Origin of the sequence: Streptomyces araujoniae (assembly GCF_050871195.1) — a bacterium.
In the GTDB taxonomy this organism is placed as follows: domain Bacteria; phylum Actinomycetota; class Actinomycetes; order Streptomycetales; family Streptomycetaceae; genus Streptomyces; species Streptomyces bacillaris.
Genome location: NZ_CP194070.1, coordinates 1542393 through 2003765, shown reverse-complemented (window position 1 = coordinate 2003765; position 461373 = coordinate 1542393). Strand labels below are relative to the sequence as shown.

The following is a 461373-nucleotide window of genomic DNA, read 5'->3' as shown; positions in this document are numbered from 1 at the left end:
CGCGGCGATGCCCGCCTCGGAGTCCTCGAACACGATGCAGTCGGCCGGGTCGAACCCCAGCTCCGCCGCGCCCTTGAGGAAGCCCTCCGGGTCCGGCTTGCTGGCGCCCACCTGCTCGGCGGTGACGCGGACGGCGGGCATCCGCAGTTCGGCCGCGCCCATCCGGGCCGCCGCGAGCGCGCTGTCGGCCGAGGTCACCAGGGCGTGCGGGAGGTCGGTGATCGCGGCCATGAACGCGGGGGCGCCGCCGACCGGGACCACGCCGTCGACGTCGGCGGTCTCCTCGGCGAGCATCGCCCGGTTGTCCGCGTAGTTCTCCTCGACGGGGCGGTCCGGGAGCAGGACGGCCATCGTGGCGTACCCCTGGCGGCCGTGGACCACCTTGAGCGCCGCCTCGGGGTCCAGTCCGTGCCGGAGGGCCCACCGGCGCCAGCAGCGCTCGACGACCGCGTCGGAGTTCACGAGGGTGCCGTCCATGTCCAGAAGGAGGGCGCGTGCGGTGAGGACGGTGGCCGGCATCGGCTGACTCCAGAGCGCGGGGGTGGTGGTGCGGTGGTACGGCGGTGCTGAGCACAGGGCAGCCCCGCCCGGTACAAGAGCAGCCCCGCCCGCCGGTCAGGGAGTGCGGGCGGGAGCTACTTTGTTCCACGAAGATACAAAAACCTGCGCCGGAAAGCCAATCCCGCCCGTCACGCTCCTGTCCGCCGTGCCCGTCGCCCGTGCCCCCCTCGCCCGTGCCCCGTGCCTATGTCCTCCGCCCGTGCCCTCCGCTGTCTTGCCGCCGTCCGTGCGTCCCCGGTCAGCCCCGACCGCGCCCCGTCGTCTCCGCCTCCAGCACGCGCCGGGTGTTCGGCCCGTACACGCCGGGCGGGTCGCCCTCGATCGCCTGGTAGGACTGGTAGACCCGTACGGCGTTCTCGACCCGGTCGTTGAAGTTCTCGTCCGAGGGGCCGTGGTAGAGCCACACCTCCTTGAGCCGGTTCTGCAACTCGCCCACCTGCGGCCCGTGGTCTCCGCGTCGCAGCGAGGACGGGGCCAGCTCCGCGGGCGGGGCGGCGGAGGGCGGAGCCGGGCTCTCGGGCGCCGGTGCGGACGGGGTGCCGGGGGTCGGCTCCGTCGATGCGCTGGGGCTCGGCTCGGCGCTCGCGGAAGGGGAGGCCGAGGCGGACGGCGACGCCGACTCCGAAGGGGAGGGCGACGCCGATGCCGTACGGGAGGGGGCGGCCGAGGGGGAGGGTGACGGGGCGACGGAGGCCGCCGCCGGTTCGTCCGCCGTGTCCGGGGCGCTCGTGGTGGCCTCCGGCAGGGCCTCGTCCTGGCTCCCGTCCCGGTCGAAGAGCCCGCCGGCGAAGGCCGCCGTGCCGACCACCGCCGCCACGGCCGCGCCGACGGCGAGGGCCGCGAAGGGGCGCCTCCGGCGCGGCTGCACGGGGTCGGGGGCGCCGGGGGGCGCGCCGTGAGGGGGCTCAGCGCCGAAGCCGGGGCCCACGCCCATCGCCGCGGTGCGCCGCCTGCTCTCGTCGGCCGCGGGGGGTGCGCCGGAGCCGTGGCCGGGCCCCGCACCCATGCCCGTACCCGGTCCCATGCCCGTACGGGGGTCCGCGCCCGGTCCCGTGACGCTGCCCTGTCCCGTGACGTCGACCGGTCCCAGGGCGCCGCCCAGGTTCAGCCGCATCGTGGGGGCCGCGTCGGCGCCCCCGGCGCCTCGCGAGGCCGGGGTGTCGTCCCCCGTCGGCCCCGGGTCGTCACCCGGCGACGCTTCTCCCAGCGTCACGTAGGGCCTGATCCGCAGCGGGTCGAAGTCCTCCGCCGCCGCCATCTCCGCCGAGCGGGCGGCGCGCAGCTCGTCCCCCATGAGCCGCGTGGTGTCCGCGTCCGTCTCCGTGCCGCACCGGCAGGGCAGCACCCGGTGCTCCGTGCCGGGCTCGCCCGCCGTCGTCCGTCTACCGCACTCCGGGCATGCGTGTCCGGTCATCGTGGGTCCCCTCCCTTGAACTGCTGCGATTATGCAGCCCGCCCCGGCGAACCCCAATGCCCCATCCGTGCCCGACAGGACACGGACGGTGCTCGGCAGGCCATAACAGGGCAGAACGGCCAGGATGGGGGTGTAGTGGATCAGCGGACCGCAGCCGATCGCGGCGGATCGGACCGCGGTGGAGCGCAGCGGATCGAGGAGACGCCCATGGCCCAGCAGCTCAGCCCGCCCGTGGTCCCCGGCGAGGGGCAGTCCCGCCGGACCGTCCTGGTGGCGATCGGCGCGCTGCTCCTCGGCATGCTGCTCGCGGCACTCGACCAGACCATCGTCTCCACGGCGCTGCCCACCATCGTCAGCGAGCTGGGCGGCCTGGACCACCTGTCCTGGGTGGTCACCGCCTATCTGCTGGCGGCGACGGCGGCCACCCCGCTCTGGGGGAAGCTCGGCGACCAGTACGGCCGCAAGAAGCTCTTCCAGACCGCGATCGTCATCTTCCTGATCGGCTCCGCGCTCTGCGGCATGGCCCAGAACATGCCCCAGCTCATCGGCTTCCGTGCGCTCCAGGGGCTCGGCGGCGGCGGGCTCATGGTGCTCTCGATGGCGATCGTCGGAGACCTCGTCACCCCGCGCGAACGCGGCAAGTACCAGGGGCTGTTCGGTGCCGTCTTCGGGGCGACGAGCGTGCTCGGGCCGCTGCTCGGCGGGTTCTTCACCCAGCACCTCAGCTGGCGCTGGGTCTTCTACATCAACCTGCCGATCGGCGTCGTCGCGCTGCTCGTCATCGCGGCCGTGCTGCACATCCCGGTCCACCGCGAGAAGCACACGATCGACTACCTCGGTACGTTCCTCATCGCCTCCGTCGCCACCTGTCTGATCCTCGTGGCCTCCCTCGGCGGGACGACCTGGGCGTGGGCGTCGGCACAGATCATCGTGCTGGCGGTGCTGGCCGTGGTGCTGCTGGCCGCGTTCGTCGTCGTCGAGCGGCGGGCCGCGGAACCGGTGCTGCCGCTGAAGCTCTTCCGGATCAGGACCTTCAGCCTGGTCGCCGTCATCAGTTTCGTCATCGGCTTCGCGATGTTCGGCGCGATGACCTATCTGCCGACCTTCCTCCAGGTGGTCCACGGCATCACGCCGACCATGTCCGGCGTGCACATGCTGCCGATGGTCCTCGGCCTGCTGCTCACCTCGACCGCCTCCGGCCAGATCGTCAGCCGGACCGGCCGCTGGAAGGTCTTCCCGCTCGCGGGCACCGCCCTCACCGCCGCCGGCCTGCTCCTGCTCCACCGGCTCACCCCGGCCAGCTCCACCTGGGAGATGAGCCTCTGCTTCTTCGTCTTCGGCGCCGGGCTGGGCCTCGTCATGCAGGTCCTCGTCCTCGTCGTGCAGAACGCCGTCTCGTACCAGGACCTGGGCGTCGCCACCTCCGGTGCCACGTTCTTCCGCTCGATCGGCGCCTCGTTCGGCGTGGCCATCTTCGGCACCGTCTTCACCAACCGGCTCGTCGGCCAGCTCGACAGCGCCCTCGCGGGACGGTCCGTGCCGCCGGGCGCCGACGCCGACCGGCTGGCGGCCGACCCCCGGGCCATCCAGATGCTCCCGGCCGACCTTCGCCCCACGATCCTGGAGGCGTACTCCACCTCCATCACGGACGTCTTCCTTTACGCGGCACCCGTCGTCCTCGTCGCCTTCGTGCTGGCCTGGTTCCTGCGGGAGGACAAGCTCAGGGGCTCGGTCACCGCCCCCGACACCAGCCAGACCTTCGCCTCCAACCCCGTCGAGCGTTCCTCGTACGACGAGTGCGCCCGCGCGCTCTCGGTGCTCGCCACCCGGGAGGGGCGCCGGGAGATCTACGAGAAGATCACCGCGCGCGCCGGGTACGACCTGTTGCCCGCCGCCAGCTGGCTGCTCCTGCGGATCAAGCGCCACGGCACCGTCGAACCCGCCCGGCTCGCCGAGGTGGCCCCCGTACCGCTGCGCATCATCACGGAGGCGGCCCGGCAGGTGGAGGAGCGCGGACTGGCCCGCCGGGAGGGGCTCCAGATGATCCTGACGGACGCGGGGGGAGAGGCGGTCGTACGGCTCTCCCAGGCCCGGGAGGACTCCCTCGCCGAGCTGCTGGGCGACTGGTGGGGGCCGGACCGGCCGACGGACCTGGTCAAGCTGGTGGCCGAGCTGACGGCGGAGGTCAGCGGGTCGAGCAAGGAGCGCCCGCACATGCCGGCGGCCCCGCGCGACCACGCGGCGGACCGGCACCACGACATCGACCACCCGGACCACCGGCGGCACGGGGGGCGCCCGGACCCCCTGGATCGTGACGACCCCCTGGACCGGGGAGAGCGGTTGGACCGTGACGACCCCCTGGATCGTGACGACCGCTGGGACAGGGGCGACCGGGCGGATCGTGACGACCACCTGGACCGTGACGACCCGCCGGGCCGTGGCGACCCGCTAGGCCGTGGCGACCGGCCGGATCGTGACGACCGCTGAGACGGTGACGACCACCTGAACCGTGAAGACCACCTGAACCGTGACGACCATCTGGACCGTGACGACCGCGCGGGCCATGGCGACCGGCCGGGCCGTGGCGACCGGCCGGACGGCCCGGGGCACCGCTGACGCGGAGACGACCCGGGGCGTGGCGGCCACCCGGGACGCGGGACCTCACAGCTCCTTGGCGAACCAGACCTCGGCGTACGGGTTGCGCCGGTGGAAGGCCGGGACCTCCCCGTATCCGTGCTTCGCGTACAGTCCGCGCGCCTCCACCAGGTCGAGGCGGGTGTCCAGCCGGAGCAGCCGCACCCCGAGCCCCCGCGCCTCCTCCTCGATCGCGGCCAGCAGCAGCCCGCCGCCGCCCGTTCCCCGGAACTCGGGACGTACGTACACCCGGGTCAGCTCCGCCGAGCCCGGCAGGGCCTCCTCCGTCAGCACCAGCCCCGCGCAGCTCGCGGCCCTGCCCCCGTGGCGGCCGACCACGAACCCGCCCGTGGGCGGCAGCAGCAGGTCCGCGCCGTCGTCCGTCAGCCCCTCGGCTATCTCCGCGTCGGTCGCGGGCCGCCGCCAGTAGCGGCTCGCGACCTCGTCGTAGTAGTCGCGGCGCAGCGCGGAGGCGTCGGGGGAGTCGTAGCGTTCGGCGGTCACGGTCCAGGTCATGTGCGGCATTCTTGCTTCTCACCGGCCGTAGGACGACACGATTTGATCCGCAGGGGGCACCAGTGGACCGACCCACCACCGATACCGGCACCGGCATACGCGCGGACAGCCGCATGCGTCCGGGAGCGAGGGCCCGGGCCGTCCAGCACCTCGCCGACCGCTGGATACGGGACGCCCTGGGCGGCGGAGCCCCCGCGGCGGACGGCGGCAGCTTCGTCTGCTCGCCCGCCGGGCTGTGGCTGGCGCTCGCCGCCGTGGCCGCCGGGGCGCGCGGCGCGACCGCCGAGGAGCTGCGGGCGCTGCTCGGCACGGCGGACCGGGAGGCGGCCCCCGCCGTGACGGCCGCGGCCCGCGAGCTGGCGCTGACCGGCGCGCTGGGCGTGGCGACCCGGGTGTGGGCCCGGGTACCGGTCGAGCCCGCCTACCGCGAGGCGCTGCCGGACGTCCGCTTCGACGACACGCTGGACCCGGCGGCCCTCGACGCCTGGGTGCGCGGGGTGACCGGCGGGCTGATCGAGCGGCTGCCCCTGGCGGTCACCGGCGAGACCCTGCTCGCCCTGGTCAACGTCCTGGCGCTGAAGGCCCGCTGGGAGAAGCCGTTCGACACCCGGCGGACCCGCGACCTGCCGTTCACCGACGCCTCCGGGACGACCCGCGCGGTGGCGACCATGGCCCGGGACGTGCCGCTCGCCGATGTGTGGACGGTGGACGGTACGTACGTCGTCGAGCTGCGCTGCACCGGTGGTGAGGACGGCCGTGACGGGGCCCGGGTCAGGTTCGTCCTGGGTGAGCCCGGCGCGGGGGCGGCCCGGGTGCTCCCCGCAGGCTGGGCGGACCGGACCGCCGGGGCCCGGCCGGAGGCGGACCGGGTGACCGTCGCCCTGCCGCGCCTGGCTCTCCGCACCCGCATCACCGTCACCCGGCAGCTTCCCGGGCTCGGCGTCCGGCTGGCCACCTCCGACGCGGCCGACTTCTCCGGTCTCTCGCCCGAGCCGCTGGCCATCTCGGACGTCGTGCAGGAGGCCGTGCTGAAGGTGGCCGAGGAGGGGGTGGAGGCGGCGGCGGTCACGGTGGTCGCCATGCGGGCCGCGGGGGCGGTTCCGCCGCCGCAGCGGCTGCTGCACCTCGCCTTCGACCGGCCGTTCGGCATCGTCGTCCTGCCCGCCACCGGTGATGCCCCGCTCTTCGCCGCCTGGCAGGCGGGCACCCCGGCGGACCCCGCCTGACCCGGTCGGCCCGCCCTCTCGCGGGTCCCCGCCCGCAGCCCCCGTCGCCCCCGTCCGCAGCCCCCCCGTCCCCCGGCCCCCAGCGCCCGTCCCCCAGCGCCCGTCCCGCCCCCCCCGGGCATCTTTCGAACCCGTGCCTGGTGACAGTCAGGCAAAGAGGGGGTTGATTGTGTCTACCTCGTAGGGCAATGCGAGGCTTCATCCTGCGCTGCCCCGAGTCGAAGGGGCGCGACGGAACGGGTGGGAGGGTCGGCGCAGCGTGGCGAATGCGGATCACAGGGTGCGCGGTGGCGCGGTGACGGACGCGGTGGCGGACACGGTCACGGACGTGGAGAGCAGGACCCGGCTGACCAGGGTCCTGCTCTGGCTCGTCGTGGCCGTGCTCGGGGTGCGGCAGATGGCGGTGGTGGTGCGGCAGCCGCCCGGGGAACGGCTCACCGATCTGGAGACCTGGATCGGGGAGAACGGCGTGCTGCACGGGACCGGCTCGCTCTACGACGGTGACCGGTTCACCGGCACCCCCTTCGCCGGGCTGGTGCTGAAGCCGCTCACCGCGTCGGCCGAGGCGTCCCTCGGGGTGGCCTGGACCTTCGGCTCCCTGCTCCTGGTGGCCGCCCTCGGCGTCGTCGCCGCCCGCGCCCTGCCGAAGCCGGTCGGCCGGCGGACGGCGCTGCTCGCCGCCCCCGTCGCGATCACCCTGCTCATGCTGTCGCTGCCGGTCCGCAACACCCTCCACCTCGGCCAGACCAGCATCCTGCCGGTCCTGCTGGTGCTGCTCGCCTGGTTCGCCGCCCGGGACGACCGGCTGCGCGGGGTCCTCGTCGGCCTCGCGGCCGCCCTGCAGCCGACGCTCCTGCTCTTCGCCGTCCTCCTCTGGCTGACCGGCAAGCGGCGGGCCTCGGCCGCCTCGCTCGCCACCTTCGCCCTCGGTACGGCCGCCGCCTGGGCCGCGGTGCCGAAGGACTCGTGGACGTACTGGATCCACCATGTGGCGGGCGCCGGGCTCGGCGAGCGGCCGGACAGCCTCGCCAACCAGTCCCTGCACGGCGCGCTGCTCCGGCTCGGCCTCGAAGGGCCGGTCGAGATCGCCCTGTTCCTCGTGCTCGCCGCCGCCGTCGCCTTCATCGGTGTGCGCCGCGCGGTCCGCTACGCCCAGGACGGGCAGCTGCTCCTCGCCGTCGCCGTGACCGGGTGCGTCGTCGTGGCCGTCTCCCCGACCGCCTGGCAGCACCAGCTGCTGTGGGTGCTCCTCGCCGTCGTCGGCAAGGTCGGCAAGCGCGCCTCCGACCGGCTGGTCTGGCCCGCCGTCGTGGTGCTCGTCGTCACGCTCCCGGGCCAGATGCTGCTCCCGAACGTCGGGCCGGTCACCTCCGTACGGGACAACGCCCTGCTCCTCGCGGCGCTCGGCGCGGCCTGCGCCACCCCGTTCCTGCTCCGCACCTCGCCGTACTGGGCGCGGCCGGTCCCCACCGACCACGCGCGACCGGTCGCCGCCCGCTGGAGACGCGTCCCGCTCCTGCCGTTCTGGCGCCGGGTGCTCCACCGCCCCAACCTGCTGCTGGAACTCCTGCTCATCCGCGTCGTCTACTCCGCGTACGCACAGGTCCGTCTCGCCGCCACCGCCGGCCGCCCCCTCGCCGAGGAGCACGGCCGGCAGATCCACGCCATCGAGCAGTGGCTGCACATCGACATCGAGCTGTGGGTCAACCACACGGTCGTGGGGATCGGCTGGCTGCGGGAGTTCTTCGACTACTACTACTCGACCTTCCACTTCATCGTCCCGCTGGCGATCCTCGGCGTGCTGTACGCGCGCCGCCCCGCCGACTACCGCTGGGCCCGCACCTCCATCGGCTTCGCCACCGTCCTGGCGCTCGTCGGCTTCTGGCTCTACCCGCTGGCCCCGCCCCGGCTGATGCCCGGCCTCGGCTTCATCGACACCATCCACGGGGTCCAGGACTTCGCGAAGCCCGACTACGGGACGCTGACGGGGGTCACCAACCAGTACGCGGCGATGCCGTCGCTGCACTTCGGCTGGTCGCTGTGGTGCGGGGTGGTCATCGTGATCCTCGCCCCGAAGCTCTGGATGAAGGCGCTCGGCCTGCTCCACCCGCTCTTCACCGTCGCCGCGATCGTGGCGACCGCCAACCACTGGGTGCTGGACGCGGTCGGCGGCGCGCTGGTCGTCTCGCTGGGCTTCGGGCTGACGTATCTGCTGTCGGGCCCGCGGAAGCTGGAGCCGGTGACGGAGAAGGGGCGGGAGGAGGGCGGAGAACAGGGGGAAACGGCGCCGGAACGCGTACGGCGGACTGCCGCATCGGTGCCGGAACCCGCCCCGGGCCCCGATCCCGTACGCGCCGAAGCCGTCGGCACGTAGCTCGTCGGCACGTAGCGGGTCGGTACGTGGCGCCTGGGGCAGCGGCCGTACGCCGAAGGGGTGCCGGGGCGGTCTTCGCCGCCGCCCGGTACCCCTTCGGCGTGGATCGTCGCGTCTCCCCGTGGTCCGCCCGACGCGCCCGCTCCGCCACGCGTGGCCGGGCGTCAGCCGACGGGCGTGCTCACCTGGAGCTGCTTGATCCCGTTGAGCCAGGCCGAGCGCAGCCGCCGCGGATCCTCCAGGAGCCGCAGGCCGGGCATGACGTCCGCGATGGCGTTGAAGATCAGGTCGATCTCCATCACGGCCAGCGACTTGCCCAGGCAGAAGTGCGGGCCGCCGCCCCCGAAGCCGAGGTGCGGATTGGGGTCGCGGGTGATGTCGAAGGCCTCCGGGGCCTCGAAGACCTCGGGGTCGTTGTTGGCCGAGGAGTAGAACAGCCCGACCCGCTCGCCCTCCCTGACCAACTGCCCGCCCAGCTCCACGTCCTGGGTGGCGGTCCGCTGGAAGGAGACGACCGGGGTCGCCCAGCGCACGATCTCCTCGGCAGTCGTCCTCGGGCGTTCCCGCTTGTACAGCTCCCACTGTTCGGGGTGGGTGAGGAAGGCGTGCATGCCGTGGCTGATCGCGTTGCGGGTGGTCTCGTTGCCGGCCACCGCGAGCAGGATCACGAAGAACCCGAACTCGTCGGAGGACAGGTTCCCCTCGCCCTCCGCCGCGACGAGCTGGGTGACGATGTCCTGCGCCGGGCACTCCTTGCGGGCCGCCGCCAGGTGCATCGAGTACGCCACGATCTCCATCGCCGCCTCGGCGCCGACCTCTTCGGTGATCGCGTACTCGGGATCGTCGTACGCGGCCATCTTGTTCGACCAGTCGAAGATCTTCGACCGGTCCTCCTGCGGTACGCCGATGAGTTCCGCGATCGCCTGGAGCGGCAGCTCCACCGCGATGTCCGTGACGAAGTCGAAGGAGCCGCCGGTGCCGGCCGCCGCCGCGTGGGCGGTCTCCACGATGGACCGGGCACGGTTCCGCAGCGCCTGCTCCAGCGAGCGCACCGCACGCGGGGTGAAGCCGCGCTGGACGATCTGGCGGACCCGGGTGTGTTCGGGCGGGTCCATGTTGAGCATGATGAGCTTCTGGACCTCGATCTGGTCCCGGCTGATCGTCTCGTTGAAGCGGATGACGGCGGTGTTGGTGTTTGAGGAGAACAACTCGGGATGCGTGGAAACGTACTTGACGTCGGCATGGCGGGTGACGGCCCAGTACCCCTCGTCGCCGAAGCCGGAGATGTTGGCGGGCTGGGCGCACCACCACACCGGGGCGGTCTGCCGCATCAGGGCGAACTCCGAGTGCGGGACGCGGGCTTGGAGGAGGTCGGGGTCGGTGAAGTCGAACCCTTCGGGCAGATGGGGGCAGCGCATGGGCACCTCTCCACTCCGAGCCGGTGTCTGACGTTCCATCAGAATCTGCCCGCAAGGTAGTAACGAGTTCTACAAGTCGCAAGGGTCCTGGCCCGATCCGTGCCCCGCGATCGGCGTACGCAGTCGATACCGCTGAAGTGGGGGCGCGTGCGGGGGGTGTGCGTGGCCGGTGCGCGCCCCTTGCGCAGGCGGGCCGCCGTCACGAGACTGCTTGCAGAACTAGAACGCGTACTAGTTCCTTCCGTGGGCGCCGGGACGCCCCGACGGAAGTGCGAGGAGAGGACGAGTCTCATGGCCGCGGAACCCGTCATCGTCGAAGCCGTACGCACCCCGATCGGCAAGCGCGGAGGCGCGCTCGCCCATCTGCACCCCGCCTACCTGCTGGGCGAGACCTACCGTGAACTGCTGGGCCGCACCGGCATCCAGGCCGACTGCGTCGAGCAGATCGTCGGCGGCACCGTCACCCACGCCGGGGAGCAGTCCATGAACCCGGCCCGCAACGCCTGGCTGGCCGTGGGCCTGCCGTACGAGACCGCCGCGACCACCGTGGACTGCCAGTGCGGCTCCTCGCAGCAGGCCGCGCACATGGTCGCGAACATGGTGGCCACCGGGGTCATCGACGTGGGCATCAGCTGCGGTGTCGAGGCGATGTCGCGGGTGCCGCTGGGCAGCGGCTCCAAACACGGGCCGGGCAAACCCTGGCCCGATGAGTGGAACGTGGACCTGCCCAACCAGTTCGAGGCCGCCGAGCGCATCGCCCGCAAACGCGGCCTCACCCGCGAGCGGGTCGACGCGCTCGGCCTGCTCTCCCAGCAGCGGGCCGCCGAGGCCTGGGCGGAGGAGCGGTTCAAGCGGGAGACGTACGCCGTCCAGGTCCCCACCACCGAGGAGGAGCAGGCGGCAGGCCAGGGCATGTGGCGGCTCGTCGACCGGGACGAAGGGCTGCGGGACACCTCGATGGAGGCGCTCGCGGGCCTGAAGGCGGTCATGCCGAACGCCGTCCACACCGCGGGCAACTCCTCCCAGATATCCGACGGGGCCGCCGCCCTCCTCTGGTCCTCCAAGCGCATGGCCCGCGCCCTCAGGCTCAAGCCCCGGGCCCGGATCGTCGCCCAGGCCCTCGTCGGCTCCGACCCGCACTTCCACCTGGACGGACCGATCGACGCCACCCGGGCGGTGCTCGGCAAGGCGGGCATGTCGCTGCGGGACATCGACCTCGTCGAGATCAACGAGGCCTTCGCCTCGGTGGTGCTGAGCTGGGCCCAGGAGTTCGAGGCGGACCTCGACGGCCTGGAGAAGGTCAACGTCAACGGCGGGGCCATCGCGCTCGGCCACCCGGTCGGGGCGACGGGCGCCCGGCTGATCACCACGGCCCTGCACGAACTGGAACGCCGGGACAAGGAGTTCGCGCTCATCACGATGTGCGCGGGCGGGGCGCTGGCCACGGGGACGATCATCCAGCGGCTGTGACGGCGGGGTTCACCGGAGAGCCCCGGGACCGCAGTAGCCCCGGGACCGCAGTGGCTTCGGGACCGCGGGAGACCCGCGATCGCGGGAGCCCCAGGACCTCAGGAGAGCCCCGGGACGCGGCAGCCCCGGGACCTCAGGAGTGCCGGGGCTCCTCGAACCCCACCCGCGCGTCGAACGCCGCCCGCCGGGTCGCCCGGCGCAGCGCCTTCAGCAGCGTCGGGCCGATCGTCAGCGTCAGGACGACCGTCAGCACGGCCCGGCCCAGGTCCCAGCCGAGCGAGGTCGCCGCGCAGTAGGCGAGGAAGCGCACCAGGTTCTCCTGGAGCGGGTCGCCCGCGACGAACGAGATGCCCGAGGCCAGCCCGGGGATGATCGTCCAGCCGTACAGGTTCATGATCGTGCCGTACGCGAACGCCGCCACGGACCCGTAGACCGCGAGCATCGCCAGCTCCGCCCGCCCGCGCAGCCGGTCCGGGCCGGGCAGCAGCCCCGCGCTCATCGTGAACCAGCCCATCGACAGCATCTGGAACGGCATCCACGGCCCCACCCCGCCGGTGAGCAGGGCGGAGGCGAACATCGTCACGGAACCGAGCACGAAGCCGAAGCCGGGGCCCAGCACCCGGCCGCTCAGCACCATCAGGAAGAACATCGGCTCCAGCCCCGCCGTGCCCGCCCCCAGCGGGCGCAGCGCCGCCCCGACCGCCGCCAGGACGCCGAGCATCGCGACGGCCTTGGCGTCCATGCCGGACTCCGCGATCGTCGCCACCACCACCGCGACCAGCAGCGGCAGCAGCGCGGCGAAGAGCCACGGGGCGTCCTGGGCGTGGGCCAGCCCGGAGTCGGCACCCGCCAGCAGCGGCCACCCGAAGGCGACCACCCCGACCGCGCTGACCAGCACCAGCGCGGCCACCGACTTCGGCCCGAGCCGCACCGGCCGGGGGGCCCGGCCCCGTTCCCGTACCGCCGTCGTGCCGTCCACCGGTCGCACCGGCCTCATCGCTCCGCCTCCCGCCGCACCGGCCGGGGAGCCCGCACCCGTGCCTCCGCCGTCGTCACCCTCACGCGCCCGCCTCCAGCGCCGCACGCACCTGCGAGACGGTCAGCCACTCCTGCGGTGCGAGGATCTTCGCGGTCTGCGGGGCGAAGGCGGGGGAGGAGACGACCACCCGGCCGGTCGGGCCGTCCGCGACGACCTCACCGTCGGCGAGGATCACCACCCGGTGGGCCAGCTCCGCCGCCAGTTCCACGTCGTGCGTGGCCAGGACGATGGCGTGGCCCTCGGCCGCCAGCGAGCGCAGGACCCCGACGAGCCGGCCCTTCGCCGCGTAGTCCAGCCCCCGGGTCGGTTCGTCGAGGAGCAGCAGCGGCGGGCGGGCGGTCAGCACCAGGGCGAGGGCCAGGGCGAGCCGCTGCCCCTCGGAGAGGTCACGGGGGTGGGTGGCGTCGCCGACCCCCGGCAGCAGCTCGGAGACCAGCGCCCGGCAGGTGCCCTCCGCCGCGCCCGCGTCCCGGTCGGCGGCGGCGCACTCGGCGGCCACCGTGTCCGCGTACAGCAGGTCGCGCGGCTCCTGCGGGACCAGGCCGACCCGGCGGATCATGGCGCGCGGGTCGGTACGGGCGGGGGCCAGGCCGCCCACGCGGACCGAGCCGGAGGTGGGCTCGACCATGCCGACGAGCGCGCCCAGCAGGGTGGACTTGCCGGCCCCGTTGCGGCCCATCAGCGCCACGGTCTCGCCCGGCGCCACGGTCAGCGTCACCCGCCGCAGCGCCTCGATCCGCCCGCGCCGCACGCCGAGGGACTCGACCCGGGTGACGGGGTCGGCGGGACCCGGCGCCTCCACGGCCTTCGTCCGGCCCAGCAGCCGCGCCAGCCGCCCCGGCCGGGGGCCGTCCGCCACGGGCGCGGGCGCCACGGACACGCTCCCCGGAACCTCCGGCGGTGCGGGCGGCGCGGCCTCCGCCAGCCGGGCCCGCAGATCACCGGCCCCGCGCCGGGCGTCCCGCACGGAGAGCGGCAGCGGGTCCCAGCCCGCCAGCAGCCCCAGCTCCGCGACCGGCGGCCGGACCGGCGACACCTTCATGATCCCGGCGGGCGCGCCCATCACCGGGGCGGCGCCCGGCGCGGGCAGCAGGACGACCTGGTCCGCGTACTGCACCACCCGCTCCAGCCGGTGCTCGGCCATCAGCACGGTCGTGCCCAGGTCGTGCACCAGCCGTTGGAGCACGGCGAGCACCTCCTCGGCCGCCGCCGGGTCCAGTGCGGACGTCGGCTCGTCCAGGACCAGCACCTTCGGGTGCGGGGTGAGCACCGAGCCGATCGCCACCCGCTGCTGCTGGCCGCCCGAGAGGGTCGCGATCGGCCGGTCGCGCAGCTCGGCCAGGCCCAGCAGATCGAGCGTCTCCTCCACCCGCCGCCGCATGACGTCCGGCGCCAGGCCCAACGACTCCATGCCGTAAGCGAGTTCGTCCTCGACCGTGTCCGTGACGAAGTGGGCCACCGGGTCCTGCCCCACCGTGCCGACCAGATCGGCCAGTTCACGCGGCTTGTGGGTGCGGGTGTCGCGCCCGTCCACCGTGACCCGGCCGCCCAGCACCCCGCCCGTGAAGTGCGGGACGAGCCCCGAGACCGTCCCCAGCAACGTCGACTTGCCGACCCCCGACGGGCCGACGAGCAGCACCAACTCCCCTTCCGGCACCGAGAGATCGACGCCGGACAGGGTGGGCCGGTCGGTCCCGTCGTACCGTACGGAGACCCGCTCGAACCTGATCACGCCTGCTCCTTGCCGCTACGGTCGTGTGCATCGAGGCCGCGGGCCGACGGCGGTACGGGGGCGACCAGCGCGGGCACCAGCCCCACCAGCACCGCCGCCGCGGGCCACAGCGGCAGCTCCGGCGCGGTCAGCGGGACGACGCCCGGGTGCAGCGCCTCCGGATCGAGCGAGCCCGCCCAGATCATCGCGGCCGCCACCACCGCACCCGACCCCGCCACCAGCCAGGCCCGCGGACCCCACCGGTCCGGGCGGTAGCGGGTGCGCACCGAGCGCCGCCCGCCCAGCCGCAGCCCCGCCATCGCGGCGACGAGCCCCGCCAGCAGCACCGGCAGCCCGTACCCGGCCCCCTGCGCGGCCAGCAGCCCGTACGTCCCCGCGCACACCCCGAGCAGCCCGCCGAGCGTGAGCACGTTGGTGGTGTGGCGGACGGCGGGCGGCACCTCGGCGGTACGTCCGTAGCCGCGCGCGTCCATCGACGCGGCCACCGCCACCGACCGCTCCAACGCCCCCTCCAGCACCGGCAGTCCGATCTGCGCGACCGCCTTCACCCCACCGGTCGGCCGCCCCCGCAGCCGTCGCGCGGTCCGCAGCCGGACCACGTCGGCGACCATGTTCGGGGCGAACGTCATGGCGACGACGACGGCGACCCCGGCCTCGTACAGGGCACCGGGCAGCGACTTCAGCAGCCGGGCCGGGTTGGCGAGCGAGTTCGCCGCGCCGACGCAGATCAGCAGGGTGGCCAGCTTCAGCCCGTCGTAGAGCGAGAAGACCAGCTGCTCCACCGTGACCCGGCCCCCGATCCGCACGCCCTGCGCCCAGTCGGGCAGGGGCACCTCGGGGAGGGTGAACGCGGTGTGCGAGCCGGGGATCTGCGAGCCGAGGAAGACGGAGAAGACCAGCCGCAGCGCCACGACGAAGAGCCCGAGCTTGATGAACGCCCCGTAGGAGCGGGCCCAGGGCGCGTCCGTGCGCCGGGCCGCCACCACATACCCGGCCACTCCGACCAGCAGGCCGAGCAGCAGCGGGTTGGTGGTCCGGGAGGCGGCGGTGGCCAGCCCCAGCGCCCAGAGCCACCAGGCCCCGGCGGGCAGCGCGTTGGACCGGCTCGCCGCGGGCGCGTGCAGGGCCCGCCGGAGCAGCCGGGGCGTCCCCGGGGCGTACGTCATCGGCGCCGGCGGGCCTGGAAGACGGCGGCGGCACCCAGCAGCAGGACGGCCGCGATGCCGACGACGAGCCCGGCGGAGGGACCGCCGCCACTGCTGCCGCCCTCGTCATCGTCCGCAGGCGCCGACGGCTTCTCACTGCTGTCCGTCGTGCCGCCGTCCCCGTCGCCCGACACCTGCTCGCCGCAGCCCGTCTTCGGGTAGCCGGAGATGGCGCAGATCATCGCGCTGCTGTCGTACCGCAGCGGCTTCGCCACCGAGGCCAGCGCCTCCGCGCTGCTGGCGTCCGGCGCCACCTGCGCGCAGACGGTGCGCAGCGCGGGCGGCCGCTCGCCGTCCGGGGCGTCCTCCGGCGTACCGGGGTCGATCACCAGGGCGACCCGCTTGGTGCCGCCCTTCGCCGGGGTGTCCGCGCAGATCGCCCCGAAGTCCGGGGCGTGGCGCGGCCGGTCGGCGTCGGAGGAGTCCTCGCTGACGGCGAACCGGAAACCCTGGACCGTACCGTCGTCGGGGCGGACGATCGAAGGGCCCTGGGTGGCGTACGCCCAGTCCGTGCCGCTGCTTTCCCAGAAGGACCAGTAGCGGTACCCGGCGGCCTGGGCACTTCCGGCGCCCAGCAGGGCGGCCGAGACGGCGAGCAGGGTGACGAGCAGCGCGGAGACGGCGTTCCGGAGCGGGGCGGGGACGTGCGTGCGCCGCACGGCCGGCGCCCCGGATTCCGTACGGCTCACGGCTGCTGCTTCTTCCGGCGCATGCTGAGCAGGAAGCCGATGCCCGCGCCGAAGACCAGACCGACACCGATCAGCCACCAGAGGCCGGGGCCGGGGCCGCCCCCGTCGTCGCTCTTCGCGCTGTCGGAGGCCTGGCCGCCGGTCGGCTTGGGCGACGGGGGAGCGGAGGTCGTGGCGGGGGCGGGGCCGGTCGCGTTGAGCTGCTTGACCAGGTCGACCCCGCCGAAGCTGCGGGCGTCGGTGCCGGTGGCGTGCGCGGCGAAGATCAGCTGCGCGGTGGCGGCGGGCCCGCCCTGCTGGGCCCAGGCCTTGGAGTTCTGCTCCAGCCACGTCATCGAGGCGGCGGCCTTGTCCTTGTGGCCGGAGGCGGCGAGGGCGACGACCGCGTCCGCCGTGTTGCCGAAGTCGGGCTGCGGCTCGCTCTCCTCGGCGCCCGGCATCGGGGGCTGCTCCAGGTGGGGGGAGGCGGCCAGGGTGGCGGCGAGGTAGTGGGCGCCGTTCTGCGCGCTCTCCTCGGGGGTGAGGTCGTCGCCCTTGCGGCAGACGGGGTCCTTCACCGCGTTGGCGTTCCCGACGGCCATGCCCTTGCCGAGCAGCCCGAGCACGGCGGCGGCCGAGGCGTCGTCGTTGGCGACCAGCTCGCCCTTCTTGCCGGGCTGGTAGGCGAAGGCGCCGCCGTCCTCCTTCCCACACGGGATGGCCAGGGCCTGGAGGGCGGTGTACGGGGTGGAGCCGTCGGCGGTGGTCAGTTCGGCGACCGGCACGTTCGTCCGGGCGAGGGCGCCGATCACGACGGCGGTGGAGTTGGCGTCGCTGGGGCTGCCGGGGTTGTACCCCCAGCCGCCGTCCTCGTTCTGGACGGACTTCAGCCAGTCGGCCCCGTTGTCGGCGGCCTCGCGCTGCCCGCCCAGCTCGGCGAGGGCCTGGACGGCGGCGGCCGTGGCGTTGGTGTCCATCACCGTCGACGCGTCGCACGGCTTGGAGGCGTCCGCCCGGTACGAGGCGAACGCGCCGCTGTCGCACTGCTGCTCCAGCAGCCAGGTCACGGCCTGCGGCGACGGGGTGACGTACTCGATCTTCTGGGCGAGGAAGGCCAGCGACTGCCGCCACACCCCGTCGTAGGTCGGGTCCGTGGTCCCGTACAGCCCGCTCGGCAGCTCGGCCGACGGGGCGGGACTCGGCGCGGCGACCGCGAGGGGTGCGGCCGTGCCCAGCAGAACGGCGGTGGTCGCGAGCGCGGCGGCGCTGCGGCGTACGGTCATGGCGGGCTGTGCCTCTCCTGCGGGGGCCGGCCCACCGGGCGCGCGAGGGCACCGGGCTCCGGCCCCGTATTGCCTCGACGGTGCCGGCCACCGGGGTTCCGGTGACCCTGGGGCCCGTGGTCACACTGCCCCCGGCCGCTCACGCTCCGCGGCCGGCGGCGCCGGGTTCCTCCGTACGGGCATGATGACGACTGGCCCACCTTACCGGGACGTAGGGTCGCTCCCCGGGGCGGCCGACCGCCGGGTCGTCCGGAGGGACCAGCGCCGGACGCGGGGTACGGCTCGCAGGGGGCGGGGCCTGAGGGCCCGGCCCGGACGGAACCGTCGTACGCGGCCCCCGGCTCAGACCGCTATGTACGTGACCGGGTCGCTGCCGCCCACCGCCTCCGCGCGCCCCAGCTTCACCAGCCGGCGCAGATGGGACTCGGCCTCCGACACGGCGATCGACCGGGAACCGTGCGGGATCCGCTCCCAGGGCCGGTTCCACACCATCCGCTCGGCCAGCTGCCACGGGGTGAGCGGGGTGGCGAGCAGGGCGAGGAGCCCGGTCAGCCGCTCCTCGTGGTGGTCCAGCAGCTCCCGGACGCGGCCGCCCGCGCCGGTGAACGCGTGCTGGTGGGCGGGGAGCACCTCGGCCACGCCGAGCCGCCCGATCCGCTCCAGCGAGGCGAGGTAGTCCCCGAGCGGATCGGTCACCTCGGTGTCGTCCGGGTCCTCGTACAGCCCGATGTGCGGGCTGATCCCGGGCAGCAGGTGGTCCCCGGAGAAGAGCCGGCCGTGGCCCGGGAGGTCCGCCGGATGCCGTTCCTCCAGATGGAGGCAGACATGGCCGGGCGTGTGGCCGGGGGTCCAGATGGCGCGCAGCCGCCGCCCGGGGAGGTCGAGCAGCTCGCCGGGGACGATCTCCCGGTCCGGGAGGGCGGCGCGCAGGCCGGGCAGGGTCCGCAGCCGTCCGGCGTCGCGGGCGGCGAGGTGGGCGTCGGGGGCGCCGACGTCGGTGAGCTTGCGGGTGAGGTAGTCGAGCCAGGTGCCGGGCTCGGCCTCCCGGGTGCGCCGGACGACCGCGGTGTCCGCCGCGTGCATCGCGATCCAGGCGCCGGAGGCCTCGCGGACCCGGCCGGAGAGGCCGTGGTGGTCGGGGTGGTGGTGGGTGACGACGATGCCGTGGATGTCGGTGACGGAGGTGGCGAGGGCGGTGAGCCCGGCCGTCAGGGTGTCCCAGGAGGCCGGGTCGTCCCAGCCGGTGTCGACGAGGACGGGGCCCCGGTCGGTGTCGACGACGTACACGAGGGTGTGGCCCAGCGGGTTGTCCGGGATGGGGACCTTGATGCTGTGGACGCCCCCGCCGTGGCCGAAGACCTGTGTCACCTGAGTCATGGGCTCCCCGTCTCTGCTCGGTGAACTGCCCCCACTTTAACGAGAACTCGTTCCATTGGTAGCCCGGGCCAACCATGTCCGCGCCGGATCCGCGCCTCCCGGGTCCGGTCCGCGCCGTGGACTCCTGGAACGGGAACTGGTATCAGTTCTGACGAACAGTCAGTTAGGTGCGCGCGGGTTCGCGGGAGGCGGCAGCCATGACGGAACGTAACGACCGTACGGAGCTGGTGGAACACGGACAGCTCTTCATCGGCGGGGAGTTCACCGATCCGCTCGGCGCCGACGTCATCGAGGTGGTCTCCCCGCACACGGAGCAGGTCATCGGCCGGGTGCCGCACGCCTGCGAGGGCGATGTGGACCGGGCCGTCGCCGCCGCCCGCCGCGCCTTCGACGAGGGGCCGTGGCCCCGGATGGCGCTGGACGAGCGGATCGCGGTGATCACCCGGATCAAGGACGCGTTCGCCGTGCGCCACGAGGAGTTCGCGCGCCTGATCAGCGCCCAGAACGGCACCCCGTACAGCGCGAGCGTGATGGTGCAGGCGCTGGCCGCGATGATGGCCTGGGACGCGGCGATCACGGTGGCGCGCTCGTTCCCCTACGAGGAGCGGCGGGACGGGGCCCTCGGCCCGCTGCTGGTCCGCCGGGAGCCGGTCGGGGTGGTGGCCGCGGTCGTCCCGTGGAACGTCCCCCAGTTCACGGCCGCCGCCAAACTGGCCCCCGCGCTGCTGGCGGGCTGCACGGCGGTCCTGAAGGTGTCACCCGAAACCCCGCTGGACGCCTACCTGCTGGCGGAGATCGCGGCGGAGGCGGGGCTGCCGGAGGGCGTCCTCTCCATCCTCCCGGCCGACCGCGAGGTGAGCGAGTACCTGGTGGGCCACCGGGGCGTCGACAAGATCTCCTTCACCGGCTCGGTGGCCGCCGGCCGCCGGGTGATGGAGGTCGCCTCCCGCAACCTCACCCGCGTCACCCTGGAACTGGGCGGCAAGTCGGCCGCGGTGATCCTGCCGGACGCGGACCCGGAGGCGGCGGTCGCGGGCATCGTCCCCTTCGCCTGGATGATCAACGGCCAGGCGTGCGTGGCCCAGACCCGCATCCTCGTCCCGCGCTCCCGCTACGACGAACTGGCGGAGGCGTTCGCGGCGGCGGCCGGGGCCCTCCGTGTGGGCGACCCGCTGGACCCCGCCACGGAACTGGGCCCGCTGGTCGCCCGCCGCCAGCAGCAGCGCTCCCTCGACTACATCCGCCTGGGCCAGGAGGAGGGCGCCAAGATCCTCACCGGCGGCAGCGTACCCGCCTCCCAGGAGCGCGGCTGGTACGTCGAGCCCACCCTCTTCGGCTCGGTCGACAACTCCATGCGCATCGCCCGCGAGGAGATCTTCGGCCCGGTGATCTGCCTGATCCCGTACGGGGACGAGGCCGAGGCCGTCCGGATCGCCGACGACTCCCCGTACGGCCTCAGCGGCAGCGTCTGGACCGCCGACACCGGACACGGCATCGACATCGCCCGCCGCATCCGCACCGGCACGTTCAGCGTGAACACCTTCAGCCTGGACATGCTCGGCCCGTTCGGCGGCTACAAGGACTCCGGCCTGGGCCGCGAGTTCGGCCCCGAGGGGTACGGCGAGTTCTTCGAGCACAAGATGATCCACCTCCCCGCCGGCTACCGGGAGGCCTGATGGGCGACCGCTGGCACGTGGAGGTCGACCGCTCCGTCTGCATCGGCTCCGGCATGTGCGTCAACCACGCCCCCGACGCCTTCCGCCTGGACACCGCCCGGCAGTCCCACCCCCGCGCCGAGGACCGCGACGCGGGCGAACAGGTCCTGGCGGCGGCGGAGGGCTGCCCGGTGGAGGCGATCACGCTGACCCTGGCGGAGTCGGGGGAGGCGGTCTTCCCGCCGGAGGAGTGACCGGCCCGGTCCGGGCCGCTCACCCCGGGCGTCAGACCGCCGGTTCGCCCTCCGCCTTCCGGAGCAGCCCTTCCGGGGCCCGCCGCAGCGCCCGGATGGCCGGGACGGAGATCATGACGGCCAGGAGCAGGCACGACATGACCGAGGAGAAGATCAGCACCTCGTTCGCGCCGAACGTCTCGGCCGCCGGGCCCGCCAGCGCGCGGCCGAGCGGGATCACCATGATGGAGCCCGCGACGTCGTAGGCGGAGACCCGGCTCAGGACGGTGAGCGGGATGTGCGACTGGACGCTCGTCGCCCACATCACGCCCCAGAAGGCGAAGCCGTAGCCCGCGACGACATGGGCGACCGCCGTGGCCGCGAACGACCACTCCAGCGCCGGGGCCAGGGGGTTGAGGGCGAAGCAGAACATCGCCAGGGCGCCCGCCACCAGGGGGCGGCGGGGGCGGACCCGCATCCCGATCAGGCCGCCGATGATGGTGCCCGCGCCGTCGGCGGAGGCGATCCAGCCGTACCCGTTCGCCCCGTGCTGCTCGATCATCAGCGCCGCGCCCAGCGGCAGCGCCGGGCCGAACACGAACAGGCCGTAGACGGACCAGACCGCGATGACGCCCCACAGCCACTGCCGGGACCGGAACTCGTGCCACCCCGTGGCGAGCCTGCGCCACATCGGGGCGTCGCCCTCGTCGCGTTCGGTGCGCAGCTTCCGCAGCGGCACCAGCACCGCCGCGCTGAGCGCGTACGCCGCCGCGATGACCAGGTACGAGCCCGACACCTGCCAGTACGCCACGAGCAGGCCCGCGAGGCCGGGGCCCAGCAGGGTGCTCAGGGCCTCGGAGATGCGCAGCAGCGCGTTGGCCTTCTGGATGTCCTCCGCCACCCGGGGGACCATGCTCGCCATCCCCGGCTGGAACATCGCCGTCGCGGCGCCGCTGAGCGCCATCAGGCCCATGATCTGCCAGAGCGGCACGCTGTCCGAGGAGAAGAGCAGCACGGCCATGGTGAGCATGGCCACCATCCGCGCCAGGTCGGCGCAGATCATCATCACCTGCGGGGTGAACCGGTCGGCCAGCACCCCGCCGAACAGCACCAGCAGCACGATCGGGGTCATCCACGCGGCCAGCGCGTAGCCGACGCCGCTCGCCCCGTGGCCCGCTCCCAGCACGGCGGTGGTGAGGGAGACCATGAGCATGCCGTCGGCCAGCAGCGAGGCGCTGCGGGCCGTGAAGAACAGCCGGAACCGGCCCGACCGCCAGGGGCTGGGCAGCGGGTCCGGCTTCTGCCGGAGGGTCGTGTCGTCAACGCTCATGTCACACCTGCCGGCCGCGGCCGGTCCCTTCGTCGATGGTCTTCAGCCGACGCCAGGCGTCGCTCCGGTCCGGGCCGGCCGGCGGGTCCGTGACGAGCACGTAGCGGCGGGGCGCCAGGACCCCCGAACCGGCGGCCGGGATGAGGGCGGTCAGCGCCCGGTGGGCCTCCTCGGGCGTCAACGGGGTCTCCCCGCGGGCGATGTACGCGGTGAGGTGCGGCTCCGCGCCGGGTGCCCCGCCCGCGCTGCCGTCCGTGCCGGCCGTCGCCCCGGTGCCGTACGCGCCGTCCGCCGGGCCCTCCCCGCCGTCCACCGCCTCCGTGCCGTCCGGTCCCGGCTCCCCGGTCACGTGCACCGGCAGGCCGCCCACCGCCCGGCCGAGGGTCTCGCGCACGGCGTCGGGCGAGACCCAGCAGCCGTCCAGCCGCAGCCAGTCGGGGCCGCGTTCGGCGGGGCGGACCCCCGTCACCTCCGTCAGCGTGCCCATCGGCACGTCCCCGGCGGCGGCCGCCTCCAGCAGCAGGACCAGCCCGGAGAGGAAGCCCTCCGCCTCCTCGGGGGCGAAGAGCGAGGGGGCGGCCCACAGGGAGATGTGGAGCTGCGGGGCCGTCCGGTAGGTGAAGGCGAGCAGCCGGGTCGGCAGCGCCTGCGGCGGGCCCCAGACCAGCTCGTGCTCGGCGTCGTCCCCCTCCTGCGCGTCGGTGCCCAGGAGCGGGGTGGGCAGGGCGCTCACGTCGTTGAAGACCACGTCCCGGCCGAAGTGGCTGCCGCGCTCGGCGGTGACCCGGCCGATCATCTCCCACAGCCGTACGGAGTCGAACTGGCTGTGCCGGTAGGCGTTGAGCACCGCGCCCCAGGTCCGGGCGACCAGCGCGTCGAACGTCTCCACCCGGACGTCCAGGTGGAGCAGCGCGTCCTGGGAGGTGGTGGTCACCGAACGGGCGACCCGGGGGTGGAACCGGTTGGCGCTCGGAACGGCGGTGACACAGCTGTCCTGGCCCGCCCGGTGGGCCACCAGGGCGCACCAGGCGGCCATCAGCACGGTGGCCTCGGGGTGTCCGGTGCGGCGGGCCGCCCCGGCGAGCGCCCGGCCGCCCCGGCGGGAGCGGAGCGTCAGCTGCCGGGCCTCCTCGTCGGTCCCCGGCCGCCTGCCGCGCGGCTCGGCGAACATCTCCTGCGGCCCGGTGCGGATGATCCGCTCCCAGTACCGCAGGGACGCCTCCGACTTCCGCAGCCCGGCCGGGGAGGCCTCCACGGCGGCCAGGTCGACCGGGGGCAGGGAGGCGAGGTCCGGCAGCTCCTTGCCCGCCAGCAGTTCGGTGAACTCCTCGCGCAGGATGGCCATCGCGCTGCCGTCCGCCACCGCGTGGCTGAACGCCAGTGCCAGGTAGGCCGGTCGGCCGGCCACGGTGAGCAGCGTGATCCGTACCGGGAACTCCCGTTCCAGGGCGAAGCGCCCGGCCCGGGCCGCCCGCGCCACCGACTCCGCGTACTCCGCCGGTTCGCCGGGGAGTTCGGTGTGGTCGAGGACGGTCACCGTGAACGTGCCCTCCGCCGCCACGACCTGGTCGACCGGCGCGGTCCCCGGCGGGTGCGGGAAGGTGGTGCGCAGCCCCTCATGCCGTACGGCCAGGGTGCGCAGGGCGTCGGTCACGGCCTCCTCGGAGGTGCCCCCGGGGACCGGCCACACATCGTGGATGTTGATGTGGGTGGGGTCGTCCCGCAGGATGCAGCGGATCATGTTGGCCTGGCCCATGGTGATCGGGCCACGCCGCTCCTCGCCGCCCGTGTAGGCGACGGTGAGGGTACGCGGGGGGATCGGGTGCACGGTGTCCTCGGGGGCGGGGGAGTTCATCGGGCCACGGACAGGCCCGTGTCGGCGCAGGCGCGGGTCAGCGCCTGCCAGTGGTCCAGCAGGAACGCGAAGTCGGCCATGCCGCCGTGGACTTCGGCCGGCAGGGCGTCCCGGCGGGCGGCGAGCGCGTCGGCGACCTCCGCGTACCGGCTGCCCAGGCGCCGGTAGGCCCGCTCGACCGTCCCGAGGCGGTGGACGTTCTCCTCCGGCCCCCGCGCCAGGCTCTCGCGTACGAACTCCGCGACGGCGGAGGTCCGCAGGCGGTTCTCCGCGTCGAGCAGGGTGTCACCGGCCGCGGTGGTCCGCGCGTGCACGGCGTTGAGGTACGTCTTCGCCAGCAGGAACCGGGCGAAGCGCAGCTGGTAGGCGAGGAAGCCCGCGTCCGTACGCCGCTCCTCCGTATGGAAGTTGACGATGTGCCGGTTGTGCTGGACACCGGGCAGCCGGGCGTCGTGGGCCAGGCCGAGCAGGAAGTAGTCGGTGCCGATGGTGTCCGTGGCGGGCGGCAGCGGCACCCGGCGGTAGACCTCGTGGTCCAGCGCCACGTTGCACATGTCCACGCGCGTCGGGCTGACGGGCGCGAGGGTGGTGCGGTCGCCGTCGAAGGCGGTGTCCCCGGCGCCCCGGAAGGACTCCTCGACCAGATGGCCGCGCCAGATCGCGGGGCAGTCGTCGGGGATCGAGAGGCCGACCAGCTCGCGGTAGACCTCCGGGTCGCGGTCGTGGATCTCCGCGATGTCCACCGACATCTCCCCCACGAAGGAGCCGCCGACGACCGCCACCGGACGGTCACCGGTCCCGGGCGCGACCCGGTGGCGGGTCGCCCGCTCCTTCACGTCGTCGGCGGGCCGGCCCAGGAAGGCGAGTTCCTGGTGGAGGGGGAAGACGGGCCGTCCGTCGAAGGACTGGTAGCGGCTGTCGGAGTCCCGGCGGTGCACGGAGGCGCAGCCGAGGGCCTGGGCGATGAGGAACGCCCGGTCGGTGCAGGCGCCGTAGGAGACCCGGGAGGGCAGCAGCAGCTCCAGCAGCCGGTCCGGGTCGGCGGCCGCGGACCGGCCGATCGCCTCGCGCAGGAAGCCGCGCTGTCCGTCCTCGTCCAGGTGGTGGACGGTGACCCCGGGGGCCGGGGGCAGCGCGGCCACCGCCGCCCGGTGCGCGGCGAGCACCGGCGCGGGGGAGGAGTCCAGCACGAGGAGATGCACCTCGACACCGAACTCCCGCGCGCCGTACGCCGCTTCCTCGCCGACCGCCGCGATGGTGGCCGCGCACTCCCGGTGGGTGGGCAGGGTCAGACAGACGCGGCGCACGAAGGCTCCTCGGTCCCCGCGGCGGGCGCCGGATCCCCGGCCGGGTCCTGCCAGGAGTCCAGCCCCAGCAGCCGGCGGCCCAGCGGGTTCAGCTCGGCCGTGGGGTAGCGCTTGGACTCGTGCAGGACGGGGTCGCCGACCAGGGTGCGGTTCCAGCGCGGGGTGCGCAGATGGCGCCAGGACTCCACCCGGGACTTCCGCAGCCGCTCGTGCTCCTCCAGCGCGGGCATCATCGAGAGGTACTGCACGGCCCGTACGCCGTTCTCGGAGAGGTTCCGGGCCACGCCGTGGGCGAGCAGGCCGTTCCAGATGAGCAGGTCGCCGGGGCGCAGATCCGGCCGTACGACGGGGAGTTCGTCCCGGTCGATCGCCGGGCGGAGCGGGTCGCGGTCGGCGCTCTGGCGGGTCTTCCAGGTCTCGAACTGCCGGAACAGCTCCGGGCAGCACTGGAAGCCGCCGGTCTCCGGGCTGGTGTCGTTGAGCGCGATGATGCCCTGCACCCGCTGCGGCGGCACGCCCAGGGTGGTGTCGATGTCCCAGTGCAGCTCGATGTCGAAGCCCCGGTCGGTGGGTTCGATCAGCGCGCGGTCGCGGATGCCCCGGTTGGGCGGGTTGAGGTTGAGCCGGTCCAGCGTGACCCACAGCTCCTCGCTGTCCCAGACGTCGACGAACGCGTCGTACACCCGCTGCGACTGCCGGTTGTCCCAGAGGAGCTGGTGGTGGTACGCCTCCACGAAGCCGTAGATCAGCAGCTGCTGGTCCAGTTCGGAGCGGAGCGGCCGCTCCTCGTACCAGCTCTCCGGCCGGTCGGGGTCCAGGCCCTGGAAATCCCAGGTGAAGTCCAGCAGCCGGCGGGCGTGCGCGGCCGGGATCGCCTCCCGGACGATGACGTAGCCGTAGGTCTGCCAGTGCGCGAAGTCCTCCTCGGAGAGCACCCGGAGCGGCCGCGACTTCTTCAGCTCGCGCAGGGTGGTCTGGGCGAGGTAGGACTCGCCGTCCGCGCTGAAGTACGGGAGGTCGGACGCGGCGCGGTGCAGGCGGGGCCGCCGCCGAGGCGGGGGAGTCGTCATGAGGCTGATGACAGGTCCTTCTCTCGGCCGGTCCGGGCGGCGCCCCGGGTGCGCGGGGGCCGGCCGCGATCGGCACGGACAGATGGCTGCGTCGTGGTGAACGGCGTTGTGACCACGTCGGTCAGCAGGATTGGTCCAGACCGCTGCGCTGTCAAGTGCCGTGCCGATATGCGGATATGGGGGCCGCTTCCTTCTCCGGGGCGGCGGAAACCGGACATCTGCCGTTCGCCCTCTTTGGTCTAGACAACACCGGACGGACGGGCCTAGGGTCCAAGGGCGCGGACGGATTGCATGACCGGTCGTCATATCCGTACATCCGTCCCCGCCTGCCCTGCGGCCGGTGAAGGCCATGCCCGGCGGTGCTGCCGGCACGACGACGTCCTCCGTGGGCCCGCCGGTCGATCCGGGCGCGTGCCCCCATGGAGAGAGAACACGGTTCGATGAGCGCATCCGGCATGACGGCCCTTCCGGGCATAGAGCTGCAGAGCCCGGGCCCCGGGCTGATCACCCTGGACCCGGTCCGCACCGCGCTGTTGAGAGGCCTGGACGACCTGCTGTCCGGCCTCGCCGCGCGGCTCTCCGCCCCCGAGGTGCTGGGGCCGCCCCTGCTCTCCGTCGAGGGGCTGGCGCGGCTGGACTTCTTCCGCAACTTCCCCCACCTCGGGGTGCCCGCCGGGCGGTTCACCCCCGAGACGCTCGACGGCCTGGCCTCCGGCGAGGCGCCGCAGGACCTCCCCCTGGTGCCCACCGGGCATCTGCTCCCCTCCGCCACCTGCTACGGGCTGCTGCTCTCGCTGGAGGGCCAGGACGTGGGCGAGGACGGGCTGCGGGTCTCGGCGGTCGGCCGCTGCTTCCGCAACGAGACGCACTACGACGGGCTGCGCCGGCTGTGGGGCTTCCACATGCGTGAGGTGCTCTACCTCGGGACCAAGGACGGGGCGGGCGAACACCTGGAGCGCGGGGGCGAGTTCGTCCAGGAGGTCGCGGCGCGGCTGGGGCTGACCCTGACCCGGGCGGCGGCCGACGACCCGTTCTACGACAAGGGCGGCTCGCGGGCCCGGCTGATGGCGCTCGACCCGGTGAAGTTCGAGTACAGCGCCCCCGACGGCACGGCCATCGCCTCCGTCAACCGGCACCGCAACTTCTTCGGCGAACGGCTCGGCATCCGGGCCGGCTCCCACGGCTCCGCGTACAGCTCCTGCGTCGCCTTCGGCGTGGAGCGCTGGGTGCACGCGATGATCCTCGCCCACGGCTCCGCCGACCGCGCCCTGGACCACCTCCGGGCCGCCGCCTCCTGACTCCCGCACGCCGGTCCCCGGCGGCCCCGAACGACGAGAGGAACGATGCCCACCATGGAACAGGTCCTGGCGTGGCTCCACGAGAAGAACCCCGGCCTCGACGGTGAGATCCGCTCCGACGAGGACCTCATCGAGGCGCGCCTCATCGACTCGATGGACTTCCTGGAGTTCATCGACCTCCTGGAGGAGATCTCCGGTGACACCATCGATCTCCAGGAGGTCACCATCGACGACTTCCGCACCCTCGCACGGGTCCAGGAGCGGTTCCTGAACTCCGCCGGCCCGGCGGAGGTTCCGGCCGGCTGACCGCACGCCGCCGGGCGGCGGCCGACCCGGCCCCCGGCGCCCTCAGAGGCCCGGGGGCCGGGTGTGCGGCTCGGTCCGGCGGAGCGGCAGCACGTAGCCGAGGAGAAGGAGGAGCATCCCGCCGAGCAGCAGGGCGTTCCCGCCGTAGAAGCGGGCCTCCCACGAGGCGCCCGGCAGGACCTCGAAGTAGCCGAGGCTCTGCAGGAGGAGCGAGGCGCCGATGAGGAGGACGCCGACTCCGTGGAACCGGGGGCGGGTCACGTGACGGCGGGCCGTGGGCAGCACCCACCCCGTCCGGACCGTGACCGTGCCCAGCGCGATGGCCAGCACCCCCAGCAGCGCGTTCGCCGCCACTACCCATGCCATGGTGTCGCCCCGCTCCGAGGTGGAAGAGGACCGGGGCGCGTACGGCACCCCCGGCCCGAAGACGACTGCATTGTCGCCGGACCGGGGAAGGGGTGGCCAGGCGGGGTCGGTACCCGGGCTTCGAGGCAGGGGGCAGGCCCTCAGCTCCGCCCCGGCCTCGCCGTCAGGTCGATCAGACGGCAGACCGTCTCGATGTCGATCTTGACCTGGGCGATCGACGCCCGGCCCGACAGCCAGGTGATCAGCGCCGAGTGCCAGGTGTGCTCGATCACCCGGACCGCCGAGAGCTGCTCCGGCGTCGGGTGCTCCAGCCCCATCGCGTCCAGGATGATCGCCGTCGTGAGGCGGGAGACGGTGTCCACCTCCGGGCTCACGCTGCGGTCGGCGAAGGTCAGGGCGCGGACCATGGCGTCGGCCAGGTGCGGTTCGCGCTGGAGGGCGCGGAAGGCCCGCATCAGCGTCTCCGCGACCCGCCGGGCCGCGTCGTCCCCGGCCGGGGGGCGCTTGCGCAGCGTGGTGTGCAGGTGCTGGAGCTGGTCCTGCATGGTGGCGACCAGCAGATGGATCTTGGAGGGGAAGTAGCGGTAGAGGGTGCCGAGCGCGACCCCCGCCGCCTCCGCCACCTCCCGCATCTGCACCGCCTCGAAGCCGCCCCGGCTGGCGAGCTGGGCGCTGGCGTGCAGGATGCGGCGGCGACGGGCCTCCTGCCGCTCGGTCAACGGAGGCGCCGTGCGTTCCGTCGGCACAGGCACTGCCGGTCTGGCGTCCGCGGTCATGCTGTCCCCATCCGCGATCCGTGAGTGGTCGATCCGTGTATCGATCCGTAGGTGGTCGATCCGTGCATCATCTCTGATCCCGCGCCCCGGGATCTCCTGATCCCACGCCCCGGAACCGTCCGGACCGCGCCCCGGCGGCTCCGGTCCCCGTGTCGCCCGGGCGGACCGGAACGGACCGGGCGGGCGCGTCCGGGCGCGCACAGCATGCCAGGGCGTCCGTCGTGGCGCGAATCACCTGATCCGGCCGTCACACCGTCGCTACCTGCCGGTAGATTCGATGCACGTGGAACGGGCAAGTCTGGAACTTGTTCTAGATTAGCGCTACCGGTTACGCTCCGGCGAACACGCAGTCAGAAGGGGGCCGAGTGTGACCGCTGAGGCCATAGAGACGGGCCCCCGCACGGGCGACAGCAGTTCCTCCGCCGGGTCCGGCGACCGGCCGTTGCGCATCGCGCTCCTCACGTACAAGGGAAACCCGTTCTGCGGCGGCCAGGGCGTGTACGTACGCCACCTCGGCCGGGAGCTGGCCCGCCTCGGGCACAGCGTCGAGGTCATCGGCGCGCAGCCCTACCCGGTGCTCGACGAGGGCGTGCCGCTCACCGAGCTGCCGAGCCTGGACCTCTACCGGCAGCCGGACCCGTTCCGTACGCCGAAGCGGGGCGAGTACCGGGACTGGATCGACCTCGCCGAGGTCGCCACCATGTGGACCGGCGGCTTCCCCGAACCCCTCACCTTCAGCCTCCGCGCCCGCCGCCATCTCCTGGCCCGGCGCGGTGAGTTCGACGTCGTCCACGACAACCAGACCCTCGGCTACGGGCTCCTCGGCGACCTCGGGGCCCCGCTCGTGACGACGATCCACCACCCGATCACCGTGGACCGCCGGCTCGACCTCGCCGCCGCCACCAGCCGCCGCCGACGCGCCTCCGTACGCCGCTGGTACGCCTTCACCCGGATGCAGAAGCGGGTCGCCCGCAAACTGGACACCGTGCTCACCGTCTCCGGCTCCTCCCGCGACGAGATCGTCGAGGACCTCGGCGTACGCAACGATCGGATCAGCGTCGTCCACATCGGCGCCGACACCGAACTGTGGTCGCCCGACCCCTCCGTGGCCGAGGTGCCCGGCCGCATCGTCACCACCTCCAGCGCCGACGTCCCGCTCAAGGGCCTGGTCCACCTCGTCGACGCGCTCGCCAAGCTCCGCACGGAGAACCCCGACGCCCACCTCGTCGTCGTCGGCAAGCGCGCCGAGGACGGGCCGGTCGCCCGGGCCATCGAGCGGCACGGGCTGGCCGGCGCCGTCGAGTTCGTCAAGGGCATCAGCGACGCCGAACTGGTCGACCTGGTGCGCGGCGCGCAGGTCTCCTGTGTGCCCTCGCTGTACGAGGGGTTCTCGCTGCCCGCCGCCGAGGCCATGGCCACCGGCACCCCGCTCGTGGCCACCACCGGGGGCGCGATCCCCGAGGTCTCCGGCCGCGACGGGGAGACCTGCCTCGCCGTGCCCCCGGGGGACGCGGACGCGCTGGCCGGGGCGCTCGCCCGGCTGCTGGCCGATCCGGAGCTGCGTGCCCGGCTCGGCGCGGCGGGGCGCGAGCGGGTGCTCGCCAACTTCACCTGGGCCCGGGCGGCCGCCGGAACGGCCGAGCTGTACCGTCGGGCGATCGCCGCCCGCGGAGCCGGGGCCCGCCGGTGACTGCGCCGTCCTCACGGGTCACGGCGGCCCCGGACCCCGGTTTCCGTGACGCGGCGCCGGACCTCGGGCTCTGTGACGCGGCCCCGGACCCCGGTCTCCGCGACGCGGATCCCGGGACGTGGCCACGGACCCCGGTCCCGGCCCCCGTGACCCGTAACCCGCTTTTCTGAACCCGTACCTCCGACCTCGAAGGCAGGCCCTCGTGCTGACCGTCGACTTCACCCGCTTCCCGCTCGCCGCCGGCGACCGAGTGCTCGACCTGGGCTGCGGTGCCGGCCGGCACGCCTTCGAGTGTTACCGGCGCGGCGCGCAGGTCGTCGCCCTCGACCGGAACGCCGAGGAGATCCGCGAGGTCGCCAAGTGGTTCGCCGCGATGAAGGAGGCCGGGGAGGCGCCCGAGGGCGCCACCGCCACCGCGATGGAGGGCGACGCCCTCAACCTGCCCTTCCCCGACGACTCCTTCGACGTCGTGATCATCTCCGAGGTCATGGAGCACATCCCGGACGACAAGGGCGTCCTCGCCGAGATGGTCCGGGTCCTCAGGCCGGGCGGCCGGATCGCCGTCACCGTCCCGCGCTACGGCCCCGAGAAGATCTGCTGGACCCTCTCCGACGCCTACCACGAGGTGGAGGGCGGCCACATCCGCATCTACAAGGCCGACCAGCTCCTCGCCCGGATCCGCGAGGCCGGGCTCAAGCCGTACGGCACCCACCACGCGCACGCGCTGCACTCGCCGTACTGGTGGCTGAAGTGCGCCTTCGGCGTCGACAACGACAAGGCCCTGCCGGTGCGGGCGTACCACAAGCTGCTGGTCTGGGACATCATGAAGAAGCCGCTCGCCACCCGGGTCGCCGAGCAGCTGCTCAACCCGGTCGTCGGCAAGAGCTTCGTCGCGTACGCCACCAAGCCGCACCTTCCGAAGGCCGAGGCGTGAGCACTCCCGAACAGACCGAGCACCTGGTCCTTCCCGGTGTCCTGACCGCCGCCGAGGCCGCCGAGACGGTCCGGGCCCTGCTCGCCGTCCAGTGCGAGGACGGGGCGCTGCCCTGGTTCCGGGGCCACCACCTCGACCCGTGGGACCACACGGAGGCCGCGATGGCGCTGGACGCGGCCGGAGAGCACACGGCGGCGGAGCGCGCCTACGACTGGCTGGCCCGCCACCAGAACGGTGACGGCTCCTGGTACGCGGCCTACCACGACGGCGACCCGGAGCGGCCCACCGACCGCAGCCGCGAGACCAACTTCTGCGCGTACGTGGCCGTCGGCGTCTGGCACCACTACCTCGCCACCGGCGACGACGCGTTCGTCGACCGGATGTGGCCCACGGTCTACGCGGCGGTCGAGTTCGTGCTCCGGCTCCAGCAGCCCGGCGGGCAGATCGGCTGGAAGCGCGAGGCCGACGGCACCCCCGTGGACGACGCCCTGCTGACCGGCTCCTCCTCCATCCACCAGGCGCTGCGCTGTGCGCTCGCCATCGCGGAGCTGCGCGAAGAGCCGCAGCCCGACTGGGAGTTGGCGACCGGGGCGCTGGCGCACGCGATCCGCAAACACCCCGAGCGCTTCCTCGACAAGAACCGCTACTCGATGGACTGGTACTACCCGGTCCTCGGCGGTGCGATCACCGGCCCCGAGGCCACCGCCCGCATCCAGGAGGGCTGGGACCGCTTCGTCGTCCCCGGCCTCGGCGTGCGGTGCGTGCTCCCCAACCCCTGGGTCACCGGCGGCGAGAGCTGCGAACTGGCCCTGGCCCTCTGGGCGACGGGCGAGTCGGACCGGGCCCTGGAGATCCTCCAGTCCGTCCAGCACCTGCGCGCCGAGGGCGGGCTGTACTGGACGGGGTACGTCTTCGAGGGCAACAAGGCCTTCTGGCCCGAGGAGCTGACCACCTGGACGGCGGGCTCCCTGCTGCTCGCGGTGGCCGCGCTCGGAGGGGACGAGGCGACCACCGCGGTCTTCGGCGGCGAGCGGCTCCCGCTCGGCCTGGAACCGGACTGCTGCCGCTGAACTCCCCGGCCGGGGCCGGGGCCCGGCCGTCAGCGGCGCAGGCGGCCCGCCACCGCGTGGCCGATGAACAGGTAGACCACGGCCGCCAGACCGTAACCGGCGACGACCCGCGCCCAGGCCGCGTCGAACGTGAACAGGTCGTAGGACCAGCCCGCCAGCCAGGTGGCGGCGTCGTGCACCCACTGCACGAAGTCGTTGCCCCGGTTGGCGTCCAGCAGGTACATCAGGATCCAGAGAATGATGATGAAGGCCAGGATGTCGGCCACGACGGCGATGATCCTCGCCGCTGAACTGCTGCCTGAAGAACGGGTTCTGTAGGACATGGAGTCCTGGTTACCGCTTTACCCAGCGTGAAACCCGAACGGCGGTATCAGGTGGCGGGGCCCGGAGCGGCGGGCGACCCTGACCGGGAGTGGCGGGAGTTCGTCACTCACCGTGATGTGCCCCGCTCACCGCGATGTGCCGCGCCGGGAGGCCGCCGTGATCCGTTCCCTGCCGTTCCGCCGGTCGCTGGTGGCGCTGCTGCTGAGCTGTTCCGTCCTGGTGTCCGCGACCGCCTGCGGCGATTCGGGGTCCGACGGGGCGACGCGTACGGGGGCGAGCCCGTCGTCCTCCGTCCCGGCCCCCGCCTCCGTCTCTGCCTCGGCCACCGCCGAGCGGCAGCGCCTCGCCAAGACCCGGTTCGTCGCCAACGCCGGGCTCGCGGCCGGGGCCGCGTACCAGTGGATCGTGAAGCCGTACCGCGCGGGCACGTTCAAGAAGGGGGCCGAAGGGCGCACCTTCGCCCTCGTCAAGGCGGGGCTCGCGGGCGGGTTCGCGTACAACCGGCTCAAGGCGGCCGCGGAGAACGCCAAGGGGGACCCGCTGCTGTCCAAGGCCGTCGCCCCGCTGACCGCCGGGATCGAGTCCCTCCGGGGGATGGCCGCCAAGCTGCGCAACGGGGAGGCGGGCGAGGGGGACATCGGGGCCTTCGAGAGCGTCATCGACAGCATCAAGAACGCCGGGAAGAGCGCGGGTGCCGAGGTGACGGACAAGGTTCCGTCGACGTCGCAGCTGTCCGGCTGACCAGGGGCGGGACGCCGGGAGCGACCACCGCGGAAATCGGATGACCGGGATTTCCGCCGTGGTTAGGGTCTGCCGTATGACGCTTCTCTCCTACGACCGTTACTGTGACGAGATCCTGGTCCAGACCGACGCCCTCCGTGCCACGCTGAAGGGCGCGGACCTCGCCGCGACCGTCCCCTCCTGCCCCGACTGGACCCTGCGGCAGCTCGCCGTGCACGTCGGCGGCGCGCACCGCTGGGTCGGGGAGATCGTCCGGGGCCGGGCGGCCGAGGACGTGCCCGAGGAGAAGGTGCCGGGCTTCGAGGGGCCGGCCGCCGACGGCCCGCAGGCGCTGGACGCCTGGCTCGCGGAGGGGGCGGCCGCCACCGTCGCCGCGCTGCGGGAGGCGGGGCCGGACGCCGGGGTGTGGAGCTGGGCGTGGGAGCGGAACACGTCGTTCTGGGTGCGGCGCATGACGCACGAGACGGTGGTGCACCGGGCGGACGCGGCGCTCGCCGCGCGGGTCCCGTACACGGTCGGTGCCGACGTGGCCGCCGACACCATCGAGGAGTGGCTGCGGATCGTCTCCTTCGTGCAGCAGGAAGGAGACCCGGAGGCGGCGGAACTGCGCGGCGGCGACCGCTCGTTGCACCTGCACGCCACCGACGTACCCGGCGCGGAGTGGCTCATCGAGCTGGGCGAGGAGCGCTTCACCTGGCGCCACGACCACGCGAAGGCGACGGTCGCCCTCCGTGGCTCCCTCACCGACCTGATGCTCGTCTTCAACCGCCGTCTGGCGCCGACGAGCGACCGGGTCGAGGTGCTCGGCGACGCGGAGCTGCTGGACTTCTGGCTGGACCGTTCGTCGTTCGGGTGAGCCGGTCCCGATCCGTGCCGGAGGCCCAGGGCCTGTCGTCAAACTGCCGCCTGCCGTGCGACGACAGGTCCTAGGTGTTCAGCTCCGCCAGGACCCGCAGCGTGTGCGGGTCCGGGGCGGTGAGCAGGAGGTCGGTCACCGGGCCCTTGCGCCACTCCGCCAGTTTCTCGGCTATGCGGGCGCGCGGGCCGACCAGGGAGATCTCGTCCGCGAAGGCGTCCGGTACGGCCCCGATCGCCTCCTCCTTGCGGCCCTGGAGGAACAGGTGCTGGATGCGGCGGGCCTCCTCCTCGAACCCCATGCGGGCCATCAGGTCCGCGTGGAAGTTGCGGGCCGCGTGGCCCATGCCGCCGATGTAGAAGCCCAGCATCGCCTTGACCGGCAGCAGCCCCTCCGCCACGTCGTCGCAGACCTGGGCGCGGGCCATCGGGGCGATCATGAAGCCCTCGCGGAGGCCGGTGAGGGAGGCCGCGTAGACGTCCGTGCGGTACGGGGACCAGTACAGGGGGAGCCAGCCGTCCGCGATCTCGACCGTCTGCGCGATGTTCTTCGGGCCCTCCGCGCCCAGCAGGACCGGAAGCGCCGGCCGCAGCGGGTGGGTGATCGGCTTCAGCGGCCTGCCGAGGCCGGTGGCGTCCGGGCCGGTGTACGGGAGGGGGTGGAAGCGGCCCGCCACCTCCACCGGGGCCTCCCGGGCCAGCACTCGGCGGATCACCTCGACGTACTCGCGGGTCGCGGTCAGGGGGCTCTTCGGGAACGGGCGCCCGTACCACCCCTCCACCACCTGCGGCCCGGACAGGCCGAGGCCCAGCAGCAGCCGGCCGCCCGAGAGGTGGTCCAGGGTGAGGGCGTGCATGGCCGTCGCCGTCGGCGTACGGGCCGCCATCTGCGCGATCCCCGTCCCCAGCCCGATCCGGGAGGTGTGGGCGGCGATCCAGGTCAGCGGCGTGAAGGCGTCCGAGCCCCACGCCTCCGCCGTCCAGACCGAACCGTAGCCGAGCCGCTCCGCCTCCCGGGCCAGGGCGAGATGGTCGGGGTTCGGGCCGCGGCCCCAGTAGCCCAGTGCCAGTCCCAGCCGCATTCCGTTACCTCCGGCCGTAGATGACGATCCGTCAGGTGCTGAGGGTGCTCGGTGGACTGTACGGCAGCGGCCCCCCACCCGGAAGGGTGAGGGGCCGCGGTGCGGTGCCCGGAGGGGGTCAGCCGCGCTGGATGCCCGTGGTGTCCTGGAGCACCCCGCGACGGCCGTCCTGCGTCTGGGCGATGAGGCCCTGACCGCGCTGCTCGACCGCCAGGTACCAGGTGCCCGGCGCCAGCTCGGCGATCGGGTTCGGGGCGCCGTCCTCGCCGTACAGCGGACGGGCCACCGGGACGGCGAACCAGAACGGGGTGAAGTCGCCCGCCGGGGCCGCGCCGCCCTGCGGGGCGGACTGCTGGGCCTGGGCCGCCTGCGTGGGGTCCGGCTGACCGGGCTGGCCGCCGGCCGGGGCGCCGGGGTAGCCGTAGCCCTGGCTCGGCTGGCCGCCGTAGGGCTGCTGCTGGCCGCCGGGGTAGCCGTACCCCTGGCCGGGCTGGCCACCGTACGGCGGCTGCACGGCCTGCGGCTTGGGGGCGCCGACCAGCGGGGCCTTGAGCGCGGGGACCAGCGGACCGGCGATGGCACCCGCGGCGAGCACGATGGCCGCCAGCAGGCCCAGGATCAGGCCGGCGCCCGCGTTGTTGACATCGATGATCGTCCAGAACGCGGTCCACAGCGCGAAGACGGTGAACGCGGCCCCGAACTGGCCCAGGTCGAGCCCCGCGACCTTGCGGCCCGGCATCATCCGGCTGACGACCAGCAGCGCCGCGCCGATGATGCCGGCGAGGTAGACGCTCATCAGGAGCCCGAGGGAGTCCCAGGCGCTCGTGTTGAAGCGGGAGCAGTCCACGCCGGACGGGCAGTCGTAGTTGGCAAGGTTGAGGAAGGAGGCGATGAACAGCACCACCGCTGCTCCGATCACCACGCCGTCGCCTCGAGTGAGGGAGCGGATATTCACGTGAAGGTCCTTAGTCGGTCGTCTCGTCGGGGCGGTCGTCGCTGCCGCCTGATCGGCGGGCGCGGCGTGAAGCTCGGGGGTGGCTCCCCATCGTACGGATGAATCTATCGTCTGACCGGGCGGGTTGCCCCTGTGCCCGGTTCTTGGTCAGTTATCCCCCCGATCTCCCCGCGCCCCTCCCGCAGGCTCATCCCCCGGTAGGGCAGCCCCCGGTGGGGTGGTTCGCGGCGTCGGACCTACCCCTTGAGGTAGGCCGCGATGCCGTCCGCCATGCCCTGGGCCGCCTTCTGCCGCCAGCCCGGGTCGGTCAGCAGGGCGGCGTCCTCCGGGTCACGCATGTTGCCGCATTCCACGAAGACTTTGGGCACGGTCGACAGATTCAGTCCGCCGAGATCGCCGCGGGTGTCCAGCCCGGTGCCGCCGCCGATGTAGTTGGAGGGCGCGCTTCCGGTCGCCTTGACGAAGTGTCCGGCGATCCGGGCCCCGAGGTCGGCCGAACTCTTCACGATCTTCGAGGTGTCCGCCCCGCCGCCCTTCACCGCCGCGGGCAGGATGACGTGGAAGCCCCGGTTGCCCACCGCCGAGCCGTCCGCGTGCACCGAGACCACCGCGTCCGCCTCCGCCTCGTTGCCGGTCCGGGCCCGCTCGTCGATGCAGGGCCCGAACGGCCGGTCGTCGTCGTGCGTCAGCACGACCCGGGCCCCCTGCGCCCGGAGCACATCGCGCAGCCGGTGCGACACGTCGAGGGTGAACCGGGCCTCCGCGTAACCGGCGTCCGTGGCCGTACCGGTCGTGTCGCACTCCTTGCGGCCCGTGCCGATGTCGACCTGCTGGCTGATCTCCTCGGTGTGCTCCCGGTTGCGCGGGTTGTGGCCCGGGTCGATCACCACGGTCCGGCCGGTCAGGGGGCCCTGGGGGAGCGGGGCGGTGGGCGTCGCTCCGGAGGGCCGCGGCTCCGCGGGGGTCGTGGACGGGGACGCGGTGGCCTCCGCTTCCGGGCCGGGTTTCGCCGCGCCGGTGTCCGTCCCGGCCGGGTCCTGGGCGCCGCCGCAGCCGGCGACCGCCGTCAGGCAGAGCGCGGCCAGCGCGGCGGCCACGAGGAGCGGCCGGGCACGGCGGGTGGGGGGAACGCTGTCGTCGTACGGCACGCGGCGATGCTATCCGTACGCGTACGGGGGCGGCCGGTTTCCGTACGCGTACGGTCCGGTCGCCCGGATACCCGGCCCCGGGCGCCCGCAGGCCCCCGGAGGCTGGGCTTGCGGATGCCCGCGCGCCCCCGGAGGTTCGGCCTCCGGGCGCCCGCAGGCCCGCTCCTGTACGCGTACGGCGGGCCCGGCCGTACGCGCGTCCGGCTCAGATCCCCGCGCCCGTGCGGCGCAGCACCCGCAGCGAGTCCGTCACCGACACCTCCGTGAACGCCCCCGAGGCGAGGGCCCGCAGATACACCCGGTACGGGGCCTGCCCGCCGTCGGCCGGGTCGGGGAAGACGTCGTGGATCACCAGGAGGCCGCCCTCGGCGACATGCGGGGCCCACCCCTCGTAGTCGCCGTTCGCGTGCTCGTCGGTGTGTCCGCCGTCGATGAAGACCAGCCCCAGCGGCCCGGCCCAGACCGCGGCCACCTGCGGGGAGCGGCCGACCAGCGCCACCACGTGCTCCTCCAGCCCCGCCCGGTGCAGGGTGCGGCGGAACGTCGGCAGGGTGTCCATCAGCCCGACCTCGGGGTCCACCACTGTCGGGTCGTGGTAATCCCACCCCGGCTGCTGCTCCTCGCTGCCCCGGTGGTGGTCCACCGTGAGGGCGCTCACCCCGGCGCTCCGGGCCGCGTCGGCCAGCAGGACCGTGGAGCGCCCGCAGTACGTGCCCACCTCCAGCAGGGGCAGCCCCAGGGCACCGGCCTCGGTGGCGGCCCCGTACAGGGCGAGCCCCTCGTGGACCGGCATGAAGCCCTTGGCGGCCTCGAACGCGGCGAGCACATCCGGGGACGGGGAGGGGGACGGGGAGGGGACGGCGGTCACGGGGTTCCTCCAGGCGGGCGGGCTGACGGCGCCGCTCCATCGTGCCGCACGGCCTCTCCGGCGCTCCCGCCGGGGCCCGGCTACACCGGGTTCGACCTGCGGGTACGCAGCCGGTGGTCGGCCTGGCGCAGCAGCTCGGGCCCATCGTCCAGCGGCGGGTAGATCCACTGTTCGGTGACGGCCCGCTTGTACTTCTTGGCCTCGTCCCCGGTCAGCTGCACGGCCCGCTCCCAGCCGGTGGCGTAGAGGCCGCCCGCGTCACCGAGGTCGAGGCAGATGACGTACGGACCGGGCGCGAACGGCTCGGGCTCGACACCGAGCAGCCCGGCCGCCGCGTTGCGGCCCGCGAGCTTGCCCAGCGGGATCGCGTACTGGCAGCTGAAGACCGTGCGGTGACCGTGCCCGGTGGGGGCGGTGGCCGCGTCGCCCGCCGCCCAGACCCCGGGGACCCCGGTGACCTGGAGGAACGCGTCGACCTCCAGCCGCCCCGCCTCGTCGTGGCGGCCCGGGACCAGCCCGGCCGGTTCGGCGGCCCGCACCCCGGCGGTCCACACGGCGGTCCGGGCCGGGAGCCGGGAGCCGTCGGACAGGGTGACCCCACCGGCCTCCACCGAGGTCACGGTGACGCCCGGCCGGGTCTCGATGCCGAGCTCCTCCAGGGCGCGGGCGATCACCGGCGCGGCGGGCGCGCCCAGGGAGGCGCCGACGGTGGCGGCCCGCTCGACCAGGACGACGCGGACCCGGTCGGCGGCGCCGTGCGGGGCGGCGATCGTCCGGAGTCGGCGCACCAGTTCGGTGGCGACCTCCAGGCCCGTCGGGCCGCTGCCGACCACCACGGCGGTCCAACGGGCGGTGGCGGCCGTCGGGGTGCCCTCGGGCCGGTCCTTCGGGAGGCCGTTCCGGAGGACCTGCGGCAGGTCCTGTGGCGGGTCCTCCGGGAGGTCCGGCAGGGCGTGCAGATGGGCGTCGAGCGCGGTGGCGCCCGCCAGGGTGTCGACGTCGTGGAGGTCTCCGGCGCCCGGGATCTCCGGGCGTACGAGACGGCTGCCGGTGGCCAGGACGAGCCGGTCGTAGACGATCTCCCGCGCCTCGCCCGTACGGTCGACGGCGGTCAGGGTACGCCGGGCGGTGTCGATCGCGGTGACGGCGGCGGCGGTACGGCGGACCCCGGCCGGGGCCAGGATCCGGTCCAGCGGCACCCGCATGGTGTGGGGCTCCGCCTCGTACAGCCGGGGACGCATCACCAGGTCGTCCTCAGGGGTCACCAGCCGGACGGTGTGCTCCGGGCCGGCCGCCCCGGTCGTGCCGCCGGTCTCCTCCGCGCCCCCCGGAACACCCCCGCGCACCTCCTTCAGCAGGCGGGCGGCGGCCGCCGCGGCCCACACCCCGGCGAAGCCTCCGCCCACCACCACGATCTCCGACATCTGCTCTTCCCCCTTCTCAACGGCACCCGGCGACCCGGTCCAGCACGGCGCGGACATCTGCCATGAGCACTCTGTCGGACAGCTCCGGCTCGTCCACCACCGGGGCCAAGGATGCCAACAGGCCTGCCAGACGGCCGTCGTTGGCCCGGGTGAGTGCCATCGAACCCTCCCAGAGGACGCCGCGGATCCGCTGCCCGGTCAGCGCGCCGTCGCCCGCGGCGGAGGTCAGCAGGCGCTCCGCGATGCGCGACTCCAGCTCCGTCGGCGTCCAGCGGGCGGTGGCCAGGTCCCGGGCCAGCTCGGCGGTGAGGTTCCTGAGGCGCGCTACGGACGCCGGTTCCCACAGGCGGTGTGCCGGGGCGGGGTGCGTCGGCCGGGTCACGGGGCGGGTCCTCTCGGGTCGGTGGTACGGGGCCCCAGGTTCGGCCACCCGGGCCAAGGAACGGTCAGGGCACGGTCAAGGGCCGGTCGTCGGCCGCCCGGGCACCGGGCCGGTCGCCGCCGCGCCCGCCATGAGCCGAGGTGACGGACCGGGGGCGCGAAGTGACGGACCCGGCGGAATCGGCCTCCGCGGCCGGGGCGCACACCGCCGCGCGGACGAGAATCCCGCACACGCCTGCCGCCCGCACGTGGGGCGCGCGCCGTCGGCCTGCGGATGGCTCCGCCCGGCGGGGACCACGGGCGCGTCCGGCGATTATGATCAAGGCACGTGCCTCGGCATATGCCGGTCTGGCGGACAACAATCTTCGCCGGAAGGCGCGAAGATCACCGTCTCCGCGCGTGGACGCCTCCGCCACCAGCGCCTTTGCCAGCCATTGGCTGACCCTTGTCCAGCCCGTGTGAGCCTCCGTGCCGCAGGGAGTGGCTGGATCGTGACTCCGGCTCCCTTCCTGCGGCAGTACACCGCCAGGGGCTCACAAGAGACCGCAAACCGGTCGGGGGGACCACGCATGACGAGCACGATCCCGCAGTTCGATCACGCCGTTCACGCCACCACAGACCGCCTCAGGCCGGTCATGGCCGGCTTCCGGCCGTACGAAAGGGCTCACGACGGGCTTCTCTCGGCGCTGGGGGCGGAGCTGTTCGCCTCGATGCCCCGCCGGGATCAGCGGACCAAGGGCATGGCCTACCTGCAGGGACTGCTGGAGGCCGAGGGACGCAAGTCGATACGCAACATCGCCGCGCTCTTCGGCGGCGACGCCACCGAGCAGAGCCTGCACCACTTCATCGTCAGCTCCACCTGGGACTGGACGCCGGTGCGCCGGGCGCTCGCCCAGTACGTGGAGCGGGTCACGCAGCCGCAGGCGTACGTGGTGCGCCCGTTGATCATCCGCCGGGCGGGGGAGACCTCCGTCGGGGTGGAGCGGCGCTTCGTACCGGCGCTCGGGCAGGTGGTCAACGCCCAGCAGGCGGTGGGTGTATGGGCGGTCGCGCCGGACTGGAGCAGCCCGCTGAACTGGCGGCTCCAGCTCTCGCCCCGGTGGCTGGCCGACCGGCGCCACCGCCGGCAGACCGACATCCCCGACAGCGAGGTGCCCGAGAGCCTCGACCAGTGCTCGGTCAAGGCGTACCAGGAGCTGATCAAGAAGTCGCGGCTGCCGATCCGGCCCGTGGTGATGGACGCCCAGGAGACCGACGTGGCCGCGGTGGTGGGGCGGCTGCGCGCCGCCGACACCCCGATGCTGCTGCGGATCGACGGCACCCAGCGGCTGACGGTGGAGGAACCGGCGTTCCCGCGCCGGGGCGTCAGCATGACGGCCCAGCAGATCATGTCGCTCGTCTGGCACATGCGGCGGCCGGGACGGCGGCCCGGTGAGGGGCCCGTGCCCCCCGGCCCGGTGGTCGCCGTCCGGGTGACCCTCTCCCACGCCGCCCGCCGCGAGGGGCGGCCCGACAGCAGCCTGGTGCTGATGGGGGTGGCCGAGCACGGCCACTGGCCCGCGGAGCTGTGGCTCACCGACCTGACCACGTCGAGCGTCGGTGAACTGCTCCAACTGGCCTCCTACGCACGCCGGGTGGAGCGGGACACCGAGGAGGTCGCCGACCGGGTCGGCATCCGGGACTTCTCCGGCCGCTCGTTCGCCGGCTGGCACCGCCACACCACGCTCGCCTCGGCCGCCCACGCCATCGCGATGCTGAGCGACCGCGCGGAACCGCGGCTGCTGACCGGAACCGGCTGACCCGCCGGCCGGACCGGCCGGGCCGACCGGCCGATCCGCACGGCCGCCCGGTGGCGGCGGGGCGCCGCAGCCCGCGCGAGGAGCGCGGACGGTAGCAGCGCCCCCCGGATCCGCCGGTCCCCTGAGAGCCCTTCCGTCAGGTCGGAACCCCGTGTCCGGGCGGACCTGACGGACTTGGGAGACGGACCTGACGGACTGGACCGGCCAGTTGACGGATGGGCCCGGAGGGCGTTGGCCGGGTCCGGGGCCGGGACACAGGATTCAGGCCTACCGAGCCGATCGCCGAGGAGCCGCAGGACATGACCAAAGTAGCCGTCATCTACTACTCGTCCCAGGGGAACGTCCACAAGCTCGCCGTCGCGGCCGCCGAAGCCGCCGAGAAGGCGGGCGCCGAGGTGCGGCTGCGCAGGACCGCCGAGCTGTCCACCGAGACCGTCGTCCCCGGCAACGACGCCTGGAACAAGGCGTGGGCCGAGCACCTGGAGGCCGTCCAGGACATCCCCGAGGCCGCCGTCGAGGACCTGGAGTGGGCGGACGCCGTCCTCTGGGGGACGCCCGGCCGCTACGGACTGCCGGCCGCCTCGCTCAAGCACTTCATCGACCAGACCCTGCCGCTGCACATGCGGCGCGGGCTCGTGAACAAGGTGATGTCGTCCTTCACCTCCACCGCGACCCTGCACGGCGGTCAGGAGAGCACGCTCCTGGCCCTCAACAACGCGTTCTACCACTGGGGCGCGATCATCGTCCCGCCCGGCGTGGCCGACGCGATCCAGCTGGCCCCGACCAACGGCAACCCGTACGGCGTCAGCAGCGTCTCGCGCAACGAGGCGGGCAACGTCGACGACGACAACCTGGCGGCCATCGAGTACCAGGCGCGCCGCACCGTGGAGATCACCGAGGCACTCCAGCGGGGACTGCGCACGGCCTGATCCGGCGCGTGCGCCGGGGCCGTCACCCGTGGGCACCCCGGGGAACGGGCTCCGTACGGGCCGGGAAGCAGGCCCCGTGAAGCCCCGGCGCGCGGGCCGTCGGCCCCGAGGCCGCCCGGCCCGTCGCGCGAGACGCCGCTGACGCCGTACCGGACCGAGCCGGGCTCGCGGGTCCGGCCCGATCCGAACGGAAGCCCCCGGTCGTACGGCCCCGACCGCGTCCCGCCGTCCTGCCCGCCCCTCCCGGGCGCGGCCGGGCGGCCGCAGGTCCCCTTCCTCTCGCACGGCGTGCCCCGCACGGCCGGCCGTGCCCGTCTTCCCGGAGGCACCGTGGAGAACGCCCTGCTCGACGTCCACCCGCCCGCCCTGCACCAGCCGCAGTGGGAGGACCCTTCCCAGGTCGACCGGATCCGCAAGGAACTGGCCGCCCGCTCCCCGCTGGTGAGCGGCGCCGACGTGCACCGGCTCCGGGCGCTGCTGGCCCGGGTGGCGGCGGGCGAGGCCCAGGTGATCCAGGCCGGTGACTGCGCCGAGGACCCGGCCGAGTGCACCCCCGGCCACGTCGCCCGCAAGGCCGCCGTGCTGGATCTGCTGGCCGGGGCGCTGCGGCTGGTCACCCGGCGGCCCGTGCTGCGGGTGGGCCGGATCGCCGGGCAGTACGCCAAGCCGCGCTCGAACCCCACCGAATGGATCGACGGCGTCGAACTGCCCGTCTTCCGGGGGCACTTGGTGAACGGTCCCGAGGCGGACCCGGAGAGCAGGCGGGCCGACGCACTCCGGCTGCTCACCGGCTACATGTCCGCCCGCGACACGATGACCCACCTGGGCTGGGAGTCCACCGGCTCCACCCGCTCCGGCATCGACCCGCCGGTCTGGACGAGCCACGAGGCGCTGCTGATGGACTACGAGGTCCCTCTGCTCCGCCGCGACGAGGCCGGCCGGCTGCTGCTGGGCTCCACCCACTGGCCGTGGATCGGGGAGCGCACCCGCCAGGTCGACGGCGCCCATGTGGCGCTGCTCGCCGAGGTGGCCAACCCGGTCTCCAGCAAGGTGGGGCCGGCCATGACCCCCGACGAACTGCTCGCCCTGTGCGAGCGGCTCGACCCGGACCGCGAGCCGGGCCGGCTCACCCTGATCGCCCGGATGGGCGCGGACCGGGTCGCCGAGGCCCTGCCGCCCCTGGTGACGGCGGTCCGGGAAGCGGGACACCCGGTGATCTGGCTGACCGACCCGATGCACGGCAACACCGTCAAGCTCGCCGGCGGTCTGAAGACCCGGTTCGTGGAGACCGTCCGGCGCGAGGTCGTCGCCTTCCAGCACGCGGTGCGGGGCGCGGGCGGCGTCGCCGGGGGCCTCCACCTGGAGACCACCCCGGACGCGGTCACCGAGTGCGTCACGGACGCCTCGGACGCCTCGGACGCCGAGGGGCCCGGCTCGCTCTACACCACGTTCTGCGACCCCCGGCTCAACCCGGAGCAGGCGCTCTCCGTCGTCGCCGCCTGGAGCCGGTGACCGCCGCCCCCCCCACGTACCGGAGTACCTCACGCACCGCCCCGTACCACCGCACGGACCGCCCGCACCCGCACGGATGGAGGCTCGGCAAGACATGGACAACACCATCGCCCTGGTGACCGGAGCGGCCGGAGGCATCGGCAGCGCCGTCGTCCAGGCCCTGGCGGAACGCGGAGCCTCGGTGGCCGCCGTCGACCGCGACGCGGAGGCGCTCGACCGGGTCGCCGGTGAGCTGACCGCGAAGGGCCTACGGGTCACCGCGTACCCCGCGGACATCACCCGCGCCGACGACGTGGAGCGCACCGTGGCGGCGGTCGAGAGCGGTCTCGGCCCCGTCGACCACCTGGTCAACGGGGCGGGCGTCCTGCGGCTCGGCGGGGCCGTCGAGCTGAGCGACGACGACTGGAACACCACGTTCGCCGTCAACACCGGCGGGGTCTTCCACGTCTCGCGCGCCGTCGTCCGCCGGATGAAGGAGCGCCGCCGCGGCAACGTCGTCACCATCGCCTCCAACGCCGCCGGCACCCCCCGTACCGGGATGGCCGCCTACGCCGCCTCCAAGGCCGCCGCCGCGATGTTCACCAGGAGCCTCGGGCTGGAGGTGGCCCGGCTCGGCATCCGCTGCAACGTCGTCGCCCCCGGCTCCACCGACACGCCCATGCTCACCTCCATGTGGAGCGACCCCTCGGGGCGCGAGCGGACGATCGCGGGCCTGCCGGAGGCCTTCAAGGTGGGCATCCCGCTGGCCCGGATCGCCCAGCCCGCCGACATCGCGGACGCGGTGGTCTTCCTGCTCTCCGACAGCGCGGCGCACATCACGTTGGAGACCCTCACCGTCGACGGCGGCGCCACCCTCGGCAACTGACCGCGCCCCCACCCACCGGACCCGCGGACCAGCGCAAGGACCACCCGCGCAAGGACCACCGGCGCAAGGACCACCCGCGTCAGGACCACCGGCGCAAGGACCACCCGCGTACGGACCACCCGCGTACGGACCGGACAGCGCAAGGACCACCCGCCTAAGGACCAGAGAGCGCAAAGACCAGACAGCGCAAGGACCAGACCCGCGCAGGGAACAGACCAGCGCAAGGAGAGGACACCATGGCCGGTATACCCGCCATCGAGCCGTACCCGATGCCGACGGCAGGGGACCTGCCCACCAGCACCGCCCCCTGGACCGTCGACCCGGACCGCGCCGTGCTGCTCGTCCACGACATGCAGCGCTACTTCCTGGCCCCGCTGCCCGACCCCCTGATGGGCCAGCTCGTCTCCAACGCCGAGCTGGTGCGCGAGCGGTGCGTGGAGCTGGGCGTCCCGGTGGCGTACACCGCCCAGCCCGGCGACATGACGGCCGAACAGCGGGGGCTGCTCAAGGACTTCTGGGGTCCGGGCATGAACGCCACCCCCGCCCAGCGGGAGGTCATCGGCCCGGTGGCACCCCGGCCGGGCGACTGGATGCTCACCAAGTGGCGCTACAGCGCGTTCTTCCGCACCGACCTGCTCGACCGCATGCGGGCCGCCGGCCGGGACCAGCTGGTCATCTGCGGTGTGTACGCGCACATCGGCATCCTGGCCACCGCCGTCGAGTCGTTCAGCAACGACATCGAGACCTTCCTCCTGGCGGACACGACCGCGGACTTCTCCCAGGACGACCACCGGATGACCCTGGAGTACGCCGCCAGGCGCTGTGCCGTGGTCACCACGGCCAAGGAGACCTTCGCATGACCGGCCCCGGCGGCGCCCCGCGCGCCCGCGACCTGCTGGCCGAGGTCCTCTCGCCGCGGCCCCGGCCGTTCGCCCTGCTGTACCGGCCCGAGGCCGGGGGCCCCGGGGTGCTGGACGTGCTGGTCGGTGAGGTCACCACCCCCGCCCGCCTCGCCGACGTCCCGCTGTCGGACGACGGCCGGGACCCGCACGGGCCGCCGGCCGAGGCCGGGGCGTCCCGGCACGAGACGCTGGTGGTGATGCCGTACCGGCAGATCACCGAGCGCGGCTTCGACGCCCCCGACGACGGCGCCCCGCTGATCGCCCTCACCGTCCTCGACCAGCAGACCGTGCCGCTCGCGGAGGCCGTCTCCCGCATCGGGGACCTCCCGATCCGGCTGGAGGGCGGCCGGTTCGACCTGGACGACGCGGAGTACGCCGACATCGTGCGCCGCGTCATCACCGACGAGATCGGCCAGGGGGCCGGCGCCAACTTCGTCGTCAAACGGTCGTTCGCCACCCGCATCACCGACTACCACCCGCGCAGCGCGCTCACCCTCTTCCGCCGGCTGCTGGAGCAGGAGACGGGCGGCTACTGGACGTTCGCCGTCCACACCGGGGACCGCACGTTCGTCGGCGCCACCCCCGAGCGGCACATCAGCGTCCGCGCTGGCACGGCCGTGATGAACCCCATCAGCGGCACCTACCGCTACCCCGGCACCGGCCCGACCCTGCCGGAGGTCATGGACTTCCTCGCGGACAGCAAGGAGGCCGACGAGCTGTACATGGTCGTCGACGAAGAGCTGAAGATGATGTCCCGGATCTGCGACGGCGGGGTCCGGGTCACCGGCCCGTACCTCAAGGAGATGGCCCGGCTCGCCCACACCGAGTACTTCATCGAGGGCTCCACCACGCGCGACCCCCGCGAGATCCTGCGCGAGACCATGTTCGCCCCGACCGTCACCGGCAGCCCGCTGGAGAGCGCGGCCCGGGTGATCAGCCGGTACGAGCCCGGCGGGCGCGGCTACTACAGCGGGGTCCTCGCCCTCGTGGGACGGGACCGGCACGGCGCCCGCGAAATCGACTCGGCCATCCTCATCCGCACCGCCGACATCGACGCCACGGGCACCGTGAACATCGGCGTGGGCGCCACGCTGGTGCGCCACTCCGACCCGGAGTCCGAGGTCGCCGAGACCCGGGCCAAGGCGTCGGGGCTGCTCGCCGCGTTGCGTACGGGCCGGAGCGGCCGGTTCGCCGACCACCCCGACGTACGGTCGGCGCTGGCCCGGCGCAACGACGGCATCGCCGGGTTCTGGCTGGCGGAGGAGACCGAGCGCTCCCGCCCGCAGCCCGCGCTGTCGGGCCGGCGGGTGCTCGTGGTGGACGCCGAGGACACCTTCACCTCCATGATCGGCCACCAACTGCGCTCCATGGGCCTGGACGTGACGGTGCACCGCTTCGACGAGCCGTACTCCTTCGACGGGCACGACCTGGTCGTCATGGGCCCCGGCCCCGGCGACCCGCGCGACACCGCGCACCCCAAGATCGCCCATCTGCGCGGCGCGGTCCGCCGACTGCTCGCGGAGCGGCGGCCGTTCCTCGCCGTCTGCCTCAGCCACCAGGTGCTGTCGCAGGAGCTGGGCCTCCCGGTCGTCCGCCGCGCGGTCCCCAACCAGGGCACCCAGAAGGAGATCGACCTCTTCGGCTCGGTGGAGCGGGTCGGCTTCTACAACACCTTCGCCGCCCGCAGCACCGACGCGAAGAAGGAGTGCCCGGACGTCGGGACCGTCGAGGTGAGCCGCGACCCGGCGAGCGGGGAGGTCCACGCCCTGCGCGGCCCGCACTTCGCCTCCGTCCAGTTCCACCCCGAATCGGTCCTCACCCAGGACGGCGTCCGGATCACCGGCTCGCTGCTGGCCGGATTCCTGGGCGACGGGGACCTGACCCGGAGAGAACCCTCCGCGGCCCTGTGACGGACCGGGCCGCGTCCCGACGCCCCCGTCCGCCCGCGCTCCCGGCAGCGCCGGCCTCGTACACCACCCCCGTACCCCCCCCAGTGCACCACCCACCCCGTACACCACCCCCCCATGCATCACCGCCGTACGCCACCCCCCGCCGGCAGAGAACGCCGAACAGCCACCTGCGAACCGCGAACCGCGAACAACGATCTGAGGAGTTCCAGCGATGCTTCCCTCGCAGTCCAGCGACAAGGGTCTCTACATGGGCCTCGTGGCCGAACGGGCCGCGGCCCAGCACGGCGACCAGCTCATCATCCTCGACCACGACCTGGCCCTCTTCCCCGAGGCCGGGCGCGAGATCACCTACACCCAGCTCGCCGAGTACATCGACGACACGGCGGCCCGGCTGTACGCGGCGGGCGTCCGCCAGAGCCAGCACGTGGCCATCCACAAGTCCAACGGCTTCGACATCAACATCGTCTCCAGCGCCGTCGCCCGGCTCGGCGCCGTCCCGGTCCAGCTCTCGCCCGCGCTGAACGCCGAGAGCGTCCTCGAACTGCTCCGCCGCCTCGGCGCCCCGTTCCTGGTCACCGACACGGCGAAGCTGGAGGGTCCGTTCGCCGGGGCCCCGCTGGGCGAGATCACCAACGAGGTGATCGTCGTGGCCGGTTCGCACCCCGGCGCGATCTCGCTGGCGGACCTGGCCGGCTCGCCCCGCCAGGAGCCGGTCGTGCTCCACGCGGACCTGCCCGCGCTGATGACACACACCTCCGGCACCACCGGCCTGCCCAAGCTGGTGGTCCACTCCGCCCGCACCCTGCACGGCCGCTACCGCCCGCAGGCCAAGCTCTTCGACATGATCCGCGAGCACGAGACCGTGGCGCTCCACGTCTCCTACGTGCACTCGCGGATGCCGCTGGCGCTCGCCGTGCTGCTGCCCCGGGGCCACAAGATGGTCGTGATGAACGACGCGGACCCGCAGAAGGCCGCCGAGCTGTGGGCCGCGACGCGCCCCGGCTTCATCGAGTCCCACCCCAACTCCTTCATGGAGTGGGAGGAGCTGGCCGACCACCCGCTCAAGCCGCTGGCCTCGGTGAAGTACTTCTCCACCACCTTCGACGCGATCCACCCGAGCACCATGCACAAGCTGCTGCACGCCAGCGAGCGCAGCTCGCCGCTCTTCTACCAGATCTACGGGCAGAGCGAGACCGGCCCGCTGGTCGGCCGCGGCTTCACCCGCAAGACCGCGCTCGGCGCCGACGGCCGCTGCCAGGGCTACGCCTTCCCGGGCGACACCAAGTTCAAGCTGATCAGCCGGAACGGCAAGGAGGTCACCCGGGACAACCCCGGCTACATCGACGTCCAGGCCGCCGGCCGGGCCCTCGGCTACTTCGGTGAGCGCGAGCGGTACGACACCCAGGTGCACGGCGGCTGGTGGCGGGGCATGGACCTCGGCTACCGCACCGAGGAGGGCTGCCTCCACCTCCTGGACCGCGAGGTGGACTCCATCCCGGGCATCCACTCCACCCTGGAGATCGAGGACGTCGTGCTCGGCCGGCTCGACGAGCTGACCGAACTCGTCGTCGTGCCCGGCCCGTTGGGCGAGGCGGTCCCCGTCCTCTCCACCCGCGACGACCGGCCGCTGGACCGGGACCGCTGGAAGGACGCCACCACCCGGTGGCCGCAGCTGGCGGAGCCCGTACAGATGAAGATCACCGAGCTGCCCCGCACCGCCACGATGAAGGTCCAGCGCATCGAACTCGCGGCGCGCCTGCGCGCCCTCGCCATCGGGCAGTCGTCCTGACCGCGGACGGACCGGCGACAGAGGGAGGAGGGACCGAGATGGCTGTCGGTGACGCCGACGTCCTGGTCGTCGGGGGCGGCCCCACCGGACTGCTCACCGCGTGCGAGCTGCTGCGCCGCGGCGTACGGGTCCGGATCGTCGACCGGGCCCGGGAACCGACCGGAGTACCCAAGGCGCTCTCGCTCTGGCCGCGGGTGCGGGACATCCTGGCGGACCTCGGGGTGGGCGACGAGGTGCAGGACACCTCGGTGCCCGTCCGGGCCTTCCGCTACTTCTCCGACCGCCGTCCGGTCGCCTCCCTCACCTTCACCGAGGAACTGGCGGCCCGTCAGCTCCCGCAGTACGAGACCGAGCGCATCCTCACCGAGCGGCTGCACGCCCTGGGCGGCAAGATCGAGCGCGGGGTGCGGCTGCTCTGCCTGGACGACGTGGACTTCTCCGGGCGGATCGAGCCCGGCGGCACCGTGACCGCCGTCCTCGAACACGAGGACGGCGGCGGGGTGGAGCGGTTCACCGTGCCCTTCGTCGTCGGCGCGGACGGGGCGGGCAGCGCGGTGCGGGGACAGCTCGGGATCGGCTTCGAGGGCTCCACGTACGAGATGGCCTTCGCGCTCGTCGACACGTACATCGAGGGCCGTCTGCCCCCGGACGAGATCTCCTACTACCAGACCACCAACGGCACCCTGGTGGTCGTCCCCCAGCCGCGGGGGGTGTTCCGCTTCCTCTCGGTGATGCCCGACGGCGGCGAGATGTCCCGCGAGGCCATGCAGCAGATCATCGACACCCGGGGGCCGCACGGCGTACGGATCACCGAACCCGTCTGGGAGACCGTCTTCCGGGTCCACGCCCGGCGGGCCACGGACTTCCGGCGCGGCCGGGTCTTCCTGGCCGGTGACGCCGCACACGTGCACAGCCCGGCGGGCGGCCAGGGCATGAACAACGGCCTCCAGGACGCGCAGAACCTCTCCTGGAAGCTGGCGGCGGTGCTCCAGGGGCGCTCGCCGCTCCCGCTGCTGGACAGCTACGGCACCGAGCGCGCCGAGGCCACCCGCCGGATCGTCCGGGACACCGATCTGCACACCCGCGCCCTGACCGCCCGCACCGCCCGGCGGGCGGCCGTCCGCGACACCGCGTTCCGGCTGCTGGACCGCTCCGGGGCGGCCGCCGCGCTCTACGCCCCGGTCATGGCCGGGCGGCGGCTCGCCTACACCCCCGAGCGGGCCACCCAGCAGCCCTCCGACCGGCGTTGCCGGGCACGGAACCGGCGGCCGGGGGCCGTCGGACCGGGCTCGGTCTTCCCGCGCCCCCTCGCCCTAGCCCTCGGCACGGCGGGCCCGGACGCGGACCCGGCGGCCTGGACGCTGGTGCTGCGCCCGCCCGCCGGGGACGCCCTCTGGGCGCCGCGCGCGGAACGCGCCCTGACGGCGGGGCGGCCGGGGCTGCGGGTCCTCGCCCCGGCGCCGAAACCGCTCGCGGGCCACGGGCTCTGCACCGCCCCCGGCTACCACCTGATCCGCCCGGACGGCCACATCGCCGCCCACGGCCACCTGGCGGACCTGGACCGCCTGGAGGCCGAACTCGCCCTCGGGATCACGGGGGAGGGCGACGGCTGAGGCGCCCGTGGGGCGGACCGGGCCCGGGGCCCGGTCCGCCCGCCTCGGGGCCGGTCCGGGGGGCCTGGTGTCCGTTTCCGGCCTGCCCCGCCCCACGGGACCGCTCACAGACCCGCCACACGGACCACCGCCCCCGGGCCCTCGGGGGCCGGTCCGGGTGGCTGCCGGGCCGGCCCGCACCCTCACTCCGGAGGCCGGCCCCCGCGGCGGCCCCGGACGCGGCGTGGCACCGGTTCGTCCTGCGGCGGATCGGGCAGAGCCAGGCACAGCGCGTCCAGGGCCGCCGCGAAGGCGTGGTCGGGCGGGGTTCCGTAACCGATGACCAGGCCGTCGCGCTGCGGCACCGTGCTGTCGGGGTGGCGGTAGGCGTGCAGGCCGTCCAGGGCCAGCCCCTGCCGCCGTGCCGCGTGCAGAGCCAACTCCTCGGTGTTGTCCGGGAGTTCGAGCACCGCGTGCAGCCCGGCCGCGACCCCGCTGACCTTGATGTGCGGGGCCCGCTCGGCGATCATGCGGGCCAGCTGGTCGCGGCGGCGCCGGTAGTGCAGCCGCATCTGGCGCAGGTGCCGGTCGTAGGCGCCGCGTGCGATGAAGTCGGCCAGGGTGAGCTGGTCGAGGACGCCGGACCACATCTCCCGGGGGCCCTTGACCGCGAGCACGTCGTCGACGAGCCACCCCGGCAGCACCATCCACCCCAGCCGCAGCGCGGGGGAGAGGCTCTTGCTGGTCGAGCCGATGTAGACGACCCGGTCGGGGTCCAGCCCCTGCACGGCACCGACCGGCTGCCGGTCGTAGCGGAACTCCCCGTCGTAGTCGTCCTCCACCAGCACCCCGCCGTGCGACCGGGCCCAGTCGACGACCGCCGTCCGCCGGTCCGGGTGCAGGGGCCCGCCGGTGGGGAACTGGTGGGCCGGGGTGAGCAGCACCGTTCCGGCGCCGGTGCCCGGGAGTTCGTCGATCCGGGCCCCGGACGAGTCGACCGTCAGGGGCGCGGTGCGCAGCCCCGCCTCGTGGAGGATGCCCCGGTGGAAGTCGAGTCCGTACGACTCCACCGCGACGGTGCCCTTCAGCACCCCGCCCAGCAGTTCCAGGGCGTGCGCGAAGCCGGAGCAGACGACGATCCGGTCGGGTTCGGTCCGCACGCCCCGGGCCCGTGCCAGATACTCCGCCAGCGTCTCGCGCAGCTCCACCCGGCCGCGCGGATCGCCCACCCCGAAGGCGTCGTTGGGCGCGGCGGCGACGGCCGAGCGCACCGAGGTGACCCAGGCGGCGCGCGGGAAGGCGGCCGCGTCGGGGGAGCTGGGCATCAGGTCGTGCACCAGCCGCCGGCGCATCCGCCGCTGCGGCCGGCGCTCCAGGTCCGGGTGGAGCGGGGTGGTGCGCCGGGCGACCCGGGTGCCCGAGCCCTGCCGGGCGGTGAGCCACCCCTCCTCGACCAGCTCGGCGTAGGCGGCGGCGACGGTGTTGCGGGCGATGCCCAGGTCGCCGGCGAGGCTGCGGTAGGGCGGCAGCCGGGTGCCGGGCGCCAGCCGGCCGGAGCGGATGGCCTCCTGTAACGCGTGCATGAGCTGGGCCCGCAGGCTTCCCTCACCGGAGAGTTCGAGGTGGAAGTCGGTGCCGGGCGAGGTGCCGGGCGGAGTGCCGGGAGCGGTGCCGGTCGGGGTATCGCCCGGGGTGTCCGGAGCGGTGCCGGTCGGGGTATCGCCCGGAGTGTCGCGAGGGGTATCGGCCGGGGTGTCGGGAGGGGCATCGGTCGGGGTGTCGCCGGGAGTATTGACCCACGTTTCTGCCATGAGAATGCACCATACCTGGGGTCGTTTCCGCGCTTACGGTCAATGCATGACCACTTACCAGGTGCCTCAGCGCATGAACTTCACCACCGTCGCCCCCAAGGTCTTCAAGGCCGTTCTCGCCCTCGACGCCGCCGCCCGCGAAGGCATCGACCCCGTTCTGCTGGAGCTGGTGCAGATCCGCGCCTCGCAGATCAACCGCTGTGCGTACTGCATCGACTACCACACGTCCGACGCCCGCAAGGCCGGTGAGTCGGAGGAGCGCATCTACCAGCTCTCCGCCTGGGAGGAGTCCAGCCTCTACACCGAGGCCGAGCGCGCCGCCCTGGCCCTGACCGAGGCCATCACCGTCCTGCCCGAGGGCGTTTCGGACGACGTCTACGCGGAGGCCGCCAAGCACTTCGAGGAGAAGGAGCTGGCCCAGCTGATCGCGCTCATCTTCACGGTCAACACCTGGAACCGGATGAACGTCGCCACCCGCAAGACGCCCGGTACCGAGTAACCGACAGAGTCCCGCGGGCGGTGGCCGCCTCCCTGTCCGTCGGCCACCGCCCGCGCCATGCCGTCCACCATTCACCGACGAAGGGCTGACCAGCCATGACCACCGTCGAGTCCGGGGTCCCAGCCGACACCGGGCGTTCCTCCGTCAAGGGTTGGCTCGCCGTACTGGCGGTCACCCTCGGCATCTTCTCCCTGATGACCTCCGAGCTGCTCCCCGTGGGGCTGCTCACCCCCGTGGGTACCGCCCTGGACGTCTCCGAGGGCACCGCGGGCCTGATGGTGACCGTGCCCGGCCTGGTCGCCGCCGTCTCCGCGCCCCTGGTCACCGTGGCCACCGGGCGCATCGACCGCCGGATCGTCCTGGTGGTCCTGATCGGCCTGATGGGCGCCGCCAACCTGGCCTCCGCCTTCGCCACCAGCTTCACCGTGGTCCTGATCGCCCGGTTCCTGATCGGCATCAGCGTCGGTGGCTTCTGGTCCATCGCGGGCGGTATCGCCCTGCGCCTGGTGCCCGCCAAGCATGTCGCCCGCGCCACCGCCGTCATCTTCGGCGGGGTGGAGACCGCGTCCGTGCTCGGCGTGCCGCTGGGTACGTTCATCGGTGACATGAGCAGCTGGCGTACGGCCTTCGGCGCCGTGGGCGTCCTCGGCCTGGTCTCGCTGGCCTGCATGCTCTTCCTGATGCCGAAGATCCCGGCCGAGCAGAGCATCTCCTTCTCCGCCCTGCCGAAGGTCTTCAAGACCAACGCCGGGGTCCGGATCGGCATCGCCCTGACCTTCCTGGTCATCACCGGCCACTTCCTGGCCTACACCTTCGTCCGGCCGATCCTCCAGGAGGACGGGATCCGGGCCGGTTCGATCGGCGCGCTGCTGCTGACCTTCGGCGTCGCCGGGATCTGCGGCAACTTCATCGCCGGGGCCCTCATCACCAAGAGCCTCCGGAAGACCGTCATGGGCATCTCGGTGGTCCTCACCGCCGGCATGGTGATCCTCGCGGTCGTCGACACCAACATCTTCACCGCCGGAGCCATCCTGGTCCTGTGGGGCCTGGGCTACGGCGCGGTGCCGGTCACCTTCCAGAGCTGGATCATGGACGCGGCGCCGGAGGCCACCGAGGCGGCGACCTCCCTGTACGTCTCCGCGTTCAACCTCTCCATCGCGCTCGGCGCGCTCTTCGGCGGCTTCGCCGTCGACGGCATCGGCGCCACGAGCGTCCTGTGGATCGGTGCCGCACTGGCCTTCGCCGCCCTGTTCGTGGTCGGCGGCTCCCGCCGCGCCACCACGGCCGAGCCCGCCGCCCCGTAGCGGCGGCCGCTCCCCGAAACCGCCCGTCCCCCGTGGACGTCCCCCGCGCACGGGGGACGGGCTTCCCCACCCTGCCCCCTTCACCCCAGGGCCCCTCCGTGCGCCCGCGGACGCCGCCACCCGGCCGGTCCGGCGGCGCCCCCAACCATCGAACCGAGGAACGGCATGACCGAGAACACCGTCCCTGTCGCAGGCGTGGTCCGCCCCGGAGACGAGGCCTACGAGGCACTGTCCGTACGGGGCCTGAACAAGCGCTTCACCGCCGAGCCGGAGAAGTTCCAGGTCGTCACCACCACCGAGCAGGTCGTGGACGCGGTGCGCGAGGCGGTCTGGGAGGGCAAGCGCATAGCCGTCCGCAGCGGCGGCCACGGCTACGAGAACGTGGTGGGCGACCCCTCCGTCCAGGTCGTCATCGACCTGGGCGAGATGCGCGAGGTCTCCTTCGACCCCGAGCGCGGGGCCTTCGCCGTCGGACCCGGTGTCCGTACGGCCGAGCTGTACCGGGCGCTGTACGAGGGATGGGGCGTCGCCCTCCCCGCCGGTGACAGCGCCACCGTCGGACTGGGCGGTCACGCGGCGGGCGGCGGCTTCGGCTCCCTCAGCCGCCGCGAGGGCCTGGCCGTGGACCACCTGCTGGCCGTGGAGGTCGTCGTGGCCGACCCCTCCGGCGAGGTCCGCGCGGTGGTGGCCACCCGCGACCCGGAGGACCCGCACCACGACCTGTGGTGGGCCCACACGGGCGGTGGCGGCGGCAACTTCGGCATCGTCACCCGCTACTGGTTCCGTTCCCCCGACGCCACGGGCGACGACCCCCGCGAGGCGCTGCCCCGGCCCCCCGCCTCCGTACTGACGGGCACCGTCCTGTTCGACCGGGAGTCCCTGGACCGGACGGCCCTGCGCACCCTGACGGGCAACTTCGCCCGCTGGCACGAGGCCAACGGCGCGCCCGGCTCCCCGTACGACTCCCTCTTCGCCGGTCTCGTCATGTTCGGCCGCCCGCGCACGGGCGACGCCGGCATGGGGGCGGTGGGCTTCGTCCACCTGGACGCCGCCGTGCCCGACGCCGAGCGGCTGCTGGGCGACTACGTCGCGGCGCTCACCGAGGGGCTCGGCGACTTCCCGGTCGTGCTGCCCACCGAGACCCTGCCCTGGCTGGAGGCGAAGAAGGCCCTCGCCGCGGCCCAGGACGCGGAGATCGGCCGGCAGAAGATCAAGTGGGCGTTCCTGCGCACCGGTTACGCCGACGACCAGATCGACACCCTCCACGACTACCTGGACAGCGAGGACCACCGCAACGACAGCAGCCTGGTGGCGCTCCAGTCCCACGGCGGCCGGATCAACGCGGTGGCGCCCGACGCCACCGCCTCCGCCCAGCGCGGTGCGGTCATGGGGGCCTTCTTCATGAACACCTGGCAGAACCCGGAGCTGGACGACGCCAACGTCGACTGGATGCGCCGGCTCTTCCGGGACCTGCACGCCAAGACCGGCGGGGTCCCGGTGCCGGGGGAGAGGTACGACGGCTGCTACATCAACTTCCCGGACGTGGACGCGGCCGATCCCCGGTGGAACACCTCGGAGGTTCCCTGGCAGCAGCTCTACTACCAGGGCAACGCCGACCGGCTGCGCGCGGTCAAGGCCCGGTGGGACGCGCTCGGCGTCTTCCGCCACACCCTGGCGATCGGTGACGAGGACTGACCCCTCCCCGGTGTACGGCCGGCCGGTCAGGGGACCGGCCGGCCCGCCGAAAGGTCCGTACTTGGCGTGACCACAACGAGTGAAAACGTCGCTTCCAGCCACTCAACATTCCATTTCGGACTCTCTGCGGTCTCATGATCGGGAAGTGGCCCCTGTGCACGAGAATTCTGTCCGTCCATAGCCGAGGGGTGATCCCCCATTCCGGGGACAGGGACGGCCTGGGGCGGGCCACCCGCGGGACAGAACCACCTGAGGACAGAACAACCGGCGCGGACACGGGTCCGTGGCGGACTGCTCGTCGTGCGCGACCGGAGCCAAACCACAGGTAAGGACGTCGTAATGCCGCACTTTGCCCTGCTCGGACCGATGGAAATACGCGTGAACGGTGAGCTGCGGACACCCAGCGCGCCCATGGCCCGCCGGGTTCTGGCCCTGCTGCTCGCCCATGCGGACCGTGTCGTCCCCATGGAGCTGCTGATCGACGAGCTGTGGGGCGAGGAGCCGCCCAAGAAGGCGCGCAAGACCGTGCAGACCTACATCTACCAGCTCCGCAAGACCCTCTGCGACGAAGAGTCCGGCCAGAGCCAGGAGCTGGTGGAGACCCACCCGCACGGCTACCGGCTCCCGCTCCAGGACTGCCGGCTGGACGTACGGGAGTTCCAGAACCTGCTGCGCGAGGGGCGCGAGGCGCTCGCCCGGGGCCGGGCGAGCGAGGGTGCCGCACTCCTGCGCCGCGGCCTGGAGCTGTGGCGCGGCGCGCCGATGGAGGACGTCGAGGCCGGGCCCCTGCTGGCCGCCCAGACCGCCCGGCTGGAACGGCTCAAGATCCAGGCGCTGGAGCAGCGCATCGCGGCGGACCTGGCCCTCGGCGGCAACCAGTCCCTGCTGGAGGAGATCCGGGACCTGACCCACCAGTACCCCCTGCACGAGGAGTTCTGCGCCCAGCTCATGACGGCCGCCAAGCGCTGCGGCCAGCGGGGCGAGGCCCTCTCCGCCTACGCCAGGCTGCGCCGGGCCATGGCCGAGCAGCTGGGCCTGGAGCCCTCCACCCGGCTGCGGGAACTCCAGGAGCGGGTGCTCGCCGGACACGACGAGCAGACCCACGCCCCCGCCCGCACCGGAGCCGCCGGGGCCCCCTTCCAGCTGCCCCCGGCCATCGGCGACTTCGTCGGCCGCCGGGACGAGCTGGAGCGCATCGAGCGCGCCGTGCGCGAGACCGGACCCGTCCCGGGGGTCCGGATCGTGACGGTGACCGGGGCGCCCGGCATGGGCAAGACCCAGATCGCGCTCCAGGTGGCCCACCGGCTGCGCAAGGACTTCCCCGACGGGCAGCTCAAGGCCAGCCTGCACATGGAGGACGGCACGGCCCAGCCCCCGGCCGAGACGCTCAAGGAGCTGCTGGCCGCCGTCGGCCACGACCGGCGCTCCCTGCCGGAGCGGACCGACGACCTGGCCCGGATGTTCCGCAGCTGGGCGGCCGGCCGCCGCTTCCTCCTGCTGCTGGACGACGCGGCGGGCCGTGACGAGGTGCTGCCCCTGCTGCCCGCGGGCGTGGACAACGCGGTCATCGTCACCTCCCGCTGGCGGATGATCGGCCTGCCCGGCGCGGTGACCTCCGTGGAGGTGGGGCTGCTGCCCGAGGCCGACGGGCGGCGGCTGCTGGCCCGGGTGGCCGGCGCCGACCGGACGGCCCGGGAACCCGAGGCCGCGGCCGCGATCGTGGCCGGGTGCGAGGGGATGCCCACCGCCATCCGCGCCATCGGCAGCCGGATCACCGCCTGGCCCGGCCGCAGCCTCGCGGACTTCGCCGCCCGGCTGAAGGACGAGGGCGGCCGCCTGGAGGAGCTGAGCAGCCCGCACCTGGACGTCCGCGGCTATCTGGTCGGGGCCGCCGACCGGCTGCCGTACGCCGCCCGGGAGGTGCTGGCGGAGATCAGCAGCGCGGGCGACGCCGACGTCACCGTCACCGACCTCGCCCATGTCCTGCACCGGTCGGTGCCCTCGATCGAGCACTCGGTGGAGCTGCTGACGGCCCACCGCGTGCTCACCCCCGTGGTGCAGAACGGCAGCCACGTCCTCCGTATCCCGCCCCTGATGCGCCTCGCCTTCGCCCGCGACGGCCACCCACGCGGCGGGAACTCCTTAGCCGGGGAGATGACCATCCACGACAACCGGTGCCCGTACGCCGCGCAGGTCTGCTCCTGCCCGCTCGCGCGCGGCACGCACCGCGTGGAGAACCTGCGCCTGAGCGCCGCGCCCGCCTGCTGAAGCACACCGGTCCCGCACCGGCCCGTGGGTTCCGTCTCAGTGAAACGTGTTCTACTCTTGCGCCGTTCCAGTGGCTGCGACCGGCGGGGAACCCATGGGCATCGGCACGGACAGCGGTACGGCGACCGGTACGGGAACCGGCGTCGGCATCACCGAGGAGCACCGCGCACTCGCCCGCTCCGTACGCGGGTGGCTCGCCCGGACCGTCCCGCCCGGCGAGGCCCGCGCGCTCCTCGACACACCGGCCCCGGCCGCACCCGGCGCGCGCCCCGCATACTGGACGGCCCTCGCCGCACAGGGGCTGACCGGCATCCAGCTGCCCGAGGAGTACGGGGGCGGGGGCGGCGGGATCCTGGACCTCGCGGTGGTCCTGGAGGAGGGGGCCCACGGCGCGCTGCCCGGCCCGTACCTCGCGACCGTCCTGGTGGGCGCGGTGCTGGCCCGCACCCCCGGCCCCGCGGCCGGCGACCCGCTCCGGGCCATCGCCGCCGGAGAACGCACCGCCGCCCTCGCCCTCACCCCCGGCACCCTCACCGCCACCCCCACCGCGACCGGCCACCGCCTCGACGGCACCGCCCCGCCCGTCCTCTCCGCCGACGCCGCCGACCTGCTGCTCCTCCCCGCCGCCACCCCCACCGGCGAGCGCTGGTTCCTGGTGGACGCGGGGTCGGCAGGGCTCACCGTGCGCCCGCACCGCAGCGTCGACCCGACCCGGCCCACGGCACAGGTGCGGGCCGACGCCGTGCCCGTACCGGCCCACCGGACCCTGCCCCTCGCCTCCGCCCTCGTCCGCGACCTGGCCGCCGTCCTCCTCTCCGCCGACGCCTGCGGCACCGCCGCCCGCTGTCTGCGCACGGCCGTCCAGCACGCCCGCGTACGCGAGCAGTTCGGGCGGCCCATCGGCGCGTTCCAGGCGGTCAAGCACCTCTGCGCCGACATGCTCGTCCGCCTCGAACAGGCCCGCGCCCTCACCTGGGACGCCGCCCGCGCCGCCGACGAGGAGACCGGGGACCGGGCGCGTGCGCTCACCGCGGCCCTCGCCGCCGCCACCGCGCCGGAGGCCGCCTACACCTGCGCCAAGGACACCATCCAGATCCTCGGCGGCACCGGCTTCACCTGGGAGCACGACGCCCACCTCTGGCTGCGCCGGGCCGTCCTCGCCCGCCAGCTCCTCGGGACCGCCGACGCCCACCGGCTGCGCGCCGTCCGCCTCGCCGCTGCCGGTGCCCGCCGCGAACTCGCCCTGGAACTCCCGCCCGAGGCCGCCCGCCACCGTGCCGAGGCCCGCCCCCACCTCGCCGCCGCCCGCGGCCTGCCGCCCCGCGAGGCCCGCCGCGCCCTCGCCCCCACCGGCTACGCGGCCCCGCACCTCCCGCCCCCGTACGGACTGGGCGCGGGCCCCGTACAGCAACTGGCGATCCAGCAGGAGCTGGCCGAGCAGTCCATCCGGCTGAGCGACCTCTCCGTCGCCACCTGGGTGGTGCCGTCCCTGATCGCGTACGGCACCGAGGCGCAGCGCGAGCGCTATCTCCCCGCCACCCTGCGCGGCGACCTCCAGTGGTGCCAGCTCTTCTCCGAACCCGACGCCGGCTCCGACCTGGCCGCGCTGCGCACCCGTGCCGTACGGACCGGGGAGGGCTGGCGGATCACCGGGCAGAAGGTCTGGACGAGCGCCGCCCGCACCGCCGACCACGGCATCCTGCTGGCCCGCACCGACCCCGACGCGCCCAAGCACCGGGGGCTCACCTACTTCCTGGTCGACATGGAACGGGCCCGGGGCATCGGCATCCGCCCGCTGCGGGAGATCACCGGCGAATCCCTCTTCAACGAGGTCCACTTCGACGACGTGCTCCTCCCGCCCGACGCCGTCGTGGGCGAGGTCGGCGGCGGCTGGCGCGTCGCCCGCAACACGCTCGGCAACGAACGCGTCCACATGGCCGACCAGTTGACCTTCGACACCGGCCTCGAAGCGCTGATCGCCCGCTCGGCGGAGACCGACGACGCGACCCGCGCCCGGATCGGCGCCCTCGCCGCCGAGGCCCACGCCCTCGCCTGCATCGGCCTGCGCACCACGCTCCGGCAGGTCTCCGGCCTCGAACCGGGCGCCGGGGCCTCGGTACGCAAGCTCGTCCAGACCGCCCACCAGCAGAAGGTCGCCGAACTCACCCTCGAACTCCTCGGCCCGGACGGGGCGGTGGCCGAACCGGAGGCGGGGGAACGGGCGCTGCACGGCTTCCTGATGTCCCGCTGCCTGACCATCGCGGGCGGCACCACCCAGATCCAGCTGAACGTCGTGGCCGAGCGCATCCTCGGCCTGCCCCGGGACTGACCACAGCAACGCAGAGAGGCTCGGAATGATGAAGGCCTACATCGCCGGCGTCGGCATGACCAGGTTCGAGAAGCCCGAGACCCGCGACTGGGGTTACGGGGACATGGTCCGCGAGGCGGGCACCGCGGCGCTGGAGGACGCGGGGGTCCGCTACGACCAGGTCGAACAGGTACCCGTCGGCTACTGCTTCCAGCCCTCCACCGCCGGACAGCGGGCCGTCTACGGACTGGGGCTCACCGGCGTCCCCGTCTACAACGTCAACAACAACTGCGCCACCGGCTCCACCGCCCTGATGCTGGCCCGCCAGTTCGTGGCGGGCGGCGGGAGCGACTGCGTCCTGGCCGTCGGCTTCGAGAAGATGGCCCGCGGCCCGCTGGGCCGCTCCGGGGGCTCCGGGAGAGACTTCGCGGCCTCGCCCGTCGCCCGCCACTACGGGATCATGGCCGCCGCCCACGGCTTCACCGACGCCCCGCCCACCGCCCAGATCTTCGGCAACGCGGCCCGCGAGCACATGGAGCGGTACGGGACCACGCCCGCGCAGCTCGCGGCCGTCGGCGCCAAGAACCACCGGCACTCGGTGAACAACCCCTACGCCCAGTTCCAGGACCCGTACACGGTGGAGGAGGTCCTCGCCGCCCGCACCGTCCACGACCCCCTGACCAAGCTCCAGTGCTCACCCACCTCCGACGGCGCGGCGGCGGCCGTGGTCGTCTCCGAGCGGTTCGTGGAGCGGCACGGGCTGGGGGAGCGGGCGGTGGAGATCGCGGCCCAGGCGATGACCACCGACACCGAGGCCTCCTTCGCCTCCGGCACCTGCCTCGACGCGGTCGGCACCCCGATGTCGAGGGCGGCGGCCCGGCAGGTCTACGCGGCCTCCGGCCTGGGCCCCGGCGATCTCGACGTGATCGAGCTGCACGACTGCTTCTCCGTCAACGAACTGCTCACCTACGAGGCGCTCGGCCTCTGCGGCGAGGGGGAGTCCGGCAAGCTCGTGGAGTCCGGGGCGACGACGTACGGCGGGCGGTGGGTGGTGAACCCGTCGGGCGGGCTGATCTCCAAGGGGCACCCGCTGGGCGCCACCGGCATCGCCCAGGTCGCCGAGCTGACCTGGCAGTTGCGCGGCGAGGCGGGCCCGCGCCAGGTCCCGGGCGCCCGCACGGGGCTCGCCCACAACATCGGGCTGGGCGGGGCGGCGGTGGTGACGCTGCTGCGGCGCGGCTGAACCGCGCCGCGCCGGCGTCAGCTCCGGGTGTCCCGGTCCTCCTCGCCGTCGTTCGCACGGGCCGCGGCGGCGCGGCGCAGCCGGTGGTGGCGGGAGGTCGGGGGGTTGCCCATCTCCTCGCCGACCATGACGCGTACGGCGTCGCGCATGCCGTGCAGCCCCTCGCTCCGCTTGGGTCCGCCGCCGGGGTCGACGCGCAGCTCCCGCAGCAGGGACCAGCACAGGAAGAGCATCACCACGACGAAGGGCAGCGCCACCAGGATCGTCGCGCTCTGGAGCGACTCCAGTCCGCCGGCCACCAGCAGGGCCGCCGCGACCGCCGCCATGAGCAGCCCCCAGGTGACGACGAGCCAGCGCCTGGGGTGCAGGGCGCCCCGGCTGGTCAGCGACCCCATGACCAGGGACGCGGAGTCCGCGCTCGTGACGAAGTACATCATGATCAGGATCATCGCGACCCAGGCCGTCACCGTGCTGAGCGGCAGGGCGTCGAGCATCGCGAACAGGGTCGCCTCCGTCCCTTCCTCCGCCTTCTCGGCCATGTCGACCACCCCGGTCTCGGCGAGGCGGATACCGGTGCCGCCGAGCACCACGAACCACAGGGCGGTCGCACCGCTCGGCACCAGCAGGACGGCGAGGAGGAACTCGCGGATCGTGCGGCCCTTGGAGATACGGGCGATGAAGGTGCCGACGAAGGGGGCCCAGGACAGCCACCAGGCCCAGTAGAAGATCGTCCACATCCCCAGCCAGCTCTCGCCGCCGAAGGCGCCGGTGCGCGAGGCCATGGGGAGGAGCTGGTCCAGGTAGCCGCCGACCGACGACGGCAGCACATCCATGAGGTAGACGGTCGGACCCGCGACGAAGACGAAGACCATGAGGGCCGCGGCGATGACGAGGTTGATCGAGCTGAGCCATTTCACGCCACCGTGCAGGCCGGTGAAGGCGGAGATCACGAAGGCCGCGCTGAGCACGCCGATGATCACCAGCTGGACGCCGGTGCTCTGGTCGAGACCGGCCGTCAGATCGAGCCCGATGGCGATCTGCAGAGCGCCGAGCCCCAGGCTCGTCGCGGTGCCGAAGACGGTGGCGAAGACGGCGAGCAGGTCCAGGACCTTGCCGAAGACGCCGTTGGCCCGGCGCGCGCCGATGAGGGGGACGAACACGGCGCTCAACCGGTTGCCCCGGCCCTGGCGGAAGCTCGCGTACCCCAGCGCCAGGCCCACGATCCCGTAGATCGCCCAGGGGGTGAGGGTCCAGTGGAAGAAGGAGTACTCCATGGCGGCGCTGGCCGCCCCGGCCGTCTGCGGTTCCGCACCGCTGGAGGGCGGCGGGCTCAAGTAGTGCGCCACCGGCTCCCCGACGCCGTAGAAGATCAGCCCGATCCCCATGCCGGCGCTGAACATCATCGCGATCCAGGAGAAGTTCGAGAACTCCGGAGGGGAGTCGTCCCTGCTCAGCCGGATGGTGCCGAAGCGGCTGAAAGCGATCATGAGGCACAGCACCAGGAAGACGTCGGCCGCGATGACGAAGAGCCAGGCGAAGTTGGAGAGCACCCAGGGCAGGGCCGCGTCCGACGCGCTCTCGAAGGAGTGCTTCCCGAAGGCCGCCCAGAGCACGATCCCGATGATGCCCAACGCCCCGATCGCCACCACCACGCGGTCCGGTGAGGAGTCCGTCCCCGGGGCGGGGGCGGCGTCGGATTCCGCCGGGTCGTGGGGGGAGTGGCCGGGGGGAGGTGGGGCGTTCTCCGTACTCATAGCGCACCACTATGGTGCTTATGTGGCGATATGGGGGATGTGCCGCGCCGCCGCCCGGGATCGACGTCCGAGGTTCCGGGTTCCCGGGCCGGTGTCCGTGGTCCGGGGCCCGGCGCTGACGTCCGTGGTCCGGGCCCCGGGATGGACGTCCGTGGTCCGAGGCCCAGGGGCCACGGCTGTGGTCCGGGGCCGACGGCTGTGGTCCGGGCCCCGGGATGGACGTCCGTGGTCCGAGGCCCAGGGGCCACGGCTGTGGTCCGGGGCCGACGGCTGTGGTCCGGGCCCCGGGGTGGAGGTCCGTGGTCCGGGCCCCAGGATCGACAGCTGTGGCCCGGGATCCACGGCTGTGGCCCGGACCCCGGGACCGACGTCCATGGTCGGGGGCTCCGGGCCCGAGACCTGGGTCTCCTGCCCGATGTACGGACCGCCCGCCACCTGCGACCATGACCCTCATGTCCGACGCCACCGCCCCCGCCCCCGTCCCGCCGCGCGCCTCCCGGATACCCACCGGCGCCTGGGCCGTCGTCCTCGCCGCCTGCACGGGCCAGTTCCTCGTCGTCCTCGACGTCTCCGTGGTCAACGTGGCCCTGCCCTCCATGCGGGCCGACCTGGGGCTCAGCCACAGTGCGCTCCAGTGGGTCGTCAACGCCTACTCGATCGCGTTCGCCGGGTTCATGCTGCTGGGCGGGCGCGCCGCCGACATCTACGGCCGGAAGCGGATGTTCCTCGTCGGACTCGGGGTCTTCACCGCCGCCTCCCTCGCGGGCGGCCTCGCCCAGGAGGGGTGGCAGCTCCTCGCCGCCCGGGCCGCGCAGGGCCTCGGGGCCGCCGTCCTGGCCCCCGCCACCCTCACCATCCTGACCGCAGCCGTCCCCGAGGGGCCCGCCCGGACCAAGGCGATAGCGACCTGGATGGCGGTCGGCGCGGGCGGCGGCGCGGCCGGCGGGCTCATCGGCGGGGTCCTCACCGACGCCCTCTCCTGGCGCTGGGTCCTCCTCATCAACGTCCCCGTCGGGGCGCTCGTCCTGGTCGCCGCCGCCCTCTGGATCACCGAGGGCCGGGCGGGCGACCGCCGCCGCATCGACCTGCTGGGGGCCGTCCTGGTCACCGCGGGCCTCGCCACCGTCGCGTACGGGATCGTCCAGACCGAGGCCGTGGGCTGGACGGCCGCCGCCACCCTGGTCCCGCTGGTGGCCGGAGCGGTGCTGCTGGGCGCGTTCGTCCTGGTCGAGGCGCGGACGGCGGTGCCGCTGGTCCCGCTGCGGGTCTTCGGCGTACGGGCCGTATCCTCGGCCAACACGGCGATGTTCCTCATGGGGTCCGCGACCTTCGCCATGTGGTACTTCATGACCGTCTACGCCCAGAACGTGCTGGGCTACACGCCGTTGCAGGCCGGTCTCGCCCTGATGCCGACCTCCGCCGCCGTGATCATCGGCTCCAAGGTCGCGCCCCGGATCATGGTGCGCACGGGCCCCAAGGCCCTCGCCGTCGCCGGGGTGCTGATCACCGCCGCCGGGTTCGGCTGGCAGTCCGCCATGGGCGTCCACGGCTCCTACCTCACCGCGATCATGTTCCCCGGCATCCTGATGATGGCCGGGGCGGGCCTCGCCTCCACCCCGCTGGCCACCCTCGCCACCTCCGGCGCGGCCCCCGGGGACGCCGGGCTCGTCTCCGGTCTGGTCAACACCTCCCGCACCATGGGCGGCGCGCTCGGCCTCGCGGTGCTCTCCACGGTCGCCGCCGCCCGCACGGCGGGTTCGGCGGACCCGGCGGAGGTCACCGCCGGATACGCCTCGGCGTTCCGCACCGCGTGCGGGGTGCTGCTGGTGGGCGTAGTGGTGATGCTGGCCTGGCTGCCGAACCACCGCACGTCCCGCGTACGGGAGGAAGCGGCGGCGGAGCCGGCCACGGCGGCACAGGCGCGGGCGCAGACGCAGGAGCGGGTGTGAACCGCCGAATCTGACATGGCGTCAGCGCTCTTCCCAACTCCCGGGGGCTGCGTTATACATGGGCCATCGGCTAGAACGCGTTCTAGAAGGGCGCGCCCTGCCGGTCCCCGCGCGGCCTCGGTGCGGTCGGCGGTGCGGACAGGCCGCACCGAGGTCTTCCACCGTCGGTCTCCCCCGTCAAGGAGCGGCTTCGCCATGCCCATCGATGTCCGAGCGGCCCTCGCCGCAGCCCCCCGCCGAGCCGAGATCGCCTGGAACCACAAGGACGTCCAGCTCTACCACCTGGGCCTCGGCGCGGGGATCCCCGCCACCGACCCGGACGAGCTGCGCTACACCCTGGAGTCCCGGCTCCAGGTGCTGCCGAGCTTCGCCACCGTCGCGGGCGCCGGGACGGCCGCCTTCGGGGGGATGGGCGCCGACGGGATCGGCGTGGACCTCGCCGCCGTCCTGCACGGCGGCCAGTCCGTCCGCGTCCACCGCCCGATCCCCGTCACCGGCCGGGCCGTGCAGACCTCGAAGGTCGTGGCGGTCCACGACAAGGGCAAGGCCGCCGTCATCGTGCTGCGCACCGAGGCGCACGGCGACGAGGGACCGCTCTGGACCAACGACGCGCAGATCTTCGTACGGGGAGAGGGCGGGTTCGGCGGCGAGCGCGGGCCCTCCGACCGCCTCGCCCCGCCCGACCGGGCCCCCGACCGCACCGTCGAACGCCCGATCCGCGAGGACCAGGCGCTGCTCTACCGCCTCTCCGGGGACTGGAACCCGCTCCACGCCGACCCGGCCTTCGCCAAGCTCGCCGGCTTCGACCGGCCGATCCTGCACGGGCTGTGCACGTACGGCATGGTCCTCAAGGCCGTCACCGACACCCTGCTGGACGGCGACGTCTCCCGGATCGCCGCCTACCGCACCCGCTTCGCCGGAGTGGTCCTCCCCGGCGAGACCCTCCGCATCCGGATGTGGCGGGTCGCGGACGGGCGCGTCCAGGTGGCGGTGACCGCCGCCGGACGGGACGACGCCCCGGTCCTCGCGGACACGCTCGTCGAACACTCCTGAACCGCACCCCGACCCCAGCAGCACCCGTTCCGGCAGCCGATTCGAGGGGAGCCGTACCCATGCGCGCAGCCGTACTGCACGAGACAGGCCAGGAGAAGCTGGAAGTCCTCGACGACGTCGAGGCGGTGGGGTTCGGCCCCGGAAAGGTCAGGCTCCGCATCCGCGCCACCGGGCTCTGCCACTCCGACGTCTCCGCGATGAACGGTGTCCTCCCGCAGCCCGCCCCCTTCATCCCCGGCCACGAGGGCGCGGGCGAGGTCCTCGACGTCGGCGACGGGGTGACCGGCCTGAACGCGGGCGACCGGGTCCTCGTCTGCTGGCTGCCCGCCTGCGGGGCCTGCCCCTCCTGCAGGCGCGGCCAGACCCAGCTCTGCCTGGCGGGCTTCCTGAACGCGGGCACCCCCAACTTCAAGCGCCCCGGCGGCGACGTCTTCGGCTTCGCGGGCACCGGCACCTTCACCGAGGAGGTCGTCGTCGGCGCGAGCTGCGCGGTGCCGATCCCCGACGACGTACCGTTCGAGATCGCCGCCCTGATCGGCTGCGGGGTCACCACCGGCCTCGGCGCGGCCATCAACACGGCCCAGGTGGAGGCCGGTTCGTCCGTCGCCGTGATCGGCTGCGGGGGCGTCGGCATCTCCACGATCCAGGGCGCCCGGGTCCAGGGAGCCGCCCGGATCGTCGCCGTCGACCCGGTCGCCTCCCGCCGCGAGGCCGCCCTCCGCTTCGGCGCCACCGAGGCCGTCGCCCCGGACGGACTGGCCGACGCCAAGCAGCGCATCACCGGCGGCGAGGGCTTCGACTACGTCTTCGAGGTCGTCGGCAAGTCCGCCACCGCCCGCACCGCCTACGAGCACACCCGCCGCGGCGGCACCCTCTGCGTCGTCGGCGCCGGGGCCATGGACGACCACTTCCAGGTCAACATGTTCGAGCTGTTCTTCGACGAGAAGCGCATCCTCCCCTCGATGTACGGCGGCGGGGACGTGCTGCGCTCCTACGAACGGGCCATCGCGCTCTGGCGGGCGGGCCGGATCGACCTGGAGTCGATGATCACCCACCGGGTCCGGCTGGAGGAGGTCAACGACGCCCTGGACCAGATGAGGACCGGCGAGGCGCTGCGTACCTGCATCCAGCTCTGAACCGGCCACCCGACCGACGAAGTCGAGGAGCGCGATGTCACTTCCCCGCCCGCTGGACGGGCTCTGCGCGATCGTCACCGGCGCCGGCCGCGGCCTCGGCCGGGCCGAGGCCCTGGAACTGGCCCGGCTCGGCGCCGCCGTCGTCGTCAACGACTACGGACAGCCCGGCCGCGACGGCTCGGGCGAGGCGTCCGCCGCGCCCGCCGAGGAGGTCGCCGCCGAGATCCGCGCGGCGGGCGGCCGGGCCACGGCCCACCTCGGAGACGTGTCCGACCACGAACAGGCCCGCGAACTCGTCGAGTCGGCGATCCGCACGTACGGCACGCTGGACATCCTGGTCAACAACGCGGGCATCCTCCGCGACCGGATGATCTTCTCCATGACCGAGGACGAGTGGGACGCCGTCATCCGCGTCCACCTCAAGGGCCACTACAACACCACCCGCTTCGCCGCCGCCCACTGGCGCGCCCGCTCCAAGGAGACCGGCGGCCCGGTCCACGGGCGGATCGTCAACACCTCGTCCGAGGCGTACCTCGCGGGCTCGGCGGGACAGCCCAACTACGCGGCGGCCAAGGGCGGCATCGTCGGCCTCACCACCTCCACCGCCCTCGCCCTCGCCAAGTACGGCGTCACCGCCAACGCCATCTGCCCGCGCGCCCGCACCCGGATGACCGAGGACGTCTTCGCGGGCTTCCAGGAACCGGCCGACGGCACCCTCGACGCCCTCGCCCCCGAACACGTCTCCCCGCTCGTCGGCTACCTCGCATCGCCCGCCGCGGCCGGGGTCAACGGACAGCTGCTCGTCGTGCACGGAGGCATGGTCGCGATCGTCGAACGCCCCAGGGTGGCGGCCAGGTTCGACGCGGCGAAGGAGACGTTCACCTACGCCGAGCTGGACGGACTGCTCACCCCGTACTACGCGGACCGCCCCCGGGGCGAGACCTTCGCGGCGGCCGAAGTGCTGGGCCTGAAGCGGGAGTAGGGGAGCGGCGGCCCGCAACAGGCGGGCCCGGTACGGCTGTCCGCCGTACCGGGCCCGTCCGTCACGTTCTGCGCCTCCTGCTCAGGCCGCCCGCGAGTCCTCCGGGGCGGGCCTGCGGTGGCGGCCGTGCGGCTGCACCGAGGTGTTCTCCATCGACGCACCCCCTCGGTGCTTTCCGGAACCGCCGGTCGCGGCCCCTTCCGCGTCGCCCCCCGGCGTGCGCGGCGTGGTCGAGTCGGTTCGGGCTTCGGACATCTGGGAAGTCACCCCGTTGTGATCGCTTGCCTGGTTCGCACGCGGATGTTCCTGTGCACCCGCGTGTGTGGTGCGTGTACCGCGGGCCCCGCCTCCGCCGCCCGACGCGGTCACCGTCGGTGCCCGTCCGGTACGGCTGCGCAGCCTGAAGAGCCCCGAGTCTAGCCAGTCGACGCGACCCGGTGCAGCGGCGCCTGCCCCAGGGGAACCGGCTTACACACGGCAGGAGGGGCGGCGGCCGCGGACGGTTCCGTTCCGTGTCCGCCGCCCGCCGTGCCGCCCGGCTCCGGGGGCGGTTCCTCGTCGCCCGGGGCGTCGAGCAGCGCCACCCCGCAGGGCGTCGAGGGGGTGGCGTACGGGAGGTGCAGCACGCCGTCCCGGCTCCAGAAACCGGCCCCCGCCGACCAGCCCTCCGGCGCCGCGAACTGGTGCAGCCGCCGCCCCTGCGGACGCCAGATCCCCACCCAGCTCCCGGCCGGCCCGTCCACCCGCAGCGCCACGGCGCAGCTCTCCGGCATCAGCATCTGACCCGGCTGCACGGCGAACGGCGTCACCGCCCCGTCCGCCGGACGCAGGCACTCCGGGAAGCGGACGGGCAGACAGCTGCCCAGCACGCCCCAGCCGAGCCGGTCGTGGCCCGGGGCGTTCGAGCGGATGAGGAGCAGTCCGCTGTCCGGGTCGGCCAGCAGCAGCCGGTCGTCGCTCGCGGGCGCGATCTGGAGCAGCGGGGTCACCTCGCCGTTCCGCTCCAGGTCCACGGCGACCGCCTTGACCGGCCCGCCGCCCGCCGGCCGCCGGTCCAGGGCCAGCATCCGGCCCGCCCGGTCCAGCCAGACCCCGCCCGAGCAGTGCCCGGGCACCTCCGCGACCAGCTCCGGCCCGAAGGAGCCCCCGGCCACCAGCCAGAGCAGCGAGGAGTGGTCGCCGGCGGTGAGGCCGTACACGCTGCGGCCGTCCGGCGAGGGCGGCAGCAGCACCATCCTCTCGCACTCGACCGCGCCGAGGGCCAGTTCGCCGGTGGCCGGCCCGGTCGGATAGAGCAGCGAGAACATCTGACGGTCCGCCACCCGCCGCCGGATCAGCACCCGCCCGTCGGCGAGCGGCACCACCTGCGCGTCCGGCTCCTCGGGCTGGTTGAGCGGCAGCGGTACGGCGTAGGGCTCGGGCCCGTCCAGCGTCCAGCGCTCCGGGTACCAGGCCCGCTGCCCGCCGGGCGGAACGGGCGCCGCCGTCAGCCGCGCCCCGTACGCACCGTCCGCGGTGAGCGTGAGGACGTCGGGGGCGGTGGGCGCGCCGGGGGCGCGGGGTACGTCGGGTGCGGTGGGCGCACCGGGGGCGTGGGGCGTCCCGGGAGCACGGCCCCCCGACCCGCCGGCTTCCCCCGCCCCGACAGGTTCCCCCACCCCGCCGGGCCCTCCTCTCCCGCCGGTCTCCTCGGCCTCGCCGGGCCCGTCCGGGCCGGGGCCCGCCGTCTCAGGGCCGGGGTCCGCCGCCGTGGCGGCCCCGGCGGTTCCGCCCTCGATGGCACAGGCAGTCATGGGCTCGTCACCTCCGGCTACGAAAGCTAGTTTTCGCACGTCCAGCCGAACAACACGTGCCACCGCACTTCACACATAAGGGTGGCGATGCCCGGATTCTCCTGAGGCGGCGAGGGCGGGTGTGCTGGCGGAGGGGGCCCATGCCTATGGTGAGGCAGCCCTAACCGAACAGACGTGCCCCGTGCACGTACGCGCACCAGCAGGAGCAGACGATGTCCCTTCGGCCTCGCGGCACCGCCGCAGTCGCCCTGGCGGTCGCCGCCGCCCTCTCCCTCTCGGCCTGCGGGAGCGGCGACGGCGGGGAGGCGGCCAAGGGGGACGCGGGCGGTGACAAGAAGGCGGCCGCCGCCACCGGCGGCAAGGACTTCGCGGACGCGGCGCGGAAGACGGCGGCGTACGGCACCGAGGTGGAGCCGGGCGTGTTCCCCCGTACCGTCACGCACGCCCTGGGGAAGACCGAGATCAAGGCGGCCCCGAAGCGGGTGGTCGTCCTGGACGTCGGCGAGTTCGACAACGTGGTCTCGCTCGGCATCGAGCCCGTCGGCTACGCGCCCAGCGAGGGCGACGCGGCCATCCCCTCGTACCTGGCGAAGGGCGCGGGCAGCCCGAAGAGCGTCGGCACGATCAACAGCCTCAACCTGGAGGCCATCGCGGGGCTCCGGCCCGACCTGATCCTCGGCAGCCAGCTGCGCGCGGCCGACCAGTACGACGAACTGTCCAAGATCGCCCCGACCGTCTTCTCCATCCGCCCCGGCTTCACCTGGAAGGAGAACTACCTCCTCAACGCCGCCGCCCTGGACCGCACGGAGAAGGCCCACTCGGCGCTCGCCGCCTACCAGGCGAAGGCGGAGAAGCTGGGCAAGGACATCGGCCCCGACAAGCCGACCGTCTCCATGGTCCGCTACATGCCCGACCGCCTCCGGCTCTACGCGAAGGGGTCGTTCATCGGCACGATCCTGGAGGACGTCGGCCTGCCCCGCCCGGAGAACCAGCAGATCGACGACCTTGCCACCGAGATCAGCCCGGAGCGGATCGACGAGGCGGACGCCGACTGGATCTTCACCGGCGTCTACGGCGACCCGAAGGCGACCCAGCGCGACACCGCCCGGGCCAACCCGCTCTGGAAGAAGCTCGACGCGGTGAAGGAGGGCCGGGCCAAGGACGTCTCCGACGAGACCTGGTACCTGGGCCTCGGCGTCACCGCGGCGGGCCTGGTCCTGGACGACCTCCGCGCGGACCTGGTGAAGTAGCCGTCCGCGAGCGGGGGCGGGCGAAGCGACGGCCCCGCGCGGAGCCAGGTGACGCACCCGCCTCCGGGCCCGTCCGCCTGAGCGGCTGCCTCCGGCCCCTACGCCGGAGCGGTCGCCTCCGCTGCGACCCGGTGACGTGCCGGAGCGGCTTGCTGAAGTAACGATTCGTGTCCGGCCGCCGGCCCGGGCGTACCGGTCCGGCGGCCCGGGGCGGCGGGCCTGCCCGGACAGGTAGCCTTTCCCCCGTGCCCCGTCTGTCTGAAGTCCTCGCCGCCCTCGACGCCCTCTGGCCCCCCGAGCGGGCCGAGGGGTGGGACGCGGTCGGCACCGTCTGCGGCGACCCGGACGCCGAGGTCGACCGGGTGCTCTTCGCCGTCGATCCCGTCCACGAGATCGTGGACGAGGCCCGGGAGCTCGGCGCCCAGCTGATCGTCACCCACCACCCGCTCTATCTGCGCGGGACGACGACGGTCGCCGCCGGCACCTTCAAGGGCCGGGTCGTCCACACCCTCATCAAGCACGACATCGCCCTCCACGTCGCGCACACCAACGCCGACACCGCCGACCCCGGCGTCTCCGACGCCCTCGCCGCCGCCCTGGACCTGCGGGTCACCGGACCTCTCGTACCGGACCCCACCGACCCCCACGGGCGGCGCGGACTCGGCCGGATCTGCGAGCTGGACCACCCCGAGACCCTGGCCGCCTTCGCCGCCCGCGCCGCCGCCCGGCTCCCCGCCACCGCGCAGGGCATCCGGCTGGCCGGCGACCCGGAGGCGCAGCTGCGGACCGTCGCCGTCAGCGGCGGCTCCGGCGACAGCCTCTTCGACGCCGTACGCGCCTCCGGCGTCGACGCCTTCCTCACCGCCGACCTGCGCCACCACCCGGCCTCCGAGGCCGTGCAGCACTCGCCGCTCGGCCTGGTCGACGCCGCGCACTGGGCCACCGAGTGGCCCTGGTGCGAGCAGGCGGCCGCGCAGCTCGACGCGATCTCTGACCGCAACGGATGGGACCTGCGGGTCCACGTCTCGAAGCAGGTCACCGACCCCTGGACCACCCACCATTCCTCTGGAGCCCCCAACTGAACGCCGCGCCCGCCGACCAGATCCGACTCCTCGAAGTCCAGGCACTCGACGTACGCCTCGCCCAGCTCGCCCACAAGCGCGCCTCGCTGCCGGAGCACGCCGAGATCGAGCAGCTCAGCAGCGACCTCGCCCAGCTCCGTGACCTGCTGGTCGCCTCCACCACCGAGGAGAGCGACACCAGCCGCGAGCAGACCAAGGCCGAGCAGGACGTCGACCAGGTGCGCCAGCGCGCCGTCCGCGACCAGCAGCGGCTGGACTCCGGCGCGGTCTCCTCGCCGAAGGACCTGGAGAGCCTCCAGCGCGAGATCGCCTCGCTCGCCAAGCGCCAGGGGGACCTGGAGGACGTCGTCCTGGAGATCATGGAGCGCCGCGAGGCCGCCCAGGAGCGGGTCGCGGAGCTGACCCAGCGGGTCGCCGCCGTCCAGGCCAAGGTCGACGACGCCACCGCCCGCCGGGACGCCGCCACCGCCGAACTGGACGCCGAGGCCGCCACGGTGACCAAGGACCGCGAGGTCGTCGCCGAGGTCATCCCCGCCGACCTGATCAAGCTGTACGACAAGCTCCGCGCCCAGCAGGGCGGGGTCGGCGCCGCCCGCCTCTACCAGCGCCGCTGCGAGGGCTGCCGCCTGGAGCTGAACATCACCGAGGTCAACGAGGTGAAGGCCGCGTCCCCCGACACGGTCCTGCGCTGCGAGAACTGCCGCCGCATCCTGGTCCGCACCGCGGAGTCGGGCCTGTAATGAGCGCTGTCCGCCGCCTGGTGGTCGAGGCAGACGGCGGCTCCCGGGGCAACCCGGGACCCGCCGGTTACGGTGCGGTGGTCATCGACGCGGCCACCGGCGAGACGCTCGCGGAGGCCGCCGAGTACATCGGCGTCGCGACGAACAACGTGGCCGAGTACCGGGGCCTGATCGCCGGTCTGACGGCCGCGAAGGCGCTCTTCCCGGATGCCGGGACCACCGGTCCTGAGCTGCGGGTCCACGTCCGGATGGACTCCAAGCTGGTGGTCGAGCAGATGTCGGGGCGCTGGAAGATCAAGCACCCCGACATGAAGCCGCTGGCGGCCCGCGCCGCCGCGGTCCTGCCGCCGTCCTCCGTCACGTACGAGTGGATCCCGCGCGCGCAGAACAAGCACGCGGACCGGCTCGCCAACGAGGCGATGGACGCGGGCCGCGACGGCCGGCAGTGGGAGGCCGCCGCCTCCACCGCCGAGCTGGACGCCCCCGCCCGCACCCCGCTCCCCGACCGGGGCCCGCCCGGCGACGCGGCGGCGGGCGCGGCGAGGGCCCGGGCCGCGCTGGCGGCGGCGCGGGGCGGTACGGAGGCGGGAACGCTGTTCGAGGTCGGGGAAGAGGGACCGCAAGCGCCCGGCTCGACAGCCTCCGAGCCGACCCTCCCTGAACCGACGGCCCCCGAGCCGACGGACGCGGTCGCGGTCGCCGGGGCCGCGGCGGCATCGTCGTCGTCCGGCACCGCCGCCACCCCGGCCCCGCAGGTCGGCTGGGCCGCCGCCCCCGACCTGGGCGCACCCGCCACCTTCGTCCTGCTCCGGCACGGCGAGACCGCGCTCACCCCCGAGAAGCGGTTCTCCGGCAGCGGCGGCACCGACCCCGAACTCTCCGCCACCGGCCGCGACCAGGCCGCCCGGGCCGCCGCCCACTTCGCGGCCCTCGGCACCGTCCAGGAGATCGTCAGCTCACCGCTGCGCCGCTGCCGGGAGACCGCCGCCGCCGTCGCGGACCGCCTCGGCCTGGAGGTCCGCGTCGACGAGGGCCTGCGCGAGACGGACTTCGGCGCGTGGGAGGGGCTGACCTTCGGCGAGGTGCGGGAGCGGTACGGGGACGACCTGACGGCCTGGCTCGCGGACCCGGAGACCGCGCCGACGGGCGGCGGCGAGAGCTTCACGGAGGTCGCCACCCGGGTCGCTGCCACCCGGGACCGGCTGACCGCCCGGTACGCGGGCCGCACGGTCCTGCTCGTCACCCACGTCACCCCGATCAAGACACTGGTCCGGCTGGCGCTGGAGGCCCCGGCCCAGGCGATGTTCCGGATGGAGCTGTCGGCCGCCTCGATCTCCACGGTCGCGTACTACGGGGACGGCAACGCCTCCGTGCGGGTGCTCAACGACACCTCGCACCTGCGCTGAGGGCCGCGGGGTCCCGATGGACGGGATGGACGGGATGGACGGGTGGACGGCGGTGCTCGGCTTCGCCGCCGGGCTGCTGATCTCGGTGGTGACCGCGCCGGTCGGGGTGTCGGGGGCGGTGTTCCTGCTGCCGGTCCAGGTCAGCGTGCTCGGGGTGCCGAGCCCGGCGGTCACCCCGACGAACCTGCTCTACAACGTGGTGGCCGGCCCCGGCGCCCTGCTCCGCCACCACCGGAACGGCGGGCTCCGCGGCCCCCTGACCCGGCTGCTGATCCTGGGCACGGTCCCCGGGGTCGTCGCCGGCGCGTTGATCCGGGTCCTCGCGGTGCCGGGCCCGTCGGTGTTCCGGCTGCTCATCGCGGTGCTGCTGCTCCCGCTGGGCGGCTGGCTCTGCCTCCGTACGCTGCACCGCGCCGCGCGCACGAGGGGCCCGGTCCGGGAACCCTCGCCCCGGAGCATCACCCGCCTCGCCCTGGCCGTCGGCGTGGCGGGCGGGATCTACGGGATCGGCGGCGGCTCGCTCCTCGGCCCGATCCTGGTCGGGCGCGGCATGCCGGTCGCGAAGGTGGCCCCGGCCGCGCTGGCCGCCACCTTCGCGACCTCGGTCGTGGGCGCGGGGACGTACGCGCTGCTCGCCCTGACGGTGACCGGGGACATCGCCCCGTACTGGACGCTCGGCCTGGCCTGCGGTCTGGGCGGCCTCTGCGGGGGATACCTGGGCGCGCACCTCCAGCCCCGGCTGCCGGAGACGGTGCTGCGGCTGCTGCTGGGGGTGCTGGCGCTGTCCATCGGCGGGCTGTACGCGGTGCAGATCCTGCGGTGAGGCGTCGCACCCGGTGAGCGCCGCCGCTGCCTCCCCGGGGCTCGGCCCCCTGCCACTCCGCGGGCGCAGGCTCCCGGACCCGCTCCCTCTCCCCGGGAGCAGCCCCCAGCGCCTCCGCCTCTCTTGGGGCTCAGGCCCCCAGAGCCGCCGCCTCCGCCGCGAGCCGGGCCACCCGGTCCCAGTCCTTGGCGGCCACCGCGTCTCCCGGAACCATCCAACTGCCGCCCACGCAGGCGACGTTCGGCAGGGCGAGGTAGGCGGGTGCGGAGGCGAGGGAGATCCCTCCGGTCGGGCAGAACCGGGCCTGGGGGAGCGGGGCGGAGAGGGCCTTGAGATAGGCGGTGCCGCCCGCCGCCTCGGCCGGGAAGAACTTCATGTCGCTCACCCCGCGCTCCAGCAGGGCCACCACCTCGGAGGTGGTCGAGACGCCGGGCAGGAACGGCACCCCGGCCCCCCGCATCGCCTCCAGCAGCGCGTCCGTCCACCCCGGGCTGACCAGGAACCGGCCGCCCGCCTCGACGGTGTCCCGTACGTGCTGCGGCGAGATGACCGTACCGGCCCCGACGACCGCGCCCGGCACCTCGGCGGCGACGGCCCGGATGGCGTCGAGCGCGGCGGGCGTCCGCAGGGTCACCTCGATCGCCGGAAGCCCCCCGGCCACCAGCGCCCGCGCCAGCGGCACCGCGTCGGCCACGTCGTGCAGGACGACGACGGGGATGACGGGGGCGAGATCCAGTACGGAGGTGTCGGAGGGCGCGGCGGGCGGCAGGGAGGAGGTCATGGCCCCATCCTGCCGCCCGACGGCATCTACTGCAACGCACGTTGCAGTAGATGCAACGCTCTCCTCTGGTGGGTGCAACGCCTTCCCTCGGTGGGTGCAACGCCCTCCTCCGGTGGGTGCAGCGCCTCCCTCAGTGGATCTCCGTCACCACCACATCGAGCGACCACGGCCGCCCGGCGCGTGCGGGGGCCTCGGCCTCCACCACGTACCCGAGGTCGCGCAGCGCCTCCACCAGCTCCGCCGGGTTCTTCGGCCGGGCCCCCGCCGACAGCAGGTCGCGGACCAGCCGCCCCTTGGTCGCCTTGTTGAAGTGGCTGACGACGGACCGCTTCTCCACCCCGTCCACGATCTGCGACTGGAGCACCCGCACGCTCGCCGTCCGCGCGGCGACCTCGCCCTTGGGCTTCCAGGCGGAGGCGTAGGCGGAGGACCGCAGATCCAGGACGAGCCCGCCCCCGGCGGCCTCGGGCAGGACCGCCTCCATGGGCGTGCGCCAGTACGCGCCGAGCGCGCCGAGGCCGGGGAGCTTCACGCCCATCGAGCAGCGGTACGGCGGAATCCGGTCCCCGATCCGGACCGCGCCCCAGAGCCCGGAGAAGACCAGCAGCGAGGATGCGGCGAGGCGCCGGGCGCCCGCGTCCAGGGAGGCCAGACCGAGGGCGTCGTACAGCACCCCGGTGTACAGCTCCCCGGCCGGCCGGGTCCCGGCGGTCCGCAGCTCCGCGTTCTTCCCCACCTCGCCCCGCAGCCCCACGCTCAGGCCGAGCACCTCACGGGCCTTCTCCTCGTCCGCCTGGCACAGCTCCACCAGTTCGTCCAGGACCGCCGCCCGCCCCTCGGCGAGCCCCGGCAGCGAGAGCGACTCCGGCTTCAGGGGAGCCCCGCGCCCCGAGGCGGCCTTTCCTTCGGAGGGCGGCAACAGCACGAGCACGGCGGTTCTCCTTCGTACGCACGACCGGTCGGCCCCCGGTGGCGTGCGGGCGCGCCGGGACCCCCGGCAAGGGTACGGGGCGTGACGGGGCCGCCGGTACGCCACCGGGGCCGACGGGCTTGGGGTGACGGCTCCCGGACGGTGGACCGGGTGCGGGCGCCCTGCCACGACGGCTTTCAGACGCCGTACGCGTCCAGGTGCCGTACGCGTCCAGGTGTCGTACGGGCCCGGGGCCGGCCGACTCGATGGTGCTGGCCGACTCCATGGTGCTGGTCGGCGCCCCGTCCACGGGGCCGCGCGGGTGCCCTGCCGCGACGGCTTCCGCGTGGCGTACGGCCCCGGGCCCCGGCGCCGTACAGGAGCACATGCGCCGGCCCCGGCCCCGGCGCCGTACGGGAGCACGTGCGCCGGCCCCGCGCCCGCCCGGATGCCGCTCGCCGTCCCCCGGCCTACGCTCGGTCCATGCCCCGCCGTCAGCTGCGTATGACCGGAGCGGCCGACTGTTCGCTCCGGGCCGCCCTGCGCGACCTGCGGACCGAGCTGGACCTGCCCGCCGCCTTCCCCGCCGAGGCGATGGCCGAGGCGGAGGCGGCCGTACGGGACCCCGGGCTCTCGGCCCACGAGGACGCCACAGGCCTCCCCCTCCTCACCATCGACCCGCCCGCCTCCACCGACCTGGACCAGGCGATGTACCTGGAGCGCCGGCCGGGCGGGCGCGGCTACCGGGTGCACTACGCCATCGCGGACGTCGCCGCCTTCGTCCGGCCGGGAGGGGCGCTCGACGCGGAGGCCCACCGCCGGGTCACGACCCTCTACTTCCCCGACGACCGCATCCCCCTCCACCCCACCGTCCTCTCCGAGGGTGCGGCCAGCCTGCTCCCCGGGGAGGTCCGCCCGGCCGCGCTCTGGCGCATCGACCTGGACAGCGACGGACAGGCCACCGCCACCGACGTACGCCGGGCCCTGGTCCGCAGCCGCGCCAAGCTCGACTACGCGGGCGTGCAGCGGCGGATCGACGCCCGCACCGCCGAGGAACCGCTCGCCCTGCTCCGGGAGATCGGGCGGCTGCGCGAGGAACAGGAGCTGGCCCGCGGCGGCATCTCGCTCGACGTCCCCGAGCAGGAGATCACCGGGCACGACGGCTCCTACGGCCTCGCCTACCGCGCCCCGCTCCCCGCCGAGGCCTGGAACGCCCAGATCTCGCTCCTCACCGGGATCGCCGCCGCCCACCTCATGGCCCAGACGGGCACCGGCATCCTGCGCACCCTGCCGATCGCCCCGGACGGGGCCGTCGCCCGGCTGCGCCGCTCCGCCCGCGCCCTGCGCGTCGACTGGCCGCACCACGTCCCGTATGCCCGGATCGTCCGCTCCCTCGACCCGCGCCGGAGCAACCACGCGGCGTTCCTCCAGGAGTGCACCACCCTGCTGCGCGGCGCCGGCTACACCGCCTTCGACCACGGCGAACTCCCCGACCCCGCCGTCCACGCGGCCGTGGCCGACCTCTACACCCACTGCACGGCCCCGCTGCGCCGCCTGGTCGACCGGTACGCCGCCGAACTCTGCCTCGCCGCGACCGCGGGGAAGGAGCCCCCGGAGTGGGTACGGGAGGCGCTGCCCGCCCTCCCGAAGGAGATGGCCGAGGGGACGCGCCGCGCCGGCACCGTGGAGCGGGCCTGCGTCGACCTGGTGGAGGCGGCGCTGCTGGAGGGGCGGGTCGGCGAGCTCTTCGACGCGTACGTGATCGATGTCGGGGACCGGAACCCGGCCACCGGCACGGTCCACCTCCGGGACCCGGCGGTCGTCGGCCGGATCGAGGGCGGTACGGCCCCGCTCCCGCTGGGGGAACGGCTGCGGGTCCGGCTCACCCGGGCGGGCCCGGAGGCGAGGACGGTGCTGTTCGCTCCGGCGTGACGGACGTGACGGACGTGACGGACGTGACGGACGTGACGGACGTGACGGACGTGACGGACGTGACGGGCGCACCGGGCATGTCGGGTGCACCGTGCGTGACGGGCGTGAGCGGTATGACGGGCATGTCAGGTGCACCCGGTACGACGGGTGCGTCCGGTGGGACGGGTGCGTCCGGTGTGAGCGGCCTCCGCGAGAGCGCGGCGACCGCCGCCCGGGGATCGTCCGCGTGGAACCGGAGCGTGCGGGCGCTCCCGCTCCGCCCCAGCGGCCGGACGAACTCCACCGGCTCCGCCAGCTCCACCGTCACCGTCGTCCGGCTCCCCACCGCCAGGTCGAGACCCCCCTTCCCGTCGACCCGTACGAGCCCACCGCCGTCGTAGCGCCGCTCCACCCGGGCGGCGGTGATGAGGGAGGCGGGCACCCGCAGGTCGAACAGGGCGCCGTAGCGCAGCCGCAGCGAACCGTCTGCCTCCACCACATGTGGCCGGGTCACGCAGGCCGCGTGCAGGGCGACGACGAACACCGTCCCGTACACGCCCACCACCAGCAGGATCAGGTGGACCAGCGGCCAGGGGACCACCAGGGCCAGCACCACGGTCTCCAGGACGGAGGCGGAGAAGAGCACCCACATCGTCCCGGTCTGCGGCTCGGTGTACGAGAAGGGCAGCGCCCCTGCGGGGATGCGGTGCCGATGGCGTACGGACCACACCCCCAGACTGTGCAGCGCCCGCAGCTCGTGCACCATCAGCCGTCGCACGGCCACCGGCACCACGGCGCGCACCGCCGACGACGCGGCCGCCCGCCGCCCCTCGCCGGCCCGCCGCCGGGCCGTGTACAGCGGCCACATCACGGCGGCCTCCAGCACGAGCACGCCCACGACGAGCGCCTCGACCGCCAGCAGGACCGCGCCGGTGACCCGTACCCCGCCCACCAGGCAGACCAGCAGCGCCACTTCGGCGGGCAGCACCACCCACAGGGCGGCCCGGGCCGCCCGCCGGGCCGCCGCTCTCACACCGACCTCCCCGGCGTCGCGCGGACCCGGGCGGCCAGCGCCTCCATCACCCGGCGCACCACCTCGCGCTGCGCGGGCGGATAGTCGTCGAGCAGCGCCCGCCCCCACCCCGCCGCCGACGGCTCGCCCTCCGGGATCATCGCCAGGACCTCGTCCGGTACGGCGGCGGCGAGGTCGGCCGCCAGGGCGGGGACCCGGGGGTCGTCCGCCGGGGCCCCGGCCAGCTCGTCGAGCCGCTCGTACAGCACCGCCACCCCGGGGTCGTCGGCCAGCGGCCGCAGCGCCGCGTACAGCTCCGACCCGGCACCGCCCCCGCCGCCCGCCGCGTCCAGCAACAGCAGATGCTCCCGGTCCTTCGCCGCGGCCGGCGACCCGGCGGCGGGCGCCCGCTCCAGCAGCGTGGCCAGGGCGGGGGAGAGCGGCCCGTCCGAGGCGGGCGGCGTCTCCAGCAGCGCGGCGAGCACCCGCCGCCGCTCCCCGATCTCCCGCTCCTGCCGGGCCAGGTCCGCGTCCAGCTCCCCGAGCACCTCGGCCGGCTCCCGCCCCGCGTCGTCCGCCAGCACGTCCCGCACCTCGTCCAGCGAGAGCCCGATCTCGGTCAGCCGCCGGATCCGCGCCAGCAGCACGGCATCGCGGACGGTGTAGGCCCGGTAGCCGTTCGCCCGCCGGGAGGGTTCGGGCAGCAGCCCGATGTGGTGGTAGTGCCGGACGGCCCGGGAGGTGACTCCGACGAGCGCGGCGATCTCTCCGATACGCATGAGGCCAGCAAAAACCATGACGCCGCGGCAAGGTCAAGCACCGGCTTCGGCCGACGGACCCCGGAGCCTTCCGTCCACGCGGCACGGAGCTGTGCCACGATCGGGGGAAGAACTCCCATCTCACGGACGGCTGGTCCCCCGATGTCCCAGTCTGGCGAGCGACCGAGGAAGGGGCGTGACATGACTGCCATGGCGCACGAGCCGCTCACGCAGGCGGAAGTCCTTCTGGAGGGCTTCCTGGCCCTGGACACGCCGGAAGGCTTCCGGGCGGAACTGATCGAGGGGGAGATTGTCGTGACGCCGCCGCCGGACGGGGACCACGAGGACTACATCGGGCTGATCGTGGACCAAGTGGCGAGGCGTGCCCGTACGCGCATGCAGTTCTCCGGGAACAAGGGTCTCAAGCTCCGCAGCGGCGGAGGCTGCCCGAAGAACCACGCGATCCCCGACGGCACGTTCGCTCCTCTCGAACTGAGGCTCTTCCGCGGCGCCGACCCCTGGATGCCCTGTGAAGGCGTCGCCCTCGTCGTCGAGGTGACCTCCACCAGGCCCCAGGGCGACCGCGAGGCCAAGCGCCGCTGCTACGCGCGCGGAGGCATCCCGCTCTACCTCCTCATCGACCGGGACGCCGCCTCGGTGACGCTGTTCAGCGACCCGGAGGGCGACGACTACCGCCAGCACCTCACCATCCCGTACGGAAAACCGCTCCCGCTCCCCGAGCCCTTCGGCTTCGACCTGGAGACGGCGGACTTCGGCTGAGGGGCACCGGCCGACCTGTCGGTCCGCCCGGTAGGATGGCGATCACGGCAGACGAGCCGTGCGGACGGCCGCGTGAGGATCCCCGGATCCTCCCGAGGAACGTCCGGGCTCCACAGAGCAGGGTGGTGGCTAACGGCCACCCGGGGTGACCCGCGGGACAGTGCCACAGAGAACAGACCGCCCGGGACCTCGGTCCCGGGTAAGGGTGAAACGGTGGTGTAAGAGACCACCAGCGCCTGAGGTGACTCAGGCGGCTAGGTAAACCCCACCCGGAGCAAGGTCAAGAGGGGCCGTTCCAGCGATGGACGGCCCTGCGTGAACGTCCGAGGGCTGCTCGCCCGAGTTCACGGGTAGACCGCACGAGACCGGCAGCAATGCCGGTCCTAGATGGATGGCCGTCTCCCCGGCCGCCGCGAGGCGACCGGGCGACAGAACCCGGCGTACAGCGCGACTCGTCTGCCGGGAGAGCCCCTGACCGGTTCGACGCCGGTCAGGGGCTCTCCCGCTGTTTCCCCGCCCGGTTCCTCCGCCGGAGCCGGTTGCCCGACTCAGTACTTCGTGTACTTGATCCAGTCGTAGCTCGCGGTCAGCGGCGTGCCCGGGTAGGTGAACCGGCCGAGCCAGTCGTCGACCCCGATCCCGGGCCACAGGTTGGTCATGATGCGCATCGGACGGGTGGGGAGCGGGCCGCGCGAGCCGTTCTCCTGGTGGACCAGCCTGCCGTCCACGAACCAGTTGATGGTGCCCTGGTTCCACCACTCGATGGCGTAGTCGTGGTACCCGGCGGAGGCGTCGAACCCGAGGTCGATGACGGTCTCGTGGCCGCCGACCCCGTTGGTGAAGTAGTTGGTCTGCATCTGGCGGGTGTTCTTGCCGAGGATCTCGACGTCGATCTCGTCCCAGGGCTGGCCGTCGCTCGGTCCGGTGTAGGTGAAGAACCCGGTCACGACGCCCTCGCGCTTGACCGCCTTCAGCCGGGCCTCGAAGCGGCCGTACGAGTAGAGGTCGTTGGTGCGGTACTCGCCGGAGGCGTAGGGCTTGCCCGAGCAGCCGGCGGGGCAGGTCGCGACGTCGAGGTTCTGGCCCATGACGCCGCCGTTGAACCAGGTGTGGTCGGCACGCCAGCCGACGTTGAACATGCTTCCGTTGGACCAGCCGTCGGCCTTGCTCCAGCGGGCGGTGTCGTGGAAGTCGAAGTGGTCGGTGAAGCTGCCGCCGACGGCGTGCGCGGGAGCGGTCATCGGCTGGAGGACCAGTGCGAGCGCGGCGAGCGGAGCGAGCAGCCAGCGACGGGTGAGGAACCGACGTGATGCCGTGGGGGAGTGCATTGCGGCCTCCTTGCGCGGGGGGAATCCGTGCGGGACGGGAGCGGCGTCCGCCGACGGCGTGACCGTGTGGGGAGGGCGCCTCGGACGCTTCGCGGAAACTGGGAGCGCTTCCAGAAAGTAGCAGCGCATCACTACCACGACAAGGGGCGGGGAGGGCATCAGGAAAGCTGGAAGCGCTACCGGTTTGGGTGCCTACCCGCCTACCGGGGCCGGCCGGTGGGCAGGAGCGCGTCCCCCTCCACACCGGTCGGCCCGCGGACTTCGGCCCCCGGGCATCGGCTCCCTCGGGCAGCAGCCCTTGAGATACCGGCCTTTCAGATGCCGGCCCTCCGGCCCTTCAGGTACCGGCTGCTCAGGTACTGGAACGCTTCACCAGGTGCGTGGGCAGGATCAGCGGCCCGGAGGCGCGGCCCGCGATGAGGCCGACGAGCATCCGGGCCATCTCGCGGCCCAGGCCCCGGATGGGCTGGTGGACGGTGGTGAGGGCGGGTTCGGTGATCCGCGCGATGTCGAGGTCGTCGAACCCCACCACAGCCACGTCCTCGGGCACCGCCCGACCGGCTCCGCGCAGGGCGCGCAGCGCGCCCGCCGCCATGTTGTCATTGGCGGCGAACACCCCGTCCAGATCCGGATGCGCCCGGAGCAGCCGGGTCATGGCGGCGGCTCCGGCGGCTTCGGAGAAGTCGCCTACCTCGGGCGGCAGGGGCGTCAGGCCGGCAAGCGTCATGGCTTCCCGGTAGCCGCGGTTGCGGGAGTCGCTCACCTCGGTGTCCAGCGGCCCGCAGATCGTGACCACGCGGGTCCGCCCGAGGCCGAGCAGGTGATCGGTCGCGTCCCGTGCGCCGCCGACGTTGTCGATGTCCACGTAATGGCGCGGTTCGAAGCCCACCGGGCGTCCGCCGAAGACGACCGGCAGCGGACTCTCCCCGGCGATCCGGGCCAGGGGGTCGTCCTCGTGCAACGCCGTCACCATCACCCCGTCGACGGCCCGGGAGCGCACCAGCCGTTCCACTCGCTCCCGGCCGCGCGGGGTGGCGGCCACACACAGCATCATGTGCAGGTCCGCCTCCTCCAGAGCGGCCGCCACCCCTGCGATGACCTGCCCGAAGAACGGATCGGTCAGCACCTCCGGGTCGTCCCGCGAGATGACGAGCGCGGCCGCTCCCGCCTGACGTGTGGCGAGCGCGCGTGCCTTCGGATTCGGTACGTAGCCGAGCTTCCGGACCGCCTTCTCGACGGACTCGCGCTTGGCCCGGCTGACATGGGGGGCGTTGTTGATCACCCGGGAGGCCACCGACCGCGACACACCGGCCAGCGCGGCCACTTCGTCCAGCGTGGCGTGATGGCGGGGCGGTTCCTCGGCCATGGACGCGGGCCCTCCTTCGCGGCGGATGTGGAAGCCCTTCCATTGTGACCGGTGGAAGTGGCGTGCCGACGGGATCGGGAGACCGGGACCGGGGAGACCTGGGCCGGGGTGACCTGGGCCGGGGTGACCTGGACCCGGCCCTCCCGGGACGCTGTCCGGGAAGGGCTGCCTGGGAGGGCTGCCCGGGAAGGCTCCCGGCCGGACGGTCGCTCCGTCGGACAGGATGGCGCCGGGGTCTGATGGCCGAGGGCCGAGGGCCTCGGCTGCCGCAGGGTCAGATGACCGGCGGGCGGCCCAGTCTCGTCATCCGCCACACCGTCGACCAGCGCATCGGCCGCCGGTCACCGCACGGGGTGCGGACGCCCTCCGCGAACCCGCCCGCCCAGGCGCGCAGCCCCTTGGGGTCGCGGGTGCGGGCCAGGGTGAGCAGGGTCCAGGTGGAGAGGTAGGCCGGGACCAGGGGGAGGGGCAGGTTGCGGCGGGCGAGCCAGACGCGGTTGCGGGCTGTCATCCGGTAGTACACCGCGTGCCGGGCGGGGGACGTCTTCGGGTGCTGGAGCAGCAGCTCCGGCTCGTACAGCACCTTCCACCCCGCGTCCAGCGCCCGCCAGGCGAGGTCCGTCTCCTCGTGGGTGAAGAAGAACTCCGCGGGCCACAGCCCCGTCTCGGCCAGCATCTTCATCGAGAACGCGTGGCCCCCGCCGAGGAACGCCGTCACCTGGCCGCCCCGCATCGGGTCGCCCGCCCGCAGCCGGGGCACGTGCCGGCGCTGGGTCTCGCCGTGCTCGTCGGCGATCCGGAAGCCGACGATGCCGAGCCGGTCGTCGGCGGCGAAGTGGTCCCGGACCCGGCGGAAGACGTCCTTGTCGACCAGGAGCCCGTCGTCGTCCAGCTCGATCACCACGTCCACGTCACCGATCTCGGCGAGCCGGCGCAGCCCCTCGTTGCGGCCGCCCGGGCAGCCCAGGTTCTCCGGCAGCTCGATGGTGGTCACCCCGCCGTCGAGATCCTCCAGGCCGGGGGTGGCGGCGTAGTCCGGAAGCGCCGTCCCGTTGCCGATGATCACGAGTCGGGTGGGCCGGACGTCCTGCATCGCGACCGACGCCAGCAGCGCCTCGACCGCCTGCGGGCGGTCCCCCATGGTCACGATGGAAACGCCGATGCGTGGTGCGGACAAGTTCGGTACTCCTGGGCTCGGCTGCCGTACGGCTGCTGGTCGGCAGCGGTGCCCGCGATCGTAACGCCTCGGTGTTCAGTCCGCGGTTACCGCCCGGCCATCCACAGGCCCGTCGGTGTTCAGCAGCCCGTAGACCGCCATGTCGCGCCGCTCGTCCCCCACCCGCTGCCAGCCGCGCAGCAGCCCCTCGCGCCGGTAGCCGACGTCCACGGCGATCCGGGCGGAGGCGGTGTTCCAGGGTTCGACGAAGAGCTGGAGGCGGGGGATGCCGAGGTCGCGCAGGGCCCAGCTCGTCACCGTACGCAGGGCGGCGCGGGTCACCCCCTGGCCGCGCCCGGAGGGGACCATCCAGTACCCGATCGAGGCCCGCCCCTCCGGCAGCTCCCGCAGCCAGAGCCCGATGGCCCCCACCGGCCGCCGGTCCCGTGAGCGGACGATCGCGAACGGGTACCCGGCGCCCGTGGCCGCCCGCTCCCACTGCCTGCGGACGAACGCCTCGGCGGCCGCGTCCGAGTAGCGGGCCGGGACCGTCGTGATGAGGGGGATGTACGGGTCGTGGGAGGCCTCGCGTACCAGCGGCAGATCGCTCATCTCCCAGGGGCGCAGGACGAAGTCCGGACCGGCGGACATGCTGGGGACGGTCACCGGCTCCCGACCGGCCGGGGCGCCGGCCTCCGCCTCCGCGTCCAGGTCCGCCTCCGCCTCCGGGGCCGGGTGCGCATGCGGGTCCGCGCCCGGGTCCGTCTCAGTGGCGGGACCCGGATCCGTCGCGGCATCGGCGAGGGCATCGGGCTCCCGCGGGGCATCGGGCTCGGGGGCGGCCATGCCCGTATCCTCCCGCGATCGACGCGGTTCCGCCCATCGGCCCGCCGGACACCGACCGGCCTCACCGCCACCGAAAGGGCGGCGATAAAATGACGGAATGATATTCAGCAAGGCCGGTTTCGGGGGAGCGGTCGCGGACTTCGAGGGCGCTGTGGTGGCCCAGGACGCGAAACGGTCCGGCAAGGCGTTCATCCGGCTGCAGGAGACCTTCGGGCGGGCCGGGGAGACCGAGCTGTTCGCCGGTGGCCCGCGCCTGGCCGCCGTACTGGAACGGGTTCCGCCCGGCCCCCGCGCCGTCGTCGCCGTACTCGTCGGGGCCTGTGTCGAGCGCGGCGCCGACGCCGAGCGCTGCGCCCCGGGCGTACTGGCCGGGCTGCGGACGGCACTTGAGGGGGCCGTGGCGTTCGGCGAGGCGTGGGCGGCGACCGGGGGCGGCCCGTTCCCCGTCCCGGACGACGGGGAGCCGGGCGAGGAGATCGTCGAGCGGACCGGGTTCGCTGCGGCGGTGGGCTGGTGGACGCTGAGCCAGTGGGAGACGGCGGCGGTCGCCCTCCTGAACCACCGGGCGGTACGGGCGGGGCTGGGCGGGGCGGCGGTGGCCGAGGGGCCGGACGACGCGACCGTACGCGGGCAGGCCGGTGGCCGCCGGGGCGAGCTGCTGCGGCTGCTCGCCGCCGTGGCGCAGGCGTCCGGCCAGGAACTGCGGTCCCTCTCCTACGCGCTCCAGGTGCTGGACGACGAGCCGCTCGTCGTCCTCCACCGGCCCAGCGCCACCGGCTATCTGCTCCGGCTCTCCGGCATCGGCGACAACTTCCAGCTGCACACCCTGCTCGCCGACGCGCTCATAGGCGGCGGCCATGTGGCGGGGCGCGCCCCCGCTCCGCAGGAGGTCGCCGTCTGCCGGGAGACCCCCGGGCAGGTGGAGACCCAGGGCTCCTTCGAGTTGGTCGCCCCCGGCGGCGACCGGCTCTGGAACGAGGGGAGCCCCGCCGGCATCCCCGTCGTCGACGGCGTACGCCTGCTGGTGCTGGACGAGCCGTCCTACGCGCGCACCTGGCCCGCGGGCCGCTTCTTCCCGGGCATGCGCGGCGACCTCATCCTGGAACGCGCCCTCGAACCGGAGGAGACCGAGCGCTGGTTCGCCCGCGTCTCCCCGGCGGGGGAACTGACCGTCTGACCGGGGCGCTTCGGTCTGACCGGGGCGCGTCCGTTTCCGGAGGGCCGGCGGAGTGGGGCCCGTAGGTCAGGCGAGCCGGACAGCGCCCGCCGATCAGCCGCCGATCCGGGCCCCCGTCCCGGCGACCCTGACCCGGGCGTCCCCCGCGCGCAGCTCGACCGTGAGGGTGCCGGGGCGGCCCATGTCCGCGCCCTGGTGGAGCGTGAGCACGGCCGTCTCCGGGGTGAGCCCCAGCTCGCGTGCGTACGCGCCGAAGGCGGCGGCCGCCGCTCCGGTCGCCGGGTCCTCGACCACCCCGCCCACCGGGAAGGGGTCCCGGACGTGGAAGACCTCCGCTGTCTCGCGCCACACCAGTTGGAGGGTGGTCAGGTCGAGCCGGTGCATCAGCGTTTCGAGCCGGGCGAAGTCGTAGGCCAGGTCGGCCAGACGCTCCCGGGTCGCCGCCGCCAGCACCAGATGGCGGGCGCCCGCGTAGGCGATCCGGGGCGGCAGGGCCGGGTCGAGGTCGGTGGCCGGCCAGTCCAGGGCGGCCAGCGCCTCCGCCAGATCCGCCGCGCCGATCTCCGTGACGTGCGGGGTCACGCTGGTCAGGGTGGCGCGCAGCTCCCCGTCCTCCCGGACCACGGTGACCGGCACCGGGCCCGCGGCGGTGGTGAACTCCAGCTCGCCCGGACCGTCCCGTTCGGCCAGCGCGACGGCCGTGGCGACCGTGGCGTGGCCGCAGAAGGGGACCTCGGCCCTGGGGCTGAAGTAGCGGACGGTGTACGCGCCGTCGCCGGTCCGCCCGGTGAGGAACGCCGTCTCGCTGTACCCCAGCTCCGCCGCGACGGCGAGCATCCGTTCCTCGTCCAGTCCGGCCGCGTCCAGGACGACACCCGCGGGGTTTCCGCCCTCGGGGTCGGCGGAGAAGGCGGTGTAGCGCAGGACCTCGGGCGCGGGATCGTGTGTCATGGAGCAGTCCAACCCCGGTACGGGTCCCGCCATTCCCGGAGCCTGTCCCGTCCGTCCGCCCGTGCGCCCGCCGGTCCGGCACGGTCTGCCCCGCCGAACAGCTCCCGTCCGGCCTGTCCCGTGCGGTCCGGCCTCTCCCGTCCGGCCTCTCCCGTCCGGTTCGGCCCGTCACCCCGGCCCGTCACCCCGGGCCCCCCGGGCCGTCCCCCCCGGGTCCTCCCCGTACGGCTGCCGCAGTCCCCCCGAACCGCGGCAGCCCCGCCATCAGCGCACGGGCGTCAGTGGCAGTTCTTGAGGCCCTTGTTCTTCGGGGTCGACTTCCCCCAGGAGCAGGAGGCCTGGAGCTTGCCGTTCGGCTTGATCAGCCGGGCCTTGTCGCCGGTGTTGTTCCAGACGTACGAGCCCCGGTTCCAGTGCACGGTGCCCGAGACGTTCTTGCCCTTGCCGGTGCGGAGCTTGACGGTCTTGCCCGCGCCGATGGTGTAGCTGCCGAAGGTGTAGGTGAAGCCGGTGTTGTCCTTCACCTGGTAGCCCTTGAGCTGGACCTTCTGCTTGCTGTTGTTGTGGATGTTCACCCACTCGGCGTTCAGCGACTTGTTCGTCCGGTCGTCCTTGCCGGGACCGTCGTACTGGATGGCGCCGAAGTGCAGCCCGCCCTTGTGGGCGGCCGCCGTGGCCGGTGCCGCCGTGGCGAGGAGCGAGCCGGCCAGTGCGGTGGCGGCGGCCAGGGCGATCGGCGCAGCGGTGCGTATGCGCATGCGGTGTTCCTTCTGTGTCGTTCTGGTGAAGGTGAAGCAGGATGTGATCATACGGTCAGTACGCGCTTGCCGGTCCGGGAGTGCGGAAATCCGCAAAGTCGGTCTCTCTGCGGCAAGTTCGGGCAGAAATGATCACATCTGAAACCTGGTGCGGCCACGCCCCTCAGCCCCGCCCCACGTACGGCATGTTCGTCGCCATCACCGTCAGGAACGGGATGTTCGCCTCCAGCGGCAGCCCCGCCATGTGCACCACGGTCCGCGCCACATCGGCTGCCGCCATCACCGGCTCCACCGCCGGCTTCCCGTCGGCCTGGAGAATGCCCGTCTGCATCCGCTCGGTCATCTCGGTCGCCGCGTTGCCGATGTCGATCTGACCGCAGGCGATCCGGTACGGCCGCCCGTCCAGCGCCAGCGACTTCGTCAGCCCGGTTATCGCGTGCTTGGTCGCCGTGTACGCCACCGAGTGCGGGCGCGGCGCGTGGGCGGAGATCGAACCGTTGTTGATGATCCGGCCGCCCTGCGGGTCCTGCTCCTTCATCAGCCGGTACGCCGCCTGCGCGCAGAGGAACGCCCCCGTCAGGTTCACGTCCACCACCGCCCGCCAGTCCGCCGTGGCGAGGTCCTCCAGCGGTACGCCTCCGGGCCCGAACGTGCCCGCGTTGTTGAACAGCAGGTCCAGCCGCCCGAACCGCTCCCGTACGGCGGTGAAGAGCGCGTCCACCTCGTCCTCGTCGGTCACGTCCGTGGTGACGCAGAGCGCGTCCGGGGAGCCGGCCGCGGCCGCGGTCTCCGCCAGCGGCTCCGCCCGCCGCCCGGCGAGCGCGAGCGACCACCCCGCACCCGCGAGGGCGAGCGCGACGGCCCGCCCGATCCCCGAACCGGCACCCGTGACTACAGCGACGCGTCGATCAGTGTTCATGGCCCGGGAGCGTACGGGAGGCGTCCGGCGGCGGGCGGGAGGTGCCAGGGGGTGGACGCGGTGCCGCCGGGCGGCGCTTCGAGAAGGAGGGCGGGAGGTCCCGAGGCTTCGGGGAGGGCCGCGCATCGGGCACGAGGCGTCGGCGGAGGGCCGCGCATCGGGCACGCGGTGCTCATCGACCCGCCATGCGGATGTTGTGCACGCGACAACGGCGCGTCGGGCACCGGCGGTGCGCTGGATTCCGACAGCATCCGGCTCCATCCGACCAGCGAGGGGCATATGACAGCCGCACAGACAAGCATGGCCCCGGTCCGCGACGACCGGCCCGCCGAACTTCCCACCGCCACCCGTCCGTTAGCCCGGAACGGAGGCCTGGACCGCCGCCGGCTGCTCACCGGGGCGGGAGCCGTCGCCGCGCTCGCCTTCTCGATGAGCCTGCCCGCCGCCGGGACGGCGAGCGCCGCCGTGCTGGACGCCCGGCGCATCACCGAGGACCCCTTCACCCTCGGCGTGGCCTCCGGCGACCCGCTGCCCGACTCCGTCCTCATCTGGACCCGGCTCGCGCCCCGCCCGTACGAGCCCGGCGGCGGCCTCCCCGCCTCCCGGGTCGAGGTCCGCTGGGAGCTGGCCCACGACGAGGGGTTCCGGCGCATCGTGCGGCGCGGGTGGGTCACCGCCCACGCGGAGTACGGCCACAGCGTCCGCGCCGAGATCCAGGGCCTGGACTCCGGCCGGGTCTACCACTACCGCTTCCTCACCGGCAGCTGGACCAGCCCCACCGGCCGCACCCGCACCGCCCCCGCCGCCGGAGCCCGTACGGCCTCGCTCACCCTGGCCGCCGTCTCCTGCCAGGCGTACCACGACGGGTACTTCACCGCCCACCGCCACCTGGCCGCCGAGGACGTCGACGTGGTCTTCCACCTGGGGGACTACCTCTACGAGTACGCCGTCAACGCCACCGGCGGCGCCCGCAACTACACCGACCGCCGCCTCCCCGCCCACTTCAACCGCGAGACCGTCACGCTGGAGGACTACCGGCTGCGCTACGCCCTCTACAAGTCCGACCCGGACCTGCGCGCCGCCCACGCCGCCCACCCCTTCGTCGTCACCTGGGACGACCACGAGACCGAGAACAACTACGCGGGCGAGATCCCCGAGAACGACGTACCGCCCGAGGAGTTCCTGCTCCGCCGGGCCGCCGCGTACCGCGCGTACTGGGAGAACCAGCCCCTGCGCACCCCGCAGCGCCCCACCGGCCCCGACATGCGGCTCTACCGCCGGATCGGCTTCGGGCGGCTCGCGCAGTTCGACATCCTGGACACCCGGCAGTACCGCAGCGACCAGGCGTACGGGGACGGCTGGCGCACCCCCGGCCCGGAGTCCGAGGACCCGGCCCGCACCATGACCGGCGCCGCCCAGGAGCGCTGGCTGCTCGACGGCTGGCGCGCCTCCGACGCCACCTGGAACGTCGTGCCGCAGCAGGTCACGCTCGCTCAGCGACGGGACGTCCCCACCGCCGCCTACAAGCTCTCCATGGACGCCTGGGACGGCTACCCGGCCGCCCGGCAGCGGCTGCTGGACGGGGCCGAGTCCGCCGGGGTGGCCAATCTGATGGTGCTGACCGGCGACGTCCACGTCTCGTACGCCTTCGACCTGAAGAAGGACTTCGACGACCCGGCCTCCCGGACCGTCGGCACCGAGATCGTCACCACCTCGGTCTCCAGCGGCAAGGACGGTGCGGAACGCCCTGCCAACTGGGAGAACCAGACCCGCGCCAACCCGCACATGAAGCACTACAACGGGCGGCGCGGCTACGCCCTGGTCACGCTGACGGAGACGGCGGCCCGCGCCGACTTCCGCACGGTGTCGGCGGTCACCACCCCCGGAGCCCCGGTCACCACGGCCGCCTCCCTCGTCACGGAGGCGGGGAACCCGGGGCTCCACCCCGCGTAGAACAGGTCCGCGGTCCGCCGGTCAGGGCCCGTGTGGTGTCGGCGGTCCGCCGGTCAGGGCCCAGGCGGTATCAGCGGTCCGCCGGGTAGCGGACGCCGATGCGGTCCCGTACCGCGTCGAGCGTCCGCATCACCGCGAGCGTGCCCTCCAGCGGGACGAGCGGGGACTCCGTCTCACCCGCCCGCACCGCGCGCGCCACCTCGGCCGCCTCGTACTGCATCCCGGACAGCCCCCGGGGCCCCGGCCCCGAGGTGACCGTCTCCGGCTCCTTCCCCGCGCGGTGCAGCACGAAGTGGTCCGGGTGGAAGAAGTCGCGCGGGAGGTCGATCCGGCCCTCCGTGCCGATGACGGTGGCGGCCGTCGGGTGGTGGCCGACGATCGAGCAGGAGAGCAGCGCGGTGGCGCCCGACTCCCAGCCCAGCAGCATCCCCGTGTTCAGGTCGACCCCCTCGGGCGAGAGCAGCGCGTCGGCCTGGATCCGGTACGGCTCGCCCAGCAGCAGGTGGGCGAAGGCGACCGGGTAGACCCCGAGGTCCAGCAGCGCGCCGCCGCCGAGGTCCGGGTCGCGCAGCCGGTGACCGGGGGCGAAGTCGCCCGCGAAGCCGAAGTCGGCCTGCACGGTGCGGATCTCCCCGATCGCCCCGTCCCGTACCAGCTCGGTCAGTCGGCGGACCACCGGGTTCAGGTACGTCCACATGGCCTCCATCAGGAAGAGGCCCTGGTCCCGGGCGAGTACGACCAGCTCCTTCGCCTCCCGGCTGTTGAGCGTGAACGCCTTCTCGCACAGCACGTGCTTGCCGGCCTTCAGCGCGAGCGAGGCGGCCGCGTGGTGCGCCGAGTGCGGGGTGGCCACGTACACCACGTCCACCGTGTCGTCCGCGACCAGCTCCGTCCAGCTCCCGTAGGCCCGCGCGATGCCGTGGCGCTCGGCGAAGGCCCGCGCCGAACTCTCCGTACGCGAGGCGACGGCCACCACCTCGGCGTCCGGCAGCGCCTGCACGTCCGCCGTGAAGGTCGCGGCGATGCCGCCCGTCGCCAGAACCCCCCAGCGCACCGTCGTCCTGCCCGCACCGCCGGTCCCGCCCGCCCCGACCGTGCCGCCCGTTCTGTTCGTCCCGCCCATGCCCGCCCCACCCCGCCGTAACGAAAAAGGTTTCGACCACTCCGTCCGAGCTGAGAGCATAGATGCGGATTCAACGATTCGGAGAAGAGAATGCCGGAGAGCGGCGGCAGCCGGGCCCAGCGAGAGCACATACCCAACCCCGGCCCCGGGGCCGGGCCCCCGCCCACCCTCCCGGCGCAGGCGATCAGGGCGGCCGGGGCGGACACCGTGTCCGGGGCGGCCGGAGCCGTGGGAGCGGCCGAGGCGGCCGCCGGGCCGACGGCCCAGGCCCTGCGGACCGCCCGGCGCACCGGGTTCCTGGTCACCATGGTGCTCGGCGGGCTCACCGCACTCCCGCCGCTCTCCATGGACATGTACCTCCCGGCGCTCCCCGCCGTCACCGACTCCCTCTCCGCCCCCGCCGCCACCATCCAGCTCACGCTGACCGCCTGCCTGGCCGGGATGGCGCTCGGCCAGCTCGTCGTCGGACCGATGAGCGACCGGTGGGGCCGCCGCAAGCCGCTGCTGCTGGGCATGGTCGTCTACGTCGCCGCCACCGCGATCTGCGCGCTCGCCCCCACCGCCGAACTCCTCATCGGCTTCCGCCTCCTCCAGGGGCTCGCGGGCGCGGCCGGGATCGTGATCGCCCGGGCGGTGGTGCGGGACCTCTACGACGGCGTGGAGATGGCCCGGTTCTTCTCCACCCTGATGCTGATCTCCGGCGTCGCCCCGATCATCGCCCCGCTGATCGGCGGGCAGGTGATGCGCTTCACCGACTGGCGCGGCATCTTCGTCGTGCTGACCGGGATCGGCGTCCTCCTCACCCTCGTCGTCTGGAAGTGGCTGCACGAGACCCTGCCGCCCGGCAGCCGCCACACCGGCGGGGTCGGCGACGCCCTGCGCACCATGCGCGGGCTGCTCGCGGACCGGGTCTTCACCGGCTACATGATCACCGGCGGGCTCGCCTTCGCCGTCCTCTTCGCGTACATCGCCGCCTCGCCCTTCGTCGTGCAGGAGATCTACGGGGCCTCCCCGCAGACCTTCAGCCTGCTCTTCGGCCTCAACTCGATCGGCCTGATCGCCGTCGGACAGATCAACGGCAAGCTGCTGGTGGGCCGGTTCCGCCTGGACAAGGTGCTCGGCTTCGGCCTCGCCGTCATCGTCCTCGCGGCCCTCGCGCTGCTGCTCATGACCCTGGGCGTCTTCGGGGAGGTGGGCCTCGTCCCGATCGCCGCCGGGCTCTTCGTGCTGATGTCGGCCATGGGTGTGGCGATGCCCAACACCAACGCCCAGGCCCTGATGCGCACCAAGCACGCGGCGGGCTCCGCCTCCGCGCTGCTCGGCACCTCCTCGTTCCTGATCGGGGCGATCGCCTCGCCGCTGGTCGGTATCGCGGGCGAGGACACGGCCGTCCCGATGGCGGTCGTGCAACTGGTGTGCGCGGTGGCGGCGGTGGGCTGCTTCCTGGCCCTGTGCCGCCCGTGGCAGCGGGCGGGCCGCGAGGCGGCGGGGCTGTGACGCGCGCCGGGGGGTGATCCGGTACGCGTCCGTGGGGGCCGGGGCGTACGCGGCCCCGGGGCCTGGTCCGTACGGCCCTTGTCCGTGCGGTCGGGTCCGTACAGCCTGGTCCGTGCGGTCCGGTCCGTACGGTGCGGTGGGTCGGTGGGTCGGTGGGTCGGTGCGTCGGGGGCCGTCCACTCCGTGCGCGGACAGCCGATGCGTCCGGGCGGCAGATGAGTCCGGCCGATGCGGTCCTCCGGCCGATCCGTCCGGGCGGCAGATCCGTCCGTCCGCCCGGTCAGCCCGTCCGCCCGGTCAGTCCGTACGCGGATAGCCGATCAGATGCGTCCGGTCCTGCCGGTCCGTCCAGCGGAACACCCCCACCCCGGTCGCCTCCGCCCCCGGCAGCCGGGCGTTGCGCGAGAGCCGGGAGACCGTCCAGGCCGTGAGGTCCACCGCGACCGGCAGCCCGCCTCCGGAGAGCGCGTCCGCCGCGTCGCGCGCGTTCTCGGCCCCGTACGCGATGCCGTCGTCGGTCACCGTGGCCAGCGACAGACGGCCGACCCCGTCCGCCCCCTCGAAGCAGCGCCCCCGGCCCGCCTCCAGGTCGAAGGCCAGGTTCCCGGCGACGAGGTGGTCACCGGAGGGGGAGAGGACCGCCTGCGGGTGGCGCCCCGGCTCTATGGCGGGCCGGTGGCACTCCACCGAGGCCAGCACCCGGCCGGTCGCCGCGTCGTGGACCGCCCAGAGATCGTGGGTGGCGGCCCGCTCCGCCTTCTTCTCCAGGGCCCACCTGGCCAGCACCCGGCCCGGGGCCACCGAGGTGACCACACCGTCGGCCCGGTCCGTGCCGCCGGGCGCCACGTTCCGGCTGAACCAGCCGCCGCGCACCCAGAACTCCCGCGCCCCGCCCACGAGCAGGCCCGCGCCGGTCTGCCCGTACACCTCCGTGAGCTGCTTGCAGGCCGGACAGCCCTTCGGATACTGCAGCCTCCCCGCGCCCACCGCGGAGACCGCCCCCGTGACCGGGTCGACCAGCGTGCTGTTGGCCCGCCCGTCGCTGATCACGATCTCCGGGCCGCTGGTGCTGACGCCCGGAGCCCCGGACCACGGCACCTCGACCCGCCGCTGGGAGCCGTTCGTCACGTCGTACAGATCGAGCGCCACGAAGGTGGAGGCGGGGGTCATCCCGTCGCCGGCCTTCCCGTACGACCAGGTCACGAAGTACTGCCGGTCCTGCGCGGTGACGGTGGCGAGCCTCGGGTAGTGCGGCGGGTCCGGCGGCCGCGACGCCTGGCCGCTCCAGCCCGGTTCGCCGGTGGCGGTGTCGATGGTGCGCAGCCGGTAGCGGTGCCCCTCCGTACGCTCCAGATAGGCAAGCCGACCCGTCGTGTGGGAGACGGCGACCTCGGGGGAGGCACCGATGACCTCCCAGCCCCGGTCGGTGGTGTACTGCGGCGGAACGGTGAGCCGGGTGACCGGCCCGGCGCTCCGCGCGACCCGCCCCGCCGGGTGGGGAGCGGCGCCGGAGACCTCCGTACGACCGCCCGTGCCGTGCCCGTCGTCGCGTCCGCCGCCGGGGGAGCCACCGCAGGCCGCCAGCAGGAGGAGCAGGACGAGGAGGACCACCCCGCCGACCAGGGCCGGCCGCACGGCCTGCTGTCTCATGGCTTCCCCCGGTGGCCCTGTCCTGCCTGGTCCCGTGCCCTCTCCCGCGCGGGCCAGCGTAGCAATCGGCCCCGGACGGCGTGGAGTTCACGGAAATCCCGTTCGTACGGGTGACGGGGCACTGCTGGGGGGCTCCCGAGCCCGCTCCCGTACCCCACCCCGGACGGAATACATCCGCCCACCCCCTCCGCCTACAATTCGGCGGTGAACGTCACCCTCCCCACCGCCCAGTCCCTGCGCGCCGCCCTGGCCGGGCTGCTCGACGGGCTGCCGCCGAAGCAGGCCGCGCAGGCCGTCGACCGGCTGATCGCCAGCTACCGCGGGGAGACCCCGACGAACGCCCCGATCCTGCGGGACCGCTCCGACGTCGTCGCGTACGCGGCCTACCGGATGCCCGCCACCTTCGAGGCCGTACGGTCCGCCCTCGACGCCCTCGTCGAGGCCGCGCCCGACTGGGCGCCCGCCACCCACACCGACGTCGGCGGCGGCACGGGCGCGGCGAGCTGGGCCGTGGCCGGGGCGTGGGGCGGCGCGGCGACGACCGTCCTGGACTGGGCCGAGCCCGCACTGGAGCTGGGCCGCGAACTGGCCGAGGCGTCCGGGGTGCCGGGGCTGCGGGAGGCACGCTGGGAGCGGGCCCGGATCGGCGCGGCGCTGGAGCTGGCCCCGGCGGACCTGGTCACCGTCAGCTACGTACTCAAGGAGCTGACCGCCCGGGCCAGGACCGAGCTGGTCGACGCGGTGGCCGGGGCCGGACAGGCCGTGGTGATCGTGGAGCCGGGCACCCCGGACGGCTACGCGCGGATCATCGAGGCCCGGGACCGCCTGGTCGCCGCCGGGCTGACCATCGCCGCCCCCTGCCCGCACAGCGCCGCCTGCCCGATCGCCCCCGGCACCGACTGGTGCCACTTCTCGGCCCGGGTCAGCCGCTCCTCCCTGCACCGCCAGGTCAAGGGCGGCTCGCTCAGCCACGAGGACGAGAAGTTCAGCTACGTCGCCGCCACCCGCTTCCCCACCACCCCGGCGCCCGCCCGCGTCACCCGCCGCCCCCAGATCCGCAAGGGCCAGGTGCTGCTGGAGCTGTGCACCCGGGACGAGGGCCTGGACCGCTCGACGGTCACCAAGCGCCACGGCGAGCTGTACCGGGCGGCCAGGAACATCGCCTGGGGCGAGCCCTGGCCGCCGGAGGGCACCGCCTAGGAGGCCGGGTCGCGGAGCGGACTCGACGCGTCGGACCTCGTCGGGGCCGGTACGTCCACACAGGGGTGCCGTCACACACGGGTGCCGTTCCCCCAGGGAAACGGCACCCGCGCGCCCGCCGACTACCCCCGCAACTCCTGCGTACAGCACTTCACGCTGCCGCCGCCCTTGAGCAGTTCGCCCAGGTCCATCGGGACCGGCTCGAAGCCGCGGTCCCGGAGCGGGTCCAGCAGGCCCGTCGCCGCCTGGGGGAGCAGGACGTGGCGGCCGTCGCTCACCGAGTTGAGGCCGAACGCCGCCGCGTCCGCCTCCCGGGCGAGCAGGGCGTCCGGGAAGAGCCGGCGCAGGACGGCGCGGCTGCCGGGGGAGAAGGCGTCCGGGTAGTACATGATCTCGTCGGCCGCCGCGTCCAGCACGCAGAGCGCGGTGTCCAGGTGGTAGTAGCGCGGGTCCACCAGGTCGAGCCCGATGACCGGCAGCCCGAAGAACTCCTGCGCCTCGTCGTGCGAGAGCGGGCTGGAGCGGAAGCCGCGCCCGGCCAGGAGGTAGGAGGCGGTGACCGCGAAGTCGCCCTCGCCCTCGTTGACGTGGTCCGGCTCGCGGATGTCGGTGAAGCCGTGCTCGCGGAACCACTCGCGGTGGGCCTCCGCCTCCTCGAACCGCTCCCGGTAGGCGAACAGGGCGCCGAGCACCCGCCCGTCGATCACGGTGGCCCCGTTGGCCGAGAAGACCATGTCCGGCAGGTCCGGGCGGGGGGTGAGCAGTTCGACGGTGTGGCCGAGGGAGCGGTAGCGGTCGCGCAGGTCCTCCCACTGGGTCTGGGCCAGCGGCAGGTCGACGGGTTTGGACGGGTCCATCCACGGGTTGATGGAGTAGGTGACCCGGAAGTGCGTCGGGGCGCACATCAGGTAGCGACGAGGGGTGGCGTCACGGTTCAAGTCGGGCTCCTCGCGATCGGCGGCCGGAACCGCGGAACGGTGGGATACGCACGGTCTGCGCGTGAGCCCATGGTGCGCCGTGCGGGCCGGATCCGCAGTGGACCGATCGGGTGGTTCGGCGGATCATCCTGTGCGAGCCGGGCGGCCGGTCCTGCGGCGGCCGGTCGACGGCCCGTTTCCGGCGGATTTCAGCAAGACGATACGTATCGGCTCGTCCGCGCTATGTTGGCCGCATGGCACCCCGCAAGGCTCCCGACGCCGGCCGCCGGAGCGACCGCTCCCGCCGCGCCATCTACGACGCCGCCCTCGCCCTCGTCGGTGAGAACGGCTACCGGCGTACGACGATCGAGGGTATCGCCGCCCGCGCCGGGGTCGGCAAGCAGACGATCTACCGCTGGTGGCCCTCCAAGGCGGCCGTCCTGATGGAGGCCTTCCTCGACATGGCCGCCCGGGCCGCCGGGCAGGCGGCCCCGGAAGGAGACGGGGGCGCGGACTCCCGGAACGGCGGTGAGTACGGCATCCCCGACACCGGGGACCTCGCCGCCGACCTCAAGCTCGTCCTGCGCGCCACCGTCGACGAGTTGAACGATCCCCTGATGGAGGCCCCCACCCGGGCGCTCACCGCCGAGGGCATCGTCGACGCCGCGCTGGGCGCCGAATTCGTCGAGAAGCTGCTCGACCCCCAGCTCGCGCTGTACGTCACACGGCTGCGGGCCGCCCAGGAGGCCGGGCACCTCCGGGCCGACGCCGATCCGCGGACCGCCCTGGAACTGCTGATCGCGCCCCTCACCCACCGCTGGCTGCTGCGGACCCTCCCGCTCACCCATGCGTACGCCGACACGATCGTCGACTACGCCCTCGGGGGGCTGGCCCCACGGCCTTGATCCTTATCCGTTATGTGGTGACATCGGGCGTGATGGTGCTCACTCGGTGCGGTGGCAGACGGCCCCACTGGTGAACTCTGGCCACCCCGGCCGCCGGATGGTGCGACGATGGAGGGACGACGCTGAGGTGAAATGCTGAGGTGAGGGGATAGATGGGCGCCGATTCCGGCCGTTTCCGCGGCACAGAGAGCAGGATTTCCCAGTGGCTGCGGCGACGTCCCAAACCGACGGGGGCCGAGGCCGGGGAGACGGCCAGGGTGGAGCTGCTCCTGGCGGTCGCCGACGCGGGCATGCCCATCGCCCCCGCCGCCCACCCCCTCGGATACCGGTGTTCGTGCGAGCGCATCGGCTGTCCCACCCCCGCCCGGCACCCCGTCTCCTTCGCCTGGCAGACGCAGTCGACGACCGACCGGGCCCAGATCGAGCGCTGGGCCGACGGTCAGCCGCTCGCCAACTTCATCACCGCGACCGGCATGATCCACGACGTGCTGGACGTCCCCCTCACCGCGGGCCGCAGCGCCCTGGAGCGTCTTCTCGCGGCGGGCATCGACGTGGGCCCGGTCGCCCAGTCCGGCGAGGACCGGATGCTCTTCTTCACCGCCACCCGCGGCACCCCCGAGGACGAGGACGAGTGGTGGCCCTGCGAGCTGGACTGCCACCCCGAGACCCTGGACGCCCATCCGGGCCTGCGCTGGCACTGCCGCGGCAGCTATGTCCTGCTGCCGCCCGCCCGGCTCCCCGGTGAGCTGGACGTCCACTGGGTGCGCGGCCCCGAGTACGAGCTGCCCGACCCGCTGACCCTGCTGGAGACGCTCACCGACGCCTGCGCGCGGTACGCGGGGAGCGCGGAGCAGAGCGAACTGGACCACGACGCGGTCGCCTGGCCGCTGAGTCGATGAACCGCTGAATCGTTGAGCCGGACGAGCCGACGACTCGCTGAGCCCGACGAGCCCGACGAGCCCAACGACTTCCTGAGCCGCCGGGCCGCCGATCCGTCGGGCCCGCTGAGCCGCCGAGTCGACGGGGCGCCGTGCCGTGGACGGTCCTCGGCCGCCCGCCGCCCCGGCTCCGTACCTACTCGCCCTTCGCCGCCACCAGGCCCGGCAGCCGGTTCAGCACCCGTACCCGGCCGCCCGAGTCGCCGGACTCGGCGCGCGCGGGCACATGGACGAGCTGGCTGGAGATCCGCTCCTTGGTGAGGGTGTTGGTGACCTCGCCGGTCATCAGCGCCTTCACATCCGCGTTGGCCTCCGGCTTCAGCCCCTCTGCCGCTACCTGCCGCTCGAAGTGCTTGCTGCTGAAGAAGACCAGCGCCCCGCCGTCCTCGGTGCGCAGCCCGAGCGGCCCGAACGCGCCGTTGCCCAGCGGCTGGTCGACGTACTGGTACGAGAACCCCGCCCGCCGGGTCGTCCGGCGCGCCTCGCGCCACTGCGAGGTCGCCGTGCCCGGGGCGAACACGTCCGGTGTGCCCTTCTGCAGGTATTCGGTGTAGGCGGTGCTCAAGTCGGCCGGTTCCACGATCAGTTCGCCGCCCTGCGGCTCCACCGGTGTGGCGAGCCCGTCCCCGTCGAGGGTGAACTCCGGGACCTGGGAGGCCGGGACGACCCCGAGGTAGGACGCCTTCCAGAGCGCGTCGGGGCCGCTCCGTACGAAGACGACGAGCCAACGGGTGTCCAGCTTTCCGCCGTCCACGTCCCGGTTGGAATCGGTGTCCGCCAGGAACCAGCGCGGCCAACCGGCCTTCTTCGGGATGACGTAGGTCGCGTCGGTCAGCTCCAGGGGCTTGTGGCTCTTGTTGCCGTCCGGGCTGTACGTCTGCCGGGCCTTCAGCCCGGCCTGGTTGATCGCGCCCAGCGACCCCGTCACCCGGTCCGCGTCCAGCGCCGGATCGTACGCCCTGTCCGCCGCGTTGTAGGCGTCCGTGAAGTCCTTCAGCGCCTGGGCGGCCTCCGGCTCCGTGGCTCCCGGCAGCACTTCCCGCTCACCGTGGACCGTCACACAACCGCTCGCCGTCAGGCACAGCACCGTCGCCGCCGCGACCCCCGCCGTCAGTCGACCCAGCCTTGTCATCCGTTGCTTCTGCGCCTTCCGCATCCGTCGCCCGCGCTGACCGTCGAAACCCTACCGGGGCGGCGTACGGCGTGCGGGCACGGACCGGATACCGCACCCACACCGTGATCCGGCGCCCGGGGAGAACCCCGGAGTGCGGCGGGGAAGCACCCCGGGAGGCGACCCGCAGGCACCTCGCAAGCGCCCGGGAGGCCTACCGGGGACGGGAGTTCAGGCCGGGTGGCGTACGGGGACGACCAGCGGGGCCCCCGTACGCGGATGCGGGAACACCTCCACCGGCTGCCGGTACACCTCACCGAGCAGCTCGTCGCTGAAGATCTCCCCGGGCGGGCCCACCTCCGCGATGCGCCCCTGGTGCAGCACCGCCACCCGGTCCGCGTACGCCGCCGCCAGACCCAGATCGTGCAGGACCACCACCACCGCGTCCCCCGCGGCGGCCCGCTCCCGGCAGATCCGCAGCACCAGCTCCTGGTGGCGCAGGTCCAGGGCGGCCGTCGGCTCGTCCAGCAGCATCAGCGGAGCCCGCTGCGCCAGCACCCGGGCCAGCGCCACCCGGGCCTTCTCGCCGCCCGACAGCGCGGAGAACGGCCGCCCGGCGAACCGCGTCACCTCGGTGGCCGCCATCGCCGCCGCCACCGCCGCGTCGTCCTCGTCCTCCAGCGCCGTACCGGCCCAGGGCGCCCGCCCCATCCGTACGACGTCCTCCACCGGGAACGGGAAGGAGAGGACGGCGGACTGCGGCAGCACCGAGCGGCGCAGGGCCAGTTCGGGCGCGGTCCACTCGGTGGCGGGGCGGCCGCCGATGACCACGCGGCCGTCGCCCGGGGCCAGGTCGGCGGCGAGCGCGGCCAGCAGGGTGGACTTGCCGGCCCCGTTCGGACCGACCAGCGCCACCACCTCGCCCGTGTGCGCGGTGAGGTCGACGGCGTCCAGCACCTGCCGGCCGCCCAGCCGCACCGAGAGCCCGACGGCCTCGACGGCGGGTGAGCCGGGCGCGACGGGTGAGGGCAGCTCCCGGCTCCGTACCGCGAACAGGTCTCTCAGCGTCCTCATGCCCAACCACCTTGCTTACGACGGGTCCGGCGCAGCAGCCAGAAGAAGAACGGGCTGCCGAAGAGCGCGGTCAGCACACCGAGCGGCAGCTCGGCGGGGGCGGCCACGGTCCGGGCCGCGAGGTCGCCCGCGACCAGCACCAGCGCACCGCCCAGGGCGCTGCCCGGGACCAGGAAGCGGTGGCCGGGACCGTTCGCCATCCGCAGCAGGTGCGGGACGAGCAGCCCGACGAACGAGATGATCCCGGCCACGGCCACGGCGGCCGCCGTCAGCAGCGCCACGACCAGGACGAGCGTGATCCGCAGCCGCTCCACGTCCACGCCCAGATGGCGGGCGGGCCGCTCACCGAGGGCCAGCAGGTCCAGCTTGCGGGCGTAGAACGGGGCGATGAGCAGTCCGGCCAGGGCGCAGGGGAGTACGGCCAACACCTTGGGCCACGTGGCCTGGGAGAGCGAACCGAGCTGCCAGAAGGTGATCTGGGTGATCTGCGCGTTGTCCGCGAAGAAGATGAACAGCCCGATCAGCGCGCCCGCGAAGGCGTTGACGGCGATACCGGTGAGGATCAGCGTCACGACCTCGGTCCGGCCGCCGGAGCGCGAGAGCGTGTAGACGAGCAGCACGGTGGCGAGACCGGCGATGAACGCGAAGACGGTGATGGTCCAGTTGCCGAAGAAGGTCAGCCCGAGCGCGATGGAGGCGACGGCACCGACCGCCGCGCCCGCCGAGATCCCGATGACGCCGGGTTCGGCCAGCGGGTTGCCGAACACGCCCTGCATCAGGGCGCCCGCGCAGCCGAGCGAGGCGCCGACGAGCAGCGCCAGGACGACCCGGGGGAGCCGGACGTTCCACAGGACGCTCTCCCCGACCCGGTCCAGCGGCTGCCCGCCGAGGCCCATCCGGTGCTGGAGCGAGCCGAGGACGTCCCCGATGGGGATGGAGTACGCGCCGATCGCGGCGGAGAGCAGACACCCGGCGAGCAGGGCGAGCGAGAGCCCGACCGTGAGCACGAACGCCTTGCTGCGCGGGGACTTGGGGGCGGGGGGCGCCTCCGCGGAGGACCCTTCGGCCGCCGCTCCCGTGCCTGCGCCCGTACCTGCGGCTTCGGCAGCGCCGCCCGTCTCCGGGGGCTGCTCCTTGGAGAGGGACGGGCCCCGGCCGGGGCGGGCCTCGTCCGCCCGTTCCTCGTACGACGTCGTCACTGGCCCTTGCCGCCCTTCGCGTACAGCTGCTCGACGATGTCCGCGAGCACCCGGTCCGTGCGCGGGCCGTAGTTCAGCAGCACACCGTCGTCGATCGTGACGACCCGGCGGTCCATTCCGGCGGGCGTCTCCGCGATGCCGGGGATCTTCACCAGACCGTCCATGCCGCCCACCGAGTCGAACCCCTTGGTCATCAGGAGGATCGCGTCCGGCGCGGCCTTGGCGAGCGCCTCGCTGGTGATGGCGGTGAAGTCCTTCTTCAGCCCGGACGTCTTGCCCGCGTCGACCGCGCCCGCCGCCTCCAGCAGCGAACTCGCCCCCGACTCCGCGCCGCCCAGCAGATAGACGGAGGCCGAACCGCGCAGATAGAGGAAGGCGACCCGGGGCTTCTCGCCGTCGGCGTGGTCCGGGATGGTCTTCTGCACGGCCGCGATGCGCGCCTCGGTGCGCTCCTTCAGCTCGGTGCCGGCGGCCGGTACGCCGAGCGCCTCGGCGACCGTGTCGATCCGGCGGCCGACGTCGCCGAGCCCCTTGGCGGGTTCGACGACGAGCAGCGGGATGCCCGCGCTGCGGATCTGGTCGATCGCCTCGGCGGGGCCGGTCGTGGTGTCCGCGAGGACGACGGTCGGCTTCAGGGACAGCACGCTCTCCGCCGAGACGTCGTGGGCGCGGGTCACCACCGGGAGCTTCTCGGCCTGTTCGAAGGTGGCGGTGATGTCGCGGGCGACGACCTGCTTCCCGAAGCCGAGGGTGAAGACGATCTCGCTCAGCGATCCGGTCAGCGGCACGATCCGGTCGGTGGAGTCGATGGTGACCTTCTCGCCGTCCGCCGAGTCCACCGTCACCGGCAGCTTCGGGGCGGGCGCGGCGGCCAGCGGCTCGACCCGGTCCGCGTCGGCGGCGCCCTTCGCCGGCTTCGATGCGGAATCGTTGCCTCCGTCTCCACAGCCCGTCAGCAGCAGGGCGAGTGCCACCAGGACGGTGAGGGCGGCGCCCGCCCGGCCGCGGGCCGGCCGTCCGGCGTCCTGGCCCTGATGGGGGCCGTGGTCCTGAGAGATGCGCACGAGGCACCGTCCTGTCGTTCTGCGGTGGGTGGTTCGGGGTGGAGCAGGTGGTTCCGGGTGGTGCGTGTGTGGCGAATGTGGCGGGAGTGTGGAGGTGCCGGAGGGGTTCCGGCAGGGGCTTGGAATACCTTAGGTTAGCCTTACCTGCACATCCAGCCCTCGGAGGGGTCCCTCATGCTGCCGTCCAGATCCGCCCGCGCGCTCGCCGTCGCGCTCCTCGCGGTGCTGCTGGGAGCGATGCTCCCCGCCACCACCGCGCAAGCGGCCAGCCGCACGGTGCAGGGCGGACGGCTCGACTGGGGCATCAAGTCCTCCTTCCAGAGCTACGTCACCGGCCCCATCGCCCAGGGCAGTTGGAGCCTGACCGGCGGCGCCGCCACGGTCGGCGGCAGCCAGTTCCGCTTCCACTCCGCCAGCGGCTCCTACGACCCGGCGACCGGCGCCTTCAGCTCGGCCTTCTCCGGAGGGGTGCACTTCACCGGCCACAAGAAGGCCGACGGCACCAACGAGCTGGACCTCGTCATCAGCCGCCCCACCGTCAGGATCAGCGGCGGCAGCGGCACGCTCTTCGCCGACATGGTCAGCAAGGAGCGGGGGACCGGCAAGGTCTCCAACCGCTCCCAGGTGCCGCTGGCCACCCTCGGTCTCGGCGGGATCAACATGAAGGGCGGCTCCACGCCCATCGCCCTCAGCAACGTCCCCGCGACGCTGACCGCCCAGGGCGCCGGCGCCTTCGCCGGCTACTACACCGCCGGTACGCCGCTCGACCCGATCAGCCTCTCCGTCGACACCAAGGCCCCGGCCGAGCCGAAGCCCGCCCCGTCCGAGAAGAAGGACGAGGACGCGAAGAAGGACGAGGAGAAGGAGGCCGAGGACGAGGCCGAGAAGACGGCCGAGAAGGAGAAGGCGGGCCGCCTCGAGGACGCCGCCGTCGACTGGGGCGTCCGCCGCACCTTCCGCGAGTACGTCACCGGCTCCATCGGCCAGGGCAAGTGGACGCTGGCCGACGGCGCCCAGGACGGCGGGGCCCTCTTCCGCTTCCCGCAGGGCAAGGGCACGTACGACGCGAAGAAGCAGACGCTCGACGCCGGCTTCGGCGGTAGCCTCCACTTCACCGGCGCCCACGACCTCGACCTGAAGTTCTCCGCCGTCAAGGTCGCCGTGGCCAAGGGCGAGGGCACCCTCTCCGCGGATGTCACGACCGCGGGAACGACCCGCAAGAACGTCCCGCTCATCACCTTCGAGGCCAAGGACTTCGCGCCCGAGAAGGGCCTCGCGGTCCTGACCGAGGCGCCCGCCACCCTCACCGAGGACGGCTCCAAGGCGTTCAACTCGATGTACAAGGCGGGCACCGAGATGGACCCCGTCTCGCTCGCGGTCACCGTCGACGACAAGGCCCAGCTGCCGCCGCTGCCCGACCTCGGCAGCGAGCCCACGGCCGCCGCCGAGCCCAGCGCGAAGCCCTCGGCCGAGCCCTCCGCCGAACCGGTCGCCGCCGCCTCCGACTCGGGGCCGGGCGCCGGGACGTACGCCGCGATCGGCGGCGGGGTGCTGCTGCTCGCCGCGGCCGGAACGTTCTTCGCGCTGCGCCGCCGCAAGGCCGCCGGTACCGACTCCGCCACCCCGGGCTCCGACGCCCCCCAGACCTCCTGACGCCCCCCATGAGCGCCTTACGGTTCCTCATCCCCGCCCCCCACGCCTCCCTTCCTCCCCCCGTTCCATTAGGAGAACCACCGACATGGCAGCAACTCGCCGCCCCATAGCCCTCGCTGCGGCCGTCGCCACGGCCGCGGCCCTGGGCGCCACCTTCGCCCTCCCGGCCTTCGCGGACAGCGCCCCCGCCAAGCCCGCGGCCGAGGCCCCGCAGACGATCAAGCTGGAGTCGGGCACCCTGGACTGGGGTATCCGGGCGGGCTTCCGAGGGATGATCGACCGCATGGGCGGTACGGCCACCCTCGCGGACGGTGCCACCAAGAACGAGAACGGCACGTACAAGTTCCCCCTGGAGCAGGGTGAGTACGACCTCGGCACCCACAGCGTGACGACCGGCTTCAAGGGCAGCGTCCACTTCGAGGCCCACGGCGGCGTCCTCGACATCAAGCTGGCCGACTTCAAGGTCGTCACCGCCGGCAAGAGCGGCAAGATCACCGTCGATGTCACCACCAAGTCGCCGGGCAAGGACGCGGTCGTCAGCGACGACCTGGAGATGGCCAAGCTGGACCTCACCGACGTCGCGCCCGGGAACGGCGCCGCCGGCATGACGTTCGCGGACATCCCCGCCACCTTCACCAAGGAGGGCGCCGCGGTCTTCGGCTCCGCCTACAAGGAGGGCGATGTCATCGACCCCGCCACCCTGACGGTCAAGCCGGCCACCCCGACCACGCCGCCCACCACGCCCCCGCCCACCCCGCCGGTGACGCCGCCCGTGACCCCGCCGGTCACACCCCCCGTGACCCCGCCGGTCACGCCCCCGGTCGACCCGAAGCCCACCGAGACCGCCAAGCCGACCAGCGGCCCGGTCGTCGACGGCACCCTCGACTGGGGCGTCAAGAAGAGCTTCCGCTCGTACGTCGTCGGCCCGATCGCGCACGGCAAGGTCGAGACGGCCGACGGCGCCACCGCCAACGCCGACGGCTACCGCTTCACCAAGGCGACGGGTCACCTCGACGCCGAGAAGAACAGCCTCAACGCCCAGTTCAAGGGCAAGGTGCGCTTCCTCGGCCACGAGACCGCGGGCGACTACAAGCTCGACCTCTCCCTCAGCAACCTGAAGGTCGACGTCCAGGGCACGACGGGCAGGCTCGTCGCCGACGTCTCCACCAAGGACATGGCCTCCGGCAAGGTCAACACCTTCACCGGCCTGGCCTTCGCCGACCTGAAGGTGCCCGCGGGCGCCCTGGTCGCGAAGGAGGGCGTCGTGAACCTCAAGGCGATCCCGGCGACCCTGACCGAGGACGGCTCCAAGGCGTTCAGCAACATGTACAAGAAGGGTGACGAGCTGGACGCCCTGACCGCCGCCGTCTCCCTCGACAAGGGCGCGACGCTGCCTCCGGGCGGTTCGACGGAGTACGAGAACTGCGCCGAGGCCGAGGCGGCCGGCGTGACGCCCATCAAGAAGGGCGACCCGGGTTACGCGGCCCACCTCGACCGCGACGGTGACGGCATCGCCTGCGAGGCCGGCGAGTCCACCGGCGGCTCCGGTTCCGCGGGCGGTTCCGCGGGCGGCTCCACCACCGGCGGCGGCACGGTCGGCGGTTCGACCACCGGCGGTTCCACCGCGGGCGGTTCGGTGGGCGGCTCCGGCGCCCTGGCCTCCACCGGCTCGGACGTCCCCACCGGTCTCCTCATCGGCGCCTCCGGCCTGGTCGTGGCGGCCGGTGCCGGTGTCATGATCGCCGCGCGCCGCCGCCGCAACGCCGTCGACGCCACCGCCTGATCACCCAGCACCTCCCGAAGCACCCGCACCACCCGCAGGGCCGTACCGGCAGCACGCTCCACCGGTACGGCCCTGCGGCCGTCGCCCCCGGCTCCCCTCAACGCCCGCCCCACCCCCGGGTGATGCTTGAATGCGCACGTGAACCACTACGACGTACCCCGGGGCATCGACGTCCTGCGGGTGTTCTGCGGACCCGACGGACGCCACGGCAACGCCCTCGGTGTCGTACGCGACGGACGCGGCCACCCCGACGAGGCGTCCCGGCAGCGGCTGACCCGGCAACTGGGCTTCAGCGAAACCGTGTTCGTCGACGACCCGGAGCGCGGCCGGGTGGACATCCACGCCCCCGGGCGGCGGCTGCCGTTCGCCGGGCGTCCGCTCGTCGGCGCCGCCTGGCTGCTGGACCTGGAGGTCCTGGAGCTGGCCGTGGGAGACGTCTTCGCCCGCCAGGACGGGGAGTTCACCTGGATCACCGCCCGCCCCGAGTGGGCCCCGCCGCGCACGCTCCAGCAGTACGCGACGGCGGAGGAGGTGGCGGCGCTGCCGGCGCCGCCGCCCGGGGAGGGCCGGCTCTACGCCTGGGCCTGGGAGGACGAGGCGGCGGGGCGGGTCCGCGCGCGGGCCTTCCCGAGGCACGTCGATGAGCGCGGCGACAGCCGCTCCGGTGGAGCGGGGGCGTGCACCGGGGACACCGCCGAGGACGAGGCGACCGGAGCCGCGGCCATGCTGCTGAGCGCACATCTCGGCCGGGCCCTGAACATCGCACAAGGACGCGGCTCCCAGATCCTCACAGCTCCCGCGCCGGACGGCACGGTGGAGGTGGGGGGCCGCGTCCTGATGGCCGCCCGGGCTGAACCCCGGGCGGCCGCAAGCGAAATGACCGTCACTACGCGCTGAGCGGGAACACCTCGCCCAGCTCCCGGAAGACCGCGGTGTTCAGCGCGAACGCGCGCTTGCACTCCTCGATGATCCGCTGCTTCTCCAGGTCGTCCGCGTTCACCGCGTCCAGCAGCTCGCGGTAGTTCCGCTTGAAGGCGGCGGGGTTGCCGATCTCCTCGAAGACGTAGAACCGCACGCCGTCGCCCTTGCGCTCGAAGCCCCAGGTCTTCTCCGCCTTGTCGCGGATGATCTGGCCGCCCGAGAGGTCGCCGAGGTAGCGGGTGTAGTGGTGCGCGATGTACCCGGCGGGCCAGGTGCGGGCGCACTCGGTGACCCGGGCGGCGTACGCGGCGGTGGCGGGCAGCGGCTCCAGGCCCTCGCGCCAGTCCGCCCCGCGCAGGTGGGCGAGGTCGCGCTCCAGCTCGGTGGAGCGCATCAGCTCGGACTGTATGAAGGGGCCCGCGACCGGGTCGTTCCGCAGGGCCTCCGCGCCCTCCTCCAGCGCCCGGTAGACGAACCACAGCTGCTCGGTGTAGCGCGTGTACGCGTCGACGCCCAGTCGCCCGCCGAGCAGGTCACCCATGAAGGTCGAGGTCTCGGCCTCGGTGTGCTGTTCGTGCGACGCGGTGCGGATGAGCGTCGAGAAGGGAGTGACGGTGGCGGTTGCGTCCAAGGCGGGCCTCCGGGGCCGAGGGGACGGGAAGTCCAGAAACAGACGGAAATATCGGCAGGCGACCGCCGCGACGTTGCGGCGGTGCGTGCCGGTAGCCCGATCCTCCTACTTAGGTTTACCTAAGTCAACTGGTTCCCGACTGCTTGTCGGTAAAAAAATACGCGACAAATCCAGGGGTGACACCCTTGTGCGCGTTTTGCCCCGATTACGGCAGGGTGAGGATCTCCGCCCCGGTCTCCGTGACGACGAGCGTGTGCTCGAACTGCGCGGTCCGCTTCCGGTCCTTCGTCACCACGGTCCAGCCGTCCTCCCACATGTCGTACTCGTGGGTGCCCAGCGTCAGCATCGGCTCGATGGTGAACGTCATGCCGGGCTGCATCACGGTGGTGGCGTGCGGGCTGTCGTAGTGCGGGATGATCAGGCCGGAGTGGAACGACGAGTTGATCCCGTGCCCGGTGAAGTCGCGCACGACGCCGTAGCCGAACCGCTTGGCGTACGACTCGATGACCCGGCCGATGACGTTGATCTGCCGCCCGGGCCTGACCGCCTTGATGGCCCGGTTCAGCGACTCCCGGGTGCGCTCGACGAGCAGCCGGGACTCCTCGTCCACGTCACCGCAGAGGTAGGTGGCGTTGTTGTCGCCGTGCACCCCGTTGATGTACGCGGTGACGTCGAGGTTCACGATGTCCCCGTCGCGCAGCACGGTGGAGTCGGGGATTCCGTGGCAGATGACCTCGTTGAGCGAGCTGCACAGCGACTTCGGGAAGCCCCGGTAGCCGAGGGTGGAGGGGTACGCGCCGTGGTCGATCATGAACTCGTGGGCGACCCGGTCCAGCTCGTCCGTGGTGACGCCCGGGGCGATGTGCTTGGCGGCCTCCTCCATCGCCTGCGCGGCGATGCGGCCGGCGATCCGCATCCGCTCGATGGTGTCGGCGTCCTGGATCTCCGGGCCGGTGTACGGCGTCGGGGCCGGCTTGCCCACGTACTCGGGGCGCCGGATGTTTCCGGGTACGGAACGGACGGGAGTGATCTCCCCTGGTACGAGAAGCGACTGGCCAGACATGCCAGCGAGTCTAACCAGCGGCCCCGGGGCACCATGGCGATAAGGAAAGGAGCTGTCGATGGCCCTGTTCAAGAAGCGCACGGTCGGCAAACCGGGCGAATGGTACTACTGCCTCCAGCACAAGAAGGTCGAGGAGGGCCCGGAGTGCCCCGCCCAGAACCGGTTCGGTCCCTACCCCTCCCGTGAGGCCGCCCAGCACGCCATGGACACGGCCCGCGAACGCAACCTGGAGTGGGACACGGACCCCAAGTGGCACGACGAGGACAAGGGCGACGACCGATCGAGCCCGTCCGGTGATTGAGGCCGTACCCTCCAGCCCGTCCGGTGATTGAGGCCGTACCCCCAAGCCCGTCCGGCGATTGAGGACATCTTTCAGCCCCTCCGGCGCTTGAGGAGCGGGGTACGGGGGCGGAGCCCCGGGAGCCCGGCCGCCCGGCCGGGCCCGGGTCACCCCTCCACCCGCGCCTCCCGCCTCCGCACCGCGTCCTCGTCCGTCTCCGAGTCGTACCGCACCAGCTTCGGCAGGGCCGCCGTCAGCAGTGCCACCGACGCCACGCACGCCACCCCGCCCGTCCAGATCGCCGACCGGGTCCCGGTCCACCCCGCCATCGCCCCGGCCCGCACCTGCCCCAGCTGCGGGCCCACGCTGTACGAGAGCACCTCGATGCCCGCCAGCCGCCCGCGCAGCTCCTCCGGGATGGTCTGGTTCCAGATGGTCGAGCGCCCCAGCCCGCTCAGCATGTCGCCGGCCCCGGCCACCCCCAGGCAGACCAGCACCACCCACACGCTGGAGAACCAGCCCGCCGCCGCGATGGCCAGCCCCCACACCGCCGCCCCGAACACCACGAACAGCCCGTGCCGCCGCACCCGGGACGTCCAGCCGCTGGTCAGCCCGAGTGTCAGCGAGCCCACCGAGCCCGCCGCGTACATCAGCCCCAGCGACCACTCCGCGTCCAGTTCGTCCGCCAGGAACGGGAAGATCGTGTTCGGGAAGGCGAAGAACATCGCCGCCAGGTCGATCGCGTACGTCCCCAGCAGCACCGGCCGGCTCCAGGCGTACCGGGCCCCCTCCACGATCCCGCGCAGCGACGGCCTGGCCGCGTCCCGGGCGGGCGGTGCGGGGGAGAGCCGCAGACAGAGCAGGACGGAGGCGGCGAACGTGCACACCGTCACCGCGTACGCCGTGCCGTGACCGGCGTACGCCACCACCAGACCGGCCAGCGCCGGACCCGCGATGGCCCCGATCTGCCAGCGCAGCGAGTTCAGGGCGGCCGCCGCCGTCTGCTGGGCGTGCGGCACGATCCGGGCCATCAGAGAGTCCAGCGCGGGCCGCTGGAGCCCGGCCAGCGCGGCGACCCCGCCCGCCACCACGTACAGCGGCCACAGCAGCGGCTCCGGCAGCAACGCGTTGACCAGCAGGATCGCGGCGAGCACGCCGAGCCCGGCCTCGGTGAGCAGGATGACCCGGCGCCGGTCCACGGAGTCCGCGAGCGCCCCGCCGTACAGCCCGAAGACCACCAGCGGCACCAGCTCCACCGCCCCCATCGCCCCGACCGCGAGCGGCGAGCCGGTGAGGTGCTTGATCTGGAGCGGCAGCGCGATGAGCGCCATGAAGCTGCCGAAGTACGTGATCAGCCCCTGGATCCACAGCAGCCGGAAGTCGCGCGAGGACCGCCACGGCGCGAGATCCGGCAGCAGGGCGCGGAGCCGGGACGCGGGAGGGGCGGCGGCGGGAGGGCCCGAGGGAGGGGCGGGGGGAGCTTCGTCGGTCACGAGGGGCCATGATCGGTACAGCGGACCACTTCGGGCAAACCGATTTCCGGACCGCCCGGTTCGCCCGGGTCGCCCGGTACTTTCCTGGGCCCCGGACCGCCCGGTCCGCCCGGGACCTTCCTGGCCCCGGACCGCCCGGTACGTTCCCGAGTCGCTGGCCTGCGGACCACCTGGTGCGTCCCCGAGTCGCTCGCCCCCCCCGGGCCGCCCGGCACGTTCCCGAGTCGCACGCCCCCCGGGCCACTCGTTACGTCCCCGGGCGGCTCGCCCCCGGGCCCCGGTACGTCCGCCGACCGCTCGGGGCGGCATGCCCGGCCGCCCCCGGTCACCCCGGTCCGCCCGAGCCCGCCCCACGGTTCACTACCTGGAAGTAGGGTCGGCCCATGACTACACAGGACAGCAGCGGCAGCGCGCCCAAGCCCCCCGCCAAGGACCCCTGGGACCTCCCCGACGTCTCCGGTCTGAGCGTCGGCGTACTCGGCGGGACCGGCCCCCAGGGCCGCGGCCTCGCCTACCGGCTCGCCCGCGCCGGACAGCGGGTCACCCTTGGCTCCCGGGACGCCGGACGCGCCGCCGAGGCGGCCGCCGAGCTCGGCCACGGCGTCGAGGGGACCGACAACGCCGAGTGCGCCCGGCGCAGCGACATCGTGATCGTCGCCGTGCCGTGGGACGGCCACGCCAAGACCCTGGAGTCCCTGCGCGAGGAGCTGGCGGGCAAGCTCGTCATCGACTGCGTCAACCCGCTCGGCTTCGACAAGAAGGGCGCCTACGCCCTCAAGCCGGAGGAGGGCAGCGCCGCCGAGCAGGCCGCCGCCCTGCTGCCGGACTCCCGGGTGACCGCCGCCTTCCACCACCTCTCGGCGGTGCTGCTCCAGGACGAGTCGATCGAGGAGATCGACACCGACGTCCTGGTCCTGGGCGAGGCGCGGGCCGACACGGACATTGTGCAGGCGCTGGCGGGCCGCATCCCCGGGATGCGCGGCATCTTCGCCGGGCGGCTGCGCAACGCCCATCAGGTCGAGTCCCTGGTCGCGAACCTGATCTCGGTCAACCGCCGCTACAAGGCCCACGCCGGACTCCGTACCACCGACGTCTGAGCCGCCCCCGGGCGTGCGGTCCGGAACGACGTCTGAGCCGCCCCCCGGGCGTGTTGCCCGGAACGACGTCTGAGCCGCCCCCCGGGCGTGTTGCCCGGAACGACGTCTGCGGGCCCCGGGGCGTGCGGCCCGGAACGACCTCCGCGGGCCCCTGGGCATGCGGCCCGGAACGACGTCTGCCGCCCCCGGGCGCGCGGCCCGGAGCCCGAGGCGGGGCACAACGGGGCATGGGGGACACTGGACGGGTCGGCTCGGGGCCACGGGGTCCCGGCCCTCCCGGTCCTCCCGGCCCTTCCGACCGTTCACCGACAGGAGCCCACCGCCATGCCCCGCCTCGCTCTCTACGCCCTCGCCGTCTGCGTCCTCGCCGTGGTGGCGGCCGTGGTCGCCTTCGTCCAGGGCAGCCTGCTCGGGATCGTCTGGGTGCTGATCGCGGGGCTCTCGTCGAACATGGCCTGGTACTACATCCGCAAGCAGCGCATGGAGTCCTCCGCCGACGCGGGCTGACCCTCCCCGCCGTACCCCTTCCCTCCGCCGTTCGGGTCGAGGGGCCACCCTCACGGGCGCGTCCCGGAGACCCGGCGCCGCCCGGGGCCGACCATGTGACGGCCTCGCCACGGCCGTGGCGCGGACGACGAGGGAGGACCGCGTGGCAGACGCGAGGGACGACGGATACGGGGCCGGGAGCGGATCGACCGTACGGGCGGCGGGCGACGGAAGCCAGGGCTTCCTGGGGGAGGTGCGCGACGCCGTCTCCACCCGGTCCGCGCTCGTCATGCTCGGGGTGCTCCTGCTGCAACTGGGCTTCGCGCTCTCCTACATGGGCGCCTTCCACGCGCCCAAGCCGCACAAGGTCCCGATCACGCTGGTCGCCCCGCCCGCCGTCGAACAGCAACTGGTGGCCCGGCTCGACGCCCTCCCCGGCGACCCCCTCCAGGTCACCCCGGTCGCCAACCGCGCCGAGGCACGGGCGCGGCTGCTGGACCGGCGCACCGACGCCGCCCTCCTCGTGGACCCGGCGAGCCGCACCGACACCCTGCTCGTCGCCTCGGCGGGCGGTCCGTCGGCGACCACGGCGGCCGCGGAGATCCTCCAGGAGGTCGCCCGCGCCGAGCAGCGCACGATCGTCGTCCGCGACCTCCGCGCCCCTTCGGCGGGCGACTCACGGGGGCTGTCGTCCTTCTACCTCGTCCTCAGCTGGACCATCGGCGGCTACCTCGCCGCCTCGGCCCTGAACATGGCGGCCGGCTCCAAGAAGCCCACCCTCCGCCGCACCCTGGTCCGGCTCGCCGCGATGCTCCCGTACGCCTTCGTCTCGGGCATCGGCGGCGCGCTCATCGTGGGCCCGGTGCTGGACTGCCTGCCGGGCGCCTTCTGGGAGCTGGCCGGGATCGGGACCCTGGTGGTGTTCGCCTCCGGTGCGGTGGGCGTCGCCCTCCAGTCGGTGGCGGGCACGATCGGCCTCGGCCTGACCATCCTGATCTTCACCGTGCTGGGCAACCCCAGCTCCGGCGGGGTCTACCCGTCCTCGCTGCTGCCCCCGTTCTGGGCCGCGATCGGCCAGGCCCTGCCGCCGGGGGCCGGGACCACCGTGGTGCGCAACACCGTCTACTTCGACGGCAACGCCACCGCCGGCGCCCTGTGGGTCCTCGGCGCCTGGGCGTTCGGCGGGGTGGCCGTGGCGATCCTCGCCGCCGCCCTCCGCGGGAAGCGGCAGCGCGAGGCCCGTACGGCGGGGCCGGTGGCGGCGGCCCCGCAGCAGTAGAGGAGCGGCCCCGGGCTCACCCCACCGTGCAGCCCGGGTTCTGCTCGCCGAAGAACGCCCGCCAGAAGCGGTAGAGGTCGTAGCCGCAGTACCGCTGCACGTCGTCGACGCCCAGCACGCCCAGCAGGGCGTCGATCCCGTCGAAGAAGGCGACGTTCACCCCGGGGATCCACAGCATCGCGAACACGGCGATGAGCCCGAACGGCGCGAACGGCTCCACCTGGCGGCGGATCCGGTACGACAGCCAGGGCTCGATCACCCCGTAGCCGTCGAGCCCCGGGATCGGCAGGGAGTTCAGGATCGCCGCCGTCACCTGGAGCATCGCCAGGAACGCCAGCGCGTACTGGAAGGCGAGCGGCACCCCGTCGAGCGCGTCCAGCCAGAAGGGGGCCGTGCAGACGATCGCGAACGCCACGTTCGTCAGCGGGCCCGCCGCCGAGATCAGGCTGTGCTTCCAGCGGCCGTGGATGCGGGCCCGCTCGATGAAGACCGCCCCGCCGGGGAGCCCGATGCCGCCCATGACCACGAAGAGGACCGGCAGCACGATGCTGAGCAGCGCGTGCGTGTACTTCAGCGGGTTGAGCGTCAGATAGCCCTTCGCCCCCACCGAGAGGTCCCCGCTGTGCAGGGCGGTGCGGGCGTGGGCGTACTCGTGCAGGCAGAGCGAGACGATCCAGGCCCCGGTGACGAAGAGGAAGACGGCGAAACCGGTGGCTCCGGCGAACCCCGTCCACACGGCCCAGCCCGCCACGGCGGTGACGGCGGCGATCCCGAGGAAGACCGGGCTGATCCGCCGGTCCCCGCGGGTGGCTGCGGTGGTGGTCATCGGCACACGACTCCTGGGGCTGGGGGGAACGGCGGCGACATCGTACGTACCGCCGACACATACGCCGACACGTACGCCGACACGTACGCCGACACGTACGCCGACACGTACGCCGACACGTACGCCGACACGTACGCCGACACGTACGCCGACACGTACGCCGACACGTACGCCGACACGTACGCCGACATGGCGGGAACGACGACGACCCGGCCGGGAGTTCCACCCGGTCAACACCGTGACCGTGCCCGTCGCGGACAATGGGCCCGTGCGCTACTGCATCCTCGGCACCACCCGGGCACTCCGCGACGACGGTACGGCCGTCCCCCTCGGCGGGGCGCGGCTGCGCGCGCTGCTCACCGTCCTCGCGCTGCACCCCGGCCGGACCGTGCCGGCCGGGGTCCTCGTGGACGAGGTGTGGGACGGCGACCCGCCCGCCGACGCGCCCGGCGCGCTCCAGGCCCTGGTCGGGCGGCTGAGGCGGGCCCTGGGCCGGAGCGCCGTCGAGTCGGTGGAGGGCGGCTACCGGCTGGCCGCCGGGGCGGACGCGGTGGACCTGCACCGGTTCGAGCGGCTGGCGGGGGAGGGGAGCCGGGCCCTGGAGCAGGGCGACGCGGGCAAGGCCCTCACCCTCCTGGACGAGGCGCTCGCCCTCTGGGCCGGTCCGCCCCTCGCCGACCTGCCCGACCGCGCGGTGCCCGCCACCCGGCAGGAGTCCCGCAGGCTCGGCGCCCGGCGGGCCCGCCTGGAGGCGATGCGGCTCCTCGGGCGGGCGGACGACGCGCTGTGGGAGCTGGCCGCCCTCTGCGCCGCCCACCCGCTCGACGAACCGCTCCAGGCCCTGCGCATCAGGGCCCTGCGGGACGCGGGACGCACGGCCGAGGCGCTGGCGGCGTACGAGGAGGTCCGCGCCGTACTCTCCGAACGCCTGGGCACCGACCCGGGCCCCGAACTGCGCGGTCTGTACGGAGAACTCCTCCACCAGGAACCCGGTCCCGTCCCGGCCGCGTACGGAGACCCCCGCCGTGAGGCGCCCGGGCCCGTGCCCGCCGCGTACGGAAGCGATCGCGGTCGGGAGCCCGGCCGGGAGCCCGGCTCCGCCGCGCCCGTCGGCACGTCACCGGCTCCGCCCGCCGACACGCCCCTTGCCACGACCGCTCCCGCGCCGGGAGCCTCCCCGCAGCCCGCCCCGGGGGCCGACGGGACACCCCCACCCACACCCGCGTCCACGCCCCCGGCCGCACCCCCGCGACACCCCGCCCCCGCGAGCCCTCCGGCCCCGGCCCCGCCCGCCCCCGGCAACCTCCGCGCCCGGCTCACCAGTTTCGTCGGGCGGGACCCGGACATGGCCGCCCTGCGCGAGGACCTCACCCGGACCCGGCTCGTCACCCTGCTCGGCCCCGGCGGGGCGGGCAAGACGCGGCTGTCCCAGGAGACGGCGGAGACCGTCGCGGGGGACTGGCCCGACGGGGTCTGGCTGGTGGAGCTGGCCCCCGTGGACGACCCGGACGCCGTGCCCGAGGCCGTACTCGGCGCGCTCGGCGCCCGCGAGACCGTGCTCCGCGGGGCGGGCGCCGAGGAGTTGCGGGCCCTGTCCGAGCACAGCACCGGCGACCCTCTCGTACGGCTCACCGAGTACTGCTCCCGGCGCCGCATGCTCCTCCTGCTGGACAACTGCGAACACGTCGTCGAGGCCGCCGCAGCCCTCACCGACCACCTCCTCGCCCACTGCCCGCAGCTCACCGTCCTCGCGACCAGCCGCGAACCCCTCGGTGTGCCGGGCGAGTTCGTCCGCCCCGTCGAGCCGCTGCCCGACCCGATGGCGCTGCGCCTCCTCGCCGAGCGCGGGTCGGCCGCCCGGCCCGGCTTCCGTACCGACGCGGACGAGGAGACCGCCGCCGCCTGCGCCGAGATCTGCCGCCGGCTCGACGGACTGCCGCTCGCCATCGAACTGGCCGCAGCCCGGCTGCGGATGCTCACCCCCCGCCAGATCGCGGACCGGCTGGACGACCGTTTCCGCCTCCTCACCAACGGCAGCCGGACCCTGCTGCCCCGCCAGCAGACCCTGCGCGCGGTCGTCGACTGGTCCTGGGAGCTGCTGGACGGGGCCGAACGCGCTGTCCTGCGCCGCCTCGCCGTCTTCGCGGGCGGCTGCTCCCTCGCCGCCGCCGAGGAGGTCTGCGCCCTGCCGACCCCGGCCGACGGGGTCGCCGTCGACTCCCTCGACGTGGCCGCCCTGCTCGGCTCCCTGGTCGACAAGTCGCTGGTCGTCGCCGCGCCCGGCGAGGACGCGGAGATGCGCTACCGGCTGCTGGAGACCGTCGGGGAGTACGCGGCCGAGCGGCTGGCGGAGGCGGGGGAGCGGGACGCCGTCGAGCGGCGCCACCTCGTCCACTACCGGGAGCTGGCCCGCACCACCGGACCGAAGCTGCGCGGCGCGGGGCAGCGCGGGGCCATCGAGCTGTTCCGCCGAGAGTACGAGAACCTGCGCACCGCGCTCCGCCACGCCGTCGCCGCCCGGGACGAGCAGGAGGGGCTCTGCCTGGTGCTCTCGCTCTCCTGGTACTGGATGATGCGTGACCTCAACGCCGATGCCCGCCAGTGGTCCGGCGCGGTGGCCGCGCTCGGCCCCGACCCGTTCGCCCCGCCCGGTGTCCGCGCACCCGCCCTGCTGGAGCGGACCACCGACCGGCCGCCGCCCTGGGAGCCGGAGCAGGTCGAGGAGGCGCGCCGCGGGGCCGGGCTGATCCAGCTGGTGACCGTGGACCACGCGATGGACGAGTGGCTGACCCCGGCGGGCCAGGAGCGCATGCGGATCATTGCCCGCACCTACCGGCCCGGACAGCCGCAGACCTGCCGTACGCCCGGTTCGCTCTGGATGTTCGCGGTCCTGCTCACCGGCGACGCCGAGGGGATGCGGGACGTCATGGACGAGACGGTCCGGGCCTCCCGCGAGTACGGCTACGAGTGGGAGCTGGGTGCCGCCCTGGAGGTCCGCGCCAAGATCCTGGCCAACCGCCCCGACTGGGCGGGCGAGGCGCTGGCCGACGCGGACGAGAGCCTGGAGATCTTCGCCCGGCTCGGCGACGACTGGGGTGCCGCCGAGTCGCTCTCCTCCCGGGGTGAGGCCAACGAGCGCAAGGGCCGGTTCGCCGAGGCCGCCGCCGACTACCTGGCCGCGGTCGACTACGCGCGGGCGCTCGGGGCCCGCTCCCAGGTGGCGGTGTTGCGCGCGCGGTACGCGGGGGCGCTCATCGAGCTGGACCGCTTCGAGGAGGCCGAGGCCATCCTCCGCGACGTGGTGGACGGCGGCGCGTTCGCGGGGCACGACGCGACGCCGACCGCCCGGCTGCACCTGGGTTTTCTGTACGGCCGCACGGGCCGGCCGGCCGAGGCACGGGAGGAGATCGTCCGGTTGCGCGAGGGGTTCAGCTCCCGTTCGGTCGGGGTCTTCGACGGGTTCGTGCTCGGGGTGCTGGCCTGGCTGGACAACATGGTGGGCGACCACGACTCCGCGCTCGCCGGCGGGCTGGCGGCGCTGGGGCACGCGCAGGACCGGCTCTCGCGGATGATGGCCCCGCAGATGGCGTCCACGCAGCTGATGACCATCGCCCGCGCCCTCGCCGGACTGGACGCTCCCGGCGCCCCGGTGGACGCCGCCCGGCTGCTCGGCCTGCAGGCCGCCCTGCTGCCGGCCGGGCATGTGCCGACCGTACTGGAGAGCCAGGGCCTCAGCGAGGCCGAGGAGGCCGTACGCGCCCGGATCGGGCAGGCCGAGTACGCGGCGGCGTACGAGGAGGGCGGGGGCCTCACGGTCGAGGAGGCCACCGCCCTGGCGGAGACGTACCGGCGGGACCCGTCCCCGCCGCCGTCCCGCCCCCGCCCCGGGGCCCGCCCGCCGCGCCCGGCGGAGTGACGGAGCCCGGGGCCTTCGGCGTTCCCGTCCGGGGGTCAGGCCTTCTTGCGGAACTTGGCCACCGCCAGGGGCGCCATCACCACCGTGATCCCGGCGGCCCAGGCGAGCGTCCACCAGACCGAGTCGCCGACCGGGCCGCCCTGCATCAGCGCCCGTGCCGCGTCCGCGAGGTTGGAGAGCGGGTTGTAGTCGGTGAACGCCTGGAGCCAGCCGGGCATGGTCTGGGTCGGGGCGAAGATCGAGGAGCCGAACTGCAACGGCATCAGCACGAGCATCGCCGTCCCCTGGACCGCCTGGGCCGTCTTCATGGTCAGCCCGAGCAGGATGAAGATCCACATGATGGCGGCGCCGAACGTGGCGGCCAGCGCGACCGCTCCGAGGAGCCCGAACACCGAGCCGTTCAGCTCCATGCCGAGGGCGAACCCCATGCCGAGCAGGATGGCCGTGGCGATCATCAGCCGGCCCAGCTCGACCACGATCTTGGCGATGAGCACCGAGGACCGGGCGATCGGCATCGTCCGGAACCGGTCCATGACCCCCTTGCGGAAGTCGTCGTTGACGCCGGTGCCGACGGCCATGGCGATGTTCATGCCCATCATCGCCATCAGTCCGGGCACCAGGTAGTTCACGTAGTCGTGCCGGTTCCCGCCGAGGCTGGCGCCGACCGAGCCGCCGAAGACGTACACGAAGAGCACGATGAAGACGATCGGCATCAGAAGGACGTCGAACATCGACTCCGGGTCCTTCTTGATCTGGAGCAGGTTGCGCCGGGCGAGGGCCCCGATGTGGCGCAGGTTGGCCCGCAGCCCGATCCGGCCCTCCTCGGCCACCGCCGCCTTCGACGGTGCGGGGCCCGCTGCCCCGGCGGGTGCGGGGGGCAGGGTCGTGGTGGTGGTGCTCATGCGGCGACCTCCTGGGGAGCGGCGTCGGAGAAGGTGGAGGCCTTGTCGCCGGTGATCGCGAGGAACACCTCGTCCAGGCTGGGCAGGGCGGTGGAGACATGGGCCAGGGAGAACCCCCGTACGCCCAGCAGGCCGATGACGGCGGTCAGCTGCTCGTCGCTGAGGATGGGGACGTAGAGCAGTCCCTCGTCCGGCACGGCCTGCGCCCCGGCGACGCCGTCGAGCCCGGCCTCCCGGATCGCCTGGGCCATCGCGGGCAGCTCCGCCGGGTCCGAGGGCCGGATGTGCAGGGTCCGGCCGCCGACCTTGGCCTTCAGCTCGTCGACCCCGCCCCGGGCGATGATCCTCCCCTTGTCGATGACCGTCAGCTCCTTGGCGAGCTGCTCGGCCTCCTCCATGTACTGCGTGGTCAGCAGGACGGTCGCGCCCTCGGCGACCATCCGCTGCACCTCGTCCCACACCTCGTTACGGGTCCGGGGGTCGAGCCCGGTCGTCGGCTCGTCCAGGTAGAGCACGGACGGGCTGCCGATCATCGAGGCGGCCAGGTCGAGCCGGCGGCGCATGCCACCGCTGTACTCCATGGAGGCGCGCTTGGCGGCGTCGGTGAGGGAGAACCGTTCCAGCAGCTCGTCCGCCCGGGCCCGCGCCTGCTTGCGGGGGAGATCGAGCAGCCGCCCGATCATGTAGAGGTTCTCCCAGCCGGAGAGCTTCTCGTCGACCGAGGCGTACTGCCCGGTCAGGCCGATCCTGCGGCGCAGCTCGCGCGGCTGCCTCACCACGTCGAAGCCCGCGACGACGGCGCGTCCGGCGTCGGGGGTGATCAGCGTGGAGAGACAGCGTACGAGGGTGGTCTTGCCCGCTCCGTTGGGGCCGAGCACCCCGAGGACGGTGCCTTCGCGGACGTCGAGGTCCACGCCGTCCAGTGCCTTGGTCTCGCCGTAGTGCTTGACCAGCCCCCGTACCTCGACGGCGTTCGTGCCGCTCCTGGGGTTCGTGTCGATGCGTTCCATGTCCACCATGGGACCAGCGCCGACCGACAGCCCGCCGACAGCCCGCCTACATCCGGCCGACGGCCCCGGGGCGCGGCTCCGGTGCGGGCTCCGGCACGGCGTCGGCACACGTTCCGATACGGCTCCGGCACGCGTTCCGACACGTGTTCCGATGCGCGTTCCGGGTGTGCGACAGCCCGCCGATGGGGGATGTCGGCGGGCTGTCGGTGGTGCGGGAAATGGTCGGTGGGTGGTGGCCGGCGGACGGAGCCGTCACGGACCGGCGGCGGCCCGGCGGGTCAGTGGAAGGTGTGCTCCGGCGCGGGGAACGTGCCGCCCACGACCTCCTCGGCGAACTCCTTCGCCGCGTCCCCGAGCACCTGGCGCATGTTCGCGTACTGCTTGGTGAAGCGCGGCACCTTGCCGCCGGTCAGCCCGACCATGTCCGTGTAGACGAGCACCTGCGCGTCGGTCCCGGCACCGGCACCGATGCCGACGGTCGGGATGTGCAGCGCACGGGTGACCTCGGCGGCCAGCTCCTCGGGGACCAGCTCCAGCACGACGGCGAACGCGCCCGCGTCCTGGACCGCCTTGGCGTCGCGCATCAGCCGGTGCGCCGCCTCGTCGCCGCGGCCCTGCACCCGGTAGCCCATGGCGTTGACCGACTGCGGGGTCAGGCCGATGTGGCCCATGACCGGGATGCCCGCCTCGACCAGCAGCCGGATCTGCTCGTGGGAGCGCTCGCCGCCCTCCAGCTTGACCGCGCCGACGCCCGCGTCCTTGACCAGCCGGGTGGCGTTGCGCAGCGCCTGGACGGGGCCTTCCTGGTACGAGCCGAAGGGCAGGTCCGCCACGACGAGGGCGCGCTTGGTGCCCCGTACGACGGCGGCGGCGAGCACGGCCATCTCGTCCATGGTGACGGGCACGGTGGTCTCGTAGCCGAGGTGGCAGTTGCCCATGGAGTCCCCGACGAGCATCACCGGGATACCGGCCTCGTCGAAGACGGAGGCGGTCATCGCGTCGTAGGCGGTGAGTATGGGCCACTTCTCGCCGCGCTCGGTGGCGGCGGCGATGTCGTGGACGGTGACGCGGCGGGAGGACTTCCCTCCGTACAGGGCCTTGCCGTTGCCGACCTTGCTGCTGTCGGGGGAGGCACCCGCGGGGGAGGAGGCGTTCTGTGCAGACGGATTCTGTGCAGCCGAAAGCGACATGGCTGGTGGACTCCTTCGTCATCTCGAGGCGCCCTGACGGCGTCCCCGGATCTCTTCCATGGTGGCATCCCGCCGGGGCAAACGGGAAGTGGGCCCGCGCGACCCCGCCAGGTCGGCCGCCGTTGGGGAAAGCTTTAACAATACGAGACGGTCTCGTATCGAAACGGAGTTAGGCTCGCCCCATGCCTGAACCGTCACGTCCCCCTGCCGCGCCCGGAGCCACCGGGCCGGCCACGCCGTCCGCACCCGGGGCCTCCGCGTCCGCCGAGTCCCGCATACCCGAGGCGATCCACCGCCGCCGCTGGTGGATCCTCGCCGTCCTCATGTTCAGCCTGCTCATCGTGGTGCTGGACAACTCGATCCTGAACGTCGCGGTCAAGACGATCGCCAGCCCCGCGCCCACCGGCATCGGCGCCACCCAGAGCGAGCTGGAGTGGGCGATCAACTCCTACACGCTCGTCTTCGCCGGACTCCTCTTCACCGCCGGACTGCTCGGCGACCGCATCGGCCGCAAGAAGGTGCTCCTCTTCGGCATCCTGGTCTTCGGCATCGGCTCCGCCCTGGCCGCGCTGTCCTCCTCGCCCGGCGAACTCATCACCTGGCGCGCCCTGATGGGCTTCGGCGCGGCCTTCGTGATGCCCGCCACGCTCGCCGTCCTGATGAACGTCTTCGAGCGCGACGAACAGCCCAAGGCCATCGGCATCTGGGCCGGCAGCGTCGGCCTCGGCATCGCGATCGGCCCGATCACCGGCGGACTGCTCCTGGAGCACTTCTGGTGGGGCTCGATCTTCCTGGTGAACGTCCCCGTGGTGGTGATCGCCCTCGTCGCCATGGCGGTCCTGGTCCCGGACTCCCGCGACCCGAAGCCCGGCAAGGTCGACCCGGTCGGCGTCGCGCTCTCCATCGTCGGCCTGGTCCTGCTGGTGTACGGGATCATCCGGGGCGGCGAGCTGGCCGACTTCACCGACACCACCGTGCTGCTCTCCATCGCCGGCGGCGTGCTGGTGCTGGCCGGATTCGTCTGGCACGAGAAGCGCAGCAGCCACCCCGCGATGGACGTCACGTACTTCCGGAAGCCCGCGTTCTCCGCCGCCGTCGCCGCGATAGCGCTGGTCTTCTTCGCGCTCATGGGCGTGACGTTCTTCTCCGCCTTCTACCTCCAGAGCGTGCGCGGCTACAGCGCCCTCCAGTCGGGCCTGCTGATCGTTCCGCTCGCCGCCGCACAGATGATCTTCGCGCCCCGGGCCCGGCTGGTCGTGGACCGCTTCGGCGCCCGCGCGGTCTGCACGGTCGGCATGCTGCTGGTCGCGGCGGGCCTCGCCTCGTTCGCCCTGTTCGACGCCGGTACGCCGGTGTGGGTGCTGTGCCTCGTCTTCTTCGTCCTGGGCACCGGGATGGCGCACATCATGCCGCCCGTCACCGTGGCCGTGATGCAGGCGCTGCCGCGCGAGAAGGCCGGTTCCGGTTCGGCCATCAACAACACCTTCCGCCAGGTCGGCGGGGCGCTCGGGATCGCGGTGCTCGGCTCGGTGCTCTCCACCGTCTACCGGGGTGACATCGAGGGCCACCTCGGCGCGGTCCCGGCCGGGGCCAGGGCGGTGGCGGGGGAGTCCATCGAGGCCACGCTCGGGGTCGCCGAGCGGCTCGGCCCGGTGGCCGGAAAGCCTCTGGTGACCGCTGCCCACGACGCCTTCATCGGGGCCATGCACGTGACCGCGCTCGGCTCGGCGGCCGTCGCCCTGATCGGCGCGGCCGTCGTCGCCCGCTACCTGCCGGGCCGGCCCCCGGCGGCCCCGACAGCCCCGGAGGAGTCCGCGCAGGACCCTTCGCACGCCGCCGCCTCCCGACCGGCGAAGGAGCCGGCGGGCAGCTGACGAGCGGCTGAGGAACGGCTGGGGGACGGCTGGGGGACGGCTGGGGGACGGCCGCCGGGCAGCGCCGGGACGGCTGCCCGGCACCCGGCGGACGGCCGCCGGGCCGGGCCCCGGCCCCCCGCCCCGCCCCGGTCGGCGAGAATCGGGGCGGGCGCGACGGTCGTACGGCGACGGTCGTACGAGGGCACGGCGAGAGGCGGCTTCAGGTGCGGGACCAGGACGGCGGACAGGGCGGGACGCGGGGGGACCGGCGGGACGGTGAGCGGCCCGTGTACGCCCCGGCTCCGCCGGGACCCGGGTGCGCCCCGCCCCCCGACGACCAGGAACCCCGCCGCGGCCGCCCCCGCAGCGCCGCGGCCGAACGGGCGATCCTGGACGCCGTCATCGCCCTCCTGGAGGCGGGCGAACCCCTGGCCGGCCTCTCCATCGAACGCATCGCCCGTACGGCGGGCGTCGGCAAGGCCACCATCTACCGCCGCTGGTCCGGCAAGGAGGAGCTGTTCGTCGACGTCGTACGGGACATGGAACCCGTCGACCCGCCGGTCTCCGGCACCGAGGGCCTCGCCGACGTGCGCATCATGCTGGAGTCACTGCGCACCCGGGGCCTCGCCCAGCGCTCCTCGGCCCTGCTGCACAACATCTTCGCCCAGATGAAGAGCCACCCGAAGCTCTGGGACGAGTACTTCGGCACGGTCATCGCCCCCCGGCGCGCCGCGATGCTGGCGGCGGTACGCCGGGCCGTCGCCGCCGGGGAACTGCGCGACGACCTCGACGTGGAGCTGATCGACGACCTCTTCGTCGGCCCGGTGCTGGTCCGTACCGTCCACCGCCCGGAGGCCCCCCTCCCCGACGACCTCGTCGACCGCCTCATGACGGCACTGCTCCAGGGGCTGGCCCCCCGGCGAGTGTGATCGTTCTGTCACAAGCCCCCACCGCCGGTCCCGTACCGGAACCTCCCGTCCCGCTCCACTCGTCCTGCAGACGAAGGGCCGCCGCCGACGGACCGACGCCGGGGCCGGCGCAGGGAAGTCGACGGCGGGAAAGACGCCACCCATCACCTAGGGTCGAGGGGCGCGGCGATGTGTACGGCAAGGCAGTGAGGACGGGCGCGATGGTGCAGGCGTACGGGGCGGACACGGGCAACGGCAGCGCGGAGCGGCCGCAGCCCGGGGAGAGCCGCTTCCGGGGCCTTCTGGACAGAGCGAGGCGGGACCCGGGGATCTGGCGGCGCGGCATCGTGCTGGCCCTCTGCTCGGTGGTGCTGACGCTCGTGATGGCCGTCCACGCGCAGATCCCGAACCGGGTCGGCAACCTCGGCAGCCTCATCGAGACGTTCCTGCCGTGGATCGCGGTGTTCATCCCGGTGCTGCTGCTCCTGGCCCTGGTGCGGCGCTCCGCCACCGCGCTGATCGCCCTGCTGCTGCCCGCCGTGGTCTGGCTCAACACGTTCGGCGGCCTGATCACCGACAAGTCCGGCACCGGCGGCGACCTCACCGTGGCCACCCACAACGTCAACGCGGGCAACCCGGACCCCGCCGGCACCGCCCAGCAGGTCGCGGGCTCCGGGGCCGACGTGGTGGCCCTCCAGGAGCTGCCGGGCTCGAAGGTGTCCACGTACGAGAAGTCGCTCGCCGCCCGCTACCCGTACCACTCGGTCCAGGGCACCGTCGGGCTGTGGAGCAAGTACCCGCTCAGCAACACCCGGCCGGTCGACATCAAGATGGGCTGGACCCGGGCGATGCGCTCCACGGTCAAGGCGCCCCAGGGCGAGGTCGCGGTGTACGTGGCCCACCTGCCGTCGGTCCGGGTCAAGCTGCGCGCCGGGTTCACCGCCAACCAGCGCGACAGCAGCGCCGACGCCCTGGGCGAGGCCATCGCGGACGAGCCGGTCGAGCGGGTCGTCCTCCTCGGTGACCTGAACGGCACGATGAACGACCGCTCCCTCAAGGCGGTCACCTCCCAGATGCGCTCCACCCAGGGCGCGGTCGGCGACGGCTTCGGCTTCAGCTGGCCCGCGTCGTTCCCGATGGCCCGGATCGACCAGATCATGGTCAAGGGCGTCGAGCCGAAGTCCTCGTGGACCCTGGCCGCGACCGACAGCGACCACCTGCCGCTGGCGGCCCGCGTACAGCTGTGACCGTGGTGACCGTGCGCGGGGACGGCGGAGCACCGAGCGTCTGCGACAATTAGTTCAAGTCGCTTACATAAAGAAGGCCGGAAGAGAAGACCGGAAGGCCGGAAGAAGCCAGAAGACCCAGCCGTCGCCCGGCACCCCAGCCGAGGCGACGGCTCTTCGCTGTCCTTCCCCCTTCCGGCCCCCGGGCCCCGGCCCTCCGCGCTTCCCGCTCCCCGCTCCGAGATTGCGAAGGTTCCCCATGCCCCTGGCCCTGCTCGCCCTGGCCGTGAGCGCCTTCGGCATCGGCACGACCGAGTTCGTCATGATGGGCCTGCTGCCCAATGTGGCGGACGACCTGGGCACGTCCGTGCCGACCGCCGGCCACCTCGTCTCGGCGTACGCGATCGGCGTCGTCCTGGGCGCACCCCTGCTCACCGGCCTCGGCTCCCGCGTGCCGCGCAAGAAGATGCTGCTGCTCCTGATGGCGCTCTTCACCGTCGGCAACCTGGCCTCCGCGCTCGCCCCCGACTTCGGCTGGCTGCTGGCGGGCCGCTTCCTCGCCGGACTCCCGCACGGCGCGTTCTTCGGCGTCGGCGCGGTGGTCGCCGCCCGGATGGCCGCCGAGGGCAGGCAGGCGCGGGCGGTGGCGACGATGTTCCTCGGCCTGACGGTCGCCAACATCGTCGGCGTACCGGCGGCGACCCTGCTCGGCCAGCACCTCGGCTGGCGCGCCACCTTCCTCGTCGTCGCGGCGATCGGCCTGGCGGCGATGGCGGCCCTGGCCCGCCTGGTGCCCCGGATCCCGGTCGAGGCGCACCAGGAGGTACGCCGCGAACTCCGCGCCCTCGGCAACCGTCAGGTGCTCCTCGGCCTGCTCACGGCCGTCTTCGGCTTCGCGGGGGTCTTCGCGGTGTACTCGTACCTCTCGGCGATGACCACCGAGGCGATGGGCTTCGGCGAGTCCTCGGTCACCCTCGTCCTGGCCCTCTTCGGCATCGGGATGACCCTGGGAGCCCTGGCGGCGGGCCCGCTCACGGACCGGGCCCTGCGCCCGACCCTGTACGGGTCGCTCGGCGCGCTGGCGGTGGTGCTGGTGGCGTTCCCGTTCACGGTGCACGTGCCGTGGGCGGCGCTGGTGATGGTGACGCTGCTGGGGGCGGTCGGCTTCATGACGACGACCCCGCTCCAACTGCTGGTCATGAACAAGGCGAAGGACGCCCCCACCCTGGCCTCCGCCTCCAACCACTCCGCCTTCAACCTGGCCAACGCGGGCGGCGCCTGGCTCGGCGGAGCGGCGATAGCGGCGGGCTGGGGCTGGACGTCCCCGGCGTTCGTCGGCGCGGCACTGGCGGTGACGGGCCTCGCGATAGCCGTGACGGCGGGATTCCTGGACCGGGGCGACGGGGGAGGGGCCCGGGTGGTGGCAGCACACCGAGCCCGTCCGACGACCACTTCCAGCCCGTCCGGCGTCTGAGGACGGAACCGTCGAGCGGGACGGGCCCGCAGGACCATCGGCCCGAGGCCCACCCGGCCCCGTCCGGCCCGTCCGGGGACACTCTCTCCAGCCCTTCCGGTGTCTGAGGGCGGAGCCGTTGAGCGGGACGGACCCGCAGGAGCATCGGCCCGATGCCCACCCGGCCCCATCCGGCCCGTGCGGAAACACCTTCTCCAGCCCGTCCGGCGTTTCAGGGCGGAGCGGTCGCGCGGGACGGGCCCGGGGTAGCACAGCCTTCGCCCAGGTCGGCCCCATCCGGCGCGTCCGGAAACACCTTCTCCAGCCCGTCCGGCGCTTGAGGACGGAACCGTCACGCCGGACGGGCCCGGGGCAACACCGCCCCCGGGCACGCGCACGGCACCCCGGCCCGTCCGGCGCCTGAGGACGAAGGCGGCCACCGGACGCCCCCGGTGACGCCCGTGGCCCGCCCCCGCGAACCCGCTAGGACGACTCCCGCCACCGGTTCGTGATCGGCAGCCGCCGGTCTTTCCCGAACCCCTTCGGCGAGATCTTCGTCCCCGGCGGATACTGCCGCCGCTTGTACTCGGCGGTGTCCACCATCCGCAACGTCTTCGCCACCAGCTCCGCGTCGAACCCGGCCGCCACGATGGCATCGAGACCCTGGTCCCGGTCCACGTACAGCTCCAGGATCGCGTCGAGCACCTCGTAGTCCGGCAGCGAGTCCGTGTCGACCTGACCCGGCCGCAGCTCCGCGCTCGGCGGCTTGGTGATCGAGGCCTCGGGGATCGGCGGGGTCTGGCCCCGCTCCTCCGCCGCCCGGTTGCGCCACTTCGCCAGCCGGAAGACCGACGACTTGTAGACGTCCTTGATCGGCCCGTACGCGCCCACCGCGTCCCCGTACAGCGTGGAGTAGCCGACCGCCAGCTCCGACTTGTTGCCGGGCGCCAGCACGATCTGCCCCTCCTGGTTGGAGATGCCCATCAGCGTCGTCCCGCGCAGCCGCGCCTGGAGGTTCTCCTCCGCGAGACCGGTGAGCCCCAGGGACTCCATGTACGCGTCGAACATCGGGGCGATCGACACCGTACGGAAGTTGAGCCCGGTCCGCCGGGCCAGCTCGGCCGCGTCGCCCTTGGAGTGGTCCGAGGAGTACTTGGACGGCATGGAGACGCCGTACACGTTCTCCGCCCCGAGCGCATCGCAGGCGATGGCCGCGCAGAGCGCCGAGTCGATCCCCCCGGAGAGCCCGAGCAGCACACTGCTGAAACCGTTCTTCGCGGCGTACGCACGCAGCCCGACGACCAGCGCGGAGTAGATCTCCTCGTCGTCCTCCAGCCGCTCCGCGTACCCGCCCGCCAGCTCCGGCTCGTACGCGTCCACCGGCCGGTCCGACAGCACCACGTGGTCGATCCGCAGCCCGTCGTCCACGACCCCCGACGGCGCCGCGGGGGCGGCCGCGGGCAGCTCCAGATCGAGGATCACGCTGCCCTCGGAGAACTGCGGGGCGCGGGCGATGACCTCGCCCTCCTTGTCGACGACGATCGAGTCCCCGTCGAAGACCAGCTCGTCCTGCCCGCCGATCATCGCCAGATAGGCCGTCGTGCACCCGGCCTCCTGGGCCCGCTTGCGGACCAGCTCCAGCCGGGTGTCGTCCTTGTCCTGCTCGTACGGCGAGGCGTTGATCGACAGCAGCAGCCCGGCCCCGGCGGCCCGGGCGGCCGGGACGCGCCCGCCGTCCTGCCACAGGTCCTCGCAGATCGCGAGGGCCACATCGACGCCGTGGACGCGGACGACGGGCATCGAGTCGCCCGGCACGAAGTACCGGAACTCGTCGAAGACGCCGTAGTTCGGCAGGTGGTGCTTGGCGAAGTTGAGGGCGATCCCGCCGCGGTGGAGCACGGCGGCCGCGTTGCGCGGGGACCCGGCGGGCTGCCCGTACCGCGCGGCGGCGTGCTCGGAGCGGTCCAGATAGCCGACGACGACCGGCAGCTCGCCGAAGCCCTCCGCGTCGAGCCGGGCGGCCAGCGCGCGCAGCGCCTGCCGGGAGGCCTCGACGAAGGACGACCGCAGGGCCAGGTCCTCGACGGGGTAGCCGGTCAGCACCATCTCGGGGAACGCCACGAGGTGGGCGCCCTGTTCGGCGGCGTGCCGGGTCCAGTGGACGATCGCCTCGGAGTTGCCGGCGAGGTCGCCGACGGTCGAGTCGATCTGATTCAGTGCGAGGCGTAGTTGAGGCACGTCCGCCAGTGTAATCGTCTTTCTGACGCGATGTCCCGGCGGCCCGGGCAAAATCTCCCCGGGCCCACCGGAACCGCAGGTCAGAGCCGCCTAGGTGCTCCCGACCCGCACCGCGCCCGGACGGCTAGCCCCGATACCCGAGGACGGTCATCATCCCGGCCTCCGCGTGGTAGACGTTGTGGCAGTGGACCATCCACAGCCCCGGATTGTCGGCGTCGAAGTCCACCGTCAGCGACCGGTGCGGCAGCACGATCGCGGTGTCCTTACGGGCCCCGGCGGCGTTCCCCGCCAGCGCGAAGGTGTGGCCGTGCAGATGGAGCGGGTGCCACATGGCCGTCGCGTTGTCGAAGACGACCCGCACCCGCTCCCCGGCCCCCACCGGCCGCCGGTGCTCCGCGCTGTACGGCCTCCCGTCGAAGGCCCAGTCGTACTTCTCCATCCCGCCCGTGAGCCGCATCCGGATCGTCCGGTCCGGCGCCCGCTCCTTCAGCGCCACCGACGGGTCCGGCACCAGCCGCCCCGCCTCGACGAGCTGCCCGTCCAGCTCTCCGGGCCGTACGGAGGCGGCGGGCGCGGCCCCGCTCCCGGTCCGCAGCACCGCGAGCGCGGACGCCCTCTTCCCCTCGGCCAGGGCGGTGAGCGGGAAGACCCCGTCCCCGGCGGTGACGAGGACGTCGTACCGCTCGCCCATCCCCAGCAGCAGCGCGTCCCCGGTGGCGTGCCGTACGGGGAAGCCGTCGGTGTGGGTGACGGTCAGCCGGTGGCCGCCGAGCGCGACCCGGAAGGCGGTGTCGCCCCCCGCGTTGATGATCCGCAGCCGGATACGGTCCCCGGGCCGCGCCCGGAACGTCTCCGGATCGTCGGCCACGCGTCCGTTCACGAGGTAGTGCGGATAGGCGACGTCACCGGCGTCGCCACCGAGCAGCTCACTGCGCGCGCCCATCATCATCCGTGAGGGACCGTCGGGCCCGCCCTCGGCCGGATCGTCCTCCCCGGACATGGTGTGCGCCCCGTGATCCATCCCGTCGTGCCCGCCGCCCATGCCGCCGGACAGTTCCTTGAGCACGGCGTCCGGAGTGGAGCCCGCCACCCCGTCGACCCAGTCGTCGAGGACGACGACCCACTCCTTGTCGTACGGGAGCGGCTCCTTCGGGTCCTCCACGACGAGCGGTGCGTACAGCCCGCGGTCCTGCTGGACGCCGGAGTGGGGGTGGAACCAGTACGTACCCGGGTGCGGCAGGGTGAACCGGTAGCGGAAGTCGGCCCCCGGCGCGACGGCCCGCTGGGTGAGCCCGGGGACGCCGTCCATGTCGTTGCGCAGGGCGAGGCCGTGCCAGTGCATCGAGGTGGGCTGGGGGAGGTGGTTGGCCAGGGTGAGGTCGAGGGTCTCCCCGGCGGTCACCCGCACCTCACGCCCGGGCAGCCGGTCCCTGTAGGCCCAGGAGGCGACGGTGGTGCCGCCGCCCAGATCGAGCCGGGCGCGGGTGGCGGTGAGGGAGACCTTCCGTACGGGACCGGAGCCGCGCGCCTTCTCGGCCGCAGCGACCTCCTCGCCGTCCGGGGAGACGTACGTACCGGAGGCCTGGGCACCGGCCGGTGCGTCGGGGCCGCCGTGACCGCCCCCGTGGCCGCCGCCGTCGGAACAGGCGGCGAGGACTCCCGTACCGGCGACGGCGAGAGCGGCGCCGAGCACGGCGCGTCGGGTGGGCTGTGTGGACATGCTGAATACACCTCTGGGGAACTGCTGGTCGTTCGGGATCGGGAGAAGGGCGGAGGTGAACGCCCACTCCTAAATACGCAGCACCGAGACGGTGGCGAGCACTGATATCGGGGGCGGCGGAGCCCGCAGCACCCGCAGGAGCCCCGCCCCCACCGGCGTACCGAGCCCCCGCCCGCCCACGCGCACCCCGAACAGCCAGAGCCCGACGAGGGCGAGCCCCCAGGCACCGAGGACGGCGAGACAGACGGAGAGCGGATCCATGCCGCTCATGGGGGAGTCGGGGGACGCGGGGCCGGAATGATGCGCGGCTCCGCCGGAAACACCGTCACCCCCGACCTCGACGGCGGACACGGCGGCGGGTCCGGTGTGCGCGGAGCCCGGCCCGGCCTGCGCGGCCATCGGGGCGGACTGCGCGACCACCGGACCCGCCTGCGCGGTGAGGCCCGGGTCGGGATGCTCAGCGGGATGGCCGACGGTGTGCATGGTGAAGATGCCGAAGAGCAGCGCGGCGAGGAGCAGGAGCCGCCCGCACATCACGCTCCCGCTCCGGACTCCGCCGACCGTACGCACCATGGGAGCACCCTACCCGGGGAGGGTATGCGGGACGGAAACGGCCGGCGGCCCGGCACCCTCGTCGGATCGACGGAGCACCGGACCACGGCTCACGACTCACGGACCTCGGATCCCAGCCCTCAGCCCCCAGACCCGGGATCAAGGATCACGGATGCGGGTTCACGGCTCACGCATCCGGGTTCACGAACCAGGACCACAGAGCACAGAGGCTCAACTCCGCGAGTACACCTTCTCCGCCCAGGCGGCGATCTGCTCCTCGGTGAGGTGCTGGGCGAGGTCGGCCTCGCTGATCATGCCGACGAGCTTCTTGTTCTCGACGACGGGGAGCCGGCGGATGCGGTGGTTCTGCATCTCCTCCAGGACCGCGTTCACGTCCGCGTCCGCCTCGATCCAGCGGGGCGTGCCCTGGGCCAGCTCGCCGGCGGTCACCTTCGAGGGGTCGTGGCCCATGGCCACACAGCCGACGACGATGTCGCGGTCGGTGATGATGCCGACCATCCGGTCCGCGTCACCGTTGGCGGAGACGGGCAGCGCGCCCACGTTGTGCTCACGCATCAGCTGCGCCGCACGGTCGAGCGTCTCGTGGGCGGGGATCCAGCGGGCCCCGCTGTGCATGATGTCTTTGGCGGTCGTCATGGCGGATTTTCCTCCTGCGTGCCGATGGCACTGCCGTACGGCCCCGAGCGCAACCCATCGTCATCGCGCGGCCCGGAGCGCGCGACCGCAATCACCCGTTCAGGTGCGCCGGTACGAGGACGGTGGCGTACGCACACCCCGCCACGGCCCCCACGTGGCGGGGCCGCCGACCGTATCGGGTGGCCGGGTGCTCTCTCTCACACCGTGTGCGTAATCTGGGGGAAATCCCGGGTCGCGATACTGAAGTGTCCCCCTACCCCGGGCGGTGGTGCACGGACCGTCTGAACTGCAAGGATGTGGCAATGGACAAGCAGCAGGAATTCGTCCTCAGGACCCTTGAGGAGCGCGACATCCGCTTCGTGCGGCTGTGGTTCACCGACGTCCTGGGGTTCCTCAAGTCCGTCGCCGTGGCCCCGGCCGAACTGGAGCAGGCCTTCGACGAGGGCATCGGCTTCGACGGCTCGGCGATCGAGGGCTTCGCCCGGGTGTACGAATCGGACATGATTGCCAAGCCGGACCCGGCCACGTTCCAGATCCTGCCGTGGCGTGCGGAAGCACCGGGCACGGCCCGGATGTTCTGCGACATCCTGATGCCGGACGGCTCCCCGTCGTTCGCGGACCCGCGCTATGTCCTCAAGCGGATCCTCGCCAAGACCTCCGACCTCGGCTTCACGTTCTACACGCACCCCGAGATCGAGTTCTTCCTGCTGAAGAACAAGCCGGTGGACGGCACCCGCCCCACCCCGGCGGACAGTTCGGGCTACTTCGACCACACCCCGCAGAACGTGGGCATGGACTTCCGCCGCCAGGCGATCACCATGCTCGAATCGATGGGCATCTCGGTGGAGTTCAGCCACCACGAGGGCGCCCCCGGGCAGCAGGAGATCGATCTCCGCTACGCGGACGCGCTGTCGACGGCGGACAACATCATGACGTTCCGTCTGGTGATGAAGCAGGTGGCGCTGGAACAGGGCGTGCAGGCCTCGTTCATGCCGAAGCCCTTCTCGGAGTACCCGGGTTCGGGCATGCACACCCACCTCTCCCTCTTCGAGGGCGACCGCAACGCGTTCTACGAGTCGGGCGCGGAGTACCAACTCTCCAAGGTGGGCCGCTCGTTCATCGCGGGCCTCCTGAAGCACGCGGCGGAGATCTCGGCCGTCACCAACCAGTGGGTCAACTCCTACAAGCGCATCTGGGGCGGCTCGACCCGAGCGGCCGGCGCGGGCGGCGAGGCCCCCTCGTACATCTGCTGGGGCCACAACAACCGCTCCGCCCTCATCCGCGTCCCCATGTACAAGCCCGGCAAGACCGGCTCGGCCCGCGTCGAGGTCCGCTCCATCGACTCCGGCGCCAACCCGTACCTGACCTACGCGGTCCTCCTCGCCGCAGGTCTCAAGGGCATCGAGGAGGGCTACGAACTCCCCGCCGGCGCCGACGACGACGTCTGGGCCCTCTCCGACGCCGAACGCCGCGCGATGGGCATCGAACCCCTCCCGCAGAACCTGGGCGAGGCGATCTCCCTGATGGAGAAGAGCGAACTGGTCGCGGAAACCCTGGGCGAGCACGTCTTCGACTTCTTCCTCCGCAACAAGAAGCAGGAGTGGGAGGAGTACCGCAGCGAGGTGACCGCCTTCGAGCTGAAGGCGCTGCTGCCGGTGCTGTAGCGCAGCGGGCCGGCGGCTTGGAGAGCGCTATGGCGGGCGGGCTGCTCCGGTTCGAACCGGAGCAACCCGCCCGCAGCCACGACTACCTCCGGGCCGCCTGTGGGCCGCCGATCCCGGATGGCGGCCCACAGGCGCACCGATTTCACCGGACTCCAAGGGAGGGGAGGGGCCCGTGCAGACAGCGGGAGTGGACCTGTACGTCAACCATCCGGTCATGGCCTTGGGGTCTCCGGACTGGATCAGCACGGACCTGAAGTTGGCCGGCGCTCCCGCTGCATCCAACGACACTCACGTCCTCGTCCGCGTACAGCCACAGACAGCTCTGATCAGGGTGCGGCTGTTCCAGGACCACGGAGAGAGCATCGCCGCCGACCCATCGTTCACGACGGTGTTCGACGGCTCCCTGTACTTGGCAGACAGACGCTTCGTGATCGGTGACGTGATGGGGGAGAGCCGGTTCATCAAGTACATCGGGGGACCACAACGCTGGCGAGTGCGGGTCGCGGTGGACGACCCCAAAGGCCACGCGCGTGCTGCCGATGTGGTCCTTGGCGCTGAGGAGTGGAGCTGCGCAGGACTGACGCCGAGAGGGCACGAACAGTAGCGATCGGCCGTACGACGTCTCAACGGTCAGGCCGAGAGCTCCCGCACCTCACGCGTGGCGGCCTCATCGAGAAGGAAAGCGCGGGCCAAGCGCTCCAGCACATCGGAACTGGGGACCATGCGTCCGTTCTCCACCTTGGACACGGTGGGCTGCCCGACCCCGGGCCCCTGGGCCAGTGCTGCACCGGACAGGCCGGTCTCAGCACGCAATGCCCGAAGGTGCGCACCGAGCACCTTCATCCGCTCCAGCCGCTCACTCCACAAAGCCGGGGTTGCACACCACAGAAAGGAGACCACGCCCAAGCCAGCGCAGGCGGCAACCACCGAGGCCCATCATGATTCAAACTTTCTCGACTGTTTCGGCTCGCTCCGCTCCCCGCGCGCGGCACGGCGCCCGGCCGGGCCTGCGCTCCTATCTCCGTCCCGCTCCAGCCCGGCCGACGCCCGTGCCGCGCTCAGAGCTGACGCCAGAGAAGGGGTACGTCGTGGCTGGGGCGGTCGGCTCCATGGCTTTAGGTAGCCACTTTGGCGCGAGCCTCGATGATCATGGCCCCAGCCTCGTGCTTTACCGGGCAGGTCCACAGACTGCCCGACGCGCCGGAAGCTTGCGGTGCCATGATCACTCGCGCCAAAGCAGCTCCAGCCCAAAGCCGCTCCACCGACCCAGGTGACATCGCCCCGTACGTCAGTCAGCTTCGTTCATTTTCAAGGCGTGTCAACTGTTTCCTTGATATCTTAACCCGGGGATTAATTTACCAGGGGGAGTAAATGTTTTGGGGACTATAGAAGCGGAGGCGTTGCAGCCCCGACAGGGTTGCCGTCGCGCTTGTCCCGGTTTCGAATATAACCGATGGCCGGACGTTCGAATATTTCGCAGTTGCTGTCGTTCTAAGAGTATCACCGAGGGCCATTCTGGTTCGCGATTGATCCGATAATTGAAACAAAGGAGAAGTAGCGTGGGTGAGCCAACTTACCAAAACATCACCGCAACTGTGCGGCCCCCCCGGTGCGCCATCTTTATTAATAAGAATAGTGAATACTGGAAGACTGCAGCCAACGTGGCTATCACCCAAGCGTCTCATGTGTGGGGTGGTCGTTACTTTCTGATTGTGCCGACAGACGGCAAAAAGATTGAAGGCAAGTTTTGGGAGTTGCTTGAGGCCTACAGTCCGGACCATCTCGCGGTCTGCAATCTAACGTTCAGGGACTTCGAAGAAGCCAACCCGGATCGATATGAGGAGATCAAAGAATTTCACAAGAATAGCGACCAAACCAAAGGCTGGAGTGACGCAGAGTTCGAGGATTGGTTTACGGGTAGTGCTGCGCAGTCTCAGGTGGATGAGCTCACCATCAGTGAAAGCCTACATAAGGAGCTCATCTACCGTTTGAGCCCGTTTCATTACAATGATGCAGTCGACCAACATCTGACGAGTACGTCCGGCTTCGGGTACCCCTTCACGAAGATCGCAAAAATCATCTCGGCGACTACCAGACACATTGGTCTCGTGAGGCTCCCCCCGGCAATTAGTGACCCAACGTTCAAGCTGCTCATCCATTCTGAAACGGGAGTAGGAAACAGCGAGTATATAGACGAGATCAGTGAAGCTGGCTTCACGGCGAAGCGATTGCCAGACACATACAGAATGACGAACCTTTTGACTCACGTTCAAGGGTCGCAGCGGCCATATTCTGGCGAACACGAAGAACCGCGCCTAGATGAAAATTTCCTACCGAACACTCCGTTCGGTCTAAGTATGCTGCACCTGGGGCAGTACTACAGGGCTGAAAATCATCGGTCAGACAAAGAGCCAGTAGTTCTAGTGCTTGGCGACACAGTGGAAGACTTCTGCTTCTACTACTCATTGTCCCGCATGCATGAGGGCGTTAAGTGGCTTCCACGGGCCTGGCTGCGCTCTTACACTAAAGCACGAAATGCGGCCAGGAAGCGCCGTGAGCAGAAACGAGAAGTAGAGTCATTTACGATAGAAGAGCAGTCAGCACGCGACCTTGTTAGTGTTGTCTCCTCGCTGATTAACTACGGCCATAGCGCTAAGAGCGTGCAATTGTGCAGCATGAGCCTTAGTCAACGACAACTCGTTTCCTATCGGACCCAGATTAGAAACCTCCCATATTTGGAGCCCGACAGGTTCATTTCCAAGGTTGAATGCGTGTCCGTCGAATCCGTCTCCACCTCATGTTTGTTGCGGGTCTACGAGACCGACAACTACGTCAACCATCGCAGTATGGTATTTGTTGATGGGAAAAGTGTCAGCCCATTTGATACGCCGAAGCCTAAAAGCTTCAACGCAATCAGACTTCCCGACCACTATTGGCTGACGTCGCTACAAATCGAGGGTTATCAGCCGCCATCACTACCGACGTTGGGGCCAAAGATCGCCAATCTCCACAGCTCGACCACTGAGTCTCGTGTAGCAAATGATGGCATTGCTTACCTGTGTCCCAACTCCATGATCTTCGGTAGTGACCTCGACGCCATTTTGGTTCGCCCTAAGATCGAGATGCTAGACACTATGACGCTCTTCGATACCTACTTTGAGGGTATCGGTGTCAAAGTGCGGTACTCAGACAAGGGAAACTACTTCAACGACACGCTCCGACGGTTTGGCGGCCTGGACGCTACCGGCAGGTTCATCAAGGCTGCCGCCACCAGGTCGATCCTGGATAAGTTCATGTCCAGGAAGGTGGCCGAGGGCGGCAACATCATCTACCTGGAGAACGACCAGAGGGCCTATCTGAATCTCCAAGCCATTGCAGGCAGCCTGGGTGACGAGAAGACGGCTGCTGATCTGATAGATGGCCTTGTAGGAAATCAGGTGCTTCAACGCGGCTATATTTTCCAGTGTGAACGGTGTCGTCTGGTTTCCTGGTATGGAATCGAAGCCTTGACGGCAGAATTCAGATGCAACCGCTGCTCTTTGAGTCAGCAATTCACGCGAGGGCATTGGAGGGACCCGGCTGTACCTCACTGGTACTACAAGCTTTCGGAGACAATTTACCAGTTCTACCGGAATAACTCACACCTCACTGCGCAAGTTTTGTACAAGCTGAAAGGTGAGTCAAGGTCTGCTTTCCACTATGCCCCGGAGATCGATCTACTCGACTTTCCCCGGAGAGGCAAGAGCCGAGAAATGGACGTAGCTTGCATCGTTGATGGTGCGATCGTATTCGGCGAGTGCAAGACTGATTCCTTGAAGGTCGAAGCCCTGGAAAAGTTTGCAGCTTTGGCAGGGATGCCTCTCAGATATCCCGCCCGAGTCATCTTTGCAACAACTCAACCTGTCTCAAGCGAGTTCAAGGAGCAGATGAGTAAAGTACCAAACGCCGAGCTGATGCTTCGCAGTGACTTGTACGACGACTAAAGGTTGTTGCAGAAGGGTGGGTGTGGGCAGGTTGAAGTGGAGTTTGACCTGCTGGTTCAGCCGGTCATGGCGAGGTTGTGCGTGGTGGCGACGGCTTGGACGGCGTGGTGGAGGCCGTCTCCTTTCTGGCGGCAGTCGCGGAGGATTTTCCAGGTCTTCATGCGGGCGAAGGTGTGCTCGACGCGGGCTCGGACGCGTCGGTGTTCGGAGGAGTTGTCATGGCCCAAATGAAAGTCCTCCGGCAGCCCTCCCTCAGCACTCCGTACAGCCATCCAAGGCGTTCAGAGTTCTCGCGGACTGAGCAGCACGGATGATCGCGAAGGATCTTGGTGCTGCGGATGGTTTGGTTGTTGAGAACCTGGTCGTCGGAAGCTTGCGCCAGTGGTCAGGGTTGCGGTCGTAGCCGGATGACGAAAGCTTTGGCAAGGGACGTTGGGCTCCGGCTGTACAACAGCGAGGTAGAGCAACCGCAACAATCAGTCCTGGGCAGTGTCAGCCGCAGGAACCCGATGCGTGGTCGCTACGACTGTTGAGGGCCGATCCACGTAGCCGAGGCCCCCTGGGGGCCTCCGGCATTGCCCGGACCTCAGCGAAGCGCGGCAACCCTGTCAGCGGTTACGCGTGAATCGTGTGGCTGAAGCCGAGGGAGATCAGTCCTTCGGACCGGCACAGAGTGTCGGAGGGGCCGCCGACCTCAGTCTGGAGCAGTTGGTAGGCGGCCCCGTGGCGTTGGCCCCAGTGCATCGCGGCCCTCCAGAGGAGGCGCCCGAGGCCTTGGCCCCGGGCCTCGGGCAGGACGGCGAAGTACTGGGGCATGAGCTGCGGGCGTCCGATCGCGTCGGGGCGGACTTCCATGGGGCCGATCGCACCCACGATGCGGTCGGCAACTGCGGTGGCAAGGACGGGGCCGCACCGGTCGGCTTGCATCCGGGCGTGGAGAAAGGCCAAGCCGTCCGTGGCCATGTCCCTGGCGAAGGGGGCGAACGTCTCCTGCACAGTGGCCGGCCAAGAGGTGACGGAGCGGACCGGGCCGTCGGGGGCGGGGCAGGGGTTGGTGGTGAAGTCCTTGAGCTGGATGCGTGTGCCGTGCGGGTGCGTGGTTTTGGGGCCTAGGGGGCGGACTACCCGGGCGCCTGCCACGTCGTGCACGGCCGCGAGCTTGGCGGCCAACTCCGCGGCCTCCTCCACGACGTTGTCCGTAGGACCGTAGGCGAACACCCTGACGGTGCCGCGTCCACGCAGGGTCAATGTGGGAATGAAGGTGCGCTCACGTTGATGGACCACGTTTTCGCGGAGAACCTTCTCGTCCTTCTCGCCGCCCCAGCGCCTGTCCTTGTCGTAAGGAAGGAAGCCACCGATGTCGGCCGCTCGCAGGACGTCCTCGAAGATGTCGACGGTCAGGGCGTCGGGGTGGACGGGGCCGAGGGTCGGCACGATTGGTGCGGTCAGTTGGGGTCGGAGCCAGTCCCAGCGGAAGAACATGGGCGGCACCCTAGCGGTGGTCCGGGCAGGCCTCAGGCCCCGACGCGAGTACGCCGAGGCCTGAGCGGAGTTGACCGGGTCGTGTCGGTCAGTGGGGGTTGTCGTCTCCGGCGTCGCAGGAGCATTCCGCGCTCTCCACGATCACGTCGAGGTCCTGTACGGCGGTGATCGACGCTGTCGCGACGGGAGGGGCGGCGCGGCGGGCCGAGGTCGGCGGGCCGGGGAGGATGGTCACCGGTACGGGTGGGGTCATGAGGCGGTCTCCTTGTCTCCGTGCTGGCAGTAGCTGTGCAGCGGCGCCCTGGCCTCCTGGTAGTGCTTGGCCAGGGGACGGCAGACCCGGCAGGTGCCGGACAGGGCGCAGCCCTCGCACCCTCCGGTGCGAAGCATGAGTCGGTCAGCGATGGTGCCGAGCCGGGTGAGGCCGTCGATTCCTTCGGCCATGAGGTCGATCTGCTCGTCGCGGCCGACCTTGCAGATTGAGACCTTGGCGTGCGGGTCGGCGTGGAAGAAGGTGTGTCCCGCGTTGCAGCCGGCGAATGGTTTGCGCTGCCGCAAGTGGGCGGCGGACTGGGCGAGCAGCGGCTCGCCGCCTCCGTAGATCGTGGGCGTCATGTTCGTGTACGCGTGGTTCTCGACGTTCCACTCGTCTGCGAGGGCGGCCATCTCGTCGGCCTCGGAGGCGTTGTCCTCGGTCACCACGACGTTGATCCGCAGTGGCAGACCCGCCTCACGGGCGGCGTCCATGCCGCGCCGGAACGCATTCCACGCTCCGCGGCGCTGGGTGAGCGTGTCGAAGGACTCCTCGCTCGCCCCGTACATGCTGACGACGAGGCGGTACGGCGGGCAGTCCCGGAAGAGCCGGAGGAGGTCAGGCCGCCAGAGCAGCGAGCCGTTCGTGGAGATGGTGAGCATCATCCCGGCCTGCCAGGCGTACCGGTAGGCGCCCTGGAAGTGGGGATCCATGGTGGGTTCGCCGCCGGTGATCTGGAGCCATAAAACGCCCGCCGCGCGCATGATGTCCAGCAGCCGTACTTTGTCCTTCCAGCCCAGGCCGGAGAAGGGCCGCTCGCCTAGATAGCAGTGCTTGCAGCCGAAGTTGCAGCCCAGGTTGATCTCCCAGGACGCTCGGCAGTAGCCGTACGGAGACGGCTCGCGCACCAGCACGGAGCCGCGCGTCGTCTGGCCGCCCAGGTCCAGGCCCCACGCATCGGCGGCGGTCTGCACCGCCCAGGTGGGAAGCATCTCACCATCGGCGGCGGCCTGGCGCAGGCCTTCGTAGTGGTCGACGGGGATGCGGGCACCGGCCCGTGCTCCTGGCTTCAGGAGCAGGTGCCCGTCGAGGAACGGGGAGGCGATCAGCGCGTGGGTCATCGGTGACCCTCCCTTAGGCTCACGGAGCGGGACAGCGGGCGGAACTCCTCATGGCCGGCACGGCAGTGGATCTCGCCAAGGCCGCTACAGGTGCCACAGGTCCTACCGGGCGAGTCGGCACCACTCCCACCACAGTCCCCGCACTGTTCGTTACGAGGCGAGCGAGGGCTCCGGGCCTTGGGCGGGCTTGCGATCAGCTGGCGCACGTGGCCTCCTCCAGAGCGTCCATCCAGGTGTGCTGCGCGGTGTGGTCGACGAACAGACGGCAACCGTCACCGTCGGGCCCGGGGGCGGCCACCGGGCAGTCCGGCAGTACGACTAGTTCTGCTTCGTCCGACCCGCGCCAGCGGAGCCACAGCGCGGTCCCGTACGCGTCGGCATCGGTGAGGAGGCCGAAGTGCTCCCCCTCGTCGTGTGCGGACAGTTGGCATCGCACTGCCCTGTCGATGTACGTGACGGCCGACTTCTCCCGTGCCTCCCCTGCGAGTTCGAGGGGCACCCGACGCCAGCGGGCGCACCGCATCAGGACACCAACCAGCAGGACGCGTCGGCACTCTGTTTCTGTTTCGAGCATCGGGAGTCATTGCACGGCCGATAGCAGCCGGGGTTCTCCGAGGCGCCCGTGCTCGACGCGGTGACCTGGTGGGGGTTTCTCACCCTCTTGTCGGTGGGTCGCAGGCCTACCGACGCGAGCTGGGCACCGGTCTCCGGGGCCACCGCGATCTCACCGGTCTGCTCGCTCACGAGCCTCGGCTTCGGAGGCGTTGCTGCGAACGCGACAGCTGATGAAGTGTCGATCTTTAAGAACGGCATGGCGGAACTCCTTGAGTCAGGTCCGGCGACGTTCACCGAGCCGCAACGTCTCCACGAAGATAGGCGCAGAAAAATTGCGAGTCAAGAAATTCTGCGAGTAGCAGTGCTGCTGTATCTCTGCGACTCTTGGGGCGGCAACCTGAGGAGGACCACATGACCAGCGGATTCGGCCTGATCGTCCGGTTCAACCTGCGCGACGCAGAGGCGGCGGAAGCCTTCGACTCTCTGGTGGAGGAGACGCTGCAGGGCATCCGGGCCCACGAGCCCGGCACCCTCTCGTACGTCGTCCACACCGTGGCGGATGAGCCCAACTCCCGGCTCTTCTACGAGCTGTACGCCGACCGCGCGGCGTTCGATCAGCACGAGCAGCAGGCGCACACCCGTCACTTCCTGGCGGAGCGGGAGAAGTATGTGACCGACTTCGAGGTCACCTTCGTACAGAGCCAAGGTGCTGCCGGGGTGTGGAAGTGACATCAGAGGAACGCCGCGCTTTCGGTGCTCGGGTCGCCGGCCTTCGGGAGGCACGTGGTCTGACGCAGAAGCAGTTGGCGGCTGAGATCGGACGCACCGCGAGCTGGCTCTCTCAGGTCGAGCGGGGCATTCAGCCCGTCAACCGCCTGGACGTACTGCGCCTGCTGGCAGACGGTCTTGGTGTCTCGATCCAGGAGCTGCGTGCCGACGCGCCGGCGCAGGAGCCGACAGATGGCCCGGCCGTCGAGCTTCCCAACGATCTCGACCAGGCTCGGCTGGTCATCTCGGGGCACGCAGTCCCGGAAGTCCTTCTCGACGAGACCGAACCCGGCCCCGCTAGCCTGGAAGAAATCCAACGCGCGGTGGACCGCGTGTGGGACCTGACCCATGCCAACGAGTTCGCTGAACTCAGCGCCTTGCTGGGGCCACTGGTGCCCCGGATCGAGCGGGCGGCGAGAACGGCTCCGCCGAGTGAGCGGGGAAGGGCCTGGGGTCTACTCAGCCGCACTTACCAGGCCCTCTCCTCAGCCTTCGTACGGCAGGGCGAGGCGGACGCCGCGTGGGTAGCCGCAGATCGAGCCATTCGCGCGGCGGAGCAATCAGGCAACACCCTGGACGTCTTCGCCAGCGTCTTCCGTCTGTCCCAGGCCTTCGTGCGTCTCAAGCACCTCGACCAGGCCGAACACTCCGCGACCACAGCCCTGAACGCCCTGGAACGGCACTACACACAGGCCGCAGCCGCTCCCGAAGTACTTTCGGTCATGGGTGCGCTGCACTTGGCCCTCGCTCTCATCCACGCACGGGCGGGTGACCGGCCCCGGGCACGAGAGGAGATGAAGAGAGCGCGAGAGGTCGCGGGAAGGCTTGAGGAGGACCGGAACGACTTCAACCTGGAGTTCGGCCCGACCAACGTGGAAATTCAAGCCGTCTCCATCGCGGTCGAGCTTGGAGACGCCGGCGAAGCCATTGAAGTGGGCACCGAGCTGGACACGTCCGCCCTCTCGTTGGAACGCCGGGCCCGACTCAAGATGGACCTTGGCCGAGCCTATGCGCAGCGACGCCAAGTCGGGGAAGCTCTGGGGTCGTTGCTGGCTGCCGAGGAGCTGTCTCCCGACCTGGTCCACACCCATGTTGCTGCCAGGGACACGATCCGGGAACTTCTCCTTCTCGCAGGGCGCGCAGCGCCTCCAGAGCTGAAGGAGCTTGCCGATCGGGCTGACGCACGCCCCTGAGCTGTTGTCCGTCAACTCGGTGTGTCTTGCCGACCCGCGCTGCCACGGCAAAGGCCCATACCGTCGTTGTGGTGTCGCGCGAGGTGCAGGTCAGAGCGAGCATGCCCGGCCGGGTACCGGGTGTCCGTAGTCCGTGAGGTGCGCTCAGTCGCCTCCGGCCGAGCCGAGCCCACCCACACCAATCTGCCATCAGGGGCGCGCCTCCGCAGCGCGGGGTTGCACCTTCCGTAGCGGCATGTGGTCCGGTGGACCCGCGCCCCGAATTCCGCAAGGGAAGGTCCCCGCTCTCATGCACGCGTCTTTCATGCCGCCCCGCCAGGTCAAGATCGGTGACGCGGCGGCCTTCGTCGGCAGTACGCCGCGGGCGATCCGCCACTACCACGAGATCGGCCTGCTGCCCGAGCCCGAGCGGGGTGGCGACGGCCGTCGCCGTTACGGGTACGAGGACATGATCCGCCTGCTGTGGATCCGCAGGATGGCCGATGCCGGGATCGCCCTGGACGACATCCGTGACGCCTTCACCACGGACACCGCTTCCACCGGTGCGGGCAGGGGAGGGGACGGGGAGGGCATCGCGGGCGTCCTGGAGCGGCTGGAGGAGTCCCTCGCCGAGCAGGAGGCGGAACTGCGGCGGCAGCGAGCCGCCGTGCGGCGGATGCGTGCCGAAGGGAGTCGGATGGGGCTGCTCTCCGACTTCGTCACCGAACGTCTCAAGGGCCTGCCCGAGGGTTCCCTGCGCCAGGCGGACCTGGACACCCTGCTGGTCACCGAGCGGATCTTCGGACCGCTCGGCGCGGCCCTCCAGGCCGCCCGCTTCATCACCCTGGCCACGCACCCTGCTCTGCGTGCGGAATCCGACCGCATTGACGACGCCGAGGAGGCGCTCGACGACAGCGTCGCCGTCGATGATCCGCGCGTGGCTCATGTGGCCGCTGAACGGCATGCCTTCGAGAAGACTCTGCATGCCGTCATCGAGGAGTCCGGCCTGGACGAGGAAGACGACGCCCTCTGCGATGCCTGGGATGCTCTGCACCCTGCTCCCGCCGATGCCGGCGAGGGAGGCGAGGAAAGGGCCGACGTCGGCGGAAGCCGGAGGGAGGCCGGTTCGATGAGCGTGCTCGAAGCCATCGGCAAGATGCCGTACGACTTCTCCCCGGCGCGCCTGCGCTGCATGGAACTGGCGCAGGAACTGGCCGCCCGGGACGCGCCCAGGAGCGACCGATGAAGACCGCCGGGCAGTCATGACCTTCCGATGGGGCTCCCCGCATGCGCATGACCTGCCTGCGTGTGACGTCGGGCGGGCTGCCGACGGGTAGGCTGCGCCGGTCATCGCGATCACCCGAGGAACGTCATGCAGCTCTCACCGACGCCACTCAACCGTCTGGCGAACAGCTGCCTCGGAGCCGTTCCGGCGGTTGCCGGGATCGCGTACGCGGTGCAAGCCGATCGCGGGGTGCTGCGGCTCGCGGCCGGTCTGGCCGCGATCGGGTTCGCCGTGCTGGCCGTACGGGGGTATCGCCTCGGCGTGACGTGTGAGCATGCGCGGATGACGGTCCGTGGCTACCTGCGTACGCGGGTGATCGACCGGGAGCGCATCTCGGAGATCACGGACCTCCCCGCGGTGAGGTGGACGGATTGCACCGGACGTGCGCGATGGACGCCGCTCGTGGCGCTCAGGACGAGCCCCGGCGAATTCCCGGCAACCCGTCTCCACAAGGCACGTGCGGTCAGCAGGCTACGACGGTGGGCGCGGCGGGGACGCGGCTGACCCGGGCGGCGCCCCTGGCCTCGACCGTTGCCGGAGTGACCGTTGCGGGGCGGCCGGAGCGGTGTGCCTCGTGCCCGCCCGTTGCCCGTCCGTACGCGATGACCCGTGCCCGCCCGTACGTGATAATCGGGGCATGGCATCAGCGTCCGGCCTCCCCGGTCTCCGTCGAGCCGGGTCCGGTGCCCGGGGCCCCGCGTGAACCTCACCGAACTCCACCACCGTCTGCTGGCCGATGTGTTGGACGTGGGCGGTGACCATGCCCTCGTCCTCGCCGGTGGCTGCGCCGTACAGGCTCATGGCCTGGTCGATCGGCCCGGTCGGGATGTGGACGTGGCCACCGAGAGTCCTGCGTCCATGGAGGGCATCGCGGCCGCTGTGCGTGCCGGGCTGTGGCAACGCGGTTGGCAGGTCGCGGAGTCGGACGTCGATCCGGTGTCGGCGCAGCTGATCGTCACCGAGCCGGTCGGTGGTGCCGCATGTGAACTGGTTCTGCGCAAAGAGGTGTTGTGGCGGCCGCCCGTACGGACTCCGCTCGGGCCGGTGCTCTCGCTCGACGACGTCGTGGGCACCAAGGTCCGCGCTCTGGCCGCCCTCGGTCTCGTACGCGACCTGGTCGATGTGCGGGCGGCCGTCGGTCATTGGAGCCATAGCGAGCTGGAGGAGTTGGGGCGGCGGCACGCCCCGGAAACCTTCGACCTGGTCGAGCTCCAGGTGCGGCTGGAGGGGGTCGACTGGGTCGATGACGCCGAGTTTGCCGCGTACGGGATCGGGGAGCGGGACGTTCCCGCGCTGCGGTCGTGGGCGCAGGAGTGGGCCAACGACATCGCGGAACGGCTCCTGGAGGAGGGGGCGCCGCCACCCGAGGGGTGAGGAGCGGGCCCGCACCCGGTGAAGGCGGTCGCGGGCCCTGGAGGTGCTGCACCCGGGGCGCCCCCTCGGCGCAGAGGCGGTGCACCGTACGCGCTACACCGGGGGCGTTCCCGGCAGGGCTGTGCTACACCGGGGGCGTTCCCGGCGGGGAAGGGGCCGGGGGCGGGTTGGGAAGCGGGGGGCCAGGGTTCGGCGGGGGCTGCGGAGGGCCCTCCCTGTGCCTGCCCTCGGGGCGGACCTTGCGGGGCGGCAGGCCGTAGATGCCCAGCGGCGGGAAGAGGTCCACGCGGCGCGGGTAGTCCCCCTCCACGCACTCCTCGCAGAGCAGGTCCCGGCCGGCCTCCGTGTGCCGGGCGGCGGTGACCGGCGCGTTCCAACAGGCCTCGCAGGTACGGACGTCCGTCGCGGACAGGGCGATCATCGGTGCCTCCCGGGCGGGGCCGGTAAGGCGTGGTGAGGGGCGGTCGTACGCATGGATGCCTCCGTCTCGGGGGAGCGGGTGAGCCGTGGCGCGGGAAGCGTGAGCCGCGTAGCGCCAGGCGGGTGGGTCGGCCGGGCCCTACGCGCGGGTTTCGCGCCACGCGCGGACGAGCTGGGCGGCCGTGGGGCAGACCGTGCCCGCCCGGCAGGCGTCGCACGTCGTCGTGTGGGCGAGCAGATCGCGGTAGGCGGTGTCGGGAGCGTCGGTCGTGGTCACGGTCGCCTCTCTGCTGATCTCGGCCCAGACGAACTCGGCGGTGCGGGTGAGCGTGTGCCCGAAGTGATCGGCCGTGGCCAGGGCCGCGAGGACCGCCGTGTGCTCGGTCTCCGTCAGCTCGGTGGGGAGGTCGGCCTCGACGCGGATACCGGCTGAGGTGTCGACCACGCGCGGCTCGATGCCGATGGCCGCGGTGAGCATGCCGGTCAGTGCCGCTGCCCGCGCTCGTGCTGAGTGCACAGTTCTCCCCTGTGAACGGATGTCACTCCATGTAATGCTGAATATTCAGCTTCAACCTGATGGGTTAGCTTTGTCAATATCGAGCCCTGAACGCCGCACCCTCACGGAGCCGCCGAAATGCCTCGCGATACCCCGTACTTGCAGGTGGCCGACAAGATCCGCACCCGGGTGATGGCGGGTGAGTGGAGTGTCGGCGACAAGCTGCCGTCCCGCGCCCGGTTCGCCGAGGAGTACGGCGTCGGTCAGTCCGTCGCCCAGCGCGCGATGGAGCGCCTGATCATCGAGGGCATCCTCGAAGGCCGTGCCGGATCGGGCACGTACGTCCGCAAAGCCCGCCAGCGCCTCAGGATGGTCCGCTCCCGGCTCCGCCAGGATCGTATCGGTTCCCCGTTCCGCCACAACCTGAAGGACCAGGGGTCGGACGGCACTTGGGAGTGCAACAGCCGGGCCAGGGTCCCCGCCACCGAGGACATCGCCGCACGGCTGGCGATCGAGCCGGGCGACCTCTGCGTCATGACGCACTACGAGTTCCTCGCGAACGGCCAGCCCGCCCAACTCGCCACCAGCTGGGAGCCGATGGCCATCACCGGCGGCACGCCCATCCTGCTCCCCGAGATGGGGCCGCAGGGCAAGATCGGCGTCGTCGCCCGTATGCGCTCCATCGACGTCAACATCTCCACCGCCCTCGAAATGCCGCGCCCGGCCCGCGCCACCCGCGAGCAGGCCAACTTCCTCGGCATCTCCGTAGGTGATCTGGTCACTCAGCTGGAGCGCATCTACTTCGATGCCGACGGCCGTCCGGTCGAGACCGCCGACATCATCGTGCCGGACATCCGCTGGGAGATCGCGTACGAGATCGACATCGACGACTCCCGGTTCTGAGCAGGTCCCGGGGCGGTCCCTGAGCCGTTCCGGGACGGTCTCCGAGCTGAGCCCGGCGGTCCCTCAGCTGATCCAGGGCGGTCTCCGGGCTGAGCCGGGGCGGGTTTCCCAGCTGATCCCCGACGGTCGGCCTGCGCAGTCGGCGCGGGTCGGCCGCCGCGGCCGTCTCCGTTCCGCTCGACCGTCTCCGTTCCCCTTGAGGCCCGTCAGGCCCTGATGGCCGACGGGCCCGAAAAGTCGCGGGCCGGCGCGTCCATCAGGATCTCGTCGCAGACCGCCCCGAGCCAGTGGCCCGCCTCCCGGAGCGTTCCGGAGGTCCGGAACCCGGCCTTCTCGTAGGCACGCACCCCCGCCTTGTTCGGGGCCAGGACCTTCAGCCAGACCATCCGCAGGTTGGTCACGTGGAACGCGTAGTCCAGCACCAGCCGGGTGGCCACCGTGCCCAGGCCCCGCCCCCGCGCCTCGGGGCCGAGCATCACCAGGTACTCCGCCGTGCGCACAGCCGGGTCGGACAGCAGCGTCGCCACCCCGGCCGGGACCGGGCTGCCGTCGGCGAGGTCGTACACCGTGAAGCGGAAGTTCTCCCCACGCAGTTGATGGGCCATGCCTTCCGCGCGCCTCCAGCGACTCCGGCTGCTGACGACCATTGCTGACGAGGAGCGCCCGGTCCTGCTCCCAGCGCCAGTACGTCTCCACGCCGTCCGCCCGTAGGGGCCGAGCGCACCGATGTCGGTGGAGATCCGGACAATGGGGTCGGGGGTGGTGCTGATGGCGGGCTCCCGTGGGTGGGTTCGGCAGTTCGCGTGTCGGGGCCGGGAGTGCCCGAGCTGCTTTCGGCGGGTCGCAGTCCGCGTCCTGACCGGCCCGGTGCCCCTCCCGCCCCCGATGCCGTACGCCCCGCCCTGTTGTACTGTGACCGCACCCCGCAACCGGGGCACCGCCCCGCCACGGGGCCCGACCTGGGAGGTGAGACCCATTACCGCTGGATCAGGCTGGGTGCTCACCCCGTACGGCCGCGTCGGACGACCGGTCTAGCGAGCGCATCGCGGAGCGCCCATCGGAATTCCCGAAAGGCTTCGCCCGCATGGTGCTTCCCTCCTCCCCCGCCTCCCTTTCCGCCACCGCCGATGTCCTGCGCCGGGCCGGCTGCGTCTTCGCCGAGGACGAGGCCGCGCTGCTCCATGAGGCCGCCGCCTCCCCGGCCGAGCTGGCTTTGCTCGTCGGGCGGCGGGTCGGCGGGCTGCCGCTCGAACACGTGCTGGGCTGGGCCGAGTTCTGCGGGCGGCGGCTGGCCGTGGATGCCGGGGTGTTCGTGCCGCGGCGGCGTACGGAGTTCCTGGTGCGGCACGCCGTCGCGCTCGCCCCGGACCCGGCCGTCGTCGTCGATCTCTGCTGCGGTACGGGGGCCCTCGGTCTCGCCCTCGCCGCCGCCCTGGAACGGGTCGAGCTGCATGCCTGTGATGTCGAGCCGGCCGCCGTGCGGTGTGCCCGGCGGAATCTGCACGGGCTCGGGGTGGCCCATGAGGGGGATCTGTTCGGGCCGCTGCCGGAGCGGTTGCTCGGGCGGGTCGATGTGCTGCTCGCCAATGTGCCGTACGTACCGAGCGCCGATGTGGAGCTGCTGCCAGCCGAGGCCCGGGTCCATGAGCCGCGCGTAGCCCTGGACGGGGGCGGGGACGGGCTCGACGTCATGCGGCGCGTCGCCGCGGACGCGCCCCGGTGGCTCGCGCCCGGCGGGAGCCTGCTGGTGGAGGCGAGCGAGCGGCAGCGGGACGCGGCGGTGGACGTCATGCGGGGTGCCGGGCTGGGCGCACGGGTCGTGGTCTGCGAGGAGCTGTACGCCACCGTCGTCATCGGTACGGCGGGGGCGCGGGCCCCGGTGGGCCGTGGCCGCGTCCCGAATCCGGCCGGGCAGGACTAGGCTCGGTGGAGATCGGGTCGGGCGGCGGGAGAGGGTGCGATGACGGCGGTGCCGGGGCGGAGAAGCAGTACGTTCATCAGGCTGCTGCGGCACGGATTCACCGACCCGTCCGCCGCGGAGCGGCTGCTGGAGCTGGACGACCTCGCCTCCGTACGGTCCGATCCGGTGCTCTTCGAGGCGCTCGGCGCAACCGCCGACCCCGACCTGGCCCTGCGCGGCCTCGTCCGGCTCGTGGAGGCCGAGGAGGAGGGCGAGCGGCAGGTGCTGCTCGACACCCTCATCACCGCCAAACCCCTGCGTGACCGGCTCCTCGGGGTGCTCGGCGCGTCCGAGGCGCTCGGTGACCACCTGGCCCGGCACCCGCGCGACTGGCAGGCGCTCGTCACCTACGAGGCGGTCGACCTGCACCCGGGGGTCCCCGAGTTCGAGCGCGGGCTCGCCGCCGCCGTCGACGCGGACTCCCTCCGCGTCGCCTACCGCCGCTGCCTGCTCACCCTGGCCGCCCGGGACGTCTGCGGGACCACCGGCATCGCCCAGACCGCCGCCGAACTGGCCGACCTCGCCACCGCAACCCTCCGCGCCGCCCTCGCCATCGCCCGGACGGCCGCGCCCGAGGACGCCGCGCAGTGCCGGCTCGCCGTCATCGCGATGGGCAAGTGCGGCGGGCAGGAGCTGAACTACGTCTCCGACGTCGACGTCATCTTCGTGGCCGAGGCCCGCGACGGCGTGGAGGAGCACAAGGCGCTCCAGGCCGCCACCCGGGTGGCCGCGCACATGATGCGGCTCTGCTCCGAGACCACCGCCGAGGGCACGATCTGGGAGGTCGACGCCAACCTCCGGCCCGAGGGCCGCAACGGGCCCCTCGTGCGGACCCTCAGCTCCCATCTCGCCTACTACCAGCGGTGGGCGAAGACCTGGGAGTTCCAGGCGCTGCTGAAGGCGCGCGCGGTCGCCGGGGATCCGGAGCTGGGCGCGGACTACGTCGAGGCCGTCTCCCCGCTCGTCTGGCAGGCCGCCGACCGGGAGAACTTCGTCCCCGACGTGCAGCAGATGCGCCGCCGCGTCGTCGACAACATCCCCGCCGACCGGATAGACCGTGAGCTGAAGCTCGGGCCCGGCGGGCTGCGGGATGTCGAATTCGCCGTGCAACTCCTGCAGTTGGTGCACGGGCGCAGTGACGCGTCGCTGCGCAGCGGAACCACCCTGGAGGCCCTGCGGGCGCTGGCCGAGGGCGGGTACGTGGGGCGCGCGGACGCCGCCCAGCTCGACGAGGCGTACCGCTTCCTGCGCTCCATGGAGCACCGCATCCAGCTCTACCGGCTGCGCCGCACCCATCTGGTCCCCGAGGGCGAGGCGGATCTGCGGCGGCTCGGGCGGTCGCTCGGGATGCGGACCGACCCGGTCGCGGAGCTGAACAAGGCGTGGCGGCGGCACGCGTCCGTCGTCCGCCGGCTGCACGAGAAGATCTTCTACCGGCCGCTGCTGGACGCCGTCGCCCAGCTGGCCCCCGGCGAGTCCCGGCTCAGCGCCAGGGCCGCCGCGATCCGGCTGGAGGCGCTGGGGTACGCGGACCCGGCGGCCGCCCTGCGCCACCTGGAGGCCCTCTCCTCCGGGGTCTCCCGCAAGGCGGCGATCCAGCGGACGCTGCTGCCGGTGCTGCTGGGCTGGTTCGCGGACTCCGCGGACCCGGACGCCGGGCTGCTGGGCTTCCGCAAGGTGTCCGACGCACTGGGCAAGACCCCGTGGTACCTGCGGCTCCTGCGCGACGAGGGGGCCGCTGCGGAGAACCTCGCCCGGGTCCTCTCCGCCGGCCGCCTCGCCCCCGACCTGCTCATGCGGGCCCCGGAGGCGGTGGCGATCCTGGGCGACCCGGAGGGGCTGACCCCCCGCACCCGGGAACACCTGGAGCAGGAGGTGCTGGCCGCGGTGGGGCGTGCGGACGGCGCCGAGTCGGCGGTCGCGGTGGTGCGCGGGGTGCGGCGGCGGGAGCTGTTCCGTACGACGGCCGCCGACATCATCGGCTCGTACGGTACGGAGGAGAGCCCGGCCGAGCAGGACCTCGGGGCCCTCGTCGACCGCGTCGGCTCCGCCGTCACCGACCTCAACGCCGCCACCATCGCGGGCGCGCTGCGGGCCGCCGTCCGGGAGCGGTGGGGCGACACCCTGCCGACCCGGTTCGCCGTCATCGGCATGGGCCGCTTCGGTGGCCACGAGCTGAGTTACGGCTCCGACGCCGACGTCCTCTTCGTGCACCGGCCGCGCGAGGGGGTGAGCGACGAGGAGGCGGGCAAGGCGGCCAACGCCGTCGTGGGGGAGATGCGGCGGCTGCTGCAACTGCCCACCGCCGACCCGCCGTTGCTCATCGACGCCGACTTGCGCCCCGAGGGCAGGACCGGGCCGATGGTGCGGACGCTGAAGTCGTACGAGGCCTACTACCGGCGCTGGTCGCTGGTCTGGGAGAGCCAGGCGCTGCTGCGGGCCGAACACATGGCGGGCGACGCGGAGTTGGGTGCCGAGTTCATCGAGCTGGTGGACCCGTTGCGGTATCCGGCGGAGGGGCTCGGCGACGACGCCGTACGCGAGATCCGCCGGCTCAAGGCGCGGATGGAGTCCGAGCGGATGCCGCGCGGCGCCGACCCCACCCTCCACGCGAAGCTGGGGCGGGGTGGCCTGAGCGACGTCGAGTGGACCGTCCAACTGCTGCAGATGCAGCACGGATCGGCCGAGCCGGGGCTGCGGACGACCCGCACGCGCGAGGCACTGGCCGCCGCCTGCGCGGCCGGGCTGATCCCGGCCGAGGACGCGGAGATGCTGGACGAGGCGTGGGTACTGGCCACGCGCGTGCGGAACGCGGTGATGCTGGTACGGGGGCGGCCCGGGGACACGTTCCCCTCCGACCCGCGGGAGTTGGCGGCGGTCGGGCGGTACCTGGGGTACGAGCCCGGGCACGTCGGGGACATGCTGGACGACTACCGGCGGATCACGCGGCGGGCGCGGGCGGTGGTGGAGGAGCGGTTCTACGGGGCGGTGGTCTAGGGGCGTCTCGCGGGGCTCCGCCCCCGGGCCCCCTCGGCGGGCACGGCCCCGGGCCCCCTCAGGGCTCCGCCCTGGGCCCCGCTCCTCAAGCGCCGGAGGGGCTGGAATTCCTGGGCCTCCGGCCCGGGCCCCCTCAGGGCTCCGCCCTGGGCCCCGCTCCTCAAGCGCCGGAGGGGCTGGATTTCCTGGGCCTCCGGCCCGGCCGCAACCCGTCACCGCCTCCGCCCCCCCTGACCAGCCCGCAAGGAGCCTCCACCGTGACGTCCTCAGCCGATCTCCTCATCACCGGGGCCCGCGTCCGCACCCTCGACCCCGACCGGCCCACCGCCTCCGCCGTCGCCGTCCGGGGCGGGACGATCATCGGGGTCGGGGACGCCGATGACCTGCGGGAACTCCGGGGGAGCGGGACCGAGCACCTCGACCTCGGCGGTACCGCCACCCTCACCCCGGGGCTCACCGACGCCCACAGCCACCCCGTCTGGGGGCTGGAGATGGCCACCGGCACCGACCTCACCGCCGTCCGCGACCTCGACCAGCTCCGGGCCGACCTGGCCGCAGCCCCGCGCACCGAGGGGTGGGTGATCGGGTGGGGGCTGGACCACAACGCCTTCGGGGACCGGCCCGTCGGCCACGCCCTCATCGAGGACGTCCTCGGTGGCGCGCCCGCCTTCCTCCGCCTCTACGACGGGCACTCCGCGCTCGCCTCGGCCGCCGCCCTGGAGCGGGCGGGCGTCACCGGGCCCCGCACCTTCGCCCAGCGCGCCGAGGTCGTCTGCGATCGGGCCGGGCGGCCCACCGGGCATCTCGTCGAGCATGCCGCGATGGACCTCGTCACCCCGGTCCTGCCCTGGCCCTCCCTGGCCGAGCGGCGGGCCGGGCTGGTGGAGCTGCTCTCCGCCATGGCCGCCACCGGGCTGACCGGGGCCCATGTGATGGACCTCGGGGACGGCTCCGTGCCCGCCTTCCTCGCCGCCGTGGAGGAGGACACCGACCTTCCCGTACGGCTCCGGCTCGCGCCCTGGTGCATGCCGGGCGTCGACCAGGAGGGGCTGGAGGAGCTGGTACGGCTCCAGCGCGAGGCCGGGCGGCTGTGGCGGGTCGGCGGGGTCAAGTTCTTCATGGACGGGACCGTGGAGGGCGGCACCGCCTGGCTGGAGGAGGCCGACTGCCACGGCCAGGGCACCGAGGCGTTCTGGCCGGACCCGGCCGCGTACACCGAAGCCGTCACCCACCTCCACCGCGCCGGGGTCCGCACCGCCACCCACGCCATCGGGGACGCGGCCGTACGGCATGTCCTGGACACCGTCGAGGGGCTGGGGGAGAGCGGGCGGCTGCGCCACCGCGTCGAGCACATCGAGTCGATCCCGCACGCGGTGGCCGACCGGTTCGTCCGGCTCGGGGTGATCGCCTCCATGCAGCCCACCCACACCGCCTACACCCGCGCCGACCACACCGACGCCTGGTCCCGGCGGCTCGGCGACGAACGCGCCGCCCGCGCCTGGCGCTGCCGCGACCTGCGGGACGCGGGGGCCTACCTGGCGCTCGGCTCGGACTGGCCGATCGCCCACTACGACGTACGGCAGGTGCTGGCCACCGCGCGGCTGCGGCGGCTGCCGGGGGCGTACGACACCGAGCCCGTCGCCCCGGAACAGGCGCTGACCGGGCTGATGGCCCTGGAGGGGTGCACCTCGCACGCGGCCGTGGCGGCGGGGGAACAGGCGGTGGCGGGGCGGATCGCGCCCGGGTTCCGGGCCGATCTGACCGCCTTCGGGGTGGACCCGGTGGAGGCCCCGGCGGACGAGCTGGGCGACGCCCCCGTCCGGCTCACGGTCACGGGGGGACGGGTCGTGCACCGGGGGTGAGACGGGGACGGAAACGGCGGTGCGGGCGGACATGACGTCCGCCCGCACCGCCGGGTGTCTGCCGTGGTGTCTAGGGTCTCCGCGCTCCCGCGGGCTCCGGGTCATCGGACGGCTCGTCCGAAGGCATCCCGGAGGGTTTCCCGGAAGCCGTTCCCGGTCCGGAGGGTTCTGTGGTGGCCGCCGTCGGGTCGGAGGGTGTTCCGGAAGCCGTCCCCGGTCCCGAGGGTGTTCCGGAAGCCGTCCCTGGTCCGGAAGGTGTTCCGGAGGCCGCCGTCGGTCCGGAGGGTGTTCCGGAAGCCGTCCCCGGTCCGGAGGATGTTCCGGAAGCCGCCGCCCGCCCCGAAGGCTTTCCGGAAGCCGCCCCCGGTTCCGCATGCCTTCCGGAAGCCTCATCCGGTCCCGAGGGATTCCCGGACGGCTCCCCGGTCCGGGTGCCCGACGGCTCCCCGCCCGGAGTGGCCGTCGGCTCCCCGGGCCCGGCGTCCGTCGCCGGGCGTGGCAGCCCTGCCGCCGTCCGTACCCCCGTCAGCCGCCCGCCCCGTCTCGACGGCACCCGCTTCGGCAGGTGGTGCGGCAGCGAGCCGTACCAGACGCGGGAGACCGCGTAGCCGAAGGCGAGGCAGATCATGCCGCCCACCGCGTCCAGCCAGAAGTGGTTGGCGGTGGCCACGATGACGACCAGCGTCAGCGTCGGGTAGAGCAGGCCCAGGATGCGGGCCCAGGGCGCCGAGGCCAGGGCGAAGATGGTCAGGCCGCACCAGAGGGACCAGCCGATGTGCATCGACGGCATCGCCGCGTACTGGTTCGACATGTTCTTGAAGTTGCCCGAGGCCATCGAGCCCCAGGTCTCGTGCACCAGCACGGTGTCGATGAAGTTCGCGCCGTTCATCAGACGCGGTGGCGCCAGCGGGTAGAGGTAGTAGCCGAGCAGGGCCACCGCCGTCGTCGCGAAGAGGACCAGCCGCGTCGCCGCGTAACGGCCCGGATGGCGGCGGAAGAGCCAGACGAGGACGCCGATGGTCACGACGAAGTGCAGCGTCGCGTAGTAGTAGTTCATCGACACGATCAGCCATGTCACGGAATTGACCGCGTGATTGACCGTTTCCTCGAACGCGAGGCCCAAGGACTTCTCCGCCGACCAGATCCAGTCCGCGTTCCGCAGGGCCTGGGCCTTCTGCTCGGGTACGGCGTTGCGCACGAGCGAGTACAGCCAGTAACTGACCGCGATGAGCAGGATCTCGAACCAGAGCCGGGGCCGGCCGGGCGATCGCAAGGAGCGGAAGCGGTCCGACCAGCCGGTCTTCCCGTCTTCCTGTGCTGTCACATGCGTCTCACCCATAGGCAGAGAGTCTTCCATAGAGATTCCCCTGCCCCCGATCATCCTCCGGTCGGGTTCCGGTCGCACATCCTGCGTCTCAAGGACGAGGGCGTCGGCCTCAAGGACGAGAGGGGGACCCTGATCCGACCGCGGGTCCGGAGGCCGTCGTCCCGCGGACCACCAGCTCCGGCATGAAGACGAACTCGCTGTGCGGGGCCGGGGTGCCGCCGATCTCCTCCAGCAGCGTGCGGACCGCGGCCTGGCCCATCGCCGTCACCGGCTGCCGGATGGTGGTGAGCGGGGGGTCCGTGAACGCTATGAGCGGCGAATCGTCGTAGCCGACCACGGAGAGGTCCCGGGGGACCTCCCGGGAGAGCCTGCGGGCCGCCCGGATCGCCCCGAGCGCCATCATGTCGCTCGCGCAGACGACCGCCGTGCAGCCGCGCTCCATCAGGGCGGAGGCGGCGGCCTGGCCGCCCTCCAGCGTGTACAGGGAGTGCTGGACCAGCTCCTCGATCTCCTCCGGGGCCAGACCCAGCTGCTCCCGCATCGTGGCGTGGAAGCCCTCGATCTTGCGGAGCACCGGGACGAACCGCTTGGGGCCGACCGCCAGTCCGATACGGGTGTGGCCCAGCGCCACCAGATGCGTCACCGCCAGCCGCATCGCCGCCCGGTCGTCGGGGGAGATGAAGGGGGCCTGCACCTTGGCGGAGAAGCCGTTGACCAGGACGAAGGGGACGCCCTTGCCGCGCAGTTGCTCGTAGCGCTGCATGTCGGCCGAGGTGTCGGCGTGCAGCCCGGAGACGAAGATGATGCCCGAGACGCCCCGGTCCACCAGCATTTCGGTGAGTTCGTCCTCGGTGGAGCCGCCGGGGGTCTGGGTGGCCAGCACCGGGGTGTACCCCTGGCGCGTCAGCGCCTGGCCGATGACCTGGGCCAGCGCCGGGAAGATGGGGTTCTCCAGCTCCGGGGTGATCAGTCCGACCAGGCCCGCGCTGCGCCGGCGCAGCCGTACGGGGCGTTCGTAGCCGAGGACGTCGAGCGCCGCGAGGACGGATTCACGGGTGGTCGCCGCGACCCCGGGCTTGCCGTTCAGGACTCGGCTGACCGTCGCTTCGCTGACCCCCGCCTGAGTTGCGATATCGGCAAGCCGTGCGGTCATGTCAGTGGACTGTACCGGGCCCGTGTCGGATTGCCCACTGTGCGGCATCGCGGGGCGGCGGTCCGGCCGGGGGCTGGTGTGCCGCCCCGCGGCGGCATGGCGTACGGCAAGGTCTTGCAAGCTCTTGCGGGGATGTCGTTGCGGGGTGCGGTCGTATCGTCGCACTGCGGTCATGCCGTCCGTGGCCTGCCCCTGCCAGGGCTCCACCGCTTCCGTCAAGGGGCTTGACGGCAACCTTGAGGACACGCGAATGTAACGATCAACAGGGCTTGCAGAAATCTTCCGCAAGGTCTTTCGGCGGTCTTTCATCCTTGTTACGTTCACGTCGACCCGGCGCCGCGACGGAGCGGTACGGCAGTTGAAGGAGTTCAGATGCGACGTGGCATAACGGCCACCGCCCTGGTCGCGGCCCTGGCGCTCGCGGCGACCGCGTGCGGCGGCGGCGACAAGTCCGACGGCGGTTCGAGCTCGGGCGAGCTCTCCGGCACCGTCACCTGGTGGGACACCTCCAGCGTCGGCAGCGAGGACAAGGTCTTCAAGAAGCTGGCCGAAGGCTTCGAGAAGAAGCACCCGAAGGTCGACGTCAAGTACGTCAGCGTCCCCTTCGGTGACGCGCAGAACAACTTCAAGAACGCGGCGCAGTCCGGCAAGGCCGCGCCCGACGTGATCCGCTCCGAGGTCGCCTGGACCCCGGACTTCGCCTCCCTCGGCTACCTGGCCCCGCTCGACGGCACCCCCGCCCTGAAGAGCCAGGACGACTTCCTGCCGCAGGCCGTCGCCTCCACCAAGTACGAGGACAAGACCTACGCCGTCCCGCAGGTCATCGACTCCATGGGCATCTTCTACAACAAGAAGCTGCTGCAGGAGGCCGGCGTCGAGCCGCCGACCAACCTGGACGAGCTGAAGAGCTCCGCCAAGGCGATCAAGGACAAGACCGGCAAGACCGGCCTCTACCTGCGCGGCGACGACCCGTACTACTTCCTCTCCTTCCTCTACGGCGAGGGCGGCGACCTGGTCGACGCCAAGACCAAGACGGTCACCGTGGACAAGCCCGAGGGCGTCAAGGCGTTCAAGGCGGTCAAGGCCCTGGTCGACGACGGCACCGCGAAGACGGATGCCTCCGACGGCTGGGAGAACATGATGCAGGCGTTCAAGAACGGCGACGTCGCGATGATGATCAACGGCCCCTGGGCCGTCGCCGACACGCTGACCGGTGACGAGTTCACCGACAAGGACAACCTGGGCATCGCCACGGTCCCGGCCGGCTCCGCCGCGCACGGCGCCCCCCAGGGCGGCCACAACCTCGCCGTCTACGCCGGTTCGAAGAACCTGGCGGCCTCCTACGCCTTCGTCGATTACATGACGTCCGTGGAGGCCCAGGCCACCGCCGCCGGCGAGCTGGGCCTGCTGCCGACGCGCACCTCTGCGTACGCCAAGAAGGAAGCCGTCAACAGCGAGATCGTCGGCTTCTTCAAGCCGGTCGTCGAGACCGCCGTCGAGCGCCCCTGGATCCCCGAGGGCGGCAGCCTCTTCGCCCCGCTCGGCGTCGAGTACACCAAGGTCCTCACCGACCAGACCACGCCGGAGAAGGCCGCCAAGGCCGTCGGCGACGAGTACCGCAAGCTCCTGAAGGACTGGAAGTAACAGGAAGGTTGGCCGACTGATGGCTGTCCACACCAGCCAGTCGGTGGTGAAGGCCGCGGGCGGGAACACCGCCCGCGGCCGGAGCCGCGGTACTGGCACCCCACCACCGGCCCCCGGCCGTTTCCGGCGCGGCCTGTCGACCCACTGGTACGCCTGGACCATGGTCGCCCCGGTCGTCGTCGTGATCAGCGTGATCATCGGCTATCCGCTGCTGCGCGGGATCTACCTGTCGATGACCGACGCCGACGAGCGCAACGTCGCCCGCTCCATCGGCGTCAACGAACTGCCCGCCACCTACGAGTTCGTCGGTGTGGACAACTACGTCGACGCGCTGACCGGCTCGCAGTTCCTCGGCACGCTCGGCTGGACGCTGGTGTGGACGGTCGCCTGCGTGAGCATCACGTTCGCGTTCGGCATGGCGCTGGCCAACCTCCTCAACCGGAGGATCGCCGGCCGCTCCGCCTACCGCATGGCCCTCATCCTGCCCTGGGCCATCCCCGGCTTCGTCTCGGTCTTCGCCTGGCGCTTCCTCTACAACGAGGAGCGCGGCCTGCTCAACAAGATCCTCGGCGGGGCCGGCTTCGACGCCGTCCCGTGGCTGAACGACCCGACCGTCGCCAAGTTCGCGGTCATCGCCGTCAACGTCTGGCTCGGCATCCCCTTCATGATGGTCGCCCTGCTCGGCGGGTTGCAGTCCATCCCCTCGGAGCAGTACGAGGCCGCCGAGATGGACGGCGCCACCGCCTGGCAGCGCTTCCGCCACATCACGCTCCCCGGACTGCGCCCGGTCTCCACCACGGTGGTCCTGCTCTCCACCATCTGGACCTTCAACATGTTCCCGGTGATCTTCCTGCTCACCCGCGGCGGACCCGGTGAGGCCACCCAGATCCTCGTCACCCAGGCGTACAAGTTCTCCTTCGAGATCAGCCCGCGCGACTACGCCCAGTCCTCCACCTGGGGCGTGCTGATCCTCGTACTCCTGATGCTCTTCGCCGTGATCTACCGGCGAGTCCTGCGCTCCCAGGGAGACAACTGGTGACCACCGCGACCGAAACCCCCGCCCGGCACGCCGTGCGCAAGGTCCGGCTGCGCGGCGAGCGCTCCCCGCTCGCCTCGGTCGGACTCCACCTGACCCTGATCGTCGCCTCGGTGATCGCGGTCTTCCCGGTGCTGTGGGTCCTGCTGACCTCGCTCAAGCCCGCCAAGTACGCCACCACCACGGACTTCTTCCGCGAGACCACGTTCGTCAACTACACGAACCTGATCCGCGACACCGAGTTCCTCACCTGGTTCGCCAACTCCGCGATCATCGCCGGGCTCTCCACCACCATCGGCGTCTTCGTCGCCGCCACCACCGGCTACGCGGTCAGCCGCTTCCGCTTCCCCGGCAAGCGCGGGCTGATGTGGACGCTGCTGATCACCCAGATGTTCCCGGTCGCCGTCCTCATCGTGCCGATCTACAACATCATGGCGAGCATGGGCCTGCTCAACCAGCCCGCCGGTCTCGTCATCACCTACCTCACCATCTCGGTGCCCTTCTGCGCCTGGATGATGAAGGGCTTCTTCGACACCATCCCGCGCGAGATCGACGAGTCGGGCGAGGTCGACGGCCTCACCCCGTTCGGCACCTTCTGGCGCCTGATCCTGCCGCTGGCCAAGCCGGGCCTCGCGGTCACCGCGTTCTACTCCTTCATCACCGCCTGGGGCGAAGTCGCCTACGCCTCCGCCTTCCTGGTCGGTGACGAGAACCTGACGCTGGCCGGCGGACTCCAGAAGTTCGTCAACCAGTACGGCGCCCAGTGGGGCCCGATGACCGCGGCCTCCGTGCTCATCGCCATCCCGGCCGCCCTGGTCTTCCTGTTCGCGCAGAAGCACCTGGTCACCGGTATGTCCGCCGGAGCCGTCAAGGGCTGACACCGCCAGGACGCCACCACCCGCACGCACCACCGCATTCGTCACGGCGGCGCCGGACACACCCCGACCGGTCACCGGCGCCGCTCCCCACCCAGACACCCCAGGGACGACATGACCCAGCACCTCGCTGCCCCCTCCACCGGCACGTCCGACGACGCCCCGGGCCACCGCACCGGCTGGTGGCAGGACGCGGTGATCTACCAGGTCTATCCGCGGAGCTTCGCCGACGGCAACGGCGACGGCATGGGCGACCTCGCCGGCGTCACCGCCCGCCTGCCCTACCTGCGGGACCTCGGCGTCGACGCGGTGTGGCTCTCCCCCTTCTACGCCTCCCCGCAGGCCGACGCCGGGTACGACGTCGCGGACTACCGGGCCATCGACCCGATGTTCGGCACCCTGCTGGACGCCGACGAGCTGATCCGCGAGGCGCACGCCCTGGGTCTGCGCATCATCGTCGACCTGGTCCCCAACCACTCCTCCGACCAGCACGAGTGGTTCAAGCGCGCCCTGGCCGAGGGCCCCGGCTCCGCCCTGCGCGAGCGCTACCACTTCCGCCCCGGCAAGGGCGCGAACGGCGAACTCCCGCCCAACGACTGGGAGTCCATCTTCGGCGGTCCCGCCTGGACCCGTACGGTGAACCCGGACGGCACCCCCGGCGACTGGTACCTCCACCTCTTCGCCCCCGAGCAGCCCGACTTCAACTGGGAGCACCCGGCCGTCGCCGACGAGTTCCGCTCCATCCTGCGCTTCTGGCTCGACATGGGCGTCGACGGCTTCCGGGTCGACGTCGCCCACGGCCTGGTCAAGGCCGAGGGGCTGCCCGACCTCGGCGCCCACGACCAGCTGAAGCTGCTCGGCAACGACGTGATGCCCTTCTTCGACCAGGACGGCGTCCACGAGATCTACCGCAGCTGGCGCACCGTCCTCGACGAGTACCCGGACGCAATGGGGCCCGAAGGGCCTTCGACGGAAGGGCGGCGGCGGGTGACGGGCGGGCGGATCGCCGTCGCCGAGGCGTGGACCCCGACCGTCGAGCGCACCGCCAACTACGTGCGCCCCGACGAGATGCACCAGGCCTTCAACTTCCAGTACCTGGGCACCGACTGGGACGCCGGCAAGCTCCGCGAGGTCATCGACGTCTCGCTCGCCGCGATGCGCCCGGTCGGCGCCCCCACCACCTGGGTGCTCTCCAACCACGACGTCACCCGGCACGCCACCCGGTTCGCCAACCCGCCGGGGCTCGGCACCCAGATCCGTACCCCCGGCGACCGCGGACTCGGCCTGCGCCGGGCCCGCGCCGCCACCCTCCTGATGCTCGCCCTGCCCGGCTCCGCCTACGTCTACCAGGGCGAGGAGCTGGGCCTGCCCGACGTCACCGACCTGCCCGACGAGGCCCGCCAGGACCCCTCGTTCTTCCGCGCCGAAGGCCAGGACGGCTACCGCGACGGCTGCCGCGTCCCGATCCCGTGGACCCGCGAGGGAAGCTCGTACGGGTTCGGCGCGGGCGGCAGCTGGCTCCCGCAGCCCACCGGCTGGGGCGAGCTGTCCGTGGAGGCGCAGACCGGCGTGGAGGGCTCCACCCTGGAGCTGTACCGGGCCGCCATCGCCGCCCGCCGCGACCACCCGGGGCTCGGCGCGGGCGCCGACGTCGAGTGGCTGGACGCCCCCGAGGGCGTGCTCGTCCTCGCCCGCCCCGGCTTCGTCTGCACCGTCAACACCACCGGCGCCCCCGTCCGGCTCGCCGCCCGCGGCCGGGTGCTGCTCGCCAGCTCCCCGGTCACCGTCGACGGCGCCGAGGCCGTGGTCCCCGCCGACACCACGGTGTGGTGGACGGTGTGACACTGCCCGCACCCAGGACCGGCGCCGCGCCCCGGCTCTCCGACATCGCCGGCCAGGCGGCGGTGAGCGAGGCGACGGTCAGCCGGGTCCTGAACGGGAAGCAGGGCGTCGCGGACACCACGCGTCAGCGGGTGCTCGCGGCGCTCGACATCCTGGGCTACGAGCGGCCGCTGCGGCTGCGCCAGCGCAGCGCCGGGCTGATCGGGCTGGTGACGCCCGAACTCACCAACCCGATCTTCCCGGCGTTCGCCCAGTCCGTCGAACAGGTGCTGGCCGGGCACGGCTACACCCCCGTGCTCTGCACCCAGCTCCCCGGCGGGGCGACCGAGGACGAACTCGTCGAGCAGCTCGTGGAGCGCGGCGTCGGCGGGATCGTCTTCCTCTCCGGGCTGCACGCCGACACCTCGGCCGACCCGGCCCGGTACGCCGCGCTCACCGAGCGCGGGGTGCCGTTCGTCCTGATCAACGGCTACAACGAGCGGATCAGCGCCCCGTTCGTCTCGCCCGATGACAACGCTGCCGTACGGATGGCCGTCGGCCACCTCGCGGACCTCGGCCACCGCCGGATCGGCCTGGCCATCGGCCCGCAGCGGTACGTCCCCTCGCGCCGCAAGCGGGACGGGTTCGTGGAGGCGGTCATCTCGCTGCTCGGCATGGACCGGGCGGAGGCCGAAGGGCTCGTCTGCTCCACGCTGTTCAGCGTCGAGGGCGGCCAGGTGGCGGCGGGCGCCCTGCTGGACGCCGGGTGCACCGGCATCGTCTGCGGCAGCGACCTGATGGCCCTGGGCGTCGTGCGCGCCGCCCGGGGGAGAGGGCTCGACGTGCCCAGGGACGTCTCGGTCGTCGGCTTCGACGACTCGCAGCTCATCGCCTTCACCGACCCGCCGCTGACCACCGTGCGCCAGCCCGTGCAGGCGATGGCGGCCGCGGCGGTGGGGGCCCTGCTGGAGGAGATCGGCGGGAGCCCGGTGCAGCGCACCGAGTACGTCTTCCAGCCGGAGCTGGTGGTACGGGGCTCGACGGCGGCGGTCCGCACGTAGGCGCGGTCGCGAGGGACACGTACAGAGAGGCGTCCAGGAGTCGGCCCAGGAAGGGCCGGCGGGGAGTTGTGCGACCCCTGGACGCCTCTCTTGTCGTGACCGGCCCGGCCGGCCGGGCGCGTGGGGTCCGGGGCACCACGAGGCGCCTCGGAACCCTCGGCCGACCGGACCGGAGTCGGATGAAACGTAACAGGCCCGCAATATCTTGCGAAATACCTTGCAGCAAGAAACCGCGAAGAAAAATGGCTTGTTTCGTGGATGTGAGCGGGGGATGTCCAAAGGGTTGACCGGTGCGTGACGGCCTCGTACGGTCTGGTCCGCAGCAAGGTTTGCAGTCTTGCAGCAAGAACCTTCAGGAGCCTTGAGGGCATGGCGCGTTGCCGACTGAGGCTGCACCGTCACCCGCGTTTCCCCCACCCGCAGGAGGAAAGACATGGCACGCAGACCCCTGTCTGCCGCGCTCGCCCTCGTGGCCGGCGCCGCTGCCGCCCTGGTCGTCCCCACCGGATTCGGCACCGCGTCCCCCGCGCAGGCCGCCGCTCCGGGCGACAAGGACGTCACGGCCGTGCTGTTCGAGTGGAAGTTCGCCTCCATAGCCAAGGCCTGCACGGACTCCCTGGGTCCGGCGGGCTACGGCTACGTCCAGGTCTCGCCGCCCCAGGAGCACATCCAGGGCAGCCAGTGGTGGACGTCCTACCAACCCGTCAGCTACAAGATCGCCGGCCGCCTCGGCGACCGCGCCGCCTTCTCCGCCATGGTCAACACGTGTCACGCGGCCGGCGTCAAGGTCGTCGCGGACTCCGTCATCAACCACATGTCGGCGGGCAGCGGCACCGGCACCGGCGGCTCGTCGTACACCAAGTACAACTACCCGGGCATCTACTCCGGCAGCGACATGGACGACTGCCGGTCGGAGATCACCAACTACCGGGACCGCGCCAACGTCCAGAACTGCGAGCTGGTCGGCCTGGCCGACCTGGACACCGGCGAGGAGTACGTACGCGGCCGGATCGCCGGCTACCTCAACGACCTGCTCTCCCTCGGCGTCGACGGCTTCCGCATCGACGCGGCCAAGCACATGCCCGCCGCCGACCTGGCCAACATCAAGTCCCGCCTCACCAACCCGAACGTCTACTGGAAGCACGAGGCGATCTACGGGGCGGGCGAGGCGGTCTCGCCCTCGGAGTACCTCGGCAGCGGAGACGTCCAGGAGTTCCGTTACGGGCGGAGCCTGAAGCAGGTCTTCCTCAACGAGAACCTGGCCCACCTGAAGAACTTCGGCGAGGGCTGGGGCTTCATGGAGTCCGGGAAGTCCGGCGTCTTCGTCGACAACCACGACACCGAGCGCGGCGGCGACACCCTCAACTACAAGAACGGCTCCGCCTACACCCTCGCCAACGTCTTCATGCTGGCCTGGCCCTACGGCTCCCCGGACGTCCACTCCGGCTACGAGTTCAGCAACCACGACGCCGGACCGCCCAACAACGGTCAGGTGAACGCCTGCTACAGCGACGGCTGGAAGTGCCAGCACGACTGGCGCGAGATCTCCTCCATGGTCGGCTTCCGCAACGTGTCACGCGGCCAGGCCGTCACCAACTGGTGGGACAACGGCGGCGACCAGATCGCCTTCGGCCGGGGCGACAAGGCGTACGTGGCCATCAACCACGAGGGCTCGTCGCTGACCCGGACCTTCCAGACCTCGCTGCCCGCCGGTGACTACTGCGACGTGCAGTCCGGCCGGGGCGTCACGGTGAACGGCTCCGGCCAGTTCACCGCCACCCTCGGCGCCGGTACGGCGGTTGCCCTGCACACCGGCGCCCGCACCTGCTCCGGTGGCGGCGGCTCCAACCCCGACCCGGGCCCGGGCAACGGCCAGTCCGGCGCCTCCTTCGGCGTCAACGCCACCACCCAGCTCGGCCAGAACATCCACGTCACCGGCGACCAGGCGGCCCTGGGCAACTGGAACCCGGCCAACGCGCCGAAGCTCGACCCGGCCACGTACCCCGTCTGGAAGCTGGACGTGAACCTGCCCGCCGGGACCACCTTCGCCTACAAGTACGTCCGCAAGGACGCGGCCGGCAACGTCACCTGGGAGAGCGGCGCCAACCGCACCGCCACCGTCCCCGCCTCCGGAAGGGTCACGCTCACCGCCGACGTGTGGCGCGGCTGACCCCTACCTCCCTCGGTGGGCCGGAGGCGCGCGCCGCCTCCGGCCCACCGCCAACCCTCCTGCACACCAGCCGAGGAGCAACCCTCTCGTGTCCAGAACCACCCTCAGACGAGGGGTGATCGCCGCGCTCTGCGCGGCGCTGCTGCCCGTCGTCCCGGCGGCCACCGCCGCCGCATCGCCCCGACCGCCCGCCCCGCCCTCCGACGCGAAACTGGCCAGGGAGGCGGCCCGGCACGACCTCACGCGCGAGCAGTTCTACTTCGTGCTGCCGGACCGGTTCGCCAACGGCTCCACCGCCAACGACCGCGGCGGGCTGACGGGCTCGCGCCTGGAGCACGGCTTCGACCCCACGGACAAGGGTTTCTACCAGGGCGGCGACCTCAAGGGCCTGACCCAGAAGCTGGACTACATCAAGGGCCTCGGCACCACCGCCATCTGGATGGCGCCGATCTTCAAGAACCGCCCGGTCCAGGGCACCGGCAAGGACGCCTCCGCGGGCTACCACGGCTACTGGATCACCGACTTCACCCAGGTCGACCCGCACTTCGGCACCAACGCCGACCTGAAGAAGCTGATCGACCAGGCCCACGCCAAGGGCATGAAGGTCTTCTTCGACGTCATCACCAACCACACCGCCGACACCGTCGACTACGCGGAGAAGGCCTACGGCTACAAGCCCAAGGGCGCCTTCCCCTATCTCGACAGGGACGGCCGCCCCTTCGACGACCGCGAGGGCGTGAAGAAGGTCGACCGGGACTCCTTCCCGTACACCCCGGTCCAGGCGCCCGGCGCTGAGAAGAAGGTGCCGTCCTGGCTCAACGACCCGACCATGTACCACAACCGGGGCGACTCGACGTGGGCCGGCGAGTCCAACGAGTACGGCGACTTCTCCGGCCTCGACGACCTGTGGACCGAGCGTCCCGAGGTCGTGAAGGGGATGCAGAAGATCTACGAGAAGTGGGTCCGCGACTTCCGTATCGACGGCTTCCGCATCGACACCGTCAAACACGTCGACCTGGACTTCTGGACCCAGTGGGCCACCGCGCTCGACGCGTACGCGGCCAAGCAGGGCCGGAAGAACTTCTTCATGTTCGGTGAGGTCTACTCCGCCGACCCGGCGATCACCTCGCCGTACGTCACCCGGGGCCGCCTCGACTCGACGCTGGACTTCCCCTTCCAGGAGGCCGCCCGCCAGTTCGCCTCCCAGGGCGCCCCGGCCGACCGGCTCGCCTCCGTGTACGGCCAGGACTACCGCTACACCACGGACAAGGCCAACGCCTACGAGCAGGTCACCTTCCTCGGCAACCACGACATGGGCCGCATCGGGACCTTCCTCAAGCAGGACAACCCGGACGCCGACGACGCGGAGCTGCTGAAGCGGGCCCGCCTCGCCAACGAGCTGATGTTCCTCGGCCGGGGCAACCCGGTGATCTACTACGGCGACGAGCAGGGCTTCACCGGAGCGGGCGGCGACAAGGACTCCCGCCAGACCCTCTTCGCCTCGAAGACCGCCGACTACCTGGACGACGACCAGCTCGGCACCGACCGCACCCACGCCTCGGACGCGTACGACCCCACGCACCCCCTCTACCGCTCCATCGCGGGCCTCTCGAAGCTCACCAAGGAGCACCCGGCGCTGCGGGACGGCGTCCAGAGCGAGCTGGCCGTCGAAGGAGCGGCAGGGTCCGTGTACGCCACCTCGCGCATCGAGACGAAGCGGCCGTACGAATACCTCGTCGCCTCCAACAACGCGACCACCCCGAGGACGGTCCAGCTCGCCACCGAGTCGGCCGGGATGAACTTCCGTACGCTCTATGGCGGTTCCGGCGCGGTCCGCAGCGGTACGGACCGGAAGGTCACCGTCTCCGTGCCCGCGCTCTCCAGCATCGTGCTGCGCGCGGAGAAGCCGGTCGGCGCTCCCGCCGCCAAGCCCGCGATCACCCTGAAGGCCCCGGCCGCCGGTGCCACCGGCACCGTGGAGATCGACGCCGACGTGGACGGCGGCCAGCTCAACCGGGTCGTCTTCGCCGCCCAGGTGGGCAACGGGAAGTGGCAGACGCTCGGTTCGGCCGACCACGCCCCGTACAAGGTCACGCAGTACCTGGACGAGAGCGTCAGGGCCGGAACGCCCCTGCGCTACAAGGCCGTCGTCGTCGACCGGACGGGCCGCACCTCCAGCGCCCTCGCCGCCACCACCGCCGGCCGGACCCCGCCGAAGCCGAACCCCGTCGCCGTGGAGCGGGACCGGGCCGTCGTCCACTACCAGCGTGCGGACGGTGACTACGACGGCTGGCAGCTGAAGTCCGGTGAGAAGACGGCCGAGTTCATCGGGCGGAGCGCGTACGGCGCGTTCGCCTGGCTCGACCTGGAGAAGGGCACGGACTCCGTCCCGTACACCGTCGAGAAGAACGGCACCGCCGACGGCCCGCAGCGGACCGTCGACCTCTCGGTGACCGGGCAGGTCTGGATCGAGCAGGGCAAGGACGGGCAGGCGGTCGAAGCCCCCGAGGCGCCGCCGCAGGACACCGCGAAGGCCGTCCTCAACTACCACCGCCCCGACGGGGACTACGACGGCTGGGGCCTCCACACCTGGACCGGCGCCAAGGAGCCCACCGACTGGGCCAAGCCGCTGATGCCGGTGAAGCGGGACGCCTACGGGGTCACCTTCGAGGTGCCGCTCACCGACGGGGCCACCTCGCTCAGCTACATCCTGCACAAGGGCGACGAGAAGGACCTCCCCAGCGACCAGTCCCTGGACATCGCCACGTACGGCCACGAAGTCTGGCTGATCGGCGGCAAGCCGGGCTATCTGCTCCCGCAGACCGGCGGCGGCGCGGCCCCCGACCTCACCAGGTCCGAGGCGCAGTGGATCGACGCGGACACCGTCGTCTGGAAGGTGAAGGCGACCGACGCCACCAGCCAGCAGCTCGTGTACGCGACGAAGGGCGGCATCTCCGTCGTCGACGGGGCGCTCTCCGACGAGGGCCAGTGGCTGCGGCTCCGGCAGGGCGAGTTGAGCGACGGGCAGAAGGCCAGGTTCCCGCACCTGAAGGACTATCCGGCCTTCACCGTCGACCCGCGCGACCGCGACCGCGTCCGTGAGTCCCTGCGCGGCCAGGTCATCGCCACCCAGCGGGCCGCCAACGGCGCCCTCCTCGCCGCCACCGGCGTACAGACCGCCGGCATCCTCGACGACCTGTACGGGAAGCGCGCGGCCACCGCCGAACTCGGCCCGGTCTTCCGGAAGTCGGTTCCCACGCTCTCCGTATGGGCACCGACCGCCGCGACCGTCGCCCTCGAACTCGACGGCCGTACGCACCCGATGAAGCGCGACGACCGCACCGGCGTCTGGTCCGTCACCGGAAGCAAGAACTGGAAGGGCAAGCCCTACCGGTACGTGGTCACCGTCTGGGCGCCCACCGTCCAGAAGCTCGTCACCAACAAGGTCACCGACCCCTACTCCACCGCCCTGACCGCCGACTCCGCCCGCAGCCTCGTCGTCGACCTCACCGACCCGAAGCTCGCGCCGAGCGGCTGGTCCGGACTGAGGAAGCCCGCCGCCGCCCCGCTCCGGGACGCCCGGATCCAGGAGCTGCACGTCCGGGACTTCTCCATCACGGACCGCACCGCCAAGCACCCCGGTGAGTACCGGGCGTTCACCGACACCCGCTCCAAGGGCATGCGGCACCTGAAGAAGCTCGCGGACGCCGGCACCAACTACGTCCATCTGCTGCCCGTCTTCGACATCGGGACCATCCCGGAGAAGAAGAAGGACCAGGCGAAGCCCGCCTGCGACCTGCACGTCTACGCCCCCGACTCCGAGGAGCAGCAGGCCTGTGTGAGCAGGGCCGCCGCCAGGGACGGGTTCAACTGGGGGTACGACCCCTTCCACTACACCGTCCCCGAGGGCTCGTACGCCTCCGACCCGGACGGCACCAAGCGCACGGTCGAGTTCCGGCAGATGGTCCAGGGCCTCAACCAGGCCGGACTGCGCACGGTCATGGACGTCGTCTACAACCACACCGTGGCCTCCGGCCAGGACGACAAGTCGGTCCTCGACCGGATCGTGCCCGGCTACTACCAGCGGCTCCTGGAGGACGGCACCGTCGCCACCTCCACCTGCTGCGCCAACACCGCGCCCGAGAACACCATGATGGGCAAGCTCGTCGTGGACTCGGTCGTCACCTGGGCCAGGGAGTACAAGGTCGACGGCTTCCGCTTCGACCTGATGGGCCACCACCCCAAGGACAACATCCTTGAGGTCCGCAAGGCGCTGGACCGGCTCACGCCCGCCAAGGACGGCGTGGACGGCAAGAAGATCATCCTGTACGGGGAGGGCTGGAACTTCGGGGAGATCGCCGACGACGCCCGCTTCGTCCAGGCCACCCAGAAGAACATGGCCGGCACCGGCATCGCCACCTTCTCCGACCGGGCCCGTGACGCCGTGCGCGGCGGCGGCCCCTTCGACGAGGACCCCGGCGTCCAGGGCTTCGCCTCCGGCCTCTACACCGACCCCAACTCCTCGCCCGCCAACGGCACCCGCGCCGAGCAGAAGGCCCGGCTGCTGCACTACCAGGACCTGATCAAGGTCGGCCTCTCCGGCAACCTGGCCGACTACACCTTCACCGACACCTCCGGCCGTACGGTCAAGGGCTCGGACGTCGACTACAACGGGTCGCCCGCCGGTTATGCGGCCGTCCCCGGCGACGCCCTCGCCTACTCCGACGCCCACGACAACGAGACGCTCTTCGACACCCTCGCCTTCAAGCTCCCGGCGGGGACGAGCGCCGCCGAACGGGCCAGGGCCCAGGTGGTCGCCATGGCCGCCTCCGTCCTCTCCCAGGGACCCTCGCTCTCCCAGGCGGGCACCGACCTGCTGCGCTCCAAGTCCCTGGACCGCAACTCCTACGACAGCGGCGACTGGTTCAACGCCCTGCACTGGGACTGCCGGGACGGCAACGGCTTCGGCCGGGGGCTGCCGCCCGCCGCCGACAACCAGGACAAGTGGTCGTACGCCAAGCCGCTGCTGACGGCCGCCGCCACGATCGCCCCCAAGTGCGCCGAGATCGACGGCGCTTCGGCCGCCTACCGCGACCTGCTCACCATCCGCACCACCGAGAAGGAGTTCTCCCTCGCCACCACCGCCCAGGTGCAGTCCGCCCTGTCCTTCCCGCTCTCCGGACCGGCCGAGACCCCCGGCGTGATCACCATGCGCCTGGGCAGGCTCGCCGTGGTCCTCAACGCCACCCCGCAGACCGCGGCACAGAAGCTCGCCGCCCCGGCGGGGAAGACGTACGCCCTGCATCCGGTCCAGGCCAAGGGGACGGATCTTACGGTCAAACGAGCCACATACGACGCGAAATCGGCCAGTTTCACCGTCCCGGGACGTACGGCGGCGGTCTTCGTCCTGCGCTGACTCCCACCGGCACTACGGTGACGGCAGACGTCGGCGAAGGAGCCGCGACAGCCGTCCCGGTCCACCCGGCCGGTCCCGTCTCCCCCGTGGGGGCTTCCTCGTCGAAGCTCCCGCCGAGGGGGAGGCGGGACCGGCCCGGTTCTGCGGCAGGAGCCCCGTCCGGGGCGGTCGGCCCCACCCGGCGCCCTCTGCCCCAGCGTGCCGGACGGTGTGATGATGACCCAGGTGGGATTCCTTCCCGACGAGACGAGCAGCTTCGTCGGGAGGCGGGCCGAACTGGCCCGCCTGGAAACCTCGTTGGCCACGCGGCGGATGACCACCCTGATCGGCCCCGGCGGCGTCGGCAAGACCCGGCTCGCGGTCCGGGCCGCCCGCGCCGCCGCCGACCGCTACCCCGACGGCGCCTGGTGGGCCGACCTCTCCCCGCTCTACGACGACGCCCTGCTGCTCCCCACCGTCTCGGACGCGGTCGGGCTCGCGGACCACACCCTGCGGATGCCCGTCGAGGCGCTCTGCGAATGGCTCAGCGACAAGCGCCTCCTGCTCGTCCTGGACTCCGCCGAACACCTCCGCGGCCCCTGCTCCCATCTGCTGGCCGAGCTGATCACCACCTCGCCGGGCCTCACCGTCCTGGTCACCAGCAGGCAGCCGCTCGACACCCGGGGCGAGCACGTTCTCCGCATCCAGCCGCTCCCGGTCGACGGCGCCCCCGACGCGCTCCGGCTCTTCGAGGACCGGCTGCGCGCGGCCGACCCGCACGCGGACCTGGAGGCGCCGGGGGACCGGGCGGCCGCCGCCGACATCTGCCGCCGCCTCGAAGGCATCCCGCTCGCCATCGAGCTGGCCGCCGCGGGCATCGGCCGCCACACGGTGGCCCAGCTCGCCACCAGGATCGGCACCCGCTTCGACTCCCCGGTCGACGCCGAGGACCTCACCGCCTCCCGGCTCGACCTCCTCGCCGACGACTCCCTCTGGCCGCGCCGCCACCGCACCCTGCGCACCACGATCGGCTGGAGCCACGAGCTGTGCACCCCGCTGGAACGCCTTCTGTGGGCCCGTCTCACCGTGCTCCGTACGGACTTCGACGAGGCGACCGCACGCGAGGTCTGCACCGGCGGGCCGCTCACCCCGGACGCGGTGGACCGGGCGCTCCAGGGGCTCGTCGCCCAGTCCGTCCTCCAGTGGGACGGCACCCGCTACCGGATGCTCGACACCCTGCGCGAGTACGGCCGCATGTGGCTCACCGAGCTGGGCGAGGAGCGGGCCGCCGCCGACCGGCACGCGAGGAGCTTCCTCGGCCTGGCCCGCCGCGCCCACGACGGCTGGACCGGCCCGGACCAGATCTCCTGGTACCACAGGATCTCCGACACCCATCTGGACCTGTGCGCCGCCCTGGACCACCTGCTCGTCCACGACGTGGAGGCGGCCCAGGAGATGGCGGGCCGGGTCGGCTTCTTCTGGGCCTGCTGCGGCCATCTCTCGGAGGCGCGCGGCTACGCCCAGCGGGCCCTGGAGGCAGGCCCGGTGGAGGGCGCGCACCTCACCCGGCTGCAGTGGGTGCAGGGTGTCGCGGCCCTGCTCCAGGGGGACTTCGCGACCGCCGAGAAGTACGGGGCGCTCTGCACGGCCACGGCCCTCTACGACCGCGACGACGACGGCATGCTCGGCGCCACCTACCTCTCGGGCCTCACCCAGCTGATGACGGGCGAGCCGGCGGCGGCCCTGGAGGCGGCGGAGCGGGTGTTACGCATGACGGAGCCGGGGCGGGCTGAGGGCGGGGCGGGAGAGGCGCCACCGGGGGCGTCCGGGGCATCCGAAGGTTCCGGGGCGGCCGGGGCGGCCGAGGGTTCCGGGGCGTCCGAGGGTTCCGGGGAGCCGAGGCCGTACGGGGTGCCCGGGGGGCAGGGGCCGTCCGGGGGGCCTGGGCCGTCCGGAGATTCCGGGAATCCAGGGGAGCCGGGACCGCACGGGGAGTCGAGGCCGTACGGGGTGCCAGGGGAGCCGGGATCGTACGGGGAGTCGAGGCCGTACGGGGTGCCCGGGGAGCCGCGGCCGTACGCGGTGTCCGGGGAGGCGCGGCCCCCCGGAGAGTCGTACGGACCCGGGGAGTCCGCCCACCGGCTGCGCTGCCGCCTGATCGCCGTCTTCGCGCTCACCGCCCTCGGCCGGCTCACCGAGTCCCTGCCCGCCGCCACCGCGCTGCGCCGCTCCTGCGAGCGGGGCGGGGAGTACTGGACCCGCTCCTACGCCGACTACCAGCTCGCCCTGATCGCCCTCCTCCAGGGCCGCCCGGAGGACTCCGCCGCCCACGCCCGGGACATGCTCGTGGGGAAGCACCGGCTCCGCGACAGCTTCGGCGTCGCGCTGGGCCTGGACATCCTGGCCGCCGCCATCGCCGCCCAGGGCGCGGGGGCCCAGGCCGCCCGGGTGTACGGCACCGGGCACGCGTACTGGCGGATGGTCGGCCACCCCCAGCGCGGCACCCCGGAGCTGGGCGCGGTCCGCGAGACCTGCGAGCTGCAGGCCCGGGCGGCGGTGGGCGACGAGGCGTACCAGCGGGCCTTCGAACGCGGGCAGGCGGACAGCGCGGAGGCCGGCCTCGCCGCCGCGCTGCGGAGCGGTCTCCGGCCGTGAGTCCCGGAAGCGGAGTTCGGCGGCGAGGGCTCCGGAGCGGGTCCCGGCCCGGCCGGGGGCGGGACCCGGAGGAGTGATGCGGAAGGACGGATCCTGACGGCGGACTACCCCGACGCGCGCGATGTGGGTTAGGTTAGGCATACCTAAGTGACCGCTTGGGTTTCCTGACCGCCTCTGGAGAACTCGGATGCGTCCTTTCAGCGCCCGTGCCACGCAGCCGACCCGCGCCGAGCGCGTCCGGTCGATCCTCGTCGTCGCCCACTCGATGACGGTGGTGAGCGACGGTGTGCACACCGAAGTCCGCCGCCTGGACGGCACGGGGGCGATGGGCCACATCCACCTGCACGCCCCCACCGAGGGCGGCCACGCTCCGGCCGGTGAGCGGGTCCCGGCCCGCCTGGAGTTCACGGACATCGCCCCCACCCCCGTACGCGACCGGCTGCGCGCCCGGGTCACGGTGACCGGGCTGCTGGCGTCCCCGTACAGCACGGACACCGAGGCCTCCACCTGCATGGAGTTCGGCCAGGCGGTCCTGGAGGACGCCGAGGGCCGCACGTTCGTCACCCTGGAGGAGCTGGAGCGGGCGGAGACCGACCCGGTCGCCGCGTGCGAGGCGGGCATGCTGACCCACCTGGTCGACGACCACAGCGAGCTGGTCCCCCTGCTGCTGCGCCTCGTCCGCCCCGCCCCGGAGCGGGACATGGTGCGGGCCGTCCCGCTGGCCATGGACCGGTACGGGGTGACCCTGCGCCTGGAGTACCCGCGCGGCCACCGCGACGTACGGCTGCCGTTCCCCAGGCCCGTCACCGACATCGACCAGGCGGGACCGCAGATCCACGCCCTCCTGGCCGCCGCCCGCCGCGTCTCGCACCGCAACGGGCTGCCCGCCTGAGGGGCCCGTCAGGCCGTGTCGCGCGGCAGCCGCTGTTCCGGGACGGCCGGTACGGCGGGGGCGAGCGCCGAGAGCCGGGCCAGCAGGTCCCCGAAGGGGCCCTCCGAAGGCTCCTGGGAGAGCGCCCGCAGCACGATGCCGGCCATCTCGCGGTCGTAGGCGGCGCTGACGGCGGCCAGCGCCGCGAAGTCGTGCACGAGCTGCAACTCCAGCTCCGCGCGCGGGATGCGCCGCCCGTCCAGCCAGATCAGCGCGGTCGACTCGGCCAGCGAGACCCAGGAGCGGACCACCAGCTCCAGCCGCGCGGGCGGGTCCTCCACCCCCAGATGGGCGAGGATCTGCTCGTACGCGGCCTGCCGCACCCCGTCGATCAGGGCGTTCGCCGCCGAGGAGCCGGCCGCCGGACCGCCGCGCATCAGCGCCGAGAACCCCGGACCGTGCTCGTCGACGAAGTCGAAGAACCGGCCCATCACCCGCAACAGCCGTGCGCCCAGCGGCCCTTCGAGCGGCTCCAGGAAGCGGGTGGCCAGCTCGTCGGCCGCCCGCCGCAACGCCGCCTCGTACAGGCTCTGCTTGCCCGGGAAGTAGTGGTAGACCAGCGGCCGTGAGATGCCCGCGGCGGCGGCGATCTCGTCGATCGACACATCCTCGGGGGAGCGCCGGCTGAACAAGTCCAGCGCGACGCCGATCAGTTGCTGCCTGCGCTCGTCGACGCCCATCCTGCGCCGTACCCCGGTCGTCATCCGGACAGCCTAACCGGGGTACGCACCGGAGCCTCCTAGAGGTCGAGCACCAGGCGCCCGCCCCGGCAGCGCGAGACGCAGATCAGCATGGAGTCGCCCCGCTCGTCGTCGGTCAGCAGCTCGTCCCGGTGGTCGATCTCGCCCTCCAGGACGCGCTGCTGGCAGGTTCCGCAGAAGCCCTGCTCGCAGGAGTACGCGACGTGCGGCAGCTCCTCGCGGACGGCCGCCAGCACCGACTGCCCGGCCGCCACCTGTACGGTCCGCCCGGTGCGGTGCAGCTCCACCTCGAAGGCGCCGGAGTCCGCAGGACGTGCCGCGGCCGCCGCGGAGAACCGCTCCAGATGCAGGGTGCACCCCTCGGGGAGCGCGGCGGTGACGGCGTCCATCAGGGGCTCGGGGCCACAGCAGTAGACGGCCGTGCCCGGGGCGATGCCCGCCAGCACGGCGGCGGCGTCCGGATGCCCCGTCTCGTCCTGCGCGACCACGGTCACCCGCCCGCCCTCGGCGCCGAGCTTCTCGATCTCGTCCAGGAACGGCATCGACGCCCGGGACCGGCCCCCGTACACCAGCCGCCAGTCGGCGCCCCGCGCGGCCAGCGCACGCAGCATCGGCAGGACCGGGGTGATCCCGATGCCGCCCGCGACGAAGACGTACGTGTCCGCCTCCACCAGCGGGAACCGGTTGCGCGGCCCGCGCACCTCGATCTCCTGACCCTCCCGGAGCTGCTCGTGCACCTCCCGCGAGCCGCCCCGCCCCTCCGCCACCAGCCGGGTCGCCACCGTGTACGTCCCCGGGTCGTCCGGGTCACCGCAGAGCGAGTACTGCCGCACCAGCCCGGAGGGCAGCACCAGATCCAGATGCGCCCCGGGCTGCCAGCGCGGCAACGCGGGGCCCTCCAGGCGCAGTTGCACGACGCCGTCGGCGACGGCGGTCCGCTCGGTGACGATCAGCCGCCGGATGGTGGTGGCCCGCCGCCGGGAGTGCCCCGATACCGGCTCGGGCAGCGCGGGCATCGGCCACAGCGGCGACCGGGCGATCCGGCGCCGAAGCGCCCGCCGGGTGAGCAGGGCGGCACCGGCGACGACGGCGACGGTACGCAGACGGGGCAGCGCCATGGCTCAGGACGCTCCCGTCGTACGGGCCTCGGCGGCCAGCGCCGCGGGCGAGTTGGCCAGGTAGGCGACGGCCTGGGCCGTACTGCCTTCCCGGGAGGGGTGGTAGGACCGGCTCAGATAGCTGGGGATGGACCGCAGGATCGCCCCCGTACTGGGCAGCGTCCCCTCCTTCCCGCTGGTGTGGAACGCCTTGAAGGTGGCTTTGCCGTCCAGCAGGCTCGGATCGTTCTCCATGAAGAACCGGGTCCCGCGCTGCCAGAGGAAGACCAGCGCCGAGAAGGCCGCCGCCCAGGTCCGCACCCGCCTGCGGTAGCCGCCGTCGACATGCATGAACACCTCGAAGGCCACCGACCGGTGCTCCACCTCCTCCGCCCCGTGCCAGCGCAGCAGGTCCAGCATGGTCGGATCGGCGCCCTTGCGGTCCAGTGCCTCCGCGTTGAGGATCCAGTCGCCGAGGAACGCGGTGTAGTGCTCGATGGCCGCGATCATCGCCACCCGCTCCATCAGCCACCACTGCGACGGCCGCCCCGGCGGCAGGGTCCGGTCCCCGAGCAGCTTCTCGAAGAACCAGTCGACCTGCGCGGTGTACGGGGTCGGGTCGAGCCCCAGCTCCCGCATGTGCGGCAGCACATCGTCGTGCGCCTGCGAGTGCACGGCCTCCTGCCCGATGAACCCGATGACGTCCTCGCGGAGTTGCTCGTCATGGATGAAGGGGAGGACCTGCCGGTACACATGGATGAACCAGCGTTCCCCGGCCGGGAGCAGCAGATGGAGCACGTTGATGGTGTGCGTGGTGAACGGGTCGCCCGGCACCCAGTGCAGGGGGGTCTTCTCCCAGGCGAAGGAGACCTTCCGGGCCTTGAGCGTCGTCCGCTCCGACGCGACCGCCGCTGGCTGCGTGTTAGACATGGTGTCAATGTACTGACGGGTACCTCGGGGGGCCAGAGGCGTGCACGGATTTCCCGCCGCCCCGTGTGGAAGGGCCGCCCCCGTGCGGAAGGGGCCGGGCCCTGCCGGAGTGGGCCGGGCCGTGGCGGAGCGGGCCGGGCCCTGACGGAGAAGGTGGCGGCCATGATGGGGGGATGACGACGCACTCGGCCCGGGCCCGTTCGTTCGACGCGGTCGCCGCCTCCTATGCCGCCAACCGTCCCTCCTATCCGCCCGCCCTGTTCGACGCGATCCAGGAGCTGTCCGGACGCCCGCTGACCGGGGCCCGGGTCGCGGACGTCGGGGCCGGGACCGGTATCGCCACCGCCCTGCTGGCCGGACGGGGCGCCCGGGTGACGGCCGTGGAGCCGGGCGACGGGATGGCCGGGCAGCTCCGCCGGGGGCTGCCGGAGGTACCCGTGGTCCGGGGCGACGGCAACAGGCTGCCGCTGCGGACCGGTGCGCTGGACCTGGTCACGTACGCCCAGTCCTGGCACTGGACCGACCCCGCCCGCTCCGTCCCCGAGGCGCGCCGGGTGCTGCGGCCCGGCGGGGCGCTCGCCCTGTGGTGGAACGACGCCGATCCGCGCGTGGGATGGATCGGCGACCAGAAGCGGCGGGTGCTGGCGGCCTTCGGCACGGAGCCGGGCCAGGGGGGCGAGGACGTGGCGGCGTACGACCCCGATGCCCGGCTCCGGGCCGAGCTGCCCGCCGGACCCGACTTCCGTACCCGGCAGGTGGAGTGGGCCCGGGAGGTCCCCCTCGGCGTCCACCTCGCCAACCTCGCCAGCCACTCCGTCTTCCTGGTCGCCGACCGGGCGGTGGCCACGGCCGTCCTGGAGCGCGAGCGGGCGCTGCTGGCCGACGCCTTCCCGGGCGGCACGGTCCGGGAGGCGTATGTCACGAGCCTCGGCATCGCCCGTACCTGAGACGGGTTTTGGGTGCAGGATGGGCCGATGGCGACAGAACCGGAACGGCGAGTCGGAGTCGGCCACCGGGCCGCGGGCACCCTCCTGGCAGCGCTGCTGCTCCTGACCGGGTGCAGTGCGGGTGGCGAAGAGGAAGCGGCCGACGGTGCCGGGAAGGACCATCCCTCGGCACCGCCGACCGCGACGGGAACGCTGGAGCAGCTGGCCGAGAAGTCCGGCTGCGAGCCCAAGGTGCAGACCGACGCCGATGAGCTGCGCCAGGCCAACTGCACCACATCGACCGGGCGTTATGTGCTGACCACCTTCGCCACCGACCGCGGCCAGCGCGAGTGGATCAACGAGGCCAAGGACTACGGCGGCTCGTATCTCGTCGGCCGTCGCTGGGTCGCGGCCGGTGAGGCGAAGGTGGTCGCGGCGCTGCGCGGCCGGCTCGGGGGGACGGTGGAGACCGCCTCGCCGCACCACTCGGGGGAGAGCGGTGACGGGGGGAGCGAGGAAGGGCACTCCGGTCACCACGGGAGCTGACCGCGCAGGTTCAGGGGGTACGGGCGCTGCCGGGCGCCGACACCGACGCCCGGCAACGCCGACGCCGACGCCGAGGTCGTGGCGGCGGTGCGGGACCGTGCCGGATCGGCGCACGGCGGTGCGGGCCTGCCGGACCAGCGGTGGCGGTGCGGGGCCGTGCCCGGACGGGCGGTGGTGGCGCCGCGAGGTGGATCAGCGGCAGCGGCGCCCGTCGTTGATGCACCGCACCATCTTCTTCATCAGCCGCTGGTCGAAGACGTTGATGAAGTCGCCGTGGTCGGTGATCGGCTTGTGCAGCTGTTCGGGGAAGGAGTCGACGGCGAAGCCGGGGCCCGGCGGCACGTCGTACACGATCCGCTGGACCAGCTGCGGAATCGCCCGGAACCCCTTCGGGCAGCGCCCGTCGGCCCGCGCGAACGCCACATGGGTGCGGTGGTTGGCGCTGTCGGTGTTCCGTCCGTCCCAGCAGCTCTGGAAGGCGAACGTCCGCACGACCTGACTGCCCTCGGGGCAGATCGGGTACTTGTCCTTGAGCTGGCGGTCCTCGAAGCCGGTGCAGCTCCAGGAAGCGTTCGCGTTGGCGTCGCCGTTGGTGAACGCCTTCGCGTCCCCGGTGATGATCCGCAGGAAGCGCGGCATCGCGGTGACCCTGCCGACGGGGGAGCCGACGAACTTCAGGGTCACCTCGGACGGGGTCTGGATCTCACCGACGTTCTGGTCCCGCCCGCCGCCGTCGGCGTCCACGTCGGCCCCGTCCTGCCCGTTCTGCAGCCGCAGCACGGGCCAGTAGTAGGTCGAGCGGTCGCCCTGGTTGCGGCAGGTGGTGGCGCCGTTCGCCAGGATGTCGTCGGTGGCGAAGGCGTCGTTGGCCTGGTTGCCGATGTAATCGTGCATATGGTGCGCGCCGTTGCTCACGCCGGGCGCGACGATGACGTTGTCCGGGTTGAACTTCCCGTTCTCGTTGCGGCCGCAGTCGGTGGTGAAGGTACCCCGGGAGGCGCCGCGGCGCTGCCGGGGGCGGTCGGCGTCGGGCTGGACGGACCGGATGTCGACGAAATCGGACGCCTGCGGGCCGTTCCCGGCCTGGCCGCCGTTGCCGCCGCTCTGGCCACCGCCGTTGTCGCCGTCGCCGTTGCCTCCGTCCCCTGCGCCGGTCCCGTCACCCGTATCGCCGGAGCCGGAATTGGAGCCGGAACCGGAATCGGAGCCGGAGTCGTCCGAGCCGCCGGTCCCGCCCGGGTTCCCCGGGGCGTTGTCGTCGGCGCGCAGGCTGCACCCGGCGAGGCTCTCGATCCCCGCCGGCCGCTTCCCGACACGCCCGATGGCGATGGCGATGCGGTCGAGGCTCGCCGTCCGCTTGCTCCGCAACGGGCCGAGCACGGCGTTCTCCGCGAGCCCGGGATCCTGGGATATCCGCTCCTTCCGGTCGGCGAACCGCCGGTAGGCATCGGTGATCTGGGTATCCATCGCCGCGAGTTCGCGGTCGACCTCGTCGCGTGCCTGCTCGGGCACCTCGCGCAGTTCGTTACCGGCATCGGGACAGTCGATGGTGGACATCTGGCGCCCCGCGTTCTGGGCCCGGGTGGGCGGCGCGGCGGACGGCCGCCCTTCCCCCGCGGAGGCGTAGACATTGACCGCCACCAGCCCGCCCCCGCCGAGGATCAGGGCGACGGAGGCGGCTATGGCCCGGTTGGCCAGGCTGGAGCGTTTCTTGCGGGACGTACGGGATGTACGGGGGGTACGTGCTGAGCGTGGCATGGGACTCCTCTGCTTCGAGGGAGAAGCGTGACGTCCCATACGGGCGGCTCCGGCTCCCCGTTCAGCTCCCCGTCCGAGACCCCTGAGGATTCGTCGGAAGCTCCAGCGGGAAAGCGGGCCGAACCCCCAACTGCCGTACGAAGAAGGTCAATCCATCACCAACCGGTGGCACTGCTCAGCCCCGGTCCACGACAGGAGACCGTGGACCGGGGCCGCCGGAGAGGCAACGGGCCGGTCAGGGCGTGTACTTGTACCCCACCCGGCGGACCGTCTGGATCGAACGGCGGTGCTCCGCCCCGAGCTTGCGGCGCAGCCGGGCCACATGGACGTCGACGGTGCGCCCGTCGCCCACGTGTCCGTACCCCCACACCGTCGTCACCAACTGGTCGCGGGTGTGCACCCGGTGCGGGTGCGCCACCAGATGGGCGAGCAGCTCGAACTCCAGGTAGGTCAGGTCGAGCGTGACCCCGTCGACGGAGGCCGTACGACGGGTCGCGTCGATCCGGACCGGCCCGGGCGCCGACGCCTCCTCCACCGGCTCGTCCGCCACCTGCTGCGGGAAGGCCGCGCGGCCCTGCCGGTCGATCTGCCGGCGGTGCTGGGAGGCGGCCACCGCGCCGGCGAGCGCCGGCTGCTGGTCGGCCGGGACGAGCACCAGGTAGCCGATCATCGGCGGCTGGCCGGGCAGGGCGGGCAGCGTGTGCGGGGGCGCGGGCAGCCAGGTCGCGCCCGGAGGCAGGAAGTCGGCCACGTCCGAGAGCCGGGCGACCTCGTCCCGGTCTACGGCGCGCAGGCGGTGGCGGTTGGGGGAGAGGGAGCGGGCGGAGGGGTGGGCCGCAGCGGGTGCCGGGGAGGCCGCGGTGGCAGCGGAAGCGGCGGAGAAAGTACGGGTGTTCGCCATGGAGGGTCAGCTCTTTCGCGCGAGGAGTCGTCGAGGACGGACTTACGTCGTGCGCGCGGACCGAAGGCCGGGGTGAGCGGCTTTAGAGGGCCTGCGCGTTCCACGCGCGGCAACACACCCGGTCGAAATCGTGGTGCTGACGGGAAGGCCAGAACGGCTCGAGGTCGCTGCGACCCGACGCGATGTACTGGAAGCTGGCCATGGCCCCATTGAAGCAGAGATTGCGGCTGTGCATCAGACTTCTCTCACCCGTCGATACGGCCGCCCGGCGTTACCTTCCTCACGCCGCGCTTTATCGCGCTCACTTTTGATTCCGCACGCCTCTAACGAGCGCGAATACGTCCGAGAGGGGCGCACCGGCACCCGAACGCGAGGGGCCACCGGCCCCCGAACGCGAGGGGCCCGCCGGTACGGATACCGGCGGGCCCCTCATGGTGCGTGGCGTCGGATCAGACCTGGTCGGCCTTCTCCAGCGCGGTGCAGCAGGTGTCGACGATCAGCCGCGTGACGACGTACGGGTCGACGTTGGCGTTGGGCCGGCGGTCCTCGATGTAGCCCTTCCGGTCCTGCTCGACCTGCCAGGGGATGCGGACCGAGGCGCCGCGGTTGGAGACGCCGTAGCTGTACTCGTTCCACGGGGCGGTCTCGTGCAGACCGGTGAGCCGGTCGTCGATGCCCGCGCCGTAGTTCTTCACGTGGTCCATCGGCTTGGAGCCCTCGCCCAGCGACTCGCACGCGGTGATGATCGCGTCGTAGCCCTCGCGCATCGCCTTGGTGGAGAAGTTGGTGTGCGCGCCCGCGCCGTTCCAGTCGCCCTTGACCGGCTTCGGGTCCAGCGTCGCGGAGACGTTGAAGTCCTCGGCGGTGCGGTAGAGCAGCCAACGGGCGACCCACAGCTGGTCGGAGACGTCCAGCGGGGAGAGCGGGCCCACCTGGAACTCCCACTGGCCGGGCATGACCTCGGCGTTGATACCGGAGATCCCGAGCCCCGCCTTCAGGCAGTTGTCCAGGTGCTTCTCGACGATCTGGCGGCCGAAGATCTCGTCCGCGCCGACCCCGCAGTAGTAGCCGCCCTGCGCGGCCGGGAAGCCGCCCTCGGGGAAGCCGAGCGGGCGGTGGCCGTCGAAGAAGGTGTACTCCTGCTCGATGCCGAAGATCGGGGCCTGGCCCGCGAACTGCTCGGCGACCGGACGCAGCGCCGCCCGCGTGTTGGACTCGTGCGGGGTCATGTCGATGTTGAAGACCTCGCACAGGACGAGGATGTCGTCACCGCCGCGGATGGGGTCCGGACAGGTGAAGACGGGCTTCAGCACCCGGTCGGAGGCATGGCCCTCGGCCTGGTTGGTGCTCGAACCGTCGAAGCCCCAGATCGGCAGGTCCGCCACGGCGCCCGACGGCGTGCCGTCCATGATCTTCGTCTTGGAACGAAGCTTGGCGGTCGGCTCGGTGCCGTCTATCCAGATGTACTCAGCCTTGAACGTCACGGACGCCATCCTTTGCGGGTGCAGCGGTCTATGCCGCGCAGCTTGGCAAGGTGCGATTTCCCGTCCGTTGCCCAAGTGTGAACCCCGTGTTACCGAGGATTCTTACGTTAAAAAGGCCACCTTGTGGGCTCTCGTCCCACGTTGCTCTCCGCCCTTTCCCCGCTCTGCGCGCCGGTCTGCGCGTTGCCCTTGAGAAGCTGGGAGAACCCGGCCGTACGGATGCGCCGCACCAGCTCCTCGCGGCTCGTCCCGAGCACCCCGGCGGCCCGGGACAGCTCCCACTCCGCGACGGCCAGGGTGTGGAGCAGATGGCCGCGCCGGACCCGGGCGTCGGAGAGCCGGAACGTCTTGAGGCAGGCGACCTGCCCCTTGTGTCCGGTGACCGTCTCCCCGATGCGCTGACCGCTCCCGTCCCGGACGAACGGCGGCAGGAACCGCCACAGGGTGAACGACCCCATCCGGTACACCCGCTCGAACCCGTACGAGGTGTTCAGCAGCCTCCGCGCGAACAGCCTGTCGTGCGCCTCCTCCCACGCCCGTTCCCGCCCGCGCGCCGCCACCCGGAGACCGGCGAGCGTACGGATGTGCTCCTCGCCCCGGATCCGCGCCCCGAACTCCGCCACCGGGGCCCCGTACAGCCCGTACTGGTGCACCAGCTCCCCGAACAGGTCCTCCACCAGCGAGGCGTGCGGCAGCCGGTAGTCCTCCGGGTGCGGCACCACGAAGGCGGCGGCGAGCGCGTCGGAGACGTACACCATCACCCCGCACTGGCCCGGGCACAGCCTCCGCGTCCCGGATCCCGGCCGTCGGAACCCCGGCCGCCAGCCGCCGTACGTCGAATCCCCCGGCGTCGTATACGGGGTTGAGGTGCACCACGGCCGTACGTAGGTGTGCAGGAAATCCAGCGAGAGCCGATGGTCCGTGGCGCCCGAAACGCCTGGGCGGAACTCGCGCTGTCCGGTGGCGGTGATCGCGGCGTTCACGAAGAGCAGGACGTCCTCGGCGGCGACGAGATCGGCGAGGCCCTCGGACGTATTCATGGTCTTGCACCGGGGTGGACGCGGTGGCCGCCCGGGGAATGGAGACGCGAACAACGAAATCATCGCTTCAGAGGCACGTCCCGGAAGTCGCAGCCGAAGTCCCGCGGCCGGCCCGGGAAACGCAACGGGCCGGAACAGGCTTTGGCCACCGCATTCCGGCACGGGGCACACTGACTCCATGACGACACCCCCGGCTGCCTCCACCACTCCCGCCCCTCCCGACGCCGCACCCCCTCTCCGGATCGGCCTTCTCGGCGCGGGCCCCTGGGCGCGCCATACCCACGCCCCCGCCCTCGCGGCCCACCCCGGCGCCGTACTGACCGGGGTGTGGGGCCGCAGGGCCGAGGCGGCGGAGGCTCTTGCCGCCGCGCACGGGACCCGGGCCTGCACGGGGGAGGCGGGCATCGACGAACTGCTGGAGGCGAGCGACGCGGTGGCCTTCGCGCTGCCGCCGGACGTACAGGCTCCGCTCGCGGTCCGGGCGGCGGAGGCGGGGTGCCACGTCCTGATGGACAAGCCGGTCGCCGGGACGGTCGAGGGGGCGCGGGCGGTCGCGGAGGCGGTGGCGAAGGCGGAGGTGGCCTCGGTGGTCTTCTGCACGCTCCGCTTCGCGCCCGAGACCGTGGCGTGGATCGCGGAACAGGCGGCGGTGGGCGGCTGGTTCACCGCCCGCGCCCAGTGGCTGGGCTCGCTCTACGCGGCCGGTTCGGCCAGCGAGTACGCCGAGTCGCCGTGGCGGCGGGAGAAGGGCGGCCTGTGGGACGTCGGCCCGCACGCGCTGTCGGTGCTGATCCCGGTGCTCGGTGAGGTCACGGAGCTGACGGCCGCGCGGGGCCCCGCCGACACCACCCACCTGATCCTGCGCCACGGCTCCGGCGCCTCCAGCACGGTGACCCTGGGCCTGAGCGCCCCACCGGCCGCGGCGGGTGTGGGCATCGAGCTGCGCGGCGAGCACGGGACGGCCGAGCTCCCGGGGTGGGACGGCGCGCAGCCGGCGTTCCGGGGCGCGGTGGACGCGCTGGCCGAGGCGGTACGCACGGGGGTGCCGCACCCCTGCGACGCCCGCTTCGGCCTCCGGCTGACGGAGCTGCTGGCGGAGGCGGAGCGCCGGGCGGGGTGAGGGGAGCCGGGGCGACGGGGGCCTGACGACGACGTCCGCGTGGCCCCCGGGCCATCGCCCCCGGCTACCGTCCCCCAGGCCGTCACCCCCCAGGCCGTCACCCCCTGGCTACCGCCCCAGCGCGTCCCGTACGGCGTCCTCGCTCCGCGCCACCACGGCGGTGCCGTCGTCGGCGGTGATGATGGGCCGCTGGATCAACTCGGGGTGCTCGGACAGGGCGGCGATCCACCGCTCCCGCGAACCGGAGTCCCGCGCCCACTCCTTGAGCCCCAGCTCCTTGGCCACGGACTCCTGCGTCCGCGTGATGTCCCACGGCTCCAGGCCGAGCCGGTCCAGAACGGTCCGGATCTCCTCGGGCGAGGGCACGTCCTCCAGATAGCGACGGACGGTGTAGTCGGCCCCCTCGGCGTCGAGCAGGGTGAGCGCGCCGCGGCACTTGGAACAGGCCGGATTGATCCAGATCTCCATGGGGCCAAGGTTACGCGAGGGGCCCCTGAAAACGCCTCTGGCCAGGGACGATTGTCAGTGGTGGGCAGTAAAATGGAGGGAGTTCGTGAGGGTTCCACCACCCTGCCAGGAGGATGCCGATGGCCGTTGCCGCAGCCACCACCGAGCCGCTCGACCGACAGCTCCCGATGCCCTTCCGCCCGCCCCTGCCCACCCCGCCGGCGAAGAAGCGCCTGCCCGCGGGCCGCCCCCGCGAGTGGTACGTCTCGCACAACCGCCGCCTGAAGGCCATGCGTCTGGCGATCGCCCTGCTCGACAGCGGGGTCTACCAGCCGGCCAGCGCGGGCAACCACAAGATACGGACCACCGCCGAGCGCCTGGGCATGCACCCGCCGTCCGACACCACCTGCCGCATGGTCCGCGCCCTGATCCGCTACGGCCGCTGACCCGACCGCCGCCACCACCACTGCCTGACGTCCTGTGCCCGGGGGAACGGAAGCCGTTCCGCCGGGCACAGCCATGCCCGCTTCCCCCCCTCCCGCAGGCCTACGCTCCCTCCGTACTCCCGCCCCGCACCTCGTCCAGAGAGGTGCTCATGATCTCGGTGGCGCGGGTGAACCAGTCGGAGAGCACGGCGATCTCGTCGGGGGAGTAGTCGGCGAACAGGGCGGCGAACCGCTGGTAGTTGGGCCCGTACACCTCGAAGAGCCGGGCGGCGGCGGTCTCGTCGGCGACCACCCGTACCCGCCTGCGGTCGGCCGGGTCGCTCTGCCGGCGGGCGTAACCGGCGCGTTCGAGCCGGGTGATGACCCCGGTGACGGCGCCGGTGGTGAGGTTGGCGCGCTGGGCCAGCTCACCCGCCGTGGCGGCCGTCCCGGCGCCCTGGGCCTCCAGGACGAAGCCCAGGCAGGTCAGGTCGGTGATGTTGAGCCCGAGCCGGCCCGCGATGTCGTGCTGGGCGACGATGCCCAGCGCCATCAGCCGGTCCATCAGGGCGTGCGCCTGTTCCGGGGTGGCCTTCGCCCGCGGCTTGCCGTCCACGCAGAGAATCCCTTAGCATCTAAGTAACTTAGTTCGTAAGATAAAGCTCGTCCCGTTCAGCCTACTGTCCGGGACGTCGGCCCCAGGGAGAGTCATGAGTGCGCACGGCCATGTCGACATGGGCCACACGGTCGCCGGCTGGACGGGCACGGTGACGGCGGTCGTGGGCTGCGTGGTCCTGGGGGTGGCCGTGGCGGCGGTCTCCCTCCCCGTCGCCCTCCTCGGCACCGGCCTCACCCTCGGCGCGGCGCTGCTGACCTGGCTCCTCCACCTGGCGGGCTGGGGCAAGCCGAGCGGCCCGCGCCCGGAGAGCGAGTGGTCGTGGAGGGTCCGGGACCGCTCGGCCCGCCGGGGCCACCCCGGCTGCCTGGGCTGTCGCATGGCGGGCCGGCGGGGGCACGTCCCCGAAAAGGCATCGAACACCGTACCGGTTGCCTCTACTGTGACCGGATGACGATCGAGCCGATCATGCACAGGGGCGGCCCCGCCGCCGCCCGTTCGCCCTGGACGGCGGGAGAGCGATGAGCGACCTGTGGACCGGTGAGAGGGTACGGCTGCGCGGCATCGAACCCGACGACTGGGAGGCCTTCCGGGCCCTGGCCCTGCACACCGTGGACGCCCGCAACGCCGACGTCGTGGAGCCCCCGCGCTCGGACGAGAGCTTCCGCGCCTGGACCGCCGAACGCGCCGGCCGCCCCCCGAACCCCGCCGCGTACCGCCTGGTCATCGAGACCCGCTTCGAGCACGCCTTCGTCGGCGCGGTGACGGTCGGCGAGACGGACGCCCGCGCCGGCCGCTTCCGTACGGGCATCGAGGTCACCCGCGAACACCGCCGCCAGGGCTACGCGTCCGAGGCCACCGAACTGGTCCTCACCTACATGTTCGCCGAACAGCGCAGCCACAAGTGCGAGGTGGAGGTCTACGCCTTCAACGACGCCTCCCTCGCCCTCTACCGCAAACTCGGCTTCGTCGAGGAGGGCCGTCTGCGCCAGCACGAGTTCTTCGCCGGCGCCTACCACGACGTTGTCCTGCTGGGCATCACGGCGGACGAGTACTGGGCGGGACGGGCCCGGCCCTCGCTGCGCTGACCCCGCGGCAGGCCGTGGACGCCCCGGGCGTTCGGCGCGACGGGCCCGCCGGGATGGCCCACCGCGCGGCGTGCGCGGGCACGGCCGAGGGCCGCCACTTCCGGGAGGAAGCGGCGGCCCTCGGTACGCGACACCGTCGTTCGGACGGTTCCGGCGGTTTAGAGGTCGAAATACAGCTCGAACTCGTGGGGGTGCGGGCGCAGCTGGATCGGGGCGATCTCGTTCGTGCGCTTGTAGTCGATCCACGTCTCGATCAGGTCCGACGTGAACACGCCGCCCGCCTGGAGGTACTCGTTGTCCGCCTCCAGGGCCTCGAGCACGGCCGGGAGGGAGGTCGGGACCTGCTGGACGTTGGCGTGCTCCTCGGGAGCCAGCTCGTAGAGGTCCTTGTCGATCGGCTCGGCCGGCTCGATCTTGTTCTTCACGCCGTCCAGGCCCGCCATCAGCAGCGCGGAGAACGCGAGGTACGGGTTGGAGGACGGGTCCGGGGCGCGGAACTCGACGCGCTTGGCCTTCGGGTTCGAGCCGGTGATCGGGATGCGCATCGCGGCGGAACGGTTCCGCTGCGAGTACACCAGGTTGACCGGGGCCTCGAAGCCGGGGACCAGGCGGTGGTACGAGTTCACCGTCGGGTTGGTGAAGGCCAGCAGCGACGGGGCGTGCTTCAGGATGCCGCCGATGTAGTAGCGCGCGGTGTCCGAGAGACCGGCGTAGCCCTGCTCGTCGTAGAAGAGCGGCGAGCCGCCCTGCCACAGCGACTGGTGGACGTGCATGCCCGAGCCGTTGTCGCCGAAGATCGGCTTCGGCATGAAGGTCGCGGTCTTGCCGTTGCGCCAGGCGACGTTCTTCACGATGTACTTGAAGAGCATCAGGTCATCGGCCGCGGCGAGCAGCGTGTTGAACTTGTAGTTGATCTCGGCCTGGCCGGCGGTGCCGACCTCGTGGTGCTGGCGCTCGACCTGGAGGCCGTTCTTGTCCAGCTCCAGGGAGATCTCGGCGCGCAGGTCGGCGAAGTGGTCGACCGGCGGGGCCGGGAAGTAGCCGCCCTTGTAGCGGACCTTGTAACCCCGGTTGTTCTCGACCGCACCGGTGTTCCAGGCGCCGGCCTCGGAGTCGATGTGGTAGAAGCTCTCGTTCGCCGACGTCTGGAAGCGGACGTTGTCGAAGACGTAGAACTCGGCCTCCGGGCCGAAGTACGCGGTGTCCGCGATGCCGGTCGAGGCCAGGTACGCCTCGGCCTTCTTGGCGATGTTGCGCGGGTCGCGGCTGTACTGCTCGCCCGTGATCGGGTCGTGGATGAAGAAGTTGATGTTGATCGTCTTGTCGCGGCGGAACGGGTCCACCCGAGCCGTCGACAGGTCCGCGCGCAGCGCCATGTCCGACTCGTGGATGGCCTGGAAACCGCGGATCGACGAACCGTCGAAGGCCAGCTCCTCGGCCGGGTCGAACGTCGCCGCCGGGATCGTGAAGTGCTGCATCACCCCGGGCAGGTCGCAGAACCGGACATCGATGAACTTGACGTCGTTGTCCGCTACGTACTTCTGCACTTCGTCGGCGTTCCGGAACATCCAACTCCTCCTACTCCCGGCCCGGGAGGGACGGGGTTGTAGCTCGTTGAGCGGCCAGTGCGGGTGGCACACGCTGGACCCGACCATAGGCAGACGTGGTTTCTCAAGCATGACCCATTTGTTTCGCTCAAGTTAACCGGGTCAGGGGTGACCGGCATCTCAGCGGTGCTCCCCGCACGGTTCTTCCCTGCCCCGCCCGGCCGGTTACGAACGGGGGCGCAGTACCGTGGTCGGGTGGACAACAGGCAAGCAATCGGATCGTGGCTCTCCGGGCCCCGCGCGGCCGCGGAGGAGATGGGCGCCGACTTCGGCTACCGCGGCAAGCGGCTCGGGCTGCCCGAGGAGGGGCCGGGGGCCATCGCGCCGCTCGGCCGTCGTTTCGGGGCGCTCTTCATCGACTGGTCGCTCTGCATGGTGATCGCATACGGGCTGCTCGCTCGCGGTGACCAGCAGGCGGCGGGGAACTGGGCGCTCGGCGTCTTCCTGCTGATGAGCGCCCTCACCGTCGGCACCATCGGCTGCACCCCCGGCAAGCGCCTCCTGGGGCTGCGCGTGGTCTCCGAGGACGGCGGCCGCCTCGGCTTCGGCCGCGTGATCGTACGGACCGTGCTGCTCCTGCTCGTCATCCCCGCCCTCGTCTGGGACCGCGACGGCCGCGGACTGCACGACCGGCTCGGCCGCGCCCTGCAGGTGCGTATGTAGCTCTGCCCGTGCGGGTGCGCGGGCAGCCGTGCTCGTGCGGGTACGCATGTGCGTACGCGGCCCGCGCCACAGGCGCCGAACGCAGCGCGGCCCCGGACCGTCCTCGGTCCGGGGCCGCGCTGCGTTCGGCGCCTACGTCCGGTGTCAGCGCATCTTTCCGCCGCGCGGCATCCGCATGCCCTTGGGCATCGGGCCCTTCGGCAGCGGCATGTTGCTCATCAGGTCGCCCATCGCGCGCAGCCGGTCGTTGGTGGTGGTCACCTGCGGGCCGGTCAGGACGCGGGGGAGCTTCAGCATCTTGGTGCGGACCTTCTTCAGCGGCACCTGGCCCTCGCCGTTGCCGACGATGATGTCGTGGACCGGGACGTCCACCACGATGCGGGCCATCTTCTTCTTCTCGGCCGCCAGCAGGCCCTTCACCCGGTTCGGGTTGCCCTCGGCGACCAGGACGATGCCGGCCTTGCCGACCGACCGGTGCACGACGTCCTGGCTGCGGTTCATCGCCACCGCGGGGGTCGTGGTCCAGCCCCGGCCGATCCGGTCCAGGACGGCGGCCGCCGCGCCGGGCTGGCCCTCCATCTGGCCGAAGGCCGCCCGCTCGGCCCGTCGTCCGAAGACGATGGCCATCGCGAGGAGGGCCAGGACGAAGCCCAGGATGCCCAGATAGACCGGGTGCCCGATCACGAAGCCGATGCCGAGGAGGACACCGAAGGTGGCGATTCCGACACCCGCGATGACAAGACCGATCTTGCTGTCGGTCCGCCTGGTCATCTTGTAGGTCAGGGCGATCTGCTTGAGCCGCCCCGCGTTCTCGGCGCTGTCCGCGCCTTCAGTTTTTGCCTTCCTCGCCATGTACCGAAGTTTACGTGGCGAGGAAGCGACCTAGGAACGGTGGTCGGCCACCGCGTCCAGGACGTACTCGGCCTCCACCCGGTCCTTGGCCCGGCGGCGGTCCTCCAGGACGGCCGTCCAGGCGTTGCGGCGGGCGGTGCGCTGGCCGCTGCTCAGCAGCAGCGACTCGACGGCGCGCAGGGCGGTGGTGACGGACGGAAGGGCGTGGGCGCGGACCGGTGCGGCCTGCATGGTGTCTCCCCCTCGGAGCGGGTGCGCCACCCGGGACACGGGTCGGCGCGGACTGAGTACGGGGACCTCGGTACGGGGACCGTGGCGGCGGCCGCGGGAGCTGCCGCCGTACATGTACCTAGGGTCACTGCTCGGTGTTACCAGCGCGTGACCGGTCGGTCAAACACCAATGAACCCTTCATTCCGGTGCCCCGCACGCCGAAGCGGCCCATACGCGCCCCTCACCTGCGGGGAGCGCACGAGCCGCTTCGATCCTGCGGTTACCGGTCGGTAGTCCGGGTGAGCGGACTCACACGGAGCCGGGCCCGGTCACGCACGCGCGGACTCAGACGGCCTGGGCCGTCGGAAGGGCCGTCGACGCCGTGCCGGCGGCCGCGCCGCGGGCCTCCATCGCCTGCTGGAAGAGCCGGCCCGCGCGGTACGAGGAACGCACCAGCGGCCCCGACATCACGCCGGAGTACCCGATCGCGTCGGCCTCGTCCTTCAGCTCGACGAACTCCATCGGCTTCACCCAGCGCTCGACCGGGTGGTGGCGCACGGTGGGCCGCAGGTACTGCGTAATCGTGATGAGCTCGCAACCCGCGTCGTACAGGTCCTGGAGCGCCTCGCTGACCTCCTCGCGGGTCTCGCCCATGCCGAGGATCAGGTTCGACTTGGTCACCAGACCCGCCTCGCGGGCCCGCGTGATGACCTCCAGCGACCGCTCGTAGCGGAAACCGGGGCGGATGCGCTTGAAGATGCGCGGCACCGTCTCCACGTTGTGCGCGAGCACCTCGGGGCGCGAGGAGAAGACCTCGGCCAGCTGCTCGGGCTCGGCGTTGAAGTCGGGGATCAGCAGCTCGACCTTGGTCGCGCCCGCCTCCCGCTCCGCGGTCAGCGTGTGGATCTGGCGCACGGTCTCCGCGTACAGCCAGGCACCGCCGTCCTCCAGGTCGTCGCGGGCGACGCCGGTGATGGTGGCGTAGTTCAGGTCCATCGTGACGACGGACTCGCCGACCCGGCGGGGCTCGTCACGGTCCAGCGCCTGCGGCTTGCCCGTGTCGATCTGGCAGAAGTCACAGCGCCGCGTGCACTGGTCGCCACCGATGAGGAACGTGGCCTCGCGGTCCTCCCAGCACTCGAAGATGTTGGGGCAGCCCGCCTCCTGGCAGACCGTGTGCAGCCCCTCGCCCTTCACGAGATTCTGCAGCTGCTTGTACTCGGGGCCCATCTTCGCCCGCGTTTTGATCCACTCGGGCTTGCGCTCGATGGGGGTCTGGCTGTTCCGGACCTCCAAGCGCAGCATCTTGCGCCCGTCGGGTGCGACAGCGGACACTCCGGCTCCCCTTTGCTTTCGCTGCATTGGATTCGCATTGGATTCTTCGGCGAACACCAGGGTACGCCCGTAAATCAAACGGCCTTACGTCTGCCCAACCTGCGGCCGACGGGGCCTATTCCCCCGGCCGGCCTACTGGCGGGTAGACCCACCGGTAGGCACCACGCCGGGTCCCGGCGGGGACTACGCGGGGGCGGGGGCCTGCTCGGCCGCCCGCTCGATCACGCGGGGCGCCATGTCCGCGTTCTCCAGGATGTCCCGCAGGTGCTTCTCGGCGACCGGCAGCACCTCCTCGATGGTGATCTCCCGGCCCAGCTCGTTCGAGAGGGAGGTGACCCCCGCGTCCCGGATGCCGCACGGCACGATCCGGTCGAACCAGGTGTTGTCCGGGTTCACGTTGAGCGCGAAGCCGTGCATCGTCACGCCCTTGGCCACCCGGATCCCGATCGCCGCCAGCTTGCGGTCCTCGCGGCGCTGGCCCGCGTTGGACGGGGCGTACTCCGGGCCGTTCAGCCGCGGGTCGAACTCCTCGTCCTGGAGTCGCGGGTCGAAGTCGAGCGAGAGTCCGCCGAGCGCCTGGCGCTGCTCGACCGGGTCGCCCAGCACCCAGACACCGCTGCGGCCCTCCACCCGCGAGGTCTCCACCCCGAAGTCGGCGGCCGTGCGGATCAGCGCCTCCTCCAGGCGGCGGACGTGCGCGACGACGTCGACGGGGCGCGGCAGCTTCTGGATCGGGTAGCCGACGAGCTGCCCCGGGCCGTGCCAGGTGATCTTCCCGCCCCGGTCCACATCGATGACCGGGGTGCCGTCCAGCGGACGTTCGCTGTCGGCCGTGCGGCGCCCCGCCGTGTAGACCGGCGGATGCTCCAGGAGCAGGCAGGTGTCCGGCACCAGGTCCTCGAACCGGGCGGCATGCACCTCGCGCTGCTTCTGCCATGCCTCCTGGTACTCGACCGCCTCCGGACCGAAGCCCAGACGGACGAACCGCAGCTCGCTCACGACAGATGCCTCCCTACGTCGGACGCCGTGTGCCCGGAGGGGTGTCCCCGGGATGACGGCACCCTGCACTGGTCGCGCCCGCAACCACTGTACGACCGTCACCCGGTCGGCCCACCGGCAGGGCGAGGGCGGACCGGCGGCGGACGGGTCCCGGGCCGGGCGGGAGACGGGCGGGGGACGGGCGCTGACCGGATACGGGCCGGACGCGGACCGGACATGGACCGGTGGCGGATCACCATCCGGGCGCCGCCGTCAGCTCGGTTCGCAATCCTCACACGATCGGATGAACGTGGAGCAAAGGGTGTCACCGACCGCCCCGGCGGACGCTAAATTCGCGCCGTTCCCCAGGGGCTGTCCCGGCCCCCGAAGGCAGGAGACCGTACAGCTGATGTCGGAACGACCCCCGCAGCGCACGCCCAACCGCCGCCTCGCCTCACTCATCGCGGAAGCCGGGTTCTCCCATGCGGGCCTCGCCCGCCGGGTCGATCAGCTCGGCCTCGAACACGGACTGGACCTGCGGTACGACAAGACCTCGGTCACCCGCTGGCTGCGGGGACAGCAGCCGCGCGGCACCACCCCCGCCCTGATCGCCGAGGTCTTCACCCGGCGCCTCGGGCGGCGGCTCTCCGCCCAGGACCTCGGCCTCGACGCCTGCGCGCCCGTCTACGCGGGGCTGGAGTTCGCGGCCACGCCCAGCGAGGCCGTCGACATCGTCAGCGGCCTCTGGCGCAAGGACTCCGGCTCGCACACGGAGCTGCGGAAGATCGCCTTCACCCCGGCCGGGCTCGTCGTTCCCAGCCGCGACTGGCTGATCGGCCGCGCCGACGAATGGGTGGCCCGCGACGGCGGTGCGGACCGGCCGCCCGCCCCGCAGCACCGCAGGGCGGGTGCCGGGGGAGCCGGTGGTCCGTCGTCGCCCGGCCGCCCGGAGGCCCCCGGCCGTGCGGACGGGGGGTCGCGTACCGACCTCCGGGGCGCGCCCCGGCCCGGCGGGCCCGTCCGCCCCGGCGGCCGCCCCGCCACGGCCGTCGGCCACTCCGGCCAGACGAGCGGCCACCCCGTGCCGGCCGGAGGCCGTCCGTCCGCGGTGGACCCGTCCGGACCGGGCGGCCGATCCGGCGGCGCTCTGCCCGCCGGGCTGTCCACCGGCGCACCGGGCGGACTCCTCGGCGGTCCGTCCGGCGGCGGTCCGTCCGGCTCCGGGGCTCCTTCCGGTACGGAGGCGCTCCCCGCGGTCCCGCGCCAGCGGCAGACCGAGCGGGGGACCGGCCTGCGGGTCGGCACCGGCGACGTCTCCGCCCTGCGCTCGGTCGGTGAGCTGTTCCGTACGCTCGACCACGCCTACGGCGGCGGCCACGCCCGCCAGGCCCTCGTGCGGTATCTGGAGCACGAGGCCGAGCCGATGCTCCGCGGGAGCTACGGCGAAGCCACCGGGCGCCGGCTCTTCGCCGCCGTCGCGGACCTGACCCGGCTGGCCGGCTGGACCTCGTTCGACATCGCCGCCCACGGACTGGCCCAGCGGTACTTCGTCCAGGCCCTGCGGCTCGCCCAGGCCGCCGGGGACCGGGGTTACGGGGCGTACGTCCTGATCACCATGAGCCGCCAGGCCGTCCACCTCGGCCACGGCAGGGAGGCGGTCCAGCTCGCCCGCGTCGCCCAGCAGGGCATCGGCTCCGCCGCCCCGCCCCTGGTCCAGGCCCTGCTGCACTCGGTGGAGGCGCGCGGCCACGCGATCCTCGGCGAGGCGCGGGCCTGCACCGCCGCCCTGACCCGGGCCGAGCACGCCCTGGAGACCGCCCGGCCGGGGGACGAGGCGCCGCCGTGGGCCCGCCCCTTCGACGAGGCCCAGCTCGCCCACGAGCTGGGCCACTGCCACCGCGACCTCCAGCAGTACCGGGCCGCCGCCCAGCACGCCGAGCGCTCGCTCCAGCTCCGCGCCCCGGCGTACGCCCGCAGCAGGCTGCTCTGCCGGGTGGTGCTCGCCTCCGCCCGGCTGGGCCTCGGTGAGCTGGAGCAGGCCTGCCAGCTGGGGGCCGAGGCCGCCCAGCAGGCCGCCGAGATGCGCTCGGTCCGGGCCACCGAGTACGTACGCGCCTTCGAGCGCGGCCTGGAGCCGTACCGGGACGCGGTGGCCGTACGGGGCTACCGCGACCGGGTGGCGGCGCTGGGCTGACCGGGGAGGCCGGGGAGCGTCCCGTACGCCCCCGCCGCCTGCGCCCCGGCGCTCCCGTCCCTGCCCCTACGCCGCCTCCGGCAGTCCCGTGCCCCCGGCGTGTGCCGGGCGTACACCCAGGTCGGTGAGGATCGCCTCGGCCGCCCGGCGCCCCGAGTGCAGCGCCCCCTGGACCGTGCTCGTGTCGCGGTGGTCGCCGCACACGTACAGCCCGGCCAGCACCCGGACCGGCCGGCGCGGGTCGTGCGGCGCCTCCATGGCGGGGACCGCCTCCGGGTCGTGGTGGGCCGCCAGCAGCTCCCAGTCGTCCGTCGGCGTGCCGTACAGCCGTGCCAGATGGGCCCGTACGGAACGGTCCAGCTCGCTCGGCCGCGTACCGAGCACCGTCGAGGTGATCAGCGCCCGGCCCTCCGGCGCGCGCGAGGGGTCGACCTCGCTCATCACCGCCGTGTACGCCACCGGGCCCGACCGGTCACCGTCCAGCACCAGCGACCGGCCGGTCGGCGGCGGTACGGGCGCGGTGTGGTGAAGGACCGTCACCGGGCGGAAGGCGGGCACCCGCAACCCCGGCAGCAGCTCGGCCGCCGCCCCCGCGCCGGTGGCCAGCAGCAGGGAACGGCACCCCAGCTCGCCGTGTTCCTTGGTCCGTACGGTGGTGATGTCGGCGGCCGTCACATGCACGCCGGTCCGGACCGTGCCGGGCGGCAGCGCGGCGGCCAGCAGATCGGGCAGCGTTCCCGAACCGCCCGCCGGTACACACAGTCCGCCCCGCGCGTAGTCGCGCAGCGCCAGATCCGCGCACCGGCTCGACGTGGTGAGCCCCGGGTCACCGAGCAGCGCGGTCAGCAGCGGACGCAGGACGCCGTCCACCGTGCGGGCGGGCATCTGGCCCGCCGTCAGCGCGGCGAGCGCCGTCCGCTCGGGGCGGGCCAGCAGCCGGGCCGTCGGGGCGGCGGCCAGCCGGGAGAGCGCCGCGCCGAGCCGGGCCCGGTCGATCGCGTCGGAGACCGCGTGGCTGTTCCGCAGGCCGGGTGCACGGAGGCCGGAGCCCCGGAGCCCGGTGTTCTGGAACGCTGGGCCCCGGGCCCCGGGCCCGCTCCGTGACACGGGCCGCACCTGGCTCCCGTGACCGCCGGGCGGATCGTGGGGGGCGCTCGACCGGGTGCGTACGGCTCTGAGTGCGCCCCTTGCGCTCCGTATGTCGGCGGTGCGGTGGCGGCGGCCGTCGCTGTGCACCAGCACTCCGGAGGCGAACTCCCGCAGCTCCGGGGTGCCCAGCCCGGGCGTGGAGGTCAGCTCCGGCCAGGCGGTGCAGAGCAGGGGGCCGAGCCGGTCGAGCCGGAAACCGTCCACCTCGTCGGTGGCCAGTCGGCCGCCCGGGGTGGGGGCCGCCTCCAGAACACTGACGCCGACTCCGGCGCCGGTCAGCAGATGGGCCGCTGAGAGGCCGGCGATCCCGGCCCCGATGATGATCACGTCCGCGTGGTGTGCCGTGCTGCGCACAAGCCCCTCCCCGAGTCGGTGCGACTGGTGGGGGGCTCTTGCCCCCAACAGGTCCCCGGAATGCCGGAGTTCGCATCGAGGTTAGGAGGATGGCTGATAGTGGGTCAGACGCGCGTGGCCGGGAGCACCGGGGCACGGGGTCGCACGGAGGGCCCCCGGGGGAGCGGCCGAGCGGGTGCGCGCGGGGCGCCCCGGCTCAGCGCAGGGCCGCGCGGATCGCCGCGTCGATGCCGGGGAAGGCGAACGAGAAACCGGAGTCCAGCAGCTGTCCCGGGATCACCCGCTGGCTGCCGAGCACATCTCCGGCGAACTCCCCGAGCGCGATCCGCAGGGCGGGCGCGGGGGCGGTGAACAGCGTCGGGCGGTGCAGCACGCGGCCCATCGCGGCGGTCACCTCGGCGTTGGTGACGGGGTCGGGCCCGGTCAGGTTCACCGGGCCGGTCAGCGACTCGGTGTCCAGGATGTGACGCAGGGCCGCGACGTGGTCGTGCAGGGCGATGAAGCTCCAGTACTGCCGCCCGTCGCCCATCCGCCCGCCGAGACCCGCCTTGAAGAGCGGGAACAGCCGCCCCCACGCCCCGCCCTCGCGGGCCACGACCAGTCCGGTGCGGGCGTGCACCGTGCGGACGCCCCGCTCCTCGGCGGCGGCCGTCGCGGCCTCCCACTCCTCGCAGACGGAGGGCAGGAAACCGTCCCCGGGCGGGGCGCTCTCGTCCACGGGCCGGTCGCCGGTGTCGCCGTAGAAGCCGATGGCCGAGCCGGAGAGCAGCACCTTCGGCGGGGCGTCGAGCGAGGCGACGGCCTCCGCGATCGCGGACGTGCCCAGCACCCGGCTGTCGCGGATCTCCTGCTTGTAGGCGTCGGTCCAGCGCCGGTCCCCGACCCCGGCCCCGGCCAGGTGGACGACCGCGTCGCAGCCCACCAGCCCGGCCACGTCCACGTGGCCCCGCTTCGGGTCCCACGCCACCTCGTCCCCGGACCGGGCCGGCCGGCGCACCAGGCGGACCACCTCGTGCCCGTCGGCGCGCAGCGAGCGCACGAGCGCCGCTCCGATGAGTCCGGAGGAACCAGTGACGGCGATACGGGAGGTCGGCATGGTGCCATCCTGCCCCAAGGGCGGGGGTGAACACGGCAGCGCTTCCGGGGGAAAACACCATGGAGCGGGGGGATCCGGGCGTGGGACAGTGACGTCATGTCCGCACCTGCCCTCGATTCCGTCTCCGTCCGCACCGCCCGGTCCGCCGACGAGGAAGCCCTCGGCGAGCTGGACCGCTCCACCTGGTCCACCCTCCACGCGGTGGTGCCGCGCCCCCGCCCGCCCTACGAGCCGTTCTTCGACGAGCGGCACCGCCCCGACGACTTCCTGGTGGCGGAGGTGGCGGCGCCCTCCGCCGCGGGGCCGGGAGGCACGCGCATCGCCGGGTACATACGCCTGGTCCCGCCCACCCCGCTCGCCTGCAACGCCCATGTGCGCCAGATACAGGGGCTCGCCGTGGCCACCTGGGCGCGCGGGGGCGGGGTCGGGCGGACCCTGCTGCGGGCCGCGTGCGCCGAGGCACGGCGGCAGGGCGCCAACCGGATCACTCTGCGGGTGCTCGGGCACAACACGCCGGCCCGGGCGCTCTACGCCTCCGAGGGGTTCGCCGTGGAAGGGGTGCTGACCGGGGAGTTCTTCCTGCAGGGCCGCTATGCCGACGACGTCCTGATGGGTCGCTCACTCACGCCCTGAGCCCGCCTGGGGGTGTGAGCGGGACGAGATCGCCGGGGCGGCGGTCACTGCGGCCCGGACCTGCGTGGCCCGGACCTGCGTGGCCCGGACCTGAGCGGCGCGGCCCGGCTCCCCGGCCGGGCGGGGCTCAGCGGGGCGCGAAGCGGTTCCAGAGTTCCGGGTAGCGGGCGGCCAGGGCCTCGTCGTCCTCGAAGTCGACCGGTGAGCCCAGCGGCTCGGTGGGCTGGGGCGGTAGCCCCAGGTCGGGCGCGACCACGCCCGTGAGCTGCTCGTAGGCCTCGTCGGCCGCGTAACCCAGCTCCTCCCCGTCCCCGTCGATCTCCTCGTCGAAGTCGTCCAGCAGCTCCGCCAGAGCGTCCGGGTCGTGCAGCGCGCCCTCGAAGACCTCCCGGCCCTGTCCGATCAGCCAGCACCGGAAGTAGTCGAAGGCGTCGTCGCTCGCCCCGCCCAGCAGCACGGCGGCCGCGCCCCACAGATCCCAGCGGTAGGCGCGGTGGTAGCGGGCCTCGAAGTGCCGGGCGAAGTCGAGCACGGAATCGGGGTCGAGCTGCACCAGCCGTTCCACGAGCAGGTCGGCCTGCTCCTCGGGGTCGCCCTCGGCGCCCTCGCGGCTGCTGTCGACGATCTCCCAGAATTCCGTCTCGTCCATCACGGGTCCAGCATCCAGCCTGCCGGGACCCCTCGCACGCCCAGACGGCGAAAAGAAGCCTTTCAGCGATACAGCTCGCGCAGGCGTTCGGCCGCCGCGGCGAACCGGCTCCGCAACTCCTCGGGGGCCACGACCTCCAACTCGGGACCCAGCGAAAGGAGCTGGCTGTATGCCACGTCCAGTGATTCCACGGGGAGGACGACCGTGCGCCACCCGTCCGGACCCGCCGGAGGGGCCTGCGCGAGAGCCTCCGCGGCCGCCGCACGGTCACCGGCGTACGCGAGCCGCCGGGCCCCGTTCTCGGACACGCGTACGGTCACCTCGGTGCGGAGAAGGGAGCGGGCGAAGCCGGCGGCCCGCTCCTCCCAGAACGCGGGCAGGTCGAAGCCCTCGTCCCGCTCGAAGCGCTCGTCGGCCGGTTCCACGGAGGTGAACCGGTCGATCCGGTAGACCCGGAAGTCGTCGCCCGCCCTGGCGCAGAGGTACCAGACCCCGGCCTTGAGCACGAGCCCGTGCGGAGCCAGCTCCCGCGCCACCTCCGTACGGTCTCGGTCCCCCCGGTCCTCGCGGCCCCCGCCCCTGCGGTAGCGGGCCCGGACCAGGCGGTCGTCCCAGACGGCGTCGGCGATCACGGGCAGCAGCTCGGGCGTCTCCGGCTCGTGGTACCAGGAGGGCGCGTCCAGGTGGAAGCGGCGGGCGGCGGACGAGGAGGCGTCACGGAGGGAGGGCAGCAGTGCGGCCGACACCTTGAGCCGGGCGGCCGACGCCGCGTCCTCCAGGCCCATCTCCCGCAGGGCCGAGGGCAGCCCGGAGAGGAACAGCGCCTCCGCCTCGTCGCGCGCCAGCCCGGTCAGCCGGGTGCGGTAGCCGCCGACGAGCCGGTAGCCGCCCGCCCGGCCGCGCTCGGCGTAGACCGGCACGCCCGCCTCGGAGAGCGCCTGCGCGTCCCGGGTGACCGTGCGCTCCGACACCTCCAGCTCCGCCGCCAGCTCGGCGGCGGTCATGGCGGGACGGGCCTGAAGAAGGAGGACCATCTTGATCAGCCGAGCAGCACGCATGGCCCCATTGTGGTGCCCCCGGCACCCCCGGCCGTCCGCATCCCGCATCCCGCGTCCGCGCGGGCCGATCGTGCACGCCGGAACCCCCGACCGCCGGGGCGGGCGCGTTGTCGGACGCGGCCGCCCCGGGGGCCGGGGGTTCGGGTCTGTACGGGAGCGGGGCTCAGAGGCCGTAGCGCTCCCGGGCCTCCTTGACCGCCGAGGCCGGGACCTCGCCGCGCTTGGCGAGCTGGGCCAGCGAGGCGACGACGATCGACCGGGCGTCGACGCCGAAGTGGCGGCGGGCCGCCTCCCGGGTGTCGGAGAGGCCGAAGCCGTCCGTGCCGAGCGAGGACCAGTCCTGCTCCACCCACTGGCTGATCTGGTCCGGCACCTGGCGCATCCAGTCGCTGACCGCCAGCACCGGGCCCGGCGCACCGGCGAGCGCCTGCGTCACGTACGGCACCCGCTGCTCACCGCGGAGCAGCGCCTCGTCGGACTCCAGCGCGTCGCGGCGCAGCTCGCCCCACGAGGTGGCGGACCAGACGTCGGCCGTGACACCCCAGTCGGCGGCCAGCAGCTCCTGGGCCTCCAGGGCCCAGTGGATCGCCGTGCCGGAGGCCAGCAGCTGCAGGCGCGGCGCGTCCGCCTTGGCGGGCGTGCCCTCCTTGAAGCGGTACAGGCCCTTGACGATGCCCTCCTCGACGCCCTCGGGCATCGCGGGCTGGGGCTTCGGCTCGTTGTAGACCGTCAGGTAGTAGAAGACGTCCTCGGCATCGGGGCCGTACATCCGGCGCAGGCCGTCCTTGACGATCACCGCGATCTCGTACGCGAACGCCGGGTCGTAGTTGAGCGAGGCCGGGTTGGTGGCCGCGATCAGGTGCGAGTGGCCGTCCGCGTGCTGGAGGCCCTCACCCGTCAGGGTCGTACGGCCGGCGGTCGCGCCGACGATGAAGCCCTTGCCGAGCTGGTCGGCGAGCTGCCACATCTGGTCGCCGGTCCGCTGCCAGCCGAACATCGAGTAGAAGATGTAGAACGGGATCATCGTCTCGCCGTGCGTCGCGTACGACGTGGCGGCGGCGATGAAGTCGGCCATGGCCCCGGCCTCGGTGATCCCCTCGTTGAGGATCTGGCCGTCCTTGGCCTCCTTGTAGTACATCAGCTGGTCGCGGTCGACCGGCTCGTACGTCTGGCCCAGCGGCGAGTAGATGCCGGCCGACGGGAAGAGCGACTCCATACCGAAGGTACGGGCCTCGTCCGGGACGATCGGCACCCAGCGCCTGCCGGTCTCCTTGTCCCGCATCAGGTCCTTCACCAGGCGGACGAACGCCATGGTGGTGGCCATCTCCTGCTTGCCGGACCCCTTGTACAGGGCCTTGAACGCGCGCTCCTCGGGCTGCGGCAGCGGCTCGACGGCGTGCAGGCGGCGGGCCGGGGCGGGGCCGCCGAGGGCGGCACGGCGCTCCTGGAGGTAGCGGACCTCGGGGGAGCCGGCGCCGGGGTGGCCGTAGGGGACCTGCCCGTCCTCGAAGGCGCTGTCCGGGATCGGGAGACCGAGCAGCTCGCGCATGCCCTTGAACTCGTCGATCGACAGCTTCTTCATCTGGTGGTTGGCGTTCTTGGACTCGAAGCCCTTGCCGAGCGTGTAGCCCTTGACCGTCTGGGCCAGGATCACGGTCGGCGCGCCCTTGTGCTCGACGGCAGCCTTGTAAGCGGCGTAGACCTTGCGGGCCTCGTGGCCGCCGCGCGAGGTGTAGAAACACTCGGCGATCTTCGCGTCGCTGAGCAGCTTGCCCAGCTCGACGAGGGCGGGCTCGGCGCCGAAGAAGTGCTCGCGGATGTAGGCGACGTCGCGGGTGGCGTACGTCTGGAACTGCGCGTCCGGGACCTCGCGCAGCCGGCGCAGCAGCGCCCCCTGGGTGTCCAGCTGGAACAGCTCGTCCCAGGCGTTGCCCCAGAGCGTCTTGACGACGTTCCAGCCGGCTCCGCGGAAGGCGCCCTCCAGCTCCTGGACCACGCGGAAGTTGGCGCGGACCGGGCCGTCGAGCCGCTGGAGGTTGCAGTTGATGACGAAGGTCAGGTTGTCCAGCTGCTCGCGGGCCGCCAGCGCGAGGGCGGCGGTCGACTCGGGCTCGTCCATCTCGCCGTCGCCCAGGAAGGCCCAGACGTGCGAGTTGGAGGTGTCCTTGATGTTGCGGTTGGCCAGATAGCGGTTGAAGCGCGCCTGGTAGATGGCCGAGAGCGGGCCGAGGCCCATCGACACCGTGGGGAACTCCCAGAGCCAGGGCAGCCGCCGCGGGTGCGGGTAGGAGGGCAGACCCTCGCCGCCCGCCTCCTGGCGGAAGTTGTCGAGGTGCTGCTCGGTGAGCCGCCCGTCGAGGAAGGCGCGGGCGTAGATGCCGGGGGAGGCGTGGCCCTGGATGTAGAGCTGGTCGCCGGAGCCGTCCCCCTCCTTGCCGCGGAAGAAGTGGTTGAAGCCGGTCTCGTAGAGCCAGGCCGCCGAGGCGAAGGTCGCGATGTGACCGCCGACCCCGTGCTTGGCACCCCGGGTGACCATCGCGGCCGCGTTCCAGCGGTTCCACGCGGTGATCCTCGACTCCATCTCCAGGTCGCCGTCGAACGCGGGCTCGGCGGCGGTCGGGATGGAGTTGACGTAATCGGTCTCCAGCAGCTTGGGCAGCGCGAGACCGGCGCCCTCGGCGTGCTGCAGCGAGCGGCGCATCAGGTACGCGGCGCGGTGCGGGCCGGCGGCCTTGGTGACGGCGTCCAGGGAGGCCGCCCATTCGGCGGTCTCCTCGGGGTCACGGTCCGGGAGCTGGTCGAGCTCGCTCGGAAGCTTTCCTACGGGGTCGGTCATGATCGCCGCCTTCCGGAGAGGAGGGGGGTGGAGAAAGGCCCTATCTGGCAGGACAGAGCGATGGGGCCGGTGGGCCCGCGCAGTGAACTGTAAGGCGCTGATCGATGATCGATCAAAGGATTGAAGGCAAAACTTCTCGATACGAAGAAAAGTGGCATGGGGTGCCTCGGAATGGGGCACGGAGTGACGCGAAAAAGCACGCAAAAAGGGCGCTGACCTGCACGGAAGAGCAGGTCACACGCCAGATGATCGGACGGCCGCGTCCGGCTCGGACAGCCTGTGCGGCTTCGGTCCGGGCGGCGTGCGGTCCGTGCGGCCCTAGGCGCGCGGCGCGCAGCCCAGCACGTGGGCCTTCACCAGCGTGCCGATCTGCGGATCATGGGCGAGGAACGCGTCGACGAGCGCCTGGTGCTCCTCCGCGTACGACTTCTGGACCGTGCCCAGCCAGCGGATCGACAGGGCGGTGAACACCTCGATGCCGAGCCCCTCCCAGGTGTGCAGCAGCACCGCGTTCCCGGCGGCCCGGACCATCTCCCGGTGGAAGCCCACCGTGTGCCGCACCTGCGCCTCGCCGTCGGCCAGCCGGTCCGCCTCGTACAGCGCCGCCACATGCGGCTCCAGCGCCGAGCAGTCCCCGCCCAGCAGCGGGGCGGCCAGCTCCGCCGCGATCTGCTCCAGACCGGCCCGCACCGGATAGCTCTCCTCCAGGTCGGCGGCCGTCAGATTGCGGACCCGGACGCCTTTGTTGGGGGCCGACTCGATCAGCCGCAGCGTCTCCAGCTCGCGCAGCGCCTCCCGGACCGGCGTCTGGCTGACCTCCAGCTCGGTGGCGATCCGGCGCTCCACGATCCGCTCGCCCGGCTTCCAGCGCCCGCTGACGATCCCCTCCACGATGTGCTCGCGGATCTGTTCGCGCAGCGAGTGGACGACGGGCGGGGCCATGAGGTGCTCCTTCGGGGGCAGACCGGTGCTGCCTACATCATCACGGTGGCGGCGGCCGCCCGTGGTGTTTAGACAATACGGCGGCGCCCCCGCCCGGAAGGTGTTCCGGACGGGGGCGCCGCTGGTGAGGCTGGTTACAGCCGGAGCGCTCAGAGGCCCAGCTCGACCTCGAACTCACCGGCCTCCAGGATCGCCTTGACCGACGTCAGGTAGCGGGCGGCGTCCGCGCCGTCCACCAGACGGTGGTCGTAGGAGAGCGAGAGGTACGTCATGTCGCGCACCGCGATGGTCTCGCCGAGGTCCGGGTGGTCGATGACCACCGGGCGGCGGACCGTGGCACCGATGCCCAGGATGGCGGCCTGGTTCGGCGGCACGATGACGGTGTCGAAGAGCGCACCGCGCGAACCGGTGTTGCTGATGGTGAAGGTGGCACCGGACATGTCGTCCGGGGTCAGCCCGCCACCGCGCGCCTTGCCGGCCAGCTCGGCGGTCTTCTTGGAGATGCCGGCGATGTTCAGATCGCCCGCACCCTTGATGACCGGGGTCATCAGACCCTTCTCGGCGTCCACGGCGATGCCGATGTTCTCTGAGTCGAAGTACGTGATGGTGCCCTCGTCCTCGTTGATCCGGGCGTTGATGACCGGGTGGGCCTTCAGCGCCTGGGCCGCCGCCTTCACGAAGAACGGCATCGGGGACAGCTTGACGCCCTCACGGGCGGCGAACGCGGCCTTCGCCTGGTTGCGCAGCTTCATCAGCTTGGTGATGTCGACCTCGACGACCGAGGTCAGCTGGGCCTGCGAGTGCAGCGCCTTCATCATGTTGTCGCCGATGACCTTGCGCATGCGGGTCATCTTGACCGTCTGACCGCGCAGCGGGGAGGCCTCCAGCTTCGGCGCCTTGGCGGCGGCCGGAGCGGCGGGCGCCGGAGCGGCGGCGGCGGCCTTGGCGGCCTCCGCGGCGGCGACGACGTCCTGCTTGCGGATACGGCCACCGACGCCGGTGCCCTTGACCGCGCCCAGGTCGACGTTGTTCTCGGCCGCGAGCTTGCGGACCAGCGGCGTCACGTAGGCGCCGTCGTCACCGGAGGGCGCGGCCGGGGCGGCCGGTGCCGGGGTGACGGGGGCGGGCTGCGCGGGGGCCGGTGCCGGAGCGGCGGGGGCCGCCGGGGCCTGGGCGGCGGGAGCCGGAGCGGGGGCGGCCGGAGCCGGGGCGGGAGCCGCCGGGGCCTCCTGCTTCGGAGCCTCGGCCTTGGGGGCCTCGGCCTTCGGGGCCTCCTGCGCCGGGGCGGCGGGCTGCGCCGGAGCGGCGGCCGGGGCCGCGCCCGGAGCACCGATGACGGCGAGCTTGGCGCCGACCTCGGCGGTCTCGTCCTCACCGACCACGATCTCCAGCAGCACACCGGCGACCGGGGCGGGGATCTCGGTGTCGACCTTGTCCGTGGAGACCTCGAGCAGCGGCTCGTCCTCCGCGACCTCCTCGCCGACCTCCTTCAGCCAGCGGGTGACGGTGCCCTCGGTGACGCTCTCGCCGAGCGCCGGGAGGGTGACGTCGGTGCCCTCGGCGGAACCGCCGGAGGCGGCCGGAGCCGCGGCCTCGGGGGCCGGAGCGGCGGGGGCCTCGGCAGCCGGGGCCGGGGCCTCCTCGGCCGGGGCGGCAGGCGCCTCGGCGGCCGGAGCCGCGGCCTCGGCCGGAGCGCCGGAGCCGTCGTCGATGACGGCCAGCTCGGCGCCGACCTCGACGGTCTCGTCCTCGGCGACCTTGATGGAGGCCAGGACACCGGACGCGGGGGCCGGGATCTCGGTGTCGACCTTGTCGGTCGAGACCTCGAGCAACGGCTCGTCGGCCTCGACGCGCTCGCCCTCGGCCTTCAGCCAACGGGTGACAGTGCCCTCGGTGACGCTCTCGCCGAGCGCCGGAAGGGTTACGGAAACCGACATGGTTTCAGTTGCTCCTTACGAAAATGCGGAAGTGGTCGGTCGTCGCGCCCGGAACGGGGGATCAGTCGTGGGCGTGGAGGGGCTTGCCGGCCAGCGCCAGGTGCGCCTCGCCCATCGCCTCGTTCTGCGTCGGGTGGGCGTGGATGAGCTGGGCGACCTCGGCGGGCAGCGCCTCCCAGTTGTAGATCAGCTGGGCTTCGCCGACCTGCTCGCCCATGCGGTCGCCCACCATGTGGACGCCGACCACGGCACCGTCCTTGACCTGGACGAGCTTGATCTCGCCCGCGGTCTTCAGGATCCTGCTCTTGCCGTTGCCCGCGAGGTTGTACTTGAGGGCGACGACCTTGTCCGCACCGTAGATCTCCTTGGCCTTGGCCTCGGTGATGCCGACGGAGGCGACCTCGGGGTGGCAGTACGTCACCCGGGGCACGCCGTCGTAGTCGATCGGGACGGCCTTGAGGCCGGCGAGCCGCTCCGCCACGAGGATGCCCTCGGCGAAGCCGACGTGGGCCAGCTGGAGGGTCGGGACGAGGTCGCCCACGGCCGAGATCGTCGGCACGTTGGTCTGCATGTACTCGTCGACCAGGACATAGCCGCGGTCCATCGCGACGCCCTGCTCCTCGTAGCCCAGGCCCTGCGAGACCGGGCCGCGGCCGATCGCGACGAGGAGGATCTCCGCCTCGAAGGTCTTGCCGTCGGCCAGGGTCACGCGGACGCCGTCCTGCGTGTACTCGGCCTTCTCGAAGAACGTACCGAGGTTGAACTTGATGCCGCGCTTGCGGAACGCGCGCTCAAGAAGCTTCGAGCTGTTCTCGTCCTCGACCGGGACGAGGTGCTTCAGGCCCTCGACGACCGTGACCTCGGTGCCGAAGGACTTCCACGCCGAGGCGAACTCGACGCCGATGACGCCGCCGCCGAGCACGATGGCCGACTTCGGGACGCGGTCCAGCTTCAGCGCGTGGTCCGAGGAGATGATCCGGTTGCCGTCGATCTCCAGGCCCGGCAGCGACTTCGGCACGGAGCCGGTCGCCAGCAGCACGTGGCGGCCCTGGACGCGCTGGCCGTTCACGTCCACCGAGGTGGGGGAGGAGAGCTTGCCCTCGCCCTCGATGTAGTGGACCTTGCGGGAGGCGACGAGACCCTGGAGACCCTTGTACAGGCCCGCGATCACGTCGTCCTTGTACTTGTTGACGGCCTCCATGTCGATGCCCTCGAAGGTGGCCTTCACGCCGAACTGGGCCGACTCGCGGGCCTGGTCCGCGATCTCGCCCGCGTGCAGCAGTGCCTTCGTGGGGATGCAGCCGTTGTGCAGGCAGGTGCCGCCGACCTTGCCCTTCTCGATCAGGGCGACGTCCAGGCCCAGCTGCGCTCCGCGCAGGGCCGCGGCGTAACCGCCACTGCCACCGCCGAGGATCACTAGGTCGAAAACGGTGCTGGCGTCGTTCGCCACGTCACGTCCTCCATGCATGTGCGCCGTACGCCGGGCCCCGTCGCTGGGGTGTGACCGGCCGGTCGGCTGGTGTTCGGCCGCTTTTGTCTTCGGCCCTGTGGTGGGGGCCCTGTCCTGCCGAGAACCCATCTTCGCACTTGTCGACGGTGAGCGGGACGCGGGGCCCGGGTCCGGGACGGATGATCGTCCGTTCCGGAGGGTTACTGCTGCGTAGTTGCCTACGGATTCGGCCGGTGTTCATCGAGAGCGAAACCCCGGCCGTCCTCCGTCACCCTCCTGGCCGCTTTCGCCGGGACAACACGTACGGCCCCGGACCTATGCCCGGGGCCGTACGCGGACGATCACTCAGCCCAGGTCGCCGTCGGCGGTGCGCTCGGCCAGCCGCACCAGGGTGCGGACCGCGGAGCCGGTGCCGCCCTTGGGCGTGTAGCCGTACGGGGCGCCCTCGTGGAAGGCCGGGCCCGCGATGTCCAGGTGGGCCCAGGCGATGCCCTGGCCCACGAACTCCTTCAGGAAGAGACCGGCCACCAGGCCGCCGCCCATCCGCTCGCCCATGTTGGCGATGTCGGCGGTGGGGGAGTCCATGCCCTTGCGCAGGTCGGCCGGGAGCGGCATCGGCCAGGAGGCCTCGCCGACCTCCTCCGCGATCTCGTGGATCGAGGTGCGGAAGGCGTCGTCGTTGGCCATGATCCCGAAGGTGCGGTTGCCGAGCGCCAGCACCATCGCGCCGGTCAGGGTCGCCACGTCGACGATCGCGTCCGGCTTCTCCTCCGAGGCGCGGGTCAGCGCGTCGGCCAGGACGAGCCGGCCCTCGGCGTCGGTGTTGAGGACCTCGACGGTCTTGCCGCTGTACATGCGCAGCACGTCACCGGGGCGGGTGGCGTTGCCGGAGGGCATGTTCTCGGCCAGCGCCAGCCAGCCGGTGACGTTGACCTTCAGCCCCAGGCGGGCGGCCGCGACGACGGCGGCGAACACGGCGGCGGCACCGCTCATGTCGCACTTCATCGTCTCGTTGTGGCCGGCCGGCTTGAGCGAGATGCCGCCCGAGTCGTAGGTGATGCCCTTGCCGACGAGGGCGAGGGTCTTCTCCGCCTTGGGGTGGGTGTAGGCGAGCTTCACCAGGCGCGGGCCGTGGGTGGAGCCCTGGCCGACGCCCAGGAGACCGCCGAAGCCGCCCTTGACGAGCGCCTTCTCGTCGAGCACCTGCACCTTGATGCCGTGCTCCTTGCCCGCGGCGGTGGCCACGGCGGCGAAGGACTCGGGGTACAGGTCGTTCGGCGGGGTGTTGATCAGGTCGCGGGCGCGGTTGATCTCCTCGACCAGGGCGAGGGCGCGCTCGACGGCCGCCTTGTACGCCTTGTCGCGCGGCTTGGCGCCGACGAGGGCGATCTCGGCGAGCGGGAGCTTCGGGCCGCTGTCCTTGGCCTTGGCGTCCTTGGGGGCGAGCTTGTTCTCGCCGCCCTGGTAGGCGGTGAAGGCGTACGAGCCGAGCAGGGCGCCCTCCGCGACGGCCGCGGCGTCCTCGACGGAGCCGGCGGGCAGCGCGAACCCGGCCTTCTTGGAACCGGCCAGCGCACGGGCGGCGGTGCCCGCGGCACGGCGCAGCGCCTCGGCGTCGTACGCGTCCTCCTTGTCCGGGACCGGGCCGAGTCCGACCGCGACGACGACCGGGACCTTGAGGCCGGACGGCGCGGGCAGCTTGGTCAGTTCGCCCTCGGCTCCCACGGCCCCCAGGGTCGCGAGAACGGAGGCGAGCTTTCCGTCGAACGCCTTGTCCACGGCCTCGGCGCCCGGCGCGAGGACCAGGTTCCCCGACTTGGAGCCGGCGCCCTTCGCGACGCCGACGACGAGTGCGTCGGCGCGCAGCGTCGCCGCACCGGCAGTGCTGAGAGTGAGAGCAGTCACGGTGGTGAATTCTCGCTTCCGTTGAGTTCCTGTTCGGCCGAGGGGTGGGGCGACCGTGCCCGGCGCATCGTAGACGTCTGTGCGACGTGCCGTGAACGAGCCTACGCGCGCCGTTCGCCCGGAGTTACGGCGGCGGGCGGTTCCCGACCGGTAAGGCGGTCGGTTCCGGCCGGACGGGGAACCGTTTCGCGCCGGTACGGGGCGGGACTCCGCCGGGGCGCCGGGGGTTTCGGCCGGTACGCCGACGGGCCCGCGAGCCCGCACGGCGTCCGGCCCGCCTGCACGGCGTCGGGACCGGGCGGGTGTCCGGGTCCGCACGGCGTCGGGACCGGGCGGGTGCCGCAGGCGCTCACGGCGTCGGGGCCGGGACAGGGCGCGCAGGCCCTCGCGGTGTCAGGGTCCGAGCGCCAGCACCACCAGGGCCGCTGTCGCCGCCGTCTCCGCCACCCCGCCGAACACGTCCCCGGTCACCCCGCCGAACCGCCGAACGCAGTGCCGCAGCAGGAGTTCGGCGGCGCCCAGGGCGGCCACCACCGCGAGGGCGTGGTGCACTGCCCCGTACGGGCCGTACGCCGCGCCCGCCGCCGCGCACAGGGCTACCACCGCCACCGCCGCGGCCACCGCCCGGCCCACCGGGACCGTGCCCGCCACCACCGCGCCGAGCCCCTCCGGCCGGGCCGCCGGGACCCCCTGACGGGACGCCAGGGTGAGCGCGAGCCGGGCGGCGGCGGCCGCCACGACGGCCCCGAGCGCGCCGCGTGCCCAGCCCCCCTCCCCGTACAGCTGGAAGAGGACCGCGACCTGGGCCAGCAGCACCAGGAGCAGGGTGATGACACCGAACGGCCCAATGTCGGACTGCTTCATGATCCGCAGCGCTTCCTCCGCCGGTTTCCCGCTGCCCAGCCCGTCCGCCGTGTCCGCCAGGCCGTCCAGGTGCAGCCCCCGGGTGAGCGCGGCGGGCACCGCGACGGAGGCGACCGCGGCGAGCAGCGGCCCCGACCCGGCCAGCAGCGACAGCGCGCCGAGCACGGCGGCGAGCAGCCCGACGACGAGCCCGGCGAGCGGGGCGAGGAGCATGCCGCTCCGCGCGGTCGCGCGGTCCCAGCGGGTCACACGGACGGGCAGCACGGTGAGGGTGCCGAAGGCGAAACGCAGGCCATGGCCGTTCAGGGAGGTCACCGCGGGCAGGCTAGCCGCTCCCGCCGCCCGATAGATTGGCGCGAAACATGCTGGAAGTGATGAAAAGCCAGAAATCGGGAGCGGGTGGCATGGGTATCTGGTGGCACACCAACATCGCCGAGCCGGGCAAGCTCCCCCTGCTCCTCGCGCTGGCCGCCTTCGTCCTGACCTTCGCGATCACGCGCACGATCACGCGGATGATCCGCGCGGGGAAGGGCCCGTTCCGCAACATCACCCCGGGCGGGCTGCACATCCACCATGTGGTGCCCGGGGTCGTGCTGACGGTGGTCGGCGGCTTCGGGGCGGTGGCGTCCGGGCGGCACGGGGTGGCCGCCGGCCTCTGCGCGGTGGTCTTCGGGGTCGGGGCCGGGCTGGTGCTGGACGAGTTCGCGCTGATCCTCCACCTGGACGACGTCTACTGGACCGAGGAGGGCCGCCAGAGCGTGGAGGTGGTCGTGCTGACCGCCTCGCTGGTGGTGCTGGTCCTGGCGGGATTCTCCCCGCTCGGCGTGAACGACGTGAGCGACGAGGAGCAGCAGGGCAGGCTCGGCGTCATCACCACGTACGTGATCAACTTCTGCTTCGTCCTGATCACGCTGTTCAAGGGCAAGACCCGGATGGCGGTCGTGGGCACCCTCGTCCCGTTCGTCGCGCTGGTCGGCGCGCTCCGCCTGGCCCGCCCCACCTCGCCCTGGGCCAGGCGGTTCTACCGCAACCGCCACCGCGCCCGCTCCAGGGCGGTGCTGCGCGCCTACCACCACGACGTGCGGTGGGCGGGCCCGCGCCGGAAGTTTCAGGACCTCATCGGCGGCGCCCCGGACCGCACCCCGCTGCCACCGGCCCGCAAGTCCTGATCCCGGCCCGCCCGCCGCCGCCCGAGCCACTCCCGTACGGCACAGACCACCAGGACCGCGGCGATGGAGGCCAGATGCTCCCGGCCCGCCAGGTTGTCCTTGACCAGGACCTCCACGACCATCGCGACGATCACCAGCGCCCCGGTGAACCAGGCCCGCCGGGCATGGCAGACGTACACCGCGAGCCCCACCACCGCCGCCGACGGCCCGGTGTCCACCACCTGCGCGTCCGAGGCGGGCAGCCCCAGGAACGCGTCCGGGCCGAGCGCGATGCCGACCCGGGCGTACAGCGTCCCCGCGAGCGTGGCCACGTACGCGATCACCAGCGTCCGCCACCGCCCCAGGCACACCTCCGCGATGCCGAACACCAGCAGGATCTGCGCCAGCGCGCCCCACACCGGCAGATCGAGCGCGGGGACGAAGAGCGAGAGAGGCGTGCGCAGCAGCGCCAGCCACACCGGATCCTCGGCCCGCACCGCCCCGAGGGCCTGCACGGGGCCGTGGCCCCACGACTGGTTCTGGACCAGCTGGACGGTCGCGGTCAGCGTCACCGCGGTCAGGGTCAGTGCGAGCGCCCGCACCCCGCGCTCGCGGAGCCCGTTCCGTACGGTGGTGAAGAGCGGGCCCCACTCGCGCAGCGCGGCCCGGCGGAGCGCCGGGAAGCGACCCGTCCGCGTCCCGGAGCCGGCTGTTCCGGATCGGCCCGTTCCGGTGCTGCCCGTCCGGGTGGTGCTCATCTCGGGGCGCCGAGACGCGCGCGGTGCAGCCACTTGGGCAGCCCCGGCGCCTCCAGGAACCCTTCGGCGCGGCCCGCCGCGACGGAGATGCGCGCCAGATCGGCGCTCTTCTCGAACAACATGAAACGCGGCTCCCAGATCGGTCGGTACTTGGCGTTGGCCCGGTAGAGCGACTCGATCTGCCACCAGCGCGAGAAGAAGCCCAGCAGCGCACGCCACAGCCTCAGCACCGGTCCCGCGCCGAGCCGCGATCCCCTCTCGAAGACGGAGCGGAACATGGCGAAGTTGAGCGAGACCTGAGTGATCCCGATCTCGCCGGAGCGCTGGAGCAGCTGGATCACCATGAACTCCGTGAGACCGTTCTCCGCCTCGCGGTCACGGCGCATCAGGTCCAGGGAGAGGCCGTGGGGGTCCCAGGGGACGAAGCTGAGGAGCGCCCGCAGCTCGCCCTGCTCCCCGCCCTCGCCCGCGTTCCGGCACTCCAGCATCACGCACTGCCCGTCCGCCGGGTCCCCGAGCCGGCCGAGCGCCATGGAGAAGCCGCGCTCGGTGGCCCCGTCGCGCCACTCGTCGGCACGCCGGACCAGCTCGGCCATCTCCGCCTCGGGGATGTCCGCGTGGCGCCGGACGGTCACCTCGTAACCGGCCCGCTTGACGCGGTTGTAGGCCTGGCGCACCCCGCGCATGGCCCGCCCGTCGAGCGTGAACTCGGCCGTCTCCACGATCGCCTCGTCGCCCAGCTCCAAGGCGTCCAGCCCGTGCCGGGCGTAGACCGTGCCCGCCTCCTCGCTCGCCCCCATCACGGCCGGGATCCAGCCGTGCTCCCGGGCCTCGGCGAGCCACGGGTCGATCGCGCCGGGCCAGGCCTCCGGGTCGCCGATCGGGTCGCCGGAGGCCAGCGAGACCCCGCCGACCACCCGGTAGACCACGGCGGCCTTCCCGGTCGGGGACCACACGGCGCTCTTCTCCCGGCGCAGCGCGAAGTAGCCGAGCGAGTCCCGCTCGCCGTGCTTGTCCAGCAGGGCGCGCAGCTTCGCCTCGTCCTCGGCGGAGAGCGGGTCGACCGCCCGGCGGGAGCGGAACGCGGCGTAGACGACGGCGATCAGCAGCAGCGTCGAGAGGATGTTGATGACCACGTCGACCCAGCCGGGGGTGGTGATCCCGGGGAAGCGCGAGTCGTCGGCGGCCACCGAGACCAGCCGCAGCGCCCCGTAGCGCCAGCGGTCCAGGAAGGTGGAGCGGTAGCCGTCGTGGGCGGTGTTGGTGACGGTGACCAGGGCGGTCGCGATGAGCGAGGTGACCAGCAGCCCCACCACGGCGACCAGGGCCGCCAGCTTCGGGTTGGAGCGGTCGCCCTTGGCGTAGAACTCCCGCCGCCCCAGCACCAGCGCCACGACGAAGGCCGCCGTCAGCGCCAGCGAGACCCAGTTCTGGGCGTGCTGCCGGATCTCCGCGAAGAAGAACGCGAGGATCAGGGCCAGGAGCACCAGCCCGCCGAGGACCGTGTTCACGATCCAGGCGGCCCGCTTCCGCCGCCGCATCGTGACCGCCAGGAACAGGGCGATGACCCCGGAGGAGAACCCGGCGGTGAGCAGGTACGGCGTGAAGTAGTTCTCGGTGTTGTGGCGGCGCAGGTCCTGGCCGAACGTGACCCAGACGGCGCTCAGGAAATTGATGAACGAGACGACGCGCAGGTACCAGATGGCGAACGCGGCACTGCGCCGGGACCGAGCGGTACTGCGCCGGGCTGCCTCTTCGGCCGATCGAACCTCTCCCATAGGAGAGGATCATATGGCGCATTACAGACATATGGGCGGGTGTGGAGTGCGCGGGGGTACGGGGAGGAGGGCGGCGGGCGCCCCCGCCGCCGCCCGCCCCGCCCACCGGTCACGCCCCCTCAGGTCGCGTCGAGCACCGTCACGTCGTCCGCGTCCGGGATCTCGGAGGGGCCTTCGGCGTCCTCCTCGGCCGCCACCGGCGTACGCTCCGGCAGCTCGGCGGCGAGCGCGGCCGCCGCCTGCACCAGCGGCAGGGCCAGCAGCGCCCCCGTGCCCTCGCCCACCGTCACCCCGTGGTCCAGCAGCGGGGTCAGCGCCATCCGGTCCAGCGCCTTCGACTGCGCGGGCTCCCCGCTGACCTGCCCCGCCAGCCACCAGTCCGGCGCCCGGAACGCCGCCCGCTGCGCCACCAGTGCGCAGGCCGCCCCGACGACCCCGTCCAGGATCACCGGCATCCGCCGCACCGCCGACTGGAGCAGGAACCCCGTCATCGCGGCCAGATCCGCCCCGCCCACCGTGGCCAGCAGCTCCAGCTGGTCACCGAGGACCGGCCGGGCCCGCCGCAGCGCGTCCCGGATCGCGGCGCACTTGCGCATCCAGGCCAGGTCGTCGATGCCCGCACCACCGCGCCCGGTCACCACCGACGCGTCGGTGCCGCAGAGCGCGGCGACCAGCGTGGCGGCGGCCGTGGTCCCGCCCACGCTCAGGTCCCCGAGCACCACCAGATCGGTGCCGGAGTCGGCCTCCTCGTCGGCGATGGCCATGCCCAGGCGGACGGCCCGCTCGGTCTCCTCGGCGGTGAGGGCGTCCTCGATGTCGATGCGCCCCGATCCCCGCCGCACCCGGTGCCGTACGACGGACTCGGGCAGCAGCTCCGGGTCGCAGTCGACGCCCGCGTCCACGACGCGCAGCGGCACCGCGAAGCGCCGGGCCAGCACCGCCACCGGGCTCGCCCCGTCCAGGGCCGCCCGGACCAGCTCATGGGTGGTGCCCGCGGCCCGCCCGGAGACGTCCAGCTCCGCCACCCCGTGGTCGGCGGCGAAGAGGACCACACGCGGCTGCTCGACGGCCCTGACCGGAACGGACTGCTGCGCGGCGCTCAGCCACTCGCCCAGCTCGTCGAGCCGGCCCAGCGCCCCCGGCGGGACGATCAGCCGCTCCCGCCGTTCCTCGGCGTCGCGCCGGACACCCCCGTCGGGGCGTTCGATCAGGTCGGAGAAGTCGTCCAGATTCACGGAGGTCTGCCTCGCGGGTCGTCACGTCGGTTTCCGGTCCGGGAACCCGGCGCCGGGCCCCTGCCGGGAACAGTACCGCCCGCCCTGAGGGAGCAGTCCGGCACCGGTGACACCCCTTCACGGGCGCGGCACCGCCCCGGGGCCCCGCCACGGGCGTGGGGCTGCCGCGTGAGACCTGTTCACGGACGCGGAGCCGCCGCGTGAGACCTCTTCACCCCTGAGCCGGCCCCACCCGAGGCCTCGTCACGGGCGCAACGCCCCCGCCCAGACGCCCCCACCCCACCCGGATCCCTCACCCGTCCGGACCCCCTCGTCCTGCCCGGCCCCCCGCTCCCCGTCCGGCCCCCCACCCAGCCCGGCCCCCCTCACCCCCGTACCACCACCGCCTGCCCCGCCACCACCAGCAGGACCTCCTCGCACTCGGCCGCCACCGCCGCGTTCAGCCGCCCCAGCTCGTCCCGGAAGCGCCGTCCCGCCGGGGTCGCCGGGACCACGCCCGAACCCACCTCGTTCGTCACCAGCACCACCTGGCGCCGGGTCCCGCGCACCGCCGCGACCAGTTCCGCGACCCGCGCCCGCAGAGCGGTCTCACCGCTCTCCCGCCACCGCACGTCCTCCCAGGCGTCCACCCGGTCCATCGCGTCGGTCAGCCACAGCGCCAGGCAGTCGATCAGCAGCGGCGGCCCCTCCGCCGCCAGCAGCCCCACCAGCTCGCAGGTCTCCTCGGTCCGCCAGGCGCCCGGCCTGCGCTCCCGGTGCAGCGCCACCCGGGCCGCCCACTCCGGATCCCCGTCCCGCCGCCCGCCGGTCGCCACGTACACCACCTCGGGGAAGGTCTCCAGCCGTCGCTCCGCCTCCAGCGACTTCCCCGACCGGGCGCCCCCCGTCACCAGCACCCGGCGCGGCGCGTCCGGCACCACCGGATACGCGCCCACCGTCAGCGTCGTCCCGTCCGGCACCGCCCGCGCCCCGGCCGCCGCGAGGAGCCGGTCCAGCGCCGCACCCGGCGGGGCGTCGTGGTCCAGATGGACCGCGATCACCTCGGTGGCCGGCCCGACCGCGCCCACCGCGCGCAGCCGCGCCACGGCGTCGGGGCGCCCCACCACATCGCAGACCACCAGGTCGTAGGGGCGCTCCGCCCGCCCGTCGAGACCGGCGGGCGCGGCCCCGGGCGGCAGGTACAGCAGCCGCTCGCCGTCCGGTGAGCCGACCTCGTAACCGGTCCCCGGCGCGTCCATCGGCGCGGCCCGCACCCGGTGCCCGCTGATCAGCGTCAGCACCTGGCCGTCCGGCACCCGCCCGGCCGGCGGCAGGGCGGGCGGCAGCTCGACGGCGGGCCCGTCGTGCGGATGGGTCAGCAGCACCTGGCGTACCGCGCTCAGCGAGTGCCCCGCGCGGGCGGCCGCGAAGACCGCCCCCGGGGTCAGGTCGAGCAGCAGCGCGTCGTCGACCAGCAGGGCGGTCGCGGCCCGCGCCCACGGGCCGCGAGCCCGGGCGCAGACCGCGCAGGGGCAGGAGGGGCGGGGCAGTCCTTCGGGGGCTCCGGTGCCGAGCAGAGTCAGTTCCACACCTTGATCCTCCCGCGTCCCCCCGCCAGGTGCGCGCCCGGCTAGGCTTCGGGCAGCAACTGACCCAGGATCGGGCAGCAACGTGACCCAGGAGGCGGACATGGCGTGGACGTGGCGGTTCGAGAAGTCCGACGGTACGGAGACGGAGCCGGCGCTGCAGCCGGAGGAGTTCACCACCCAGGGCGACGCGGAGTCCTGGATCGGGGAGTACTGGAAGGAACTGCTGGAGGGCGGTGCCGCCCAGGTGACGCTCTTCGAGGACTCGACGAAGATCTACGGCCCGATGAGCCTCCAGGCCGACGGAGCCTGAGACCCGGACACCGGAAGGGGCGGTACGGAATCTCCCGTACCGCCCCTTCCGCCGCCCACCGGGCTCAGATCTCCCCGAGGGTGACCTCCGCCGTCCTGCTGTCGCCGCCCCGGGTGTACGTCACGGTCACCTTGTCGCCCGGCTTGTCACCCGCCAGCGCCTCGGAGAGCGAGGTGACGGTGGTGACCTCGGAGTCCCCGATCTTCGTGACGATGTCCCCGGCCCGCAGCCCCGCCTCGTCCGCGGCCCCGCCCCGGTCCACGCTCACCAGCGCGACCCCGGCCGGCCGGTAGGAGTCGTCGACGACCGTACGGCCGGTGATGTTCAGCGCCGCCCGGCCCGAGTCGGTGACCTTGCCGTCCTTGATGATCTGGTCGGCGACCGTCCGCACCATCGAGACGGGGATCGCGAACCCGATGCCCGGCGCCGCGCTGTCGCCCAGCTGCGGGTCCGTCGCCGCCAGGGTCGGGATGCCGATCACCTCGCTCCGCAGGTTGACCAGCGCCCCGCCGCTGTTGCCCGGGTTGATCGCCGCCGAGGTCTGCACCATGTTGGCGATGGTCGCGCCGGTGCCGCCGCCCGAGCGGCTCTCGCTCACCGTCCGGCCGAGCGCCGAGACGATGCCCTGGGTGACGCTGCTGGAGAGGCCGAGCGGCGAGCCCATCGCCAACACGATCTGCCCGACCTCGACCTTCTCCGCGTCACCGAACTTCGCGGGCTTCAGCGCGTCGGGCACCTCGTCGAGCTTGATGACCGCGAGGTCCTGCTCCGGATAGGAGGAGACCAGCGAGGCGTCCATCACCGTCTCCCCGGTGGCGACGGTGACCTTGAACGACTTCTCCTCGCCGATCACATGCGCGTTGGTGACGATATGGCCCTTGTCGTCGTAGACGATCCCGGAGCCGAGGCTGTCAGACGCGTCGATCTGCACCACCGAGGGCAGCACGTCGTTGATGACGGCCTGGTAGGCGGCCTCCAGATCGCCCGTGTCACGCGTCACGGAGCCCTGGGCCGTACCGGAGGGGACGGCCTTCGGGGCGGCGGGGGCGGCGGCCGGATCCGCGCCGGAACACCCGGCCGCCAGGGCCAGCGCGCAGGCCCCCGCGGACAGGGGAAGCAGCAGACGCCGTACGCGGCGGGGGGAGCGGGGAGCCGAGGGGGATGCGTCGTCCAGAACCGGAATCTCCATAACCGGAGTCTGGTGCCCCCACCCTTTCGGGTGCCTCTGCTGATGGGCCGAACGAGGGCCGCCCCGCACAGCCGGCGAGAGCCGTCGGCGTACGGCCCGTGAGGCCACCCCGTACGGCCTGAATCCCACCGCCGTACGGCCCGGAACCCACCGCCGTACGGCTCCCGGGCCCGCTTCCTAGCCGCGCACCCCGCACAGATGCAGCAGCGCCGCGACGCTCCGGTACGGGTCGGTCCGCGCCGCCCGGTCCTCCAGGGCCAGCACCCGCTCCAGCTCCCCGGCGGGCAGCTCGGTGCCGTCGGCCACGTTGTCCGTGAAGACCCGCACGCCGTACCAGGCGTGCAGCGGGGCGGCGATCCCGGCGAGGGTGGCGCGCAGCGCCTCCAGCCGGTCGGCCCGCACGGTGGTGCCGAGGTCATCGGTGTACGTGGCCGAGTCGAAGGCCGCCAGGGCCGCGCCGAAGTCACCGGCGAGCGCGGGGCGCATCGCGAGCGCGTCCGCGTTCCGTACGAGCAGGGAGAGCAGGCCGCCCGGCGCCAGCATCCGGGCCAGCCCGGCCAGCATCGGGTCGGGCTCCTCGACGTACATCAGGACGCCGTGGCAGAGCACCACGTCGAAGCTGCCCGGCAGGAAGTGCACACCGGTCTCCCGGCCGTCCCCCTCGATCAGCCGGACCCGCTCCCGGATGCCCTCGGGCTCGGTCGACAGCGCCTCACGGGCCACGCCCAGCAGGGCGGCGTCCGACTCCAGGCCGGTCACCGAGTGACCGGCCCGCGCGAGCCGCAGCGCCTGGACGCCCCGGCCCATGCCGACGTCCAGGACGCGCAGCCGCTGACCGACCGGGAAGCGCCCGGCTATCTGCTCGTCCAGCTGCCGGGCGACCAGCTCCTGGCGGACGCTGTCCCGCACGGACCCGGGGCCCGCCGGACAGAGTCCAGGAGCGCCGGAGACCTCCGTGCTCAGGGCCGCTCTCCGCGCTTGACCTGCGGCTTCGGGAGCCGCAGACGACGCATCTGGAGCGTGCGCATCAGGCCGTAGGCGACCGCACCGCGCTTGGGGGTGTCCGGGAAGCGCTCCCGCAGCTGCTTCTTCAGCCGGATCGACAGACCGATCGAGTCGATCACGATCAGGATGATCACACCCATCCAGAGCAGCAGCGAGATGCTCTGGATGTTCTGCACCTGGATCACGCTGAGGATCAGGATGATCACGGCGAGCGGCAGGAACCACTCGGCGACGCAGAAGCGCGAGTCCACGTAGTCACGGACGAAGCGCCGCACCGGGCCCTTGTCGCGGACCGGCAGATAGCGCTCGTCGCCGGAGGCCAGGGCCTCGCGCTGGCGGGCCAGGTCGGCGCGGCGCGCTTCCCGCTGGCGCTTCACGGCCGCCTTGCGGTCGGTCGGCGCGCTGGACGCGGCACGGCGGCGCTGCGTCTGGGCCTCGCTGCGCTTGGGGGTGGGGCGACCCTTGGGAGCCTGCGGGTCGCGGGGCTGCTTGGAGAGGTCCGCCGTCACCTGATCGGTGGGGGCCTTCTCTGTCTTGGCACGGCTACGGAACACAAAACCCAAGGGTACGGGGTCGGCCCGCGGACGCGTGGACCCGGGCGGGAACGATCCGGCAACGGACGGCGTCCCTGTAGGCACCCGACAGGGGCAGAACAGGCCTTAACCACCGGTTTCCCCGACCGCCGCCTACACCCTGGGCGGGAGCGGCGGCGGGGTGCACTCGTCCTTGGGGAGGAGCACATCCGCACTCGAACAGTGCGGTAATAGAGGCAGGGCCCGTACTGTGGGTTCTATCGGGAGTGCTGGAGCTCAGTCCGTCAGAAGGGGGCGCGCGAAGCCCATGAGCGGTGTCATGAAGCGTATGGGGATGCTTTTCCGCGCGAAGGCAAACAAGGCCCTTGACCGGGCCGAGGATCCGCGCGAGACCCTGGATTACTCGTACCAGAAGCAGCTGGAGCTGCTTCAGAAGGTGCGTCGCGGCGTCGCCGACGTGGCGACGTCCCGCAAGCGCCTGGAGCTGCAGCTCAACCAGCTGCAGGGCCAGTCGGCCAAGCTGGAGGACCAGGGCCGCAAGGCGCTGGCGCTGGGCCGTGAGGACCTGGCGCGTGAGGCGCTGTCCCGGCGCGCCGCCCTCCAGCAGCAGGTCACCGACCTGGAGACGCAGCACACGACGCTGCAGGGCGAGGAGGAGAAGCTCACCCTCGCGGCCCAGCGGCTGCAGGCCAAGGTCGATGCCTTCCGCACCAAGAAGGAGACCATCAAGGCGACCTACACGGCGGCCCAGGCGCAGACCCGGATCGGGGAGGCCTTCTCCGGCATCTCCGAGGAGATGGGCGACGTCGGCCTCGCGATCCAGCGGGCCGAGGACAAGACGCAGCAGCTCCAGGCGCGGGCCGGCGCCATCGACGAGCTGCTCGCCTCCGGCGCCCTGGACGACCCGACCGGCACGGCGAAGGACGACATCGCCGCCGAGCTGGACCGGATCTCCGGCGGTTCGGACGTGGAGCTGGAGCTCCAGCGCATGAAGGCAGAGCTGGCCGGCGGCTCCTCGTCCTCGCAGCAGGCGATCGAGGGCGGTGCCCAGGGCACCGCGCAGCAGCCGCAGCAGTCCCCGCACAAGTTCGACAAGCAGTAGTGAGGGCGGCGTCATGATCGTACGGATCATGGGGGAGGGCCAGGTCAAGCTGGCCGACAGTCACTTCGCCGAGCTGAACGAGCTGGACGATCTCCTCCTCAAGGAGATGGACAGCGGCGACGGCCCCGGCTTCCGCACCACGCTCAACGCCCTGCTCGACAAGGTGCGTGAGCTGGGCGCTCCACTGCCCGACGACTCCCTGGAGCCGTCGGAGCTGATCCTGCCCGCACCCGACGCGACCCTCGAAGAGGTGCGCGCGATGCTCAGCGACGACGGACTCATCCCGAACTGAACAGCGGAGGCCCCGCCTCCACCAGCACTCGTACGGACACGTGTACGTCAGCCCGTGCCCCGCGCCGGTCCGGTCCGCCGGTCACCGACGCGGGGCACGGCGCTGCCCGGCGCACCGGTCGTGGCCGTCCCGGCACCCGGCGGGGACGGTTCCGTACCCGGCACGCCGTACCGTTGCTGGACGTGACCACCCTTCCCTCCGGGTTCGCACGGGCCCGCCGCTGGCTTCGGGACCATCCGCTCGCGTTCGACGCGGCCCTGGCGTTCTGCGTCCTGACGGCCATGATCTGCGGTTCCTTCGCGGACCCCGGCAAGGGCCACGGGCCGACGTTCGGGACCCGCACGCCCGAACCCTTCAGCGTGCTGCTGATGGTGCTCGCCGCCTCGGCCCTCGTGCTCCGGCGGCGCCGGCCGATGCCGGTCCTCGCGGTGACCGGCGGCCTCGCGGCGACCGAGTACATCTTCATCGACCCGCCCGCCCCGGTGGTGATGAGCAGCGTCATCGCGCTCTACACCGTCGCCTCGCGCACCGACCGCCCCACCACCTGGCGGGTCGGGCTGCTGACCATGGGCATCCTGACGGCGGCCGCGATGTTCTTCGGCTCGACGCCCTGGTACAGCCAGGAGAACCTGGGCGTCTTCGCCTGGACCGGGATGGCCTCCGCCGCCGGGGACGCCGTCCGCAGCCGCCGCGCCTTCGTCGACGCGATCCGGGAGCGGGCCGAGCGGGCCGAGCGGACGAGGGAGGAGGAGGCGCGGCGCCGGGTCGCGGAGGAGCGGCTGCGGATCGCCCGGGACCTCCACGACGTGGTGGCCCACCACATCGCCCTGGTCAACGTGCAGGCCGGGGTCGCCGCCCACGTCATGGACAAGCGCCCCGACCAGGCCAAGGAGGCGCTCGCCCACGTCCGCGAGGCCAGCCGCTCCGCGCTCAACGAACTCCGGGTCACCGTCGGGCTGCTCCGCCAGTCCGGCGACCCCGAGGCGCCCACCGAACCGGCCCCCGGCCTCGCGGTCCTGGACGAGCTGGTGGCCACCTTCCGCAACGCCGGGCTCCCCGTCGAGGTGGTGGGCGCCGACCGGGCCCCCGGCCTCCCCTCCGCCGTCGACCTGGCCGCGTACCGGGTCATCCAGGAGGCCCTGACCAACGTACGCAAACACGCGGGCGCCGGGGCCGGGGCCGAGGTCAGCGTCGTACGGGTCGGCACCACCGCCGAGATCACGGTCCTGGACAACGGGCGGGGCGGCGCGGGCCCGGAAGGCGAGGCCGCCCCCGACGGCGGTGGCCACGGCCTGCTCGGCATGCGCGAACGCGTCACCGCCCTCGGCGGCGCCCTCACGGCGGGACCTCGGTACGGGGGCGGGTTCCGGGTCCATGCGATCCTGCCCATCGAGGCCCCCACCGGTGAGGGGGCCCGCACCAGCGAACCGGAACCGCCCGGCCCGGCGGCCACGACGGGGGAGCGCCGATGACCCAGCCCGCCAAGACGCCCGGGGCACCGGGAGCGCCCGGGGCGTCCGAGCCGCCCATCAGGGTGCTGCTCGCCGACGACCAGGCCCTGCTGCGCAGCGCGTTCCGAGTCCTGGTGGACTCCGAGCCCGGCATGGAGGTCGTCGGCGAGGCGGCCGACGGGGCCGAGGCGGTGGAGCTGGCCCGGACGACCGCCCCCGACGTCGTGCTGATGGACATCCGGATGCCGGGCACGGACGGGCTGGCCGCCACCCGCACGATCAGCGCCGACCCGGCGCTCGCCGCGGTCCGGGTGGTCATGCTCACCACCTTCGAGGTCGACGAGTACGTGGTGCAGGCCCTGCGCGCCGGGGCCTCCGGCTTCCTCGGCAAGGGCGCCGAGCCCGACGAACTGCTCAACGCCATCCGGATCGCGGCGGCGGGAGAGGCGCTGCTCTCCCCGGCGGCGACCAAGGGGCTCATCGCCACCTTCCTGGCCCAGGGCGGGAGTTCACCGGCGGGGGAGGGGGCGGAGAGCGCGCGGTACGCGGAGCGGCTGGCCGCGCTCACCGTACGCGAGCGGGAGGTCCTGGTCCTGGTGGCGGGCGGCCTCTCCAACGACCGGATCGCGGAACGGCTGGCGGTCAGCCCGCTCACGGTCAAGACGCATGTGAACCGGGCGATGGCGAAGGTGGCGGCCCGGGACCGGGCGCAACTGGTCGTCATCGCCTACGAATCGGGTCTGGTACGCCCCCGGGTGGAGTGAGGCGGTCCCGGGCGACGCGGAGGGTGGAGAGAAGGCGTACTCCACCTGCGGTATGCGCGGCATAAGAAAGCAGCCCGGGGACCGACGTCCGGGCGGACGGGGTCGGAGATCGTATGAGCGGACGGGATATGTCCCCCGCGCCGACCCCGGAACACCCCGGAACGGGCCACTGGTCCACCGCTCCTGGAACGGATCACCGCTCCTGGAACGGTTCACCGCCCCGGAACCGGTTCACCGCCCCCGGGTCCCCGCTTTCCCGCCCGTACGCCTCGCACGCTCGCACGCCACGGAAGAGAGACCCACCCATGTCCTGGCTGTCCAGATTCAGCCTCGCGCAGCGGGCCCTGATCGGGCTGATCTCGATCGTCGCGCTCGTCTTCGGCGCGATCGCGATCCCGCAGCTCAAGCAGCAACTGCTGCCCACCATCGAACTCCCGATGGTCTCGGTGCTGGCCCCCTACCCGGGCGCCTCCCCCGACGTGGTGGAGAAGCAGGTCGTCGAGCCGCTGGAGAACTCCCTCAAGGCCGTCGACGGCGTCGAGGGGATCACCTCCACCGCCAGTGAGGGCAACGCCCTCATCATGGCGACCTTCGACTTCGGCGACGAGGGCACCAAGCAGCTCGTCGCGGACATCCAGCAGGCGGTGAACCGGGCCCGCGCCCAACTGCCCCCGACGGTCGACCCGCAGGTCATCGCCGGTTCCACGGACGACATCCCGACCGTGGTCCTGGCCGTCACCTCCGACAAGGACCAGCAGGCGCTGGCCGACCAGCTCGACCGCACGGTCGTCCCCGCGCTCCAGGACATCGACGGCGTCGGCCAGGTCACGGTGGACGGGGTCCAGGAGCTCCAGATCTCCGTCGTCCCCGACGACGGGAAGCTGGCGGCGGCCGGGCTGAACGCGGGCTCCCTCGCCCAGGCGCTCCAGTCGGGCGGCGCCACGCTGCCGGCGGGCTCCTTCTCCGAGGCGGGCAAGAGCCGCACCATCCAGGTCGGCGGCGGCTACACCTCGCTGGAGCAGATCGAGGACCTCCAGGTCGTCCCCCAGCAGCAGCCGGGCGCCGCGGCGGAGGGTCCGGCCAAGCCCGTACGGATCGGGGACGTGGCGGAGGTGAAGCAGGAGCCGTCCACCGCGGTCTCCATCACCCGGACGAACGGCAAGCCCAGCCTCGCCGTGATGGCCACCATGGACAAGGACGGCAGCGCCGTCGCCATCTCGGACGCGGTCAAGGAGAAGCTGCCCGACCTCCGCAAGGACCTCGGCGCGGGAGCCGAACTCACCGTCGTCTCCGACCAGGGCCCGGCGGTCTCCAAGTCGATCTCCGGTCTCACCACCGAGGGCGCGCTCGGCCTGGTCTTCGCGGTCCTGGTGATCCTGGTCTTCCTCGCCTCGATCCGCTCGACGCTGGTCACCGCGGTCTCCATCCCGCTCTCCATCGTCCTGGCGCTCATCGTGCTCTGGACGCGTGACCTGTCGCTCAACATGCTGACGCTCGGCGCGCTGACCATCGCCATCGGCCGGGTCGTCGACGACTCGATCGTGGTCCTGGAGAACATCAAGCGCCACCTCGGCTACGGGGAGGAGCGCCAGACGGCCATCATCACGGCGGTCAAGGAGGTGGCCGGAGCGGTCACCTCCGCCACGCTCACCACGGTCGCCGTGTTCCTGCCGATCGGGCTCGTCGGCGGCATGGTGGGCCAGCTCTTCGGCTCGTTCTCGCTGACGGTCACCGCCGCGCTGCTGGCCTCGCTGCTGGTCTCGCTGACGGTGGTCCCGGTCCTCTCCTTCTGGTTCCTGCGCGCCCCCAAGGGCACCCCCGAGGACGCGGCCGAGGCCCGCCGCATCGCGGAGGAGAAGGAGGCGGCCAGCAAGCTCCAGCGCCTCTACGTCCCCGTCCTGCGCTTCGCGACCCGCCGCCGGATCACCAGCCTGGTCATCGCGGCCGCGGTGCTCGTCGCCACCTTCGGGATGCTCCCGCTCCTCAAGACCAACTTCTTCGACGCGGGCGAGCAGGAGGTCCTCACCGTCAAGCAGAAGCTGGAACCCGGCACCAGCCTCCAGGCCGCCGACGAGGCCGCCCGCAAGGTCGAGCAGGTCCTCACCGACGACAAGGGCGTCAAGGACTACCAGGTCACCGTCGGCTCCTCCGGCTTCATGGCCGCCTTCGGCGGCGGTACGGGCGCCAACCAGGCCTCGTACCAGGTCACCCTGAAGGACGCCAAGGACTACGAGGACGCCCAGGACCGCATAGCCAAGGCCCTCTCCGGACTCGACTCCATCGGGGACACCACCATCACCGCGGGCGACGGTTTCGGCGCCCAGGACCTGAGCGTCGTGGTCAAGGCATCGGACGCCGACGTCCTCAAGAAGGCCTCGGAGGCGGTCCGTACGGAGGTCGCCACGATCAAGGACGTCACCGACGTCCAGAGCGACCTGGCCCAGAGCGTCCCGCGCATCGCGGTCACCCCCAACGACAAGGCGGCGGCAGCCGGTTTCGACTCCACCGCCCTCGGCGGGATCGTCGCCGGAGCCGTACGCGGCACCCCGGCCGGCAGCGCGACGCTGGACGACACCGAGCGCGACATCGTCATCAAGTCCGCCCGCCCCGCCGCCACGATGGCCGAGCTGAAGGCCCTGCCGCTCGGCCCGGTGAAGCTGGGCGACATCGCCACGGTCGAACTGGTCCCCGGCCCGGTCTCGATGACCCGCATCGACGGCCAGCGCGCGGCGACCATCACCGCCAAGCCCGTCGGTGACAACACCGGCGCGGTCAGCGCCACCCTCGCCTCGAAGATCGACGCCCTGGACCTCCCCGACGGCGCCACCGCCACCATCGGCGGCGTCTCCGAGGACCAGAACGAGGCCTTCATGCAGCTCGGCCTCGCCATGCTGGCGGCCATCGCGATCGTCTTCATGCTGCTGGTCGCCACCTTCCGCTCCCTCGTCCAGCCGCTGATCCTGCTGGTCTCGGTCCCGTTCGCGGCGACCGGTGCCATCGGCCTGCTGCTCGTCACCGGCACCCCGCTGGGCGTCCCCGCGATGATCGGCCTGCTGATGCTGATCGGCATCGTGGTCACCAACGCGATCGTGCTGATCGACCTGATCAACCAGTACCGCGCCCAGGGCCTCGGCATCGTCGAAGCCGTCATCGAGGGCGGCCGCCACCGCTTCCGCCCGATCCTGATGACCGCCCTGGCCACCATCTTCGCCCTGCTCCCGATGGCCCTCGGCGTCACCGGCGACGGCGGCTTCATCTCCCAGCCGCTGGGCGTCGTGGTGATCGGCGGCCTCATCAGCTCCACGGTCCTGACCCTGGTGCTGGTCCCGACGCTGTACGCCATGGTCGAACTCCGCAAGGAGCGCCGCGCCGAGAAGAAGGCCGCCAAGCGCGCGGCCAGGGACAACACCCCGACCGGGCCCGACGCGGAGGAGGCGAAGGAGCCCGAGCCCGCGAAGGCCTGACGCCGGGAGACAAGGGGCCCGTCCCACGCACGCGCGTGGGACGGGCCCCTTCGGAGAGGCGGCGGCCCGTCCGTCTCAGGTCCCGTCGCCGCCCAGGGCCCGGATCATGCGGCTCAGCGTCTCCCCGCTCCGTTCGGGGTGGCGGGTGGTGACGGCCCGGGCCTCGTCCAGGAGGCGGGAGCGGGTCCGCTCGTCGGCCTTGTGGCGGAGGGCGGCCAGGTCGGCCGGGTCGAAGCCCCGGGTCTCGCCGGAGAGGACCAGGGCCATCTGGGCGTGGGTGAGCGAGGAGAGGCGGTCGCCGAAGACCTGGCCCTCGATGCCTCCGGCGTGCATCAGGGAGGTGCCGTCCCCGGCCTCCAGCGCGCGGTCCACATACGCCTGGAGGGTCGCGCGGTCCTCCACCAGGCGGTACGCGGCGTCCAGGCCTTCCGTACGTCCGATGTCGAGCATGGCGACATGGGCCAGAGGGGTGTCCGGGGGCGGCTGCACGGTCAGGAGGCGCGGGTGCTCCTCCAGGTAGGCCCGCGACTCCGTCCAGTCCGCGCACTCCAGCCACTCCGCCAGCTGCTCCGACAGGATCGGCGGGTCGTAGGCGGCGGTCACCCCGTGGACCAGCACCGCGTCCCGGAGCGCCGCGTGCCGCCGGGCGCCGTGCGGGTCCAGGATCGCCAGCTCGTCCAGGGCCGCCGCCGCCTCCTCGCCGCCCAGCACCTCCGCGTTGCCGGACCAGAAGTCGCGCGAGCGGGGCCAGGTGGGCGCGAACATCCAGGCGCTGACCAGGTCCAGGGTCTCCGGCCGCACGGCGAGCCACTCCGGCGCGGGCGTGAACGTCTCCTCCTCCCACACCGTGCGCACCGCCGCCATGTCCCCGTACGAACGCAGCGCCTGCCGGGCCCGTACGGTCACGGTGTCCGGGCCCCCGGCCCGCTGTGCGTCCTCGTCGAGCCACAGCACCAGCTCCGCCAGCCCGGTCGTCGGCCAGGGGGCCGGGCAGCGCAGCAGGAAGGTGTTCCGCTCCACGACCAGGCGGCGGCCGACCGCTGGATCCGACTCCGTGAACTCCTTGACGATGCCGTCGAACTCCTCGACCGCCGCCGCATGCCTGCCCAGACGCCCGAGCGCCCGGGTCAGGTCGTCCAGCGCCGCGATCAGGGGCGTGGCCGAGGCGGGAGAGGGGCCCGGCCGCTCCGGCATCAGCCGGCGGCCGAGGGCCACCGCCTCCCCGAACGCCTCCACCGCCCCCTCCGCGTCGCCCTCCAGCTCCCCGTAGGTGCCGAGCATCCGGAGGGCCCCGGCCAACTCCTCCTCCGCCTCCTCCCCGTGCGCCCGCAGCAGTGCGACGGCCTCCCGCACCGGGGGCAGGGCACCCACCGGGTCCCCGGTGTCCGCCAGGCACCGGGCCAGCGTGCGCAGCGCGACGGCCAGCCCCGGACGGAACGCCTCCACGCTCTCCGCCATCAGCTCGCGCTGGAGCGCCACGGCCTCCTCCGCCGCCCGCAGCCCCGCCGCCGGGTCACCGGCCCGGCCGAGGTGACCGGCCAGACAGTCCAGCGCCATGGCCAACTCCCGCACGAAGCGGGCCGGTTGCTCATCAGTGACTCCGGTGACTCCGGTGACCGGCCGCTCGCCGGTGAGCCCCCGGGCTTGCTGCCCGTCTGCGAGTTCCCGGGCCTGTCGTGTGTCGCCGAGCTCCCCGGCCGGCTGCCCGCCGGTGAGCCCGGCCGCCGGCCGCTCGACGCTGAGCCCGGCCGCCGGCCGCTCGACGCTGAGCCCAGCCGTCGGCCGCTCGACGCTGAGCCCAGCCGTCGGCCGCTCGCCGGTGAGCCCCCGGGCGTCCCGGCCGCCTTCACGCCCCCGAGCCGTCCCCTCGTCCACCAGCCCCCGGAACAGGCTCACGGCCTCCACCGTCGCCTCGACGGCCCCCGAGGCGTCGCTCACGGCCGCGCGGTGGCCGCCCAGGATGTGCAGGGCCGTGGCGAGCCGCGGACGGAAGGCCTCCGGCTCGTCCGCGGCCAGGTCCCGGAGGAGCCCCACCGCCTCCTCGGCCCGAGGCACGGCCTCCACCGCCTCGCCGGACCCGGCCAGCTGTCCGGCGTAGCGCAGCAGGTACTCCGCCAGCTCCGGTACGGACGCCCCCGGCAGGTCCTCGTCGATCAGCTCCCGCTGGAGCCGTACGGCCTGCTTCGCGAACGGCGCGGCGGCCGCCGGGTCCCCGGTGGCTGCGATCCGCTCGCCCAGCGCGCTCATGGCCAGGGCCAGCTCCGCCTGGTGGTCGCCCGGACGCTTCATGCCCAGCTCGGCGTAGATCCGCGCGGCGTCCTTGGCCGGGGGCAGGGCGCCGGCGACGTCCCCGACGGCGGCGAGCAGTTCCGACCACCGGTGCATCGCCCCGGCCAGTTCGGGCAGGAAGCCGCCGGGGCCGTCGTCGCCGGGGGAGCCGAGGGACCGGTAGATCACGGCCGCCTCCTCGGCGGGCGCGATGGCCCCCTGTACGTCCCCGGCCTCGGCCCGGACCGTGGAGAGGACGCCCAGGGCGGCCGCCAGGGCGGGCCGGCCGGTGGCGGGGTCCTTCTCGGCGGCGCCGCGACGGTTCCGTACCTCGTCCTCCGCCCGCGGCAGATCCCCTCCCGCCGGCTTTCCCGCCAACCCTGTTCCCGTCCCCCTCTCCGTCCCCGTCCCTACGCCCGTGCCGCGCGCCTCGTCCGACGCGCTCGTGCCCGTCCCGCGGTCCTCGTAGCTCATGCCCGCCCCACTGTCGTCTCGCCGTTCGTTCCCGGTCAGCCCCGGATGCGGTGAGTAGCAGCGTAGTTACGGGGTGGAGGGGGCGGGTGGCCTATGGGGAAGATTCAGCCGGTCCGGGGAGGGGTCCCGGCAGCGGAAAGCCCCGGTATGCCGCAGGTGTCGGCATACCGGGGCTTTCCTCCGGTGGACGTCCGGTGGGTAACCGGTGGATACGAGGCCCGCTCGGTTACGGCAGCGCCAGCATCCGCTCCAGCGCCAGCTTGGCGAACTTCTCCGTCTCCGGGTCGACCTCGATCCGGTTGACCAGCTTGCCGTCGGCCAGCGACTCCAGCGTCCAGACCAGGTGCGGCAGGTCGATGCGGTTCATCGTCGAGCAGAAGCAGACCGTCTTGTCGAGGAAGACGATCTCCTTGTCCTCCGCGGCGAAACGGTTCGCCAGACGGCGGACCAGGTTCAGCTCCGTGCCGATGGCCCACTTCGAGCCGCGCGGGGCCGCCTCCAGCGCCTTGATGATGTACTCCGTCGAGCCGACGTAGTCCGCCGCCGCCACGACCTCGTGCTTGCACTCCGGGTGCACCAGCACGTTGACGCCGGGGATCCGGGCCCGGACGTCCTCGACCGATTCGACCGAGAAGCGGCCGTGGACCGAGCAGTGGCCGCGCCACAGGATCATCCTGGCGTCCCGCAGCTGCTCGGCGGTGAGGCCGCCGTTCGGCTTGTGCGGGTTGTAGACGACGCAGTCCTCCAGGCTCATCCCCATGTCCCGCACCGCCGTGTTGCGGCCCAGGTGCTGGTCGGGGAGGAAGAGGATCTTCTCGCCCTGCTCGAAGGCCCACTCCAGGGCGCGTTTCGCGTTGGACGAGGTGCAGATCGTGCCGCCGTGGCGGCCGGTGAAGGCCTTGATGTCGGCGGAGGAGTTCATGTAGGAGACGGGCACCACCTGGTCGGCGATCCCGGCGTCCGTCAGCACGTCCCAGCACTCCGCGACCTGCTCGGCGGTGGCCATGTCGGCCATCGAGCAGCCCGCCGCCAGGTCCGGCAGCACGACCGCCTGGGCGTCGGTGGTCAGGATGTCCGCGGACTCGGCCATGAAGTGCACACCGCAGAACACGATGTACTCCGCCTCCGGGCGCGCGGCCGCGTCCCGGGCGAGCTTGAACGAGTCGCCGGTCACGTCGGCGAACTGGATGACCTCGTCGCGCTGGTAGTGGTGGCCGAGGACGAAGACCCGGTCCCCGAGCCTCTCCTTGGCCGCGCGGGCCCGGGCCACCAGGTCGGGGTCGGAGGGGGAGGGGAGGTCGCCGGGGCATTCGACGCCTCGCTCGCTCCTCGGGTCGGCCTCGCGACCGAGCAGCAGCAGCGCGAGGGGTGTCGGCTGTACGTCCAGGGGCTGGGCCGTGGTCACGTCACGCACCCTTTCTTCTCTGCGTTCTGCTCTGCGGCTTCGGCGAACGCGCCTTTTCGTCTATTTGACGCTATCTATCATAGCTCCTTCGTGTCACTTTGACGATGCCGATAGCGTCGATGTGACGCATCCCCCGGGCGAGCGGGTGTGCGAGCATGAAAAGGAACAGACACGCGCTTGGCCCGGAATGAATCCGCGGCTGAGACGGTTGAACCGTCGGCAAGCAGTCCGAACAACCCGGGAGAGAAGCAGATGTCCGTATCGGACGAGACCACCAAGGTGAGCGACGGCATCCTCCTGTCCGACGCCGCCGCAGCCAAGGTCAAGGCCCTGCTGGAGCAGGAAGGCCGCGAGGACCTGGCGCTGCGCGTAGCCGTCCAGCCCGGCGGTTGCTCGGGCCTGCGCTACCAGCTCTTCTTCGACGAGCGCTCGCTCGACGGGGACGTCGTCAAGGACTTCGACGGCGTCAAGGTCGTCACCGACCGGATGAGCGCCCCGTATCTGGGCGGCGCCTCCATCGACTTCGTCGACACCATCGAGAAGCAGGGCTTCACGATCGACAACCCCAACGCCACCGGCTCCTGCGCCTGCGGCGACTCGTTCAGCTAGACGCTGCGAGAGCGCGTACGACGTACGAGGGCGGCCCCGGGATCTCCTCCCGGGGCCGCCCTCGTACGTTCCGTGCCGTCACTCCACGCTCAGCCGCGCGGCACCGTCGCCCCGCTCTCCGCGTCGATCACCGTACGGTCGCCCAGCGGCTCCTTCAGCGTCACCGTCCGCTTCAGCTCCTTGGCGATCATGATGCAGGCGCCGTCCTTCTGCGGCTTCTCCGTGATGGTGATCCGCACCTGCCCCGGGCTCTCCTCGGCGCTCGCCGTGTAGGTGGAGCACACCCCGCCCCAGAAGGTCACCTCCAGCGTCCGGCCGTCGGCCGCGTACGAGGTCGCCTTGCGTTCGCCCGAAGGCGTCGGCGCGTCCGGCTTCTCGACGTACTCCGGCGCCACGGCGATCTGCGTCACCGTGCTCTCCGGCCCGCCCGACCCCTGCCGGACCTGGAACAGCCACGACGGTACGAGGGTCTGACGGCCCTCCTCGTAGCTCAGGGCCAGCCCGAACACCGCGTCCTCGACCGTGTGCTGCACCGGGGCCCGCTTGCCGTTCGACGGCACGCACTGCGGGTCGCCCGGCTTCGGCTCGCCCTCCAGCGGTACGGGGGTGGCGCAGCCGCCGATGTCCCGGCTCGCCTCCCCGTCGGCCCGGCCCGCCTCGTTGAGCTGGTTCAGCGCCGCCTCCGCCCCGATCACGGGGTAGGTGGCTCCCTTCTCCAGGGCCTTCAGCTGCCCGCTGCCCCCGGCCACCGTGCCGTCCGGCCCGATCTGCACCCCGGTCGTCCAGCCGTAGGTGGGCAGCCCGTCCACCTTCGGCTCCGCGTTCACCACGCGTACGTCACCCATGAGCTGGGCCGCGTCCAGCGCCGCGTCCGCCTGGCCGACGGCCTTCAGCACGGGCGCGGCGGCGGCCTTCGCGGCCTGCTCGTCCACCGGCTTCCCGTCCGCCTCCGGCGCGCCCTGGTTGGCGCACATCTTCCCCGGCTCGCACGGCTCCACGGGCGTGGTGCGGGCGAACGTCCAGGTGCCCGGGGCCTGCTTGGTGACCTTCAGGAGCGCGCCGGGCCCGTCCTCGTCACCCACCACCCAGGAGGCGTCCACGGTCCGCGGGGTCCCCGGGATGCCGAGCGCCTTCGCCAGCCGGGCCACCTCCGCCGGGGCGACCGTGCCCGTGGCGCGGTGCACCGCCGCCTTGTCGGGGCCGTCGGGGAGCTTGCCCTCCGCCCGGTAGACCGCCGGCGGACCGTTCGGGTCCGGTTCGCCGGGAGCGATGCCCGGGGGAGGCGTGTCCGGGTCGCCGGGGGTGGCCGGGGCGGCCTCGGCGGCGTCCAGCGCCAGCACGGGGGCCGCGTCGCGGGAGGCGTTCCCGCCGCCGTCCGCCGCGCCGCCGTCACCGGAGGCGGTGGTGGCCCAGTAGGCCCCGCCGCCCCCGGCCAGCAGCACCGCTGCCGCCACCGAGGCCACCGCGAGCGGCGTACGCCGCCGACGGGGGCCGGTCACGTCGTTGTCGGGTCGCTCGGTGCTCACCGGATCGCTCCTTCGACTGCGTTGCCGTCGCGTTCACTACCGCGTGCCCCCGGACGGGGACACCGGTGGGACGGAACGGAGGAGCGAGCGGTTCCCCGGCGGTCCCCGCGCACCGGCGAACGGGGCGCGTTCCCCGCACGGTTCACACCGGATCGCGAGCGGTCCACACCGGAGAACCCCGCACGGTTCACCCCGGAAACCCCTGCACCGTCCACACCGGAAACCTCGTGCGGTTCACACCCGAAGCGCGAGCGGTTCAGGCCGAAGATGCGAGGAAACGCGCGGAAGAGGCGCCAGGTACAAGCAGGCGCGGACCGGGGCGGACCGGAACGCGTCGGCCGGCCCCCGGCCATCGGACCGAGTGTCCGGATCCGGGATCAGACCAGGGGCCGGATCCCGGCTCCGGGCCGGCTCACTCCCCGTACTCCGACATCGCGTCCACCAGCCGCGCCGACGCGGGCGGCACCGTGATCCCGTGGATCAGTGACGGCTTGACCGGGGTGACCACGGTCTTCTTGGGCGTGGTCCAGTGCGGGGCCATGCGCGCGCAGTCCCCGCGCAGCTCGGCCAGGCTCACTTCGGACTCTCGCGGTGCGGTGTGCTTCGACATATCCGCACCGTAACCACGGTCACGCTCAGGTAGAAAGCCCTACTATCGGGTAGTTTTCCCTTTTCCCGGCCGGAGGGGTCACCCGGTAGCGTGAACTGTCACGCCGTCCCGGAGGGCGCACCTCGGCCCTTCGCCTTCCGCAGGAGAAGCCTCCCCGTGCGTATCGCAGTCACCGGCTCCATCGCCACCGACCACCTCATGACCTTCCCCGGCCGCTTCGCCGACCAGCTGGTCGCGGATCAGCTGCACACGGTCTCCCTCTCCTTCCTGGTCGACAACCTCGATGTGCGCCGGGGCGGTGTCGCCGCCAACATCTGCTTCGGCATGGGGCTGCTCGGCACGGAGCCGATCCTCGTGGGCGCCGCGGGCTCCGACTTCGACGACTACCGCGCCTGGCTCGACCGGCACGGCGTGGAGACCGGCTCGGTCCGGATCTCCGAGGTCCTGCACACCGCCCGCTTCGTCTGCACCACCGACGCCGACCACAACCAGATCGGCTCCTTCTACACGGGCGCGATGAGCGAGGCCCGGCTGATCGAACTGAAGAGCGTCGCGGACCGGGTCGGCGGCCTGGACCTCGTCTCGATCGGCGCGGACGACCCGGAGGCGATGCTCCGCCACACGGAGGAGTGCCGTTCGCGGAACATCCCGTTCGCCGCCGACTTCTCCCAGCAGATCGCGCGCATGGACGGCGAGGAGATCCGCATCCTGCTGGACGGCGCCACCTACCTCTTCTCCAACGAGTACGAGAAGGGGCTCATCGAGTCCAAGACCGGCTGGAGCGACGAGGAGATCCTCTCCAAGGTCGGCCACCGGGTCACCACGCTCGGCTCCCGCGGTGTCCGGATCGAGAAGGCCGGCGAGCCGGTCATCGAGGTCGGCTGCCCCGAGGAGGAGACCAAGGCCGACCCGACCGGCGTCGGCGACGCCTTCCGGGCCGGGTTCCTCTCCGGTCTCGCCTGGGGCGTCGGCCTGGAGCGCGCCGCCCAGGTCGGCTGCATGCTCGCCACCCTGGTCATCGAGACGGTCGGCACCCAGGAGTACACCCTGCGCCGCACCCACTTCATGGACCGCTTCACCAAGGCGTACGGCGACGAGGCCGCCGCCGAGGTCCGGCAGCACCTCGTCTAGGGAGCGTCCGGTGGGGAGTGTCCGGCGGACACTCCCCAGCCCTCAGGAGAGCCGGCGGACCACATAGGCCGCACCCCGGTCCGCCGGCTCCTCGCCCACGTACTCCTGCTCCCGCATCTCGCACCAGGCGGGGATGTCCAGCCGGGCCGCCTCGTCGTCCGCGAGGACCGTCACCGTGGCGCCCACCGGTACCTCCCCGATCACCTTTGCGAGTTCGATCACCGGGATCGGGCAGCGGCGGCCCAGCGCGTCGACCACCAGGGACCGGGTCGGTGCGGGGGAGGGGGGCGCCGGCACAGGGGCGCCGAGCCGTTCCCGTACCTCCGCGACCACCCCGGGCACCACCTCCAGGAAGCGGTCCACATCCGCCTCCGCCGTGCCCATCGGCAGCGAGACCCGGACGTTCCCCTCCGAGAGCACCCCCATCGCCCTGAGCACATGGCTCGGCTCCAGGGTGCTGCTCGTACAGGAGGAACCGGAGGAGACGGAGAACCCGTGCCGGTCCAGCTCGTGGAGAAGGGTCTCCCCGTCGACATAGAGACAGGAGAAGGTGACCAGGTGCGGCAGCCGCCGCTCCGGATCGCCCACCACCTCCACATCGCCGACCCGCCCGGCCACCGCGGTCCGGATCCGGTCCACCAGCGCCCGCAGCCGCACCGCCTCGGCCGCCGCCTCGTCCCGCACCGCGCGGAGCGAGGCCGCCGCAGCCACGATCGCGGGCAGGTTCTCGAACCCCGGCGCCCGCCCCGACTCCCGCTCACCGGCCGGGCCCTGCGGCGCGAACCGCACCCCCTTCCGTACCGCGAGGAGCCCCACCCCGGCCGGCCCGCCCCACTTGTGCGCGCTCGCCGTCAGCAGCGACCAGCCGCCCGCCACCGGACCCCACCCCAGCGACTGGGCGGCGTCCACCAGCAGCGGCACCCCGGCCCCGGCGCAGAGCGCGGCCACCTCCGCCACCGGCTGCTCGGTCCCCACCTCGTGGTTGGCCGACTGGAGGCAGGCCAGCGCGGTGCCCTCCCGCAGCGCCCCGGCGTACGCCTCCGGGTCCACCGCCCCCGACCGCCCCACCGGCACCTCGGTCACCGTCCCGCCCGCCGCCTCGTGCGCCGCCGCCGCATGGAGCACGGAGGAGTGCTCGACGGCCGAGAGGGCCAGATGGCGGCCGACACGCCGACGCCCCGAAAGAGCGCCGGCCACTCCCGTGTGGACGGCGGTGGTCCCCGAAGAGGTGAAGACCAGCTCGTCCGGACGGCAGCCGACCGCGTCCGCCGCGGCCTCCCGGGCCGCGTCCAGCAGCAGCCGGGCCCGCCGCCCCTCGCGGTAGAGCCGGGCGGGGTCGGCCCACCCCTCGTCCAGCGCGGCCAGCAGCGCCTGACGTGCGACGGGGTGCAGGGGGGCGGCGGAGGCCGCGTCGAAGTAGGGCACACCGCCACGCTAGCCCGCACCGCCTGTCACCTCGGCGCCCGGCTGCCCGGCCGCCCGTCCTAGGGGGTGTCAGATGACGGCCGGAGGCCCGGATTCCACCCCTTCGGGGAGTCGGGCGGCGCGTTGGGCACCCTCCCCGCGCGACCCCAAATAGCGTCCAGTAGGGTTTGGTCCGCATAAACATCCAAACCCCTGCCCGCGTCAGGGACGGCGACCGACCAGCGAGACGGGCGCGCCGACCGTGCGGGCGAGACTCTCGGGAAGGCGCTACGTGAGTCCCAACGGCTCCGACCGCTCGTCGCGGCGCCCGATGCGGCGGAAGCTGCCGCAGGTGCTGACTGCGGGCCTGGTCCTGGCGACGGCCTCCGGTTGTTCATACAACTGGGAGGATTTTCCCCGCCTCGGTATGCCCACCCCGGTGACGGAAGAGGCCCCTCGGATCCTCTCCCTCTGGCAAGGCTCGTGGGCGGCAGCGCTCGTCACGGGTGTCCTTGTCTGGGGGCTGATCCTCTGGAGCGTCTTCTTCCACCGGCGTAGCCGGACCAAGGTGGAGGTACCTCCGCAGACCAGGTACAACATGCCCATCGAGGCGTTGTACACAGTGGTTCCGCTCATCATCGTCTCGGTGCTCTTCTACTTCACCGCGCGCGATGAGTCCAAGCTCCTCGAACTCTCCGACAAGCCGGCCCACACCATCAACGTGGTCGGCTACCAGTGGAGCTGGGCCTTCAACTACATCGAGAAGGTGGAAGGCCAGCCCGCAGCGGGCAGCGAGGTTCCCAAGGAGCTCGCGGCCATCCCCGACAAGTTCCAGAAGGACTTCCCCGCGGACGCCACCGGCGTCTACGACGCGGGCATCCCCGGCACCCGCAACCCCCAGAACGGCAACCCGGGTCCGACCCTGTGGCTGCCGAAGGGGGAGAAGGTCCGCTTCGTCCTCACTTCGCGTGACGTCATCCACTCCTTCTGGGTGGTGCCGTTCCTCATGAAGCAGGACGTCATCCCGGGCCACACCAACGTCTTCGAGGTCACTCCCAACCGGGAGGGCACCTTCATGGGCAAGTGCGCCGAGCTCTGCGGCGTCGACCACTCCCGGATGCTCTTCAACGTCAAGGTCGTCTCCCCGGAGCGGTACCAGCAGCACCTCAAGGAGCTGGCTGAGAAGGGTCAGACGGGCTACGTGCCGGCAGGCATCGAGCAGACCGACCCGGCCAGGAATGCGGAGAAGAAGCAACTGTGAGCATCCTCAACGAACCTCAGGGTGCCGCACCGGCAGACGACTCGTACGAGGACGAGCTGCCGGTCCGGCGCAAGCAGCCGGGCAATGTCGTCGTCAAGTGGATGACCAGCACGGACCACAAGACCATCGGCACGCTCTACCTGGTCACGTCGTTCGCCTTCTTCATCATCGGCGGACTCATGGCGCTCTTCATGCGCGCCGAGCTCGCTCGTCCCGGCACGCAGATCATGTCGAACGAGCAGTTCAACCAGGCGTTCACGATGCACGGCACGATCATGCTGCTGATGTTCGCGACGCCGCTGTTCGCCGGGTTCGCCAACTGGATCATGCCGCTGCAGATCGGGGCGCCCGATGTGGCGTTCCCGCGGCTGAACATGTTCGCGTACTGGCTGTACCTCTTCGGCTCGCTCATCGCGGTGGCCGGCTTCCTCACGCCGCAGGGCGCCGCCGACTTCGGGTGGTTCGCCTACGCGCCGCTGAACGACGCCGTCCGCTCGCCGGGCATCGGCGCCGACATGTGGATCATGGGTCTGGCCTTCTCCGGCTTCGGCACGATCCTCGGCTCGGTCAACTTCATCACCACGATCATCTGCATGCGCGCACCCGGCATGACGATGTTCCGCATGCCGATCTTCACCTGGAACGTCCTGCTGACCGGTGTCCTGGTCCTGCTGGCCTTCCCGGTCCTGGCCGCCGCGCTGTTCGCCCTGGAGGCGGACCGTAAATTCGGTTCGCACATCTTCGATTCCGCCAACGGCGGCGCGTTGCTCTGGCAGCACCTCTTCTGGTTCTTCGGCCATCCAGAGGTGTACATCATCGCCCTGCCGTTCTTCGGCATCATTTCCGAGGTCATTCCGGTCTTCAGCCGCAAGCCGATGTTCGGCTACATCGGCCTGATCGCCGCGACGATCGCCATCGCCGGTCTCTCGGTGACGGTGTGGGCGCACCACATGTACGTGACGGGCGGCGTGCTATTGCCGTTCTTCTCGTTCATGACATTCCTCATCGCGGTGCCGACCGGTGTGAAGTTCTTCAACTGGATCGGCACGATGTGGAAGGGGTCATTGTCCTTCGAGACCCCGATGCTCTGGGCCGTCGGCTTCCTCATCACCTTCACCTTCGGTGGTCTGACCGGCGTCATCCTGGCCTCGCCCCCGATGGACTTCCACGTCTCGGACTCGTACTTCGTCGTCGCGCACTTCCACTACGTCATCTTCGGCACCGTGGTCTTCGCGATGTTCTCCGGATTCCACTTCTGGTGGCCGAAGTTCACCGGCAAGATGCTGGACGAGCGGCTCGGGAAGATCACCTTCTGGACGCTGTTCGTCGGCTTCCACGGCACCTTCCTCGTGCAGCACTGGCTCGGTGCCGAGGGCATGCCGCGTCGTTACGCGGACTACCTCGCCGCCGACGGCTTCACCGCGCTGAACACGATCTCCACGATCGCGTCCTTCGTGCTCGGCCTGTCGATGCTGCCGTTCTTCTACAACGTCTGGAAGACCGCCAAGTACGGCAAGAAGATCGAGGTCGACGACCCCTGGGGTTACGGCCGCTCGCTGGAGTGGGCGACCTCCTGCCCGCCCCCGCGGCACAACTTCCTCACCCTGCCGCGGATCCGTTCCGAATCCCCGGCGTTCGACCTGCACCACCCGGAGATCGCGGCGCTCGAACAGCTTGAGCACCACTCCGGGGCGGACAAGGCCCTCGCCGGCGGCAAGGAGGCAGGCAAGTGAAGATCCAAGGACAGATGTTCATCTGGCTGAGCGTCTTCATCCTCGGCATGGCCATCGTCTACGGCGTGTGGTCCAAGGAGCCGATCGGCACCACGGCCCTCTTCCTGGCCTTCGGGCTCTCGGTCATGATCGGCTTCTACCTGGCCTTCACGGCCAACCGGGTCGACGCCATGGCCCAGGACAACAAGGAGGCCGACGTCGCCGACGAGGCGGGCGAGCTGGGGTTCTTCTCCCCGCACAGCTGGCAGCCGCTCTCGCTGGCCGTCGGTGGCGCCTTCGCCTTCCTGGGCGTCGTCTTCGGCTGGTGGCTGATGTACTTCTCCGCCCCGCTGCTCCTGATCGGCCTCTTCGGCTGGGTCTTCGAGTACTACCGCGGCGAGAACCGCACCCAGTGACACCCGCCTGAGGGTGCCACCGCACTACCCCACGAGGGGCCCGCGTCGCAAGGAAGCGACGCGGGCCCCTCGCTCGTTCGGAGGCACTGGACGCGCTGGATCGGATGAATCTTCTTAGCGTGAGGTCATGAACCACACGCCGCGCATCCGCACCGTAGTGAGCTGCACTCTGCTGGTCGTGACCCTCGGCGCGGGTGCGACCGCCTGTGGCGGCTCCGACGGACATCCGCTGTCGACGAAGCCGTACGACGCGGGGGACCAGGTCTCCTTCAACGGCCCCTCCAAGAACGAGAAGGCCGATCCGAACAAACCGCTCGAAGTCACCGTCAAGGGTGTCGACAGCCGCATCACCGACGTCAGCGCCGTCGATACCGGCGGCCGCCACCTCGCGGGCGAGCTCTCCGCCGACGGCCGCCGCTGGCGCTCCACCGCCCCGCTGGCCGCCGGAACCGGATACACCGTCAGGGTCGCCACCGAGAACGAGGACGGCGCTCCGGGCACCCGTACGCTCTCCTTCGAGACCTCCTCGCCCAAGAAGCTGCTGAAGGTCTCCTTCGGCCCTCAGGCGGGCACCTACGGCGTCGGACAGCCCATCACGGCGGAACTCAGCGCTCCGGTCACCGACAAGGCCTCACGCGCCACCGTCGAACGCGCGCTCAAGGTCCGCTCCACCCCGGCCGCCACCGGCTCCTGGTACTGGGTCGACGACAAGAAGCTGCACTACCGCCCCCAGGAGTACTGGCCTGCCAACGCCACCATCGAGGTCCGCTCCAACCTGGCGGGCATCAAGGTGACCAACGCCCTCTACGGGGCCGAGGCCAAGCCCCTCAAGATCACCACCGGGGACCGGGTCGAGGCCCTCACCGACGCCTCGACCCACACCATGACGGTCCTGCGCAACGGAGAAGTGATCAACACCATTCCGGTCACCACCGGCAAGCCCGGCTTCTCCACCCGCAACGGCGTCAAGGTGGTGCTCGCCAAGGAGTACTACGTACGGATGCGCGGCGAGTCCATCGGCATCGCGGCCGGCTCCTCGGAGTCGTACGACCTGCCCGTCTACTACGCCGCACGGGTGACCTGGAGCGGGGAGTACGTCCACGCCGCCCCCTGGTCCGTCGGCTCCCAGGGCTCCGCCAACGTCAGCCACGGCTGCACCGGCATGAGCACCAGCAACGCCGCCTGGTTCTTCGACACCGTGCGCCAGGGCGACATCGTCAAGGTGGTCGGCAGCGCGGGGGAGACCATGACCCCGTTCGACAACGGGTTCGGCGACTGGAACCTGCCCTGGGAGAAGTGGCAGAAGGGCAGTGCCCTCAACGAGGGGGTGCCGGACAGCCCCCAGACGCTCCAGGCGGCCCGCCTGCGGCCCCACGTCTGACCGGGCACGGCAGGAGCGCCCCGCACCGCGGGGCGCTCCTCACGTGTCCGCGGGGGACGCTCACGCCTCCACGGAGAGCCGGGCGCGCAGCAGGGCCGCCAGGGCCTCGGAGAACTCCACCGGGTCCACCGGCAGCGTCACCGCGGCCTCCGCGCGGCTCCAGGTGGCCAGCCACGCGTCCTGCGGGCGGCCGATCAGAAGGAGGACCGGGGGGCAGTGGAAGATCTCGTCCTTGATCTGCCGGCAGACGCCCATGCCCCCGACGGGGGCCGTCTCGCCGTCCAGCACGCAGACGTCGACCCCGCCGGCGTCCAGCGCCGCCAGCACGGCCGGAAGCGTCGCGCACTCCAGGAACCGCACCTCCGGCACGTCGGCGGCGGGCCTGCGGCCGGCCGCCAGCTTCACCTGCTCGCGGATGTTGGCGTCGTCGCTGTAGACCAGGACCGTGGCGGTCGCCTGCATTGTTCCTCCGTGACATCTGTGTCTTCGGGGCTCTCGGGGCATGAACCGATGCGCGGATCGTACTCCGACCGACCCGCCGTCAGCACCGGTAAGGACACCGATTCGATGGGCCGTTCGGGCAGGACACACGGCGCTGACACACCGAACGGCACCCCCCGGAGTGAGGGCGGGATAAGCGACCGACATAATGTCGGTCGTGGCGACAGCAACGACAGTAGAAACCGGGCACGCGCACCCGTCGGTCAATCGGCCGAACCTCACCAGCGTCGGAACCATCATCTGGTTGGCGTCCGAGCTGATGTTCTTCGCGGCCCTCTTCGCGATGTACTTCACCCTTCGATCGGTGATGGGACCCGAGTACTGGAAGGAGATGGCCGGGCACCTGAACTTCCCGTTCGCGGCCACGAACACCACGATCCTGGTGCTTTCCTCACTCACCTGCCAGCTCGGCGTCTTCGCCGCCGAGCGGGGCGATGTGAAGAAGCTCCGCACCTGGTTCATCGTGACGTTCGTGATGGGCTCGATCTTCATCGGCGGCCAGGTCCTGGAGTACGTGGAGCTGGTCAAGGAGGCGGGGCTCTCCCTCTCCTCCGACCCGTACGGCTCGGTGTTCTACCTGACCACCGGCTTCCACGGACTGCACGTGACGGGCGGACTCATCGCCTTCCTGCTGGTCCTCGGCAGGACGTACGCGGCCAAGAGGTTCACCCATGACCAGGCCACCGCGGCCATCGTCGTGTCCTACTACTGGCACTTCGTGGACGTGGTGTGGATCGGCCTGTTCGCAACGATCTACATGATCAAGTAACCGGGCTCGCACCCACCCACCATCGACGCAGAAGATCCTGACACCGGGGTAATCCGTGAAAAAGCTCTCCGCACGACGACGCCATCCGCTGGCGGCGGTCGTCGTACTACTCCTCGCGCTGGCGGCTACCGGGGGGCTGTACGCCGCGTTTGCGCCTGCGGGCAAGGCGCAGGCCGATGAAACCGCCCAGTCCCTCGCCATCGACGAGGGCAAGAAGCTCTACACCGTAGGCTGCGCCAGCTGCCACGGAACCGGCGGTCAGGGCACCTCCGACGGGCCGTCCCTCGTGGGCGTGGGCTCCGCCGCCGTCGACTTCCAGGTCGGTACGGGCCGTATGCCCGCGCAGCAGCCGGGCGCCCAGGTACCGAAGAAGAAGAAGATCTACACCCAGGCGGAGATCGACCAGCTCGCGGCGTACGTCGCGTCGCTCGGCGCCGGTCCGATCACGCCGACCGAGAAGCAGGTCGACCCGGCCGGTGCGGACATCGCCAAGGGCGGCGAGCTGTTCCGCAACAACTGTGCCCAGTGCCACAACTTCACCGGCCAGGGAGGCGCGCTGACCAACGGCAAGTACGCGCCCAGCCTGGAAGGCGTGAGCCCGAAGCACATCTACGAGGCCATGCAGACCGGCCCGCAGTCCATGCCCTCCTTCCCCGACACGACCATGCCGGAGCAGGAGAAGAAGGACATCATCGCGTACATCAAGTCCGTGAACGGTGATGAGACGGCGAGCCCCGGCGGTCTCTCCCTCGGCGGTCTCGGCCCGGTCAGTGAGGGGCTCTTCGCCTGGATCTTCGGGCTGGGCGCACTCGTCGCAGCCGCCGCCTGGGTCGCGGCCCACACCGCTAAGGCCAAGAAGTCATGAGTAGCCAAAAGATTCCAGAAGACAACCTGCCCGTAGTGCAGGAGACCGCGCACGGCGCGGTGGAGGGTACGGACGACCCGTTCGCCGACCCCGGGCTGCCGGCGCACCAGCCGCGTATCCAGGACATCGACGAACGCGCCGCGAACCGCTCCGAGCGGACCGTCGCGTTCATGTTCACGCTCTCGATGCTGTCGACGGTGGGCTTCATCGCGTCGTACGTCATCTTCCCCGTGGACAAGATCGTCTACATCTGGCCCTTCGGCCATGTGAGCCCCCTCAACTTCTCCCTGGGGCTGACGCTCGGCTTCGCGCTCTTCTTCATCGGCGCGGGTGCCGTCCACTGGGCGCGCACCCTGATGTCCGACGTCGAGGTCGCCGACGAGCGCCACGCGATCGAGGCGACCCCCGAGGTCAAGGCGAAGGTCCTCGCCGACTTCAAGGCCGGTGCCGAGGAGTCGGCGATCGGCCGCCGCAAGCTCATCCGCACGACCCTCTTCGGTGCGCTGGCCCTGGTGCCGCTCTCCGGTGTGGTGCTGCTGCGCGACCTCGGTCCGCTCCCGGAGAAGAAGCTGCGGACCACGATGTGGGCCAAGGGCAAGCTGCTCGTCAACATGAACACGGGCGAGCCGCTCCGTCCGGAGCACGTCCCCGTGGGATCGCTGACCTTCGCCAAGCCCGAGGGCCTGGAGGAGGACTCGCACGACTTCCTCTCGCAGATCGCCAAGGCCGCCCTGATGATCGTCCGCATCGAGCCGGACGACATCAAGGACAAGCGCCAGCGCGACTGGGCCCACGAGGGCATCGTGGCCTTCTCCAAGATCTGCACCCACGTCGGCTGCCCGATCAGCCTGTACGAGCAGCAGACACACCACGTGCTCTGCCCGTGCCACCAGTCCACCTTCGACCTCTCCGACGGCGCCCGCGTCATCTTCGGTCCGGCCGGTCACCCGCTTCCGCAGCTGCGGATCGGCGTGAACAGCGAGGGCAACCTCGAGGCGCTCGGTGACTTCGACGAGCCCGTCGGTCCGTCCTTCTGGGAGCGCGGATGAGTACTGCGACCACCACCCCGCCCGCCGACCAGGCGGGACAGCGCAAGGCACCCGCGGGCGAGCGGGTCGCCGACTGGGCCGACGGCCGGCTGGGCATCTACGGCCTGGCCAAGGCCAACATGCGCAAGATCTTCCCGGACCACTGGTCCTTCATGCTCGGTGAAGTGGCGCTCTTCAGCTTCATCATCATCATCCTCACGGGTGTGTATCTGACGCTGTTCTTCCAGCCGAGCATGACCGAGGTCGTCTACCACGGCCCGTACGAGCCCATGCAGGGCATCCGGATGTCGGAGGCCTACGCCTCCACGCTGAAGATCAGCTTCGAGGTCCGCGGCGGTCTGCTGGTCCGGCAGATCCACCACTGGGCCGCGCTGATCTTCCTCGCGGCGATGTTCGTGCACATGATGCGCGTCTTCTTCACGGGCGCCTTCCGCAAGCCGCGCGAGATCAACTGGGTCTTCGGCTTCCTGCTCTTCGTGCTCGGTATGTTCACCGGCTTCACCGGCTACTCCCTCCCGGACGACCTGCTCTCCGGTACGGGTGTCCGCTTCACCCAGGGCGCCATCCTGTCCGTGCCGATCGTCGGTACGTACATCTCGATGTTCCTGTTCGGCGGCGAGTTCCCCGGCCACGACTTCGTGGCCCGGTTCTACTCGATCCACATCCTGCTGCTGCCGGGCATCATGCTCGGCCTGCTGGTGGCCCACCTCATCCTGGTGGTCTTCCACAAGCACACGCAGTACCCGGGCCCCGGCAAGACGAACAAGAACGTCGTCGGCATGCCGCTGCTGCCGGTCTACATGGCGAAGGCCGGAGGCTTCTTCTTCCTCGTCTTCGGCATCATCGCGATCATCTCGGCCATCGCCACGATCAACCCGATCTGGGCGCTCGGACCGTACCGCCCGGACCAGGTGTCCACCGGCGCCCAGCCCGACTGGTACATGGGCTTCGCCGAGGGTCTGGTCCGTGTGATGCCGGGCTGGGAGATCAGCCACTGGGGCTACACGCTCAACCTGGGTGTGTTCATCCCGCTGGTCCTCTTCGGACTGGTGCTCACGCTGCCCGCGGTGTACCCGTTCCTGGAGTCCTGGATCACCGGGGACAAGCGCGAGCACCACATCCTGGACCGCCCGCGCAACGCCCCGACCCGTACGGCGCTCGGCGTCGCCTGGATCACGGCGTACTTCATCGGCCTCGTCGGCGGTGGTAACGACCTGTGGGCCACGCACTTCCACCTGTCGATCAACGCCATCTCCTGGTTCGTCCGGATCTTCTTCTTCGTCGGACCGGTCATCGCGTTCATCGTCACCAAGCGGATCTGCCTCGGTCTCCAGCGCCGCGACAAGGAGAAGGTGCTGCACGGTCGCGAGACCGGCATCATCAAGCGCCTGCCGCACGGTGAGTTCGTGGAGATCCACGAGCCGCTCTCCCAGGACAAGCTGCACACGCTCACGCAGCACCACCAGTACACCCCGCTCGAACTCGGTCCCGAGGTCGACGAGAACGGGGTCAAGCGCAAGATCCCCGTACTAGAGAAGGTCCGGGCCCGGCTCAGCAAGGGCTACTACGGCGAGAACAGCCAGATCGCCAAGCCCACCGTCGAGGAGTACAAGGAGATCACCGAGGGCCACGGCCACCACTGATCGCCTGAACTGATCGCCACCGCGGGAGCCCCGTCCATTCGATGGACGGGGCTCTTCGCGGTCCCGGTGGCTGGATAGGGTGGAGCCGTATCTTTCCCGGCTGTGGACCCCCTGGAGCGGACCATGAACGTTGTGACCCCGAGCGGCGGCGACAGCGTGGCGGACCGTTCCTGGCCCGGCCTGCTGAACCCCCTGCTGCGCGGCGAGGACCTCTCCTCCGAGGAGACCGCCTGGGCGATGGACCGCATCATGAGCGGCGAGGCCACCGACGCGCAGATCGCCGGCTTCGCGGTCGCGCTGCGGGCCAAGGGCGAGACCGTCGAGGAGGTCACCGGGCTGGTGCGCGCGATGTACGCGCACGCCAACACCATCGAGGTGCCCGGCCGCACCGTCGACATCGTCGGCACCGGCGGCGACCTCGCCAAGACCGTCAACATCTCGACCATGGCCGCGATCGTCATCGCCGGGACCGGCGCCAAGGTCGTCAAGCACGGCAACCGGGCCGCCTCCTCCGCGAGCGGCTCCTCCGACGTCCTGGAGAAGCTCGGCGTCAACCTGGAGCTGACCCCGCAGCGGGTGGTGGAGGTCGCGGAGGCGGCGGGCATCACCTTCTGCTTCGCGGTCAAGTTCCACCCCGCCCTGCGGTACGCCGCCAAGGCCCGCAGGGAGCTGGGGGCGCAGACCACGTTCAACATCCTCGGCCCCCTCACCAACCCGGCCCAGGTGCGCGCCCAGGCGATCGGGGTGGCCGACGCCCGGATGGCGCCCATCGTCGCGGGCGTGCTCGCGGAGCGCGGCAACTCGGCGCTCGTCTTCCGCGGTGACGACGGGCTCGACGAGCTGACCACCACCGCCACCTCCCGGATCTGGGTGGTCCGCGACGGGCAGGTCCGCGAGGAGCCCTTCGACCCGCGCGACGTCGGGCTGACCATCGTCCCCGTCGAGGCGCTGCGCGGCGCCGACGCCTCGTACAACGCCGATGTGGCCCGCCGGCTGCTGGACGGCGAGGGCGGCGCGGTACGGGAGGCGGTGCTGCTCAACGCGGCGGCGGCGCTCGTCGCGCTGGACCCGGGGACCGGCCCGCTGACCGAGCGGATCGCGGCGCAGATCCAGGTGGCCGCCGAGGCCGTCGACTCCGGGGCCGCCAAGCGTGCCCTGGAGCGGTGGGTGGCGGCCAGCAACGCCTGAGGCGCCGGATGTGACGCAGGGCGCGGTCCGGATGCCGGACCGCGCCCTTGCGCGTCCCCGTGCGTATGGCAAGATACTGCGCAGGTCATGAGTGACAGCGACTACGGCCCCGGCCCGCTGTCCGGCAACCCTCCGTCCGTGGCGGGGTGCCCCGGGTGAAGACCAGGCCGTAGGCAGCGAGGTCTGCGGCAAGCGCGGGCCCCTCGGCGTCCACTGGACGTCAGCCCCCGGGGTCCTGGTCCCTAGGGAGCCTCTTGTGAGCAAGCGAATGCGTTAGGGCTCGTCCCGGGGCTTCTCCACGCCCTGAGCTGACCGCCCTTCTTCAGCGCACCCTCTTTTCCTTCCATCTCCGCGCCGCCGCGTATCCGCCGGCGCGTCGATTTCGCCTGCCTGTTACGGGAGTTCGCCATGCCTGTCTCCACCGCTGCCCTCGACCCGTCGGTTTGTGCCCCGCTGCCCGTTCTGGGGCAGGATGTCACCGTTCCGCTCGTTACCGGCGGTGAAGTCACCTACGCCGCACTCGACTACGCCGCCAGCGCCCCGGCCCTCCAGCGGGTCTGGGACGACGTGGCCGCGTACGCCCCGTACTACGGCAGCGTCCACCGCGGTGCCGGCTACCTCTCGCAGCTCTCCACCGACCTCTTCGAGAACAGCCGCCGCACGGTCGCGGAGTTCCTCGGCTGCCGCGCCGACGACCAGGTCGTCTTCACCCGCTCCACCACCGACTCCCTCAACCTGCTGGCCGCCGCGATCCCGGCCGGCTGCCAGGTGTTCGTGTACGAGACCGAGCACCACGCCTCCCTGCTGCCCTGGCGCGACGCCCGGGTCACCTACCTCAACGCGCCCCGCACCCCCGGCCAGGCGGTCGAGGCCCTGGAGCGGGCGCTCGCGGACCGCGACCCCTACGGCCCGGCCCTCGTGTGCGTGACCGGTGCCTCCAACGTGACTGGTGAGCTGTGGCCGGTGAAGGAGCTGGCCGCCGCCGCGCACGCGCACGGCGCCCGGATCGTCCTGGACGCCGCCCAGCTCGCCCCGCACCACCCGGTGGACATCGCCGAACTGGACGTCGACTGGGTCGCGTTCTCCGGCCACAAGCTGTACGCGCCCTTCGGCTCGGGTGTCCTCGCGGGCCGCGCCGACTGGCTCCAGGCGGCCGAACCGTACCTCGCCGGCGGCGGCGCCTCCCGCAAGGTCGCCCGGCGCGCGGACGGGGGCGTGGACGTCGACTGGCACACCACGGCCGCCCGCCACGAGGCCGGTTCGCCCAACGTGATCGGCGTCTACTCCATCGCCTCCGCGTGCAAGGCCCTCACCGAGGCGGGGTTCGACACCCTGGTGGCCCGGGAGCAGGAACTGGTGCGCAGGGTCCGTGAGGGGCTGGCCGAGGTGCCCGAGGTCCAGGTGCTCTCGCTCTTCGGGGACGACGCGCCCCGGGTCGGGGTCATCTCCTTCGTGGTGCGCGGCTGGAACAGCTCGCACTTCGCCGCCGCCCTCTCCGCCGAGTACGGCATCGGCGTCCGCGACGGCCTCTTCTGCGCCCACCCGCTGGTCCGCACCCTCCTCGGCAGCGACCCGCAGGACCCGGGCGAGTGCGGCGCCCCCGAGGCCGAGCCGGGCGAGCGGTCCCTCAACGCCATCCGGGTCAGCTTCGGCGCGGGTACGCCGGACGAGCACATCGAGCGGTTCCTGCGCGCGGTCTCCGAACTGGTCCGCGAGGGCGCCCAGTGGAAGTACCGCACCGAGGACGGCCGTTGCGTCCCGGACCGGGGCGAGGCCGCCCGTACGGTCTGACAACACCTCGGCCGGGGACGGGCGCGCTGCCCGTCCCCGGCCGACGTGCGTACGGTCCAGGGGGTGTCCGGCGGATCGGGGCCGGACACCCCCTAGGCGTCCAGGCCGATCGCGAACGCCGCCTCCAGGTCGTGCTGGGAGTACGTACGGAACGCCACATGGGTGTCGGTGCCCTCGACGCCGGGGATCTTGCTGATGCGGCCGGGGATGACATCGGCCAGGTCGTCGTGGCGGGCGACCCGGACCATGGCGATCAGGTCGTAGGTGCCGGTGACGGAGAAGACCTCGCTGACACTGTCCAGCGCGGCGATGGCCTCGGCGATCTCCGGAATCCGGTCCACGCTGGTCTTGATGAGCACGATCGCGGTGATCACGGCTGTCTGTCTCCCTCGGTCGCCGTGGCTGGAACCTTCACTCTAGCTCTCCGCCCATAGCCCACCCAGGCGCAGAGGAACCCGGCCGCGAACCCCGCCACATGCGCCAGATACGCCACCCCCGGCCCCGCGTCCGCCGCCTGGGCCGCCGCCCACTGGAGTCCGAACCAGAAGACCAGCACGATCCAGGCCGGGAAGCGCAGCGGCAGGAAGAAGAGGAACGGGAAGAGGCTCGTCACCCGCGCCTTCGGGAAGAGGTACAGGAAGGCACCGAGCACCGCCGAGATCGCGCCGGACGCGCCGACCAGCGTCTGGCCCGAGTCCGCGTGGACCGCCGCGTAGCAGACCAGTGCCAGATAGCCGCACCCCACGTAGAAGAGCGCGAAGCGGACCCGGCCCATGCGCTCCTCGGCCATCGCCCCGAACACGTAGAGGAAGAGCAGGTTGCCCAGCAGGTGCAGCCAGCTGCCGTGCACGAACAGCGCGGTGAACGGGGTGAGCAGGGCGCGCGGCGAGCCCTCCCACAGCTCGGCCGGGATCACCCCCCACCGCTCGAAGTACCCGGCCTGCGCGGCGAGCAGCGCGTCCTGGCTGCCGTAGGAGGCGCCGCCGAACCCGGAGAGCGGGCTGATCAGGAAGACCGCGCCGCACAGGGCGATCAGCCCGTACGTCACCGGCGCCCCGCCCGCCGTCCGCTCCCGGGCCCCCGCGGCCGTGGTCCACCGGGCGAACCGCCGTACGTCGATCATGTACAGAGCATGACGTACCGGGGGAGAACGGGACGGAGCGCCTCGCCGTGCCGATGCCTATACGCGAGGCCGTAGGGTTACGCCAGGACTTCCGCAGTTCGACGGCGCACCGCGAGATCCTTGACGTAGACAGGTGGAGTCGCGGCGGCGCGCCCGGCGCGGGCTCCTGGAGACGACGAAAGAGGACGCAACGATGACGACGGTTCCCCTGCCGACGGACTCGACCCGCTGGCGCTGCACCCTGTGCGGCAATCTCACGCGCTTCGACGTGACGCGGTCCTCCAAGGTCGTGGAGTACGTCCATCTCGACCTGGCCGGTGAGTCCAGTGTCGAGGAGCGGGAGGTGGTCAGTGAGACCATCGAGTCGGTCCGCTGTCGTTGGTGCAACGCGGTGGACCAGATCGAACTGGTGGACAGGCCGGGTGCCGCCTCCTGAGGGAGCGCACCGACAGACATATCTATGGGGTGACGGACGGTGGAACAGCCGACCAGCGGCGCCGAACCGGCCGATGCGGCCGACGGCGGCGCAGAGGCGCTCGACCGTCCGCTGCCCGAAGGCGTACGGCGGCGGGTCGTCGCCCTGGTCGCGGAGGCCTTCGGCGGGCTGACCGTCGCCGAACTGCCCGCCCAGTTGCGGCAGTATGCCCGGTTCACCCCGACCCGGCGGGCCAAGTTCGCCGGGAACGCGATGGCCGCCGCCCTGGAGAGCGACCCGCTCTTCCGGCGGCGCATCGGTGAGCGGCTGAGCCACGCCCAGCCGGAGCTGGCCGGTGCGCTGGAGGCGGGTGCGCCCCCCGCCGCCGCCGACCCGGTCGATGTGGCGGCGGCCGCCTATGTGCTGCGCCCGGTGGGCTGGGTCAAGCTGGTCGAGGCGGCCGGCGAGGAGGTCCAGCGGGCCGACGCGGAGCGGGTGGGCGAGGAGACCCGCCGTGAACTGGGCCAGCTCCGCGAGGAGCTGGAGCGGGCGCGCGCCCACACCCGCGCCGAGGCCGAGCGGCTCCGCGCCGAGCTGGACGCGGCCCGCAAGGAGTCCGAGTCGCTCCACCGCAAGCTCCGCTCCGCGCTCAGCGAGGTGAAGCGCGGCGAGGCCGCCCTGCGCCGCAGCGCCGTCGACGCGGACGCCCAGCGGGCCGAGGCGGCGGCCCAGCTCTCCGCCGCCGAGAGCGAGTCGCGCCGGCTCAAACACCGCCTCGGCGAGGCCGAGGCCGCCCTGGAGGCGAGCCGGCGGGCCGCCCGCGAGGGCCGCTCGGTGGAGGACATGCGGCTGCGGCTGCTGCTGGACACCGTGCTGGACGCCGCCTCGGGGCTCCGCCGCGAGCTGGCCCTGCCCCCGGTGACGACCCGCCCGGCCGACAGCGTGGACGCGGTGGAGCCGGGCCGGATGTCCCCCAAGGACATTGCCGCCAGGGCGCTTTCCGAGACGGACCCGGCGCTGCTCGACCAGCTGCTGGCGCTGCCGCAGGCGCACCTCATCGTGGACGGCTACAACGTCACCAAGACCGGCTATCCGCAGATGCCGCTGGAGAAGCAGCGGTTGCGGCTGCTGGGCGGTCTGTCGATGCTGGCCGCGCAGTCCGGTGCCGAGGTGACCTGTGTCTTCGACGGCGCCGAACTGGCCGCGCCGGTGCTGCTCGCCCCGCCGCGCGGGGTGCGGGTGCTCTTCAGCAAGGCGGGGGTCACCGCGGACGAGCTGATCCGCCAACTCGCCCGCGCGGAACCCCCGGGGAGGCCCGTGGTGGTCGTCTCGACCGACCGTGAGGTGGCCGACGGGGTGGCCAAGGCCGGTGCCCGGCCCGTCGCGTCCGTCTTGCTCCTCAAGCGGCTTTCGCGCGTCCAGGGATGAATGTTCGACATGTGTGACATGCCGGATTTCTGGGAACGTACCGTCAAGTCATCGCTACACGTGGTGCGGTGAGAGTAAAGAAGTGCCTGATGTGACGAGAAAAATCCTGTGAGGATTTGAACTGATCACAAGATGGTCACTAGGGTCAGGCCTCGAACCTTCGCACGGTTGATCACCCATTGGGGGTGACGGCGAAGGAACCGCCGAGTCCGTGAGCGTACGGAGCCGGGGAATCCCTCCCCACAGCCCGGTAGGCGGCTCTGAGGAAGAAGGAGCTCGCCTTCGTGGCGTCCCACCGTCGTCCCAAGCAGCCGAGCCGCGCGCGCGTGACCGTGCTCACCGCGACCGCAGCCGCGGCCGTGGCCCTGACCTCCCAGGCCGCCCACGCCGACCCCAAGCCGACCAAGAACGAGGTCAAGGCGAAGGTCGACAAGCTCTACCACGAGGCCGAGGCCGCCACCGAGAAGTTCAACGGGGCCAAGGAGCAGCAGGACAAGCTGAAGAAGCAGGTCGACGCGCTCCAGGACAAGGTCGCCCGCGGCCAGGACGAGCTGAACACCCTGCGCGGCGAGCTGGGTTCGATCGCCACCGCGCAGTACCGCTCCGGCGGCATCGACCCCTCGGTCGCCCTCTTCCTCGCCTCGGACCCGGACAGCTTCCTCGACCAGGCCTCCGCGCTCGACCAGCTGACGGTCAAGCAGACGGAGTCCCTGCAGAAGATCCAGGCCAAGCAGCGCACCCTCGCGCAGCAGCGCAAGGAGGCCCAGGACAAGCTGGGCGACCTCGCCGAGGTCCGCAAGCAGCTCGGCGAGAACAAGAAGAAGTACCAGGGCAAGCTGGCCGACGCGCAGCGCCTCCTCAACAGCCTGACCGCCGCCGAGCGCGCGAAGATCCAGGAGGAGGAGGCGGCGAAGGACCGCGCCAGCCGCGCCACCAGCGAGCGCGTCCAGCTCGGCAACGAGGCCCCCGCCTCCAACCGTGGCGCCGCCGCCCTCTCCGCCGCCGCCACCCAGCTCGGCAAGCCGTACGTCTCCGGCGGCTCCGGCCCCAACTCCTACGACTGCTCCGGGCTGACCCAGTGGGCCTTCGCCCAGGCCGGTGTCAACATCAGCCGGACCACCTACACCCAGCAGAACGACGGCGTGAAGATCGGCCGCGGCCAGCTCAAGCCGGGCGACCTGGTCTTCTTCAACGGCCTGTCGCACGTGGGCTTCTACGCCGGGAACAACCAGATCCTGCACGCCCCGAAGCCGGGCACCGTCGTCCGCTACGAGTCGATGGACTACATGGGCACCTTCCAGTTCGGCGTCCGCATCTGACGCGTACGAACCTGGAGCGAGGCGCCCGGCACCCCGGGCGCCACGCCCACCGAGGAAGACGCCCGAACGAGGGAATCACCTCACCCCACGCTGACGCCCTGCCCCGCCGGAGACCGAGGTCACCGGCGGGGCAGCGCCGTTCGACGCCACCTCCGCCACCGGCGCGGTCGTTGGCCGCCCGGTAGTCGTCCGATTACTGTCTGGCTGCTGTGCGGCTCCCGCCCATCGGTCCGCCCCCTCCCGGGCGGCAGGGGGCCGCGCGTTCCTGCGTCAACTGCGTCAGCGGAAGGAAGTGCGGCTTCCTGTGGTGTCCCATCGCCGTCCCACCCAGTCCGGCATCCCCCGGAGCGTCCGTGTCACGGTCGTCTCGGCAGCGGCGGCCACCGCGGCCGCCACCCTCACCGGAGCCCCGGCGAGCGCCGACCCGAAGGACACCCGCGAGAGCGCCAGGGCCGCCGTCGACCGGCTCTACGGCGAGGCCGAGCGCGCCACCGAGCGGTACAACGAGGCCGGGGAGCGGGTGGCACGGCTGCGCGGCGAGGCGGACCGGGCCCAGGACGCGACCGCCCGCGGCCAGGAGGCCGTCAACCGGATGCGCAACGCGCTCGGCGCGATGGCGGGCGCCCAGTACCGCACCGGAGCCATCGACCCGGCCCTGGCCCTGCTGCTCTCCTCCGACCCGGACACCTATCTGGATCGGGCCGCCGCCCTCGACCGGGCCGGAGCCCGCCAGGCGCTGACCCTGGACAAGCTCCGGCACGCCCAGCGCGGGCTCGCCCAGACCCGCGCCGAGGCCACCCGCGCCCTCACCGAGCTGGAGCGCAACCGGGCCGCCGTCACCCGCCACAAGAGATCCGTCGAGGCCAAGCTCCGCCAGGCCCGCCGGCTGCTGGCCGCCCTCCCCGCCGAGGACCGCGCCTCCTTCGACCGGGCCTCCCGCTCCGGCCGCACCGGCGCCCCCGACCTCTCCGGCGTCGCCCCCGGCTCGGCCCGCGGGATGTCCGCCGTGGCCGCCGCCCACCGGGCGCTCGGCAAGCCGTACGTGTGGGGTGCCAACGGCCCCTCCGGCTTCGACTGCTCCGGCCTCATGCAGTGGGCCTACGCCCAGGCCGGGGTCAGCCTGCCCCGCACCTCCCAGGCCCAGCGGTACGCGGGCCGCATGGTGCCCCTCTCGCAGGCGCAGCCCGGCGACCTGGTCGCCTACCGCGCCGACGCCAGCCACATCGGCATGTACGTCGGCAACGGCCAGGTCATCCACGCCCCCTACCCGGGCGCCGCGATCCGCTACGACCCGGTCGGCATGATGCCGGTCTCCTCGGTCACCCGCGTCTGACGCGTCCCGGCCACCGCGGCCACCGCGCCGACCCGGCCCTACGGCAGGATCCGGCCGTCGTCGCGCCCGGCGGCACGACCGGGCCGGGCCGCCGCCCGCCGCGGACCGTACGATCGGCAGGATGGCCGGACGAGGACGAGGTACGCGAGCGGGGCGCCCCCGGTTTCCCCGGCGTGCCGCGGGACTGGCGCTCGCCGCCCTGCTGACCGCCGCCGCGCCCGGCTGCGCGCCCCCGGCCGGCGCCGACACCTCCCTCACCGTCCGGGAGCTCGACACCACCCTGGAGCGCCGGGCCGCCGCCGTCCTGGCCGGGGACGCGGCGGGCTACCTGGAGCCGATCGCCCCCGAGGCCCGGAAGCTGCGGGCCGCCCAGCGCACGGAGTTCGCCAACCTCGCCGACGTACCCCTGAAGTCCTGGGCGTACGAGGTGCGGGGCACGCCCGAGCAGGACGGCGACTGGGCCACCGCCGAGGTGGAGCTGCGCTACCGGATCGACGGGTACGACACCGCGCCCGTCGCCACCCGCCGCACCCTGGAGCTGATGCGCGAGGGCGACCGCTGGTACGTCACCGCCGACCGGCCCGCCGACGGCGCCTCCGACCAGCTCTGGCACCAGGGGGAGGTGGAGGTCGTCCGGGGCGCCCACAGCCTCGTCCTGGGCGTCGGGCGGCCGCAGGAGGAGCTGCGCCGGATCGCGGACACCGTGGACCTCGCCGTACCGGCGGTCTCCGACGCCTGGCCGGGGGAGTGGGCGCGCCGGGTGGTCGTCCACGTCCCGGACTCGGTGAAGTCCATGGCGGGGCTGCTGGGCTCGCCGGAGGCCAGCTACCGGGGGATCGCCGCCGTCACCACGGGCGAGGCGGGGACCGGCGGGGAGCGTCCGGCCATCGCGGACCGGGTGGTCGTCAACCCGCAGGCGTACGACTCCCTCGGCAGCTTCGGCCAGCGCATCGTCCTGACCCATGAGACGGTCCATGTCGCCACCCGGACCAGCACCTCCCCCGCCACCCCCGTCTGGCTCTCCGAGGGCTTCGCCGACTGGGCCGCCTACCGGGGCGAGGACCGCGCCCCCGATCTGATCGCCCCCGCGCTGACCGAGGCGGTCCGGGCCGGTGACGTACCCGAAGCGCTCCCCGTGGACGAGGACTTCGGCTTCGACGGAGACGCCGACGAGCTGTCCCGGGCCTACGAGAGCGCCTGGATGGCCTGCGAGCTGATCGCGGAGCGGTGGGGCAAGGAGAAGCTGACCGCCTTCTACGCGGCCGTGGGCGCCCACTCCGGGCGGGACGGGTCGGTGGAGCAGGCGATGGACGCGGTGCTCGACACCACGCCGGAGCGGTTCACCGCCGACTGGCGCGACTACCTCAGCACCCGGCTCAGCTGATCCCCGGCGACCGGGGCAGCCCCGGCCGCCGTCCCCGGCACCGTCTCCCGCCACAGCCGCCGCGCGGCGATCACCGAGGCGGCCACCAGCAGCCCGTTCCGCAGCGACAGGAGCGCCACGCCCCACGCGTCGCTCGCCACCACCTCGGCGAAGTACACCGGGAACTCCAGCACCGTCACCCCGGCCGCCACCAGCACCAGCACGGCGGGCCGCACCATCCCGCCGTTCCGGAAGGCCAGGCAGACGGCCGCCAGCCCGACCAGCCACACCACGTACTGCGGGCTGATCACCCGGCTCGTCGTGGTGAACAGCAGCACCGCCGTGAACGCGGCCTGCGCCGGGGTGTGGGCCGCGAACGTACGGGCCCGCAGCCGCCACACCAGCAGCCAGCCGAGCGCGAGCGCGGCGAGCCCCAGCGCCAGCGCGGAGACCGTCCCCACCCCCGGGCCGAGGAACTCCATCGACCCGTAGTGCAGCTCCACCCGCCCCTCCCAGCCGAAGTGCCGCGCGAGATGGAAGTACAGCGCCCCCAGCGACTCGATCTCCGTGCCCCGGTCCCGCTGGAAGGCGAGGAACGCGTACGCCCCCGGCATCCACAGCCCGAACGCCACCGCCAGCCCGGCCCCCGTCAGCGCCGCCGCCGACCAGGCCGCCCGGGCCGGCCGCCCCCGTCGCACCCCCACCAGCAGCAGCGCCGGCCACCCCTTCAGCAGTGCCCCGAACGCGGCCAGCACCCCCAGCACCCGGGGCCGCCGCACCCCGGCCAGCAGCGCGGCCACCGCAACCGCCGTCACCATCAGGTCGTAGCGGGCGTAGACGGTCGGCCCCAGCAGCGGCACCCCCACGATCCACCCCCACGCGCCCGCCGCCCGCATCCCCGGCCGCCGCCCGGCGTACAGCAGCAGCCCGCACACCAGGGCGTCGCAGAGCAGGACGAGGACGGAGAAGGCGGTCGCGTACTCCCAGAAGGGCAGCAGGGCGGGGGAGAGGATCGCCAGGGCGGCGCCGGGCGGGTACTGCCAGGTGATGTCGTCCAGCGGATAGGTGCCGGTCAGCAGCGTCTCGTACCAGCCCCGGTAGATCACCGAGACGTCCACGGTGACGTCCGGGCCGGGGACGGTGAGGACGTGGAACACGCAGAGCAGCAGGGCGGTCCGGGTCAGCGCCCAGACCGCGCACGGCAGCAGCCCGTACGGGAGCCGTGCGAACGGAAGCCGTCCGGACGGCAGGAGCCGGGACGGCAGGAGTCGGGACGACAAGCGTCGGGGCGGCGGGAGGTCCGCGCCGATGGGTGTCCGCCGTGCCGTCATCGCCGCTGCCCTCGATCGTCTCCGGATCCCGTCCGGCGGCCCATGATGCCGGGGGGTGAGGGCGTGGGCCGTGAAGCGCGGCCGTTCGGTACTGTCGGCCGCGATGGACAAGACCCTGATCGTGACCAACGACTTCCCGCCCCGCCCCGGTGGCATCCAGGCGTTCCTGCACAACATGGCGCTGCGGCTCGACCCCGAGCGCGTCGTCGTCTACGCCTCCACCTGGAAGCGCGGCGAGGAAGGCACGGCGGCCACCGCCGCCTTCGACGCCGAGCAGCCGTTCACCGTGGTGCGCGACCGGACGACGATGCTGCTGCCGACCCCGCGCGTCACCCGCCGGGCCACCGGCCTGCTGCGTGAACACGGCTGCACCTCCGTCTGGTTCGGTGCCGCCGCCCCGCTCGGGCTGATGGCCCCGGCGCTGCGCCGCGCGGGCGCCCGCCGGCTGGTGGCCACCACCCACGGCCACGAGGCGGGCTGGGCGCAGCTGCCCACCTCCCGGCAGCTGCTGCGGAGGATCGGGGAGGGGACGGACACGATCACCTATCTGGGTGAGTACACCCGCTCCCGCATCGCCGCCGCCCTCACCCCGGACGCGGCCGCCCGCATGGTCCAGCTGCCGCCGGGCGTCGACGAGAAGACCTTCCACCCGGCCTCCGGCGGCGACCGGGTCCGGGCCCGCCTCGGCCTGACCGACCGGCCCGTGGTCGTCTGCGTCTCCCGGCTGGTCCCGCGCAAGGGCCAGGACACGCTGATCCTCGCCATGCCCGCGATCCTGGCGCAGCTCCCGGACGCGGTGCTGCTGATCGTCGGCGGCGGCCCGTACGCCAAGGAGCTGAAGCGGCTGGCCGAGGAGACCGGGGTGGCGGACTCGGTGCGGTTCACCGGGCCCGTGCCGTGGGAGGAGCTGCCCGCGCACTACGGGGCCGGGGACGTCTTCGCCATGCCGTGCCGGACCCGGCGGGGCGGGCTGGACGTTGAGGGGCTCGGGATCGTCTACCTGGAGGCGTCCGCGACCGGGCTGCCGGTGGTGGCCGGGGACTCGGGCGGCGCCCCGGACGCGGTGCTCGACGGCGAGACCGGGTGGGTGGTGCGCGGCGGCAGCCCCGAGGAGGCGGCGGACCGGATCGTGACGCTGCTCGGGGACCCGGAGCTGCGGCAGCGGATGGGGGAGCGGGGGCGCGCCTGGGTCGAGGAGAAGTGGCGCTGGGACCTGCTGGCGGAGAAGCTCAGGACGTTGCTGTGACCGTACGGGGCGGCGGGCCGGGCACTTGCTGAAGCCCGCCCCAGCCGTACGGGACGCCCGCGACCGTACGGGAGAGGGCCCGCGCCGATGGGAGCGCGGGCCCTCTCCCGCAGCCCTCGGGCGCCGTACGCGGGAGGGGCCCGCACCGAATCCCGGTGCGGGCCCCTCCCGTACGCGTCACCCCGCTCAGGCGCGGTAGATCGACTCCACCTCGTCCGCGAAGTCCTTCGCCACCACGTTCCGCTTCAGCTTCAGCGACGGCGTGATGTGGCCCGCCTCCTCGGTGAACTGGGCGGGCAGGATCCGGAACTTGCGTACGGACTCGGCCTTGGAGACCGCCGCGTTGCCGTCGTCCACCGCCCGCTGCACCTCGGCCAGCAGCTCCGGGTCATCGCGCAGCGACAGGGCCGTCGAGCCGGCGGGCTTGCCGTGCTCCTCGGCCCAGCGGCCCAGGAAGTCCTCGTCCAGGGTGACCAGCGCGCCGACGAACGGGCGGCCGTCGCCGACCACCATGCACTCCGCGACCAGCGCGTGGGCGCGGATACGGTCCTCGATCACCGCCGGGGCTACGTTCTTGCCGCCCGCCGTGACGATGATCTCCTTCTTGCGGCCGGTGATCGCGAGATAGCCGTCCTCGTCGAGCGTGCCGATGTCCCCGGTGTGGAACCAGCCGTCGGCCAGCGCCTCGGCGGAGGCCGACTCGTTCTTCCAGTAGCCGGTGAACAGGTGCTCGCCGTGGAGCAGCACCTCGCCGTCGTCCGCGATCCGCACCACGGAACCGGGCAGCGGCTGGCCGACCGTGCCGATCTTCTGCCGGTCCCACGGGTTGAACGCGGTCGCCGCACAGCTCTCGGTCAGGCCGTAGCCCTCCAGGACCGTGAATCCGATGCCCCGGTAGAAGTGGCCGAGCCGCTCGCCGAGCGGGGCCCCGCCGGAGATCGCGAACTCGCCCTTGCCGCCCAGGACCGCGCGCAGCTTGCCGAAGACCAGCTTGTCGAAGAGCTTGTGCTTGAACTTCAGGCCGAACGAGGGGCCCTGCGGGGTGGACAGCGCCCGGCTGTACGCGATGGCCGTGTCGGCCGCCCGGTCGAAGACCTTGCCCTTGCCGTCCGCCTGCGCCTTGGCGCGCGCCGCGTTGTAGACCTTCTCGAAGACCCGGGGCACCCCCAGGATCAGCGTCGGCCGGAACGAGGACAGCTCATCGGTGAGGTTCTTGATGTCGGGGACGCAGCCGAGCCGGATCGGGGCCATCACCGAGGCCACCTCGACCATCCGGCCGAAGACGTGGGCGGCGGGCAGGAAGAGCAGCACCGAGCACTCGCCGGTACGGAACAGGGGCTTCAGCCGCTCCACCACGTTGCCGCACTCCGCGAAGAAGCTGCGGTGGGTGAGCACACAGCCCTTGGGGCGGCCGGTCGTGCCGGAGGTGTAGACGATGGTCGCCGGGTCGTCCGCCTTGGCGCTGACCATCCGCAGGTCCATGGTCTCGTCCGAGACCTCGGCGCCCGCCTCGCCCAGGGCCTTCACCGCGCCCGCGTCGATCTGCCAGACGTGCGCGAGATCCGGCAGCCCCTCCCGTACGGAGGCCACCGCCGCCGCGTGCGCCTCGCTCTCCACGAGGACCGCCACCGCGCCGGAGTCGCTGAGGATCCACTGCACCTGCTCGGCCGAGCTGGTCTCGTACACCGGCACGGTCACCGCGCCGGCGCTCCAGATCGCGAAGTCCAGCAGCACCCACTCGTACCGGGTGCGGGACATCAGGGCGACCCGGTCGCCCGGCTGCACGCCCGAGGCGATCAGCCCTTTGGCGGCGGCCCGCACCTCGGCCAGGAACTGGGTGGCGGTCACATCGGCCCACGCACCGGCCACCTTGCGGCTCATCACCGCGACGTCGGGATGCTGAGCGGCGTTGCGGCGGATCAGATCCGTCAGATTGCCGTCCGTCGGGACCTCGTACAGGGCCGGAAGGCTGAACTCGCGCAAGACTGCTGCTCCTCATCGGGCTCCGGTGCCACGGCTCTGTGTGACGCACCGGCTGCGGTCCAAGAATGGCGGGTGCTCGGTGGGGGAGCACGACTGGACTGCCCGGACGTTACCCACCGGTACCAGGTTCCCGATAGGGGGGTCCGTCCAGATGTCTTATGCATCACACAGGTAAATGGCCCTTTTCGCGCACAGTAGTCCACCGGCCCGACGCCCCGAAAGTAACCGCAGGTCCGGCCGGATCTACCCGCGCGGGGGCGGGCACCCTAGGCTGATCCGTATGCGAGGCAGTGAAACGGACGGGCCGACGGCGGGCACCCGGCGCTCCACCCGGATCCACGTCGTCAGCGACGTCCACGGCAACGTCGAGGACCTGGCCCGCGCCGGGGAAGGCGCCGACGCCCTGATCTGCCTCGGTGACCTGGTGCTCTTCCTCGACTACGCCGACCACTCGCGCGGCATCTTCCCCGCCCTCTTCGGCCGGGAGAACGCCAGCCGCATCGTCGCGCTGCGCACCGCCCGCCGCTTCGAGGAGGCCCGTGCCCTCGGCCGGGAGCTGTGGGCCGGCCGCGACCGCCACACCGAGATCCTCGGCGCCGTACGCCGGCAGTACGCCGAACTCTTCGCCGCCTTCCCCACCCCGACGTACGCCACCTACGGCAACGTCGACGTCCCCCACCTCTGGCCCGAGTACGCCCGCCCCGGCACCACCGTGCTCGACGGCGAGCGGGTGGAGATCGGCGGCCGGGTCTTCGGCTTCGTCGGCGGCGGCCTCACGTCCCCGATGAACACCCCGTACGAGATCAGCGACGAGGAGTACGCGGCCAAGGTCGAGGCGCTCGGCCGGGTCGATGTGCTCTGCTCGCACATCCCGCCCGAGGTCCCGGAGCTGACGTACGACACCGTCGCCCGCCGCTTCGAGCGCGGCAGCCGCGCCCTCCTGGAGGCCATCCGCACCACCCGCCCCCGGTACGCGCTTTTCGGCCATGTTCACCAGCCGTTGGTCCGCCGGATGCGGATCGGCGACACCGAGTGCGTCAACGTCGGCCACTTCGCCTCCACCGGGACGCCCTGGGCGCTCACCTGGTGACCGGAAGGGCCCGGGGCGTGGACCGGAGCGCGGCGGGCACGCGATAGCCTGCACAGCGGCAGGATCCTGCCGCACGCGACCGGTAACACCGCACTGGAGGGCCACGGCGATGGCTGAACACACCAGCTCGAGCATCACGATCGAGGCGGCACCGGCCGACGTCATGGCGGTGATCGCGGACTTCGCCCGCTACCCGGAGTGGACCGGCGAGGTGAAGGAGGCCGAGGTGCTGGCCACCGACGGCCAGGGCCGCGCCGAGCAGGTCCGCCTCGTCCTGGACGCCGGAGCCATCAAGGACGACCACGTCCTGTCGTACACCTGGACCGGCGACCACGAGGTCAGCTGGACCCTGGTCAAGTCCCAGATGCTCCGCTCCCTGGACGGCACCTACGCCCTCGCCCCGCTCGCCGGCGGAAAGCGCACCGAGGTCACCTACCGGCTCGCCGTCGACGTCAAGATCCCGCTCCTCGGCATGATCAAGCGCAAGGCCGAGAAGGTCATCATCGACCGGGCCCTCGCCGGTCTGAAGAAGCGCGTCGAATCCGTCCCGCAGGGCTGAGCGCGATGCGTACGGTCCTGACCACCGGCCCCGGCGGCGCAGGCCGTACCACCCTCGCGGCGGCGACCGCCCTGGCCGCCGCCGGCGGCAGCCGTACGCTCCTGGTCTCCGCCGAGCCCATACCGGGCCTGGCCGGCGGTACGGAACCGACCGCGGTCACCGACCGGCTCGACCACGTCCGGATCGACTCCGGCGCCCACTTCCGCGCCGAACTCACCGACCTCCAGGAGCGCGCCTCCGGCGTCCTGGACCTGGTCGGCGCCGGGCGGCTGGACGGCGAGGAACTGACCGAACTCCCCGGCTCCGCCCAGCTCGCCCTGCTGCACACCCTGCACCGGGCGGCCGCGGGCGACTGGTCCACCGCCGGTTACGACACCCTCGTCGTCGACCTCCCGCCGCTCGACCAGGCCCTCGCCCTGCTGGCCCTGCCCGAGCAGCTCCGCCGCTATCTGCGCCGCCTCCTCCCCGCCGAACGCCAGGCCGCCCGCGCCCTGCGCCCCGTCCTCGCCCAGCTCGCCGGGGTCCCGATGCCCGCCCAGTGGCTGTACGAGGCCGCCGCCCGCAAGGACGCCGAACTGGCCGCCGTACAGGCCCTGGTCGAGGACTCCGCCACCACCCTGCGGCTGGCCGCCGAGCCCGGGCCCGCCGCCGAGGAGACCCTGCGCACCGCCCGCACCGGCCTGGCCCTGTACGGGCTGCGCGCCGAGCTGCTGGTGGCCAACCGGGTCCTCCCGCGCCACTCGCCCGACCCCTGGTTCGCCGCGCTCGCCGCCGAGCAGGAGAAGTGCCTGGGCCACTGGCACGCGGAGTGGGCCCCGCAGATCCCGGTCCACGAGGCCCCCCACCTGGGCCGCGCCCCCCGGACCGCCGACGACCTGGCCGCGCTCGCCGTCCCCGCGCCGGACGAGCGCGCGGCGGGCCGGGCGGAGGACCCGTGGTGGATCGAGGGGGAGCCGGGGGAGAGCGGCACTCCGGCCGAGCTGACCTGGTGCCTGCCGCTGCCCGGCGCGGTCAAGGAAGAGCTGCGGCTGGTCCGCCGGGGCGAGGAACTGCTGCTGACCGTGGGCCCGTTCCACCGGATCATCAAGGTCGCCTCCGCGCTGCGCCGCTGCACGGTCTCCGGCGCCGCCCTCACCGACGGCGTCCTGCGCGTCCGCTTCACCCCCGACCCGGGACTCTGGCCCCGTACACCCTGACCCCTCCGCCCCGGACCCGCGCGTCCTGAACGGTCTGCGGCCATTCGGGTAACGTCGGTGGTACGAACCCGTCGGCGCAAGGCGCCGGAGGCCGGTACCCCGCGTCGCAGGAGCCCGTCATGAGTGAAGCCACCGATCGTCCCGCCGACGACGACGCGTGGGCCGACGCCTGCGCCGAGGACCTCGCCGCCGAGAAGGCCCGCCGCCGCGCCCAGTACGGCCCGCAGCCCGGCTCCGCCGCCGAGGAGCTGCGCAAGCTGGTCGACGCGGTCGCCGACAAGGTCTCCGGCCTCCAGACCCCGCTGCTCGGCGCCGCCGCCCAGGGCGCGGTCCAGCAGGCCATCCGGCAGGCGCGGTCCGCCGTCGAACCCGTCATCGAGCGCAACCCCCAGGTCTTCGACCACCTCGCCGCCGCGGGCAACGAGCTGCTCGCCGCCTACCGCTCGGCGGTGGAGGGCCAGGAGAGCCGCTGGACCCGTGCGGCGGCCGACCCCACGAGCACCGCGGGGAAGGGCACCGAGAAGGCCGCCGACGACCCCTCCGACCCGCGCGACGAGGGCCGCGGCGAAGGCCCCTCCGGCACCGAGCGCATCGACCTGGACTGATCGGTCCGGGCCGGGCGGGGGCCCCGTCTCGGGTACGGTTGGCCCTAGCGGGGCTCGACCGAAACTGAGGGATTCATGGGACTCACCATCGGCGTCGACATCGGCGGCACGAAGATCGCGGCTGGAGTGGTCGACGAAGAGGGCCGCATCCTCTCGACGTTCAAGGTCGCGACGCCCCCGACGGCCGAAGGCATCGTCGACGCGATCTGCGCCGCGGTGGCCGGGGCGAGCGAGGGACACGACGTGGAGGCCGTCGGCATCGGCGCCGCCGGTTACGTCGACGACAAGCGCGCCACGGTGCTCTTCGCGCCCAACATCAACTGGCGTCACGAACCGCTCAAGGACAAGGTCGAACAGCGCGTCGGCCTGCCCGTCGTCGTCGAGAACGACGCCAACGCGGCGGCCTGGGGCGAGTACCGCTTCGGCGCCGGCCAGGGCCACGACGACGTCATCTGCATCACGCTCGGCACCGGCCTCGGCGGCGGCATCATCATCGGCAACAAGCTGCGCCGCGGACGGTTCGGCGTGGCCGCCGAGTTCGGCCACATCCGGGTCGTCCCGGACGGTCTGCTCTGCGGCTGCGGCAGCCAGGGCTGCTGGGAGCAGTACGCCTCCGGCCGCGCCCTGGTGCGGTACGCCAAGCAGCGCGCCAACGCCACCCCGGAGAACGCCACCGTCCTGCTGGGCCTCGGTGACGGCTCCGTGGACGGCATCGAGGGCAAGCACATCAGCGAGGCCGCCCGCCAGGGCGACCCGGTCGCGATCGACTCCTTCCGTGAGCTGGCGCGCTGGGCCGGTGCCGGACTGGCCGACCTCGCCTCGCTCTTCGACCCGTCCGCGTTCATCGTCGGCGGCGGCGTCTCGGACGAGGGCGAGCTGGTCCTCGACCCGATCCGCAAGTCGTTCCGGCGCTGGCTGATCGGCGGCGAGTGGCGCCCGCACGCGCAGGTGCTCGCCGCCCAACTCGGCGGCAAGGCAGGGCTGGTGGGCGCTGCCGACCTCGCCCGCCAGGGCTGAGTTCCCTACGGTACGACGCAGCGGACGCCCGTCGCCGCCCTCCGGGGCAGCGGCGGGCGTCCGTCGTATCGTGGCCCGCATGGTCCTGACGCCACTGCCCGACTCCCGTACCGGGCCGGACGGTTCCGCCGTGATCCGGGTGCTGAGCTACAACGTCCGCTCGCTGCACGACGACACCGCGGCCCTGGCCCGGGTCATCCGCGCCTGCGCCCCCGACCTGGTCCTGGTCCAGGAGGCCCCGCGCTTCTTCCGCTGGCGCAAGGCCGCCGCCCGGCTGGCCAGGAGCAGCGGCCTGGTGGTGCTCGGCGGCGGCGCCACCGCCGCCGGGCCGCTGCTGCTCTGCTCGCTGCGCGTGACCGTCGAACGCACCGAGGACGTGCTGCTGCCGCTCACCCCGGGGCTGCACCGCAGGGGGTTCGCCACCGCCGTCGTCCGCATCGGCGGGGCCCGGCTCGGGGTGCTCAGCTGCCATCTGAGCCTCCAGCGCGACGAACGCCTCGCCCAGGCCCGGCTGCTGCTGGACCGGCTGGCCTCGCTGGGCGTGGAGCACGCGGTGGCGGGCGGCGACCTCAACGACGTACCGACCGGGAAGGCGTTCCGTCACCTGGCCGGGCCGCTCCAGGACTGCCACGCCGTCGCCCCCTGGGGCGGCGAGCCGACGTTCCCGCCCGACGGGCCCCGCAAGCGCATCGACGCCGTCTTCGCGACACCGGGCATCGAGGTGCTCGGATGCGGGGTCCCTGCCGGACTCCCCGGGGTCGCGGACGCGGACCTGAGGGCGGCCACCGACCATCTGCCGGTCCTGGCCGCCCTCGGAGTCCCTGCCGGGTGACGCGCGCACGACCGCGCGCCCCGGCCGGCCGCATGACCGTGCGCGCGTCACCCGGCCGACCGGTGGTCACACGACCGCGCCGCGTCCCGGGTCGCCGTAGGTGTCGTCATCGTCGTCGTGCGGCATCCGGGCCACCAGGGTGGCGAAGCCGCCCAGGAAGCCGCCGATGCAGAGCGTGGTGAGCCACCACGTCATGTTCCACTGGAGCAGCACCGCCACCAGCATCAGCACCGGCCCGCCGATCACCGCGAGCCAGGCGAACTTCGCCGTGGGGTCGGCCTCCGGCAGCGGCGGCGGCTCCGGGGGCACGAAGTGGCCCTCCTCGCCGTCGTCCGGCTCGTCGATGCCGTCGTCCTTGGACTCGGCAAGCTCGTAGTCCCGGGGCCCGGCGACCCCGGGCGCGAAGACGACGGAGCTGCCGAGCGGCTTCTTCTCCGGCGGCTTCGGGGGCCTCTTCCCCGACCCCTTGTCCGCCGGGTCCCCGGCCCGGCCGCTGTCCGGACCGGTCACATTGCGCTGGTCGTCCTCCAGCAGGGCCAGGTCCTCGACCGACTTGAAGGGCTTGGCGCCCGGCGGGTCCGGCGGCTCCTCCCCGTACCCCGCGACGATCGCGGCCCAGGCCGCCTCCTCGTCGAGCGCCCGCTCCTCGTCGGCCTTCTTCTCCGAAGCCTTCTCGGAGCCCTTCTCCGGACCCTTCTCAGCGGCCTTCTCCGGAGCCGCGGCCTCCGCTCCGGCGCCCTCGGCGCTCGCCGGCTTCGTCCCCTCGGGGACGGCCGCGCTCTCCGTGGGGCGCGGCTCGCGCTCCTCGTCACTGCCCGTGCGTTCCGCGTCGTGCTCAGCCACCGGACGTGCTCCCCTTCATCCCGACGCTCGGTGCGAGACGGCCGATGAACCGGTAGCTCTCATCGAAGATCCGCTCCGCATCATGGTCCAACGTCGCCACGTGGTAGCTCTGTTCCAGCAGGATCTCCGTCACATCGGTGGAGGAGATCCGGCTCAGGATCCGTGCGCTGTCCGCGGGCGGTACGACATGGTCCTGCGGGCTGTGCAGCAGCACCACCGGCTGGGTCACCTGCGGCAGTTCGCCGTCGACCAGCCGGAAGAACCTCCGCACCGAGTGGGCCGCGTGCAGCGGCACCCGGTCGTACCCCACCTCGTGCGAGCCGGGGAGCGCGATGTCGTCGGCCAGCCCCTTCGTCGTACGGACGAGGTGGCGGGCGACCGGCAGTGCGTACGCCGAGAGGCCGTGCACCTTGTTGGCCGGGTTGACCAGCACCAGACCGCTGATCGCCTCCCCGTGCTTGGCCGCCAGCCGCAGGGAGAGCGCGCCGCCCATGGAGAGCCCGAAGACGAAGACCTGCTCGCACCTCGCGCGCAGCACCCGCAGCTCGCGGTCCACCTCCGCGTACCAGTCCTGCCAGCTGGTGACCGCCATGTCCTCCCAGCGGGTGCCGTGGCCCGGCAGCAGCGGCAGGGACACGGTCAGCCCGCGCTCGGCGAGGAAGTCGGCCCAGGGGCGCAGCGACTGCGGCGAGCCCGTGAAGCCATGACAGAGGAGGACGCCGACCTCTCCGCCCTCGTGGCGGAACGGCTCGGCTCCAGGGAGGACCGGCACCGGGGTCTCCTGTTCGTGAGGTGAGGCGGGGGCGGGGTACGGGGACGGGGCGGGGCTCCGAAAGGCGGGGCGAGCACCGGGGAGGCGTGCTTGACGGATGACTTCACCGTACGCGACCGGACCGACACCGACCAGGGCCGTCACGGCCTCACCGACGGGACCGGGTTAAGGTCTGTCCGACAGCACACAGGAGGCACCACAGTTGATCTACGGCGCAATGAAGTTCTCCATCGGCGGGTCCCTGAAGCTCGCCTTCCGGCCGTGGGTGGAGGGTCTGGAGAACATCCCCGAGCGGGGGCCGGCGATCCTCGCGAGCAATCATCTCTCGTTCTCCGACTCCTTCTTCCTCCCCGCTGTCCTGGACCGCAAGGTCACCTTCATCGCCAAGGCCGAGTACTTCACGGCCCCCGGCGTGAAGGGGAAGCTCACCGCTGCCTTCTTCAAGGGCGTCGGCCAGCTCCCCGTCGACCGCTCCGGAGCCCGGGGCGCCGGTGAGGCCGCCATCAAGGCGGGCATCCAGGTCGTCGAGAGCGGCGGCCTCTTCGGCATCTACCCCGAGGGCACCCGCTCGCCCGACGGCCGCCTCTACCGGGGCAAGCCCGGCGGGCTGGCCCGGGTGGCGCTCGCCACCGGAGCCCCCGTGATCCCGGTCGCGATGATCGACACCGAGAAGATCCAGCCGCCCGGCCAGGTGGTGCCCAAGCTGATGCGGCCCGGTATCAGGATCGGCAAGCCGCTGGACTTCAGCCGCTACCAGGGCATGGACGGCGACCGCTTCATCCTGCGCTCGGTGACCGACGAGGTCATGTACGAGATCATGAAGCTCTCCGGCCAGGAGTACGTGGACATCTACGCCACCGCCGCCAAGCGCCAGATCGCCGAGGAGGCGAAGGCGAAGGCGGAGGAGGCCAAGCGCGACCGCAAGCAGCCGGCCGGGGCCGACGGGAACGCAACGGCCGACGGGAACGGAACGGCCGACGGGAACGGAACGGCCGACGAGGACAGAACGGAACGGTCCGGCGCCTGAGGGCGTCGTACACCGTCGGGGGGTGGGGCCATGGCCAAGCGTGAGCGGGTCGTACGGATGTCGGTCGAGCAGCCGCTGTGGCGTGCGCTGACGGGGTACCGCGTACTGACCATGATCTACGCGGTGCTGCTGGCCGTCTTCGGCAAGGACCACCTGGGCCGGCAGCCGTTCGAGCGGCCGTGGGTGGCCTTCGCCTATCTCGCGTTCCTCGCCGTGTGGACGCTCGCCACCCTGCCCAAGGTCCGCTCGGCGGCGAGCTGCACCAAGCGCTTCCTCGGCGCGGACCTCGTCGTCGCGCTGACCGGGATCATGCTCACCCCGATCGCCGACACCGACTCCCAGACCTTCGACGGCCCGACGCTGCCCTCGATCTGGACGGCCGGGGCGGTCCTCGCCTTCGCCATCAAGGGCGGCTGGCGGTGGGCGGCCTTCGCCTCCACCTTCGTCGCCGCCGCCAACATCATCCAGCGCGGCGAGCCCAGCCGGGACACCTTCCACAACGTGCTGCTGGTCTGGGTCGCCTCGATAGCGATCGGGTACGTCGTCGAGGTCGCCCGCGCCAGTGAGCGCACCCTGGCCCGCGCCCTGGAGATCGAGGCGGCCACCCGGGAACGCGAGCGGCTCGCCCGGGACATCCACGACAGCGTCCTCCAGGTCCTGGCCATGGTGCAGCGCAGGGGCACCGCGCTCGGCGGCGAGGCGGCCGAGCTGGGCCGGCTGGCCGGGGAGCAGGAGGTGGCCCTGCGCACCCTGGTCTCCAGCGGCCTGGTGCCCCCGACCCGGGTCTCCGAGGACGCCGCCGAGGGGGCCGTCGTCCGCACGGTCGAGGTGGACGAGGAGAGCCCCGGCGAGGAGGCCCCCCTCGATCTGCGCACCCTGCTCGCCCCGCACGCCGGCTCCCGTACCAGCTTCGCCGAGCCCGGCGCCCCGGTCCTCCTCCCGGCACCCGCCGCCCGTGAGCTGGCCGCCGCCGTCAGCGCCGCCCTGGACAATGTGCGGGTGCACGCCGGGGAGGGGGCCCAGGCGTGGATCCTGGTCGAGGACGAGCCCGGCGAGGTCATCGTCACCGTCCGGGACGACGGCCCCGGCATTCCGGAGGGCCGCCTCGCCCAGGCGGAGGGGGAGGGGCGGATGGGGGTCGCGCTCTCCATCCGCGGCCGGCTGCGCGACATCGGCGGCACGGCCGAGGTGATCTCGGTGCCGGGGCAGGGCACCGAGGTCGAGTTGAAGGTTCCGAAAGCACAGGTTTCCCGGGGGAAGGCAGGATCGGCCCGATGAGCACGCAGAACGCACCGCAGGACGCGGCAGCAGGACAGGGCGCACCGCAGGACGCGGCGGCGCGGGACGGCGGACGGAGCACCGAGCGGCCCATCCGGGTCATGGTGGTCGACGACCACCCCATGTGGCGCGACGCCGTCGCCCGCGACCTGGCCGAGTCCGGCTTCGACGTCGTCGCGACCGCCGGGGACGGCCCGCAGGCGGTCCGCCGGGCGAAGGCCGTGACCCCGGACGTCCTGGTCCTCGACCTGAACCTGCCCGGCATGCCCGGCGTCCAGGTCTGCAAGGAGCTGGTCCCCGCCCACCCCGGTCTGCGCGTCCTCGTCCTCTCCGCCAGCGGCGAGCACGCCGACGTCCTGGAGGCGGTGAAGTCCGGCGCCACCGGCTACCTCCTCAAGTCCGCCTCCACCCAGGAACTGGTCGACGCCGTCCGCTCCACCGCCAACGGCGACCCGGTCTTCACCCCGGGCCTCGCGGGCCTGGTCCTCGGGGAGTACCGCAGGCTCGCCTCCGACCCCGCGCCCGCCGCCCCCGACGAGCCCAAGGCCCCGCAGCTCACCGACCGGGAGACCGAGGTGCTGCGGCTGGTCGCCAAGGGACTCTCGTACAAGCAGATCGCGGAGCGCCTGGTCATCTCGCACCGCACCGTGCAGAACCATGTGCAGAACACCCTCGGCAAGCTCCAGCTGCACAACCGGGTGGAGCTGGTGCGGTACGCCATCGAGCGCGGCCTCGACGACATCTGACCGGGACCGGACGGCACCCGACCGGTCCCGGAGGCCGGGACCAGGGGCCGGACGGGCAGGGCCGTCCGGCCCCTGCGCGTCCGGCTCCGCGGCCGTATATTCGCGCTATGGAGATCTTGGCGTTCGGTGTGCAGTCGGATGAGAAGCCCCTGATCGAGAAGGCCTTCGCGGGGCTGCACGACGTCCGCTGCCTGGACGTCTTCCTCAACCGGGACACCGCCCCCATCGCGGCCGGGTACGAGATCATCTCCACCAGCGTCAACGCCGACCTCGGAGCCAAGGTGCTCCAGACCCTCGCCGCCGGCGGCACCCAGCTCATCGCCCAGCGCTCCACCGGCTTCAACAACATCGACCTGGACGTGGCCGAACGGCTCGCCCTCCGCGTCGCCCGGGTCTCGTACTACTCCCCGTACTCGGTCGCGGAGTTCGCCTGGACCCTGGCCATGGCGGTGAACCGGCGCATCATCCGGGCCGCCGGCCGCACCCGCGACTTCGACTTCCGGCTCGACGGACTGCTCGGCCGGGACATGCGCGGCCGGACCGTCGGCGTGGTCGGCACCGGCAAGATCGGTGAGGCGTTCACCCGGATCGCCCACGGCTTCGGGATGAAGCTGCTCGGCTGGGACGTGGTGGGGAACCCGGCCTGCCTGGAGCTGGGAATGGAGTACGTGGAGAAGGAGCGGCTCTTCGCGGAGGCCGACCTGGTGAGCCTGCACGTCCCGCTGCTCCCCGCCACGCACCACATCATCAACGAGGCCGCCCTGAAGTCGATGAAGGACGACGCGATCCTGGTCAACTCCAGCCGCGGCGGCCTCATCGACACCGCCGCCCTGGTCACCGAGTTGCGCGCCGGGCGCTTCCTCGGCGTCGGGCTCGACGTGTACGAGGCGGAGGCCGGGCTCTTCTTCCTGGACAAGTCCCTGGAGGGCGTCGACGACGACACCCTGGCCCGCCTGGTGACCTTCCCGAACGTGATCGTCACCTCGCACCAGGCGTACTACACCGAGGACGCGGTGGGCCAGATCGTCGACGCGACCGTCCAGAACGTCACCGACTACCTGGCCGGACGCCGCAGCGAGAACGTGCTCGTGCCGCGCCTGTGACCCCGGGGCCCGGCGCGGCACGGCGTCCCGCGCTCAGCTCAGCACCGGCAGCCCCGCCAGCAGCTCCGTCACGATCGCGGACCCCCGCACGGTCAGCACCGACTCCGGGTGGAACTGCACCGAGGCGAAGCCGGGCCCGCGCAGCGCGTGCAGCTCACCGCTCGCCACGTCCCGGCTCACCTCGATCCCGTGCGCGGCCAGCTCGGCGGCGGCCGGGGAGTCGCAGCGGGCGGTGAAGCTGTTGTAGAAGCCGACCGTCTCCGGCCGCCCGAACAGCTCGATCGCGGTCTGCGCCCCCTGGTACGGGACCGCCTTGCGCACGATGTCCAGCCCCAGCTCCGCCGCGATCAGCTCATGGCCGAGGCAGACCCCGAGCAGCCCGTACCGGTGCTCCCGCACCAGCCCGGCCGCCAGCTCCCGCAGCAGCCGCATCTTCGGGTCGGCCAGGTCGCCCGGATTCCCGGGGCCGGGGCCCAGCACGACCGGCCCCGCGTGCGCCCGCACCGCCTCCCGCAGCCCCGGCTCGTCGAACCGGCGCACCGACACCTCCAGCCCGGACGAGCGGAGCAGGTGGGCCAGCATCGCGGTGAACGTGTCCTCGCCGTCCACCACCAGCGCGTGCCCGGACAGCTCCCGGGTCCGCTCCTGCATCCGCAGCCAGAACGGTGCCAGCCCGCCGCGCCGGCCGTCCAGCGCCGCCCGCACCCGGGGATCCGCGGTCAGCTGCGGACGGTCCGCCTCCGCCTCCGGCCGCCCCGGCCGCACCCCGAGCGCCGCCAGCACCCCGGCCGCCTTGGCATGCGTCTCGGCCACCTCGCTCTCCGGGTCCGAGTGGCGGACGAGGGTGGCGCCGACGGGCACCTCCAGCGAGCCGTCCGGGGCGATGTCGGCCGTCCGGATCAGGATCGGGGAGTCCAGCGTCTGCGCCCCGTTCGCGTCCCGCCCCAGCAGGGCCAGCGCGCCCGCGTAGTAGCCGCGCCCGCCCCGTTCGTACCGCTCGATGACCCGGCAGGCGTTCTGCACCGGGGAGCCGGTGACGGTGGCCGCGAACATGGTCTCGCGCAGGACGTCCCGGACATCCAGCGAGGACCGGCCCCGCAGCTCGTACTCCGTGTGGGCGAGGTGGGCCATCTCCTTGAGCCGGGGCCCGACCACCACCCCGCCCCGGTCGCCCACCGTGCACATCATCTTCAGCTCCTCGTCGACCACCATGGACAGCTCCTCGCTCTCCTTGCGGTCCCCGAGGAACGCCAGCAGGCTCTCGGCGGTGGGCCCCTCGTCCGGGTAGCGGTAGGTCCCGCTGATCGGGTTCATCACGACCGTCCCGCCGGACATCCGCACATGCACCTCCGGGCTGGCGCCGACCAGCACGCGCTCCCCGGTGTGCACCACGAACGTCCAGTACGCGCCCCGCTCGCCCGCCAGCAGCCGCCGGAACAGCGCCAGCGCGTCCGCCCGCCCGAACCCCGGGATCGCCCCCCGGAACGTCCGCCGGATCACGAAGTTCGCGCCCTCGCCCCGCCCGATCTCGTCCCGGATCACCCGCCGCACGATCTCCGCGTACTCCGCGTCCGCCACGTCGAAGCCCCGGTCCTCCACCACCACGTCGTGCGCGGGCAGCGCGGCCAGCACCTCCGCCAGCTCCAGCTCGTGCGTCTCGTCGGCGACCAGCACGCTCAGCGGCGTCCCGTCGTCCCGTACGTCGAAGCCGCGCTCGGCGATCTGCCGGAACGGCACCAGGGCCAGCGCGGGCGACGCGCCCACCGGCAGGTCGGCCAGCCGCTCCGCCTCCCGCACCCCGCCGATCAGCACCTCCACGTGATCGTGGTCACGGCCGGGGGTGCGCCGGCGCAGCAGGGCGAAGGGCGGGGCGTCGTCGGCCAGCAGCCGGCGGACGAGGTCAAAGGCGGTACGGGACATCGGAGCGGGTTCCTTCCGGACGGTCCGTACGAGGGCCTCGTACGGGATTCACGGGGGAGAGGAACGGCTCCGCAACGCAGAAAGGCCGCCCCTCGGGCGGCCTGCGCGGTGTGTGTCAGCGCGATGGTTCAGCGGGCCGCCGGATGAGCGGTCCACCACCAGTTCTGGATCGAGAGCTGGGTCTGTTGCGTCGACATGGTGCGACCCTAGCGGACGTTCCGGGCATCGGAGCAGGTGTCTCAACTATTGAGCGCTCGAATGGACGCCCCGCGCGACCCCGTAATGTTGTCCGTGTGACCGTGAACGCCAATACCTCCGTCGCCGGTGGCAACACCTGGCGAGACCTTCCCGCGGCGCAGCAGCCCGAGTACCCCGACTCCGAGGCCCTGCGCGATGTACTCGCGGACCTCGCGTCGTATCCGCCGCTCGTCTTCGCGGGCGAGTGCGACCAGCTGCGCGCCCGTCTGGGAGCCGTCGCCAAGGGCGAGGCGTTCCTGCTGCAGGGCGGCGACTGCGCCGAGGCCTTCGACGCCGTCTCCGCCGAGCACATCCGGGCCAAGCTCAAGACGCTGCTCCAGATGAGCGCCGTCCTGACCTACGCCGCCTCCGTGCCGGTCGTCAAGGTCGGCCGGATCGCGGGCCAGTACTCCAAGCCGCGCTCCAAGTCGACCGAGACCCGTGACGGCGTGACCCTGCCGACCTACCGCGGCGACTCGGTGAACGGCTTCGCCTTCACCGAGGAGGCCCGGGTCCCGGACCCGCAGCGGCTGAAGCAGATGTACCACGCCTCCTCCTCCACGCTGAACCTGGTGCGCGCCTTCACCACCGGCGGCTACGCCGACCTGCGCCAGGTCCACGCCTGGAACCAGGACTTCGTGAAGTCGTCCCCCGCCGGCCAGCGCTACGAGGCCCTGGCCCGCGAGATCGACAACGCGCTCAACTTCATGAAGGCGTGCGGCACCGACCCGGCCGAGTTCAAGGCGGTCGAGTTCTACGCCTCGCACGAGGCGCTGCTGCTGGACTACGAGACGGCGCTGACCCGCACCGACTCACGCACCGGCGAGCTGTACGACACCTCCGGTCACATGGTCTGGATCGGTGAGCGCACCCGCCAGATGGACGGCGCGCACATCGAGTTCGCCTCCAGGGTCCGCAACCCGATCGGCATCAAGCTCGGCCCGACGACCACCGTCGACGAGGCCCTGGGCTACGTGGACCGCCTCGACCCCGAGCGCGAGCCCGGCCGGCTGACCTTCATCGTCCGCATGGGCGCCGACAAGGTCCGCGACAAGCTGCCCGAGCTGGTCGAGAAGGTCACCGCCTCCGGCGCCACCGTCGCCTGGGTGACCGACCCGATGCACGGCAACACCTTCGAGGCCGCCTCCGGCCACAAGACGCGCCGCTTCGACGACGTCCTGGACGAGGTCAAGGGCTTCTTCGAGGTCCACAAGGGCCTCGGCACCCACCCGGGCGGCATCCACGTGGAGCTGACCGGCGACGACGTCACCGAGTGCGTGGGCGGCGGCCACGAGATCTTCGTGGACGATCTGCACCAGCGCTACGAGACGGCCTGCGACCCCCGGCTCAACCGCAGCCAGTCGCTCGACCTGGCCTTCCTCGTCGCCGAGATGTACCGCGACCAGTAAGCGGTCCCCGGCGGGGGTTCCCGCCGGACGCACCTGTGGGGCACGGATCCATGTGATCCGTGCCCCACAGTCCGTTCCGGGGCTTTTCCGCGCCTCGCCATGTGGGTAAGGTTAGGTTAGCCTCACCGATTAGACGGGGACGGCACGAACGACCGGCCCGCAGGGAGGTGAACCGCATGTACGTCTGCTCCTGCTTCGGCATCACCGAGGCACAGGTCAAGAAGCATGCGGACGCCGGGGCCTGCACCCCGCGCCAGATCGCCTCGGCCTGCAAGGCCGGCACGGACTGCGGCGGCTGTGTCCGCCGGATCCAGGCCCTGCTGGGGCGTGACTGCTCGCGCCGCGACCTCGTGGGTCAGCAGCGGGAGCCCGTGGCGGCAGCGGCGATCGACCAGCCGATGGCCATGCCGGTTGCGGCCGTCGTGCCGGTGGCGGCGACCCCGGACGTGCGTCTCCCCGACGCGGCCTGACGGTCTCCCGCGGGACCCGATCGGCTCCGGGACCGGCTCAGCTCTCCGGCTGCTCGATCAGCTGCGCGATGTAGAGCGGCTCGCCCAGCTTCTCCACCAGCTCCAGCTGGGTGTCGAGGTAGTCGATGTGGTGCTCCTCGTCCTCCAGGATGGACTCGAAGATGTTGGCCGAGGTGATGTCCCCCTTGGCCCGCATGACCTCGATCCCGCGCTTGAGGCGGTCGATCGCCTCCACCTCGACCTGGCGGTCCGCCTGGAACATCTCGGTGACCGTCTGGCCCACCCGGACGTGGAAGAGCCGCTGGTAGTTGGGCAGCCCGTCCAGGAAGAGAATCCGGTCCGTGAGGACCTCGGCGTGCTTCATCTCGTCGAAGGACTCGGCCCGGGTGTACTTGGCCAGCTTGGTCCAGCCGAAGTTCTCCTGCATCTTCGCGTGCAGGAAGTACTGGTTGATGGCCGTCAGTTCGGCCGTCAGCTGTTCGTTGAGGAACTCAATGACCTCGGGGTCGCCCTGCATCGCAGAGGCTCCTTCCAAGCGTGATCGACAAGGTGGCCGCATCCTCGCACCGCGTCCACCGGCCGTCCAGTAAGTGCACGCTTAGTACGAGTTGACCCACCGGGGGTCCGCCCTGGTCATGACCACCCCTGCCTGTCTGTCACCATGGAGACATGGGTCAGCCGGAAAACCGGGAGAAGCGCGGAGCAGAGCAGTCGGAGCTACCACCAGGGCAGCGGCTGCAGCGCGGATGGCCGGTCACCCACTACGGGCCCGTTCCCAAGTTCAAACCCGAGCGGTGGGAGTTCCGGGTCTTCGGAGCCACCGCCGACGGCGACAAGCACTGCTGGGACCACCAGGACTTCACGACCCTGCCGTACGCCTCGGTCGTCGCCGATCTGCACTGCGTGACGAAGTTCAGCATGGTCGGCGCCGAGTGGGGCGGCGTCCTCGCCCGTACGGTGCTCGACCTGGCGCCCCCGGCGCCCGAGGTCACCCATGTGATGGTCTGGGCCGAGTACGGCTTCTCCTCGAACCTGCGGCTGGCCGACTTCGCCTCCGACCGCACGCTCTTCGCCACCCACAAGGACGGCGAGCTGCTCACCGCCGAGCACGGCTTCCCGCTCCGCCTGGTCGTCCCGCACCTGTACGCCTGGAAGGGCCCGAAGTGGGTCCGGGGCGTCGAGTACATGACGGCCGACCGGCGCGGGTTCTGGGAGGAGCGGGGCTACCACAACATCGGTGACCCCTGGGCCGAGCAGCGCTATTCGTACCAGGAGGGGCCGGGGGACGGCCCCGAGCTGTAGCACGGCCGCGCCCGAGGAGGGGCCGAGCCGCAGGAGGGTCCCGGAGCGCTCTACGCGGTCTCCCGCGGCCGCTTCCCCGCCGCGCCCCGCAGCTCCTTGAGCCGGGCCACGTCCGCCGCGTGCCCCTCCTTGCCGCCGGGCGTCTCGATGATCAGGGGTACGCCCTCGGTCGCCGGGTGCGCGAACAGCTCCCGGAACGGCTCGGCGCCGATGTGACCCGCGCCGATGTTCTCGTGCCGGTCCTTGTGGGCGCCCACGACATCCTTGGAGTCGTTGGCGTGGATCAGCTTGAGCCGCCCCTCGCCGACCGTCTCCACCAGCAGGTCGAGCGTCTGCCGCATCCCCGAGGGCCCGGCCAGATCGTGGCCCGCCGCGTAGATGTGGCAGGTGTCCAGGCAGATGCCCAGCTTGGGGTGGGCGTCCAGCGCCTCGAAGTACGGTCCGAAGTCCCACGTACGGGAGCAGAGCGAGGAGCCCTGGCCCGCCGTGGACTCCAGCAGCAGATCCGGGTCGTCGTCGTGGGTCAGCTCGTCCAGCAGCGGGCGCATGTGCTCCCGCACCTGGGCCAGCGCCTCCGCACGCGGCCGCCCGCCGGTCGCGGAGCCGGTGTGCACGACCACGCCCAGCGCACCGATCTCCCGGGCCCGGCGCAGCGAGTGGCGCAGGGAGTCCACGGACTTCTCCACGGTCGCCTCGGTGTGCGAGCCGAAGTTGATCAGATACGGGGCGTGGACGTACGCGGGCATCGAGGCGGCCGCGCACTCCGAGCGGAACAGCTCGTCCTGCGCCGGGTTCCCGGCGGGCGTCGCCCAGCCGCGCGGATTGGCGACGAAGACCTGCACGGTCTCGGCCGCCAGCTCACGGGCGTAGGCGAGGCCGACCTTGGCGAGACCGCCGGCCACCGGGACGTGCCCGCCCACGGGGTTGCGCGTCAGGGATCCGTCCTCGGTGCCCGGCCGGTTGCCGTTCTCAGGGTTGCGCATGACGTCCTAGAGCCCCTTGGTCCTGATCGTGATGGTGGAGCCCTCGGGGGCCTGTTCGCCGCCCGCCACGGACTGGCGCGCGACCGTGTCGCTGAAGGAGAGGAACGGCCGGTCGACCTTCACCTCGAACCCCGCCTCCTCCAGGGTGGCGCGGGCCTCGTCGACGTCCCGGCCCGTGACGTCGGGGACGTCCAGCATCCGGGGGCCCTTGGAGACGGTCAGCTCGACGGTGTCGCCCTGCGCGGCCTCGGCGTCCGCGCCCGGGGACTGTTGGGCGATGTCCCCGGCGTCCTCGGGGGAGTCGACCCGGCCGGGCAGCACCCGGACCTTCAGCCCCTCGCCCTCCAGCTCCGCCGTGGCGTCCTCGACCGAGAGCCCGGTGACGTCCGGGACGTCGACCGGGCTGCCCTTGCTGACGACCATGGCCACGGCCGAGTCCGGGTTCCGGTCGGTGCCCGCACGGGGTTCCGTACGGATCACCTCGCCGCGCGCCACGTCCTCGCTGAACTCCTTGGTCACCATGCCGGGGACCAGGCCCACCTTCTTCAGGGAGAGCCGCGCGTCCGCCAGGGAGGAGCCCGCCACATCGGGCACCCGGACGATCTCCGGGCCGCGCGAGACGGTGAGCTTCACCGAGCCGTTGCCCCGGATCCGGTCGCCGGACGCGGGGTCGCTGCCGACCACCGCACCCCGCTCGACCGTGTCGCTGAAGACCCGCTCGACGCCCTCCAGCCCGAGCCCGGCGTCCGAGAGCCGCTTCTCCGCCGCCTGCTGGGTCTGGCCGAGGAGGGAGGGCACCTGGGTGAACTGGCCGGAGTTGATGTACCAGACGCCCACCCCGATGCCGAGCGTCAGCAGGACGGCGGTGACGATGGTGACCAGCTTGCCGTGCGGGCCGCCGAACGGACCTCTGCGGCCCGCCCGGCGCCGGGGCGGGGCGACCGGCGGGGGCATCTCCAGCCGGCTGGTCCGGTGCACGCCGTCCTCGGGACCGTCCGCCGGAAGGGCCCGGGGGATCACGCTCGTACGGTCCTGCGCGCCGTCGTGGCTGTCCGACAGCGCCTGCGGCGGTACGGCGTCCAGTTCGGCCTCGGTCACCTGGGCGCGGGCCTCCCGGGCCTCGGCCAGCAGCAGCACCGCGTCGTGCGGGCGCACCTCCGGGGTGCGGGCGGTGGCGCTCGCCACCAGGGAGTCCAGCGCCACCGGGAGCCCCGGCACGACGGCGGAGGGGGCCGGGACGTCGGTGTTGAGGTGCCGGTAGATGACCTGGGCGGCGTTCTCCCCGGTGTGCGGCTTGGCGCCGGTCAGCATCTCGTACAGCACGACCCCGCAGGCGTACACGTCACTGCGGGTGTCGGCGCTGCCGTGCTCGATCTGCTCGGGGGCCAGGTAGGAGACCGTGCCGAGCAGCGAACCCGTGGTGTCGGTGGCCGTGCCGACCGCCCTGACCAGCCCGAAGTCCGCGACCTTGACCCTGCCGTCGTCCCCTATCAGGACGTTCTCCGGCTTCATGTCGCGGTGCACGAACCCCGCCCGGTGGGCGGCGCCGAGCGCGGCGAGGACCGGCTCCAGGATGTCCAGCGCGGCCCGGGGCTGGAGGGCGCCGCGCTCGCGCAGGACGTCGCGCAGGGTGCAGCCCGCGACGTACTCCATCGCCAGATAGACGTACGCCCCCTGGGCGCCCTGGTCGAAGACCGCGACGACGTTGGGGTGGGCGAGGCGGGCCACCGACTTGGCCTCGCGGATGAACCGCTCGACGAAGGCGACGTCGGTGGCGAGCGCCGGGTGCATCACCTTGAGCGCGAGCACCCGGTCCAGGCGGGTGTCCACGGCCCGGTAGACCGTGGCCATCCCGCCGACGGCGATGCGCGCCTCGATGCGATACCGGCCGTCGAGCAGCTGCCCGACGAGCGGGTCCTGGAGGGTCGTGTCCACCCCGAGAGTCTACGAGCCGCCACCGACACCCCGGACGGAGCGGGCACTCCCGGGGCCGTTCCCTTACCGACCTGTGACAGGGACACGTCCCAGGTGACGGGCCTGGCGATCCCCGGGCCCCGCGCCCGTACGGCGGGTGCACCCGGGGCTCCGCCCCGCACCCCGCTCCTCGAACGCCGGAGGGGCTGGATCTTCAGAACGCCGGGCGCTCCGGATCCAGCGCCGCCCGCCCGTCCACCGGCGAGGACGCCTCCGCGTAGTGGCGGCGCGGGATGCGCCCCGCCCGGTACGCCAGCCGGCCCGCGTCCACCGCGTGCCGCATCGCCGCCGCCATCAGCTCCGGCTCCTGGGCCCGGGTCACCGCCGAGGCGAGCATCACCGCCGCGCACCCCAGCTCCATCGCCAGCGCCGCGTCGGACGCGGTCCCGGCCCCCGCGTCCAGGATCACCGGGACCCCGGCCCGCTCCACGATCAGCTCGAAGTTGTGCGGGTTGCGGATGCCGAGCCCGGAGCCGATGGGGGAGCCCAGCGGCATGATCGCCGCGCACCCCACGTCCTCCAGCTTCCGCGCGAGGACCGGGTCGTCGTTGGTGTACGGCAGCACGGTGAACCCGTCGTCGACCAGGATCTCGGCTGCGTCCAGCAGCTCGATCGGGTCGGGCAGCAGGGTCCGCTCGTCGGCCATGACCTCCAGCTTGATCCAGTCGGTGCCGAGCGCCTCCCGGGCCAGCCGGGCGGTGAGGACGGCCTCGCCCGCCGTGTAGCAGCCCGCCGTGTTCGGCAGCACCTGGATGGAGAGCCGCTCCAGCACGGAGAGGACCGACCCCCGCACGGTCGGGTCCAGCCGGCGCATGGCGACGGTGGTCATCTCCGTCCCGGACGCGATCAGGGACCGCTCCAGCACCTCCAGGCTCGGCGCCCCGCCGGTCCCCATGATCAGCCGGGAGCCGAAGGCGGCCGGCCCCAGGGTGAAGACGTCGTCGGACATGGTCAGCCTCCCTGTACGGCGGTCAGGACTTCGACGCGGTCGCCCTCGCCGAGTGTGGTGGCGGCCCACCGGCCGCGCGGCACCACGCACTCGTTGACGGCGGCGGCGACCCCGGAGGGCGCGGTGGTCAGGGTGGCGACGAGGCGGTCCAGCGCGGTGCCCGCGTCGAGGGTACGCGGCTCCCCGTTGACCGAGACGGATACCTGAGGGCTCATGCGGACTGCTCCTGGAGGGCGGATACGGGGGCGGCTCCGGCGGACGCGAACCGGCCCGGGGCGAACGGGCGGGCCACCTCGGGCAGCTCGCCGGTGGTCAGCGCCTCGGCCATCGCGTCGCCCGTGACGGGCGTCAGCAGCACACCGTTGCGGTGGTGGCCGGTGGCGAGGAGGAGGCCGGGCAGGGCGGTGGGGCCGAGCAGCGGGGCGTTGTCGGGGGAGGCGGGGCGCAGTCCGGCCCGGGTCTCGGTCAGCGGCAGCTCGGTGATGCCGGGCACCAGCTCATGGGCGTCGCGCAGCAGCTCGTAGACCCCGCCCGCGGTGACGGTGGTGTCCCAGCCCAGCTCCTCGCTGGTGGCGCCGACGACCAGCTCGCCGTTCTCCCGCGGTACGAGATAGACGTGGCCGCCCCGGACGACGGCCCGCACGGTCCGGCTGAGGAAGGGGGCGTACGCCGGGGGCACGGTGAGCCGCAGGACCTGGCCCTTGACCGGGCGGACCGGCGGCAGAACCTCCTCCGGGAGCCCCGCTAGCCGCCCGCTGAGGCTGCCCGCCGCCAGGACGACCTGGTCGGCCCCGACCCCCGTACCGTCAGCGAGCACGGCTCCGGCGGCCCGGCCCCCGGTGACGGTGAGCCGTTCGGCGGGGGACCTGCGGAACACCACCCCGGCCCGCTCGCAGGCGGCCAGCAGCGCGGCGGCGAGCCGGCGCGGATCCACCTGGTGGTCACCGTCCACCCGCAGTCCGCCCCGTACCCCCGGCGCGAGCATCGGCTCCAGCCGGCGGCACTCGCGGCCGCTCAGCCAGACCGACTCCAGACCCGAGCGCTCCTGGAGGGCGTGCAGCTCCCGCAGATGCGCCCGGTCGTCGGAGTCCAGCGCGACTGCCAGCGTCCCGCAGGCGCGGAACCCGGTCTCCCGGCCGCTCGCCGCCTCCAGCTCCGCGACGAACTCCGGATAGCGGGCGGCGGAGGCGAGGTTGAGGCCGAGGAGCATCTCCTCGCCGTAGTGCAGTTCGGTGACGGCGGCCAGCATGCCCGCCGCCACCCGGGCGGCCCCGCCGCCCGGATCGGGGTCGGCCACGGTGACGGCCAGCCCGCGCTGGGCGGCCCGCCACGCGGTGACCAGACCGATGATCCCGCCCCCGATGACGAGGACGTCGGATCCTGGATCTCCTCCCGGAACCCCTGGGGTCCTTCCCGGAGTTCCTGAGCCTTCCCCCGGATTTCCGGAGGTCCTCCCCGAGACGCGCATGGGTGTCCAGCCCCTCCCTTCGCCGGCATGACCCGGATCAGGTTCGTACGGTCGGAGGCGCTCCAGCCTCCCTCTCAGCCCGGTGCGTCCGGGCTCCCGCGAGTGTTCTACCGTGGCCAGCCTAAACCCACCCGCGCACGGCACAGCCAAGGGAGCAGCGACCGTGGCCCGTTCGCTCGACGGACTCGTCCTCTCGCCCGTCGCCGACCAGGCCCCCGGCCAGGTGGGCACCCGGACCCGCTTCACGTACCACGAGGAGAACGGCCGGATCTGGGCCGAGTACGCGGGCGGTGACGTGGTCCACGGCCATCTCGTCGGCACCCGCGACGGGGACGGACTCGACTTCCGCTACGTCCAGCTCAAGCGGGACGGAACCACCTCTTCCGGACACTGCCTCTCCACCGTCACCGAACGCGCCGACGGCCGGGTCCGGCTGGAGGAGCGGTGGGAGTGGGAGTCCCAGGAGGGCAGCGGGACCAGCGTGGTGGAGGAAGTCGCCGACTGACGTCATGTCAGCTGAATAGACTGGTACACGTGAGCGAGCAGACGGAAGACCACGCGGCGCGGGAGCGCACACGGAACGTCGTGATCGTCGGAGCGGGCATGGCGGGCGTGCAGACCGCCGTCGCCCTGCGGGAGGCCGGTTTCACCGGACCCGTCACGCTGATCGGCGCCGAACCCCACCAGCCCTACGACCGGCCGCCGCTGTCCAAGGCGGTGCTCCTGGGGAAGGCCGAGGACTCCGCCTTCGACGTGGACTTCGAGGCGCTGGACATCACGCTCCGCCTCGGCCTCGACGTCACCGCCCTGCGCGCCGCCGACCACGTGCTGGACACGGCGGAGGGGCCCGTCCCCTACGGCACGCTGGTCCTGGCGACCGGCGCCGAGCCCCTGGCCCTGCCCGGCACCGAGGGTGTTCCCGGCGTGCATCTGCTGCGCACCCTGGACGACGCCGCCCGGCTGCGGCCGGTCCTGGAGGAGCGGCACGACGTGGTGGTCGTCGGGGCGGGGTGGATCGGCGCCGAGTTCGCCACCGCCGCCCGCGCCGCGGGGTGCGCGGTCACCGTCGTGGAGGCCGCCGCCCGCCCGCTGGCCGGGACGCTGCCCGCCGAGGTCGCCGCCCCGATGGCCGACTGGTACGCGGAGAGCGGCGCCGAACTCCTCACCGACGCCCGGGTGGAGCGCGTCGAGGAGTCCACCGTGGTCCTCGCGGACGGCCGGACCCTGCCCGCCGGGGCCGTCGTCGTCGGCATCGGCGCCCGCCCCGCCACCGGCTGGCTCACCGGCTCTGGGATCGAGCGCGGCGCGGACGGCTCGATCACCGCCGACAGCGCCCTGCGCACCTCCCTGCCCGATGTGTACGCCGTCGGGGACTGCGCCTCCTTCCCCTCCGCCCGCTACGGCGAACGCCTGCTGATCCACCACTGGGACAACGCCCTCCAGGGCCCGCGCACGGCCGCCGCCGCGATCCTGGCCGCGGAGAGCGGCGAGCCGCTCCCGGTCCACGACCCCGTCCCGTACTTCTGGTCCGAGCAGTTCGGCCGCTTCGTGCAGTACGCCGGGCACCACGCCCACGCCGACACCCTGGTGTGGCGCGGCGACGCCACGGAGGCCGCCTGGTCGGTCTGCTGGCTGAGGGCCGGGGCCCTGGTCGCCCTGCTCGCGGTGGGGCGCCCGCGCGACCTCGCCCAGGGGCGCAAGCTCATCGAGTCGGGGGCCGTCCTCGATCCGGAGCGGGTGGCCGACCCGGCCGTACCGCTCAAGTCCACCGCCCTGTGACGCCGCCGGCCCGGCCCGTGCGACCCCCGTACGGTCGGCCCGGCTACCGGCTGTCAGTCCCGGATGGCACGCTTGTCCCTGTGACCGAGATTGACGCAAAGACCGATGCTCTCGTCCCCGCCTGGCTCCACCTCCCCGACATCGCGGACATGCTCGATGTCGAGGTGACGCGCGTCCGGCAGCTGGTCAAGGAGGGCCAGCTCATCGCCGTACGCCGTGGTGAGAACCGGACGCTCCAGGTGCCTGCCGCCTTCATCGACGGCAGCAAGGTGGTCAAGGGCCTCTCCGGCACCCTGACCCTCCTGAGGGACGACGGCTTCTCCGACGAAGAGATGCTGGAGTGGCTCTTCACTCCCGACCCGACCCTGCCCGGCACCCCCGCCCAGGCGCTGAGCGAGAATCGCGGTACGGAGGTGAAGCGCCGCGCCCAGGCGCTCGCCGTCTGACCGACACGATCAGGAAGCGGTGTACGGGCCCCGCGCGCGGGGCCCGTACACCGCCACGACCACGGGGGGACTCCACCATGCCCACGCCTCGCGAGCAGCTGTCCGACGCCCGGCTCTACCTCTGCACGGACGCCCGCAGGCGCCAGGGCGACCTCCCGGCCTTCCTGGACGCCGTGCTCGCCGGCGGTGTCGACATCGTCCAGCTCCGGGACAAGGGCATGGAGGCCGCCGAGGAGCTGGAGCACCTCGCGGTCTTCGCCGACGCCTGCCGCCGCCACGGCAAGCTCCTCGCCGTCAACGACCGGGCCGACGTCGCCCACGCCATCGGCGCCGACGTCCTGCACCTGGGCCAGGGCGACCTGCCCGTGCCCGCCGCCCGCGCGATCATCGGCCGGGAGCGGCTGATCGGCCGCTCCACCCACGCCGAGTCCGAGGTCGACGCCGCCGTCGCCCAGGACGGCGTGGACTACTTCTGCACCGGCCCCTGCTGGCCCACCCCCACCAAGCCCGGCCGTCACGCCCCCGGCCTCGGCCTCGTGCGGTACGCCGCCTCCCTGGCGCAGCCGCGCCCCTGGTTCGCGATCGGCGGGATCGACGCGGACAACCTGGACGATGTGCTGGAGGCGGGCGCCCGCCGGATCGTGGTCGTCCGCGCGATCACCGAGGCGGACGATCCGGCCGCCGCCACCGCCGAGCTGGCGAAGCGGGTCCGCGCGCACGCGCTCTGAGCAGCGCTTTCGTGATGGTCCCGGAGGGGTCTTGTCCCAAGGGGTGGACGTCGAAAAGGGTAAATCAAGACAAGAGCCCCCGCTCTGGTTGGGGGAGTGTCCACCCCCTGGTTAACCTCCCCCTATGGCCCTTGGGACAGCTTCCACCAGGACGGACCACGCACGCACCGTGCGTGACATGCTCGCGACCGGCAAAACCTCGTACTCCTTCGAGTTCTGGGCGCCCAAGACCGAGAAGGGCGAGCGCAACCTCTGGAGCGCGCTGCGCCGGATCGAGGCGGTGCGGCCGAGCTTCGTCTCGGTGACCTACGGGGCCGGTGGCTCCACCCGGGCCGGGACGGTGCGGGCCACCCAGCAGATCGCCGCCGACTCCACGCTCACCCCGGTCGCCCACCTCACCGCGGTGAGCCACTCGATCGCCGAGCTGCGCAACATGGTCGGCCAGTACGCCGACGCCGGGATCAGGAACATCCTCGCGGTCCGGGGCGACCCGCCCGGCGACCCGATGGGCGAGTGGGTCGAGCATCCGCAGGGCGTGACGTACGCGGCCGATCTCGTCCGCCTGATCAAGGAGGCCGGCGACTTCTGCGTCGGCGTCGCCGCCTTCCCGGAAATGCACCCGCGCTCCACCGACTGGGAGACCGACATCGGTCATTTCGTCGACAAGTGCCGGGCCGGGGCCGACTATGCGATCACCCAGATGTTCTTCCGTCCGGAGGACTATCTCCGGATGCGTGACCGGGTGGTCGCCGCGGGTTGCGAAACGCCGATCATTCCCGAGGTCATGCCGCTCACCAGTGTGAAGCAACTGGAAAGATTCTCGCAGCTCAGCAACGCGACGGTGCCGGAGCCGCTGAAAGAGCGCATCCTCGCGGTCAAGGACGATCCGGCCGCTGTACGCTCCATTGGCATCGAGTTCGCAACGGAGTTCTGCGCGAAACTGCTGTCCGAGGGTGTGCCCGGGCTGCACTTCATCACGCTCAACAACTCGACGGCAACGCTCGAGATCTACGAAAATCTCGGACTGCACAGGCAGTCGTGACCGGCCGTACCCGCCCCCGAGCGGCTGCGGCCGCAGGAGGGGGCGGGCGTGGGCTGGACGGTCCTCTACATCGCATTCGGTCTGGTGGCGCTGTGGCTGCTGGGTGAGGTGCTGCTGCAGTACAAGGCACGGCTGCGCTGGCGGCTCCTCGCCTTCGGCGGCTTCCTCGGAGTGGTCATGGGGGTCCTGCTCGCCTCCGTCCCGGTCATCGTCGTCGGGACCCTCGCCTTCGCCACCGGCCAGACCTATGTGACGCTCTCCTTCCGGCGCGGCTTCTCCACCGGCTGGGCCATCGGCGGCAGCCCGGGGGAGAGCCGCCGTCGCCGGGGCGGCGGCGAGCGCGCCGCCGCCAAGGAGCCCACGCTGGAGGTCTCCGGCCTGGAGGTCTCAGACCCGGCCACCCCCCAGGCCGGCGACTCCTTCGGCCACGGCACGGGCACCCCGGCCGCCGCCTCCGACGCCCCCACCTCCGTGTACGAGCCGCTGCCGCTGCCCGACGACACCGGCCAGTACGGCGTCTACAGCGACTCCGGCGACCGGGGCAGCCGGGACGACCAGCAGCAGTACGCGGCGGACGGGGCCCAGCCGCAGTTCGCCGCGTACGACCCGTACGGCGGCTACGACCCGCACCAGACCCAGGACGGCTCCGCCGGGCCGTACGACTACGGGACCGGCCCGCAGAGCTACGCCGCCTACTCCGACCCGTACATCGGCACCACCGGCGCGTCCGCCTCCTACGGCGGCTACGACCCCTACGGCAACGCCTACGACAGCCAGGGCGGTCAGCAGAGCTACGCCGACCCCTACGCCCAGGGCTACGCCGCGGACCCGTACACCACGGACACCCCGCCCGGCGGCGTCTGGGTCCCGCAGCAGCGCGACGCCGAGCAGTACCGCCCGATGGAGCCCGGGCAGCCCGCCCCGTACGGCCAGGGCAACGGGGGCACCAGCGGCAACGGCCACGACACCGGCCAGAACGACCAGTACCGCTACTGAGGCGGTCCGTTGCCCGGGTGGTGGGACCCGGCGGCGCCCCCGCTCACTGCGAACCGCGGAAGCCGTCGCCCTCCACCACGAGTCCGGCCACCAGCGTCCCCGACATCCCGGCGTGCGCGAGCCCGCCGCCCGGGTGCGACCAGCCGCCCGCCAGATAGAGCCCCGGCAGCCGGGTGAGGTTGCCGGGGTGCAGATACGCGCCCTCCGCACCGGCCAGCGCCGGCGGCGGCACCGCACCGCCCTCGGCCCCCGTCTCGGCCTCGGTCTCCGCGGGCGTCCGGACCTCCGTGTGCAGGATCCGCTCCCGCAACCCCGGAACAGCCGCCTCCGCCCGCTCCACCAGCAGCTCCGCGAACCGCTGCCGCACCGCCGGGTCCGTCCACTCCACCGGGCCCTGCGGGGCCACCACCGCCGTCAGCGTCACCGCCTCGTGCGCCTCGTCCGGCCGGGTCGCCGGGTCGTCGGGGCGCAGCACCGTCACCGTCGGGTGCGCGGCGACCCGCCCCCCGAACACCGCCTCCCGCTCCGCCGCCGCGTCGGCGCTGTGCACCACGGTCCGGTGCACCGCGTCCGCGTCCCGGCCCCCGCGCAGCGAGAGCAGCACCGTGAACCGGCCCGGCACCGCCGGACCCGACCGGACCGTCACATCGCCCGCGCCCCACACCTGCTGACCCGGCACCAGCTCCGCGCGCGGCCGGACCCCCAGCACCACCCGGTCCGCCTCGGCCACCGCACCGCCGGCCAGCTCCACGCCCGCCGCCCGGCCGTCCTTCTCCAGGACCCGGACCACCTCCGCGCCGAAGGCGAACTCCACCCGCCGGGCCACGCACCGCTCGTACACCGCGCGGGCCAGCTCCCGCATCCCGCCCATCACGTACCAACTGCCGAAGGACTGCTCCATGTACGGCAGCAGCGCGGCGCTCGCGGGCGCGGTGCGCGGGTCCAGCCCGTACGACAGGGCGTATCCGTCGAGCAGGGCGGCCAGCCGGGCGTCCCCCAACTCCAGGGCGCCGATCTCCGCCACGGTCGCCGCCCGCCGGGTGCGCAGGAGCCGGCGCTGCCGCAGGGCGGGATACGGGTCACGCGCCAGCACCTGGTGGTCCGCCCGCAGCGGCTCCTCCAGCAGCGGCCTGCGCGACCGGTCCCAGGCGTCCCGGGCCCGCTCCAGGAAACCGGTCCACCGCTCCCCGGCACCGCCGCCGAGCGCCGCGTCCAGGGCGGAGGCCACCCCGGCGCGGGAGGCGTTGGGCAGCGAGACCGCCGTGCCGTCCGCGAAGAGATGGCGGCTCGCCGGGTCGACCTGGGTCAGCGTGACGCACTGCTCCAGGGACTCCCTGCCGGTCTTCACGAAGAGGTCCCGCTGGACGGCGGGCAGATGCAGCAGACCGGGCCCGGTGTCGAAGACGAAGCCCGCGTGCTCATGGCGGCCGAGCGAGCCGCCGTAGCTCGCGGACCGCTCGTACACCGTCACCTTGTCACCCGCGACGGCGAGCCGGGCGGCCGCCGCCATGGCGCCCGTCCCGGCGCCGATCACCGCAATTCGTGCCATGCCGGTGACCTTATCGGCCACCGCCGACGGCTCAGCCGGGAGGCAGCGGACCGCCCGTCGCGGCCAGGCGTTTCTCCTCGCGGCGCTGGGCCCGGCGGCGCAGGAAGCGGCGGATCCGGGAGGCCAGGAAGACCACGAGGACGATCCCGAGGACCAGCAGCACCCCGGCGATCACGGCCGCCGCCACCGGATTGAATATGGCGAACGTGACGACCCCGGCCACACCGAGGTCCTCCACGATGCTCATCCCGATGTTGCTGAACGGCTCCGGGGAGGTGTTGACCGCCATCCTCGTACCGGCCTTCACCAGATGGCTCATCAGCGCCGTCGACCCGCCGATCGCCCCGGCCGCCAGCTCCGGCAGCGAACCGCTCTCCCCGGCGAGCAGGGCCGCGATCACCGCGCCCGCCACCGGGCGGATCACCGTGTGCGCGGTGTCCCAGACGGAGTCCACGTACGGGATCTTGTCGGCCACCACCTCGCAGAGGAAGAGCACACCGGCCACGATCAGCACATCGGTGCGCTGGAGCGCGGCGGGGACCTCGTCGGAGACGCCGGTCGCGCCGAACAGGCCGAGCAGCAGGACCACCGCGTAGGCGTTGATCCCGCTCGCCCAGCCGCTTGTGAACACCAGAGGGATTACGGACACGGGGGAGATCGTAACGACCGGGCCCGGCGGCCGGATGGTGCCGGGGGCGCACTCCTGAGTACCCGTACTCAGGAGACGAGATGAGTAGGGGAGCGGATAGGCCCGGACCTGCCCGGACGGAAGAGTGGTGACCACGGAAGGGGCGCGGCCCCTGACGGAACGGGGGTGCCCGACGGCGGACCCGGGGACCACGGGGGACATACGGGGTCACGGGGAACGGGTCCGACGGACGCACGGAAGACGCCGGTCCGGTGAAGCTCGCAGGGGGATGCGAGCTCCAGCGGCCGGCGTCTTCGTGTTCTCCGGACCGTGCCCTTCCGCTCCGGGACCCGCTTCTCCGGGACCGTGCTTCTCCGGGACCGTGCCTCAGCGGCCTCAGCGGCCTCAGCGGCCTCAGCGGCCTCAGCGGCCTCAGCGGCCTCAGCGGCCTCAGCGGCCTCGGCGGCTCAGTGTCCGCTGACCCGCCCGTGGAGCAGCAGCGAGAGCGCCGAGTGGACCTCGTCGATCGAGCGCTCGGGCTGGAACGCCTGCCAGTCCAGCGCCGCCACCAGCACCATCCCGACCAGGGCGGCAGCCGTCAGCGGGATGTCGATCTCCTCGCTCAGCTCACCGCTCTCCACCGCCTCGCGCAGCACGCCCTCCACCACCGCGACGGCCTCCTGCCGCACGACCAGCAGCGTGGACTGCCAGGCGCGGTTGGTGCGCCACAGCTCGGCCACGTACAGCTGGGTGAAGGCCGGGTAGCGGTCGATGAAGGCGAGACCGGCCCGGATCATCGAGTCCAGCGCCTCGACCCGGGTGCCGCCGCGCTCCGCGGACTCCTCGGCGGCCGCCCGCAGCGAGGCGGTGAGGAGGCCGACACCGTGCCGGAGCAGCTCCTCGAACAGCTCGGTCTTGCTCTTGAAGTTGTAATAGACCGTGCCCTTGGCCACCCCGGCCCGCTCGGCGATCTCGTCGACGGTGGTGGCCGAGAACCCCTTCTCGGCGATGAGGGTCACCGCCGCCTCGTAGAGCCTCTGCCGGGTGGCCTGGCGGCGCGTGGTGCCACTGCTTTCCATGAGGCCGATTCTCCCAGCTTCCGGGGCGCTCACAGGCTCAGCTCCGGGTGCAGCCGGCTCAGGCTCCACACCTGCTTGCGCCGCGCGGTCCACGCGGTCAGGGCGAGCGCGCCGACGGTGAAGGCGGCCAGCACCGCGCAGCCCAGCCAGACCGGGCCGAGGGGACCGCCGGTGATGAGCCTGCGCAGCCCCTCCACGACGTACGTCATGGGCAGGTACGGGTGGATCGCGCCGAAGAAGCCGGGGCTGGTCTGGACGGGGTACGTGCCCCCGGCCGAGGTCAGCTGGAGCATCAGCACCACCAGCACCAGGATGCGTCCCGCCGCGCCGAAGCAGGCGTTCAGCCACTGCACGATCGAGGCGAAGCAGCAGGTCACCAGGGCCAGGAAGGCGACCGTGCCGGCCGAGCGCGCCATCTCCAGGCCGAGCCCCCAGTGCAGGACGGCCATCAGGGCACCGACCTGGAGGACGCCGATGGCGGCGACCGGGAGCCAGCCGGCGAGGGCGATCCGCCAGGCGGAGGCGCCGGTGGAGAGCGCCCGCTTGTTGAGCGGCTGGATGATCATGTAGGCGACCATCGCGCCGACCCAGAGGGAGAGCGGGATGAAGTACGGGGCGAAACCGGTGCCGTAATTGGGCGCCGCGTGGAGGGACTTGGAGGCCAGCTTCACCGGGTCGGCCATCACGTCGGTCCGGGCGTCCCGGTCCTTCTTGTCGTAGTCCGGGATCTTCTCCGCGCCGTCGTGGAGCCCCTGGGCCAGTTCGGCCGAGCCGTCCCCGAGCCGGAACAGCCCGCCGTCCAGGTTCTCGGCGCCCGACTTCAGCTTGCCCATGCCGGTGTCGAGGTCGGCCGAGCCGGTACGGGCGTTGCCGAGGCCGGTGGAGACGTCCGCCGCACCCTTGGCGACCTTGTGGGCACCGGTGTTGAGGGCGTTGACGTCCTTGACCGCCTGCTCCAGGTCGGAGTCCAGGGACGGTGCGCGCTTCGCCAGGGTCTCGGCCTGCTTCTGGAAGTCCGCCAGATGGGCGGTGAGCCTCTTCAGCTCGCCGTTCTGGCCGCCGACCACCTTGTTGACGTCGGCTGCGACCTTGGCGACGTCCGCCGCCGCGTCACCGGCCTTCTTCAGCGCCGGGCAGGACGCCTCGTCGGGCTCGGCCGCCTCCTCGCACCGGGTGCGGTACACCCCGGCGAGTTCGTCGGACGCGGTACGGGCGTCGGCGGCCGCGGTCGGGGCGAGCGCCGCCAGCCGCTCCAGCTCCTCGCGGGTGGTCCTCGAACCCTCGGAGACCAGACGGGCGGTGTCCCCGATGGCCTTGCCGTGCTCCTTGAAGAAGGGGCGGGCGTCGTTCGCGATGCCGTTGACCTTGTCGGCCAGCGTCTGGGTGCCGCCGGCCACCTGCCTGGCACCGGTGGCGACCTGGCCCGCGCCGGAGTTCAGCTTCACGATCCCGTCGGAGAGCCGCTTGCTGCCCTCCTTGGAGTTCTTCAGGCCGTCGGCCAGCTCCTTGGAGCCCTCCTTGGCCTTCGATATCCCGCCCTTGAGGTCGTCGGCGCCCTTGGCCGCGTCGGCGGTCTTGTCGTGCAGATCGGAGAAGTTGATGAAGATGCGGTCCAGGAAGCCCCGGGAGGCGTTGGTGGAGGCGGCGTTGCGCACCTCGCCGAAGACCGTCTTCGAGATCTGCCCGACGATGTAGTTGTTGGCGTCGTTCGTCCGCACCTGGAGCGCGCCCGTCTCGGGGGAGTCCCCGCCGCTGGACGCGATCTTCTCGCTGAAGTCGGACGGCATCGTCAGCGACAGGTAGTACGTCCCGTCCTCGACGCCCTTGGCGGCCTCCGCGGAACTCACCTCGTGCCACGCGAACACCTGGGAGTCGAGCAGCTTCCCGCTGATCTCGTCCCCCGCCTCGACCCGCTTGCCGTCGCTGGTGGCTCCCTTGTCGTTGTTGACCAGGGCGACGGGCAGCTTGTCGAGGTTGCCGTACGGGTCCCAGAACGAGAACAGGTACAGGGCGCCGTAGAGCAGCGGCAGGAGCAGCAGGGCGACCAGCGCGGCGGCCGGGAGCTTCCCCCTGCGGAACCGCCGCAGCTCAAGCGCGGCCAGCTTCGGCGATCGCATCGGCCGTCTCCTTCTCGGTGGTGGGGGCGGTGGGGGCGTCCTCGGCGGCGGACCTGGTGAGAGCGTCCTGGGCGGTGGGTGTGGTCCGGACGGTCAGGGCGTCCTCGGGCGCCTCGCTGCACACGGCGAGCACGGTGGTGCCGGAGGCGGCTACGGACCGCAGCAGCTCCCAGGCGTCGGCCCGTTCGGCGGGGGAGAGCTTGAGGTCGGTGTCGTCCAGGGCCAGCAGCCGGGGGGTACCGATCAGGGCCAGCGCGACGGAGAGCCGCAGCGCCTCCAGCCGCTCCAGGTCCCGTACGGAGGTGCGTTCCGCCTTGGGCAGGGCGGCGGTGTCCAGTCCGGCGGCCTCCAGGGCCGCGTCGATCCGGGCCCGGGCGGTGGCCCGGCGCTCGGCCCGCGGGCGCAGCAGGGTGCGCAGGGAGGCCCCGTAACGGCCCTGGAGCAGGGCGCGTTCGCGCAGGTGCTCGCCGACCGTGAAGGCGGGGTCCAGCTCGCTGACGCCGGGCACGGGGCCGAGGGCGGCGATCCGGCGCACCGGGGCCGCCTTGCGGGGCAGTTGGAGCCCGCCGACCCGGGCGCTGCCCTCGGTGGCGCGCATGCGGCCGGTCAGGGCGAGCAGGAGGCAGGTACGGCCGGACCCCGAGGGCCCCTCGACCGCCACCAGCGCCCCCGGCGGAGCGCTGAAACCCACATGGCGAAAGGCCCAGCCGCGCGGCCCCTTGAGTCCGAAGTCCTCGGCGCCGACCGCGGCGCCGTGCGGGCTCTCCACAGACCCTCCCCTGATCTTTGAACTGACTGGTCAGTGCAAAAAAGTTAGCCCGAACTCGCGCTCGAAGCAAAACCGCAGGTCGGGGAAGGGTTCTGACCGATTGTCAGTGGGGGCCGCCACCATGGATGCAGACGGCCAGGGAGCCGTCACACGACGACAGGAGGTTCGTCATGGCCAGCTCGTCCGCAGCCGCCGCCCCGCGGCGCCGCACAGTCAGCCCTGCACCCTCACTGACCGGTCCCGCCGACGATGTGCACCCCGTGCTGCGCCGCACCACGGCACCGCCCGCCGCCCTCGACCTCCTCGCCAAGGCCCGCGCGGGCCTCGACGAGGCCGCCGTGCTCCCCGAACCGAACGAGCGCTACGCCACCGCCCATCTCGCGGCCCTGCGCACGGCGGCCGCCGTGCTGGCCGCCCGGGGCCGCCCCGAGACGAACAAGCGCCACCGCGACCGCATCCGCAGCGCCTGGGACGTCCTCCCGGAGACGGCCCCCGAGCTGGCCGACTGGAGCGCCCTCTTCGCCGCCGGCGCCTCCCGCCGGGCCCGCGCGGAGGCCGGCATGCCCGGCGCCGCCAGCGCCCGGGACGCGGACGACCTGCTCCACCACGCCGACCGGTTCCTGCGCCTGGTGGAGCGGCTGCTCGTCCTCCAGCCGGTCCTCCCGCAGCCGCGGACGGGGAGGCCCGCCGCAGGGTGAGACGGCCGGTGCCGGATGACCGGGACGGCGGTGCGAGGCAATAGGGTGGTGGACGCTCACACCACCACCTGCACTGTTCACGCTCCGCCGTCCCCGGCGGCCCGTGCCGAGGAGTCATCTGCCGTGTCGGACCAGCCGCGCCCCCGCGCCTCTCTCCGTACCGCCGTGGTCTGGGAGGTCCTGAAGGAGGCTCTGGACCGTCAGGCCGCGTCGGCCGGCCGGGATGCCCTGGACGTCCTGGACACCGGCGGCGGCACCGGCAACTTCGCGGTGCCCGTCGCCAGGCTGGGACACCGGGTCACCGTCGTCGACCCCAGCCCCAACGCGCTCTTCGCGCTGGAGCGCCGGGCCGCCGAGGCGGGGGTCGCCGACCGCGTCCGGGGCGTCCAGGGCGACATCCTCGGCCTCTTCGACGTCGTGGAGCGCGACGGTTTCGACGCGGTGCTCTGCCACGGCGTCCTGGAGTACGTCGACGACCCCGCCGAGGGCGTACGGAACGCGGTGGCGGCCCTGCGCCCCTCCGGTGCCCTCAGCCTGCTCGCCGCGGGCCTGGGCGGGGCCGTCCTCGCCCGTGCGCTGGCCGGCCACTTCACCGAGGCCCGGCAGGCACTCACCGACCCGGCGGGCCGCTGGGGCGAGGGCGACCCGGTACCCCGCCGCTTCACCGCCGACCAGCTCTCCGAGCTGGTCTCCGGGGCCGGTCTCGACGTCGGCGCCGTGCACGGCGTGCGGGTCTTCGCCGACCTCGTCCCGGGCGTCCTGGTGGACACCGAGCCCGGGGCGGTGGACGCGCTCCTCAAGCTGGAGGCCGCCGCCGCCGAGCTGCCCGCCTTCCACTCCGTCGCGACCCAGCTGCACGTTCTGGGCGAGAAGCGCGCCTGAACCGACCGTCCGGACCGGCCCCCGGGAACCCCCGCGAGGGCCGGTACGGTGCTGATCAGCAACGAAGCTGCGGACGGAGTAGGACTCGGGACCCCCGTAGCGGGCAGGAGCCCCGTATGATCGGGTGACACCATCCGGCATGGCGGATCGGTCGTCGGGGAATCTACGCCTCAGCAGCCGAGCCGACATAGCGGTCCGGACTGGCTGAACGCTAGAGGGCGGGTTTCACGGGGGCGAATCCCTGCCTATCCTGGAAGGGCCGCATACCGGTCGCCCCCGCGGCCGACGACGAGGAGGATCCCGTGCCGCTCTCGGAGCACGAGCAGCGCATGCTCGAGCAGATGGAGCGAGCGCTGTACGCCGAAGATCCCAAGTTCGCGACAGCGCTCGAGGGAAGCGGGCTGCGTACGTACACCCGTAAAAGGGTCTACCAGGCGGTCGCTGGCTTCCTGGTGGGTATCGCGCTCCTCATGGCCGGAATGGTCGCCCAGCAGATCTGGATCAGCGTGGTGGGGTTCCTCGTCATGCTCGGCTGTGCCGTGCTCGCGGTCACCGGCTGGCGCAAGGCGCCCAAGCCCGGTGAACAGCAGCAGGCCGCCGCGGGCGGCGGCTCGCGCCAGCGCCCCAGACAGCGGCGCTCGGTGATGAACCGCATCGAGCAGCGGTGGCAGCGCCGCCGCGACGAGCAGGGCCAGTAGAACACTTCCCGGCCCACGCCCCGCCTCCACGGCGGGACGGACCGCGCCGGGCACGAGGTACGACCCGAACGGCTGAGGGGCGCCCGCGATTTCTGCGGGCGCCCCTCAGCCGTTGCGTTCCGGGTGTTCTGATGTGTGCCGTGCCGTCGTGCGGCCGGCCCCGGCCCGCCGCCCGGTACTGCGGGCGGCGGGCCAAGGACCGTGGCCTTCGTGCCCCAGCCGCTCAGCCGTGCTGGCGGGACAGCCTGCGCCACCGGGCCGACCAGCGGCCCCGGCCCGGGCGGTCCGTCCACCGCTGGACGAGCGACGCCCAGCGGTCCGAGACCGCCCACGCCACCCGGACGGCCGAGCGGGGTGCCAGCTTCGCGCGGAGCCGCGCGCCCCGGCCGGCGGAGGCGTCGAGCCCCGCCCGTACCGTCAGCGCGTCCTCGGTGAGACCGGCCGCGGCGCGCGGCTCGGGGGCGTACAGCACCTGCTCCACCGCGCCCGCGATCCGGTGCACCGCCTCGGCCGCCATGGTGTCGAGCCCGCCCCGCCGGACGATCCGGGCCGCCGCCTTGCGGGGCGTCAGCGATTCGTCCGGAGCGATGCCGTAGTCCCAGGCGCAGTCGGTGACCTCCTCCCAGACGGCCAGGACCCGGGCGGCCGCGTCCGCGGGCGTACGCCCCCCGGAACCGAGCCGCCTGTTCCGCGCCAGCGTCCGCCAGAGCAGCGGCAGCAGGGGCAGCAGCAGGACCAGGAGCGCGCCGAGCACCACCAGCAGGACCGTGGACACCGGGGTGCCGCCGTCGGTCGGAGCGACCGGGGCGGGGGCCGCGGAATCGCCGCACTCACCCTGTCGGCGCATCTGCGGCGAGCAGCTTTCCGGGGCGGACGGAACCGCGGACGGGGCGGCGGAGGCACCGGCCGACGGCTGCGCCGGATCGCTCGGACCGTCCGTGGGGGTCTCCGGAAGGGTGTACGTCGGAGTGGTCCCCCGGCTCGGGGTGGGCTCGAACCGGGTCCACCCCACCCCCTCGAAGTACAGCTCGGGCCAGGCGTGCGCGTCGCGCAGCCCGACCGAGTACGAGCCGTCGCCCTGGAGCACGCCCGGAGTGAAGCCCACCGCGACCCGGGCCGGGATGTCCAGGGTCCGGGCCATCGCGGCCATCGTGAAGGAGAAGTGGACGCAGAACCCCTCCTTGTCCCGGAGGAACCGCGCTATGGCCGACGACCCGGTCCCCGAGCTGACCGAGGTGTTGTACGTGAAGCCGCCCTCGGAGGCGAACCAGCTCTGGAGCTTCACGGCCCGCTCGTAGGCGTTGGCCGACCCCTCGGTGATCTCCTCGGCCTGCTCGGCCACCACGGCCGGCAGCGAGTCGGGGACCTGCGTGTACTCCTGGAGCAGCTTCTGCGGGGGCCGCCCGGCCGCCGCCAGCTGGGCCGCGGTCGGCTCGACGATCAGGCTGGAGACCTCGTACTGCGCGCCGCCGGTGTTCTGCCCCTTGTCGCCGATGAGCGTGCGGCCCTCCGGCTCGTACCGCCAGCGGCCTTCGACCGAGACCTCGCTCGCCGGGTAGGGGAGCGGCAGGTAGTCCTGCTGGTAGGAGGGCGAGGAGGAGATGTTCGTCCGGATCTCGGTGACGGCGACGTCCCGGCCCAGACCGGTGGGCTGCGGGAGGCGGCCGGGCACATCCGTCAGCCGCCGGGTGGAGGAGCGCCACTCGCTGCCGTTGAACTCGTCCAGGGACAGGATCCGCAGATAGAGGTCGCGCGGGTCCTGGGCGTTGGTGCGGTACGTCATCACCTCCCGGTTCTCCGGCTGGTTGAGGTTGTCCTTGAGCGAGACCAGCGGGTTCACCGCGGAGATCGTCCCGCCTCCGCTGCCCCGGCCGCTCCCGCCGCCGGTGGGGCCCAGGAGACCGCTGTCCAGGGCGGGCAGGGCGAGCGGCACGACCAGGGCGATGCCCAGCGCCAGCACACCGATGCGCCGCCCGTTGCGCACCGAGGCGGCCGGGCCCCCGCTCCGGCCGGAGAGCCCGTCCGACAGCCCGCCCGGGGACCGGCGGGCACCGCCGAAGACCCGCCCCCACTGGGAGAGCCGGTCACGGCCCTCGGCCAGCAGGAGCAGCAGATAGCCGGAGGCGGCCAGCAGGAACCAGAGCCAGCCCGTCCCGCCGTCACCGAGCCCCGCGGCGATCGAGTACAGCGCGAGCAGCGGCAGTCCGGCCGGGGCCGCGCTGCGGAACGTCACCGCGAGGGCGTCCACCGCCAGCCCGACCAGCACCACGCCGCCGACCACCACGAGCCGGAGGCCGTCCGTCATCGGGGCCGGGATGGCGTACGTACCGATGTCCTCCCCGCCCGCCACCAGCAGCTCACCGAGGCGCATCACGGCCTGCGGGCCCGGGAGCAGGCCGAACAGGGCGTGGTCCCGGGCGAACACCAGGGTCAGCAGGAGCAGGGTGACCAGCATCTGGCAGGCGATCGTCAGCGACCGGGCCAGCGGCACCCGGCGGGCGAGCGCGCCCACCCCGCTCTGGGCCGCGAGCAGCAGCGCCGCCTGCACGAGCCAGCCCGCCCCCTCCACGAGGGGGAGCAGCGCCCCCGCGCCCAGGAGTGTCGCCGCGAAGGCGCAGAGCGCCAGCCTGGCCCGCCCGCTCATGACCATCCCCCCGGAAAACCTGTCGGGCCGCCGTTCCCGGCGGACTCGGTGTCGGCGCGGAGCTGCCCCGCCAGCTGCCACAGCGCGGGCAGCTCGGACCCCGGCGGCACGGGCACCACGATCCAGCCCGCCTCGCGCAGCTGCCGCAGCCGCTCCTCGGACACCCCTGGCGGGTCGAGGAGCAGTTCCATGCCGCCGGACCAGCGGGCGCTGTCCAGGACGAAGGCGACGCCCGCCCCGGCGCGCTGCCGCATCCGGGCCGCCACCGAGGTCTGCTCCTCGTCGAGATCGCCGAAGAACGCGATCAGCAGCCCTTCGTTGCCGCCGCGCAGCACGTCGTGGGCGCGTGAGAGGCCGCCGCCGTCGGAGTGGCCGACGACCGCGAGCGTGTCGAGCATCAGCCCCGCCGAGTCCGCGGACTCCTGGGTCGAGCCCGCGAAGCCGTCGGATCCCTCCCCGGGGACCGCGTTCCCGTCGTCCGTGAGCAGCCGTACGGCGAAGCCGCGCTCCAGCATGTGCACCAGCGCGGAGGCCGCGCCCGAGACCGCCCACTCGAACGCCGAGTCCGGCCCGGCGCCCGCGTAGGCGATCTGCCGGGTGTCGAGCAGCACCGTGCAGCGGGCCCGCTGCGGCTGCTCCTCGCGGCGCACCATCAGCTCGCCGTAGCGCGCGGTGGAGCGCCAGTGGACCCGGCGCAGGTCGTCGCCGTGGCGGTAGCCGCGCGGGATGATGTCGTCCTCACCGGCCAGCGCGAGCGAGCGCTGCCGCCCGTCCCCGTACCCCGAGGCCTCGCCCGCCAGCCGCAGCGGCGGCAGCGGGACCGTGCGCGGGACGACGACGAGGGTGTCGTACGCGCTGAAGGAGCGGGTCAGCTCGCACATCCCGAACGGGTCGTTGAGCCGCAGCTGCAACGGGCCCAGCGGATAGCGGCCGCGCAGGTCGGAACGGACCCGGTAGGACACCTCGCGGCGGCCGCCCGCCTCCACCCGGTCCAGCACGAACCGGGGCCGGGGCCCCAGCACGTACGGCACGCGGTCCTGGAGCATCAGCAGCCCGGTGGGGAGCCGGGAGACGTTGTCCATCCGCAGGTGCACCCGGGCCTCCGTGCCCGCGGGCACCCGGGACGGCGAGAGCCGCCGGGTGCCGGTCACCCGGTAGCGGGTGCGGTAGAGCACGACCACGCAGACCAGGGGCAGCACGGCCAGCAGCAGCCCGACGCGCAGCAGATCGCTCTGGCCCAGGACATAGGCGCAGACGGCGGCGGCCACCCCGGCGGCCAGGAAGGAGCGCCCCCGGGTGGTGAGCCCGCCGAGCGCCGCGCGCAGCCCGCCCTTGCCGGAGCCGTCCTGTTGTACGGCGCCGGGCTCGCCGGCCGTCATCACAGCCGCCGGGTGCCGGGCTGCTGCTGGCCGTAGAGCGGGCGGGCCGCCCCGTTCCCCGTCCGGTCCGCGGGCGCGGCGCCGCCCGAGGTCGGGACCGGGGTGCGCTGGATGATCTCCAGCACCACCTGCTCCGCCGTGCGGCGGTTCAGCTGGGCCTGGGCGGTGGGCAGCAGCCGGTGGGCGAGGACGGGCACGGCCAGCGCCTGGACGTCGTCCGGCAGGGAGTAGTCACGGCCGGACAGGGCCGCCGAGGCCTTAGCGGCGCGCAGCAGGTGCAGCGTGGCGCGCGGGGACGCGCCGAGTCTGAGGTCGGGGTGGCTGCGGGTGGCCGCGACCAGTTCCACCGCGTACCGCCGCACGGTGTCGGCGACGTGCACCGTACGGACCGCGTCGATCAGCTTCACGATGTCGTGGGCGTGGGCCACCGGCTGGAGGTCGTCCAGCGGGGAGATGCCCCCGTGCACGTCGAGCATCTGCAGCTCGGCCTCGGGGCTGGGGTAGCCGATGGAGACCCGGGCCATGAAGCGGTCGCGCTGCGCCTCGGGCAGCGGGTAGGTGCCCTCCATCTCCACCGGGTTCTGGGTGGCCACCACCATGAAGGGGTCGGGCAGCTCGTAGGTGTGCCCGTCGATGGTGACCTGGCGCTCCTCCATCGACTCCAGCAGCGCCGACTGCGTCTTGGGGGAGGCGCGGTTGATCTCGTCGCCGATCACGATCTGAGCGAAGATCGCGCCGGGCTTGAACTCGAAGTCGCGCCGCTGCTGGTCGAAGATCGCCACACCGGTGATGTCGGACGGCAGCAGGTCCGGTGTGAACTGGATGCGGCGCACCGAACAGTCGATGGACCGTGCCAGCGCCTTGGCCAGCATGGTCTTGCCCACCCCGGGGACATCCTCGATGAGGAGATGGCCCTCGGCGAGCAGCACGGTCAGGGAGAGCCGTACGACCTCGGGCTTGCCCTCGATCACACCCTCCACCGACCTGCGCACCCGCTCCACCGTGGTCGTCAGATCAGTGAGGCTCGCTCGATCGTCATAGGTCGTCACCCGGCCCTCCTCGGCCCTTCGTGCGCATGGGCCGACGAACGTACCCGCCCTGCCCACCCCGGAATTCGGACACTCCTCCGGAAGGCCCGGAGGAGGTCACACCCGCATTCTTGTTGCCGTTACCGCTTCGTGTCACTTGCCGGTGGATAAGTGGGTGCGATTTGTCAGTCTCTGCCGCGTTTTGCGCGGTGGACCGGGGATCGGACCGCGGAAACGAGCGGGGTGGGGCCGGGGTGGGCCGGGGCGGAAAGGGCCGGGGACGGAGGATCAGGAAGCGGGTTCGATCTCGCGGAGCAGGCCGGTGGTCACGTCGAAGACGAAGCCGCGGATGTCGTCGTTGTGCAGGAGGAACGGCGAGGTCCGCACGCGCTGCATCGACTGGCGCACGTCCTGGTCGGCGTCGGTATAGGCCTCGACCGCCCAGACCGGCCGCTGGCCGACCTCGCGCTCCAGGTCCTGCCGGAACTCCTCGGTGATGGACTCCAGACCGCAGCCCGTGTGGTGGATGAGGACGATGCTGCGGGTGCCGAGCGCCCGCTGGCTGATGGTGAGCGAGCGGATGACGTCGTCGGTGACGACCCCGCCGGCGTTGCGGATGGTGTGGCAGTCGCCGAGTTCGAGACCCAGCGCGGCGTGGAGGTCGAGGCGGGCGTCCATGCAGGCGACGATGGCTACCTGGAGGACCGGCTTGGCGTCCATCCCGGGGTCGCGGAAGCCCTTGGCGTACCGGGAGTTGGCCTCGACCAGCTGATCGGTGACCTGGCCCCCCTCGCGGACCGCCGTGGCGGTGGGCGTCACGGACGGGGCGGGGGAGTGAGCTGAAGTCGACATGGCTACGACGTTAGCCTTCCCACCTGCCCCGGGCGGGCTGTGAGAGCGGACAAAGAACGTCAACGCGGCTTGTTGTGAGCTAACCCACAAGCACCAGCAAACGCGCCCACCCGGGTGATGTCGCCGCTTCCGGACGGGTGGCGCGACGCGCTGCCCGGTTCGTTGATCGCGAATCGAACCGATGGCAGGGTGGACTAAAGTAACGCGAAGTCACCACCTCGAACGCAGTAACCACCCGTCATACCCCCACCGCGCACCACCTGCACCTCCTGCCTATTCCGTATTTCCCCCGTGATGTGCGGCGTACGTGCGGCCCGGCCCTCTCCCGCTCCCGGTCGGCCGACGCCCCTTCCCCGGCGCCGGCGGACCTCCCCTTCGGAGCGGGCGGGGACCAGGACGTACGTACCGGCCGCGCGGGACAGAGCCTGAGAGGGCGCATTGAGCCAGACCCGACACGTCCCGGTGATGCTCCAGCGGTGCCTGGACCTGTTGGCCCCGGCTCTGCGGGACCAGGACCACCCGGAGCCCGTGGTCGTCGACTGCACCCTCGGCCTCGGCGGCCACAGCGAGGCCCTGCTGGAGACGTTCCCCACCGCCCGGCTGATCGCCCTGGACCGGGACAAGGAGGCGCTGCGCCTCTCCGGCGAGCGGCTCGCCCCGTACGGCGACCGCGCCACCCTCGTCCACGCCGTCTACGACGAACTCCCCGACGTCCTCGCCCGGCTCGGCGTCTCCAGGGTCCAGGGCGTCCTCTTCGACCTCGGTGTCTCCTCCATGCAGCTCGACGAGGCCGACCGCGGCTTCGCGTACGCCCAGGACGCCCCGCTCGACATGCGCATGGACCAGACCACCGGCATCGGCGCGGCCGAGGTGCTCAACACCTACCCGCCGGGCGAGCTGGTGCGGATCCTGCGCGCGTACGGGGAGGAGAAGCAGGCCAAGCGGATCGTCTCCGCCATCGTGCGCGAGCGCGAGAAGGAGCCGTTCGGCAACAGCGCCCGGCTCGTCGAGCTGATCCGCGACGCCCTGCCGCAGGCCGCCAAGCGCACCGGCGGCAACCCGGCCAAGCGGACCTTCCAGGCCCTGCGGATCGAGGTCAACGGCGAGCTGAGCGTCCTGGAGCGGGCCGTCCCGGCGGCCGTCGAGAGCCTCGCCGTCGGCGGCCGGATCGCCGTGCTCTCCTACCACTCGCTGGAGGACCGGCTGGTGAAGCAGGTCTTCGCGGCCGGTGCCGCCAACACCGCGCCCCCCGGCCTGCCCGTCGTCCCCGAGCGCTACCAGCCCCGCCTGAAGCTCCTCACCCGGGGCGCCGAGCTGCCCACCGAGGAGGAGGTTGCCGAGAACCGGCGCGCCGCCCCCGCCCGGCTGCGCGGCGCCCAGCGCATCCGGGAGGACGAGCGATGAGCACCCAGGGGGGCGCGCGGTGAGCAGGCCGGCCGCACCGGTGAAAGGGCGGGCCGGACGGCTCGCCCGGATGCTGCCGTCCACGGGACCCAGCAGCGCGGCCCGCACCCCCTTCGTCCTGCTGGTCGTGCTCCTGCTGGGCGGCGGGCTCATCACCCTGCTCCTGCTGAACTCGGCGCTCAACGAAGGGTCGTTCAGGCTCAGCAAGCTCAAGCGGGAGACCACCGAGCTGACCGACGAGCAGCAGGCCCTCCAGCGCGACGTCGACAGCTACTCCCAGCCCGGCGCCCTGGAGCGCCGCGCCCGGGAGCTGGGCATGGTCCCCGGCGGCAGCCCCGCCTTCCTCGATCCGGACGGCACGGTCCGCGGGGTCCCCACGACGGCCACCGCCCCGCCCCCGTCGCCCAGCCCCAGCCCCAGCCCCAGCCCGAGTGCCGACGCCGACGCAGACCCCGATGCCGCCCCGAGCCCCGGCGCGACGCCCGCAGGCGGCGCGCAGGCCGACGCGACGGACGACGGCACGCCCCCGGCCGCTCCGGGCGCCTCCCCGGACGCCGACGCGCCCGCCGCCACCCCCTCACCGGGAGCGCCCCCCGAGCCCCGGGCCCAGGGCGCCACGGCGAACCCCCCGGCGACCCCGACCCCGCCCCCGACCACCCCCGGCAGGTGACGCAGTGCCGCCCAAGGAACCGCCGCGCCGCCGCGTACCCGGCCCGGCGCACCCCCGTAACGGGGCGAACGGACGCTCCGGCGCACGCCCCCCGGCCCGCCGCCCCCGCCCCGCCCCCGGCCGCACCACCGCACGCGGGCGCGCGCCCCGCACCCTGCGCCTGGGCAGCGCGCGCCCCCGGCTCCGGCTCGTCAGCCTCGGGCTCACCCTCGTCATGCTGCTCTTCGTGGCCCGGCTCCTCCAGGTCCAGGCCGTCGACGCCACCGCGTACGCCGCCAAGGCCGAGAAGAACCGCTACCTGGAGTACACGGTCGCCGCCGAGCGCGGGGAGATCACCGACCGCAAGGGCGTCGCCCTGGCCACCAGCGTCGACGCGCACAACATCACGGCCGACCCGAAGCTGTTCACGCCCGAGGAGAGCAAGGCCCCCGACGCGCCCCAGCAGGCCGCCGCCCTGCTCGCCCCGATCCTCGGCAAGGACGTCGACGAGCTCGTCAAGAAGCTCTCCACCCCCAAGAGCCGCTACACCGTGCTCGCCTACCGGCAGACGCCCCAGGTCTGGAAGCAGATCAAGGACCTCAAGGCCGTCCTCGCGGAGAAGGCCCTGAAGGACGAGCGCGACGGCGGCACCGGCGCCAACGTCCTGGCCGGGGTCCTCCAGGAGCCGACCACCAAGCGGGTCTACCCCAACGGGGACCTCGCCGCCGGGATACTGGGATTCGTCAGCGCCGACGGCAAGGGCGGCGGCGGACTCGAATCACAGCTGGACGAGGAGCTCGCGGGCGAGGACGGCAAGATCCGCTACGCCCAGTCCGGCGGCCGCCGCGTGCCCACCGCCGGAGGCAGCGAGATCCCGGCCGTGCCCGGCTCCGACATCGAGCTGACCATCGACCGCGACATCCAGTGGGCCGCCCAGAAGGCCATCAGCGACCAGGTCGCCAAGTCCAAGGCCGACCGCGGATACGTGATCGTCCAGAACACCCGTACCGGTGAGCTGCTGGCCATGGCCAACGCCCCCGGCTACGACCCCAACGACCTCTCCCAGGCCACCGCCGCCTCGCTCGGCAACGCGGCCCTCCAGGACGTCTACGAGCCCGGCTCCACCAGCAAGGTCATGTCGATCGCCGCCGTGCTGGAGGAGGGCGCCGCCACGCCCGGCACCCATGTCACCGTCCCCAACCGGCTGCACCGCGGCGACCGGCTCTTCAAGGACGACGTCGACCACCCCACCTGGTACCTCACGCTCAACGGGGTCCTCGCCAAGTCCAGCAACATCGGCACCATCCTGGCGACCGGTCAGCTCGGCGAGACCCAGGCCGAGTCCAACCAGGTGCTCCACGACTACCTGCGGAAGTTCGGCCTCGGCAAGAAGACCGGCCTCGGCTACCCCGGCGAGTCGCCCGGCCTCCTGGCACCCCCCAAGGACTGGTCGACCTCGCAGCAGTACACGATCCCCTTCGGCCAGGGGCTCTCCATCAACGCCGTCCAGGCCGCCTCCGTCTACTCCACGGTGGCCAACGGCGGGGTCCGCATCGCCCCCACCCTCGTCCGCGGCACCAAGGGCGCCGACGGCCGCTACACCCCCGCCGACGCGCCCGAGGAGACCCGGGTGGTCAGCGAGAAGACCGCCAAGACCCTGGCGGCCATGCTGGAGTCCGTCGTCGACGACCAGGAGGGCACCGGCACCAAGGCCGCCATCCCCGGCTACCGGGTGGCGGGCAAGACGGGCACCGCCAACCGGGTCGACCCGGTCCGCGGCGTCTACAAGGGCTACACCGCCTCCTTCGCCGGGTTCGCCCCGGCCGACGACCCGCAGATCACCGTCTACTGCGCGATCCAGAACCCCACCAAGGGAAGCTACTTCGGCGGCCAGATCTGCGGCCCGATCTACAAGCAGGTCATGGAGTTCGCGCTCAAGACGCTCCAGGTCCCACCGTCCGGCAGCAAGCCGCCCCGGCTGCCGGTGTCCTTCAAACCCGGCGAGTGAACACGGGGATGCGCGAGCATCTCCCCCAAGGGAACCCTCAGTGACAACCATCACCCCCGATCCCGGGAACCGGAACGAGAACTTCCCGGGACCCGGTGCCTCGCTTCGCGAGAGCCCGCACCGGCCCGGTACGCTCACCGCCGTGCCCCACGCTGATCAGTCCCAAACCTCTCAGAAGGACGCGCCTGTGACCTACCCGGGAGCGCCCCGACCGGACCGGCTCCGGCCCACCCCCCTCGCGGAGCTGGCCGACCGGCTCGGCGTCGAAGCGGCCGGACCCGGTGAGGTCACCGGCATCACCCACGACTCGCGGGCCGTGCGACCCGGCGACGTCTACGCGGCCCTGCCCGGCGCCCGCTTCCACGGCGCCGACTTCGCCGCCCAGGCCGCGGGCCTCGGCGCCGCCGCCGTCCTCACCGACCCGGCCGGCGCCGACCGCGCCGCCGCCACCGGCCTGCCGGTCCTGGTCACCGAGGACCCGCGCGCCGTCATGGGCGAGCTGGCCGCCGACATCTACGGACGGCCCGGCATCGGCCTCCTCCAGATCGGCATCACCGGAACCTCCGGCAAGACCACCACCGCGTACCTCGTCGAGGGCGGACTGCGCGCCGCCGGACGCCCCACCGGGCTCATCGGCACCGTCGAGATGCGCATCGGTGACGAGCGCATCAAGTCCGAGCGCACCACCCCCGAGGCCACCGACCTCCAGGCCCTCTTCGCCGTCATGCGCGAACGCGGCGTCGAGGCCGTCGCCATGGAGGTCTCCAGCCACGCGCTCGTGCTCGGCCGGGTCGACGGCTGCGTCTTCGACGTCGCCGTCTTCAACAACCTCAGCCCGGAGCACATGGAGTTCCACTCCGGCATGGAGGACTACTTCCAGGCCAAGGCCCAGCTCTTCACCCCCGAGCGCAGCCACCGCGGCGTGGTCAACTTCGACGACGAGTACGGCCGCAGGCTCGTCACCGAGTCCGGCGTCCCCGTCACCACCTTCTCCGCCGAAGGCCACCCGGACGCCGACTGGCACGCCGAGGACGTCAAGGTCGGCCCCCAGGACAGCGCCTTCACCGTCGTCGGCCCCCAGGGCGAGCGGATCACCGCCCGCGCCCCGCTGCCCGGCCCGTTCAACGTCGCCAACACCCTCGCCGCGATCGTCACCCTGGCCGTCGCGGGCGTCGACCCGCAGACCGCCGCCGACGGCATCGCCGCCGTCCCCGGTGTCCCGGGCCGGCTGGAGCGGGTGGACGCCGGACAGCCCTACCTCGCCGTCGTCGACTACGCGCACAAGACCGACGCCGTCGAATCCGTCCTGCGCTCCCTGCGCAAGGTCACCGAGGGCCGGGTGCACATCGTCCTCGGCTGCGGCGGCGACCGCGACACCACCAAGCGCGGCCCGATGGGCGCCGCCGCGGCCCGCCTCGCCGACACCGCCGTCCTGACCTCCGACAACCCCCGCTCCGAGGACCCCCTCGCGATCCTCGCCGCGATGCTCTCCGGCGCCGCCGAGGTCCCCGTCCACGAACGCGGCGACGTCCTGGTCGACGCCGACCGCGCCGCGGCCATCGCCGCCGCCGTGGCCCGCGCCGAACCGGGCGACACCGTCCTCGTCGCCGGCAAGGGCCACGAACAGGGCCAGGACATCCACGGGGTCGTACGCCCCTTCGACGACCGCAAGGTCCTGCACGACGCCATCGAGCGGTCCCGGGGGCGCACCGGCGCACCGGCCCGCGCCTCTCACCACGAGAACAACAGTCAGGGATGACCAAGTGATCACCCTTTCCCTCGCCGAGATCGCCGGAATCGTCGGCGGGCAGCCGCACGACATACCGGACCCGGCAGTCACCGTCACCGGCCCCGTCGTCATCGACTCCCGCGAGGTCGCGCCCGGCAGCCTGTTCGCCGCGTTCGCCGGCGAACGGGTGGACGGCCACGACTACGCCCAGCGCGCCGTCGAGGCGGGCGCGGCAGCCGTCCTGGCCGCCCGTCCCGTCGGCGTTCCGGCGATCGTCGTGGACGACGTCGTCGGCGCGCTCGGCGCCCTCGCCCGTACCGTCGTCGAACGCCTCGGCACCACCGTCGTCGCGCTCACCGGCTCCGCGGGCAAGACGTCCACCAAGGACCTCATCGCGCAGCTCCTGCAGCGCAAGGCCCCCACGGTCTGGACGCCGGGCTCCCTCAACAACGAGATCGGCCTGCCGCTCACCGCCCTGAGCGCCACCTCCGAGACCCAGCACCTGGTCCTGGAGATGGGCGCGCGCGGCATCGGGCACATCCGCTACCTGGCCGAGCTCACCCCGCCCCGCATCGGCCTGGTCCTCAACGTCGGCTCCGCCCACCTCGGGGAGTTCGGCAGCCGCGAGGCGATCGCCCAGGCCAAGGGCGAGCTGGTCGAGGCGCTCCCCGAGGACGGCTGCGCCGTGCTCAACGCCGACGACCACCTCGTACGCGCGATGGCTTCGCGCACCAGGGCCCGCGTCCTGCTCTTCGGAGAAGCCCCGGAAGCGGACGTACGGGGCGAGAAGGTCCGGATGACCCCCGACGGGCGGGCCGCTTTCCAGCTCCACACACCCACCGGGTGCAGCGACGTGACCTTGCGCCTGTACGGTGAGCACCACGTGTCGAACGCGCTCGCCGCGGCCGCCGTCGCCCATGAGTTGGGCATGTCCGTGACCGAGATCGCCGAGGCGCTCTCGGAGGCGGGCACCCTCTCCCGCTGGCGCATGGAGGTCACCGAGCGCGCGGACGGTGTGACGGTCGTCAACGACGCCTACAACGCGAACCCCGAATCCATGAGAGCCGCACTGCGTGCGCTGGCTGCCATGGGCCAGGCCCGAGCGGCCGACGGGGGGCGCACCTGGGCGGTGCTCGGTCAGATGGCCGAGCTCGGTGACGCGTCGCTCGCCGAGCACGACGCGGTCGGACGGCTCGCCGTCCGGCTCAACGTCAGCAAGCTCGTCGCTGTCGGGGGCAGAGAAGCCTCCTGGCTGCAACTGGGCGCATATAACGAGGGTTCGTGGGGTGAGGAGTCGGTGCACGTGTCCGACGCACAGGCGGCCGTCGACCTGTTGCGCAGTGAACTGCGCCCGGGAGACGTCGTGCTGGTGAAGGCGTCCCGGTCGGTCGGCCTGGAGAAGGTCGCCCAGGCACTGCTGGAGAACGCGACCGAGGGCGAGGTCGCCGGCCGATGAGGCAGATCCTCTTCGCGGGGGCCATCGGGCTCTTCCTGACCCTGGTCGGTACCCCGCTGCTGATCAAGCTGCTGGCCCGCAAGGGATACGGGCAGTTCATCCGGGACGACGGCCCGCGCACGCACGGCAGCAAGAAGGGCACGCCCACGATGGGCGGCATCGCCTTCATCCTGGCGACGATCCTCGCGTACCTCCTCGCGAAGGTCATCACGGGCGAGCCGATGAGCTTCTCCGGGATCCTCGTCCTCTTCCTGATGGCCGGGATGGGCCTCGTCGGCTTCCTCGACGACTACATCAAGATCGTCAAGCAGCGTTCGCTCGGTCTGCGGGCCAAGGCGAAGATGGCCGGCCAGCTGATCGTCGGCATCGCCTTCGCGGTGCTCTCGCTCCAGTTCGCCGACTCCCGGGGCAACACCCCGGCCTCCACCCGGCTCTCCTTCGTGGAGGACTTCGGCTGGTCGATCGGCCCGGTGCTGTTCTGCGTCTGGGCGCTGTTCATGATCCTCGCCATGTCCAACGGCGTGAACCTCACGGACGGCCTGGACGGCCTGGCCACCGGCGCCTCGGTGATGGTCTTCGGCGCCTACACCTTCATCGGCCTCTGGCAGTTCCAGGAGTCCTGCGCCTTCGCGGACAACCTGACCAACCCCAGCGCCTGTTTCGAGGTACGCGACCCACTCGACCTCGCCGTCGTCGCCTCGGCCCTGATGGGCGCCTGCTTCGGCTTCCTGTGGTGGAACACCTCGCCCGCCAAGATCTTCATGGGCGACACCGGTTCGCTCGCCCTCGGCGGCGCCCTCGCCGGTCTCGCGATCCTCTCCCGCACCGAGTTCCTGCTCGCCATCCTCGGCGGCCTCTTCGTGATGATCACCATGTCCGTGGTCATCCAGGTCGGTTCGTTCAAGATGACCGGCAAGCGGGTCTTCCGGATGGCACCGCTCCAGCACCACTTCGAACTCAAGGGGTGGTCCGAAGTCCTTGTCGTGGTCCGCTTCTGGATCATCCAGGGCATGTGCGTGATCGTCGGCCTCGGCCTCTTCTACGCGGGATGGGCAGCCAAGAAGTGAGCACCGTGGACTGGCAGGGCAAGCACGTCACCGTCGCCGGACTCGGCGTCAGCGGCATCCCCGCGGCCCGCGCCCTGCACGAACGCGGCGCGATCGTCACCGTCGTCAACGACGGCGACGACGAACGCGCCCGCGCGCAGGCCGCCGAACTGGAGGCGCTCGGCATCACCGTGCGCCTCGGCGACGGCGCCACCCTGCCGCCGTCCACGGAACTCGTCGTCACCGCCCCCGGCTGGCAGCCGGACAAACCGCTCTTCCTGGCTGCCGCCGAGGCGGGCGTCGACATCTGGGGCGACGTCGAACTCGCCTGGCGGCTGCGCGGGACGAACGGCTGCCCGGCCGCCCCCTGGCTCGCCGTCACCGGCACCAACGGCAAGACCACCACCGTACGGATGCTGGCCTCGATCCTGGAGGCGGCCGGGCTGCGCACCGCCGCGGTCGGCAACATCGGCGTATCGCTGCTGGACGCGGTGCTCGGCGAGCAGGAGTACGACGTCCTCGCCGTCGAACTCTCCAGCTACCAGCTGCACTGGGCGCCCTCCCTGCGCGCCCACTCCGCCGCCGTCCTCAACCTCGCCCCGGACCACCTCGACTGGCACGGCTCGATGGAGGCGTACGCGGCCGACAAGGGCCGGGTCTACGAGGGCAACACGGTCGCCTGCGTCTACAACGCGGCCGACCCCGCCACCGAGGAGCTGGTCCGCGAGGCCGACGTCGAGGAGGGCTGCCGCGCCATCGGCTTCACCCTCGGAACGCCCGGCCCCTCGCAGCTCGGTGTGGTCGACGGCATCCTCGTCGACCGGGCCTTCGTGGCCAACCGGCAGAAGCAGGCCCAGGAGCTGGCCGAGGTCTCCGACGTCGACCCGCCGGCCCCGCACAACATCGCCAACGCCCTCGCCGCCGCCGCCCTCGCCCGCGCCTTCGGCGTGGAACCGGCCGCCGTACGGGACGGGCTGCGCGCCTTCCGCCCCGACGCCCACCGCATCGAACACGTCGCGGACATCGGGGAGGTGGCCTACGTCGACGACTCCAAGGCCACCAACACCCACGCCACCGAGGCCTCCCTCGCCGCCTACGACTCCATCGTCTGGATCGCCGGCGGACTCGCCAAGGGAGCCACCTTCGACGGGCTGGTCACCGGTGCGGCGAAGCGGCTGCGCGGGGTCGTGCTGATGGGCGCCGACCGCGCGCTGATCCGCGAAGCCCTGACGCGACACGCCCCGGAAGTCCCGGTGGTCGACCTCGACCGCACCGACACTGGGGCCATGGCCGAGGCGGTCGAGCACGCCGCCCGGCTCGCCCGGCCGGGCGATACGGTACTGCTGGCCCCGGCCTGCGCCTCGATGGACATGTTCACCAACTACAACAAGCGGGGCGAGGCGTTCGCGGACGCGGTCCGCGCACACGCCGAGAAGAGCGCCTGACCGACCGGGCTCAGCGCCGGGGTCGAGCCCCCGGGCACGAGCAGTGGAGGGGACAGCGACAATGCCGGCCGAGAAGAGCTCCGCCGTACGCAGTCGGCGCCCCGCACCACCCCGTGGTGCGGGGCGCGGCTCCCGGCCCTCCCGCCCCCGGCGCGGCAGCGGTGTACGAGGCCTCTACGAGCAGGCACGCAGGGCCTGGGACCGGCCTCTGACCGCCTATTACGTGATCCTCGGCGCCAGCCTCCTGATCACCGTGCTCGGCCTCGTGATGGTCTACTCCGCCTCGATGATCAAGGCGTTGAGCATCGACAAGCCGTCGACGTACTTCTTCGGCAAGCAGTTCGTCGCCGCCGTCATCGGGGGCACGCTCATGCTGATCGCCTCCCGGATGCCGGTGAAGCTCCACCGCGCCCTGGCCTACCCGATGCTCATGGTCACCGTCTTCCTGATGGTCCTGGTACAGGTGCCGGGGATAGGGATGTCGGTCAACGGCAACCAGAACTGGCTCTACCTGGGCGGCCCGTTCCAGATCCAGCCCAGCGAGTTCGGCAAGCTCGCACTCATCCTGTGGGGCGCCGACCTGCTCGCCCGCAAGCAGGACAAGCGGCTGCTGACGCAGTGGAAGCACATGCTCGTCCCGCTCGTCCCGGTCGCCTTCATGCTCCTCGGGCTGATCATGCTGGGCGGCGACATGGGCACCGCAATCATCCTCACGGCGATCCTCTTCGGGCTGCTCTGGCTGGCCGGCGCCCCCACCCGGCTCTTCGCCGGAGTGCTCGGCTTCGCCGCCGCCATCGCGTTCCTGCTGATCTGGACCAGCCCCAACCGGATGTCCCGGCTCTCCTGCATGGGCATCATCGGCGAACCCGACCCGGACGACGGCTGCTGGCAGGCCGCGCACGGAATCTACGCTCTGGCCTCCGGCGGATGGTTCGGTTCCGGGCTCGGTGCGAGTGTGGAAAAATGGGGCCAACTCCCGGAACCCCACACCGACTTCATCTTCGCGATCACCGGTGAGGAACTGGGTCTGGCGGGGACGCTGTCCGTGCTCGCCCTCTTCGCGGCTCTAGGCTATGCGGGTATCCGCGTGGCCGGACGCACGGAGGACCCCTTCGTGAGGTTTGCCGCGGGAGGCGTGACCACCTGGATCATGGCCCAGGCCGTGATCAACATCGGTGCGGTGCTCGGCCTGCTGCCGATCGCCGGTGTCCCGCTCCCGCTGTTCTCCTACGGAGGGTCCGCCCTGCTGCCGACGATGTTCGCGGTCGGGCTCATGATCGCCTTCGCGCGGGACGATCCCGCCGCGAAGGCGGCCCTGGCCATGCGGAGGCCCGGGGTGAGATGGAAGACGATGAGACGGCGCATCACGAAGCGTCCGTCCGGAGAGCGGTGAATTTCGGTGCATGTCGTACTCGCCGGCGGGGGGACCGCCGGACACATCGAGCCCGCGCTTGCCCTCGCAGACGCCCTGCGCAGGCAGGACCCGACCGTGGGAATCACGGCCCTCGGCACGGAACGCGGCCTGGAGACCAGGCTCGTACCCGAGCGGGGATACGAGCTGGCGCTCATCCCGGCCGTCCCCCTGCCCCGTAAGCCCACCCCCGAGCTGATCACCGTGCCGGGGCGGCTGCGCGGCACCATCAAGGCCGCCGAGCAGATCCTGGAGCGCACCAAGGCGGACTGCGTGGTCGGCTTCGGCGGCTACGTCGCGCTGCCCGGCTATCTCGCCGCCAAGCGCGTCGGCGTGCCGATCGTGGTCCACGAGGCCAACGCCCGTCCGGGGCTCGCCAACAAGATCGGCTCGCGGTACGCCCACGGGGTCGCCGTCTCCACGCCGGACAGCAAGCTGCGCGACGCCCGCTACATCGGCATCCCGCTGCGCCGCACCATCGCCACCCTGGACCGGGCCCGGGTGCGCCCGGAGGCCCGCGCCGCCTTCGGCCTCGACCCCAACCTGCCCACGCTGCTGGTCTCCGGCGGCTCGCAGGGCGCCCGCCACCTCAACGAGGTCGTCCAGCGGGTCGCGCCGCTGCTCCAGCGCTCCGGGATCCAGATCCTCCATGTGGTCGGCCCGAAGAACGAATTGCCGCGGATCGACAACATGCCCGGGATGCCGCCGTACATCCCGGTACCGTACGTGGACCGGATGGACCTCGCGTACGCCGCGGCCGACATGATGCTCTGCCGCGCGGGCGCGATGACCGTCGCCGAACTCTCCGCCGTCGGGCTCCCCGCCGCCTACGTCCCATTGCCCATCGGCAACGGCGAACAGCGGCTGAACGCCCAGCCGGTGGTCAACGCGGGCGGCGGACTGCTGGTGGACGACGCGGCGCTGACCCCGGAGTGGGTGCAGTCCAACGTCCTGCCGGTGCTGTCGGACCCGCACCGGCTGTACGAAATGTCCCGTGCGGCCGCCGAGTTCGGCAGGCGGGACGCCGACGACCTGCTCGTCGGCATGGTGTACGAAGCGATCGCCTCACGCCGGTAGGCGTGCGGCGCCAGGCGGTGCGGACCCGGGGCGGGAGCCCCGGGTCCGGCGAAGGAGCGAGCGTGGCCGGACCGACGACCGCCCAGCGCGGCACAACGGGGCGCGCGGACGCCCCCGCCCGCCCGCCGCACCCGGGCCCCGAGGGGCGCCGGATCGGCCGTCGCACGCTGGCCCTCCTGATCGGCCTCGCGGCGGCCCTGCTCACCGCGTTCGCCGTCTGGGCGCTCTACGGCTCCTCCTGGCTCCGCGTCGAGAGCGTCTCCACCTCCGGTCTGCGCGTGCTGACCCGCGAGGAGGTGGAAGCGGTCGCCGCCGTGCCGGTCGGGGCGCCGCTGATCTCCGTGGACACCGATGCCATGGAAGCCCGGTTGGGCCAGAAGTTGCCTCGTATCGACAGAGTGGATGTCGTACGGTCCTGGCCGCACGGCATCCGTCTTAAGGTGACCGAACGCAGGCCGGTCCTGCTGCTCGAAAAGGGTGCGAAGTTCGTCGAAGTGGACGCCACGGGCGCCCGATTCGCCACGGTGGACCGCGCGCCGAAGGGTGTACCCGTACTGGAGCTGGCCCCCGCCGAGTCGGCGAGTCTGCGCCGGTTCGGCGGCGACCGCCTGCTGGCGGAAGCCGTCCAGGTGGTGGGTGAACTGCCCGAGGGCGCCGCCAAGGACACCGAGGCCGTACGGGTCACCTCGTACGACGCGATCTCCTTGCGGCTCACCCGGGACCGGGTGGTGACCTGGGGCAGCAGTGAGGACGGGCCGGTGAAGGCCCGGGTGCTCACCGCTCTCATGAAGGCCGCCCCCAAAGCGGGACACTTCGACGTGAGTGCCCCCACCGCCCCGGCGGTATCAGCGAGTTGACGTGCATTTGTGCTGGCCAGCACCCTGGTTGGTCAGCGCTACGGGTGATCACATAGGGTGAAAAGAAAAACGGGAGGTTCGGCGTGTTCGTTGAACGGGCGCCACTTGTCGACTTAGTGTCCTGTTCGGAAGAGTCCAGGAAGCAGACACACTGGTAACCCTAAACTTGAACGTTAGGGTTTGGGTCGGCGTTCGGACCGTCCCCATCGACATCAGTCGTCGCCGCGGATCACCCGCCGAGCGACGACACGTAACTCGAGGCGAGAGGCCTTCGACGTGGCAGCACCGCAGAACTACCTCGCAGTCATCAAGGTCATCGGTGTCGGCGGCGGTGGTGTCAATGCCATCAACCGAATGATCGAGGTCGGCCTCAAGGGCGTCGAGTTCATCGCGATCAACACGGACGCACAGGCCCTGTTGATGAGCGACGCCGACGTCAAGCTCGACGTCGGCCGCGAACTCACCCGGGGCCTCGGCGCCGGGGCGAACCCGGCCGTCGGTCGTAAGGCGGCAGAGGACCACCGTGAGGAGATCGAGGAGGTCCTCAAGGGGGCCGACATGGTCTTCGTCACCGCCGGCGAAGGCGGCGGCACCGGCACCGGCGGCGCACCCGTCGTCGCCAACATCGCGCGCTCGCTGGGCGCCCTGACGATCGGTGTGGTCACCCGCCCGTTCACCTTCGAGGGCCGGCGACGCGCCAACCAGGCGGAGGACGGCATCGCCGAACTCCGCGAAGAGGTCGACACCCTCATCGTCATCCCCAACGACCGGCTGCTGTCCATCTCGGACCGCCAGGTCAGCGTGCTCGACGCCTTCAAGTCGGCCGACCAGGTCCTGCTCTCGGGTGTCCAGGGCATCACGGATCTGATCACCACCCCGGGCCTGATCAACCTGGACTTCGCCGACGTCAAGTCGGTCATGTCCGAGGCCGGATCGGCGCTCATGGGCATCGGCTCGGCGCGCGGCGACGACCGCGCGGTCGCGGCGGCGGAGATGGCGATCTCCTCGCCGCTGCTGGAGGCGTCCATCGACGGCGCCCGGGGCGTCCTGCTCTCCATCTCCGGCGGCAGCGACCTCGGTCTCTTCGAGATCAACGAGGCCGCCCAGCTGGTGAGCGAGGCGGCCCACCCCGAGGCCAACATCATCTTCGGTGCCGTCATCGACGACGCCCTCGGTGACGAGGTCCGGGTCACCGTGATCGCGGCAGGGTTCGACGGCGGACAGCCGCCGGCCCGGCGCGACGGCTCCCTCGGCGCCAGCACGAACAAGAGGGAGGAGCCGGCCGCCCCGGCCAGGCCCGCCCCCGAACCCGCGCGCCCGACGGGCGGACTCGGTTCGGTGCCGCCGCGCGAGGAGACCCCGGCCCCGGCCGAGCCCGCTCCCGCGTCGGCCGCGAACGAGAGCCCGCTCTCGCCGGTCTCCCCGCCGCACGTCCCGCCGGCCCGTCCCTACCAGGACACCCAGGCCGAAGAGCTGGACGTACCGGACTTCTTGAAGTGATAACCCGGCATCCGGCGGACTCCGCCACGGGCAGCGCTCATTTCGCCTTCACCGACCGGTGGGGCGGGGTGAGCGCCGCTCCGTACGGTGAACTCAACCTCGGCGGCGCGGTCGGTGACGACCCCGCCGCCGTCGGCGCGAACCGCGAGCGCGCGGCCCGCGGCCTCGGCCTCGACCCGGCCTCGGTCGTCTGGATGAACCAGGTGCACGGCCGGGACGTGGCGGTGGTCGACGGACCCTGGGGCGCGGACGCGGAGATCCCGGCCGTGGACGCACTGGTGACCACGCGGCGCGGACTGGCACTCGCCGTCCTCACCGCCGACTGCACCCCCGTCCTCCTGGTCGAGCCGGTCGCCGGAGTCGTCGGGGCGGCGCACGCCGGGCGGCCGGGGCTGGTCGCCGGAGTCGTTCCGGCGGTGGTCGAGGCCATGACCGCGCTGGGCGCACGCCCCTCCCGGATCACCGCCCGCACCGGACCGGCCGTCTGCGGACGGTGCTACGAAGTGCCGGCGGAGATGCGGGCCGAGGTCGCGGAAGCGGTCCCCGGCACCTGGGCCGAGACCAGCTGGGGGACCCCCGCGGTGGACGTCACCGGCGGAGTCCACGCCCAGCTCGCCGCCCTCGGGGTGAGTGACCTGCACCGTTCACCGGTCTGCACCCGTGAATCGGGCGATCACTTCTCGTACCGCCGCGACCGCACCACCGGGCGGCTCGCCGGATATGTCTGGTTGGACTGATAGGGCATGACGGACCGTAAGGCTCAACTCGCGGCGAATCTCGCACAGGTGGAGGAAAGGATCACCTCCGCCTGTGCCGCGGCCGGCCGCAAGCGCGAGGAGGTGACCCTGATCGTGGTCACCAAGACCTACCCCGCGAGCGACGTGCGGATCCTGCACGGACTGGGTGTGCGTCATGTCGCCGAGAACCGTGACCAGGACGCGGCACCGAAAGCCGCCGCTTGTGCGGATCTTTCCCTGACATGGCACTTTGTCGGACAACTCCAGACGAACAAGGTTCGTTCTGTGACGGGTTATGCCGATGTCGTGCAGTCGGTGGACCGGATCAAGCTGGTCACCGCCCTCTCGTCTGCCGCTGTCCGGGCCGGGCGCGAACTCGGCTGTCTGATCCAGGTCGCCCTGGACGCGGAGAGCGGGGAGCGCGGTGAGCGGGGCGGGGTCGGGCCGGACGGGATCGAGGAGTTGGCGGCCGCGGTCGACGCGGCCGACGGACTGCGGCTGGACGGTCTGATGACCGTGGCCCCGCTGGCCGGACCGTTTGCCGGCAGGCAACGGGCCGCGTTCGACCGGCTGATGGAATTCTCCACCCGCCTGCGCGCCGCTCATCCGGCTGCGAACATGGTCTCCGCGGGGATGAGCGGGGATCTGGAGGACGCGGTGGCGGCCGGAGCGACACATGTACGCGTCGGTACGGCGGTACTCGGAGTCCGACCCGCGCTCGGGTAACGTCGCGAAGCAGGTCGGACCACAGCAGAAAATATGGTCATTCCCCAGCACAACGGGTAGGCCATCGTGGATCGCTGGCACTTGGTGACGAATGCCGATCCACCACAGAGCGGAGGGACTCAGAGAATGGCCGGCGCGATGCGCAAGATGGCGGTCTACCTCGGCCTCGTGGAGGACGATGGGTACGACGGCCGGGGCTTCGACCCCGATGACGACTTCGAGCCCGAGCCGGAGCCCGAGCGGCGTCGGCACCAGCCCCCGCACCAGGTGGAACGCGAGCGCGAGCGGGAGCGCGAAAGGGACGAACCGGTACGGGTGGTGCAGCCTCCCGCCCCGCGCGAGCCGGTTCAGCTCCCCGCGGAAAGCGGGCGACCCGCCCGAATCGCCCCCGTGGCGTCCATCACACCTGAACGTCCGAACATGGAGAAGAACGCACCGGTGATCATGCCCAAGGTCGTGTCCGAGCGGGAGCCCTACCGCATCACCACACTGCACCCCCGGACCTACAACGAGGCCCGTACCATCGGGGAACACTTCCGCGAGGGCACTCCGGTGATCATGAACCTCACGGAGATGGACGATACGGACGCGAAGCGACTTGTCGACTTTGCCGCAGGACTCGTCTTCGGGCTCCATGGCAGCATTGAACGCGTGACGCAGAAGGTGTTCCTGTTGTCGCCTGCTAACGTCGATGTCACGGCGGAGGACAAGGCCCGCATCGCAGAGGGCGGATTCTTCAACCAGAGCTGAGAACACGACACCGGGAACAACCCGGCCGCAAGGCCGGAACCGGCCACGAGGCCGGAGCTACGAGAGCCAGGGGAGAGGGAAGCGCGGGACATGGGCGTCGCACTGGATGTGGTCTATATCGCGCTGATGTGTTTCCTCATCGTGCTGATCTTCCGGCTCGTCATGGACTACGTCTTCCAGTTCGCACGTTCATGGCAACCCGGCAAGGCGATGGTGGTCGTTCTGGAGGCCACCTACACTGTCACCGATCCACCGCTCAAGCTTCTGCGGCGGTTCATCCCGCCGCTGCGTCTCGGGGGCGTGGCACTCGACCTGTCCTTCTTCGTTCTGATGATCATCGTCTACATCCTGATCAGCGTTGTGATCCGGTTGTGAGCGATACGGTCTTGCCGACTGCCGACGACTACGTAGAGGTGAAGAAGAGATGCCGTTGACCCCCGAGGACGTGCGGAACAAGCAGTTCACGACCGTCCGCCTCCGAGAAGGCTATGACGAGGACGAGGTCGATGCCTTTCTCGACGAGGTCGAAGCCGAGCTGACCCGTCTGCTCCGCGAGAACGAGGACCTGCGCGCCAAGCTGGCCGCCGCGACGCGCGCCGCCGCGCAGAACCAGCAGCAGCAACAGCAGCAGGGCATGCGCAAGCCCCCGGAGCAGCAGGACCGGCCCGGCGCTCCCGTGCCCGCCGCCATATCCGGACCGCCACAGCAGCAGCAGCCCCCGCAGATGGGTCCGCCCCAGCTGCCCGGCGGCGCGCCGCAGCTGCCCGCCGGTCCCAGCGGTCACGGCCCCCAGGGTCACGGCGGCCCGCAGGGTCCGCACGGCCCCGGCCCGATGCAGGGCGGCCCCATGGGTGGCCCGATGGGCGGCCCCATGGGTCAGCACCCCCAGCAGCAGATGCAGCAGATGCAGCAGCCGCAGATGCAGCAGCAGGGTCAGGGTCCCGGTGGCGACAGCGCCGCCCGTGTCCTCTCGCTCGCCCAGCAGACCGCCGACCAGGCGATCGCGGAGGCCCGTTCCGAGGCCAACAAGATCGTCGGCGAGGCGCGGAGCCGGGCCGAGGGTCTGGAGCGCGACGCGCGCGCCAAGGCCGACGCCCTGGAGCGGGACGCGCAGGAGAAGCACCGCGTGGCGATGGGCTCCCTGGAGTCGGCCCGCGCGACGCTGGAGCGCAAGGTCGAGGACCTGCGCGGCTTCGAGCGCGAGTACCGCACGCGGCTGAAGTCGTACCTGGAGAGCCAGCTGCGTCAGCTGGAGACCCAGGCGGACGACTCGCTCGCCCCGCCGCGGACGCCGGCCGCCGCTTCGCTGCCGCCGTCGCCCTCGCTGGCTCCGGCCGGTGCGGGTGCGATGGGTCACTCCATGGGCAGCTCCAACCACGGTGGCCACGGCGGCCAGCAGATGGGCGGCCCGTCCATGGGCGGTGCGCCCTCCTACGGTGGGCAGCAGCAGATGTCGCCCGCGATGACGCAGCCGATGGCGCCGGTGCGGCCGCAGGCGCCGCAGCCGATGCAGCAGGCGCCGTCGCCGATGCGCGGGTTCCTGATCGACGAGGACGACAACTGAGCGGGGCGCGCTCGCTGAGCGCGTGCGCGTAGCGTCGGCAGTCAGGGCCGGGCCCCGGGGTTTTCCCCGGGGCCCGGCCCTTTGCCGTGGGCGGGGGCCGTTGGCCGGGGGCCGGTGGGGTGGGCGTGGGCGGGGTGCGCCTGCGGCGGGCTGTTCCCCTGCCCGCCCCTTCCCGAAACCGGGGTGCTGCCCCGGGCCCCCTTTGCCCTCAAGCGCCGGGCAGGCTGGATTTAAGGGCTCCGCCCCGGACCCCGCGCCTCAAACGCCGGCGGGGCTGAAGGAGGCGGGCTTTGCCCCGGCCCCCGCGCCTCAAGCGCCGGTGGGGCTGAACAGGCCTGACCTCGGCCTCATGGGTGCGGGAGGGCCAAGCCAGCCCGTCCGGCGCTTGAGGCCGTCTTTCCCAGCCCCGCCGGCGTTTGAGGCGCGGGGGTTCGGGGCGGAGCCCCTGAGGGGATACGACGGAGGGCCCGGCCGGATACGTTCCGGCCGGGCCCTCCGTCGTACGGACCTACCGCTTGCGGAGGCGGAAGGTCAGGGACAGGCCCTCGTCCTCGAAGGGGGCGCCGTACGTGTCGTCCGCCACACCCTCCGCGTACTCCACCGCCAGGACCTCGTCCGAGATCAGGGGGGCGTGCTCCGTGAGGGCCTCCTGGGTGGCCTCGGACGTCGTCGTCCAGCGGACGGCGATGCGGTCCGCCACGTCCAGGCCGCTGTTCTTGCGGGCCTCCTGGATCAGGCGGATCGCGTCACGGGCCAGGCCCGCGCGCCGCAGCTCGGGAGTGATCTCCAGGTCCAGGGCCACCGTCGCGCCCGAGTCCGACGCGACCGACCAGCCCTCGCGCGGGGTCTCCGTGATGATCACCTCGTCGGGGGAGAGCGTGATCTGCTCGCCCTCCACCTCCACCGTCGCCGTACCCTCGCGCAGGGCGAGGGAGAGCGCCGCCGCGTCCGCGTTCGCGACCGCCTTGGCCACCGCCTGGACGCCCTTGCCGAACCGCTTGCCCAGCGCCCGGAAGTTGGCCTTCGCCGTCGTGTCGACCAGCGAGCCGCCGACCTCCGAGAGCGTGGCCAGCGAGGTGACGTTCAGCTCCTCCGTGATCTGCGCGCGCAGCTCGGGAGAGAGGGACTCGAAGCCGTTCGCCGCCACCAGCGCCCGCGACAGGGGCTGGCGCGTCTTCACGCCCGACTCCGCCCGCGTCGCCCGGCCCAGCTCCACCAGGCGGCGCACCAGCGCCATCCGGGAGGAGAGGGCGGGGTCGATCGCCGAAGCCTCCGCCTTGGGCCACGACGACAGGTGCACCGACTCCGGGGCGTCCGGCGTCACCGGCGTGATCAGGTCCTGCCAGACCCGCTCCGTGATGAACGGGACCAGCGGCGCCATCAGGCGCGTCACCGTCTCGACCACCTCGTGCAGCGTGCGCAGGGCCGCCTTGTCGCCCTGCCAGAAGCGGCGGCGCGAGCGGCGTACGTACCAGTTGGAGAGGTCGTCCACGAACGCCGAGAGCAGCTTGCCGGCGCGCTGGGTGTCGTACCCCTCCATCGCGACCGTCATCTGCTCGACCAGCGTGTTGAGTTCGCTCAGCAGCCAGCGGTCCAGCACCGTGCGGTCCGCCGGGGCCGGGTCGGCCTCGGAGGGGGCCCAGCCGCACGTGCGGGCGTACAGGGCCTGGAACGCGACGGTGTTCCAGTACGTCAGGAGCGTCTTGCGGACCACCTCCTGGATCGTGCCGTGGCCCACCCGGCGGGCCGCCCAGGGGGAGCCGCCGGCCGCCATGAACCAGCGGACGGCGTCCGCCCCGTGCTGGTCCATCAGCGGGATCGGCTGGAGGATGTTGCCCAGGTGCTTGGACATCTTGCGGCCGTCCTCGGCGAGGATGTGGCCGAGGCAGACCACGTTCTCGTAGGACGACTTGTCGAAGACCAGCGTGCCGACCGCCATCAGCGTGTAGAACCAGCCGCGGGTCTGGTCGATGGCCTCCGAGATGAACTGCGCCGGGTAGCGGTTCTCGAAGACTTCCTTGTTCTTGTAGGGGTAGCCCCACTGCGCGAACGGCATCGAACCCGAGTCGTACCAGGCGTCGATGACCTCCGGGACGCGGTACGCCTCCAGCTGGCAGTTCTCGTGCGTGCAGGTGAATGTGATCTCGTCGATGAAGGGGCGGTGGGGGTCGAGGGGCGACTGGTCGGTGCCGGTGAGCTCCGTCAGCTCCGCCCGTGATCCCACGCACGTCAGGTGGCCGTCCTCGCAGCGCCAGATCGGCAGCGGCGTGCCCCAGTAGCGGTTGCGGGAGAGCGCCCAGTCGACGTTGTTGGTCAGCCAGTCGCCGAAGCGGCCGTTCTTGACCGAGTCCGGGAACCAGTTGGTCTTCTCGTTCTCCTGGAGCAGGCGGTCCTTGATGGCCGTCGTGCGGATGTACCACGACGGCTGCGCGTAGTAGAGCAGCGCCGTGTGGCAGCGCCAGCAGTGCGGGTAGCTGTGCTCGTACGGGACGTGGCGGAAGAGCTTGCCGCGCGCGTCCAGGTCCGCGGTGAGCGCCTCGTCGGCCTTCTTGAAGAAGACGCCGCCGACCAGGGGCAGGTCCTCCTCGAACGTGCCGTCGGGGCGGACCGGGTTGACCACCGGGAGGCCGTAGGAGCGGCAGACCACGAGGTCGTCGGCGCCGAACGCGGGGGACTGGTGGACCAGACCCGTACCGTCCTCGGTGGTGACGTACTCGGCGTTGACGACGTAGTGCGCCTCGGCCGGGAAGTCGACCAGGGTGAAGGGGCGTTCGTAGGTCCAGCGCTCCATCTCGGCGCCGGTGAACGACTGGCCGGTCACCTCCCAGCCCTCGCCGAGCGCCTTCTCCACCAGCGGTTCGGCGACGACGAGCTTCTCCTCGCCGTCCGTCGCGACGACGTAGCGGACCTCGGGGTGCGCGGCGACCGCCGTGTTGGAGACCAGGGTCCAGGGGGTGGTCGTCCAGACCAGGAGAGCCGCCTCGCCGGCCAGCGGGCCGGAGGTGAGGGGGAAGCGGACGAAGACGGAGGGGTCGACGACCGTCTCGTACCCCTGCGCCAGCTCGTGGTCGGAGAGGCCGGTGCCGCAGCGCGGGCACCAGGGGGCGACCCGGTGGTCCTGGACCAGCAGGTCCTTGTTGAAGATCTCCTTCAGCGACCACCACACGGAGTCCACGTACTCCGGGTCCATCGTGCGGTACGCGTCGTCCAGGTCGACCCAGTACCCCATACGGGTCGTGAGCTCGGCGAAGGCGTCGGTGTGCCGGGTCACCGACTCACGGCACTTGGCGTTGAACTCGGCGATGCCGAACGCCTCGATGTCCTTCTTGCCGTTGAAGCCCAGCTCCTTCTCGACGGCCAGCTCGACCGGCAGGCCGTGGCAGTCCCAGCCGGCCTTCCGGCCCACGTGGTAGCCCTGCATGGTGCGGAAGCGGGGGAAGACGTCCTTGAAGACGCGGGCCTCGATGTGGTGCGCGCCGGGCATGCCGTTGGCGGTGGGCGGGCCCTCGTAGAAGACCCACTCCGGGCGGCCCTCGGACTGGTCGAGGCTCTTGGCGAAGACCTTGTTCTCGCGCCAGAAGTCGAGCACGGCGTGCTCCAGCGCGGGCAGGTCGACCTGGGCGGGTACCTGGCGGTACTGCGGCGATGTCATGTGCGGGCTTCCTCCGGCGGACGTCTTCCACTTCCGTCGGAGGGACGAGAGCGACGGGGCTCCCGCGGTACCACCCTCCTTGGCCGCGGGCGTGTGCCCGTGGCCCCCTCATTGGGGTCGCGACGCCGGGTCTAGTGGCCGGGGGCCCGGGGCGTGCCCAGGGACCGAGGCTTTCTTCCGGCGGCTCCGGGGTGATCTTCACGACGCGCTCGCCCCCGGGCTCCCACCGTCCCCGGGTCGCTGCTGGCTGCGTACGACGCTACTCGTCCCATCCACGCCTCTCGCTGCGCCCAGTGTACGGGCCCGTACGGCCGACGGCCGACCGGTTTACCCCGGCCCCGGGCGTGACCCGAATGGCCAGTCGGGGGCGGACGGAGTTCTCCGCGTCGGTACGGGGGCGTTCCGGGGTGCCCCCGAGGCGGATTACCGGGCGGGGAGCTGGGAACAACGGTTGCAGGCGCGCCACGACCGGGCAGGGGGAGGGGCGGAATGGGCGGCGTGCCCCGTTGCCGCGGGGCTGGGGCCGATTTATCGTCCCAGCACGATTCGCGAGCAAGATCACAATATGTGAAGGGGCCGCGGCCATGGTGGCGAAGAAGACGGCGGAAGAGACCGCGGCCGGGCAGAAGGCCGACGGGAAGCCACCGGCCGGGACCCCGTCCGGGACGGGTGTGACCGGGACGGACGCGCCCACGACGAGGACGGCGGCGAAGAAGGCCGCCGGGAAGACGGCGAAGAAGGCGGCGGCGAAGAAGACCGCCACCGGGAAGGCGCCGGCGAAGAAGGCGGCGAAGAAGACCGCTGCCAGGAAGAGCCCCGCGAAGAAGAGCGCGGCCAAGAAGGCTGCGAAGACGGCCGGACCGACGGCCACGGGGGCGGCTGCGGCCGCCGAGGAGACGGGAGCCCACACGGTGGTAGCCAAGAAGAGCGCGAGTCCCGCGGCCGGTCCGGACGAGGCGGCCGCCGTGCCGCCGGCCCGGGGGGTCGTCGAGGCCGCCGCCCCCGGCGAGCTGGCGGTACGGCCCGGGGAGGACCCCTGGACGCCCGAGGAGGTCACCGAGGCCCGGACGCTGCTGACCGGCGAGATCACCCGGCTCCGCGACGAGCTGGAGACCTCGGGCGCCGCGCTCGCCGGGCTGATGCGGGACTCCGGCGACGGTGCCGGTGACGACGAGGCCGACACCGGCACCAAGAACATCACCCGTGAGCACGAGCTGGCGCTCGCCGCCAACGCCCAGGAGATGCTGGAGCAGACCGAGCGGGCCCTCGCGCGGCTGGAGGCGGGGACGTACGGGCTCTGCGAGGTCTGCGGCAAACCGATCGGCAAGGCGCGGATGCAGGCGTTTCCCCGCGCCACCCTCTGTGTCGAGGACAAGCAGAAGCAGGAGCGGCGCGGCTGACCCGTACAGGTGTGTCGTACCCTCTCCTCAGTCAGGCACCTAGGTTGAGGGACTCACGTGGCAGAGGCGGAGCGCATCATCGGTACGCCGGAAGATCCCGAGACCGAGCGCGCGGACGGCGGCGGCTCCACGGCCGCCGACGCCGCCGCGAACGCGGGTGTGGGCAAGCGCAAGATCCTGGCGCTCGTCGCCGTCGCGATCGTCGCCTATCTGCTGGACCTGGTCTCCAAGCTGATCGTGGTCGCCAAGCTGGAGCACCAGCCGCCGATCGACATCATCGGTGACTGGCTGCAGTTCCGGGCGCTGCGCAACCCTGGGGCCGCGTTCGGGTTCGGCGAGGCGTTCACGGTGATCTTCACGATCATCGCGGCCGGGGTGATCGTGGTGGTCATCCGGCTGGCCCGCAAGCTCTACAGCCTGCCCTGGGCCATCGCCCTGGGACTGCTCCTGGGCGGGGCGCTCGGCAACCTCACCGACCGGATCTTCCGGGCGCCCGGCGTGTTCGAAGGGGCGGTGGTCGACTTCATCGCCCCCAAGCACTTCGCCGTCTTCAACCTCGCGGACTCCGCCATCGTCTGCGGCGGCATCCTCATCGTGATCCTCTCCTTCAAGGGGCTGGACCCCGACGGGACCGTCCACAAGGACTGACCGGGCTGCGCGGGCAGCGCGGCGCGCAAGGCATACTCGACTGGTGAGTACGCACCCCGAGATCCGCACCCTGCCCGTACCGGACGGCCTGGAGGGCGAGCGTGTCGACGCCGCCATCGCCCGTATGTTCGGTTTCTCCCGCACCAAGGCCGCCGAGCTGGCCGCCGCCGGGAAGGTCCAGGTGGACGGTTCGGTGGCCGGCAAGTCCGAGCGCGTGCACGGCGGCGCCTGGCTGGAGGTCGAGATGCCGGGCGCGCCCGCCCCGGTGCAGATCGTCGCCGAGCCCGTCGAGGGCATGGAGATCGTCCACGACGACGACGACATCGTGGTCATCGTGAAGCCGGTCGGCGTCGCGGCCCACCCCAGCCCCGGCTGGACCGGCACCACCGTCATCGGCGGTCTCGCCGCAGCCGGGTACCGGATCTCGACCTCCGGCGCCGCCGAGCGCCAGGGCATCGTGCACCGCCTCGACGTCGGCACCTCCGGCCTGATGGTCGTCGCCAAGTCCGAGCGCGCCTACACCCTGCTGAAGGCCCAGTTCCGCGACCGGGTCGTCGAGAAGAAGTACCACGCGCTCGTCCAGGGCCACCCGGACCCGATGAGCGGCACCATCGACGCCCCCATCGGGCGCCATCCCAACCACGACTACAAGTGGGCCGTCACCGCCGAGGGCAAGCCGTCGGTGACCCACTACGACCTGATCGAGGCCTACCGCGCCGCCAGCCTCCTGGACATCAAGCTGGAGACCGGCCGCACGCACCAGATCCGGGTCCACATGTCCGCCCACCGCCACCCCTGCGTCGGCGACCTGACGTACGGCGCCGACCCGACCCTGGCCAAGCGGCTCGGGCTCACCCGGCAGTGGCTCCACGCGGTCCGCCTGGGCTTCGAGCACCCGGCCGACGGCTCCTGGGTGGAGTTCTCCAGCGACTACCCGGCCGACCTCCGGCACGCCCTCGACACCATTTCCGCGGAGAGCCAGTGACCGCCGCCGCCTCCACCTCGTACACCACCCGCAGGGCCGTCGAGGAGAGCGACCTCGCCGCCTGCTTCCAGGTCCGCAAGGACGTCTTCGTCGGTGAGCAGGACGTGCCCGAGGAGATCGAGTACGACGCCTACGACGCGACCGCCGTGCACGTGCTTGCTGTCGCCCCGGACGGTACCGCGCTCGGCACGGGGCGGCTGCTGCACGGCGAGGTCGCGGCGGCCAAGACCGGCGGCGACCTCACCGCCGGCTCCCTCGGCCGGCTCGCGGTCACCCGGCAGGCGCGCGGCCTCGGGGTCGGCGCCGCCCTTGTACGGGCCATCGAGGAGGAGGCGGCCCGGCTCGGCCTGACCGCCGTCGACCTGCACGCCCAGACCCACGCCCTCGGCTTCTACGAACGCCTCGGCTACGTCGCGTACGGCCCCGAGTTCCCGGACGCGGGCATCCCGCACCGGGCGATGCGCCGGGAGATCGGCGCAGCCTGACCCCGCCCACGGGGGGTCTCGGCCGCCTGGTGCGTGCCGCGTGGCAGGGTGGAGGCCCGCCCGGCCGGTGATCCGGCCGGGCTTCCTGACGGCCGTTCACCCCGGGGGTGTCCTGGAGGACACGGTGAGCGGCCCGGAACCGTACGCTCCGGAAGGCACCTCCCGTGGAACAGATGACCCTGCTGCTCCTGCTGCTGCTCGGAGCCCTGGTCACGGTGCCGCTCGGCGCCCGGCTGGGGCTGCCCGCACCGGTCCTCATGACGCTCGTCGGGGTCGCGATGGCCTTCGCGCCCTTCGTGCCGAACGTCGACATCCCGCCCGAGATCATCCTCCCGGCCCTGCTGCCGCCGCTGCTCTACGCCTCGGTGCAGCGCACCTCCTGGCGCCAGTTCGCCGCCAACAAACGGCCGATCTTCCTGCTCGCCGTAGCCCTGGTCTTCGTCACCACGGCCGCTGTCGCCGCCGTCGCCAACTCGATCGTCCCCGGCCTGCCCATCGCCGCCGCCGTCGCCCTGGGCGCGCTGGTCGCCCCGCCCGACCCGGTCGCCGCCACCGCCGTCGCGGGCTCGGTCGGACTGCCCCGCCGACTGGTGTCGATCCTGGAGGGCGAAGGGCTCTTCAACGACGTCACGGCCATCGTGCTGTACCACGTGGCCATCGCGGCGGCGGTGAGCGGCACCTTCTCGGTGCCCGAGGCGTTCGGGCAGCTGATCCTCTCCGCCGTGGTCGCCATCGCCGTCGGCCTCGCGCTCGGCTGGCTCACCATCAAGCTCATGGGGATGCTCGGCGACGCCACCCTCCAGGTCGGCCTGAGCCTCCTCGTGCCGTTCGTCGCCTACGTCCTGGCGGAGGAGCTGATGGGCTCCGGCGTGCTCGCCGTCCTCACCGTCGCGCTCTACCTCGCCGAGCACACCGCCGACGCCGACGACGTGCTGGGCCGGCTCACCGGACGTACCTTCTGGGAGATCGTCGACACCCTGGTCACCGGTGTGGCCTTCGGGCTGATCGGCCTGGAGCTGCACAACGTCTTCGGCACCTCCGGCGGGCGGGAGTGGCAGATGCTCGGCTGGGGGCTCGTGATCGTCGCGGTCGTCGTCGGCGTCCGGCTGGCCTGGCTGCTCCCCGCCACCTGGCTCGCCAAGCAGCTGCACACCCGGCGGGACGTCAGCGAGGAGATCCCGACCGGCTGGCGGGAGACCGTCGTCATGTGGTGGGCCGGGATGCGCGGGGTGGCCTCCGTCGCGCTGGCGCTCGCCATCCCGCTGGAGACCGACGACGGACAGCCCTTCCCCGGCCGCGACGAGATCATCTTCATCGCCTTCTGCGTGATCATGGCCACCCTCGTCTTCCAGGGGCTCACCCTGCCCTGGCTGGTCCGCAAGCTCCGGGTGCGCGCCGACGCCGCCGCCGAGGAGGCCCTGGAGCGGGATCTCGCCCTGCGCGCCGCCAAGGCCGCCAAGCACCGGCTCAAGGAGATCCAGGAGGTCGAGGAGTTCCCGGACGAGGTCGTGGAGCGGCTCCAGAAGGCCGCGTACGACATCGGCGCCCGGATCAACCCGGAGATCGTCGACGAGGAGCGGCGCGAGGCGTACGCGAAGCGCGCCGAGCGGTTCAAGGCGGTCAGCCGGATCCAGCGCGAGATGATGTCGGCCGCCCGCCACGAGGTGCTCGCCGCCCGCAACGAACCCGGCTCCGACCCGGAGATCGTCGACCGGGTGCTGCGCCAGCTGGACTTCCGCTCGCTGCGCTGAACCCGGGGGCGTACGGCAAGGGGCCGGCCTTCCGCCGTAGCCGCGCCGCTCGCGCCCCCGGGCGCACGGGTCCCTCAGCCGCGCCCCGTCCGCGGTGCCCTGGAATCCTCCACGTCGCGGTCGGGGCCGGTGCCGTTGCGGGAGGGCCGGGGGCCCGCGCCCGTCAGCTCCGCCCACTGCTCGCCCGGCGGCAGCACGCCCGGGGAGGTGGCCACCCGCGGCAGCGCGTACGGGTGGTTGTCCCGCAGCCAGCCCACCAGCTGCTCGCGCACCGCGCACCGCACGGTCCAGATGTCGTTCGCGTCCTTCGCCGTCACCACCGCCCGCACCTGGATCGTCGTCGGGGTGGTGTCGGTGACCGCGAGCGACCAGTCGCGGCCGTCCCACGCGGCGATGTCACCGAGGATGTCCCGCAGCTTCTTGCGCATCGCGGCCACCGGAGCCGCGTGGTCCAGGTGGAAGAAGACCGTGCCGGTCATCTGGACCCCGCCGCGCGACCAGTTCTCGAACGGCTTGCTCGTGAAGTACGAGACCGGCATCGTGATCCGCCGCTCGTCCCACGTCCGTACCGCCAGGAACGTCAGGGTGATCTCCTCGACCGTGCCCCACTCACCGTCCACCACCACGGTGTCGCCGATGCGGACCATGTCCCCGAAGGCGATCTGGAGCCCCGCGAAGAGGTTGCCGAGCGTCGACTGCGCGGCCACACCGGCGACGATGCCGACCACACCGGCCGAGGCCAGCATCGACGTGCCGACCGCACGCATCGGCGGGAGCGTCAGCAGCATCGCGGCGATGGCGACGACCGTCACCACCGCTATCACCACCCGCTGGATCAGCGTCACCTGCGTACGGACCCGGCGCACCCGGGCCGGATCGCGGGTGGCCGTGGCGTACCGCGCGTAGCTGGACTCGACGACCGTCGCGGCCACCCGGACCACCAGCCACGCCGTGGCACCGATCAGCACCAGCGAGAGCGCCTGGCCGATCCCGACCCGGTGCTCCCACACCCAGGCGATGCCGGACTGGCGGTAGCTGCCGCGCAGCAGCGCCGTGATGAGCACCACCTGCAACGGTGGCCGGCAGCGCCGCAGCAGCCCCCAGAGCGGGGTCTCGTGGTGGCGGCTGTCGGCCCGGCGCAGCAGCCGGTCGACCGCCCAGCCGACCAGCAGCGTGATCACCACGGCACCGCCGACGACGATCAGCGGGCGCAGCACGTTCTCCATCGCTTCGATCCTCCAAGCCTTGGGGCACAACTGGCACCATGGGCCTCATGAACATCATGCTCTTCCACTCGACCTACGGGCTCACGCCCGCCGTGCACGCCGCGGCCGCCCGTCTCAGGGACGCCGGCCACGAGGTGCGCGTGCCCGATCTGTTCGAGGGGCACACCTTCGACACGGTGGAGGAGGGCATGGCCTTCAAGGAGGAGGTCGGCAAGGAGGAGCTGCTCAGGCGGGCCGTGCTGGCCGCCGCGCCCTACTCCGACCAGGGGCTCGTCTACGCCGGGTTCTCCCTCGGCGCGGCCACCGCGCAGACCCTGGCCCTCGGGGACGCGAAGGCGCGCGGGCTCCTGCTCTTCCACGGCACCTCGGACATCGCGGAGAACGCGACGGTGGAGGAGCTGCCGGTCCAGCTGCACGTGGCGGACCCGGACCCCTTCGAGTCCCACGACTGGCTCAACAGCTGGTACCTCCAGATGCAGCGCACCGGCGCGGACGTGGAGATCTACCGCTACCCCGGGGCCGGCCACCTCTTCACCGACCCCGACCTCCACGACTACGACCAGGCCGCCGCCGAGCAGACCTGGAAGGTCGCACTCGGCTTCCTGGCCACCCTCTAGAACTCCTCGGCGGACCGGGCGGAGCGCCGGGTCCGGCTACGGGCGCGTACGGCGAACGGGCGGGCGAACAGAGGAAGTTCGCCCGCCCGTCGGGAAGCCGTCGCCGGGAGTCGGCCCGCCGGTCGGGGCCGGGTCGGGTCCGCCGGGGCCGCCCGACTGCCGGCGACCCGGCCGGCTGCCGGGGCCGCCCGGCCGCCTGGGGGAGGCGTCAGCCCTTCAGGGCCTTGTCCACCGCCGCCGTGAAGTCGGTCGCCGTCATCGGGGCGTTGTCGCTGCCCTCGCTGGTGACCTTCTTGCCGTCCATCTTCAGCGTCGGCGTGCCCTGCACCCCGCTCTTGTCGAACGCCCCGGACATCTTCATCGCCCAGGCGTCGTACGTGCCGTCCTCGACGTCCTTCTGGAAGGCCTTGTTGCCCTTCAGCGCGTCCACCGAGTCCGCGACCTCGATCAGGTAGCTGTCCTTGGCGAACTTGTCCTCGCGCTCCTCCGGGTGGAACTTCGCCGAGTACAGCGCGGCCTTGTACTCCATGAACGCCTCGGGGCTCACGTCCAGCGCGGCGCCGAGCGCGCTCAGGGCGTTTTTGGAGCCCTCACCGTTGTCGGTGTTGTCGATGAAGGTCGCGCCGACGTACTTGACCTTGTACTTGCCCGCCTCGACGTCCTTCGAGATCGTCTCGCCGACGCCCTGCTCGAACGTGGCGCAGACCGGGCAGCGGGAGTCCTCGTACAGCTCCAGGGTCTTCTTGGCGTCGGACTTGCCGATCACCACCTCGGTGCCGTTCTCGCCGGAGGTGTTCTTCGGCGCGCTGACGTTCTTCGCGTCGGCGGCGGCCTCCCAGGCGGACGGCTTGTTCAGCTGCATCACGCCGTAGCTGATGCCGCCGACGACGGCGATGGCCGCGACCACCGAGACGGCCACGACGAGCTGCTTGCGCGTCTTGTCCTTCTTGGCCTGGGCCTCGCGCTCGGCGCGCAGCCGCTCACGGGCCGCTGCCTTGTTCGCCTGGGTGTTGCGCTTGCTCATGATGATGTCTCCATGCGGTGCGTGGGGAGTGGAAGGGTGCTGCCCGGCGTCGGCCGTCCCGCCCTCAGGCGGCGGCGTACGCGGTGGGCGGCGGGCCCCTCCGCCCCACGGAGTGCACGAGGAAGCGGGCCGGGGAGAGCGCGTGCGCGCGCCCGGTCGCCCGGGGGAGCCCGAGGGTGGTCGTGACCGCCCCGCGCACCACGGCGACCGCGGTGAGCAGCGGGCGGAACGCCACCAGGGCCGCCGTGCGCAGCAGCCCCGCCAGCGCCGCCTCGCCGCGCCGCAGCCAGGCGGCGGCGAGCAGCCCGACGGCCACATGGGCGGCGAGCAGCAGCCACGGCACGGCGGGTCCGGGCTGCGCCAGCAGGGCGGCGGCCCGGTCGCCCGCACCGGTCACCCCGGCGAGCGGGGTGCCCACCGCGCCGACGCCCGCGAGCCCGGCCCCGGTCGCCCCGACCTCGCCGCCCCCGCAGAGCACGTCGAAGCCCACCGAGCGCAGCGGGCCCGCGATGGGCCCGCCGGCCGCCCCGTAGCAGAGGTGCTGGCCGGCGGTGAAGAACGTGTCGGCCGCCAGCTCCAGCGGGACGAGCAGCCCCGCGATGGCCCCGAAGCCGCGCTCCCGTCCGGCCAGCGCGTACGCCAGGGCGAAGACGGCGACCCCGAGCAGCCCGACCGCGACCAGCGGCAGCGGGACCCCGGAGAGCAGCACATGGGACGCCGTGGACAGGGTGACGACGAGCGCGGCGAAAAGCGCCGCGCGCGCCACCCTGAACTGCGTCCCTGAAATCTCCATCGCCGGAAAGTGTGTCATGTGGTGAGGTAAGCGGGTCTTAAAAGGCGCTGAGAGTCACATCCCGGGGATGATCACACCACCGGGACGCGACGGCCCCCGGACGTCACAGCCCCGGGATCCGGCCGTTGCGGAAGAGGTCCACGAAGATCTGGTGGTCCGCGCGGGCCCGCGCCCCGTAGCTGTGGGCGAAATCGACCAGCAGCTCCCCGAACCCCTCCTCGTCCGCCGCGATGGCCGCGTCGATCGCCCGCTCGGTGGAGAACGGCACCAGCGAGTGGCCGCTCTCGTCGTCCGCCGCCGCGTGCATCGTGGCCGTGGCCCGGCCCAGGTCCGCCACGACCGCCGCGATCTCCTCCACCTCGTCGATCTCGGACCAGTCCAGATCGACCGCGTACGGCGAGACCTCCGCGACCAGCTGGCCCGCGCCGTCCAGCTCGGTCCAGCCCAGCCACGGGTCCGCGTGGGCCTGGAGCGCGCGCTGCGAGATCACCGTGCGGTGCCCCTCGTGCTGGAAGTAGTCCCGCACGGCGGCGTCCGTGACGTGCCGGGAGACCGCCGGGGTCTGCGCCTGCTTGAGGTAGATCACCACGTCGTTCTCCAGGGCGTCGCTGTTGCCCTCCAGGAGGATGTTGTACGAGGGCAGCCCGGCCGATCCGATGCCGATGCCCCGCCGGCCCACCACGTCCTTGACCCGGTAGGAGTCGGGGCGGGCCAGGCTCGCCTCCGGCAGCGTCTCCAGATAGCCGTCGAAGGCGGCCAGCACCTTGTAGCGCGTCGCGGCGTCCAGGTCGATCGCGCCGCCGCCGTCCGCGAACCGGCGTTCGAAGTCCCGGATCACCGTCATCGAGTCCAGCAGCGAGAACCGGGTCAGCGAGCGGGCGGCCCGCAGCGCGTCCAGCAGCGGGCCCTGGGCCGTGTCCAGGGTGAAGGGCGGCACCTCGTCGTTCTTCGCGCCCGTCGCCAGCGCGTGGATCCGCTCCCGGTAGGCCGCGGCGAAGACCCGGACCAGGTCGGTGATCTGCTCGTCGCTCAGCGCCTTGGCGTACCCGATCAGCGCCAGGGAGGCGGCGAACCGCTTCAGGTCCCAGGTGAAGGGGCCCACGTACGCCTCGTCGAAATCGTTGACGTTGAAGACGAGGCGGCCGTTGGCGTCCATGTAGGTGCCGAAGTTCTCCGCGTGGAGATCGCCGTGGATCCAGACCCGGCCCGTGCGCTCGTCCAGATACGGGCCGCCGCGCTGCTCGCGCTCCAGGTCGGTGTAGAAGAGGCAGGCCGAGCCCCGGTAGAAGGCGAAGGCCGAGCCCGCCATCCTGCGGAACTTGACCCGGAAGGCGGCCGGATCGGCGGCCAGCAGCTCCCCGAAGGCGGTGTCGAGAACGGCGAGAATCTGCTCCCCGCGCTGCGCTGCGCCGGTCTGCGTTTCCGACATCGCTTGCTGCCTCCTGCTGTTGTTGGCGTGGCTGCCCGGGAACCCGGTCCGCCTGACTGAGGGCATGACAAAAGGGACACCCGTCCTGCCCTCTCCAACGCTCGGGGAGAGCCGGGAGTGCCCGCCGTCGCGCGTGAGGAGTGCCCGTCGTCCGAGTCCGTCACGTCGTAGACTTCCACGCTGTCCCCCCGTCCGTCATCGCCCGACTTCCCGGAGGCCCGACGCCGTGACCAAGCCGCCCTTCACGCACCTGCACGTGCACACCCAGTACTCGCTGCTGGACGGTGCGGCGCGGCTCAAGGACATGTTCGAGGCGGCCAACGAGATGGGCATGACGCACATCGCGATGACCGACCACGGCAACCTGCACGGGGCCTACGACTTCTTCCACTCGGCCAAGAAGGCGGACGTCACACCGATCATCGGCATCGAGGCGTACGTCGCCCCCGAGTCGCGCAAGCACAAGCGCAAGGTGCAGTGGGGACAGCCGCACCAGAAGCGCGACGACGTGTCCGGTTCCGGTGGTTACACCCACAAGACGATCTGGGCGGCGAACAAGACCGGGCTGCACAACCTCTTCCGGCTCTCCTCGGACGCGTACGCCGAGGGCTGGCTCCAGAAGTGGCCCCGCATGGACAAGGAGACCATCTCCCAGTGGTCCGAGGGGCTCATCGCCTCCACCGGCTGCCCCTCGGGCGAGGTCCAGACCCGGCTGCGGCTCGGCCAGTTCGACGAGGCGGTCCAGGCGGCCTCCGACTACAAGGACATCTTCGGCGAGGGCCGGTACTTCCTGGAGCTGATGGACCACGGCATCGAGATCGAGCGCCGGGTCCGCGACGGGCTGCTGGAGATCGGCAAGAAGCTCGGCATCCCGCCGCTGGTCACCAACGACTCCCACTACACGTACGCCCACGAGGCCACTGCCCACGACGCCCTGCTCTGCATCCAGACCGGCAAGAACCTCTCCGACCCGGACCGCTTCCGCTTCGACGGCACCGGCTACTACCTGAAGACGACGGACGAGATGTACGCCGTCGACTCCTCCGACGCCTGGCAGCAGGGGTGCGCCAACACCCTCCTGGTCGCCCAGCAGATCGACACCACCGGCATGTTCGAGGCGAAGAACCTCATGCCGAAGTTCGAGATCCCGGACGGCTTCACGGAGATCACCTGGTTCCAGGAGGAGGTCCGGACCGGCATGGCCCGCCGTTTCCCGAACGGCGTCCCCGACGACCGGCAGAAGCAGGTCGAGTACGAGATGGACATCATCATCCAGATGGGGTTCCCGGGGTACTTCCTGGTCGTCGCCGACTTCATCATGTGGGCCAAGAACAACGGCATCGCGGTGGGCCCCGGCCGTGGCTCGGCGGCCGGCTCGATCGTGGCGTACGCGATGGGCATCACCGACCTCGACCCGATCGAGCACGGGCTGATCTTCGAGCGGTTCCTCAACCCCGAGCGCGTCTCCATGCCCGATGTCGACATCGACTTCGACGAGCGCCGGCGCGTCGAGGTGATCCGGTACGTGACCGAGAAGTACGGCGCCGACAAGGTCGCCATGATCGGCACCTACGGCAAGATCAAGGCGAAGAACGCCATCAAGGACTCGGCCCGCGTGCTGGGCTACCCGTACGCCATGGGCGACCGCCTCACCAAGGCGATGCCCGCCGACGTCCTCGGCAAGGGCATCGACCTCGACGGCATCACCAACCCCAAGCACCCGCGCTACAGCGAGGCGGGCGAGATCCGGGGGATGTACGAGAACGAGCCGGACGTCAAGAAGGTCATCGACACCGCCAGGGGCGTCGAGGGCCTGGTCCGGCAGATGGGCGTGCACGCCGCTGGCGTCATCATGTCCAGCGAACCGATCGTCGACCACGCCCCGGTCTGGGTCCGGCACACCGACGGCGTCACCATCACGCAGTGGGACTACCCGCAGTGCGAGTCGCTCGGCCTGCTGAAGATGGACTTCCTCGGTCTGCGCAACCTGACGATCATGGACGACGCCATCAAGATGGTGAAGTCCAACAAGGGCATCGACCTGGAGATGCTCTCCCTCCCGCTCGACGACCCCAAGACGTACGAACTGCTCTGCCGCGGTGACACGCTGGGCGTCTTCCAGTTCGACGGCGGGCCGATGCGCTCCCTGCTCCGCCAGATGCAGCCCGACAACTTCGAGGACATCTCCGCCGTCTCGGCCCTCTACCGGCCGGGCCCGATGGGCATGAACTCGCACACGAACTACGCGGAGCGCAAGAACGGCCGCCAGGAGATCACCCCGATCCACCCGGAGCTGGAGGAGCCCCTCAAGGAGGTCCTCGGCCTCACCTACGGCCTGATCGTCTACCAGGAGCAGGTCCAGAAGGCCGCCCAGATCGTCGCCGGGTACTCGCTCGGCGAGGCCGACATCCTCCGCCGCGTGATGGGCAAGAAGAAGCCCGAGGAGCTGGCGAAGAACTTCGTCCTCTTCGAGAAGGGCGCCCGCGAGAAGGGCTTCTCCGACGAGGCGATCAAGGCGCTCTGGGACGTCCTGGTGCCGTTCGCCGGGTACGCGTTCAACAAGGCGCACTCCTCGGCGTACGGCCTGGTCACCTACTGGACCGCCTACCTCAAGGCGAACTACCCCGCCGAGTACATGGCCGCCCTGCTGACCTCGGTCAAGGACGACAAGGACAAGTCCGCGGTCTACCTCAACGAGTGCCGCCGCATGCGCATCAAGGTGCTCCCGCCGAACGTCAACGAGTCGCTGTCCAACTTCGCCGCCCAGGGCGACGACGTGATCCTCTTCGGCCTGACCGCCGTCCGCAACGTCGGCCAGAACGTCGTGGACTCGGTCATCCGCTGCCGCAAGGCCAAGGGCAAGTACAGCTCCTTCCCCGACTTCCTGGACAAGGTCGAGGCGATCGTCTGCAACAAGCGGACCGTCGAATCGCTGATCAAGGCCGGCGCCTTCGACGAGATGGGCCACACCCGCAAGGGGCTGGTCGCCCACCACGAGCAGATGATCGACAACGTGGTGCAGGTCAAGCGCAAGGAGGCCGAGGGGCAGTTCGACCTCTTCGGCGGCGGCGAGGAGGAGAGCGGCGAGCCGGGCTTCGGCCTGGACGTGGAGTTCTCCGACATCGAGTGGGAGAAGGCCTACCTGCTCGCCCAGGAGCGGGAGATGCTCGGCCTGTACGTCTCCGACCACCCGCTCTTCGGTCTGGAGCACGTCCTCTCCGACAAGGCCGACGCCTCGATCTCCCAGCTCACCGGCGGCGACTACTCCGACGGCTCCGTCGTCACCGTCGGCGGCATCATCTCCGGCCTCCAGCGCAAGATGACCAAGCAGGGCAACGCCTGGGCCATCGCCACCGTGGAGGACCTGGCGGGCTCCATCGAGTGCATGTTCTTCCCCGCCACCTACCAGCTGGTCTCCACCCAGCTCGTCGAGGACACCGTCGTCTTCGTCAAGGGACGGCTCGACAAGCGCGAGGACGTGCCCCGGCTGGTCGCCATGGAGATGCAGGTCCCCGACATCTCCAACGCCGGGACCAACGCACCCGTGGTCCTCACCATCCCCACGGTGAAGATCACCCCGCCCATGGTCACCCGGCTCGGCGAGGTGCTCAGCCACCACCGGGGCGACACCGAGGTGCGCATCAGGCTCCAGGGCCCCCGCAAGACCACCGTGCTCCGGCTCGACCGCCACCGGGTCAAGCCCGACCCGGCCCTCTTCGGCGACCTGAAGGTGCTGCTCGGCCCGTCCTGCCTGGCCGGCTGAGCCAGCTCCGCCACCCGACGACGAGAGGGGCGTCCCGCACCGGCGGGACGCCCCTCTCGCATCACGACCGCGAGCGGCCGACGCATCAGTGGCGCGCGTCGTCCATGCGCGTCATATGCGCACTTCAGTTGTGACCGAAGCGCCGCTGGTGCTTGCGCGCCACGTCGGACGGGCTGCCCTGGGCCTGCGTCTGCGGCTGGGTCTGCGACTCGTACGCCGTCGACTTCGCCTGCTCGGCACCACGCTCCGAGGCGGACGCGCGATCGTGCTGGCTGCCCTGCTTGCGGTTCTTGTTCTTGGCCATGGTGAATGCCTCCTGTGGGGAATCCTGGGGGGCCAGGACCGTTGTCAGACTCACATGGCCACACAAACCGTGCATGTTGGATCATTACCGTGCGTAGCGGTATCCGCGGCGGGCCCCTTCCCGCCGCCCGCCACGAGGCCTTTTCCAGCTCTTTCCCGATTCGCCACGCCGATGATCCAGTTCCGGCCGTCAACCCCTGCGCGGTCGGGCAGACTCGAAGGAAACCCTGGGTAAGCGGACCCGGTCATCGAGGGGCGGGTGCCGCTGAACCGTTCCCGAACCCCTGGAAGAGGGTGGAACGCGTGGACCGTTGCGTCGTCCTGGTGGACGCCGGCTACTTGCTGGGCGCAGCCGCGAGTCTGCTGGCCGGGGAGCCCGCGCGGTCCCGCATCACCGTCGACCACGCGGCCCTGATCCTCGGGCTGCGCGAGCGCGCCGAGGCCGACACCCAGCAGCCGCTGCTGCGGATCTACTGGTTCGACGGCGCCCCCGACCGGGTGCCCCAGCCGGAGCACCGCAGGCTCCGGGTGATGCCCCGGGTGACCGTACGGCTGGGAGCCCTGACCCGCAGCGACGGACGCTGGGCGCAGAAGGGCGTGGACGCCGCCATGCACGCCGAGCTGACCGAGCTGGCCAGGAACCGGGCCTGCTCCGACGTGGTCCTGGTGACCGGGGACGGCGATCTGCTGCCCGGCCTCATGTCCGCCAAGGAGCACGGCGTCGCCGTCCACCTCTGGGCCGTCCAGGCCGCCGACGGCGACTACAACCAGTCCGAGGACCTGGTGGCCGAGGCCGACGAGCGGCGGGTCCTCGACCGGGCCTGGATCACCAAGGCCGTCCGCGCCAAGGACACCGGCCCCAGCTGCGCCCCGCCGCCCGCCCCCCGCCCCGAGATCGCCGCCATCCTCTCCGCGCCGCTGCCCGAGGCCGCCCTCGCCGCCTCCGCCGAGCGGGCCTCGGAGGCCGCCCAGGCCGCCGCCGCCCGCACCGGACCGGCCGAGCCCGCCGAGCCCGGCCCGGCCCCGGCCCCGCCCGCCCCCGGCCACAAGGCCGTCCCCACCCCCAAGGACCTGGCCGCGCTCCGCGCCCACAACGCCCACCCCGACCGGCCGGCCCAGCCCGCCAACGCCACCCTGCGGTGGTCCTCCGACAAGGGGTGGGTCGAGCGCGGCGGCCCCCTCGGCGAGCCCGCCGAGACCGCGTCCCTGCCCACCCTCGCCCAGCTGACCAGCGCCGAGCAGCGCTGGGCGGACCGGGAGGAGGACATCACCACCGTCGGCGGCGACCCCTTCGAGGTGGGCCAGGTCTTCGCCCGCCGCTGGATGGAGCGTCTCCCGGAGACCGTCCACCTCCAGAAGCTGTCCACCATGTACCCGCGCATCCCGCACCGCATCGACGGCGAACTCCTGCGGTACGCGGCCCGCTTCGGGCTCCTCGCCCACAAGGACGACCAGATCGACGAGCACGACCGCTACGCGATCCGGGCGGGGTTCTGGCGCGAGATCGACGTGCGCGCGGCGGCGGAGCACGTTCCGGCGGGGGAGTAGCCGGGCGGCGCCCCGCACCCGGACGCCCGTGTGCGGGACCGGTGGCGGGCGCGCACGGAAGCCGGGGGCAGGCCCGTACGCAGGTCGCGGGCGGGCGCGTCCGGAGGCCCGGGGCAGGTGGGCGCGGGGGCCGCGAGCGTGCGGGTGCGCGGGCCGCGCGACGCGTGGGGCCCCGGACGCGTACCGGGGCATGTGACCCCGTACCCTCGTACCTCGTGAGTACGGGCACAGCACAGGCGCAGAGCGACACCGGCACCGTGTGCGCGGTGCGTGACCTCGTCAAGACCTATCCCGCCGCCCGGGGCCGCCGTGGCACCCCCGCCACCCCCGAGGTGCGGGCCACCGACGGGATCAGCCTCGACGTCGAGCGCGGCGAGATCTTCGGGCTGCTCGGCCCCAACGGCGCCGGCAAGTCCACCCTGGTCCGCCAGCTCACCGGGCTGATGCGCCCCGACTCCGGCTCCGTCGAGGTCCTCGGCCACGACCTCGTACGCCACCCCGAGCGGGCTTCCCGGCTGATCGGCTATCTGGGGCAGGAGTCCACCGCCCTGGACGAGCTGACGGTCTCCCTGGCCGCCGAGACCACCGGACGGCTGCGCGGGCTCCAGGTCCGCGAGGCGCGTGCCGAACGCGACGCCGTCCTGGACGAACTCGGCCTCACCGAGCTGGCCGGGCGGCCGCTGAAGAAGCTCTCCGGCGGTCAGCGCCGGCTCGCCTGCTTCGCCGCCACGCTCGTCGGGGACCGGCCGGTGCTGGTCCTGGACGAGCCCACGACCGGGATGGACCCGGTGGCCCGGCGGGCCGTCTGGGCCGCCGTCGACCGCCGCCGGGCCGAGCGCGGCGCCACCGTCCTGCTGGTCACCCATAACGTCATCGAGGCCGAGACCGTCCTCGACCGGGTCGCCGTCCTGGAGCGCGGCCGGGTCATCGCCTGCGACACCCCCTCCGGGCTCAAGGAGAAGGTGGCGGGCGAGGTCCGCGTCGAGCTGATGTGGCGCGAGCGGGCCCCGCTGGAGGTCCCGGAGGTCGCCGCGCTGCGCCCGCTCGCCCAGGAGTCCGGGCGGCGCTGGGTGCTGCGGCTCGGCCCCGACGAGGCCCGGGCCGCGGTCGCCGCGGTGACGGGCGGCGCGGCCTTCGCCGCGCTCGACGATTTCACCCTGGCCACACCCAGCCTGGAAGATGTGTACCTGGCGCTCGGGGGAGACGCGGCCAATGCGACCAAGGGGCTGGTGAAGGCGTGAGGATCCATGGACGCGGGGCGCGGGCGCTGAACGCCGCGCGGGCGCCGTACGTACGCGATGTGCGGGACGACGTACCGGACGGGCCGTACGCGCGGGACGTCCAGGACGTGTACGTACGGGACGTGGTGGGCGCGGCGCATGTACTGGACGGGTGTAAGGGGAGCGGCCTCAGGTGACCAGCATCATTCCGGCCCGGACCGCACCGTCGCGCGTCCGCCCGCAGCCCCGCCCCTCCGGCCCCGGCTCCGCCCCGCGGACCGTGCCCGCCCCGCTCGCCCCCCGGGCCCGGCTGCTGCCCTCGCTGGCCGCCGTCTACCGGGCCCAGCTCTCCCGGGCGCGGGTCGCCCGGATCCCGCTGCTCTTCGTGGCGACCTTCCAGTCCGTCGGGATCATGGTCCTGATGCGCGGGGTCGTGGACGGCGGGGCCGAGGCGCGTGCGGTGGTCGCCGGCTCCAGCGTGCTGGTGGTGGCGTTCGTCGCGCTCAACCTGCTCGCCCAGTACTTCGGCCAGCTCCGCGCGGGCGGCGGGCTCGACCACTACGCCACGCTGCCGGTGCCGCCGGCCGCGGTGGTGCTGGGGGCGGCCGCCGCGTACGCCTCGTTCACCGTGCCCGGCACGGTCTTCACGGCGATCACCGGCAGTGTGCTCTTCCAGCTGCCGATGACCCATCTCTGGGTCCTGGTCGCCGTCATCCCGCTCTCCGGCGCCGCGCTGGCCGGTCTGGGCGCGGCCCTCGGGCTGCTGGCCCCGCGCCCCGAGCTGGCGACCCTGCTGGGGCAGCTGGGGATGTCCGCCGCCCTGCTCCTCGGAGTGCTGCCGGCCGACCGGCTGCCGGGGCCGGTGGGCTGGGCGCGCGACCTGCTGCCCTCCACGTACGGCGTCGAGGCGCTGGCCCGCTCCTTCGACGCGGCTCCGGACTGGGGGCTGATCGGCTTCTTCCTCGCGATCTGCGCGGCGGTGGGGGTGCTGTCGCTGGCGGTGGCCACCTGGGCGTACCGGCGGGCGGCCGTCCGGTAGGGCGGCGGGCGCGGGTGCGTGTGAGGGTGCTCCGAGGGGGTGTTCTGCCGGTCAGGCCGGACCAGGGTGCGGTGCCGGACCCCGCGAGCCCGGCGTGACCGGCAAGACACCCCCTAGGGCGCGCTGTACGTCGGTGGCCCGCCGTGCACCCGCCCGCGGCATCCGGTGAGGCGCCGCACAGGGTGGCCTGGCACGATGGCACGGTGACCGCACCTCTGACGCCGCCTCACCAGCCGAACCCCCACGATCCGTGGCAGGCCCCGCCCTCGGGCTCCCATCTCGCGACCGTGCCCGCGTCCGGTTCGCCCGACGACCCGGACACGGCGACGGAGCTGCGTCAGGCCGCCGTGGTCGTCGCGCTGGTGGCGCTCGCCGGGATCGCGCTCGGGCTGCTGTGGCTCTGGATCGCGCCCCGGGTCCCGCTGGTCTCCGACGGCAGCGCCGTCTTCCTGGAGAACAGCGAGGGCGAGGAGGCGATCGGGGCCGACGGAACGTTCGTGCTGCTGGCGGCCGGGTTCGGCGCGCTCTCGGCGGCGGCCGTCTTCTGGCGGCTGCGGCGCGGGGGCGTCCTCGTGGTGGTGGGTCTCGCTCTGGGCGGGGTGCTCGGGTCGCTGCTGGCCTGGCGGGTGGGGGTCTGGCTGGGTCCGTCCTCCGACGTGGTGGCCCGGGCCCGGGAGGCCGGCGAGGGGGTCGTGTTCGACGCTCCGCTGGAGCTGCACGCGGTGGTGGTGGCGGTGCTGGTGTGGCCGTTCGTGGCGCTGGGCCTGCATCTGCTGCTGACGGCGGCGTTCGGGCCGCGGGAGCCGGAGCCGGAGTGGGCGGGGCCGGGGTGGTCGTCGTACTACGGGGGGCCGGGGGAGGACCCCGGGGCCCCGAAGCCGGCTGCCGGGCCGTGGACCGAGCCCGGTCCTGGCCCCGGACCCGGTTCCGGGCCTGCGCCGGGGACGCCGGGGGGCTCGGGGGCGTCGTAGCGGTGCGGGTGGGGCGCCTGCGGCGGGCTGTTTCCCCTACCCGCCCCTTCCCGGAACCGGGGCGCTGCCCCGGGCCCCGCTCTGCCCTCAAACGCCGGGCGGGCTGGATTTTCGGGGTGCCGCCCCGGGCCCCGTTCTGCCCTCAAACGTCGGCTGGATTTTCGGGGCGCTGCCCCGGACCCCGCTCCTCAAGCGCCGGAGGGGCTGAAAGGCGCCCTCAATCGCCGGGCGGGCTGGAAAATCCAGCCCCTCCGGCGATTGAGGAACGGGGGATCGGGGGCGGCGCCCCCGGGTGGCCCTGGGCTATGCCGTCCGCCCGATCTCCGCGAACACCGCCCCCGTCAGTCCCGCCAGGTCCTCCGCCGACAGCTCCACCTCCAGCCCCCGGCGCCCCGCCGAGACGCAGATCGTGGCGTGGGCGCGGGCGGAGGCGTCCAGGACCGTGCGGAGGCGTTTGCGCTGGCCCAGGGGGGAGATGCCGCCGCGGACGTAGCCCGTGGTGCGTTCCGCCGCCGCCGGGTCCGCCATCGTGGCGCGTTTGCCGCCGACCGCTGCGGCCAGGGCCTTGAGGTCCAGGGAGCCGGCCACGGGGACGACCGCGACCGTCAGTTCGCCGTCGACGTCGGCGACCAGGGTCTTGAAGACCCGGTCGGGGGAGACGCCCAGGGCCTCGGCGGCCTCCTCGCCGTAGGAGGGGGAGGACGGGTCGTGGTCGTAGGCGTGGACCGTGAAGGCGGTGCCCGCCGCGGTCAGGGCGACCGTGGCGGGGGTGCCGCCCGACTGTTTCTTCGGCTTCTTCGCCACCGGGAGGGGTCCTTGTTCAGTTGGGGTGGGTCGGGGCGCGGGTCAGATCCGGTGCGGGCAGCGACGGGAGGTGGCGGATGACCGCGGTCTCCCGGCGCAGCAGCGTCAGCTCCTCGCGGAGCCGGGTCGCGGTGTCCGGGGCCTGGAGGAGGCGCTGCTTGGTGGGGGTGTCCAGGACGGTGGCCGCCGCGACCAGGTAGGAGACGACGGAGGGGTCGTCGGGCAGGTCGGAGCCGGTGGAGAGCGAGCGTTCGCTCGCCCCGGCCAGCCGCTTCTGGTACGCGCGGAACGCCCGCAGGACGCCCTCCGCGAGCGCACCGGCCTCGTCCGCCTCGTCCTCGGCGGGCGGCTCCTCGGTGACCTCCTCGACCTCGGCGGTCAGATACGGGCCGCTCGTGTCGACCGAGAGGAGCCGTACCCGGGTGGTGCCGGTGGCCAGGATCTCGAAGCTGCCGTCCGCGCGCTCCCGGATGGTCGCCGCGTCGGCCACGCAGCCCACCCGGTGGAAGGTCTGGATCGGGTCGGGGCCGAAGCCCTCGGCGGGGGCGCGCTCGGCGGGGGGCGGGGAGGCGACGGGGTCCGGCATGCCGGTGCCCGTCACGGCGGTCTCGCGGCCGTCGCGGATCGCGACCACGACGAAGCGGCGAGGTTCGTCCTCGTCGCTCTTCAGCAGCTCCCGCATCATGGCGCGATACCGCTCCTCGAAGACGTTGAGCGGCAGGACGAGGCCGGGGAACAGCACCACGTTGAGCGGGAAAAGGGGAAGACGGGCGGTGGTCACAACGCTCAAGCGTAATGGCCGCGCGGCCGTCCGCGGCCGGCCCGGTCGCGCAAGGGGGTCGCGGAGGCCACCTGGAGCCGTGCGCCGTCCCGCGCGTCGAGGAACCGGCCCAGGGCGTCGTCGGAGACCGAGGACCACGGGAACGACGTCGCGTGCTGCCCGATCAGCGTGAACTGGTCCAGCGCCTCGGCCCAGCGGCCCCGGGCGAGGAGCACGTAGGTGAGGAGGTTGCGGACCTCGGCGGGCCACGGGTCGCCGGGCCGGTAGGCGGCCGACAGCCGGATGGCGGTGTCCGCCGCCGCGTCGATCCGGTCCTCCAGTACGGAGGTGGTGCGGCCGAGTGCCTGGGTGTCCAGGAGCAGGGCGAAGGCGGCCCGCACCGGCAGGGCCTGCACCAGGGAGTCGGGCAGGGCGTCCTCCGCGGCCCGCTCGGCGAAGTCGAAGCACTCGCGGTGCGAGCCGTACCAGGCGGCGGAGAGGTAGCGGAGCGCCGCCACATGGCAGCCGTAGTGGTGCGCGGAGCGCCGTACCGCCTGCTCCCACAGCGACTCGAAGGCGGTGTGCGTGGCGTGGCTGCCCCGGGCGTGGTCCAGGGCGAGCCGCCAGGGCACCGGGTCGCGCGGGTCCGCCTCGGCGGCGGCCGTGATCAGCGGGCCCACCTCGTGCAGCCGCTCGGCGCGGGCGGGCGACTCCCAGGCCCGGCGGACCGCCAGCTCCGCCTTGACCAGCAGGGCGTCGGGGTCGCGCGGGGCGGCGGCCAGCCAGTCGGTGAGCCAGCCGTCCCGGTGGCGGGCGAAGGTGGTGAGCCGCCCGAGATAGCGGTCGCGGTTCTCCCAGTCGGCGGCGTCCCGCGTGGCGGAGAGGAGTGCGGCGGCCGGTCCGTGGTCGCCGAGGGCGGCCGCCACCAGCGCCGGGGAGAGCCGCTCGTCGGGGGCGTCGAGCAGCACGGCGTCGTCCGCGGGCAGTCCGGCCGACAGCGGAGGGCTGTGCCGGAGCATGCGCGCGGTGCTGATGAGAGCGCGAAGGAAGGCCATGGTGCAGACCATTGAAAAGCGCTGGTGAGGGCCGCGCCAGGGGGGCGCTGTGAAGCTTCTGTGCCGAGTGGATGGGTTGTACCGGAGCGGGTCAAGAAAGAGCAAAGGAAAGGTGCGGGGGTGGCTTGAATGTGACCTGGAGGTCACCGCCGGGCCCTGGGCGAGGCCGCTCCCGAACCCCTCCGGCGCCCCGGTCCCGGGCGCCCCGAGCCGTCCGTCCGGCCTCTCCCGTCACCCCCGGCGCAGCAGCCGCGAGGCCCCCGCGGCCACCGTCGTGGCCAATATCCACCCCACCAGCACCAGACCGGCCGCCGCCCACTGCCAGCCGCCCTCCATCCGCCAGTAGCCGTCCTGGCCGAGATTGATCACCGGGATCAGAAGGTCCAGCGCGTAGAGCGCCGGATTCCACAGCGGCGACTCGTCGTCCTTGATCGGCGCCGGTTCGCACCGCGAGAACGCCGCCGTCCCCGCCGCCCACAGCACCGCCATCCACACCAGCGCCCGCCCAGGCCGGTACCCGTACGCCACCGCCCAGTCCTGGAGGAACCCCCACGCCTTCGCGGCCGGCGGCAGCGTCTCCCGGCGGCGGCGCTGCTTGGCCAGCAGCACCTCCCGCGCGTCCGCGTCCTCGCCGCTGCCGCGCAGCACCGTCGCGAGGCGCTCGTACGGCTCGGGGACGTACTCCGGGGTCGCCGCCGACACCCACTCCAGTCGCCGCGAGAGCGGGAAGTGGCCGTACGGGACGAGGTTCTCGTAGACGAAACCGCCCATCGCCAGACCGCCGGGGCCCGGCCAGCTGGTGGACAGGTCGATCAGGGTCACCACCTTCGCCCCGTTCAGCACGACCCGCCCCTCCTCCGGGCGCTCCGCGTTGAACCGCAGCTCCGGCGTGACGATCCGGCGCAGCGACAGCTCCTCCTGCCGGGTCATCGCGAACCGGGCCTTGTGCAGGTCCACCGCGTCCCCGAACCGCCCGTCGTCCAGCCGCACCCCGCCCTTGCACTCGAAGATCTGCGACCGGGTCCCGCGCGCCGGTGTCGGGGCGTAGACCACGCCGTACGGGGGAGTCGTGCCCTGGTTCCCCGTCTCGACGCTCACCCACGCCTCGGTCATGTAGAGCGTGCGCTCCACCGTCAGCTGCGGGGCGTTCAGCGCGCGCCGCTCCTCCGCCGCCCGCAGATGGCTGCCGCGCAGGCTCAGCGAACCGCCCACCTTCGCCCCGCGCAGGCTCAGCTCCCCGTGCGTCTCGATCATCTCGGCCTGGAGGTCCTGGGCCACCGACATGCCGTCCCCGACGAACGCCCTGCCGCGCCGGTCGGGCCCCACGCTCAACTGGTTGATCAGCAGGTCGGTGCCGATCTGGGCGTCGGTGAGCCGGATTCCCCGGTCGATCCGGCAGCGCGGCAGATGCAGGTCGCCCTCCGTGTGCAGCCGGGCCGCCTCCAGCCGGGGCAGCAGGCACCCCACCATCCGCAACGTCGTGAAGTGGCACTCCGGCAGCACCACCTCCTGCTCGAACCGGCACCCCGTCAGCTCCACGTACGGCGAGACCCGCCCGCCCGCCAGGTCCAGCTTCCCGGTGATCCGCACCCCCCGGAGCTTGAGCGCCGCCACCCGGCCCGGCCGCGGCGGCGGCCCGCTCAGCAGCAGCCGCGCCACCGTCCGGGCGCCGACACTCCGCTCGGGCCCCCAGACGTGCCGGGTGAACGGATCGTTGCGGGTGGGGTCGTAGGTGCGTAAGTCGTAGGTGGTCCCGTTGCGGAAGGACTGCCACATGCCCAGCTCCGCTGCGCTGAGGCCGTCCGGGATGTCGCCTTCGTGCGGCTCGGTCACGGCCGCTCCCTCCGTGCACACATGCTGTAGTGCTGTTCTGCCCGTTGCGTAACGGCGTGAAAGCTCTTGGTCAGCAGTGACAACAGGTGCGGCCGGAGTTGGCCGAGACACGTATCAGCCGGAGATACGGGCGACCCATGTATCAGCCAGTGATACGGGCGACCGGGCGTCCGGAGCGGTCTGCGAGAATTGCGGGGTGATCTCTCGAATCGATCTGCGCGGCGACGCCCTCCCCGAGGGTGCTGCCCTGCGCGACCTGCTGCCCCGTGCCGAGTTCGACGTGGAAGCCGCCCTGGAGACGGTGCGGCCCATCTGCGAGGACGTACGCCATCGTGGCTCCGCGGCAGTGATCGAGTGGGGGGAGAAGCTCGACGGTGTCCGGATCTCGTCGGTCCGGGTGCCCGCCGAGGCGCTGACGAAGGCCCTGGAGGAGCTGGACCCGGCCGTCCGCGCGGCCCTGGAGGAGTCGATCCGCCGCGCCCGCCTCGTCCACCGCGAGCAGCGCCGCACCACGCACACCACCCAGGTCGTCCCCGGCGGCACCGTCACCGAGAAGTGGGTCCCCGTCGAGCGCGTCGGGCTCTACGTCCCCGGCGGCCGCTCGGTCTACCCCTCCTCCGTCGTGATGAACGTCGTCCCGGCCCAGGAGGCGGGCGTCGAGGGCGTCGCCGTGGCCTCCCCGCCGCAGAAGGACTTCGACGGCCTCCCGCACCCCACGATCCTCGCCGCCTGCGCCCTGCTCGGCGTGGACGAGGTGTACGCGGCCGGGGGCGCCCAGGCCGTCGCGATGTTCGCGTACGGCACCGAGGACTGCGCCCCGGTCAACCTGGTCACCGGCCCCGGCAACATCTACGTCGCCGCCGCCAAGCGCCTCCTCAAGGGCCGCATCGGCATCGACGCCGAGGCCGGGCCCACCGAGATCGCCATCCTCGCCGACGCCACCGCCGACCCGGTGCACGTCGCCGCCGACCTGATCAGCCAGGCCGAGCACGACCCGATGGCCGCCGCCGTCCTGGTCACCGACTCCGCGGAGCTGGCCGCCGCCACCGAGGCCGAGCTGGTCCCCCAGGTCGCCGCCACCAAGCACGTCACCGACCGCATCGAGCCCGCGCTCGCCGGCCGCCAGTCCGCGATCGTCCTGGTCTCCTCGGTGGAGGACGGCCTCAAGGTCGTCGACGCGTACGGTGCCGAGCACCTGGAGATCCAGACCGCCGACGCCGCCGCCGTCGCCGACCGGGTCCGCAACGCCGGAGCGATCTTCGTCGGCCCCTGGGCCCCCGTCTCCCTGGGCGACTACTGCGCCGGCTCCAACCACGTCCTGCCCACCGGCGGCTGCGCCTGCCACTCCTCGGGCCTGTCCGTGCAGTCCTTCCTGCGCGGCATCCACATCGTCGACTACAGCCGCGACGCGCTCGCCGAGGTCACCCACCACGTCGTGACCCTCGCCGAGGCGGAGGACCTCCCCGCCCACGGCGCGGCGCTGAAGGCACGGTTCGGATGGAAGGTCCCCCAGCAGTGACGAACGCCGGCACCACCCCCCGCAACCCCTGGGACGAACTCCCCATCCGGGACGAGCTGCGGGGCAAGTCCCCGTACGGAGCCCCCCAGCTCGACGTCCCCGTACGCCTCAACACCAACGAGAATCCGTATCCGCTCCCCGAGGCCCTGGTCGACCGGATCGCGGAGCGGGTCCGCGAGGCCGCCCGCGACCTCAACCGCTACCCCGACCGGGACGCGGTGGAGCTCCGCACCGAGCTGGCCCGCTACCTCACCCGCACCGCCGGGCACCGGGTGACGGCGGCCAACGTCTGGGCCGCCAACGGCTCCAACGAGGTCCTCCAGCAGCTGCTCCAGACCTTCGGCGGGCCCGGCCGCACCGCGATCGGCTTCGAACCCTCGTACTCGATGCACGCCCTGATCTCCCGGGGCACCGGCACCGGCTGGATCTCCGGCCCGCGCGGCGAGGACTTCACCATCGACGTGGCGGCCGCCCGCACCGCCATCGCCGAGCGCCGCCCCGAGGTCGTCTTCATCACCTCGCCCAACAACCCCACCGGCACCGCCGTCGACGCCGAGACCGTCCTCGCCCTCCACGACGCCGCACAGGCCGCCGGTCCGTCGATCGTCGTCGTCGACGAGGCGTACGGAGAGTTCAGCCACCGCCCCTCGCTGCTCCCGCTGATCGAGGGCCGCCGCAACCTGATCGTCTCGCGGACCATGTCCAAGGCGTTCGGCGCGGCCGGGCTGCGCCTGGGCTACCTCGCCGCCGACCCGGCCGTGGTCGACGCGGTCCAGCTGGTGCGGCTGCCGTACCACCTCTCCTCCGTCACCCAGGCCACCGCGCTCGCCGCCCTGGAGCACACCGATACGCTGCTGGGGTACGTCGCGCAGCTCAAGAGCGAGCGCGACCGGCTGGTGGCCGAGCTGCGGGCCATCGGCTACGAGGTCACCGAGTCGGACGCCAACTTCGTCCAGTTCGGCCGCTTCGACGACAGCCACGCCGTCTGGCAGCGGATCCTCGACCGGGGCGTCCTGGTCCGGGACAACGGCGTACCGGGATGGCTGCGGGTCACCGCAGGAACCCCGGCCGAGAACGACGCGTTCCTCGATGCGGTACGCGAACTCAAGAAGGAGCACGACGCATGAGCCCCCGCGTAGGCCGCGTGGAACGCACCACCAAGGAAACGTCCGTGCTCGTCGAGATCAACCTCGACGGCAGCGGAAAGGTCGATGTCGCCACCGGGGTCGGCTTCTACGACCACATGCTCGACCAGCTCGGCCGCCACGGCCTCTTCGACCTCACCGTCAAGACCGAGGGCGACCTGCACATCGACACCCACCACACCATCGAGGACACCGCCCTCGCGCTCGGCGCCGCCTTCAAGCAGGCCCTCGGCGACAAGGTCGGCATCTACCGCTTCGGCAACTGCACCGTCCCGCTGGACGAGTCGCTCGCCCAGGTCACCGTCGACCTCTCCGGCCGCCCCTACCTGGTCCACACCGAGCCCGAGAACATGGCCCCGATGATCGGGACCTACGACACGACGATGACCCGGCACATCTTCGAGTCCTTCGTCGCCCAGGCCCAGGTGGCCCTGCACATCCACGTCCCGTACGGGCGCAACGCCCACCACATCGTGGAGTGCCAGTTCAAGGCGCTCGCCCGCGCCCTGCGGTACGCCTCCGAGCGCGACCCGCGCGCCGCCGGCATCCTGCCCTCCACGAAGGGCGCCCTGTGACCGGCCTCAGCACCCTCCTGATCGTCGTCGGCCTCTTCCTGGCCGGTGGCGTCTACTCCTTCTCGAAGCAGGGGATGCCCAAGGGCGTCATCGTGCTGCTGTCCATCGGCTCCGTGATGTGCCTGGTGGCGGGCATCCTGCGGATCCAGGGCCTGTGGGACTGAGGGACAGACCATGACTGACACCAAGAAGGTCGTCGTCTTCGACTACGGCTTCGGCAACGTCCGCTCCGCCGAGCGCGCCCTCGCCCACGTCGGCGCCGACGTCGAGATCACCCGCGACTTCGACCGCGCGATGGCCGCCGACGGGCTGCTCGTCCCCGGCGTCGGCGCCTTCTCCGCCTGCATGGACGGGCTGAAGCGGGCCCGCGGCGACTGGATCATCGGCCGCAGGCTCTCCGGCGGCCGCCCCGTGATGGGGATCTGCGTCGGGATGCAGATCCTCTTCGAGAAGGGCATCGAGCACGGCGTGGAGACCGAGGGCCTGGACGAATGGCCCGGTACGGTCGGCCCTCTGAAGGCCGACGTCGTCCCGCACATGGGGTGGAACACGGTGGAGGCCCCCGGGGACTCCCGGCTCTTCGCGGGCCTGGACCCCGAGGCCCGCTTCTACTTCGTGCACTCCTACGCGGCGCACGACTGGTCCCTGGAGATCACCAACGCCAAGATCCGTGCCCCCAAGGTCACTTGGGCCACGCACGGCGAACGGTTCGTGGCCGCCGTGGAGAACGGCGCGCTCTGGGCCACCCAGTTCCACCCCGAGAAGTCCGGCGATGCCGGCGCCCAGCTGCTGACCAACTGGATCGAGACGCTGTAATGCCGAAGCTTGAACTGCTCCCCGCCGTCGACGTCCGCGACGGCCAGGCCGTCCGCCTCGTCCACGGCGAGTCCGGCTCCGAGACCTCCTACGGCTCCCCGCTGGACGCCGCCCTCGCCTGGCAGTCGGCCGGGGCCGAGTGGCTGCACCTCGTCGACCTGGACGCCGCCTTCGGCACCGGGGACAACCGGGACGTGATCTCCGAGGTCACCGGCGCCATGGACATCAAGGTCGAGCTGTCCGGCGGCATCCGCGACGACGCCTCCCTGGAGGCCGCCCTCGCCACCGGCTGCCGCCGCGTCAACCTCGGCACCGCCGCCCTGGAGTCCCCGGAGTGGGTCGCCAAGATCATCGCCGAGCACGGCGACAGGATCGCCGTCGGCCTGGACGTCCGGGGCACCACCCTGCGCGGCCGCGGCTGGACCCGCGACGGAGGCGACCTCTACGAGACCCTCGCCCGCCTCGACGCCGAGGGCTGCGCCCGGTACGTCGTCACGGACATCGCCAAGGACGGCACCCTGGAAGGCCCCAACCTGGGCCTCCTGCGCGACGTCTGCGCGGTCACCGACCGCCCGGTCGTCGCCTCCGGCGGCGTCTCGTCCCTGGACGACCTGCGGGCGATCTCCCTCCTCGTCCCCGAAGGCGTCGAGGGCGCGATCGTCGGCAAGGCGCTGTACGCGAAGGCGTTCACGCTGGAAGAGGCGCTGAAGGCGGTCGCCGTATGACGGACGCCTCGTCCGCCGTGCGCCGGATCTCCACCGGCGCGCCCTGGGAGGAGAAGTTCGGCTACTCCCGCGCGGTCGAACTCCCGGGCGGCCTCGTCCTGGTGGCCGGCTGCACCTCCGTGGTGAACGGCCAGATCGCCGCCGGCTCCCCGTACGAGCAGGCCATCACCTCCTTCGACGTCGCCTTCGCCGCGCTGGAACAGGTGGGCCTGGGCCGCGAGGACGTCGTCCGTACGCGGATGTACATCACCCACGCCCGGGACGTGGACGAGGTCGGCCGCGCCCACAAGGAGCTGTTCGACGCCGTACGCCCGGTCGCCACGATGCTCATCGTGTCCGGGTTCGTCGACCCGAGCCTGGTCGTCGAGGTCGAGGTCGAGGCCTACCGAGGAGGTGCGAAGTGACCCTGGCCGTACGGGTCATCCCCTGCCTGGACGTCGACAACGGCCGGGTCGTCAAGGGCGTCAACTTCCAGAACCTGCGCGACGCGGGCGACCCCGTCGAGATGGCGAAGCTGTACGACGCCGAGGGCGCCGACGAGCTGACCTTCCTCGACATCACCGCCTCCAGCGGCGACCGCGAGACGACGTACGACGTGGTCCGCCGCACCGCCGAGCAGGTCTTCATCCCGCTCACGGTCGGCGGCGGCGTCCGCACCCCCGACGACGTGGACAAGCTGCTGCGCGCGGGGGCGGACAAGGTCGGCGTCAACACCGCCGCCATCGCCCGCCCCGACCTCATCCGCGAGATCGCGGAACGCTTCGGCCGCCAGGTCCTGGTGCTCTCGGTCGACGCCCGCCGCACCCCGGAGGGCACCTTCGAGGTCACCACCCACGGCGGACGCAAGGGCACCGGCATCGACGCCGTCGAGTGGGCCCACCGGGCCGCCGAGCTGGGCGCGGGCGAGATCCTGCTCAACTCGATGGACGCGGACGGCACGAAGGACGGGTACGACACCGAGATGATCGAGGCGGTACGCAAGCACGTCACCGTCCCCGTCATCGCCTCCGGCGGCGCGGGCCGCCTCGCCGACTTCGCCCCGGCCATCGAGGCGGGCGCGGACGCGGTGCTCGCCGCGTCGGTGTTCCACTTCGGTGACCTGCGGATCTCCGAGGTCAAAGACGCGCTGCGGGAGGCGGGACACCCGGTCCGCTGAGGCTTCCCGGCGGGTGTGGTCGTGGTCCGGCGGGACTTTCCCGGCGGGTGTGGTCGTGGTCCGGCGGGACTTTCCCGGCGGGTGTGGTCGTGGTCCGCTGAGGCTTCCCGGCGGGACCTTCCCGGCAGGCGTGGTCGTGGTCCGGCGAGGCCTCTCGGCCGTGTCGTCGCGGTCCGCCGGAACCTTTCGGCGGTATCACCGGTCCGTCAAGACCGGTGATACCGCCGATGCGCGTTCACGGGCCGCACGGTGAGAGTGGCGACCGCCGACGAACCCCGACGGCAGCCACGCGATGCGCCCGGCGGCCCCCGGACGACGGGCCCCGGGCCTCGCGTGGTGTGGTTCCCGCCCCCACCGAGAGGATCCCCCCGTGCCCCAGCGCCTCCTCCCCGCACGCAGGCCGGCCCCGAGCCCGAGCCGCCCCCGTACGCTGACGGGCCTGCTGACCGCCGCCGCGGCCGCCACCGGTCTCCTGCTGACCGCCCTGGCCCCCGGCGCCCAGGCGACCACTGCCGCCGCCAACCCCTACGAGCGCGGCCCGGCCCCCACCAACGCCTCCATCGAGGCGACCCGCGGCCCGTACGCCACCTCCCAGACCTCCGTCTCCTCGCTCCTCGTGAGCGGCTTCGGCGGCGGCACCATCTACTACCCGACCTCCACCGCCGACGGCACCTTCGGCGCGGTCGTCATCTCGCCCGGCTTCACCGCCTACCAGTCCTCCATTGCCTGGCTCGGCCCGCGCCTGGCGTCCCAAGGGTTCGTGGTCTTCACCATCGACACCAACACCACGCTCGACCAGCCGGACAGCCGGGGCCGTCAGCTCCTGTCCGCGCTGGACTACCTGACCCAGCGCAGTTCGGTACGGACCCGGGTCGACGCGACCCGGCTGGGCGTGATGGGCCACTCGATGGGCGGCGGTGGCTCCCTCGAAGCCGCCAAGAGCCGTACGTCCCTGAAGGCGGCGATCCCGCTGACCGGCTGGAACACCGACAAGACCTGGCCCGAACTGCGCACGCCCACCCTGGTGGTGGGCGCGGACGGGGACACGGTCGCGCCGGTCGCCACCCACTCGAAGCCGTTCTACGAGTCGCTGCCCGGCTCGCTGGACAAGGCGTACCTGGAGCTGCGCGGCGCCTCGCACTTCACGCCGAACTCGTCCAACACCACGATCGCGAAGTACAGCCTTTCGTGGCTGAAGCGCTTCATCGACAGTGACACCCGCTACGAGCAGTTCCTCTGCCCGATCCCCCGGCCGAGCCTCACCATCGCGGAGTACCGGGGCACCTGCCCGCACACGTCGTAGAACGGCCCCTTCCGGCGGCTCCGGCCGAGGCCCCCGCCCGGACCCGGGCTCCGGCGCTGTGCCCGCGCACAGCGCCGGAGCCGTCCGGCTGGGAGTCCGCACCGCTCGGACGGGGTGACCGGACGCGTGCCTTCCACGGTCGTCCGGGCGACCGTACGGTGCCGACGTGACCTCATCGACGACCGTGCGCAGTCCGCACCGGCTGTACGGCCGCGGCGGTGAACTTGCCATCATCCAGGGGCTGTTGGCCCGGCTGTGGCAGGGTGACGGCGGTGCGCTCGTGCTGGCGGCACCGCCGGGCCTCGGCCGTACGGCGCTGCTGCGCGAGGCGGTGGCCGCGCATCGCTCGCGGGGGCCGGTGCTGTACGCGACGGCGTCGGCCGCCGGGCCCGGTGCTGCCGCCACTGCCACCACCAGAGCCACCGCCTGGCCCGACGGTGCCGCCTCGGCCCACCTCGCCGGGCCGGTCGACCCCACTGCCCCGGCCGACCAGGCCGCGCGCGCCCTCCACACCGCAGCTGCCGACCGCACCCTGCCGGTCCCGGCGCCCGAGCCCCACACCGCCGGCCCCCTCACCCCCGAGGAACTGCTCGCCCGGCTCAGGGACGGGAGCACCGGCCGACCGCTCCTGGTCTGCGCCGACGACGCGCACCTCTGGGACCCGGCCTCCCGTACCGCCCTCGCCGCCGCGGCCCGCCGCCTCGGTCCGGGCAGTGGGCTCGCCGTCCTCATCGCGGCCGACGAGGGCTCCGCCTTCGCCGGGCTGCCCACCCGCCGTCTCGGCCCGCTGGACGAGGACGCGTCGGCCGCGCTTCTGGACCGGCTGGCCGGAGCGGGAGCCGGAGTTGGGGCCGGGAGCGGAGCCGGAGCGGGAGCCGGGGTCGGAGTCGGGATCGGGGCGGGAGCCGGGGCCGGGGCGGGAGTCGGGATCGGAGCCGGAGTCGCCACGGGCCCGCTCGACCCGGTCGTCCGTGCCGAACTGCTGCGGGAGGCGGCGGGGAATCCCCGCCTTCTCGCCGGGCTCCTCGGACGCCTCACCCCCGGCCAGCTCACCGGCCGCACCCCGCTGCCCTGCCCGCTGCCCGGGGCCGAAGGCGTGCTGGAGGCGTACGCGTACCGGCTGGACGCACTCCAGGCGCCCGCCCGGGCCCTGCTCCTGCTGGCGGCCGCGGCCCAGGAGCACGAGCCCGTCGGCGCGGGGGCGGACGCGTTGCTCCTGCTGCGCGCCGGCACCCGGGCCGGGCTGCCCCGCGCCTTCCTGGACGACGCCCTGCCCGGTTCCGCCGCGACCGAGGGGCTGCTGCGACGGGCGGGGAGCCGGGTCCACTTCAGCCCGCCCCTGGCCGCCCGCGCGGTCCTGCACCACACGCCTCCGGCCCGCCGCCGCGCCGCCCACGAACTGCTCGCCGCGCTGCTGGGGGAGGCGGGCGGGCGGGCCGGAGCGCTCGCCGCCCTCGCGCAGCGGGCCTGTGCCGCGCCGGGCCCGGACCACGCGCTCGCCGCCCGGCTGGAGGCGGCGGCCACCACCCCGTACTCCCACGCCGAACGCTCCTCCGCCCTCGCCCGCGCCGCCGCCCTCACCCCCGATCCGCCGCTGCGCTCGGCCCGGTTCGCCGCAGCCGCCGAGCAGGCGGCCCACGCGGGCGACCCGGACCGGGCCCGTGCCCTGCTGGCCCGCACGGCCGCCCCGGCGGGAACGGGGCCGGGCCACGGCCTCGCGCCGCCGCCGACGGGTGGGCCGGGGCTCGCCCCCTACGTCCACGGGCTGCTCGCCCTGCGCTCGGGCCCCGCCGTCGACGCCTACGAAGCCCTCCTGGCCGCCGCCGCGCTGCTCGCGCCGCACGATCCCGGCCGGGCCCTCCACGCGCTGCTCGGGGCGGCCGAAGCCGCCTGGGCGCGGGGGGACGCGGACGGGTACCTGGAGGCCATGGGACGCGTGGACCCCGCCCCGTACGGCGACGCCTTCGCCTCCTACCGGGCGGGCATGTGCGCCGTGCTCGCCGGGCGGACCGCCGAGGGCCACGCCCTGCTCCGGCGCTGCCTCGCCCCGGACGGGACCGCCGAGGGGCGCCCGCTCCACCGCCGGCCCCTCGATCCGCACCGGGCCGCCGAGGGGTATCCCCTCCGCAGGCCCCTCGGCCCGGGCCGGACCGCCGACCCCGCCGGGCTCCTGCGGGCCGGAGCCGCCGCGCTCGTCCTCGGGGAGGTGGCCGCCGCCTGCCGTGTCGGGGCGCGGGCGCTCGGGGCCGTACGGACCGGGGGGCCCGAGGCGCTGCTGCCGCAGGCTCTGGAATACCTCGCCTACGCCGAGCTGCGGGCCGGGCTCCACGCGGCGGCCCGCGCCCATGCCCTGGAGGGGCTGCACGCCGCACGGCGGACCGGGCAGCCCAACAGCTCCGTCCGGCTCCACGCCGTCCTGGCCCTCGCCGCCTCCGTCGAAGGGCCCGCCGAGGCCTGTGCCGCCCACTGCGACGCCGCGCTGGCCGGTGCCGTACCGCACGGGCTCACCCAGCCCGCGACCCTCGCCACCTGGGCACGCGCCCGCGCCGACCTGGCCGCCGGACGGCCCGAGGAGGCCGCCGCCCGGCTCGGGCCGCTGGTGCGCCCCGGGCCCCGGCAGGGGCACTTCGCCGTCCGGATGCTCGCCGTGCCCTGTTACGTCGAGGCCGTCGCCCTCGGTGGGAGCGGCAGTCAACTGTCGTCCGTCATCGACGAGTTCGCCGCCTGGGCCGGGCGCACCGCCGATCCCCAGGCCGCCGCCCAGCTCGCCCGCTGCCGCGCCCTGCTGGCCCCCGCCGACGCGGCCGACGCCCGGTACGCGGAAGCCCTCGCCCACCACGACCGGGCGGGCGGCGACTTCGAACGGGCCCGCACCCTGCTCCTGTACGGGCAGTGGCTGCGCCGCCGTCGCCGCACCCGGGAGGCCCGCACCCCGCTGCGCGACGCGCTCGTCGCCTTCCAGCGCTGTTCGGCCCGCGCCTGGGCCGAGCGGGCGGGCGGGGAGTTACGGGCGGCGGGGGAGCCGGTCGCCGGGGCGGCAGGGGAGACGGGCGGCGGGGTGCTCGCCGCGCTCACCCCGCAACAGCAGCGCATCGCCCGCTGCGTCGCCGAAGGGGCCACCAACCGCGAGATCGCGCTCCGGCTCTCGCTCAGCCCGCGCACGGTCGACCACCACCTCCGCAACGTCTTCGCCGCGCTCTCCATCCGCTCCCGCACCGAACTGGCCCGGCTGCTCGGCCCCCGGACGCTCCGGTCCCCGCGGACCCCGCAGCGGCCGTGACGGGCGGGCGGAGGGCGCAGGGGCCGTGACGGGCGGGTGGACGGGTGGTTGCCAGACCGTGATGACAAGTTCCGCGCAGACCCCTAGGTACCGACCGGGCGGTATGCCATTCTGCGGGCGTCAGGATCGCCCGGCCGCGCCCGCCCCCCCGCCGGGCCGGGTGCTCCGAGCCGGCCGCTCGCGCGGCCGGCCGATCTCCGGTGGAGGCCGCCATGCCCCAGCTCGTCCGTCCGCGGTTCGCGGTGCTGCACGGCACGCACCCCGCGGCGCCGTTGCCCCAGCGCTTCCGTTCCCTGGCCGACCGCGAGGCCGTCGAGGTGCTGCACCGGGCCGCCCGGGTCCTCGTCGCCTCGCTGCCGGCCCTCACCGACCGGCTCGTGGAGGCCCTGTACGAGCAGGAGCCCGGCTACCGGGCGGCCATCGACGCGGACCGGTCCGAGGTCTGGCAGGAGGTCCACCACTCCCTGCGCCACAACGTCGGCTCGCTGCTCCAGCCCAGGGAGTTCCGCGACGCCGCCCACCGCACCTCCCGCTGGATCGGCGAGATCCGCGCCGGACAGGGCGTCCCGCTCGACGCCGTCCTGCACGCCTTCCGGATGGGCGGGGCGATGGTCTGGCAGGACCTGGTCGACGAGACGGCCCGCCGCGACCCCGACGACGTACGGCTGCTCGTCCATGTCGCCGCCGATGTGTGGAACTTCGTCGACGAGCACTGCGGCATCGTCGCGGACGCCTACCGGCAGGCCGAGCGCCGGCTGACCTGGCAGCGGGAGAACCGGCAGCGGCTGGTGATCGCGGCGCTGCTCGACGGGACCGCCCGGATCGCGGACCTCGGTGACGCGGCGGCCATGCTCGGCCTGCCGGAACAGGGGCGGTACGCGGTGCTCGCGGTGGCCTCCGTACGGCGCGGCGACCCCGGCCCCGTACGGCAGTCCCACCCGGGACCACGGCAGGGGCCCGTCCGGCCGCCGCTGAACCTGCCGACCGCCCCGCCGGGCGCCGCCCCGGGACCGGAGCCGGAGCAGCCGACCGGACCCCTTGGAGCACCGGGCGCGGCCCCTCTCCCGTACGCGGGACCGGACGCCCGCCCGGGTACGTCCCCGCTGCCCGGCACGCCCGCCACCGCCCCCCTCTGGCACACCGGATCCGACGCCGAGTTCGCCATCCTCCGGCTCACCGGCGGACCGGGCGACCCCGGCGAGCTGCACGCCATCGCCGCGGCCCTCGACGCCCCCGCCGGGACCCGGGCCGGCATCGGCTCCGCCGTCGACGGGCTGGCCGCGCTCGGGGACGCCCGGCGGCTGGCGGAGACCGCGCTGCGGGCCTGTCCGGCCTCCGGGGGCACGGTCGTGCTCGACGAGCACCTCCCGGACGCCCTCGTCGTCTCCTCGCCGGCCCTCGGCTCCGCCCTCACCACCCGGGTGCTCGGGCCACTGGACCGCCTCGACCCCGCGGACCGGGACGTCATCCTGGAGACCCTGACGGCCTGGCTCGACGCGGACGGCTCCGCCCAGCGGGCGGCCGCGCGGCTCTACTGCCACCGCAACACCGTCCTCAACCGGCTCCGCCGCTTCGAACAGCTCACGGGCCGCTGCCTCACCCGCCCCCGGGACGCCGTCGAGGTCTCCCTCGCGCTGGCGGCCCGGCGGCTCCTGGGCCCGTAGAAGCCCCCCGGACGGTCACCTCCCCGGCTCCGCCACCTCCCGCTACATCCCCAGCTCCGAGCGGTGCAGCCGGTCCACCGCCTCCTTCTCGCCCTCCACCTGCACATCCGCCGCGTCCTGCCGCCCGAAGGCGAACAGCAGCAGCTCCGAGGGCTCCCCGGTCACCGTCACCACCGGGGCGCCCTTGTGGGCCACCGCCGTGCGGCCGTCCGGGCGGCGCAGCACCAGCCCCACCGGGGAGCGGCGGCCCAGCAGCCGGGCGGTCTTCTCGGTGCGCGACCACAGCACGTCCGCGAAGACCGGGTCCAGCTCGCGCCGCGACCAGTCCGGCTGGGCCCGGCGCACGTCCTCCGCGTGGATGAAGAACTCCACCGTGTTCGCCGCCTCGTCGACCTGCTTGAGGGACATCGGGGAGAACCGGGGCGGCCCCGTCCGGACCAGCTGGATCAGCTCCTCGTACGGCTTCGCCGCGAACTCCGCCTGCACCCGCTCCAGCCGGCTCTTCAGCGCGCCGATCACCAGCCCGCCCGCCGCGTCCGCCCGGCGCTCCCGGACCACCACATGGGCGGCGAGATCGCGGGTCCTCCAGCCCTCGCACAGGGTCGGTGCCTCGGGACCGGCCGCCTCCAACAGATCGGCCAGCAGGAGACGTTCACGCTTCGCATGGGTCGACATGCCCGCCAGCGTACGACCGTCGCCCGGGGTCCGCCCAGTGGACGTCCGCCCGGAGAGCCCCCGCCACCACGGCACAATGGGCCCATGACCAGCACGCCCGGCCCCACGCCCCCCACCAGCCGCCTCGACCCCGCCATCGCCGCGCGCCTCAAGCGCGGCGCCGACGGTCTGGTCCCGGCCGTCGCCCAGCAGTACGACACCGGCGAGGTGCTGATGCTCGGCTGGATGGACGACGAGGCGCTGCACCGCACCCTCACCACGGGCCGCTGCACCTACTGGTCGCGCAGCCGCCAGGAGTACTGGGTCAAGGGCGACACCTCCGGCCACATCCAGCGGGTGAAGTCCGTCGCCCTGGACTGCGACGCCGACACCGTGCTGGTCAAGGTCGACCAGACCGGCGCCGCCTGCCACACCGGCGACCGCACCTGCTTCGACGCCGACGTCCTCACCCTCCTCGACAGCTAAGGTCCGGCCATGGATCTCGACACCTTCCGCAAGCTGGCCGTCGACCGGCGCGTCGTCCCCGTCAGCCGCCGCCTCCTCGCGGACGGCGACACCCCGGTCGGCCTCTACCGCAAGCTCGCGGCCGAGCGCCCCGGCACCTTCCTGCTGGAGTCCGCGGAGAACGGCCGCACCTGGTCGCGCTACTCCTTCATCGGCGTACGCAGCGCCGCCACCCTCACCGCCCGCGACGGCGCGGCCCACTGGCTCGGCACCCCGCCCGTCGGCGTCCCCGTCGACGGCGACCCGCTGGACGCCCTGCGCGCCACCGTCGAGACCCTGCACACCCCGCGCGACCTGGTCGAGGACGCCGGGCTGCCCCCGTTCACCGGCGGCATGGTCGGCTACCTCGGCTACGACGTCGTACGCCGCCTGGAGAAGATCGGCGAGCACGGCGGCGACGACCTGAAGCTGCCGGAGCTGACCATGCTCCTCACCTCGGACCTCGCCGTGCTCGACCACCAGAACGGCACCGTCCAGCTGATCGCCAACGCGATCAACCACAACGACCTCTCCACCGGCGTCGACGAGGCGTACGCGGACGCCGTCGCCCGGCTCGACGCGATGGAGCAGGACCTGCGCCGCCCGGTCGAGAACGCCCCCGCCCTCCTGCCCCCCTCCGAGCTGCCCCCGTACACCGCGCTCTGGGGCGGCGCCTCCTACCAGGAGGCGGTGGAGGACATCAAGGAGCGCATCCGCGCGGGCGAGGCCTTCCAGGTCGTGCCCTCGCAGCGCTTCGAGACCCCGTGCACGGCGAGCGCCCTGGACGTCTACCGGGTGCTGCGGGCCACCAACCCCTCCCCGTACATGTACCTCTTCCGCTTCGACGGGTTCGACGTCGTCGGCTCCAGCCCCGAGGCCCTGGTCAAGGTCGAGGGCGGCCGGGCGATGGTCCACCCGATCGCCGGGACCCGGCACCGGGGCGCCACCCCGCAGGAGGACCAGGCGCTCGCGGAGGAGCTGCTCGCCGACCCCAAGGAGCGCGCCGAGCACCTGATGCTCGTCGACCTCGGCCGCAACGACCTGGGCCGGGTCTGCGAGCCGGGCAGCGTGGAGGTCGTCGACTTCATGTCGATCGAGCGCTACTCCCACGTGATGCACATCGTCTCCACCGTCACCGGCCGCGTCACCGAGGACCGCACCGCCTTCGACGTCCTCACCGCCTGCTTCCCCGCGGGCACCCTCTCCGGCGCCCCCAAGCCCCGCGCCATGCAGATCATCGAGGAGCTGGAGCCCAGCCGCCGGGGACTGTACGGAGGGTGCGTCGGCTACCTCGACTTCGCCGGGGACTCCGACACCGCCATCGCCATCCGCACCGCCCTCCTCCGCGACGGCACCGCGTACGTGCAGGCCGGGGCGGGGGTCGTCGCCGACTCCGACCCGGTCGCTGAGGACACCGAGTGCCGCAACAAGGCCGCCGCCGTGCTGCGCGCCGTCCATACCGCCAACCGGCTCCACGACCGGTGAGGCCGTGAGGGATAGTGGATGACGTGAGTGCCGCCCCCGTACCCCAGCCCCGTGCCGTCACCGCCGACCCCGCGTCCGGAGCGCCCTCCGGGGCCGCGCCGGAGGCGGAACCCGGAGCCGCGCCCGAAACGACGGCCGCTCCCGGGCCGGAGGCGGAACCCACAACGACGGCCGGTCCCGGCGCGGACCCGGCACCGGACTCCGGCGCCGCGGCCGCCCCGGCTCCCGGTGTCGCCTCCGACTCCCCGGGCGGCGGAAGCGGCAGCCGCCGGTCGCTCGCGGCCGGGCTGCTCCTGGGCGCGGTGGGCGCGACCGTCGTCCTGCTGGCCTCCGGCCAGACCTGGGCCGAGGGCCTGGCGGCCACCGGCGGCGGGGCCCTGCCGCTGACCGCCGACGGCCAGGACGTCACCGGCGCCCCGGCCGCCCTGGCCATCGTCGGCCTGGCCGCCCTCGTCGCGGTCTTCGCCGTCCGGGGCGTCGGCCGCCGCACGGTGGCCGTCCTCCTCGCCCTCAGCGGACTCGGTGCCGCGGTCAGCGCCTGGGCAGGCGCGTCCGACAGCACCGCCCTGGACGAGCAGGCCGCCCGCACCACGGGTGACACGGCCGCCACCATCAACGCCCTCACCCACACCGCCTGGCCGTACGTCACCGCCGCCGGAGGCCTGCTGATCCTGCTCGCCGGGCTCCTCGCCCTGCGCTACGGCAGCCGCTGGCCCACCATGTCAGGCCGCTACGAACGCGACGGCACCCCGCGCCCCCGCAAGGCCCCCCGCACCGCCCCGGACCCGGACCGGCCCGAGGAACTGTGGAAGGCGCTGGACCGGGGCGAGGACCCGACCGGCTAGACACGGCTCGGACACCCCCGAGGGGTGACCCGCCGCTCACCTCCTGTTCCCCGTACGGGACAATGGAGGCGAGCCGTCCTCCGAGCGGCAGCTACAGCGACACACCGCGAACCCACAGCGCAACACCAACAAGGAGCAACTCATGGCGGGCAGCAGCCACGGACACACCCCGGCCGCCTGGACCGGTGTCATCATCTCCTTCATCGGCTTCTGCGTCGCAGGCGTCTTCATGGTCGCGGCCAACCCGCTCGGCTTCTGGGCCGGTGTCGCCGTCATCTTCGCCGGTGGCGTCGTCGGTTACGCCATGAAGCTCGCCGGTCTCGGCATGCCGAAGGAGTCCGCCGAGCTGGCGGAGGCCCGTGCCCGCGCCGGAGAGGCCCAGGTCTCCCACTGACACCCCGCCGGCCCGTCCACGCGGCCGACACGCAGCAAGGCGCAGTCCCGGTGGGGCTGCGCCTTTCCGTATGAGCGGCGACAATCACCGGGTGAACGCCTCGCCCCCGCCTTCCGCCCCCCGCCCCCCGGACCCGGCGCCGGACGCCGCACCCCAGGGCGTCGGCCCCTGGAACATGCCCCTGACCGTCTGCCCGACCCCGGACACGGCCCGCCCCCACCCAGCCGGCTTGCGGCCGCAGGACGGGACCGGGGGCGACCATCCAGCCCGTCCGGCGTTCGAGGACGGGACCCGGGACGACCCTCCAGCCCGTCCGGCGTTCGAGGACGGAAGCCTCGCGGGGGAGAGCCCGCAGCGCACAGGCCCCACGGGCGAAGGCTCCTCGCCGGTCCCCGGCCCCCACGGCCCCGGTTCCGTCCTCAAACGCCGGACGGGCTGGAGGGGAAGCGCCATGGCTCCGGAGGGGAGTCGCACGGTCCCGGAAGAAGGCCACGTGGGGGCAGACGGGCCCCGGACGGGCCGGAGGGGAAGCCACGCGGGCCCGGAAGGGCCCCGGAAGGGGTGGAAGGGCCTCGCCACCCCCCTCGGCATCCTCGCCGCCGTCGCCGGAGCCTTCGCGTACGTCGGGACCGTCGACCCCAACGAGCCCGGCCACTACCCCGTCTGCCCGCTGCTCCAGCTGACCGGCGCGTTCTGCCCCGGCTGCGGCGGCCTCCGCAGCGCCCACGCGTTCGCCCACGGCGACCTCGGGGCCGCCTTTTCGGCCAACGCGGTCGCCACCGCCGGCTACTTCCTCTTCGCCGTGGTCTGGGTGCTCTGGCTGGTCCGGGCCTGGCGCGGACAGCCGCTGCGGATCCGGTTGGCCCCCGCCTGGTGGTGGGGGATCGGCACCCTCCTCCTGGTCTTCAGCGTCGTCCGGAATCTGCCGTTCGGCTCGGCCCTGGCGCCCTGAATGCCCAGGTAGTGGGACGCGGCGTGGCCGGATGCGGGCCCCGGGGCCTCCTGCGGATACCATCGGTATGGCTGATCCTGTTCACCGTCAACCGTCCCGGAAGGGGGCCGCTCGCGTGAGTGTGCTCGACGAGATCATCGACGGCGTTCGCGCCGACCTCGCGGAGCGGCAGGCGCGCGTCAGCCTCGACGAGCTGAAGGAGCGCGCCGCCCGTGCTCCCCAGGCCAAGGACGGAGTCGCCGCCCTGCGCGGCGAGGGCGTCACCGTCATCTGCGAGGTCAAGCGCTCGTCCCCGTCCAAGGGGGCCCTGGCCGCCATCGCGGACCCCGCCGGGCTCGCCGCGGACTACGAGGCGGGCGGCGCGTCCGTCATCTCGGTGCTCACCGAGGAGCGCCGCTTCGGCGGTTCGCTCGCGGACCTGGAGGCCGTCCGCGCCAAGGTCGACATCCCGGTCCTGCGCAAGGACTTCATCGTCACCTCGTACCAGCTGTGGGAGGCGCGGGCGTACGGCGCCGACCTCGCCCTGCTGATCGTCGCCGCCCTGGACCAGGAGGCCCTGGTCTCCCTCATCGAGCGCGCCGAGTCCATCGGGCTCACCCCGCTCGTCGAGGTGCACGACGAGGACGAGGTGGAGCGCGCCGTGGACGCCGGGGCGAAGATCATCGGGGTCAACGCGCGCAACCTGAAGGACCTCAAGGTCGACCGCTCCACCTTCGAGCGCGTCGGGCCCGAGATCCCCGACCACATCGTCAAGGTCGCCGAGTCCGGCGTCCGGGGCCCGCACGACCTGATCGCGTACGCCAACGCGGGCGCCGACGCCGTCCTGGTCGGCGAGTCCCTGGTCACCGGCCGCGACCCGCGCGCCGCCGTCGCCGACCTGGTCGCCGCGGGCGCCCACCCGGCCCTCCGCCACGGCCGCGGCTGACCGGGAGACCGACGACCATGACCGACCGTCCCGTGCCCCGCACCCGACCGGGCCTCGCCCCGGCCGGGGCCCCGGCACGGGACCCGCACGCCCCCCTGGCGCGCGGGTGCAGGCCGCGAGGCTGCCGCGCCCCCGCCCGGCGCGTGCACGGACGGCGTGTGCGGTACGTCATCGGCGACGAGCCCGGCCAGGTCAACGGGATGCGATGGCGCCCGGGGTCCGCGCAGTAGCGAGCCCCGGCCGACGTACCGCTTGGTCTCCACCCCCGTACGGATGACCGCACCGCCCCGGCCGCACCCCGGTCCGGGCGGCGCTCGCTGCTCCGCGCATACGGTGAACCCATCCGTTGCCATGCCAAGGAGCACGTCGCATGACGTCCGAGTTCTTCATTCCGGACCCCGAGGGTCTGACCCCCAGCGCCGAGGGCTACTTCGGTGCCTACGGCGGCAAGTTCATCCCGGAGGCGCTCGTCGCCGCCGTGGACGAGGTCGCCGTCGAGTACGACAAGGCCAAGTCCGACCCGGAGTTCGCCGCCCAGCTCAACGAGCTGATGGTCAATTACACCGGCCGCCCCAGCGCGCTCACCGAGGTCCCGCGCTTCGCGGAGCACGCGGGCGGCGCCCGGGTCTTCCTCAAGCGCGAGGACCTGAACCACACCGGCTCGCACAAGATCAACAACGTGCTGGGCCAGGCGCTGCTCACCAAGCGCATGGGCAAGACCCGGGTGATCGCGGAGACGGGGGCCGGTCAGCACGGCGTCGCCACCGCCACCGCCTGCGCCCTCTTCGGCCTCGACTGCACCATCTACATGGGCGAGATCGACACCGAGCGCCAGGCGCTCAACGTGGCACGGATGCGGATGCTCGGCGCCGAGGTCATCGCCGTGAAGTCCGGCTCGCGGACCCTGAAGGACGCCATCAACGAGGCGTTCCGCGACTGGGTCGCCAACGTGGACCGCACGCACTACCTCTTCGGCACGGTCGCGGGCCCGCACCCCTTCCCCGCGATGGTCCGCGACTTCCACCGCGTCATCGGCGTCGAGGCCCGCCGCCAGCTCCTGGAGCGCACCGGCCGCCTCCCCGACGCGGCGGTCGCCTGTGTCGGCGGCGGCTCGAACGCCATCGGCCTCTTCCACGCCTTCATCCCGGACGCCGGCGTCCGCCTGGTCGGCTGCGAGCCCGCCGGGCACGGCGTGGAGACCGGCGAGCACGCGGCCACCCTGACCGCCGGGGAGCCGGGCATCCTGCACGGTTCGCGCTCCTACGTCCTCCAGGACGACGAGGGCCAGATCACCGAGCCGTACTCCATCTCCGCCGGTCTCGACTACCCGGGCATCGGCCCGGAGCACTCCTACCTCAAGGACATCGGGCGCGGCGAGTACCGCGCGGTCACCGACGACGCCGCCATGCAGGCCCTGCGCCTGCTGTCCCGCACCGAGGGGATCATCCCGGCCATCGAGAGCGCCCACGCGCTCGCCGGAGCCCTGGACCTCGGCAAGGAGCTGGGCAAGGACGGGCTGATCCTGGTCAACCTGTCCGGCCGGGGCGACAAGGACATGGACACCGCCGCCCGCTACTTCGGGCTGTACGACACCGACGCCGCCGTCGAGGCGGACGCGGACAGCGACCGCGCCGAGATCGAGGGGGACGCCAAGTGAGCGGCAACATCGAGCTGTTGAGCACCACCCTCGCCGCCGCGAAGGCGGAGGGCCGGGCCGCGCTGATCGCCTACCTCCCGGCCGGATTCCCGACCGTCGACGGCGGCATCGAGGCGGTCAAGGCCGTCATCGCGGGCGGCGCCGACGTCGTCGAGATCGGCCTCCCGCACAGCGACCCGGTCCTCGACGGACCGGTCATCCAGACCGCCGACGACATCGCCCTGCGCGGCGGGGTCCGGATCGCGGACGTGATGCGGACGGTCCGCGAGGCGTACGAGGCCACGGGCGTCCCGATCCTGGTCATGACGTACTGGAACCCCATCGACCGGTACGGCGTCGAGCGCTTCACCGCCGAGCTGGCCGAGGCGGGCGGCGCCGGGTGCATCCTGCCCGACCTGCCGGTCCAGGAGTCCGCGCTGTGGCGCGAGCACGCCGAGAAGCACGGTCTCGCCACCGTCTTCGTCGTCGCCCCCAGCAGCCAGGACGCCCGCCTCGCGACCATCACGGCGGCCGGCAGCGGCTTCGTCTACGCCGCCTCCCTGATGGGCGTCACCGGAACCCGCGCCTCCATCGGCGCCCAGGCCCAGGAGCTGGTGGGACGCACCCGCGCCACCACCGACCTTCCGGTCTGCGTCGGCCTCGGGGTCTCCAACGCCGAGCAGGCCGCCGAGGTCGCCGGCTTCGCCGACGGCGTGATCGTCGGCTCCGCCTTCGTCAAGGCCATGCTGGACGCCCCCGACGAGACCGCCGGTCTCGACGCCGTCCGCTCGCTTGCGGGCGAGCTGGCCCAGGGCGTCCGCAGGCGGTGACGGGCCAGGGCGTCCGCAGGCGGTGACGGGCCAGGGCGTCCGTAAGCGGTGACGGGCCAGGGCGTTCGAAAGCCCTGACCGCCACCGTCACCTGAACGGGTGGAATCGGGCCGGGGAGGCGCGCAGGCGCCTCCCCGGTTCGTTGCTGCGGGTGTGAGCGACAAGATTCCTGAGGGAAACCGAAGTGCGCGTGAGCGCCTGGCCCAGCAGCGCGAGCGGGACAAGGGCCGCGAGAAGCGCCGCCGTACGCTGATCGTCTCCTCCGCCGTGGTCGGCGTCCTGGCGCTGGCCGCCGTGGTCGGCCTCATCGCGGCCAATGTCGGCAAGGACGGCGACGACACCGCGTCCGGCCCCGCCATCACCCCGTCGGGAGCCACCGGCGAGGCCTCCCTGACGCTCCCGGTCGGCGCCTCCGACGCCCCGTCCACGCTCACGATCTGGGAGGACTTCCGCTGCCCGGTCTGCGCCCAGTTCGAGAACGCCTTCCGGGACACCATCACGGAGCTGGTCGAGGCGGGCCAGCTCAAGGTGGACTACCACCTGGCCACGATCATCGACGGCAACCTGGGCGGCAAGGGCTCGCTGCGCGCCGCCAACGCCGCCGCCTGCGCCCAGGACGTCGGCAAGTTCGCCCCGTACCACGACGTCCTCTTCCGCAACCAGCCCCCCGAGCCCGACGACGCCTTCGCCAAGAACAGCCGGCTGATCGAGCTGGCCGGTGAGGTGAAGGGGCTCGACACGCCGGAGTTCCGCAGCTGTGTGGAGGAGGGCACCCACGACAGCTGGGTCCAGAAGTCCGACACCGCGTTCCGCGAGGGCGGCTTCCAGGGCACCCCGACCGCGCTCCTCAACGGCGAGTCGATCTTCCCGAAGAAGGGCGACGAGCAGATCTCCGTGGAGAACCTGAAGAAGTGGGTCCTGGAGGCCAACAAGGGCAAGAAGCCCGGCACCGCCACCCCGTCCGCCGCCCCCGCCTCCTGAGCACGCCGCGGGGCCTGCCGCGGGGCCCGGCCCCCGGCGGGATCCGACGGGGCCGCCGGGGGCCGCCGGGGAGGGGAGGGCCGTCGGGGCACCTCGCGCCGGGGGCCCGCCCGGACCCCCGGTGCGAGGTGCCCCGACGGGCGTCCTCGTTACCCAGACGTTGCCGGGTGGCTTGCCGTACCCACCGCCCGGCAAGGTAGCGTCGACCCCGTCATGAACCTTGCCTCCATTCCCAGCCCGTCGACCGGCGTGATCGAGCTCGGCCCGATCCCGCTGCGCGGCTACGCGTTCTGCATCATCATCGGTGTCTTCGTCGCCGTCTGGATCGGCAACAAGCGCTGGGTCGCCCGTGGCGGCAAAGCCGGCACCGTCGCCGACATCGCCGTCTGGGCGGTGCCCTTCGGCCTCGTCGGCGGCCGGCTCTACCACGTGATCACCGACTACCAGCTCTACTTCAGCGAAGGCCAGAACTGGGTCGACGCCTTCAAGATCTGGGAAGGCGGCCTCGGCATCTGGGGTGCCATCGCGCTCGGCGCGGTCGGCGCCTGGATCGGCTGCCGCCGCCGGGGCATCCCGCTCCCCGCCTGGGCCGACGCGCTGGCCCCCGGCATCGCCGTCGCCCAGGCCATCGGCCGCTGGGGCAACTGGTTCAACCAGGAGCTGTACGGCCGGCCGACCGACCTGCCCTGGGCACTGGAGATCAGCGAGGGCCCGAACCGGGTCGCCGGGACGTACCACCCGACGTTCCTCTACGAGTCGCTGTGGTGCATCGGCGTCGCGCTCCTCGTCATCTGGGCCGACCGCCGCTTCAAGCTCGGCCACGGACGGGCGTTCGCGCTGTACGTCGCGGCCTACTGCGCCGGTCGCGCCTGGATCGAGTACATGCGGGTCGACGAGGCCCACCACGTCCTGGGCCTGCGCCTGAACGTGTGGACCGCGATCATCGTCTTCGCCCTCGCCGTCGCCTACATCGTGATCTCCGCCAGGCTCCGCCCGGGCCGCGAGGAGATCGTCGAGCAGGAGAAGGACGACGCGGCGGCCGGGAAGGCCGACGAGAAGAAGTCCGACGCCGACGCCGCGGACGCGCCCGAGGCCGACGCCACGGACGGCGACCCGTCGGCGAAGGACACGCCGGAGGCCGGCGCCGACGACAGCGATCCGCTGAAGAAGAAGGACTCCGCCCCCGAGGCCGCCGACAAGAGCTGACCTCCCGCGCCGCCGCCCGGCGCACCCCGCACCGCCCCCGATCGCCGGGCGGGCCCGAGAAATCTCAGGCCCGCCCGGCGATCGCCAGTGTGCGGCGGGCCGACGCCACCACCGCCGCGTCCACGAACCGCCCGTCCGGCAGCGCCAGCGCCCCCGCGTCCACCGTCGACGCCGCGATGATCTCCTCCGCCTCCTCGACCTCCCGGGCCGTCGGCCGGAACGCCCGCCCGATCACCTCCAGCTGGCGCGGATGGATCGCCGCCCGCCCCAGCAGCCCGAGCCCCCGCCCCCGTACGCAGGACGTCCAGAGCCCGTCCAGGTCCCGCACGTCGGGGAAGACCGACTGCGCGGGCGGCGGCAGCGCGGCCGCGCGGGCCGCCACCACCAGCCGGCTCCGTGCGAAGTCGAGCCCGGAGTCCTCCCGTACGCCGAGATCGGCACGGAGGTCCGCCTCGCCCAGCGCGATGCCCCGTACGTCGTGGTGGGCCGTGGCGATCGAGTACGCGTGCTCCACGGCGAGCGCCGACTCCAGCAGCGGATAGAGCGGTACGCCGGGGGCCACCGCCGCCACATGGTGCACGGAGACCGCGTGCGTGATCTTGGGCAGCCGGAGACCGGAGAGCCCCGGCAGCCCGGCCAGCGCCCGGACGTCCTCCTCGCCGTGCACCCGGACATGGACCGGTACGGCGTCGGGGGAGGCGGTCGCCGGGTCCGCGAGGAGTTCGGCGGTGGCGGCGCGCGCGTACGCCTTTCGATCGGGGGCGACGGCGTCCTCCAGGTCGACGATCACCACGTCCGCCCCGCACCCGAGGGCCTTGGCCACCGTCTCCGGCCGGTCCCCGGGGACGTACAGCCAGGTCAGCGGGGGAGCGGTCGGAGCCGCCTCCCGGGCCTGCGGGGCGGTCACAGCGCCCCCTGGTCGCGCAGCGCGGCGATGCGGGTCTCCGAGAGGCCGAGCCCGGCCAGGATCTCGTCGGTGTCCGCGCCGTGCGGGCGGCCCGCCCACCGGATTCCGCCGGGGGTCCGCGAGAGCCGGAAGAGGACGTTCTGCATCCGCAGCGGGCCCAGCTCCGGGTCGTCGACCTCCGCGAGAGTGCCCAGCGCCCGGTACTGAGGGTCCTCCATCACCTCCCGTACGTCGTGGATCGGCGCCACGGCCGCCTCCGCCTTCTCGAAGCCGTTGAGCACCTCCTCCCGGCTGTGGCGGGAGATCCAGTGGCCGACGGCCCCGTCCAGCTCCTCGGAGTGCTCGGCCCGGGTCGTGCCCGAGGCGAACCACGGCTCCTCGGTCAGCTCCGGGCGGCCGACCAGCCGCATCACCCGCTCGGCCACCGACTGGGCGGAGGTGGAGACCGCGACCCAGTGGCCGTCGGCGGTGCGGTAGGTGTTGCGCGGGGCGTTGTTGCGGGAGCGGTTGCCGGTGCGCGGCTGGACATAGCCGAGCTGGTCGTACCAGAGCGGCTGCGGGCCCAGCACGGTCAGGATCGGCTCGATGATCGCCAGGTCCACCACCTGCCCCTCGCCCGTCTTCTCCCGCCCGGCGAGCGCGGCCATCACCGCGTACGCCGTCGCCAGCGCCGCGATGGAGTCCGCCAGCCCGAACGGCGGCAGCGTCGGCGGCCCGTCCGGCTCCCCGGTGATCGCCGCGAACCCGCTCATCGCCTCGGCCAGCGTGCCGAACCCGGGCCGGTGCGCGTACGGCCCGAACTGGCCGAAGCCGGTGACCCGGGCCAGCACCAGCCGCGGGTTGACCGCGTGCAGTTCCTCGGGGCCGAGGCCCCAGCGCTCCAGGGTCCCCGGCCGGAAGTTCTCGACGATGACGTCGGTCCCGGCGGCGAGTTGGAGCAGCACGTCCCGGCCGCCGGGGGCGGAGAGGTCGAGCGTCAGGGTGCGCTTGTTGCGGCCCAGCAGCTTCCACCACAGGCCGACGCCGTCCTTGGCGGGCCCGTGCCCGCGCGACGGGTCCGGTCTCCGGGGGTGTTCGACCTTGATCACATCGGCGCCGAAGTCCCCGAGCATGGTGGCGGCGAGCGGTCCGGCGAAGAGGGTGGCGAGGTCGATGACCTTGAGCCCGGTCAGGGGTCCCGCTGCTGTCGTACTCATACGGCATCGGCCTCGATCTCGCTGCGGTACGGCATGGAGGTGGACGCGCCCGGCTTCTGCACGCAGAGCGCGGCGGCCGAGGAGGCGAACGCCAGCGCCTTCGCCACCGGCCGCCCCTCCCCGAGCGCCACCGCCAGCGCCCCGACGAACGTGTCCCCGGCCCCGGTCGTGTCGACGGCGCTCACCTCGGGGGCGGCGAACAGCACCGGCTCGCCGCCCCGGGCCGCGTACAGGGACCCCTTCGCACCGAGCGTGATGATCACCTCGGGCACCTGGCGCAGCAGGATCTGCGCCGCCGCGTGCGGTTCGGCCTGTCCGGAGAGTTCGGCGGCCTCGTGCTCGTTGGGGACCAACAGGTCGATGTGGTCGAGGAGTTCCTCGGGCAGCGGTTGTACGGGGGAGGGGGTGAGGATGGTCCGCACGCCCTGCGAGCGGGCGGCGCGGGCGCCCTCCACCACGGCGGAGAGCGGGAGTTCGAGCTGCATCAGCAGCAGTTCGGCGGAGGCGATGGCCGCGATCTCGCCGGGGCCGAGCGCGGTGACGAGGCCGTTGGCGCCCGGGACCACCACGATCGCGTTGGCCCCGCTGTCGTCCACGACGATGTGCGCGGTGCCGCTGGGGCCCTCGGCGGTGTGCAGCAGGTCCGTGTCGACCCCCGCGTGTTCGAGGCCGTCGCGGAGCAGGGTGCCGTACGGGTCGTCGCCGACCGCGCCGATCATCGCCACCTCCCCGCCCGCGCGGGCGGCGGCGACGGCCTGGTTGGCGCCCTTGCCGCCGGGGACCGTCCGGAACTCCCGCCCGGTGACGGTCTCCCCGAGCCCCGGGGCGCGGGCGGTGTAGGCGACGAGGTCCATGTTGGTGCTGCCGAGCACGGCGATGCGGGTCATGGGCGCAGAGCCTCCTGGAGGGTCAGTGCGGCGAGGGTGTCGAACCCGGTTTGGTGGAAGCCGGGTACGGAGGTGGCGAGGCGGTTCTTCAGCGGCGCGGTCCAGTGGTGGGGCAGGGCGTCCGGGGTGCCCGCGAGGAGTCCGGCGAGGGAGCCCGCGGTGGCCCCGTTGGAGTCGGTGTCCCAGCCGCCGGAGACCGCGTTGCCGACGGACCGGGTGAAGTCGCCGTCGGCGTGGGTGAGGGCGGCGGCGAGCAGGGCGGCGTTGGGCAGCACGTGCACCCAGTGGTGGGTGGCGTCGTACGCGGCGTGCAGCCGGTCCACGACCGCGTCGAACTCCCTTTCCGTACGGGCGCTTTCGATGCCGGACCGGATCGCGCGGGCGTACCGCGACCTCGGCGGCACCACCCGCAGTCCGGCGGCCAGGCAACCGTGCACATCGCTCCCGCCGCCCGCTGCGACGGCCAGGGCCGCCGCGGTGAACATCGCGCCGTACACCCCGTTGCCGGTGTGGGTGAGGACGGCGTCCCGGTGGGCCTGGGCGGCGGCCCCGGCCGGGTCGCCGGGGTGGGTCCAGCCGTGTGCGTCGGCCCGGATCTGGGCGCCGATCCACTCCCGGAACGGGTTGCGGCGGCGGGCGGTCTCCGGGGGCTCGACGCCCGCGAGGAGGTGGCCGTACGCGATCCGCTCGGCGGTGAAGGTGCGGCCGGCCGGGAGTTCGTCCAGCCAGAGCCGGGCCAGGTCGGCGGTGGTGAAGGCGCGTCCGTGCCGCTGGAGCAGCAGCAGGGTGAGGAGCGGGTGGTTGAGGTCGTCGTCCTCCGGCATGCCGTCGATGTTCTCGGCGAGCGAGGTGGGGGCCGAGCGGCGGTTCCAGGGGTACGCGGCCAACAGGGCGGCGGGCACGCCGTGTTCGGTGAACCAGGTGGCCAGGGGCCAGTTTCCGGTGGCCCGGGCGAGGGCGCGGACACCGTCGAGGGGCAGCTTCTCGACCGGCTTGCCGAGCAGACATCCCGCCGCCCGGCCGAGCCAGGCGGTGTGCAGGCGGGCGTGGGTGATCGGGGGAGCGGCCCCCGGCGGCCCCGGCCACTGCGGGCAGGCGGCCACGATGTCCGCCAGGTCGGTCGGCTCGTCCGCCGCCGACGGCGAGTCCAGCGCGGCGAGTTCGTCCAGCAGCTCGCCCGCGAGTGCCCGCAGGTGCGGCGGTGCCGGTGGCTCGGAGGCGCCCGCACGGGCCGGTGCGGGGGCGCCCCCGGCCGCGTACCACCGCGCCTCGATCTCCCGGGCGTCCCGCCCGTCCAGCGCGGCCTGCCGCAGCTCGTGCCCGACCAGGTCCTCGGGCTGCACCCAGGTGAGGCGGACGGGCCGGCCGGCGTACGGATCGCCGTCCCGGGCCGGGGGCCGGGAGGCGTGCGGGCCGTCGGGCCGGGCCGGGGGCGCGTCGGTGCTCACCACGCACCGGCCAGGGCGGTGAACGCCTCCTCGTGGGCCCGGCGGCGCTCCAGGTCCTGGGCGAAGACCTCCCGGGCCACCTGTGCCAGGGTCCGGGCCGGGGCCTCCAGGTCCAGCCTGCTGGCCGCCGCCACGGTCTCCGCCCAGTCCGCCGGGACCTCGCCGCCGAGCGCGCCCGCGATGGCGCCGCTCATCGTGGCGATGGAGTCGCTGTCGCGGCCGTAGTTGACCGAACCGAGCACCGTACGCCGGTAGTCGCCGCCCCCGACCAGCAACATCCCCAGGGCGATGGGCAGTTCCTCGATGGCGTGCAGCCGGGAGGGGCGGCGGGCGCCGAGGGAGGGGGAGCGGTAGTCGGGGCCGACGGTGTCGAAGGGCTCCACCGCCGCCCGCAGCGGGGCGAGCGCGGACTCGGCGTCGTCGTGGTGCGCGGCGGCCTCGCAGACGGCCTCGATCGCGGACCGGGTGCCGTCCTTCGCGAGCGCGAGGGCCGCGTCGACCACCGCGTCCGGGGTGGCGCCCGGCCGGCAGGCGGCAGCGACGGCGGCCGCGAAGACCCCGGCGGCCTCCCGCCCGTACGAGGACTGGTGGGGCGCGGCGATCTCCAGCGCCTCGGCGTACGCGGCCGCCGGGTGGCCCGCGTTGACCAGGCCGACCGGGGCCATGTACATCGCGGCCCCGCAGTTGACGATGTTGCCCGCACCGGCCTCGCGCGGGTCGACGTGCCCGTAGTGCAGCCGGGCCACGAGCCACTTCTCGGCCAGGAAGATCCGCTGGAGCGGCAGCGCCTCGGCCTCCAGCTCGGGGATCCAGCGGGGCGAGAGGAGGTCCGGGACGAGGTGGTCCGCGACGGCGTACGCGTCGAGATGGTCGCGGACCCGGTCGTAGACCCGGATCAGGGCGTGGGTCATGAGGGTGTCGTCGGTGACGTGCCCGTCGCCCTTGTGGTACGGGGCGATGGGGCGAGCGGTGCGCCAGTCCTCGCCGTGCCAGGGGCCGACGATCCCGGTCACCCGGCCGCCGTGGCGCTCGGCGATCTGCTCGGGGGTCCAGCCCTCGACCGGGCCGCCGAGGGCGTCGCCGACGGCGGCGCCGACCAGGGCGCGGGTGACGCGGTCATCGAGTCCGGGCGTGGCGGGGGAGGTCTGCGGGGTCGAGGCGGCGGGTTCCGTGGCCGTTGTGGGCGTCATGCCGGAATTGTCCACCCGGGGCGGCCGGTTCCGCGGCTGCCAGCAGCCCGGCGAGTTCCAGCAGGTCCAGGCCCGCCAGCCGGGGCAGCGCACACCCCGCGAGCGTCCGGCACGCCTCGCGCCACCCGGCCGGTACGGCGGTGATCGAGCCGATCGCCCCGGTCAGCGCCCCGGCCAGGGCGGGCGCGGAGTCCGCGACCCGGGAGAGGCAGGCGGCGGCCGGGAGGGCCTGGGTGATCTCGCCCCGGGCTGCGGTGGTGAGCGCGAGGGCGACGGGTACGGTCTCGGCGGCCGCGATCCCGTAGCTGTAGACGTGGTCCACGATCTGGTGCTCCAGGACCGGGACCAGGGCGAACGCCCCGGCCGGCTCGTCCGCGAACTCCCGGGCGAGGCGGACCGCGTGGGTGGCGTTGCGGGCGATCTCGGTGGCGTCGGGGAGCTGCGCCAGGGCCGCGTTCACCACCGTGTCGACGTCCGCCCCGGCCAGCGCCACGGCGACGGCGGCGGCCATGGCCCGCGCCCCGTGCACCCCGTCGCCGTCCTGGGTGTAGCGGGCGTCGAACTCGGCGAGCGCCGCCGCCTCCTCCGGGTCGCCCGGGTGGACCACGGCGAGCACGGCGGCCCGGACGCAGGCGGCGTCGTCGAAGTAGTGCGGGTTGTCGTGGCCGGTGGCGGGCGGCCGCAGCCCGGCGGCCAGGTTGCCGAGCCCGGCCCGTACCGAGATCCGGGCCCGCAGCGGGAGCACCGCCGCCTCCACCTCGGGGGCCCGGGCGCTCGCGGCGGCGACCGTGGCGGCCAGCGCGTTCCAGGCCCGGTCAACCGCGTCCCGCGTCCGGCGGCCGGGGGAGAGCCCGTACGCCTCGTCGGCCGCCGCCGCCAGCACCGTACGCCCGGCGAACGCGGCCCACTCGGCGTCGTCGGACGGGCCGAGCCGCAGGGGCTCGGGCGGCTGGTTGAGGGCGATGGGCACGGGGAGGGTGGTGGTGGCGTTCTGCTCGGCGAAGGTGTCCAGCTCCCGGGTGAGCCGCCGGGTCCACTCGGGCATCCGCGCCGCCCGGTGCCGCGCGGCGGGCCACCCGGCGGCGTCCCCGGCCGCGAGCCCGAGCAGCAGCCCCTCGATCTGGGCACGCCGGGAGGAGCCGGCCTCCCCGCCTCCGGCCGTCGCGCGGGTCGCGTCCGTGCCGGTCCCGCCTCCGGCGGCCGTGTCGTGCGGGCCGGCGGGGGTCGCGGCTCCCGTGCCCGCCCCGCCTGCGGGGGCTGTGTCGTGTGGTGCGGCTGCTGTGCCGGTCCTGCCTCCGGCGGTCGTGTGGTGTGGGCTGGCGGGGGTCGCGGCTTTCGTGCCTGTCCTGCCTGCGGGGGCTGTGTCGTGTGGTGCGGCTGCTGTGCCGGTCCTGCCTCCGGGGGCTGTGTGGTGTGGGCCTGCGGGGGTCGCGGCTCCCGTGCCCGCCCCGCCTCCGGCCGTCGCGTGTGCGGTCGTCATCGCCCCTCCTCCCGTACGGGCCGGAAGGACGCGGCCACCGAGGCCATCTCCCGTACGGCCGAAGGCTCACGACCGCCACCCCGCCCCTGGACGGCCCCCGTCGCCGTCCCCTCCGGGCCCTCCGGTGTCAGCAGGTCCGCGATGTCCAGCACGTGGTACCCCCGCATCGAGGGCAGGCAGCTCCCGCGCACCGGGCCGATCGCCACCGCCCACTCCGGCGGGATCGCGTCCACCCCGTGCAGCGCCCCGGCCAGCGCCCCCGCCACCGCCGCCGTCGTGTCCGCGTCGCGCCCCATGTTCACGGCCGTCAGCACCGCCGTACGGAAGTCGCCCCGGGCCGCCGTGAACGCCCCGAACGCCAGGCCCACCGCCTCCGGCGCCAGGTCCGTCCACGGATAGCCGCCGATCACCACCGCCGACCGCACCGCCCGCTCCATCGCCAGCCGGTCCGGATACGGGCGCTGGGCCGCCGCCACCGCCCGGCGCAGCGAGCGGGCGGTCCAGGAGTCCATCGGGACCACCGAGAGCGCGGCCGCGATCACCGAGGCGAGGCCCGCGCCCACCATCGCCGCCGCCACCCCGGCCGCCACCGCCTGGCCCCCGTAGATCCCCTCGCCCTCGTGGCTCACCCGCCCGTCCACCGCGACCAGCCGGGCCGCCTCGGCGGGCCGCCCGGCCGCGAACACCCCGAAGGGCGCGGCCCGCATCGCCAGCCCGTCGCTCCAGGCGTGCCGGTGCTGGGCGGAGATCGGCGCGGCGAGGCCCCGGCGCAGGTTCTCCAGGGTGCCGCGCTCACTGAACCCGGCACCCCGGAACGGGCCCTCGTCCAGGTCCGCGATCCAGTGGTGCCAGGCCCGCTCCACGTGGGAGACGGTGAGCGCGGAGCCGTGCCGGGCCAGCAGCAACCCGGAGAAGATCGCGTACTCCGTGTCGTCGGTGCCCGCCGGGTCCTCGCTCACGAACCCTTCGATCCGCCCCCAGCGGTGGCGGATCTCCGAGGGGCGCAGGTTCTCCGCCGCGGCGCCGAGCGCGTCCCCGACCGCCAGGCCCAGCAGCGCACCCCTGGCCCGGTCCTTGCCGACGGCCATGTCCATCGCGTCGCCCTCCGTCCCTCCGGCGGGGTCCGGGCCCCCCGAGCCGGGCCCTGTCCGCCGTCTCCGCATCCCTGATGCGTGCTTTCCCGCATCCCTCCCACGCGGAGGGCCGTCGACGGCCGGACAGCAGCCGAAAGGGACCGTTCGGATGAGCGGAGGGGATGGGCGGAGGGAAGGGGAGGCTGGCCTTTCTTCGCAGGTCAGAGGGGTGACAGGGCAGCCTTGCCTTCCTGGCGAAGACCGCACGGCAGGCGTACTTTGGACTTTGTCGAAAGTTGTATCGCATAGGGAGAAACGGGCAGTGGCCATCATCGAGACCGACGCCGTCCTGCACGAGGCGCACCGGGACAACCACACCCACCGGGATGTGAACGGCGGCTGGCTGCGCCCCGCCGTCTTCGGTGCCATGGATGGTCTGGTCTCCAACCTCGCCCTGATGACCGGTGTCGCGGGCGGTGCGGCCTCCCAGCAGACCATCGTCATCACCGGCCTGGCCGGTCTGGCGGCCGGGGCCTTCTCCATGGCGGCCGGTGAGTACACCTCCGTGGCCTCGCAGCGCGATCTGGTCGAGGCGGAGCTGGCCGTCGAGCGCCGGGAGCTGCGCAAGCACCCCAAGGACGAGATGGCCGAGCTGGCCGCGCTCTACGAGGCCCGGGGCGTGGACGCCCCGCTGGCCGGCGAGGTGGCCCGGCAGCTCTCGCGCGACCCGGAGCAGGCGCTGGAGATCCACGCCCGCGAGGAGCTGGGCATCGACCCCAACGACCTGCCCTCCCCGCTGGTGGCCGCCGTCTCCTCCTTCGGCGCCTTCGCCGTCGGCGCCCTGCTGCCCGTCCTGCCCTACCTCCTCGGGGCGAGCGCCCTGTGGCCCTCGGTGCTCCTCGCCCTGCTCGGCCTCTTCGGCTGCGGCGCGGTCGTGGCCCGGGTGACGGCCCGCACCTGGTGGTTCAGCGGGCTGCGGCAGCTCGCCCTCGGTGGCGCGGCCGCGGCACTGACGTACGGACTCGGCACCCTCTTCGGGGTGGCGGTCGGGTGACGCGCTGGGGGGCGCCCGGAGGCGAGGGGCCGGGATGGACCGGCGTAACACCACCGCCCGAACGGCTCAATCGCGCGGTAACCCCTGTGACGTACGTCTTGGCCCCGCCCACTGGGCGGGGCGGGCCCGGCGGCCGTAAAATGAGACCCTATGCAGCGCTACACATAAGTAGCCGTTACCCGGTGGTTTCGTTTGCTTTGCCGCCGGGCATGAGCCGTAGGCACCGCAGGCAACGACGCCTGCTCTCTGCGACTCCCCGGGCGCCGCTCCTTCCGACAGCGACCCACCCCGGGCGGGCCGGTCGCTCCTGGTCACCCAGTCACCTCCGGTCATCCCGGTGTCCGCATGTTGGAACAGGCCTTCCGCTTCTTGAGAAGCGCCCCATCATGTAACCTGCACGAAATTTCGCAGAGGGCCAACGTCGTCCCTCGGCACCGCAAATGCCACGACGACGACGGGAGAGCCGATGCGTATCGACGCCTGGTCGCCCATGGACGGTCGCCCCGCCCAGCAGGGGATGTACGACCCCCGTAACGAGCACGACGCCTGTGGCGTCGGGTTCGTGGCCACTCTGACCGGTGTGGCCACCCATGAGCTGGTCGAGCAGGCGCTGACCGTGCTGCGCAACCTCGAACACCGCGGCGCCACCGGCTCCGAGCCCGACTCCGGCGACGGCGCCGGCATCCTCTGCCAGGTCCCCGACGCCTTCCTGCGCGCCGAGACCCCTTTCGAGCTGCCCGAGGCGGGTTCGTACGCCGTCGGTATCGCCTTCCTCCCCGCCGACGGCTCCACCGAGGCCGTCCGCACGATCGAGGAGATCGCCACCCAGGAGGGCCTCACCGTCCTCGGCTGGCGCGACGTCCCGGTCACCCCCGCACTTCTCGGCAACGGCGCCCGCGCCACCATGCCCGAGTTCCGCCAGGTCTTCGTCGCCGACGGCGAGTCCACCGGCATCGTCCTGGACCGCAAGGCGTTCGTCCTGCGCAAGCGCGCCGAGCGTGAGGCCGGGGTGTACTTCCCCTCGCTCTCCGCCCGCACCATCGTCTACAAGGGCATGCTCACCACCGGGCAGCTGGAGCCGTTCTTCCCCGACCTCTCCGACCGCCGCTTCGGCTCCGCGGTCGCGCTGGTCCACTCCCGCTTCTCCACCAACACCTTCCCGAGCTGGCCGCTGGCCCACCCGTACCGCTTCGTCGCGCACAACGGCGAGATCAACACGGTCAAGGGCAACCGCAACTGGATGAAGGCCCGCGAGTCCCAGCTCGCCTCCTCCCTCTTCGGGCAGGCACAGCTCGACCGGATCTTCCCCGTCTGCACCCCCGACGCCTCCGACTCCGCCTCCTTCGACGAGGTCCTGGAGCTGCTCCACCTCGGCGGCCGCTCGCTGCCGCACTCGGTGCTGATGATGGTCCCCGAGGCGTGGGAGAACCACGACTCCATGGACCCGGCCCGGCGCGCCTTCTACCAGTACCACTCCACGATGATGGAGCCCTGGGACGGCCCGGCCTGCGTCACCTTCACCGACGGCGTCCAGGTCGGCGCGGTCCTCGACCGCAACGGTCTGCGCCCCGGCCGCTACTGGGTCACCGACGACGGCCTCGTCGTGCTCTCCTCCGAGGTCGGCGTCCTCGACATCGACCCCTCCAAGGTCGTCCGCAAGGGCCGCCTCCAGCCCGGCAAGATGTTCCTCGTCGACACCGCCGAGCACCGCATCATCGAGGACGACGAGATCAAGGCGTCCCTCGCCGCCGAGCAGCCCTACCAGGAGTGGCTGGAGACCGGCGAGATCGAGCTGAGCGACCTGCCCGAGCGCGAGCACATCGTGCACACCCACGCCTCGGTCACCCGCCGCCAGCAGACCTTCGGCTACACCGAGGAGGAGCTGCGCGTCATCCTCGCCCCGATGGCCCGCACCGCCGGCGAGCCGCTCGGCTCCATGGGCACCGACTCGCCCATCGCCGCGCTCTCCGAGCGCCCCCGGCTCCTCTTCGACTACTTCACCCAGCTCTTCGCCCAGGTCACCAACCCGCCGCTGGACGCCATCCGCGAGGAACTGGTCACCTCGCTGCGCTCCTCGCTCGGCCCCCAGGGCAACATCCTGGAGCCGAACGCGGCCACCTGCCGCAGCGTCACGCTGCCGTTCCCGGTGATCGACAACGACGAGCTGGCCAAGCTGATACACATCAACGCCGACGGCGACATGCCGGGCATGAAGGCCGCCACCCTCGCCGGGCTCTACCGGGTCAGCGGCGGCGGCGACGCCCTCGCCGCCCGTATCGAGGCCATCTGCGCCGAGGTCGACGCCGCCATCGAGGACGGCGCCCGCCTCATCGTCCTCTCCGACCGGCACTCCGACGCCGAGCACGCCCCGATCCCCTCGCTGCTGCTCACCTCCGCCGTCCACCACCACCTCATCCGCACCAAGCAGCGCACCCAGGTCGGGCTGCTGGTCGAGGCCGGGGACGTCCGAGAGGTCCACCACGTCGCCCTGCTCATCGGCTACGGCGCCGCCGCGGTCAACCCGTACCTCGCCATGGAGTCCGTCGAGGACCTGGTCCGGGCCGGCACGTTCATCGAGGACATCGAGGCCGAGCAGGCCATCCGGAACCTGATCTACGCCCTCGGCAAGGGCGTCCTCAAGGTCATGTCCAAGATGGGCATCTCCACCGTCGCCTCCTACCGCGGCGCCCAGGTCTTCGAGGCCGTCGGCCTCGACGAGGAGTTCGTCGCCACGTACTTCAACGGCACCGCCACCAAGATCGGCGGCGCCGGCCTGGAGGTCGTCGCCAAGGAGGTCGCCGCCCGGCACACCAAGGCGTACCCCGCCTCCGGCATCGCGGCCTCGCACCGCGCGCTGGAGATCGGCGGCGAGTACCAGTGGCGCCGCGAGGGCGAGCCGCACCTCTTCGACCCGGAGACGGTCTTCCGCCTCCAGCACTCCACCCGCAACCGCCGCTACGACATCTTCAAGCAGTACACGGACCGGGTGAACGAGCAGTCCGAGCGGCTCATGACGCTCCGCGGCCTCTTCGGCTTCACCTCCGGCCGGGCCCCGATCTCCATCGACGAGGTCGAGCCCGCCTCCGAGATCGTCAAGCGGTTCTCCACCGGCGCCATGTCGTACGGCTCCATCTCCCGCGAGGCGCACGAGACGCTCGCCATCGCGATGAACCAGCTCGGCGGCAAGTCCAACACCGGTGAGGGCGGCGAGGACCCCGAGCGCCTCTACGACCCGGCGCGCCGCTCCTCCATCAAGCAGGTCGCCTCCGGCCGCTTCGGTGTGACCAGCGAGTACCTGGTCAACGCGGACGACATCCAGATCAAGATGGCCCAGGGCGCCAAGCCCGGCGAGGGCGGCCAGCTGCCCGGCCACAAGGTCTACCCGTGGGTCGCCAAGACGCGTCACTCGACGCCCGGCGTCGGCCTCATCTCGCCGCCGCCGCACCACGACATCTACTCCATCGAAGACCTCGCGCAGCTCATCCACGACCTGAAGAACGCCAACCCGCAGGCCCGCATCCACGTGAAGCTGGTCTCCGAGGTCGGCGTCGGCACGGTCGCCGCCGGTGTCTCCAAGGCGCACGCGGACGTCGTCCTCATCTCCGGCCACGACGGCGGAACGGGCGCCTCCCCGCTCACCTCCCTCAAGCACGCGGGCGGCCCCTGGGAGCTGGGGCTCGCCGAGACCCAGCAGACGCTGCTCCTCAACGGGCTGCGCGACCGCATCGTCGTGCAGACCGACGGCCAGCTCAAGACCGGCCGTGACGTCGTCATCGCCGCGCTGCTCGGCGCCGAGGAGTTCGGTTTCGCGACCGCGCCGCTCGTCGTCTCCGGCTGCGTCATGATGCGCGTCTGCCACCTGGACACCTGCCCGGTCGGCATCGCCACCCAGAACCCGGTGCTCCGCGACCGGTTCTCCGGCAAGGCCGAGTACGTCGTCAACTTCTTCGAGTTCATCGCCGAAGAGGTCCGCGAGATCCTCGCCGAGCTGGGCTTCCGTTCCATCGAGGAGGCCGTCGGCCACGCCGAGATCCTCGACAAGGACCGGGCGATCACCCACTGGAAGGCACAGGGCCTCGACCTCGCCCCGCTCTTCCACGTGCCCGCGCTGCCCGAGGGCGCGGTCCGCCACCGGATCGTCGAGCAGGACCACGGCCTGACCAAGGCGCTCGACAACCAGCTGATCAAGCTGGCCGCCGACGCGCTCGGCGCCGACAGCCCCGAGGCCGCCCAGCCGGTCCGGGCCCAGGTCGCCATCCGCAACATCAACCGCACGGTCGGCACCATGCTCGGCCACGAGGTGACCAAGAAGTTCGGCGGTGCGGGCCTGCCCGAGAACACCATCGACATCACCTTCACCGGCTCGGCCGGCCAGTCCTTCGGCGCCTTCCTCCCGCGCGGGGTCACCCTGCGCCTGGAGGGCGACGCCAACGACTACGTCGGCAAGGGCCTCTCCGGCGGCCGCGTCGTCGTCCGCCCGGACCGCGGCGCCGACCACCTCGCCGAGTACTCCACCATCGCCGGCAACACCATCGGCTACGGCGCGACCGGCGGCGAGCTGTTCCTGCGCGGCCGCACCGGCGAGCGCTTCTGCGTCCGCAACTCCGGCGCCCTCGTCGTCTCCGAGGGCGTGGGCGACCACGGCTGCGAGTACATGACCGGCGGCCACGCGGTCGTCCTCGGGGAGACCGGCCGCAACTTCGCCGCCGGTATGTCGGGCGGCATCGCGTACGTCATCGACCTCGACCGCGACCACGTCAACGTCGGCAACCTCGGTGCCGTCGAGGAGCTGGACGACACCGACCGGCAGTGGCTGCACGACGTCGTGCGCCGCCACCACGAGGAGACCGGCTCCACCGTCGCGGAGAAGCTCCTCGCCGGGTGGGACACCGCGGTGACCCGCTTCAGCAAGATCATCCCGTCCACGTACAAGGCAGTGCTCGCCGCCAAGGACGCCGCTGAGCTCGCCGGTCTCTCCGAGCAGGAGACCACCGAGAAGATGATGGAGGCGGCGACCAATGGCTGACCCCAAGGGCTTCCTGACCACCGGACGCGAGGTCGCCCAGACCCGCCCCGTGGCCGAGCGCGTCAAGGACTGGAACGAGGTCTACGTTCCGGGCTCGCTGCTCCCGATCATCAGCAAGCAGGCCGGCCGCTGCATGGACTGCGGCATCCCGTTCTGCCACAACGGCTGCCCGCTCGGAAACCTCATCCCCGAGTGGAACGACTACGCCTACCGCGAGGACTGGACCGCCGCCTCCGAGCGGCTGCACGCCACGAACAACTTCCCGGAGTTCACCGGGCGGCTCTGCCCGGCCCCGTGCGAGTCGGCGTGCGTCCTCGGCATCAACCAGCCGGCCGTCACCATCAAGAACGTCGAGGTCTCCATCATCGACAAGGCGTGGGACAGCGGCGACGTCACCCCGCAGCCGCCCGAGCGCCTCTCCGGCAAGACCGTCGCGGTCATCGGCTCCGGCCCGGCGGGACTCGCCGCCGCCCAGCAGCTGACCCGGGCCGGCCACACCGTCGTCGTCTACGAGCGCGCGGACCGCATCGGGGGCCTCCTCCGCTACGGCATCCCCGAGTTCAAGATGGAGAAGTCGCACATCAACCGCCGCATCGAGCAGATGCGCCTGGAGGGCACCAAGTTCCGTACGGGGGTGGAGATCGGCCAGGACATCGACGCCGCCAAGCTCCGCCGCCGCTACGACGCGGTCGTCATCGCGGCCGGTGCCACCGTCTCCCGCGACCTGCCGGTCCCCGGCCGCGAGCTGAACGGCGTGCACTACGCGATGGAGTACCTGCCGCTCGCCAACAAGGTGCAGGAGGGCGACCTCACCGTTCCCCCGATCACCGCCGAGGGCAAGCACGTCGTCGTCATCGGCGGCGGCGACACCGGTGCCGACTGCGTGGGCACCGCCCACCGCCAGGGCGCGGCCTCCGTCACCCAGCTGGAGATCATGCCGAAGCCGGGCGAGGAGCGGAACGCGGGCCAGCCCTGGCCGACCTTCCCGATGCTCTACAAGGTCACCTCCGCGCACGAGGAGGGCGGCGAGCGGGTCTACTCCGTCTCCACCACCCACTTCGAGGGCGACGAGGACGGAAACGTCCAGGCCCTCCACCTGGTGGAGGTGGAGTTCAAGGACGGTAAGCTGGAGCAGAAGCCCGGCACCGAGCGGCGCCTGCCCGCGCAGCTCGTCACCCTCGCCATGGGCTTCACCGGAACCGACCAGTCCAACGGTCTGGTCCAGCAGTTCGGCCTGGAGCTCGACCAGCGTGGCAACGTCGCCCGCGACGAGAGCTACGCGACCAACGTCGACGGCGTCTTCGTCGCCGGTGACGCGGGACGCGGCCAGTCGCTGATCGTCTGGGCGATCGCCGAGGGCCGCTCCGCCGCCCGCGGAGTCGACCGCTTCCTGACCGGGACCAGCGCACTGCCGGCCCCGGTCCGCCCGACGGACCGCGCCCTGCTGGTCTGAGCACCACCCGGGTTCCCCCGGCCCGCGCGGCCCGGGGGAACCCCCTCGATACGTCCCGTACAACGGCGTACGGAACTGAACGCGGCGCCCGCCTGTCCCCGACCGGACTCAGTGGGCGCCGTGGCGCGTCCGGGGGCGGCTCACCCCCGGCCCGCCGGCCGTGCCCTCAGCCCGTCAGCGCCGAGGTCCTCACCGCCACCGCCACCGCGAACAGCCCCAGCAGCACCGCCCCGCCCGCCAGCTGGAGCGGCCCGGTCCGCAGCTTCGCCGGTGCGTAGGCGAGCCCGTACGCCACCAGCGCCCCGGTCAGCAGCCCGCCCAGGTGCCCCTGCCACGAGGTGAAGAGCGCCGAGAGCACCATCCAGAGCAGGAACCCGGCCATGAACCGGTTGACCGCCGCCATGTCATGGCCGAGCCGCCGGCTGATCACCCAGTACGAGGCGGCGAGACCGAACACCGCACCCGAGGCGCCGACGGTGGAGGTGTCCGGCGCCAGCAGATACACCGCCACCGAACCGCCCACCGCCGACAGCAGGTACAGCCCCAGGTAGCGGGCCCGGCCGAGCCGCCCCTCCACCGCCCGCCCGATGTTCCACAGCGCGAACATGTTGAACAGCAGGTGCATCACCCCGAACGAGGTGTCCGGCGGCAGATGGAGAAAGGTGCCCGTCACCAGCCGGTACCACTCGCCGTCCGCGATCCCCGTCAGCCGGTACCCGGCGTACTCCTCGCCCCGGTAGTAGTACTGCGCCCCGTCCGGCCCGGTCAGCGCGGCCCCCAGCACCGCGAACCGGTCCACGGTCTCGGGCCGGACCACCTCGACGGCGTACGCCAGTACGTTGAGCGCCATCAGGACGTACGTCACCACCGGGGCCACCGCCCCCGACACCGCGCCGCCGAACACGGTCCGGGCCCGCCGCACCGACCGCCGCCCCTCCTTCACGCACTCCGGGCAGTGGTGGCCGACCGAGGCCCCGTGCATGCACTCCGGGCAGATGGTGCGCTCGCAGCGGGTGCAGCGCACATACGTCTCGTACGACGGATGGCGGTAACACGTGGTGGCGGCGGCCTCCATGGCCGGCTCCTTCACTCGGAGGGTGCGAAACGGGGGTGCGAAACGGGGTGCGTAGCGGGGCCGGTGTGGGCGGCGGCGATCAAGATAGCGAACGGGTGGGGACGGCCCCGGGGCCGGGGGCCGTGCGGTGACCTACGCTCAAGGTCCGCAGTCCGCAGCCTCAGTGGGGAGAAACGGGGGGCCGTCATGCACGGTTCGCACACGGCCGTGGGCACCGGCCCGGCCATCAGCCTGGAGAAGGTACGCCGGTCGGCTCCGGGGCTCGTCAGCCTGTACAAGAGCGCCGGGGCCTCGCTGGAGAAGCACGGGCTCGACGGCCGGCGCGCGGCGGTCTACCTGGTGCTCGACTACTCCGGCTCGATGCGGGACTACTACAAGGACGGCACCGTGCAGGCGCTGGCCGACCGGGTGCTGGGCCTGTCGGCCCACCTCGACGACGACGGACGGGTGCCCGTGGTCTTCTTCTCCACCGACGTGGACGGGCACGCGGAGATCGGACTGGACCGCCACCACGGGATGATCGACAAGATCGTCGCCAACCTCGGGCACATGGGCCGGACCAACTACCACGTGGCCATGGACGCCGTCATCGACGACTACCTCGACAGCGGCTCCACCGACCCGGCCCTGGTCGTCTTCCAGACGGACGGCGGGCCCACCAGCAAGCTCGCCGCCGAGCGCTATCTCTGCAAGGCCGCCCAGCTGCCGCTGTTCTGGCAGTTCATCGGCTTCGGCAACACCCGCAGCAGCCAGTTCGACTTCCTGCGCAAGCTGGACGAACTGCCCGTCCCCGCCAAGCGGCCGGTCGACAACGCCGGGTACTTCCACGCCGGGCCCGACCCCCGGAAGGTCCCGGACACCGAGCTGTACGACCGGCTGCTGGGGGAGTTCCCGTCCTGGCTGGCCGCCGCCGAGGCGCAGGGGATCGTCCGATGAGCGTCCGTGTCCTGCGGGCCGCCGACCGGACGCCCGTCCCCTGGAAGAACGGTGGCGGGCTGACCCGCGAGGTGGCGGCCGCGCCCGCGGGGGCCGACGGCTTCGACTGGCGGGTGAGCCTGGCGGACGTCACCGCCGACGGCCCGTTCTCCGTCTTCCCCGGTGTCGACCGCACCCTCACCGTCGTCGAGGGCCCGGGCATGGACCTCGTCGTCGGCGGGGAGCACCACATCGTCGACGAACCGCTGTGGCCGCACGACTTCCCCGGCGACCGGCCCACCGACGGCTTCCTGCTCGGCGGGCCCGTCGTCAACCTGAACGTCATGTACCGCAGGGGGCGTACGCGGGCGGAGACCGCCGTCGTCTGCGGCACCGTACGCCTGATGGCGCCCCCGGGCGGCGCGGTCCTCGCGCTCTCCCTGGACGACGGGGCCGTGCTGGACGGTACGGACACCCGGGCCGCAGGCGCGGACGCCCGGCCCGACGGTACGGGCCTCCGGCTCGACCGCTACGACGCGGTGCTGGCGCGGGACGCGTCTCCCGGGGTGCTGCGGACGATGGGCCAGGCGGTGGTGATCACGTTCTCGGACGTGTGAGAGGCCGGAGACGGACCGGGATAGCGGACAGAAGGTGTCGGGTATCGGGTGTTGCATGGCGCCCATGACGTCTTCTTCCGCCACCGCCTCATGGGGCGCCTTCGCCGCCGCCGAACCCGTCTTCGCCGACACCGTGCGCCGGCGCTTCCAGCTCTACAAGCACCACGTCCTCGCCACCCTGCGCGCGGACGGTTCGCCCCGCGTCACCGGCCTGGAGGCCGACTTCCGCTTCGACGAACTGCTGCTCGGCATGATGCCGGACTCCCGCAAGGCCCTGGACCTGCGGAGGGACCCGCGCTTCGCGTTCCACGCCAACCCGGGGCCCGACGCGGAGATGAACGACGGCGACGTCCGCGTCAGCGGCCGGGCGGTGGAGATCACCGACCCTGAGGTGATCGCCCGCTTCATCGACGACGCCGACCCGCCCCAGCCGTTCCAGCTCTTCCGGGCGGAGCTGACGGAGGTGGTCCGCGTCGGGCTGGACGGCGACTTCCTGGTCGTCGAGTCGTGGCGCCCGGGACAGCCGCTGCGTACGGCACGGCGGAAGTGACGCTGCTCCGGGGACCGGGCGGGTGAGGGGCCGTTCCCGGGGGCTCGCTCACCGGTGCCCGGACCCGGCGTACGGGCCGGCTCCGCCTCACCCCGCCAGCACCCGCGCCCGGCACGCCGACGGGGTGCCCCACGCGTCCCGCAGCGGCCGGGCCCGGCGCAGCCACCACGCGAGGTCCAGCTCCTCGGTGTACCCCACCGCGCCGTGCAGTTGCAGGGCGGTGCGGGCCGCCGCGTACGCGGCCTCGCCCGCCGCCACCTTCGCCGCCGCGACCGCCGCCCCGGCCCCGGGCGCGCCCTCGGCCAGCTCCACCGCCGCCCCGTACAGCAGCGGCCTGGCGAACTCCAGGCCGAGCAGGGTGTCGGCGAGGCGGTGCTTGACGGCCTGGAACGAGCCGACGGGCACACCGAACTGGGTGCGCTGCCCCACGTACGCCACCGTCGCCCGCAGCAGCGCCTCCCCGCAGCCCAGCGCCTGGGCGGCTGTCGCGAAGGCGGCCCAGGCCGCCGCCGTCCCCGCCGCCTCGCGCACCCGGGCGCCGGAGGCCACCGCCTCGCCGCCCTCCGCCGGCCGGAAGAGCCGCCGGGCGGGGTCCGGGGAGGGCACGGGCTCTCCGGGAGCCCGCACCACCCGCAGCTCGTCCCCCGCCACCACGAGCACCGCCCCCGCCGCGTCCGCGTCCAGCGCGTACGGCCCGTAGCCCGCCACGACCAGCGACACCACCTCCGTACCGGACGCGATCCCCGGCAGCCACTCCTTCGCCGCAGCCCCGCCCACCGACCCCAGCAGCACCCCCGCCGCCAGGCTCTCCGCCACCGGCCCCGGCACCCCGTGGCGGCCCAGCTCCACACAGGCCGCGGCCGCCTCCACCGGGAGCGGGCCCACACCCCCGTACGCCTCCGGGACCGCCAGCGCGAACACGCCCGCCTCCGCCGCCCCCCGCCACAGGGCCAGCCCCGGAGCGTGGTCCCCGGCGGCCCACGCCCGTAACGCCGACGGCACGTCCGCCGCCGTCAGCCGCGCGTCCAGCGAGCGGGCGAACTCCCGCTGCTCGTCCGTGAGGAGAAACCGCATCAGCGCCGTCCCTTCGGCAGACCGAGCAGCCGCTCGGCGATGATGTCGCGCTGGATCTCGTTGGTGCCCGCGTAGACCGGACCCGCCAGCGCGAAGACGTACCCCTCCGCCCACGGCCCGTCCGCCGCCCCGGCCTCCGGGCCGAGCAGATCGAGCGCGGTCTCGTGCAGCGCGATGTCGTACTCCGACCAGAACACCTTGTTCAGGCTCGACTCCGCCCCCAGCGCCGCCCCCGCCGCGAACCGGGACGCCGAGGCGGCCGTGAACAGCCGGTACGCCCGCGCCCCGATCACCGCGTCCGCCACCCGGTCCCGCAGCGCCGTGTCCGCCGGGTCGCCCACCGTCCGCCACAGCTCCACCAGCCGGTCGGCGGCGGCCAGGAAGCGGCCGGGGGAGCGGAGGGTGAGCCCGCGCTCGTTGCCGGTGGCCGACATGGCGATCCGCCAGCCCTGGCCCGGTTTCCCGATGACGTCCGCGTCCGGTACGAAGACCTCGTCCAGGAAGATCTCGGCGAACGCGGGTTTCCCGTCCAGCCGCCCGACCGGCCGGACCGTGACCCCGGGATCCCGCAGCCCGAACATCAGATACGTGAGCCCCTGGTGCGGCTTCGCGGCCCCCGGGTCCGTACGGAAGATCCCGAACGCCCGGTCCGCGAAGGCAGCCCGCGAGGACCACGTCTTCTGCCCGGACAGCAGCCAGCCGCCCTCCGCGCGCACCGCCCGCGACCGCAGCGCCGCCAGATCCGAACCGGCCTCCGGCTCCGACCAGGCCTGCGCCCAGATCACCTCGCCGCTCGCCATCGGCGGCAGCACCCGGGCCCGCTGCTCGGCGGTGCCGTGGTCGAAGAGGGTCGGGGCCAGGAGGCTGATCCCGTTCTGGGAGACCCGGCCGGGGGCGCCCGCCGCCCAGTACTCCTCCTCGAACGCCAGCCACCCGAAGAGATCCGCGCCCCGCCCCCCGTACTCCTCGGGCCAGGAGGGGACCGACCAGCCGCCCCCGTACAGCTCCGCCTCCCACGCCCGGTGCGCGGCGAACCCCTCCGCCGTCTCCAGGGAGGGGAGCGGCCGGGCGGGCACATGGGCGCGCAGCCACGCCCGCGCCCCGGCCCGCAGCGCCTCGGTCCGTGCCGTCTGCGCCAGTTCCATGACGCGCCCGCCTTCCGGCCACCTCGCCACCGACTGTTCCCTAACAAGTGTTTGGTAGGTTAACGTACGGCCCCGGGACCGTCGAGAAGCCGGGGGAGGGCCGATGAACGCACCGAACTGTCCGCCGGGCCACGGACTGCTGGCCGACCGCACCGCCGTCGTCACCGCCGCCGCCGGATCCGGCATCGGCGGCGCCACCGCCCGCCGCTTCCTGGAGGAGGGGGCGCGCGTCGTGATCAGCGACGCCCACGCCCGCCGGCTCGAAGAGAGCGCCCGCGCCCTCGCCGCGGAGTTCGGCACCCACCGCGTCACCGCCCTGACCTGCGACGTCACCGACGAGGAGCAGGTGGGCGCCCTCTTCGCCCACGCCGAGCGCAGCCACGGCGGCCTGGACATCGTCGTCAACAACGCGGGCCTCGGCGGCACCGCCGAACTCACCGAGATGACCGACGAACAGTGGACCAGGGTCCTCGACACCACCCTGAACGGCACCTTCCGCTGCACCCGCGCCGCCCTGCGCTCCTTCCGGGCCACCGGCACCGGAGGCGTGATCGTCAACAACGCCTCCGTCGTCGGCTGGCGCGCCCAGCGCGGCCAGGCCCACTACGCCGCCGCCAAGGCCGGCGTCATGGCCCTCACCCGCTGCGCCGCACTGGAGGCCGCCGACCACGGCGTACGCGTCAACGCCGTCGCCCCCAGCCTCGCCATCCACCCCCACCTGGCCAAGGTCACCTCGGCCGAACTGCTCGCCGAACTCACCGAGAAGGAGGCCTTCGGCCGGTACGCCGAGCCCTGGGAGATCGCCAACGTGATCGTCTTCCTGGCGAGCGGCTACTCCTCCTACATGACCGGCGAGGTCGTCGCCGTCAGCAGCCAGCGTGCGTGACCACCGGGCGGTGCGGCTGCGTGGGGACACGGGCCGCGGGCGGACAATGGCGGAGTGCCTACCAAGAAGAAGCCCCAGGTGACCCCCACCCCCGAGCGGCGCCGCGAACTCCTCGCCACCGCCGCCGAGGTCTTCGCCGCCCAGGGATACAACGCCACCACCGTCCGCCGCATCGCGGACGAGGCGGGAATGCTCGCCGGCAGCCTGTACTACCACTTCGATTCCAAGGAATCGATGGTCGACGAGATCCTCTCCGCCTTCCTCGACGAACTCTGGCGGGGGTACGACGCCGTCCTGGCCGCCGGGCTCGGCCCCCGCGAGACCATCGAGGCACTGGTCACCGAGTCCTTCCGCGAGATCGACCGGCACCGCCCCGCCGTCGCGATCTACCAGAAGGAGTCCCGGCACCTCGCCACCCAGCCCCGCTTCGCCTACCTCGCCGACTCGCAGGTCAGGTTCGAGAAGGCCTGGCTCTCCACCCTGGAACGCGGCGTCGCCGACGGCGCCTTCCGCGACGACCTGGACATCCGCCTGACCTACCGCTTCGTCCGCGACACCGTCTGGGTCGCGGCCTCCTGGTACCGGCCCGGCGGACACCACAGCCCCGAGGAGATCGCCCGCCAGTACCTGTCGATGGTGCTGGACGGGATCGCCCTGCGCACCTAGCCACCTCTCGTAGCCACCTCCTGACGACCGAGGAGCAGCAGCCATGGCCGAGGCCTACATCGTCGAAGCGGTACGGACACCCGTCGGACGGCGGAAGGGCGGCCTCGGGGCCGTCCACCCCGCCGACCTCGGCGCGTATGTGCTCACGGAGCTGATCGCCCGCGCGGGCGTCGACCCGGCCGCCGTGGAGGACGTCGTCCTCGGCTGCCTGGACACCGTCGGACCGCAGGCCGGGGACATCGCCCGTACGGCATGGCTGGCGGCCGGGCTCCCCGAGGAGGTCCCCGGCGTCACCGTCGACCGGCAGTGCGGCTCCTCCCAGCAGGCCCTGCACTTCGCGGCCCAGGGCGTCCTCTCCGGCACCCAGGACCTGGTGGTGGCGGGCGGGGTCCAGAGCATGACCCAGATCCCCATCGCCTTCGCCTCCCGCCGGGCCGCCGAACCCCTCGGCCTCACCGAGGGCCCGTTCGCGGGCAGCGAGGGGTGGCGCGCCCGGTACGGGGACGCGCCCGTCAACCAGTTCCACGGGGCCCAGCTCATCGCGGAGAAGTGGGACATCAGCCGCCGGGACATGGAGGAGTTCGCCCTCACCTCCCACCGCCGGGCCGTCCGCGCCATCGACGAGGGCCGCTTCGCCCGCGAGACCGTCGCGTACGGGGAGGTCGCCGTGGACGAGGGGCCGCGCCGCGACACCACCCTGGAGAAGATGGCCGCGCTCGGCCCCGTCCTGCCCGGCGGCACGATCACCGCCGCCTGCTCCTCCCAGGTCTCCGACGGGGCCGCCGCCCTGCTCATCGCCTCCGAGCGGGCCGTCGCGGACCACGGCCTCACCCCGCGCGCCCGCGTCCACCACCTCTCCGCACGCGGCGAGGACCCGATCCGCATGCTCTCCGCCCCGATCCCCGCCACCGCGTACGCTCTGGAGAGGACCGGCCTCACCATCGACGCCATCGACCTCGTCGAGATCAACGAGGCCTTCGCGCCGGTCGTCCTCGCCTGGCTCAAGGAGACCGGCGCCGACCCGGAGCGCATCAACGTCAACGGCGGGGCCATCGCGCTCGGCCACCCCCTGGGCGCGACCGGCGCCAAGCTGATGACCACGCTCCTGCACGAGCTGGAGCGCACCGGGGGCCGCTACGGGCTCCAGACCATGTGCGAGGGCGGCGGCCAGGCCAACGTCACCATCGTCGAACGTCTGTGAACCGCCCGGACCGGCCGAGCCGCCGGACGCGGGTGTCCGGGCACGTGTCGTGCCTCACGTGCGTTCCCGGGCGGACGTGCTAGAGTCTTCCCGTTGCAGTTTTGGTACCCATGAACATTATGTGCGCCTGACGGGAATGCTTCGTCAGGCGCTTTATTGTTTCCGGCTTTCTCCGGATGGGGCTCAATGCGGCGACTTGGAATCCACGAAGTGTGGATTTCCGGCACTGCACCTCTCTGTTAGGAGAATGACATGGCTACTGGAACCGTGAAGTGGTTCAACTCGGAAAAGGGCTTCGGCTTCATCGAGCAGGACGGCGGCGGCGCCGACGTCTTCGCCCACTACTCCAACATCAACGCCTCCGGCTTCCGTGAGCTGCAGGAGGGCCAGAAGGTCTCCTTCGACGTCACGCAGGGCCAGAAGGGCCCGCAGGCGGAGAACATCGTCCCGGCCTGATCGCCGCGACGCGTACCTCGCGACCGGGGCCCGCACCGTGAAGGTGCGGGCCCCGGTTTGTGCTGTCCGAGCGGACAAGCCGTCTTATGCGCACATCCTGGGGGCGCACCAAGGACGGCCGGACCGGCACAGAGCAGTGAAACCATTCAGCAGTTGCCCAGGAATCCCCCAGGAGGGCAATTCCGTATGACCCGCTCAGAACGACAGGACCGTGCGCCCCGCGCCGAACGCCAGGACCGCACCCCTCGCACCGGACGCCAGGGCCGCGCTCCGCGCGCCGAAGGCCAGGGCCGCGCCTCCCGTACCGAAGGCCAGGGCACCCCTCGCGGGGAACGTCAGGACCGGGCCCCGCGCTCCCGTCCGGCCCGTGGACAGGGCGGCCAGGGCGGCCAGGGCTCCGCACGGGGCGGCGCTAACCGCGCCAAGGCCCCGGCCCGCCGCAAGCCCGCCGCCGCACCGCCCGCCGAGTTCACCCTGCCGGAGACGGTGACCCCGGCGCTGCCCTCCGTCGACGCCTTCGCCGACCTGGACATGCCGGCCGCGCTGCTGAAGACCCTCGCCGCGCAGGGCGTCACCGAGCCGTTCCCGATCCAGGGCGCGACCCTGCCCAACTCGCTGGCCGGGCGGGACATCCTCGGCCGGGGCCGCACCGGCTCGGGCAAGACCCTCGCCTTCGGCCTGGCCCTGCTGGCCCGTACCGCCGGCCGCCGCAGCGAGCCGCGCGCCCCGCTCGCCATGGTCCTCGTCCCCACCCGCGAGCTGGCCCAGCAGGTCACCGACGCGCTGACCCCGTACGCGACCGCCGTGAACCTGCGGCTCGCCACCGTCGTCGGCGGCATGTCGATCACCAAGCAGTCCGCCACCCTGCGGCGCGGCGCCGAAGTCCTCGTCGCCACCCCGGGCCGGCTCAAGGACCTCATCGAGCGCGGTGACTGCCGGCTGGACGAGGTCGCCATCACCGTCCTCGACGAGGCCGACCAGATGGCCGACATGGGCTTCATGCCGCAGGTCGTCGCCCTGCTCAAGCAGGTCGAGCCGGACGGGCAGCGGATGCTGTTCTCCGCGACCCTGGACAAGAACATCGACCGGCTGGTCAAGATGTTCCTCACCGACCCGGTCGTCCACTCCGTCGACCCCTCCGCCGGTGCGGTCACCACGATGGAGCACCACGTGCTCCACGTCCTGGACGAGACGGACAAGAAGGCCGTCGCCACGAAGATCGCCGCCCGGGACGGCCGCGTGATCATGTTCGTCGACACCAAGCGCGCCGCCGACCGGTTCGCCAAGCGGCTGCTGGCCAGCGGGGTACGGGCCGCCGCCCTGCACGGCGGGCGCTCCCAGCCGCAGCGCAACCGGACCCTGGACCAGTTCAAGAACGGCCAGGTCACCGCGCTCGTCGCGACGAACGTGGCGGCCCGGGGCATCCACGTCGACGACCTGGACCTGGTCGTCAACGTGGACCCGCCCACCGACCACAAGGACTACCTCCACCGGGGCGGCCGTACGGCCCGTGCCGGGGAGTCCGGCAGCGTCGTCACGCTGGTCCTGCCCGACGAGAAGCGGGAGATGACCCGGCTGATGCAGGACGCGGGCATCGCCCCGCGCACCACACGGGTCACCTCCAGCGACGCCGAACTGTCCCGGATCACGGGGGCGCGGGAGCCGTCGGGCGTCGCGGTCGTCATCGAGGTGCCGCAGCCGACGCCGCCGAAGACCCCGAAGCAGCGGACCCGCTCGGGCGGTTCGGCCGGCTCGGGCTCCGGCGGGGCGCCGCGCTCCGGGAGCCGGGGCCGGGGGCGGCGGGGTGCCGGTGCGGGTGGCACCGGGGCCGGGGGCGGTGCCGGTCGTTCCGGTGCGGCGCGTTCCGGTGCCCCGGCGCGGGGCCGCCGGGCGGCGTAGAGGCAGCGAATTCAAGCCCGTCCGGCGCTTGAGGGACATGGGTCCGGGGCAGCGCCCCGCCTCGGTGGCCGCCTGCCGGCGGTGTCCTCAAACGCCGGGCGGGCCGGGTGGTACGCCGGGCGGGCCGGGTGGTGGCCCGTCCGGGCCGGGTGCGGGGTACCGGCCCACCACCCCGCACACCTCCTCCGCCTCCGACATGATCCGCCCCACCAGCTCCGCCACGCTCGGCAGATCCTCGATCAGGGCCGCCACCTGGCCCGACGCCATGACGCCGGCATCCGTACGGCCGTCCACCATCGCCGCCCTCAGCAGCATCGGCGTGTTCGCCGCCAGCAGCACCTGGCTCCAGGTGAGCGACCTGCCGTGCCGCAGCGCCAGCCCGTCCCGCACCATGCGCGGCCGGCTCAGCCCCGAGATCCGGCGGAAGCGGGACGCCCGGCGCACCGCCTGGTACAGGGACCGCACCCGCCCCGCCCCCTCCAGCGCCGCCACCATCTCCGTACGGAGCATCCGGTGCGGGAGCCCGTCCACCGCCGTCGTCAGGGTGATGTCCCGGGCGGTGGCCGCCAGGTAGCGGGCCTTCACCGCGTCCGGCACCGTCGAGTCCGAGGTCAGCAGGAACCGGGTGCCCATCGCGACGCCCGCCGCCCCGTACGCCAGCGCCGCCACCAGCCCCCGCCCGTCGTGGAACCCGCCCGCCGCCACCACCGGGATGTCCACCGCGTCGACCACCTGCGGCAGCAGCACCGTCGTCGCCACGTCCCCCGTGTGGCCGCCGCCCTCGCCGCCCTGCACGATCACCGCGTCCGCGCCCCACGCCGCCACCTTCTCCGCGTGGCGCCGGGCCCCCACCGACGGGATCACCACCACCCCCGCGTCCTTCAGCTCCGCGATCAGCTCCCTCGACGGGGCGAGCGCGAACGACGCCACCCGGACGCCCTCCTCCACGATGATCCGCACCCGCTCCCGCGCGTCCCCGGCGTCCGCGCGGAGGTTCACGCCGAACGGAGCGTCGGTGCGCGACCTCACCTCCCTTACGGCGCCCCGCAGTCGGTCCGGCGTCATCGTCGCGGAGGCCAGGATCCCGAGCGCCCCCGCCCGGGCCGTCGCGGTGACCAGCCGGGGACCGGAGACCCAGCCCATGCCCGTCTGCACGATGGGGTGGCGGACGCCGACGAGGCCGGTCAGTGCCGTGCGCATCAGGCCCGCACCTCGCGGTCACGGGTCCCCGACGGATCGATGACCTCGCGGATCAGGCGCAGTTCGGCGGGGGTCGGGGTCCGCGTGCACGGAACGTCGGCCGGGACGGTGAGGGCGAAGCCCGTCGCCTCGCGGACCCGGTCCACCGTGACGCCGGGGTGGACCGAGACCAGCCGCATCGAGCGGTCCGGGGTGCCGAAGTCGAACACCCCGAGATCGCTGACGACTCGGGGGATGCGGTGGAAGCGGGTCGCGGACGGGCCCGCCGCCCGCGCGTTGTCGTGACCGACCCCGCACACCATGTCCACCCGCTCCACGAAGACCCGGGGCGAGTGCCGGGGGACCCAGTAACTCACCGGGTTGTTCAGGGTGTTGACGGGTGCGCCCCGGACGCCCAGCAGTTGGCGGGCGGGCTGCTCCCACTCCCCGATGCAGGAGATGTTCTGGTTGCCGAACCGGTCGAGCTGGCTCGCGCCCATCATCACGTGCCGCCGCCCGCCGGTGACCAGTGCCAGATGTCTGCGGTAGGGGAGCCATCCCTCCACCTCGCCGTCCGGTCCGACGAGCAGCGCCTCGCCGTCCGTGAGCAGCAGTTCGGGGGAGAACGTCAGCCGGGCCAGCCGCGCCCCCACGGACGGGACCGCGCCCATCGGGCTCGCCAGCACCTCGCCGTTCCCGCGCCAGGCCTCCGCGCACGCGATCACGCAGTACTCGGCACGTGTGGCGGCCGCGGCGGTGGCGCTCCCGGTGAGGATCCCCTCGGCAGGGCCTTCGGCCGCGTTCACTTCTGCTCCTCGTGCCAGGCGTCGACCGCGCGCCGGTAGCTCGGCTCGTCGCCGTCCGGCGGCAGGAAGCGCGCCCGGAACCCGGCCCAGGCCGCCGGATCCGCCGCCGCTGCCGCGTACATCCTCTGGAACGCCTCGTCGCGCGGGCGGTCGGGGACGGCGGAGGTGAAGTGCGCCCCGCCGGGGGCCTCCACGACCCCGGTGACGGAGTGCCGCTGCACCAGGAGCGTCTGCGGTGCGGCGCCGCCCTTCGTCAACTCCGCCGTCTCCACCAGGCGTTCGCAGGAGACGTACGCCGTGTCCGCCGCCTCGCAGAACAGGTCGTCGAAGTACGGGTCGGGGCCCAGATACTGCCCGTTGCCCCGCCGGTCCGCCCGGTCCAGGTGGACCAGGGCCGCGTCCATCCGCAGGGCCGGCATCGCGACGAACTCCTCGCCGTCCTCGTACGGTGAAGTCACCGTGCGCAACGTGGGGTTGACCCGCATCACGTCGGAGCCGAGCCCCGCCCGCACCGGCAGGAACGGCAGCCGGTTGGCCGCCGCGTGCAGCCCCCACAGGAACATCGCCTCGTCGATCTCCGTCAGCGCGAACGCCCCGCGCTGCCGGGCCGCCCGGTAGTGCGGCTCCAGCGGGATCGAGTCGAGTGTCACGAACGCCGTGACCAGCCGGGCGATCCGGCCCTCGGCGGCCAACAGCCCGACATCCGGGCCGCCGTAGGAGACCACGGTCAGACCGGTGACGGGGGTGCGGAGCAACGCCCGTACCAGGGCCATCGGTTTACGGCGCGACCCCCAGCCGCCGATGCCGACCGTCATGCCGCTCTCCAGCCGGGCGGCGACCTCGTCGGGGGTCATGGTCTTGTCGCGGACCGCGGGTCGACCGGTCATCTCTCAGGCCTCCTTGCCGAAGCCGGCACGGACCCGGTCGGCCGTCCCGCTCAGACTCGCCTCGAAGGTGAACCCCTGCTCGAAGCGGTAGCTGCGCCGTACGTCGACGGGGTCGATGCCGTTGAGGGCGGCCTTGGCCAGCCGCAGCAGCTCCCCGTCCTTGCGGGCGATCTCCGCCGCCAACTCCACCGCCGCGTCGAGCAGTTCATCCACCGGGACCACCCGCCAGACCGACCCGTGGGCGAGGAGTTCGGCCGCGGTCACCGTGCGCGCGGTGTAGTACAGCGTCCGCATCAGATGCTGCGGCACCAGCCGGGCCAGATGGGTCGCCGCTCCCAACGCGCCCCGGTCCAGCTCCGGCAGGCCGAAGACCGCGTCCTCGCCCGCCACGATCGCGTCGGCGTTCCCGGCGAGCCCGACCCCGCCCCCGAGGCAGAACCCCCGTACCGCCGCGACCACCGGGACCTCGCACGCGTACACCGCCTCGAACGCCGCCGCGCAGGCACGGTTGACGCCGATCAGGGCCGTGTTCCCCGGGTCCCGCTGCAACTCCTTGATGTCGACACCGGCGTTGAAGCCGCGCCCGGCCGCCGCCAGGACGACACAGCGCACCTCCGGGTCGCGGCCCGCCGCCCGCACGGCTTCGGCCAGGTCGTACCAGCCCTGTACGGGGAGGGCGTTGACGGGCGGATGGTCGACGGTGACGATGCGGACGCCCTCGGCGCCGGTGGCCGGATGTGCGGTGGAGACAGTCATCGGAGGATCAGCTACCTTTCCACCAAACATTTGTTAGGTGGACGGTAGCAGTCACGCCCCCGGCCGCCAATCCCACCTCGGGTCGCCAGCCGAGCCCATCCGACCGAGCCCATCCGACCGACCCCATCGGACCGACCCCATCGGACCGACCCCATCGGACCGACCCCATCGGACCGATCCCATCTGTACGGGAGACGAGATGACCCCACCCACCACCGGACGGCTCTGCGCGGGCCGCGTCGTCGCCGTCACCGGCGCCGGGCGCGGCCTCGGCCGGGCCCACGCACGCGCCTTCGCAGCCGAAGGAGCCCGGGTCGTCGTCAACGACCTCGGCGTCGGCCCCGGCGGCGACGGCACCTCCGCCGGACCCGCCCGCCGGGTCGTCGAGGAGATCGAGGCGGCGGGCGGCGAAGCGGTCGTCCACGACGGGGACATCGCCACCACCGAGGGCGCCGCCTCCCTCGTCACCACCGCCCTGGACGCCTTCGGCCGGCTCGACACCCTGGTCAACAACGCGGGCTTCCTGCGCGACCGGATGCTGGTCAACCTGGACGAGGACGACTGGGACGCGGTGATGCGCGTCCATCTCAAGGGCCACTTCCTGCCGCTGAAGCACGCGGCGGCCCACTGGCGGTCCGAGGCCAAGGCGGGCCGCACCCCAGTCGCCCGGGTGATCAACACCAGCTCCGGCGCCGGACTCCTCGGCAGCGTCGGCCAGGGCAACTACGCGGCGGCCAAGGCCGGAATCGTCGCCCTCACCCTGGTCGCCGCCGCCGAGCTGGCCCGGTACGGGGTCCACGTCAACGCCCTCGCCCCGGCCGCCCGGACCCGGATGACCGAGCAGACCTTCGCCGCGACGATGGCGGCTCCGGGGGAGGGGGAGTTCGACGCGATGGCCCCCGAGAACGTCTCACCGCTCGTCGTCTGGCTCGGCTCCGCCGCCAGCGACGGCGTGAGCGGCCGCGTCTTCGAGGCCGAGGCGGGCCGCATCACCGTCATGGAGGGCTGGCGCCCCGGCCCCACCGACGACCGGGGCGCCCGCAGATCCCCGGCCGAGGCGGGCGAGACCATACGCCGCCTGCTGGCGGAGGCCCGGGCGCCGCAGGGGGTGTACGGGGCGTCGTAGGGGGGTGCGTACGGGGGCGTCCCAGGGAGGTGTGCGTACGGAGGGCGTCGTAGGGCGTGCGTACGGACGTCGTGGGCGGTTCCGTACGCCCGCCGCCCTCCCGGCGCCCTCCGCCCTGCCCTCCCGGGCGGGGATATCCGTTTGCGCGCGCGTGCGAGCGCCCGGTATCCAGCACAGGACACCCGAGGAGCGCACCATGACGCCGCACGACCCCGGCCCCGGCCCCCTGAACGAGTTCCGCTGGACGGAACTCAAGCCCCACGATCCCGCCGGCACCGCCGCATCCACCTCCGCCGTCCTCCTGGAGACCGGCCGCCTCCGCCTGCGCCCCTTCACGGCCGCCGACGCGCCCGGTCTGCTGGCCCTCGACAACGACCCCGAGGTCATGCGGTACATCAACGGCGGCCGCCCCGTCAGCGCCGACGACATCCGGGAGCGCACCCTGCCCCGGCTCCTCCACGACCACCCGTGCACCGGGACCCGGGGGTTCTGGGCGGCGGAGGAGAAGGCCACCGGCACCTTCCTCGGCTGGTTCGAGCTGCGGCCCCTGGCCGACCACGACCCCGCCGTCGTCGAGCTGGGCTACCGCCTCAACCGGGCCTCCTGGGGACACGGTTACGCCACCGAGGGCGCCAGAGCCCTGATCCGCAAGGGGTTCACCGACCTCGGGGCCGAGCGCGTGACCGCCAACACCATGGCCGTCAACGCGGCCTCCCGGCGGGTCATGGAGAAGGCCGGTCTCACCTTCCTCCGCGCCTACACCGAGGAGTGGCCGGACGCCATCGAGGGCTCGGAGCACGGAGAGGTGGAGTACGTCCTCACCCGCGAGGAGTGGGAGAACCACCACCCGGCATAGCCTCTGGGGTGCCTGGGGTGCCTGGGGTGCCCGGGGCGGCCGGAGCGTCTACAACGCCCGTGGCTCCCGTGGCTCCCGTGGCTCCCGTGGCTCCCGTGGCTCCCGTGGCTCCCGTGGCTCCCGCGGCCACCGGAGCCTCCGCGGCGCCCGCCAGCAGCGCCGCGATCTCCGCGTGCCCCGTGTGCAGGTCGGCCCCCGCCGCCGGCACCCCGTCCCGCAGCAGCTCCACGGTGACCGTCTCCTCGCCGTCGACCGGGTCGCGGTGGACCATCGCGTCGAGCCCGGGGCCGTACGCCTCCTCCAGCCGCCGCAGCAACTCCCGCTCCACATCCACCCCGGCCAGCCGCCGCGCCTCGGCCAGGGCCGTGCCCACCACCGCCTCCTGGCCCGGCGCCCCCGCCCCGTACGCCAGCAGCGCCCGCACCGTCCGCGGCGAACCGCGCTGCGCGCCCAGGACCAGCATCGGCTCCCCTTGCGGACCGGGCAGCAGCGGGTCCGCGCCCCCGGCGAGCAGCGCCTCCACCGTGGCGGCGCGGCCCAGCCCCACCGCCCAGCGCAGCGCCGTGAACCCGAACTCCTCGCGCAGATCCGGCGACGCCCCGGCCGCCAGCAGCGCCCGCACCACCTCGGTGTGGCCGCCGCACGCCGCCCCGCAGAGCGGCAGGTCGCTCTCCTCGCCGCCGCTCGCCCGGTCGGGGTCGGCCCCGGCCGCCAGCAGCAGCCGTACCGCCCCCGGCCGGTCGTGGACCGCCGCCAGATAGAGCGCCGTCGTCCCCTCCTCGTCGCTCGACTCGGCCCGCGCGCCGGCGCGCAGAGCCCGTACGACAGCGTCGTCGTCCTCGTACAGCGCGTCGAACAGGCTTGGTTCGTCCCTGATCGGCTCGTTCGTCATGCTTCGACCCTACGGTGGCCGAAACCATGTCTACGTGTCGCACTCCAGCCGGGTCCGGCACAGCCCGCACCGGGCCGTGACCCGGCCCCGGACCGGGAGCCGGATGCGCTGGTGGCAGGTGGGGCAGGGGAAGGAGACCCGCAGCTCCGTGCCGCCGGTCTCGAAGGCGTACGGAACGGTCGGGTCCGCGGCCGTGCCGGGGTGGTCCTGGGCGTACCGCCGGTCCTTCGCGTACCGCCGCCGTCCCGACCGGCCGGCCGCCGTCAGCGGGGGCCGGCGCCGGTCGTGCAGCGCCTGCGCCCGGCCCTTGGTGTAGGCGGTGTACGCCTGCGGGCTGGTGAACCAGGGCGAGGGGTCCTCGCCGAAGGCCAGCGCCCGCTCGGCCAGGACGTACCCGAACTCCTCCGGAGTGAGGTAGCCCAGCTTCTGCCGGGAGACGGCGTCCTCCCGGAAGGCGTCCAGCAGCAGCCACCCCGCGCCGAGATACGTGGTCACGGTGTCGGTCAGGATCTCGTTGGCGCGGGTGCCGGCGAACTCCAGGCCGAGCCGGTGCAGCAGGACATGGGTGATCTCGTGCGCGAGCGCCGCGCCGATGTCCCTGCGGTGGGTGCGGAACCGGTCGTTCAGCTCGATGAAGTACTCGGGGCCCGCCGTCAGTTCCACGCTCGCCGCGTGTTCCATCGTGCGGAAGCCGACGACCATGCGGGCGTCGGGCAGGCGCAGGTGCTGGACCAGGGCCCGGGCCACCCGCTGGGCGCCGAGATGGAGATCATCCGTGTCCGCGAAGGCGGCGTCGGCGGGGAGCAGGCTGGTGCCGTAGGCGTGGACGCCGTCGGGGGAGAGCCGTCGGTAGAGCGCGGTGATCGCGGACCGGACCGTGTCCAGATGCGGGAAGCCGTGGACGACCGGTGTGCCCGGACTGCCGTTGCCCACGCCCGTACCCCCATCCGCACCCTGCGCGGAACCCCCGCCCGCGACGGACCTCCACTGTAGGCGGGGGACAACGCGCGCGGGGGGAGGCGGCTGTCCGCCGGGGGAAGTGACCGCCCGCGAACCTGGCCGAAAAGTGCGCCTTGTGGCGGCGGTCACCCGCTCCCGATAATCGGATCGCCTTGACGGGTGCATGACGAACCTCGGTGTGTCCCGTCCTGGTTCCCACAGCGACCCCCCACGAAAGCAGGCAACCGTGAAGCAGCTTCTGCGTGCGCTGAAGAGATGTTCCGTCGTCGTCGCCACCGTCGCGATCGCCGTCGTCGGCCTCCAGCCCGTCACCGCCTCGGCCGCCCCCAACCCCGTCGTCGGCGGAACCCGCGCCGCCCAGGGCGAGTTCCCCTTCATGGTCCGGCTCTCCATGGGCTGCGGTGGCGCCCTCTACGCCAAGGACATCGTCCTCACCGCCGCCCACTGCGTGAACGGATCGGGCAACAACACCTCCATCACCGCCACCGGAGGCGTCGTCGACCTCCAGTCGCCCAACGCCGTCAAGGTCCGCTCGACCAAGGTCCTGCGCGCCCCCGGCTACAACGGCAGCGGCAAGGACTGGGCGCTGATCAAGCTCGCCCAGCCCATCAACCAGCCCACCCTCAAGATCGCCACCACCACCGCTTACAACCAGGGCACCTTCACCGTCGCCGGCTGGGGCGCCAACCGCGAGGGCGGCAGCCAGCAGCGCTACCTGCTCAAGGCCAACGTCCCGTTCGTCTCGGACGCCGCCTGCCGCGCCGCCTACGGCAACGAGCTGATCGCCAACGAGGAGATCTGCGCCGGCTACCCCGACACGGGCGGCATCGACACCTGCCAGGGTGACTCCGGCGGCCCGATGTTCCGCAAGGACAACGCCAACGAGTGGGTCCAGGTCGGCATCGTCAGCTGGGGTTACGGCTGCGCCCGGCCCGGCTACCCCGGTGTCTACGCCGAGGTCTCGACCTTCGCCTCCGCCATCGCCTCGGCAGCCGCCACGCTCTGACCCCGGCACCGGCCCCCGCGCCGGAACCGGGTGAGTGACCATCACGGCTGAACCACCCCGGGAGCGCCCGAGCACTCCACGGGCACTCCCGGTCCGCGTCAGGAAGCGGCGCTCCGTACGGGTCCTTCCTGGCCAGGCTGGGGAGTGGCGCTCGGTACGCGCCTTTCCTGGCCGGGCTGGGGCGTGCCGCTCCGTACGGGCGCTCCCGGCCCCAGCTCCACCCACGCCTCGCCCGCGCCCTCCAGCTCCAGCACCCACAGCTCGTTGGGGCCCTCGCGCAGCACCGGCCCCGGTACGTACAGCGTCTCCTGCGGGCCCACCGACCAGTACCGGCCCAGGCAGAAGCCGTTCACCCAGACGAAGCCGCGCGTCCAGCCGGGCAGCCGCAGCCCCGCGTGGTCCACCGGGCCCGCCCCTACGGTGAACGTCCCCCGGAACAGCCCGGTCGACCCGGTCCCCTCCGGAACCGGCCCGAACGGCATCCCCGCCACCGTGCCCGCCTCCTCGAACGCCTCCAGTCGCAGGCCCCGGCCCCGTACGCCGTGCAGATACTGCCGCTCGTGCAGCACCCCGCCCGTGATCCCCTTCGGCTCACCCAGGCGCGGCCCGTAGTTGACCCGGCCCAGCGACTCCACCCACAGCTCCACCTCCGCCGGACCCGCCACCGGCTCCGGGAGCGTGGGGCTCTCCTCGCTCAGCACCCCCGCCCGGACCCCGTCCACGTACACCACGGCCCGGTCCCGCAGCCCGGCAGCGGTCAGCGGGTACGGGATGCGCGGCCCCGGCACCGCCACCCGGTAGCGCACCAGCCCCCGGCCCACCCCCAGCTCCTCGAACGTCGGCGCCACCCCCGACTCCGCCCACGCCGAACCCGACGACCCCTCAGCTCCGCCCGACTCCTGAGCCCCGTCCGGCCCTTCAGTTCCGCCCGGCCTCTCCAGGTCCTTCATGCCCTCCATGCCCTCCAGGTCCTCTGGTCCCGACGGTCCCTCCGGATCGCCCAGCGCCTCCAGGACGTCGTCGAGCCCGGCCCACCCGTTCAGCCCCACCCGCACCGGCGGCCCGGCCAGGCCCTTCGGCTCCGGCGGCAGCGGGGGCAACGGACTTTCCGCGTAGGCCTCCAGCACCTTCCGGAACAGGTGGAACTTCTCCGTGGCCCTCCCGTACTCGTCGACCGGCGCGTCGTAGTCGTACGACGTCACCGTCGGCTGGAACTCCCCGTCCTGCACCGGGCCACCCCGGTTCGCCCCGGCCCACCCCGCGAAGTTCGTCCCGCCGTGCGCCATGTAGATGTTCACCGACGCCCCGCACTCCAGCACCTCCCGCAGCGCCTCGGCCGCCTCCCCCGGATCCCGTACGACCGGCTCCGCACCCCAGTGGTCGAACCAGCCGCACCAGAACTCCATGCACATCAGCGGCCCCCGCGGCTGATGGCGGCGCAGGACGTCGAACGCCTCCCGGGCGCCGGAGCCGAAGTTCGCCGTGGCCGGCAGGCCGGGCACGGACCCGCCCGTCAGCATGTGGTCCTCCGGCCCGTCCGACGTGAACAGCGGAACCGACACCCCGCACTCCCGCAACAGCCCCGCCAGCCACTCCAGATACACGGCGTCCGAGCCGTAACTCCCGTACTCGTTCTCCGCCTGGACCAGGATCACCGGACCGCCCCGGCCGATCTCCCGCTCCACGACCTGCGGCAGCAGCTCCCGGAACCACCGCTCGACCGCCGCCCGGTACCCCGCGTCCCGCGTCCGCACCCGCCGCCCGAACCGGCCCGTCACCCAGACCGGCAGCCCGCCGTTCTCCCACTCCGCACAGATGTACGGACCCGGGCGCACGATCGCCCACAGCCCGGCCTCCCGGACCGCGTCCAGGAACCGGCCGAGCGCCCCCACGTCCCGATAGGCGCCCTCGCGCTCCTCGTGCAGATTCCACGGGACGTACGTCTCGACGCAGTTCAGCCCCATCGCCGCCAGCATCGCCAGCCGGTGGCCCCACTGCTCCTCGTGCACCCGGAAGTAGTGCAGGGCACCCGACAGCAGCCGTACGGGCCTCCCGTCGAGCAGGAAGTGGTCGTCCCCCACGGTGAACTCGGACATCGTGTACGTACGCTCCTGTGCTCGGCCCCCGCCCGGCGGCCCCCGGGCGGAATTGGTCCGACCACTTTCACCCCTGGCGTACGCCCGGTCCATGGACAAAGATCGCTGCTGATTGGACGCAACGGACGCGACCGGCACCACGGACGCAGGGCCCCGGGGAGGAGCAGCACCATGCCGAGCTACCACACCTGGATGCGCTTCTTCACCCCCAGCCCGCTCCACCACCGCCTGGGCCTCGTCTGCCTCGGCGTCGGCCTCCAGCACGGCGCGCTGCCCACGGTCGGCCCCCGCACCCTGGACCACCACGTCGCCGTGATCGTCAACTCCGGTACCGGCTGGTTCGGCACCCCCGACGGACGCCGCACCCCCGTCACCGGCCCCACCCTCATCTGGCTCACCCCCGGCACCCCCCACCACTACGGCGCCGACCCCCACACCGGCTGGGACGAGAGCTTCGTCGACTTCACCGGCCCCGCCACCGCCACCTACACCGAGCTGGGCTGCATCGAACCCGACCGCCCCCTCGTCCCCCTCTCCGACACCGCCGCCCCCCGCGCCGCCGTCGGCCGTATCGTCCGCGCCGCCCGCCGCGGCAACCCCCTGCTGGAGGTCGAGACCGCGGCCGCCGTCCACGAACTCCTGGTCTCCCTGCGCCGCGCCCGCGCCGACCTCGGCCCCGACGGCGACCCGGTCCTCCAGGCCCTCGCCCGTGACGCGTACCAGCCGCTCACCGTCGCCGAGCACGCCGCCAGGCACGGCATGACCCCGGCCGAACTCCGCACCGCCGTACGGCGCGGCGCCGGGTGCAGCCCCAAGGACTACCTGCTCACCATCCGCCTCGGCCGGGCCAAGGAACTCCTCGCCGCCACCGACCTCCCGGTGGCCGCCGTCGCCCGCCGCGTCGGCTACGACGACCCGGCCTACTTCTCCCGCCTCTTCGCCCGCCGCGTCGGCACCGCCCCCGTCCGCTTCCGCGAACAGCAGGGGCGCAGCGTCCCCGGCGGCTGGAGCGACCGGGTGCCCGACCCGGACGACCCGCCGATGATCGGGCCGTGAGCGCGGACGTCTAAGCTCGATGACCATGAGTACGAGCGAGAACGACGCGTCCGCGTCCCAGCCGATCGACCCGGCCGTCCAGGCGGAGCTGAACCGGCTGCGCGAGTCCATCGACAACATCGACGCCGCCGTCGTCCATATGCTCGCCGAGCGCTTCAAGGCCACCCAGCAGGTCGGCCGCCTCAAGGCCGACCACCAGCTGCCGCCCGCCGACCCGGCCCGCGAGACCCGCCAGATCACCCGGCTGCGGCAGCTCGCGCAGAGCGCCAACCTGGACCCGGCGTTCGCCGAGAAGCTGCTGACCTTCATCATCGCGGAGGTCATCCGCCACCATGAGCGCATCGCGGAGGAGACGGGAGGCGCTACGGCTTCCGGATCCCAGGCCTCCGGGTCGCCGGCCTCCGGTTCCTAGGCCTTGGGCCCGGCCTCCGGGGCGCCGGCCTCCGGTTCCTAGGCCTTGGGACCTGGCCCCCGGTTCCTAGGCCTCCGGGTCCCCGGCCCCGGGTGAGCGGCCTCCGGGTCCCCGGCCCCGGGTTGCGTGGCCTCCGGTTTCCCGGCGTCAGGGAACCGACGGTCCGGTCACCGGGCCTGGCGCCCAGCCGTGCGCACCAGCGTCCGCCCCACCACCGCCCCGGCCACCGCCCCCAGCACCGGCCCGGCCACATACATCCACAGCGGCCCGGCCCCTCCGGCCTCCCGCGCCAGGAGCGCCGGGCCGAACTGCCGGGCCGGGTTGGCCGATCCGCCGGTCAGCGGGCCCAGCAGCGCGATGACGAGCGCGGTGACCAGCCCGACGGCGTACGGGAGGAGCCTCCGGCCCACCGGATACGCCAGGAGCCCCGCGAGCATCAGGGCCGACGCGGCCAGCACCCCGGCCTCGGCCGCCACCACCGCCCCCTCGCCCCACCCGGGCCCCGGCCGCACCGCCGCGTACCCGACCGGCGGCCGGGCCACCACGGGCCCCCACACCACCGCCGCGAGCCATGTCCCCGTCACCGAACCGCCCAGCTGCGCCAGGCAGTACGGCAGCACGTCCCGCCCCGGGACCGCCCCGAGCCGCCACAGGGCCAGGGTGACCGCCGGATTCAGGTGCGCGCCCGAGCGGCGGCCGGGCCCGGAGAGCATCAGCACGGCGAGGAGCACCCCCACACCCGCCCCCAGCACGGTGAACGCCGCCCCGCCGCCCCCGTACCCGTCCGGCGCGAAGAGCCACCGCGCCCCGGTCACGACACCCAGGAGCAGCACGGCGGTCAGCCCGAACTCGCAGCGGACCCGGAGCGCCAGGGAGCAGGAGGCGGGAGGGGAAGGCGAGACGGTAGGAGCCGGGGAGCCGGAAGGTGAAGAAGAGGAAGAGGGAGAGACGGAAGGAGAAGGGGAGACGGAAGGGGAAGAGGCCGGGCCGGGGAGGCGGGCGGCGGCATCGGGCGCAGGCGTGAGCGTCATGAGGACGTCCTGGGTACGAGAAGGGGTGCCGCGCCGAGGAGATGGTAAGCGGCCCCGGCCCCCGCGGATACCTTCCCTCCGCCCCGGCCTCCGCGGATACCTCCGCCTCGCGCCGGCCCCCAGGGGGTACCCCGCCTCCGCACCGCCCCCGGGGGTGCACAGCCCCCCGCGTACACCGGCTCACCCCACCCCTTCCTGGGGCAGGCCCCCCTTCGCGTACGCCCAGGGAGAACCCCCCTGCCCCCGCCGCATCCGGTACGGCAGCATGGGCCCATGTCCGTACTGACGCGCGACGAAGCGCAGACCCGAGCCCAGATCATCGACGTGGAGCGGTACACGATCGCCCTCGACCTCACCACCGGCGAGGAGACCTTCGACTCCCGTGCCGAGATCCGGTTCACCGCCCGCACGGCCGGTGACACCTTCGTCGAGATCAAGCCCGCCACCCTGCGCTCGGTCACCCTGGACGGACAGCCCCTGGACCCCGCCCTCCTCGACGGGAACCGCTTCCCCCTCACCGGCCTCGCCCCCGGCACCCACGAACTGCACGTCGACGCCGCGATGAGCTACTCGCGCACCGGCGAGGGCATGCACCGCTTCACCGACCCCGCCGACGGCGAGACGTACCTCTACACCCAGCTGTTCATGGAGGACGTCCAGCGCGTCTTCGCCGCCTTCGACCAGCCCGACCTGAAGTCCGTCTTCGCCATCGACGTCACCGCCCCCGAAGGCTGGACCGTCCTCGGCAACGGCATCGCCGCACGCCAGGACGACGGGCGCTGGACCATCGCGCCCACCCCCCTCATCTCCACCTACCTCGTCGCCGTCGCCGCGGGCCCCTGGCACTCGGTCACCACGCGGCACGCCGGGCTCCCCTTCGGCCTGCACTGCCGCCGCTCCCTCGCCCCCTATCTGGACGCCGACGCGGACGAGATCCTCGCCATCACCCGCGCGTGTTACGACCGTTACCACGAGAAGTTCGACGAGCCCTACCCGTTCGACTCCTACGACCAGGCCTTCGTGCCCGAGTTCAACGCGGGCGCCATGGAGAACCCCGGACTGGTCACCTTCCGCGACGAGTTCATCTACCGCTCCGCCGTCACCGACACCGAGCGCCAGACCCGCGCCATGGTCGTCGCCCACGAGATGGCCCACATGTGGTTCGGGGACCTCGTGACCCTCAGCTGGTGGGACGACATCTGGCTGAACGAGTCCTTCGCGGAGTACATGGGCTACCAGACCCTCACGGAGATCGCCCTTCCCCACGCCCTCCGCTCCGTCCGGGCGGGGGAGACCCCCTTCCCCGACACCTGGGTCGACTTCGGCGTCGCCCGCAAGGGCTGGGGCTACGACGCCGACCAGCGCCCCTCCACCCACCCCGTCGCCCCCGACCCCGACGCCGTCCCCGACACCGCCTCCGCCCTCCTCAACTTCGACGGCATCAGCTACGCGAAGGGCGCCTCCGCACTCCGCCAGCTCGTCGCCTGGCTCGGTGAGAAGGACTTCCTCGCCGGGATCAACACCCACTTCGCCCGGCACAAGTTCGGCAACGCCACCCTCGCCGACTTCATCGACAACCTGGCCTCCGCCACCGACCGGGACGTCCACGCCTGGGCCGGGCAGTGGCTGCGCACCACCGGCGTCGACACCCTCACCGCCCGGGTCACCGAACCCACCGCGCCCGCCGGGGGAGGCCAGTCCTGGGCCCTCACCGTCGAGCGCGACGGCAGCCGCCCCCACCGCATCGCCGTCGCCACCTTCGACCACGCCCTCAACACCCAGGCGGGCCCCGGCCACCTCGCCCCCCGCGACCGCTTCGAGATCGACGTGCCGGGCGCCGAGCCCGACGGCACGGCCCCCACCGTCCGGCCCGGCCGCCGCCCTGCCCTCGTCGTCCTCAACGACGGCGACCTCACCTACGCCAAGATCCGCCTGGACGCCGCCTCCTGGGAGACCGCCCTCGGCCACCTCTCCGCCATCCCCGACCCCCTGACCAGGGCCGTCATCTGGAACGCCGCCCGCGACACGGTCCGCGACGGCGAGCTGGACCCGGCGCTCTATCTCACCGCGGCCCGCACCCACCTCCCCTACGAGAGCGACCTCGCCCTCGTCCAGGGCGTCCTCTCCTTCGCCGACGGCCAGATCGCCGCCCGCTACGTCACCCCCGAGGCCCGACCCGCCGCGCTCGCCACCCTCACCAGCCTCTGCCGCGACCTGATCCGCCGCACCGAGGACGGCTCCCACCCCGGGCTGCGCCTCATCGCCGTACGCCACTTCATCGACGCCGCCACCCAGCCCGACACCCTCCAGAGCTGGCTGGCCGACGGCACCGTCCACGGCGGACCCGAACTCGACCCCGAGCTGCGCTGGCGCATCCTCACCCGGCTCGCCGCCCTCGGCGCCACCGACGAGACCGCCATCGCCGCCGAGCTGGCCGCCGACCCCAGCGCCACCGGCCGCGAGGGCGCCGCCCGCTGCCGGGCCGCCCTGCCCACACCGGACGCCAAGGCAGCCGCCTGGCAGGCCATGTTCAGCGACGACACCCTGTCCAACTACCTGTTCACCGCCACCGCCCAGGGGTTCTGGCAGCCCGGCCAGGGCGAGGTACTCGCCCCGTACGTGGACCGCTTCTACCCCGACGCCACCGCGCTCGCCGCCCGCCGGGGCCCGGCCATCGCGGAGGCCGCCGGACGGTACGCCTTCCCGGCGTACGCCGTCGACACCGAGAGCCTCGCCACCGGCACCCGGGCCCTGAAGGACCCGGCCCTCATCCCGGCCCTGCGCCGCAAGCTCGTCGACCAGCTGGACGACCTCCGCCGCGCCCTGGCCGTACGGACGACGGAGCACTGAGCCACCCGGGCCTCGGCCTCGGCCTCGGCCTCGGCACCGGCAGCCGGCTCCGGTGCCGAGGAGGAGGGGCGAGGGGGAGGGGGGAGGGGCGAGCGCGGCGGGTGCGCGACGGCAGCCGTCACGTGTCCGCCGGCTCCTCCCCGGCCGCCGGACCGGTCGCCCGCAGGTCCGCCAGCAGCTCGGCCTGGCCCGTCAGCACCTCGGTCAGGATCGTCCGGGCGACCCGGAGCAGCTCCGCCACCTCCGGATTGGACAGCGTGTAGTACACGGCGGAGCCCTCCCGCCGCGCGGTCACCAGACCGGCACGGCGCAACACCGCCAACTGCTGCGAGAGATGGGCGGCCTCGACCCCCACCTCGGCCAGCATCTCCGAGACCGCGTGCTCACGTTCACTGAGCAGCTCCAGCACCCGGATCCGCACCGGATGCCCCAGCGTTTTGAAGAACTCGGCCTTCAGCCGGTACAGCGGCGTGCTCACCGACGGAACCCCGTCCCGTACGCCGGAAGGCCACGGTGGCGCGCTGTGCGAACTCTCATCTCCATGGGTTCATCCTCGCGCCTCCGCGGCGCGAGGATGAACCGGGGCCCGGCAGGATGAACCGGACCGGACGGGTTCAGGCCTTCTTGAGGAACTCGGTCCTCAGCACGAGCCCCTTCACCTTCTTCGTGTTGCACTCGACCTCACCGGCACGCCCGGTGAGCCGGATGTTCTTCACGAGCGTGCCGCGCTTGAGCGTCTCCGACGTGCCCTTCACCTTCAGGTCCTTGACCGTGGTCACGGAGTCACCGTCCGCCAGCACGTTCCCGTTGCTGTCCTTCACGACGATGTCGCTCATGGTGCGTTCCTGCCTTTCCCACACCCGCGCAGCTCTTGCGACGGGAATCCTGATCCCACCGGCAACCGGCAACCGGCAACCGGCGACCAGCAACCGGCGGTCGACGGCCGGTGACCTGCCGCCGCGCACCGCCGACGGCTCACCGGCCCGGGGCCCCGGCCGTCCGCCGGAGCGGCAGCGTGATCCATATGCTCTTGCCGCCCTCGTCCGCGTCGCCCCGCACCACCGCGCTGCCACCCAGTCCCAGGGTCAGCTCCACCACCGTCGCCAGGCCCCGCCCGGAACCGGCCACGGCCGAGGTGTAGAGCGCGGGACGGTAGGGGTGGCGGTCGTGGACACCGAAGGCGAACGCGTCCGGGCCGCCCGCGAAGAACACCGTCACCTGCGGCGAGAGCACGGCCGCGTGCCGCACGCTGTTGGCCACCAGCTCGCTCAGGATCAGCAGCGCGGGCCCCGCGCACGGCTCCTGCGGGCCCACCCCCCACTCCGCGAGCACCTGTTCCGTCGTCTCCCGCGCCACCCGCACCGCCGAGCCCATCGTGGGCAGCGTCAGCACATGGCGGTACGGCAACGAGTCATGGGGCTTGATCACCGCCCGCTCCCCTCAACGCCGCGACCCCCACCGGAACCCGCACCCGAACCCGTACGCACCGCTGACGCGTCCGCCCCGGAACCCCGGGCGCCCGCCCCCGCACCGGCACCCGCCGGCCCCTGCCCCGGCACCAGCACGCCCGCCTCCCGCAACCGCTCGCGCGCCCCCGCGATCGCCTCCGGGGTGGTCGCGTACTCCCGGCCCTCCCGCCGCAGCAGCTCCAGCGCCCCCACCGACTCCAGCGCCCGCCGCTGCCCGGGGCGGATGCCCGAGGCGAGCACCGTGATGCCCCGCCGGTTCAGCTGGTGCACCGCGTCCTTCAGCATCAGCGCCCCCGAGGCGTCCACCGTCGTCACCCGCGACATCCGCAGGATCACCACCCGCACATCCGCGACCTCCGAGAGCGTCAGCAGGAAGCGGTGCGCCCCGGCGAAGAACAACGGGCCGTCGATCCGGTACGCGACGATGTGCTCGGCCAGCAGCGCGTGCTCCTCCTCGCTGTGCGCACCCGGCGGCTCCGCCCCCGCACCCTCGCCCTCCCGCAGATCCACCCGGTCCATCCGGGCCTCGCCCGCCACCGCCCGCAACGCCAGCGCCCCGGCCACCACCAGCCCGATCACCACCGCCAGCACCAGATCCAGCACCAGCGTCGCCACGGCCGTCAGCACCAGCACCACCGCGTCCGAACGCGTCGCCCGGGCCATCGCCCGCAACGCCCCCACCTCGACCATCCGCACCGCCGTCGCCAGCAGCACCCCGGCCAGCGCGGCCAGCGGGATCCGGGAGACCAACGGGGCCGCCGCGAACACGATCACCGCCAGCACCGCCGCGTGCGTCAGCGCCGCCAACCGGGACGAGGCACCGGTACGGACATTGACCGCCGTACGGGCGATGGCCGCCGTGGCGGGCACCCCGCCGAACAGCGGGGCCGCCAGATTCGCCACCCCCTGCCCGAACAACTCCCGGTCCGGATCGTGCTTCTGGTCCACCGTCATCCCGTCCGCCACCGTCGCCGACAGCAGCGACTCCAGCGCCGCCAGGGCCGCCACCGCGACCGCCGGGGCCACCAGCGAACCCAGTGCCGACACCTCCACGAACCCCAGCGACGGAGCGGGCAGCCCGGCCGGCAGCGCCCCGATCGGCTCGGCGCCCAGGCCGAACACCTGCACCGCCACCGTCGCCAGCACCACCGCGACCACCGAGAACGGCACGGCCGGGAACCGCCGAGCCCCCAGCAGCATCAGCCCGGCCACCCCCAAGGTGATCGAGAGCGCCGTCACGTCCGGGTGCGCGGCGAACTCCTGGACCGCCCGCCACGCCACCACCAGCACCTTGTCGCCCTCGGGCGCGGCCACGCCCAGCGCGTTGGGGACCTGCTGCAGAGCGATGACCCCCGCGATCCCGAACGTGAACCCCTCCACCACGGGCGCGGGCACGTACCGCATGGACCGCCCCGCCCGCAGCAGCGCCAGCCCGATCAGCAGCGCCCCCGCCATCAGCCCCACGGTCAGCACCCCGCCCGGACCGTGCTCGGCGACGATCGGCACCAGGACCACCGTCATCGCCCCGGTCGGCCCCGACACCTGGAGGTTCGACCCGCCGAACACCGCCGCCAGCGCCCCCGCCACCACCGCCGTAGCGAGCCCCGCCTCGGCACCGAGCCCCGAGGAGACCCCGAAGCCCAGCGCGAGCGGCAGCGCGACGATCGCCACGGTGAGCCCGGCCAGCAGATCACGCCGGGGGTTACGGGTCATGGCCGCGAAGTCCGCCCGTACGGGCAGCAGCGCCCTCACCCGGCGCAGGCCCGACGACGGCGCGTTCACGGACGCCGTCACCGCGAGGACACCTCGGCCTCCCGCAGCTCGGCCAGCAGCCCGTCCCGGCCCACCAGCATCTCCGTCAGGATCCGCCGGGCCGCCCGCATCAGCTCCGCGACATCACCGCCGGCCAGCTCGTACACCACCGTCGAACCCTCCCGGGTCGCGGTCACGATCCCCGACCGCCGCAACACCGCCAACTGCTGCGACAACGACGACGGCTCCACCTCGATCGCCGCCAGCAGATCCCGTACCGGCAGCGGACCGTCCTGGAGCAGTTCGAGAACGCGGATACGGACCGGATGCCCGAGCATCCGGAAGAACTCGGCCTTCGCCTGGTACAGGGGGACCGCCATCACTCCGGGCCTCTCCTCGGCAGTGCGTCACCACCGCCGGCGGGGGAGCCGGGCGGGGGCCGGGCCGTCAGGGGGCGGCGGAACGGCCCCCACAGCATGTAGTGAATTGCAGAATTTCGCAATTCGTTGATCTGTTAAGTCCTTCCGGGGTGAAAGGTCCCGGGGGAGTCCCGGAAGGTCCCGGGAGAGTCCGGGAAGGTCCCGGGGGCGCCGGGGGTGCCGGGGGGGTGCCGGAACCCTCCGGGAGGCCCCTGAAGGCCCGAGGGCCCCGGGAGACGCCCGAGGGTGCGTCACGCCCTCCCTCGGAGGCCCCGCGCGGGCGCCCGCACACCCGTCCCGCGATCGCACGGCTATACCACCAAAACCCCCGGCAGACGGCCCACACCGGCCGCCAGTACCCCTTTCGAGTTCAGATCGTTGACCTCTTCGGCCGCGCCACCCGGAACCCGGGACAAGCTGGCATGTCCACCATCACCCTCCCGAAGGACCACCCCACCCATGCCCACCCCGCCCCTCGCCGGAGGCACCGCAGGGCCCGCCGCACTGCGCCCCCTCATCGACACCGTGCTCACCGCACTCCACGACGGCGCGGCCCTCCGGGACGGCCCCCTCCCCGCCGGCGGACCCGACACCGTCACCCCCCGCACCCGCACCGCCACCCACCCCCTCATCCCCGACCACGGCACCGGCCCCCACCACGCCCTCCGCGCCCTCGTCACCACCCTCACCGAAGGCGCCGCCGACCCCGCCCACCCCCACTGCGCCGCCCACCTCCACACCCCGCCCCTCGCCCTCGCGGCCGCCGCCGACCTCGCCGCCAGCGCCCTCAACCCCTCCATGGACTCCTGGGACCAGGCCCCCGCCGCCACCGCCCTCGAAGCCGACCTCACCACCGCACTCGCCGCCGAGATCTACCCCCACACCCCCTCACCCGACGCCGTCATCACCACCGGCGGCACCGAGGCCAACCAACTCGCCCTCCTCCTCGCCCGCGAACGCCACGGCCCCGTCCAGACCGTCTGCGCCACCACCGCCCACCACAGCATCGCCCGCGCCGCCTGGCTCCTCGGCCTCCCCCGGCCCGTCACCGTCCCCGCCCCCGACGGCACGATGGACCCCGCCGCCCTCGACGCCACCCTCACCCGGCTCGAACCGCCGCTCCTCGTCGTCGCCACCGCCGGCACCACCGACACCGGCCGGATCGACCCCCTCGACACCATCGCCGACCTCTGCACCACCCACGGCGCCGAACTCCACATCGACGCCGCCTACGGCGGACCCCTCCTCCTCAGCCCCACCCACCGCACCCTCCTCCACGGCCTCGACCGCGCCCAGAGCGTCACCCTCGACCTGCACAAACTCGGCTGGCAACCCGCCTCCGCCGGCCTCTTCGCCGTCCCCGACCGCCTCCACCTCACCCCCCTCCACCACCACGCCCCCTACCTCAACGCCGACGACGACACCGAAGCCGGCCTCCCCGACCTCCTCGGCCGCTCCCTCCGCACCACCCGCCGCCCCGACGCCCTCAAGATCGCCGTCACCCTCCAGGCCCTCGGCCGCACCGGACTCGCCGCCCTCATCGACACCACCGTCACCACCGCCCACCACCTCGCCGACCTCATCACCGAAACCCCCACCCTCGACCTCTACGACCGCCCCACCATCACCACCGTCCTCTTCCGCCCCACCGACGCCGACGACCACACCGTCGCCACCCTCCGCCGCACCCTCCTCAACCGCGGCCACGCCGTCCTCGGCCGCGCCCACGCCCGAGGCCGCCTCTGGCTCAAGGCCACCCTCCTCAACCCCCACACCACCCCCCAGGACCTCCAAGCCCTCATCGACCTCGTCACCGCCACCACCGCCGACCTCCAAACCCCCACCGCACCACCCCACCCGTAAGCACAGAACCCCGCACGCCCCCGCGCCCGTCCGCCATGCCCCACCGGCGCACCGGCCGCAGCCGCAGACCCCCGCACCCGCCCAACACCCACCCCCCTCACAGAAGGCGACACCCCCCGATGACCGACCGGCCCGCCCCCGACGACCGGCCCGCCCCCGCCACCGACCACCCCGCACCCGCCGACAACCCGCCCACCCCCACCACCGACCGGACCGCCACCGGCCGCACCACCCCCGAACCCGACCACCCCCACGACCTCGTCGGCATCGGCATCGGCCCCTTCAACCTCTCCCTCGCCGCCCTCGCCCACAACATCCCCGCCACCCCCGACGACCCCCGCCCCCTCGCCGCGACCTTCTACGAACAACGCCCCGCCTTCCACTGGCACCCCGGCCTCCTCCTCGACGGCGCCAGCCTCCAAGTCCCCTTCCTCGCCGACCTCGTCACCCTCGCCGACCCCACCAGCCCCTGGAGCTTCCTCAACTACCTCCGCACCCGCCACCGCCTCTTCCCCTTCTACTTCGCCGAGCGCTTCCACATCCAACGAGCCGAATACGACGCCTACTGCCGCTGGGTCAGCGAACAACTCCCCGGACTCCACTTCGGCCACCAGGTCGACGCCGTCCGCTGGAACGCCGAACGCGCCCTCTTCGAAGTCGACTTCACCCAACTCGACCCCGACGGCGAAGCCGAAGCCCTCGGCCGCGCCCACACCCGCCACATCGCCCTCGGCATCGGCACCGAACCCTTCGTCCCCGAACCCCTCCGCCCCCTCGCCGCAGCCGAATCCGTCCCCGTACTCCACTCCGCCGACTACCTCCGCCACCGCGAACAACTCCTCGCCGCCGACCACATCACCGTCATCGGATCAGGACAGTCCGGCGCCGAGATCTTCCTCGACCTCCTGCGCGCCCGCCCCGAAGGCGCCGAGAACATCCACTGGCTCGCCCGCACCCAGGCCTTCGCCCCGATGGAGTACTCCAAGCTCGGCCTCGAACACTTCACCCCCGACTACAGCCGCTACTTCCACGCCCTCCCCGAAACCGCCCGCGACGAACTCGTCCCCCGCCAATGGCAGCTCCACAAAGGCATCGACGCCGACACCATCGCCGCCATCCACGACGAGCTCTACCGCCGCACCCTCCACGGCGGCTGGCCCCACGCCACCCTCACCCCCGGCGTCCACGTCCGCACCGCCGGACGCCTCGCCAACACCCGCGTCGAACTCCACCTCGAACACACCCAGCAAGGCACCCGCACCCGCCTCACCACCGACGCCGTCATCCTCGCCACCGGCTACCGCGAACGCCCCCTCGACGCCATCCTCGGCGGCCTCGACCCCTACCTCAGCCGCGACGCCTCCCACCGCCCCCGCATCGACGACCAGTACCGCCTCGTCCTCGACCGCGCCGTCACCGGACACGTCTACGTCCAGAACGCCGAACGCCACACCCACGGAGTCGGCGCCCCCGACCTCGGCCTCGCCGCCTGGCGCAGCGCCACCATCCTCAACAACCTCACCGGCACCACCCCCTACCCCCTCCCCGAACGCACCGCCTTCACCACCTTCGGCCTCACCCCCCAGCCCCCGAAGATCCCCGCCCAAGCCCCCGAACTGATCCCCCTCAGCCAGTCCGTCTGACCCCACCCCACAGAAAAACGGCCCGGGACCCCCACCGACGGAGACCCCGGGCCCAACCAACCACCACACAACAGGCGTTACGGGAACACCGGTACCCCCTCACGCGTCAGCCGCCACCCCACCGAAGCGAACGCCGCCGGATCCACCGACCCCTTCGCCTGCACCCACGCGATGATCGTGTTCCGGATCTCGTCCGAATTCGCCCACACCTGCTTCGCCCCCGGAACATGCGGGAAATTCCCCCCACCGCTCGCCCGGTAATTGTTCACCGCGAAAACGAACCGGGCAGCCGCATCCACCGGCTTCCCCCCGAACGAAAGCCCCACGATCCGCGACCCCACAGGCCGGGCGATATCAATGTCGTACGTCACCCCCGACACCGCGTCGTAGTTGTAATCCGGAATACCGTCCGCATTCGTCAGCTTCGCCGTATCCACCGGACCACCCGCAGGCGTCCGCACGTAATACCGCGCCGAATACTCCAGATACTCCTTCAACTGCGCCCCCGTGAGCAGCCGCGCCTCCAGCGTGTTCTCGAACGGATACAGCCCCGCCGCATCCCTGATCGTCACATCACCGGCCGGAATCCCCGCCGTACGCGAGAAGCACGACGCCTGCGACAGCACCGGCAGCTCCGCGTACTCCCCACCCGCCAGCGCCGCCGCCACCGTCTCCGCCTGCACCTGGTTGATCAGATCGATGATCGGCTCGTCCTTCCACGGCGCGTCCGCCGTCGACATCGCCACCACCGACGTACCGATCACCTGGTTGACGTACGCCACCACCTTCCGGTGCTCGCTCCGCAACAGCGAGACCACCTTCCGGTCCTCCGCCACCGTATTCGAATTCAGCACCTGCGAACCGGCCTTCTCAACCGTCCAACGCCCCTTCTCCCACACCAGATCGAAATCGAACAACGTCAGCCGCTGCCCCCACTTCGCCGGCTCCGAGAGAACGACCCGCTTCCCCGTCACCCTGTTCGTGACGAAATGCTCGGCGATCTCCACATGCGCATGACCCACCAGAATCGCATCGATCCCCGGCACCTGCTCCGCCACCAGACCCGCCGCATTCTCGACGTACGGCAACTGATCCCCGTACGACGACGTCCCCGACGAACCCGAATGCGCCGACACGATCACCACATCCGCACCCATCGACCGCAGCCTCGGCACCCACTTCGCCGCCTGCTCCTCCAGCCCCGGGAACACCATCTTCCCGCCCACGTTCACCTTGTCCCAGATCGCGATCCCCGGATTCGTCAACCCCAGAACCGCCACCCGCACATCACGACCGTACGGCGTCCGCAACCGCTTGATCACATACGGGGCGAACGCCGGCCGCAACGACTTCGCATCCAGCGCATTCGCCCCCAGCAGCGGAAAATCACACTGCTCCTCGAACTTCCGCAGCACCGGAATCCCGTAATTGAACTCATGATTCCCCAGCGCCGCCGCGTCATAGCCGATCGCGTTCATCGCCTTCGCCATCGGATGCACCGGACCACGCCGCGCCGTGATCGGATCGACCTTCGCGTAGTAGTACGACAACTGCGTGCCCTGGATCGTGTCACCGGCGTCGATCAGCAGCGTGTTCCGGCGCCCCTTCTCCCGGCGCACCTGATCCACCAGCGTCGAGATCTTCGCCAGACCGACGTCGTTGTGGGCCGCGTCGTCGTACTCCTTGTCCGTGAAGTAGTCCCAGTTGAGGACGTTCCCGTGCAGATCCGTCGTCCCCATCACCGTGAACGAGTACCGCTTCGCCCTCCCCGGCCGCCCACGACCACGGTCCCGGCCCTGCGCCAGAGCCTCACCACCCACCATCGCCACACCGGCGGCACCCGCACCCACAGCGGCCGAACGGCCCAGAAACGTCCTACGGTCCCACCGGTCCAACGCCATGCTCACTCACTCCTCGCTCAGTAGGGCAACGCGCGTAGATTCTGACCCGCCCCGGTTACACGCGACACCCCCAGCAGATGAGGATCCGATGGCCACCCGACACACCTCCTCCACAACCGCCCCCACCCACCCCACCCCCATGCCACAGTGAACGCATGACCGAAACCCCCACACCCGCGCCCACCACCCACCACCCCTACGGCACCCCCGACACCCCCCACGTCACCGTCCGCGGCGAAGCCCACCTCGAAGTCGACCCCGAAATCGCCCACATCACCATCACCCTCACCGCCCGCGGCACCGACCGCCGCACCACCCTCGACGACCTCACCCACCGCAACACCACCACCCTCGACCTCATCAAGAGCTACGGCGACACCATCGAAAAACTCGAAACCGGCACCCTCACCATCAACCCCGAACTCACCCGCCACGGCCGCGCCGAACGCATCCGCGCCTACCACGGCCACATCCAACTCACCGCCACCATCAACGACTTCACCACCCTCGGCGAAATCGTCACCCGCCTCGCCGACCACGACCTCACCCGCGTCGACGGCCCCTGGTGGACCCTCCGCCCCACCTCCCCCCACCACGCCGCAGCCCGCCGCCAAGCCGTCCGCGAAGCCCTCCAACGCGCCCGCGAATACGCCGAAGCCCTCGACACCCGCCTCGGCGCCCTCCTCGAACTCAGCGACACCGGCACCCACCACACCCCCCTCGGCCGCGCCGCCTTCGCCGAATCGATGCCCTACGCCGCTGCCGCGGGCGGAGCCGAAGCCGCCCCGATCGACCTCGAACCCGTACGCCAGACCGTCGACGCCCAGGTCGAAGCATCCTTCACCCTCATCCCGCCCACCCTCGGATAAACGCTCATCGGAGCGGGCCGCTGCACAATTCAACACTTGTCAATAACCCTTCACCCAAAGGTTGTTGAGGTGTCATGAGCAGCCACATACCTACCCGTAGGTAAGGATTAGGCTCGAACCATGCGCCGAGCAAAAATCGTCTGCACCCTGGGACCCGCAACCGACACATACGACCAGATCAAAGCCCTGGTCGAAGCGGGAATGGACATCGCCCGCTTCAACCTCAGCCACGGCTCCTACGCCGAACACGAACAGCGCTACCACCACGTCCGCAAAGCCGCCGAGGAAGCCGGCCGCAGCGTCGGCATCCTCGCCGACCTTCAGGGCCCGAAGATCCGCCTCGGCCGCTTCCGCGAAGGCCCCGTACTCCTTGAACGCGGCGACACCTTCACCATCACCGTCGAACCCCTCGACAACGAAGGCGACGGCGACATCTGCGGCACCACCTACGACGGCCTCGCCGCCGACGTCACCACCGGCGAACGCATCCTCGTCGACGACGGCCGCGTCACCCTCGAAGTCACCGACGTCGACGGCCCCCGCGTCCACACCACCGTCATCGAAGGAGGCATGGTCTCCGACAACAAAGGCCTCAACCTCCCCGGCGTCGCCGTCTCCGTCCCCGCCCTCTCCGAAAAGGACATCGACGACCTCCGCTGGGCCCTGCGCACCGGCGCCGACCTCATCGCCCTCTCCTTCGTCCGCACCGGACGCGACATCGACGACGTCCACCGCATCATGGACGAGGAGAACCGCCGCCTCCCCGTCATCGCCAAAGTCGAGAAACCCCAGGCCGTCGAGAACATCGACGACATCGTCGCCGCCTTCGACGGCATCATGGTCGCCCGCGGCGACCTCGGCGTCGAAATGCCCCTCGAACAGGTCCCCATCGTCCAGAAGCGCGCCATCAAACTCGCCAAGCGCAACGCCAAACCGGTCATCGTCGCCACCCAGATGCTCGACTCGATGATCGACAACTCCCGCCCCACCCGCGCCGAAGCCTCCGACGTCGCCAACGCCGTCATCGACGGCACCGACGCCGTCATGCTCTCCGGCGAGACCAGCGTCGGCAAACACCCCATCGAGACCGTCCGCACCATGTCCCGCATCGTCGAAGCGGCCGAACAGGACATCCTCGCCAAGGGCCTCCCGCCCCTCACCGAACGCAACAAGCCCCGCACCCAGGGCGGAGCCGTAGCCCGCGCCGCCGCCGAGATGGGCGACTTCCTCGGCGCCAAGTTCCTCGTCGCCTTTACCCAGAGCGGCGACACCGTCAAGCGCCTCTCCCGCTACCGCTCACCCATCCCGCTCCTCGCCTTCACCCCCGACGAAGCGACCCGCGCCCAGCTCAACCTCACCTGGGGCGTCGAGACCTTCCTCGGTCCGAAGGTCGACTCCACGGACGCGATGGTGGCCCAGGTCGACGAGGAACTCCTCCGCATCGGCCGCTGCGCGAAGGGCGACATCGTGGTCATCACCGCCGGCTCCCCGCCCGGCGTGGCCGGCTCCACCAACCTGGTCCGCGTCCACCACATCGGCGAGGACGACAGCCCGAAGTAGGGCGGCCCAGCTCAGTATTTCGGCCCGACGTGCGCATCCATGAGGGCGACGGATGCCCGTCGGGCTACGGAGATGTTGTAGGGCTTGCCCGCCCGCGTGCAGTGCGTCCAGGTGACGCCGAGCGCGTCGAGGGTGTCGGTGTAGAGCCGCCGGATGTCGTCGGAGACGTTGGTGAAGTAGTACCGGGGGTACTCGTACCGCTTGCGTTCGCCCTGGACGACCCTGGTCGTCCAGTTCATGTTCCGGCAGCCGTCGGAGTGGATGAGGCCCCTGACGAAGTGCCAGGGCTGGGCGCTGACGATCTGCTGCTGCCATCCTTCGAGGGCGATCGGCCGATCGTGCTTCTTGCCCGGCCCGTGCTGAGGGAAGGCGCAGGTCCAGTGCTTGCTGTACGACTTCACCTCGACGCAGTTGTTTCTCCGGCGCCGACCGGTGCGCGGCATGGGCATCACCTTCCGTATGGCTGATTCGGCCTCGTCGATCACACCCGGCCAGATGGCGTCGCAGAAGATCGACAGATGGTGCTGCTTCGGCTTCGACGTGATGTGCCCGTCACCGAGGTACAGCCCCAGTAAGTAGGCGTAGGCGGGGCGATCGAACTCCCGGCCCGTGCACACGGGGCAGTCGGTGGGCTGTTCGTACGGCATGCCGCGTCGTTTGCGGTCCTCGTGCAGCCACCAGCCGACTGTTCCGCGCGGCACATTGAGGTGTTCCGCCACTGCTCGATTGGTGGTCCCGCCCCGAAGGAGGGCGAGTGCTTCGTCGCGTATCGACGGATTGTGCTGCTCCATGCAGCGTAGTCTCCTGCGACCTTCGAAGGCGTGTGCCCGAATCGAAGGCGCGTTCACCGGCAAGGGTGAAGATCACCAATAAGTCACGCGACCTTGGAATCGAAGGAGAAGTGCCCCGAGTCGGATTCGAACCGACGCTGTATGGGTTTTGAATCCATGGCCTCTACCGCTGGGCTACCGGGGCCCCTTCGAAACGAAGGATAACGGGGATCCTCCGTGCCTCAAACATACCGTAACTAGGTAGGCTCTTGGGAGCTGCATCCCTGTCCTTACCGAGGAGCCCCGTGACCACCCCCGAGTCGCCCCAGCCCGTAGACGCCGTCGACGACGACAAGTCGCACGTCCCGCCGCTGACGACCCGCGTCGTCATCGCCGAGGACGAGGCCCTCATCCGCCTCGATCTCAAGGAGATGCTGGAGGAGGAGGGCTACTCCGTCGTCGGTGAGGCGGGCGACGGGCAGCAGGCCGTCGAGCTGGCCCGGGAGCACAAGCCGGACCTCGTGATCCTGGACGTGAAGATGCCGGTCCTCGACGGGATCTCCGCCGCCGAGAAGATCGCGGAGGAGTCCATCGCGCCGGTCCTCATGCTCACCGCCTTCTCGCAGCGCGACCTGGTCGAGCGGGCCCGGGACGCCGGGGCGATGGCGTACCTGGTGAAGCCGTTCAGCAAGAGCGACGTGGTGCCGGCCATCGAGATGGCGGTCTCCCGGTTCGCGGAGCTGAAGGCGCTGGAGAGCGAGATCGCGGATCTGTCGCAGCGGCTGGAGACGCGGAAGCTGGTGGACCGGGCGAAGAGCATTCTGCAGACGGATTACGGGCTGTCGGAGCCGGCCGCGTTCCGGTGGATCCAGAAGACGTCGATGGACCGCCGGATGTCGATGCAGCAGCTGGCGGAGGCGCTGATCGCGGACGCCGAGGAGAAGAAGAAGGCGGCCGAGTAGTCCCGTACCGCTGACGTACGCGTAAAGGGAGAGGCCCGCACCCGGGCGGAAGAACCGGGTGCGGGCCTCTCGCGTACGGGAAGGACCTCAGTCCTCGCCCAGGTACGCCTTGCGGACCGAGTCGTCGTGGAGCAGGTCCTGGCCGGTGCCGGAGAGGACGATGCTGCCGACTTCCATCACGTGGGCGTGGTTGGCGAGCGAGAGTGCCGCCTGGGCGTTCTGCTCGACGAGCAGGATGGTGGTGCCCTGGTCGCGGAGTTCGGTGATGGTGGCCATGATCTTCTGCATCATGATCGGGGAGAGGCCCATGGAGGGCTCGTCGAGCATGAGCAGTTTGGGCTGGGACATGAGGGCGCGGCCCATGGCGAGCATCTGCTGTTCGCCGCCGGAGAGGGTTCCGGCTGCTTGCTTCCGGCGTTCCCCGAGGATGGGGAAGAGGTCGTAGGCGCGCTGGATGTCCTTGGCGATGCCGTCGCTGTCCTTGCGGAGGAAGGCGCCGAGTCGCAGGTTGTCCTCGATGGACATGCGGGGGAAGATGTGGCGGCCTTCGGGGGAGTGGGCGAGTCCGAGCGAGACGACCTGGTGGGCCGGGATCTTGCGGAGGGACTTGCCGTTGAACTTGATCTGGCCGGTGAGGGGCTTGATCAGTCCGGAGAGGGTGCGCAGTGTGGTCGTCTTGCCGGCGCCGTTGGTGCCGATGAGGGTGACGACTTCGCCTTCCTCGACCTTGAACGAGATTCCCTTGACGGCCTCGATCTTGCCGTAGGCGACGCGCAGGTCCTCGACTTCGAGTAGTGCGGTCATCGGTCGTTCTCCTTGCTGGTGCTCTCGCCGGGGGTGGCCGGGGAGGCGGGGGTGGCGTCGGCGGTGGCGTCGGTGGCCGTGGCCGTTGCTTCCGCTTCGGCGGCGTGTGCTTCCGCGGCTTCGACTTCGGCGACTTCGGCGGCGCCGGGGTCGCCTTCGAAGGGTTCGCCGAGGTAGGCGGCGACGACGCGTTCGTCGCCCTGGACTTCGGCGGCGGTGCCTTCGACGAGTTTTTCGCCCTGGACGAGGCAGGCGACGCGGTCGCAGAGGTTGAAGATGAACCGCATGTCGTGCTCGATGACGAGGATGGCGATGCCCTTGTCGCGGATGGCGAAGATGAGTTCTTCGGCGGCGCGGGTCTCCTGGGGGTTCATGCCGGCGGTGGGTTCGTCGAGCAGGAGGAGGCCGGGTTCGCTGGCGAGGGCGCGGGCGATTTCGAGCTTGCGCTGTTCGCCGTAGGGGAGGTTGCGGGAGAGGTGTTCGGCCTTGTGGTCGAGGCCGATGAACTCCAGCAGTTCCATGGCGCGGGCCTTGGATTCGGCTTCGGCGCGGTGGAAGCCGGGGCCGCGGAGGAGGGCGGACCAGAGGCCTTCCCGGGTGCGGGTGTGGCGTCCGACGAGGACGTTCTCCAGGACGGTCATGTTGGAGAAGAGTCGGATGTTCTGGAAGGTGCGGGCGATGCCTGCGGCGGTGACCTTGAAGGATTTGGGCGGCAGGACGGTGCCCTTGTAGCGGACTTCGCCCTCGGTGGGGACGTAGAGGCCGGTGAGGCAGTTGAAGAAGGTGGTTTTTCCGGCGCCGTTGGGTCCGATGAGGCCGACGATCTCTCCGCTGTTGACGGTGAGGTCGACGGAGCGGACGGCGGTGAGGCCGCCGAATCGCATGGTGACGCCGCGGGCGTCGAGGACGGTTTCGCCGGTGGTGACGGCTGTCGTCTCGGCGGTGGTGGTGTCGGTGGTCATCGTCAGGCCCCTGCCTTGGTGAGAGTGGCGGGCGCTTCGTCCTTCTCGTGGAATTCGAGTTGCTGGCGGCGGTTGGCGATGAGGCCCTCGGGGCGGAAGCGCATGAGGAGGACCAGGGCGAGCCCGAAGGCGAAGAGCTGGTAGTCGCTCATGAACTGGAGCTTGGCCGGGATGAGGAAGAGGAGTGCGCCGCCGACGAGGGGTCCGCTGATGGTGCCCATGCCGCCGAGGACGACCGCTGCGAGGAGGAAGGCCGAGTTGGGCGGGACGGCGTGGGCGAACTGGTACTGCTCGGGGGTCACGGTGTAGGTGACGTGTGCCTGGACGGCTCCGGCGAGGCCGGCGAGGGTGGCGCCGAGGGCGAAGGCGATGAGCTTGGTGCGGAAGCCGTTGATGCCCATGGCTTCGGCGGCGGTCTCGTCCTCGCGGATGGCGACCCAGGCGCGGCCGATGCGGGATTCGGCGCTGCGGCGGAAGACCACGACGACGATGAGGGTGACCAGCAGCATCAGGAAGAAGTAGTTCGCGAAGCGGCCGATGGTGAATCCGGCGATGGTGTGGGTGGCGCCGAAGTCGAAGCCGAACAGGTTGAGGTTCGGGATCGAGGAGATGCCGTTGGAGCCGTTGGTGACGTCGGGGCCGGAGGTGCCGTCGAGGTTGAGGACGGCGATGCGGAAGATCTCTCCGAAGCCGAGGGTCACGATGGCGAGGTAGTCGCCGCGCAGTCGCAGGGTGGGGGCGCCGATGAGGACGCCGAAGATCATGGATGCGGCGGCGCCGACGAGGATGGCCTGCCAGAAGGGCAGGTGGATCCCGAAGGGGGAGGTGGGGGAGCCGGAGACGAGGGCCGCGGCGTAGGCGCCGACGCCGAGGAAGGCGACGTAGCCGAGGTCGAGGAGTCCGGCGAGGCCGACGACGATGTTGAGGCCGAGGGCGACGGTGGCGAAGATCAGGATGTTGACGCCGATGGTCGCGTACTGGTCGTCGGACTGGGTGAACGGGAAGGCCGCGGCGGCGGCGAAGGCGCCGACGAGGGTCACGTTGCGGTGGCGTGCCGTGAGGGCGGAGACGCGCTGGATGAGGCCGGCTTTCTGGATCGCCGCGAAGCCGAAGCCTGCGGTGATGAGGAAGCCGATGAAGAGTTCGTCGTACTCGGTGGTGATGCCGTAGGTGAAGACGACGAGGCCGAGGGCGAGGACGGCGGCGACGATGAGGATTTCGACGTACGAGGGGAGGGTCTTCGCGGGTGCGGCGGTGCCGGTGGTGAAGGCGCCCTTGTAGGTCTCCCAGCGGTTGCCGAGGTTGTGCTTGAACTGGCCGAAGCCGGTGTCCTCGGGGTCGGCGGGGGTGGTTTCGGGCCGCTCGTAGGGGAGGGAGCGGGCGCCGATCCAGCCGATGAGGGTGCCGATGAGGGCGACGTAGGCGCCGGGTTCGAGGTTGACGACGCCGCCGAGGGTGGTGGCGATGGCTCCCATGGAGAACCAGGCGGTGGCGAGGGCGGCGTAGGCGGCGAGCCGGATGGCGGGGTCGGCGCCCTGGGGGGTGAGCCAGGTGAGGCCCTTGATCCCGTAGGAGGAGAGGCCGAAGAGGGTGAGGAGGGCGCCGCTGACGAGGACGAGCCATTGGAGGCCGCCGGGGTAGCCGTAGACGGTGAGGTCGCCGGGGAAGGCGGAGGTCCAGGTCCAGGCGAGGAAGGCGGATATGACGGTGATCGCGCCGCCTGCGGTGGCGGTCGCCCGTGCGATGTGCGGGGGGAGGGCGAGGGTGCCGCTGGTGGCGGGTTCGGCCGGTGCGGGTGCGGTGACCTTGGTGGTGGTCTGGGTGGTGGTCATGGTGCTCACGCCCTGTCCGTGACGCGCTCGCCCATGATGCCTTGGGGCCGGAAGAGGAGCACGAGGATGAGGAGTACGAAGGCCCAGGCGTTGGCCCAGGACTGGCCGCCGAGCTGTTCGAGGCCGGGGATTTCGGAGACGTAGGCGGCGGCCATGGTTTCGGCGACGCCGAGGGTGAGGCCGCCGATCATGGCGCCGTAGATGTTGCCGATGCCGCCGAGGACGGCTGCGGTGAAGGCCTTGAGGCCGAGGAGGAAGCCCATGCGGAACTGGACTTCGCCGTACTTGAGGCCGTAGGCGACGGCGCCGATGGCGGCGAAGGTGGCGCCGAGGGCGAAGGCGACCACGATGATGCGGTCGGTGTTGATGCCCATGAGCTTGGCGGTGTCGGGGTCCTGGGCGGTTGCCTGCATGCCGCGGCCGGTGCGGGTCTTCATGACGAAGTAGCCGAGGATGGCCATGGAGATGGGGGCGGCGATGAGGAGGAAGACGTCACCGGTCTGGATGGTGACGGGTCCGAGTTCGAAGGGGCCGCCGGGGATCTCGGGGAAGGTGCGGGCGGACTTGGCGCCGGGGTACCAGGCCCAGACCGCCTGCTGGAGGGCGAGGGAGAGGCCGATGGCGGTGATGAGGGGTGCCAGGCGTGGGCCGCCGCGGAGCGGCCGGTAGGCGAATCGTTCCGCTCCGATGGCGATGGTGGTGGCGACGACGATCGCGCCGATGAGCATGAGGGGGAGTGCGAGCAGCACGCTGGTGCCGCTGGGGAGTATGAGCCAGACCGTGAGGGCCCCGAAGCCGCCGGTCATGAAGATCTCGCCGTGGGCGAAGTTGATGAGCTGGACAATGCCGTAGACCATCGTGTAGCCAATGGCGACGAGCCCGTACATCGATCCGAGTAGCAGGCCGTTGACCAGCTGTTGCGGCAGTTCGTTCACCGCGGGTCCTCCGTGTCTTTCGCCGGATATCGAGCCGCGCGGGGCGCCTGGTGTGCGGCGCCCCGCGCGGCCGGTGGTAGGTCGGTCAGGCTTGTGGTGTCAGCTGGTGAGTTCGCCGGACTTGACCGCGACCCAGTCGCCGTCCTTGTACTCGTAGACGGTGAGCTGCTTGTTGGTGGTGTCGCCGAACTCGTCGAAGGAGACCTTGCCGGTCACGCCGTCGAAGTCGACCTTGCCGACGGCTTCGGCGACCTGGGCGCGGGCGTCGTCGGGGAGCTTGCCGTCGTTGGCGTCGGCGACGGCCTTGACGGCCTCGATGATGGACCAGGCGGCGTCGTAGGAGTAGCCGCCGTAGGCCTCGAAGGGCTCCTTGTAGCCGGCCTTCTCGTAGTTCGCGACGAACTCCTTGGCGGACGGCAGGGTGTCGATGGGGGCACCGACGGAGGTGGCGAGGTCGCCGACGCCTTCGGCGCCGGAGAGCTTGATGTACTCGCCGCTGTAGATGCCGTCGCCGCCGACGACGGGGATCTTGGCTCCGGCCTTCTTGATCTGCTTGCTGAGGGGGCCGGCCGCGGGGTATTCGCCGCCGTAGTAGACGACGTCGGCGCCGGAGCTCTTGACCTTGGTGGCGACCGAGGAGAAGTCCTTGGTCTCGGGGTCGATGTGCTCGGTGCCGGCGATGGTGCCGCCGAGCTTCTCGAATTCGGCCTTGAAGGTGCCGGCGAGGCCGGCGCCGTAGGTCTTCTTGTCGTCGATGACGAAGACCTTCTTCTTCTTGGCGTCGTTGAAGAGGTACTGCGCCGCGAAGGGGCCCTGGACCGCGTCGGTGGTGGCGGTGCGGAAGTAGGAGGCGAAGGGGCGCTCCTTGGTTCCCTCGTTCCACTTCTGGCCCTGGGTGAGGGAGGGCGAGGTGTTGGCGGGGGAGACCTGGACGAGCTTGGCGTCGGCGAGGACCTTCTGCATGGATTCGCCGACGGAGGAGTTCAGGGGGCCGACGACGCCGAGGACGTCCTTGTTGGCGACGAGCTTGCTGGCGTTCTGCTGGCCGGAGGAGGGCTGGGCCTGGTCGTCGAGGGCCTGGATCTTGAAGGTGACGCCTTCGACGTACTTCTTCTCGTTGGCCTGCTTGACGGCGAGGTCGGCGGAGTTCTTGATGCCGAGGCCGAGGGCGGAGAGGTCGCCGGTGAGCGGGGCGTCGAGGCCGATGACCACGGTGGTGGTGCCGCTGTCGCCGCTGCCGCTGTTGTTGCTGTCGTCGCGCGAACCGCAGGCGGTGAGGGTGAGTGCTCCGGTGGTGAGCACGGCGGTGAGTATGAGCAAAGAACGGTGTCGCACGAAAAGTCCTTTCCCTGGCGCGGCCTCCTCTGCTTGAGGTGCCGTGTCGGTCGCCGGGCCGTACTGGGTTGGTACAGGGCCGTGCAGCAGAGGCGCCCGGCGGCGCGGTGACTGGCGGTGACTCTAAGCGCAGCTGAGGGGGTGCGGCACGGGTCGGCGGCGGATGTGACGCTCTTGTTATGCCGTTGAGCAAGGCTTGAGGTTCGTGGGGGTGGATGTGTGGCTTTGGCATGTAGTGCGCATTGACCACATGTTGAGAACGTGCAGCTCTGCTAAGGGGCTTGGGGTGATCATGGTGCTGACGCGGGGTGGGGGTGGCGTCGGGCGTGCCGGGGTGCCCCGGGGGCCTCGGGTCGGGGTGGGCGGCTGGTTTTCGTATTTCGTGGTTGTTACGCAGTGTTACGGCGGCGAGAGTGTGTTCGCGTTTGCCGAGGCCAATGTGGCTGCTGAGTGGCTCATGGAACGGCCGTCACCGTCAAGGGTGTTGACCGAGGGTGTTGATCAACGCGGTTGTGTTTGGTGGGGATATGGCGCTGCCCGGCCGGAATGCGGGGGGCGATTCCGGCCGGGCAGTGTGGTGGTGCGGGGGGTGGTTCGGGGGGTGTGCCGAGGCGTTACGGGAGTGACGCGGCGTGCGGCCGCGGGGGGTCGGGGGTCAGCCGGCGTCGGGGCGGGGGGTGTCGCGGAGGAGGCAGGTGAGGCGGGCGGTGCAGACCCGCTTGTCCTGTTCGTCGGTGATGACGATCTCGTACGTGGCGGTGGAGCGGCCGCGGTGGACGGGGGTGGCGACGCCGGTGACGAGGCCGCTGCGGGCGCCCCGGTGGTGGGTGCAGTTGAGGTCGACGCCGACGGCGATCTTGGTGGCGCCGCCGTGGAGCATGGAGCCGATGGAGCCGAGGGTCTCGGCGAGGACGGCGGAGGCGCCGCCGTGCAGGAGGCCGTAGGGCTGGGTGTTGCCTTCGACGGGCATGGTGCCGACGACGCGGTCGGCGGCGGCCTCGACGATGGTCACGCCCATGCGTTCGCCGAGGTGGCCGGCGGAGAAGAGGGCGGGCAGGTCGACGCCGAGTGCCGCGTACTCGTCGATGACTTCCTGCGGGAAGAGGGGTGCGGTGTGCTCGCCCATGGGTCCGGCTCCGATCGTCTGCGCTGGTTCATTGGTGTGTGCACTGTTCTTACCAGACGGCTGAGCGGACGCTTAGTGGGTGGCGGTTTTCAGTCGTCGCCGGGGGTGCTCCCGGGGGTCTGGGGCTCCTCGAAGCGGATGACGACGGACTTGCTGGCCGGGGTGTTGCTGGTGTCGGCGGTGGAGCCGAGGGGGACCAGCACGTTGGTCTCCGGGTAGTAGGCGGCGGCGCAGCCGCGGGCGGTGGGGTAGTGGACGATGCGGAAGCCCTCGGCGCGGCGCTCGACGCCGTCCTTCCATTCGCTGACGAGGTCGGTGTAGGCGCCGTCGGTGAGGCCGAGGGCGGCGGCGTCGTCGGGGTTGACCATGACGATGCGGCGGCCGCCTTTGATGCCGCGGTAGCGGTCGTCGAGGCCGTAGATGGTGGTGTTGTACTGGTCGTGGGAGCGCAGGGTCTGCAACAGGAGGCGGCCTTCGGGGAGTTCGGGGAACTCGACGGGGGCGGCGGTGAAGTTGGCGCGGCCGGTGGCGGTGGGGAAGCGGCGTTCGTCGCGGGGGGCGTGGGGGAGGGTGAAGCCGCCGGGGCGGGCGATGCGGGTGTTGAAGTCCTCGAAGCCGGGGACGACGCGGGAGATGCGGTCGCGGATGGTGGCGTAGTCGCGCTCGAACTCCTCCCATTCCGTGCGGGAGCCGGTGCCGAGGACCGCACGGGCGAGGCGGGCGACGATGGCCGGTTCGGAGAGGAGGTGGGGGCTCGCGGGGGTGAGGTTGCCCCGGGAGGCGTGGACCATGCCCATGGAGTCCTCGACGGTGACGAACTGCTTGCCGCCCGCCTGGACGTCCTTGTCGGTGCGGCCGAGCGTGGGCAGGATCAGGGCGCGGGTGCCGGTGACGGCGTGGGAGCGGTTGAGCTTGGTCGACACGTGGACGGTGAGGCGGGCGCGGCGCATGGCGGCCTCGGTGACGGCGGTGTCGGGGGTGGCGGCGACGAAGTTGCCGCCCATGGCGAAGAAGACCTTCGCCTCGCCGTCGCGCAGGGCCTGGATGGAGCGGACCACGTCGTACCCGTGGTGGCGGGGCGAGGTGATGCCGAACTCCTTGTCGAGGGCGTCCAGGAAGGCGGGTGCGGGCCGTTCGAAGATGCCCATGGTGCGGTCGCCCTGGACGTTGGAGTGGCCGCGCACGGGGCAGACGCCTGCGCCGGGGCGGCCGATGTTGCCGCGCAGCAGCAGGAAGTTGACGATTTCGCGGATGGTGGGCACGGAGTGCTTGTGCTGGGTGAGGCCCATGGCCCAGCAGACGATGGTGCGCTCCGAGGCGAGGACCATGGCGAGGGCCTGCTGGATCTCGGCGCGGGTGAGGCCGGTGGCCCGCAGGGTCTGGTCCCAGTCGGCGTCCTCGGCGGCCTTGGCGAACTCCTCGTAACCGTGGGTGTGTTCGGTGACGAAGGCGGTGTCGACGGCGCCCTCGGCGGCCAGGATCAGCTTGTTGAGGAGGCGGAAGAGGGCCTGGTCGCCGCCGATGCGGATCTGGAGGAAGAGGTCGTTGAGCGGGGTGCCCCTGAGCATGCCGTGCGGGGTCTGGGGGTTCTTGAACCGCTCCATGCCGGCTTCGGGGAGCGGGTTGACCGAGATGATCCGGGCTCCGGCGTCCTTGGCCTTCTCCAGGGCGGAGAGCATCCGGGGGTGGTTGGTGCCGGGGTTCTGTCCGGCGACGATGATCAGGTCGGCCCGGTGGATGTCCTCCAGGGAGACGCTGCCCTTGCCGATGCCGATGGTCTCGCCGAGTGCCGAGCCGGAGGACTCGTGGCACATGTTGGAGCAGTCGGGCAGGTTGTTGGTGCCGAATTCGCGGGCGAAGAGCTGGAGGAGGAAGGCGGCCTCGTTGCTGGTGCGGCCCGAGGTGTAGAAGAGGGCCTCGTCGGGGGAGCCGAGTGCGGTCAGCTCCTCCGCGATGATCTCGAAGGCGCGCTCCCAGGTGATCGCCTCGTACCGGTCGGCGCCTTCGGGGAGGTACACCGGCTGGGTGATCCTGCCCTGCTGGCCCAGCCAGTAGCCGCTGCGCCCGGCGAGGTCGGTGACGGGGTGGGCGGCGAAGAAGTCGGGGGTGACGCGGCGCAGTGTCGCCTCCTCGGCGACGGCCTTCGCCCCGTTCTCGCAGAACTCCGCGGTGTGCCGCTTGTCGCCCTCGGGCCAGGCGCAGCCGGGGCAGTCGAAACCGTCCTTCTGGTTGACCTTGAGGAGTGTCTGCGCGGTGCGGCGCAGGCCCATCTGCCGGCTCGCGATGCGCAGGGAGTGGGCGACGGCGGGCAGCCCGGCGGCGGCGTGCGGTGCCGCCCCGACCTGCGGGGCGTCCTGGACCGGGTCACCGGTGGGCGGCTTGCTGGCCATGATGCTGCTCCTCTTCGAGCGCGACGTCCGCGTGCGTTCTGCCTCGGTATCGATCCTGTCACGCACCACGGACATCGCACCCGTCCGGGCACCGGGTCACGGGGTGGGCGGGGGCCGGGCACGGCCGGGCGAGGGCCGTACACCGGGTGTGTGAGGGCCGTACGGGGGTTGCCCGGTCCGGATTGTCAGTGGGGCGTGGCAGGATCGGGGGCGTGGCTGAGACGGCATCGAAGAAGACGGCAGACAACCGACCGCGCCTGCTCCTCATGGACGGGCACTCCCTGGCGTACCGGGCGTTCTTCGCCCTGCCCGCGGAGAATTTCACGACGGCGGTGGGCCAGCCGACGAACGCCGTGTACGGCTTCATGTCGATGCTGGCGAACACGCTGCGTGATGAGGCGCCCACGCACTTCGCGGTGGCGTTCGACGTGTCCCGCAAGACCTGGCGTGCCGAGGAGTTCCCGGAGTACAAGGCGAACCGCTCCAAGACCCCCGACGAGTTCAAGGGGCAGGTCGAGCTGATCGGCGAGCTGCTGGACGCGATGCGCGCGGACCGGTTCGCGGTGGACGGCTTCGAGGCCGACGACGTCATCGCGACGCTGGCGACCCAGGCCGAGGCGGCCGGGTTCGAGGTGCTGATCGTCACCGGCGACCGGGACTCCTTCCAGCTGGTCACGGAGAACGTGACCGTGCTCTACCCCACCAAGGGGGTCTCCGAGCTGACCCGGTTCACCCCGGAGAAGATCGTCGAGAAGTACGGGCTCACCCCGCGGCAGTACCCGGACTTCGCCGCCCTGCGCGGCGACCCGTCGGACAACCTTCCGAGCATCCCCGGCGTCGGCGAGAAGACGGCCGCGAAGTGGATCAACCAGTTCGGTTCGTTCGGCGAGCTGATGGAGCGGGCGGACGAGGTCAAGGGCAAGGCCGGGCAGAATCTCCGCGACCACCTGGACGCCGTCAAGATGAACCGGGTCCTCACCGAGATGGTCCGGGACGTGGAGCTGCCGAAGACCCCGGCGGAGCTGGAGCGTGCCCCGTACGACCGCACGGCGGTCACCGGCATCCTGGACATACTGGAGATCCGCAACCCGAGCCTGCGCGAGCGCCTCCTCGCCGTCGACCCCGGTGCGGCGGAGGCCGAGCCGCCCGCCCCGGCGGCCGGGATCGAGCTGGACGGCACGGTCCTCGGCTCCGGCGAGGTCACCGGCTGGCTGGCGGAGCACGGTGCGCAGCCGCTCGGGCTGATGACCGTCGACACCTGGTCGCTGGGCGCCGGCACGGTCACCGAGATCGCCCTCGCCGCCGCCGACGGGGCCGCCGCCTGGCTGGACCCGACCCAGCTCGACGAGGCCGACGAGAAGGCGTTCGCCGCCTGGGTCGCGGACCCGGCACGCCCCAAGGTCCTGCACAACGCCAAGAACGTGATGCGGGTCTTCCCCGAGCACGGCTGGCAGCTCGAAGGCGTCACCATGGACACGGCGCTCGCCGCGTATCTGGTGAAGCCGGGCCGCCGCTCCTTCGCCCTGGATGCCCTGGCCGTGGAGTATCTGGGCCGTGAGCTGGCCCCGGCCGCCGCCTCCGACGGTCAGCTGGCCTTCGGCGCGGACGACCGGGCCGAGCAGGACGCCCTGATGGCGCAGGCCCGCGCCGTGCTCGACCTGGGCGACGCGTTCACCACCCGGCTGAAGGAGGTCGGCGCCGCCGAGCTGCTCCACGACATGGAGCTGCCGACCTCGGTCCTCCTGGCTCGCCTGGAGCGCCACGGGATCGCCGCCGACCGGGCCCATCTGGAGTCCATGGAGCAGCAGTTCGCCGGGACCGTGCAGCAGGCGGTGAAGGAGGCGCACGCGGCGGTGGGCCGGGAGTTCAACCTCGGTTCGCCCAAGCAGCTCCAGGAGATCCTCTTCGGTGAGCTGGGGCTGCCGAAGACGAAGAAGACCAAGACCGGCTATACGACGGACGCGGACGCGCTGGCCTGGCTGGCCGGGCAGACCGAGCACGAGCTGCCGGTGCTGATGCTGCGCCACCGCGAGCAGGCCAAGCTGCGGGTCACCGTCGAGGGTCTGATCAAGACGATCGCCGCCGACGGCCGTATCCACACCACGTTCAACCAGACGGTCGCGGCGACCGGCCGGCTCTCCTCCACCGAGCCCAACCTGCAGAACATCCCCGTCCGCACCGACGAGGGCCGGGCGATCCGCCGGGGCTTCGTCGTCGGCGAGGGCTTCGAGACGCTGATGACGGCGGACTACAGCCAGATCGAGCTGCGGGTCATGGCGCACCTCTCCGAGGACGCCGGGCTCATCGAGGCGTTCACCTCCGGCGAGGACCTGCACACCACGGTCGCCTCCCAGGTCTTCGGCGTGGACAAGAGCGCGGTCGACCCGGAGATGCGCCGCAAGATCAAGGCCATGTCGTACGGTCTGGCCTACGGCCTCTCCGCGTTCGGCCTCTCCCAGCAGCTGAACATCGACCCCGCCGAGGCCCGGGTGCTGATGGACACCTACTTCGAGCGGTTCGGCGGCGTACGGGACTACCTCCACCGGGTCGTCGAGGAGGCCCGCGCCACCGGGTACACGGAGACGATCCTCGGCCGCCGCCGCTATCTCCCCGACCTGAACAGCGACAACCGCCAGCGCCGCGAGGCCGCCGAGCGGATGGCGCTCAACGCCCCGATCCAGGGCACCGCCGCCGACATCGTGAAGGTGGCCATGCTCCGGGTGGACAAGGCGCTGCGGGAGGCGGAGCTGACCTCGCGGATGCTGCTCCAGGTGCACGACGAAATCGTGCTGGAGATCGCGAAGGGCGAGCGGAAGCGGGTGGAGGAGATCCTGCGCCACGAGATGGCGAACGCGGTGGAGCTGCGCGCCCCGCTGGACGTCTCGGTCGGCGTCGGCAAGGACTGGGAGTCGGCGGCCCACTGAGCCACCGCTACGGCCGACGTGCCACGGCATGACCGACGGGCCCGGGACCGCAGAGCGGTCCCGGGCCCGCCGCCGTGCTGTGACGCTCCTTCGGGGTTACGTCCGGTCGGCGGCGGACGCCTCCGTGCGGGGGCCGCCCGGTACGGGTTCCGGCTCCCGGGTCTCCGGCGGCCGCCGCCGCCCTCCGTGGGCCAGCCGCATCCACACCCCGTACAGCAGCAGACCGACCGCGAGTCCCGCGCCCGCCCCGAAGCAGGCGGTCGGGATGATGTCGAGCGGGCTCTCCACCCGCCCGAAGTGGGCGTACCACCGCACGCAGCGGTGGACGGTCCCCACCACCACACAGCCGGCCAGCAGCGCGAGCGCGCCCCGCCGCTCGCCCCGCCCGAGCACCGGGAGCGCCTCGGGCACCGGGGCGGCCACCGCGCGCCGCAGCCCGGTGGCCACGAACCAGCCGAGCACCACCAGCGCCAGCGCCGAACTGCCGTACTGCGCGAACTGGTAGAGCGGGAAGCCGCCCACGCCCCGGTTCAGGAACGGCAGCAACTCCGTCCCCCACCGGCTGTGATGGGTGAACGCGTCCCACACCACATGCGTGGCCGCCCCGAGCGCGGCGGACCCCGCGAACCACAGCCAGGCCGACGGCCCGAACGTCTCCCGGGTCCACCGCCGCCCCCGTACGAAGGCGTGGACGCGGCCCCGTACGCGCACCGGAACCAGCGCCACCAGCGGCTCGCGCAGCGCCGCCCAGACCGCCACCAGCACGGCGGCGATCAGCACGTTCACCGTGACCACCCCGAGCAGGGTGTGGGTGACATCACCGAACTCCATCGCGCCGGGCAGCAGCGTGTCCGCGAAGTAGGTGACGTCGGGCGCGAACGAACCGGCGACCAGGGCCGAGGGGAACAGGCCCAGGCGGCCGGTCCCGTTCCGGCGGACCGCAGGGAGCACGGCGGCGGCATGGCTGAGGGTGAACGGCATGGCGGCAAGTATGCGCGAGCGGTCCGGACCGCCCGTGGGGGCACCCTCCGTTGCCCTCTTGGACAACGTGTAGGAAGGGACGTGAAAAAACAGTAAGAAGCGGTCAGGGTGCGATGCCTCGGTGCCACAAGGTGCCGTAGGGTCGCTGGGGTCCCGCGCTGGGGAGCGCGGGAGCGGCCGTCGAGGGGGAGGAACCGGAACGTATGGCAGCGCACATTCGCCGACGACTGCGCAAGGGGGCCACGACCACCGCGGTGGCGGCGGCCGCCGTGGCGGCGCTCGCGGCTTCCCAGGCGCCCGCGGCCCCGATGGCCGAAGGGCCCGTCGGCGACCAGCAGACCGCCGGCGGTGAGTCGGGCGGCCCCGAGGACGGTGCGGCCACCGGCAACTCCCCGTACTACACCGACCTTCCCCCGCTCGTCACGCCCGACCGGCCCGGTTCGTCCAGCAACCTCCCGATCGCCACCGGCAGCGCCGAGGCGGGCATCCCGGCGACCGTCCTGGCCGCCTACCAGCAGGCCGAGCGGACCGTGGCCTCCACCGACGCCGCCTGCCGGCTCCCCTGGCAACTCCTCGCCGCGATCGGCAAGGTCGAGTCCGGCCACGCCCGCGGCGGCCGGGTGGACGCCGACGGCACCACCCCCTCCCCGATCCTCGGCCCGGCCCTCAACGGCCAGGGCTTCGCGCTCATCAAGGACACCGACGGCGGGGCGTACGACGGCGACGCGGTCCACGACCGCGCGGTCGGCCCGATGCAGTTCATCCCGTCCACCTGGGCCACCTGGGGCCAGGACGCGAACGGTGACGGCCGCAAGGACCCCAACAACATCTACGACGCGGCGCTCGCCGCCGGCCGCTACCTCTGCGCGGGCGGCCGGAACCTGGCCGTCGCCGCCGACCTGGACCGGGCGGTGCTCAGCTACAACCGGTCGACGGAGTACCTGCGCACGGTCCGCTCCTGGTTCGCGTACTACCAGCGCGGCACGCACGAGGTGCCCGACGGCAGCGGCACCCTCCCCACCGCGCCCAGCACCCCGACGCCGAACCCCATCCCCACCCCGGCCGGTACGCCGAGCCCGACGCCGTCCCCCTCGAAGCCCGGCACCACCAAGCCGAGCCCGAGCCCCTCCAAGCCCGGCGACGGCTCCACCAGCCCCACCCCGACGCCGACGCCCACCCCCACGCCGACCCCCACCCCGACGCCGACGCCCACCCCCACGCCGACCCCCACCCCGACGCCGACGCCGACCCCCTCCCCGTCGGAGACCTTCGGCTCCCTGGAGAACGCCGGCACCGGCCCCCTCACCGCCACCGCGGGCGGCACGTTCGAGGAGCGGGTCTCCGTCCGCGCCCGCAACGCCCTCGGCGCGGCGATGGCCCAGGTGCCCGTCACCTTCACCGTCACCGGCACCACCGGCACCCTCTTCGAGGGCGGGAAGAAGACGGTCACCGTCATCAGCAAGGCCGACGGCACCGCCACCGCGCCCGCGCTCAAGGCGGGCGAGAAGACCGGCGAGTTCACCGTCACCGCCACCGCGGGCACCACCCGGCCCCGCACCCTGACCTACGCGGCGAGCGTCACCGCCCGCCAGGCCGACAAGATCGTCCGCGTCGGCGAGGAGGCCCTGGTCGCCGCGCCCGGCGAGAAGTTCGCGGACGCCGTCACGGTCAAGGCCACCCACAAGGGCGCCGACGCGGGCGGAGTCGCCGTCACCGCCACCCTGGTCAAGGACAGCCTGGGGCTCGTCGACAACGACAAGGGCCCGTACTTCAAGGACGCGGACGGCAACCCGCTGCGCACCCTGGACCTCACCACCGACGCGGACGGCCTGCTCCGGCTCCCGGACCTCTTCGCCGACGAGAACCCGGGCACGTACAAGCTGCGCCTCACCACCGAGGGCGGCGCCACGCTCGTCGTCGAGCTGACCGTCCAGGCCCCGGAGGAGACGGAGACCCCCGAGGCCTGACCCACCGGCTCCACCCGCCCGACCGCTCCACCGCCTCGCGACAGCCCCCGCGCCCACCCGGCGCGGGGGCTGTCCGTGCTCCCGCCCGCCCCCGCAGAGCCCGGGGGCTCCCGGCTGTTCTCATCTCGCGCCCGGGTTGCTACGGTGCCCCACCCTGACGGGCCGTCAGTCACGGGTCATCGGGCCGTCGCCGTCATCGGAACACCGCCCCAGGAGGTCGGGCATGCGTGCTCTCGTCGCCGCCGTCATCGGGCTGGCCGCCGCCTTCGCGCTCGTGCTCACCCTCTCCGCCGTCGGCTCCCCGCCCGGGGAGACCTCGCCCGAGCCCCTGCTCACCACGGTCCCGGGCCCCCAGAGGTAGCACCGCAGAGGGAGAGGTCACCACTATGCGCCGCCGAGCCGGTCTCGTACTCCTGGCCTTCGCCGTCTTCTTCACCGCCCTGTCCCCGCTGCTGCGCTGGTACGCCTTCCCCCGGCTGGCCAAGGTGCCGCCGAACCAGTACCAGGTGGTCGTCCTGGAGGCGAAGCCCGCGACCCTCCTCGACTACACGACCCTCCGGGCCAAGGAGGTCGAGAAGGTCACCATCGTCCAGACCCTCAAGGGCAACGTGGAGGAGTCCGAGCGGATCGAACGGAGCGCCGGGCGGGACGTCGTCGTCTGGGACGCGCTCTCCTACATCGAGGGCCCCGACGGGAAGACGGTCTCCGCCATCCCCGAGCGCTACATCTTCGACGCCCACACCCAGGCCCCCGTCAACGCCACCGGCGAGATGGTCGACGGCGACCCCGTCCGCCGCACCGGCATCGAGTTCAAATGGCCCTTCCTCACGGAGAGACGGGACTACGAGTACTTCGACGCCCAGACCCGCACCACCGCCCCCATCCGCTACCAGGGCACCCGCACCTTCCGCGGTCTGGAGGTCTACTACTTCGAGCAGACCATTCCCTGGACCAGGGTCCCGATGCCGAAGAAGATGCCCATCGAGGGCATCACCGCCGAGCAGATCGCGCAGACCGGCATCACCCGCTGGTACACCACGAAGCGGATGTTCTGGGTCGAACCCGTCACCGGGGCGCCGGTCAACGGCGAGGAGATCCACACCGAGGAACTGCGCGACGCCCGGAAGATGGGCATGTCCGAGGACACCGTCACCGCGTTCGACGGCCATGTGAAGATGCGCGAGGACTACATCGCCGACACCGTCGAGCTGGTGAAGTCCCAGCGCGTCCTGGTCCTGCTCCTCACCTCCTACCTGCCCTGGGGCTTCCTGGGCCTGGGCATCGGACTGCTCGCACTCGCGCTCTGGCTGGAGGCGCGCTCGCGGCAGCCCGCCGGCCCACGTCGGCAAGGCCCTACGAGCGCCTGAGCCGGGCCGAGGTGTAGCGCGTCGCCGGTACGGTCGCGGGGTCCTCCGGCCACGGATGCTTCGGGTAGCGGCCGCGCAGCTCCGCGCGTACGGCCCTGTAGCCGTCCTGCCAGAACGACGCCAGGTCCGCCGTCACGGCCGCGGGCCGCCCGGCGGGGGAGAGCAGGTGCACCAGGACCGGCACCCCGGCCACCCGGGGCGTCTCGGCCAGCCCGAACAACTCCTGGAGTTTCACGGCCAGTACGGGCTGCTCGCCGCCGTACTCGACACGGATACGGGAGCCGCTCGGCACCTCGATCCGCTCCGGCGCCAGCTCGTCCAGCCGTACGGCCTCGCCCGTCGCCCACGGCAGCAGCCGGCGCAGCGCCTGCCCCGCGTCGATCCGCCCCAGGTCCGCCCGGCGGCGGGCCCGGGACAGCTCCGGCTCCAGCCAGGCACCCGGGTCCGCGAGGAGCGCCCCGTCCGACACGTCCGGCCACGGCGCCCCCACCACCCGGTGCAGGAACGCCAACCGCAGCCGCAGCTGCTCACTGTCCCGGCTCCACCGCAGCAGCCCGAGCCCCTCCCGCTCCAGCCCCTCCACCAGGGCCCCGCGCACCAGCTCCGGACCCGGCTGCCGCAGCGGGCGGACCGCCAGCTCCACCGCCCCGACCCGGTCCACCGACCGGGCCACCACATCACCGTCGGCCCACCGGACCTCCTCGCCGCGCACCCGCAGCCGCCCGGCGGCCAGGAGCGCGGTGTCCTCGTCGATCACCGCCGCCAGCCGTACGCGCGCCGAGGCCGCGTGGGCGGGCCGGTCCGCGACGGCGACGGCCAGCCAGGGCGCGCTGCGCAGCCGCGAGGAGTCCCCCAGCTCCGCGCCCGTCCCCGACACCATGAGGAACGCCCCCTCACCCCGGGCCCGCGCCACCCGCTCGGGAAAGGCCAGCGCGGCGACGAGCCCGGCCACGGCGTCATCGGAGCGCCCCGCGCCGGGGCCGCCCCAGGAGCCGGGGCCCGTACCGGAGCCGGAGCCCGAACCGGCCCCGGAGCTGGACCCGGACCCGGACCCGGAGCCCGAACCTGCACCGGAACTGGACCTGGAGCCCGTGCCCGTGCCCGTGACTGGCGCGGCCTCGGAGCCCGGCAACTTTCCGGAGCCCGTGGCGGGCGCGGCCCCGGTGCCCGAACCGGCCCCGGAACCCGTGCTCGGCGATTTCCCGCAGTCGGCCCCGGAGCCCGCGCCGCCCGCCCGGCCGGAGCCCGCGCCGTCCACCTGGGCGGACAGCCGCCGCACCTCCTGCTTCCAGCGGCCTGCGTACCCGTCCTGGCCCCGGCGGGCCATGCGCAGCGCCGCAGCCAGATCGTCCCCGTACTCTCTCGGCGGCTCCTCGCTCAGCAGCGCCACCACCTCCGCCGCCCGCCGCGCCCCGACCTCCGCGGCCCCGTCCAGGAGCGCTCGCGCCAGCCGGGGGTGCAGCCCGAGGCGGGACATCCGTACGCCCCGGTCGGTGACCCGGCCCGCCGCGTCCACCGCGCCGACCGCGCCCAGCACCTCCCGGGCGGCGGCCATCGCCCCCGCGGGCGGCGGGTCCAGCAGGGCCAGCGAGGAGGCCTCCGGGTCGCCCCAGCACGCCGCCTGGAGCGCGAAGGCGGCGAGGTCGGCCACCTTGATCTCCGGGGCCGGGAAGCGCGCGAGCCGCCCGTCCTCGGCCTGCTCCCAGCACCGGTACACCGCCCCGGCCGCCTCCCGCCCCGCCCGGCCCGCACGCTGCCGGCCGGCCGCCTGCGAGGCCCGTACGGTGGTGAGCGCGCTCAGCCCCCGGGCATGGTCGGTACGGGGCTCCCGGGCCAGGCCCGAGTCGACGACGACCCGTACGCCCGGCACGGTCAGCGACGACTCCGCCACCGAGGTCGCCAGCACCACCCGCCGTACGCCGGACGACCCGGCCAGCACCGCGTCCTGCACGGCGGCCGGGGCGCGCCCGTGCACCTGGAGCACCTCCGCGTCCACCCCGGCCAGCTGCCCGGCCACCCGCGCGATCTCCCCGACACCCGGCAGGAAGCAGAGCACGTCCCCCTCCCGCTCGGCCAGCGCCCGCCGCACGGTCGCCGCCACATGCGTCAGCAGGGCAGGGTCCACCCGCATCCCGTGCGGCGGCTTCACGGGCCGCGCGGGCGGCGCCCAGACGACCTCCACCGGGTACGCGACCCCCTCGGCCTCGACCACCGGAGCGTCGCCCAGCAGCCGCGCCCACCCCTCCGCGTCCGTCGTCGCGGACGCGGCCACCAGCCGCAGATCGGGCCGGATCGCCTCCCGTACGTCCAGGAGGAAGGCGGCCACCGTGTCCGCGTCCAGGTGGCGCTCATGGCACTCGTCGATGACCACCACATCGACCCCGGCCAGCTCCTGGTCGCGCTGGAGCCGCTGGAGCAGCACCCCGGTGGTCACGACCTCCACCACCGTGTCCCGCCCCACCGCCCGCTCCCCGCGCACGGTGAAGCCGACCCGGCCGCCCGGCCGCTCGCCCAGCAGCCAGGCCATCCGCCGCGCCGCCGCCCGCGCGGCGATCCGGCGCGGCTCGGCCACCACGACCCGGCGCACCGGCCCGTCCCCGGTCAGCCCGGCCAGGACGAGCGGTACGAGGGTGGTCTTGCCGGTGCCGGGCGGGGCGCAGAGGACGGCGACGCCACGGTCCTCCAGCGCGCGCCGGAGCGCGGGGACGGCGGTGCGGACGGGGAGGCGGTCCAGGGCTTCGGTGCGGATCACGGTCCCAGTGTCGTACGCGGTCCGCCCCGGCGAAGACGTCAGCCCCGACCTCGGGCGGACACCGGTGCCGGCCTCGGGAAGAGGTGAGCGCCGGCGTCGGGGAGAGCTGTCAGCCCCGCTCGCACACGAAGATCGCCGTTCCCGGGATCAGGTTGCCCCGGAGCGGGGACCAGCCGCCCCACTCCTGGTCGTTCCACACGGGCCATTCCGGTTCGACCAGGTCGAGCAGCCGGAAACCGCCCGCGACCACGTCCCGCACCCGGTCGCCGAGCGTGCGGTGGTGCTCCACGTAGACCGCGTTGCCCTCCTCGTCCTGCTCGACGTAGGGGACCCGGTCGAAGTAGGAGGCGGCGACGGAGAGGCCCTCGGGCCCCGGCTCGTCCGGGAACGCCCAGCGGATCGGGTGCGTCACGGAGAAGACCCACCGCCCGCCCGGCCGCAGCACCCGGTGGACCTCGCGGAAGACGCGTACGGGATCGGCGACGAAGGGCACCGCCCCGTACGCGGAACAGGCCAGGTCGAAGGAGGCGTCCCGGAACGGCAGCCGGCCCGCGTCCGCCTCCACCAGCGGGATCCCCTCGCCGATGCGCAGGGCGTGCTGGAGCTGGCGGTGGGAGAGGTCGAGCGCCACCGGGCGGGCGCCCCGGGCGGCCAGCCAGCGCGAGCACTGGGCCGCCCCGGCGCCGATCTCCAGGACGTCCAGGCCCTGGAGGGAGGCGGCGGGCCCCAGCAGGCCGGCCTCGGCCTCGTCGAGCCCCTCGGGGCCCCAGACGAAGCGGTCGTCCCCCAGGAAGCCGCCGTGGTCGCTCTGGTACTCGTCGGCGTTCCGGTCCCACCAGCCGCGGCTGGCGCGGCTGCTCTCGGCCTCGCCGGCCGCGCGCCGGGTCGCTTCGGGCTCCGCGGGTTCGCCGGAGTGGGTGCCGTGGATCTCTTGGCTCATCGTGCCCGTCGTTGTAGTTTGCCTTCACTCGCCGCACGCGGTACGGACCAGAGGCGGTACCGCGAGAGGGACGCGTGTGCGCGACGTCTTGCCGCACTGCCGTATTGTGTACGGGTCGATCGGCCCGAACACGCCTCGGAGAACAGGAGTTGCTCCGGTACAGGGCCGGTACGGGGCCGTGGTGCCCCTCGGTTCGCGCCTGCGCGCATTGACCCTGTCCGGCTGCCCCCGTATGCTACAAGTTGCGCTGCGAGCCTGCGCGCCTCAGACCTAGCAGGCCGCGCTCGCGTCTGTTGCATGTCCCCTCGGTTGTCGAGAGCGTCTCTCCGGAAACGGATTGCGTGCTTTCCAGGCTGTCCGGCTTCTGCAGAGGCGATACGGGCTTTCGGCGTAGCAGTACCTACGACTCTCTGTCCGTACCGGAGCCCTTTCCCACATGACGAGCAGCACCGAGACCACCGCCACCACTCCGCAGGTTGCGGTCAACGACATCGGCGACGCGGACGCGTTCCTCGCGGCGATCGACGAGACGATCAAGTACTTCAACGACGGCGACATCGTTGACGGTGTCATCGTCAAGGTTGACCGGGACGAGGTTCTCCTCGACATCGGTTACAAGACCGAAGGTGTCATCCCGAGCCGCGAGCTCTCGATCAAGCACGACGTCGACCCGAACGAGGTCGTCAAGGTCGGCGACGAGATCGAGGCCCTGGTTCTCCAGAAGGAGGACAAGGAAGGCCGCCTGATCCTCTCGAAGAAGCGCGCTCAGTACGAGCGTGCCTGGGGCACCATCGAGAAGATCAAGGAAGAGGACGGCATCGTCACCGGTACCGTCATCGAGGTCGTCAAGGGTGGTCTCATCCTCGACATCGGCCTCCGCGGCTTCCTCCCGGCGTCGCTCGTCGAGATGCGTCGTGTCCGCGACCTCCAGCCCTACGTGGGCAAGGAGCTCGAGGCGAAGATCATCGAGCTGGACAAGAACCGCAACAACGTGGTCCTGTCCCGCCGTGCCTGGCTCGAGCAGACCCAGTCCGAGGTTCGCCAGACGTTCCTCACCACCCTCCAGAAGGGTCAGGTCCGCTCCGGCGTCGTCTCCTCGATCGTCAACTTCGGTGCCTTCGTGGACCTGGGTGGCGTCGACGGTCTCGTGCACGTCTCCGAGCTCTCCTGGAAGCACATCGACCACCCCTCCGAGGTCGTCGAGGTCGGTCAGGAAGTCACCGTCGAGGTCCTCGACGTCGACATGGACCGCGAGCGCGTCTCCCTGTCGCTCAAGGCGACGCAGGAAGACCCGTGGCAGCAGTTCGCCCGTACGCACCAGATCGGTCAGGTCGTCCCGGGTAAGGTCACCAAGCTCGTTCCGTTCGGTGCGTTCGTCCGCGTCGACGAGGGCATCGAGGGTCTGGTCCACATCTCCGAGCTGGCCGAGCGCCACGTGGAGATCCCGGAGCAGGTCGTCCAGGTCAACGACGAGATCTTCGTCAAGGTCATCGACATCGACCTCGAGCGCCGTCGTATCAGCCTCTCGCTGAAGCAGGCCAACGAGTCCTTCGGTGGCGACCCGGCCTCGGTCGAGTTCGACCCGACCCTGTACGGCATGGCCGCGTCCTACGACGACCAGGGCAACTACATCTACCCCGAGGGCTTCGACCCCGAGACCAACGACTGGCTCGAGGGCTTCGAGGCGCAGCGCGAGGTCTGGGAGACCCAGTACGCCGAGGCGCAGCAGCGCTTCGAGCAGCACCAGGCCCAGGTCATCAAGAGCCGCGAGGCCGACGAGGCCGCCGCTGCCGAGGGCGCTGCCGCCCCGGCCGGCGCCGCTCCGGCCGCCTCGGGCGGCTCCGGTGGCGGTTCGTACTCCTCGGAGTCGGCGGACAACTCCGGCGCCCTGGCGTCGGACGAGGCCCTGGCCGCGCTGCGCGAGAAGCTGGCGGGCGGCCAGAGCTGACGCTCCGGATCCCGACGGCTCATCGGCTGCGGTAAAGCTGTAGAGCGGTAAGTGAGGCCCGTCCCCTTCGGGGGACGGGCCTCACTCGCGTATGCGGGAGCCGGTCAGGGCGTGACGGTGATGTTGGTCAGGCCCCTGCCGCCGGTGACGGTGTTGCTCGCGTGGACCGTGGTGCGGCAGGTGGCGCTGTTGTTGGTGACGTTGATGGCGAGCCGGCGGTCCCCGGTGGCGCCGGTCAGGTCCGAGGTGTTGTTGCGGAAGACGGTGCCGCAGCCCCAGCCGGGCCGCTGGGTGTGGGTCTCGTAGCCGTTGTTGGTGGTGCGGGTGCCCCGATTGCCCTCCACCAGGACGTCGTTGCCCTTCACATCGACCCAGGAGTCGTCGTAGTTGGCGCCGGTGAGCCCGTTGCCGTCGAAGGTGTTGCCGACGATCCGGGCGCCGGTGGTGCCTTCCTTGATGTCGACGTTCTCGCCGCGGACGTCCGGCCCGATGGTGTTGTCGAGGATCTGCGCGTTGTCGCTCCGGTCGGTCAGGTCGTTCGCCGTCCCGACGTACACGCCCTCGCCCATCCCGCGCCCGTTCTGCCCGGTGTCGTAGATGCGGGAGTTCTTCAGTACGCCGTCGCGCGAGGACTTGCGGAAGTGGACGCCCTCCATGTCGAGGTCGTGGACGGTGACCGAGTCGATGACGACGCCGTTCGCGGCGTCGGCCATGATGCCCTTCTGGCCGCCCTTGACGGTCACCCCGTGGACCGTCCAGTACGAGGCGCCGTTGAGGTGCAGCCCGTAGCCGCCGCCGGCCGTCAGGACGGCCCTGCTGGAGCCGGTGAGGATGATGCGGGCGCCGGAGGTGCCGGGGCGGGTGGCCTTGAAGTTCCCGGTGTACGTGCCGTCGGCGAGCCGGATCGTGTCGCCGGGGGAGACGGTGGTGAGCGCCGACTTCAGCTGGGCGGCGGTGGACACGTCGATCACCGCCGCGTGCGCGGGCCCGGCGCCGGTCAGGACCAGCCCGCCGGAGGCGAGGGCGGCGGTCAGCAGGACGGTGAGAGGGGTGCGGGGGCGCATGGGGGAGCCTTCCCGTCGGAATCGGAGGGTCCGGAATGTTCCCGTACATGAATGGGGGGCGCATCCCTGAACGTGTTGCCCAGTGACGGTAGGGACGGCGGCGGTGCGCGTCAAGGTCTGGACCAATAATGGGTGCGCCCTGGCCGGCCCGCCTCGGGCGCGTCTCAGGCCCGTCTCAACTGGCGTGCCTCGAAGCCCCGTTGCCGGAAAGTGCGGTCGCGGGGAATGCTCGTGGGGGCGGCCGCGTTCTTCCCAGGGAACACGAGGAGGAGCGGTAACCGTGCCTGATCCGCAGAGTTTGTACGAATGGGAGCCGAAGGGCCTGGCCGTCGTCGACATGGCGCTGGCCCAGGAGTCGGCCGGCCTGGTCATGCTCTACCACTTCGACGGATACATCGACGCGGGCGAGACCGGCGAGCAGATCGTCGAGGGCCTGCTCGAAACGCTGCCCCACCAGGTCGTGGCCCGCTTCGACCACGACCGGCTCGTCGACTACCGCGCCCGGCGCCCCCTGCTGACCTTCCGGCGCGACCGCTGGACCGCCTTCGAGGCCCCGACCCTGGAGGTCAGGGTCGTCCAGGACGCCACCGGAGCGCCCTTCCTCCTGCTGTCTGGCCCGGAGCCGGACGTGGAGTGGGAGCGGTTCGCCGCCGCCGTCGAGCAGATCGTCGAGCGGCTCGGCGTCCGCCTCACGGTCAACTTCCACGGCATCCCCATGGGCGTCCCGCACACCCGCCCCGTGGGCATCACCCCCCACGGCAACCGCACCGACCTGATGCCGGGCCACCGCAGCCCCTTCGACGAGGCCCAGGTCCCCGGCTCGGCGGAGTCCCTCATCGAGTACCGCCTGATGGAGGCCGGCCACGACGTCCTCGGGGTCGCCACCCACGTCCCGCACTACGTGGCCCGCTCCGCCTACCCGGACGCGGCCCTGACCGCGCTGGAGGCGATCACCGCCGCGACCGGCCTGGTCCTGCCCGCCCTCGCGCACTCCCTGCGCACCGAGGCCCACCGCACCCAGACCGAGATCGACCGGCAGATCCGCCAGGGCGACGAGGAGCTGGTCTCCCTCGTCGAGGGCCTGGAGCACCAGTACGACGCGGTCGCCGGCTCCGAGACGCGCGGCAACCTGGTCGCCGAACCGGTGGACCTGCCCTCCGCCGACGAGATCGGCCGCGAGTTCGAGCGCTTCCTCGCGGAGCGGGAGGGCGACGGCTGAGCGCCCCGGCCGGGCCCGTAGGCTGCGGCCCATGCTGAAAGTGGGCCTGACCGGCGGGATCGGCGCCGGCAAGAGCGAAGTGTCGCGGCTGCTCGTCTCGTACGGGGCCGCGCTGATCGACTCCGACCGGATCGCGCGCGAGGTCGTCGAGCCCGGAACCCCCGGACTCGCGGCCGTTGCCGAGGAGTTCGGGCCGGACGTCCTGGCCCCCGACGGGACCCTGGACCGTGCGGCGCTCGGCGCGATCGTCTTCGCCGACCCGGACCGCCGCGCCGCCCTCAACGCGATCGTCCACCCCCTCGTCGGCGCCCGCGCGGCCGAGCTGGAGCGGGAGGCGGGCGCGGAGGCCGTCGTCATCCATGACGTACCGCTGCTGGCCGAGAACGGCCTCGCGCCCCTCTACGACCTGGTCGTCGTCGTCGACGCGTCCGCCGGAACCCAGCTCGACCGGCTGGTGAACCTGCGCGGAATGACCGAGTCGGACGCCCGCGCCCGGATGGCCGCCCAGGCGACCCGCGAGGAACGCCTCGCCGTCGCCGATCTCACCGTGGACAACGACGGGCCGCTGGAGGCCCTGGAGCCGCAGGTCCGCGGGGTCTGGGAGGAACTGCTGCGCCGGGCGGCCGCCACCACCGGCTGACCGTGGGCCCTACGGACCGGTCGGACCGTCGGCTGACCGTGGGTCCTGCGGACCGGTCGGGTACCGCTGGCTGACAGTGGGTCCTGCGAACCGGTCGGATGCCGCTGGCTGACCTCGGGCCCTGCGACCGGTCGGACATCACCTGCCTACTTCAGGCACCGCGGACCACGACAGGCGTCACCGGCTGAACCCGGTCCGGGGTTCACGGGCCGGCCCGGGCGCCAACGGCCGGATCCGGGCTTCGCCGGCCGAACCAGGGCGCCGCCACCGGCTATGCCCGGACCGGGGTTGACCGGCTGGCCCCGGGCGTCACCGGTCCGATCCGGGCTTCGTCGGCCGCCCCCGGGCACCGGCGTCGGCCGCCCCCGGGCACCGGCGTCGGCCGAACCCGGCCGCCACCCCTGAACCCGGTCCGGAATACCGACCACCGGCCGGACGTTGAAAACGCGGCAGCGAAGGGAAGGATGCGACCGTGCCCGAGAGCAACCCGGAAACTCATGTCATCGACTTCCGGGCGGCCGAGCGACTGCTCGACGCCCGGGACCCCCGGGGCGCGGTCAAACTCCTCGACTCCGTGATCGCCGCCCACCCGGAGAACACCGCCGCCCGGCTGCTCCGGGCCCGCGCCTTCTTCGCCGCCGCGCAACTGCGCCCGGCCGAGCTGGAGTTCGAGCTGGTGCTGGAGCGCGAGCCGGACAACGCCTTCGCGCACTACGCCCTGGCCCGTACCTTCGAGCGCGCGGGGCGACCGGACGCGGCGACCCGGCACTTCCGGCTCGCGGCGGCGCTCGATCCGAAGCCGGAGTACCTGAAGGCGGCCCGGTTCGAGGCCGAGGACTGAGCGCAGTCCCGGGCACGTCCTGGCGCCCCGGCCAGGGGCCTCACGGAGGTCTCGTCCCGTCCCCGGGGTCCGGCCCGCGCCACCGGGGGCGGCCGTCCCGGTCGGGCTCGTACGGGGGCACGTCCCGCCCCGGCTGGTAGCGCGCCCCCTGACGCATGCGGTACGTGACCACCCAGAGGTCCAGCAGCGTGAGGGCCAGGAGCACCGCGCACGCCACCGCCCAGCCCGGCCGCCCGGTCAGCGAGAACGCCAGCAGGCCGAAGAGCGCCCAGAACGTCCCCCAGAGACTCAGCCAGAGCCGCAGCCGCAGCGGACTGCGGGCGGTCGCGGGCTCACTGCCGGTACGCATGGCGATCACCTCACCCTCCAGCATGGACCCCGCACGCCCCGGGCGGGAACCAGGGCCGCCCGGGCGTCCGTTGCTCCTGCGCTGGCGGAACACCGGTGCGTGTGGGATCCGCGGGGACGGCCCCGGGAGCCACCACCCCGGACGGCCGCGCCGTCGAGCCGGCTCCGGATCGCCCCCCGCCGATCCGGTGGGGGAGGGGTGCGGTCGGTGCGCGCGGGGCACGACCGCGGTGGCGCGCTGCGGACCCGGACGTTCCGGCCACGCGAACCGTCCTACGGGCAGCTCGCCGGACACCTGGCGGCGGCCCGCCCAAGGTGGACCGCACCCTCACCGACGACGGCACCCCGGCCCCCGGCCGCTCGGCCGGCCCGTCTCCTCCGCTGACCCGCCCCCGGCTGTCGGCCTGACCGCTCGGCTGACCCGTCTCTTCCGTCGGCCCGCCTCCTCCGCCGGTCTGCTGCTTCAGCGAGCGATCCGCTCAGTGCACGAAGGTGTAGCTGCGCCACGGCGGGCCGCTCTCGGCCGCCACATCGCTGAACCGGGTGGCCACGTAGGCCGTCCCCTTACCCGTGCAGTCGCGCGTGGGGTAGAGGATGATGTCGACCAGCGTGCCGTTCTCGATCTCCCGGGCCCCGCTGGGGGCGAGCCGGTGGCAGCCGCGTACCGAGGGGCTGTTCACCTGCACCACCGCGTCGCGGTCGGTGTGATACGTCACCGGGCCGACGGCGGTACGGCCGAGGCCCGAGCAGCCCGAGACGGTGAGGGCGAGGAGCGAGGCTGCGGCGACGGCGCCGAGACGGCGTCGGCGGCGGGGATCGGGCGCGGTCACGGACATGGGCGGGTCCTCGTCTGCTCGTCCGGTGCTCGTCCGGCTCTCACCGGTGCTCGTCCGGTTCGTTCGGTACGCCTTCGGCTCTCATCGGTGCGCCGCTGAGACGTGCTGGCGCTGGCCACCCTGCCCGCTCCGCGCCCTCCGGGCATCCGGTGTGCGGCCGACCGGGCGAGGCGCCGGGCGGAACGGGGAACGGTCCCCGTCGGCGTCCGGACGGCGGAGGGGCACCCCCGCCGGTGCGCGGAGGCCGACCGTCCGTTACTGAGCGTGTCCGGCGCCGAGTGGGGTTCGCTCGCACCGGACCCCGCTCCGACCTGCGGTGATACGGCCGTGGACGGCACTGTCAGACCCCGCGCCTAGACTCGCAGAGTCAGCAGAGAACGGTGCTGGACCGGACCGGTATCGATCCGGTGGACCGGGCGGACCCGGTGGACCGGAGTGGACCGGTGGATCAGGCGGGAGGGGGTGACCGGAATGGCTGCTCAGGGTGTGCGCGCTCCGGGCGGTGACGCGCCGGAGGAGGCGGACGTCGGCCGTCTGCTGCGCTGCGCTGCGGTCTTCCTGCCCGGCTCCGTCCCGAGGGAGGGCCTGTTCGCCTTCTGGGACCCGCACGCCGACATCCCCGGGGGCCCGTCGTCCTTCGTGTACGCGTCCACGGCCCACTCCGACGACCGGGCCCCGGCCGACACCGTGCCGTACCGTCCGGCCGAGGTCACCGTGGTCCGGCGGGAGACCGGCCCGGGGGACGGGACGCCCGCCGCCGGACACCCCGGTGTCCGGAGCGCCGAGGTGCCCGCCGCGCTGCTCTCCGTGGCCGACGCGCTGCCCGTGCTCGTCCGGGCCCGGCACCAGGCGTCCGCCCACCCCGCCACCCGCTGCTGGGGGGCGGCCGCCCTGCACGCCCTCCACCTGGTCGCGCGCGGCCGGCTCCTGCCCGGTCTCACGGCGGACGCCCACGACGCCTGGCGGGCGGGCCCCCGCGATGCCGAGGACGTCGCGCACCTGCGGGCCACCGCCGCCGCGCTGCCGCCAGAGGGGCACGCCGTGCCGCTCCCGGGGCTGGACCCGCCCCGGCTCCCCGACCCGGAGGCGCTGATCGGCTCCTTCCTGGACGCGGTGGCCGACACCCTCCCGCGCACCCCGGCCGCCGCCTTCGCGATGGGCGCGCCCTTCGCCGCCCGTGAGCCGCAGCACCTGCCCCACGCCGCCGCCTGGGCCGTCGAGGTGGCCTCGGGGGTGGACGCGGGGGTACGGGTCTCGCTCCGGCTCGACCTCTCCGCCTACGAGCTGTTCGACACCGCCGACACGTACGCCGTCACGGCCGCCGGGGAGGACGCACCGGAGCACGCCTCACCCCCCGACGACCCGGCGCGCCCGCACGGGCCGGGGCGCCCCCGCGATCCCGTGCACCCCCGTGACCCGGCGCACCGCCATGCCGCCGCGGCCGTCGTGCAGGTGCACAGCCTCGCCGACCCGACGTACGTGGTCGACGCCGCCGCCCTGTGGAACGGGCTCGCGGGCGAGCCGTTCGGGCCGCGCTCCCAGGTTGACGCGGTGCTGGCGCTGCGCCGGGCCGCCCGGGTCTGGCCCCCGCTGGAACGGCTGCTGGACCAGCCCGTCCCCGATGTCCTCGCGATCACCGAGGACGAGCTGTACGAGCTGCTGAGCGACGCGGGAGCCCGGCTGGCGGCCGCCGGGGTCCAGGTGCACTGGCCGCGCGAGCTGGCCCGTTCGCTCACCGCGGCCGCCGTCGTACGGCCCGCGCCCGGGTCGGCCACCGACGGCACCTCGTTCTTCGACGCCGAGCAGCTCTTCGCCTTCGACTGGCAGCTCTCCCTGGGCGACGAGCGGCTGACCGAGGCCGAGATGGACGCCCTGGCCGAGGCCCACCGTCCGGTGGTGCGGCTGCGCGACCAGTGGGTGGTCGTCGACCCCGGCCTCGTACGGAAGGCGCGCAAGCGGGAGCTGGGGCTGCTGGACCCGGTGGACGCGCTGGCCGTCGCCCTCACCGGGAGCGCGGAGGTGGACGGCGAACGGGTCGAGGCCGTGCCCGCCGGAGCCCTCGCCGCCCTCCGTGCGCGTCTCCTCGACGAGGACACCACGATCGCCCCGCCGCCCGGGCTCGACGCGACCCTGCGCGACTACCAGCTGCGCGGCCTGGCCTGGCTGGACCGGATGACCTCGCTCGGGCTGGGCGGCTGTCTGGCGGACGACATGGGCCTCGGCAAGACGATCACCCTCATCGCCCTCCATCTGCACCGGGCCCGGCAGGCCCCCACGCTCGTCGTCTGCCCCGCCTCCCTCCTCGGCAACTGGCACCGGGAGATCAACCGCTTCGCCCCCGGCGTCCCCGTCCGCCGCTTCCACGGCACCGACCGGGAGCTGGGCGGGCAGGACGGCGGCTTCGTCCTCACCACGTACGGCACGATGCGCTCCAGCGCCGGGCAGCTCGCCGCGCACACCTGGGGGCTCGTCGTCGCCGACGAGGCCCAGCACGTCAAGAACCCGCACTCCTCCACCGCCAAGGCCCTGCGCACCATCCCCGCCCCCGCCAGGGTCGCCCTGACCGGCACCCCCGTGGAGAACAACCTCTCCGAGCTGTGGGCCCTGCTCGACTGGACGACCCCCGGACTGCTCGGCCCGCTGAAGGCGTTCCGGGCCCGGCACGCCCGGATCGTGGAGAGCACGGGCACCGCCGCGGGCCTCGGCAACGACGAGGCGGTCGAGCGGCTCGCCCGGCTGGTCCGCCCCTTCCTGCTCCGCCGCAGGAAGTCCGACCCCGGTATCGCCCCCGAGCTGCCGCCCAAGACGGAGACCGACCACCCCGTCTCCCTCACCCGGGAGCAGGCCACGCTCTACGAGGCGGCGGTGCGCGAGACCATGGCGCAGATCGAGGGGGCCGAGGGCATCGCCCGCCGCGGTCTCGTCATGAAACTGCTGACCGCGCTCAAGCAGATCTGCAACCACCCGGCGCAGTATCTGAAGGAGGAGCCCACCCGGCTCACCGGCCGCTCCGGCAAGCTCGCCCTGCTCGACGAACTCCTCGACACGATCCTGGCCGAGGACGGCTCGGTCCTGATCTTCACCCAGTACGTGACCATGGCCCGGCTCCTCTCCGCCCACCTCGCCGCCCGGGCGGTCCCCTCCCAACTCCTGCACGGCGGAACACCGGTGGCCGAGCGGGAGCGGATGGTGGACCGCTTCCAGTCCGGCGAGATCCCCGTCTTCCTGCTCTCCCTCAAGGCCGCAGGCACCGGGCTCAACCTCACCCGCGCCGCCCATGTCGTCCACTACGACCGCTGGTGGAACCCGGCCGTGGAGGAGCAGGCCACCGACCGGGCGTACCGCATCGGCCAGACCCAGCCCGTGCAGGTCCACCGCCTCGTCGCGGAGGGCACGGTGGAGGACAGGATCGGTGAGCTGCTGGAGTCCAAGCGGGCCCTGGCGGACGCGGTCCTCGGCACCGGCGAGACCGCCCTCACCGAGCTGAGCGACCGGGATCTGGCCGACCTCGTCTCGCTGCGGAGGCCCGCATGAGCCCGCCCCTCGTCCCGCCGGGGAGGCCCGTATGAGTCCGCGCCCGACCCCCGGTTCCCGGCCGCGCCCGGCAGCGGCATCCGGGGCGGAACCCCGCCCGACGTCTCGGTCCGCACCCCGTTCGGCGCCGCGCGCCCGGCCGGGCCCCGACGATCTGCGGCGTACCTTCGAGGCGGTGCCCGCCCGGACCGCGCGGGAGGGCGAGCCCTTCGCGGACAGCTGGTGGGGCCGCGCCTGGGTGGCCGCCCTGGAGTCGCTGTCGATGGACGGGGCCCGGCTCGCCCGCGGCCGGGCCTACGCCGACGAGGGCAAGGTCGCCGCGATCACCGTCACCCCCGGCCGGGTCGTCGCCTATGTGCACGGCAGCCGCCCCCGCCCCTACCGCGCGGAACTGCGCCTGCGCGCCTTCACCGACACCGGCTGGGACACCCTGCTCGGCGCGGTCGCCGCCCACCCCGGCCACCTCTCCGCGCTGCTGGCCAAGGAGATGCCGCACTCCCTGACCGACACCGCCCGGGACGCCGACGTCCGGCTGCTGCCCGGCGGGGACGACCTGGACCCGAGCTGTACGTGCCCCGACCACGGCCGGCCCTGCAAGCATGTCGCCGCCCTCTGCTACCAGACCGCACGGCTGCTCGACAGCGACCCGTTCGTCCTGCTGCTGATGCGGGGCCGGGGCGAGCGGGAGCTGCTGGACGAGCTGGGCCGCCGCAACGCCGAGCACTCCGCCCGCGAACGCCCCGCCGCCCCGCCCGTCCCCCCGTCGCTGCCGGCGGCGGAGGCCTGGGCGGACCGGTTCCTGCCGCCGCTCCCGCCACCCCTTCCCGTACCACCGCACCCCGACCGGGCGCCGTCCTACCCGGACCTGCCGGGCGCGCGCGACCCGCTGGGCCTGGACCACCTCGCCACCGACGCGGCGGCCCGCGCCCACGCGCTCCTCACGACCGGCCGCGACCCGCTGGCCGGGCTCACCCCCTGGCAGGACGCCGTCCGGATCGCCGCCTCCCGCCCGACCGCCGGGCTCACCGCCACCACCCGCGCGCTCTACCGGGAGCTGGCCCACGCCACCGGCCGCAACACCACCGACCTGGCCCGCGCGGTGGCCGCCTGGCGGCAGGGCGGAGCCGAGGGGCTCGCGGTTTTGGAGGAGCCCTGGGACCCGCCGGCGGGCCCCTTCGACCGGGCCAGACCGCTGCTGGCCGCCGCCGGGTTCCCGCGCTTCACGCCCCGGCGCAACCACCTCACCCACCCCGACGGCTCGCTCCAGCTCCGCTTCGGCCCCGACATGCGCTGGTACGGCTACGAGTCCGACCCCGGCGCCGACGACTGGTGGCCCCGAGCCGCCCCGCAGCACGACCCGGTCACCGCCCTCGACGCACTGCTGGCCGGCGACGCGGTCCCGGACCCGGAGGACACCCCGTCGTACGTCCGTTGAACCCGTACGTCTACTGGACCCGCACGTCCGTTGGACCGTACGCCCGTTGGACCGTACGGCCGGTGGACCGTACGTCTGTCGAAACGCGAGCCCGTTGAATCGCGCGCCGGGCGCAGAACGCGAGCGGGTAAGGGCGGTGGAGTGGGCAGGGCCGGTGGAGCGGGCGCGGGCGGTAAAACCTTTGGCCACCGCCCAGTTGGTCCTGTTAGCGTCCTCGACGTGGCGAAACTCAATCAGATCATCGCAGTGGAGAAGGGCGTCAAGTCCAAGGCGCACCAGGACCTGACGGCAGCACATCACGGCCTGCAGAAGGCCGCGCTGCTGGCCGGCATCTCCCGGACCTACCAGCCCAAGGACGAGGAGGGCGAGCAGCTTCCGCCCGAGTCGACCCTGGTCCAGGTCAGGACCGAGGACGTGCTGCGGGAGACCGCCGCCACGCTCACCCGGCTCTTCGACGTGACCGCCACCAAGGACTGGGCCAACTGCTCGGCCCGGGCCGATGTGAAGGTCGACGGCCGGGTGCTGGTGGCCGAGGTGCCGGTGTCGTATCTGCTCTTCCTGGAGAAGCAGCTCACCGACCTGAACACCTTCATCCGCAAGCTCCCGGTGCTGGACGCGGCCGAGGCCTGGGTGCAGGACCCGTCCACCGACGCCTGGAAGACCGAGCCGGTCCGCACGGTCCGTACGAAGAAGGTGCCCCGCAACCACGTCAAGGCGGAGGCCACCGAGAAGCACCCGGCCCAGGTCGAGGTGTACTACGAGGACATCCCGATCGGTTACTGGACGACCGTCAAGTTCTCCGGTGCGCTGCCCGCGCGGCG

At 72.7% G+C, this 461373-nt stretch carries 389 protein-coding genes, 1 tRNA gene, 1 other RNA gene, 4 pseudogenes and 2 riboswitches (2 of these 397 running past the window's edge); of the genes and pseudogenes, 217 read left to right on the top strand and 178 right to left on the bottom strand.

Going from position 1 to position 461373, the window contains the following annotated elements; translation table 11 throughout:
* Positions 1-519 carry the 5' portion of an HAD-IA family hydrolase gene (locus ACQ9ZG_RS08545; RefSeq protein WP_099220698.1) on the bottom strand. Its footprint begins 144 nt before the window's first position, so 519 of the gene's 663 nt are visible here — the first part of the coding sequence; its start codon is at positions 517-519; its stop codon lies beyond the left edge, outside the window.
* Positions 520-799: 280 nt separating this feature from the next.
* The gene (locus ACQ9ZG_RS08540) at positions 800-1975 is read right to left on the bottom strand and encodes a peptidoglycan-binding domain-containing protein (protein ID WP_499280218.1); all 1176 of its coding nucleotides are present in this window, start codon (positions 1973-1975) and stop codon (positions 800-802) included.
* Positions 1976-2182: 207 nt separating this feature from the next.
* Between ACQ9ZG_RS08540 and ACQ9ZG_RS08535 the strand changes: the two genes are divergently transcribed.
* Complete coding sequence (locus ACQ9ZG_RS08535) at positions 2183-4462, top strand: MDR family MFS transporter (RefSeq protein WP_109917156.1); 2280 nt, start codon at positions 2183-2185, stop codon at positions 4460-4462.
* Here the strand turns inward: ACQ9ZG_RS08535 and ACQ9ZG_RS08530 are convergent.
* Both ACQ9ZG_RS08530 and ACQ9ZG_RS08525 read right to left on the bottom strand, forming a co-directional pair.
* Positions 4424-4621 carry a hypothetical protein gene (locus ACQ9ZG_RS08530; RefSeq protein WP_499280216.1) on the bottom strand — a complete coding sequence of 66 codons (198 nt, stop codon included), beginning with the start codon at positions 4619-4621 and terminating at the stop codon, positions 4424-4426. The two genes, ACQ9ZG_RS08535 and ACQ9ZG_RS08530, sit on opposite strands and share 39 nt — an antisense overlap.
* Before the next feature lie 15 nt (positions 4622-4636).
* A complete protein-coding gene (locus ACQ9ZG_RS08525) occupies positions 4637-5125 on the bottom strand; it encodes a GNAT family N-acetyltransferase (RefSeq protein WP_136017495.1) in 489 nt (162 codons plus the stop codon).
* Positions 5126-5238: 113 nt separating this feature from the next.
* Between ACQ9ZG_RS08525 and ACQ9ZG_RS08520 the strand changes: the two genes are divergently transcribed.
* Complete coding sequence (locus tag ACQ9ZG_RS08520; RefSeq protein ID WP_499281582.1) at positions 5239-6351, top strand: serpin family protein; 1113 nt, start codon at positions 5239-5241, stop codon at positions 6349-6351.
* Positions 6352-6631: 280 nt separating this feature from the next.
* A complete protein-coding gene (locus ACQ9ZG_RS08515; protein WP_109914645.1) occupies positions 6632-8725 on the top strand; it encodes a bifunctional glycosyltransferase 87/phosphatase PAP2 family protein in 2094 nt (697 codons plus the stop codon).
* Positions 8726-8889: 164 nt separating this feature from the next.
* Here the strand turns inward: ACQ9ZG_RS08515 and ACQ9ZG_RS08510 are convergent, their stop codons facing one another.
* Entirely contained in the window at positions 8890-10143 is a 1254-nt protein-coding gene (locus ACQ9ZG_RS08510) for a cytochrome P450 (protein ID WP_109914644.1), read from the bottom strand.
* Between the two features lie 291 nt (positions 10144-10434).
* Between ACQ9ZG_RS08510 and ACQ9ZG_RS08505 the strand changes: the two genes are divergently transcribed.
* Positions 10435-11613 (top strand): steroid 3-ketoacyl-CoA thiolase, encoded by a 1179-nt coding sequence (locus tag ACQ9ZG_RS08505; protein WP_109914643.1) that lies wholly within the window; start codon positions 10435-10437, stop codon positions 11611-11613.
* 133 nt (positions 11614-11746) lie between these two features.
* Here the strand turns inward: ACQ9ZG_RS08505 and ACQ9ZG_RS08500 are convergent, their stop codons facing one another.
* From ACQ9ZG_RS08500 to ACQ9ZG_RS08475, 6 genes are all read right to left on the bottom strand, one after another.
* A complete protein-coding gene (locus ACQ9ZG_RS08500) occupies positions 11747-12610 on the bottom strand; it encodes an ECF transporter S component (RefSeq protein WP_499280214.1) in 864 nt (287 codons plus the stop codon).
* Between the two features lie 61 nt (positions 12611-12671).
* Positions 12672-14384, bottom strand: coding sequence for an ABC transporter ATP-binding protein (locus ACQ9ZG_RS08495; protein WP_386693607.1), 1713 nt, complete (start codon positions 14382-14384; stop codon positions 12672-12674).
* Complete coding sequence (locus tag ACQ9ZG_RS08490) at positions 14381-15550, bottom strand: energy-coupling factor transporter transmembrane component T (RefSeq protein ID WP_028415420.1); 1170 nt, start codon at positions 15548-15550, stop codon at positions 14381-14383. The genes ACQ9ZG_RS08495 and ACQ9ZG_RS08490 overlap by 4 nt, the downstream gene beginning before the upstream one ends.
* A complete protein-coding gene (locus ACQ9ZG_RS08485; RefSeq protein WP_181398049.1) occupies positions 15547-16278 on the bottom strand; it encodes an SCO2322 family protein in 732 nt (243 codons plus the stop codon). Before ACQ9ZG_RS08485 ends, ACQ9ZG_RS08490 begins: the two co-directional genes overlap by 4 nt.
* Positions 16275-17540: an SCO2321 family membrane protein gene (locus ACQ9ZG_RS08480; RefSeq protein ID WP_499280213.1), complete on the bottom strand. Its 1266-nt coding sequence runs from the start codon at positions 17538-17540 to the stop codon at positions 16275-16277. Before ACQ9ZG_RS08480 ends, ACQ9ZG_RS08485 begins: the two co-directional genes overlap by 4 nt.
* Positions 17541-17882: 342 nt before the next feature.
* Positions 17883-18917 carry a Strvi_7410 family MBL fold metallo-hydrolase gene (locus ACQ9ZG_RS08475; RefSeq protein WP_499280212.1) on the bottom strand — a complete coding sequence of 345 codons (1035 nt, stop codon included), beginning with the start codon at positions 18915-18917 and terminating at the stop codon, positions 17883-17885.
* A gap of 197 nt (positions 18918-19114) precedes the next feature.
* On the opposite strand from ACQ9ZG_RS08475, the gene ACQ9ZG_RS08470 reads away from it, so the two are divergent.
* Together ACQ9ZG_RS08470 and ACQ9ZG_RS08465 are read left to right on the top strand one after the other, a co-directional pair.
* Positions 19115-20593: an aldehyde dehydrogenase gene (locus ACQ9ZG_RS08470; RefSeq protein ID WP_109916861.1), complete on the top strand. Its 1479-nt coding sequence runs from the start codon at positions 19115-19117 to the stop codon at positions 20591-20593.
* Complete coding sequence (locus tag ACQ9ZG_RS08465) at positions 20593-20826, top strand: ferredoxin (protein WP_028415425.1); 234 nt, start codon at positions 20593-20595, stop codon at positions 20824-20826. The genes ACQ9ZG_RS08470 and ACQ9ZG_RS08465 overlap by 1 nt, the downstream gene beginning before the upstream one ends.
* A 31-nt stretch (positions 20827-20857) precedes the next feature.
* Here the strand turns inward: ACQ9ZG_RS08465 and ACQ9ZG_RS08460 are convergent, their stop codons facing one another.
* From ACQ9ZG_RS08460 to ACQ9ZG_RS08445, 4 genes are read right to left on the bottom strand one after another with little or no spacing between them, the layout of a single operon-like run.
* On the bottom strand, positions 20858-22135 hold the full coding sequence (locus ACQ9ZG_RS08460; protein WP_018486889.1) for an MFS transporter: 1278 nt from the start codon (positions 22133-22135) through the stop codon (positions 20858-20860).
* Position 22136: 1 nt separating this feature from the next.
* On the bottom strand, positions 22137-23990 hold the full coding sequence (locus tag ACQ9ZG_RS08455; protein ID WP_499280211.1) for a condensation domain-containing protein: 1854 nt from the start codon (positions 23988-23990) through the stop codon (positions 22137-22139).
* On the bottom strand, positions 23987-25297 hold the full coding sequence (locus ACQ9ZG_RS08450) for a DUF6271 family protein (RefSeq protein WP_109916455.1): 1311 nt from the start codon (positions 25295-25297) through the stop codon (positions 23987-23989). Before ACQ9ZG_RS08450 ends, ACQ9ZG_RS08455 begins: the two co-directional genes overlap by 4 nt.
* Entirely contained in the window at positions 25279-26367 is a 1089-nt protein-coding gene (locus ACQ9ZG_RS08445) for a phytanoyl-CoA dioxygenase family protein (protein WP_084995930.1), read from the bottom strand. The genes ACQ9ZG_RS08450 and ACQ9ZG_RS08445 overlap by 19 nt, the downstream gene beginning before the upstream one ends.
* Positions 26368-26807: 440 nt before the next feature.
* Between ACQ9ZG_RS08445 and ACQ9ZG_RS08440 the strand changes: the two genes are divergently transcribed.
* Both ACQ9ZG_RS08440 and ACQ9ZG_RS08435 read left to right on the top strand, forming a co-directional pair.
* Positions 26808-27665 carry a class-II aminoacyl-tRNA synthetase family protein gene (locus tag ACQ9ZG_RS08440; protein ID WP_026237313.1) on the top strand — a complete coding sequence of 286 codons (858 nt, stop codon included), beginning with the start codon at positions 26808-26810 and terminating at the stop codon, positions 27663-27665.
* Between the two features lie 54 nt (positions 27666-27719).
* On the top strand, positions 27720-27971 hold the full coding sequence (locus ACQ9ZG_RS08435; RefSeq protein WP_018486884.1) for a hypothetical protein: 252 nt from the start codon (positions 27720-27722) through the stop codon (positions 27969-27971).
* 42 nt (positions 27972-28013) lie between these two features.
* Here ACQ9ZG_RS08435 and ACQ9ZG_RS08430 read toward each other — a convergent pair whose 3' ends face one another.
* Positions 28014-28337: a hypothetical protein gene (locus ACQ9ZG_RS08430; RefSeq protein ID WP_258312457.1), complete on the bottom strand. Its 324-nt coding sequence runs from the start codon at positions 28335-28337 to the stop codon at positions 28014-28016.
* Between the two features lie 140 nt (positions 28338-28477).
* Complete coding sequence (locus ACQ9ZG_RS08425) at positions 28478-29113, bottom strand: TetR family transcriptional regulator (RefSeq protein WP_109917435.1); 636 nt, start codon at positions 29111-29113, stop codon at positions 28478-28480.
* A gap of 367 nt (positions 29114-29480) precedes the next feature.
* Between ACQ9ZG_RS08425 and ACQ9ZG_RS08420 the strand changes: the two genes are divergently transcribed.
* From ACQ9ZG_RS08420 to ACQ9ZG_RS08410, 3 genes are all read left to right on the top strand, one after another.
* On the top strand, positions 29481-30803 hold the full coding sequence (locus tag ACQ9ZG_RS08420) for a glycosyltransferase family 4 protein (RefSeq protein ID WP_499280209.1): 1323 nt from the start codon (positions 29481-29483) through the stop codon (positions 30801-30803).
* A 202-nt stretch (positions 30804-31005) separates the two neighbouring features.
* Positions 31006-31737 carry a class I SAM-dependent methyltransferase gene (locus tag ACQ9ZG_RS08415; RefSeq protein ID WP_109917098.1) on the top strand — a complete coding sequence of 244 codons (732 nt, stop codon included), beginning with the start codon at positions 31006-31008 and terminating at the stop codon, positions 31735-31737.
* Entirely contained in the window at positions 31734-32807 is a 1074-nt protein-coding gene (locus ACQ9ZG_RS08410; RefSeq protein ID WP_109917097.1) for a prenyltransferase/squalene oxidase repeat-containing protein, read from the top strand. Before ACQ9ZG_RS08415 ends, ACQ9ZG_RS08410 begins: the two co-directional genes overlap by 4 nt.
* A gap of 29 nt (positions 32808-32836) precedes the next feature.
* On the opposite strand, the gene ACQ9ZG_RS08405 is transcribed toward ACQ9ZG_RS08410, so the two are convergent.
* A complete protein-coding gene (locus tag ACQ9ZG_RS08405) occupies positions 32837-33130 on the bottom strand; it encodes a hypothetical protein (RefSeq protein WP_078562453.1) in 294 nt (97 codons plus the stop codon).
* A gap of 157 nt (positions 33131-33287) precedes the next feature.
* Here ACQ9ZG_RS08405 and ACQ9ZG_RS08400 point away from each other — a divergent pair, with 157 nt between their 5' ends.
* On the top strand, positions 33288-33872 hold the full coding sequence (locus ACQ9ZG_RS08400; RefSeq protein ID WP_109917096.1) for a hypothetical protein: 585 nt from the start codon (positions 33288-33290) through the stop codon (positions 33870-33872).
* A gap of 76 nt (positions 33873-33948) precedes the next feature.
* Entirely contained in the window at positions 33949-34728 is a 780-nt protein-coding gene (locus tag ACQ9ZG_RS08395) for a maleylpyruvate isomerase family mycothiol-dependent enzyme (RefSeq protein ID WP_499280208.1), read from the top strand.
* 70 nt (positions 34729-34798) lie between these two features.
* Here the strand turns inward: ACQ9ZG_RS08395 and ACQ9ZG_RS08390 are convergent, their stop codons facing one another.
* From ACQ9ZG_RS08390 to ACQ9ZG_RS08365, 6 genes are all read right to left on the bottom strand, one after another.
* Positions 34799-35809, bottom strand: coding sequence for an LLM class F420-dependent oxidoreductase (locus ACQ9ZG_RS08390; protein ID WP_028415437.1), 1011 nt, complete (start codon positions 35807-35809; stop codon positions 34799-34801).
* 118 nt (positions 35810-35927) lie between these two features.
* The gene (locus ACQ9ZG_RS08385; RefSeq protein ID WP_028415438.1) at positions 35928-36731 is read right to left on the bottom strand and encodes a DUF5336 domain-containing protein; all 804 of its coding nucleotides are present in this window, start codon (positions 36729-36731) and stop codon (positions 35928-35930) included.
* A gap of 269 nt (positions 36732-37000) precedes the next feature.
* Positions 37001-37912, bottom strand: a complete 912-nt coding sequence (locus ACQ9ZG_RS08380; RefSeq protein WP_499280207.1) for an N-acetylmuramoyl-L-alanine amidase — start codon at positions 37910-37912, stop codon at positions 37001-37003.
* 205 nt (positions 37913-38117) lie between these two features.
* Positions 38118-38705, bottom strand: coding sequence for a class I SAM-dependent methyltransferase (locus ACQ9ZG_RS08375; RefSeq protein ID WP_375138260.1), 588 nt, complete (start codon positions 38703-38705; stop codon positions 38118-38120).
* A 155-nt stretch (positions 38706-38860) separates the two neighbouring features.
* Positions 38861-40204 carry an NAD(P)/FAD-dependent oxidoreductase gene (locus ACQ9ZG_RS08370; protein WP_499280206.1) on the bottom strand — a complete coding sequence of 448 codons (1344 nt, stop codon included), beginning with the start codon at positions 40202-40204 and terminating at the stop codon, positions 38861-38863.
* A 16-nt stretch (positions 40205-40220) separates the two neighbouring features.
* On the bottom strand, positions 40221-40586 hold the full coding sequence (locus ACQ9ZG_RS08365) for a hypothetical protein (protein ID WP_109917547.1): 366 nt from the start codon (positions 40584-40586) through the stop codon (positions 40221-40223).
* 568 nt (positions 40587-41154) lie between these two features.
* Here ACQ9ZG_RS08365 and ACQ9ZG_RS08360 point away from each other — a divergent pair.
* From ACQ9ZG_RS08360 to ACQ9ZG_RS08325, 8 genes are all read left to right on the top strand, one after another.
* The gene (locus ACQ9ZG_RS08360) at positions 41155-42384 is read left to right on the top strand and encodes an IS701 family transposase (RefSeq protein ID WP_109917548.1); all 1230 of its coding nucleotides are present in this window, start codon (positions 41155-41157) and stop codon (positions 42382-42384) included.
* A 299-nt stretch (positions 42385-42683) separates the two neighbouring features.
* Positions 42684-43313 (top strand): NAD(P)H-dependent oxidoreductase, encoded by a 630-nt coding sequence (locus ACQ9ZG_RS08355; protein WP_109914724.1) that lies wholly within the window; start codon positions 42684-42686, stop codon positions 43311-43313.
* 330 nt (positions 43314-43643) lie between these two features.
* Positions 43644-44825, top strand: coding sequence for a 3-deoxy-7-phosphoheptulonate synthase (locus ACQ9ZG_RS08350; protein ID WP_499280205.1), 1182 nt, complete (start codon positions 43644-43646; stop codon positions 44823-44825).
* Between the two features lie 94 nt (positions 44826-44919).
* A complete protein-coding gene (locus ACQ9ZG_RS08345) occupies positions 44920-45690 on the top strand; it encodes a 2,3-dihydro-2,3-dihydroxybenzoate dehydrogenase (protein WP_028415446.1) in 771 nt (256 codons plus the stop codon).
* A 236-nt stretch (positions 45691-45926) separates the two neighbouring features.
* Positions 45927-46550, top strand: a complete 624-nt coding sequence (locus ACQ9ZG_RS08340; RefSeq protein WP_028415447.1) for an isochorismatase family protein — start codon at positions 45927-45929, stop codon at positions 46548-46550.
* Positions 46547-48502, top strand: a complete 1956-nt coding sequence (locus tag ACQ9ZG_RS08335; RefSeq protein ID WP_499280203.1) for an anthranilate synthase family protein — start codon at positions 46547-46549, stop codon at positions 48500-48502. The genes ACQ9ZG_RS08340 and ACQ9ZG_RS08335 overlap by 4 nt, the downstream gene beginning before the upstream one ends.
* 211 nt (positions 48503-48713) lie before the next feature.
* On the top strand, positions 48714-50291 hold the full coding sequence (locus ACQ9ZG_RS08330; RefSeq protein ID WP_028415449.1) for a class I adenylate-forming enzyme family protein: 1578 nt from the start codon (positions 48714-48716) through the stop codon (positions 50289-50291).
* A 38-nt stretch (positions 50292-50329) separates the two neighbouring features.
* Positions 50330-51904: an FAD-dependent monooxygenase gene (locus ACQ9ZG_RS08325; RefSeq protein WP_499280202.1), complete on the top strand. Its 1575-nt coding sequence runs from the start codon at positions 50330-50332 to the stop codon at positions 51902-51904.
* 182 nt (positions 51905-52086) lie between these two features.
* Here ACQ9ZG_RS08325 and pdxR read toward each other — a convergent pair whose 3' ends face one another.
* Positions 52087-53694 (bottom strand): MocR-like pyridoxine biosynthesis transcription factor PdxR, encoded by a 1608-nt coding sequence (gene pdxR / locus ACQ9ZG_RS08320; protein WP_499280201.1) that lies wholly within the window; start codon positions 53692-53694, stop codon positions 52087-52089.
* Positions 53695-53740: 46 nt separating this feature from the next.
* On the opposite strand from pdxR, the gene ACQ9ZG_RS08315 reads away from it, so the two are divergent.
* The 6 genes from ACQ9ZG_RS08315 to ACQ9ZG_RS08290 all read left to right on the top strand — a co-directional run bounded on the left by ACQ9ZG_RS08315 (position 53741) and on the right by ACQ9ZG_RS08290 (position 63011).
* Positions 53741-54193, top strand: coding sequence for a carboxymuconolactone decarboxylase family protein (locus ACQ9ZG_RS08315; RefSeq protein ID WP_028415452.1), 453 nt, complete (start codon positions 53741-53743; stop codon positions 54191-54193).
* Between the two features lie 95 nt (positions 54194-54288).
* Positions 54289-55497, top strand: a complete 1209-nt coding sequence (locus ACQ9ZG_RS08310; RefSeq protein ID WP_109916125.1) for an MFS transporter — start codon at positions 54289-54291, stop codon at positions 55495-55497.
* 165 nt (positions 55498-55662) lie between these two features.
* Positions 55663-57192 carry an FAD-binding oxidoreductase gene (locus ACQ9ZG_RS08305; RefSeq protein WP_109916124.1) on the top strand — a complete coding sequence of 510 codons (1530 nt, stop codon included), beginning with the start codon at positions 55663-55665 and terminating at the stop codon, positions 57190-57192.
* Positions 57193-57570: 378 nt separating this feature from the next.
* Positions 57571-59460, top strand: coding sequence for an AfsR/SARP family transcriptional regulator (locus ACQ9ZG_RS08300; protein WP_499280199.1), 1890 nt, complete (start codon positions 57571-57573; stop codon positions 59458-59460).
* A 94-nt stretch (positions 59461-59554) separates the two neighbouring features.
* Positions 59555-61789 carry an acyl-CoA dehydrogenase family protein gene (locus tag ACQ9ZG_RS08295; RefSeq protein ID WP_499280198.1) on the top strand — a complete coding sequence of 745 codons (2235 nt, stop codon included), beginning with the start codon at positions 59555-59557 and terminating at the stop codon, positions 61787-61789.
* Between the two features lie 28 nt (positions 61790-61817).
* Positions 61818-63011, top strand: coding sequence for a lipid-transfer protein (locus tag ACQ9ZG_RS08290; protein WP_109914025.1), 1194 nt, complete (start codon positions 61818-61820; stop codon positions 63009-63011).
* Between the two features lie 17 nt (positions 63012-63028).
* Here the strand turns inward: ACQ9ZG_RS08290 and ACQ9ZG_RS08285 are convergent, their stop codons facing one another.
* Positions 63029-64765, bottom strand: coding sequence for a BCCT family transporter (locus tag ACQ9ZG_RS08285; protein ID WP_109915996.1), 1737 nt, complete (start codon positions 64763-64765; stop codon positions 63029-63031).
* 443 nt (positions 64766-65208) lie between these two features.
* Here ACQ9ZG_RS08285 and ACQ9ZG_RS08280 point away from each other — a divergent pair, with 443 nt between their 5' ends.
* The 4 genes from ACQ9ZG_RS08280 (at position 65209) to ACQ9ZG_RS08265 (ending at position 69885) form a co-directional block, all read left to right on the top strand.
* The gene (locus ACQ9ZG_RS08280; RefSeq protein ID WP_181398274.1) at positions 65209-66714 is read left to right on the top strand and encodes a DHA2 family efflux MFS transporter permease subunit; all 1506 of its coding nucleotides are present in this window, start codon (positions 65209-65211) and stop codon (positions 66712-66714) included.
* 195 nt (positions 66715-66909) lie between these two features.
* Positions 66910-67767, top strand: coding sequence for an enoyl-CoA hydratase ChsH3 (chsH3, locus tag ACQ9ZG_RS08275; protein WP_109915994.1), 858 nt, complete (start codon positions 66910-66912; stop codon positions 67765-67767).
* 59 nt (positions 67768-67826) lie between these two features.
* Positions 67827-68903: a Zn-dependent alcohol dehydrogenase gene (locus tag ACQ9ZG_RS08270; protein ID WP_109915992.1), complete on the top strand. Its 1077-nt coding sequence runs from the start codon at positions 67827-67829 to the stop codon at positions 68901-68903.
* A gap of 34 nt (positions 68904-68937) precedes the next feature.
* Positions 68938-69885, top strand: coding sequence for a 3-oxoacyl-ACP reductase (locus tag ACQ9ZG_RS08265; RefSeq protein WP_499280195.1), 948 nt, complete (start codon positions 68938-68940; stop codon positions 69883-69885).
* Between the two features lie 81 nt (positions 69886-69966).
* Here the strand turns inward: ACQ9ZG_RS08265 and ACQ9ZG_RS08260 are convergent, their stop codons facing one another.
* Complete coding sequence (locus ACQ9ZG_RS08260) at positions 69967-70140, bottom strand: hypothetical protein (RefSeq protein ID WP_181398101.1); 174 nt, start codon at positions 70138-70140, stop codon at positions 69967-69969.
* A 161-nt stretch (positions 70141-70301) separates the two neighbouring features.
* The gene (locus tag ACQ9ZG_RS08255; RefSeq protein WP_499280194.1) at positions 70302-71678 is read right to left on the bottom strand and encodes a hypothetical protein; all 1377 of its coding nucleotides are present in this window, start codon (positions 71676-71678) and stop codon (positions 70302-70304) included.
* 212 nt (positions 71679-71890) lie between these two features.
* Between ACQ9ZG_RS08255 and ACQ9ZG_RS08250 the strand changes: the two genes are divergently transcribed.
* The 5 genes from ACQ9ZG_RS08250 to ACQ9ZG_RS08230 all read left to right on the top strand — a co-directional run bounded on the left by ACQ9ZG_RS08250 (position 71891) and on the right by ACQ9ZG_RS08230 (position 76979).
* Positions 71891-72928: an ABC transporter substrate-binding protein gene (locus tag ACQ9ZG_RS08250; RefSeq protein ID WP_109916941.1), complete on the top strand. Its 1038-nt coding sequence runs from the start codon at positions 71891-71893 to the stop codon at positions 72926-72928.
* Positions 72929-73173: 245 nt separating this feature from the next.
* The gene (locus ACQ9ZG_RS08245) at positions 73174-74010 is read left to right on the top strand and encodes a Nif3-like dinuclear metal center hexameric protein (protein WP_028415465.1); all 837 of its coding nucleotides are present in this window, start codon (positions 73174-73176) and stop codon (positions 74008-74010) included.
* The gene (locus ACQ9ZG_RS08240; protein WP_181006404.1) at positions 74007-74750 is read left to right on the top strand and encodes a zinc ribbon domain-containing protein; all 744 of its coding nucleotides are present in this window, start codon (positions 74007-74009) and stop codon (positions 74748-74750) included. Before ACQ9ZG_RS08245 ends, ACQ9ZG_RS08240 begins: the two co-directional genes overlap by 4 nt.
* Positions 74750-76156 carry a bifunctional RNase H/acid phosphatase gene (locus ACQ9ZG_RS08235; protein ID WP_499280192.1) on the top strand — a complete coding sequence of 469 codons (1407 nt, stop codon included), beginning with the start codon at positions 74750-74752 and terminating at the stop codon, positions 76154-76156. The genes ACQ9ZG_RS08240 and ACQ9ZG_RS08235 overlap by 1 nt, the downstream gene beginning before the upstream one ends.
* 34 nt (positions 76157-76190) lie before the next feature.
* Positions 76191-76979: a sulfite exporter TauE/SafE family protein gene (locus ACQ9ZG_RS08230; RefSeq protein ID WP_109914121.1), complete on the top strand. Its 789-nt coding sequence runs from the start codon at positions 76191-76193 to the stop codon at positions 76977-76979.
* A 130-nt stretch (positions 76980-77109) separates the two neighbouring features.
* Here the strand turns inward: ACQ9ZG_RS08230 and eda are convergent, their stop codons facing one another.
* Together eda and yaaA are read right to left on the bottom strand one after the other, a co-directional pair.
* Positions 77110-77760, bottom strand: coding sequence for a bifunctional 4-hydroxy-2-oxoglutarate aldolase/2-dehydro-3-deoxy-phosphogluconate aldolase (gene eda, locus ACQ9ZG_RS08225; RefSeq protein WP_028415468.1), 651 nt, complete (start codon positions 77758-77760; stop codon positions 77110-77112).
* Positions 77761-77890: 130 nt separating this feature from the next.
* Positions 77891-78691, bottom strand: coding sequence for a peroxide stress protein YaaA (gene yaaA / locus ACQ9ZG_RS08220; RefSeq protein ID WP_028415469.1), 801 nt, complete (start codon positions 78689-78691; stop codon positions 77891-77893).
* 462 nt (positions 78692-79153) lie between these two features.
* Between yaaA and ACQ9ZG_RS08215 the strand changes: the two genes are divergently transcribed.
* A complete protein-coding gene (locus ACQ9ZG_RS08215) occupies positions 79154-80602 on the top strand; it encodes an RNB domain-containing ribonuclease (protein ID WP_258311856.1) in 1449 nt (482 codons plus the stop codon).
* Here the strand turns inward: ACQ9ZG_RS08215 and ACQ9ZG_RS08210 are convergent.
* Together ACQ9ZG_RS08210 and ACQ9ZG_RS08205 are read right to left on the bottom strand one after the other, a co-directional pair.
* A complete protein-coding gene (locus ACQ9ZG_RS08210) occupies positions 80553-81614 on the bottom strand; it encodes a hypothetical protein (protein ID WP_499280190.1) in 1062 nt (353 codons plus the stop codon). The genes ACQ9ZG_RS08215 and ACQ9ZG_RS08210 overlap by 50 nt on opposite strands.
* A complete protein-coding gene (locus ACQ9ZG_RS08205; protein ID WP_499280188.1) occupies positions 81611-82372 on the bottom strand; it encodes a MerR family transcriptional regulator in 762 nt (253 codons plus the stop codon). Before ACQ9ZG_RS08205 ends, ACQ9ZG_RS08210 begins: the two co-directional genes overlap by 4 nt.
* 189 nt (positions 82373-82561) lie before the next feature.
* On the opposite strand from ACQ9ZG_RS08205, the gene ACQ9ZG_RS08200 reads away from it, so the two are divergent.
* Positions 82562-83131, top strand: coding sequence for a Uma2 family endonuclease (locus tag ACQ9ZG_RS08200; protein ID WP_028415473.1), 570 nt, complete (start codon positions 82562-82564; stop codon positions 83129-83131).
* 52 nt (positions 83132-83183) lie between these two features.
* Positions 83184-83590: RNase P RNA component class A (rnpB, locus tag ACQ9ZG_RS08195), an RNA gene on the top strand.
* An 89-nt stretch (positions 83591-83679) separates the two neighbouring features.
* Here rnpB and bglS read toward each other — a convergent pair.
* The 4 genes from bglS to ACQ9ZG_RS08175 form a co-directional block, all read right to left on the bottom strand.
* The gene (gene bglS, locus ACQ9ZG_RS08190; RefSeq protein WP_028415474.1) at positions 83680-84459 is read right to left on the bottom strand and encodes a beta-glucanase; all 780 of its coding nucleotides are present in this window, start codon (positions 84457-84459) and stop codon (positions 83680-83682) included.
* Positions 84460-84811: 352 nt separating this feature from the next.
* A complete protein-coding gene (locus ACQ9ZG_RS08185) occupies positions 84812-85825 on the bottom strand; it encodes a LacI family DNA-binding transcriptional regulator (protein ID WP_109915931.1) in 1014 nt (337 codons plus the stop codon).
* A gap of 274 nt (positions 85826-86099) precedes the next feature.
* Positions 86100-87002, bottom strand: coding sequence for a glycosyltransferase family 2 protein (locus ACQ9ZG_RS08180; protein WP_018486834.1), 903 nt, complete (start codon positions 87000-87002; stop codon positions 86100-86102).
* A gap of 75 nt (positions 87003-87077) precedes the next feature.
* Positions 87078-87827, bottom strand: coding sequence for a GNAT family N-acetyltransferase (locus ACQ9ZG_RS08175; protein WP_258312211.1), 750 nt, complete (start codon positions 87825-87827; stop codon positions 87078-87080).
* A 97-nt stretch (positions 87828-87924) separates the two neighbouring features.
* Here ACQ9ZG_RS08175 and ACQ9ZG_RS08170 point away from each other — a divergent pair, with 97 nt between their 5' ends.
* Entirely contained in the window at positions 87925-89004 is a 1080-nt protein-coding gene (locus ACQ9ZG_RS08170) for a hypothetical protein (RefSeq protein WP_499280187.1), read from the top strand.
* Between the two features lie 93 nt (positions 89005-89097).
* On the opposite strand, the gene ACQ9ZG_RS08165 is transcribed toward ACQ9ZG_RS08170, so the two are convergent.
* The 3 genes from ACQ9ZG_RS08165 to ACQ9ZG_RS08155 all read right to left on the bottom strand — a co-directional run bounded on the left by ACQ9ZG_RS08165 (position 89098) and on the right by ACQ9ZG_RS08155 (position 91632).
* A complete protein-coding gene (locus ACQ9ZG_RS08165; protein WP_109917239.1) occupies positions 89098-89955 on the bottom strand; it encodes a PhzF family phenazine biosynthesis protein in 858 nt (285 codons plus the stop codon).
* Positions 89956-90233: 278 nt separating this feature from the next.
* Positions 90234-90713 carry a lamin tail domain-containing protein gene (locus ACQ9ZG_RS08160; protein WP_018486830.1) on the bottom strand — a complete coding sequence of 160 codons (480 nt, stop codon included), beginning with the start codon at positions 90711-90713 and terminating at the stop codon, positions 90234-90236.
* 163 nt (positions 90714-90876) lie between these two features.
* A complete protein-coding gene (locus tag ACQ9ZG_RS08155) occupies positions 90877-91632 on the bottom strand; it encodes an SDR family oxidoreductase (RefSeq protein ID WP_028415479.1) in 756 nt (251 codons plus the stop codon).
* A gap of 279 nt (positions 91633-91911) precedes the next feature.
* Here ACQ9ZG_RS08155 and ACQ9ZG_RS08150 point away from each other — a divergent pair, with 279 nt between their 5' ends.
* Positions 91912-93585, top strand: coding sequence for an alkaline phosphatase D family protein (locus tag ACQ9ZG_RS08150; RefSeq protein ID WP_109917104.1), 1674 nt, complete (start codon positions 91912-91914; stop codon positions 93583-93585).
* Positions 93586-93655: 70 nt separating this feature from the next.
* On the opposite strand, the gene ACQ9ZG_RS08145 is transcribed toward ACQ9ZG_RS08150, so the two are convergent.
* Positions 93656-94708, bottom strand: coding sequence for a Gfo/Idh/MocA family protein (locus tag ACQ9ZG_RS08145; protein WP_258312366.1), 1053 nt, complete (start codon positions 94706-94708; stop codon positions 93656-93658).
* A gap of 90 nt (positions 94709-94798) precedes the next feature.
* Here ACQ9ZG_RS08145 and ACQ9ZG_RS08140 point away from each other — a divergent pair, with 90 nt between their 5' ends.
* On the top strand, positions 94799-96205 hold the full coding sequence (locus tag ACQ9ZG_RS08140) for a multidrug effflux MFS transporter (RefSeq protein ID WP_028415482.1): 1407 nt from the start codon (positions 94799-94801) through the stop codon (positions 96203-96205).
* Positions 96206-96502: 297 nt separating this feature from the next.
* Here ACQ9ZG_RS08140 and ACQ9ZG_RS08135 read toward each other — a convergent pair whose 3' ends face one another.
* Positions 96503-97855 (bottom strand): hypothetical protein, encoded by a 1353-nt coding sequence (locus ACQ9ZG_RS08135; RefSeq protein ID WP_109917185.1) that lies wholly within the window; start codon positions 97853-97855, stop codon positions 96503-96505.
* Between the two features lie 204 nt (positions 97856-98059).
* Here ACQ9ZG_RS08135 and ACQ9ZG_RS08130 point away from each other — a divergent pair, with 204 nt between their 5' ends.
* Positions 98060-99055, top strand: a complete 996-nt coding sequence (locus tag ACQ9ZG_RS08130; RefSeq protein WP_415736777.1) for a small ribosomal subunit Rsm22 family protein — start codon at positions 98060-98062, stop codon at positions 99053-99055.
* 122 nt (positions 99056-99177) lie between these two features.
* Here the strand turns inward: ACQ9ZG_RS08130 and ddaH are convergent.
* A pseudogene (gene ddaH / locus ACQ9ZG_RS08125) lies at positions 99178-100020 on the bottom strand (dimethylargininase); the annotation flags it as partial.
* Between the two features lie 206 nt (positions 100021-100226).
* Between ddaH and ACQ9ZG_RS08120 the strand changes: the two are divergent.
* Positions 100227-100877: a TetR/AcrR family transcriptional regulator gene (locus tag ACQ9ZG_RS08120; RefSeq protein ID WP_109916340.1), complete on the top strand. Its 651-nt coding sequence runs from the start codon at positions 100227-100229 to the stop codon at positions 100875-100877.
* A 152-nt stretch (positions 100878-101029) separates the two neighbouring features.
* The gene (locus ACQ9ZG_RS08115) at positions 101030-101776 is read left to right on the top strand and encodes a bifunctional DNA primase/polymerase (RefSeq protein WP_026237299.1); all 747 of its coding nucleotides are present in this window, start codon (positions 101030-101032) and stop codon (positions 101774-101776) included.
* A 175-nt stretch (positions 101777-101951) separates the two neighbouring features.
* Here ACQ9ZG_RS08115 and ACQ9ZG_RS08110 read toward each other — a convergent pair whose 3' ends face one another.
* The 4 genes from ACQ9ZG_RS08110 to ACQ9ZG_RS08095 all read right to left on the bottom strand — a co-directional run bounded on the left by ACQ9ZG_RS08110 (position 101952) and on the right by ACQ9ZG_RS08095 (position 106263).
* Positions 101952-102947, bottom strand: a complete 996-nt coding sequence (locus ACQ9ZG_RS08110; protein ID WP_109916339.1) for an SCO2278 family lipoprotein — start codon at positions 102945-102947, stop codon at positions 101952-101954.
* Between the two features lie 210 nt (positions 102948-103157).
* Positions 103158-104000 (bottom strand): heme ABC transporter ATP-binding protein, encoded by an 843-nt coding sequence (locus tag ACQ9ZG_RS08105; RefSeq protein WP_028415488.1) that lies wholly within the window; start codon positions 103998-104000, stop codon positions 103158-103160.
* Positions 103997-105199, bottom strand: a complete 1203-nt coding sequence (locus tag ACQ9ZG_RS08100) for a FecCD family ABC transporter permease (RefSeq protein ID WP_258312320.1) — start codon at positions 105197-105199, stop codon at positions 103997-103999. The genes ACQ9ZG_RS08105 and ACQ9ZG_RS08100 overlap by 4 nt, the downstream gene beginning before the upstream one ends.
* On the bottom strand, positions 105196-106263 hold the full coding sequence (locus ACQ9ZG_RS08095; RefSeq protein WP_028415490.1) for a heme/hemin ABC transporter substrate-binding protein: 1068 nt from the start codon (positions 106261-106263) through the stop codon (positions 105196-105198). The genes ACQ9ZG_RS08100 and ACQ9ZG_RS08095 overlap by 4 nt, the downstream gene beginning before the upstream one ends.
* A 174-nt stretch (positions 106264-106437) precedes the next feature.
* Here ACQ9ZG_RS08095 and ACQ9ZG_RS08090 point away from each other — a divergent pair, with 174 nt between their 5' ends.
* The 3 genes from ACQ9ZG_RS08090 (at position 106438) to ACQ9ZG_RS08080 (ending at position 110596) form a co-directional block, all read left to right on the top strand.
* On the top strand, positions 106438-107916 hold the full coding sequence (locus tag ACQ9ZG_RS08090; protein ID WP_499280184.1) for an HtaA domain-containing protein: 1479 nt from the start codon (positions 106438-106440) through the stop codon (positions 107914-107916).
* 85 nt (positions 107917-108001) lie between these two features.
* Positions 108002-109699 (top strand): HtaA domain-containing protein, encoded by a 1698-nt coding sequence (locus ACQ9ZG_RS08085; RefSeq protein WP_499280182.1) that lies wholly within the window; start codon positions 108002-108004, stop codon positions 109697-109699.
* Between the two features lie 138 nt (positions 109700-109837).
* Positions 109838-110596, top strand: a complete 759-nt coding sequence (locus ACQ9ZG_RS08080) for a PhzF family phenazine biosynthesis protein (RefSeq protein WP_109916321.1) — start codon at positions 109838-109840, stop codon at positions 110594-110596.
* Here ACQ9ZG_RS08080 and ACQ9ZG_RS08075 read toward each other — a convergent pair.
* Both ACQ9ZG_RS08075 and map read right to left on the bottom strand, forming a co-directional pair.
* On the bottom strand, positions 110586-111251 hold the full coding sequence (locus ACQ9ZG_RS08075) for a biliverdin-producing heme oxygenase (RefSeq protein ID WP_018486812.1): 666 nt from the start codon (positions 111249-111251) through the stop codon (positions 110586-110588). The two genes, ACQ9ZG_RS08080 and ACQ9ZG_RS08075, sit on opposite strands and share 11 nt — an antisense overlap.
* Positions 111252-111456: 205 nt before the next feature.
* Positions 111457-112314, bottom strand: a complete 858-nt coding sequence (gene map, locus ACQ9ZG_RS08070; protein ID WP_028415493.1) for a type I methionyl aminopeptidase — start codon at positions 112312-112314, stop codon at positions 111457-111459.
* Between the two features lie 58 nt (positions 112315-112372).
* On the opposite strand from map, the gene ACQ9ZG_RS08065 reads away from it, so the two are divergent.
* Entirely contained in the window at positions 112373-112615 is a 243-nt protein-coding gene (locus ACQ9ZG_RS08065) for a hypothetical protein (protein WP_018486810.1), read from the top strand.
* Positions 112616-112761: 146 nt separating this feature from the next.
* Here the strand turns inward: ACQ9ZG_RS08065 and ACQ9ZG_RS08060 are convergent, their stop codons facing one another.
* Complete coding sequence (locus ACQ9ZG_RS08060) at positions 112762-114087, bottom strand: MFS transporter (protein WP_375138333.1); 1326 nt, start codon at positions 114085-114087, stop codon at positions 112762-112764.
* A 383-nt stretch (positions 114088-114470) separates the two neighbouring features.
* On the opposite strand from ACQ9ZG_RS08060, the gene npdG reads away from it, so the two are divergent.
* The 3 genes from npdG (at position 114471) to ACQ9ZG_RS08045 (ending at position 116949) form a co-directional block, all read left to right on the top strand.
* Positions 114471-115184 carry an NADPH-dependent F420 reductase gene (gene npdG / locus ACQ9ZG_RS08055; RefSeq protein ID WP_018486808.1) on the top strand — a complete coding sequence of 238 codons (714 nt, stop codon included), beginning with the start codon at positions 114471-114473 and terminating at the stop codon, positions 115182-115184.
* Positions 115185-115508: 324 nt separating this feature from the next.
* The gene (locus ACQ9ZG_RS08050; protein WP_028415495.1) at positions 115509-115691 is read left to right on the top strand and encodes a hypothetical protein; all 183 of its coding nucleotides are present in this window, start codon (positions 115509-115511) and stop codon (positions 115689-115691) included.
* 142 nt (positions 115692-115833) lie between these two features.
* Positions 115834-116949 (top strand): membrane protein, encoded by a 1116-nt coding sequence (locus ACQ9ZG_RS08045; RefSeq protein WP_028415496.1) that lies wholly within the window; start codon positions 115834-115836, stop codon positions 116947-116949.
* Positions 116950-116965: 16 nt separating this feature from the next.
* On the opposite strand, the gene ACQ9ZG_RS08040 is transcribed toward ACQ9ZG_RS08045, so the two are convergent.
* Complete coding sequence (locus ACQ9ZG_RS08040; protein WP_109916998.1) at positions 116966-117775, bottom strand: site-2 protease family protein; 810 nt, start codon at positions 117773-117775, stop codon at positions 116966-116968.
* 268 nt (positions 117776-118043) lie between these two features.
* On the opposite strand from ACQ9ZG_RS08040, the gene ACQ9ZG_RS08035 reads away from it, so the two are divergent.
* Positions 118044-121691 carry an AfsR/SARP family transcriptional regulator gene (locus tag ACQ9ZG_RS08035; RefSeq protein ID WP_499280181.1) on the top strand — a complete coding sequence of 1216 codons (3648 nt, stop codon included), beginning with the start codon at positions 118044-118046 and terminating at the stop codon, positions 121689-121691.
* A gap of 35 nt (positions 121692-121726) precedes the next feature.
* On the opposite strand, the gene ACQ9ZG_RS08030 is transcribed toward ACQ9ZG_RS08035, so the two are convergent.
* From ACQ9ZG_RS08030 to panB, 3 genes are all read right to left on the bottom strand, one after another.
* Positions 121727-122593, bottom strand: a complete 867-nt coding sequence (locus ACQ9ZG_RS08030; protein ID WP_018486803.1) for an ABC transporter permease — start codon at positions 122591-122593, stop codon at positions 121727-121729.
* Positions 122590-123612 carry an ATP-binding cassette domain-containing protein gene (locus ACQ9ZG_RS08025; RefSeq protein ID WP_109916402.1) on the bottom strand — a complete coding sequence of 341 codons (1023 nt, stop codon included), beginning with the start codon at positions 123610-123612 and terminating at the stop codon, positions 122590-122592. Before ACQ9ZG_RS08025 ends, ACQ9ZG_RS08030 begins: the two co-directional genes overlap by 4 nt.
* A gap of 269 nt (positions 123613-123881) precedes the next feature.
* The gene (gene panB, locus ACQ9ZG_RS08020) at positions 123882-124793 is read right to left on the bottom strand and encodes a 3-methyl-2-oxobutanoate hydroxymethyltransferase (protein ID WP_109916403.1); all 912 of its coding nucleotides are present in this window, start codon (positions 124791-124793) and stop codon (positions 123882-123884) included.
* Between the two features lie 182 nt (positions 124794-124975).
* On the opposite strand from panB, the gene ACQ9ZG_RS08015 reads away from it, so the two are divergent.
* The 4 genes from ACQ9ZG_RS08015 (at position 124976) to ACQ9ZG_RS08000 (ending at position 130257) form a co-directional block, all read left to right on the top strand.
* Entirely contained in the window at positions 124976-126667 is a 1692-nt protein-coding gene (locus ACQ9ZG_RS08015; protein ID WP_499280180.1) for an MFS transporter, read from the top strand.
* Between the two features lie 206 nt (positions 126668-126873).
* Complete coding sequence (locus ACQ9ZG_RS08010; protein WP_084995977.1) at positions 126874-127578, top strand: TetR/AcrR family transcriptional regulator; 705 nt, start codon at positions 126874-126876, stop codon at positions 127576-127578.
* Between the two features lie 200 nt (positions 127579-127778).
* Entirely contained in the window at positions 127779-128804 is a 1026-nt protein-coding gene (locus ACQ9ZG_RS08005) for an endonuclease/exonuclease/phosphatase family protein (RefSeq protein ID WP_109914161.1), read from the top strand.
* Between the two features lie 238 nt (positions 128805-129042).
* Positions 129043-130257: an MFS transporter gene (locus ACQ9ZG_RS08000; RefSeq protein ID WP_109914160.1), complete on the top strand. Its 1215-nt coding sequence runs from the start codon at positions 129043-129045 to the stop codon at positions 130255-130257.
* Positions 130258-130719: 462 nt separating this feature from the next.
* Here the strand turns inward: ACQ9ZG_RS08000 and ACQ9ZG_RS07995 are convergent, their stop codons facing one another.
* From ACQ9ZG_RS07995 to ACQ9ZG_RS07980, 4 genes are all read right to left on the bottom strand, one after another.
* Positions 130720-132474, bottom strand: coding sequence for an NAD+ synthase (locus ACQ9ZG_RS07995; protein ID WP_109914159.1), 1755 nt, complete (start codon positions 132472-132474; stop codon positions 130720-130722).
* A gap of 124 nt (positions 132475-132598) precedes the next feature.
* Positions 132599-134194 carry a multicopper oxidase family protein gene (locus ACQ9ZG_RS07990; RefSeq protein ID WP_109914158.1) on the bottom strand — a complete coding sequence of 532 codons (1596 nt, stop codon included), beginning with the start codon at positions 134192-134194 and terminating at the stop codon, positions 132599-132601.
* A gap of 69 nt (positions 134195-134263) precedes the next feature.
* Positions 134264-134767, bottom strand: coding sequence for a hypothetical protein (locus tag ACQ9ZG_RS07985; RefSeq protein WP_181398045.1), 504 nt, complete (start codon positions 134765-134767; stop codon positions 134264-134266).
* Positions 134768-134977: 210 nt separating this feature from the next.
* Entirely contained in the window at positions 134978-135403 is a 426-nt protein-coding gene (locus ACQ9ZG_RS07980) for a CBS domain-containing protein (RefSeq protein WP_018486793.1), read from the bottom strand.
* Between the two features lie 302 nt (positions 135404-135705).
* Here ACQ9ZG_RS07980 and glnA (ACQ9ZG_RS07975) point away from each other — a divergent pair, with 302 nt between their 5' ends.
* Positions 135706-137067: a gamma-glutamylpolyamine synthetase GlnA2 gene (gene glnA, locus ACQ9ZG_RS07975; protein ID WP_018486792.1), complete on the top strand. Its 1362-nt coding sequence runs from the start codon at positions 135706-135708 to the stop codon at positions 137065-137067.
* 187 nt (positions 137068-137254) lie between these two features.
* The gene (locus tag ACQ9ZG_RS07970; protein WP_499280179.1) at positions 137255-137671 is read left to right on the top strand and encodes a hypothetical protein; all 417 of its coding nucleotides are present in this window, start codon (positions 137255-137257) and stop codon (positions 137669-137671) included.
* 26 nt (positions 137672-137697) lie between these two features.
* Here the strand turns inward: ACQ9ZG_RS07970 and ACQ9ZG_RS07965 are convergent, their stop codons facing one another.
* Entirely contained in the window at positions 137698-137910 is a 213-nt protein-coding gene (locus tag ACQ9ZG_RS07965; protein ID WP_219995575.1) for a helix-turn-helix domain-containing protein, read from the bottom strand.
* A gap of 716 nt (positions 137911-138626) precedes the next feature.
* On the opposite strand from ACQ9ZG_RS07965, the gene ACQ9ZG_RS07960 reads away from it, so the two are divergent.
* Positions 138627-141050, top strand: a complete 2424-nt coding sequence (locus ACQ9ZG_RS07960; RefSeq protein ID WP_146225391.1) for a hypothetical protein — start codon at positions 138627-138629, stop codon at positions 141048-141050.
* Positions 141051-141106: 56 nt separating this feature from the next.
* Here ACQ9ZG_RS07960 and ACQ9ZG_RS07955 read toward each other — a convergent pair.
* The 5 genes and pseudogenes from ACQ9ZG_RS07955 to ACQ9ZG_RS07935 all read right to left on the bottom strand — a co-directional run.
* Positions 141107-141253: pseudogene (locus ACQ9ZG_RS07955) on the bottom strand (transposase); the annotation flags it as partial.
* A gap of 412 nt (positions 141254-141665) precedes the next feature.
* Positions 141666-142532 carry a GNAT family N-acetyltransferase gene (locus tag ACQ9ZG_RS07950; protein ID WP_109914155.1) on the bottom strand — a complete coding sequence of 289 codons (867 nt, stop codon included), beginning with the start codon at positions 142530-142532 and terminating at the stop codon, positions 141666-141668.
* Positions 142533-142620: 88 nt separating this feature from the next.
* Positions 142621-142785: a hypothetical protein gene (locus ACQ9ZG_RS07945; protein ID WP_164494953.1), complete on the bottom strand. Its 165-nt coding sequence runs from the start codon at positions 142783-142785 to the stop codon at positions 142621-142623.
* Entirely contained in the window at positions 142782-143906 is a 1125-nt protein-coding gene (locus ACQ9ZG_RS07940; RefSeq protein ID WP_109914154.1) for a radical SAM protein, read from the bottom strand. The genes ACQ9ZG_RS07945 and ACQ9ZG_RS07940 overlap by 4 nt, the downstream gene beginning before the upstream one ends.
* 193 nt (positions 143907-144099) lie before the next feature.
* Complete coding sequence (locus ACQ9ZG_RS07935) at positions 144100-144480, bottom strand: hypothetical protein (protein WP_239694861.1); 381 nt, start codon at positions 144478-144480, stop codon at positions 144100-144102.
* 392 nt (positions 144481-144872) lie between these two features.
* Between ACQ9ZG_RS07935 and ACQ9ZG_RS07930 the strand changes: the two genes are divergently transcribed.
* From ACQ9ZG_RS07930 to ACQ9ZG_RS07910, 5 genes are all read left to right on the top strand, one after another.
* Positions 144873-145190, top strand: coding sequence for a putative quinol monooxygenase (locus ACQ9ZG_RS07930; RefSeq protein WP_099220760.1), 318 nt, complete (start codon positions 144873-144875; stop codon positions 145188-145190).
* Positions 145181-146422, top strand: a complete 1242-nt coding sequence (locus tag ACQ9ZG_RS07925) for a helix-turn-helix domain-containing protein (RefSeq protein ID WP_258311910.1) — start codon at positions 145181-145183, stop codon at positions 146420-146422. Before ACQ9ZG_RS07930 ends, ACQ9ZG_RS07925 begins: the two co-directional genes overlap by 10 nt.
* Positions 146423-146711: 289 nt before the next feature.
* Positions 146712-147647, top strand: coding sequence for a MerR family transcriptional regulator (locus ACQ9ZG_RS07920; protein ID WP_109914152.1), 936 nt, complete (start codon positions 146712-146714; stop codon positions 147645-147647).
* A gap of 126 nt (positions 147648-147773) precedes the next feature.
* A complete protein-coding gene (locus ACQ9ZG_RS07915; RefSeq protein WP_109914151.1) occupies positions 147774-148190 on the top strand; it encodes a hypothetical protein in 417 nt (138 codons plus the stop codon).
* 195 nt (positions 148191-148385) lie between these two features.
* The gene (locus ACQ9ZG_RS07910) at positions 148386-149060 is read left to right on the top strand and encodes a nucleotidyl transferase AbiEii/AbiGii toxin family protein (RefSeq protein ID WP_109914150.1); all 675 of its coding nucleotides are present in this window, start codon (positions 148386-148388) and stop codon (positions 149058-149060) included.
* 124 nt (positions 149061-149184) lie between these two features.
* Here the strand turns inward: ACQ9ZG_RS07910 and ACQ9ZG_RS07905 are convergent, their stop codons facing one another.
* Complete coding sequence (locus tag ACQ9ZG_RS07905) at positions 149185-149481, bottom strand: hypothetical protein (protein ID WP_109914149.1); 297 nt, start codon at positions 149479-149481, stop codon at positions 149185-149187.
* A gap of 138 nt (positions 149482-149619) precedes the next feature.
* Entirely contained in the window at positions 149620-149958 is a 339-nt protein-coding gene (locus ACQ9ZG_RS07900; RefSeq protein ID WP_109914148.1) for a hypothetical protein, read from the bottom strand.
* Positions 149959-150114: 156 nt separating this feature from the next.
* On the opposite strand from ACQ9ZG_RS07900, the gene ACQ9ZG_RS07895 reads away from it, so the two are divergent.
* The gene (locus ACQ9ZG_RS07895) at positions 150115-150879 is read left to right on the top strand and encodes a GntR family transcriptional regulator (RefSeq protein WP_109914147.1); all 765 of its coding nucleotides are present in this window, start codon (positions 150115-150117) and stop codon (positions 150877-150879) included.
* A 206-nt stretch (positions 150880-151085) separates the two neighbouring features.
* On the opposite strand, the gene ACQ9ZG_RS07890 is transcribed toward ACQ9ZG_RS07895, so the two are convergent.
* A complete protein-coding gene (locus ACQ9ZG_RS07890) occupies positions 151086-151484 on the bottom strand; it encodes a GNAT family N-acetyltransferase (protein WP_258311903.1) in 399 nt (132 codons plus the stop codon).
* 479 nt (positions 151485-151963) lie between these two features.
* Between ACQ9ZG_RS07890 and ACQ9ZG_RS07885 the strand changes: the two genes are divergently transcribed.
* The 3 genes from ACQ9ZG_RS07885 (at position 151964) to ACQ9ZG_RS07875 (ending at position 157698) form a co-directional block, all read left to right on the top strand.
* Positions 151964-152800 carry a putative protein N(5)-glutamine methyltransferase gene (locus tag ACQ9ZG_RS07885; protein WP_499280178.1) on the top strand — a complete coding sequence of 279 codons (837 nt, stop codon included), beginning with the start codon at positions 151964-151966 and terminating at the stop codon, positions 152798-152800.
* Between the two features lie 39 nt (positions 152801-152839).
* Entirely contained in the window at positions 152840-155836 is a 2997-nt protein-coding gene (locus ACQ9ZG_RS07880; protein ID WP_028415516.1) for a bifunctional [glutamine synthetase] adenylyltransferase/[glutamine synthetase]-adenylyl-L-tyrosine phosphorylase, read from the top strand.
* Between the two features lie 257 nt (positions 155837-156093).
* Entirely contained in the window at positions 156094-157698 is a 1605-nt protein-coding gene (locus ACQ9ZG_RS07875; RefSeq protein ID WP_109917287.1) for an amidohydrolase, read from the top strand.
* A 427-nt stretch (positions 157699-158125) separates the two neighbouring features.
* Here ACQ9ZG_RS07875 and ACQ9ZG_RS07870 read toward each other — a convergent pair.
* Positions 158126-159037: pseudogene (locus ACQ9ZG_RS07870) on the bottom strand (phosphatase PAP2 family protein); the annotation flags it as partial.
* 97 nt (positions 159038-159134) lie between these two features.
* Positions 159135-160178, bottom strand: a complete 1044-nt coding sequence (locus ACQ9ZG_RS07865; protein WP_018486769.1) for a LacI family DNA-binding transcriptional regulator — start codon at positions 160176-160178, stop codon at positions 159135-159137.
* A gap of 372 nt (positions 160179-160550) precedes the next feature.
* On the opposite strand from ACQ9ZG_RS07865, the gene ACQ9ZG_RS07860 reads away from it, so the two are divergent.
* The 9 genes from ACQ9ZG_RS07860 to ACQ9ZG_RS07820 all read left to right on the top strand — a co-directional run bounded on the left by ACQ9ZG_RS07860 (position 160551) and on the right by ACQ9ZG_RS07820 (position 177727).
* Positions 160551-161822: an extracellular solute-binding protein gene (locus ACQ9ZG_RS07860; protein ID WP_109917289.1), complete on the top strand. Its 1272-nt coding sequence runs from the start codon at positions 160551-160553 to the stop codon at positions 161820-161822.
* Positions 161823-161841: 19 nt separating this feature from the next.
* A complete protein-coding gene (locus ACQ9ZG_RS07855; protein WP_084995997.1) occupies positions 161842-162861 on the top strand; it encodes a carbohydrate ABC transporter permease in 1020 nt (339 codons plus the stop codon).
* Positions 162858-163736 carry a sugar ABC transporter permease gene (locus ACQ9ZG_RS07850; protein WP_018486766.1) on the top strand — a complete coding sequence of 293 codons (879 nt, stop codon included), beginning with the start codon at positions 162858-162860 and terminating at the stop codon, positions 163734-163736. Before ACQ9ZG_RS07855 ends, ACQ9ZG_RS07850 begins: the two co-directional genes overlap by 4 nt.
* A 111-nt stretch (positions 163737-163847) precedes the next feature.
* A complete protein-coding gene (locus tag ACQ9ZG_RS07845) occupies positions 163848-165575 on the top strand; it encodes a glycoside hydrolase family 13 protein (protein ID WP_499280176.1) in 1728 nt (575 codons plus the stop codon).
* Positions 165560-166615: a LacI family DNA-binding transcriptional regulator gene (locus ACQ9ZG_RS07840; RefSeq protein WP_181398151.1), complete on the top strand. Its 1056-nt coding sequence runs from the start codon at positions 165560-165562 to the stop codon at positions 166613-166615. The genes ACQ9ZG_RS07845 and ACQ9ZG_RS07840 overlap by 16 nt, the downstream gene beginning before the upstream one ends.
* Before the next feature lie 433 nt (positions 166616-167048).
* On the top strand, positions 167049-168785 hold the full coding sequence (locus ACQ9ZG_RS07835; RefSeq protein ID WP_109914820.1) for a carbohydrate-binding module family 20 domain-containing protein: 1737 nt from the start codon (positions 167049-167051) through the stop codon (positions 168783-168785).
* 88 nt (positions 168786-168873) lie between these two features.
* Positions 168874-174201 (top strand): pullulanase-type alpha-1,6-glucosidase, encoded by a 5328-nt coding sequence (pulA, locus tag ACQ9ZG_RS07830; RefSeq protein WP_109914821.1) that lies wholly within the window; start codon positions 168874-168876, stop codon positions 174199-174201.
* A gap of 213 nt (positions 174202-174414) precedes the next feature.
* Complete coding sequence (locus ACQ9ZG_RS07825) at positions 174415-176835, top strand: ATP-binding protein (RefSeq protein ID WP_499280174.1); 2421 nt, start codon at positions 174415-174417, stop codon at positions 176833-176835.
* 187 nt (positions 176836-177022) lie between these two features.
* Positions 177023-177727 carry a DUF2470 domain-containing protein gene (locus ACQ9ZG_RS07820; protein ID WP_018486760.1) on the top strand — a complete coding sequence of 235 codons (705 nt, stop codon included), beginning with the start codon at positions 177023-177025 and terminating at the stop codon, positions 177725-177727.
* An 8-nt stretch (positions 177728-177735) separates the two neighbouring features.
* On the opposite strand, the gene ACQ9ZG_RS07815 is transcribed toward ACQ9ZG_RS07820, so the two are convergent.
* From ACQ9ZG_RS07815 to ACQ9ZG_RS07805, 3 genes are read right to left on the bottom strand one after another with little or no spacing between them, the layout of a single operon-like run.
* On the bottom strand, positions 177736-178470 hold the full coding sequence (locus tag ACQ9ZG_RS07815; protein WP_018486759.1) for a TetR/AcrR family transcriptional regulator: 735 nt from the start codon (positions 178468-178470) through the stop codon (positions 177736-177738).
* 35 nt (positions 178471-178505) lie between these two features.
* Positions 178506-179585, bottom strand: coding sequence for a PDR/VanB family oxidoreductase (locus ACQ9ZG_RS07810; RefSeq protein WP_109916296.1), 1080 nt, complete (start codon positions 179583-179585; stop codon positions 178506-178508).
* Positions 179586-179588: 3 nt separating this feature from the next.
* On the bottom strand, positions 179589-180494 hold the full coding sequence (locus ACQ9ZG_RS07805) for a metal-dependent hydrolase (RefSeq protein WP_028415526.1): 906 nt from the start codon (positions 180492-180494) through the stop codon (positions 179589-179591).
* Between the two features lie 173 nt (positions 180495-180667).
* On the opposite strand from ACQ9ZG_RS07805, the gene ACQ9ZG_RS07800 reads away from it, so the two are divergent.
* On the top strand, positions 180668-181441 hold the full coding sequence (locus ACQ9ZG_RS07800) for a class I SAM-dependent methyltransferase (RefSeq protein ID WP_109916295.1): 774 nt from the start codon (positions 180668-180670) through the stop codon (positions 181439-181441).
* A gap of 27 nt (positions 181442-181468) precedes the next feature.
* A complete protein-coding gene (locus ACQ9ZG_RS07795; RefSeq protein WP_109916294.1) occupies positions 181469-181966 on the top strand; it encodes a hypothetical protein in 498 nt (165 codons plus the stop codon).
* Between the two features lie 192 nt (positions 181967-182158).
* On the opposite strand, the gene ACQ9ZG_RS07790 is transcribed toward ACQ9ZG_RS07795, so the two are convergent.
* The 4 genes from ACQ9ZG_RS07790 to ACQ9ZG_RS07775 form a co-directional block, all read right to left on the bottom strand.
* A complete protein-coding gene (locus ACQ9ZG_RS07790; RefSeq protein WP_109914011.1) occupies positions 182159-183724 on the bottom strand; it encodes a DUF1996 domain-containing protein in 1566 nt (521 codons plus the stop codon).
* 235 nt (positions 183725-183959) lie between these two features.
* On the bottom strand, positions 183960-184625 hold the full coding sequence (locus ACQ9ZG_RS07785; protein WP_415738403.1) for a winged helix-turn-helix domain-containing protein: 666 nt from the start codon (positions 184623-184625) through the stop codon (positions 183960-183962).
* A 449-nt stretch (positions 184626-185074) separates the two neighbouring features.
* Positions 185075-186109 carry a glutamine synthetase gene (gene glnII / locus ACQ9ZG_RS07780; RefSeq protein ID WP_028415531.1) on the bottom strand — a complete coding sequence of 345 codons (1035 nt, stop codon included), beginning with the start codon at positions 186107-186109 and terminating at the stop codon, positions 185075-185077.
* A 107-nt stretch (positions 186110-186216) separates the two neighbouring features.
* The gene (locus ACQ9ZG_RS07775; RefSeq protein WP_258312335.1) at positions 186217-187149 is read right to left on the bottom strand and encodes an ARPP-2 domain-containing protein; all 933 of its coding nucleotides are present in this window, start codon (positions 187147-187149) and stop codon (positions 186217-186219) included.
* A gap of 178 nt (positions 187150-187327) precedes the next feature.
* Here ACQ9ZG_RS07775 and ACQ9ZG_RS07770 point away from each other — a divergent pair, with 178 nt between their 5' ends.
* Positions 187328-188269, top strand: coding sequence for a Gfo/Idh/MocA family protein (locus ACQ9ZG_RS07770; protein ID WP_499280173.1), 942 nt, complete (start codon positions 187328-187330; stop codon positions 188267-188269).
* Positions 188270-188377: 108 nt separating this feature from the next.
* Here the strand turns inward: ACQ9ZG_RS07770 and ACQ9ZG_RS07765 are convergent, their stop codons facing one another.
* Complete coding sequence (locus tag ACQ9ZG_RS07765; protein ID WP_109914989.1) at positions 188378-188737, bottom strand: ArsC/Spx/MgsR family protein; 360 nt, start codon at positions 188735-188737, stop codon at positions 188378-188380.
* Between the two features lie 119 nt (positions 188738-188856).
* Here ACQ9ZG_RS07765 and ACQ9ZG_RS07760 point away from each other — a divergent pair, with 119 nt between their 5' ends.
* Positions 188857-189162, top strand: a complete 306-nt coding sequence (locus ACQ9ZG_RS07760) for a hypothetical protein (RefSeq protein WP_018486745.1) — start codon at positions 188857-188859, stop codon at positions 189160-189162.
* A gap of 100 nt (positions 189163-189262) precedes the next feature.
* On the opposite strand, the gene ACQ9ZG_RS07755 is transcribed toward ACQ9ZG_RS07760, so the two are convergent.
* Positions 189263-189757 carry a MarR family transcriptional regulator gene (locus ACQ9ZG_RS07755; protein ID WP_028415534.1) on the bottom strand — a complete coding sequence of 165 codons (495 nt, stop codon included), beginning with the start codon at positions 189755-189757 and terminating at the stop codon, positions 189263-189265.
* 94 nt (positions 189758-189851) lie between these two features.
* Here ACQ9ZG_RS07755 and ACQ9ZG_RS07750 point away from each other — a divergent pair, with 94 nt between their 5' ends.
* On the top strand, positions 189852-190211 hold the full coding sequence (locus tag ACQ9ZG_RS07750; protein WP_084996010.1) for an HGxxPAAW family protein: 360 nt from the start codon (positions 189852-189854) through the stop codon (positions 190209-190211).
* A 67-nt stretch (positions 190212-190278) separates the two neighbouring features.
* Positions 190279-190845: a GNAT family N-acetyltransferase gene (locus tag ACQ9ZG_RS07745; protein ID WP_028415536.1), complete on the top strand. Its 567-nt coding sequence runs from the start codon at positions 190279-190281 to the stop codon at positions 190843-190845.
* Positions 190846-191003: 158 nt separating this feature from the next.
* On the opposite strand, the gene glnA (ACQ9ZG_RS07740) is transcribed toward ACQ9ZG_RS07745, so the two are convergent.
* Entirely contained in the window at positions 191004-192413 is a 1410-nt protein-coding gene (gene glnA / locus ACQ9ZG_RS07740; protein WP_028415537.1) for a type I glutamate--ammonia ligase, read from the bottom strand.
* 294 nt (positions 192414-192707) lie between these two features.
* Here glnA (ACQ9ZG_RS07740) and ACQ9ZG_RS07735 point away from each other — a divergent pair, with 294 nt between their 5' ends.
* Positions 192708-193115, top strand: a complete 408-nt coding sequence (locus ACQ9ZG_RS07735; RefSeq protein WP_018486740.1) for an RDD family protein — start codon at positions 192708-192710, stop codon at positions 193113-193115.
* A gap of 144 nt (positions 193116-193259) precedes the next feature.
* On the opposite strand, the gene ACQ9ZG_RS07730 is transcribed toward ACQ9ZG_RS07735, so the two are convergent.
* From ACQ9ZG_RS07730 to lipB, 4 genes are all read right to left on the bottom strand, one after another.
* The gene (locus ACQ9ZG_RS07730; protein ID WP_018486739.1) at positions 193260-193967 is read right to left on the bottom strand and encodes a DUF4191 domain-containing protein; all 708 of its coding nucleotides are present in this window, start codon (positions 193965-193967) and stop codon (positions 193260-193262) included.
* A 30-nt stretch (positions 193968-193997) separates the two neighbouring features.
* A complete protein-coding gene (locus ACQ9ZG_RS07725; RefSeq protein WP_018486738.1) occupies positions 193998-194198 on the bottom strand; it encodes an SCO2195 family GlnR-regulated protein in 201 nt (66 codons plus the stop codon).
* Positions 194199-194523: 325 nt separating this feature from the next.
* Positions 194524-195513 carry a lipoyl synthase gene (gene lipA / locus ACQ9ZG_RS07720; protein WP_028415539.1) on the bottom strand — a complete coding sequence of 330 codons (990 nt, stop codon included), beginning with the start codon at positions 195511-195513 and terminating at the stop codon, positions 194524-194526.
* 183 nt (positions 195514-195696) lie between these two features.
* Complete coding sequence (lipB, locus tag ACQ9ZG_RS07715; protein ID WP_018486736.1) at positions 195697-196512, bottom strand: lipoyl(octanoyl) transferase LipB; 816 nt, start codon at positions 196510-196512, stop codon at positions 195697-195699.
* A 388-nt stretch (positions 196513-196900) separates the two neighbouring features.
* On the opposite strand from lipB, the gene ACQ9ZG_RS07710 reads away from it, so the two are divergent.
* On the top strand, positions 196901-198685 hold the full coding sequence (locus tag ACQ9ZG_RS07710; RefSeq protein ID WP_499280171.1) for an NsdA family TPR-like regulatory protein: 1785 nt from the start codon (positions 196901-196903) through the stop codon (positions 198683-198685).
* A gap of 66 nt (positions 198686-198751) precedes the next feature.
* Here the strand turns inward: ACQ9ZG_RS07710 and ACQ9ZG_RS07705 are convergent, their stop codons facing one another.
* Together ACQ9ZG_RS07705 and ACQ9ZG_RS07700 are read right to left on the bottom strand one after the other, a co-directional pair.
* Positions 198752-200188, bottom strand: a complete 1437-nt coding sequence (locus ACQ9ZG_RS07705; protein ID WP_499280170.1) for an FAD-dependent oxidoreductase — start codon at positions 200186-200188, stop codon at positions 198752-198754.
* A 196-nt stretch (positions 200189-200384) separates the two neighbouring features.
* Positions 200385-201284, bottom strand: a complete 900-nt coding sequence (locus ACQ9ZG_RS07700) for a TIGR01777 family oxidoreductase (RefSeq protein WP_109914209.1) — start codon at positions 201282-201284, stop codon at positions 200385-200387.
* A 96-nt stretch (positions 201285-201380) separates the two neighbouring features.
* Here ACQ9ZG_RS07700 and ACQ9ZG_RS07695 point away from each other — a divergent pair, with 96 nt between their 5' ends.
* Complete coding sequence (locus tag ACQ9ZG_RS07695) at positions 201381-201917, top strand: GNAT family N-acetyltransferase (protein WP_109914210.1); 537 nt, start codon at positions 201381-201383, stop codon at positions 201915-201917.
* 127 nt (positions 201918-202044) lie between these two features.
* Here the strand turns inward: ACQ9ZG_RS07695 and ACQ9ZG_RS07690 are convergent, their stop codons facing one another.
* From ACQ9ZG_RS07690 to ACQ9ZG_RS07655, 8 genes are all read right to left on the bottom strand, one after another.
* Positions 202045-202566 carry a DUF4240 domain-containing protein gene (locus tag ACQ9ZG_RS07690; RefSeq protein WP_028415545.1) on the bottom strand — a complete coding sequence of 174 codons (522 nt, stop codon included), beginning with the start codon at positions 202564-202566 and terminating at the stop codon, positions 202045-202047.
* Between the two features lie 62 nt (positions 202567-202628).
* Complete coding sequence (locus tag ACQ9ZG_RS07685; RefSeq protein ID WP_499280169.1) at positions 202629-203624, bottom strand: helix-turn-helix transcriptional regulator; 996 nt, start codon at positions 203622-203624, stop codon at positions 202629-202631.
* Positions 203625-203787: 163 nt separating this feature from the next.
* A complete protein-coding gene (gene aceE / locus ACQ9ZG_RS07680; protein ID WP_109916437.1) occupies positions 203788-206460 on the bottom strand; it encodes a pyruvate dehydrogenase (acetyl-transferring), homodimeric type in 2673 nt (890 codons plus the stop codon).
* A 318-nt stretch (positions 206461-206778) separates the two neighbouring features.
* Positions 206779-207402: a GntR family transcriptional regulator gene (locus ACQ9ZG_RS07675; RefSeq protein WP_109916438.1), complete on the bottom strand. Its 624-nt coding sequence runs from the start codon at positions 207400-207402 to the stop codon at positions 206779-206781.
* Between the two features lie 149 nt (positions 207403-207551).
* Positions 207552-209339, bottom strand: coding sequence for a 2-oxoglutarate dehydrogenase, E2 component, dihydrolipoamide succinyltransferase (gene sucB / locus ACQ9ZG_RS07670; protein ID WP_018486727.1), 1788 nt, complete (start codon positions 209337-209339; stop codon positions 207552-207554).
* A gap of 61 nt (positions 209340-209400) precedes the next feature.
* A complete protein-coding gene (lpdA, locus tag ACQ9ZG_RS07665; RefSeq protein ID WP_084996017.1) occupies positions 209401-210789 on the bottom strand; it encodes a dihydrolipoyl dehydrogenase in 1389 nt (462 codons plus the stop codon).
* A 345-nt stretch (positions 210790-211134) separates the two neighbouring features.
* Positions 211135-212694 carry a leucyl aminopeptidase gene (locus ACQ9ZG_RS07660; RefSeq protein ID WP_084996018.1) on the bottom strand — a complete coding sequence of 520 codons (1560 nt, stop codon included), beginning with the start codon at positions 212692-212694 and terminating at the stop codon, positions 211135-211137.
* Positions 212695-213087: 393 nt separating this feature from the next.
* The gene (locus ACQ9ZG_RS07655) at positions 213088-213873 is read right to left on the bottom strand and encodes an adenosylcobinamide-GDP ribazoletransferase (protein ID WP_499280168.1); all 786 of its coding nucleotides are present in this window, start codon (positions 213871-213873) and stop codon (positions 213088-213090) included.
* An 89-nt stretch (positions 213874-213962) separates the two neighbouring features.
* Between ACQ9ZG_RS07655 and ACQ9ZG_RS07650 the strand changes: the two genes are divergently transcribed.
* On the top strand, positions 213963-214727 hold the full coding sequence (locus ACQ9ZG_RS07650) for a hypothetical protein (RefSeq protein WP_109917630.1): 765 nt from the start codon (positions 213963-213965) through the stop codon (positions 214725-214727).
* On the opposite strand, the gene ACQ9ZG_RS07645 is transcribed toward ACQ9ZG_RS07650, so the two are convergent.
* The 4 genes from ACQ9ZG_RS07645 to ACQ9ZG_RS07630 form a co-directional block, all read right to left on the bottom strand.
* Positions 214667-215464, bottom strand: coding sequence for a hypothetical protein (locus tag ACQ9ZG_RS07645; protein WP_258312499.1), 798 nt, complete (start codon positions 215462-215464; stop codon positions 214667-214669). The two genes, ACQ9ZG_RS07650 and ACQ9ZG_RS07645, sit on opposite strands and share 61 nt — an antisense overlap.
* Positions 215461-217242 carry a phosphatidylglycerol lysyltransferase domain-containing protein gene (locus ACQ9ZG_RS07640; RefSeq protein WP_109914111.1) on the bottom strand — a complete coding sequence of 594 codons (1782 nt, stop codon included), beginning with the start codon at positions 217240-217242 and terminating at the stop codon, positions 215461-215463. The genes ACQ9ZG_RS07645 and ACQ9ZG_RS07640 overlap by 4 nt, the downstream gene beginning before the upstream one ends.
* Before the next feature lie 119 nt (positions 217243-217361).
* Positions 217362-218477, bottom strand: coding sequence for a nicotinate-nucleotide--dimethylbenzimidazole phosphoribosyltransferase (gene cobT, locus ACQ9ZG_RS07635; RefSeq protein ID WP_499280166.1), 1116 nt, complete (start codon positions 218475-218477; stop codon positions 217362-217364).
* A gap of 365 nt (positions 218478-218842) precedes the next feature.
* Positions 218843-220045 (bottom strand): bifunctional adenosylcobinamide kinase/adenosylcobinamide-phosphate guanylyltransferase, encoded by a 1203-nt coding sequence (locus tag ACQ9ZG_RS07630; RefSeq protein WP_499280164.1) that lies wholly within the window; start codon positions 220043-220045, stop codon positions 218843-218845.
* 100 nt (positions 220046-220145) lie between these two features.
* Between ACQ9ZG_RS07630 and ACQ9ZG_RS07625 the strand changes: the two genes are divergently transcribed.
* Positions 220146-220355 carry a hypothetical protein gene (locus ACQ9ZG_RS07625; protein ID WP_006123939.1) on the top strand — a complete coding sequence of 70 codons (210 nt, stop codon included), beginning with the start codon at positions 220146-220148 and terminating at the stop codon, positions 220353-220355.
* A 64-nt stretch (positions 220356-220419) separates the two neighbouring features.
* Here ACQ9ZG_RS07625 and ACQ9ZG_RS07620 read toward each other — a convergent pair whose 3' ends face one another.
* The 3 genes from ACQ9ZG_RS07620 to ACQ9ZG_RS07610 form a co-directional block, all read right to left on the bottom strand.
* A complete protein-coding gene (locus tag ACQ9ZG_RS07620; RefSeq protein ID WP_050451173.1) occupies positions 220420-221544 on the bottom strand; it encodes a S1C family serine protease in 1125 nt (374 codons plus the stop codon).
* 177 nt (positions 221545-221721) lie between these two features.
* A complete protein-coding gene (locus ACQ9ZG_RS07615; RefSeq protein WP_078507612.1) occupies positions 221722-222429 on the bottom strand; it encodes a methyltransferase domain-containing protein in 708 nt (235 codons plus the stop codon).
* 74 nt (positions 222430-222503) lie between these two features.
* A complete protein-coding gene (locus tag ACQ9ZG_RS07610; protein ID WP_026237281.1) occupies positions 222504-223103 on the bottom strand; it encodes a DUF3043 domain-containing protein in 600 nt (199 codons plus the stop codon).
* A 298-nt stretch (positions 223104-223401) separates the two neighbouring features.
* Here ACQ9ZG_RS07610 and ACQ9ZG_RS07605 point away from each other — a divergent pair, with 298 nt between their 5' ends.
* From ACQ9ZG_RS07605 to ACQ9ZG_RS07585, 5 genes are all read left to right on the top strand, one after another.
* Positions 223402-224184, top strand: a complete 783-nt coding sequence (locus ACQ9ZG_RS07605; protein ID WP_026237280.1) for a PspA/IM30 family protein — start codon at positions 223402-223404, stop codon at positions 224182-224184.
* Between the two features lie 13 nt (positions 224185-224197).
* Positions 224198-224476, top strand: coding sequence for a PspA-associated protein PspAA (gene pspAA, locus ACQ9ZG_RS07600; RefSeq protein WP_018486713.1), 279 nt, complete (start codon positions 224198-224200; stop codon positions 224474-224476).
* Between the two features lie 182 nt (positions 224477-224658).
* Positions 224659-225948, top strand: a complete 1290-nt coding sequence (locus tag ACQ9ZG_RS07595; protein WP_026237279.1) for a sensor histidine kinase — start codon at positions 224659-224661, stop codon at positions 225946-225948.
* Positions 225945-226691, top strand: a complete 747-nt coding sequence (locus ACQ9ZG_RS07590) for a response regulator (RefSeq protein WP_109914757.1) — start codon at positions 225945-225947, stop codon at positions 226689-226691. Before ACQ9ZG_RS07595 ends, ACQ9ZG_RS07590 begins: the two co-directional genes overlap by 4 nt.
* 305 nt (positions 226692-226996) lie before the next feature.
* Entirely contained in the window at positions 226997-230155 is a 3159-nt protein-coding gene (locus ACQ9ZG_RS07585) for an efflux RND transporter permease subunit (RefSeq protein ID WP_109914756.1), read from the top strand.
* Positions 230156-230230: 75 nt separating this feature from the next.
* Here ACQ9ZG_RS07585 and ACQ9ZG_RS07580 read toward each other — a convergent pair whose 3' ends face one another.
* Together ACQ9ZG_RS07580 and nadA are read right to left on the bottom strand one after the other, a co-directional pair.
* The gene (locus ACQ9ZG_RS07580) at positions 230231-232897 is read right to left on the bottom strand and encodes a tetratricopeptide repeat protein (protein ID WP_499280162.1); all 2667 of its coding nucleotides are present in this window, start codon (positions 232895-232897) and stop codon (positions 230231-230233) included.
* Between the two features lie 226 nt (positions 232898-233123).
* Positions 233124-234302, bottom strand: coding sequence for a quinolinate synthase NadA (nadA, locus tag ACQ9ZG_RS07575; protein ID WP_084997196.1), 1179 nt, complete (start codon positions 234300-234302; stop codon positions 233124-233126).
* Between the two features lie 252 nt (positions 234303-234554).
* On the opposite strand from nadA, the gene erpA reads away from it, so the two are divergent.
* A complete protein-coding gene (gene erpA, locus ACQ9ZG_RS07570; RefSeq protein ID WP_018486704.1) occupies positions 234555-234911 on the top strand; it encodes an iron-sulfur cluster insertion protein ErpA in 357 nt (118 codons plus the stop codon).
* 89 nt (positions 234912-235000) lie between these two features.
* Here the strand turns inward: erpA and ACQ9ZG_RS07565 are convergent, their stop codons facing one another.
* Together ACQ9ZG_RS07565 and ACQ9ZG_RS07560 are read right to left on the bottom strand one after the other, a co-directional pair.
* Positions 235001-236437 carry a hypothetical protein gene (locus ACQ9ZG_RS07565; protein WP_499280160.1) on the bottom strand — a complete coding sequence of 479 codons (1437 nt, stop codon included), beginning with the start codon at positions 236435-236437 and terminating at the stop codon, positions 235001-235003.
* Between the two features lie 412 nt (positions 236438-236849).
* A complete protein-coding gene (locus ACQ9ZG_RS07560) occupies positions 236850-237047 on the bottom strand; it encodes a hypothetical protein (protein ID WP_028415566.1) in 198 nt (65 codons plus the stop codon).
* 156 nt (positions 237048-237203) lie between these two features.
* On the opposite strand from ACQ9ZG_RS07560, the gene ACQ9ZG_RS07555 reads away from it, so the two are divergent.
* Positions 237204-238178 carry a carbohydrate kinase family protein gene (locus ACQ9ZG_RS07555; protein WP_028415567.1) on the top strand — a complete coding sequence of 325 codons (975 nt, stop codon included), beginning with the start codon at positions 237204-237206 and terminating at the stop codon, positions 238176-238178.
* A 42-nt stretch (positions 238179-238220) separates the two neighbouring features.
* Here ACQ9ZG_RS07555 and ACQ9ZG_RS07550 read toward each other — a convergent pair whose 3' ends face one another.
* Positions 238221-239603, bottom strand: a complete 1383-nt coding sequence (locus ACQ9ZG_RS07550; RefSeq protein WP_499280158.1) for a cysteine desulfurase/sulfurtransferase TusA family protein — start codon at positions 239601-239603, stop codon at positions 238221-238223.
* Positions 239604-239874: 271 nt separating this feature from the next.
* Between ACQ9ZG_RS07550 and ctaC the strand changes: the two genes are divergently transcribed.
* From ctaC to ACQ9ZG_RS07530, 4 genes are all read left to right on the top strand, one after another.
* Positions 239875-240843: an aa3-type cytochrome oxidase subunit II gene (ctaC, locus tag ACQ9ZG_RS07545; RefSeq protein WP_026237277.1), complete on the top strand. Its 969-nt coding sequence runs from the start codon at positions 239875-239877 to the stop codon at positions 240841-240843.
* The gene (gene ctaD, locus ACQ9ZG_RS07540; RefSeq protein ID WP_084996031.1) at positions 240840-242576 is read left to right on the top strand and encodes an aa3-type cytochrome oxidase subunit I; all 1737 of its coding nucleotides are present in this window, start codon (positions 240840-240842) and stop codon (positions 242574-242576) included. Before ctaC ends, ctaD begins: the two co-directional genes overlap by 4 nt.
* Positions 242573-242971: a cytochrome c oxidase subunit 4 gene (locus ACQ9ZG_RS07535; protein WP_018486697.1), complete on the top strand. Its 399-nt coding sequence runs from the start codon at positions 242573-242575 to the stop codon at positions 242969-242971. Before ctaD ends, ACQ9ZG_RS07535 begins: the two co-directional genes overlap by 4 nt.
* Before the next feature lie 127 nt (positions 242972-243098).
* The gene (locus ACQ9ZG_RS07530) at positions 243099-244352 is read left to right on the top strand and encodes a L,D-transpeptidase (protein ID WP_109914983.1); all 1254 of its coding nucleotides are present in this window, start codon (positions 243099-243101) and stop codon (positions 244350-244352) included.
* Between the two features lie 60 nt (positions 244353-244412).
* On the opposite strand, the gene ACQ9ZG_RS07525 is transcribed toward ACQ9ZG_RS07530, so the two are convergent.
* Positions 244413-244814 carry a DNA-binding transcriptional response regulator gene (locus tag ACQ9ZG_RS07525; protein WP_018486695.1) on the bottom strand — a complete coding sequence of 134 codons (402 nt, stop codon included), beginning with the start codon at positions 244812-244814 and terminating at the stop codon, positions 244413-244415.
* Between the two features lie 187 nt (positions 244815-245001).
* On the opposite strand from ACQ9ZG_RS07525, the gene ctaE reads away from it, so the two are divergent.
* From ctaE to ACQ9ZG_RS07495, 6 genes are all read left to right on the top strand, one after another.
* On the top strand, positions 245002-245622 hold the full coding sequence (gene ctaE / locus ACQ9ZG_RS07520) for an aa3-type cytochrome oxidase subunit III (protein WP_026237276.1): 621 nt from the start codon (positions 245002-245004) through the stop codon (positions 245620-245622).
* 55 nt (positions 245623-245677) lie between these two features.
* Positions 245678-246487 carry a cytochrome bc1 complex diheme cytochrome c subunit gene (gene qcrC / locus ACQ9ZG_RS07515; RefSeq protein ID WP_028415571.1) on the top strand — a complete coding sequence of 270 codons (810 nt, stop codon included), beginning with the start codon at positions 245678-245680 and terminating at the stop codon, positions 246485-246487.
* Entirely contained in the window at positions 246484-247536 is a 1053-nt protein-coding gene (gene qcrA / locus ACQ9ZG_RS07510; RefSeq protein ID WP_026237275.1) for a cytochrome bc1 complex Rieske iron-sulfur subunit, read from the top strand. Before qcrC ends, qcrA begins: the two co-directional genes overlap by 4 nt.
* Complete coding sequence (qcrB, locus tag ACQ9ZG_RS07505) at positions 247533-249179, top strand: cytochrome bc1 complex cytochrome b subunit (RefSeq protein ID WP_018486691.1); 1647 nt, start codon at positions 247533-247535, stop codon at positions 249177-249179. The genes qcrA and qcrB overlap by 4 nt, the downstream gene beginning before the upstream one ends.
* Positions 249180-249302: 123 nt before the next feature.
* Positions 249303-250367 carry an anthranilate phosphoribosyltransferase gene (gene trpD / locus ACQ9ZG_RS07500; RefSeq protein WP_499280156.1) on the top strand — a complete coding sequence of 355 codons (1065 nt, stop codon included), beginning with the start codon at positions 249303-249305 and terminating at the stop codon, positions 250365-250367.
* Between the two features lie 83 nt (positions 250368-250450).
* A riboswitch (SAM riboswitch) is annotated at positions 250451-250568 on the top strand.
* 207 nt (positions 250569-250775) lie between these two features.
* Complete coding sequence (locus ACQ9ZG_RS07495) at positions 250776-252158, top strand: aminotransferase class V-fold PLP-dependent enzyme (RefSeq protein WP_109916775.1); 1383 nt, start codon at positions 250776-250778, stop codon at positions 252156-252158.
* 92 nt (positions 252159-252250) lie between these two features.
* On the opposite strand, the gene ACQ9ZG_RS07490 is transcribed toward ACQ9ZG_RS07495, so the two are convergent.
* Positions 252251-252532, bottom strand: a complete 282-nt coding sequence (locus tag ACQ9ZG_RS07490) for an Lrp/AsnC family transcriptional regulator (protein ID WP_003969641.1) — start codon at positions 252530-252532, stop codon at positions 252251-252253.
* Positions 252529-253281 carry a rhomboid family intramembrane serine protease gene (locus tag ACQ9ZG_RS07485; protein ID WP_028415575.1) on the bottom strand — a complete coding sequence of 251 codons (753 nt, stop codon included), beginning with the start codon at positions 253279-253281 and terminating at the stop codon, positions 252529-252531. The genes ACQ9ZG_RS07490 and ACQ9ZG_RS07485 overlap by 4 nt, the downstream gene beginning before the upstream one ends.
* Positions 253282-253474: 193 nt before the next feature.
* Here ACQ9ZG_RS07485 and ACQ9ZG_RS07480 point away from each other — a divergent pair, with 193 nt between their 5' ends.
* From ACQ9ZG_RS07480 to ACQ9ZG_RS07460, 5 genes are all read left to right on the top strand, one after another.
* Positions 253475-253717 carry a hypothetical protein gene (locus ACQ9ZG_RS07480; protein ID WP_003969643.1) on the top strand — a complete coding sequence of 81 codons (243 nt, stop codon included), beginning with the start codon at positions 253475-253477 and terminating at the stop codon, positions 253715-253717.
* Positions 253718-253756: 39 nt separating this feature from the next.
* Positions 253757-255124, top strand: a complete 1368-nt coding sequence (locus ACQ9ZG_RS07475; RefSeq protein ID WP_499280154.1) for an NYN domain-containing protein — start codon at positions 253757-253759, stop codon at positions 255122-255124.
* 284 nt (positions 255125-255408) lie between these two features.
* Complete coding sequence (locus ACQ9ZG_RS07470) at positions 255409-256443, top strand: C40 family peptidase (protein WP_018486686.1); 1035 nt, start codon at positions 255409-255411, stop codon at positions 256441-256443.
* A 304-nt stretch (positions 256444-256747) separates the two neighbouring features.
* Complete coding sequence (locus ACQ9ZG_RS07465; protein WP_499280152.1) at positions 256748-257776, top strand: C40 family peptidase; 1029 nt, start codon at positions 256748-256750, stop codon at positions 257774-257776.
* 121 nt (positions 257777-257897) lie between these two features.
* Positions 257898-259160: a conjugal transfer lipoprotein TrbH gene (locus ACQ9ZG_RS07460; protein ID WP_499280151.1), complete on the top strand. Its 1263-nt coding sequence runs from the start codon at positions 257898-257900 to the stop codon at positions 259158-259160.
* Here ACQ9ZG_RS07460 and ACQ9ZG_RS07455 read toward each other — a convergent pair.
* On the bottom strand, positions 259136-260389 hold the full coding sequence (locus ACQ9ZG_RS07455; RefSeq protein ID WP_499281581.1) for a glycosyltransferase 87 family protein: 1254 nt from the start codon (positions 260387-260389) through the stop codon (positions 259136-259138). The two genes, ACQ9ZG_RS07460 and ACQ9ZG_RS07455, sit on opposite strands and share 25 nt — an antisense overlap.
* Before the next feature lie 184 nt (positions 260390-260573).
* On the opposite strand from ACQ9ZG_RS07455, the gene ACQ9ZG_RS07450 reads away from it, so the two are divergent.
* Entirely contained in the window at positions 260574-261716 is a 1143-nt protein-coding gene (locus ACQ9ZG_RS07450; protein WP_499280150.1) for a glycosyltransferase family 4 protein, read from the top strand.
* 186 nt (positions 261717-261902) lie between these two features.
* Here the strand turns inward: ACQ9ZG_RS07450 and ACQ9ZG_RS07445 are convergent, their stop codons facing one another.
* Positions 261903-263699, bottom strand: a complete 1797-nt coding sequence (locus ACQ9ZG_RS07445; RefSeq protein WP_109916262.1) for an AMP-dependent synthetase/ligase — start codon at positions 263697-263699, stop codon at positions 261903-261905.
* A 280-nt stretch (positions 263700-263979) separates the two neighbouring features.
* Between ACQ9ZG_RS07445 and ACQ9ZG_RS07440 the strand changes: the two genes are divergently transcribed.
* The 6 genes from ACQ9ZG_RS07440 (at position 263980) to ACQ9ZG_RS07415 (ending at position 268998) form a co-directional block, all read left to right on the top strand.
* Positions 263980-264789: a metallophosphoesterase family protein gene (locus tag ACQ9ZG_RS07440; protein WP_028415582.1), complete on the top strand. Its 810-nt coding sequence runs from the start codon at positions 263980-263982 to the stop codon at positions 264787-264789.
* Between the two features lie 109 nt (positions 264790-264898).
* The gene (locus ACQ9ZG_RS07435) at positions 264899-265348 is read left to right on the top strand and encodes an SRPBCC family protein (protein WP_018486679.1); all 450 of its coding nucleotides are present in this window, start codon (positions 264899-264901) and stop codon (positions 265346-265348) included.
* Positions 265349-265353: 5 nt separating this feature from the next.
* Positions 265354-266544, top strand: coding sequence for an ArsA family ATPase (locus tag ACQ9ZG_RS07430; protein WP_499280149.1), 1191 nt, complete (start codon positions 265354-265356; stop codon positions 266542-266544).
* A 119-nt stretch (positions 266545-266663) separates the two neighbouring features.
* Complete coding sequence (locus ACQ9ZG_RS07425) at positions 266664-267149, top strand: DUF5304 domain-containing protein (protein WP_028415584.1); 486 nt, start codon at positions 266664-266666, stop codon at positions 267147-267149.
* Between the two features lie 75 nt (positions 267150-267224).
* Positions 267225-268166 carry an ROK family glucokinase gene (locus ACQ9ZG_RS07420; RefSeq protein WP_018486676.1) on the top strand — a complete coding sequence of 314 codons (942 nt, stop codon included), beginning with the start codon at positions 267225-267227 and terminating at the stop codon, positions 268164-268166.
* Positions 268167-268245: 79 nt separating this feature from the next.
* Positions 268246-268998 (top strand): endonuclease/exonuclease/phosphatase family protein, encoded by a 753-nt coding sequence (locus ACQ9ZG_RS07415; RefSeq protein WP_109914915.1) that lies wholly within the window; start codon positions 268246-268248, stop codon positions 268996-268998.
* A gap of 66 nt (positions 268999-269064) precedes the next feature.
* Here ACQ9ZG_RS07415 and ACQ9ZG_RS07410 read toward each other — a convergent pair whose 3' ends face one another.
* Complete coding sequence (locus ACQ9ZG_RS07410) at positions 269065-269841, bottom strand: hypothetical protein (protein ID WP_084996040.1); 777 nt, start codon at positions 269839-269841, stop codon at positions 269065-269067.
* The gene (locus tag ACQ9ZG_RS07405; RefSeq protein WP_109914916.1) at positions 269834-270613 is read right to left on the bottom strand and encodes an alpha/beta hydrolase; all 780 of its coding nucleotides are present in this window, start codon (positions 270611-270613) and stop codon (positions 269834-269836) included. The genes ACQ9ZG_RS07410 and ACQ9ZG_RS07405 overlap by 8 nt, the downstream gene beginning before the upstream one ends.
* A gap of 202 nt (positions 270614-270815) precedes the next feature.
* Between ACQ9ZG_RS07405 and ACQ9ZG_RS07400 the strand changes: the two genes are divergently transcribed.
* The 4 genes from ACQ9ZG_RS07400 (at position 270816) to ACQ9ZG_RS07385 (ending at position 274767) form a co-directional block, all read left to right on the top strand.
* Positions 270816-271640, top strand: a complete 825-nt coding sequence (locus tag ACQ9ZG_RS07400) for a lysophospholipid acyltransferase family protein (protein WP_258312073.1) — start codon at positions 270816-270818, stop codon at positions 271638-271640.
* Between the two features lie 30 nt (positions 271641-271670).
* Positions 271671-272918 (top strand): MacS family sensor histidine kinase, encoded by a 1248-nt coding sequence (macS, locus tag ACQ9ZG_RS07395; protein ID WP_028415589.1) that lies wholly within the window; start codon positions 271671-271673, stop codon positions 272916-272918.
* A complete protein-coding gene (locus tag ACQ9ZG_RS07390; protein ID WP_375138288.1) occupies positions 272915-273664 on the top strand; it encodes a response regulator in 750 nt (249 codons plus the stop codon). Before macS ends, ACQ9ZG_RS07390 begins: the two co-directional genes overlap by 4 nt.
* A gap of 107 nt (positions 273665-273771) precedes the next feature.
* Positions 273772-274767: a 2-hydroxyacid dehydrogenase gene (locus tag ACQ9ZG_RS07385; RefSeq protein WP_109914918.1), complete on the top strand. Its 996-nt coding sequence runs from the start codon at positions 273772-273774 to the stop codon at positions 274765-274767.
* A 33-nt stretch (positions 274768-274800) separates the two neighbouring features.
* Here the strand turns inward: ACQ9ZG_RS07385 and ACQ9ZG_RS07380 are convergent, their stop codons facing one another.
* Positions 274801-276687, bottom strand: coding sequence for an anthranilate synthase family protein (locus ACQ9ZG_RS07380; RefSeq protein ID WP_499280147.1), 1887 nt, complete (start codon positions 276685-276687; stop codon positions 274801-274803).
* 128 nt (positions 276688-276815) lie between these two features.
* Entirely contained in the window at positions 276816-276884 is a 69-nt protein-coding gene (locus ACQ9ZG_RS07375) for a trp operon leader peptide (protein WP_106669287.1), read from the bottom strand.
* Between the two features lie 102 nt (positions 276885-276986).
* Here ACQ9ZG_RS07375 and ACQ9ZG_RS07370 point away from each other — a divergent pair, with 102 nt between their 5' ends.
* Together ACQ9ZG_RS07370 and ACQ9ZG_RS07365 are read left to right on the top strand one after the other, a co-directional pair.
* On the top strand, positions 276987-278333 hold the full coding sequence (locus ACQ9ZG_RS07370) for a class II 3-deoxy-7-phosphoheptulonate synthase (protein WP_026237271.1): 1347 nt from the start codon (positions 276987-276989) through the stop codon (positions 278331-278333).
* Between the two features lie 176 nt (positions 278334-278509).
* On the top strand, positions 278510-278803 hold the full coding sequence (locus ACQ9ZG_RS07365; RefSeq protein ID WP_028415593.1) for a (2Fe-2S)-binding protein: 294 nt from the start codon (positions 278510-278512) through the stop codon (positions 278801-278803).
* A gap of 37 nt (positions 278804-278840) precedes the next feature.
* Here the strand turns inward: ACQ9ZG_RS07365 and bfr are convergent, their stop codons facing one another.
* Positions 278841-279320 carry a bacterioferritin gene (bfr, locus tag ACQ9ZG_RS07360; protein ID WP_018486665.1) on the bottom strand — a complete coding sequence of 160 codons (480 nt, stop codon included), beginning with the start codon at positions 279318-279320 and terminating at the stop codon, positions 278841-278843.
* Positions 279321-279472: 152 nt separating this feature from the next.
* On the opposite strand from bfr, the gene ACQ9ZG_RS07355 reads away from it, so the two are divergent.
* Positions 279473-280105, top strand: coding sequence for a sulfite oxidase-like oxidoreductase (locus tag ACQ9ZG_RS07355; RefSeq protein WP_109914866.1), 633 nt, complete (start codon positions 279473-279475; stop codon positions 280103-280105).
* Positions 280106-280155: 50 nt separating this feature from the next.
* Here the strand turns inward: ACQ9ZG_RS07355 and ACQ9ZG_RS07350 are convergent, their stop codons facing one another.
* The 5 genes from ACQ9ZG_RS07350 to thiO all read right to left on the bottom strand — a co-directional run bounded on the left by ACQ9ZG_RS07350 (position 280156) and on the right by thiO (position 285479).
* A complete protein-coding gene (locus ACQ9ZG_RS07350; RefSeq protein ID WP_109914865.1) occupies positions 280156-281088 on the bottom strand; it encodes a deoxyribonuclease IV in 933 nt (310 codons plus the stop codon).
* A gap of 6 nt (positions 281089-281094) precedes the next feature.
* Complete coding sequence (pknB, locus tag ACQ9ZG_RS07345; protein ID WP_109914864.1) at positions 281095-283023, bottom strand: Stk1 family PASTA domain-containing Ser/Thr kinase; 1929 nt, start codon at positions 283021-283023, stop codon at positions 281095-281097.
* Positions 283024-283216: 193 nt separating this feature from the next.
* The gene (locus ACQ9ZG_RS07340) at positions 283217-284011 is read right to left on the bottom strand and encodes a thiazole synthase (RefSeq protein WP_084996048.1); all 795 of its coding nucleotides are present in this window, start codon (positions 284009-284011) and stop codon (positions 283217-283219) included.
* Positions 284012-284013: 2 nt separating this feature from the next.
* Positions 284014-284226, bottom strand: coding sequence for a sulfur carrier protein ThiS (thiS, locus tag ACQ9ZG_RS07335; RefSeq protein WP_018486660.1), 213 nt, complete (start codon positions 284224-284226; stop codon positions 284014-284016).
* Complete coding sequence (thiO, locus tag ACQ9ZG_RS07330; RefSeq protein WP_499280146.1) at positions 284223-285479, bottom strand: glycine oxidase ThiO; 1257 nt, start codon at positions 285477-285479, stop codon at positions 284223-284225. Before thiO ends, thiS begins: the two co-directional genes overlap by 4 nt.
* A riboswitch (TPP riboswitch) is annotated at positions 285477-285589 on the bottom strand. (Overlaps the previous gene by 3 nt.)
* Before the next feature lie 53 nt (positions 285590-285642).
* Between thiO and ACQ9ZG_RS07325 the strand changes: the two genes are divergently transcribed.
* The 6 genes from ACQ9ZG_RS07325 to ACQ9ZG_RS07300 all read left to right on the top strand — a co-directional run bounded on the left by ACQ9ZG_RS07325 (position 285643) and on the right by ACQ9ZG_RS07300 (position 290470).
* Positions 285643-285984, top strand: coding sequence for an avidin-fold protein (locus ACQ9ZG_RS07325; RefSeq protein ID WP_109914352.1), 342 nt, complete (start codon positions 285643-285645; stop codon positions 285982-285984).
* A 29-nt stretch (positions 285985-286013) separates the two neighbouring features.
* Positions 286014-287258 (top strand): NAD(P)/FAD-dependent oxidoreductase, encoded by a 1245-nt coding sequence (locus ACQ9ZG_RS07320; protein ID WP_499280145.1) that lies wholly within the window; start codon positions 286014-286016, stop codon positions 287256-287258.
* A gap of 80 nt (positions 287259-287338) precedes the next feature.
* A complete protein-coding gene (locus ACQ9ZG_RS07315) occupies positions 287339-287704 on the top strand; it encodes an Rv2175c family DNA-binding protein (RefSeq protein ID WP_018486656.1) in 366 nt (121 codons plus the stop codon).
* 77 nt (positions 287705-287781) lie between these two features.
* Entirely contained in the window at positions 287782-288432 is a 651-nt protein-coding gene (gene thiE / locus ACQ9ZG_RS07310; protein ID WP_109916632.1) for a thiamine phosphate synthase, read from the top strand.
* Positions 288433-288556: 124 nt separating this feature from the next.
* Positions 288557-289474 (top strand): methylenetetrahydrofolate reductase [NAD(P)H], encoded by a 918-nt coding sequence (gene metF, locus ACQ9ZG_RS07305; RefSeq protein ID WP_109916633.1) that lies wholly within the window; start codon positions 288557-288559, stop codon positions 289472-289474.
* Positions 289475-289522: 48 nt separating this feature from the next.
* Positions 289523-290470: a hypothetical protein gene (locus ACQ9ZG_RS07300; RefSeq protein ID WP_109916634.1), complete on the top strand. Its 948-nt coding sequence runs from the start codon at positions 289523-289525 to the stop codon at positions 290468-290470.
* Positions 290471-290513: 43 nt separating this feature from the next.
* Here ACQ9ZG_RS07300 and ACQ9ZG_RS07295 read toward each other — a convergent pair whose 3' ends face one another.
* The 5 genes from ACQ9ZG_RS07295 to ACQ9ZG_RS07275 all read right to left on the bottom strand — a co-directional run bounded on the left by ACQ9ZG_RS07295 (position 290514) and on the right by ACQ9ZG_RS07275 (position 296612).
* Positions 290514-292019 carry a phytoene desaturase family protein gene (locus ACQ9ZG_RS07295; protein WP_136016043.1) on the bottom strand — a complete coding sequence of 502 codons (1506 nt, stop codon included), beginning with the start codon at positions 292017-292019 and terminating at the stop codon, positions 290514-290516.
* Between the two features lie 31 nt (positions 292020-292050).
* Entirely contained in the window at positions 292051-292668 is a 618-nt protein-coding gene (locus ACQ9ZG_RS07290) for a DUF4126 domain-containing protein (protein WP_026237268.1), read from the bottom strand.
* A gap of 446 nt (positions 292669-293114) precedes the next feature.
* Positions 293115-293726 carry a TetR/AcrR family transcriptional regulator gene (locus ACQ9ZG_RS07285; protein ID WP_028415605.1) on the bottom strand — a complete coding sequence of 204 codons (612 nt, stop codon included), beginning with the start codon at positions 293724-293726 and terminating at the stop codon, positions 293115-293117.
* 29 nt (positions 293727-293755) lie between these two features.
* A complete protein-coding gene (locus ACQ9ZG_RS07280; protein ID WP_109916328.1) occupies positions 293756-295843 on the bottom strand; it encodes a YhgE/Pip family protein in 2088 nt (695 codons plus the stop codon).
* A complete protein-coding gene (locus tag ACQ9ZG_RS07275; RefSeq protein WP_499280143.1) occupies positions 295815-296612 on the bottom strand; it encodes an ATP-binding cassette domain-containing protein in 798 nt (265 codons plus the stop codon). Before ACQ9ZG_RS07275 ends, ACQ9ZG_RS07280 begins: the two co-directional genes overlap by 29 nt.
* A 170-nt stretch (positions 296613-296782) precedes the next feature.
* Between ACQ9ZG_RS07275 and ACQ9ZG_RS07270 the strand changes: the two genes are divergently transcribed.
* From ACQ9ZG_RS07270 to ACQ9ZG_RS07260, 3 genes are all read left to right on the top strand, one after another.
* A complete protein-coding gene (locus ACQ9ZG_RS07270; RefSeq protein WP_028415608.1) occupies positions 296783-297310 on the top strand; it encodes an SAV_6107 family HEPN domain-containing protein in 528 nt (175 codons plus the stop codon).
* 123 nt (positions 297311-297433) lie between these two features.
* Positions 297434-298192 carry a class I SAM-dependent methyltransferase gene (locus tag ACQ9ZG_RS07265; RefSeq protein ID WP_028415609.1) on the top strand — a complete coding sequence of 253 codons (759 nt, stop codon included), beginning with the start codon at positions 297434-297436 and terminating at the stop codon, positions 298190-298192.
* A gap of 302 nt (positions 298193-298494) precedes the next feature.
* The gene (locus ACQ9ZG_RS07260) at positions 298495-298890 is read left to right on the top strand and encodes an SCO2097 family morphological protein (RefSeq protein ID WP_018486645.1); all 396 of its coding nucleotides are present in this window, start codon (positions 298495-298497) and stop codon (positions 298888-298890) included.
* A gap of 223 nt (positions 298891-299113) precedes the next feature.
* Here the strand turns inward: ACQ9ZG_RS07260 and ACQ9ZG_RS07255 are convergent, their stop codons facing one another.
* The 4 genes from ACQ9ZG_RS07255 to ACQ9ZG_RS07240 form a co-directional block, all read right to left on the bottom strand.
* Positions 299114-301534: a transglutaminase TgpA family protein gene (locus ACQ9ZG_RS07255; protein ID WP_499280142.1), complete on the bottom strand. Its 2421-nt coding sequence runs from the start codon at positions 301532-301534 to the stop codon at positions 299114-299116.
* Positions 301531-302913: a DUF58 domain-containing protein gene (locus tag ACQ9ZG_RS07250; protein ID WP_109916318.1), complete on the bottom strand. Its 1383-nt coding sequence runs from the start codon at positions 302911-302913 to the stop codon at positions 301531-301533. The genes ACQ9ZG_RS07255 and ACQ9ZG_RS07250 overlap by 4 nt, the downstream gene beginning before the upstream one ends.
* The gene (locus ACQ9ZG_RS07245) at positions 302913-303962 is read right to left on the bottom strand and encodes an AAA family ATPase (protein ID WP_028415612.1); all 1050 of its coding nucleotides are present in this window, start codon (positions 303960-303962) and stop codon (positions 302913-302915) included. Before ACQ9ZG_RS07245 ends, ACQ9ZG_RS07250 begins: the two co-directional genes overlap by 1 nt.
* A 267-nt stretch (positions 303963-304229) precedes the next feature.
* Positions 304230-304793, bottom strand: coding sequence for a beta-class carbonic anhydrase (locus tag ACQ9ZG_RS07240; RefSeq protein WP_026237266.1), 564 nt, complete (start codon positions 304791-304793; stop codon positions 304230-304232).
* A 438-nt stretch (positions 304794-305231) separates the two neighbouring features.
* Here ACQ9ZG_RS07240 and rsmH point away from each other — a divergent pair, with 438 nt between their 5' ends.
* From rsmH to ACQ9ZG_RS07160, 16 genes are all read left to right on the top strand, one after another.
* A complete protein-coding gene (gene rsmH / locus ACQ9ZG_RS07235; RefSeq protein WP_109916319.1) occupies positions 305232-306197 on the top strand; it encodes a 16S rRNA (cytosine(1402)-N(4))-methyltransferase RsmH in 966 nt (321 codons plus the stop codon).
* A gap of 19 nt (positions 306198-306216) precedes the next feature.
* On the top strand, positions 306217-306867 hold the full coding sequence (gene ftsL, locus ACQ9ZG_RS07230) for a cell division protein FtsL (protein ID WP_499280139.1): 651 nt from the start codon (positions 306217-306219) through the stop codon (positions 306865-306867).
* Positions 306868-306871: 4 nt separating this feature from the next.
* Positions 306872-308854: a peptidoglycan D,D-transpeptidase FtsI family protein gene (locus ACQ9ZG_RS07225; protein WP_499280137.1), complete on the top strand. Its 1983-nt coding sequence runs from the start codon at positions 306872-306874 to the stop codon at positions 308852-308854.
* A 40-nt stretch (positions 308855-308894) separates the two neighbouring features.
* Positions 308895-310613: a UDP-N-acetylmuramoyl-L-alanyl-D-glutamate--2,6-diaminopimelate ligase gene (locus ACQ9ZG_RS07220; protein ID WP_499280136.1), complete on the top strand. Its 1719-nt coding sequence runs from the start codon at positions 308895-308897 to the stop codon at positions 310611-310613.
* 4 nt (positions 310614-310617) lie between these two features.
* On the top strand, positions 310618-312039 hold the full coding sequence (locus tag ACQ9ZG_RS07215; RefSeq protein ID WP_109915276.1) for a UDP-N-acetylmuramoyl-tripeptide--D-alanyl-D-alanine ligase: 1422 nt from the start codon (positions 310618-310620) through the stop codon (positions 312037-312039).
* Entirely contained in the window at positions 312036-313106 is a 1071-nt protein-coding gene (gene mraY, locus ACQ9ZG_RS07210; protein WP_109915277.1) for a phospho-N-acetylmuramoyl-pentapeptide-transferase, read from the top strand. Before ACQ9ZG_RS07215 ends, mraY begins: the two co-directional genes overlap by 4 nt.
* Positions 313088-314530 (top strand): UDP-N-acetylmuramoyl-L-alanine--D-glutamate ligase, encoded by a 1443-nt coding sequence (gene murD, locus ACQ9ZG_RS07205; RefSeq protein ID WP_181398224.1) that lies wholly within the window; start codon positions 313088-313090, stop codon positions 314528-314530. The genes mraY and murD overlap by 19 nt, the downstream gene beginning before the upstream one ends.
* Positions 314531-314591: 61 nt before the next feature.
* Positions 314592-315923 (top strand): putative lipid II flippase FtsW, encoded by a 1332-nt coding sequence (ftsW, locus tag ACQ9ZG_RS07200; RefSeq protein WP_109915279.1) that lies wholly within the window; start codon positions 314592-314594, stop codon positions 315921-315923.
* Between the two features lie 6 nt (positions 315924-315929).
* The gene (murG, locus tag ACQ9ZG_RS07195; RefSeq protein ID WP_028415621.1) at positions 315930-317018 is read left to right on the top strand and encodes an undecaprenyldiphospho-muramoylpentapeptide beta-N-acetylglucosaminyltransferase; all 1089 of its coding nucleotides are present in this window, start codon (positions 315930-315932) and stop codon (positions 317016-317018) included.
* A 62-nt stretch (positions 317019-317080) separates the two neighbouring features.
* A complete protein-coding gene (locus tag ACQ9ZG_RS07190) occupies positions 317081-317875 on the top strand; it encodes a cell division protein FtsQ/DivIB (RefSeq protein ID WP_028415622.1) in 795 nt (264 codons plus the stop codon).
* A gap of 276 nt (positions 317876-318151) precedes the next feature.
* Positions 318152-319375 (top strand): cell division protein FtsZ, encoded by a 1224-nt coding sequence (gene ftsZ / locus ACQ9ZG_RS07185; RefSeq protein ID WP_028415623.1) that lies wholly within the window; start codon positions 318152-318154, stop codon positions 319373-319375.
* Positions 319372-320112, top strand: a complete 741-nt coding sequence (pgeF, locus tag ACQ9ZG_RS07180; RefSeq protein ID WP_018486629.1) for a peptidoglycan editing factor PgeF — start codon at positions 319372-319374, stop codon at positions 320110-320112. Before ftsZ ends, pgeF begins: the two co-directional genes overlap by 4 nt.
* Positions 320113-320118: 6 nt before the next feature.
* A complete protein-coding gene (locus ACQ9ZG_RS07175; RefSeq protein WP_109917208.1) occupies positions 320119-320838 on the top strand; it encodes a YggS family pyridoxal phosphate-dependent enzyme in 720 nt (239 codons plus the stop codon).
* Positions 320839-320964: 126 nt separating this feature from the next.
* Positions 320965-321588: a cell division protein SepF gene (locus tag ACQ9ZG_RS07170; protein WP_019764749.1), complete on the top strand. Its 624-nt coding sequence runs from the start codon at positions 320965-320967 to the stop codon at positions 321586-321588.
* 90 nt (positions 321589-321678) lie between these two features.
* Positions 321679-321963: a YggT family protein gene (locus tag ACQ9ZG_RS07165; RefSeq protein WP_018486626.1), complete on the top strand. Its 285-nt coding sequence runs from the start codon at positions 321679-321681 to the stop codon at positions 321961-321963.
* A 49-nt stretch (positions 321964-322012) separates the two neighbouring features.
* Positions 322013-323152: a DivIVA domain-containing protein gene (locus tag ACQ9ZG_RS07160; protein ID WP_499280134.1), complete on the top strand. Its 1140-nt coding sequence runs from the start codon at positions 322013-322015 to the stop codon at positions 323150-323152.
* A 508-nt stretch (positions 323153-323660) separates the two neighbouring features.
* On the opposite strand, the gene ileS is transcribed toward ACQ9ZG_RS07160, so the two are convergent.
* Positions 323661-326804 carry an isoleucine--tRNA ligase gene (ileS, locus tag ACQ9ZG_RS07155; RefSeq protein WP_109916452.1) on the bottom strand — a complete coding sequence of 1048 codons (3144 nt, stop codon included), beginning with the start codon at positions 326802-326804 and terminating at the stop codon, positions 323661-323663.
* Positions 326805-327388: 584 nt separating this feature from the next.
* On the opposite strand from ileS, the gene ACQ9ZG_RS07150 reads away from it, so the two are divergent.
* The 5 genes from ACQ9ZG_RS07150 (at position 327389) to ACQ9ZG_RS07130 (ending at position 332073) form a co-directional block, all read left to right on the top strand.
* The gene (locus tag ACQ9ZG_RS07150) at positions 327389-328204 is read left to right on the top strand and encodes a TraR/DksA family transcriptional regulator (RefSeq protein ID WP_028415628.1); all 816 of its coding nucleotides are present in this window, start codon (positions 327389-327391) and stop codon (positions 328202-328204) included.
* Between the two features lie 57 nt (positions 328205-328261).
* Positions 328262-328852 carry a signal peptidase II gene (gene lspA / locus ACQ9ZG_RS07145; protein WP_109917675.1) on the top strand — a complete coding sequence of 197 codons (591 nt, stop codon included), beginning with the start codon at positions 328262-328264 and terminating at the stop codon, positions 328850-328852.
* A gap of 43 nt (positions 328853-328895) precedes the next feature.
* A complete protein-coding gene (locus ACQ9ZG_RS07140) occupies positions 328896-329837 on the top strand; it encodes an RluA family pseudouridine synthase (RefSeq protein ID WP_018486620.1) in 942 nt (313 codons plus the stop codon).
* Complete coding sequence (locus ACQ9ZG_RS07135; protein WP_499280133.1) at positions 329834-330322, top strand: GNAT family N-acetyltransferase; 489 nt, start codon at positions 329834-329836, stop codon at positions 330320-330322. Before ACQ9ZG_RS07140 ends, ACQ9ZG_RS07135 begins: the two co-directional genes overlap by 4 nt.
* Positions 330323-330486: 164 nt before the next feature.
* Positions 330487-332073, top strand: a complete 1587-nt coding sequence (locus ACQ9ZG_RS07130) for a Na+/H+ antiporter (RefSeq protein WP_018486618.1) — start codon at positions 330487-330489, stop codon at positions 332071-332073.
* Between the two features lie 74 nt (positions 332074-332147).
* Here ACQ9ZG_RS07130 and ACQ9ZG_RS07125 read toward each other — a convergent pair whose 3' ends face one another.
* Complete coding sequence (locus tag ACQ9ZG_RS07125; protein WP_028415631.1) at positions 332148-333299, bottom strand: mechanosensitive ion channel family protein; 1152 nt, start codon at positions 333297-333299, stop codon at positions 332148-332150.
* Between the two features lie 38 nt (positions 333300-333337).
* Here ACQ9ZG_RS07125 and ACQ9ZG_RS07120 point away from each other — a divergent pair, with 38 nt between their 5' ends.
* A complete protein-coding gene (locus ACQ9ZG_RS07120) occupies positions 333338-333916 on the top strand; it encodes a dienelactone hydrolase family protein (protein ID WP_028415632.1) in 579 nt (192 codons plus the stop codon).
* Positions 333917-334124: 208 nt separating this feature from the next.
* On the opposite strand, the gene ACQ9ZG_RS07115 is transcribed toward ACQ9ZG_RS07120, so the two are convergent.
* The 3 genes from ACQ9ZG_RS07115 to ACQ9ZG_RS07105 all read right to left on the bottom strand — a co-directional run bounded on the left by ACQ9ZG_RS07115 (position 334125) and on the right by ACQ9ZG_RS07105 (position 337162).
* Positions 334125-334940, bottom strand: a complete 816-nt coding sequence (locus tag ACQ9ZG_RS07115) for a DsbA family protein (protein WP_018486615.1) — start codon at positions 334938-334940, stop codon at positions 334125-334127.
* Positions 334941-335004: 64 nt separating this feature from the next.
* On the bottom strand, positions 335005-335733 hold the full coding sequence (locus ACQ9ZG_RS07110) for a hypothetical protein (RefSeq protein ID WP_499280131.1): 729 nt from the start codon (positions 335731-335733) through the stop codon (positions 335005-335007).
* Between the two features lie 103 nt (positions 335734-335836).
* Entirely contained in the window at positions 335837-337162 is a 1326-nt protein-coding gene (locus tag ACQ9ZG_RS07105; RefSeq protein ID WP_109915543.1) for a DUF2252 domain-containing protein, read from the bottom strand.
* 226 nt (positions 337163-337388) lie between these two features.
* Between ACQ9ZG_RS07105 and dnaE the strand changes: the two genes are divergently transcribed.
* Entirely contained in the window at positions 337389-340925 is a 3537-nt protein-coding gene (gene dnaE, locus ACQ9ZG_RS07100; RefSeq protein WP_109915544.1) for a DNA polymerase III subunit alpha, read from the top strand.
* Positions 340926-341049: 124 nt separating this feature from the next.
* On the opposite strand, the gene ACQ9ZG_RS07095 is transcribed toward dnaE, so the two are convergent.
* On the bottom strand, positions 341050-341229 hold the full coding sequence (locus ACQ9ZG_RS07095; RefSeq protein ID WP_018486611.1) for a hypothetical protein: 180 nt from the start codon (positions 341227-341229) through the stop codon (positions 341050-341052).
* A gap of 302 nt (positions 341230-341531) precedes the next feature.
* Between ACQ9ZG_RS07095 and ACQ9ZG_RS07090 the strand changes: the two genes are divergently transcribed.
* The 5 genes from ACQ9ZG_RS07090 (at position 341532) to ACQ9ZG_RS07070 (ending at position 346006) form a co-directional block, all read left to right on the top strand.
* Positions 341532-342776, top strand: coding sequence for an NYN domain-containing protein (locus ACQ9ZG_RS07090; RefSeq protein ID WP_415739384.1), 1245 nt, complete (start codon positions 341532-341534; stop codon positions 342774-342776).
* 257 nt (positions 342777-343033) lie between these two features.
* Entirely contained in the window at positions 343034-344017 is a 984-nt protein-coding gene (locus tag ACQ9ZG_RS07085) for an ABC transporter ATP-binding protein (protein WP_499281580.1), read from the top strand.
* Complete coding sequence (locus ACQ9ZG_RS07080; RefSeq protein WP_499280129.1) at positions 344014-344193, top strand: hypothetical protein; 180 nt, start codon at positions 344014-344016, stop codon at positions 344191-344193. The genes ACQ9ZG_RS07085 and ACQ9ZG_RS07080 overlap by 4 nt, the downstream gene beginning before the upstream one ends.
* Positions 344190-345035, top strand: a complete 846-nt coding sequence (locus ACQ9ZG_RS07075; RefSeq protein ID WP_028415639.1) for an ABC transporter permease — start codon at positions 344190-344192, stop codon at positions 345033-345035. Before ACQ9ZG_RS07080 ends, ACQ9ZG_RS07075 begins: the two co-directional genes overlap by 4 nt.
* Positions 345036-345217: 182 nt before the next feature.
* Complete coding sequence (locus ACQ9ZG_RS07070) at positions 345218-346006, top strand: ABC transporter permease (RefSeq protein ID WP_499280128.1); 789 nt, start codon at positions 345218-345220, stop codon at positions 346004-346006.
* A 303-nt stretch (positions 346007-346309) separates the two neighbouring features.
* Here ACQ9ZG_RS07070 and ybaK read toward each other — a convergent pair whose 3' ends face one another.
* The 4 genes from ybaK to ACQ9ZG_RS07050 form a co-directional block, all read right to left on the bottom strand.
* On the bottom strand, positions 346310-346810 hold the full coding sequence (gene ybaK, locus ACQ9ZG_RS07065) for a Cys-tRNA(Pro) deacylase (protein WP_084996072.1): 501 nt from the start codon (positions 346808-346810) through the stop codon (positions 346310-346312).
* Between the two features lie 16 nt (positions 346811-346826).
* Positions 346827-347591: an LON peptidase substrate-binding domain-containing protein gene (locus ACQ9ZG_RS07060; RefSeq protein ID WP_018486604.1), complete on the bottom strand. Its 765-nt coding sequence runs from the start codon at positions 347589-347591 to the stop codon at positions 346827-346829.
* Positions 347592-347596: 5 nt separating this feature from the next.
* Positions 347597-348637, bottom strand: coding sequence for a hypothetical protein (locus ACQ9ZG_RS07055; protein ID WP_026237259.1), 1041 nt, complete (start codon positions 348635-348637; stop codon positions 347597-347599).
* Between the two features lie 219 nt (positions 348638-348856).
* A complete protein-coding gene (locus ACQ9ZG_RS07050; RefSeq protein WP_028415643.1) occupies positions 348857-350458 on the bottom strand; it encodes a hypothetical protein in 1602 nt (533 codons plus the stop codon).
* 196 nt (positions 350459-350654) lie between these two features.
* On the opposite strand from ACQ9ZG_RS07050, the gene hisD reads away from it, so the two are divergent.
* The 11 genes from hisD (at position 350655) to ACQ9ZG_RS06995 (ending at position 362641) form a co-directional block, all read left to right on the top strand.
* A complete protein-coding gene (gene hisD / locus ACQ9ZG_RS07045) occupies positions 350655-351977 on the top strand; it encodes a histidinol dehydrogenase (RefSeq protein WP_028415644.1) in 1323 nt (440 codons plus the stop codon).
* A complete protein-coding gene (locus ACQ9ZG_RS07040; RefSeq protein ID WP_109914772.1) occupies positions 351974-353104 on the top strand; it encodes a histidinol-phosphate transaminase in 1131 nt (376 codons plus the stop codon). The genes hisD and ACQ9ZG_RS07040 overlap by 4 nt, the downstream gene beginning before the upstream one ends.
* Positions 353101-353697 carry an imidazoleglycerol-phosphate dehydratase HisB gene (hisB, locus tag ACQ9ZG_RS07035; RefSeq protein WP_032754196.1) on the top strand — a complete coding sequence of 199 codons (597 nt, stop codon included), beginning with the start codon at positions 353101-353103 and terminating at the stop codon, positions 353695-353697. The genes ACQ9ZG_RS07040 and hisB overlap by 4 nt, the downstream gene beginning before the upstream one ends.
* Positions 353694-353861 (top strand): CG2302 family histidine operon protein, encoded by a 168-nt coding sequence (locus tag ACQ9ZG_RS07030; RefSeq protein WP_018486598.1) that lies wholly within the window; start codon positions 353694-353696, stop codon positions 353859-353861. Before hisB ends, ACQ9ZG_RS07030 begins: the two co-directional genes overlap by 4 nt.
* 10 nt (positions 353862-353871) lie before the next feature.
* A complete protein-coding gene (gene hisH, locus ACQ9ZG_RS07025; protein WP_018486597.1) occupies positions 353872-354513 on the top strand; it encodes an imidazole glycerol phosphate synthase subunit HisH in 642 nt (213 codons plus the stop codon).
* Positions 354513-355238, top strand: coding sequence for a bifunctional 1-(5-phosphoribosyl)-5-((5-phosphoribosylamino)methylideneamino)imidazole-4-carboxamide isomerase/phosphoribosylanthranilate isomerase PriA (gene priA / locus ACQ9ZG_RS07020; protein ID WP_109914773.1), 726 nt, complete (start codon positions 354513-354515; stop codon positions 355236-355238). Before hisH ends, priA begins: the two co-directional genes overlap by 1 nt.
* Positions 355235-355642, top strand: coding sequence for a RidA family protein (locus tag ACQ9ZG_RS07015; protein WP_028415647.1), 408 nt, complete (start codon positions 355235-355237; stop codon positions 355640-355642). The genes priA and ACQ9ZG_RS07015 overlap by 4 nt, the downstream gene beginning before the upstream one ends.
* Positions 355639-356394 carry an imidazole glycerol phosphate synthase subunit HisF gene (gene hisF, locus ACQ9ZG_RS07010; protein WP_018486594.1) on the top strand — a complete coding sequence of 252 codons (756 nt, stop codon included), beginning with the start codon at positions 355639-355641 and terminating at the stop codon, positions 356392-356394. Before ACQ9ZG_RS07015 ends, hisF begins: the two co-directional genes overlap by 4 nt.
* Positions 356395-356764: 370 nt before the next feature.
* Positions 356765-357697 carry a bis(hydroxyethyl) terephthalate hydrolase gene (gene bdeA / locus ACQ9ZG_RS07005; protein ID WP_028415648.1) on the top strand — a complete coding sequence of 311 codons (933 nt, stop codon included), beginning with the start codon at positions 356765-356767 and terminating at the stop codon, positions 357695-357697.
* Between the two features lie 166 nt (positions 357698-357863).
* Positions 357864-360977 carry a helix-turn-helix transcriptional regulator gene (locus ACQ9ZG_RS07000; protein WP_499280126.1) on the top strand — a complete coding sequence of 1038 codons (3114 nt, stop codon included), beginning with the start codon at positions 357864-357866 and terminating at the stop codon, positions 360975-360977.
* Between the two features lie 212 nt (positions 360978-361189).
* Positions 361190-362641, top strand: coding sequence for a PucR family transcriptional regulator (locus ACQ9ZG_RS06995; protein ID WP_499280124.1), 1452 nt, complete (start codon positions 361190-361192; stop codon positions 362639-362641).
* A gap of 42 nt (positions 362642-362683) precedes the next feature.
* On the opposite strand, the gene ACQ9ZG_RS06990 is transcribed toward ACQ9ZG_RS06995, so the two are convergent.
* Positions 362684-363316 (bottom strand): TIGR03085 family metal-binding protein, encoded by a 633-nt coding sequence (locus ACQ9ZG_RS06990; RefSeq protein ID WP_028415651.1) that lies wholly within the window; start codon positions 363314-363316, stop codon positions 362684-362686.
* An 84-nt stretch (positions 363317-363400) separates the two neighbouring features.
* Between ACQ9ZG_RS06990 and hisI the strand changes: the two genes are divergently transcribed.
* The 11 genes from hisI (at position 363401) to lgt (ending at position 373053) form a co-directional block, all read left to right on the top strand.
* Complete coding sequence (gene hisI / locus ACQ9ZG_RS06985) at positions 363401-363781, top strand: phosphoribosyl-AMP cyclohydrolase (RefSeq protein WP_018486589.1); 381 nt, start codon at positions 363401-363403, stop codon at positions 363779-363781.
* A 9-nt stretch (positions 363782-363790) separates the two neighbouring features.
* Complete coding sequence (locus ACQ9ZG_RS06980; protein WP_028415652.1) at positions 363791-365284, top strand: anthranilate synthase component I; 1494 nt, start codon at positions 363791-363793, stop codon at positions 365282-365284.
* Between the two features lie 23 nt (positions 365285-365307).
* Positions 365308-366129 carry a TIGR02234 family membrane protein gene (locus tag ACQ9ZG_RS06975; RefSeq protein ID WP_499280123.1) on the top strand — a complete coding sequence of 274 codons (822 nt, stop codon included), beginning with the start codon at positions 365308-365310 and terminating at the stop codon, positions 366127-366129.
* Positions 366130-366271: 142 nt separating this feature from the next.
* A complete protein-coding gene (locus ACQ9ZG_RS06970; protein ID WP_028415654.1) occupies positions 366272-366523 on the top strand; it encodes an HGxxPAAW family protein in 252 nt (83 codons plus the stop codon).
* Between the two features lie 493 nt (positions 366524-367016).
* Positions 367017-367475 (top strand): DUF2752 domain-containing protein, encoded by a 459-nt coding sequence (locus ACQ9ZG_RS06965; RefSeq protein WP_109917520.1) that lies wholly within the window; start codon positions 367017-367019, stop codon positions 367473-367475.
* Between the two features lie 115 nt (positions 367476-367590).
* Positions 367591-368400: an indole-3-glycerol phosphate synthase TrpC gene (gene trpC / locus ACQ9ZG_RS06960; protein WP_026237257.1), complete on the top strand. Its 810-nt coding sequence runs from the start codon at positions 367591-367593 to the stop codon at positions 368398-368400.
* 17 nt (positions 368401-368417) lie between these two features.
* Positions 368418-368630 (top strand): tryptophan biosynthesis modulator TrpM, encoded by a 213-nt coding sequence (gene trpM, locus ACQ9ZG_RS06955; RefSeq protein WP_026237256.1) that lies wholly within the window; start codon positions 368418-368420, stop codon positions 368628-368630.
* 140 nt (positions 368631-368770) lie between these two features.
* Positions 368771-370057 carry a tryptophan synthase subunit beta gene (gene trpB, locus ACQ9ZG_RS06950; protein WP_499280121.1) on the top strand — a complete coding sequence of 429 codons (1287 nt, stop codon included), beginning with the start codon at positions 368771-368773 and terminating at the stop codon, positions 370055-370057.
* Entirely contained in the window at positions 370054-370866 is an 813-nt protein-coding gene (trpA, locus tag ACQ9ZG_RS06945; RefSeq protein WP_109914173.1) for a tryptophan synthase subunit alpha, read from the top strand. Before trpB ends, trpA begins: the two co-directional genes overlap by 4 nt.
* Before the next feature lie 153 nt (positions 370867-371019).
* Positions 371020-371847: a DsbA family protein gene (locus ACQ9ZG_RS06940; protein ID WP_018486581.1), complete on the top strand. Its 828-nt coding sequence runs from the start codon at positions 371020-371022 to the stop codon at positions 371845-371847.
* Positions 371848-372060: 213 nt separating this feature from the next.
* Positions 372061-373053 (top strand): prolipoprotein diacylglyceryl transferase, encoded by a 993-nt coding sequence (gene lgt, locus ACQ9ZG_RS06935; RefSeq protein ID WP_109916314.1) that lies wholly within the window; start codon positions 372061-372063, stop codon positions 373051-373053.
* A 64-nt stretch (positions 373054-373117) separates the two neighbouring features.
* Here the strand turns inward: lgt and ACQ9ZG_RS06930 are convergent, their stop codons facing one another.
* The 7 genes from ACQ9ZG_RS06930 to ACQ9ZG_RS06900 all read right to left on the bottom strand — a co-directional run bounded on the left by ACQ9ZG_RS06930 (position 373118) and on the right by ACQ9ZG_RS06900 (position 381255).
* Positions 373118-373960 (bottom strand): HpcH/HpaI aldolase/citrate lyase family protein, encoded by an 843-nt coding sequence (locus tag ACQ9ZG_RS06930; RefSeq protein ID WP_109916315.1) that lies wholly within the window; start codon positions 373958-373960, stop codon positions 373118-373120.
* Entirely contained in the window at positions 373957-375156 is a 1200-nt protein-coding gene (locus ACQ9ZG_RS06925) for a CaiB/BaiF CoA transferase family protein (protein WP_028415660.1), read from the bottom strand. Before ACQ9ZG_RS06925 ends, ACQ9ZG_RS06930 begins: the two co-directional genes overlap by 4 nt.
* Entirely contained in the window at positions 375153-376043 is an 891-nt protein-coding gene (gene rbsK, locus ACQ9ZG_RS06920; protein ID WP_109916316.1) for a ribokinase, read from the bottom strand. The genes ACQ9ZG_RS06925 and rbsK overlap by 4 nt, the downstream gene beginning before the upstream one ends.
* Positions 376040-377386 (bottom strand): ADP-ribosylglycohydrolase family protein, encoded by a 1347-nt coding sequence (locus ACQ9ZG_RS06915; RefSeq protein ID WP_499281579.1) that lies wholly within the window; start codon positions 377384-377386, stop codon positions 376040-376042. Before ACQ9ZG_RS06915 ends, rbsK begins: the two co-directional genes overlap by 4 nt.
* 101 nt (positions 377387-377487) lie before the next feature.
* The gene (locus ACQ9ZG_RS06910) at positions 377488-378681 is read right to left on the bottom strand and encodes an ADP-ribosylglycohydrolase family protein (RefSeq protein WP_499280119.1); all 1194 of its coding nucleotides are present in this window, start codon (positions 378679-378681) and stop codon (positions 377488-377490) included.
* Entirely contained in the window at positions 378608-380161 is a 1554-nt protein-coding gene (locus ACQ9ZG_RS06905) for an ADP-ribosylglycohydrolase family protein (RefSeq protein ID WP_499280117.1), read from the bottom strand. The genes ACQ9ZG_RS06910 and ACQ9ZG_RS06905 overlap by 74 nt, the downstream gene beginning before the upstream one ends.
* Positions 380158-381255: an ADP-ribosylglycohydrolase family protein gene (locus tag ACQ9ZG_RS06900; protein ID WP_499280116.1), complete on the bottom strand. Its 1098-nt coding sequence runs from the start codon at positions 381253-381255 to the stop codon at positions 380158-380160. Before ACQ9ZG_RS06900 ends, ACQ9ZG_RS06905 begins: the two co-directional genes overlap by 4 nt.
* A gap of 301 nt (positions 381256-381556) precedes the next feature.
* Here ACQ9ZG_RS06900 and ACQ9ZG_RS06895 point away from each other — a divergent pair, with 301 nt between their 5' ends.
* The 3 genes from ACQ9ZG_RS06895 (at position 381557) to ACQ9ZG_RS06885 (ending at position 388767) form a co-directional block, all read left to right on the top strand.
* Positions 381557-382288, top strand: coding sequence for a VIT1/CCC1 transporter family protein (locus tag ACQ9ZG_RS06895; RefSeq protein WP_028415665.1), 732 nt, complete (start codon positions 381557-381559; stop codon positions 382286-382288).
* A gap of 466 nt (positions 382289-382754) precedes the next feature.
* Entirely contained in the window at positions 382755-387314 is a 4560-nt protein-coding gene (gene gltB, locus ACQ9ZG_RS06890) for a glutamate synthase large subunit (protein ID WP_109914330.1), read from the top strand.
* Positions 387307-388767 (top strand): glutamate synthase subunit beta, encoded by a 1461-nt coding sequence (locus tag ACQ9ZG_RS06885; protein WP_018486570.1) that lies wholly within the window; start codon positions 387307-387309, stop codon positions 388765-388767. Before gltB ends, ACQ9ZG_RS06885 begins: the two co-directional genes overlap by 8 nt.
* 166 nt (positions 388768-388933) lie before the next feature.
* Here the strand turns inward: ACQ9ZG_RS06885 and ACQ9ZG_RS06880 are convergent, their stop codons facing one another.
* Positions 388934-389842 carry a rhomboid family intramembrane serine protease gene (locus tag ACQ9ZG_RS06880; protein WP_028415667.1) on the bottom strand — a complete coding sequence of 303 codons (909 nt, stop codon included), beginning with the start codon at positions 389840-389842 and terminating at the stop codon, positions 388934-388936.
* Positions 389843-390028: 186 nt separating this feature from the next.
* On the opposite strand from ACQ9ZG_RS06880, the gene ACQ9ZG_RS06875 reads away from it, so the two are divergent.
* The 3 genes from ACQ9ZG_RS06875 to ACQ9ZG_RS06865 are packed head-to-tail and all read left to right on the top strand — an operon-like array spanning position 390029 to position 391924.
* A complete protein-coding gene (locus ACQ9ZG_RS06875; protein ID WP_109914332.1) occupies positions 390029-390778 on the top strand; it encodes a vWA domain-containing protein in 750 nt (249 codons plus the stop codon).
* Positions 390775-391374: a HutD/Ves family protein gene (locus ACQ9ZG_RS06870; RefSeq protein ID WP_109914333.1), complete on the top strand. Its 600-nt coding sequence runs from the start codon at positions 390775-390777 to the stop codon at positions 391372-391374. The genes ACQ9ZG_RS06875 and ACQ9ZG_RS06870 overlap by 4 nt, the downstream gene beginning before the upstream one ends.
* Positions 391375-391429: 55 nt before the next feature.
* Positions 391430-391924 (top strand): pyridoxamine 5'-phosphate oxidase family protein, encoded by a 495-nt coding sequence (locus ACQ9ZG_RS06865; RefSeq protein WP_026237253.1) that lies wholly within the window; start codon positions 391430-391432, stop codon positions 391922-391924.
* 87 nt (positions 391925-392011) lie between these two features.
* On the opposite strand, the gene ACQ9ZG_RS06860 is transcribed toward ACQ9ZG_RS06865, so the two are convergent.
* Both ACQ9ZG_RS06860 and ACQ9ZG_RS06855 read right to left on the bottom strand, forming a co-directional pair.
* Positions 392012-392998, bottom strand: coding sequence for an acyl-CoA dehydrogenase family protein (locus ACQ9ZG_RS06860; protein WP_028415670.1), 987 nt, complete (start codon positions 392996-392998; stop codon positions 392012-392014).
* On the bottom strand, positions 392998-394143 hold the full coding sequence (locus tag ACQ9ZG_RS06855; RefSeq protein WP_109916407.1) for an acyl-CoA dehydrogenase family protein: 1146 nt from the start codon (positions 394141-394143) through the stop codon (positions 392998-393000). The genes ACQ9ZG_RS06860 and ACQ9ZG_RS06855 overlap by 1 nt, the downstream gene beginning before the upstream one ends.
* A 103-nt stretch (positions 394144-394246) precedes the next feature.
* On the opposite strand from ACQ9ZG_RS06855, the gene ACQ9ZG_RS06850 reads away from it, so the two are divergent.
* The 5 genes from ACQ9ZG_RS06850 (at position 394247) to ACQ9ZG_RS06830 (ending at position 399251) form a co-directional block, all read left to right on the top strand.
* On the top strand, positions 394247-395029 hold the full coding sequence (locus tag ACQ9ZG_RS06850) for an SDR family oxidoreductase (RefSeq protein ID WP_109916408.1): 783 nt from the start codon (positions 394247-394249) through the stop codon (positions 395027-395029).
* Between the two features lie 54 nt (positions 395030-395083).
* Complete coding sequence (locus ACQ9ZG_RS06845; RefSeq protein WP_026237252.1) at positions 395084-395695, top strand: TetR/AcrR family transcriptional regulator; 612 nt, start codon at positions 395084-395086, stop codon at positions 395693-395695.
* Positions 395696-395738: 43 nt separating this feature from the next.
* Positions 395739-396896, top strand: coding sequence for an acetyl-CoA C-acetyltransferase (locus ACQ9ZG_RS06840; protein ID WP_109916409.1), 1158 nt, complete (start codon positions 395739-395741; stop codon positions 396894-396896).
* A gap of 252 nt (positions 396897-397148) precedes the next feature.
* Positions 397149-397352 (top strand): cold-shock protein, encoded by a 204-nt coding sequence (locus ACQ9ZG_RS06835; RefSeq protein WP_006123767.1) that lies wholly within the window; start codon positions 397149-397151, stop codon positions 397350-397352.
* Positions 397353-397538: 186 nt separating this feature from the next.
* Entirely contained in the window at positions 397539-399251 is a 1713-nt protein-coding gene (locus ACQ9ZG_RS06830; protein ID WP_499280114.1) for a DEAD/DEAH box helicase, read from the top strand.
* Positions 399252-399338: 87 nt separating this feature from the next.
* Here ACQ9ZG_RS06830 and ACQ9ZG_RS06825 read toward each other — a convergent pair whose 3' ends face one another.
* From ACQ9ZG_RS06825 to ACQ9ZG_RS06810, 4 genes are read right to left on the bottom strand one after another with little or no spacing between them, the layout of a single operon-like run.
* The gene (locus ACQ9ZG_RS06825; RefSeq protein ID WP_109917419.1) at positions 399339-400451 is read right to left on the bottom strand and encodes an NAD(P)H-dependent flavin oxidoreductase; all 1113 of its coding nucleotides are present in this window, start codon (positions 400449-400451) and stop codon (positions 399339-399341) included.
* Positions 400451-401236 (bottom strand): CoA-transferase subunit beta, encoded by a 786-nt coding sequence (locus ACQ9ZG_RS06820; protein ID WP_375138365.1) that lies wholly within the window; start codon positions 401234-401236, stop codon positions 400451-400453. The genes ACQ9ZG_RS06825 and ACQ9ZG_RS06820 overlap by 1 nt, the downstream gene beginning before the upstream one ends.
* Positions 401233-402123 carry a CoA transferase subunit A gene (locus ACQ9ZG_RS06815; protein WP_084996094.1) on the bottom strand — a complete coding sequence of 297 codons (891 nt, stop codon included), beginning with the start codon at positions 402121-402123 and terminating at the stop codon, positions 401233-401235. Before ACQ9ZG_RS06815 ends, ACQ9ZG_RS06820 begins: the two co-directional genes overlap by 4 nt.
* Positions 402124-402126: 3 nt before the next feature.
* The gene (locus ACQ9ZG_RS06810) at positions 402127-402879 is read right to left on the bottom strand and encodes an enoyl-CoA hydratase family protein (protein ID WP_084996095.1); all 753 of its coding nucleotides are present in this window, start codon (positions 402877-402879) and stop codon (positions 402127-402129) included.
* Between the two features lie 199 nt (positions 402880-403078).
* On the opposite strand from ACQ9ZG_RS06810, the gene ACQ9ZG_RS06805 reads away from it, so the two are divergent.
* Complete coding sequence (locus ACQ9ZG_RS06805) at positions 403079-404005, top strand: SDR family oxidoreductase (RefSeq protein WP_499280113.1); 927 nt, start codon at positions 403079-403081, stop codon at positions 404003-404005.
* 196 nt (positions 404006-404201) lie between these two features.
* Complete coding sequence (locus ACQ9ZG_RS06800; RefSeq protein WP_258311877.1) at positions 404202-404861, top strand: GNAT family N-acetyltransferase; 660 nt, start codon at positions 404202-404204, stop codon at positions 404859-404861.
* 139 nt (positions 404862-405000) lie between these two features.
* Here the strand turns inward: ACQ9ZG_RS06800 and ACQ9ZG_RS06795 are convergent.
* Positions 405001-405753, bottom strand: a pseudogene (locus tag ACQ9ZG_RS06795) (ankyrin repeat domain-containing protein); the annotation flags it as partial.
* Positions 405754-405783: 30 nt separating this feature from the next.
* Positions 405784-406686 (bottom strand): hypothetical protein, encoded by a 903-nt coding sequence (locus ACQ9ZG_RS06790; protein ID WP_499280111.1) that lies wholly within the window; start codon positions 406684-406686, stop codon positions 405784-405786.
* 253 nt (positions 406687-406939) lie between these two features.
* Between ACQ9ZG_RS06790 and ACQ9ZG_RS06785 the strand changes: the two genes are divergently transcribed.
* Positions 406940-407719 carry a S1 family peptidase gene (locus tag ACQ9ZG_RS06785; RefSeq protein ID WP_028415684.1) on the top strand — a complete coding sequence of 260 codons (780 nt, stop codon included), beginning with the start codon at positions 406940-406942 and terminating at the stop codon, positions 407717-407719.
* 98 nt (positions 407720-407817) lie between these two features.
* On the opposite strand, the gene ACQ9ZG_RS06780 is transcribed toward ACQ9ZG_RS06785, so the two are convergent.
* Positions 407818-409815 carry a glycoside hydrolase family 35 protein gene (locus ACQ9ZG_RS06780; RefSeq protein WP_258312231.1) on the bottom strand — a complete coding sequence of 666 codons (1998 nt, stop codon included), beginning with the start codon at positions 409813-409815 and terminating at the stop codon, positions 407818-407820.
* A 171-nt stretch (positions 409816-409986) separates the two neighbouring features.
* Here ACQ9ZG_RS06780 and ACQ9ZG_RS06775 point away from each other — a divergent pair, with 171 nt between their 5' ends.
* Positions 409987-410871, top strand: a complete 885-nt coding sequence (locus tag ACQ9ZG_RS06775; protein WP_028415685.1) for a helix-turn-helix domain-containing protein — start codon at positions 409987-409989, stop codon at positions 410869-410871.
* Between the two features lie 25 nt (positions 410872-410896).
* Complete coding sequence (locus tag ACQ9ZG_RS06770) at positions 410897-411283, top strand: chorismate mutase (protein WP_109916163.1); 387 nt, start codon at positions 410897-410899, stop codon at positions 411281-411283.
* Between the two features lie 167 nt (positions 411284-411450).
* On the opposite strand, the gene ACQ9ZG_RS06765 is transcribed toward ACQ9ZG_RS06770, so the two are convergent.
* Entirely contained in the window at positions 411451-412116 is a 666-nt protein-coding gene (locus ACQ9ZG_RS06765; RefSeq protein WP_499280109.1) for an MIP/aquaporin family protein, read from the bottom strand.
* A 471-nt stretch (positions 412117-412587) separates the two neighbouring features.
* Between ACQ9ZG_RS06765 and pepN the strand changes: the two genes are divergently transcribed.
* Positions 412588-415164 (top strand): aminopeptidase N, encoded by a 2577-nt coding sequence (gene pepN, locus ACQ9ZG_RS06760; protein WP_499280108.1) that lies wholly within the window; start codon positions 412588-412590, stop codon positions 415162-415164.
* A gap of 118 nt (positions 415165-415282) precedes the next feature.
* Here the strand turns inward: pepN and ACQ9ZG_RS06755 are convergent, their stop codons facing one another.
* The 5 genes from ACQ9ZG_RS06755 to ACQ9ZG_RS06735 all read right to left on the bottom strand — a co-directional run bounded on the left by ACQ9ZG_RS06755 (position 415283) and on the right by ACQ9ZG_RS06735 (position 418765).
* Positions 415283-415642, bottom strand: coding sequence for an ArsR/SmtB family transcription factor (locus ACQ9ZG_RS06755; RefSeq protein ID WP_018486545.1), 360 nt, complete (start codon positions 415640-415642; stop codon positions 415283-415285).
* 136 nt (positions 415643-415778) lie between these two features.
* The gene (locus ACQ9ZG_RS06750) at positions 415779-416000 is read right to left on the bottom strand and encodes an alkylphosphonate utilization protein (protein WP_019761688.1); all 222 of its coding nucleotides are present in this window, start codon (positions 415998-416000) and stop codon (positions 415779-415781) included.
* 139 nt (positions 416001-416139) lie between these two features.
* Positions 416140-416592, bottom strand: a complete 453-nt coding sequence (locus tag ACQ9ZG_RS06745; protein ID WP_181398084.1) for an ATP-binding protein — start codon at positions 416590-416592, stop codon at positions 416140-416142.
* Complete coding sequence (locus ACQ9ZG_RS06740; RefSeq protein ID WP_499281578.1) at positions 416589-418346, bottom strand: SulP family inorganic anion transporter; 1758 nt, start codon at positions 418344-418346, stop codon at positions 416589-416591. The genes ACQ9ZG_RS06745 and ACQ9ZG_RS06740 overlap by 4 nt, the downstream gene beginning before the upstream one ends.
* 77 nt (positions 418347-418423) lie before the next feature.
* A complete protein-coding gene (locus ACQ9ZG_RS06735; RefSeq protein WP_028415692.1) occupies positions 418424-418765 on the bottom strand; it encodes an ArsR/SmtB family transcription factor in 342 nt (113 codons plus the stop codon).
* Between the two features lie 498 nt (positions 418766-419263).
* On the opposite strand from ACQ9ZG_RS06735, the gene ACQ9ZG_RS06730 reads away from it, so the two are divergent.
* Together ACQ9ZG_RS06730 and ACQ9ZG_RS06725 are read left to right on the top strand one after the other, a co-directional pair.
* Positions 419264-420667, top strand: a complete 1404-nt coding sequence (locus ACQ9ZG_RS06730; RefSeq protein ID WP_499280106.1) for a pyridoxal phosphate-dependent decarboxylase family protein — start codon at positions 419264-419266, stop codon at positions 420665-420667.
* A gap of 119 nt (positions 420668-420786) precedes the next feature.
* Positions 420787-422310 carry a lysine N(6)-hydroxylase/L-ornithine N(5)-oxygenase family protein gene (locus ACQ9ZG_RS06725; protein WP_499280105.1) on the top strand — a complete coding sequence of 508 codons (1524 nt, stop codon included), beginning with the start codon at positions 420787-420789 and terminating at the stop codon, positions 422308-422310.
* 77 nt (positions 422311-422387) lie between these two features.
* On the opposite strand, the gene ACQ9ZG_RS06720 is transcribed toward ACQ9ZG_RS06725, so the two are convergent.
* The gene (locus ACQ9ZG_RS06720; RefSeq protein ID WP_499280103.1) at positions 422388-424211 is read right to left on the bottom strand and encodes a bifunctional metallophosphatase/5'-nucleotidase; all 1824 of its coding nucleotides are present in this window, start codon (positions 424209-424211) and stop codon (positions 422388-422390) included.
* A gap of 155 nt (positions 424212-424366) precedes the next feature.
* On the opposite strand from ACQ9ZG_RS06720, the gene ACQ9ZG_RS06715 reads away from it, so the two are divergent.
* Together ACQ9ZG_RS06715 and pyk are read left to right on the top strand one after the other, a co-directional pair.
* Complete coding sequence (locus tag ACQ9ZG_RS06715; RefSeq protein WP_499280102.1) at positions 424367-425080, top strand: SIMPL domain-containing protein; 714 nt, start codon at positions 424367-424369, stop codon at positions 425078-425080.
* Positions 425081-425200: 120 nt separating this feature from the next.
* Positions 425201-426640, top strand: coding sequence for a pyruvate kinase (gene pyk / locus ACQ9ZG_RS06710; protein ID WP_109916333.1), 1440 nt, complete (start codon positions 425201-425203; stop codon positions 426638-426640).
* An 11-nt stretch (positions 426641-426651) separates the two neighbouring features.
* Here the strand turns inward: pyk and ACQ9ZG_RS06705 are convergent, their stop codons facing one another.
* Together ACQ9ZG_RS06705 and ACQ9ZG_RS06700 are read right to left on the bottom strand one after the other, a co-directional pair.
* Entirely contained in the window at positions 426652-427431 is a 780-nt protein-coding gene (locus ACQ9ZG_RS06705; protein ID WP_109916332.1) for a hypothetical protein, read from the bottom strand.
* Between the two features lie 111 nt (positions 427432-427542).
* A tRNA-Leu gene (locus ACQ9ZG_RS06700) sits at positions 427543-427615 on the bottom strand.
* Between the two features lie 100 nt (positions 427616-427715).
* On the opposite strand from ACQ9ZG_RS06700, the gene ACQ9ZG_RS06695 reads away from it, so the two are divergent.
* Entirely contained in the window at positions 427716-428372 is a 657-nt protein-coding gene (locus ACQ9ZG_RS06695; RefSeq protein WP_018512090.1) for an ANTAR domain-containing response regulator, read from the top strand.
* Between the two features lie 87 nt (positions 428373-428459).
* On the opposite strand, the gene ACQ9ZG_RS06690 is transcribed toward ACQ9ZG_RS06695, so the two are convergent.
* From ACQ9ZG_RS06690 to ACQ9ZG_RS06660, 7 genes are all read right to left on the bottom strand, one after another.
* A complete protein-coding gene (locus tag ACQ9ZG_RS06690) occupies positions 428460-429176 on the bottom strand; it encodes an ABC transporter ATP-binding protein (RefSeq protein WP_018488060.1) in 717 nt (238 codons plus the stop codon).
* Entirely contained in the window at positions 429173-430138 is a 966-nt protein-coding gene (locus ACQ9ZG_RS06685; protein WP_109916331.1) for an ABC transporter ATP-binding protein, read from the bottom strand. The genes ACQ9ZG_RS06690 and ACQ9ZG_RS06685 overlap by 4 nt, the downstream gene beginning before the upstream one ends.
* 2 nt (positions 430139-430140) lie before the next feature.
* Positions 430141-431979: a branched-chain amino acid ABC transporter permease gene (locus tag ACQ9ZG_RS06680; RefSeq protein WP_028419265.1), complete on the bottom strand. Its 1839-nt coding sequence runs from the start codon at positions 431977-431979 to the stop codon at positions 430141-430143.
* Positions 431976-432905, bottom strand: coding sequence for a branched-chain amino acid ABC transporter permease (locus ACQ9ZG_RS06675; RefSeq protein ID WP_028419266.1), 930 nt, complete (start codon positions 432903-432905; stop codon positions 431976-431978). The genes ACQ9ZG_RS06680 and ACQ9ZG_RS06675 overlap by 4 nt, the downstream gene beginning before the upstream one ends.
* Positions 432906-433004: 99 nt before the next feature.
* Positions 433005-434240, bottom strand: coding sequence for a branched-chain amino acid ABC transporter substrate-binding protein (locus ACQ9ZG_RS06670; protein ID WP_026237533.1), 1236 nt, complete (start codon positions 434238-434240; stop codon positions 433005-433007).
* A 655-nt stretch (positions 434241-434895) separates the two neighbouring features.
* A complete protein-coding gene (locus ACQ9ZG_RS06665; RefSeq protein ID WP_018512096.1) occupies positions 434896-435366 on the bottom strand; it encodes a PaaI family thioesterase in 471 nt (156 codons plus the stop codon).
* Positions 435367-435455: 89 nt separating this feature from the next.
* A complete protein-coding gene (locus tag ACQ9ZG_RS06660) occupies positions 435456-437756 on the bottom strand; it encodes an FdhF/YdeP family oxidoreductase (protein WP_109916330.1) in 2301 nt (766 codons plus the stop codon).
* 212 nt (positions 437757-437968) lie between these two features.
* On the opposite strand from ACQ9ZG_RS06660, the gene polA reads away from it, so the two are divergent.
* Positions 437969-440680 (top strand): DNA polymerase I, encoded by a 2712-nt coding sequence (gene polA, locus ACQ9ZG_RS06655; RefSeq protein WP_109916329.1) that lies wholly within the window; start codon positions 437969-437971, stop codon positions 440678-440680.
* A gap of 96 nt (positions 440681-440776) precedes the next feature.
* Here polA and ACQ9ZG_RS06650 read toward each other — a convergent pair whose 3' ends face one another.
* A complete protein-coding gene (locus ACQ9ZG_RS06650; protein WP_499280098.1) occupies positions 440777-441661 on the bottom strand; it encodes a DUF4184 family protein in 885 nt (294 codons plus the stop codon).
* Between the two features lie 203 nt (positions 441662-441864).
* Here ACQ9ZG_RS06650 and ACQ9ZG_RS06645 point away from each other — a divergent pair, with 203 nt between their 5' ends.
* From ACQ9ZG_RS06645 to pgfA, 3 genes are all read left to right on the top strand, one after another.
* Positions 441865-443628, top strand: a complete 1764-nt coding sequence (locus ACQ9ZG_RS06645; RefSeq protein WP_499280097.1) for a lytic transglycosylase domain-containing protein — start codon at positions 441865-441867, stop codon at positions 443626-443628.
* A gap of 223 nt (positions 443629-443851) precedes the next feature.
* Positions 443852-443989 (top strand): SPW_0924 family protein, encoded by a 138-nt coding sequence (locus tag ACQ9ZG_RS06640; protein WP_106961771.1) that lies wholly within the window; start codon positions 443852-443854, stop codon positions 443987-443989.
* Between the two features lie 25 nt (positions 443990-444014).
* Entirely contained in the window at positions 444015-444995 is a 981-nt protein-coding gene (pgfA, locus tag ACQ9ZG_RS06635) for a cell envelope lipid trafficking protein PgfA (RefSeq protein WP_109917357.1), read from the top strand.
* Here the strand turns inward: pgfA and ACQ9ZG_RS06630 are convergent.
* Complete coding sequence (locus tag ACQ9ZG_RS06630; RefSeq protein ID WP_499280096.1) at positions 444982-447747, bottom strand: ATP-dependent RNA helicase; 2766 nt, start codon at positions 447745-447747, stop codon at positions 444982-444984. The two genes, pgfA and ACQ9ZG_RS06630, sit on opposite strands and share 14 nt — an antisense overlap.
* A 109-nt stretch (positions 447748-447856) precedes the next feature.
* Positions 447857-448687: a class I SAM-dependent methyltransferase gene (locus ACQ9ZG_RS06625; protein WP_028419274.1), complete on the bottom strand. Its 831-nt coding sequence runs from the start codon at positions 448685-448687 to the stop codon at positions 447857-447859.
* 436 nt (positions 448688-449123) lie between these two features.
* On the opposite strand from ACQ9ZG_RS06625, the gene rpsA reads away from it, so the two are divergent.
* Complete coding sequence (rpsA, locus tag ACQ9ZG_RS06620) at positions 449124-450635, top strand: 30S ribosomal protein S1 (RefSeq protein ID WP_018512105.1); 1512 nt, start codon at positions 449124-449126, stop codon at positions 450633-450635.
* 104 nt (positions 450636-450739) lie between these two features.
* Here the strand turns inward: rpsA and ACQ9ZG_RS06615 are convergent, their stop codons facing one another.
* Entirely contained in the window at positions 450740-451699 is a 960-nt protein-coding gene (locus ACQ9ZG_RS06615) for a right-handed parallel beta-helix repeat-containing protein (protein WP_099219293.1), read from the bottom strand.
* Between the two features lie 280 nt (positions 451700-451979).
* On the opposite strand from ACQ9ZG_RS06615, the gene ACQ9ZG_RS06610 reads away from it, so the two are divergent.
* From ACQ9ZG_RS06610 to ACQ9ZG_RS06600, 3 genes are all read left to right on the top strand, one after another.
* A complete protein-coding gene (locus ACQ9ZG_RS06610) occupies positions 451980-452918 on the top strand; it encodes a PAC2 family protein (protein WP_026237535.1) in 939 nt (312 codons plus the stop codon).
* 31 nt (positions 452919-452949) lie between these two features.
* The gene (gene coaE / locus ACQ9ZG_RS06605) at positions 452950-453558 is read left to right on the top strand and encodes a dephospho-CoA kinase (RefSeq protein ID WP_109916567.1); all 609 of its coding nucleotides are present in this window, start codon (positions 452950-452952) and stop codon (positions 453556-453558) included.
* A gap of 472 nt (positions 453559-454030) precedes the next feature.
* On the top strand, positions 454031-454399 hold the full coding sequence (locus tag ACQ9ZG_RS06600; RefSeq protein ID WP_018488078.1) for a tetratricopeptide repeat protein: 369 nt from the start codon (positions 454031-454033) through the stop codon (positions 454397-454399).
* Between the two features lie 40 nt (positions 454400-454439).
* Here ACQ9ZG_RS06600 and ACQ9ZG_RS06595 read toward each other — a convergent pair whose 3' ends face one another.
* The gene (locus ACQ9ZG_RS06595) at positions 454440-454772 is read right to left on the bottom strand and encodes a DUF6343 family protein (protein ID WP_109916568.1); all 333 of its coding nucleotides are present in this window, start codon (positions 454770-454772) and stop codon (positions 454440-454442) included.
* A 454-nt stretch (positions 454773-455226) separates the two neighbouring features.
* Complete coding sequence (locus tag ACQ9ZG_RS06590) at positions 455227-455583, bottom strand: hypothetical protein (protein WP_028419278.1); 357 nt, start codon at positions 455581-455583, stop codon at positions 455227-455229.
* Between the two features lie 471 nt (positions 455584-456054).
* On the opposite strand from ACQ9ZG_RS06590, the gene ACQ9ZG_RS06585 reads away from it, so the two are divergent.
* The 3 genes from ACQ9ZG_RS06585 to ACQ9ZG_RS06575 all read left to right on the top strand — a co-directional run.
* Positions 456055-459117 (top strand): SCO1167/SCO6262 family helicase, encoded by a 3063-nt coding sequence (locus ACQ9ZG_RS06585; protein WP_499280095.1) that lies wholly within the window; start codon positions 456055-456057, stop codon positions 459115-459117.
* Positions 459118-459148: 31 nt separating this feature from the next.
* A complete protein-coding gene (locus ACQ9ZG_RS06580) occupies positions 459149-460552 on the top strand; it encodes an SWIM zinc finger family protein (RefSeq protein WP_499280094.1) in 1404 nt (467 codons plus the stop codon).
* A 219-nt stretch (positions 460553-460771) separates the two neighbouring features.
* A protein-coding gene (locus ACQ9ZG_RS06575; RefSeq protein WP_019763392.1) for a DUF7873 family protein crosses the window boundary here: on the top strand, positions 460772-461373 show its 5' portion. 130 nt of this gene lie beyond the right edge of the window; only the first 602 of its 732 coding nucleotides appear in the window; it begins with the start codon at positions 460772-460774; the stop codon falls past the right edge of the window.

Excerpts from the sequence above, each read along its gene's own strand:
- ACQ9ZG_RS08540 (WP_499280218.1), bottom strand. The coding sequence starts at position 1,975 with ATGACCGGACACGCATGCCCGGAGTGCGGTAGACGGACGACGGCGGGC.
- ACQ9ZG_RS08535 (WP_109917156.1), top strand. The coding sequence starts at position 2,183 with ATGGCCCAGCAGCTCAGCCCGCCCGTGGTCCCCGGCGAGGGGCAGTCC.
- ACQ9ZG_RS08525 (WP_136017495.1), bottom strand. The coding sequence starts at position 5,125 with ATGACCTGGACCGTGACCGCCGAACGCTACGACTCCCCCGACGCCTCC.
- ACQ9ZG_RS08520 (WP_499281582.1), top strand. The coding sequence starts at position 5,239 with ATGCGTCCGGGAGCGAGGGCCCGGGCCGTCCAGCACCTCGCCGACCGC.
- ACQ9ZG_RS08510 (WP_109914644.1), bottom strand. The coding sequence starts at position 10,143 with ATGCGCTGCCCCCATCTGCCCGAAGGGTTCGACTTCACCGACCCCGAC.
- ACQ9ZG_RS08505 (WP_109914643.1), top strand. The coding sequence starts at position 10,435 with ATGGCCGCGGAACCCGTCATCGTCGAAGCCGTACGCACCCCGATCGGC.
- ACQ9ZG_RS08500 (WP_499280214.1), bottom strand. The coding sequence starts at position 12,610 with ATGAGGCCGGTGCGACCGGTGGACGGCACGACGGCGGTACGGGAACGG.
- ACQ9ZG_RS08490 (WP_028415420.1), bottom strand. The coding sequence starts at position 15,550 with ATGACGTACGCCCCGGGGACGCCCCGGCTGCTCCGGCGGGCCCTGCAC.
- ACQ9ZG_RS08480 (WP_499280213.1), bottom strand. The coding sequence starts at position 17,540 with ATGACCGTACGCCGCAGCGCCGCCGCGCTCGCGACCACCGCCGTTCTG.
- ACQ9ZG_RS08475 (WP_499280212.1), bottom strand. The coding sequence starts at position 18,917 with ATGACTCAGGTGACACAGGTCTTCGGCCACGGCGGGGGCGTCCACAGC.
- ACQ9ZG_RS08470 (WP_109916861.1), top strand. The coding sequence starts at position 19,115 with ATGACGGAACGTAACGACCGTACGGAGCTGGTGGAACACGGACAGCTC.
- ACQ9ZG_RS08465 (WP_028415425.1), top strand. The coding sequence starts at position 20,593 with ATGGGCGACCGCTGGCACGTGGAGGTCGACCGCTCCGTCTGCATCGGC.
- ACQ9ZG_RS08460 (WP_018486889.1), bottom strand. The coding sequence starts at position 22,135 with ATGAGCGTTGACGACACGACCCTCCGGCAGAAGCCGGACCCGCTGCCC.
- ACQ9ZG_RS08455 (WP_499280211.1), bottom strand. The coding sequence starts at position 23,990 with ATGAACTCCCCCGCCCCCGAGGACACCGTGCACCCGATCCCCCCGCGT.
- ACQ9ZG_RS08445 (WP_084995930.1), bottom strand. The coding sequence starts at position 26,367 with ATGACGACTCCCCCGCCTCGGCGGCGGCCCCGCCTGCACCGCGCCGCG.
- ACQ9ZG_RS08440 (WP_026237313.1), top strand. The coding sequence starts at position 26,808 with ATGAGCGCATCCGGCATGACGGCCCTTCCGGGCATAGAGCTGCAGAGC.
- ACQ9ZG_RS08435 (WP_018486884.1), top strand. The coding sequence starts at position 27,720 with ATGGAACAGGTCCTGGCGTGGCTCCACGAGAAGAACCCCGGCCTCGAC.
- ACQ9ZG_RS08430 (WP_258312457.1), bottom strand. The coding sequence starts at position 28,337 with ATGGCATGGGTAGTGGCGGCGAACGCGCTGCTGGGGGTGCTGGCCATC.
- ACQ9ZG_RS08425 (WP_109917435.1), bottom strand. The coding sequence starts at position 29,113 with ATGACCGCGGACGCCAGACCGGCAGTGCCTGTGCCGACGGAACGCACG.
- ACQ9ZG_RS08405 (WP_078562453.1), bottom strand. The coding sequence starts at position 33,130 with ATGTCCTACAGAACCCGTTCTTCAGGCAGCAGTTCAGCGGCGAGGATC.
- ACQ9ZG_RS08395 (WP_499280208.1), top strand. The coding sequence starts at position 33,949 with ATGACGCTTCTCTCCTACGACCGTTACTGTGACGAGATCCTGGTCCAG.
- ACQ9ZG_RS08390 (WP_028415437.1), bottom strand. The coding sequence starts at position 35,809 with ATGCGGCTGGGACTGGCACTGGGCTACTGGGGCCGCGGCCCGAACCCC.
- ACQ9ZG_RS08375 (WP_375138260.1), bottom strand. The coding sequence starts at position 38,705 with ATGCCGGTCCACGAGGGGCTCGCCCTGTACGGGGCCGCCACCGAGGCC.
- ACQ9ZG_RS08370 (WP_499280206.1), bottom strand. The coding sequence starts at position 40,204 with ATGTCGGAGATCGTGGTGGTGGGCGGAGGCTTCGCCGGGGTGTGGGCC.
- ACQ9ZG_RS08360 (WP_109917548.1), top strand. The coding sequence starts at position 41,155 with ATGACGAGCACGATCCCGCAGTTCGATCACGCCGTTCACGCCACCACA.
- ACQ9ZG_RS08355 (WP_109914724.1), top strand. The coding sequence starts at position 42,684 with ATGACCAAAGTAGCCGTCATCTACTACTCGTCCCAGGGGAACGTCCAC.
- ACQ9ZG_RS08345 (WP_028415446.1), top strand. The coding sequence starts at position 44,920 with ATGGACAACACCATCGCCCTGGTGACCGGAGCGGCCGGAGGCATCGGC.
- ACQ9ZG_RS08340 (WP_028415447.1), top strand. The coding sequence starts at position 45,927 with ATGGCCGGTATACCCGCCATCGAGCCGTACCCGATGCCGACGGCAGGG.
- ACQ9ZG_RS08335 (WP_499280203.1), top strand. The coding sequence starts at position 46,547 with ATGACCGGCCCCGGCGGCGCCCCGCGCGCCCGCGACCTGCTGGCCGAG.
- ACQ9ZG_RS08330 (WP_028415449.1), top strand. The coding sequence starts at position 48,714 with ATGCTTCCCTCGCAGTCCAGCGACAAGGGTCTCTACATGGGCCTCGTG.
- ACQ9ZG_RS08325 (WP_499280202.1), top strand. The coding sequence starts at position 50,330 with ATGGCTGTCGGTGACGCCGACGTCCTGGTCGTCGGGGGCGGCCCCACC.
- pdxR (WP_499280201.1), bottom strand. The coding sequence starts at position 53,694 with ATGGCAGAAACGTGGGTCAATACTCCCGGCGACACCCCGACCGATGCC.
- ACQ9ZG_RS08315 (WP_028415452.1), top strand. The coding sequence starts at position 53,741 with ATGACCACTTACCAGGTGCCTCAGCGCATGAACTTCACCACCGTCGCC.
- ACQ9ZG_RS08310 (WP_109916125.1), top strand. The coding sequence starts at position 54,289 with ATGACCACCGTCGAGTCCGGGGTCCCAGCCGACACCGGGCGTTCCTCC.
- ACQ9ZG_RS08305 (WP_109916124.1), top strand. The coding sequence starts at position 55,663 with ATGACCGAGAACACCGTCCCTGTCGCAGGCGTGGTCCGCCCCGGAGAC.
- ACQ9ZG_RS08295 (WP_499280198.1), top strand. The coding sequence starts at position 59,555 with ATGGGCATCGGCACGGACAGCGGTACGGCGACCGGTACGGGAACCGGC.
- ACQ9ZG_RS08290 (WP_109914025.1), top strand. The coding sequence starts at position 61,818 with ATGAAGGCCTACATCGCCGGCGTCGGCATGACCAGGTTCGAGAAGCCC.
- ACQ9ZG_RS08285 (WP_109915996.1), bottom strand. The coding sequence starts at position 64,765 with ATGAGTACGGAGAACGCCCCACCTCCCCCCGGCCACTCCCCCCACGAC.
- ACQ9ZG_RS08280 (WP_181398274.1), top strand. The coding sequence starts at position 65,209 with ATGACCCTCATGTCCGACGCCACCGCCCCCGCCCCCGTCCCGCCGCGC.
- chsH3 (WP_109915994.1), top strand. The coding sequence starts at position 66,910 with ATGCCCATCGATGTCCGAGCGGCCCTCGCCGCAGCCCCCCGCCGAGCC.
- ACQ9ZG_RS08270 (WP_109915992.1), top strand. The coding sequence starts at position 67,827 with ATGCGCGCAGCCGTACTGCACGAGACAGGCCAGGAGAAGCTGGAAGTC.
- ACQ9ZG_RS08265 (WP_499280195.1), top strand. The coding sequence starts at position 68,938 with ATGTCACTTCCCCGCCCGCTGGACGGGCTCTGCGCGATCGTCACCGGC.
- ACQ9ZG_RS08260 (WP_181398101.1), bottom strand. The coding sequence starts at position 70,140 with ATGTCCGAAGCCCGAACCGACTCGACCACGCCGCGCACGCCGGGGGGC.
- ACQ9ZG_RS08255 (WP_499280194.1), bottom strand. The coding sequence starts at position 71,678 with ATGACTGCCTGTGCCATCGAGGGCGGAACCGCCGGGGCCGCCACGGCG.
- ACQ9ZG_RS08250 (WP_109916941.1), top strand. The coding sequence starts at position 71,891 with ATGTCCCTTCGGCCTCGCGGCACCGCCGCAGTCGCCCTGGCGGTCGCC.
- ACQ9ZG_RS08235 (WP_499280192.1), top strand. The coding sequence starts at position 74,750 with ATGAGCGCTGTCCGCCGCCTGGTGGTCGAGGCAGACGGCGGCTCCCGG.
- ACQ9ZG_RS08230 (WP_109914121.1), top strand. The coding sequence starts at position 76,191 with ATGGACGGGTGGACGGCGGTGCTCGGCTTCGCCGCCGGGCTGCTGATC.
- eda (WP_028415468.1), bottom strand. The coding sequence starts at position 77,760 with ATGACCTCCTCCCTGCCGCCCGCCGCGCCCTCCGACACCTCCGTACTG.
- ACQ9ZG_RS08215 (WP_258311856.1), top strand. The coding sequence starts at position 79,154 with ATGCCCCGCCGTCAGCTGCGTATGACCGGAGCGGCCGACTGTTCGCTC.
- ACQ9ZG_RS08205 (WP_499280188.1), bottom strand. The coding sequence starts at position 82,372 with ATGCGTATCGGAGAGATCGCCGCGCTCGTCGGAGTCACCTCCCGGGCC.
- ACQ9ZG_RS08200 (WP_028415473.1), top strand. The coding sequence starts at position 82,562 with ATGGCGCACGAGCCGCTCACGCAGGCGGAAGTCCTTCTGGAGGGCTTC.
- bglS (WP_028415474.1), bottom strand. The coding sequence starts at position 84,459 with ATGCACTCCCCCACGGCATCACGTCGGTTCCTCACCCGTCGCTGGCTG.
- ACQ9ZG_RS08185 (WP_109915931.1), bottom strand. The coding sequence starts at position 85,825 with ATGGCCGAGGAACCGCCCCGCCATCACGCCACGCTGGACGAAGTGGCC.
- ACQ9ZG_RS08175 (WP_258312211.1), bottom strand. The coding sequence starts at position 87,827 with ATGGCCGCCCCCGAGCCCGATGCCCCGCGGGAGCCCGATGCCCTCGCC.
- ACQ9ZG_RS08170 (WP_499280187.1), top strand. The coding sequence starts at position 87,925 with ATGATATTCAGCAAGGCCGGTTTCGGGGGAGCGGTCGCGGACTTCGAG.
- ACQ9ZG_RS08165 (WP_109917239.1), bottom strand. The coding sequence starts at position 89,955 with ATGACACACGATCCCGCGCCCGAGGTCCTGCGCTACACCGCCTTCTCC.
- ACQ9ZG_RS08160 (WP_018486830.1), bottom strand. The coding sequence starts at position 90,713 with ATGCGCATACGCACCGCTGCGCCGATCGCCCTGGCCGCCGCCACCGCA.
- ACQ9ZG_RS08155 (WP_028415479.1), bottom strand. The coding sequence starts at position 91,632 with ATGAACACTGATCGACGCGTCGCTGTAGTCACGGGTGCCGGTTCGGGG.
- ACQ9ZG_RS08150 (WP_109917104.1), top strand. The coding sequence starts at position 91,912 with ATGACAGCCGCACAGACAAGCATGGCCCCGGTCCGCGACGACCGGCCC.
- ACQ9ZG_RS08145 (WP_258312366.1), bottom strand. The coding sequence starts at position 94,708 with ATGGGCGGGACGAACAGAACGGGCGGCACGGTCGGGGCGGGCGGGACC.
- ACQ9ZG_RS08140 (WP_028415482.1), top strand. The coding sequence starts at position 94,799 with ATGCCGGAGAGCGGCGGCAGCCGGGCCCAGCGAGAGCACATACCCAAC.
- ACQ9ZG_RS08135 (WP_109917185.1), bottom strand. The coding sequence starts at position 97,855 with ATGAGACAGCAGGCCGTGCGGCCGGCCCTGGTCGGCGGGGTGGTCCTC.
- ACQ9ZG_RS08120 (WP_109916340.1), top strand. The coding sequence starts at position 100,227 with ATGGCACCCCGCAAGGCTCCCGACGCCGGCCGCCGGAGCGACCGCTCC.
- ACQ9ZG_RS08115 (WP_026237299.1), top strand. The coding sequence starts at position 101,030 with ATGGGCGCCGATTCCGGCCGTTTCCGCGGCACAGAGAGCAGGATTTCC.
- ACQ9ZG_RS08110 (WP_109916339.1), bottom strand. The coding sequence starts at position 102,947 with ATGACAAGGCTGGGTCGACTGACGGCGGGGGTCGCGGCGGCGACGGTG.
- ACQ9ZG_RS08105 (WP_028415488.1), bottom strand. The coding sequence starts at position 104,000 with ATGAGGACGCTGAGAGACCTGTTCGCGGTACGGAGCCGGGAGCTGCCC.
- ACQ9ZG_RS08090 (WP_499280184.1), top strand. The coding sequence starts at position 106,438 with ATGCTGCCGTCCAGATCCGCCCGCGCGCTCGCCGTCGCGCTCCTCGCG.
- ACQ9ZG_RS08085 (WP_499280182.1), top strand. The coding sequence starts at position 108,002 with ATGGCAGCAACTCGCCGCCCCATAGCCCTCGCTGCGGCCGTCGCCACG.
- map (WP_028415493.1), bottom strand. The coding sequence starts at position 112,314 with ATGTCTGGCCAGTCGCTTCTCGTACCAGGGGAGATCACTCCCGTCCGT.
- ACQ9ZG_RS08065 (WP_018486810.1), top strand. The coding sequence starts at position 112,373 with ATGGCCCTGTTCAAGAAGCGCACGGTCGGCAAACCGGGCGAATGGTAC.
- npdG (WP_018486808.1), top strand. The coding sequence starts at position 114,471 with ATGACTACACAGGACAGCAGCGGCAGCGCGCCCAAGCCCCCCGCCAAG.
- ACQ9ZG_RS08050 (WP_028415495.1), top strand. The coding sequence starts at position 115,509 with ATGCCCCGCCTCGCTCTCTACGCCCTCGCCGTCTGCGTCCTCGCCGTG.
- ACQ9ZG_RS08040 (WP_109916998.1), bottom strand. The coding sequence starts at position 117,775 with ATGACCACCACCGCAGCCACCCGCGGGGACCGGCGGATCAGCCCGGTC.
- ACQ9ZG_RS08030 (WP_018486803.1), bottom strand. The coding sequence starts at position 122,593 with ATGAGCACCACCACCACGACCCTGCCCCCCGCACCCGCCGGGGCAGCG.
- ACQ9ZG_RS08025 (WP_109916402.1), bottom strand. The coding sequence starts at position 123,612 with ATGGTGGACATGGAACGCATCGACACGAACCCCAGGAGCGGCACGAAC.
- panB (WP_109916403.1), bottom strand. The coding sequence starts at position 124,793 with ATGTCGCTTTCGGCTGCACAGAATCCGTCTGCACAGAACGCCTCCTCC.
- ACQ9ZG_RS08015 (WP_499280180.1), top strand. The coding sequence starts at position 124,976 with ATGCCTGAACCGTCACGTCCCCCTGCCGCGCCCGGAGCCACCGGGCCG.
- ACQ9ZG_RS08005 (WP_109914161.1), top strand. The coding sequence starts at position 127,779 with ATGGTGCAGGCGTACGGGGCGGACACGGGCAACGGCAGCGCGGAGCGG.
- ACQ9ZG_RS08000 (WP_109914160.1), top strand. The coding sequence starts at position 129,043 with ATGCCCCTGGCCCTGCTCGCCCTGGCCGTGAGCGCCTTCGGCATCGGC.
- ACQ9ZG_RS07990 (WP_109914158.1), bottom strand. The coding sequence starts at position 134,194 with ATGTCCACACAGCCCACCCGACGCGCCGTGCTCGGCGCCGCTCTCGCC.
- ACQ9ZG_RS07985 (WP_181398045.1), bottom strand. The coding sequence starts at position 134,767 with ATGGTGCGTACGGTCGGCGGAGTCCGGAGCGGGAGCGTGATGTGCGGG.
- ACQ9ZG_RS07980 (WP_018486793.1), bottom strand. The coding sequence starts at position 135,403 with ATGACGACCGCCAAAGACATCATGCACAGCGGGGCCCGCTGGATCCCC.
- glnA (WP_018486792.1), top strand. The coding sequence starts at position 135,706 with ATGGACAAGCAGCAGGAATTCGTCCTCAGGACCCTTGAGGAGCGCGAC.
- ACQ9ZG_RS07965 (WP_219995575.1), bottom strand. The coding sequence starts at position 137,910 with ATGAAGGTGCTCGGTGCGCACCTTCGGGCATTGCGTGCTGAGACCGGC.
- ACQ9ZG_RS07950 (WP_109914155.1), bottom strand. The coding sequence starts at position 142,532 with ATGTTCTTCCGCTGGGACTGGCTCCGACCCCAACTGACCGCACCAATC.
- ACQ9ZG_RS07945 (WP_164494953.1), bottom strand. The coding sequence starts at position 142,785 with ATGACCCCACCCGTACCGGTGACCATCCTCCCCGGCCCGCCGACCTCG.
- ACQ9ZG_RS07940 (WP_109914154.1), bottom strand. The coding sequence starts at position 143,906 with ATGACCCACGCGCTGATCGCCTCCCCGTTCCTCGACGGGCACCTGCTC.
- ACQ9ZG_RS07935 (WP_239694861.1), bottom strand. The coding sequence starts at position 144,480 with ATGCTCGAAACAGAAACAGAGTGCCGACGCGTCCTGCTGGTTGGTGTC.
- ACQ9ZG_RS07930 (WP_099220760.1), top strand. The coding sequence starts at position 144,873 with ATGACCAGCGGATTCGGCCTGATCGTCCGGTTCAACCTGCGCGACGCA.
- ACQ9ZG_RS07920 (WP_109914152.1), top strand. The coding sequence starts at position 146,712 with ATGCACGCGTCTTTCATGCCGCCCCGCCAGGTCAAGATCGGTGACGCG.
- ACQ9ZG_RS07915 (WP_109914151.1), top strand. The coding sequence starts at position 147,774 with ATGCAGCTCTCACCGACGCCACTCAACCGTCTGGCGAACAGCTGCCTC.
- ACQ9ZG_RS07905 (WP_109914149.1), bottom strand. The coding sequence starts at position 149,481 with ATGATCGCCCTGTCCGCGACGGACGTCCGTACCTGCGAGGCCTGTTGG.
- ACQ9ZG_RS07900 (WP_109914148.1), bottom strand. The coding sequence starts at position 149,958 with ATGCTCACCGCGGCCATCGGCATCGAGCCGCGCGTGGTCGACACCTCA.
- ACQ9ZG_RS07895 (WP_109914147.1), top strand. The coding sequence starts at position 150,115 with ATGCCTCGCGATACCCCGTACTTGCAGGTGGCCGACAAGATCCGCACC.
- ACQ9ZG_RS07890 (WP_258311903.1), bottom strand. The coding sequence starts at position 151,484 with ATGGCCCATCAACTGCGTGGGGAGAACTTCCGCTTCACGGTGTACGAC.
- ACQ9ZG_RS07885 (WP_499280178.1), top strand. The coding sequence starts at position 151,964 with ATGGTGCTTCCCTCCTCCCCCGCCTCCCTTTCCGCCACCGCCGATGTC.
- ACQ9ZG_RS07880 (WP_028415516.1), top strand. The coding sequence starts at position 152,840 with ATGACGGCGGTGCCGGGGCGGAGAAGCAGTACGTTCATCAGGCTGCTG.
- ACQ9ZG_RS07865 (WP_018486769.1), bottom strand. The coding sequence starts at position 160,178 with ATGACCGCACGGCTTGCCGATATCGCAACTCAGGCGGGGGTCAGCGAA.
- ACQ9ZG_RS07860 (WP_109917289.1), top strand. The coding sequence starts at position 160,551 with ATGCGACGTGGCATAACGGCCACCGCCCTGGTCGCGGCCCTGGCGCTC.
- ACQ9ZG_RS07855 (WP_084995997.1), top strand. The coding sequence starts at position 161,842 with ATGGCTGTCCACACCAGCCAGTCGGTGGTGAAGGCCGCGGGCGGGAAC.
- ACQ9ZG_RS07845 (WP_499280176.1), top strand. The coding sequence starts at position 163,848 with ATGACCCAGCACCTCGCTGCCCCCTCCACCGGCACGTCCGACGACGCC.
- ACQ9ZG_RS07835 (WP_109914820.1), top strand. The coding sequence starts at position 167,049 with ATGGCACGCAGACCCCTGTCTGCCGCGCTCGCCCTCGTGGCCGGCGCC.
- ACQ9ZG_RS07825 (WP_499280174.1), top strand. The coding sequence starts at position 174,415 with ATGATGACCCAGGTGGGATTCCTTCCCGACGAGACGAGCAGCTTCGTC.
- ACQ9ZG_RS07820 (WP_018486760.1), top strand. The coding sequence starts at position 177,023 with ATGCGTCCTTTCAGCGCCCGTGCCACGCAGCCGACCCGCGCCGAGCGC.
- ACQ9ZG_RS07815 (WP_018486759.1), bottom strand. The coding sequence starts at position 178,470 with ATGACGACCGGGGTACGGCGCAGGATGGGCGTCGACGAGCGCAGGCAG.
- ACQ9ZG_RS07810 (WP_109916296.1), bottom strand. The coding sequence starts at position 179,585 with ATGGCGCTGCCCCGTCTGCGTACCGTCGCCGTCGTCGCCGGTGCCGCC.
- ACQ9ZG_RS07805 (WP_028415526.1), bottom strand. The coding sequence starts at position 180,494 with ATGTCTAACACGCAGCCAGCGGCGGTCGCGTCGGAGCGGACGACGCTC.
- ACQ9ZG_RS07800 (WP_109916295.1), top strand. The coding sequence starts at position 180,668 with ATGACGACGCACTCGGCCCGGGCCCGTTCGTTCGACGCGGTCGCCGCC.
- ACQ9ZG_RS07795 (WP_109916294.1), top strand. The coding sequence starts at position 181,469 with ATGGCGACAGAACCGGAACGGCGAGTCGGAGTCGGCCACCGGGCCGCG.
- ACQ9ZG_RS07790 (WP_109914011.1), bottom strand. The coding sequence starts at position 183,724 with ATGCCACGCTCAGCACGTACCCCCCGTACATCCCGTACGTCCCGCAAG.
- ACQ9ZG_RS07785 (WP_415738403.1), bottom strand. The coding sequence starts at position 184,625 with ATGGCGAACACCCGTACTTTCTCCGCCGCTTCCGCTGCCACCGCGGCC.
- ACQ9ZG_RS07775 (WP_258312335.1), bottom strand. The coding sequence starts at position 187,149 with ATGAATACGTCCGAGGGCCTCGCCGATCTCGTCGCCGCCGAGGACGTC.
- ACQ9ZG_RS07770 (WP_499280173.1), top strand. The coding sequence starts at position 187,328 with ATGACGACACCCCCGGCTGCCTCCACCACTCCCGCCCCTCCCGACGCC.
- ACQ9ZG_RS07765 (WP_109914989.1), bottom strand. The coding sequence starts at position 188,737 with ATGGAGATCTGGATCAATCCGGCCTGTTCCAAGTGCCGCGGCGCGCTC.
- ACQ9ZG_RS07760 (WP_018486745.1), top strand. The coding sequence starts at position 188,857 with ATGGCCGTTGCCGCAGCCACCACCGAGCCGCTCGACCGACAGCTCCCG.
- ACQ9ZG_RS07750 (WP_084996010.1), top strand. The coding sequence starts at position 189,852 with ATGAGTGCGCACGGCCATGTCGACATGGGCCACACGGTCGCCGGCTGG.
- ACQ9ZG_RS07745 (WP_028415536.1), top strand. The coding sequence starts at position 190,279 with ATGAGCGACCTGTGGACCGGTGAGAGGGTACGGCTGCGCGGCATCGAA.
- glnA (WP_028415537.1), bottom strand. The coding sequence starts at position 192,413 with ATGTTCCGGAACGCCGACGAAGTGCAGAAGTACGTAGCGGACAACGAC.
- ACQ9ZG_RS07735 (WP_018486740.1), top strand. The coding sequence starts at position 192,708 with ATGGGCGCCGACTTCGGCTACCGCGGCAAGCGGCTCGGGCTGCCCGAG.
- ACQ9ZG_RS07730 (WP_018486739.1), bottom strand. The coding sequence starts at position 193,967 with ATGGCGAGGAAGGCAAAAACTGAAGGCGCGGACAGCGCCGAGAACGCG.
- ACQ9ZG_RS07725 (WP_018486738.1), bottom strand. The coding sequence starts at position 194,198 with ATGCAGGCCGCACCGGTCCGCGCCCACGCCCTTCCGTCCGTCACCACC.
- ACQ9ZG_RS07710 (WP_499280171.1), top strand. The coding sequence starts at position 196,901 with ATGTCGGAACGACCCCCGCAGCGCACGCCCAACCGCCGCCTCGCCTCA.
- ACQ9ZG_RS07700 (WP_109914209.1), bottom strand. The coding sequence starts at position 201,284 with ATGCCGACCTCCCGTATCGCCGTCACTGGTTCCTCCGGACTCATCGGA.
- ACQ9ZG_RS07695 (WP_109914210.1), top strand. The coding sequence starts at position 201,381 with ATGTCCGCACCTGCCCTCGATTCCGTCTCCGTCCGCACCGCCCGGTCC.
- ACQ9ZG_RS07690 (WP_028415545.1), bottom strand. The coding sequence starts at position 202,566 with ATGGACGAGACGGAATTCTGGGAGATCGTCGACAGCAGCCGCGAGGGC.
- ACQ9ZG_RS07685 (WP_499280169.1), bottom strand. The coding sequence starts at position 203,624 with ATGCGTGCTGCTCGGCTGATCAAGATGGTCCTCCTTCTTCAGGCCCGT.
- aceE (WP_109916437.1), bottom strand. The coding sequence starts at position 206,460 with ATGACCGACCCCGTAGGAAAGCTTCCGAGCGAGCTCGACCAGCTCCCG.
- ACQ9ZG_RS07675 (WP_109916438.1), bottom strand. The coding sequence starts at position 207,402 with ATGGCCCCGCCCGTCGTCCACTCGCTGCGCGAACAGATCCGCGAGCAC.
- sucB (WP_018486727.1), bottom strand. The coding sequence starts at position 209,339 with ATGTCGGTTTCCGTAACCCTTCCGGCGCTCGGCGAGAGCGTCACCGAG.
- ACQ9ZG_RS07650 (WP_109917630.1), top strand. The coding sequence starts at position 213,963 with ATGGGTATCTGGTGGCACACCAACATCGCCGAGCCGGGCAAGCTCCCC.
- ACQ9ZG_RS07645 (WP_258312499.1), bottom strand. The coding sequence starts at position 215,464 with ATGAGCACCACCCGGACGGGCAGCACCGGAACGGGCCGATCCGGAACA.
- ACQ9ZG_RS07640 (WP_109914111.1), bottom strand. The coding sequence starts at position 217,242 with ATGGGAGAGGTTCGATCGGCCGAAGAGGCAGCCCGGCGCAGTACCGCT.
- ACQ9ZG_RS07625 (WP_006123939.1), top strand. The coding sequence starts at position 220,146 with ATGGCGTGGACGTGGCGGTTCGAGAAGTCCGACGGTACGGAGACGGAG.
- ACQ9ZG_RS07620 (WP_050451173.1), bottom strand. The coding sequence starts at position 221,544 with ATGGAGATTCCGGTTCTGGACGACGCATCCCCCTCGGCTCCCCGCTCC.
- ACQ9ZG_RS07605 (WP_026237280.1), top strand. The coding sequence starts at position 223,402 with ATGAAGCGTATGGGGATGCTTTTCCGCGCGAAGGCAAACAAGGCCCTT.
- pspAA (WP_018486713.1), top strand. The coding sequence starts at position 224,198 with ATGATCGTACGGATCATGGGGGAGGGCCAGGTCAAGCTGGCCGACAGT.
- ACQ9ZG_RS07590 (WP_109914757.1), top strand. The coding sequence starts at position 225,945 with ATGACCCAGCCCGCCAAGACGCCCGGGGCACCGGGAGCGCCCGGGGCG.
- ACQ9ZG_RS07585 (WP_109914756.1), top strand. The coding sequence starts at position 226,997 with ATGTCCTGGCTGTCCAGATTCAGCCTCGCGCAGCGGGCCCTGATCGGG.
- ACQ9ZG_RS07580 (WP_499280162.1), bottom strand. The coding sequence starts at position 232,897 with ATGAGCTACGAGGACCGCGGGACGGGCACGAGCGCGTCGGACGAGGCG.
- erpA (WP_018486704.1), top strand. The coding sequence starts at position 234,555 with ATGTCCGTATCGGACGAGACCACCAAGGTGAGCGACGGCATCCTCCTG.
- ACQ9ZG_RS07560 (WP_028415566.1), bottom strand. The coding sequence starts at position 237,047 with ATGTCGAAGCACACCGCACCGCGAGAGTCCGAAGTGAGCCTGGCCGAG.
- ACQ9ZG_RS07530 (WP_109914983.1), top strand. The coding sequence starts at position 243,099 with ATGAACCACACGCCGCGCATCCGCACCGTAGTGAGCTGCACTCTGCTG.
- ACQ9ZG_RS07525 (WP_018486695.1), bottom strand. The coding sequence starts at position 244,814 with ATGCAGGCGACCGCCACGGTCCTGGTCTACAGCGACGACGCCAACATC.
- ctaE (WP_026237276.1), top strand. The coding sequence starts at position 245,002 with ATGTCGGTCGTGGCGACAGCAACGACAGTAGAAACCGGGCACGCGCAC.
- qcrA (WP_026237275.1), top strand. The coding sequence starts at position 246,484 with ATGAGTAGCCAAAAGATTCCAGAAGACAACCTGCCCGTAGTGCAGGAG.
- qcrB (WP_018486691.1), top strand. The coding sequence starts at position 247,533 with ATGAGTACTGCGACCACCACCCCGCCCGCCGACCAGGCGGGACAGCGC.
- trpD (WP_499280156.1), top strand. The coding sequence starts at position 249,303 with ATGAACGTTGTGACCCCGAGCGGCGGCGACAGCGTGGCGGACCGTTCC.
- ACQ9ZG_RS07495 (WP_109916775.1), top strand. The coding sequence starts at position 250,776 with ATGCCTGTCTCCACCGCTGCCCTCGACCCGTCGGTTTGTGCCCCGCTG.
- ACQ9ZG_RS07485 (WP_028415575.1), bottom strand. The coding sequence starts at position 253,281 with ATGATCGACGTACGGCGGTTCGCCCGGTGGACCACGGCCGCGGGGGCC.
- ACQ9ZG_RS07480 (WP_003969643.1), top strand. The coding sequence starts at position 253,475 with ATGACGACGGTTCCCCTGCCGACGGACTCGACCCGCTGGCGCTGCACC.
- ACQ9ZG_RS07460 (WP_499280151.1), top strand. The coding sequence starts at position 257,898 with ATGGCCGGACGAGGACGAGGTACGCGAGCGGGGCGCCCCCGGTTTCCC.
- ACQ9ZG_RS07450 (WP_499280150.1), top strand. The coding sequence starts at position 260,574 with ATGGACAAGACCCTGATCGTGACCAACGACTTCCCGCCCCGCCCCGGT.
- ACQ9ZG_RS07440 (WP_028415582.1), top strand. The coding sequence starts at position 263,980 with ATGCGAGGCAGTGAAACGGACGGGCCGACGGCGGGCACCCGGCGCTCC.
- ACQ9ZG_RS07435 (WP_018486679.1), top strand. The coding sequence starts at position 264,899 with ATGGCTGAACACACCAGCTCGAGCATCACGATCGAGGCGGCACCGGCC.
- ACQ9ZG_RS07430 (WP_499280149.1), top strand. The coding sequence starts at position 265,354 with ATGCGTACGGTCCTGACCACCGGCCCCGGCGGCGCAGGCCGTACCACC.
- ACQ9ZG_RS07425 (WP_028415584.1), top strand. The coding sequence starts at position 266,664 with ATGAGTGAAGCCACCGATCGTCCCGCCGACGACGACGCGTGGGCCGAC.
- ACQ9ZG_RS07420 (WP_018486676.1), top strand. The coding sequence starts at position 267,225 with ATGGGACTCACCATCGGCGTCGACATCGGCGGCACGAAGATCGCGGCT.
- ACQ9ZG_RS07415 (WP_109914915.1), top strand. The coding sequence starts at position 268,246 with ATGGTCCTGACGCCACTGCCCGACTCCCGTACCGGGCCGGACGGTTCC.
- macS (WP_028415589.1), top strand. The coding sequence starts at position 271,671 with ATGGCCAAGCGTGAGCGGGTCGTACGGATGTCGGTCGAGCAGCCGCTG.
- ACQ9ZG_RS07390 (WP_375138288.1), top strand. The coding sequence starts at position 272,915 with ATGAGCACGCAGAACGCACCGCAGGACGCGGCAGCAGGACAGGGCGCA.
- ACQ9ZG_RS07385 (WP_109914918.1), top strand. The coding sequence starts at position 273,772 with ATGGAGATCTTGGCGTTCGGTGTGCAGTCGGATGAGAAGCCCCTGATC.
- ACQ9ZG_RS07380 (WP_499280147.1), bottom strand. The coding sequence starts at position 276,687 with ATGTCCCGTACCGCCTTTGACCTCGTCCGCCGGCTGCTGGCCGACGAC.
- ACQ9ZG_RS07365 (WP_028415593.1), top strand. The coding sequence starts at position 278,510 with ATGTACGTCTGCTCCTGCTTCGGCATCACCGAGGCACAGGTCAAGAAG.
- bfr (WP_018486665.1), bottom strand. The coding sequence starts at position 279,320 with ATGCAGGGCGACCCCGAGGTCATTGAGTTCCTCAACGAACAGCTGACG.
- ACQ9ZG_RS07355 (WP_109914866.1), top strand. The coding sequence starts at position 279,473 with ATGGGTCAGCCGGAAAACCGGGAGAAGCGCGGAGCAGAGCAGTCGGAG.
- ACQ9ZG_RS07350 (WP_109914865.1), bottom strand. The coding sequence starts at position 281,088 with ATGCGCAACCCTGAGAACGGCAACCGGCCGGGCACCGAGGACGGATCC.
- ACQ9ZG_RS07340 (WP_084996048.1), bottom strand. The coding sequence starts at position 284,011 with ATGTCCGACGACGTCTTCACCCTGGGGCCGGCCGCCTTCGGCTCCCGG.
- thiS (WP_018486660.1), bottom strand. The coding sequence starts at position 284,226 with ATGAGCCCTCAGGTATCCGTCTCGGTCAACGGGGAGCCGCGTACCCTC.
- thiO (WP_499280146.1), bottom strand. The coding sequence starts at position 285,479 with ATGCGCGTCTCGGGGAGGACCTCCGGAAATCCGGGGGAAGGCTCAGGA.
- thiE (WP_109916632.1), top strand. The coding sequence starts at position 287,782 with ATGCCCACGCCTCGCGAGCAGCTGTCCGACGCCCGGCTCTACCTCTGC.
- metF (WP_109916633.1), top strand. The coding sequence starts at position 288,557 with ATGGCCCTTGGGACAGCTTCCACCAGGACGGACCACGCACGCACCGTG.
- ACQ9ZG_RS07295 (WP_136016043.1), bottom strand. The coding sequence starts at position 292,019 with ATGGCACGAATTGCGGTGATCGGCGCCGGGACGGGCGCCATGGCGGCG.
- ACQ9ZG_RS07285 (WP_028415605.1), bottom strand. The coding sequence starts at position 293,726 with ATGGAAAGCAGTGGCACCACGCGCCGCCAGGCCACCCGGCAGAGGCTC.
- ACQ9ZG_RS07280 (WP_109916328.1), bottom strand. The coding sequence starts at position 295,843 with ATGCGATCGCCGAAGCTGGCCGCGCTTGAGCTGCGGCGGTTCCGCAGG.
- ACQ9ZG_RS07270 (WP_028415608.1), top strand. The coding sequence starts at position 296,783 with ATGGCCAGCTCGTCCGCAGCCGCCGCCCCGCGGCGCCGCACAGTCAGC.
- ACQ9ZG_RS07255 (WP_499280142.1), bottom strand. The coding sequence starts at position 301,534 with ATGAGCGGGCGGGCCAGGCTGGCGCTCTGCGCCTTCGCGGCGACACTC.
- ACQ9ZG_RS07250 (WP_109916318.1), bottom strand. The coding sequence starts at position 302,913 with ATGACGGCCGGCGAGCCCGGCGCCGTACAACAGGACGGCTCCGGCAAG.
- ACQ9ZG_RS07240 (WP_026237266.1), bottom strand. The coding sequence starts at position 304,793 with ATGTCGACTTCAGCTCACTCCCCCGCCCCGTCCGTGACGCCCACCGCC.
- mraY (WP_109915277.1), top strand. The coding sequence starts at position 312,036 with ATGAGGCAGATCCTCTTCGCGGGGGCCATCGGGCTCTTCCTGACCCTG.
- murD (WP_181398224.1), top strand. The coding sequence starts at position 313,088 with ATGGGCAGCCAAGAAGTGAGCACCGTGGACTGGCAGGGCAAGCACGTC.
- ftsW (WP_109915279.1), top strand. The coding sequence starts at position 314,592 with ATGCCGGCCGAGAAGAGCTCCGCCGTACGCAGTCGGCGCCCCGCACCA.
- ACQ9ZG_RS07175 (WP_109917208.1), top strand. The coding sequence starts at position 320,119 with ATGACGGACCGTAAGGCTCAACTCGCGGCGAATCTCGCACAGGTGGAG.
- ACQ9ZG_RS07170 (WP_019764749.1), top strand. The coding sequence starts at position 320,965 with ATGGCCGGCGCGATGCGCAAGATGGCGGTCTACCTCGGCCTCGTGGAG.
- ACQ9ZG_RS07165 (WP_018486626.1), top strand. The coding sequence starts at position 321,679 with ATGGGCGTCGCACTGGATGTGGTCTATATCGCGCTGATGTGTTTCCTC.
- ACQ9ZG_RS07160 (WP_499280134.1), top strand. The coding sequence starts at position 322,013 with ATGCCGTTGACCCCCGAGGACGTGCGGAACAAGCAGTTCACGACCGTC.
- ileS (WP_109916452.1), bottom strand. The coding sequence starts at position 326,804 with ATGACATCGCCGCAGTACCGCCAGGTACCCGCCCAGGTCGACCTGCCC.
- ACQ9ZG_RS07150 (WP_028415628.1), top strand. The coding sequence starts at position 327,389 with ATGGTGGCGAAGAAGACGGCGGAAGAGACCGCGGCCGGGCAGAAGGCC.
- ACQ9ZG_RS07125 (WP_028415631.1), bottom strand. The coding sequence starts at position 333,299 with ATGGAGAACGTGCTGCGCCCGCTGATCGTCGTCGGCGGTGCCGTGGTG.
- ACQ9ZG_RS07120 (WP_028415632.1), top strand. The coding sequence starts at position 333,338 with ATGGGCCTCATGAACATCATGCTCTTCCACTCGACCTACGGGCTCACG.
- ACQ9ZG_RS07115 (WP_018486615.1), bottom strand. The coding sequence starts at position 334,940 with ATGAGCAAGCGCAACACCCAGGCGAACAAGGCAGCGGCCCGTGAGCGG.
- ACQ9ZG_RS07110 (WP_499280131.1), bottom strand. The coding sequence starts at position 335,733 with ATGGAGATTTCAGGGACGCAGTTCAGGGTGGCGCGCGCGGCGCTTTTC.
- ACQ9ZG_RS07105 (WP_109915543.1), bottom strand. The coding sequence starts at position 337,162 with ATGTCGGAAACGCAGACCGGCGCAGCGCAGCGCGGGGAGCAGATTCTC.
- ACQ9ZG_RS07095 (WP_018486611.1), bottom strand. The coding sequence starts at position 341,229 with ATGGCCAAGAACAAGAACCGCAAGCAGGGCAGCCAGCACGATCGCGCG.
- ACQ9ZG_RS07055 (WP_026237259.1), bottom strand. The coding sequence starts at position 348,637 with ATGGTCTGCACCATGGCCTTCCTTCGCGCTCTCATCAGCACCGCGCGC.
- hisB (WP_032754196.1), top strand. The coding sequence starts at position 353,101 with ATGAGCCCCCGCGTAGGCCGCGTGGAACGCACCACCAAGGAAACGTCC.
- hisH (WP_018486597.1), top strand. The coding sequence starts at position 353,872 with ATGACTGACACCAAGAAGGTCGTCGTCTTCGACTACGGCTTCGGCAAC.
- priA (WP_109914773.1), top strand. The coding sequence starts at position 354,513 with ATGCCGAAGCTTGAACTGCTCCCCGCCGTCGACGTCCGCGACGGCCAG.
- ACQ9ZG_RS07015 (WP_028415647.1), top strand. The coding sequence starts at position 355,235 with ATGACGGACGCCTCGTCCGCCGTGCGCCGGATCTCCACCGGCGCGCCC.
- ACQ9ZG_RS06995 (WP_499280124.1), top strand. The coding sequence starts at position 361,190 with ATGCCCCAGCTCGTCCGTCCGCGGTTCGCGGTGCTGCACGGCACGCAC.
- ACQ9ZG_RS06990 (WP_028415651.1), bottom strand. The coding sequence starts at position 363,316 with ATGTCGACCCATGCGAAGCGTGAACGTCTCCTGCTGGCCGATCTGTTG.
- hisI (WP_018486589.1), top strand. The coding sequence starts at position 363,401 with ATGACCAGCACGCCCGGCCCCACGCCCCCCACCAGCCGCCTCGACCCC.
- ACQ9ZG_RS06980 (WP_028415652.1), top strand. The coding sequence starts at position 363,791 with ATGGATCTCGACACCTTCCGCAAGCTGGCCGTCGACCGGCGCGTCGTC.
- ACQ9ZG_RS06970 (WP_028415654.1), top strand. The coding sequence starts at position 366,272 with ATGGCGGGCAGCAGCCACGGACACACCCCGGCCGCCTGGACCGGTGTC.
- trpM (WP_026237256.1), top strand. The coding sequence starts at position 368,418 with ATGACCGACCGTCCCGTGCCCCGCACCCGACCGGGCCTCGCCCCGGCC.
- trpB (WP_499280121.1), top strand. The coding sequence starts at position 368,771 with ATGACGTCCGAGTTCTTCATTCCGGACCCCGAGGGTCTGACCCCCAGC.
- lgt (WP_109916314.1), top strand. The coding sequence starts at position 372,061 with ATGAACCTTGCCTCCATTCCCAGCCCGTCGACCGGCGTGATCGAGCTC.
- ACQ9ZG_RS06925 (WP_028415660.1), bottom strand. The coding sequence starts at position 375,156 with ATGAGTACGACAGCAGCGGGACCCCTGACCGGGCTCAAGGTCATCGAC.
- rbsK (WP_109916316.1), bottom strand. The coding sequence starts at position 376,043 with ATGACCCGCATCGCCGTGCTCGGCAGCACCAACATGGACCTCGTCGCC.
- ACQ9ZG_RS06910 (WP_499280119.1), bottom strand. The coding sequence starts at position 378,681 with ATGACGCCCACAACGGCCACGGAACCCGCCGCCTCGACCCCGCAGACC.
- ACQ9ZG_RS06905 (WP_499280117.1), bottom strand. The coding sequence starts at position 380,161 with ATGACGACCGCACACGCGACGGCCGGAGGCGGGGCGGGCACGGGAGCC.
- ACQ9ZG_RS06900 (WP_499280116.1), bottom strand. The coding sequence starts at position 381,255 with ATGGACATGGCCGTCGGCAAGGACCGGGCCAGGGGTGCGCTGCTGGGC.
- gltB (WP_109914330.1), top strand. The coding sequence starts at position 382,755 with ATGCGTATCGACGCCTGGTCGCCCATGGACGGTCGCCCCGCCCAGCAG.
- ACQ9ZG_RS06885 (WP_018486570.1), top strand. The coding sequence starts at position 387,307 with ATGGCTGACCCCAAGGGCTTCCTGACCACCGGACGCGAGGTCGCCCAG.
- ACQ9ZG_RS06880 (WP_028415667.1), bottom strand. The coding sequence starts at position 389,842 with ATGGAGGCCGCCGCCACCACGTGTTACCGCCATCCGTCGTACGAGACG.
- ACQ9ZG_RS06875 (WP_109914332.1), top strand. The coding sequence starts at position 390,029 with ATGCACGGTTCGCACACGGCCGTGGGCACCGGCCCGGCCATCAGCCTG.
- ACQ9ZG_RS06870 (WP_109914333.1), top strand. The coding sequence starts at position 390,775 with ATGAGCGTCCGTGTCCTGCGGGCCGCCGACCGGACGCCCGTCCCCTGG.
- ACQ9ZG_RS06865 (WP_026237253.1), top strand. The coding sequence starts at position 391,430 with ATGGCGCCCATGACGTCTTCTTCCGCCACCGCCTCATGGGGCGCCTTC.
- ACQ9ZG_RS06860 (WP_028415670.1), bottom strand. The coding sequence starts at position 392,998 with ATGCGGTTTCTCCTCACGGACGAGCAGCGGGAGTTCGCCCGCTCGCTG.
- ACQ9ZG_RS06855 (WP_109916407.1), bottom strand. The coding sequence starts at position 394,143 with ATGGAACTGGCGCAGACGGCACGGACCGAGGCGCTGCGGGCCGGGGCG.
- ACQ9ZG_RS06850 (WP_109916408.1), top strand. The coding sequence starts at position 394,247 with ATGAACGCACCGAACTGTCCGCCGGGCCACGGACTGCTGGCCGACCGC.
- ACQ9ZG_RS06840 (WP_109916409.1), top strand. The coding sequence starts at position 395,739 with ATGGCCGAGGCCTACATCGTCGAAGCGGTACGGACACCCGTCGGACGG.
- ACQ9ZG_RS06835 (WP_006123767.1), top strand. The coding sequence starts at position 397,149 with ATGGCTACTGGAACCGTGAAGTGGTTCAACTCGGAAAAGGGCTTCGGC.
- ACQ9ZG_RS06830 (WP_499280114.1), top strand. The coding sequence starts at position 397,539 with ATGACCCGCTCAGAACGACAGGACCGTGCGCCCCGCGCCGAACGCCAG.
- ACQ9ZG_RS06825 (WP_109917419.1), bottom strand. The coding sequence starts at position 400,451 with ATGCGCACGGCACTGACCGGCCTCGTCGGCGTCCGCCACCCCATCGTG.
- ACQ9ZG_RS06815 (WP_084996094.1), bottom strand. The coding sequence starts at position 402,123 with ATGACCGGTCGACCCGCGGTCCGCGACAAGACCATGACCCCCGACGAG.
- ACQ9ZG_RS06810 (WP_084996095.1), bottom strand. The coding sequence starts at position 402,879 with ATGACTGTCTCCACCGCACATCCGGCCACCGGCGCCGAGGGCGTCCGC.
- ACQ9ZG_RS06805 (WP_499280113.1), top strand. The coding sequence starts at position 403,079 with ATGACCCCACCCACCACCGGACGGCTCTGCGCGGGCCGCGTCGTCGCC.
- ACQ9ZG_RS06800 (WP_258311877.1), top strand. The coding sequence starts at position 404,202 with ATGACGCCGCACGACCCCGGCCCCGGCCCCCTGAACGAGTTCCGCTGG.
- ACQ9ZG_RS06780 (WP_258312231.1), bottom strand. The coding sequence starts at position 409,815 with ATGTCCGAGTTCACCGTGGGGGACGACCACTTCCTGCTCGACGGGAGG.
- ACQ9ZG_RS06775 (WP_028415685.1), top strand. The coding sequence starts at position 409,987 with ATGCCGAGCTACCACACCTGGATGCGCTTCTTCACCCCCAGCCCGCTC.
- ACQ9ZG_RS06770 (WP_109916163.1), top strand. The coding sequence starts at position 410,897 with ATGAGTACGAGCGAGAACGACGCGTCCGCGTCCCAGCCGATCGACCCG.
- pepN (WP_499280108.1), top strand. The coding sequence starts at position 412,588 with ATGTCCGTACTGACGCGCGACGAAGCGCAGACCCGAGCCCAGATCATC.
- ACQ9ZG_RS06750 (WP_019761688.1), bottom strand. The coding sequence starts at position 416,000 with ATGAGCGACATCGTCGTGAAGGACAGCAACGGGAACGTGCTGGCGGAC.
- ACQ9ZG_RS06740 (WP_499281578.1), bottom strand. The coding sequence starts at position 418,346 with ATGACCCGTAACCCCCGGCGTGATCTGCTGGCCGGGCTCACCGTGGCG.
- ACQ9ZG_RS06735 (WP_028415692.1), bottom strand. The coding sequence starts at position 418,765 with ATGGCGGTCCCCCTGTACCAGGCGAAGGCCGAGTTCTTCCGGATGCTC.
- ACQ9ZG_RS06730 (WP_499280106.1), top strand. The coding sequence starts at position 419,264 with ATGCCCACCCCGCCCCTCGCCGGAGGCACCGCAGGGCCCGCCGCACTG.
- ACQ9ZG_RS06725 (WP_499280105.1), top strand. The coding sequence starts at position 420,787 with ATGACCGACCGGCCCGCCCCCGACGACCGGCCCGCCCCCGCCACCGAC.
- ACQ9ZG_RS06720 (WP_499280103.1), bottom strand. The coding sequence starts at position 424,211 with ATGGCGTTGGACCGGTGGGACCGTAGGACGTTTCTGGGCCGTTCGGCC.
- ACQ9ZG_RS06715 (WP_499280102.1), top strand. The coding sequence starts at position 424,367 with ATGACCGAAACCCCCACACCCGCGCCCACCACCCACCACCCCTACGGC.
- pyk (WP_109916333.1), top strand. The coding sequence starts at position 425,201 with ATGCGCCGAGCAAAAATCGTCTGCACCCTGGGACCCGCAACCGACACA.
- ACQ9ZG_RS06705 (WP_109916332.1), bottom strand. The coding sequence starts at position 427,431 with ATGGAGCAGCACAATCCGTCGATACGCGACGAAGCACTCGCCCTCCTT.
- ACQ9ZG_RS06690 (WP_018488060.1), bottom strand. The coding sequence starts at position 429,176 with ATGACCGCACTACTCGAAGTCGAGGACCTGCGCGTCGCCTACGGCAAG.
- ACQ9ZG_RS06685 (WP_109916331.1), bottom strand. The coding sequence starts at position 430,138 with ATGACCACCGACACCACCACCGCCGAGACGACAGCCGTCACCACCGGC.
- ACQ9ZG_RS06665 (WP_018512096.1), bottom strand. The coding sequence starts at position 435,366 with ATGGGCGAGCACACCGCACCCCTCTTCCCGCAGGAAGTCATCGACGAG.
- ACQ9ZG_RS06660 (WP_109916330.1), bottom strand. The coding sequence starts at position 437,756 with ATGGCCAGCAAGCCGCCCACCGGTGACCCGGTCCAGGACGCCCCGCAG.
- ACQ9ZG_RS06650 (WP_499280098.1), bottom strand. The coding sequence starts at position 441,661 with ATGCCGTTCACCCTCAGCCATGCCGCCGCCGTGCTCCCTGCGGTCCGC.
- ACQ9ZG_RS06645 (WP_499280097.1), top strand. The coding sequence starts at position 441,865 with ATGGCAGCGCACATTCGCCGACGACTGCGCAAGGGGGCCACGACCACC.
- ACQ9ZG_RS06640 (WP_106961771.1), top strand. The coding sequence starts at position 443,852 with ATGCGTGCTCTCGTCGCCGCCGTCATCGGGCTGGCCGCCGCCTTCGCG.
- pgfA (WP_109917357.1), top strand. The coding sequence starts at position 444,015 with ATGCGCCGCCGAGCCGGTCTCGTACTCCTGGCCTTCGCCGTCTTCTTC.
- ACQ9ZG_RS06625 (WP_028419274.1), bottom strand. The coding sequence starts at position 448,687 with ATGAGCCAAGAGATCCACGGCACCCACTCCGGCGAACCCGCGGAGCCC.
- rpsA (WP_018512105.1), top strand. The coding sequence starts at position 449,124 with ATGACGAGCAGCACCGAGACCACCGCCACCACTCCGCAGGTTGCGGTC.
- ACQ9ZG_RS06615 (WP_099219293.1), bottom strand. The coding sequence starts at position 451,699 with ATGCGCCCCCGCACCCCTCTCACCGTCCTGCTGACCGCCGCCCTCGCC.
- coaE (WP_109916567.1), top strand. The coding sequence starts at position 452,950 with ATGCTGAAAGTGGGCCTGACCGGCGGGATCGGCGCCGGCAAGAGCGAA.
- ACQ9ZG_RS06595 (WP_109916568.1), bottom strand. The coding sequence starts at position 454,772 with ATGCTGGAGGGTGAGGTGATCGCCATGCGTACCGGCAGTGAGCCCGCG.
- ACQ9ZG_RS06590 (WP_028419278.1), bottom strand. The coding sequence starts at position 455,583 with ATGTCCGTGACCGCGCCCGATCCCCGCCGCCGACGCCGTCTCGGCGCC.
- ACQ9ZG_RS06585 (WP_499280095.1), top strand. The coding sequence starts at position 456,055 with ATGGCTGCTCAGGGTGTGCGCGCTCCGGGCGGTGACGCGCCGGAGGAG.
- ACQ9ZG_RS06580 (WP_499280094.1), top strand. The coding sequence starts at position 459,149 with ATGAGTCCGCGCCCGACCCCCGGTTCCCGGCCGCGCCCGGCAGCGGCA.